The sequence below is a fragment of the Pseudomonas solani genome, assembly GCF_026072635.1.
GTDB lineage: Bacteria > Pseudomonadota > Gammaproteobacteria > Pseudomonadales > Pseudomonadaceae > Metapseudomonas > Metapseudomonas solani.
The window spans coordinates 2,509,349-2,967,500 of sequence record NZ_AP023081.1 but is presented as its reverse complement, the minus strand read 5'-3'; the positions used below and the strand labels follow the sequence as shown (position 1 = coordinate 2,967,500).

Genomic DNA, 458,152 nt, shown 5'->3' with positions numbered 1-458,152 from the left:
TGGTGCGCATTATAGGGATCAGAAACGGCACGTCAACACTTAAATGAAAAAATCATTCAGCCTTCAACGAGATGCGCGCAAACGCCTTCTTGCCAGCCTGACAGACATGCACGGCACCGAGCTTGAAGATGAAGCCGCGATCCACAACGACGCCATCAACACGCACACCACCCGAACCGAGCAGATCACGAGCGACAGCAGCGTTCTTCACCAGCCCTGCCTTATTAAGGACGGATGCAATGGGCATGTCCTCTATAGATAGCAGCTCGGTCTCCGGCAGGTCTTCCGGCAGCTCGCCTTCCTTCATACGGTTCCCCGCAGAACGATGAGCAGAAGCCGCAGCTTCCTCACCATGGAAACGAGCGACGATCTCTTCGGCCAACTTGATCTTGATGTCACGCGGATTGGCGCCCTGTTCAACATCACGACGGAACTGCTCGATCTCCTCCATGGAGCGGAAGCTGAGCAGCTCGAAGTAACGCCACATGAGCACATCAGGAATGGAAACGAGCTTGCTGTACATAACGCCCGGCGCTTCCTGGATACCCACATAGTTACCCAGGGACTTGGACATCTTCTTCACGCCATCCAAGCCCTCGAGCAGCGGCATGGTGACGATGCACTGAGACTCCTGCCCATAAGCACGCTGCAGTTCACGCCCCATCAGCAGGTTGAACTTCTGGTCAGTCCCCCCAAGCTCCACGTCCGCACGCAAGGCCACCGAGTCGTACCCTTGAACCAGCGGATAGAGGAACTCATGGATAGCGATGGGCTGATTGGTGGTGTAGCGCTTGTCGAAGTCATCGCGCTCCAACATGCGAGCGACGGTGTATTGCGAAGACAGACGAATGAAGTCCGCAGGACTCAACTGGTCCATCCAGGTGGAGTTGAACGCAACCTCGGTCTTCGCCGGATCAAGAATCTTGAAAACCTGAGTCTTGTAGGTCTCGGCGTTGTCCAGGACCTGCTCGCGGGTCAAAGGCGGGCGAGTGGCGCTTTTGCCGCTGGGGTCACCGATCATCCCGGTGAAGTCACCTATAAGGAAGATGACCTGATGGCCCAGCTCCTGGAACTGACGCAGCTTATTAATAAGGACGGTATGACCGAGGTGCAGATCGGGCGCGGTCGGATCGAACCCCGCCTTGATACGAAGGGGCTGCCCCCGCTTGAGCTTTTCAACCAGCTCGGACTCGACCAGAACCTCTTCCGCGCCGCGCTTGATAAGCGCCAGCTGCTCTTCAACCGACTTCATGACAGCCCCGTACACACTAGAGAAACCGAAAGGGAACCAAACATACAAGATCGCTGACTAATTACAAGTTTTGCGCCCGGGGCGGTACCAACCGGCGGAAGGCAGGATCTTGAGGTTGCCTACACCGGATTTTGGTTATATTTTAGGCAGTTAGTTCACATTCTAAAAAACACCACTCGCCATGACGCATATTGTTCCTAAAGCGCCGCGCTACCCGAAAAGCCATTTGCTGGCCGCAAGCGGTGTAGCTGCGCTGCTCAGCCTGGCTTTGCTGGTGTTCCCGTCTCGCGAGGTCGAGGCGAAGAAGACCTACATCAACCTGGAAATGGAGAACGGCTCAGAAGCCCTCATCCAGGAAAAGGACGACCTCCGACCAGACGCAGTCATCGGGGAAGAGGGCAGCTCGCCATTCGCTAACATCGAGCGCCCTGCAGACAACCAGAACAGCGCCGACAAAGATGCGAACAAGGACGAACAGACCCAAAGCGAGCTTGCCTCCAGCGAACCTCCGAAAGATCCCGGCTTGCATACGGTCAGCGTAGGCAACGGCGATACCTTGTCGACGCTGTTCAGCAAGGTCGGCCTGTCCGCCACCGTACTGCACGATGTGCTCAACAGCAGCAAGGACGCCAAAGACCTCAGTCGCCTGAAGATCGGCCAGGCCTTCGAATTCCGCCTGAGCCCCGAGGGTGAACTGCAGAGCCTGCACTCCAAGCTCAGCGACCTCGAGACCGTCACCCTGTCCAAGACTGACAAGGGCTATGACTTCAAGCGAGACCTGGCCAAGCCGGACATCCATACCGCCTATGCCCATGGCGTTATCGATAGCTCCCTGTTCCTATCGGCCAAGCGCGCCGGCATGTCTCACAACCTGACCATGGACCTGGCCAATATCTTCGATTACGACATCGACTTCGCCCTCGACATCCGTGAAGGCGACGAATTCGAAGTCATCTATGAAGAGAAGTCGGTGAACGGCAAGCAGGTGGGCACCGGCAACATCCTCGCCGCTCGCTTCACCAACCGCGGTAAGACCTACAGTGCCGTGCGCTTCACCAACAACCAGGGCATTGCCAGCTACTTCCGCGATGACGGCACCAGCATGCGCAAGGCCTTCATCCGTACCCCGGTGGACTTCGCCCGCATCAGCTCGCGCTTCTCGCTCGGCCGTCGCCATCCGATCCTCAACAAGATCCGCGCGCACAAGGGCGTCGACTATGCAGCGCCTCGCGGCACGCCGATCAAGGCCACCGGTGACGGCAAAATTTTCCTGGCCGGGCGTCGCGGCGGTTATGGCAACGCAGTGATCATCCAGCACAGCGGCAAGTACCGGACGCTCTATGGTCACATGCAGGGTTTCGCCAAAGGCATCAAGACCGGCGGCACCGTCAGGCAAGGTCAGATCATCGGCTACATCGGTACCACGGGTCTCTCCACCGGCCCGCACCTGCACTATGAGTTCCAGGTGAACGGCCAACACGTCGACCCGCTCGGCGTGAAGCTGCCCATGGCTGACCCGCTCGCCGCTGCAGAGAAGAAGCGCTTCCTGCAGATGAGCAAGCCGCTGATGGCACGCATGGACCAGGAAAAGGCCACCATGCTCGCGCAGAACAAGCGCTGATTCGATGCCGCGCTACCTCGGAGTGATGTCCGGAACCAGCCTGGATGGGCTGGACATCGCCCTGATCGACCAAGGCGAACACACCCGCCTGATCGCCTCGCACTACATCCCCATGCCCGACACACTCCGCCAGGAGTTGCTCTCGCTATGTTCACCAGGCGAAGACGAACTCGCACGCGCGGCCTTGGCCGAACAACGCTGGGTCGAACTGGCCGCCTCGGGGATCGCCCAACTGCTTCGCGAAAAAGGCCTCACAGCCGCAGATATCCGCGCCATCGGCAGCCATGGCCAAACCGTGCGCCACGAACCGGCGCGCGGCTTCACCATCCAGATCGGCAACTGCGCCCTGCTGGCCGAGCTCACCGGCATCACGGTGGTCGGTGACTTCCGGCGCCGCGACGTTGCTGCCGGCGGCCAGGGTGCGCCCCTGGTGCCAGCCTTCCACGAGGCGCTCTTCGACAATGACAGAGGCAACCGCGCCGTGCTCAACATCGGTGGGTTCAGCAACCTCAGCCTGATCGAACCCAACCAGCAGGTGCGTGGTTTCGATTGCGGGCCCGGCAACGTACTCATGGATGCCTGGATCCAGCTCAACCTCGGCCAGGACTACGACCGTGATGGCGCCTGGGCAGCCAGTGGCCAGGTCCAGCCGCAGTTGCTGAGCACACTGCTGAAGGATGAGTTCTTCAGCACGTGCGGCCCCAAGAGCACTGGCCGGGAACTGTTCAACCTGCCTTGGCTGCAAACGCAGCTGGCCAAGCTTCCCGCCTTCAAGGCAGAGGACGTGCAAGCCACCCTTCTTGAGCTCAGCGCTCGCACCATGGCAGACGCACTCATGGCATCCCAAGAGGAAACCCGCGATCTGCTGGTCTGCGGCGGCGGCGCCCACAATGGCACCTTGATGCAACGCCTCGCCGAGCTACTGCCCGGCACTCAGGTCAGCAGCACCGACAGCCGAGGCGTACCGGCAGACTGGGTCGAAGCCATGGCCTTTGCCTGGCTGGCCCATTGCTGCCTCGAAGGCATCCCTGCCAACCGCCCGAGCGTGACCGGCGCCAAAGGCCTGCGCATCCTCGGCGCCATCTACCCCGCCTGACCAAACGGTACAAACGAAAACGCCGTGCATAAGCACGGCGTTTCAGTATCAGCGAAGGATAATCAGATCGAGAAGGACGAACCGCAGCCGCAGGTAGTGGCGGCATTCGGGTTCTTGATCACGAAGCGCGAGCCTTCGAGACCTTCCTGGTAATCCACTTCCGCACCGGCCAGGTACTGGAAGCTCATGGGATCGACCACCAGGCTCACGCCATCGCGCTCTACGATGGTGTCATCGTCAGCCACGTCTTCATCGAACGTGAAACCGTATTGGAAGCCCGAACAGCCACCGCCCGTGACGAAGACGCGCAGCTTGAGCCGCGGATTGCCTTCCTCATCGATCAGGTTCTTCACCTTGTTTGCCGCTCCATGCGTAAACATCAGGGCTGTGGGGGTGAAGGATTCGACACTCATGCTGTAACTCTCCCGGCTTCACGCCGCCTTACTGCGCTGTGGCCACGCATTATCCGCTTACCCTAGAAAACTGGTCAACTATTAAGCGTCCTGGCTTTCCGGACCGGCCGGCGCCTCCAACAGGCGCTGCGCTTCCTTGATGTGCCCGAGGCGCCCTTCTATCTGCGCCCCCATGGCCATCTCCATGAGCCCGTAGTAGAGGTTGCCGCGTACCCGTGCCTTGGCACCCAGTTCCAGGTGCTCGGAAGCGAATACATCACCGACCACTTCCCCGTCGATGATCACGTGAGGCGCGCGGATCTCGCCCTCCACCAGGCCTTCGACGCTGACCCTGACCAGCCCTTCGCTGGCATTGAGGTTGCCCTTGAGGCGGCCGTCCACCTGCACCGCGCCCTGGAAGCGCAGATCACCCTCCAGTTCCGCGCCGATGGCGATGATGCTGGTCTTGCCGCTGAAACGCTGCAGATCAGCCTTGGGTTTCTGTTTGTTGAACATGCTCGTCATGACTCCTCGTCAATCCACTCGAATGTGCGCTCCAGCGGTTTCTGCTGGCCGTCCACTTGCGCGCGCACCTTTACCTGACGGGGACTGAAGCCTTCCGGCAGCTCCAGCTCGGCGAAACGTCCCGCTTCGGGAATCGCCTGGAAGTGCTTGAAGGAAAACACAACATCCTGCTGCGTCATCTCGCGGGAAAGCGTCGCCAGCTCTAGGCTCGCCTCCTTGCCGTCCTGACGACCGATCACTCGCACACGCAGCGTCCCCTTGATCGGCTGGTCATCCTTGCCGACCCGGCTGAGCATCAGCCGGAAACGGAAGCGCTGCGGCTGGTCCGTGCCATGCAACTCGAAAGCGCGAATGCGCAATCCCTCGCGGCGGCTGTCCGGCGCCAGCACGCCCCGGTAGAACGCCAGTTCCTGCTGCAGTTTGAAAACCTGCTCTTCCATCATCTTGATGGTCTGGCGGCTCTGCTCGTTGGCCTGGAGCCCCAGTCGCTCGCCGCTTACCAGTACCGCCTGGCGCTGTTGCAACTGTTCGAGTGCACGGGTGCGCTCATCCAGTTGCGCGCGCAGGCTGTCGCGCTCCGCCACGGCATCCGCCATGCCCTCGGCTCGCAACCAGCCACCGGCGAAGAACGCCACCGGCAGCGCCAGCAACAGGACCAGTACCAACCAGCGCACCAGCCGCTCACGGCGCGGGTCGCTGATGCGGACCTCCCAGCGCGACATCAGTGACGCCCGGCGCGGTGCGACCGGAGAGGCAGAACGCCACCCCTCGTAGCTAGCTTGAACATCGACCGCACCCTACCCACTGGAAAGCCGCCGATGATAAAGCCGCATCGGCCAAGGGCCAACCGTCGAGGTGACGCGTGACCGCCGGAGCCTCTACTATCGGACCCACCTCACATCAGGGAACATCCAATGCTCTATCTCTGGCTCAAGGCCTTCCACATCATCGCCGTCGTATGCTGGTTCGCCGGTCTCTTCTACCTGCCACGCCTGTTCGTCTATCACGCCTCGGCCGAAGACGCGCCCAGCCGCGAACGCTTCAGCATCATGGAGCGCAAGCTCTATCGCGGCATCATGCAGCCCTCCATGGTCCTCACCCTGCTGCTCGGCGCCGGCATGCTCTACCTCAACCCGGCCTGGTTCAAACAGGGCTGGCTACACGCCAAGCTCACCCTGGTGTTCCTGCTGATCGGCTACCACCACGTCTGCGGCGCCATGCTCAAACGCTTCGCTCGCGGCGAGAACGGCCGCAGCCATGTGTTCTACCGCTGGTTCAACGAAGTCCCGGTCCTGTTCCTGCTCGCCATCGTCATCCTGGTGGTGATCAAACCCTTCTGACTCACGAATGACCGATAGAGAGGAATGCCCGATGTCACTGCCCGCCCTGCTTGAACAACGCCTGCGCCTGCCCGTCGTCGCAGCGCCCATGTTCCTGGTTTCGACCCCGGAACTGGTCCTGGCCTGCAGCAATGCGGGCATCGTCGGCAGCTTCCCCGCCCTCAACCAGCGTGACAGTGCCGGCTTCCGCGCCTGGCTCGACGAGATCGAGGCGGGCCTGATGGCGGGCGCCGCGCCCTATGCGGTCAACCTCATCGTCCATCACAGCAACCCCAGGCTGCAGGCGGACCTGGCCATCTGCGTCGAGAAGCAGGTGCCCATCATCATCACCAGCCTGGGGACGGTGAGGGAAGTGGTCGACGCGGTGCACAGCTACGGCGGCCTGGTGTTCCATGACGTCACCACCCGCCGCCATGCCGAAAAGGCTGCCGAAGCTGGTGTCGATGGGCTGATCGCGGTGGCAGCCGGCGCCGGTGGCCATGCCGGCACCTGGAGCCCATTCGCCCTGGTGTCCGAGATCCGCCAGTTCTTCGACAAGACCCTGCTGCTGGCCGGCTGCCTCAACCACGGCCACGAGATACTCGCCGCGCAGATGCTCGGTGCCGACCTCGCCTACCTCGGCACCCGCTTCATCGCTACCCGCCAAAGCAACGCCGACACGCCCTACAAGCAGATGATCCTCGACGCCAAGGCCGCCGATATCGTCCACACGCCCGCCGTCTCCGGCGTACCGGCCAGCTTCATGCGCCAGAGCCTCGAAGCCGCCGGCTACGACCTCAAGCGCCTTACCGACAAGGCCGACGTCAACTACGGCGAAAAGCTCAAGCCCATCAGTGACGAGGCCAAGGCCTGGAAGACCGTCTGGTCCGCCGGTCAGGGCGTGGGCGACATCAGCGACCTGCCGACGGTGGAAGAACTGGTGAAGCGCCTGGATAACGAGTACCGCGCCGCCCTCCAGAGGGCCAGCCAACTCGGCCAGCGCTGGCCCCGTTGAAACGCCGCCACCTGCTCGGCCTGGGCGCACTCGGGGCGCTCGGGCTCTGGGCTATGCGCCCTGGTGACCAGGGGCGCCCCCACACAGCCTATTTCGCCGACCTGCAGAGCCTGTTGAAGCAGGAAGGCGGCGGCGTGCCGCAGCTGGTCATCGACCTCGACCACCTCGACGCCAATGCCGACCTGCTCGCCCAGCGCCTGGGCAAACTGCCCCTGCGCCTGGTGGCCAAGTCCCTGGCTTCCAATGGCCTGCTGGACTACCTCGCCAAACGCCTGACTACGCGCCGCTTCATGGTCTTCCACCAGCCCCAGGCCAACCAGTTGGCACAGGCCTTCCCCGACGCCGACCTGCTGCTGGGCAAGCCGCTGCCGGTAGCGGCCGCCCTCGCCTTCTACCAGCAGTTGCCCAATGGCCTGGGCTTCGACCCTACACGCCAGCTCACCTGGCTGATCGACAGCCCGCAGCGCCTCGTCCAGTACCTCGAGCTCGCCAAGGCCCTGCAGAAGCCCATGAGCATCGCCCTGGAGATCGATATCGGCCTGCAACGCGGCGGCCACCCCGACGCTGCCAACCTGGCGCAGACGCTGCGACTGCTCGCCGACAACAGCACGCTGCTGCAACTGCGCGGGCTGATGGGCTACGACGCCCAGGTCGCCCACGCACCGCTCTGGACCGACAGCCAGCAAGCCTTTACTGCCGCCAACGAGCGATACGCGGCCTTCATCGATGCCGCACGCGCCTTCCCCGCCATCTGGCCCAGGCAACCCCTGCTCAATGGCGCCGGCAGTCTCACCTATCCCCTGCACGCCAAGGGACCGACACCGCTGAACGAAGTCGCCGTCGGCTCGGCCCTGCTCAAGCCCGCCGAGTTCGACACGCCCCTCCTGGCCAGCCACCAGAGCGCGATGTGGATCGCCACGCCGGTACTCAAGGTTCAACGCGGCCCCCTCCCCTACCTGCAACAGGCCCAGGGCATGCTCGAAGCCTGGAACCCCAACCGGCAGAACGCCTACTACCTCTATGGCGGAGGCTGGCCCGCCGAACCCGCATCCCCCGCGGGCCTGGCCTATGACGGCATCTACGGGCGCAGCCCCAACCAGGAGCGCCTGATCGGCTCGGCAACGACCGGGCTCAGCGTCGACGACTGGGTGTTCCTGCGGCCTCTCCTGTCCGAAGGGCTGTTCAGCGGCTTCGGCCAACTGCGCCTGCTCCGTCACGGCCGCCTCGTCGGCACCTGGAAGCCGCAGCCAGCCGCCTGACCAGCTCTGTTTTTTGTGCGGCAGCCCGCTTGTGCCGCAGGGTGCGCCACCATTACGCTGTGCCATCCCTAACCAGCCGCTGACAAGGATGCCCGCATGTCCGATGCCCGCTACAAGATCGTCTTCGAAGGAGAACTGATGCCCGGTGCGGCATTGGAAACTGTCAAGGAGAACCTGGCCAAGCTGTTCAAGAGCGATGCCAGCAAGATCGACAGCCTGTTCGGCGGGCGCCCCGTGGCGCTGAAGCGTGACCTCGAAGAAGTCGAGGCAGACAAATACCTGGCCGCCCTGCAGCGAGCCGGTGCCCAGGTGCGCAAGGAACAGGACCTCGCCGCCGGCTTCAGCCTGGTGGAAACCGAAGACCATCCGAACCCGGAAACCCTCGCGGCGGTAGAAAGCGAGCAGGACACCGGCACCATGACCTGCCCCAAGTGTGGCCACGAGCAGGCCAAGTCCGGCGAGTGCCAGGCGTGCGGCATCATCATCGAGAAATTCCTCGCCCGTCAGGCGCAACTGGCTGAAGCCGCTCCCGCCGTCGCATCGTCGGCCGTGGCACCGGGCGCCTCGCCTTACGCCACCCCGCAGGCCCAGGTCGGCGAGGCGCTGCCCCAGTACTGCGAGCTGCGCCCCTTCGGCATCACCGGCCGTATCGGCCGCGTGCGCTACCTGGCCTGGTCCTTCGTGTTCATGATCGCGCTGCTGGTCGTGCTTGGCGTCGGCGCCGGCATCGGCTTCGCCATCCACCCGATCGTCGGCGGCCTCATCGCCACCGTGCTGGGTATCGCGGCCATCGTCGTCAGCGTGCAGATCAACGTCCAGCGCCTGCACGACATCGGCTGGTCGGGCTGGCTCTACCTGCTGAACTTCGTGCCCATCGTCGGCAGCGTCTTCCCCCTGCTGCTGCTGTTCATCCCCGGCACCACCGGCGCCAACCGCTTCGGTGCACCGCCGCCGCCGAACACCACCGCCGTCAAGGTCCTGGCCTGGATGTGGCTGATTATCCCGGTGGTCTTCGGCATCCTCGCCGCCATCAGCATCCCGGCCTACCAGGACTACGTTGAGCGCTCCGAGATGAGCAGCTACGAGATGCCGGCCGATGGCGATAGCGCCGACTATGCCGAACCGACCGACGAAGCCGCACCCTATGCAGAGCCGGACGAGTCGATGGACGAGGGCGACGCGGCCGCCGAACAGGAAGAGAACGAGTCCAACTGAGCAACCTCCCGGGGCTGACGTTGTCCAACCCGGCCCCGACACGGAGATTCCCGATGCCTCGTTTTGCCCTGATTACCGGCGCCTCCAGCGGCCTCGGCGTGGCCCTGGCGGAAGCCCTGGCCCGGCGGGGTCGCCACCTGATCCTGGTGGCCCGGCAACGTGACGCGCTGGAAAGCATCGCCTACGAGCTGACCCAGCGCTTCGGCGTCGAAGTGCTCTACCGCACCTGTGACCTCGCCGAACCGCTGCAGCTTTCAGGCCTGCTCCACGAGCTCAACCAGGGTGAGCGGGAAATCGACCTGCTGGTGAACAACGCCGGCATCGGTACCTCCGGCCTCTATGTCGAACAGGACTGGAGCCGCGAACAGGAACTGATCGAACTCAACGTCCTCGCCCTCGCCCGCCTCTGCCACGAGATCGGCGGCGCCATGGCCAGCCGTGGTACCGGGCAGATTCTCAACGTCGCGTCGGTAGCCGGCTTCCAGCCCGGCCCCTGGATGAGCAACTACTACGCCAGCAAGGCCTACGTACTGCACTTCTCCGAAGGGCTGCGCGAAGAGCTGAAGGTCCATGGCGTCGGCGTCTCGGTGCTTTGCCCCGGCCCTACCCGCACCGCCTTCTTCCGCGGCGCACGGATGGCCGGCGAGAAACTTGAAGGCAGCAAGCTGATGATGAGCGCCGAAGAAGTGGCGCTGATCACAGTGAAAGCGCTGGAGAAGAACCGCGCCATCATCATCCCCGGCTGGCGCAACCGCCTGCTAGCGATGAGCCCGCGCCTGTCGCCGCGCTGGCTGGTCCGGCGCCTGGCCGGGCGGATCAACAAGGCCTATCTACCGAAATAGAAAACAAAAAAGGCGCCGCAAGGCGCCTTTCTTCTCTCCCGCCGTTTCAGTCAGCCTTCACGCAGCGCCCGTCGGCCCAAGCCCGCAGCTTGGCCTGCTCCTCGGCCATCACCACCGACAGCGGTGCCGTACCCAGCAACTGCTGCAACAGCAGCGCCTGGCTCACGCTGGCCTGGGCGGCTTGCGCGGCATAGAGCATCCCCACCACGGCCTGCTCGATCTCGGCACCGGAGAAACCATCGCTGGACGCCGCCAGGATCGGCAGATCGAACTGCGCCGGGTCGATATCGCGACGGGACAGGTGGATGCGGAAGATTTCTGCCCGCACCTCGCTACCCGGCAGATCGACGAAGAACAGCTCGTCGAAACGCCCCTTGCGCACCAACTCCGGCGGCAAACGGTGGATGGCGTTGGCGGTGGCCACCATGAACACTGGCGCCTTGCGCTCCGACATCCAGGTCAGCAACGTACCCAGCACACGCTGGCTCACGCCGCCGTCCTGGTCGCCGCTGGCCAGCCCCTTCTCCAGCTCATCCATCCACAACACACAGGGCGCCATCTGCTCGGCCAGCTTGAGCGCATCACGCAGGTTGCGCTCGGTCTCGCCGAAGAACTTGTTGTACAGGCAGGCGAAGTCCAGGCGCAGCAACGGCAGCCCCCAGAGCCCTGCCACCGCCTTGGCCGCCAGGCTCTTGCCGCCGCCCTGCACGCCCACCAGCAACATGCCCTTGGGCATGGACGCCGGCTTGGCCTCCATGAACGCGCTCTGGCGCTCACCCAGCCAGCGCTTGAGGTTGGCCAGGCCGCCGACATCGGCGAAGCGCGCGGTGTCGTATTCGAAGCTGAGCACACCTTCAAGGTCCAGAAGCTGGAACTTGGTCTTGTTCAGCTCCGGCAAGTCTTCCTGGGTGATGGCGCCGTCGTCGCAGATCACGTTGCGCGCCAGCGAGCGTGCTTCACCGTGGCTGAGGCCACGCAGGTTCTTCACCACCTGCTGCAGGGTGCGGTTGTCGGTACGCACCCGGGCGCCACGGTTGCGCTCGCTCCAGCGCGTGGCCTCCTCGCGAACGATGGCCAACAGCTCATCCTCGTTCGGCAGCGCCAGGCTGAAGCGGGCGCTGTAGCGCTGTACCTCGGCCGGCAGCTTCATTGCGTGGGAAACCAGCACCAGGGTCGGCTTGTGGATCGCCTCGGCCATGGCGACTTCCTTGAGCAGACGCACCAGCTTGGGGTTGTCGTCGAAGAAGGGATGCAGGTCGCACATCACATAGAGGTTGGGCTGCGGATCGGCCTTGATCAGCCGCAGCGCTGCCTCGGCATCGGTACTGGCCCCCTCGCCCACGGGGTCGCCACCGAAGCCAAGGCGCTGCAGGCCCTCGGTCACCGCCCAGGTGAACAGACCCAGCCCGCGCTTCACCGCCAGGGTGGTCAGGGTTTCCAGCACGCGCTGCTCGTCCCAGGACTCGATGACGATGAGCTTGACCTTGGAGTCCAGCACCAGCCCCAGATCGTGGATGTCGTTCTTCACACAGGCTCCTTGTGCGGCCAGGCGGGCTGGCCGGGATAATCACGCGCCGCTAAACTCGGGGGCTTCTTATAACAGGCCGGAGAATGTCCGTGGACTGTCTGTTCTGCAAAATCGTCGCCGGGGATATTCCTGCACGCAAGCTCTATGAAGACGATCACGTGATCGCCTTCCACGACATCGCGCCACAAGCCCCGGTGCACTTCCTGGTGATCCCGAAAAAGCACATCAACACCCTCAACGACCTCACTGAGGACGACAAGACGCTGACCGGGCATATCGTCCACACTGCCCAGCGCCTGGCCAAGGAGCAGGGCTGTGACGAAGGCTTCCGCGTGGTGATGAACTGTAACGAACTGGGCGGCCAGACCGTCTATCACATCCATATGCACGTGCTCGGGCAGCGCCAGCTGCACTGGCCGCCGGGCTGATGCGTCGCACGCTACTCCTCGCCCTCTCGCTGCTACCACTCGCCGCCCTGGCCCAACAGGCCGGCGAGCGCCTGCGCGACAGCCTGCCGGACGGCGCCCAGGGCCCGGAACTGGTGATCGTTCCTGCCGGCGAGTTCCTCATGGGCGATGCCACCGGGCGCGGTAACGACAACGAGCGCCCCACCCACCGCGTGACCATCGACAAGCCCTTCGCCATCGGCCGCTTCGAGCTGACCTTCGATGACTGGCAGCGCTACGCCAGCGCCACCGGCAAGCCGATGCCCGACAACGAAGGCTGGGGCCTCTCCGGGCAGCGCCCGGTGATCCATGTGAGCTGGTTCGATGCCCGCGCCTATTGCGACTGGCTGAGCAGCGTCACCGGCCAGCGCTACCGGCTGCCCACCGAGGCGGAATGGGAATACGCCGCACGGGCCGGTGGTGCAGGCTACTACGGGTGGGGCGATGAGTTGGACAGCAGCGAGAGCGCGCCACGGGCCCATTGCCGGGGCTGCGGCACCCCCAACTCGATCCGCGGCAAAACGGCGCAGGTCGGCCAGTACCCGGCCAACGCCTTCGGCCTGCACGACACCGCCGGCAACGTCTGGGAATGGACCGCCTCGCGCTTCGCCGCCCCCTTCGACGGCAGCGAGGCGCAAGCCGCGGCCTTGCTGGATCGCAGCCCCCGCGTGGTCCGTGGCGGTGCCTGGAACAGCGGGCCGGCGTACCTGCGCACCAGCCTGCGCGATCTCAAGCAGCCGGGGCACGATGACTACGCACTGGGCTTCCGGGTACTGCGCGAACTGGACTGATCCCAGTCAAACCCGGGCAGGCCCGATGGGTTAAACTGCCCGGCATTCTTGCCTACCGGAGGTGCCCCATGGCCACCGAACGCCAGTACTCCCCCGCTGACCGCTTCCTGCTCCAGGCCGATGCCGCGCTCAAGACCCTGCTGCCGTTCAAGGGCCAGCCCTATCGCCCCAACCCGGCGAACCTGCAGGACGAGGCGCCCATGAGCGAGGCGGACAGCCGCCATGTCACTGGCCTGATGCGCATCAACCACACCGGCGAGGTCTGCGCCCAGGCGCTGTACCAGGGGCAGGCGCTGACCGCCAAGCTGCCGGAAGTGCGCAAGGCCATGGAGCATGCCGCCGAAGAGGAAATCGATCACCTCGCCTGGTGCGAGCAGCGCATCCGCGAACTGGGGGGCCGCCCCAGCGTGCTCAACCCGCTGTTCTATGGCCTGTCCTTCGGCGTCGGTGCCGTCGCCGGCCTGATCAGCGACAAGGTCAGCCTCGGCTTCGTCGCCGCCACCGAGGACCAGGTCTGCAAGCACCTGGACGACCACCTGCAGCAGATCCCTGCCGACGACGCAAAGTCCCGCGCCATCCTCGAACAGATGCGCACCGACGAGGAGCAGCACGCCACCACCGCGCTGGACGCCGGCGGCCTGCGCTTCCCGGCGCCGGTGAAGTTCGGCATGACCCTGCTCTCCAAGGTCATGACCAAGAGCACGTATAGGGTTTAAAGCAGCGGCAAGCTCCAAGCCTCAAGCTGCAAGAAAACGACACACTGCAAGAACGACAAAGGGCGCCGAGGCGCCCTTTGTGCTTTTCACGTGCGGCTTGCAGCTTCGAGCTGGCAGCCCCCGCGCGTCAGCGCGGCATATTGCGCGCGTAGAAGATCTCCAGCATCTCGTGCCGAACACGCTCTTCGACCTGCTTGCGCTGCTCAGCGGTCAGGTTGGAGGTCGCGTCGCCGAACAGGTAGTTGTCCAGGTCGAAGTTCTTCAACAGCATCTTGGTGTGGAACAGGTTCTCCTGGTACACGTTCACGTCCGTCATCTGGTACGCGTCCTGGGTATCGTCGGAGAGGTAGTTCTGGATCGAGTTGATCTCGTGGTCGATGAAGTGCTTCTTGCCTTCCACATCGCGGGTGAAGCCACGCACGCGATAGTCGACGGTGACGATGTCCGAGTCGAACTGGTGGATCAGGTAGTTGAGCGCCTTCAGGGGCGAAATCACACCGCAAGTGGAAACGTCGATGTCCACGCGGAAGGTCGCGATCCCCGACACCGGATGGATCTCCGGGTAGGTGTGAACGGTGATGTGGCTCTTGTCCAGGTGGGCCAGGATGGTCTCGGGCAACGGACCGGGGGATTCCTCGATCTGGCTGTCGGTGGGGGTCACCGGCTGCTCGGAAATGAGGATGGTCACGCTGGCGCCCTGGGGATCGTAATCCTGGCGGGCAATGTTGAGGATGTTCGCACCTATGATGTCGACCACGTCGGTGAGGATCTGGGTCAGGCGTTCAGCGTCGTACTCTTCATTGATGTACTCGACGTAGGCCTGCTGGTCCTCGGGGGTCTCTGCATAGCAGATGTCATAGATGTTGAAGCTCAAGGTCTTCGTCAGGTTATTGAACCCGTGGAGCTTGAGTTTGCTTTTCACCGTTGGGAACTCTCTGTTCATTGCGGCCCTGCCGCGTGGTTGAGCATGCCCGTCAGAAGCGCACAGTGACTTCTGCGTAGGACGGTTTACACCTCTTCGCGATGGCGATTGTGGTTATCGGTTCTGGGGCGGATTACCCCGGAAAAACGAGGGGGCGCATTATGCAGATGACGGGCGTCACCTGCCAGAGTCTGCGCCCCGAATGTGATGATTGGGTGTCGGTGGGTCAGCCGAGTTCGACGATTTCGTAATCGTGGGTGATCTCGACACCGGCGCGGCCGAGCATGATCGACGCGGAGCAGTACTTCTCGGCCGAGAGCTCGACGGCGCGCTTGACCTGCGCCTCCTTCAGGCCGCGGCCCTTGACCACGAAGTGCACGTGGATCTTGGTGAAAACCTTGGGGTCCTCGTCGGCGCGCTCGGCTTCGAGGAAGGCCTCGCAGCTCTCCACCGGCTGGCGGGATTTCTTGAGGATGCTCACCACGTCGAAGTTGGTGCAGCCACCCAGGCCGATGAGCAGCATCTCCATCGGGCGCACGCCGAGATTGCGGCCGCCACTCTCCGGCGGGCCGTCCATCACCACGGCATGACCACTGCCGGACTCGCCGACGAACAGGGCTTCTCCCGCCCACTGGATACGCGCTTTCATCGCCAGACTCCAGGCTGAAAAAAAGGGTCGCCAGCTTATCACAGCGCCTGGAAAGGCCGCGTGTCACATACGTTGGTCGTTTAGTTCCCCGCCAGTTGTTACCTGCGTCTCAAATTCGGATCACCGGTCACGAACCGTCTGTTAAGCTGACGCCGGATAACTGGCACACTTAGCCAGATAACTAATAAGAAAGTGCCTGTTGGACAAAGGCTTACCTTTAAAATTTCGGGACTCGGGCATGGTAGCTATTACCCTCACACCAAAGATCAAGAACCTCGACAAGCTGCTAGCGCACTGTCATCGCCGCCGTTATACGGCAAAGAGCACCATCATCTATGCGGGCGACCGCTGCGAGACGCTCTTCTTCATCATCAAAGGCTCGGTCACCATCCTCATCGAGGATGACGACGGCCGCGAAATGATCATCGCCTATCTCAACTCCGGGGACTTCTTCGGTGAGATGGGGTTGTTCGAAAAGGAAGGTACCGAGAAGGAACGCAGTGCCTGGGTACGGGCCAAGACGGAATGCGAAGTGGCTGAGCTCAGCTACGCCAAGTTCCGCGAGCTGACCCAGCAGGATCCGGAGATCCTCTACGCCCTGGGCAGCCAGATGGCGGACCGCCTGCGCAACACCACGCGCAAGGTCGGCGACCTGGCATTCCTCGACGTCACCGGTCGTGTCGCTCGCACCCTGCTGGACCTGTGCAAGCAACCCGACGCCATGACGCACCCGGATGGCATGCAGATCAAGATCACCCGTCAGGAAATCGGTCGCATCGTCGGTTGCTCACGTGAAATGGTCGGTCGCGTACTCAAGAGCCTGGAGGAACAGGGCCTGGTACACGTGAAAGGCAAGACCATGGTGGTATTCGGTACCCGCTAAGACGCGCACATGAAAAAGCCGGCAGGACGCCGGCTTTTCCATGTGCACTTCCAGTCAATCAGGATCGATCGCCCGGCTCACCCCGCCACGCTCGGGGAAGAACAGCCGGCGTAGCTCCGTGCCCGGTTCCTCGGCACGCATGAACGCCTCGCCCACCAGGAAGCCGAATACCTCGCTGACTTCCATCAGCTCCACATCCGCACGGTTGAGGATGCCGCTCTCGGTGATCACCAGACGATCACGCGGGATCATCGGCAGCAGGTCCAGGGTGATATCCAGGCTCACCTCGAAGGTGTGCAGGTTGCGGTTGTTGATACCCACCAGCGGCGTATCCAGGGTGTTCAGCGCACGCTCCAGCTCATCGCCATCGTGCACCTCCACCAGTACATCGAGCCCCACATCCTTGGCGGTCTTCGCCAGCTCGGCCATCTGTGCATCGGACAGCGCGGAGACGATCAGAAGCACGCAGTCGGCACCCAGCGCACGCGCCTCGACCACCTGGTAGGGGTCGATGAGGAAATCCTTGCGGATCACCGGCAACGAGCAGGCCGCGCGGGCCTCCTGCAGGTAGGCGTCGGCGCCCTGGAAGAAATCGACATCGGTCAGCACCGAGAGGCAGGTAGCGCCGCCGTCCTGGTAGCTGCGGGCGATCTGCGCCGGCACGAAATTCTCGCGGATGACGCCCTTGCTCGGGGAGGCCTTCTTGATCTCGGCGATCACAGCCGGCTGCTTGCGTGCAGCCTGCTCCAGCAACGCACGGGCAAAACCGCGGGGTGCATCGGCGGCACGGGCCAGCGCCTCGACTTCCGCCAGCGGCACGCGCAGGCGACGCTCGGCGACTTCCTCGGCCTTGCGGGCCAGGATCTTTTCAAGAACGGTAGGGATGCTCACGCTTCATTCTCCACTCGGAACACCGCGGTAAAGGAGGCCAGTTCTTCCAGCTTCTCGCGGGCGAGGCCGGTGTGCAGTGCGTCATGGGCGAGCTGCACGCCCTCTTTGAAGGTGCTCGCGTGGTCCGCCGCATAAAGCGCGGCACCGGCGTTGAGCACGATCATCTCGGCAGCCTTCTGGCCGTTCTCGGTCTTGCGACGGCCCAGGGCGTCGCGGATCAGTTCCAGCGACTGCTGCGGGCTGTCCACGGCGAGGCCGATCAGGCTCTGGCTCTTGATGCCGAAGTCCTCGGGCTGCACCTGGTACTCGGTGACCACCCCGTCCTTGAGTTCGGCGACATGGGTCGGAGCCGCGAGGCTGATCTCGTCCAGGCCATCCTTCGAATGCACCACCAGGATGTGTTCGCTGCCCAGGCGCTTGAGCACCTCGGCCAACGGGCGGCACAGCGCCTGGCTGAATACGCCGACCACCTGGTGCTTCACACCGGCCGGATTCGTAAGCGGGCCGAGCATGTTGAACAGGGTGCGCAGCCCCAGCTCGCGACGCGGGCCGGCGGCGTACTTCATCGCCTTGTGATGGACCTGGGCGAACATGAAGCCAACGCCGACGTGCTCGATGCAGCGCGCCACCTGTTCGGGCTTCAGGTCCAGGTAGATGCCGGCCGCCTCCAGCACGTCGGCGCTGCCGGTCTTGCCGGACACCGCGCGGTTGCCGTGCTTGGCGACCTTGCCCCCTGCGGCGGCGACCACGAAGCTCGCCGCCGAGGAGACGTTGAAGATGTTGGCGCCGTCGCCACCGGTGCCGACCACGTCGACCACCCGGGCCAGGGAGCCCAGTTCGACACGGCTGGCCAGCTCGCGCATCACCGAGACCGCGCCGACGATCTCGTCGATGGTCTCGCTCTTCATGCGCATCCCCATGAGGAAGGCGCCAATCTGCGCGTCGGTGCACTGCCCGGTCATGATCAGGCGCATCACGTCCTGCATTTCCTCGGTGGTCAGGTCCAGCTGGTTGACCACGCGGTTGAGGGCTTCCTTGATATCCATCTCAGCGCACCCCGCCTTGTTGCTTGAGGAAATTGGCCAGCAGCTCGTGGCCCTGCTCGGTGAGTATGGATTCCGGATGGAATTGCACACCCTCGATGTTCAGCGTCTTGTGGCGCAGGCCCATGATCTCGTCCACGGCGCCGTCGGCGTGCTGGGTCCAGGCGGTGATCTCCAGGCACTCCGGCAGCGTCTCGCGCTTCACCACCAGGGAGTGGTAACGGGTCACGGTCAGCGGGTTGTTCAGCCCTTCGAACACGCCCAGGTCCTCGTGGAACACCGGGCTGGTCTTGCCATGCATGGCCTGGCGCGCACGCACCACGTCACCACCGAAGGCCTGGCCGATGCTCTGGTGACCCAGGCACACGCCGAGGATCGGCAGCTTGCCGGCGAAGTGGGTGATCACCTCCAGCGATACGCCCGCCTCGGTGGGCGTGCAGGGGCCGGGGGAAACCACGATGCGCTCGGGGTTCAGGGCTTCGATCTCGGCGACGGAGAGTTCGTCGTTGCGGATCACATGGACATCAGCACCCAGTTCGCCCAGGTACTGCACCACGTTGTAGGTAAAAGAGTCGTAATTATCGATCATCAGCAACATGGAGCGATCCTCAGGCGTCGGTCTTGGCGGTCTGTTCGGCGAGAGCCACGGCACGGAACATGGCGCGGCGCTTGTTCAGCGTCTCCTCCCATTCCAGTGCCGGGACCGAGTCGGCGACGATTCCCGCGCCTGCCTGCACGTGCAGTTGGCCGTCCTTGATGACCGCCGTGCGAATCGCGATGGCGGTGTCCATATTGCCGTTCCAGGCCAGGTAGCCCACGGCGCCGCCGTAGACGCCACGCTTGACCGGTTCGAGCTGGTCGATGATCTCCATCGCGCGGATCTTCGGCGCCCCGGAGAGGGTGCCGGCCGGCAGGATGGCGCGCAGCGCCTCCATCGCCGAGACGCCGTCCTTCAGCTGCCCGGTGACGTTGGAGACGATGTGCATCACGTTGGAGTAGCGCTCGATCACCATCTTCTCGGTGACCTTCACCGAGCCGGTGGACGAGACGCGGCCGACATCGTTGCGGCCCAGGTCGATGAGCATCAGGTGCTCGGCGAGTTCCTTGGCGTCGGAGAGCAGGTCCTCCTCCAGCGCCAGGTCGGCTTCCTCGGTGGCGCCACGCGGGCGGGTGCCGGCGATGGGGCGCACGGTGACCAGGCCGTCCTCGACCCGCACCAGCACCTCCGGCGAGCTGCCCACCACGTGGAAGTCACCGAAGTTGAAGAAGTACATGTAGGGCGTCGGGTTGAAGCAGCGCAGCGCCCGGTACAGGTCGATGGGCGCGGCCTTGAAATCGATGGTCATGCGCTGGGAAATCACCACCTGCATGCAGTCGCCGGCCAGGATGAACTCCTTGATCTCGCGTACCGCCTGCTCGTACTCCTCACGGGTGGAGCTGGAGCGGTAGGGCAGGTCCTCGGAGAACTGCAGCGCCGGGTCCACGCCCAGGCGCGGGGTGATCGGCAGGCGCAGCTTCTGGCGCAGCTCGGCGAGGGCCGCCTGGCCCTGCTCGAAGGCGTCGGGGGCGCTCGGGTCCACCAGCACGATGGCGTGCAGCTTGCCGGCCAGGTTGTCGAACACCACCACGGCGTCCGAAACCATCAGCAGGATGTCCGGGGTGCCCAGCGGGTCGGGATTCGGGCAGTTGGCCAGGCGCTTCTCGACGTAGCGCACGCAGTCGTAGCCGAAGTAACCCACCAGCCCGCCATTGAAGCGCGGCAGCCCGGCGATGGGCGCCACCTTGTAGCGATCCTTGAAGCTTTCGACGAAGCCCAGCGGGTCTTCGCTCTCCTGGCTCTCCACCACCTGGCCGTCGACGCTCACGCTGACCTGGTGGCCATGGGCACGCAGGACGGTGCGGCTTTCCAGCCCGATGATCGAGTAGCGGCCCCACTTCTCGCCGCCCTGTACCGATTCGAGCAGGTAGGAGAAGGGCGTGTCGGCCAGCTTCAGGTAGAGAGAAAGGGGGGTGTCGAAATCCGCCAGGGTTTCGAACGCGAGCGGGATGCGGTTGTAGCCTTCAGCGGCCAAACGCAGGAATTCATCGCGGGTCATGATCAGCCTCGTGGGCGAGGAGCCCGGAGGCTCCTGGAGAAAAAACGTCGGTGTGCAAACGCGCCGGAGTATCCGGCCAGAATCAAATCAGGCGCGCCAGCGCCAACGGGCCGCGGCCTTGATGATCTTCATTCCGGCTCGTTCGAGCCAACGCTTGCAGGGAACCAGCACGTTTCTATCTCTGTGAGGCAGATGATCTGGGGAGTCGGGCGACATTAGCGCAGCGCCGTTTGCCGCGCAACCGCCAGGCAGCAGCTCACGCAGGTCGTCCACCACCAGGGCCGGCTCCTCTTCGCTGATGGGCCGTCCGTGGTTGTAGCCGTAGCTCAAGGCCACGCACTGCACGCCGGCCGCCTTGGCTGCCAGCACATCGTTGCGCGAGTCACCGATGAACAGCGACTCGGTGCGGCTGGTGCCGGTCATGTGCATCACATGGAGCAGTGCCGCCGGGTCGGGCTTCTGCTGGGGCAGGGTGTCGCCGGCGATGATCAGCGGGAAGTAACGACCGAGCTTCATCTCGTCCAGCAAGGGGGCGACGAAGCGCTCCGGCTTGTTGGTGATCAGTGCCAGCTCGACGCCTTTCTTCTTCAGCCACTTGAGGGTCTCGGCGACGCCCGGGTAGACCACCGTCAGCGAATGGCTGTCGGCGTAAGCCTCCATGAATATCTCCAGCGCCTTCTCGGCGTCCTCGTCATGCACGGCGGCATGATCGAGGCCACCGGCCAGGGCGCGGCGCACCAGCACCCGGGCACCGTTGCCGACCCATTCGCGCACCTGCTCGATACCCGCAGCCGGGCGGCCCAGGGTGACGAGCATGCGGTCGATGGCGGCAGCGAGGTCGGGCACCGAATCCACCAGGGTGCCATCCAGGTCGAACATCACCAGGCGCGGCAGGCGCCCGTCGAACAGCCGCTGCAGGGCGCTCATCAGGCCTGGGCCAGCTCGGCGCGCATGGCGGCGATGACTTCGGCGTAGTCCGGCGTGTTGAAGATGGCCGAGCCGGCGACGAAGGTGTCGGCGCCCGCCGCGGCGATCTCACGGATGTTCTTCACGTTGACGCCACCGTCGATCTCCAGGCGGATATCACGGCCGGAGGCGTCGATCAGCGCGCGCGCCTCACGCAGCTTGTCGAGGGTCCCGGGGATGAACTTCTGCCCGCCGAAGCCGGGGTTCACGCTCATCAGCAGGATCATGTCGACCTTGTCCATCACGTACTTCAGTGCATCCAGGCCCGCTGCCGGGTTGAACACCAGGCCGGCCTTGCAGCCGCCGTCGCGGATCAGTTGCAGGGAGCGGTCGACGTGCAGGGAGGCTTCCGGGTGGAAGGTGATGTAGGTGGCGCCGGCCTCGATGAAGTCGCCGATGATGCGATCCACCGGCGAGACCATCAGGTGCACGTCGATGGGCGCGGTGACGCCGTACTTGCGCAGCGCCGAGCAGACCATCGGGCCGATGGTCAGGTTGGGCACGTAGTGGTTGTCCATCACGTCGAAGTGGACGATATCGGCGCCAGCGGCGAGCACGTTGTCGACTTCCTCGCCCAGGCGGGCGAAATCGGCGGAAAGGATCGACGGTGCGATGGCGAAGGGTTGCATGACAGACCTCGGAGCAGAATCACGGTGGCGCGGATTGTAGCCTGAGTCCGCCTCCATGGCTTTGTCATACATCAGCGATGCCCCACCACAGTGCAAACGGGGAGCCTTGGCTCCCCGTTTCCGACCTGTCGCGCCGTTACTCGGGCATCGACGTACGCAGTTTTTCGCTGCGCCCGCGCAGCCACTCCAGCACCAGCAACAGCACCACGGAGAAGCCGATCAGCAGGGTGGCCGCCGCCGCGATGGTGGGGCTGAGGTTCTCGCGGATGCCGCTGAACATCTGCCTCGGCAGGGTGGCCTGCTCGGGGCCGGCGAGGAACAGGGTCACCACCACTTCGTCGAAGGAGGTGGCGAAGGCGAACAGCGCCCCCGAGATCACCCCGGGGGCGATCAGCGGCAGGGTCACGCGGAAGAACGCGGTCAGCGGCGGCGCACCCAGGCTGGCGGCGGCGCGCACCAGGTTGTGGTTGAAGCCCTGCAGGGTGGCCGACACGGTGATGATGACGAAGGGCACACCGAGCACCGCGTGCACCAGGATCAGCGACAGGTAGCTGTTGCCGAGGCCCAGCGGGGCGAAGAACAGGTAGCTGGCGACACCGATGATCACCACCGGCACCACCATCGGCGAGATCAGCAGGCTCATCACCAGCGCCTTGCCGCGGAACTCGCCCCGGGTCAGGCCGATGGAGGCCAGGGTGCCGAAGACCATCGCCAGCAAGGTCGCGGCCGGGGCGACGATGATGCTGTTGGTCAGCGCGCGCATCCACTCGGCCGAGCCGAAGAAGTCCGCGTACCAGCGCAGGGAGAAGCCCTGCAGCGGGTAGACCAGGAAGGTGCCCGAGTTGAACGACAGCGGGATGATCACCAGCACCGGCAGGATCAGGAACAGCAGCACCAGGCCGCAGAGGATGCGCAGGGTGTAGAACCACAGGCGCTCCACCGGAGACATGTAGGGACTCAGCATTTCTTATCTCCTCAACCCAGGCGCAGGCGGCCGGCGCCCACCAGCCAGCTGTAGACGACGTAGAGCACCATGGTGGCCAGCAGCAGCATGCCGCCCAGGGCCGTGGCCATGCCCCAGTTGATGGTGGTGTTGGTGAAGAAGGCGACGAAGTAGCTGACCATCTGGTCGTTCGGGCTGCCCAGCAGCGCCGGGGTGATGTAGTAGCCGATGGACAGGATGAACACCAGCAGGCAGCCCGCGCCGACGCCGGCCACGGTCTGCGGGAAATACACCCGCCAGAAGCTGGCGAAGGGGTGGCAGCCGAGGGAGATCGCCGCACGCATGTAGGTGGGCGAGATGCCCTTCATCACGCTGTAGATCGGCAGGATCATGAACGGCAGCATGATGTGCACCATCGCCACATAGACGCCGGTGCGGTTGAACACCAGTTGCAGCGGCTGGTCGATCAGCCCGAGCTTGAGCAGCGCCCCGTTGATCAGGCCGCCGGACTGCAGCAGCACGATCCAGGCCGCCACGCGTACCAGGATCGAGGTCCAGAACGGCAGCAGCACCAGGATCATCAGCAGGTTGCTCTTGCGCGTCGGCAGGTTGGCCAGCAGGTAAGCCAGCGGATAGGCCAGCACCAGGCAGAGGAGGGTGATCACCGCGCCCATCCAGAAGGTGCGGGTGAAGATGTCCAGGTAGATGGCCTGGTCGGGCGTCGCCGGGGCGACTTCGCCGAGGTCGTCGATGCGATGGTCGACGGCCGCCAGCAGGTAATAGGGGGTCAGGCTGGAGGCGTTGCGGCGGATCGCCTGCCAGTAGGCCGGGTCGCCCCAGCGCTCGTCGAGGCCCTCCATCGCGTCCTTGTAGGAAGCGGGGGTTTCCTTGAACGGCAGTGCGCGAGCGGTCTTGGCCATCAGGCTGCGATAGCCGGCCAGCTCCATGTTCAGGCGCTTGGAAAGATCGCCGACGGTCTGGTTCTTGCGCGCAGCAGCCAGGTCTTCGGCCAGGGCCTTGTAGGCCGGCTCATCGGGCAGCGCCTTGCCGTCCCAGGCGGAGATCGCCTCGACGGTACGCGGCAGCGCGCCGACCACCTCGGGGTTGCTCACGCTCTTGTAGAGCAGAGTGCCGATGGGGACCAGGAAGGTCAGCAGGAGGAACAGCAGCAGCGGCAGGATCAGGGCCTGGGACTTCAGGCGGTTGACCCGCTCGGCACGCGCGAGGCGTTGCTTGAGGGTCGGGCCGGCAACGAGGGTGGCCATGGCGAACTCCGGTGGATCTCTGGGTACTCCCCTCCCCCGCGAGGAGGAGGGGATGTGCTGGGTGGCCGATTACTTGGCAGCCCAGGAGTTGAAGCGCTGTTCCAACTGCTCGCCGTAGTCGGCCCAGAAGGTCACGTTCATGGCGACCTGGTCCTTGATGTTCTCAGGCGTGGTCGGCATGTCCTTGAGCAGGCCCTTGTCCAGCAGCGGTACCGCCTGCTTGTTGGCCGGACCGTAGGCGATGTTCTCGGAGTAGATCTTCTGCTGCTCGGGCTTGACCGAGAAGGCGATGAACTTCAGCGCGGCGTCCTGATCCTTGGCGCCCTTCGGGATAGCCCAGGCGTCGAAGTCGTAGATGCCGCCGGTCCATACCACCTTGAGGTTGCTCTCCTTCTGCACCGCAGCGATGCGGCCGTTGTAGGCGGAGCTCATGACCACGTCACCGGAGGCAAGGAACTGCGGCGGCTGGGCGCCGGCTTCCCACCACTGGATGCTCGGCTTGATCTGGTCGAGCTTCTTGAAGGCGCGATCCTGGCCTTCCTTGGTGGCGAGCACGGTGTAGACGTCCTTGGGCGCGACGCCGTCGGCCATCAGGGCGAACTCCAGGGTGTACTTGGCGCCTTTGCGCAGGCCGCGCTTGCCCGGGAATTTGCCGGTGTCCCAGAAGTCGGCCCAGCTGGTGGGGGCGCTCTTCAGCTTGTCGGCGTTGTAGGCGAGCACGGTGGACCAGACGAAGAAGCCCACGCCGCAGGGCTGCACGGCGCCGGGAACGAAGTCCTCGGCCTTGCCGAACTGCGCCGGGTCCAGCTCCTCGAACAGGCCCTCGTCACAGCCACGGGCCAGCTCGGGGGATTCGACCTCCACCAGGTTCCAGGAAACGCTGCCGGTATCGACCATGGCTTTCACCTTGGCCATCTCACCGTTGTACTCGCCGGCGATGATCTTGTTGCTGGTGGACGCCTGGAAGGGTTCGTAGAACGCCTTCACCTGGGCATTCTTGTTCGCGCCGCCGAATGAAACGACGGTCAGGTCGGCTGCCATGGCCTGTGCGGCGCATGCCAGCCCCAACGCAAGGGCAGTGAGCTTCAAGGATTTGGACATTGTTGTTTTCTCCATAGTGCTGGGTGGGTAATGCCGGGGTGCCGCCGCGTCGTCAGTCCGCTATCAGCGGGTCCAGTGCGCGCACGTGCTCCACTTGCCAACCGAGGGACACCACGTCGCCTACCGCCAATGCGGGGTCGAGCTCGGCAATGGGTTGCTTGACGAAGAAATCGGGCTTGCCACACACCTCCATGCGGATGCGTACGTGGTCGCCCAGGTAGACGAACTCCTCGACGCGGCCGGAGAAGCGGTTCGCGCAGCGCTCGCTGCCACCGTTCAGGCGTATCCGTTCGGGGCGGATCGACAGGGTCACCGGCTCGCCCGGCTGGCCGACGTTCACCGCCAGCGCCTCGACCTTCTCGCCACGGGCCAGGCTGACCACGCAGCGCTCGCCATCACGGCTGACCAGCTGGCCGTTGAGGCGGTTGTTCTCACCGATGAAGTTGGCCACGAAGGTGTTGCTGGGGGCTTCGTAGAGCTCGCGGGGCGGGGCGATCTGCTGGATCTCGCCCTGATGGAACACCGCCACGCGGTCGGACATGGTCAGCGCCTCGCCCTGGTCGTGGGTCACGTACACCACCGTCACGCCCAGGCGCTGGTGGATGTGCTTGATCTCCATCTGCATGTGCTCGCGCAGCTGCTTGTCGAGCGCACCCAGCGGCTCGTCCATCAGCACCAGTTGCGGCTCGAACACCAGGGCGCGGGCCAGGGCCACGCGCTGCTGCTGGCCGCCGGAGAGCTGGGCCGGGTAGCGGTTGCGGAAGGCGTCGAGCTGGACCATGGACAGCGCGCGCTTCACGCGTTCGCTGATGTCGGTCTTGTTCATGCCGCGCACGGTGAGCGGGAAGGCCAGGTTCTCGGCCACCGTCATGTGCGGGAACAGCGCGTAGTTCTGGAACACCATGCCGATGTCGCGCTTGTGCGGCGGCACGTTGTTGATCGAACGCCCGGCCAGAAGGATCTCGCCATTGGTCGGGGTCTCGAACCCGGCGAGCATCATCAGGCTGGTGGTCTTGCCAGAGCCGGAGGGGCCCAGCAGGGTCAGGAACTCGCCTTTGCGAATATCCAGGTTGAGGTCTTTGACGATGAGCGACTCGCCGTCGTAGCTCTTTTGCACGCCACGGAAGCTGACCAGTACATCGTTCGCCGGAATGGAGGCCATCACCGCACCTTTGTGATTTTTGTTTATGCCGTCCCCAGAGACTAGAGAAGCCGGCAAGCCACGCAAATCGGGCGCTATGAGAGATTGCTATAAGGGCGGCGGAGGATCGCGTGTAGGGCGAGCCCTACAATTCCCAGCGGGTCGATCAGGTATTCAGACCAGCTTGTGCTCCACCGCGTACTTGACCAGATCGGCCACCGAATGGGCGCCGAGCTTCTGCATCAGGCGCGCCTTGTGGGTGCTCACGGTCTTGCCGCTGACTGCCAGGTGCTGGGCGATCTCGTTGACGCCCTCGCCCTTCACCAGGCGCTCGAACACCGAGAACTCGCGCTCGGACAACAGCGCGTGGGGCGGGCGCGAATCGGTCAAGCCCACTTCGAACACCATGCGGTCGGCCAGCTCGGGGTCGATGTAGCGGCCACCGGACGCAACCTTGCGGATGGCGGTGAGCAGCAGCGCCGGGTCGCTGTCCTTGGTGGCGTAGCCGGCAGCGCCGATCTTCAGCGCGCGCGCCGCCATCTGCACCTCGTCGTGCATCGACAGCACCAGCACCGCCGGCGGGTTGGTCAGGGCACGGATACGCGGAATGGCCTCCAGGCCGTTGACGCCGGGCATGGAGATGTCCAGCAGCACCACCTCGCAAGGCGTCTGCCGCAGGGTGTCGAGCAACTGCTCGCCATTGCCCGCCTCACCCACCACGCACAGGTCCTTGGCCAGGCCGATCAACTGCTTGATGCCCTCGCGGACGATGGTGTGGTCTTCGGCCACCAGTACTCGGATCACGCGTTCTTCTCCTTGTCCAAAGCGATGCGCACCACCAGCGTGGCGCCTTCCCCCGGCTGGCTGTCGATCGACAGGTCGCCGCCCAGCATCAACACCCGCTCGCGCATGCCGACGAGGCCGAAGGATACGCCCGGTCGGCAGGCAGCGGGGTCGAAGCCCGCGCCATCGTCGCTGACGATCAATTGCAGGCTGCCGTCCTCCAGCTCCAGCGCCACGTCCACGCTATGGGCCTGGGCGTGGCGCATGACGTTGGTCAGTGCCTCCTGGAGGATACGGAACAGGCCGATGGCCTTGGCGTCCGACAGCTGCGGCAGCACCTCCGGCACCCGCACCAGGCAGGGGATGCCGGTGCGCGCCTCGAAGCGCCGTGCCTGCCACTCGATGGCCGAACCGATGCCGGCGTCGAGGATGGGCGGGCGCAAGGCCGTGGCCACATCGCGCACCAGCTGGAAGAGCTGGGCGATGAGGCGTTTCATGCTGTTCAGGCGCTCGCCCAGGCCGGGGTCCAGCTCGCCATAGGCCAGCTCGCACATGGAGGTTTCCAGCTTGAGCACGGTGAGCACCTGGCCCAGCTCGTCGTGCACTTCGCGGGCGATGCGCGCCTTCTCCTCCTCGCGCACGCTTTCCAGGTGCGCCGACAGGTCCCGCAGTTGGGCACGGGATGCGGCCAGTTCGAGTTCGATCTGCTTGTTGGCGGTGATGTCCCAGACCACGCCGTCCCAGGTGGCGCGACCGTCCTCGAAAAGACGCGCACTGGCCTTGATGTCGGCCCAGCGCTGCTGGCCTTCGCGGGTGAGGACGCGGCCCTGCCAGTGCCAGTCGCGGTCAGCCGCCAGCGCCGCCATCTGGCTGGCCCAGTAGCCGTCGACATCGTCCGGGTGCACCAGGCCACGGATGCCACGCCCGGTGTCCAGCAACTCACCGGCGCTATAGCCCACCAGGGCCTCGCTGCCGGCGCCGATGAAGGCGAATTCGGCGTCCTCGCCGGCACGCAGGCGCTCCAGGCGGAACACCAGGCCCGGCACGTTGGAGGCGATGCCCTTGAGGCGCGCCTCGCTCTCCTCCATGGCGGCATGGGCACGGCGGCGCTCGGTGACGTCGGTGAGGAACACCACCAGGTACTCGGAGGTGCCGAAGCGCAGGAAGCTCAGGGAAACGTCCGCCGGCATCTCGCTGCCATCGGCGCGCAGGCAGGCGGTCTCGAAGGTCTGCGCACCTTCATCGTGATTGCGCGCGCGGCGCCAGAGGTTGAGCCAGCGGTCCATGTCCAGCTGCGGCTGGATATGCGCCAGGGGGCGATCGGTGAGGCCGCCGGCCTCGTAGCCGAGCATCTGTTCCACGGCACGGTTGGCATAGCGCACGTGGCTGTCCCAGTTGACCCAGAGGATGCCGACCGTGCTGTTGTCGATGGAGAACTGGGTCAGGCGCAGCGCCTCTTCCGCCGTCTCGCGCAGCTGGATGGCATGGCGCGCCTCCAGCAGGCGCTTCTCCAGGCTGCGCTGCTGACGGCGCAGCCAGTAGATGATCGCCGCCGCGCTGAGGAACAACAGGCCGAGCAGCAGGCTGAGGTTCTGCCAGAAACCGGGCGACTCGCCCATGCGCGGGTACTTGGGCTGCAGCCAGCGCTCGTGCAACTGGTCCAGGTCCTTGGGCGGAATGGTGCGCAGGGCGGCGTCCACCGCCGTGGAGAGCTGCGGCCAGTCGCGCCGGGTCGCCACTCGCAGCAACTGGGGAAACCCGATGTCGCCCACCACCGCAAGGCCGGAGAATTCCTGCTCGCGAGACAGCCGGCTGAGCTGCGCCTCGTCTATCACCGCGAACTTCACCTGCTGCTCCAGCACCGCACGCAGGGCCTGGCGCTCACTGCCCACGCCCTGCACGGCGACATTGGAGTAGGTGGCGCGCAGGTAGTCCGCCACCGCGCTGGGTGCACGCACCGCCACGGGCTCATCACCGCCGAGCTTCTCGATATCCACGGCGCCGCCGTTACCGCGCTCCCCCACCACCAGCTGCGGCACGCGCATATAGGGGTCGGAGAACAGCCACAGGCGCAGGCCGGCAGGGGTTTGACTGAGACCGGGCGCGAGGTCGATCTGCCCGGTGCGCAGGGCACTCTCCAACTCGGCGTTATCGGCGAAGGTGCGCCAGACCAGGCGCACGCCGAGTGCGGCGGCGACCCAATCGAGCAGCTCCACGTTGACGCCGGAGAGCTGCTGCAGACGGCGGTCCAGCTGTGCATAAGGCGCCTGCAGTACCACGCCGGCACGCAACTGCTCGTGCTGATCCAGCCACTCACGCAGCGGCGGCTCCGGTGCGACCGGCGTGGATGCGGGAGCAGCGCCCAGGGAAGCCGCCAGGCAGCAGGTGAGAAGCAAGAGACACAACGAACGAATCACAGGAAACTCCGCACAGCCAGGCTGCCCGAGAACGAAGCCGACGTACCTTACTCCAGCATCCCTGCCGAGGCGAAGGTGCGCCTGACAAATACCGGCCTAGCCATTAGGCTGCGTGCCTATGGCCACTCCGTGGAATCCTCTGATGCTCCGAGCCCCTCGCCCGACACTCGCCGCCCTTTGCCTCGCGCTGCTGCCGACGATCGCCCACGGCGAAGACCCGCCGGCCGAAAAGAAGGACAACGCCGCCACGGAAACGCCGGTGGAACGCGCGCCCCTGGAAGAACGCAGCCAGGAAGACGCCAGTGCCCTGGAGCGCCAGTTGCCCCAGAAGGAACAGCAACAGCTTAAGGCCGGCGACGATGCCTTCCTGGCCCTGTGGAAGCCGGCCAATGTGGCCGAGCCCAATGGCGTGGTGATCCTGCTGCCCGGTGATGGCGAGAGCGCCGACTGGCCCCGGGCGATCGCGCCGCTGCGCAACAAACTGCCGGATGTCGGCTGGCACAGCCTCAGCCTCACCCTGCCTGACCCCAAGGGCAACGAGCCGCCACCGCGCCCGGTAGAACAGGCCGAACCACCCGCCGACGGCGATGCGAAGACCGAGAAGGCCGACCCGGCCACCCCGCCCCCGACGCCCGAGCAGGCGGGCAGCGCCGAGCCCTCCACCGACCCGGCGCAGCCGGTTCTCAGCGCCGAGGAAGAGCGCAAGGCCCAGGCCACGCGGATCGCCGCGCGCATCCAGGCGGCCATTGCCTTCGCCAACCAGCAGGGCCCGAAGACCATCGTCCTGCTCGGCCACGGCAGCGGTGCCTATTGGGCCGTGCAGGCCTTGAGCGACGCGCCGTCCGCCGGCATCGACAACCTGGTGCTGGTGGATGCCGAGGTGCCGCCCGGCTACAGCCCGGCCCTGGAGGACTCGGCGCCCAAGCTCAAGCAATCCATCGGTGATTTCTTCTACAAGGACCGGCCACTGGACAGCGCCGCCGCCCTCAAGCGCCTGCAGGCGAGCAAGCGCGACAAGCACCCGGCCTATGTGCAGGTGGGCCTGAAGACGTTGCCGGACCGGAACGCCGATCAGGAGCAGTTGTTCCGGCGGGTGCGCGGCTGGCTCGAATCGCACCTGCAAGCACCAGGGAAAAAGGCACCCGCGGCCGCACCGGCGCCCATCATCCCGCAGTCGCCGGGTATCTAGCGGAAGCCGTGGCGCTCGCGGATCAGGCTGTAGGCGTTGTGCAACTCACGGGTTTTCTCGGTGGCCTCGCGCACACGCTGCGGGCTGGCCCCGGCGCCGGCCAGCTTGTCCGGGTGGTTGCGGCTGATCAAGCGCCGGTAGGCGCGCTTGATCGCCGCCGGTTCACTGTTGGCGTTCACCCCCAGTAGCGCCAGGGCATCCTGGTAGGCATTGCCACGACGCACAGGCGCACCGCCAGGAATATCGAAGCCGGCGCACAGGGCTTCCACCTGTTCTGCCGGCCAATCCAGCCATTTGCCCCAGAGCAGGATCAGCCCCCGCTCGTGCTTGCCGACCCGACCATCCGCTGCCGCCATCTGCCAGCAACTGCGCAGCAACGCCTCGCCTTCGGCACGCTGATAACGCAACCCGCGCAGGGGCAGGTACAGGTCGACCGGCTCGGACTTGCCTCGGGTGAAGGCGACGATCGCCCGGCGCTGCCCGGCCTCGTCCAGCCCAAGGCGGCGCATCTCGGCACGGGCCTGCTGGATGTGCAGGTCCACGACCCGCCCCTCGCTCTTGGCCAGGCGGCCGAGCAATACGAAAAGCAGATCCTCCTGCTCCACAGCCATGCCACGCCGCAAGCGCGCCCGCAAGCTGGCCCAGGAATCCAGCTTCAGCCGGCGATCCACCACCTGGCCAAGCAGGCCACCCAGCAATGCACCGGGAATGCTGGCGATGAACATGCCGACGATGGCGCCGAGCAACGTGACGGGCCAGAACATCTCAGCGCTCCGCCTCGATCAGGCGCTCGACTTCCGCCAGGCGCTCGTGGGTGCCGACATCCACCCAGCGACCGGTGAAATGCTCGCCACTGACGCGTCCCTCGCCCATGGCCTGGCGCAGCAACGGCGCCAGCTTGAAGGCTCCGGCCCTGCTCCCTTCGAAAAGCGCGGGGTGCAACACGGCGATGCCGCTGTAGGTCAGGCCTGGCTGGCCGGGCACACCGTCACGGACCACGCCCTGGTCGAGGATAAAATCGCCACCCGGGTGGTGAGCGGGGTTATCCACCAGCACCAGATGGGCGAGCCCTTGCAATGGGAAATCCTCCAGCGCGGCGAAATCGTAGTCGGTCCAGATATCGCCGTTGACCACAAGGAAAGGCTCGTCCCCCAGCAGCGGCAGCGCGCGGTGAATGCCGCCACCGGTTTCCAGGGGTTCGCCTTCCGGCGAGTAGCGGATGGAAACGCCGAAACGCTCGCCGCTACCCAGGTGATCCTCGATCTGCTGGCCGAGCCAGGCGTGGTTGATCACCAGTTCGCGGAAGCCGGCCGCCGCCAAGGCACGGATGTGGAACTCGATCAGCGGGGTGCCGGCGGCACGCACCAGCGGCTTGGGGGTGTGTAGCGTCAACGGGCGCATGCGCTCGCCCTTGCCCGCGGCGAGGATCATCGCCCTCATGGGGTCACCGCCTCGGCCTGCGGCAGGGAGTCGAACAGTGCCTTGAGATCGGCCAGCTCGGGGCGCCGCTCGATCACCGCCTCTATATAGGAGAAGAAGCGCGGGACATCACCCAGGTACTTGGGCTTGCCATCACGATGGCAGATGCGCGCGAAGATGCCGATGACCTTGAGGTGACGCTGCACGCCCATCAGGTCGCTGGCACGGAGGAAGTCGTCCAGTTGCGGCTGTACCGGAATACCGGCCTCGCGGGCGAGGTTCCAGTAGCGCTCCAGCCAGGCACACACACGTGCTTCGGGCCAACTGAGGAAGGCGTCCTTGAACAGGCTGGTGACGTCGTAGGTGACCGGGCCGTAGACCGCATCCTGGAAATCCAGCACACCCGGGTTGGGCGTACTGAGCATCAGGTTGCGCGGCATGTAGTCGCGGTGCACCAGCACACGGGGCTGCTCGAGGGCGCTGGCGATCAGCAGGTCACAGACACGTTGCCAGGCAGCCAGGCGCTCACCGGACAGCTCGATGCCCAGGTGGCGCTGCAGGTACCAGTCGGGGAACAGCTGCAATTCGCGGCGCAGCAGGGCGTCGTCGTAGGCCGGCATCGGCACCTCGAAGCTGCGCTTCTGCAGGGCCAGCAATGCCCGGAACGCATCCTCGAACAAGGCATCGGCGTTATCGGCGTCGATCACCTCGAGGTAGGTCTGGCGGCCCAGATCATCGAGCAAGAGGAAGCCCTGCTCCAGGTCCGCCGCAAGAATCCGCGGCACATGCACACCGGCTTCGGCGAGCATTTCGGCCACTTTGACGAAGGGGCGACAGTCTTCCTGGGGCGGCGGAGCATCCATCAGGATCAGGCTGCGGCCCTCCGCCTGCCAGCGGAAATAACGGCGGAAACTCGCGTCACTGCTGGCCGGCAGCAGATCGGCGGGGGGCACTTCGCCCCAGCCTTCGGCATGGAACAAGGCGGGCAGTCGCTGGTCCAGCCAGGCGCTAAGTTGTTGAAGGCGTACATCTTCATGGGGCATTACAAGGGTCTCCGACGGCGCTAGCCGTTGCGCGGGTCATGCTTTATTATCCAGCATCTTTTTCAGCCCATCGAGAGGCGTGCGGCCCCCGCGGGCCGATGGCGCGCAGGAAGCCCGGACTAACAAGATGGCAGTAAAATCCCCCGCGTTTCGTAAAAAATTCCCCCTGCTGGTCACCGGCAGCCTGCTGGCAATGCAGCCTGTGGCCACTCAGTTCGTAGTCGCCGCCGAGCAGTTCGACTGCCAGGCAGCCGCCTCCGGCAGTTGGGCCTGTGCGCCCAAGGCGACGGCAGAGAGCCTGCCTCCGCGCCCGGTTCACAGCGAAAGCGCCGTGAGCTCCAGGGTTGGCGTAGCTGGCGCGGCAGCCACGAGCGGCACGTCCGAATCGGCCGAAGCCCGGACGACGCTGGTCACCGAAGCCGGTGGCAAGGCACTCGCCTCCCGCAGTGCTGACTTCAGCCATCTGGATTGGGTTCCGCGCGACAAGCTGACCGCAGCGCAACTGGCCGAAGCCGGCCCGTACTGCGCAGGTGCCTATGTCGAGCCACGCCGCCCCGGCATGAACGACAAGACCCCGCCGGAAGACGCGCCCACCTACGTTTCCGCCAAGGCCTCGCGCTACGAGCAGGAAAAGCAGGTCGCGACCCTCGCCGGTGACGTGGTCCTGCGCCAGGGCAGCATGCAGGTGGAAGCCGACGAAGCGAACCTGCTGCAAGCCGAAAATCGTGGCGAGCTGGTGGGCAACGTCAAGCTGCGCGACAACGGCGCCCTAGTGGTCGGCGACAGGGCCGAACTGCAACTGGACAACGGCGAAGCGCAGATCGACAACGCCGAGTACGTGCTGCACAAATCGCACACCCGCGGTAGCGCCCTGTACGCCAAGCGCCAGGAAGACGCGATCATCCGTTTGAAAGACGGCACCTACACCCGTTGCGAGCCGGGCGACAACGCCTGGCACCTGAAAGGCAACAACATCAAGCTGAACCAGGCCACGGGCTTCGGCACCGCGACCAACGTGACGCTGCGGGTCAAGGACATTCCGGTGTTCTATACCCCCTACATCTATTTCCCCATCGACGACCGTCGCCAGTCCGGCTTCCTGCCGCCGAGCATCGGTACCAGCAGCGACACCGGCTTCTCCCTGCTGACGCCCTACTACTTCAACCTCGCGCCGAACTACGACGCCACCCTCTATCCGCGCTACATGGCCAAGCGTGGCCTGCTGATGGAAGGCGAGTTCCGCTACCTGACCAAGAGCAGCGAAGGCCAGTTCGGTGGTGCGTACCTGAATGACGAGGAAGACGAGCGCAAGCTGCAGTCCGAGTACAAGGACAAGCGCTGGCTGTACAACTGGCAACACAAGGGCGGCCTGGACGAACGCCTGATGACCGAGGTGGACTACACCGACATCAGCGACCCGTACTACTTCCAGGACCTGCAGACCGAGCTGGGCATCGAGCAATCGACCTACGTCAACCAACAGGGCGCCGTCACCTGGCGTGGCGACAGCTACACCGCCAGGCTCAATGCCCATGCCTATGAAATGGCCACGGTCACCGAGATCACCCCGTACGACCGCCTGCCCCAGATCACCCTGGATGGCGTGCTGCCAGTCGATGCCGGCGGCCTGAAGTTCTCCTACTCCACCGAGTTCGTGCGCTTCGAGCGTGATCTGCGCAAGGGTGACTTCACCGACGAGAATGGCGTTGCGAGCCCGTGGTACGACACCCGCATCCCGGGCTTGGCCCGTGCCAACGGCAACCGCATCCACGTGGAGCCGGGCGTCAGCCTGCCGCTGGACTGGAGCTACGGCTTCCTCAAGCCCTCGGTCAAGTACCTCTACACCCAGTACGACCTGGATCTGGACCAGCGTGGCAAGGACACCCTGCTCGCCGGCCAGGAATTCAACAGCAGCGAAGACCGCGGCGTACCGATCTTCAGCGTCGACAGCGGCCTGTACTTCGATCGCAACACCGAGCTGTTCGGCAGCCAGTACAAGCAGACCCTGGAACCCCGCCTGTTCTACCTCTATGTTCCTGAGGAAAAGCAGGACAACATTCCGGTCTTCGACAGCAGCGAAAGCGCCTTCAGCTATTCCTCGCTGTTCCGCGAGAACCGCTTCTCCGGTCGTGACCGTGTAGGCGATGCCAATCAGGTATCCCTGGGCCTGACCAACCGCTGGATCCAGCCCAACGGCTTCGAGCGTCAGCGCTTCAGCATCGGCCAGGCCTTCTACTTCGAAGACCGCAAGGTGCAGCTGCCTGGCATCGACTACCGCGATCGCAAGTCGGCCCAGGCCAGTGTTTCGCCCTATGCGCTGGAATACCTGTACCGCTTCAACCGCGACTGGCGCCTATCCTCCGACTTCAATTGGGACCCGGACGCCGGCCGTACCCGCTCCGGCAGCCTGATGTTCCACTACCAGCCGGAAGACGACGTCAACAAGGTGGTCAACTTCGGCTACCGCTACCGCAACGACTCCGTGGTCTACAACCAGACCACCGGCCAGTGGCAGGAAGGCGGCGACTACATCGACAACGTGACCGGCCGCGTGATCAAGGACTACTACAAGATCGAACAGCATGACGCATCCGTTATCTGGCCGGTCGTCCCGCAATGGAACGCCATCGCCCGCTGGCAGTACGACTACAACCGCAACCGCACCCTGGAAGCCTTCGGTGGCTTCGAGTACGACAGTTGCTGCTGGAAACTCCGTCTGATCAACCGCTACTGGGTCGACTACGACGAGACCACCCTTTCGCCCGAACTCAACGAGAAGGCCGACCGCGGCGTCTTCCTGCAGATCGTGTTCAAGGGCCTCGGCGGCGTGATCGGCAACAAGGTTGAAAGCTTCCTCGACAATGGCATCCAAGGTTACCGTGAACGTGAAGACCAAGCTTTCTGATTGTCTCCGCCCGCTGCTGTTGGGCGCCCTGTTCCTCGGTGGTGCGGTGCATGCCGAGGTCCAGTCGATCGATCGTGTCGTGGCCATCGTCGATAACGACGTGATCATGCAGAGCCAACTCGACCAGCGCGTCCATGAGGTGCAGCAGACCATCGCCAAGCGCGGTTCGGCGCTGCCCCCTGAGCACGTGCTGGGCCAGCAGGTGCTGGAACGCCTGATCATCGAGAACATCCAGCTGCAGATCGGCGACCGTTCCGGCATCCGCATCACCGATGAGGAACTGAACCAGGCCATCGAAGCCATCGCCCGGCGCAATGGCATGAGCGTCGAGCAGTTCCGGGGCGCCCTGGCTCAGGACGGCCTCTCCTATGAAGACGCCCGCGACCAGGTCCGTCGCGAGATGGTCATCAGCCGTGTTCGTCAGCGTCGCGTGGCGGAGCGGATCCAGGTCACCGACCAGGAAGTGCAGAACTTCCTCGCCTCCGACCTGGGCAAGATGCAGCTCTCCGAAGAATTCCACCTGGCCAACATCCTGATCCCGGTTGCGGACGGCTCCTCGCCCGAAACCATCCAGGCCGCCGACCGCCAGGCCAAGGAGCTCTACCAGCAACTGCAGCAAGGCGCCGACTTCGCCCAACTGGCGATTTCCCGCTCTGCAGGCGAAACCGCTCTGGAAGGCGGCGAGATCGGCTGGCGCAAGGCCGCCCAGCTGCCGCCGCCCTTCGACGGCATGATCAGCGCCCTGGCACCCGGTGAAGTCACCGAGCCTGTACGCACCCCGGGCGGCTTCATCATCCTCAAGCTGCTGGACAAGCGTGGCGGCAGCACCCAGGTTCGCGATGAAGTGCACGTTCGCCACATCCTGCTCAAGCCGAGTGAGATTCGCAGCGAAGCCGACACCGAGCGCCTGGCCGAGCGTCTCTATGAGCGCATCAAGTCCGGTGAAGATTTCGCCGACCTGGCGAAGAGTTTCTCCGAGGACCCGGGCTCGGCCCTCAATGGCGGCGACCTGAACTGGATCGACCCCAACGCGCTGGTTCCCGAGTTCCGCGAAGTCATGGCCAAGACCCCGGCCGGCCAGCTGTCCCGCCCGTTCAAGAGCCCCTATGGCTGGCACGTGCTGGAAGTCCTGGGCCGTCGCGCCACCGACAGCGCCGACCAGATGCGCGAGCAGCAAGCCATCAACGTCCTGCGTAACCGCAAGTACGACGAAGAGCTGCAAGCCTGGCTGCGTCAGATCCGCGACGAGGCGTACGTCGAAACCAAGCTCTGATTCTTCGGCGCCCTGCCACGCAGGGTGGCGCGCTGGCGGTACAATCGCCGCCACGCGCCACAGCCGGAGAGCCCGCAATGCCCCTTCCCCGCTTCGCCCTCACCCCTGGTGAACCCGCCGGCATCGGCCCGGACCTCTGCCTGCTCCTGTCCCGAGAGCGCCAGCCCTACCCCCTGATCGCCATTGCCAGCCAAGCGCTGCTGGAAGAGCGCGCCAGCCAGCTCGGCCTCGACATCCGTGTCACGCCCGTCTCGCCCGCTGCCTGGCCTGAAGAGCCGACACCAGCAGGCGCACTCTACGTCTGGGACACCCCCTGCAAGCCCCCGTCCAGCCCGGCGTGCTCGATCGGGCCAATGCCGGCTACGTGCTGGAAACCCTGACCCGTGCGGGCAAGGGCTGCCTGGATGGCCATTTCGCCGGGATGATCACCGCGCCCGTGCACAAGGGCGTGATCAACGAGGCCGGCATCGCCTTCTCCGGGCACACGGAGTTCCTCGCCGAACTCACCCACACCACGCAGGTGGTGATGATGCTCGCCACCCGCGGCCTGCGCGTCGCCCTGGTGACCACGCACCTGCCGCTGAAGGATGTAGCCGCCGCCATCACCAGCGAACGCCTGGAACGGGTGACCCGCATCCTTCACACCGACCTGGTGGAGAAATTCGGCCTGCCCAATCCGCGCATCCTGGTGTGCGGTCTCAACCCTCATGCGGGCGAAGGTGGCCACCTGGGGCGCGAGGAGATCGAGGTCATCGAGCCCTGCCTGGAACGCCTGCGCAAAGAAGGCCTGAACCTGATCGGCCCTCTGCCCGCTGACACCCTGTTCACCCCCAAGCACCTGGAGCACTGCGACGCGGTGCTGGCGATGTACCACGACCAGGGCCTGCCCGTGCTCAAGTACAAGGGGTTCGGCGCGGCGGTCAACGTAACCCTCGGCCTGCCTATCATCCGCACGTCGGTGGACCACGGTACCGCCCTGGACCTGGCCGGAACCGGGCGCATCGATGGGGGCAGCCTGCAGGTGGCCCTGGAGACGGCCTACGAGATGGCCGCCAGCCGAGGCTGAGCCACAGCGCGCCGATCAGCAGCACATTTCGGCCTGATCGGCGCAATGCTGTAAACTCCGCGCCTTTCCCCGTTTCCAGCTTCAAGCTACCGGCTTCAAGCTGCTCCACCTGGAGCCCGCAATGTCCGAATACCAACACCGCGCGCGCAAGCGCTTTGGCCAGAACTTCCTGCACGACGCTGGCGTCATCCATCGCATCCTTCGCGGCATCCATGCCAAGGAAGGCGAGCGCCTGCTGGAAATCGGCCCGGGCCAGGGCGCCTTGACCGAAGGGTTGCTGGGCAGCGGTGCGCAACTGGACGTCATCGAGCTGGACCTGGACCTGATCCCGATCCTGCAGAGCAAGTTCGGCCACGAGCCACGCTTCAAGCTGAACCAGGGCGACGCCCTGAAGTTCGACTTCAACCAGCTCAACGCCGAACCCCACAGCCTGCGGGTGGTGGGCAACCTGCCCTACAACATCTCCACCCCGCTGATCTTCCACCTGCTGAGCAACGCGCACCTGATCCGCGACATGCACTTCATGCTGCAGAAGGAAGTGGTGGAGCGCCTGGCCGCGGAGCCCGGTGGCGGCGACTGGGGGCGGCTGTCGATCATGGTCCAGTACCACTGCCGCGTGGAGCACCTGTTCAACGTCGGCCCCGGGGCCTTCAACCCGCCACCCAAGGTGGATTCGGCGATCGTGCGCCTGGTACCCCATGAAGTCCTGCCGCACCCGGCCAAGGATCATCGCCTGCTGGAGCGCATCGTGCGCGAAGCCTTCAACCAGCGCCGCAAGACCCTGCGCAATACACTCAAGGGCCTGCTCGATAGCCATGCCATCGAAGCCGCCGGTGTCGACGGTGGCCTGCGCCCCGAACAACTGGACCTGGCCGCTTTCGTGCGCCTGGCCGACCAGTTGGCCGAACAGACAACCGGCGCCTGACGCCCTAGACTTCCATTCTGGTTCCAGAGAACAGTCCCGTGCCCGATTCCCGCTACCTGGTCGCCGTCAGTGTCACCACCCGCTTCCTTCCGGAGCAGTCGCAGCCCGAGCAAAACCGCTTCGCGTTCTCCTACACCGTGACCATCCGCAACGAGGGTGAGCTGCCGGCCAAGCTGGTGTCTCGCCACTGGGTGATCACCGATGGCGACGGCCATGTGCAGGAAGTGCGGGGTGCCGGCGTCGTCGGCCAGCAACCGCTGATCGAGCCGGGCGCGAGCCACGTCTACAGCAGCGGCACGGTCATGGCGACCCGCGTCGGCACCATGCAGGGCAGCTACCAGATGGTGGCAGAAGACGGTAAACGCTTCGACGCCGAGATCGCCCCCTTCCGCCTGGCCGTTCCCGGCGCGCTGCACTGACAGGAGCCCCCATGACGGTGTACGCAGTCGGCGACCTCCAGGGCTGCCTCGATCCACTGAAATGCCTGCTGGAACACGTGGCGTTCGACCCCGCTCGCGATCGCCTGTGGCTGGTGGGCGACCTGGTCAACCGTGGTCCGAAATCGCTGGAAACCCTGCGTTTCCTCTACGCCATGCGCGATAGCCTGGTCTGCGTGCTGGGCAACCATGATCTGCACCTGCTGGCAGCGGCCCACAATGCCGAGCGCCTGAAGAAATCGGACACCCTGCGCGAGATCATCGAAGCACCCGATGCCGCCGACCTGCTCGAATGGCTGCGCCAGCAAAAGCTGATGCACTATGACGAGCAGCGCGACATCGCCATGGTCCACGCCGGCATCCCGCCCAACTGGACGCTGGCCAAGGCGCTGAAACGCGCGGCCGAGGTGGAGGAAGTTCTGCGGGACGATGTCCGTCTGCCACTCTTCCTTGACGGCATGTACGGCAACGAGCCGGCGAAATGGGATGGAGACCTGCAAGGCATTGCCCGCCTGCGCGTCATCACCAACTGCTTCACCCGCATGCGCTTCTGCAAGGCCGACGGCACCCTGGACCTCAAGAGCAAGGAGGGCATCGACACCGCCCCCCCTGGCTACGCGCCCTGGTTCAGCCACGCCGAGCGCAAGACCCGTGGTCAGAAGATCATCTTCGGCCATTGGGCGGCCCTGGAAGGCAAGTGCGACGAACCCGGCCTCTTCGCCCTCGACACCGGCTGTGTCTGGGGCGGGGCCATGACCCTTCTGAACGTCGACAGCGGCGAACGCATCCGTTGCAGCTGCGAGGAGAACACAGCATGAGCGAATTCCAACGCATCCCGCCGGAGCGGGCCCAGGCACTGCGCGAACACGGTGCCCAGGTGGTCGACATCCGTGACCCGCAGAGCTACGCCAATGGCCACATCACCGGCTCGCAGCATCTGGACAACTACTCCCTCGCCGACTTCATCGCCAAGGCCGACCTCGACAAGCCCCTGATCGTCACCTGCTACCACGGCAACTCCAGCCAGGGAGCCGCCGCCTACCTCGTGGGCCAGGGCTTCTCCGACGTCTACAGCCTGGACGGTGGCTTCGAGCTCTGGCGCGCCACCTACCCCGGCGAAGTCGCCCAGGGCAGTGCCGAGTAAAAATTTTCTCGATGGCGCAATCCCGCGCCATCACTGGCCTAGCGCCGCGACCTGACGAACGGCAATCTCTTGTTATCCTTCCGTCATCCTTGACCTCCCGGATTCCGAACTACTCTTAGGTCAGGCCATCCAAAAGGGGAGAGCCGGCACACCGGTTCCGGGCCATCGGCAGCGACCATTAGGTGTTCTGGGGGTTTCTCATCGGCTGACTCGTCGGCTGACTGCCCGCACCCGCATATCCGATCCCGCCGGCTCCCAGTATCCAGCGAGGTGACGCAATGAGCATTTTCAGCCACTTCCAACAACGCTTCGAGGCGACCCGCCAGGAGGAATATTCCCTTCAGGAATATCTCGACCTGTGCAAGCAGGACCGCAGCGCCTATGCCACCGCAGCCGAACGGATGCTGATGGCCATCGGTGAGCCGGAGCTGTTGGACACCTCCACCGACTCGAGGCTGTCACGGATCTTCTCCAACAAGGTGATTCGCCGTTACCCGGCCTTCGCCGACTTCCACGGCATGGAAGACTGCATCGACCAGATCGTCGCCTTCTTCCGCCACGGCGCCCAGGGCCTGGAAGAGAAGAAGCAGATCCTCTACCTCCTGGGTCCGGTGGGCGGCGGCAAATCCTCCCTGGCCGAGAAGCTCAAGCAGCTGATCGAGAAAGTGCCCTTCTATGCCATCAAGGGCTCTCCGGTGTTCGAGTCGCCCCTCGGGCTGTTCAATGCCACCGAAGACGGCGCCATCCTCGAAGAGGACTACGGCATTCCCCGGCGCTACCTCTCCACCATCATGTCGCCCTGGGCAACCAAGCGCCTCGCCGAGTTCGGCGGCGATATCAGCCAGTTCCGCGTGGTCAAGCTCTACCCCTCCATCCTCAACCAGATCGCCGTGGCCAAGACCGAGCCCGGTGACGAGAACAACCAGGACATCTCTGCCCTGGTGGGCAAGGTGGATATCCGCAAGCTGGAGGAATTCCCGCAGAACGACGCCGACGCCTACAGCTACTCGGGCGCTCTGTGCCGGGCCAACCAGGGCCTGATGGAGTTCGTCGAGATGTTCAAGGCGCCGATCAAGGTGCTGCACCCGCTGCTGACCGCCACCCAGGAAGGCAACTACAACAGCACCGAGGGCCTCGGGGCGATTCCGTTCCAGGGCATCCTGCTGGCCCACTCCAACGAATCGGAATGGCACAGCTTCCGCAACAACAAGAACAATGAGGCATTCATCGACCGGATCTACATCGTCAAGGTGCCCTATTGCCTGCGCGTCAACGATGAGATCAAGATCTACGACAAGCTGCTGGCCAACAGCTCCCTGGCCAACGCCCACTGCGCACCCGACACCCTGAAGATGCTCGCGCAGTTCTCCGCCCTCTCGCGTCTCAAAGAGCCGGAGAACTCCAATATCTACTCGAAGATGCGCGTCTACGACGGCGAGAACCTCAAGGACACCGATCCCAAGGCCAAGTCGATCCAGGAATACCGCGACGCCGCCGGCGTCGACGAGGGCATGAACGGCCTCTCCACCCGCTTCGCCTTCAAGATCCTCTCCAAGGTGTTCAACTTCGATCCGCACGAGGTCGCCGCCAACCCGGTTCACCTGCTCTACGTGCTGGAACAGCAGATCGAGCAGGAACAATTCCCCGCCGAGGTGCGTGAGCGCTACCTGCGCTTCATCAAGGAGTACCTGGCACCGCGCTACATCGAGTTCATCGGCAAGGAAATCCAGACCGCCTACCTCGAGTCCTACAGCGAGTATGGCCAGAACATCTTCGATCGCTACGTGCTCTATGCCGACTTCTGGATCCAGGATCAGGAATACCGGGATCCGGAAACCGGCGAGATCCTCAACCGCGTCGCCCTCAACGAAGAGCTGGAGAAGATCGAGAAACCCGCCGGCATCAGCAACCCGAAAGACTTCCGCAACGAGATCGTCAACTTCGTGCTGCGTGCCCGGGCCAACAACAACGGCAAGAACCCCACCTGGCTCAGCTACGAGAAGCTGCGGGTGGTGATCGAGAAGAAAATGTTCTCCAACACCGAAGACCTGCTGCCGGTCATCAGCTTCAACGCCAAGGGCAGCAAGGACGAGCAGCAGAAGCACAACGATTTCGTCAAACGCATGGTCGAGCGCGGCTACACCGAGAAACAGGTTCGCCTGCTGTCCGAGTGGTACCTGCGGGTACGCAAGTCGCAGTAACTGCAGCCACAAGCTGCAGGCTTCAAGCGGCAAGAAGGAGCGGGGGCCGATGCTCTGCGCTTCTACCTGCGGCTTGCGGCCTGCGGCTTGAAGCTGCCCCGGAGGGGCACCCATGAGCTACGTGATCGACCGACGCCTGAATGGCAAGAACAAGAGCACGGTGAACCGCCAGCGCTTCCTCAGGCGGTACCGCGACCACATCAAGAAGGCGGTGGAGGAAGCCGTCAGCCGCCGTTCCATCACCGACATGGAGCATGGTGAGCAGATCAGCATTCCCGGCCGCGACATCGACGAGCCCGTGCTGCATCACGGCCGTGGCGGCCGGCAGACCATCGTTCACCCGGGTAACAAGGAATTCACCACAGGCGAACGCATCCCTCGCCCGCAAGGCGGTGGCGGCGGACGCGGCAGTGGCAAGGCCAGCAATTCCGGCGAAGGCATGGACGAGTTCGTTTTCCAGATCACCCAGGAAGAATTCCTCGACTTCATGTTCGAAGACCTGGAGCTGCCCAACCTGGTCAAACGCCATCTCACCGGCTCCGACACCTTCAAGACCGTACGCGCCGGCATCAGCAACGAGGGCAACCCCTCACGCATCAATATCATCCGCACCCTGCGCTCGGCCCATGCCCGTCGCATTGCCCTTTCCGGCTCCAGCCGCGCCAAGCTGCGTGTGGCGCGGGAAGAACTTGCCCGGCTCAAGTGTGAGGAGCCGGACAACTTCGGCGACATCCAGGAACTGGAAGCGGAGATCCTCAAGCTGCGGGCGCGAATCGAACGGGTGCCGTTCCTCGACACCTTCGACCTCAAGTACAACCTGCTGGTCAAGCAGCCCAACCCCAGCTCCAAGGCCGTGATGTTCTGCCTGATGGACGTCTCCGGCTCCATGACCCAGGCGACCAAGGACATCGCCAAGCGCTTCTTCATCCTCCTGTACCTGTTCCTCAAGCGGAACTACGACAAGATCGAAGTGGTGTTCATCCGTCACCACACCAGCGCCCGCGAGGTCGACGAAGAGGAGTTCTTCTACTCCCGCGAAACGGGCGGCACCATCGTCTCCAGCGCCCTCAAGCTGATGCAGGAGATCATGGCCGAACGCTACCCCGTCAACGAATGGAACATCTATGCAGCACAGGCCTCGGACGGCGACAACTGGAACGACGACTCGCCCATCTGCCGGGACATCCTGATCAAGCAAATCATGCCCTTCGTGCAGTACTACACCTACGTCGAGATCACCCCGCGCGAGCACCAGGCGCTGTGGTTCGAATACGAGCAGGTCTGCGACACCTTCGCCGACACCTTCGCCCAGCAGCAGATCGTCTCCCCTGGCGATATCTACCCCGTGTTCCGCGAACTCTTCCAGCGCCGACTGGTTACCTGAGGGCCGTGACATGACTGCCACAGAGAAGAAAAGGCAACCCATCTCCACCGGGTCGGAGTGGACCTTCGACCTGATCCGCACCTACGACCGCGAGATCAGCCGGCTGGCCGAGCGCTACGCCCTGGACACTTATCCCAACCAGATCGAAGTCATCACGGCCGAGCAGATGATGGATGCCTACGCCTCGGTGGGCATGCCGCTGGGCTACCACCACTGGTCCTACGGCAAGCACTTCCTGGCCACCGAGAAAGGCTACTCCCGCGGGCAGATGGGCCTGGCCTACGAGATCGTCATCAACTCCGACCCCTGCATCGCCTACCTGATGGAAGAAAACACCATCACCATGCAGGCACTGGTGATCGCCCACGCCTGCTACGGCCACAACAGCTTCTTCAAGGGCAACTACCTGTTCCGCACCTGGACCGACGCCAGCTCGATCATCGACTACCTGGTGTTCGCCAAGCAGTACATCATGCAATGCGAGGAGCGCCACGGCATCGACGCGGTGGAAGACCTGCTGGACTCCTGCCACGCCCTGATGAACTACGGCGTCGACCGCTACAAGCGACCCTATCCGATCTCCGCCGAAGAAGAACGGCGCCGGCAAAAGGAGCGGGAGGAACACCTGCAGAAGCAGATCAACGACCTCTGGCGCACCATTCCCAAGGGTGCGGGCAAGGGCGGTGACAAGGACAACCGGCGCTTCCCGTCGGAACCCCAGGAAAACATTCTCTACTTCATCGAAAAGCACGCACCGCTGCTGGAGCCCTGGCAGCGCGAGATCGTGCGCATCGTGCGCAAGATCGCCCAGTACTTCTATCCCCAGCGCCAGACCCAGGTCATGAACGAAGGCTGGGCGACCTTCTGGCACTACACCCTGATGAACGACCTCTACGACGAAGGCCTGGTCACCGAAGGCTTCATGCTCGAGTTCCTCCAGTCCCACACCAGCGTCGTATTCCAGCCCGGCTTCGACAGCCCCTACTACAACGGCATCAACCCCTACGCCCTGGGCTTCGCCATGTACCGCGACATCCGCCGCATGTGCGAGGAGCCCACCGAGGAAGACAAGCGCTGGTTCCCCGACATCGCCGGCGGCGACTGGCTCTCCACCATCAAATTCGCCATGAAGAGCTTCAAGGACGAGAGCTTCATCCTCCAATACCTCTCGCCCAAGGTGATCCGCGACTTCAAGCTGTTCAGCATCCTCGACGACGACCAGAAGGACGAGCTGCTGGTCCCTGCCATCCATGACGAACCCGGTTACCGGCAGATCCGCGAAACCCTCGCCGCCCAGTACAACCTCGGCAACCGCGAACCCAACGTGCAGATCTGGAACGTCGACCGCCGTGGCGACCGCTCCCTGACCCTGCGCCACCAGCAACACGACCGCAAACCCCTGGGCGAATCCACCGAGGAGGTGCTGCGCCACCTGCACCGCCTCTGGGGCTTCGACATCCACCTGGAAACCATGAACGGCGAGCAGATCACCGGCACCCACCACGTACCACCCAAGGGTGAGCGCAGCGAAGACGGCGAATACCCCCGCCTGGACCTGGTCATCCCGCCCATTTGATCGGTTGACCGCATGCCGGGCTCCCCCGAGCATGCGGTCATCGCCCATGGAGAGCGTCGATGCGCCTGTTCCTCGTCCTGCTGTTGTGCCTGGTCCTGGCCACCTGCTCCACCCACATCCCCAGCATCCAGGTGGTGCACCCGGACGGCGGCGACCTGACCGCTCGCCACAGCTTCCAACTGGCTCCTCCGGAACAGGCGCTGCTCGGCCAAGCCCCCTACCGTGAGCACTACGCTCGGCTCGACCCATTGCTCCGCCAAGGCCTGGCGACCCGGGGCTATCACGAAAGCCAGACGCCCGAGCTGCGCATCTACTACTGGCTGGCCCTGCAGGACGCACCGCTGGAGTTCAAGGTCGACCAGGCGCCGCCCAGCCCACTCGGCCCCTACCAGGCCATCCACCGCCTGCGTGATGAAACCGGCACCCTGCGCCTGCGCATCACCGACCTCGATGGCCAGGTGCTCTGGGAAGGCATCGCCAGCACCGGCCTGAGCCCCGCCTGGGACAGCGCCGAGCTGCTGCAAAGCGCAGTGGAAGCCCTGACCCGGCAAATCCCCATCGCAGCCAGCGAGCGGGCTGCTATCCTCCGCACCCTCGGAGGTGAGCATGCAGATATACAAGGTGGGCGGCGCGGTTCGTGACCGCTTGTTGGGTCGCCCAGTCACGGAAGTGGACTGGGTCGTGGTCGGCGCAACCGCCGAAGAAATGCTCGAACAGGGCTTCAAGCCGGTCGGCGCGGACTTTCCCGTGTTCCTCCACCCGCAGAGCGGCGAGGAATACGCGTTGGCACGTACCGAACGCAAAAGCGGGCGCGGCTACGGCGGCTTCACCTTCTTCGCCACCCCGGACGTCAGCCTCGAAGAGGACCTGATCCGCCGCGACCTCACCGTCAACGCCATCGCCGAAGACGAACACGGCACGCTGGTCGACCCCTATGGCGGCCAGCGCGACCTTGAGCAACGCATCCTCCGACACGTCTCCCCCGCCTTCGCCGAAGACCCGCTGCGCGTGCTGCGCGTGGCCCGCTTCGCCGCCCGCTATGCGCCACTCGGCTTCAGCGTCGCGACGGAAACCATCGCACTGATGCGGGAAATCGCCGAATCCGGCGAGCTGGACGCCCTGACTGCGGAGCGCAGCTGGAAGGAAATCTCCCGCGCCCTGATGGAGCCGCGCCCGGACGTGTTCATCCAGGTGCTGCGCGACTGCGGTGCACTGCAGGCCTGGATGCCGGAACTGGACGCCCTGTTCGGCGTGCCCCAGCCCGAGCATCATCACCCGGAGGTGGACTCAGGGCTGCACGTTCTGGCGGTGCTGCAGCAGTGCGCGGAACACGACCAACCCCTCGCCGTGCGCTGGGCCTGCCTGCTGCACGACCTGGGCAAGGGCGAGACGCCAGAGGAGGAATGGCCCCGGCACATCGCCCACGAACAACGCGGCCTCAAGCTGATCCAGCAGGTCAACGAGCGCTGCAAGGCACCCCGGGACTGCCAGGAGCTGGCGATGCTGGTGGGCGAGTTCCACACCCACGCCCACCGCGCCACCGAACTGCGCGCATCGACCCTGGCAGAGCTGCTCGCCCGTTTCGATGTCTACCGCCGCCCGCAGCGCTTCGAGGAATTCATCGCGGCCTGCAAGATGGACGCCCGCGGCCGGCACGGCCTGGAGCAGCGCGAATACCCCCAGGCCGACTACCTGCGAGGCGCCGCCGAAGCCGCGCGTGCAGTCGCGGTCCAGCCATTGCTGGAAAAGGGCTACAAGGGGGCCGAACTGGGCGAAGCGCTCAGGCTCGAGCGCCTGAAGGCACTGAAGGCTTACAAGGAAGGCGCGGGGAAGGCCTGAAGCAGATCGGCGGGCGTCAACTGGCGCCCCTGCCATTCGAAAGGCACCGGCCACAGCTGCTGCTGAATCTGCGCCGTTGCCCAAAGCTCCGCGAAGCTGCGCCCCTCACCCGGGTGCAGGCGCTCAGGCGCTACCAGCGCCAAGGGCCAGAGCACGAACGCGTTCTTCAACACCTCTGCACGCGGCAAGGCCAGGCCATCGAAACTGCCGACCAGGTCGCCGTAAAGCAGCACATCGATGTCCAGCGGCAAACCCTTGCGATCTGGCGCATAGCGGCCGTTGTCGGCCTCGATGAATTTGAGGCGGCGGTCCAGCTCCATCAGGGGCAGGTCGGTCGTCGCCGCCACCACCAGGTTGTAGAAGGGTCCGCTCTTGATGCCCACCGGCTGGCTTTCGAACACCGGCGAGCAATGGATCTCATGAAGGAAACCGGCCAGTGCATCGAGGCCGGCCCGCAGGTGTTCTTCACGCCCGATATTGCTGCCCAGGCCCAGCAGAACCGGTGTCAGCGGCATCCGCGTTCAATCTCCACGCCAACGCTGCTGGCAGCGGGCACCGCACCGGGCTTGTGCAGCTTGAGCCGCACCCAGGGAATGTTGAATTCCGCCATGAGCACAGCGACCAATCGCTCGGCGAAGGTTTCCACGAGAAGGAACTGCGATTCGCCAGCGAACGCCTGGATGCGCTGGGAGACAGAAGCGTAGTCCAGGGCATGGGCCAGCTCATCATCGGCGGCGGCCGGGCGGTTGTCCCAGGCCATTTGCAGGTCCAGGCGCAGGCACTGGCGAATGCTCCGCTCCCAGTCGTACGCACCAATGACGGTATCGACTTCAAGACCCTCGATGAAAACCGTGTCCACGTAACTTCTGCCCCGTTAGAATCAGGGCTCCCTCGCCCTGGAATGGATACCAATGTTCTGGCTGCTGGCGATTCTCGCCTACCTGCTCGGCTCGCTGTCCTTCGCCATCCTGCTAAGCCGGTTTTTCGGCTTCGCCGACCCACGCGACCAGGGCTCAGGCAATCCGGGCGCCACCAACATGCTGCGCGTGGCGGGCAAGAAGCTCGCGATCCTCACCCTGCTCGGCGACTTGCTCAAAGGCCTTCTGCCCGTGCTGGTCGCCTACCTGATCGGGCTCGGCATCCAGAAACAGGCCTGGATCGGCCTCGCCGCCGTGCTCGGGCATCTCTACCCGCTGTACTTCCGCTTTCGAGGCGGCAAGGGCGTCGCCACCGCCGCCGGCATGCTGCTCGGGCTCTACCCGCCGGCCGCCTTGCTGGCTGTCGGGGCCTGGGCGCTGACCTTCTTCCTCACCCGCACCAGCTCGCTCGCCGCGCTGATCGCAACGCCGCTGACCCTGCCATTACTGGCCTGGCAGAAACCCGGAGCCCTGCTGCCAATGGCCGTGCTCTGCTGCCTGATCGTCTGGCGACACCGCGGCAATCTACGCGACCTTTTCGCAGGACGCGAACGACATTTCTGAAACTGAAGACAGCCTCAAGCTACAAGCCTGAAGCTACAAGACGCCATGCGACGCTAGATCGACGGCAGGCTTTCCATCGGCCAGCGCGCCTGCACGGCAATGGCCAGACCTTCCTGCTGCCCGGCCTTCAGGCGCTGGCAACCGGCATAGGCGATCATCGCGCCGTTGTCGGTGCAAAACCGCGGGCGCGCATAAAAGACGTTGCCGTGGAATTCGCCCAGCATCGCCTCCAGTGATTGGCGCAGCGCCTGGTTGGCACTCACCCCACCGGCGATCACCAGTCGCTTCAAGCCGGTCTGCTTCAGGGCCCGGCGGCACTTGATGACGAGAGTCTCGACCACCGCCTGCTGGAACGCCAGAGCGATGTCGCAACGGGGTTGCTCACCGTCGTCCCCAGCATTGCGGCACTGCTGCCAGGTGTTGAGGGCGAAGGTCTTGAGGCCGCTGAAGCTGAAATCCAGGCCAGGCCGATCAGTCATCGGGCGCGGGAAGGTGAAGCGTCCCGGCACACCGCTTTCGGCCAGGCGGGCGATCTCGGGGCCACCCGGATAGCCCAGGCCGATGAGCTTGGCTGTCTTGTCGAAGGCTTCGCCCGCAGCGTCGTCCACCGACTCACCGAGCAAAGCGTAACGGCCGATACCATCGACGCGAACCAGTTGGGTATGGCCACCGGAAACCAGCAAGGCGACGAACGGAAACTCCGGCGGCTGCTCTTCCAGCATCGGCGCCAGCAGATGGCCTTCCATATGGTGCACACCCAGCGCAGGCACGCCCCAGGCGAACGCCAGGGCCTGGGCGCAGGAGGCACCCACCAGCAGCGCGCCGACCAGGCCGGGGCCGGAGGTGTAGGCGATGCCATCGATATCGGCCGGCTTGCAACCGGCGCCATCAAGCACTTCGCGCAACAGCGGCAGCATGCGCTTGACGTGATCGCGGGACGCCAGCTCGGGCACCACGCCGCCGTACACGCGATGGAGGTCGATCTGACTGAACAGCGCATCGGCCAACAGGCCGCGCTCGCTGTCGTAGAGAGCGACACCGGTCTCGTCGCAAGAGGTTTCCAGACCCAGCACTAGCATTGGGAACCTGCCTTCCAGGCCTAGCTAATAAAGAAGGCGCGCATCATAATCGCCGCCCTCCGCCCCGGCCAGCGGTTTTCGACTGAAGGCTTTGCATTCCAGGGCGCAAGGCGTTAACATCCGCAACCCTTGAAAACCGACGTTCTCCCGCAGTCTTAGCCAGGAGCGCGTTCACCCACGGTAATTAGTGAAGGTACGACCTGGATGCCAGCCGTCAAAGTTAAAGAGAACGAACCCTTCGACGTAGCCCTGCGTCGCTTCAAGCGCTCCTGCGAAAAAGCCGGTGTACTGGCTGAAGTCCGCAGCCGCGAGTTCTACGAGAAGCCCACCGCAGAGCGCAAGCGTAAAGCTGCTGCTGCAGTGAAGCGTCACGCCAAGAAAGTGCAGCGCGAGCAGCGCCGCCGCGAGCGCCTGTACTGAGTTAACAGGCTTCGCCGCACGCTTTCAGCATCGCCCGGCTCCGGCCGGGCGAGTGCATTCAGGCACCGCATGCGACACTCCGCTTCGCCATGGCGAACGCCGGAGTTTTTTTGCATTTGCAGCACCGGTAATGCCGCTATCGCCAACCGGCGATGGGGGCCTATGCTTTGACCCTCCCAGCGTCCTGAGCACCCTATGGCCGGCCTGATCCCCCAAGGCTTCATCGACGATCTGCTGAACCGCACCGACATAGTCGAGGTGGTGAGTTCGCGCATCCAGCTGAAGAAGGCCGGCAAAAACTACAGCGCCCGCTGCCCATTCCATAACGAAAAGACGCCCTCTTTCAGCGTCAGCCCCGACAAGCAGTTCTACTACTGCTTCGGCTGTGGCGCCGGCGGCAACGCCCTCGGCTTCATCATGGACCACGACAACCTCGACTTCCCCGAGGCTGTCGAGGAGCTGGCCAAACGTGCCGGCATGGACGTACCGCGCGAAGAAAGCGGGCGCAACAATCGCCCACGCCAAGCCACCGACTCGCCGCTCTACGCCCTGCTCACAGCTGCCTCGGATTACTACCGCCAAGCCCTGAAGAGCCACCCGACACGTAAGGCCGCCGTCGACTACCTGAAAGGACGCGGCCTGTCCGGTGAAATAGCCCGCGACTTCGGCCTCGGCTTCGCCCCACCGGGGTGGGACAACCTGTTCAAGCACCTGGCCAGCGACGCCTTGCAGCAGAAGGCCATGATCGATGCCGGCCTGCTGATCGAGAACGCCGATAGCGGCAAGCGCTACGACCGCTTCCGTGACCGCGTGATGTTCCCCATCCGCGACAGCCGGGGCCGGGTCATCGCCTTTGGCGGTCGCGTACTGGGCGATGACAAACCCAAGTACCTGAACTCGCCGGAAACACCGGTCTTCCACAAGGGCCAGGAACTCTACGGTCTCTACGAAGCCCGCAAGAACAACCGCAACCTCGACGAGGTGATGGTCGTCGAAGGCTACATGGACGTTATCGCCCTGGCCCAGCAAGGCCTGCGCAACGCCGTCGCCACCCTCGGCACCGCCACCAGCGAGGAGCACATCAAGCGCCTGTTCCGCCTGGTGCCCAGCATCCTGTTCTGCTTCGACGGCGACCAGGCTGGACGCAAGGCCGCCTGGCGCGCACTGGAAGCCACGCTACCGTCCCTGGAGGACGGCCGGCGCGCACGCTTCCTGTTCCTCCCCGAAGGCGAAGACCCGGACAGCCTGGTACGCGCCGAGGGTACCGATGCCTTCCGCGCCCGCATCACCCAGCACGCGCAGCCCCTGGCCGATTACTTCTTCCAGCAACTGAGGGACGAAGCCGATCCCAGCTCCCTGGAAGGCAAGGCGCACCTGGTTACCCTGGCCGCGCCACTGATCGACAAAGTGCCCGGCGCCAACCTGCGTACGCTGATGCGTCAGCGCCTGTCGGAAATCACCGGCCTGAACGGTGAGGCCATCGGCCAGCTAAGCCACGACGCACCGCCGCACAGCGGCGAAGCGTCGCACTACCCCGACGACTACCACTACGGCGCCCCTGCCAGCTACGAGAACTATGGCGATGCCGGCCAGGAGCACTACTTCGAGCCACCCGCCCGGCAACAACAGGGCGAATGGCAGAAGCCCGAGCGCAAGAAAGGCGACTGGAAAAAGGGCGGAAAGCCCTGGGACAAGAAAGGCGGCCAAGGCGAATTCAGGCGCCCGCCACGTACCGAGATCAAGGTCGAGTCGCCAACCCTGACGGCCCTAAGGACGCTGCTTCACCATCCGAACCTTGCGCAGAAGGTGGAAAATGCCAGCCATTTCGCCGCAGAAGACGACACGTACGCCCGCTTGATGGTGTCGCTCCTCGAAGCCCTGCAGAAGAACCCCAAGCTGCGCTCGCTGCAGCTCATCGCCCGCTGGCACGGCACCGAACAGGGCCGGCTGCTGCAGGCACTGGCGGAGAAGGAATGGTTGATTTCGAGCGACAACCTTGAACAACAGTTTTTCGACACTATAACTAGGTTGTCGGCCCGCCAACGCGAGCGCAGCCTCGAACAACTGCTACGCAAAGCAAGGCAGAGCGAACTCAGCGCAGAGGAGAAAGACCAGCTGCGCGACCTCCTCAGCCGCAGTCCATCTCCAGCCTCCACCAGCCCAACTGGCGCTTGAGGCCTCTGGTCAGGTATAATCCTCGGCTTGTTTTTAGCCCGCCAAGACCTTAAGTGGATAGGGTGTTATGTCCGGAAAAGCGCAACAGCAGTCTCGCCTCAAAGAGTTGATCGCCCGTGGTCGTGAGCAGGGTTACCTGACTTACGCGGAGGTCAATGACCATCTGCCGGAGGATATTTCCGATCCGGAACAGGTGGAAGACATCATCCGCATGATCAATGACATGGGGATCAACGTATTCGAGAGTGCTCCGGATGCGGACGCCCTGTTGTTGGCCGAAGCCGACACCGACGAGGCTGCAGCCGAAGAAGCCGCCGCCGCACTCGCAGCCGTCGAGACCGACATTGGCCGAACCACCGACCCGGTGCGCATGTACATGCGTGAAATGGGCACGGTGGAACTGCTGACTCGCGAAGGCGAGATCGAGATCGCCAAGCGCATCGAGGAAGGCATTCGCGAAGTAATGAGCGCGATCGCCCACTTCCCCGGTACCGTCGACAGCATTCTCTCCGAGTACCATCGCGTCACTACCGAAGGTGGCCGTCTCTCCGACGTCCTCGCTGGCTACATCGACCCCGACGACGGCAGCGTGCCGGCCGAGGAAGTCGAGCCTGTCGTCCCGAAGGAAGAAAGCGCCGCGAAGGAAAAGGACGAAGACGAAGAAGAGGAAGGTGAGAGCGACGACGCCGAGGAAGAAGGCGACGGCGGTCCCGACCCGGAAGAGGCCCTGCGCCGCTTCACAGCCGTCTCCGACCAGCTGGAAAAGGCCCGCAAGGCGCTGAAGAAGCATGGTCGTTCCAGCAAACAGGCCATCGATGAACTGCAAGGCCTCGCCGAGCTGTTCATGCCCATCAAACTGGTACCCAAACAGTTCGATGCCCTGGTAGACCGCGTTCGTGACGCCCTTGACCGTGTCCGCGCCCAGGAGCGCGCCATCATGCAGCTCTGCGTGCGTGATGCCCGCATGCCGCGTGCCGACTTCCTGCGCCTGTTCCCCGGCAACGAAGTCGACCTGACCTGGGTCGAAGGCCTGACCAAAGGCAAGGCCAAGTACGCCGAAGCTCTGAGCAAGCTGGTCGACGACGTCAAGCGCAATCAGCAGAAGCTGATCGACCTCGAGAAGGAAGTCGACCTCAAGATTTCCGAGATCAAGGACGTCAACCGCCGCATGTCCATCGGTGAAGCGAAAGCTCGCCGGGCGAAGAAGGAAATGGTCGAGGCCAACCTGCGCCTCGTGATCTCCATCGCCAAGAAGTACACCAACCGCGGCCTGCAGTTCCTCGACCTGATCCAGGAAGGCAACATCGGCCTGATGAAGGCGGTGGACAAGTTCGAATACCGGCGCGGCTACAAGTTCTCGACCTATGCCACCTGGTGGATCCGTCAGGCGATCACTCGCTCGATCGCCGACCAGGCCCGCACCATCCGTATTCCGGTGCACATGATCGAGACCATCAACAAGCTCAACCGCATCTCCCGCCAGATGCTCCAGGAAATGGGCCGCGAGCCCACCCCGGAAGAGCTTGGCGAGCGCATGGAAATGCCCGAGGACAAGATCCGCAAGGTACTGAAGATCGCCAAAGAACCGATCTCCATGGAAACCCCGATCGGCGACGACGAGGATTCCCACCTGGGCGACTTCATCGAGGACAGCACCATGCAGTCCCCGATCGACGTGGCCACGGTCGAAAGCCTCAAGGAAGCCACCCGCGAAGTACTGGCCGGCCTCACCGCCCGTGAAGCCAAGGTCCTGCGCATGCGCTTCGGCATCGACATGAACACCGACCACACCCTCGAGGAAGTCGGCAAGCAGTTCGATGTGACCCGCGAGCGGATCCGCCAGATCGAAGCCAAGGCGCTGCGCAAGTTGCGCCACCCGTCGCGAAGCGAGCATCTGCGCTCCTTCCTCGACGAGTGATCGAACAACCCCCGGCCAGTCCGGGGGTTTTTCTTTCTGCTACCAAAGCGCCAGCTGCCGCGTCTACACTTCCGCCTATCACTTCGTGGAACGGGACCGTCATGGCGCGTCTGCCTGCCATTCTCCTGCTGTGTCTGGCGTTCTGGGCAGCCCCGTCCGGAGCGCTCACCTTCACCCAGGAAGAACAGGCATGGCTGCAGGACCACCCCGTCCTGCGCATGGGCATCGACGCCTCCTGGCCCCCCTTCGAATTCCGCGACAGCCAGGGCCGCCACCAGGGCCTCGCCGCCGACTACGTCAAGCTGATCCAGGAACGCCTGGGCGTCCGCCTCGAGCCGGTGGAACCACGCAACTGGGGTGAAGTGCTGGAGCAGGCCCGCAATGGCCAGCTCGACCTGCTGCCCGGCGTCATGTCCACCCCCGAACGCCAGCAATACCTCAGTTTCACCCGCCCCTACCTCGACTTCCCCATCGTCATCCTCGCCCGCGACGGCGGCCCACAGCCCAAATCGCTCGGCGAGCTCTACGGCCTCAAGATCGCCGTGGTCGAGGACTACGCCCCTCACGAACTGCTGCGCAGCGGCAATCCCGACCTCAACCTCCTGCCCTTGCCCAACGTCGCCGCCGGCCTCCAGGCCCTCGCTACCGGGCAGGCCGACGCCTTCGTCGGCGACCTCGCCTCCAGCGTCTGGAGCCTGCGCCAACTCCGGCTCGAAGGCCTCTACATCAGCGGCGAGACGCCCTACCGCTACCAGCTCGCCATGGCCACGCCGCGTAGCGACACCCCCCTGGTCGGCATCCTCGACAAGGTCTTCGCCGACATCAGCGCTGCCCAGATCGAAGCCATCCAGGACCGCTGGGTCGGCGGCGTCATCGACCGGCGCCCGGTCTGGACCACCCTCATCGCCTACGGGCTCCCCGCCCTGCTACTGATCGGCCTCGCCCTGGTCTTCGTCCTGCGCATCAACCGCCGCCTCAGCGGCGAAATGTCACGCCGCGCCCTGCTCGAAGACGAACTGCGCACCAGCGAACAGCACTACCGTGGCCTGGTCGAAAGCCTCAACGCCATCGCCTGGGAAATGCGCCTCGACGAACACCGCTTCACCTACGTCTCGCCCCACGCCGAGCGCCTGCTCGGCTACCCCTGGCAGACTGGCTCGAGCCCGGTTTCTGGCAGCGCACCCTCCATCCCGAAGACGCCCAGCACGCTGAATATGTCTGCAACGAAGAAGTCGCCGCCGGGCGCGACCACAGCTTCGACTACCGCATGCTCGCTGCCGACGGCCGCGTCCTGTGGATCCGCGACATCGTCACCCTCGACCCCCAGGGCGACAGCCAGATCATCCGCGGCCTGATGATCGACATCACCGAAGCCAAGGACACCGAACACGCCCTGCGCCTCTCCCAACAGAAGTTCGCCTCCGTGTTCCACAACTGCCCCGACGTCATCGCCCTCGCCCGCCGCCAGGACGGCCGCCTGCTCGACGTCAACCGCACCTTCGAGCAACAGACCGGCATCGACGCCGCCCAGGCCATCGGCCGTACCGCCACCGAACTGGGCATCTGGGGCACCCCCGACATGGGGCCCGGCCTCCTCCAGCGCCTGCAGAACGAAAGCCTGCACAACCTGGAAATGACCTTCCGCCGGCAGAACGGCGAAAGCTTCACCGGCCTCATCTCCGCGCAACCCATCGACCTCGACGGCATCCCCGCCCTCATCGTCGTCGTGCGCGACATCACCCTGGTCAAGGAAACCCAGCAGCAACTGAAGATCTCCGAAGAGAAATTCGCCCGCGCCTTCCACGCATCCCCCGACGGCCTGCTCATCACCCGCCTGGTCGACGGCAGGCTCATCGAAGCCAACGAAGGCTTCACCCGCATCACCGGCTACGTCGCCGGCGAAGCCGCCGACCGCTCCACCCTCGAACTCGGCATCTGGGCCAACCCCGAAGACCGCCAGCATATGGTCCACGCCATCCGCGACCAGGGCAGCCTGCGCAGCTTCACCGCCCCGATACGCACCAAGGGCGGCAGCATCCGCCTCTGCGAACTCACCGCCCAACCCATCCCCATCAACGGCGAAGCCTGCGTCCTCACCATCGCCCGCGACATCACCGAGCGCCAGCAGATGCAGGAAAAGCTCCTGCAGGCTGCCACCGTCTTCGAAAGCACCGCCGAAGGCGTGATGATCACCGACACCGAACAGCGCATCACCGCCGTCAACCGCGCCTTCACCGAAATCACCGGCTACAGCGAAGCCGAAGCCCTCGGCCAATCACCGCGCCTGCTCGCCTCCGGCCAGCACGACAGCGCCTTCTACGCCGCCATGTGGCACCAGCTCGCCGCCGACGGCCACTGGCAGGGCGAAATCTGGAACCGCCGCAAGAACGGCGAACCCTATCCCGAATGGCTGACCATCAGCGCCGTGCGCAACCGCGGCGAGCAGATCACCCACTTCGTCGGCGTCTTCGCCGACATCTCCACCCTCAAGCACGCCCAGGCCCGCCTCGACTACCAGGCCCACCACGACCCCCTCACCGGGCTGCCCAACCGCATCCTCTTCGAAAGTCGCCTGCAGGCCGCCCTGCTCGACGCCACCACCGACGCCCAGCGAGGCGCCGTACTCTTCATCGACCTCGACCGCTTCAAGCACATCAACGACAGCCTCGGCCACCCGGTCGGCGACCTCCTGCTCAAAAGCATCGCCACCCGCCTCAAGGACCAGCTTCGCGACATCGACACCGTCGCCCGCCTCGGCGGCGACGAATTCATCATCCTGCTGCCCGGCCTGCACACCGCCGCTGACGCCGAGCACATCGCCAGCAAAGTGCTCGCCTGCTTCAGCGCCCCTTTCGAGGCCGACGAACACGAGTTCTTCACCAGCGCCAGCATCGGCATCAGCCTCTACCCCGAACACGGCAGCGATGTCGCCACCGTCGTCAAGAACGCCGACGCCGCCATGTACCGCGCCAAATCCAAGGGCCGCAACCGCATCGAGTTCTACACCCGCGACCTCACCTTCCAGGCCAACGAACGCATGGCCCTGGAGAACGAACTGCGCCGTGCCCTCGAACGTGGCGAACTCAGCCTCTACTACCAACCCAAGCTGTGCCTGCAGAACCGCCGCCTGATCGGCGCCGAAGCCCTGATCCGCTGGCACCACCCCCTGTTCGGCGAAATCTCCCCCGAGCGCTTCATCCCCCTCGCCGAAGAGAACGGCCTCATCCTCCCCCTGGGCGACTGGGTCCTCGCCGAAGCCTGCCGGCAGATGCGCGAATGGCAGGACCGCCACGCCCCCTTCGGCCCGCTCTCCGTCAACCTCGCCGGCGCCCAACTGCGCCAGCCGCAACTGGTCGAGCGCATCGACCGCCTGCTGCAGGACACAGGCGTCGTCCCCTGCCACCTGCAACTGGAAATCACCGAAGGCTTCATCATGAGCCAGGCCGAAGAAGCCCTCGCCGTGCTCCACGCCCTCAAGGCGCTCGGCGTGCAACTGGCCATCGACGACTTCGGCACCGGCTACTCCTCCCTCAGCTACCTCAAGCGCCTGCCGCTGGACATCATCAAGATCGACAAATCCTTCGTCCGCGGCCTGCCAGACGACCTCGAAGACGCCGCCATCGCCCGCGCCATCATCGCCCTCGGCCGCAGCATGCAGCTCACCGTCATCGCCGAAGGCGTCGAAACCCACGCCCAGGAAGCCTTCCTCACCGCCGAAGGCTGCGAACAGATCCAGGGCTACGTCGTCAGCCGCCCCCTCCCCGCCGACGTTTTCGCCCGGCAATTCCTCGATCCCTGTCAACCTGTTGGCGCTCAGGAAAAGGCGCCGGTATAATCCGCCGGCCTTCTGGGGGCCTATAGCTCAGTTGGTTAGAGCAGAGGACTCATAATCCTTTGGTCCACGGTTCAAGTCCGTGTGGGCCCACCACCAAAACCCCATGAAAAAGCCGCGCATTGCGCGGCTTTTGTCTTTCTGGCGTAAGCGAAGTCGCCCCTTCATAGACCCACAACGTCCACATCACTTCAGACCGAGGACCTCCAGGATGTGCTCGACCTGAGTGCCAAACACCTGAAGTTCAAGATGGATTGACCCTGCTGCCTTATCCAGGCGGATGGACATCCCCTCTGACCAGTCGCTATCAAACGAACCAATTTTCTGAATGTGGACGATGTAGTCGTGTTCAAGATGAATTGGGTTGCAGTGGGGAGAGCCCCGCCCCTTCACCGATGCGTTCTCAGCACGCTCCGTCCGCGATTGCACTGACGCTATCGAGCCTGCCGATACGGACGTCCAGAAGACCGCTTTGAGGCAGCTTGCATCCCACTGTCAATCGAGCCGACGAACGGCCCAGAGCCAAATTTACCAATAGGTAAACGCAAGTTAGCACCCATTTCCCTCCATTTTCCTGGATCTAACGCGGGTCTAACGCTAAAACAATGGTTGTAAACATATGCAAGCTTAATTACAGTGCCGACATATACGAATACGTATACGTTGTATACGTCACTGACTGGAGGCTACCATGGCATCGCCTGTTCTGTCGTTTCGGGTCGAAGATGACCTGATCACTCGATTGGATGAGCTTTCTGAGGCTACAGATCGTGATCGCCAGTACCACGTGAAACGCGCACTAATGCGGTATCTGGATGAAGAGTCATGGCATCTGGCAGCGATCAAGGAAGGCATCCAGCAAGCAGACGCGGGCAACCTTACTGATCTCGAAACCATCAAGGCCAAGTGGGTGAACCGTGGCAAAAATCGTTCTGACTGAGCTAGCTGACAGCGACCTTACGAAGATCTACGAATTCTATGAGCCCCGGATAGGCGCAGCCTCAGCAGAGGAGATAGTGGCCAGTGTCATATCGGCACTTGAGCAACTGCTCCTGTTCCCTGGCTCCGGCCGCCCCTCACGGGCTCCTGATATGCGAGACCTGATTTTCCGCTTCATCCCTTTCTACGCCGCGTATCGCGTTGTGGGTGACGAGGTCCAGGTAGTGAGGATCCTGCACCAGCATGCTGAAAGCTCGCAGCACTGGTAATCCAGTCGATACCGGGCGCTTGAGGCGCCTATAGGCCACTAGCTTGGCCCCGGGTCCAGCGGCGGCACAGGCACCCGCTCGCTCAGTCCTCGCCCGCCCCCACCAGCTCGGCCAGCCGAGGGAAATCCAGGGTCAATGCGGCCTGGAGAACGGCATCGGCAAAACCGATGCACAGCGGCTGCTCGGCCGCCAGGTCATGGGCCCACTTCTCGATAAGCGTCACCTGCCCGGTTTCCACCAGGTTCGCCAGGTTCGCCAAACGCGCCGCATCCGGGCGTGCCGCCACATCGGATGCCGGCGGCTCGGTGCCCGGCGAGGCCAGGTCCTGCAACCCCAGGAACCTGACCAACAGCGCCGCCAGCTCGGTTTCGCTGATCGGCTTTCTCAGGCAGGCCGCGAAGCTCAGGTGCGACGCGAAGCCCTCCGGCGCCAGCGGCGCCGCTGCGGAAAGCAGCACCACCGGCGTGGCCGGGGAACGCTCGGCCACCATCTGCAGGACCGACCAGCCGTCACCGCCGTCCATGAACTGATCGGTGATCACCAGGGCGATGTCGTCGCGCCACTGGCGGGCTGCATCGCGGCCATCGACGGCGATGACCACCCGCAACCGGTGCCGCTCCAGCTGCTCGGCCAGCAGCAGGCGCAGGTCCGGGTCGTCCTCCACCAGCATCACCACCCGGTCGCCCAGAGGCCGGGGACCGTCGACGTCCACGGCAGCGGGCTCCGCCGGCAACTCCGTCAGCAACTCGCCCACCACATGGAAGCGGAACGCACTGCCCTGGCCAGGAATGCTGGCCACGCTCAGCTCGCCGCCCATGCAGCGCACCAGTTGCCGGGCGATGGCCAGCCCCAGGCCGACCCCCGCCCGCGAACCCTCAGCAGGCTGGTTCGCCCCCCGCACGAAAGGCTCGAAGATCCTCGCCAGGTCGCCCGCCGCGATACCGCCGCCGCTGTCCTCCACCTCGAAGAACAGCCGAACCAGCCCGTCCAGCTTCTCCCCCCGGTAACGCAGGGCGATGCGCCCGTCCCGGGTGTGCCGGTTCGCGTTGCTGAACAGGTTGTCGAGCACCTGGCGCAGGCGCCGGCTGTCGATGGAAACGTACTCGGGCACCACCCCGTGCTCCTCCAGGGAGAAACCGTTGCCCGCCGCTTCCGCCTGCAACCTGGCGACCTCCACCATCTCCGCCAGCCAGGGTCGGAACGCCAGCGGTGTGGCCGCCACCTCCAACTGGCCGATCTCCGCCCGCGCCGCATCCAGCAGCTCGTCGATCAGGTGCAGCAAATGGCGCCCGCTGCCTTCGATGGCCCGCGCGCCCTCCTCCGGCCCGAGGCGACGCGAGCCGCGCTGCAGCAACTGGGCGAAACCGATGATGGTATTGAGCGGCGTGCGCAACTCATGGCTCATGTGGGCCAGGAAGGTGGTCTTGGCACGGTTGGCTTCGCGCTCCACCGACAGGGCGGCGGACAACTGCTGGGTGCGCGTGGTGATGGCGATGAGAATCAGCGGCGCCATCACCAGCACCGCCAGCGGCCAGGCGCTCGCCAGCAGCGGCCCGGTAGGGTCCAGCCCCAGGTACAGGCCCGCCTGCCGGATCACCACCGAGGCCCCGAAGGCCCCGAACGAGATCAGCGTCAGGCCCGCCGACGCATTGCCGCCGCGCCAGGCCAGGTAGGAGGTGATGATCCCCACCGCGAGCGCCACCAGCGAGGTGAGGGACAGCACCTGCAGCCAGAAGATGTAGTGGTGCAGGCTGGCCCCCAGCGCCGCCACGACCACCACCCCGATGACGCCCAGCAGCAAGCGGTCCCAGCCGCGCCCCAGCCGCCGGAGATCGAGGAAGGTGCGCACGAACTGGCAGTGCATGATCATGATCGCCGCCCCAGCAGCGGCACCAGCACGATCGGGAACGGCCAGATGCCCGGCCAGGCGTATTGCTGCGCCAGCCCGCCGATGATCGCCTCGAACGCGCTGATCAACAGCATCTCCAGCCCGAAGTAGAGATAGGGCATGTTCCGCAGCTGGATGAAGATCAGCAGGGACAGCAACCCCGCCAGAATGATGCCGCCCTGGCCCATCGAACGCAGGTTCTCGAAGCGCGACTGCCGGTCGCGATAAGCCATCGGCTCCCACACGCGCATCCCCAGGTACTGGGCGGAGCGCGACTGCACGCGCAGATAGAGCACGCGGGTCTCCCCCGGCTGCAAGGCAATGGGGAACAGCGCCGTCGGCCCCGGCAGCGGGCGCAACGCCATGGGCACCGCCAGGCCGCTGGCCTGCACCTGCCACTGCCCATCGCCGGCCTGGGTGAAGAGCTGCACCGACTCCAGCCGGGTATGGCCGACCTCCAGCCAGCGCTCGATGGGGGCCGGGCCCGGGTTGCGCAGGCTGAAGCGCAACCAGCGTGGCCGGGGATCGAAGCCCTGGGGCAGCGCCTGGGCGGCGACCTCGACGAAGCGTTCGGGCGCGGCGGCAACCGTGGCGATATCCAGGCGGCCGTCATCGTCGATGCGCAGCTCGAAGCGCTCCAGCAACTGGGAAGCCGCCTCCTCGTGCACGTCCAGCCCCCCGGCCCAGGCGCCACCGGCCATCAGCAGCAGGCCGCACAGGCAGAGCGCCTGCCAGGCGCACCTCAGGCGGGCTTCAACAGGCATCGTCAGCGGCGCCTTGCTGCAGCGGTGCACGCTGGTCGGACTCATCCCGCAGGCGGCTGCGCAACTCGCGCGGCGAGCAACCGAAGCGCTCCCGCACGGCCTTGGAGAAACTGGCGGCATTGGTATAGCCCAGGTGGTCGCCGATATCGGCGATGGGCGTCTCGGTGCGGCCCAGCAAGCCCTGGGCCTGGGTCAGGCGCTCTTCGCGCAGCCAGGCATAGATGGGCATGCCGACGATCTTGTGGAAGGCCTCGTTGAGGCGGGTCTCGTTGGTGCCGCACAGACGCGCCAGCACCTCCGGCGAGGGCGGCTGGCGCAGGTCCCGGCGCAGGTGCTCGGTAGCGACCTTCACCAGCACCGCTTCCGGCCGGGTATCCACCTCCGCCGACGGGGCGGCCGGCGCCGCCGCGCGCAGGCGGCGGGCCAGCTCCAGGTGGATCTGCACCCGCGCCACCACCTCCGCCTCGTCGATCAGCGGCTTGGCGATGTAGTCCACGGCCCCCAGCGTCAGGCCCGTCAGGCGCTCCTGCGGCTGGTTGGCCGCCGTGAGGAAAATCACCGGGATGGCGCTGGTATCCGGGTTGGCCTTGAGCAACCGGCAGGTGGCGAAGCCGTCGCTGCCGGGCATGTGCACGTCCAGCAGGATCAGGTCGGGGCGCAGCAACTGGGCCTTGCGATAGCCGTCCTTGCCGTCGAACGCCACCACGATGTCCAGGCCCCGGGCCGACAGAAACTCCGTCAGCACGCGCAGGTCGGCCACCGAGTCGTCGATGAGCAGGATCTTCGGGTTGCTGGAAATGCGCATGCCGATGGGGTCTATGGGGCGGCTGGAGCGGGTATTAGAGCCCAGAACGCACCCGCCTTCCCACGCCGTGAACGGAAAAATTGTCTGCCGGCAAAGTCTCCCCCGCTGCCGGCAAAGTGCCCCCTCGGCGGCCATGGGAACATGCCTCCCTGGCAAAGCGACATCACAGGCGAGGCAACGGATCCATGAAACACACGGCGTGCAGCGGAGCAGTCGCATTCGCCCTGTCACTTGCGCAGGCGACCCTGGCCGCCCAGGCTCCCGATGCCGGGCAGATCCTGGAAAACATCAAGGCCCCGCTCACCCTGCCGCCGGCCACCGACGGCGTGCTGCCCGAGGCGGCGCCGGCCCGCCCGGCCCTGTCGCTGCCCAGCGACGTCAAGCTCCAGATCAAGGCGTTCCGGATCACCGGCGCCCGCGAGTTCAGCGAGGCGCACCTGCTGGCGCTGCTCGCCGACAGCACCGACCGCGAACTGAGCCTGGCCCAACTGCAGGGCCTGGCCGAGCGCATCACCGCCCACTACCGCGAACAGGGCTACCTGCTGGCCCGCGCCTACCTGCCCGCCCAGGACATTAAGGACGGGCTGCTCACCATCGCCGTTCTCGAAGGCCGCCTGGGCAAGGTCCAGCTCGACAACCGCTCCCTGCTCAACGACGCCACCGCACAGCGCCAGCTCGACGACCTGCACCCGGGCGACGCGGTGCAGGCCGCCTCCCTGGAACGGTCCCTGCTGCTGCTCAACGAGCTGCCCGGTGCCGAGGTGCACTCCACCCTCAAGCCGGGCGCCTCCGTCGGCCTCACCGACCTGGACGTCTCCCTCGGGGCCGGCCCCCGGGTGGCCGGCAGCCTGGAGGCGGACAACTTCGACAACCGCTACACCGGCAGCGAACGGCTCGGCGGCAACCTCGCCATCAACAGCCCCACCGGCCTCGGCGACACCCTCAGCCTGCGCGGCCTGACCTCCGGCGCCGGGATGAACTACGGCCGCCTCGCCTACCAGTTGCCCGTAGGCCCCCAGGCCACCCAGGTCGGCGTGGCGTGGTCGGAGATGCGCTACGAACTGGGCGAAGACTTCGAATCGCTGGACGCCCACGGCAAGGCCAGCATCGGCTCGGTCTACGCCCTGCAGCCCCTGCTGCGCAGCCGCCAGGCCCGGCTCGACGGCCAACTGAGCTACGAACACAAACGGCTCGAGGATCAGGTCGACGCCACCGACACCACCCTCGACAAGACCCTGGACGTCTGGAGCCTGGGCCTGAGCGGCAGCCACCAGGACAGCCTGCTCGGCGGCGGCGCCATGCAGTACAGCGCAAGCCTCGTGGCCGGCAACCTCGAACTGGACGCCGCCAGCGACGCCCTCGACGACGCCGGGCTGGACACCCGGGGCCACTACGCCAAGCTCGCCTTCCAGCTCACCCGCCTGCAACGGCTCACCGACCGCTTCAGCCTCCAGCTGCGCGCCTCGGGCCAGCGCGCCGCCAAGAACCTCGACTCCTCGGAAAAGCTCAGCCTGGGCGGCGCCTATGCCGTGCGCGCCTACCCCCAGGGCGAGGCCGCCGCCGACGACGCCTGGCTGGCCAACCTGGAACTGCGCTACGCCCCCGCCCCCACCTGGCAGCTCTTCGGCTTCTACGACGCCAGCGGCGGGCGCATCAGCCATCGCCCCGTGGCCGGCACCCGCGATAACCGCCGCACGCTCTCCGGGGCCGGCGTCGGCGTCAGCCTGGCACTGCCCGCCGCCATCAACCTGCAGGCCTTCGCCGCCTGGCGCACGGGCAGCCAACCGACCTCCGATGACGACCGCAGCCCGCGTCTCTGGCTGCAGACCACCAAGTACTTCTGAATACGACTTTCAAGGCCGACAGCATGAACCACGTCTACCGACTGCTCTGGAACGCCGCCCACGGCACCTACGTGCCGGCCCCGAGAACGCCACCGGCCAGGGCAAGCGCGCCCGCGCCCAGACCCTGCTCGCCGTCCTCCTCGCCGGCGCCAGCGGCCACGCCCTCGCCCTGCCCACCGACGGCCAGGTCAGCCTGGGGCAAGGCAGCATCGCCAGCGCCGAAGGCAGCATGACGGTCACCCAGTCGTCGCAGAACCTCGCGATCAACTGGAACAGCTTCAACATCGCCCAGGGCGAGAAGGTCAGCTTCGTCCAGCCCAACAGCAGCGCCATCGCCCTCAACCGCGTGGTGGGCAGCGACCCCTCCAGCCTCTACGGCACCCTGCAGGCCAACGGCCAGGTGTTCCTGATCAACCCCAACGGCATCCTCTTCGCCCCGGGCGCGCAGGTGAACGTCGGCGGCCTGGTGGCCTCGACTCTGGACCTGTCGGACCAGAACCTTGCCGCCGGCAACTTCGCCTTCGAAGGCAAGGGCGGCCGCGTCACCAACCAGGGCAGCCTCACCGCCAACGGCGGCTACGTGGCCCTGCTCGGCGCCCAGGTCAGCAACGAGGGCACGATCCAGGCCAGGCTCGGCAGCGTCGCCCTGGCAGCCGGGGACAAGGTCACCCTGGACTTCGCCGGCGACCAGCTGGTCAGCCTGGAAGTGGACAAGGGCACCCTCCAGGCCCTGGCCCAGAACAAGCAGCTGATCCAGGCCGACGGCGGCCAGGTGATCCTCACCGCCAAGGCGACCGAGGGCCTGCTGAACGCCGTCGTGAACAACGAAGGCATCGTCGAGGCCGGCTCGGTGAGCCAGCACGATGGCGTCATCCGCCTGGAAGGCGACAGGCTGGTCAATACCGGCACCCTGGACGCCAGCGGCACAACCGGTGGCCGCATCAGCCTGGCCGGCCAGGGCATCATCCAGGCCGGCGCCATCCATGCCGACGGCGATGGCGGCACGGTGACGGTGGACGCCGCCCACGGCGCCCTGCAGACCACCCAGGGCCGGATCACCGCCAACGGCTCGACCCAGGGCGGCTCCATCCGCATCAACGGCGGCGACTCGTCGTTCATCTCCGGCAGCGTGAGCGCCAATGGCCAGCGCGGCGGCGACATCACCGTCACCGGGCAGACGGTGAACCTGGCCGCCGCCAGCGTGAAGGCCGACGGCACGGCCAAGGGCGGCTCCATCCGCATCGGCGGCGACGCCCACGGCGCCAACCCGGACGTGGCCAACGCCCACACCACCGCCGTCAACCCCTACACCCAACTGAGCGCCAAGGGCGCCGACGGCGATATCGTCGTCTGGTCCGACGCGCGCACCGACTTCCGTGGCCAGGCCGTCACGAGCGAGCGGGGCTTCATCGAGGTGTCGAGCAAGGGCACCCTCAACTACGGCGGGCAGGTCAATGCCGGGCAGGGCGGCGAGGTGCTGTTCGACCCCACCAACCTGGTCATCACCGACACGGTCGGCGACCAGCTCTACCTCGACCTCGCCGACCCCGCCCCCCAGGCCGGGGTCCAGCACGGCGGCGGCAACATCACCCAGCTGGCCAACGGCAACATCGTCGTCAGCACACCCGGCGCCTACTTCGGCAACCTCGGCACCGGCGCGGCCTTCCTCTACAACGGCAAGACCGGGGGGCTGATCTCCGCCCTCTACGGCAACAGCGCCGGCGACAACATCGGCTCCGGTGGCGTCGCCGCGCTGGCCGGCAGCAATGTGGCGGTGGGCAGCCCCGACTGGGACAACGGCGCCCTGGCCAACGTCGGCGCGGTGACCTGGTTCAACGGCACCACCGGCCTTTCCGGGTTCGTCACCAGCGCCAACTCCCTCACCGGCAGCAGCACCAACGACCGCGTGGGCCATTCCCTCACCACGCTCACCAACGGCAACTACATCATCGGCTCCAGGTTCTGGAACAACGGCAGCGCGACCAACGCCGGCGCCGTCACCTACGGCTACGCCAACCTGGCCCTGACGGGCGTCGTCAGCGCCGCCAACTCGCTGGTCGGCAGCAGCGCCGACGACTACATCGGCACCAACGTCCTGGCCCTGAACCAGGGCAACGCGATCACCTGGAGCAGCGTCTGGGACAACGGCGCCGCCGTCGATGCCGGCGCCGTCAGCTGGCTGAGCGGCACCGGCCCCACGGCCGGCGTGATCGGCGCCAGCAACTCCATGGTCGGCAGCAGCACCAACGACTTCCTCGGCACCGACAGCAACCTCAACAGCGGCATCGTCAGCCTCGGCAACGGCAACGTCCTGGTCTTCAGCAAGCACTGGCACCTCACCCCGCAGATCGACACCGGCGCCGTCACCTGGATGAGCGGCTCCACCGCCACCACCGGCGTGGTGGACGCGAGCAACTCCCTGATCGGCAGCTCCGCGGCAGACCGGGTCGGCTACGTCTCCAACCACCCCTACGGCGACAAACCCAGCTACACGGAACTGGGCAACGGCAACGTGGTGGTCACCAGCGGCTACTGGAACGGCAGCGCCGGCGCCGCCAGCTGGATGAGCGGCACCGGCCCCACCGCCGGTGTCATCGGCGCCGGCAACTCCCTGGTCGGCAGCACCGCCAACGACCGGGTCGGCAGCCACGGGGTCACCGTCCTCGCCAACGGCCACTACGTGGTGAACAGCCCCTACTGGAGCGACGGCCTCAACCCCGAGGTGGGCGCCGCCACCTGGGGCAACGGCAACGGCGGCACCGCAGGCGCCATCAGCGCCGCCAACTCCCTGGTGGGCAGCCTGGCATACGACCGGGTCGGCCAGGCGTCCACCGCCCTCGGCAACGGCCACTACGTGGTCAGCAGCCCCTACTGGAGCGACGGCATCAACCCCGAAGTGGGCGCCTCCACCTGGGGCAACGGCAGCGGCGGCACGGTCGGCCTCATCAACGCCGGCAACTCCCTGGTGGGCACCACGGCCTACGACCATGTGGGCCTCTCCGCCACCGCCCTCACCAATGGCCACTACGTGGTCACCAGCCAGCACTGGAACGACGTCCTCAACGGCCTCAGCCGGGTCGGCGCGGTCACCTGGGCCAACGGCAACGGCAGTACCGTCGGCGCCGTATCGGCCGCCAACTCCATGGTGGGCGACCTCGATGACGACGAAGTGGGCAACGGCGGCATCATCCCCCTGGCAGGCGGCAACTACCTGATCCGCAACGCCCGGTGGCACGACGGGTCGGGGAACGTGGCGTGGCGCACCGGCGGCGCCGCCAGCACCGGCACCTTCGACAGCAGCAATGCAATGGTCGGCACCCTGGACCCCGGCATCACGCTCCTGAGCAACGGCAAGTTCGTCCTCAACAGCCCCTTCTGGGGCAACCGCCAGGGCTACGTCGCGGTGGGCAGCAACGACGGCAGCTTCGTCGGCAGCATCTCCCCGAGCAACGCCCTGGTCGGCGGCTACCGCCTGGCCTCGCTGGGCGCCGAAGGCGGCGTGCTCGACCTGGGCAACGGCCATTTCGTGATCTACGGCTACTCCGCCAAGAATCCGGACGGCAGCGCCGGCGCCGGCTCCATCACCTTCATCGACAGCGATGCGCCCCTGACCGGCCTGACCGACGCCAGCAACACCTTCTATGGCTCCGCCACCCATCGCCTGACCCGCTCGGGGTCTACGTACTGCCCAACCACGACTACCTGGTGCCCTACTTCAACTGGGGCACCGGCTCCACGCCCGACCTGGGCGCCGTCGCGATCGGCAGCGGCAGCACCGGCCTGGTGGGCTACGCTTCCGCCCGCAACGCCCTGGTCGGCCTGCAGGCCGGCGACCAGATCAGCTCCGGCGGCATCCAGCTGCTGGCCGGCAACGACTTCCTGGTGCGCTCGCCACAGGCCACCGTCGACGGCCAGAGCGGCGCCGGCAGCCTGTGGCTGGTGCAGCGCGGCGCCGACCTGGCCGACACCCTGAACAACAGCGCCGGCGACCAGATGGTGAGCCCGGGCGCCATCGCCAAGGCCGCCGTCGCCGGCAGCACCCTGACCCTCCAGGCCAGCAACGACATCACCGTCAACAGCGCCATCGCCGTGGACGGCGCCCTCAAGCTGGTGGCCGGCAACCGCCTGACCCTCAACGCCGGCATCACCTCCCAGGCCACCGGCACCGCCATCGAACTGGCCGGCCAGGCCTTCAACAACAACGCAGGCGCCAACGCCCTGGCCACGCCCAACGGGCGCTGGCTGGTCTGGTCGGCGAACCCGGCGGGCGATACCCGTGGCGGCCTGGCCTACGACTTCAAGCAATACAACGCCAGCTACGGCAGCAGCACCGTCGCGGGCGCCGGCAACGGCTTCCTCTACAGCCTGGCACCCACCCTCACCGCCCAGCTCGTCGGCAACGTCACCAAGCCCTACGACGGCACCACCGCCGCCACCCTGGCTGCCGGCAACTACGCCGTGTCCGGCACCATCGACGGCGACACCGTGGCGCTCCACACACCGACCACCGGCCACTACGACACCCCCGGCGTCGGCACCGGCAAGACGGTGACCTCCAGCGGCCTGGGCATCACCAGCGCCGAGAACGGCGGCAAACCGGTCTACGGCTACCAGATCGCCCAGGCGAGCGGCGCCGTCGGCACCATCGAGCCGGTGGCCCCCATCCCCGGCCCCGACACCTCCGCCAACCCGGGCCCCCGCTACGACGTGGCCTGGTCGCTCATGGTCCCCGCTGAAAAACGCGCGGTGCCGGAGGAGCGGGCGGACGCCAACCTGCTGCAGGTCGAAGCGGGCGGCATGCGGCTTCCCGTTGGCATGGAGGCTATCTATTAGGGATGGACAACATCCAGGACCGATGAGCAACAGTCCCCACGCTACGCCACTCAACAAAAAGCCGCGCATTGCGCGGCCTTGGCGTCGTCATTGGCACCTGAGACGCACGACGAATGCACATTTAACAGTCCGATAGAAAAATTCAGTGCAGTCCCAGTACAGCGGTACCTTCCTTTGAAGCTGGAATATAGCCACCATCGCCAAAACGGCAGCCATTACTTAGGAGGCCTTAGAACGCAAAACCGGCCGGCCAAGCAACTGACACTCTTCATCGAACAGTAAAATCTAAAGCAACCGGCAGGCCTTCACGAAGCCCCGGCAACAGAAAGGGGGAAAAGCGAAAGTCCAAAATTTAGCCGCTAAATTTTTGCTCCCCTTGCCCCTCCGCCTTGAGTAAGCTTCCTGAAATTCTGCGCAATGGATCCCAATTTGGCGCAGCTAGGTGAATGGGTTCAAAGGATCGACCATGGAAGCCAGTAGTAACTTCGCTTTTCTTCAGGAACACGACCCGCTATTCCTGCAACTAGCCAGCACCGCTGAACAAGTATTCGCCGCCGATCCCAACACCACACTGATCAAGCTGCGCCAGTTGGGAGAAGCATTGGCCCAAGATCTGGCTAGCCGCGCCGGTATCGAGTTCGACGCCAACACCACGCAGGCCGATCTACTCTACAAACTCAGCCGCGAAATCCAGCTGGATCAGAACATCTGCAGCCTTTTCCGTACTCTGCGCGTCGAAGGCAACAAGGCCACCCACGAATTCCGTACCCGGCACCGCGAGGCCATGGATGGGCTAAAGGTAGCCCGCGCTCTGGCCATCTGGTATCACCAGTCCTTCAGCAAGAACGCCCGCACCTTCAAACCCGGCCCCTTCGTCACCCCGAGCGACCCCAGCGCTCCGCTACGCGACCTTCAGAGCCAGATCGAACAACTCAAGGCGCAATTGGACGAATCCACACAGCAGTTGGAAAGCAACCAACAGCTGGCAGAGCTGCATAAGCGTGAAGCCGAGGAATACGCCGTACTCGCCGAACAAATGGACGCCGAATCGCGCGGCCATAAGCAACTGGCGGCTGAACATGAAGCCGCCCTGCGCGAGCTACGCAGTGAACACGAGCAACGCATCAAAGCCCTGCAGATACAGCTGTTGACTCAGCCGCAAGCTGCGCAGCAGGTCATGCACTGCACCATGCACGCGACCAGCAGCTTTGATCTGAATGAAGACCTCACCCGCATATTGATCGACCAGCAGTTGATCGACGCCGGCTGGGAAGCCGACTCTCTCGACCTCACTTACAGCAAGGGCGCACGCCCCGAGAAGGGTAAGAACAAAGCCATCGCCGAATGGCCCACCAGCAGCGCCAAGGCTTGCGCCGACTACGTACTATTCGCTGGTCTCACGCCAATCGCCATCGTTGAGGCCAAGCGCAAGCGCATCAACATCGCCGACCGCATCCCCCAGGCCGAGCGCTATGCCCGCGAGTTCAACCTCGCCGCCGAGCATCAGTTGCCCTGGCTACAGGCCGGTCAAGCGCAGCCCTGGAGCGACGGCCAGGGTGGCCACTTCCGCGTGCCCTTTGCCTTCGCCTGCAACGGCAGGCCCTACATCAAACAGCTTGCCGAACAGTCAGGTACTTGGTTCCGTGATCTACGCAGCCCAGCCAACACTCGCCGGCCACTGCCAGACTTCCACACCCCGAATGATCTGCTTGATCTGCTCAAACGCAGCCAGGCAGAGGCCGAAGCCAAGCTCAAGACCGAAGGCTTCTCCTACCTCAAGCTGCGCGACTACCAAGAGAAAGCCATCCAGGCCGTAGAGCAGGCCCTGGCCAACAATCAGCGTGACTGCCTGCTGGCCATGGCCACCGGCACCGGTAAAACCCGCACCATCATTGGCCTGATGTACCGATTCCTGAAAGCCGAGCGCTTCAAGCGCATCCTCTTTCTGGTTGATCGCAGCGCCCTCGGCCAGCAGGCCATCGACTCGTTCAACGACACAACGCTTGAGCAAAACCACACCCTGGCACAGATCTACGACATAAAAGAGCTGGGTGACATGGCTGCCGAAGCGGAAACCCGCATTCAAGTGGCCACCGTGCAGGCTATGGTCAGCCGCATTTTCCGCTCGGACAACCCGCCGCCCGTGGGCGAATTCGACTGCGTCATCGTGGACGAAGCCCACCGGGGTTACACCCTTGATCAGGAGATGACCGAGGGCGAGTTGGCCGTGCGCGATCACAGTCAGTACCTCTCGCAATACCGCCGCGTTCTCGACCACTTCGATGCCTGCCGCATCGGTCTGACAGCCACCCCGGCCAAGCACACCAGCGAAATCTTCGGCAAACCGGTATTCACCTATAGCTACCGCGAGGCCGTAGCGGACGACTGGCTGGTGGATCACGAACCGCCGATCCGCTACGAAACCCAGCTCAGCAAGCACGGCATCCGCTTCGAGAAAGGCGAGTCGGTCAGCGTCATCAACACCCAAACCGGCGAAGTCGACGTAGCTGAGCTGGAAGATGAGCTCACCTTCAACATCGAATCGTTCAACCGCCGCGTGATCACCCCGGCCTTCGACAAAGTCATCTGCGATGAGCTGGCCAAGGAGCTGGACCCCTTTGGCGAAGAGAAGACCATGATCTTCTGTGTCAATCAGGCCCACGCCGAACGGGTCAAAAACCTGCTCGACGATGCATTCAAACAGGCCTACAGCGAGCAATACAACGAAGCTGCCGTGCGCATCATCACCGGTCAGAGTGACAAGGTTGAGCAACTGATTCGCCGCTACAAGAACGAGCCCACCCCCAATATCGCCATCACCGTCGACCTGCTCACCACAGGTATCGACGTACCGAAAATCTGCAACCTGGTGTTTATGCGCCGAGTGCGCTCTCGCATCCTCTACGAGCAGATGAAAGGCCGCGCCACCCGCCGCTGCGACGACATTGGCAAAACCGTATTCCGCATCTACGACCCCGTCGATCTCTACGCCAGCCTGGAAGCGGTCGACACCATGAAGCCCCTGGTGAAGAACCCCAACATCAGCCTGGAACAACTGGTCAGCGAACTCACCAGCGGAGTCAGCCATGACGCACCCGGTAGCCACGACGACAGCAGCCACGCCCATGACGTGCTCAACCAACTGAGCCAACGTGTCATGCGTATCCTGCGCAAGGCTCAGCACAAGGCCCAGGACAAACCCACGCTCAAGAAAAAGCTCGATGAGCTGAAAGAAGTGTGGGGCGTTGAACCGGCCCAGTTACATAAACACCTGCACGACCTTGGACCGCAGCAAGCCGCCAACTTTGTCCGCCAACACAGCCAACTGCTCAACCAGCTCGCCTCCGTCAGTGCCCTGCTCGGTTCGGAGAACTACCCGGTTATCTCCACCCACAGCGACGAACTGCTGGTACGCGAGCAGAACTACGGATACAACCAGAAACCAGCTGACTACTTGGAAAGCTTCAACGACTTTATTCGCAGCCAACTCAACCAGTCAGCGGCCCTTGGCGTTGTGGTCAACCGCCCCAAGGATCTGACCCGCGAGCAATTGCGCGAAGTCCGCCTACTACTCGACCAGCACGGCTTCAGCGAAGCCAGCCTGAAAAGCGCCTGGCGCAATCAGACCAACCAGGAAATCGCCGCCAGCATCATTGGCTATATCCGCCAAGCCGCCATCGGCGAAGCCCTGTTGCCCTTTGACCAACGCGTGACCATGGCTATGCAGAAAATCTACGCACTGCAGCCCTGGACGCCCGTACAGCGCAAATGGCTGGATCGCCTGGCCAAGCAACTGGTGCATGAAGTGGTCATCGACCCGCAGCAGGTCAACGATGCATTCCGTAACGATGGCGGCCTCAAGGCGCTGGATCGCAACCTGGGCGGCAACCTGGATCAGGTACTGGAAGCCCTGAATGACAACCTATGGTCGGCGGCGTGAAGCGCCTTGACGTGCCCGTTCTCTTCTGGCTGCAGGCGTCCGCAGTCCTGGGACAGCGGACACTTCCTTTCGCCCCCAAACACTCACCACACCTATAACAAGGCGAACGACACACCGGCGCTCCTACTCATCTCTGCTGTGCCAAATATCTTGCAAAACGAAGCGTCGCTTCATAGCCTCGCGCGCAACACACGCCATGCCTATGACTGCTTCAGCTATGCACCAATTAAGCGTTTTTATGGCCGTCAATTTCCTCATGTGAAGTCCTTTTGTAACCCAGCCATTGACATGAATACGTAGCTAGCTCGGGCCAAATAGAGCGGGGCATTACCCAAAGCCCAGGTAAGAAGCGCGCGCCACCCATTCAATCCGGTGAGCCGAATAGCCGATCTATTCGGCTCACGCCATGAACCAATTAGAGATCACCCCATGACCAACTCCGATATCGTCCAGAAGCTCTGGAACCTCTGCGACGTACTACGCGACGACGGCATCAACTACAGCGACTACGTCACCGAGCTGGTCCTGCTGCTGTTCATCAAGATGGAATATGAGCAGGTCCAGAACAACGGCAGCTTCGCCCACAAGCTGCCCGAGGGGGCGCGCTGGCCGGATCTGGCGGGTAAATCCGGCCTTAACCTGCTGACCTACTACAAGCAAACCCTGCTCGACCTCGGTCAGAACGCCGACCCGCTGATCGCTGCTATCTATGCCGATGCGCAAACGCGCCTGAAAGAGCCGCGCCACTTGGAGCAGTTGATCAAAAGCCTGGACGGCATCGACTGGTTCAGCGCTCGCCAGGATGGCCTCGGTGATCTCTACGAAGGCCTGCTGGAAAAGAACGCCAGCGAAACAAAATCCGGCGCGGGCCAGTACTTCACTCCGCGCCCGCTGATCGACAGCATTATCCGCTGCATCAAGCCACAGCCCGGCGAAGTGATTCAGGACCCGGCTGCCGGCACCGCAGGCTTTCTGATTGCCGCCGATGCCTATATCAAGCAGCACACCGACGACCTATACGAACTCAATGACAAGGAACGCAGCTTCCAGCGCAACAAGGCCTTCATTGGCATCGAGCTGGTACCCGGCACCCGCCGTCTGGCCCTGATGAACACCCTGCTGCACGGCATGGAAGGCGACGAAGAAGGCGTGGTGCACCTGGGCAACGCCCTTGGCCAGGTTGGCGCCAGCCTGCCCAAGGTGGAGGTGATTCTCTCTAACCCGCCATTCGGTACCGCCAAGGGCGGCGGCGGCCCGACCCGCGACGACCTCACCTACAAGACCAGCAATAAGCAGTTGGCCTTTCTTCAGCATATCTACCGAGGCCTCAAACCCGGTGGCCGCGCCGCCGTGGTACTGCCGGACAACGTGCTGTTTGAAGCCGGCGTCGGCACCGAGGTGCGCCGCGATCTGATGGACAAGTGCAACCTGCACACCCTCCTGCGCTTGCCCACCGGTATCTTCTACGCCCAGGGCGTGAAGACTAATGTGCTGTTCTTTCAGAAAGGCACCGCAGACAACCCGCGCCAGGAACAAGGCTGCACCCAGCGCGTATGGGTCTATGACCTGCGCAGCAATATGCCCAGCTTCGGCAAACGTAGCCCCTTTGGTGCCCAGCACCTTAAGCCTTTTGAAGAGGCCTATGGGGATGACCCCAACGGCAACAGCCCTCGAGCCGAGAATGTCGAAGCTATCGGCGAACTCAGCCGCTTCCGGGTGTTTACCCGCGAGCAGATCCGTGAGCGTGGCGACTCCCTGGATATCAGCTGGCTTAAGGATGCCGATCGCCTGGATGCCGCCGACCTGCCCGCTCCGGAAGTGCTGGCCGGCGAGGCCATGGCTGAACTAACCGAAGCGCTGCATGAGCTGGAAGAGCTTATGAAGGCGCTGGGTGCTGGCGATGAAGTGGCAGCGCAGAAGCAGTTGATGGCGGAGGTGATGGGGTTAGCAGTGGTTGAAGAGGCTGACGCGGAGTTCAAGTCGTGAGCTGGAATATTCCGGGAACTTGGCAGATGGCAACGCTTGCAGATGTTTGCTATCGAATCGTCGATGGCTCTCATAACCCGCCTTCTGGCCAAGCAAGTGGCAAACCGATGCTAAGTGCCAAGAATATTCAGAACGGCAAAATACATTTTGACGAGTTGCGTCTACTCAGCGACGAAGACTTTGAAGTCGAGAACAAGAGGACCAGCATCTCTGTGGGGGATGTGCTGCTAACAATTGTTGGGGCCTTAGGCCGTACCGCCGTCGTTCCTGAGGTACACAACGAGTTCACGTTGCAGCGAAGCGTTGCCGTTCTCAAGCCAGAAATTATTAACTCAAACTATCTCCGCTACTTATTAGATTCACCCGTAGCGCAAACTTTCTTCTTGGAAAATGCCAAAGGGACTGCGCAGAAAGGGATTTATCTAAAAGCACTTGGGGCAATGCCCGCGCCGATTGCGCCACTCGCAGAACAAACCCGCATCGCCCAAAAACTCGATGAACTGCTGGCCCAGGTCGACACCCTCAAAGCCCGCATCGACGCCATCCCCACCCTGCTCAAACGCTTCCGCCAATCCGTCCTCGCCGCAGCGGTTTCCGGTCGGTTGACAGAGGAGTGGCGAGTGCAGAATTCAATCGCTGATTGGCAAACCAAAACGGTCGGTGAACTCTGCAAACTGAAAAGCGGCATAGCCGTTTCTGCAGATATTGAAAAAGCGAAAGGAGATTTCAAGTACTTCAAGGTTGGCGAGATGAATCTTGAAGGGAATGAGCTCTTCTTGCAGAACACAGATCGCTATCTTGCGCGAGATAATGCGCCAGAAAAATCCCTGATGCCCGCAGGGGCGATTGTCTTTCCAAAGCGAGGCGGCGCGATTGCCACCAACAAGAAAAGAATCTTGAGAGATGCTTCGTTTGTCGATTTGAACGTCATGGGAATTATTGCCCCTCAAGGTGTTGAAGCTCTCTATATCTACCGATGGTTCGAGACAGTTGATCTCGCCAAATTGAACACTGGCTCGACGATTCCCCAAGTCAACAATACTGATATTGCACCTCTGATAATCCCCTTACCGCCACTTGCTGAACAAACCGAAATAGTCCGCCGCGTCGAACAGCTCTTCACCTTCGCCGGCCAGCTAGAGGGCAAGGTCGCTTCAGCCAAAAGCCGTATCGACCACCTGACTCAAAGCATCCTAGCCAAAGCCTTCCGTGGTGAACTGGTGCCGCAAGACCCGAACGACGAACCCGCCAGCGCGCTACTGGAGCATATTGCAAAATCGAAACTTAATAAGCCATCCAAGTCCCGCCAACCTCGAGCCCCCCAATCACCCCGTCCCAGCAACAAGAACAACTCCATGAACAAGCACCGTCAAGATGAGGATGTGTTAGGCCACCCCTATCTCGCTGAGCATCTCCGTCGCCTGGGTACAAAAGCCACCTCTGAAGCCTTATTCAAAGTCGCCGATCTTCCGGTAGCGGATTTTTACAAGCAGCTTGCTTGGGAAGTGGCTCAAGGACTAATAGTTGATCTAGGTGAGACGCTGGAGGTCAAATATGAGGCTTGATCGGGTCTACATCGACGGTTTTAAGAACCTGAAGCAATTAGAGGTAGACTTTGACGAGCGCAACCTCACCACCGTATTGATAGGCCAGAACGGTGCAGGCAAATCCAATCTCATAGAAGCTATTACGCATGTTTTTCGGTGGTTAGACTTACGGCGACAGGAGCCGCGCTTTCAATATCGAGTCGCGTATCGAATAGACAAGGCCCTCGTATGTTTAAGCAACATAGAGGGTGAGCCACCGATCCGCGTTGACGGGAAGGAAGTCAAACGTACGGTATTCGAAAAACGCAAGCGTGAGTGGTTCCCAGACTTAGTCTTTGGGTACTATTCCGGCGGTAGTAGGCGATTGGAGTCACTATTCGACAGCCACCAGCGAAGATACTACGACGCTATTAAGCTTGAGGACAACGAGATGCTTGTCGCGCAGGCGCAGGCGGAACGTCGACTTTTCTATTGCCGACCTATCCACGGCGTTTTGGCTTTAATGGCTTTATTTGCCTTTCCTGATGATAAGCTGACCCAGGAACTCTCTGGAAAATTAGGCATCACAGGCTTTCACTCTTTGCTTGCAATTTTTCGTGAACCTTGGTTCGCACGCAGTAAGAAATCTGCTGACAAACTACCCGAAAATTTTTGGGGTGCGGCCGGCCCCGCAGGCCGAACAGCTCGCGCGTTCAAAGGACAGGCATTCCATCCCATGCCACTCACGGGGAATGCCATTGATGACTACCGCGACAAGCAGCAGAGTGAGTCACAGTACGCCACCTTCCTGCCATCCCTAACTAGGTTAAAAAATTTAGCTAGCACCTTTAAAAATGAAAGCGAAATGTTCTATGCGCTAGAAGCAATGGATATTTCTGATCTCATCCGTGAAATGCTGGTCTGGGTAAAGCGCAGCAACGATGACAGTGGCGATGTTGGCTTTGCTGACTTATCGGACGGCGAGCGACAACTACTGATGGTCTTGGGATTGATTCGCGTGTCACGCGGCAAGCGTGCGCTGTTCCTACTGGACGAGCCCGATACCCACCTCAATCCGCATTGGCAACATAGCTATTTGAAACTAATTGAGCACTGGACGGGCATTGCTGCCGAAGCCGACCAATGCCACATCATTCTGACGTCACACAATCCCTTGACTATCTCGGGCCTAACTCGTGACGAGGTTCGCGTCATGCACACAGATATTTCCGGCGCCATTGCTGTAGATCGGCCTTACGTTGACCCGAAAGGCCTAGGTGTTGCTGGTGTGTTCACCGATATATTTGGCTTACCCTCCACTCTAGACACACCAACTCAGCTACTAATTGACCAGCGAAATAAGCTAGCAAGCATTGCGGAGCCGACAGCTGAAGAGACGCAAAATCTTGAGCAGATCAACTATCAGCTCCGCCAGATGGGGTTTATGTATGAAGAGAGAGACGAGCTTTACCGCGAGTACCTGCGAAAACTCGATAGCGTGGAGCTAGCTGATGCGATGCCGCTGGCTCCTGATGAGTTGAAGCAACGTGACGAGACTACCCGTGAAATCATTGAACAGCTGTTAAAAACCCCATGATTTACGTTCACTGCGACTGGAGCATTATTCCAGATGAGATCAAGACCGATTTAGCAACCGCAACCGCGGAACTGGATGCCATAGCTGATCCAGAGGCCAGGAAGAAGTATATATCTGATAATAAAAATAAATGGGCAGCAGTACGTGAGTATTTAAGCACCATGTCTCATGGCAAGTGCTGGTATTCGGAGGCTAGAGAGCGAGTTTCGCGTTATCAAGTTGACCATTACCGACCACATGGCCGTGCAAAACAAGCCATGAAAACCTTTAATGAGGGCTATTCTTGGTTAGCATTTGACTTAGAGAACTATCGCCTAGCAGGTGCGCTGTGCAACACGCAGAACCAGGAATATGCGGACGATACCGTGGGCAAAGGTGATTGGTTTCCTTTATTAGATCCAACGACTAGGGCTAGCATTAATTCACGTGACGTCAGTAAAGAGTCACCCGTTTTACTTGACCCCGTCGACCCACAAGAACCTTACCTGCTGGTCTTCAAAGACAATGGAACAGTTGAACCAGACCCAGATCTGGACCAGACCGTTAGAGAGCGAGTGGACTTGGCTATCAAGTACCTAGGCCTGAGCCAGAGCCATCTCGACGGTGCTCGACGAAAAACTTGGCGCACGTGCCTCAAACTGATTGTTAAATATAACCGCATCGCAAAGAAGCCGAAGGGCCAAAGAACTCCTGAAGAACAAGAAACATTGAAAGAACTCACAATTGAATTGATTAGCATGTCTAAAGCCTCAAGCGAGTTTTCTTCAGTTTCACGATGCTGCCTCAGGGCACATCGCCTGCATAGGTTAGTTATGACCGACGAACTAGCCCCCCTCGCGGAAGAGGATTGAGAAATGCAAATCGGAAAGTATCTAGCTAGCCTAGAGTAGCTCTAGCCTTAACGGTGATAGCCGCGCCAGTGCAAAGCGTTTCTAGACAACTCATAATCCTTTGGTCGACGGTTCAAGTCCGCGTCAAAAACCCCATGCAAAAGCCGCCACTGCGCGGTTTTTTCTTTCCGGCAAGTTAGGCCTTGTGACCGAACCGCGTCTCTCCGAAGATTCCTACCCACCCTCGCCATTGCCGGCCTACAAGGCCGCTCTGTAGCGTCTCCCACCGTCATGCCTCGGCATGGCCGGGAGTGGAATCCCGAACTTGAATGCCATCGCAACACCGCCATAAGCAGGCCCAACGAAAGAACGCAGTCTTCGAGGGCCTGGCCATCTATGGCGGACCGTGCGAGGAGGGCGAAAGCCCGCCGGTGGTGGCATTCAAACCGGTATTCCACACCTCGTACGGTCCGCCACCCTTATGCGCCCTGGATCAGGTGGCGGCTCCCCTGCAAGGAAGGAGTCTCATCATGTCCCACGACTATTTCGTTCCCAGCGTCTTCCACCGTCACCATCGCGCGTTTCGCGCGCTGCTCATCGATGACCAGGCCTGGGTCGTCGCCGGCGACCTCGGCCCGCTCACCAATCGCCATATCGACGACAAGCTGACCCGCAAGCTGGACCCGGACCAGTGGCGCAACGAGCGCGTGGAGAACCACCAGGGCGCGGTGGAAACCCTGTTGCTGATCAGCGAGAGCGCCGTGTGCGAGCTGCTCAAGGTCAACTTCTATCACCCCGAGCACCGTGGCTTGCGCCAGTGGATCACTGGCGAGGTGATCCCTGCCCTGCGCTCCCAGGCCACGCCGCACCTGCCCCGCCAGCGCCGGGTGACCTGGCAGGGCAGGGAGTTCAGCGTCATGGAATGGCAGGGCCGCCAATGGGTGCGGGTGAAGGATGTGGCGGAGTTGTTCGAGGGCGGCGAACTCGCCACGCTGCAATAGAACGGAGTCGGGGACGCATGGCGTCCCCGTTCCTTTTAACGCCCGTCACGAAGTTGAAAAACGTAGGCGAGGCAGCCGATGCAAGGCGAAAGCGGCCGAAAAAGCGCAGTTTACGCATGTAAATGAGCATTTTGAGGGCGCTTTTAACGCAGCAGCGGCAACGCAGCTAGTTTTTCAGCAGCCGGCTAGCGCTTGGCGATGATATACACCGCATGCACGATGCCGGGGATGTAGCCCAGCAGGGTGAGGAGGATGTTCAGCCAGAAGGCGCCGCCGAAACCCACCTGCAGGAACACGCCCAGCGGCGGCAGGATGATGGCGATGAGGATGCGGATCAGGTCCATGCAAAAGCTCCTTGTAGGGAAATTCGTCTACCTCCTGATCGACTGCCGGCGAGCGCAAAGGGTTCCTTGCCGATGTTTCGGCGCCCCGCCCATAATCCGTCGCTCCCGCCCCTCCGGACCTCACCGCCCATGGCCATCTCCCGCGACGACCTCGACGAACACGGCCTGATCATCGGCGTCTCGCCCGAGCGTTTCCGCGCCGTGGCGATGCCCCTGCTGTTCGATCACCTCAACGCCCAATGCGAGGGCACCATCGCGGTGAACCGCCAGGCGCGGATCGTCTGGATCAACGACAAGTACGCGCAGAAGATCGGCATCGCCGACCCGCGCAGCGTGCTCGGCAAGGAGGTGGAGGAGGTGCTGCCGGCCAGCCGCCTGCGCGAGGTGGTGGGCAACGGGCTGCCGAGCATGCTCGACCTGATGGCCTTCGGCGACGAGCACTTCGTGGTCACCCGCATCCCCCTGCGCGACGAGGACGGCACCCTGGTCGGCGCCCTCGGCTTCGTGCTGTTCGACCGCGCCCGCCACCTGCAGCCGGTCATGGCCAAGTACAACCAATTGCAAACCCAGCTGGCCGCCGCCCAGCACGAGCTGGCCCGCGCCCGCCGTGCGCGCTACACCATCGCCGGGTTCATCGGCACCAGCGCCGCCGCCAGCGAAGTGAAGCGCCAGGCCCGCCGCGCCGCCCAGCTGGATGCCACCGTGCTGCTGCGCGGCGAGACCGGCACCGGCAAGGAGCTGCTCGCCCAGGGCATCCACAACCTGTCGCTGCGCTCCAGCGGGCCCTTCGTGGCGGTGAACGTGGCGGCCATCCCGGAATCCCTGGTGGAGGCGGAGCTGTTCGGCACCGCGCCGGGCGCCTTCACCGGCGCCGACCGCCGCGCGCGGGCCGGCAAGTTCGAGCTGGCCGACGGCGGCACGCTGTTCCTCGACGAGATCGGCGACCTGCCCCTGCCGCTGCAAGCCAAGCTGCTGCGCGTGCTGCAGGAGCAGGAGGTGGAGCCGCTGGGCTCCAACCAGGTGAAGACACTGAACGTGCGAGTGATCGCCGCCACCCATGTGGACCTGGAGGCCAAGGTGGCCGCCGGCGAATTCCGCGAAGACCTCTACTACCGCCTCAACGTCCTCGCCCTGCGCGTGCCGCCCCTGCGCGAGCGCCGGGAAGACCTGCCCGCGCTGGTGGACTACCTGCTCGACGACATCGCCACCCGCTCCGGCCAGCCGCCGCTGGAACTGCAGCAGGGCGCCCTCGACCTGCTCTGCGCCCAGCCCTGGCCGGGCAACGTGCGCGAGCTGCGCAACCTGCTGGAACGGGCGCAGCTGCTGGGCGATGGCAACCGCCCGCTGGAGGCGCGCGACCTGCGCACCCTGCTGGTGGACCCGCAACCGGCCGCCCCCACCCCCGCGCCCGCAGCGGTCGCCGAGCCCGCCCCACCCGCCGTGCGCCCATTGGCAGACAGCCTCGCCGAGGCGGAACGCGCGGCCATCCTCACCGCCCTCGCCGCCTGCGACGGCAACCGCACCCAGGCCGCCGAACGCCTCGGCATCGCCCGCGCCAGCCTCTACAACAAGCTCCAGGCGCACGGGTTGTAGGTAGGCCTGCGGGCCGGCACGCCAGCGGCATACCCCGCGAAGCTCCCAGGCCGGCGTAGGGTGGATCGCGCTTCATCGATCCACGCGGTGCGGGGTTGGTCGCCGGGCAGGGCGTGCCTTCCCTGCGGCCACGGCGTTTGGGGGCGGGCGCGGTGGTGGATGGAAAGAGCGCCATCCACCCTACAAAACGCCCAGGCCGGCGTAGGGTGGATCGCGCTTCATCGATCCACGCGGTGCGGGGTTGGTCGCCGGGCAGGGTGTGCATTTTCCTGCGGCCACGGTGTTTGGGAGTGGGCGCGGTGGTGGATGGAAAAGCGCCATCCACCCTGCAGATCCGGGCACCTCGCGGCGGGGTATGGAATGTCCATATTTCTGGACAACGATGGAAATAGGTGTCCAATAATCAAGACACCATCCAATTAATTGGACACTTCAAGCGCCCCCTCGTCTCCCGGCTAAATTACCCCCACCCCAGCACCAGCGCCTTCCCCAGGGCTTTTCAGCCCACCTGGCACAGCTTTCGCTCTATACCGGCAAAGGGCCGACCCAGGCCCGGCCGCTGCGGCGGTTCAAAACAACAACAAGAAGGAAATCCCATGGGTACCCTCGGAATCCTGCTGTCCCTCGCACTGCTGATGTTCCTGGCCTATCGCGGCTACAACGTGCTGATCCTGGCGCCGCTGATGGCGCTGCTGGCGGTGCTGTTCGCCGGTGATGCGGCGTTGATGCTGCCCACCTACACCCAGGTGTTCATGAAGTCACTGGGCGGCTACCTGATCCAGTTCTTCCCGCTGTTCCTGCTCGGCGCCATCTTCGGCAAGTTGATGGACGACTCCGGCTCGGCCCGTGCCATTGCCCAGGGCATCGTCACGCGGCTGGGGCGCGAGCGGGCCATCCTCGCCATCGTGCTGGCCTGCGGGCTGCTGACCTACGGCGGCGTGTCGCTGTTCGTGGTGGCCTTCGCGGTGTACCCCATCGGCACCGCGCTGTTCCGCGAGGCGGGCATTCCCAAGCGGCTGCTGCCCGGCGCCATCGCCCTGGGCGCCTTCACCTTCACCATGACCGCCCTGCCCGGCACCCCGGCGATCCAGAACGCCATCCCCAGCCCCTTCTTCGGCACCGACGCCTTCGCCGCGCCCATCCTCGGGCTGATCGGCGGGCTGATCATGCTCGGCCTGGGCAGCTGGTGGCTCGCCGCCCAGGCCCGCACGCTGATGGCCGCCGGCGAAGGCTATGGCAGCCACAAGGACGACCCGACCGAGCAGAGCGGCCTGCCGGTGACCGGCTTCTGGCTGGCGCTGCTGCCGATCCTGCTGGTGATCGCGCTGAACTTCCTGATGGCCAAGCAGGTGCTGCCCAACCTCGACACCAGCTACCTGGCCAAGCCCGAGTTCGGCGGCCTGCAGGACGCCAAGTCGGTGATCGGCATCTGGTCGATCATCGTCGCCCTGGGCGCGGCGGTGCTGCTGCTCATCGGCCTGCACTGGCGGCGCTGGGTGGACCTGAAGCAGAGCCTCAACGACGGCACCTTCGGCTCCATGCTGCCGATCCTCAACACCGCCTCCGAGGTGGGCTACGGCACCGTGATCGCCTCCCTCGCCGGCTTCGTGGTGATCCGCGACCTGGTGCTGAGCGTGCCGGGCAACCCGCTGGTGTCCGAGGCGGTGGCGGTGAACATCCTCGCCGGCATCACCGGCTCCGCCTCCGGCGGCATGTCCATCGCCCTCAAGACCCTCGGCGCGCAGTACCTGGAGATGGCCAACGCCGCCGGCATCAGCCCCGAGCTGCTGCACCGGGTCGCCGCCATGGCCTCCGGCTGCATGGACACCCTGCCCCACAACGGCGCGGTGATCTCGCTGCTGGCCATCTGCAAGCTGACCCACCGCGATTCCTACAAATTCATCTTCATGAACACGGTGATCTTCCCGCTGCTGGCCCTGGTGGTGGTGATCACCCTCGGCAGCCTGTTCGGCAGTTTCTGATGTGCGGCTCGTGGGAGCGAATTCATTCGCGATGCGGCCCGCAGGGGCGCCCCGGGTCCGCTGCGCGGCCCTTCGCGGCTGAAGCCGCTCCCACGGGAGAAGCAGGCCGCCCCCAATTCCACGCTCGAGGTATGACATGAGCAAAGTGATGAGCGCCGCCGAGGCGGTGGCGCGTATCCCCGACAACGCCCATCTGGCCACCGGCGGCTTCGTCGGCATCGGTTTCGCCGAGGCCATCGCCATCGCCCTGGAGCAACGCTTCCAGGCCGAGCAGGCGCCGCGCGACCTGACCCTGGTCTACGCCGCCGGCCAGGGCGACGGCAAGGGCCGGGGCCTCAACCACCTGGCCCACGAGGGGCTGGTACGCCGCGTGATCGGCGGGCACTGGGGGCTGGTGCCGGGGTTGCAGAAGCTGGCGGTGGAGAACCGCATCGAGGCCTACAACCTGCCCCAGGGGGTGATCTCCCAGCTGTTCCGCGACATCGCCGCCGGCAAGCCGGGGCAGCTGTCGCGGGTGGGCCTCGGCACCTTCGTCGACCCCGAGCACGGCGGCGGCAAGCTCAATGCCCGCACCACCGAGGAGCTGGTGCGGCGCATGCCCCTCGACGGCGAGGACTACCTCTTCTACAAGACCTTCCCCATCCACGTCGGGGTGGTGCGCGCCACCAGCGCCGACGAGGACGGCAACCTGACCATGGAGCGCGAGGCGCTGACCATCGAGAGCCTGGCCATCGCCATGGCCGCGCGCAATTCCGGCGGCCTGGTGATCGCCCAGGTGGAGCGGGTGGTCGCCCGTGGCTCGCTCAACCCGCGCCAGGTGAAGATCCCCGGCATCCTCGTCGACTGCGTGGTGGTGGCCGCGCCGGAGCATCACCAACAGACCTTCGCCACCGCCTACAACCCGGCCTTCGCCGCCGAGGTGCGGGTGCCCGAGGGCAGCCTGCCTCCCATGCCGCTGGACCTGCGCAAGCTCATCGCCCGCCGTGCCGCCCTGGAGCTCAAGCCCGGCGCGGTGGTGAACCTGGGCATCGGCATGCCCGAGGGCGTGGCGGCGGTGGCGGCGGAAGAAGGGGTGATCGACCTGCTCACCCTCACCGCCGAGCCCGGCGTGATCGGCGGCGTGCCGGCCTCGGGCCTGGACTTCGGCGCGGCCTGCAACCACAGCGCGCTGATCGACCAGCCCTACCAGTTCGACTTCTACGACGGCGGCGGCCTGGACCTCGCCTTCCTCGGCCTGGCCCAGGCGGATGCGGCGGGCAACCTCAATGTGTCGAAGTTCGGCACGCGCCTGGCCGGCGCCGGGGGCTTCATCAACATCAGCCAGAACGCCAAGGCGGTGGTCTTCGTCGGCACCTTCAGCGCCGGCCCGCAGGACATCCGCATCGAGAACGGCGCCCTGCGCATCGTGCAGGACGGCGAGCTGCGCAAGTTCGTCCGCGAGGTGGAGCACCGCACCTTCGCCGGCCGCCTCGCCGCCGAAGCCGGCAAGCCGGTGCTCTACGTGACCGAGCGCTGCGTGTTCCGCCTCACCACCGAGGGCCTGGAGCTGATCGAGGTCGCCCCGGGCGTGGACATCGAGCGCGACATCCTTGCCCGCATGGACTTCCGTCCCCTCGTCAACCAACCCCGGCTGATGGATGCGCGGCTGTTCCAGGAGGCCCGCCTGGGCCTGCGCGCCATGATCGACGGTTGTGCGTGAAACCACGGGCCCACCCTTGGGCCCGTGGCTTTTTTCAGGCTTATCCCGTAGCTCCCTGTGGGAGCGGCTTCAGCCGCGATGCTCGTGCTTCACCTCGTTCGCGAATGAATTCGCTCCCACCGAGCCAGAGCGCTCCGTAGCCCGGGCTTCAGCCCGGGAATCCCTCTGCCTGGCACCGCCTCCGTAGGAGCGAGCTCTGCTCGCGAACGCTCCTCGCCGACATCACCGCCGGCCCCGGACTGAAGTCCGGGCTACAGGTGGCAGCCCCTGTGGGAGCGGCTTCAGCCGCGATGCTCTTGCTTCACCTTGTTCGCGAATGAATTCGCTTCCACAGAGCCGCGCCTACCGTTCCCCCAACTTATGCCGCGCGGCGTACAGGCAGATCATCTCCATGGCCAGGGTGGCGCCGGCCAGGGCGGTGACTTCGGCGTTGTCGTAGGGCGGCGCCACTTCCACCACGTCCATGCCCACCAGGTTGATGCCGCGCAAGCCACGGAGGATTTCCAGCGCCTGGTGGCTGGAGAGCCCGCCGCACACCGGCGTGCCGGTGCCGGGAGCGAAGGCCGGGTCGAGGCAGTCGATGTCGAAGGTCAGGTACACCGGGTTGTCCCCCACCCGCGCGCGGATGCGCTCGGCGATCTGCTCCGGGGTGTGGCGGTGCACCTCGCGGGCGTCCAGCACCTGGAAGCCCATCACGTCGTCATTGGTGGTGCGCAGGCCGATCTGCACCGAGCGCGCCGGGTCCACCAGGCCCTCGCGGGCGGCGTGGAAGAACATCGTCCCGTGGTCGATGCGCTGGCCCTCTTCGTCCGGCCAGGTGTCGCTGTGGGCGTCGAAGTGGATCAGCGACAGCGGCCCGTGCTTGGCGGCGTGGGCCTTGAGCAGCGGGTAGCTGATGAAGTGGTCGCCGCCCAGGGTGAGCATCGCCGCGCCGGCCTCGAGGATGTGCGCGGCGTGGGCCTGGATCGCCTCCGGCGTGTGCTGCGGCGTGCCGTGGTCGAAGGCGCAGTCGCCGTAGTCGATCACCGCCAGGTGGTCGAAGGGGTCGAACTCCCAGGGAAAGTGCCGCGCCCAGGCCATCTGCACCGAGGCGGCGCGGATGGCGCGGGGCCCGAAGCGGCTGCCGGGGCGGTTGGTGGTGGCGGTGTCGAAGGGCACCCCGCTCACCACCAGGTCGACGCCTGTGAGGTCGCGGCTGTAGCGCCGGCGCATGAAGCTGGTGATGCCGGCGTAGGTGGCTTCGGCGGCCGTGCCCAGCAGGCTCGGCCGGGTGATGGCCTGGTCGTTGTCGTAGGCGTGTTCCATGTCATCGGGCTCCATCGGTGGGGTGTTTCCCGTCTGCGCGGGTTCAGTACTGGGTGCGGAAGCGCGTCCAGAGGCGGGTGCGCTCGCGCTGCTGCTTGAGGGTCAGTTCCTGCTCGCCGAACAGGCGGTCGCGCACGGCCTGGGGCGGGTAGATGTCCGGGTCGTTGGCCACCGCCGGGTCCAGCAAAGGCGTGGCGGCCTGGTTGGCGTTGGCGAAGAACTGGCTGTTGGTCAGCTCGGCGATGGCCTCGGGGCGCAGCATCCAGTCGATGAAGGCATGGGCCGCCTGGGGGTGCGGCGCGTCGGCGGGGATGGCCAGGGTGTCGAACCAGATCAGCGTGCCCTCGCGGGGGATGCGGTAGACCACCTCGAAGGGCATCTTCGCCTCGCGGGCCTGCTCGGCGGCGATGGCGGCGTCGCCGTTGTAGGTCAGCGCCAGGCAGATTTCGCCCTTGGCCAGGTCGTTGATGTGCTTGCCGGCGCCGACGTAGCGCAGGTTCGGCTGCAACGCGGTGAGCAACCCGTGGACCGCCGCGAGGTCGGCCCTGGCGGTGCTGTATGGGTCCTTGCCGAGGTAGTGCAGGGCGACGCTGATGACCTCCTGGGGCGAGTCGATCACGGCGATGCCGCAGTCCTTCAGGCGGCTGGCGTACTCGGGCTTGAACAGCAGGTCGAGGCTGTTCAGCGGTGCGTCGGGGATGCGTTGCTGCACCGCGTCGCGATTGATGCCCAGGCCGATGGTGCCCCAGGTGTAGGGCACGCCGAAGCGGTTGCCGGGGTCGACGCTGGCGAGCTTGGCCAGCAGCTGCGGGTCGAGGTTGGCGTAGTGCTGCAGTTGCTCGCGCTGCACCGGCTGCACCGCATTGGCCTTGATCGCCCGCGCCAGGCCGCTGCTGGCGGGGAACACCACGTCATAGCCGCTGCCGCCGGTCATCAGCTTGGCGTCGAGGGCCTCGGCGCTGTCGAAGATGTCGTACTTCACCTTGATGCCGGTCTCGGCCTTGAAGCGCTCCAGCGCCTGGGGCGGGATGTAGGCGGACCAGCTGTAGAGGTTCAGCTCCCGGTCCTGCCCATGGGCGGGCAGGACACAGGCGGCGAGCAGGGCGAACAACAGGGAAAGGCGCATGGCGAAAGCTCCCGGAGCGGTGATGGGGCGATCCTGCGCCAGGCTTTGCTTCGGATAAATATGAAGTGTTCTACTTTGGCATCGCTCGCCATCGATGTTTGGAGATTCACATGCTCGCCCAACTCCAGGACCTGGACCTGCAACTGCTCAGGCTGTTCGTCACCGTGGTCGAAAGCGGCGGCTTCAGCGCCGCCCAGGGTGCGCTGGGGGTGGGCCAGTCCACCATCAGCACACAGATGGCCAAGCTGGAGACGCGCCTGGGCTTTCGCCTGTGCGAACGGGGCAAGGCCGGCTTCCGCCTCACGCCCAAGGGCGAACAGGTGCTGGCGGCGACGCGGCGGCTGTTCGGCGCCATCGAAACCTTCAAGGGCGAGGCGCGGGGCATGGCCGACATGCTCCTGGGCGAGCTGCGCATCGGCCTCTCCGAGTCCCTCGACGATGCCGTGATGCAGCGCCTGGCCGACGCCATCCGGCGCTTCCGCGCGCGCCGCCAGGCGGTGCGCATCGAGCTGCTCAGCGCCATGCCCGCCGAACTGGAGCGGCGCCTGCTGCAGGACCAGCTGCACCTGGCCATCGGCTACTTCTCCGGCAACCAGCAGGCGCTGGAGCACCAGCCGCTGTTCGTCGAGGAGCAGTTGCTGTTCTGCGGCGCCGGGCACCCGCTGTTCGACCGCACGCGCGTGACCGAGAGCGACCTGCGCCACTGCGACCGGGTGCTGCACCCCTACCGCTTCATCGGCGAGGCCGAGCCCTTCCAGTCCGCCGCCAGCAGCGCGGTGACCGAGCAGGTGGAAGGCACCCTGGCGCTGATCCTCTCCGGCGCCCACATCGGCTACCTGCCCCGCCACATCGCCGCGCCCTGGGAGGCACGCGGGCAACTCCGCGCCCTGCTCCCGGAGCGGCTGGGCTTCAACGTCGAATTCCGCCTCACCCACCACCGCGGCCGCGAACCCAGCGAAGCGCAGCAGGCGTTCGTCGAGGATCTGGTGGCCGCCTTCGGCGGAGCTTGAAGTTGATTTAGCTGGAAGCCAGAAGTCCAGAAGCTGTGCAGCTTTCGTACGCCTGGGAGCACCCGGCATCCAAGCGGGTGGACCACGCTTCACCGGCCCACCATTCGGCGTCGTGTCGAACGCCGACCGCGTGGGTTTCGCTACGCTCTACCCACCCTACGCAGGACACTTCCAGCTTCCAGCTACATGTACCACCGATATTCCCGCGCGCTGACTTCGTTGATGAAGTCGAGGTACTCCTGGCGCTTGTTCTCGCAATAGACCATCACGAACTCGCTGCCGAGGCCTTCGTTGACGGCAGCGCTCTGGCGCATGGCGGCGACGGCGGCGGGCATGTCGGTGGGGAAGTCGATGCCGCTGGAGCGGTCTTCGTTGAGCGGGGGGATGGGCTCTTTCGCGGCGTCGAGGCCGTGTTCCATGCCGGTGAGGATGGCCGCCAGCACCAGGTAGGGGTTGGCGTCGGCGCCGGCCAGGCGGTGTTCGATGCGCAGGTTGCGGCCGTCGGATTCGGGGATGCGGATGCACGCATCGCGATCTTCGAAGCCCCAGCTGGCGCGGCTGGCGGCGTTGACCATGGCGCCGTAGCGGCGGAAGGCATTGTGGTTGGCGGCGAAGATCGGCATGCAGTGCGGCAGCAGCTCCAGGCAGCCGGCCACGGCGTGGCGCAGGGGGCGCTGGCCATCGGCGTCGAGCAGGTTGGTACCGGCCTCGTCGTAGAGACTGACGTGCACGTGCATGCCGCTGCCCGGCGCGTCCAGGTAGGGCTTGCTCATGAAGCTGGCGCGGTGGCCGTGCTTCAGCGCCACGCCTCGGGTGCTGCGGCAGAACAGGGCGGCCCAGTCGGCAGCCTGCAGGCCGTCGTCGCAGTGGCCGAAGTTGATCTCGAACTGCCCCGGGCCCAGTTCGGCGGTCATCACATTCGCCGCCACGCCCTGCTGGTTGGCCGCCTCGACCATCTCGTGGAGCACGGTGGAGAAGCGCGACAGCCGCTCGATGTGCATGTTGGGCTGGTCGTCCTCGTCGTCGCACAGGGCGTCGCGGGGGAACTGTGGCAGGCCGTCCTTGAGCGTGCGGTCGAACAGGTAGAACTCCAGCTCGAAGGCCACCACCGGACGGATGCCACGGCGCGCCAGGCGCTGCAGCACACGGGCCAGCACTTCGCGCGGCTCGAACTCGATGGGCGCCGAGGTGCCGTCGGAGGTGATCAGCATCTGCCCCAGGGGCTGGCGCTCCCAGCACACCGGCTTCAACGTGCCCGGCACCAGGCGCCGCGGCGCATCCGGGTCACCGTCGGCGAAGCAGTAGTCACCGATGGGGTACAGCCCGCCCTGGGTGCCCAGCAGCACGCAGTTCTGCGGCAGCTTCAGCGGGCCGCCGGCGGCGACCTTCTCCAGCATCTCCACCGGGTAGCGCTTGCCGTAGAAGTGCCCGGGGATGTCCAGGCAGATCAGGTCCACGTAGCGGATCTCCGGGTACCGGGCACGGAAGGCACGCACTTCGGCGAGCAGGTCGGGATGTTGCGTATTCATTTCTTCTTGTCCTTCGCACACAGGGAGTTGCGGGGAAATTCGGATCAGAACCGTCGCGAGCGAAGGACGGGCAAGGCGAAATCAGGCGAGGACGCGGAGTTTACGAGCCGTAAACGAGCAGTCCGAGCCTGGTTTCAACGCAGCCTGGCCGAGCGCAGCAGGTTATGGCCGGATTTCAGGTGAATACCCATAAGACCCGCGTTGGTTTATCGGAAAGGTTGGCGTAGCGGAACTGCGCGTGGGCCGGCAGCTGGAAGCTGTCGTTGGGCTGCAGCACCACCGGTTCCTCGGCGTCGTCGAGCCAGATGCTGAGCTCGCCTTCGAGCACGAAGCCGCCCTGCTCGGAGCTGTCGTCCAGGTGGCCTTCGCCGCTGGTGGCGCCGGGCTCCAGGTGGCTTTCGAGCATGGAGAAGCCGGCCGACATGTTCGGCGAGGCGAGCACGTCGGTGATGCCGCCGGCGTAGTAGAGCGTGCGGCGCTCGCCGGGGCGGGTCACCCAGCGCACCTCGCGGGGCTTGCTGAGGCTGTAGAAGTAGGTGGTGGGCACGCCCAGGGCCTCGCTGATGGCGGTGAGGTCGGCCACCGTGGGGCGCGACAGGCCGCGCTCCACCTGGGAGAGGAAGCCCACCGAGCGGTCGATGCGCGCGGCCAGTTCGCCCAGGGTCAGGTTCTTGTGCTTGCGCAGGTCGCGGATGAGGATCGCGAGGCCTTCGATCTCGTCTTGCATGTCCATGTCGAATCTCCTTCGGTGCCGGCGTCAGGCCAGGTCGCGCAAGCGATACCAGGCTTTGCCGGCGGCTTCCAGCGGTGCGGCCAGCAGCGAGCCGCCGGGGAAGCGCGGGTTGTCGAGGCCCTGGTAGAGCGCCAGCAGCTGTTCGTCGCCGAGGATGGCGTCGGCCACCGCGCGGGCACCGGCCAGGGTTGGCAGGATGCCGTGGCCGGAGAAGCCCTGCAGCCAGTAGCGCTGGCCCTGGCGGCCGATGTCGGGGGTGCGCTTCATGGTCACGTCGATGTGGCCGCCCCAGCCGTAGTCGATCTGCACGCCCTTGAGCTGCGGGAACACCCGCTCCAGGTAGGGCCGGGTGGCCGCCGGCACGTCCTTGGGCAGGCCGCCCAGGTAGGTGCAGCCGCCACCGAACAGCAGGCGGTGGTCGGGGGTGAGGCGGAAGTAGTCGGGCACGAACTGGTTGTCGATCACGCAGCTGTTCTTCGGCAGCAGCGAGCGCGCCAGCTCCGGGTCCAGCGGCGCGGTGGCCACCTGGTAGGAGCCCACCGGCAGCAGGCGCGAGGACAGCTGGCGGTCCAGGCCGTCGACGTAGGCGTTGCAGGCCAGCACCAGCACGTCGCCACGCACCTCGCCCTCGGGCGTGCGCGCCACGTAGCCGGCCGGCGTCTCGCGGTATTCCAGCACCTGGCTCTGCTCGAAGATGCGCCCGCCGGCGGCTTCGATGGCGGCGGCCAGGCCCTGGGCCAGCTTCAGCGGGTTGAGGTGGGCGGCCTCCGGGTCATAGAGCGCCGCCTTGTAGCGCGGGCTGTCGATCCACTCCGGCAGCTCGTCGCGCTCGATCAGGCGCATGGCGTCGTAGCCCCACTTCTGCTCGGCGTCACGCTGGGCCTCGCGCAGCAGTTCGACGCGGCGCTCCAGCACCGCCGTCCACAGGCTGCCGACGCGGTAGTCGACATCGAAACCGTGGCGCTGCGGCAGCTCGCGCATCTCGCCTGCGGCCCAGCGCATGCTGTCCCACAGGCGGCGGGTGCGCTCCTGCCCCAGTGCCTTTTCCAGCGGCGGCATGTCGCACGACCAGCCCAGCAGCGCCTGCCCGCCATTGCGTCCGGAGGCCGCCCAGGCCACGCGGCTGGCCTCCAGCAGCACCACGCGCTTGCCGGCCAGGGCCAGGCGCAGCGCGGTGTGCAGGCCGCTGAAGCCGGCGCCGATGATCAGCACCTCGCAGTCCAGGCTGCCTTGCAGGCGCGGGCGCAGGGGGATGGAGCCGGGGTAGCTGGCGGCGTACCAGGTGCCGACATGCTGGGCGGATTGCTTGAACATGCGAGGCCTCATGAAATTTAAATTGATAAATTTCATGAAAATCTAGCATCTGATTTTCACAAAGCCAAGCGACGAAATGCCGACGATCACGACCGGCTCACAGGATGGCGTTGCACCCCTGGCAAAAGCTGTTGTCGGATACGCCGTCTGACTACCGTATGAAGCACGCCGCAAAACCTGGCGGCGGCAGGAGTGAATGGATGAAAGCGATACACCTGGCGGCGCTCTGCGCCCTGGCCCTGCTGGCCGGCTGCAGCCATGACCAGCCCAAGCCCGAAGCACCGCCGCAGCGCCTGCCCAACCAGGTGCAGGACCAGCCCACGCCCCTGGAGCTGCTGCGCACCAACGCCGAGCGCGGCGACCTGGAAGCGCAGTTCCAGCTGGGCAGCCACTTCTTCGTGGCCAAGCCCGCCGACCTCAAGCAGGCGGAGTTCTGGTGGAAGCGTGCCGCCGACAAGGGCCACGCCATGGCGGCGGTGAGCCTCGCCTACCTCTACACCGGGCGTAACGACCCGGCCTACGCCAACCAGCAGGCGATGCTGCAGTACCTCAACCAGTCCGCCGCCACCGGCAACCCGATGGCCCAGCACGTGCTCGGCAGCCTCTACCTCAAGGGCGAACAGGGCGTGCCGCGCGACCCGGACCAGGCCCGTCGCCTCTACCAGGCCGCCTGTGGCCAGCGCTACGAAGCCAGCTGCGCGGCACTGAAGACCCTGCCCTGACCCCTACCATGCGCCCGACACTCTCGCTCTGCCTCGCGCTGCTGGCCCTGCCAGCCGCCGCGCTGGCCGACGAAGGCTCCGGCTCCTGGCTGCTCAGCAGCAGCGCGGCCATCACCTTCGCCCCCGCTACCACCAGCAACCTCAGCCAGGAGGAGCGCCAGCCGGGCATCCAGGCCCAGGCGCGGGACGATGCGATGGCCTTCGTCGCCAGCGATGGGCGCATCCGTGGCGCGCAGCTGGAGCGCACCCTGCAGGAACTGCACCGACAACCGGCGACGGCGAGCGCCGACGACATGAGCCTCGCCCGCGCACTCGCCGCCTCGGCCTATCGCTGAGGCGTGCGCACCAGCGTCAGCCCCGCGTAGGCGGCGCGCTGGCGCTGCACCCAGGTCGCGTACACCACCAGCACCAGCAGCACGCCACCGAGCACCAGGGAGGAGCCGACGGTGCCGAAGTCCAGCCCGCCCTTCTCGTGGGTCTTGGTCAGCACGTCGCCCAGGGTCGCGCCGAAGGGCCGGGTGAGCACGAAGGCCAGCCAGAACAGCAGCACGGTGGAGATCCGCGTGAAGTAATGGGCCGCCACCACCAGCGCCAGGGCACCGCCGATCAGCAAGGCACCACCGGCGAAGCCGAGCCCGGAGTCATCGGCGAGGAAGTCGCCCAGCGCCGTGCCCAGGGTGTTGGAGAAGAGGATCGCGCCCCAGTAGAACAGCTCGCCGCGCCGCGAACGGATGCGGTCCACCGACAGCGACCCCTCGGTGACCCGCCACAGCGCGAAGATGCACAGCAGGATGCCCACCAGGATCGCCGAGCCGGTGGCATAGCCCAGGCCCAGGGTGCGGTCCATGAAGTCCGACATGGTGGTGCCGGCGGTGCTGGTGGAGAGGATCACCGCCCAGTACACCAGCGGGTTGTAGCGCTTGCTCGCCAGCTGCGTGAGCAGGGTGGCGAAGAAGGCGCTGATGAGGATCAGCGAGCTGATGGCGTAGCCAACGTCCAGGGTCATCGACAGCAGGTCCCCGGCGGTCTCGCCCAGGGTGGTGGCGCAGATCTTCATGATCCAGAAGGCCAGGGTGATCTGGGGCAATTTATTCATCACGACTCCCGGGGCCCGCACGGATGTGGCTGCCTGATGGATGCAACCCTCTGCGCGGACACGGACCCGGTCTGCCCAGCGCGAGGCGAGAGTGACCGGGAAGGAGTGAAAACGCGGTGAAGGAAGGATGAAAAAAACATCACCCGAGTGGGCTCAGCCCACTTCGGCGGCCAGGGTCGCGCGGTTGCGGCCCCCCCTTTCGAGGTGTAGAGCGCCTCGTCCGCCCGCTTGTAGAGGCTGTCACGGGTGTCGCCAGGCTGGCTCAGGGCCATGCCGACGCTGACGGTCAGCACCGGGCCGATGTTGGAGCCTTCGTGGGGAATGGCCAGCCCCTCGATGCGCCGGCACACCTCTTCCGCCACCCGCTCGGCGAACACCGGCACCAGGTCGCAGAACACCAGGGCGAACTCCTCGCCACCGAGCCGCGCGGCGAAGTCCAGGGAGCGCCGGGGCGTGCTCTGCAGGGCCTCGGCCACCGCCTTGAGCACCGCGTCCCCGGCCGGGTGGCCGTAGAGGTCGTTGTAGCGTTTGAAGAAATCCACATCCACCAGCATCAGCCCCAGGCAATGGCGCTCGCGCTGGCTTTCACGCAGGGAACGATCCAGCAGGATCTCGAACATGCGCCGGTTGCACAGGCCGGTCAGGCTGTCGCTGTCGGCCAGCTCCTTGAGCGCCGCGCGGGTGAGGAACTGGCGCCGCGTGGCCGACTCCTGGAAGTAGCGCGACATGCCGGCGAAGAACATGGCGACCAGCGGGTAGATGGACAGCGCGACGAAGTCGTCGAGATACCCCGCCGGCAGAAAGGCCGGGATCGCCACCAGCATGGTGATGAAGGTGACCAGCGCGCACACCACCGACCCCCAGTAGCTGTAGCCCACGGGAAAGAAGATGGCGATCAGCACCAGGATCATGCCGTCGATGTTGAAGGGCATCCCGACCTGCTCCAGCACCTGCATGTAGAGGATGTTGCTGACCAGCGTCGTGGTGCCGATGAAGAACACGGTGCAGGGCACCCAGAAGGCGCCGGCCGAGCGATCGTTGCCGTAGAGCACCATGGTCGCCGAAAGCATGATCCCGGCCAGGGCGATCAGGCGCATGCCGAAGATCGCCGGGGTCAGCGTCGCATCGTAGTGGCGCAGGGCGTAGAAGATGTCGAAGCCGAGGAAGAACAGCAGCGCCAGCAGCAGCGTGCAGAGGGCGCCGATTCGCGTGGTGCGAAAGGCCCGGTAATTGGAGATGCGGTACTCCGCCTCCAGTTCGGGCTCGAAACGCAGCCATCCAAAGCCTTTGTTGAGCTGCCGCGTGTAACGGCTCTCGGCGTAGTGGCTGAGCAACAGCTGGACCTTATCCATCCCTGACCTCACCTCCCGCACCCTCAGGTAAACAGCTTCCAGGGGATCGCCCATACAAAGCCGACTTGGCGAAAGTATGGCACGGCGCCACCAGCGCCAACCCTCCCTGTATCAATCCTTGTGCGGGTTTCAGGCCATACCGCTGGTCGCCAGGCGCCGCCTCGCCCCCCCTGGCGCCATGCCGTTGAAACGCTGAAGGCGCGACTGAATGCCGCATCCGATGGGTAGCCGAGCCAGCCGGTGCGGACCGCCTTCGAAGCCTTCGCCGATGAACTGGCCGCCCTGTACCACTCGGTTTGAGCACGAGAACGGTGGCGCACCCGGGGTTCCGCTGCGCTGCTAAGCTCGCCGCCTCACAGACGCATGGATGACGACGATGAAACGCCTGCTGCCGCTGGCCCTGCTGGTGATTGGCTCGAACGCCCTGGCCCAGGGCTGCGACTATCGCCCTGCCCCGCACCAGGAACTCACCGCCGCCAAGGCGACGGGCCTGCCGCTGGTGCTGGCGGGCAAGGAGAAACTGCAACTGGGCCTGGTGGAGCAGCCCGAGCTGCTGCTGCACAGCGGTGATCTGCTGATCGCCCGCTACCCCGACGGCCACAGCCTCGCCCACCATCCGATGACGCAGCAGGAGCTGGGCAATGCCGGCCTGGGCACCCCGGCGCAACAGGTGCGCCTGCTGTTCGGCGATGACAGCGCCGCCACGCCCGAAGCCCGCGAATGGGTGTTCGCCATGCGCCAGGCCATGGACCTGTGCGGCGACAAGGCCAGCCTCACGCCCTACCGCATCGACGGCATCGAGCTCTTCGCCTGGCGCACCAGCCAGGACGGCAAGCCCTACCAGGTGTTCTTCATCCCCGATGGCGAGCAGGTGCATTACCTCGAAGTACGCGGCCCCGCCGCCTTCGCCGACAAGGTGCTGGCCGGCGTACACAGGCGGCCGCCGAAGCCATAGCGGAGCGTCGGGTTTCACCCGACCTACGAGAGCCGGTGTCATGCACGCCCGTAGGTTGGGCCGAGGTACGAGGCCCAACGCGCGGAGTCGAGCCCGCATCGTTGGGCCTCGCTGCGCTCGGCGCCAACCTACGGAGAGCGGTCCATCACCGGAGGTTGCCGAGCCCTTGTCGGGCGGGTGAAACCCGCCACATTGGCGTCGCCAAGCTTCGCGAGCAGAGCTCGCTCCTACAGGGCCCGCATCGCGTGCATCAACTGCCGATCACGCCGCCGTCGTTCTTGGTGATGAGCACGGTGGTGGAGCGCGGGCGGCTCTTGCCGTCGCTGGCGGGGTAGCTGATGCCGGGGTGCTGGATGTTCACCCACATGCTGCGGCCGTCCGGGGTGAAGGTGATGCCGGTGAGTTCGCAGCCACGCGGGCCGACCAGGAAGCGACGCACCTCGCGGGTCTTGGGATCGGCGCAGAGCAGCTGGTTGCAGCCGATGCGGGCCATGGCCGGCTCGATGTCGTCGAAATCGGTCTCGATCCACAGGCGGCCGGCGGGGTCGAAGGCCAGGCCGTCCGGGGAGGAGAAGGCGTCGCCGTTGATGGTGCCGATCAGGTTGGCCGGCACCGCCTGGCCCTTGTCGTCCTTGGCGCCCTGGGGTTCGCCGGCGAGGAGGAAGATCTCCCACTGGAACGTGGTGGCGGTGGGATCGCCGCCCGCTTCGTTCCAGCGCAGGATCTGCCCGTGCAGGTTGTGCGGGCGCGGGTTGGCGGCGTTCACCGGTTTCTTGCTGCCACGGTCGTCGTTGTTGGTGAGGGTGACGTAGACCTCACGGGTCTCCGGGTGGGCGGCCACCCACTCGGGGCGGTCCATGGGCGTTGCGCCGAGTATGTCGCCGGCGGCGCGGGCGTTGAGCAGCACCTCGGCCTGGCTGGCGAAGCCGTTCTCGGCGGTGAGGCCGTTCTGGCCGTGCACCAGGGCCAGCCACTGGCCCTTGCCGTCATCGTCGAAACGGGCAACGTAGAGGGTGCCCTCATCCAGCAAGTCGCGGGCGGCCTTGGGGTTGGCGGCGTCGAAGCGGCCGCTGGGCACGAACTTGTAGATGTACTCGCCCTTGGTGTCGTCGCCGTAGTAGTAGGCCATGCGCCCGTCCTTGCCGAGGGACAGGGTGGAGCACTCGCGGCAGAAGCGGCCGACGGCGGTGCGCTTCTTCGGCTTGCTGGTGGGGTCGAAGGGGTCGATCTCCACCACCCAGCCGAAGCGGTTGGGTTCCTGCACGTGGCCGTCGTGGGGCTGGTCGCGGTAGGGCGTGGCGTCGAAGCGGGCGTCGGCGGTCTCCCAGCCGTAGTTCTTGCTCACCCCTTCCTTGGCGATGCCGTAGCGCTTGTGGGACACGCGCTGGGCGTAGTCGGCCGGGTCGCGGTTGATGAAGTAGTTGTGCCAGTTCTCCTCGCAGGCGAGGTAGGTGCCCCAGGGGGTCACGCCCATGGAGCAGTTGTTGAGGGTGCCGATCACCTCCAGGCCGCTGGGGTCGGAGGCGGTCTTCATGGCGGCGTGGCCGGCCAGCGGGCCGGTGAGCTGCATGGGTGTGAGGGTGGAGATGCGGCGGTTGTAGCGCGAGCCGGCGACCCGCTGCCAGTGGCCGTCGCCGTCCTTCTTCACCTCGATGACGCTGACGCCATGGGCCGCCTGCTCCTTCTTCACGTCCTCCGCCTTGCGCTTGCCCTCGACGAAGACGATGCCGGCGCTGTGCAGCGTGGGGTTGATGTACTCGTGGTTGATCACCAGCAGGCCGTGGTCGTTGGGCGCGTCCGGGAAGGGGAAGAAGTGCATGCCATCGTGGTTGTCGCCGGCCTGCTTGAGCTGGTCTTCCCAGGTTTCGCTGGCATCGCCCTTGAAGGCCGGCGCATCGGCCAGCACGGCATCACCCCAGGAGAAGAACGGCGTGGCGCTGTAGCCGTCGGCGACTATCACCTTGTCGAACTTGGCATCGAACTGCTGGGGCACGCCCTTGAAGCCCAGCAGGCCGTCGTCGGCCACCGCGCGGCAGGCGCTGATGCCGCCGCCGAAGAAGCCCAGGGCGGCCATGGCCAGGCCGCCCTTGAGGACGTTACGGCGGCCGGCGTCCACCATCCGGTCCAGGCTGCGGTTGCCGCTGGGGTTGATGGCCACGTCGTCATGGGCGGCGAGTGCGGCGTGGAAGGCGTCGAAATCCTGGGTCATCACGGTTCTCTTCTGGTTATGCGCCGGCGCTCCGCGCTCAGCGTTCGATGCGGTAGTGGAAGGTGTTGCGCACGCCTGGCACGGCCACGGGCTGGCCGTTTTCGAGGCGCGGCTGGTAGCGGAAAGTCTGCGCCGCGACCAATGACGGGCGGATGAACAGCGGGTGACAGTCGCCCACCACCTGCGGGTCCTCGACGCGGCCCTGGGGATTCACCCGGTACTCCACCGTGCAATCGCCCTGGATGCCCTTGTCGAGGGCGCGCTGGGGATAGTCCGGCGCCTCCTTGGCGATGGGCAGGTACTGGCGGCTGTTGGCGGCGGCTTCGGCCTGGCGGGCACGCTCGGCGGCCAGGCGCTGCTGTTCCGCCTGGCGGGCAAGATCGAGCTGGCGCTGTTGCTCGGCAGCCGCAGCAACGCGCTCTGCTTCCAGGCGCTGCTGCTCGCGGCGCCGGGTTTCCTGCTGCACCTGCTCCTGGCGCTTCTGTTCTTCCACGCGCTTGCGGGCCAGGGCGGCCTGTTCCAGCTTGCGCTGCTCGATTCGCGGGTCCACCTGCGGCGGCACCGGCTCGACGGGCGTCGGTAGCGGTTCCACCGGGGCGGCTTCCGCGACAGCCGGCTGCACCGGCGCGGGAACCGGTTCGGGGGCTGGCGCAGGCAGGCTGATCAGTTGGGTGGTAAGCACCCGCTGGGCCGGTTCGGCGGGGCGCTCGGGGGCCCAGCCGGCCATCAGCAGCGCCAGCACGCCCAGGTGCAGGGCCAGGGCGCAGCCGGCGGCGAAGGCGTTGCGCCAGGTACGGGCGCTGGGCAGCGACAGACTGGAGAGAGGCGCATCGCTCATGACCATCACGCTCATTGCGGCGCCTCGGTGATCAGCCCCAGGTTGGCCACCCCGCCCTGCTGCAGCGCGGCCATGGCGGCCACCACCTTGCCGTAGCCGGCGTCCTGGTCGGCGCGGATGTACACCTGGGTGTCGCCGCGCTCGGCGATCAGCGCGCCCACCTTGGCGGTCATCTCCTCCAGGGCCACGGCGCTGTCGGTCTGGCTTTCGGTGTCCAGCTCCGTGCCCAGGTTCCAGTAGTAGCCGCCGTCGGCCTTCACCGAGAGGGTGAGGATGCGCTGCTGGCTGTCACGGGGCAGCGCCTCGCTGGCCACCTTGGGCAGTTCGATCTTCACGCCCTGGGTGAGCATCGGCGCGGTGACCATGAAGATCACCAGCAGCACCAGCATCACGTCGATGTAGGGCACCACGTTCATTTCGGCCTTGGGGCCGTGCTTGCGCTGGGGACGGACGAGCATGCTGCACCTCAGGCTGCGGCGGCGACGGGGTTGGCGCCGGCCAGGCGACGTTGCAGGCGGCCCTGCAGTTCGTTGCCGAAGGCGTAGTAGCGCGCCACCAGGCCCTGGGCGCGGGCCGAGAAGCGGTTATAGGCGATCACTGCGGGGATGGCGGCGAACAGGCCGATGGCGGTGGCGATCAGCGCTTCGGCGATGCCCGGGGCGACGGTGGAGAGGGTCGCCTGCTGCACCTGGGACAGGCCGATGAAGGAATTCATGATCCCCCACACGGTGCCGAACAGGCCGATGTAGGGGCTGACCGAACCGACGGTGGCGAGGAAGGTGAGGCCCTTCTCCAGGCGCTCTTCCTGCTCGGCGATGGCGACGTAAAGGCTGCGCTCGACGCCGTCCACCACCATCTCCGGGGCGATGCCCGGCTCGCGGCGCAGCTGGGCGAACTCCTGGTAGCCGGCCAGGAAGATGCGCTCCAGGGCGGCGTCCTCGTCCGGCTCGCCGTCCTTGCGCTGCAGCTGGCCGAGTTCGGCGGTGCCACGGAAGCGCGCCTGGAAAGCCTTGGCCTGGCGCTCGACGCGCGCCAGCAGGGCGCCGCGCTGGACGATCAGGTACCAGCTGAACAGGGAGGCGAACAGCAGGATCGCCATCACCCCTTTCACCAGCAGGCTGGCGTCGCTGATCAGGCCCCAGACGGTCATCTGTTCCAATGTTGCGTGCATGGTTGGTTCCTCGTGTTGCCGGGCCCCGCAGGGCCCTATTCGATTACGCGGCGATGACGGGTTGATGACAGCTCAGTGCAAACCCAGGGTCCGGGCCACCTCGGCCCAGGGCACGAACTTGAAGTTCTGGGTCTGCTCGGGCATGCGCTTGCGGCCGTCCTGCACCACCAGCATTCCCTGGTTCCAGGGGCCGCCGAGGTTGGCGGAGGTGACTTCCAGGCCGTCAGTCTCCGAGGCGCCGTCGATGCCGGCGGCGGCGTTGAGGCCGACGCGGAAGGCACCGCGCAGGGCGAAGGGCGGCTCGGCGTCGAGTACCACGTAGCTGTCGTTGCCCTGGCTGGAGATCACCAGGTAGTCGCGGGCGTCGCTCTGGTACAGGCCCAGGCCCTCGACGTCGGCGTGCAACGTCTCGCCCACCTGCATCACCGAGTGCAGCTCGGCGGGGGCGTCGGCGCGGGCGTCCAGGGCCCAGACGCCGACGTCTTCCTCACCGATGAACAGGCGCTGGCGCTGGTCGTCGGCGACGCAACCCTCGGGCTGGCTCTCGACGCGGAACTCGCGCACCAGCTGCCCGCTCGCTTCACCGCTGGCGCCGTCCAGGCGGTACTGCAGGAAGCGCCCGTCCTTGCCGTTGGCGAAGGCATAGAGCTCGCCGGAGGCCGGCTGGAACAGGCAGATGCCGTAGATCTCCTTGAGCGGGGTGCGCACCTCGCCGGCCGGCTTCACCTCGCCCGTGGCGCGGTCGATGGCGAACAGGCTGAGGCTGTTGGTGTCGCGGTTGCTGGCCACCGCCAGGTCGACCCGCTGGCCGCCGAGGGCAAAGCCGGGGCGCACGTCGACGTTGTTCAGGCGGCCCACCGGCAGCTCCTGCAGCAGTTGGCCGTCGAGGCCGTAGACCAGCAGGCCCTGCTTCTTGTTAGTGCCGAGCACGCGGCTGGCGGCCGGGTCGTTGGGGTTGACCCAGATGGCCGGGTCGTCCGCCGCGTCGCCCTGGCGGCCCACCGGCTCGCTCTGGCGCAGGGAGGCGACGCTGGGCAGCACGGGCGGCAGGGCCACGGGCTGCGCCTGCCAGTCCAGGCGGCCCTGGTACAGGCGCCCGCTGGCGTCGTCCTGCACCAGCAGGTCGGTGCCCTGGGCACTGGTGGCGACGGCAATCCGCTCGGGCTCTTCCAGGCCGGGGAGCGGCAGGCTGGCCACCGCGTTCCAGGCCTCGCCCTGCTGCTGGTAGAGGTGCAGGCGGGCGGCGCCAGGGTCCAGCGCCAACAGGCCGCCGGGGACCACGGCCATGGCACCGGCGCTTTTCGCCAGGCCGCCGAAGGGGGCGACCAGGTCCACCGGCACGCGGGCGCTGTCGGCTTCCGGGTGGGCCGGGTAGGCCCAGAGGCCGACGTTCTCTTCGTTGACGAACAGGCGGTTGGCGGCATCGTCCACCTGGCAGTACTCGGCGGCCGGCGGCAGGGCCAGGCCGCGCACGTGGCGGGCCTCGGCGTTGAGGCGCTCACCGGCACCCACCAGCCACTGCTCGCCGTGGCCGTCTTCGCCCACCAGGAACAGGTAGAGGTTGCGGGCGTCGTCGCGGTACAGGCAGAGCCCGGCGACGGCGTAGTCACGGGCCGGCAGTTGCAGCGTGCGGCCCCAGCGATGGGTGCCGGTATCCAGGCTCACCAGGGTGGCCTGCTGGGTGGCGTTGTCGAGGCTGGCGGCGATCAGGCCCTTGGGGCCGGCGCTGCGCAGGTCGAGGCTGGAGAAGGAGCCGGGCAGGCGCGCCAGCTCCTGGCCTTCGCCGTCCAGCAGGAGCAGGCCGTTGCGCTCGCTGGCGGCCAGGCGCATGGCGGAGCCGGGCAGCTGGCGCAGGTCTTCGGCCTTGACCTTGGCCGAGGCGCCCCAGGGGCTGAGGGCCAGTTGCGGGGCCTGGGCTTCGGCGGCCGGCTGCGGCTGGCAGGCGGCCAGGCCGAGCAGGGCCGCGAGCAGCAGGGGATTGCGGGTGCGGGTGTGGGTCATCGGGCGGTTCCAGGCGATGCGGGGGAGCGCCCTCCCCGGTGGGAGGGCGCGGCGATCAGAAGTGGGTGAAGGTCAGGCCGAGGGTGTAGGTCGGGCCGTATTCCTCGTACTGGGCGTTGTAGCTGCGGCTGCCGGTGTAGACGTAGTAGCTCTCGTCGGTGAGGTTCTGCGCCTCGAAGGAAAGCTGCAGCTCCTTCGTCAGGAAGTAGCGGGCGCTGAAGTCGACGAAGGTCTGCGCATCCACGTGCAGATCGTGCTGGCGGTCGCCCACCGGGGCCACTTCGTAGAGGTAGTCGGACTTGTAGTTGGCCGAGAGGCGCAGGCTGAGTTTGTCGTTCTCCCAGCCCAGCATCAGGTTGCCGACGGTGTCGGACTGGTTGGGCAGGTCGATGTCGCGCTTGAGGGTGCGGCCGCTGGCCTGGTCGAAGCCTTCGATGCTGGCGTCGGAACGGCTGAAGGTGGCGTTGGCGCCCAGCAGCAGGCCGTTCCAGGGGGCGGGCAGCCAGTCGAACTTCTGCGAGTAGGCCAGTTCCAGGCCGTAGAGCTTGGCGCTGTCGCCGTTGGCGAAGGTGTTGGCTTCGTCGAAGGTCGCCCAGTCGCCGGTGCCGGCCAGGTCGGTGTTGTAGACGAAGTTCTGGATGTCCTTGTAGAAGACGAAGGCCGAAACCACCCCGGCGCGGCCCAGGTAGTGCTCGATGCCGAAGTCGTAGTTGGTCGACTCCAGGGGCGACAGGTCGGGGTTGCCGAAGCTGGCTTCGTCGCCGTCGATGACGAAGCCCGGGGCCAGTTGGCCGAAGGTCGGGCGCACCACGGACTTGGTCCAGGCGGCGCGCAGCTGGGTGTCCTTGTCGATCTGGTAGCGCGCGTGCAGGCCGGGCAGCCAGTGGTGGTAGTCGCGCTTGCGCTCGATGCTCTCGTAGTCGCCATCGCGGATGCCGGTGCCCTTGGCTTCGAACTCGGTGCCCTCGTAGCGCATGCCGGCGATGAAGCGCCAATCATCCACGTCCAGGGTGTTCATGAGGTAGGCGGCGTTGATGTCTTCGCTCATGTCGAAGTCGTTCACCCGCGACTCTTCCTCGTTGTAGAAGTCGGCGGCGTTGAGCTGGCCGAGCAGGCCCTTGATGGCGCTGGCGCTGATGCCGGGGCCGAAGCGGTCGAGGGTGTAGTGCACGTTGCCCTTCTGGAACTGGCCGAGGTTGAGCTGTTCGTCGCTGAAGAAGTTATCCAGGTCCTCGTAGGTCCAGGCTTCCAGGTCGTTGGTCTTGTCGCGGCGGCTGAGCTTGCCGCCGAACTTGGCCTGGGCGGCGTAGCCGGAGAGGTCGTAGTCGCGGGCGAGGTCCAGGCGGATGTTCTTCTCGGTGTCCTCGGTGTTCTGCTTTTCCCAGTCGACCTGGTCGAGGGCGAAGTTGGCCGGGTCGTAGAAGCCGTTCTCGACGTTCAGGCGCGGCTTCTTGCTGTCGTCGAAGCCGGTGCCGGTGAAGTCGCGGATGCCTTCGAAGGTGGCACCGGCGATGTGGCCGGGGCTGTCTTCGCTGGATTGGCTGTAGCCAGCCTGCCCGCTCAGGGTCCAGAGGCCCATCATGCGTTCGCCGCCGAAGACGTAGGACTGGATCTCCTGGGTTTCCTCGCGGTCCTTCAGCTCGCGGTAACCCTCGCCGTCACCGGTTTCGCCCGGCAGGCGCGCGTCATCGAATTCGATGCCGGCGGCGTTGCGCGTCTCGCTGTCCTTGTAGCGGCTGTAGAGGGTGCGCAGGTAGTAGCTGGAAACGTCGTCGGGCTTGTAGTCGAAGTTGAGGCCGCCGCCGGCGCGCTCGCGGGTGATGGCATAGTCGCGCTGCTCCAGCTCCTCCAGGCGGGCGCCGTCTTCGAAGTCCCAGGCGCCGCCGGTCTCGACGTTGTCGGAGCCGAACTTGCGCTCCTGCCAGCTCAGGGCGGCGGCCACGCCGAAGTTGTCGATGCCGTCGCCGAGGCTGAAGCGGTCGCTGATGGCGCCGGAGAACTTGGGGCTGGTCTTGTCGGTGTTCTCGTCGTAGCTGGCCTCGGTGCTGCCGGTGTAGAACAGGCCCTCGTGGTCGAAGGCGGAGAGGCTCTCCACGTCGACGGTGCCGCCGAGGGAGTTGGCGTCCATGTCCGGGGTGAGGGTCTTGATCACGGTGAGCGACTGCACCAGCTCGGCGGGCAGCACATCCAGGGCCACGGCGCGGCGGTCGCTTTCCGGGGCCGGCACCAGGGTGCCGTTGATGGTGACGCTGTTCAGGTCCGGGCCCAGGCCGCGCACGCTGACGAAGCGGCCTTCGCCCTGGTCGCGCTCCACCGAGACGCCGGGCAGGCGCTGCACCGCTTCGGCGGCGTTCTGGTCCGGCAACTGGGCGACGCCGTCGGCATGCACCACGCTTTCAACGCTGTCGGAGGCGCGCTGCTCTTTCAGGGCCTTGTCGATGCTGGCGGCCTGGCCGACCACTTCGACGTGCTCGGTGGCGCCGGCCGCGCCCTCGTCGGCAGCCCAGGCAACGCTGGCCACGGCCAGGGTCAGTGCGCTGAAGGTGAAGCCCGCAAGCCGGGCGGCGGTGCTGCGCTTGTACATGAATGCTCTCCCCAGGATGGAATCCAGGCCGAGCAAATGACCCGGCAACTTGGGAGCGGACGCTAGGCAGCACGGATGACGCTTCTGTGACAGGACAACGGCATAGGGCCGGAATGGCAGGGTTTTGCGGGGGTAACCCTAGGGTTTTGAGCTGATAGGACCCTCCAGAGCCGCCGTAGGGGCGAATTCATTCGCCCACCGACCTGCAGGGGCGACGCAGCGTCCAGGCCACGCTGGGGCAGCCCTGCGGGCTGCTTGGCGAATGAATTCGCCCCTACGGAATGCGACCCGGGCACCTGAAAATCTGCCCATGTGCCCTGAGCCGATCCGACCCTCCCACCCCGCTCCGGCGCTGCAACCTCGCCGTCACAATCATCTGCTCTGCTGGCCCGGTCTAACCCGCCGGACCTGCCCATGACCTCCCTGCTGAAGCTGCATCGCCTCAAGCTCACCGCGCTGTTCCTGGCGGCCAATATCGGTTTGCTGCTGCACCTGGCGGTGGGCGATCTGAAGGCGGCGTCGGAGTGGGTCTGGCTGGACATCCTCGGCGAGGGCGGCTCGGCGCTGCTGGCGCTGGTGTGGATCGGCCTGGTGCTGAAAAGCCGGCCCGCCGGGCGGGTGACCAACCTGCTGGTGCTGGGGCTGGCGGGGGTGTTCTTCTCCTGGTGGATCGACAGCCTCGATGAGTTCATCCGCATGCCCGACACGGTGCACTGGGACCACTGGCTGGAGTCGGTGCCGATGCCCATCGGCCTGGTGCTGCTGACCCTGGGCATCTACCACTGGCACCGCGAGCAGCTGGCCATCAGCGCGCAGATGGAGAAGCGCGAGCGGCTGTTCCGCGAGCACCGCCAGTTCGACACGCTCACCCCGCTGGGCGACGCCGACTACCTGCGCCGCCAGCTGGAGCTGGGCCTGGGCGAGGCCGCCGCGAACGGCCAGCCGCTGTCGCTGGTGATCCTCGACATCGATGATTTCAGCCAGGTCAACGACCGCTTCGGCCATGCCGAGGGCGACCACCTGCTGCTGGCGCTGACCCAGTTGCTGCTGCTCAACCTGCGCCGCCAGGACCTGCTCTGCCGCCTGGCCGGCGACCGCTTCGTGGTGCTGCTGCCGAACACCGGCGAGCGCCAGGCGCACCAGCTGGCCACGGAGCTGGGCGAGGCGGTGATGCACTTCGCCCACCGCACCCGCCAGCACGGCGAGCGCCTGCAACTGCGCGCCAGCACGGCGGTGGCGATGGCCCTGGACGAGAGCCCCGAGACGCTGCTGCAACGGCTCAACCTGGCCCTGGCGAAGGCCCGCTCGCCGCGCCTGGCCCACAGTGCCTGAGGTGCGCGATGACCATCAGGGGTGACTGGTACGAGTGCGACAGCCGCTTCATCCCGGCCCACGGCCAGCCGGCGGTGCTGATCGACCTGGCGCTCTCGCGGGGGATCGACAGCCACCGCCTGCTGCGGGGCACCGGCCTGTTCTACGAGGACATCCTCGCCGGCGGGCAGCTGGTCAGCCCGCAGCAGTTCCTCGGGCTGATCGGCAATGCCCGGCGTCTGCTGGCCGCCGATGACACGGCCTTTCTCTTCGGCCAGCGGCTGCTGCCCGGCCACTACGGCGCCGCCAGCCACACCCTGCTGCATGCCGAGCACCTGCAGGATGCGCTGGGGCAGCTAATCCGCCAGCGCGCGCTGCTGACGCCGTTGCTGGCGCCCCGGCTGGTGCTGGACGAGCAGGACGCCTGGCTGTACTGGGTGGACGCCTGCGGGGCGGGGGAACACCGGCGCTTCCTGCTGGAGGCGAGCATGACGGCGGTGGCGGCGCTGTGCCGGCGCCTGGGCGGGGAGCGGCTGCCGTGGCGCTACCACTTCGCCCATGCCCAGCCGCGCTGCATCGAGCAGTACTGGGTGCACCTGGGGGAGGAGGTGCGCTTCGACCAGCACGTGGACGCCATGCAAGTGCCGCGCGCCTGGCTGACCCGGGCGCTGCCGGAGGCGTCGCAGACCGCCGGCCAGGTGGCACGCCAGGAATGCGCGCGCCAGCTGGCGGCGCTGGGCCATCGCGCCAGCCTGCTGGACCGGCTCTACGGCTGGCTGCTGGAGCGGGTGCGCGAGGCGCCGGTGCTGGAGGACGCGGCCCTGGCCTTCGCCATGAGCCCGGCCACCTTCAAGCGCAAGCTGGCCAAGCACGGCACGCACTACCAGGAGCAGCGTGACCTGGTGCGCAAGCACGTGGCGCTCTACCTCTACCGCATCAAGGGCTACGGCAACGACGAGGTGGCGGCGTACCTGCACTTCCACGACAGCACCAACTTCCGCCGCTCGCTCAGGCGCTGGACGGGGCTCTCCCCCAGCGCGCTGCGCCAGCTGTTCGGGGCCTGACCGCGCTACTCGTAGAACAGGGTGAGGGTGGCGGTGGTCAGCACCTGCCCCGGGCTGACCGTGGGCTCGAGCTGGTAGTAGCGCGCGACCAGCGGAATCGCGCTGGGGCCGCCAGCGGTGCCGGTGTTCAGGTGCTCGTTCCTGACGCCCAGCGCCAGGGGCGCCCCGCCATTGCCCTTGAGCAATTGCACGCCGATGCCCCTGGCCATGTCCCGGCCTATCACGTTCTTGAGCACCGAGCCGGCTTCATGCAGCCCGTCCACACGGTAGGAGATGCGGATATCCGGGTCGCAATCGAGATTCAGGCTGAAGGCCTTCTCCCGGGCCGTGCTGCCGACCCCAGTGAAGTGATGCAGGTTGGTGGTCGGCAACGTCACCGTGGTGTCAGGGGTGCGCAGGCTGCAGCCCTTCTTGGTGAAAACCAGCTGGGTGGGTGAGAAGGTCAGCTCGTTGGTCAGTTCGTTGTCGTAATAGATCCTCACAGAATTGACATACAACGCCCCTGAGCTGGGGTTGTCGTTGGTCTTGACCAGTTGGACCCAGAAGCGCTGGGCAGGCGCGTAGTGGTTGCGCGGGATCTCCCTGCGAGGTCGGCTGCCGTGCATGATTTCCCCGCCCCCGATGCTGGCGGGCAGGTTGTTCGAGTTCTGTGCCCAGCCGACCCGCACCCCAATGCCTTCCAGGCTGGTGGCATAAACCCCGCTGAGACCCGAAACCGCTGCGGGCGAACTGACGAAGCCCGTACTGACGTGGTGAGAGCCGAGCTCCATGCACCTCACATAGGCGTCGCCCGTACCAATCCAGCCATGGGTATCGAAAATGACTCCGCCGACAGGAATATCGCGGGGTGCGCTGATGGATGCCGGGAACGCTTGCACCGTTTTACGCCCCGTATCCAAAGCGCATGCACGGGCATGACTCCAGGAGGCCAGAAGGAAAACCGCAAGAACCCAAAGCATATATCGCGACAAGATTCGCCACCCATCGTGTTTTGACTGAGCGGGGCATGCTATCGATGGAGAGAAAGGGGCCAAGCCAGCAGGGCCCTCCAGGCGCTGTAGGCCATTCCTGAGCGCGACGAAATGATGATCGACTTAGTCTTCGGGGCGCCATCCGGTAGCCTTGCTCCAGCTTCCTCTCGCACGAGCCCGACATGCCCGAAAGCCACTTCCCCCTCGACGAAACCGACCGCCAGTTGATCGCCGCCCTGCAGATCAACGCCCGGGAAAGCGTCGCCACCCTCGCCCGCCGCCTGGGCATCGCGCGCACCACGGTGAACTCGCGCCTGGCGCGCCTGGAGCGATCCGGGGTCATCAGCGGCTACGGCGTGCGCCTGGGACAGCGGGTATCCGAAGGCGGCCTGCAGGCCTACGTGGGCATCACCGTGCGGCCGCGCAGCGGCAAGGACGTGCTGCGGCGGCTGACCGGCATGGCCGAGGTGCAGTTGCTGTGCACCGTGAGCGGGGAGTTCGACTACGTGGCCTGGCTGCGGGCCGAGTCACCGGAGCGGCTGGACCTGCTGCTGGACGAGATCGGCAATGTCGAGGGCGTGGAACGCACCACCACCTCGATCATCCTCAGCTGCAAGATCGACCGGGGCCAGCCATTGCCGGGCCCGGCCTGAACGATCAGCGGTAGAACAGGGTCAGCGTGGCCGTGGCGACCACATGGCCGGGAGTCACCTGCTCCGCAACCTGGCGGTAACGGGCCATCAGCGGGATTCGCACCCTCTTCTCGCCCATCACGCTGCGGCCGAGCGGGTATTCGCTGCCGATCGACAGCGGGATGTTCTGCAGGTCGGTCAGTTGCACCCCGACGCCACGTGCCATGGTGATGCCGAAGGTGTTCTTCAGGGTCGACGCATCATGGGTCAGCCCGTCGAGACGGTAGGCGATGTCGAGGCCGGGGTCGCATTCCAGGTCGATGCTGACATCGAGCGGCCAGGCAGTGCTGCCGATGCCGGAAAAATCCTTGAGCCAGGTCTTGTGCAACGTGCGGGTGAGGACACTGCCTTCGACCAGGCGGCAACTGCGCGTCTGGAAGGCGATGGCGATGGCGGGGAAGACCAGGGCGTTGGTGCGCTCGTCGTGGTAGTGCACCTCCACGCTCGGGATGCTGTAGGTGCCGCTGGAGATCGGCCCGGTCTTGATCAACTGGATCCACCAGTTGCTCGCGGGGGTGTAGCGGCCCCAGGCCAGCGCGTCCGTCTTGCGCGGCGAGTTCATGAACTCCCCGCCGCTCATCTGCGCCGGCAGCGTGTTGGCATCCCGCGACCAGGCCACGCGGATGCCGACACCCGGCACCCCGCTCGGGTAGACGTTCGCATGCCCGGGAACGCTCGCCCCGCTGAGAAAGCCCCGGCGCAGCCAGAGGTCGCCGTGCTGCAGGAACCCGCCGCAGTTGACTTCCGCCTTGCCGCTCTGGATCCAGCGCTGGGTATCGAACAGCACGAGGCCCTCCGGCGCGTCGCGCGGCACCACCAGTTCGGGTGGCAGGGGAGCCATGGTCGGGGGCGCCCCGGCAGCCATCTTGCAGTAGGCCGTGACCCCCCACGCAGGCTGCGGGCTGATCACCAGTATCGAGAAGATGAGAATGAGCGAACGAACCAAACCAACGTGCATGAGGCATCTCCCGGCATTACGAATGCGAAGGCCCGGATGATCGCCGATCCATACCGGCACCCGGCCCGCGCACGTCTTGCCGTGCTGGAGGATTTGTCCCTATACATGGGTGAATTTTCCGTCGCTGCCTGGCTGGGCGGAATGGAACTTCGTCATAACGATCCAAATGATCGTCATTTCGCTATAAAAACAGGCTTATTGACGACACAAAACGTCTTATGGACGAAAAACAGCCTCCCTAGAATGACGCCAACGCTGCCCAGACAGCCCTCTCATTCTTCAGGTCGCCATGCACACCACCAATCGCCACCCCGCCGACGGCAAGAAGCCGATCACCATCTTCGGCCCTGACTTCCCCTTCGCCTTCGATGACTGGATCGAGCACCCCGCCGGCCTGGGCAGCATTCCCGTCGAGCGCCAGGGCGAGGAAGTGGCCATCGTCGGCGCCGGTATCGCCGGGCTGGTGGCCGCCTACGAGCTGATGAAGCTGGGCCTCAAGCCCGTGGTGTACGAGGCTTCGAAGATGGGCGGTCGCCTGCGCTCGCAGAGCTTCGAGGGCACCGAGGGGATCATCGCGGAGCTGGGCGGCATGCGCTTCCCGGTGTCGTCCACGGCCTTCTACCACTACGTCGACAAGCTCGGCCTTGAGACCCGCCCCTTCCCCAACCCGCTGACGCCGGCTTCCGGCAGCACGGTGATCGACCTCGAGGGCAAGACCTACTACGCCGAGAAGATGGCCGACCTGCCGGCGCTATTCCGCGAGGTGGCCGATGCCTGGGCCGATGCCCTGGAGGACGGCGCGCAGTTCAGCGAGATCCAGCAGGCCATCCGCGACCGCGACACCAAGCGCCTGAAAGCGCTGTGGAACAGCCTGGTGCCACTCTGGGACGACCGCACCTTCTACGACTTCGTCGCCACCTCCAAGGCCTTCGCCAAGCTGTCGTTCCACCACCGCGAAGTGTTCGGCCAGGTGGGCTTCGGCACCGGCGGCTGGGACTCGGACTTCCCCAACTCCATGCTGGAGATCTTCCGCGTGGTGATGACCAACTGCGACGACCACCAGCACCTGGTGGTGGGCGGCGTGCAGCAGGTGCCGCTGGGCATCTGGCGCCACGTGCCGGAGCGCATGGCCCACTGGCCGGCGGGCACCAGCCTGGCGTCCCTGCACAATGGCGCGCCGCGCCCGGGGGTGAAGCGCATCGCCCGCGCCGCCGACGGCCAGTTGGCGGTGACCGACGCCTGGGGCGACACCCGCCACTACGCGGCGGTGCTGACCACCTGCCAGAGCTGGCTGCTGACCACCCAGATCGAATGCGAGGAATCGCTGTTCTCGCAGAAGATGTGGATGGCCCTGGACCGCACCCGCTACATGCAGTCGTCGAAGACCTTCGTGATGGTCGACCGCCCCTTCTGGAAGGACAAGAACCCGGTCACCGGCCGCGACACCATGAGCATGACGCTCACCGACCGCCTCACCCGCGGCACCTACCTGTTCGACAACGGCGACGACAAGCCGGGGGTGATCTGCCTCTCCTACTCCTGGATGAGCGACGCCCTGAAGATGCTGCCGCAGCCCATCGAGAAGCGGGTGAAGCTGGCGCTGGACGCGCTGAAGAAGATCTACCCGGACGTGGACATCGCCAGCCACATCATCGGCGACCCGATCACCGTTTCCTGGGAGGCGGACCCGCACTTCCTCGGCGCCTTCAAGGGCGCGCTGCCGGGCCACTACCGCTACAACCAGCGCATGTACGCGCACTTCATGCAGGACGACATGCCCGCCGAGCACAAGGGCATGTTCATCGCCGGTGACGACGTGTCCTGGACCCCGGCCTGGGTGGAGGGCGCGGTGCAGACCTCGCTCAACGCCGTGTGGGGGATCATGAAGCACTACGGCGGCGCCACCCACGCCGCCAACCCCGGCCCGGGCGATGTGTTCGCCGAACTCGGCCCCATCGCCCTGCCGGAATGATCAGGAGAGACGCCATGCGCATCGCCCTCTACCAGTGCCCGCCCCTGCCGCTGGACCCGGAGGCCAACCTCGCGCGCCTGCACCGCCAGGCCACCGAGGCGGCACGCCGCGGCGCACGCCTGCTGGTGGGCCCGGAGATGTACCTGAGCGGCTACAACATCGGCCGCGCAGCGGCGCAGACCCTGGCCCAGCCCAGCGATGGCCCCTGGGCGCAGCGCATCGCCGCCATCGCCCGCGAGCAAGGCATCGCCATTCTTTACGGCTACCCGGAACGGGGCGCTGACGGCGCCCTGTTCAACTCGGCGCAACTGATCGACGCGCGGGGCGAGCGCCTGGGCAACTACCGCAAGACCCACCTGTTCGGCGAGCTGGACCGGGGCCTGTTCAGCCCTGGCGAGGCGCCCTGCCCGATCATCGAGCTGGAAGGCTGGAAGCTCGGCGTGCTGATCTGCTACGACGTGGAATTCCCCGAGAACGTGCGGCGCCTGGCCATGGCCGGTGCCGAGCTGGTGCTGGTGCCCACCGCCAACATGGTGCCGTACGATTTCGTCTGCGACGTGCTGGTGCGCACCCGCGCCTACGAAAGCCAGTGCTACCTGGCTTACGCCAACTACTGCGGCGCCGAGGGTGCCATCCGCTACTGCGGCCTCTCCAGCCTCAACGGCCCCGACGGCGAGCAGACCGCCCGAGCCGGCCGCGACGAAACCCTGCTGCTGGCCGATATCGCCCACGAAGCCCTGGAAACCTCCCGCGCCGCCATCACCTACCTGCACGACCGCCGGCCGGAGCTGTACCGCCCCTAGGCTGGCGCCGAGCACTGCTGTTCGGAAATCGACCACCCAACGAAGCGTTGCGTAGTGCAAGGCGCGCAGCCAGGTACACACACCTTATCCACAGCCCCATCCACGGTTTCCGGGGACAGGTAGGGCGGGTGAAACCCGCGTGGGCTCCGCGCCCGGGCCGTCGGGTTGCACCCGGCCTACGAACCCGCACCGTCCTTGGGTTGGCGCCGAATGCTGCGAGGCCCAACGGAACCATGGCGAACCCACCTGCTCGGAAATCGACCATCCGGCGAAGCGCTGTGCAGTGCAAGGCGCGCAGCCGTGTACACACAGCTTATCCACAGCCCCATCCACGGTTTCCGGGGACAGCCCCCCGCAGAAGCGAGCCCTGCTCGCGAAGCCTTTCATCGCCCTGAATGAAAAACCGCCCGGGGCAAAGGGCAGGGCCACCGGGCGGTTGAGAAAACAGACTCGAGGGGAAAGGGTCAGGTCAGCACGGCGTGGGGACCGGTGAGGTAGTCGAGCAGGCGAAACAGCGTCGGCGCCAGGGCGCTGCAGTGGGGGTAGCCGTCACGGATGGCTGCGGCGCTTTCCACCGAGCCGGCGAGGGCCAGGTCTTCGGGGCAGGCTTCGAGCAGCGCGTGGATGCTTTCGGGGGTGCTTTCCAGGTGGCATTGCAGGCCGATGGCGCGCTCCTGCCAGACGAAGCCCTGGTTGGCGCAGGCGGCCGAGCCATAGAGCGGGATGGCGCCCGCCGGCAGGTCGAAGGTCTCGCCGTGCCAATGCATGGCCATCAGGCGCTGCGGCAGCATGCGGCCCAGGGGCGAGTGTTCGGCCAGGGCGTGTTTCTCCATGGGCCACCAGCCGATCTCGGCCTCGCCCGGGCGCACCTGCGCTCCCAGGGCTTCGGCCAGCAACTGGGCGCCCAGGCAGATGCCCAGCACCCGCTTGCCGCCCTCGAGCGCCACGCGGATCAGCGCCTTCTCGCCGACCAGCCAGGGCAGCACGGCTTCGTCGTGGACGCTCATCGGGCCGCCCATGACGATCAGCAGTTCGAAGTCATCCAGCTGCGGCAGCGGGCAGTCGGCATAGAGGTCGTGCACCCGCACCTGGGCGGAACGCAGGTCGAGCCATTGGGCGATACGGCCGATGCCCTCGAAGGGCACGTGCTGGAGGATGGCGACGCGCATATCAGGCGGGCTCCTTGTGTTTGCCCTTGGCCAGGGCGAAGGCGCGGTTGAGGCGCTTGAGCATTTCATCGACGTTGGCGTGGCTGACCGTGAGCGCCGGGGAGAAGCGCAGGCAGTCGCTGGCCAGGCCGTTGATCAGCAGGCCCTCCCCCAGCGCGGCGCGGACCACGGCATCGGCGCGCTGCTCGATCAGCGGCATGCCGATCAGCAGGCCATGGCCGCGCAAGGGGCCGTGCCCATGACGACGGGCGACGCGGGCCAGGCCTTCGCGCAGGTGCTGGGCGACCTCGCGCACCTGTTCGAGGAAGCCCGGCTCCAGCACGGTGTTGAGCACGGCGAGGCCGGCGGCGGTCATCAGCGCGTTGCCATGGTAGGTGCCGCCCTGCTCGCCGGGTTCGAAGCAACAGGCGTTGCCACGGGCCAGCAGCGCGGCCAGGGGCACCCCGCCGCCCAGGCCCTTGCCGAGGGTGATGATGTCGGCGCGCACGCCGTAGAGGTCTTCGGCCAGCAAGGCGCCACAACGGCCGACGCCGGTCTGCACTTCATCGAGGATCAGCAGCACGCCGCGCTCGCGGCACAGGCGCTCGGCGCCCTGCAGGTATTCGAGGGTGGCGGGGATGACCCCGGCCTCGCCCTGCACCGGCTCCAGCATCACCGCCACCGTGCTGTCGTCGACGGCCGCGCGCAGGGCGTCGAGGTCGTTGAACGGCACCTTGGTGAAGCCGGGCACCTTGGGCTCGAACATATCCTGGAAGGCCGGTTTGCCGGACGCGGACATGGTGGCGAGGGTGCGGCCATGGAAGCTGTTGCAGGCGGTGACGATGCCGTAGGCGCCGCCCCGGTGCAGCTGGCCCCATTTGCGCGCCAGCTTGATCGCCCCTTCGTTGGCTTCGGCACCGCTGTTGAGGAAGTAGACCTGGTCGCTGCCGCTGGCCTGGCACAGGCGCGAGGCGAGCTTGAGCATGCCGCGGTTGTAGAAGGCCGGGCCGGGGTTGATCAGCGCTTCCGCCTGGCGCTTGAGCGCCTCCACCACCACGCCCGGGCTGTGGCCGAGGCTGTTGACCGCCCAGCCCTGGGTGAAGTCGAGGTAGGCGCGGCCGTCGGCATCCCACAACCAGGAGCCCTGGCCCCGCACGAAGACCTGGGAGGGGCGCTCGACGGTGCGCATCAAGCGCAGGCTGGCCAGGGGGTCACGCATGTTCGGGCACCTCTTCGTGGCGGTATTCGATGCCCAGCAGGCGCAAGCCTTCCGGGCCCTGCTCGAGGATGCGGCGCAGCTCGCGGCGACGGCGGATGCGCAGGGCGAAGCCCTCGGCGGCGGGGAAGCGCTCGCGCAGCAGGGCGGTCATTTCGACGTAGCGCACCTGGCTGACCTCCAGGTTGGCGAACAGCACGCCGTTCCGTTCCAGGGTGATCTGGTAGTCGCTCATGCGCGCATCCCCTCCAGCGGCAAGCCATGCAGGCGTGCGTTCCAGTCCTCGACCTGGCCACTGTCCAGGCGTCGGGCGGCCCCATCGCGCCAGCGGCAACTGAGGGCTTCGCACTGCTGCAACTGCCGCAGCCCTTCATGCTCCAGCGGGGTGTGGAAATAGGCGCGTACCGCCTGGGCGACGCTGAGCTCGGGATAACGGCGCTCCTGCAGTTCGAGGCGGTCTTCCCGGCTGACGAAGCCGGGGCGCAGCACCCGGTAGAACCAGCCGCAGCGGCCCGAGTCCTGGACGAAGCGCGGCAGCTCCTCGATGCCCCAGCGGCGGCTCAGGCGGTAGCAGGGCGAGCGCGGCTGGCTGACCTGCACCAGCGCCTGGCCCCAGCGGAACACGTCGCCGATGCACACCTGCTCTTCGGTCAGGCCGTAGGTGGAGATGTTTTCGCCGAAGGACGGCGCCTTCCAGGCGAGGTGACGGTAGTGCTTGCGCCAAAAACGGTAGTGCTCGGCCGGGTAGTGGTGCAGCGCGCGCTCGGGGCCGCCGTGGAAGCGCGGGTCGCCCTGCTCGTCGCTGCCCAGCCCCTGGGGCCAGAGCCAGAGGCGGTGGTCCACTTCGCGCTTGTCGATTGCGCTGCTGAGGCCACCGCCGATATCTTCGGCTTTACCTATGAAAATCGCTTTTACTTCTACGCCCTGCATCACCCGCTCCAGCGCTTGAACCAGCATTTATGCTGGCTAGACTAGGGCGTTGCCGCTGCGCATGACATTTCGTTTTTTCAGCTTCATTGATAAGAAAGACTTATGGATTTTCGTCAGCTTCGCTACTTCGTCGCGCTCTATGAGGAAGGCCATGTGGGCCGCGCTGCCGAGCGCCTGAGCATCTCCCAGCCGGCGCTGTCGCAGCAGGTCCGCCAGTTGGAACAGGGGCTGGACGTGAGCCTGTTCCAGCGCACCGGCAAGCGCCTGCTGCCGACCCTGGCCGCGCACACGCTGTACAACCATGCGCTGCCCCTGCTGGACGGCATGGAACGGGCACGGGAGGCGTTGCGCAATTTCCGTGGCCAATCGCCCCGCAGCCTAGCCATCGGCGTGCTGCAGACGGTCAACGCGAGCCTGGTGCCGCTGCTGCTGGAGCGCCTGCGCGAGGCCCAGCCGCACCTGGTGGTGCAGATCTACGAATTGTCGGGGCTGGATATCGAGCGGCGGCTGCTGACCGGCAACCTGGATATCGGCATCGGCTTCCTGCCGCCGCGCCAGCCCGGGCTGCACAGCCAACTGCTGTACGAGGACGAGTTGCAGCTGGTGATCCCCGAGGAGCATCCGCTGAAGGAGTTCCGCAAGGTGTCCCTGGCCCAGGCGGCCGAGCTGCCGATGCTGTTGCTGGGCGAGGAGTTCCGCGTGCGGCAGATCTGGCAGGAGCAGTTGGCGCTGATCGGCCGGCGCCCCCAGGTGCAGGCGGAGCTGAACCATATGGCCGGCATCCTCGACAGCCTGCCGCACACCCGCCTGGCCACGGTGCTGCCCGGCCGTGCGCGGCAGCTGCACGCCAACCAGGCGCTGTTGTGGAAACCCTTGAGCGAACCGCGGGTGCCGTTGAAGGTGGGACTGGTGTTCCGCGATGCCCAGCGCCAGCAGGCGACGCTGGAGCTGCTGCAGGCGCTGCTGGAGAAGCTGGTGACGCCGACTGCGTGAAACCTGGGCCAGAAAAAGAAAAACCCCGCCGAGGCGAGGTTTTTGCAGACTTGTATCCCTGACATCCCTGATCTACCCACCATCCTGGCGGAAATCCGGCGTAGTCCCTGTTATTCAGTGCGCTTCCTGCGCTACGTCCCTATGGAGCAAAGATTAGTCCTGTACCCATGTAGGCGGAAGCAGCTAAAACCTTCAGGCAATGTAAGCATTAACTTACAAATCAGTGGATTGGCGATCTGATCACAAAATGCCATCAATTCGATAAAACCCCCATTCCAGAGGTGCTACCGCTACCGAGCAAGCGATCGGTAGGTTTTGTCTTCGGAATAGTCGCTTGATAGACTCCGCATTGTCCTACAAGAACGAAGTAGCCAGCCTTTTCCGGCGGTCTTACAGGGTCATGACCATGCGCGTAGTAACGATTGCGCTTTTCTGCCTCGCTCCCTGCATCCCCCTTTCCGCCCTGGCCGGCGGCCAGACACGGCTCCCCGACCCGAAGGCGGCCGTGACCCAGGCCTTCTGGCAGCAGCTCTACCCTGGCGCGGGCACCACGCTCTATTGCGGCAAGGCCTTCAACGGCGAGAGCGGGCTGCTGGCGGCGAGCCCCGTCTACCCCATCAAGCAGATCAAGAGCGCGTTGCGCTGCGTCACCGATGGCCAGTGCAAGACCGCCAACCCGCAGTACCCCTTCATGCTCGCCGACCTGCACAACCTCTACCCGGAGCTGGCGCGGGTCGAGCTGGCGCGGCGCAACGCGCTGTTCGGCATGGTGGGCGATGTGCCGAGCAAGTTCGGCGCCGACTGCGACCTCAAGGCCAGCTTCCAGCTGGTGGAGCCCCGCGATGCCGCCAAGGGCAACGTGGCCCGGGCGATCTTCTACATGCACATCGAGTACGGCCTGCCCATCGTCGGCCAGGTGCAGATGTTCAAGGAATGGCACCGCCTGGACCCGGTAGACGCCGAGGAGCGCGCACGCAACGAGCAGATCGCCGGCCTCCAGGGCACGCGCAATCGCTTCATCGACGACCCGGGCCTGGTGGACACGCTGATTGCGGATTGAAGGGGCGCAACCAGGCTTCGGAGCCTGCAGCCGCCGCTCACTCCGAACGTAGGGTGTGCTGCGCGCACCTGGGACTCGCCGGAAGCACCGAGCGGCGGTGCGCACGGCACACCCTACGGCACGAGTTCATCCTGTCAGTCCTCGGCGCGAACCGTCACAGGCACAGAGCCGGCGACTCATGACCACGTCCTGAAGACGCGGTTTCCCACGCTCAAATGAAAAAGCCCCGCATCGGCGGGGCTTTTTCGTTTGCGGGGGCCGCTTAGAACTGGGCGGCGTCCAGCAGGTACAGCGACTCGCTGCCGGCTTTCACCGAGGCGGTCAGGGAGTGGATACGCGGCAGCAGGCGGGCGAAGTAGAAACGCGCGGTGCCCAGCTTGCTGGCGTAGAACTCGTCCTGGCCTTCCTTGCCCAGCGAGGCCTTGGCCATCAGCGCCCACATGTAGGCATAGGCGGTGTAGCCGAAGGCGTGCAGGTACTCGACCGACGCGGCGCCGATCTCGTTGGGGTTGGACTTGGCGCTTTCCAGCAGCCAGGCGGTGAGGTCGTCGAGGTTGGCGACCGCAGCGTTCAGCGGCTCGACGAACTCGGCCAGGTCAGCGGAGGCGCTGCCGGTGAAGGCCTTGATCTCGTCGGAGAAGTGCTTGTAGAACGCGCCGCCGCTGCCGACGATCTTGCGGCCGACGAGGTCCAGCGCCTGGATGCCGTTGGTGCCTTCGTAGATCTGGGTGATGCGCACGTCACGCACCAGCTGCTCCTGGCCCCATTCGCGGATGAAGCCATGGCCGCCGAACACCTGCTGGCCGTGGACGGTGGTTTCCAGGCCGAGGTCGGTGAGGAAGGCCTTGGCCACGGGGGTGAGCAGGGCGACCATTTCTTCGGCGCGTTTGCGCACGACGGGGTCTTCGCTGAACTTGGCGGTGTCCAGCTGCATGGCGACGTAGGTGGAGAAGGCACGGCCGCCTTCGTTGGCCGCCTTCATGGTCAGCAGCATGCGACGCACGTCGGGGTGCACGATGATCGGGTCGGCGGCCTTGTCCTTGGCGACCGGGCCGGTCGGCGCGCGGCTCTGGATGCGGTCACGGGCGTATTCGACGGCGCTCTGGTAGGAACGCTCGCCGGAGGCCAGGCCCTGGATGCCAACGCCGAGGCGCTCGTAGTTCATCATGGTGAACATGGCGGCCAGGCCCTTGTTCGGGGCGTCGACGATCCAGCCGGTGGCGCCGTCGAAGTTCATCACGCAGGTAGCGGAGGCCTTGATGCCCATCTTGTGCTCGATGGAGCCGCAGGACAGGGTGTTCTTCTCACCCAGGGAGCCGTCGGCATTGACCATGAACTTGGGCACCAGGAACAGCGAGATGCCTTTCGGGCCGGCGGGCGCGTCGGGCAGCTTGGCCAGGACCAGGTGGATGATGTTCTCGGTGAGGTCGTGCTCGCCGCCGGTGATGAAGATCTTGGTACCGGTGACCTTGTAGCTGCCGTCGGCCTGGGGTTCGGCCTTGGTGCGGATGATGCCCAGGTCGGTGCCGGCGTGGGGTTCGGTCAGGCACATGGAGCCCGCCCAGACGCCCGCGTACATGTTCGGCAGGTACTTTTCCTTGAGCTCTTCGCTGGCGTGCGCGTTGATCGACAGGCAGGCACCGGCGGTGAGCATCGGGTAGAGGCCGAAGGAGAGGTTGGCCGAGTTGACCATTTCCTCGACCTGGGCGGAGATCGCCTTGGGCATGCCCATGCCGCCGTAGACCGGATCACCACCGACACCGACCCAGCCGCCTTCGGCGTAGGTCTTGTAGGCCTCGGGGAAACCGGCAGGCGTGGTGACCGCGCCGTCGCTCCACTGGCAGCCTTCTTCGTCGCCGGAACGGTTCAGCGGGGCGATGGTGCCGCCGGTGACCTTGCCGGCCTCTTCGAGGATCGCGGATGCGGTTTCGGCATCGACGGTCTCGGCCAGGGCGGGCAGCTCAGCCCAGAGCTTGGCAACCTCGAAAACCTCGTTGAGGACGAAGCGCATATCGCGCAGGGGCGCTTTGTAGTCAGCCATGTGCAAAACCTCGCAGGAACTCTACAGGCGGCCGGGAGGGCCGGTTTCACGGAACAGGGCGGCAGTGTACCCGAACAACTTTTGAGACACATAGGGTCGTTGCGTGACCGTATGTTATCGATAAGTCACAATTCGCAGCCCGGATGAAAAGGGCCCGCACATGGCGGGCCCCTGGATACACCGAGATTAGACGCTTAGAGCGCGAACTGGTCGGCCGGCAGGGCCATCAGGCAGTCGCTGCCCGCCTCGACCCCGGCCTGATGGGCGGTGGTGCGGGGCAGCAGGCGCTTGAAGTAGAAGTCGAAGGTGGCGAGCTTGGTCTGGTAGTACGCCGCCTCGCTGGTACCGGCGTCGAGCTTGGCCTGGGCGACCACGGCCATCTGCAGCCAGAACCAGGCGAGCACGATGTAGCCGGAGTACATCAGGTAGTCGACGGAGGCAGCGCCCACTTCGTCGGGGTTCTTCATCGCGGCCATGCCGACCTTCTGGGTCAGCTCGCCCCACTGCTGGTTGAGCCGTGCCAGTTCGGCGGCCTGTGCCTTGAACTGCGGGTGCTCGGCCTGGGCCAGGCAGAACTTGTGCACGCGCTTGGTGAAGCCGCGCAGCAGCTTGCCCTGGCTACCGAGAACCTTGCGGCCAAGCAGGTCGAGGGCCTGGATGCCGTTGGTGCCTTCATAGATGGGAGCGATGCGGCAGTCGCGCACCAGTTGCTCCATGCCCCATTCGCGGATGTAGCCGTGGCCGCCGAACACCTGCATGCCGAGGTTGGTGGCTTCGAGGCCGGTCTCGGTCATGAAGGCCTTGCAGATGGGGGTGAGGAAGGCCAGCAGGTCATCGGCTTCCTGACGCTGCTCGGTGTCCTGGCTGCCGTGGGCGATATCCAGCAGTTGCGCGGTGAAGTAGGAGAGCGCGCGGTTGCCTTCGTTGAACGCCTTCATGGTCAGCAGCATGCGGCGCACGTCGGGGTGCACGATGATCGGGTCGGCGGCCTTTTCCGGGGCTTTCGGCCCGGTCAGTGCGCGCATCTGCAGGCGGTCGTTGGCGTAGCGCACGGCGCCCTGGTAGCTGGCCTCGCCGAGGCAGAGGCCCTGCATGCCGGTGCCCAGGCGGGCGTGGTTCATCATGGTGAACATGCAGTTGAGGCCCTTGTTGGCCTCGCCGATCAGGTAGCCGGTGGCGGAGTCGAAGTTCATCACGCAGGTGGCGGAGGCCTTGATGCCCATCTTGTGCTCGATGGAGCCGCAGGAGACGGCGTTGCGCGCACCGACGGCGCCATCGGCGGCGGGCATGAACTTGGGCACGATGAACAGCGAGATGCCCTTGGTGCCGGCGGGTGCGTCGGGCAGTTTGGCGAGGACCAGGTGAACGATGTTCTCGCTCATGTCGTGCTCGCCGGCGGAGATGAAGATCTTGGTGCCGCTGACCGCGTAGCTGCCGTCGGCCTGGGGCACGGCGCGGGTCTTGATGATGCCGAGGTCGGTGCCGCAATGGGGCTCGGTGAGGCACATGGTGCCGGTCCAGCGGCCTTCGGTCATGCGGGTGAGGTAGGTCTGCTTCTGCTCTTCGGTGCCGTGGGCGTGGATGGCCGACATGGCGCCGTGGGTGAGACCGGGGTACATGGCCCAGGACTGGTTACTGGAGGCGACCATCTCGCTGATGATCAGCCCGAGGGAGTGCGGCAGGCCCTGGCCACCGTAGGCCGGGTCGGCGGCCAGGCCGTTCCAGCCCCCTTCCACGTACTGGGCGAAGGCTTCCTTGAAGCCCTTGGGCGTGGTCACCACGCCGTCGTTCCACTGGCACTCTTCTTCGTCGCCGGAACGGTTGATGGGCGAGAGCACCTGCTCGCAGAACTTGGCACCCTCTTCGAGAATCGCCGAGACCATGTCCGGGGTAGCGTCGCTGGCACCGATGGCGGCGTAGGTGGCCGGGAAATCGAAGACTTCGTCGATGAGGAAGCGCATGTCGCGCAGGGGGGCCTTGTACTCGGGCATGGCAGGTTCTCCGTCGGGTGAGCGCCATGGTCGGCGCCAATCATCCGACCCTACTGCTCAAGCCGCAGCCGGACAACGACGCTGCAAGCGCTGAATGCAGCGCCATAACCTGCGGTCTACGTGGCCGCCCGCTTCACCCGCACGGCACCGCGACGGTTCTGCCCGTGCAGGAAGACCCGGTTGCGGCCGGCGCTCTTGGCGCTGTAGAGGGCCTGGTCCGCCACCTTGATGACTTCCTCCGGCGTGCGCTGTTCGGCGTCACGCTCGGCCACGCCGATGCTGATGGTCACCGAGACGCTCTGCCCGGCACCGCCGCTGCGCTTGCTGCGGCCCTGCTCGTCGCTCTTGGGGCGGCTGTCCTTGTCGCGCAACTGCATGCTGTAGTTCTCGATGGCTTCGCGTATCGCCTCCAGGTGCGGCTGGCATTCCTCCATGGTCTTGCCGGTGAAGACGATGGTGAATTCCTCGCCGCCGTAGCGATACGCCTTGCCACCGCCGGTGACCTTTTTCAGGCGGCTGGCGACCATGCGCAGCACCTGGTCGCCGACATCGTGGCCATAGGTGTCGTTGAATTTCTTGAAATGGTCGACGTCGGTCATCGCCAGCACATAGTTGCGCCCCAGGCGCTGCAGGCGCTCGTTGAGGGCGCGGCGGCCGGGCAGCCCGGTGAGCTCGTCACGGAAGGCCATCTGGTAGGCCTCGTGGGCCACCGAGGCGGTGAGCGCGAGCATCGCCAGGCTGCTCATGGCGTGCAGCGCATGGGGCAGGACGAAGACCTTGGGCAGCATCCACCAGATGCCCAGCAGCGCCAGGAGCTGGGCGGCATGTTGCGGCCTGGGCTGGCGCACATAGATGACCGCCAGGGCGATCAACGCGCCGACGAAGGCGAAGTAGGAAAGCTGGATCAGGCTCATCCAGGTGCCATGCAGCAACGGCCAATGCACGGCGGTGAGCGCCGGCAGCACGGACTCGGGGTAGCTGCGGCCCAGGGCGACGGCGACGCCGACCACGGCGAGCATCACCGCAGCGCGGGCGACGAAGTCCTGCAGCAGGTGGGTGCGCTCCTGCCAGCAACCGAACAGGCCGAACAGCAGGGGCAGCAGCAGGCTGCAGAGGTGGAACACCAGGGCCGCGTCTTCACGCACGACACGCTCGGTCTGGTAGTAGTCGACCTGGGTGTCGAGCAGGTAGTAGGCGAGGTAGAGGATCAGCAGCAGGAACAACTGGCGCAGGCGGCCGTAGGCGGCGCAGAACGAACCGCCGAGCAGCAGCAGGAGCGTGGGCAGCACGTTGAACAGCGAGACGAAGAACTCGGTCATGACCGTCAGCGAGCCCATCACGCCGCCGGCCAGGATCAGGGCCAGGGGCGGGACGAAATGACTGACGCGAAAGGACGAGAGAGACCGCACTGATGCTGATCCAGAAAGGTGTCGGAGGGGGTGGGCGAGCTGGCCATATGATTGCATTTCTGCAGGGGCCACGCATCCGTCTGCGCGACGAAACGCCCCTATTCGCGCCCTCTTGGCCGAGGTTGCGGGCACATTCACACGCCCATGAAAAAGCCCGCCTTGCGGCGGGCTTCTTCGTACAGCGCTAAACCTTAGTAACCGAGGGCGAAGTCTTCCTCGGCCAGGTCCATCAGGTTGTTGGCGCCGGACAGCATGGTTTCAACATGGGTACGGGTACGCGGCAGGATGCGCTTGAAGTAGAAACGCGCGGTCTGCAGCTTGGCCTTGTAGAAGGCGGCGTCGCCTTCGCCGGCAGCGATCTTCTCGGCAGCCAGACGAGCGATGTCGGCCCAGAAGTAAGCCAGGCAGGCGTAACCGGAGTACATCAGGTAGTCCACGGAGGCGGCGCCGACTTCTTCGCGATCTTTCATCGCAGCCATGCCGACCTTCATGGTGATGTCGCCCCACTCCTTGTTCAGCTTGGCCAGCGGCTCGACGAATTCCTTGACGGCTTCGTTGCCTTCGTTGGCCTGGCAGAACTTGTGCACGATCTTGGTGAAGCCCTTCAGCGCTTCGCCCTGGGTCATGAGGATCTTGCGGCCCAGCAGGTCCAGAGCCTGGATGCCGGTGGTGCCTTCGTACAGCATGGAGATGCGGCTGTCGCGAACGTTCTGCTCCATGCCCCACTCGGCGATGAAGCCGTGGCCGCCATAGATCTGTACGCCGTGGTTGGCCGACTCGAAGCCGACTTCGGTCATGAACGCCTTGGCGATCGGGGTCAGGAAGGCCAGCAGCGCGTCGGCGGCTTTCTTCTCTTCCTCGTTCTGGCTGTATTTGACGATGTCGACCTGCTTGGCGGTGAAGTACACCATCGCGCGGTTGCCTTCGGCGAAGGCTTTCATGGTCAGCAGCATGCGACGCACGTCCGGGTGGACGATGATCGGGTCAGCGGGCTTCTCGGGCGCTTTCGGGCCGGTCAGAGCACGCATCTGCAGACGCTCGCGAGCGTATTTCAGGCCACCCTGGAAACCGATTTCGGCGTGGGCCAGGCCTTGCAGCGCGGTACCCAGGCGAGCGGTGTTCATGAAGGTGAACATGCAGTTCAGGCCTTTGTTCGCCGGGCCGATCAGGAAACCGGTAGCGCCGTCGAAGTTCATCACGCAGGTGGCGTTGCCGTGGATACCCATCTTGTGTTCGAGGGAACCGCACGCAACGGCGTTGCGCTCGCCCACGCCGCCTTCGGCGGTCGGCAGGAACTTCGGCACGATGAACAGGGAGATGCCTTTGGTGCCGGCCGGTGCATCGGGCAGGCGGGCCAGGACGATATGGACGATGTTGTCGGCCATGTCGTGTTCACCGGCGGAGATGAAGATCTTGGTGCCGGTGACTTTGTAGGAACCATCGGCCTGGGGCTCGGCCTTGGTGCGCAGCATGCCCAGGTCGGTACCGCAGTGCGGTTCGGTCAGGCACATGGTGCCGGTCCACTCGCCGGATACCAGCTTGGTCAGGTAGGTGTGTTTCTGGTCGTCGGTGCCGTGGGCGGACAGGGTGTTCATCGCGCCGTGGGACAGGCCGGGGTACATGCCCCAGGACCAGTTGGCTTCGCCGACCATTTCGCTGATGGCCAGGCCGAGCGACTCGGGCAGGCCTTGGCCGCCGTGGTCGACGTCATGGGCCAGGCTCGGCCAGCCGCCTTCGACGAACTGCTTGTAGGCTTCCTTGAAGCCGGTCGGGGTCTTCACGCCGGACTCGCTCCAGGTGCAACCCTCGATGTCACCCACGCGGTTCAGCGGAGCGATCACCTGCTCACAGAACTTCGCACCTTCCTCGAGAATGGCGTCAACCATGTCCGGGGTGGCGTCCTGGCAGCCAGGCAGGCTCTGATAGTGCGCTTCGTAGCCGAGCAGCTCGTCACGTACGAAACGGATATCACGCAAGGGGGCCTTGTAATCAGGCATAGCAGTAAACCTCTACGGTGGGTTCCTAGTTAAGGTGACCGGCACATCGGTCGCTTACAACATCACGGTAGTCGCTGTGGGCTGCGCGGAAGCCGCCCGACAATCAAACAGGTGTTTGAAACATACGTTTACGCCAATCCCTTGTCAAGCATCCGCCCATCGGCGCTCAAGCGCGGGTATCGAGCAGGGGGCCGAGGGCGCTGGGGCTGGCGACCTGAAGGTAGATACCCAGATCCTGATTGGCCGCAGGAGAGGCCGAAGAAGACGACTCGTCCTCCGATTTGGCACGGGCGGCGGCTTTGCTCGCGGTCTCCTCGGAGGCTTCCTCGCGGCGCTGCTGGGCGAGTTCGACCAGCGCCTGCCCGGCCTGGGCGGCAGCTTCGGCGGCGACGCGGCGGTCCTGGGCCGATGGATCGGCCGGGGCCAGCGCTGCACGCTGTACCACCGCCATCTTGCGCAGGGTGGCGGCGGGGTCACCCGCCACTGCGCTCACGTCGATGCCGACTTCGCCACCCGTAGCATAGGACTGGCCATCCGGGCCGCGCTTGAAGCTGTAGCTGGGGGAGCCGGCATAGGCAGCGCCTACCGCGGCATGGGCCTGCTCATGGGCGCGCACCTCGCGGTCCCGCGCAGCCAGTTCGGCGATTTCCTGCAGGTCCTGCTGTTCCTGCTGCCGTGTTGCGCGTGCAGAGGCCGCACCCTCGCCGTCACGCACGTCGGCGCGGGTGCCCGTAGAAAGAGACCGATCATTGGTGGCCGATGAGGAGCGAAGAGAAGAGGAGGATTCAGTGGCAGCGCCGCTCAGCGAACCGCGCGAAGACGGCGACGCCAGTGTGGGCGAGGGGAGATATGCAGCACTGCCGATCCGCATGGGGCCCTCCCTGCCCGCGCCAGACCACCGGCCGCTAACGCAGTCGGGATGCCCTTGGTCAGGCGTGGGTGTCGATCAGGGTTCCGAGTACATCGTCAGCGGTCTTGATCACCTGCGCCCCGGCTTCCGCCTGGAACTTGCCGACGTTGAGGTCCACCAGGTTGCTCGCCTGGTCGGCACCGTTGAATTCCTGCACGCGGGCGCTGGGGGCCTGCTGGTTGCGCTGCACGGACGAGCCTGCGATATCCGCACCAGCCTGGTCGATACGACGCTGGCCAGACTGCAGAGCACTCAATCCTGCGCTGAAGGCACTACCGGAGATTTCCATCACCAACCCCGAAACAAGAGATTAACGACCTAATTGAAGCAGAAAACGCCTAAAAAACGTACAAACAAAAGGCTATCAACTTCGGATCGCTTATAGCCCAAGCGGGGCGAGGTCCAGCCAGGCGGCAACGGCGCCGGGTGTCGGCGACTCCAGGCGCGGGATGCGGCCCAGGCAAGGGGCCGGAAGGCGCTCTGCCAGGGTGGCGAGGTTCTCTTCCAGGCGCGACGTATTCGGGTCCACCAGGTTGGCCACCCAGCCGGCGAGCAGCAATCCATCCCGCAGGATCGCCTCGGCGCTGAGCAGTGCGTGGTTGATGCAGCCCAGGCGTACACCGACCACGAGGATCACCGGCAGGCCCAGGGCAATCGGCAGGTCAGACAGGTTGGCCCGGTCCGCCAGGGGCACTCGCCAGCCACCCGCCCCTTCCACCAGGGTGAAATCGGCGCCTTTATCGAGAATCCGCCGCACGGGGACCGAGAGCGCGGCCAGGTTCAGCTCGACACCCGCTTCGCGGGCAGCCAGATGCGGGGCGATGGCGGGCTCGAAGGCCAGCGGGTTGATCTCCTCGTAGGCCAGCGGCAGCGAGCACTCGCCCAGCAGTGCCAGGGCGTCTTCGTTGCGCAGGCCATCGGCGGTAGCCAGGCAACCGGACGCCACCGGCTTGCTCGCCGCCGTGGACAGCCCGGCCCGGCGCGCGGCATGCAGCAGGCCAGCAGCCACCGTGGTCTTGCCGATCTCGGTGTCGGTACCGGCGATGAAGAAGGCAGCGGCCATTCAGGAATCCTTGCGCAGCAGGCCGTGGACGACCTGATAGGTAACGGGCAGGCCGGCGTCATTGCGGCGACGCTCGTAGGCGTCGATCAGGGCGAGCATGCGCGCCCGGCCGGTCAGGCCACCGGGGCGACCGGGGTTGAGGTTGTGCGCACCCAGCGCCTTGAGCTCATGGGTCAGGCTGCGCAGATCGGCGAAATGCAGGGTTCGCGGGCGACGTTCGAGCTGCAGCGGAGTCAACCCGCTTGCGCCGCAAAGCGCCTGGTAGCGCTGGAACTCGCGGAAGCGGTTGACGTGGACAAAGCCGTCCACCTCCTGCCAGCTGTCGCGCAGCTCCTGCAGGGTGCCGACACAGAGGCTGCTGAACACCAGCAGTCCACCCGGGCGCAACACCCGCCGCGCCTCGGCCAGCACCGCAGCGAAATCGCCGCACCACTGCACCGCCAGGCTGCTGAACACCAGGTCCAGGCAGCCATCGGCCAGCGGCAGGCGCTCGGCATCGCCCGCCGCGAAATACCGCGCCCCCCCAGGGGTTGCGCGTGCTGCAACATGCCTTCGGCGATATCCATCGCCAGGCCGGACGAAGCTGGGAAACGTTCCGCCAGCAGCCGCGAGAAATACCCGGTGCCGCAGCCCAGGTCGAGCCAGCGCTCAGGAGCAAAGTGCTTGGGCAGGCTGTCGAGCAGGGCACCGCCGACGGCGCGCTGCAATTCGGCAACGCTGTCGTAGCTGGCCGCTGCGCGGGAGAAAGAGGCCGCTACCTGGCGCTTGTCCGGCAGGGTCGAAGTTTCCTGGGAGGCGCAGGGCAGAGGCAGGACAACGGATTCAGACATCTTCACCTTCGAACATGAACGCCAGCATCGCTTCGGCGACCGCATCCGGGCACTCCACCGGCAGGCCGTGGCTGGCCTCACGGATGATCGACGCCTCCACGTCCGGTAACCAATCCAGCAACGCCTGGCAGGCGGCGGCGGGCACCAACGCATCGCGGCCGGCGAACAGGTGCAACTGAGGGCCGCTGTAGGCACGCAGGGCGCCACGGGTATCCAGCCCAGCCAGCAGTTGCAGGCCGGCTTCCAGCACCTCGAACGGCGTCGACGGCTGGGTGACCTGCAGTTGCCGCGCCAGGGTGCGCGGGTCCTTGGCGCCCTGGCTCACCAGCAGGCGAAAGCGCTTGAGGGTCAGTGCAGGGTCAAGGCCGAAGGCTTCGTGGAAGGCAGCGAAGACCTCGCCGGGCATGGCGCTCGGCCAATCGTCGCGGGCACGGAAACACAGGTTGCTGGCCAGCCCGATGAGCCCGCGGCAGGCCCCATCGCGCCGTGCCGCCAATTGCGCCGCCAGCATGCCGCCCAGGGACCAGCCGGCCAGCCAGCAGTCGCTCGGCAGGCGCGCATCGAGTTCGTCTAGCCAGGCTTCCGGCTCCGCCAGGTCGGGCAGCGCTTCGATCTCGATGTTCAGGTGCGGCGCTCGCTCGGACAGGGCATCGCGCAGCGGCTCCAGGGCCGCCGGGCCCAGCGCCCAGCCGGGCAGCAGGATCAATCGATCACGCATCGGTTCTTCCTTCCTTAGCCAGAATGTTCCAGCTTTCGGACAACGCCAGGAGCAACAGTTCCAGCTGGGCCTCGCTGTGGGAGGCGCTAAAGGTCACCCGCAGGCGCGCGCTGCCGGCCGGCACCGTGGGCGGGCGGATGGCGCCGACGAGGATGCCGCGCTCGCGCAGCAGGGCCGCGAGCCTCAGGGCCCGGGCGCTGTCGCCGACAAGGATCGGCTGGATCGGCGTCGGGCTGTCCATCAACGTCAGGCCGATCTCGGCGGCGCCCTCGCGGAAGCGCTGGATCAGCCGGTTCAGGTGCTCGCGACGCCAGCTCTCCTTCTGCAGCAGCTCGAGGCTCTTGAGCGTCGCGCAGGCCACGGCGGGCGGCTGGCTGGTGGTGTAGATGTAAGGGCGGGCGAACTGCACCAGCGTCTCGATCAGCTCCTCGCTGCCGGCGACGAAGGCACCGGCGGTGCCGAAGGCCTTGCCCAGGGTGCCCACCAGCACGGGCACGTCTTCCAGGCCGAGGCCGAAGTGCTCGACGATGCCGCCGCCCGTGGCGCCCAGGGGGCCGAAGCCGTGGGCGTCGTCGACCATCACCCAGGCGCCCTTCTCCCTGGCCTTGGCGCAGAGCGCAGGCAGGTCGGCGAGGTCGCCGTCCATGCTGAACACACCGTCGGTGACCACCAGGGTGTTGCCTTCCGCCTTCTCCAGGCGCGAAGCCAGGCTGCCCAGATCGTTGTGCAGGTAGCGGGAAAAACGTGCCCCGGAGAGCAGGCCCGCGTCCAGCAGCGAGGCGTGGTTGAGGCGATCCTCCAGCACGCTGTCGCCCTTGCCCACCAGCGCGGTGACGGCGCCCAGGTTGGCCATGTAGCCGGTGGAGAACAGCAGCGCGCGCGGCCGACCGGTGAACTCGGCCAGGGCCAGTTCCAGTTCGTGGTGCGGTCCGCTGTGGCCGATCACCAGGTGCGAGGCACCCCCACCGGCACCCCAGCGCTCGGCACCGGCACGCAGCGCGGCAATCACCTCGGGGTGGTTGGCCAGGCCCAGGTAGTCGTTGGAACAGAACGCGAGCATCGCCCGGCCATCCACCACCGCCTCGGGCCCCTGGGGGCTTTCCAGCAGGGGGCGCTGGCGGTAAAGGTCGGCGGCGCGGCGCTCGGCGAGTCGGTAAGCGAGATTGAAGGGCATAGAAAGCTCGAAGCGGGAAGCTAGAAGCTGAAAGCCCGAGCCACCCGCTTCAAGCTTCCGGCTTCAGGCTTCCAGCTCGCCGTCTTTAAACAGCAGCGTTATAGAAGAGCTTGGAGTCTCTCTGCTCCACCAGCGCCTGCTCGATGGCGGCCTGGTGCACTTCGTCGGCGTGTTCTTCGCGCTCTTCCGGCTTGATGCCGAGGCGGGCGAAGAGCTGCATGTCCTTGTCCGCTTGCGGGTTGGCGGTGGTCAGCAGCTTTTCGCCGTAGAAGATGGAGTTGGCGCCAGCCATGAAGGCCAGGGCCTGCATCTGCTCGTTCATCTGCTCGCGGCCGGCCGAGAGGCGTACATGGGACTTCGGCATCATGATGCGCGCCACGGCCAGGGTGCGGATGAAGTCGAACGGGTCGACGTCCTTCTCTTCGGCCAGCGGCGTGCCCTTGACCTTGACCAGCATGTTGATCGGCACCGACTCCGGGTGCTCCGGCAGGTTGGCCAGCTGGATCAGCAGGCCGGCGCGGTCGTCCACCGACTCGCCCATGCCGAGGATGCCTCCGGAACAGATCTTCATCCCCGCCTCACGCACATAGGCCAGGGTCTGCAGGCGCTCGCTGTAGGTGCGGGTGGTGATGATGTTGCCGTAGAACTCCGGCGAGGTATCGAGGTTGTGGTTGTAGTAGTCCAGCCCGGCATCGGCCAGGGCCTGGGTCTGCTCCTGGTCGAGGCGGCCGAGGGTCATGCAGGTCTCGAGGCCGAGCTTCTTCACGCCCTTCACCATCTCCAGCACGTAGGGCATGTCCTTGGCGGAGGGGTGCTTCCAGGCGGCGCCCATGCAGAAGCGGGTGGAGCCGATGGCCTTGGCCTCGGCGGCGGCCTGCAGGACCTTCTGCACCTCCATCAGCTTTTCCTTGTCCAGGCCGGTGTTGTAGTGGCCGGACTGGGGGCAGTACTTGCAGTCTTCGGGGCAGGCGCCAGTCTTGATCGACAGCAGGGTGGATACCTGCACGCGATTCGGGTCGAAGTGGCTGCGGTGCACGGTCTGCGCCTGGAACAGCAGGTCATTGAAGGGTTGCTCGAACAGCGCCCGCACTTCGGCGAGGGACCAGTCGTGGCGGGTGGAGATGGCTGCGGTTGCACTCATGGGAGCTTCCTTCGACGCGTGGATCGCGCCTCTTGTAAGGGGAAATCCCGACGGCGAGCGCGGGAATTCAGGCTGATGGGCATCTTGATTTTGGGGTATGACGCTGTCAACCAAAAACTCGACACAGGTTTACATCTGGTTATTTGTTGACCACAAAGAACCCTTGGCTGCCGTTTGGATCAAAGACCCTGACGGTCCTGAACGCATAAGGAATGAGCATGGGTAACGACGGTTTCTTCAGTTGGCTGGGCGAGGCGATCGGCAAGGTGATCCGCTTCATCGTCGACCTCCTTTCCACCGTCCTCGGCGGCGTCTGGGCGGCCATGGACGACTTTCTCCACGGCCTCGCGCGGGCCATCGGCATGGATGTGTCGATCTTCAGCTTCGTCGTACTCATTCTCGGCCTGCTCCTGCTGTTCAGCGGCGTACGCGCATTGCTGCGAAAGGGCATCATCAGCGGCCTGATCCTCATCTTCCTCGGCCTGGTCGTCATGAGCTGGCTGATCCACTGATCTCGCCCACGGAGGGGCGCCATGGACAGGATCGTCCACCTGCTGCGCCACCTCGTCACCCCATCCCCGACCTGCGCGCTATGCGGCGCGTGGGCGAGCGGCGGCACCTTGCCCATCTGCCCCGGCTGCGAAGGCGACCTCCCCTGGCTGGACGGCTGCTGCAGCGTCTGTGCCCTGCCCCTCCCCGCCCACGGCCTGGTGTGTGGCGAATGCCTGAAGCGCCCACCCGCCTTCGATGCCGCCCACATCGCCTGGCGCTATGACTTCCCGGTAGACAGCCTCATCACCCGCTTCAAGCACCAGGCCCAATGGCCGCTGGGGCGCCTGTTGGCGGAGCTGCTGGCCAACCACCTGCAACGGACCCAGGCCGCAGGTGAACCCCGCCCCGATGCCCTGCTCGCGGTGCCGCTGGCCGCCCGGCGCCAACGCCAGCGCGGCTTCAACCAGGCGCAGATGATCGCCGACTGGCTTGGCCGTCAACTGCGCCTGCCCGTGCACGACGACTGGCTACTCCGCGCCCTCGACACCCCCGCCCAGCAAGGCCTGGACGCCGCCACCCGCAAGCGCAACCTGCGCGGCGCCTTCCAGCTCGCCAGGCACGCCGCGCCGAGCGGGCTGCACCTGGCCCTGGTGGATGACGTGCTGACCACCGGCACCACCGCGCAATACCTCGCCCAGTTGCTGAAACGCGCCGGCGCCGCACGGGTCGACATCTATTGCCTGGCCCGCACGCCCAAACCCGGCAGCACGCCCTGAGTGCTTGACTGAAGCGTCTGACTCACTCAGCCTGCTGCGCCATAGTCACCAGCAGTTATCCGCCATGAGCCAGCTCACGCCCCTGACCCAGCAACTGACCCGCCGCCCGCAGCGCATGGCCCTGCTGGAGCAGATCGGCGTGCAGGGCTCGATCACCCGCGCCGCCAAGGCCGCAGGGCTGAGCTACAAGGCCGCGTGGGACGCCATCGACGAACTCAACAACCTTTCCGAGAAGCCCCTGGTCGAGCGCAGCGTCGGCGGCAAGGGCGGCGGTGGTGCACGCCTGTCAGCCGAGGGCGAGCGCCTGCTGGCCCTGTTCAAGCGCATGGAAAGCCTGCAGGCGCGTCTGCTGGAAAGCGCCGAAAGCGAGCAGGACCTAGAGCGCCTCGGCCGCCTGATGCTGCGCACCAGCGCCCGCAACCAGCTCAGCGGCAAGGTCGTTGCGCTGCACGCCCAGGGTCGCAACGACGTAGTGGAGATCGAACTCCCCGGTGGTGCGAGCATGCGCGCGCAGATCACCCATGACAGCAGCGAAAAACTGGAGCTTGCCCCCGGCGGCGGCGTGATCGCCCTGATGAAGGCCGGCTGGCTCAGCGTACAGCCCCTGGGCGCTACGCCCGACCCGCAGATGAACGCCCTGGAAGGCCGCATCGAAGCGATCCTGCCCGATGACGAAGGCCCCAGCGAAGTGCGCATCACCCTGGCCAGCGGCCAGACCCTGTGTGCCCTGGCCGAAGCCCAGCAACTCAAGGCCGATGGCCTGCAGCCCGGCAGCATGGCCCGCGCCCAGTTCTCCCCCAGCCAGGTTCTGCTCGGCACCCCGCTCTGAGATGCGCTCCTTATAGATAGACCGCCCCGCTGGTGCCATTGGCGCTAGACTTGCCGCCCAATCCATCGGAGCCACCCATGTCCCATCCCTTCGCCGAACTGACCCCCGACCTGGTGCTCGATGCAGTGGAGAGCCTGGGCTACCTCAGTGACGCCCGCGTGCTGGCCCTGAACAGCTACGAGAACCGCGTCTACCAGGTCGGCATCGAGGACGAGCAGCCGCTGATCGCCAAGTTCTATCGCCCGCAACGCTGGACCGACGCCGCGATCCGCGAAGAGCACGCCTTCAGCGCCGAGCTCGCCGAACATGAAGTCCCGGTGGTCGCCCCGCTCTCCCGGGATGGCGAGACCCTGTTCGAACACGCCGGCTTCCGCTTCGCCCTGTTCCCCCGTCGCGGCGGCCGCGCCCCCGAGCCCGGCAACATGGACCAGCTCTACCGCCTCGGCCAGCTGCTCGGCCGCCTGCATGCGGTGGGTGCCGTGCGCCCCTTCGAGCACCGCGAGACCCAGACCGTCCAGGCCTTCGGCCACGACTCGCTGCACACCCTGCTGGAGGGCGGCTTCGTGCCCAAGAGCCTGCTCCCGGCCTATGAGTCCGTCGCCCGCGACCTGCTCAAGCGCCTCGACCAGCGCTTCGGCGAGGTGCGCTACAACGCCATCCGCCTGCATGGCGACTGCCACCCCGGCAACCTGCTGTGCCGTGATGAAACCTTCCACATGGTCGACCTCGACGACTGCCGCATGGGCCCGGCGGTACAGGACCTGTGGATGATGCTGGCCGGCGAGCGCCACGAACGCCTGACGCAGCTCTCAGAGCTGGTGGACGGCTACCAGGAATTCCACGATTTCGACCCGCGCGAGCTGCCCCTCATCGAAGCCCTCCGGGCCCTGCGCCTGATGCACTACAGCGCCTGGCTGGCACGGCGCTGGGACGACCCGGCCTTCCCCATGAGCTTCCCCTGGTTCGGCAGCGAGCGTTACTGGGGCGACCAGGTGCTGATCCTGCGCGAGCAGCTGGCGGCGATGGACGAAGAGCCGTTGCGGCTCTTCTAGCCCCTGCGAACGAGAGCGGAACGCGGCGTAACGTATTTCTTACGCCCGTTTCGACGGGTGCCTGCCGGAAGATCCTGAACACACAGACAAGTCGGCCAGGCGGCCTCTAGAATGTCGGACCTTTCGTTAGCGACCTAAGCAAGGACCTTGCATGGCCACCGCCAACCCGCGTCGCGGGTACATCCTCGGCCTGACCGCCTACATCATCTGGGGCCTGTTCCCCATCTACTTCAAAGCCATCCAGGCCGTCCCTGCCCTGGAGATCATCGTCCATCGCGCGGTCTGGTCCGCCGTGTTCGGCGCCCTCCTGCTGCTGGTGTGGAAGCACCCCGGCTGGCTGCGTGAGCTGCGGGCCAACCCGAAACGCTTCGGCATCCTCGCCGCCAGCGGCGTGCTGATCGCCTCCAACTGGCTGGTCTACGTCTGGGCGGTGAACAACGGGCGCATGCTCGAAGCCAGCCTGGGCTACTACATCAACCCGCTGGTGAACGTGCTGCTGGGAATGCTGCTGCTCGGCGAGCGCCTGCGTCGCCTGCAATGGCTCGCCGTGGGCCTGGCGACCGCGGGCGTGGCGCAGCAAATCTGGCAAGTGGGCAGCCTGCCCTGGGTGTCGCTGACCCTGGCGCTGACCTTCGGCTTCTACGGGCTGATCCGCAAGCAGGCGCCTGTAGCGGCGCTGCCCGGGCTGGTGGTGGAAACCTGGCTGCTGCTGCCTATCGCGCTGGGCTGGCTGGCCCTGCACCCGGTGGCGCAGACCAGCCAGGTGGCGTTCTGGAGCACGCCCGAAGCCTTCTGGCTGATGGCCGCCGGCCCCATCACCCTGGTACCGCTGGTGTGCTTCAACGCCGCCGCCCGCCACCTGCCCTACACCACCCTGGGCTTCCTCCAGTACCTGGCGCCGACCTTGGTGATGCTGCAGGCCATCTTCCTCTACGGCGAGCACTTCGACCCGAACAAGCTCATCGCCTTCTGTTTCATCTGGGCCGGCCTGCTCGTCTACAGCGTCGACGCCTGGTTCACCCTGCGCCGCAACATCGGCTGAGCAGAAAACGAACGATCGGCTACAGGCCACGCAACGCGAGGCCTGTAGCCGTTTCTCCCAAGGTTATCCACAGCTCCATCCCCGCCCTTTGTGCACAAGCCGCTGATTTAGCTCGTTTTTCACCCAGGTAGCGGAAAGGCCCGCCCCGCGTGGCGCAGCCGTTACGCTCCCCAGGTTATCCACAGGCTTGCCCAGGTTTTCCGGGGATAGCGGCTCAGGACGCCTGGGGCTGCAGGTTGAGTTCCACCATCAGGTCGTCGGCCAGGGTCTCCAGGCGCCTCTGCAGCACATCCAGCGAAAGCGTCAGCGGCACCGCCAGCAACGCTTCGGCATGGAACAGCGGCTCGCTGCTCATGGGCGCGGGCTTCACCTCGGTCACCAGGCGCTCCAGGTTCACCCCCTCCTCGGACAGCAGCCGGGTGATGTCGCGGACGATGCCGGGGCGGTCGTTCCCCACCAGGTCCAGCAGGATCGGCTTCCAGGTGCAGGAAGGCTCGATGCCGCTTTCCGCCAGCATCACCCGGATGCCATGGGTGGCCAGGCCCTGCAGCCCTTCCACCAGTTCGTCATAACCCTCGGCCGGCACCGCCACCCTCAGGATGCCGGCGAACTGACCGGCCATGCGTGACATGCGGCTTTCCAGCCAGTTGCCGCCATGGGCGGCGATGCACTGGGCGACCCGTTCCACCAACCCGGGCTGGTCCGGGGCGATTACCGTCAGTACCAGATGGTCCACGTTCTACTCCTTGCCTTAAGTGGGGCCGCCTCAGGCGAGGCTCAGCCAATAGGTCAGGTACACCTGGTCACGCACGTAGCCCAGGCGCTCGTACAGGGCCTGGCCGGCCAGGTTGGTCTTCGCCGTCTCCAGCTGCAGGCCGCAGGCACCGGTGGCCTCGCCATGGGCACGCGCCGCGTTCATCAGCGCTTCGCCCACGCCTTGCCGGCGGGCATCGGGGGCGACGTACAGGTCGCTGAGCAACCAGGCCGGCGCCAGGGCCAGGGACGACATGAAGGGGTAGAGCTGCACGAACCCTTGCGCCCTGCCCTCCAGGCTACGCGCGATGAACAGCACCGAATCGCCGCGCGCCAGGCGGTCGCCGAGAAAATCACGCACCTCGCCCAGGGGGCGCGGCACTTCGTAGAAATCCAGGTAGCCGGAAAAGAGTGCGGCGAGCTCATCGATATCGGCAGCGGTTGCGGCATGCACAGCCATGGTGGAACTCCGTTTTTTGTAGTGGGAGGAGTATAGAAAAGAGCTGGATGTAGTCCCGAAATCTACCTTCACAGCCTGCGGCGCTGGGTCGCAGGCACGGTTTTTCAGAAATCGTGTACGTTTTTAAGATTTATCTGGAACAATCACCCAGTTTTTTGAGAACATTCTGCCCCCGCTGTGACTGTAAGGCGTTTTCCGGTCGCATAGCGACGCACGCCCATGATTTTTACGACGGGTTCATGTAGTATGCCGCGGCTCGGACTACAAGCACTGGAGCATGGTCCGAAGCGGATATTGAGCAGAGTGAGGCAAGCAATGACTGAGCGCGTTCAAGTCGGTGGCCTGCAGGTCGCCAGAGTCCTGTTCGACTTCGTGAATAACGAAGCCATCCCCGGAACCGGCCTCAGCGCCGATAAGTTCTGGGCCGGAGCCGAAGCGGTCATCAATGACCTGGCGCCCAAGAACAAAGCCCTGCTCGCCAAGCGCGACGAACTCCAGGCGCAGATCGATGCCTGGCACCAGGCGCGCGCCGGCCAGGCCCACGATGCCGTGGCCTACAAGACCTTCCTTCAGGAAATCGGCTACCTGCTCCCCGAGCCGGCCGACTTCCATGCCACCACCACCAACGTCGACGAAGAAATCGCCCGCATGGCCGGCCCGCAGCTGGTCGTACCGGTGATGAACGCCCGCTTCGCGCTGAACGCCGCCAACGCCCGCTGGGGTTCGCTGTACGACGCGCTCTACGGCACCGACGTGATCAGCGAAGAGAACGGCGCCGAGAAGGGCAAGGGCTACAACAAGGTCCGTGGTGACAAGGTCATCGCCTTCGCCCGCGCCTTCCTCGACGAAGCCGCCCCGCTGCACGACGGCTCCCACGTCGACGCCACCGCCTACGCCATCAAGGACGGCGCCTTCGCCGTGACCCTGAAGGACGGCACCGCGACCGGCCTCAAGGACGCTGCCCAGTTCATCGCCTTCCAGGGTGATGCCGCAGCCCCGCAAGCCCTGCTGCTGAAGCACAACGGCCTGCACTTCGAAATCCAGATCGACGCCAATAGCCCCATCGGCAAGACCGATGCCGCTGGCGTCAAGGACGTGCTGATGGAAGCCGCCCTGACCACCATCATGGATTGCGAAGACTCCGTTGCCGCCGTCGACGCCGACGACAAGACCGTGGTCTACCGCAACTGGCTGGGCCTGATGAAAGGCGACCTGGCCGAGAGCATGTCCAAGGGCGGCGCGACCTTCACCCGCACCATGAACCCCGACCGCGTCTACACCAAGGCCGACGGTTCCGAGCTGACCCTGCACGGCCGCAGCCTGCTGTTCGTGCGCAACGTCGGTCACCTGATGACCAACCCGGCCATTCTCGACGCCGCCGGCAACGAGATCCCGGAAGGCATCCAGGACGCGCTGTTCACCAGCCTGATCGCCCTGCACAACCTCAACGGCAACACCAGCCGCAAGAACACCCGCACCGGCTCGGTCTACATCGTCAAGCCGAAGATGCACGGTCCGGAAGAAGTCGCCTTCGCCGCTGAAATCTTCAGCCGCGTCGAGGATGTGCTCGGCATGCCGCGCAACACCCTGAAGGTCGGCATCATGGACGAAGAGCGCCGTACCACCATCAACCTCAAGGCGTGCATCAAGGCCGCCAGCGAGCGCGTGGTCTTCATCAACACCGGCTTCCTCGACCGCACCGGTGACGAAATCCACACCTCCATGGAAGCTGGCGCCGTTGTGCGCAAGGCCGCCATGAAGAGCGAGAAGTGGATCGGCGCCTACGAAAACAACAACGTCGACATCGGCCTGGCCACCGGCCTGCAAGGCCGCGCCCAGATCGGCAAGGGCATGTGGGCCATGCCCGACCTGATGGCCGGCATGCTCGAGCAGAAGATCGGCCACCCGCTGGCCGGCGCCAACACCGCCTGGGTGCCGTCGCCGACCGCCGCCACCCTGCACGCCCTGCACTACCACAAGGTCGACGTGTTCGCCCGTCAGGCCGAACTGGCCAAGCGCACGCCCGCCTCGGTGGACGACATCCTTACCATCCCGCTGGCGCCCAACACCAACTGGACCGCTGACGAGATCCAGAACGAACTGGACAACAACGCCCAGGGCATCCTCGGCTATGTAGTGCGCTGGATCGACCAGGGCGTCGGCTGCTCCAAGGTGCCGGACATCAACGATGTCGGCCTGATGGAAGACCGCGCCACCCTGCGTATCTCCAGCCAGCTGCTGGCCAACTGGCTGCGCCACAACGTGGTCACCGAGGAGCAGATCCTCGCCAGCCTCAAGCGTATGGCCCCGGTGGTTGACCGTCAGAACGCCAACGACCCGCTGTACCGCCCGCTGGCCCCCAACTTCGACGACAACGTAGCCTTCCAGGCCGCGGTCGAACTGGTGGTCGAAGGCACCAAGCAGCCCAACGGCTACACCGAGCCGGTCCTGCACCGTCGTCGCCGCGAGTTCAAGGCGAAGAACGGCCTGTAAGCCGGGCTCCACAAAAAACCGCCCCTCGGGGCGGTTTTTTCATGCCTGTGAAAAGCCCTTCATCCCGGCAACAAGGGCAGCAGCTCCGCCTCGATCAATTGCAGCGGCCGCAGCGAACGCTGCACCCGGGCCACACCCAGCGCGCCTTCCAGGGCGGCGATCAGCAACCAGGCACGGCTCTCGGCGACAGCCGCCGGCACACCGTCCGCGCCCAGCGCCTGCTCGAACACGCCGTGCCAGCCATCCAGCGCGGCGCCGCAACGCTGGTGAACGCCGTTCAGCTCATCGTCGATGCTCAAGGTGGTGGCGAAGATCGGGCAGGACTCGGCGTAGCCCGACGCCTCCAGCCAACCGCGCAGTGTGGCGGTGAACCCCAGCAGGGCGTTGCGGGCATGGGGCGCCCGGCTTGCGGCCTGTTCGAGATGCGCACGCACCTCGCTGGCGACGAAGTCGATGGCCGCGCCGACGATCTCCGGCTTGCCATCGGGGAAGTAGTGATAGAGCGAACCCTTGGGCGTTTCCGAGCGCGCGATGATGTCGCCCAGGGCGGTGCCGAAATAGCCCTTGCTCGCCAGCAGTGAAGCGGTGGCGCGCACGACGCGATCGGCAGCGTTGGATTTCTTCGGCAAGGGAACCTCTCCAGGGCAGTGACGCGCGCCGGTCCCCCGGCGCGCGCAAAGCATGCCCGAGCTTCAGGGAATATGAAACACAGCGCTGGCGCGGGCCACGGGGTGCCCGCTGCTGCTCAGGTCGGCACTGGCGAAGGCCAGGCGCTGGCCAATCTTGTGGATCGCCGTGCGCACCTCCACCAGGTCGCCCAGGCGTGCCGCCCCGCAGAAGTCCAGGCTCAGGTTCACCGTGGCCATCGCCAGGGGCGGCTCCTGTGAGAAGGCCGTGGAGTAGCCCAGCGCGACATCCGCCAGGGTGCAGAGCAAACCACCATGGGCGGTGCCCCGCAGGTTGCAGTGCTTCTGCTGGATGCGCGCCGCGATGACCAGGCCGCCCTCCTCGTCGCGCCGGGAATACAGCGGGCCCAGCAGATCGAGGAAGGGGCTGCTGCGGAACAGCGGCTCGAAGCCGGGAGGCGTTCCGATATCCATCAGCGCCCACCCTCGCCACCGACCTTGGCCACGCTGGCCAGGGCCACCGCCACCAGTTTCTCTTCGCCATTCCTGATCGCGAAGACCTCGGCGAAGGTGGCCAGGGACCGGCTCGATGCCTTCAGCACCCGCCCCCGGGCCAGCAACCGCTCACCCACCGCCGGCGCCAGCAGGTTGAGTTTGTACTCCGAGGTCACCACGTCCCCCGCCACCGAGGCCGCCGCCCAGGCGCAGGCGCTGTCGGCCATGAAGCCGACCACTGCGCCATGCACGAAGCCATGGTGCTGGTGCATCACCTCCGGCTTCACGTCGACTTCCAACTCGACGACGCCATCGCCCAGCGCATTGACGCGCGCGCCCATCAGCGCAGCGAAGGGGGTGGCGCGGATCACCGCCTCGAGTCTTTCCAGCAAACGCGGATTCTCACTCATGACACGTCCTCCTGAAGAAAATGGCCGGCCTTTTTATATAGACCGGTCTAACTATTTTGCTCAGAAAGCGATCACCCACAAGCAGGCGCAGGCCTGCATCAGGCCGGCGAATACCAGGCCAACCAGCACCTTGATGAACGGAGGGAGGAAATGAAAAGCCGCCTCGCGGCGGCTTCAGGCGCTTTTCAGCGCAAGGATTTCGGCCTTGCCTTGCCTCGCCCTCACCGGCGGGCTCTTCGCCGGCGGAGCCCCCAGCTCGTTGCGCACCAGCGTAACCAGGCGGCTGATATCCACGGGCTTGAGCAGGAAATCGAGCACCTTCAGGCGCATGGCCTCGATAGCGTCCTGCACATCGGCGTCACCGCTGGTGATGATCACCGGCAGGTCGGCACGTGCCGATTGGCGAACCTCGCGGACCAGCTCCAGGCCGCCGCCGCAGGGCAGGTGCAGCTCGGTCACCAGCAGGTCGATGGAGGGCCGCGCCAGCAGCAGCGCCAGTGCCTGCTCGGCGCTGCCGGCGGTGGTGCAGACGATGCCCTGGGCCAGCAACCGCTCGGCCAGGGCGTCACGCGCCGCCTCGTCGCCGTCCACCAGCAGGACGCTGGGCTGGGCGTTGGGCACGCGCACGAGCTCATCGAGGGCCTTCATCTCCTCCTGGCTCAGCAAGTCACCGTAGCTCATGGACTTCACCTCGTAGCGGCCGTTGCAGGCGCGCTGCTCCACACAAAACCGGAATGCGCGGGATTACGCCTGTGTGATAGCGGATGAACATAAGAGTTCCTGCACCCCCGCCGAACGGTACGAAAAACGACCAACGCGACGGCACGCACGCAAAACCCCGGTCCAGACAGCCCCGGCCTTGGCGACCGAGCGACCGGTAGGCGCCGGCGGCCTCTCTATACTTACGTCCAATGTGCAGCACCGCTGCAGCCACCGACCATGCACCCCACAACAAGAGAGCCGTGGAACCCACAGCATGAGCACGACGGACGCCTTCGCCCAGGCGGGCAAGCTGGCGGTGATGCAGAACGTCCATGGCACCATGGAATTCCTGCAGAAATTCCCCCCCTTCAACCAGATGGAAAGCGCCCACCTGGCCTACCTGGTGGAGAACTGCCTGCTGCGTTTCTACGGGCGTGGGGAATCCATCATCAAGCCCAGCGACGGGCCGGTGGAGCACTTCTATATCGTCAAGCAGGGCCGAGTCGTCGGCGAGCGCCCGCATTCGGCCAAGCGCGGCACCGAAACCACCTTCGAGATCGCCGGCGGCGAGTGCTTCCCCCTCGCCGCCCTGCTCGGCGAACGCGCTACCCGCACCGAGCACCTGGCCGGTGAAGACACCTTCTGCCTGCTCCTGGCCAAGCCGGCGTTCGTGCGCCTGTTCGCCCTCTCCGGCCCCTTCCGCGACTTCGCCCTGCGCGGCGTCAGCAGCCTGCTCGACCAGGTCAACCAGCAGGTGCAGCTGCGCGCGGTGGAAACCCTCGGCGCCCAGTACTCCCTCGACACCCGCCTGATCGACCTCGCCGTGCGCCAGCCCATCGCCTGCCCGCCGCAGATGCCCCTGCGCGACGCGGTGCGGCTGATGCACGAGAACCAGGTGGGCAGCATCGTCATCGTCGACGAGCAGCAGCGGCCCCAGGGCATCTTCACCCTGCGCGACCTGCGCCGGGTGATCGCCGACGCCTGCGCCGACCTCGGCCAGAGCATCGCCGAGCTGATGACCCAGGAGCCTTTCCACCTGCCCCCGGACGCCAGCGCCTTCGACGCCGCCATCGCCATGACCGAGCGCCACATCGCCCACGTCTGCGTGGTGGACGACGGCCGCCTGCGCGGCGTGGTCTCCGAGCGCGACCTGTTTTCCCTGCAACGCGTCGACCTGGTGCACCTGGCGCGCACCATCCGCCACGCCGGCCGGGTGGAAACCCTCGCCGCCCTGCGCAACGACATCCAGCGCCTGGTGGACAGCATGCTCGCCCACGGCGCCAGCTCCACCCAGATCACCCACATCATCACCCTGCTCAACGACCACACCGTGTGCCGGGTCATCGAGCTGGCCATCGAAGCCCTGGGCGACCCCGGCCTGCCCTTCACCTGGCTGTGCTTCGGCAGCGAAGGCCGCCGCGAGCAGACCCTGCACACCGACCAGGACAACGGCATCCTCTTCGAGGCCCGCGACGCCGCCGAAGCCGCCGCCATCCGTGGGCGCCTGCTGCCCCTGGCCGAACGCATCAACCAGGACCTGGCCACATGCGGCTTCGAGCTGTGCCGGGGGCGCATCATGGCCAGCAACCCCGAGCTGTGCCTGTCGCGCCAGGAATGGAGCCGCCGCTTCGCCGGTTTCATCCGCGAAGCCACGCCGGAAAGCCTGCTGGGCTCGAGCATCTACTTCGACCTGCGCACCGTCTGGGGTGACCGCGAGAGCTGCGAGCAACTGCGCCGCGAGGTGCTCGCCCAGGTCGCCGACAACCGTCTGTTCCAGCGCCTGATGGCCGACAACGCCCTGCGCCAGCGCCCGCCCGTGGGCCGCTTCCGCGATTTCGTGGTGGCCCGCAAGGGCGCCGAGAAAGACACCCTCGACCTCAAGGTCCAGGGCCTCACCCCCTTCGTCGACGGCGCGCGCCTGCTGGCCCTGGCCCACGGCATCGACAGCTGCAACACCCTCGAACGCCTGCGCCAACTGGTCGCCCACGAAGTGATCGACGCCCAGGACGGCGCCGCCTTCGAGGAGGCCTACCACTTCATCCAGCAGACCCGCATGCAGCAGCACCAGCAACAGGCCCGCCAGGGGCTGCCCTTCTCCAACCGCCTCGACCCGGACAGCCTCAACCACCTGGACCGGCGCATCCTCCGTGAGTCCTTCCGCCAGGCCCAGCGCCTGCAGGCCAGCCTCGCGCTGCGCTATCAGCTATGAACGCCCTCGCCTGGCTCACCCGGCGCCACCGCCCGGAACTCACCGACAACCAGCAGCGCCGCCGGGAACAGTTGGCAGTGCCAAGCGGGCTGGGCGACGGCCCCCTGCACGAACAGCGCTTCGTGGTGCTCGACCTGGAAACCAGCGGCCTGAACATGAGCCGCGACCTGGTGCTGTCCATCGGTGCGGTGAGCATCGAGAACGGCGCCATCGACCTCGGCCACCAGTTCGAAGCCACCCTGCACCGCGAAACCGGCCGTGTCAGCCCCAGCGTGCTGATCCACGGCATCGCCCCCAGCGAGTCGGCAGAAGGCGTGGAGCCCGCCGAAGCCCTGCTGGCCTTCATGGAATACCTCGGCGACAGCCCGCTGCTGGCCTTCCACGCCCCCTTCGACCAGCGCATGCTCGCCCGCGCCCTCCGGCGTGACCTCGGCCACCGCCTGCAGCACCCCTTCCTCGACGTCGCCGAACTGGCCCCGCTGCTGTGCCCCGACGCCGGCATCCGCAACGGCGGGCTGGACCAATGGGCCGAGTATTTCGGCCTGCAGGTGCAGCAGCGCCACCACGCCAGCGCCGACGCCCTGGCCACCGCCGAAATGGCCCTGATCCTCTTCAGCCGCGCCCGCCAACAGGGCCTTGGCAGCCCCGCCGCCCTCGCCGCCGCCCTGACCCGCTGGCAACGCCGGCAGCAGCAACCCGGCCTCTGATCCCACCGCGAACGGTCGTCGCCAACCGACGGCCTGCGATTGCGGCCCGTGGCCAGCATGGGCATAATTGCGAATCATTCTCGATCTATTTCCTACCAGCCAGCTTCGAGCGGCGGAGGTTGCAGTGTCGCTTGGGGAAACCACGAACCATGCTCTGGCGGGCGCGCTCTATCGCGACCATCGCGACTGGCTGCTCGGCTGGCTGAGGCGCAGCCTGAGCTGCCCCCATCGGGCGGAAGACCTCAGCCAGGACGCCTTCGTGCGCATCCTCGGCAAGCCCGACCTGCACCAGGTGCGCGAGCCCCGTGCCCTGCTCACCACCATTGCCCGTGGCCTGCTGGTGGACCACTTCCGCCGCAGCGCCCTGGAACGCGCCTACCTCGACGAGCTGGCCCTGGTGCCCGAAGCCGTGCACCCGGACCTGGAAGAACAGGCGCTGATCCTCGAAGCCCTGCGCGAGATCGACCGCCTGCTGGGCACGCTATCCAGCAAGGCCCGCGCCGCCTTCCTCTACAACCGTGTCGACGGCCTGGGCCACGCCGAAATCGCTGAGCGCCTGGGCGTCTCCGTGCCGCGCGTGCGCCAGTACCTCGCCCAGGGCCTGCGCCAGTGCTACATCGCGCTCTACGGTGAGCCGACGTGAATCGCGCCCCGGTTTCCTCACAGGTTCTCGACGAAGCCATCCACTGGCAGCTGTGCCTGGGCTCGGGCGACGCCAGTGCCGGCGAGCAGGCGGAGTTTCTCCACTGGCACGCCGCCAATGCCGAGCACGCCCGCGCCTGGGCGCAACTGGCCGGGCTCGACCAGCAATTCATCGCCGCCGGCAGCGCCCCGGCCCGCCGAGCCCTGCTGCGCTCGCCGCGCCGCATGCGCCGCAGCGGCGGCCTGCTCGGCCTGGTGCTGGTCGGCGCCCTGGCCCTGGGCCTGGCCAACCAGCAGCGCCCACTGAACGACTGGCTGGCCGACGAAGTCACCGCCAGCGGCGAACAACGCGACCTGCTGCTGCCCGACAGCACCCACGTTCGCCTCAACAGCCGCAGTGCCCTGGACATCGAGTTCGACCCGGCCCAGCGCCGCATCCGCCTGCGCAGCGGCGAGATCCTCGTCGAAACCGCCCACGGCGACCCGCGCCCCTTCGTGGTCGGCACCGAGAACGGTGACCTGCGCGCCCTCGGCACCCGCTTCCTGGTACGCGCCGAGAAAGACGGCACGCGCCTGGTCGTCCTGCAATCGGCGGTCGCCGCCCACCCGGCCCAGACCGACGACGAACGCATCATCAAGGAAGGCCAGCAGGTGCTCATGCGCCGCACCCAACTGGAGGCCAGCCAGCCCGCCGCCGTGGGCGCCGACGCCTGGGTGCACGGCATGCTGGTGGTGGAAAACGCCCGCCTCGCCGACCTGCTGGAGCAGTTGGGCGAATACCGCAGCGGCTACCTGGGCGTCGCCCCGGAAATCGCCGACCTGCGCATCAGCGGCAGCTTCCCCCTGCGCAACAGCGACCTCGCCCTGGACGCCCTACCCCCCAGCCTGCCCGTGCGCATCGAACGCCACACCGGCTGGTGGACCCGCGTGGTGCCCGCCGAGAAATAGCGCTTCAACCCGGGCTCCGGCCCGGGAAAACCGCCATCCGGCGGACATCCGAAAAATATTTCGCAGGGCCCCTATCACTTTTCTATCCTGATCCGGCAACAGGTCATTGAGACTTATTTCCTATCAGGAGTCGTTCGCAATGACGTTTGCCTTCCGCCCCAGCCTGCTCGCCGCCGCCATCGTCCTGGGTAGCCTGTCCACCCAGGCCAGCGCCGATACCCAGCAGTACCAGCTGCCCGCCGCGCCCATGGCCAGCACCCTGAGCCGCATCGCCAGCGAAGCCGGCATCGTCCTGAGCATCGACCCATCGCTGACCGCCGGTAAAACCGCCCAGCCGGTGCAAGGCGAATACTCGCCGGTCGCCGCACTCAACGCCGCCCTTAACGGCAGCGGCCTGCAACTGGTGAAAAGCCCCTCGGGCACCTTCAGCCTGGAGCCCGTAGCCGATACCGGCCTGGCTCTGCCGGCCACCAATATCGACGCCGCCGGTGTTGGCGAAAGCGCCTGGGGCCCCACTACCGGCTACCTGGCCAAACGCACCGCCGCTGGCACCAAAACGGATACCGCTCTGGCCGAAGCCCCGCGTTCGATTTCCGTCGCCACCCGCGAGCAGATGCAGGACCGCAGCGTCCACAGCCTCGACGACACGGTGAAATACATGCCCGGCATCGTCTCCGCCAGCTTCGGCAGCGACACCCGCTACGACTGGATGCGCGTGCGCGGCTTCGAGCCGACCCACTTCCTCGATGGCCTGCCGCTGCCGCGCGGCGTCTACGCCAACCCGAAACCGGAAACCTGGAATCTGGACCGCCTGGCCCTGCTGCGTGGCCCGGCTTCCTCCGTATACGGCCAGACCCCGCCCGGAGGCCTGCTGGACATGGTCAGCCGTCGCCCGAGCGCCGAGACCCGCCACGAGATCGAAGTGCAGTACGGAAGCGACAACCATCGCCAGATCAACTTCGCCAGCACCGGCAAGATCGACGAGCAGGGCCAGTTCCTCTACGGCCTGAGCGGCGTGGTACGCGACAGCGGTACGCAGATCGACCATGTCGATAACAAGCGCTACAACATCGCCCCCAGCCTGACCTGGAACATCGACCCCGACACCAGCCTCACCCTGCTGTCGCAGTTCACCCGCGACGATACCGGCACCACCAGCCAGTTCCGTCCGATCCAGGGCACCAAGATCGATATGCCGTTCGGCAAGATCTCCCACCACAAGAACCTGGGTGACCCGGACTACGACTTCTACGACCGCACCTACTATGCGCTGGGCTATGCCTTCGAACATCGCTTCAACGATGTCTGGCAGTTCCGCCAGAACCTGCGCTACACCAAGTCCGAGCTGTCGTTCCAGACCGTCACCGTCAACAGCTACATCCCATCGCTCGCCGGCTTCGGCTACGTGGTCGACGCCAACGGCAATGTTGGTCGCAACAGCACCAACACCGATGAGGACATCAGCCAGTTCGCGGTGGACAACAACTTCCAGGCCGACTTCGCCACCGGCGGCATCGATCACACCCTGCTGCTCGGCCTCGATCACCAGCGCATCGAGACCGACTACATGTCGGTCTTCGGTACCGCCTTCAACGGCTACGCCCCGCCGGACATCAACGTCAACAACCCGGTCTCCGGCCAGCCGATCGTCCGCCCTCCGCGTTCGCTGGCGTACTACGACTACAACCAGAAGACCAACCAGACCGGCCTCTACGTCCAGGACCAGATGGCCCTCGACCAGTGGCGCCTGACCCTCGGCGGCCGTGAGGACTGGGTGCACACCGGCACCACCTTCCTCAACCAGAGCGATGCCACCAACACCGAGCGCGACAAGGCCTTCAGCGGTAACGCCGCCCTCAGCTACGTGTTCGACTCCGGCTTCACGCCCTACCTGTCGTACGCCGAGTCCTTCCAGCCCACCAGCAACGCCACGGCATCGCCGACCGATTCCTTCAAACCGACCGAAGGCAAGCAGTGGGAGCTGGGCATCAAGTACCAGCCGCCGGGCAGCGACATCCTGCTGACCGCCGCCGTCTATGACCTGACCCAGCAAAACGTGTCGGTCACCAATCGCATCAACGGCACGCCGGTCACCAGCCAGGACGGCGAAGTGAAGGTCAAGGGCCTGGAGCTGGAAGCGGTGGGCAACGTCACCGAAAGCCTGAAGCTGATCGCCTCCTACACCCAGGCGAAGTCCGAGGTGCAGGACGGCGAGTACAAGGGCAAGCGCCTGCAGCTGATGCCCAACCGCCAGGCCTCGCTGTGGGCCGACTTCACCTGGCACAACGGCGTGCTCGACGGCTTCGGCATCGCCGCCGGCGCCCGCTACACCGGCAACACCTTCGGTGACCAGGCCAACTCCGAGCTCGGCTTCGCCAAGTCCTACACCGTGTTCGATGCCGCCGTGCACTACGACCTCGGCCGCCTGGACAGCAGCCTGAACGGTGCGTCGGTAGCGCTCAACGCCACCAACCTGCTGGACAAGGACTACCTCTCCACCTGCGATGCCTACTACTGCTACTACGGTGACGAGCGCAGCGTCGTCGCCAGCGCCACCTACAAGTGGTAAGCCACTAAGTCGTACACCACGCGCCACCGAGGCCGCCCGCTGGGCGGCCTTCGGCTTTTGGACAGACTCATGAAATCAACCACCATCCGCCGCTGGTCCTTCGTCCACACCTGGACCAGCCTGATCTGCACGGCCTTCCTGCTGCTCCTGGCACTGACCGGCCTGCCGCTGATCTTCCACCACGAGATCGACCACCTGCTGGGCGACGCCCCGGTGCTGCGCGAGATGCCGGCGGACTCGCCGCGCCTCGACCTGCAGCAACTGGTGCAGGCCGCCGAGGCCCATCGCCAGGGCGAGGTGGTGCAGTACCTGGGCTGGGAAGACGACGAGCCCAACGGCGTGGTGGCCATCACCGCCGCCACCGCCGGCACCGAACCCAATTCCTCGCACACCTTCATGCTCGACGCCCGCAGCGGCGAACCGGTGGCCATGCCCTCGGCCAACGGCGGCTTCATGATGACCATGCTGCGCCTGCACGTGGACCTGTTCGCCGGGTTGCCGGGCAAGCTGCTGCTGGCCTTCATGGGCCTGCTGTTTGTGGTCGCGATCGTCTCCGGTGCGGTGCTCTACGCGCCCTTCATGCGCCGCCTGGAGTTCGGCACCGTGCGCCGCGACCGCTCCACCCGCACCCGCTGGCTGGACCTGCACAACCTGATCGGCATCGTCACCCTGACCTGGGCCCTGGTGGTCGGCGTCACCGGGGTGATCAGCGCCTGCGCCGACCTGGTGATCGCCGCCTGGCGCAACGAGAGCCTGGCCGCCATGGTCGAGCCCTACCGCGACGCCCCGCCGCTCACCGAGCGCGCCCCGGCCACACGCCTGCTGGAGATCGCCGGCCGGGCGACGCCGGGCATGGCGCCGGACTTCATCGCCTTCCCCGGCACGCGCTTCTCCAGCGAGCACCACTACTCGGTGTTCATGAAGGGCAGCAGCCACCTCACCTCGCACCTGTGGACGCCGGTGCTGATCGACGCGCGCACCCTGGCCGTCACCGCCATCGGCGAGCGCCCGTGGTACATGGACGCCCTGGCCATGTCCCAGCCGCTGCACTTCGGCGACTACGGCGGCCTGCCCATGCAGCTGCTGTGGGCGACCCTGGACGTGCTGACCATCATCGTCCTCGGCAGCGGGCTCTACCTCTGGTGGGTGCGCCGACGCGCGCCGGCGCGGCAGCGTGGGGAGGCGGCGGCATGAACCTGAAGCGCACCTTCGCCGTGCCCGCGCTGCTGGCGGCGCTCACCGCCATCGGCCTGGTGGGCGCCCTGCTCGGCGACGGCCTCTGGGACGCCCTGGCCTGGGTCGGCCTGGGCATCCCCGCCTTCCTAGGCATCCGTCCCTTGCTGCTGCGGCGCTGAGCCGCCGGGGAAATTCGCGGCGAACCCTTGGAGCGCGGCGGCGTCCATACGTCTGTGTCCCAGACCTGGAGGTCGCCATGCTCCGCAACGCTGCTGCGCTCCTGTTCGCCGCCCTGCTCAGCACGACCGTGCTCGCCGCCGAGGTGAAGTACTTCCCCCTGCCACCGGGCAGCGGCCCGCGCGACGTGGCCCCCGCCACCGACGGCCGCGTCTGGTACACCGCGCAGAAACTCGGCCTGCTCGGGCTGCTCGACCCCATGACCGGGCAGAGCCAGCAGATCGCCCTCGGCGCCGGCTCCAGCCCGCGCGGCGTGGTGGTCGGCCAGGACGGCGCGGCCTGGGTCACCGACGCCGGCCTCAACGCCCTGGTGAAGGTCGACCCGGACCGCCTCAGCGCCAAGCACTACCCCTTGCCGGGCAGCGCCGCCGACGCCGGCCTCAACAGCGCCACCTTCGATAGGGCCGGGCTGCTCTGGTTCACCGGGCAGGACGGCTACTACGGCCGACTCGACCCGAAGAACGGCGAGATCAAGGTCTGGCCCGCCCCCGGCGGCGCCGGGCCCTACGGCATCACCACCACCCCAATGGCGAGATCTGGTACGCCAGCCTCGACGGCAAGCACATCGCCCGCATCGACGCCGGCTCCGGCCATGCCGAGGTGATCGCCTCGCCCGAGGCGCAGCAGGGGCCGCAACGCATCTGGAGCGATTCCAAGGGCACCCTCTGGGTCAGTGAAAGCGGCAGCGGCAAGCTCAGCCGCTACGACCCGCTGGCCAACGCCTGGAACAGCTGGGACCTGCCCGGCGGCAAGGCCGACGCCCATGCCATGTTCGTCGACGAGCAGGACCGCATCTGGATCAGCGATTTCAGCAGCAACGCCATCCTCCGCTTCAATCCCTTCAGCCAGCGCTTCACCGCCTTCCCCAGCGACCAGGCCAACGCCCGCGTGCTGCAGCTCTCCGGCCGCATCGGCGAAGTCTGGGGCGCGGAATCGGGCCTCGACCGGCTGGTGATGATCAGGGATTGAGCGGGTACAAGGCTCAACCCAGGCACCGTCATCCTACGGACCAGGTTCGTACTCGGCGCCAGCCTCCCCGGGGTCACCCGCCGTAGGTTGGCGCTGAGTGCAGCGAGGCCCAACGGCGCAAGACCCAACCCCACCTCGGCCGCTGAATCGTAGGATGGGTAGAGCACCGCAAAACCCATGCTGAAGGCCCGGCACCCAAGGCGTCTCCGTGCTGGGAGCTGATGGGTTTCGCTTCGCTCTACCCATCCTACGGGCTACCCACCCGACGGGCCGGGCAAGGCCTCGATCCTGTGATCAGAACCTGTAGCTCGCGCTGGTCATCAGGGTGCGCGGGTCGCCGGGCATGATCTGCACGGCGCTGGTAGCGGTGGCGTAGTAGGTCTTGTCGGCGATGTTGGTCAGTGCGGCCTTCAGGTCCCACTGCTCCAGGCGGTAGCCGAGCATGGCGTCCCAGCGGCCGTAGCCCGGCAGCGCCACGGTGTTGGCGTTGTCGGCGTAGCGGTCGCCCACCAGGGTCAGGCCGGTTTCACCGTACAGGCCCTGTTCCGGTTTCCAGCTGAGGAACAGGCTGCCGTTGCGCTCGGCCACGTCGCCGATGCGCTTGCCTTCCAGGCCGTTGTTGTCCTTGACGATCTCCGCGTCCTGCAGGCCGATGCCGCCGCGCAGGTACCAGTTGCCGTGGAGGCGGCCGCTGGCGGTCAGCTCGATGCCGCGCGAGCGCTGCAGGCCGGAGAGCAGGAAGTTTCCCGGGTTCAGCGGGTCGGAGGTGCGGCGGTTGTACAGCTCGATCTCGTAGACGGCCAGGGTGGTGCTGAGGTTGTCCTCCAGCCAGTCGCTCTTCACACCCACTTCGTACTGGCGGGTGTGTTCCGGGCCGGTGTCGTTGGTGTTGGTGGTCGCGCCGGCGGTGACGCCGATCAGGCCGCCGCCCACCGGCGAGTAGGTCTTGCTGTAGGAGGCGTAGAAGGAATGGTCGCGCAGCGGCGTCCAGACCACGCCCACGCGGGGGCTGAAGCTGTCGTCCACCTGCTGCTCGCTGCGGCGGGTGAGGCGGTTCTGGCTGTCCACGTCGAAGTGGTCGTAGCGCAGGCCGAACAGCACCTGCCACTGCTCGTTCAGGGTCACCTGGTCCTGGATGTACAGGGCGCGGCTGTCGATGCGGTGCTGGGCATCGCTGCTGGCGACCATGCGCCCGGTCTGCTGGCGAGTGGTGTCGGGGTTGAAGATGTCCAGCGAGGGCGCGGCGTTCGCGGCGCCGGTGGCGTTGGTGTAGAGCTTCGGGTCGCGGTGCTGGTTGCCCAGCTCCAGGCCGGTGAGCAGACGGTGCTCCAGGCCGGCGGTGTGGAACACGCCTTCCAGCTCGACGTTGTTGAAGATGTTGCGGGTGGTCAGGTCCTGCTGCCAGCGGGCACGGCCCACGGTGCGGGCGGCGGCGTTGACGCTGGTGACGTAGGTGTTGTCGAAATCGCTGTCGAGCTTGAACACGCCGAGGGTCTGGCGCAGTTGCCAGTCGGCGTTGATGTCGTAGGTCAGGCGCGAGCGCAGGGACTGCGCCTTGTCGTCGATGTAGTCGCGCTGCAGGTCGCTGTAGACGGTGTCGCGGCTGACGTCCGCCGGGTGGCCGTTGAGGCCGGGGATGCCGCGATCCGGGGTGCGGCGGTGGCGGCTGTACTCGTATTGCACCAGCCAGTTGAGGTCAGGGCTGAGCTGCCAGCTCATGGACGGCGCGAACAGCTGGCGGCTGGAGTCGATGCCCTTGCGGAAGCTGTTGGCATCCTGCTCGCCCATGTTCAGGCGCAGGGCGATGTTCTCGTTGGCGTCGGCGCTGAGGTCGGCGTAGAGGCTGCGGAAGTCCTGGCTGCCCAGTTGCGCCTCCAGGGTCGAGGCCAGCCCGGCCTGGGGCTGCTTGCTGATGCGGTTGACCAGGCCACCCTGGCTGCCACGGCCGTAGAGCACCGCCGCCGGACCCTTGAGCACCTCGATGCGCTCGATGTTGTGCAGGTCGCGGGTGTACTGGCTGTCGTCGCGGATGCCGTCCAGGTAGAAGTCGTTGCTGGCGTCGAAGCCGCGGATGCGCAAGCCGTCGAAGCGGGTGTCGCTGGCGTCGCTGACGTTGGGCAGGCCGGCCAGGGCCTGGGCGAGGGTGCGGGTGCCGTAGTTCAAGGCGTCTTCGGTGCGCACCGTGTCGATCGCCTGGGGCACGTAGCGCACCGGAGTGGCGGTGCGCGTGGCGGTGGAGACCTCTTTCACCCTCGAGTCCTGGCTGCGCTTGCCGTCGACTTCGATGGCGGGCAGCTCGGTGGCGGCCATGGCCAGCGGCGACAGCAGCACAGAGGCCAGGCTCAGGGCCAGGGGTGAAAGGGCAGGCAGTTTGGCAGGGGTCGACATGGGGCAGGTCCGCATCCTGGTAGAGGGTAAAAGAATCGGTTGCGGATGATATTTATTTTCATTTGATCTTTATAGTCATTTGCATCGAAATATTTACACGATGCTGACATTCCCTCTTCCTCTTCCCTCGCACCGCTCCAGGCCGCGCCGTCCTTGGCATGCGTCCTTCATCGGGCCTGGCGCCGCGCTTGCCCGGAGGGCTCCTGGCGGCCCGGCCAGGGCTCGAAACCGATCACCACGCCCTGCCTTTCCGCGCGGTAGCCGGGAAACAGTTCGGCGATCCGGGCCGCCAGGCGTCGGCTGGCGGCACGCTCTTCATGCAGTTCACCGCGCATCGCGGGTGTCCTCCTCTTCGTCACGGCGCCGGTACCACAGGCGGAAGAACCCGGCCGCCAGCAACAGGGCGCCCTGGGAGAGCGCCACGCACAGCTGCAGGAAGGAGTTCACCGAGGGGTTGTTGCGCGGGTCGATGACGCCGGTCAGCGCATGCCAGAAGGACTCGGGCAGCACCATCAGCGCCAGGTTGGCCACCGGCTTGCCGGTGATCAGCCAGAGGTCGATGAAGCCGAAATTGCCGGCGAACATCAGGCCGCCGAGTATCAGTACCGAGACCACCAGGCCAAGGGCGAAGCAGGCTGTGAATTGCACCATTGCACGCATCGTTTCTTCCTCCTGAAGGGCGCGGCGGTGGCCGCGCCCGGGGTTATCAGCCCTGGACCTGGGCGGGTTTGACGGCACCAACGCCGTACCAGTCGAGCTTGCGGGTGAGCACCATCACGCAGGCCAGCAGGCCGAACACCAGCAGCGAGCCCATCAGCAGCGCGTAGTCCTCGGCGCTGAGCAGGCCGTAGAGCATCCCGTAGAGCGCCGCCAGCCCGGCGGTGAAGCCCGCGCCACGGGCCCAGCTGTGCAGCACGTGGCTGACGTAGAAGCCCACCAGCAGCACGCAGGCCGCTGCGGAGAGGCCGTAGGCCAGGGCGAACTCCAGGTGCTCGGACAGCGACAGCAGCAGCAGGTAGAAGAACGCCAGGGCCAGGCCCACCAGGGCGTACTGCACCGGGTGCACCGCCAGGCGCTTGAGCACTTCCATGAGGAAGAAGCCGGCGAAGGTCAGGCAGATGAACAGCAGGGCGTACTTGATGGCGCGATCGGTCTTCAGGTACTGGTCCACCGGGTCGACGAAGCTGACGCCGAACACCTTGCTGTTGAAGGCCTCGCAACGCTCGGCGTAGGCACAGTTGGCCAGGGCCGCTTCCATGTCGGTGGCGAAGAAGCTGGTCTGCCAGCGGGCGCTGAAGCCGTCGTCACGCACCTCGCGCTCGGCGGGCAGGAACTCGCCGACGAAGCTCGGGTGCGGCCAGCCGGACTTCAGCTCCACCTGGCTGTCGCGCCCCACCGGGGTGATGCTCAGCGACTCGGTGCCCTGCAGCTTGAGGTCGAAGCCGAAGTCGAGGTTCTGCACCTCGCCCGCCTGCAGGCTGGGCAACGGCACATGCACGCCGCCGGCCAGTACCGGGTCGCCGCTGCCGGGCTGGAAGTCGAAGCTGCGACCGTTGAGTTCCAGCTTCAGCGCATTGCTGATGCCGCGGATGTCGCTGATGCCCACTGCCAGGAACGGCGCCTCGAAGCGGTAGTCGGCCAGGCCGTCATCGATGCCGTAGTTGGCCGGCAGCAGGAACTGCCCGCTAATGCGGCTATCGCTCTTGTACAACCGCGCCTGGTAGATGCCCCGGGCACGCAGCTCGGTGTCCACCTCGCCGGCCAGGCGCAGGCGCTCCGGCAGGAAGAACAGGCGGCTGCGTTCCTCTTTCTCGTCGAGGTAGCGCTGGCCGGTCTTCTCGTTGGTCTTCCACTCACGGATCACGCGGCGGTAGGGCACCACCAGGATCGGCCCCGTCACCTGCTGGCTGTAGCTGGAGCTCTGGGCGATGTTCTCCAGCACGCCATTGCGCGCCTGCTGACGCTCGTCGATCAGGCCGTCGATCATCAGCAGCGGAATCATCAGCAACAGGATCAGCAGGGCAATGGCGCCCAGCTTGAAACCCAGGGTACGGGTCATCTCGGACTCTCCTCATGTGTTCTCGATGGGGAAAGTCTGGAGCCCGCCCAAGGTGGGGCGATGGGGGAAGTGTGGAGTTTGTGTGGGAATTGGGTGGAGAGTGGGGGTCGCTCATGCGGGGATCGTAGGATGGGTAGAGCGAAGCGAAACCCATCAGCGGCGTCGGGCGTTGCCCAATGGGTTTCGCTTCACTCGCAGAACGCCGCCCGACCCACCCTACGAGGTACCCGAGAATGCGTAATGCGCGAGACGGAACACCGCCCGGTGGATGGGTGAAGCGTCATCCACCCTACAGGCCACATTCGCGAATGAATTGGCTCTGTCTGCGTTAAGTGTTGCTAGAAGAATTGAGCCCAGCTGATTGCCGAGCTCTGGTGATGCTTCTGGTTTCGCCCTCCCGGGCGAGTCCCTTTTTTCAATCGCCAAAAAAGGAACCAAAAACGCTTGCCCCATCATCCGGCCCGACTGCGTCGGGTTCCCTCACTCCATCGCCGTTACTCGCTACGCTCGCCCTTCGGGCCGCACTGAAGTGCGTTCGCCGCAAGCGTCGTCTGGGGGCCGGCGCGATGGGCCATCCATGGCCTGGTGCGCCTCTCGCGGCATCCATGCCGCTCGTCCCCCGGCGCAACGACTGCGTTCGGCCTCCTGGAGGGGCGTTGGCGGCTGCCCCACCTTTCTTCGTCCAGCGCATCGCCACGTGGTGCGCACGGGATTTCGTAGGATGGTGTAGAGCGAAGCGAAACCCATGCGGTGGAGGTGGCACGAACCCTTGGGCGCCCGGAAAGGGCCGTGCTTGAGCGCTTGCATTAAAACCACAACAGCTAACGCAGACAGAGCCAATGAATTCGCTCCCGGCGCCCACATCAAACGATCAGCACGACCCGCGGATGTAGTCCTCCAGATGGTGGATCAGGCTTTCCTGCTCGGCGGTGATGTCGCGTACCAGGTCGCGGATGGACAGCAGCCCGATCACCTTGCCGTCATCCAGCACGGGCAGGTGGCGCAGGTTCTTCTCGGTCATCAGTTGCATGCAGAACTGGTTGCTGTCCTTCGGGCCGACCACGAAGAGGTTGGAGGTCATGATCTCCTGCACCTCGGTGCCGTAGGAGGAGCGGTCCTTGGCGGCCACGCGACGCACGTAGTCGCGCTCGGTGACGATGCCCACCAACTCGTCACGCTCCATTACCAGCACCGCGCCGATGCCCTTCTCGGCCATCAGTTCGGCCGCCTCCAGCACGGTGGTGGTGGGGTCGACCCGGTAGATGGTCGTGTGGGGCTTGCCCCGCAATATTTCGGCGACGCTCTTCATTGGCTGCTCCCGGTTTCTCGTTGTTATGTGCACCGCGTTCCATGCACGGCGACGGTTTGAGAATAGTCAATTGTGGGCACTCGCAAGAAGCGGCAGAATCGCCGCCAGTCGGGCCCTCCGGCCCTTCGGAAAAGGAGATTCCATGCGTACCCGCAAGACCCTCTGCACCCTCGCCGCCCTGTCGCTGCTCATGCTCGGCGGTTGCTCCAGCAAGAGCTATGTCACCCCCGACCAGGGCGTATCCCTGACCGGCATCGATGACGCCGATATCGAGCAGCTGTTCAGCAAGAAACCTGCCAGCCCCTTCCCCGCGCAACTGAGCATCGTCCGCGTCGCCAGTGGCTACAACGACGGCTTCGAGGTGGTTCAGACCCGCGACATCGAGTCCGATGCCGACCTGGCACGCATCGCCGAGCAGCCGCTGATCAGCCAGGCCGCGCCCCTGAGCCGCCTGCTCACCCCCAACGGCATGAAGAGCCTGAAGGACCTGCGCCTGCCCGCCGCGCACATGCGCTCGGACCTGCTGCTGGTCTACACAGTGGACACCAAGTTCTATGTCGACAGCACCCCGCTGGGCCCGCTGACGGCGGTGTCGCTGGGCTTCCTGCCCAACCACCAGGCCCATGTCACCGCCACCGTCGCCGGCATCCTGGTCGACGTGCGCAGCGGCTACATATACGGCTCCACCGAGGCCACCGCCCAGGAGGAGCAGCGCTCCAGCACCTGGTCCACCGAGGACGCGGTGGCCGAGTCGAAGAACCGTGCCGAGAAAGCCGCCTTCAGCCGCTTCAGCGAGGGCTTCCCGGCATTCTGGAAAGGTGTGGTGGCGAAGTACGCGAAGAGCGCGCCGGAGGCCACGGCGGAGTGATGCTCCCCGGCGACAGGTGCCGAACCCCTGGATGAAAAGACGCACCGCAATGGTGCGTCTGTGGCTCAGGCCACCGGCAGGCGCAGGCGCACTTCCACACCGCCGTCGAAGTTGCAGACCTGCAGGCTGCCGCCGTGCAGCTGCGCCACTTCCTGGACGAAGTTGAGCCCCAGGCCGGTGCTCTTGCGGCCGCTGCCGGGGCGCGGCAGGGAATAGAAGCGCTCGGTGAGGCGCGGCAGGGCGTAGTCGGGAATGGCCTCGCCCTGGTTGTACAGCCGCAGGTCCAGCTCATGGCCGTCGCGGCTCGCGGCGATGCGGATCAGGCCGCCCGCCGGGGTGAAGTCCAGGGCGTTGTCCAGCAGGTTGGCCAGCGCCTGGCGCAGCAGAAAGCGTTCGCCCGATGCCTCGAGACCGATGTTCACCGCATTCTCGATGCGGAGTCCGGCGGCCTCGATGCGTGCCGCCTGGGCCTGCAACAGGTCTTCCACCAGGGGCGCCAGCGGCACCGGCACGCGCTCTTCCAGCCCTTGGCGCTGCTCGACCTGGGCGAGGTACAGCAGCCGCTCGATCAGGTGCTGCAGGCGCGCGCTCTCGCCGCTGATATTGGCCACGAAGCGCTGGCGCTGCGCCGGGGGCATCTCGCCCTCCAGCAGCTCGGCCGCACCCCGGATCGCTGCCAGCGGGCTCTTCAGCTCATGGGTCAGGGTGTGCACGTAGCGCTCGACGTAGGCCTTGCCTTCCAGCTCGGTGCGCATGCGCTCCACGGCTCGGGCCAGTTGCGCCAGCTCGCCACCGCGCAGGGTGGGTAACTCGGCGCGCTGGCCTTCGCTCACGGCCTGGGCATAGCGGGTGAGGCGCCGCAGGGAGCCGCTGAGCCACCAGGACAGCAGCCCGCCGATCAGCAGGCCGAGCCCGATGAGCCCGGCACCGAGCCAGGCCAGGCGCATCTGCGAGCGGTAGATGTAGGGCTGCAGCGAGCGGTTGGGCTTGGCCACCGAGACCACACCGATGATCCGACCGTTGTCGCGGATCGGCGCCGCCACGTACATCACCGAGGAGTCCGGGTCGCTGGGGTCTTCACGGGTGGAGCGGGCGCCGTACTGGCCGCGCAGGGTCAGCAGCACGTCGTTCCAGCCGGAGTAGTCCTGGCCCACGGCCAGGCCGCTGGAGTCCAGCAGCACCTTGCCGGTGCCGTCGGTGACGTAGATGCGGTGGTTCACCTCGGTCTTGCGCACGCCCCAGATCTCGGCGCCGGGCTGGCGCTTGCCATAGGCCTTGAGCAGCTCGGGCAGGTTGCTCTGGCCCAGGGTGCCGTCGCGCACCGGATCGCGGAGGATCTCGGCCAGCAGGTTGGCGGTGTCCACCAGGGTCTCTTCGGTGGACTGGCGCACGCCGGGGCGGATCTCGTCCATCACCGTGCTCAGCACGAAGTAGCCAGCCAGGCCGACGAAGAGGAAGTACACCAGGAAGATGCGGACGCCGAGCGGCATGGCGGGGCTCCGGTCAGGCGTTGGGGTCGTAGCTGTAGCCGAGGCCGCGATGAGTTTGGATCGGCTCGGCCTCGGCGTTCACCTGGCGCAGCTTGGCGCGCAGGCTCTTGATGTGGCTGTCGATGCTGCGCTCGTAGCCGGCATCGCTGGCGACGCCCACCGAATCCAGCAACTGCTCGCGGCTGAACACCCGCTCGGGCTGAGCCAGCAGCGTCTGCAACAGGCGGAACTCATGGCGGGTGAGGCTGAGCAACTGGCCCAGGTAATGAATGCGCACACGCTCCGCATCCACCACGAAGGCGCCTTCGGCCGCCGGGGCGGGCACGCTGGCCCGCGCGGCCTCCCGGGGCGCGGTGCGCTTGAGGATGGCGCGCACCCGAGCGGCCACCTCACGGGGGCTGAAGGGCTTGACCACGTAGTCGTCGGCACCGATTTCCAGGCCCACCACGCGGTCGATCTCGGCATCCCGGGCGGTAAGGAAGATCACCGGCACCTCGGAGAAGCGCCGCAACCGCTTGCAGGCTTCGAAGCCGCTGATATCGGGCAGGCCGACATCGAGGATGACCAGGTCGAACGGGTCACGGGCCAGCAGTTCCAGGGCCTCGCTGGCCAGGCTCAGCCAGGTGACCTCGAAACCGTCAGCCTGCAGGGCATAGACCAGGGTGTCGGCGATGGCCGCTTCGTCTTCGACAATCAGGATAGTGGGCATGGCGTCCGTGCAGGCGGGGAAATAGCCGGCACGGTGCCGCAGGCCTCGAGCGGCGTCAATCCCGCCGAGGCCCTTGGCTCAGCCGTGGCTCAGCACTGGGGCTTGCCGGCGGTGAACTTTCGCCCGGGGTAGATGGCGGCGCGGAACTCGCGCAGGGCCTTGGCGCCGATCAGCAGCGGGTAGTTGAAGCTGCTGCGGTCGGTGAGATTGACCTCGACGGTGCGCTTGGTGTCGCCCAGGCACATTTCCATCTCGATCACCGGGCGCTTGGTCGGATCGGCCTTTTCACGCTCGTCGTCCTCGTCGTCGCCGGCTTCCTCGGAGCGCGTCTTGATCTTGCTGATGCGCGCCAGGCGGTGCTCGTAGACGGTGTCGTCGGCATCCTTGGTGGCCAGGCGGAAGCGTACCCAGTCGTCACCGTCACGCTTGAAGCGCTCGATGTCCTTGGCCGACAACGAGGCAGTCAGGGCGCCGGTGTCCATCTTGGCCTTGAGGGTCTGGCCGATCTCCGGCAGGCGGATGTACTCGTAGCGGCCGTAGAGCTCGGGGTCCTCGGCGGCGAAGGCCGGCAGGGCGACCAGGGTCAGCAGGGCTAGGAAGCGTTTCAACGGGTTCTCCTCGGGATCAGGGTGCAGGGAGTAGGACTGGATGGCCGCCCATTCGTTCGCGTCACTTCGCCTTGGCGGGTGGCAGGCGTTCGCCACCCCAAAGGGCGTCGAGGTTACGGAAGCCCCAGTCTTCCGGGGCTTCGCGGCCGATGATGCGGTCGCGGCCGTCGAGGGCGGCGAGGTCGATCACCTCTTGGGGAATCGGCACCTTCGAGCGGGCCGAGAAGAACACCTTGACCCGCGGCAGCAGCAACGAGCGGGCGTTCTGGTCGATCACCACGCCGAGACGGCCGCTTTCCAGGCGCACCAGGGAGCCAGTGGGGTAGATGCCCACGGCCTTGACGAAGGCCTGGAACACCTGGGGATCGAAGTGCCCCTTGGTCCATTCGGCCATCTTGTGCAACGCCTCGGCCGGCGCCCAGCCCTTCTTGTAGGGCCGGTCGGAGGTGATGGCGTCGTAGACGTCGCAGACCGCGCCCATGCGCGCCAGCAAGCTGATCTGCTCGCCGCCGAGGCGGTGCGGGTAGCCGCTGCCGTCGAATTTCTCGTGGTGGTGCAGGCAGACGTCCAGCACCAATGCGCTGACCTGACGGCTGTCGATAAGCATGCGCGCGCCGGCCTCCGGGTGGTGGCGCACCGTGGCGAACTCGGCGTCGGTGAGGGCGCCGGGCTTGTTCAGCAACTCCAGCGGCACGGCCATCTTGCCGATGTCGTGGAGCAGGCCGGCCAGGCCCGCCTCGCGCACCAGGGCTTCGCTGAGCTGCAGTTGGCGCGCCAGGGCGATCATCAGCGCGCAGACGGCCACCGAGTGCATGTAGGTGTATTCGTCGGAACGCTTGAGCCGCGCCAGGCTGATCAACGCATTGGGGTGGCGCAGTACCGAGTTGGTGATGGATTCCACCAGCTCGGCGGCGTGGCCGAGCTCGATGGCGTGGCCGAGGCGGGCGTCGCTGAACATCTCCATCACCGCTTCGCGGGAGCGGGCGCAGAGCTGCACCGCGCGGGACAGTTCTTCTTCCATGCTCGCTGGGCTGACCACCACTGGCGGCGCCTTGGCGGCTTCCAGCAGGCGTGCCTCGGCTTCCTGCTGCACCTGCTCGGCGGTGCTCCCGCCGCTGGCGGAATCCGAGTCGATGTCCAGGCCTTTGGACGCGTCTATCCACACCTCGGTGACGGCACTGTCGAGGATGCGGGCGAGGTCCTTTTCGGATTTCAGCAGGAAGCTGCTCTTCCAGAAGGGGTGGTCCATCCATGAACCGCATAATTCCTGGACGTACATGCCCAGGCGCAGGTCGGACACAGCGATCTTCTTGAGCACGGTAACTACTCGATGGAAATACGCGAATGCGGCTCCATCATGCCTGATGGCCAGCTGCCAGGACAGCCACGCGAACGGGACTTTCGCACCCCGTCACGTCTTGGCAAGCGAAGCCCGCTGCGTATCATGGCAACGCCACCCACAGGCCAAGGAGCCGAGGACCTATGCGGGCGCTGCTGACTGGTATCACCACCATCCTGCTCATCCTGATCAACACCCTGGTGCTGATCGGCCCCATGCTGCTGATCGCCCTGCTGAAGCTCGTGCTGCCGGGCCAGGCGCTCAAGGACGCCTGCTCCCGCGCGGTGATGTGGATCGCCGAAGCCTGGGCCGAAAACGACAAGCGCATCTTCGCCCTGCTCACCCCCACGGTCTGGGATATCCGTGGCGGCGACGGCCTGCGCAGCGATACGTCCTACCTGGTGGTCTCCAACCACCAGTCCTGGGTGGACATCCCCGCCCTGGTGCAGGCCTTCAACCGCAAGACGCCCTACTTCAAGTTCTTCCTCAAGAAGGATCTGATCTGGGTGCCCTTCATCGGCCTGGCCTTCTGGGCGCTGGATTACCCCTTCATGAAGCGCTACTCCAAGGCCTTCCTCGACAAGCACCCGGAGATGAAGGGCAAGGACCTGGAGATCACCAAGGCCGCCTGCGAGAAGTTCAAGCGCTTGCCGGTGACGGTGGTGAACTACCTCGAAGGCACGCGCTTCACCCCGGCCAAGCAGGCGCAGCAGGGCTCGCCCTACCGCCACCTGCTCAAGCCCAAGGCCGGCGGCGTGGCCTTCGTGCTCGCCGCCCTGGGCGAGCAGCTCGACGCCATGCTCGACGTCACCCTGATCTACCCCGGCAAGCAGGTGCCCGGTTTCTGGGCGCTGGTGTCCGGCCAGGTGCCGACGGTCATCGTCGACATCCAGACCCGCGACATCGACCCCTCGCTGTGGCAGGGCGACTACGAGAACGACCCGCAATTCCGCCAGCACATCCAGGACTGGGTGACCCGCCTCTGGGCCGAGAAGGACGCACGCATCGAGCAGCTGCGCGCCGAACTGCAGGGCTGAATCAGCCCGCCTCCGCGCCCTCCACCCTCTTCCGCAGCATTTTCCGACGAAACGGCACAGCCCCCTTGAGCACTGGCTCAGGGGGCTGCGATGCCCTGCGCGACGGGGTGTGGGAATTGGCCGAAAAGGCGCTTGCCGTGTTTATATTGAACGCTCGATCAATTTAAAAGGAACCTCGACGCCCTCTTCCGTTTCTCATCAGGCGCGTGCCTGAACCTGCGTCAAAGGAGTATTTCTTGCCGACCCCCTCCCCCTTCCGCCAAGAGGCCGCCCGACCATGAGCGTGCCCAATCCCCCGGTAGCCTGCCGCTGCGCATGAACACGCCCGTCCTGCTGGGATCGGCGGGCTTCGTCCTGATCTTCGGCCTGGTGGTCGCGATCTTCACCGAGCAGGCCGGCGCCTGGTTGCTGCAGGCCCAGGCCTGGGCCGCCAACAGCGTGGGCTGGTACTACCTGCTGGCCATGACCCTGTACCTGGTGTTCGTGGTGGTCACCGCGCTGTCCGGCTACGGCAAGATCAAGCTCGGCGCCGACCACGACGAGCCGGAATTCAGCTACCTGTCCTGGGCCGGCATGCTGTTCGCCGCCGGCATCAGCATCACCCTGTTCTTCTTCTGCGTCTCCGAGCCGCTGACCCACCTGCAGCAGCCGCCCCAGGGCGAAGCCGGCGGGCCCGAGGCGGCGCGCCAGGCGATGCAGCTGCTGTTCCTGCACTGGGGCCTGCACGGCTGGGGCGTGTTCGCCCTGGTGGCCATGGCCCTGGCCTATTTCGCCTACCGCCACAACCTGCCGCTGGCCCTGCGCTCGGCGCTCTACCCGCTGATCGGCAAGCGCATCAACGGCCCCATCGGCTACACGGTGGACGCCTTCGGCATCATCGCCACGGTGTTCGGCCTGGGCGCGGACATGGGCTTCGGCGTGCTGCACCTGAACGCCGGCCTCGACTACCTGTTCGGCATCCCCCACAACCAGTGGGTGCAGGTGCTGCTGATCGCCCTGATGATGGGCGCGGCGGTGCTGGTGGCGGTGAGCGGCGTGGAAAAGGGCGTGCGGGTGATGTCCGACGTCAACATGCTGCTGGCCTGTTCGCTGTTGCTGTTCGTGCTCTTCGCCGGGCCCACCCAGCACCTGCTGAACATGCTGGTGCAGAACGTCGGCGACTACCTCAGCGCCGTGCCGGCCAAGAGTTTCGACCTCTACGCGTGGAACAGCCCCTCCGGCTGGCTGGGCGACTGGACGGTGTTCTACTGGGCCTGGTGGATCGCCTGGGCGCCCTTCGTCGGCCTGTTCATCGCGCGCATCTCGCGCGGGCGCACCATCCGCGAATTCGTTTTCGGCGTGCTGTTCATCCCCCTCGGCTTCACCCTGGCGTGGATGTCGATCTTCGGCAACAGCGCCCTGGAGCTGGTGCTCAACCACGGCATGACCGAACTGGCGGTCGGCGCCATCGAAGACCCGTCGATGGTCATCTACCGCCTGCTGGAAACCTACCCCTGGAGCCGCACGGTGATCGCCGTGACGGTGTTCGTCAGCTTCGTGTTCTTCGTCACCTCTGCCGACTCCGGCACCGTGGTGCTGTCGACCCTCTCCGCGCGCGGCGGCGAGGAAGGCGAGGACGGGCCCAAGTGGCTGCGGGTGTTCTGGGGCGCGATGACCGCGCTGATCACCAGCGGGCTGTTGTTCGCCGGCAGCATCGATGCGCTGAAATCGGCAGTGGTGCTGACCTCCCTGCCCTTCTCGCTGATCCTGCTGCTGATGATGTGGGGCCTGCACAAGGCCTTCTACCTGGAATCCCAGCGCCAGCGGGCGCGCCTGCATTCACTGGCACCGCTGGACCAGCGCCCACGCAAGGGCGGCTGGCGCCAGCGCCTCAGCCAGGTCGTGCACTTCCCCTCGCGGGACGAGGTGTACCGCTTCATGGAGCAGGAGGTGCGCCCGGCCATGGAGGCGGTGGCGGAGCAGTTCCGCGAGAAATCGCTGCGGGTAGAGACCGAGCTGGACCCGGCCAACGCCAGCCTCAGCCTGGAAGTCGGCCACGGCGAGGAAACGCCCTTCCTCTACCGGGTGGTGATGCGCGGCTACTTCACGCCCTCCTTCGCCGTCGCCGGCCTGGACGCGCGCAACCTGCGCAACCGCCGCTACTACCGCGCCGAGGTGCACCTGGCCGAAGGCAGCCAGGACTATGACCTGGTGGGCTACAGCCGCGAGCAGATCATCAACGACATGCTCGACCAGTACGAACGGCACCTGCAGTTCCTGCACCTGGTGCGTTAGCCAAGCACCCGGGTTACCAGAGCCATAGCTCGTAGGATGGGCCGGGCGGCGTTCCGCGAGCGAAGCGAAACCCATCACCTCGGAGCGATGGGTTTCGCGGGGCTCTACCCATCCTACGTCCGGCCTTCAGGTGCGAGGCCGGGTTCCCCGCCTCCCCCCATAAAAAAGAGGAGCCCAAGGGCTCCTCGTAAACAGGTACCGCAACGTAGCAGACGCGGTACCGGGGGTTTGCGGGTGGGTCAGGCGGCGCTGAACAGCTTGTGCGGATCGATGACGAATTTCTTCGGCACGCCGGCGTCGAACTCGCCGTAGCCACGGGGCGCTTCATCCAGGCCGATCACCTGCACACCGACTACTTCGGCGATGTTGATGCGGTCCCACATGATGGCCTGCATGAGCTGGCGGTTGTATTTCATCACCGGGGTCTGGCCAGTGTGGAAGCTGTGGGACTTGGCCCAGCCGAGGCCGAAACGGATGCTCAGGCTGCCGATCTTGGCGGCCGCGTCCACCGCGCCCGGGTCTTCGGTGACGTAGAGGCCGGGGATGCCGATCTTGCCGGCGACCCGCACCACCCCCATCAGCGAGTTGAGCACCGTGGCCGGCGCTTCGTGCTGGGCACCGGCATGGCCGTGGCCGCGCGCTTCGAAGCCCACGGCGTCGACGGCGCAGTCCACTTCCGGCTCGCCCAGCAGGGCGGCGATCTGCTCGTGCAGCGGGGTGTCCTTGGACAGGTCGGCGATCTCGAAGCCCTGGGCCTTGGCATGGGCCAGGCGCACCGGGTTGACGTCGCCGACTATCACCACCGCGGCGCCCAGCAGGCGCGCGGAGGCGGCAGCGGCGAGGCCGACCGGGCCGGCACCGGCGACGTAGACGGTGGAGCCCGGGCCGACACCGGCGGTGACCGCACCGTGGTAGCCGGTGGGCAGGATGTCGGAGAGGCAGGTCAGGTCGCGGATCTTCTCCATGGCCTTGTCGCGATCCGGCAACTTCAGCAGGTTGAAGTCGGCATAGGGCACCAGCACGTACTCGGCCTGGCCGCCGGTCCAGTCGCCCATGTCGACATAGCCGTAGGCGCCACCGGCGCGGGCCGGGTTGACGGTGAGGCAGACGCCGGTGTGCTGCTCCTTGCAGGAACGGCAGCGGCCGCAGGCGACGTTGAAGGGCACGGAAACCAGGTCACCGATCTTCAGGTTCTCGACGTCGCTGCCCTTCTCGATCACCTCGCCGGTGATCTCGTGGCCGAGCACCAGGCCGACCTGGGCGGTGGTACGGCCGCGCACCATGTGCTGGTCCGAGCCACAGATGTTGGTGGATACCACGCGCAGGATGACCCCGTGCTCGATCTTGCGACCGCGCGGGTCCTGCATCTTGGGATAGTCGATCTTCTGCACCTCGACCTTGCCCGCGCCGAGATAAACAACACCACGATTACCAGACATGCATGAATCTCCTTTGTTGTTGTGGATACAAAGGCGCGGCCTGGGGCCACGCGGCCTTGTACTGGAGCGTGTGTCTGTTGCCGGAGCCGCCGGGTGGAACTGGCAGGGCGGCTGCCAAAAGCTGTAGCCGGACCTCAGTCCGGGGTCTGGCGCGCTCCCGGGCTGAAGCCCGGGCTACGTCTGTTCAGGTCAGAGCACCACGGTGCGGTTGGCGTTGAGGAACACCCGGCGCTCGATGTGCAGGCCCACGGCCTTGGCCAGGGTCAGGCATTCGATATCGCGGCCCTTGGCGATCAGGTCCTCGGGGTAGTGGGCGTGGTCCACCGGCTCCACGCCCTGGGCGATGATCGGCCCCTCGTCGAGGTCGTTGTTGATGTAGTGGGCCGTGGCCCCCACCAGCTTGACGCCCTTCTGGTACGCCTGGTGGTAGGGCTTGGCGCCCTTGAAGCCGGGCAGCAACGAGTGGTGGATGTTGATCGCCCAGCCGTCCAGGCGCCGGCACAGCTCGGGGGACAGCACCTGCATATAGCGGGCGAGGACCACCAATTCGGCGCCGGTGTCCTCGATCACCTGCAACACGCGCCGCTCCTGGGCGGGCTTGTCGTTGGGGTCGAGGGGGAAGTGGTGGTAGGGAATCCCGTGCCAGCGGGCCAGGGGCTCCAGGTCCGGGTGGTTGGACACCACCGCGACCACGTCCATGGCCAGCTGGCCGATGCGCTGGCGGTAGAGCAGGTCGTTGAGACAGTGGTCGGCCTTGCTGACCATCAGCACCACCTTGGCGCGGTAGCTGGGCGGGGTCAGCTCGATCTGCATGTCGAAGGGCGCCACGTGCTCGGCCAGGGCGGCACGGAAGGCCTGCTCCTCGAAGCCGTCGGGCTGGCGGAACTCGATGCGGATGAAGAAGCGCGCGGAGAGCCGGTCGTCGAAGGAGTGGTGCTCGGTGACGTAGCAGCGCTGTTCGTAGAGAAAGCGCGTCACCGCGTCCACGGTGCCCAGCACGCTGGGGCAATGGGCGGTGAGGATCCAGGTATCGGGGGTGCGGCTCATGTCGATCTCCTCGGGTACGGCGGCAGGTTGGTACGGGCCACGTTGGACCTCGCTGCGCTCGGCACCAACCTACGGATGCAGGCGCAAGGTGGATGACGCTTCACCCACCCTGGCTGTCCTGCGGTGGACGAAAAGAGCGTCGTCCACCCTACATCTCAAGCCTTGATCGCCAGCCCGTACTCGGCGCTGGCGTCCTGCAGCCAGAGCCAGAAGTAGTCGGAGAAGCTGCGGCGGATCAGCAGTTCCCAGGTGTCCTCGCCGGTGTGGCGGATCACCAGTTGCGACTTGGCGAAGGTGGTGCCCACCGCCTTGCCCACCGGGAAGTTGCTCGGGTGCAGGTCATAGGGCGTGGACTTCATCAGCATCTCGCGCACCTTGGGCCCGCTCAGTTCCAGCAGGGTCTGCCCGCCGCTGACGTTGATCACCGCGTGGTGCAGCCCTTCCAGGGCAGCGCGCAGGCGCTGCTCGGCGGCGAACTCCTCGCCACGGGGCAGGATCAGCAGCCACTCGTCCGGCGACAGCCACTGCAGCGAGGTCTCGCCGCTGGCCACCAGGGTCAGCGCCACCGGCAGTTCCAGGCCCAGGGCCTTGTGCACGCCACCGGCGAAAGCCGGGTCGCGGGCATCGCCACGCAGCACCAGGTGGCCCAGCAGCTGCTTCTCGCGCAGGGTCACGCCGGCGGCGCCGGACTTGCCCAGGGCGCCCTTGCCGGCCAGTTCGTCGAGCCCGGCGTGGAACAGCGGCGACTCGCCGGCCAGTTCATCCGGACGCTGCTTGTACACGTTCACTGCGCTCATTTCTCACCTGCCTGGTGCACGCCGGCACCCTCGAATTCCATGCTCTTGGCCCGTTGCTCACACATTCTGGCGTTCCCCTTTCGGGTCGTAGAACACCGAGCTGACGATCTCCGCCTCGATCACGCTGCCGTCCGCCAGCGGGGCGAAGACCTTCTCGCCCATGCGCTTGAGACCGCCGCGTACCACGGCGAGGGCGAAGGAATAGCCCATGGCCGCGCTCATGTAGCTGGAGGTGACGTGGCCGACCATGGTCATGGGGATCGACTGTTTCGGGTCGAACACCAGCTGCGAGCCTTCCGGCAGCACCTTGTTCGGGTCCAGGGGTTTGAGGCCTACCAGCTGCTTGCGGTCTTCGCGCACGCAGTCCTCGCGGTTCATGCCGCGCCAGCCGATCCAGGAGAAGGGCTTGTTGCGGCCGACGGCCCAGCCCATGTCGAGGTCGTCCGGGGTGACCGAGCCGTCGGTGTCCTGGCCGACGATGATGAAACCCTTCTCGGCCCGCAGCACGTGCATGGTCTCGGTGCCGTAGGGGGTCAGGTTGTATTGCTTGCCGGCCGCGATGAGCTTTTCCCAGACGCCGGCGGCGTAGTCGGCCTGGACGTTGATCTCGTAGGACAGCTCGCCGGTGAAGGAGATGCGGAACACCCGCGCCGGCACGCCGCCGACCAGGCCTTCCTTCCAGCTCATGAAGGGGAAGGCGTCCTTGTCCAGGTCGATGTCGGTGACCTCGGCCAGCAGCTTGCGGCTGTTGGGGCCGGACAGGGTCATGGTGGCCCAGTGGTCGGTGACCGAGGTGAAGTACACCTTGAGCTCCGGCCATTCGGTCTGGTGGTAGATCTCCAGCCACTCGAAGATGCGCGCGGCGCCGCCGGTGGTGGTGGTCATCAGGAAGTGGTTGTCGGCGAGGCAGGCGGTCACACCGTCGTCCATCACCATGCCGTCTTCCTTGCACATCAGGCCGTAGCGGGCCTTGCCCACGTCCAGCTTGGTCCAGGCGTTGGTGTAGACGCGGTTGAGGAACTCGCGGGCATCCGGGCCCTGGATGTCGATCTTGCCCAGGGTGGAGGCATCGAGGATGCCCACGCTGTCACGCACGGCCTTGCACTCGCGGGCCACGGCGGCGTGCAGGTCCTCGCCGTTCTTCGGGAAGTACCAGGGGCGCTTCCACTGGCCGACGTCCTCGAACTCGGCGCCATTGGCCAGGTGCCAGCGCTGCATGGCGGTGTAGCGCTTGGGCTCGAACAGGTGCCCGCAGTGGCGGCCGGCGACGGCGCCGAAAGCCACGGGGGTGTAGTTCGGGCGGAACATGGTGGTGCCCATTTCCGGGATGCTGATGCCCAGCGAACGGGCGGCGATGGCCAGGCCGTTGATGTTGCCCAGCTTGCCCTGGTCGGTGCCGAAGCCCAGCGCGGTGTAGCGCTTGACGTGCTCGACCGACTCGAAGCCCTCGCGGGTAGCCAGCTCGATACCGGCGGAGGTGACGTCGTTCTGCAGGTCGACGAACTGCTTCGGCGCACGGGCGGTGGATTTGTCGTGGGGCACCTGGAACAGCGCCAGGGTGGCTTCCTCGTGGCGCTTCTCGGCCTTCGGCAGGCTGCCGCTGACTTCCTTGAAGCCCGCTTCGGCAGCGGCCTTGGCACCGGCCTCGAAGCCGTCGGCCAGGGTGTCGCCGAGGGCGAACACGCCATTGACGGCGCCGGCGCAGATACGTTTCTGGAAGCCGCCCTCGCCCGGGACGAAGGCCAGGATGTCTTCACGCCAGGTGGGCTTGCCGCCCAGGTGCGAGGCCAGGTGCACCACCGGGCTGTAGCCGCCGGAGGTGGCGATCAGGTCGCAGTCCACCACTTCACCGGGGCTGGTGACCTTGTGCGCACGGGTGTCGATGGCGCAGATGCGCGCACCGCTGACGCGCTTGCCGCCACGGGCCTCGACCACGGCGCTACCGGTGAGGATGCGTACGCCACGGGCACGGGCCTCCTCGACCCATGCGCCGCGCGGGTTGCTGCGGGCGTCGGCCACGGCCACCACCTTCTGCCCGGCGTCGAGCCAGTCCAGCACCAGGCGGTAGGCGTAATCGTTGTTGGTGGACAGCACCAGCTCCTTGCCGGGTGCCACGCCGTAGCGGCGCACGTAGGTGGAGACGGCGCCGGCGAGCATGTTGCCCGGCACGTCGTTGTTGGCGTACACCAGCGGGCGCTCGTGGGCGCCGGCGGCGAGCACCACGCGCTTGGCACGAACGCGGTGCACGCGATGGCGGGCCTGGCCCATGGGCGCGGTCTCGCCGAGGTGGTCGGTGAGGCGCTGGTGGATGGTGAGGAAGTTGTGGTCGTGGTAGCCGTTGACCGTGGCGCGGGGCAGCAGGGTCACTTCCGGCAGTTTTTCCAGCTCGGCGATGACCTGGGCCACCCACTCGGCGGCGGGCTTGCCGTCCAGGGGCTCGCGGGTATCCAGCAGGCTGCCGCCGAACTCTTCCTGTTCATCGGCGAGGATCACCCGCGCGCCACTGCGGCCGGCGGCCAGGGCGGCCGCGAGGCCGGCGGGGCCGGCGCCCACCACCAGCACGTCGCAGTGCTGGTTCATGTGGTCGTAGATGTCCGGGTCGTTCTCGGTCGGCGCGCGGCCGAGGCCGGCGGCCTTGCGGATGTACTTCTCGTACGTCAGCCAGAGGTTCTGCGGGTACATGAAGGTCTTGTAGTAGAACCCGGGCGGCATCATCTGCCCGCCGACCTTGCCGAGGATGCCCATCAGGTCGGTGTTGACGCTCGGCCAGCCGTTGGTGCTGCCGGCCACCAGCCCGGCGTAGAGCGCCTGCTGGGTGGCGCGCACGTTGGGCACCTGGGTGGCGGGGCTGGAGCCGATCTGCAGGATGGCGTTGGGCTCTTCGGCACCGGCAGCGACGATGCCGCGGGGCGGGAATACTTGAAGCTGCGGCCGACGATGTCGACACCGTTGGCCAGCAGCGCGGCGGCCAGGCTGTCGCCGGCGTAGCCCTGGTAGCTCTGCCCATTGAAGGTGAAGGTCAGGGGCTGGGCGCGGTCGATGCGGCCACCCTTGGAAAGACGGTTGGGCTGGCTCATGCCGTTACTCCTTGGTCCACGGCTTTCTTCTCCTGGGGCCCGGCTTCGGTGACGGCGGGGCGTTCACCGACCTTGTAGGTCTCGAGGATTTCGTAGGTCACGGTGTGGCGGGTGACGTTGAAGTACTTGCGGCAGCCGGCCGCGTGCACCCACAGCTCGTGGTGGATGCCGCGCGGGTTGTCGCGGAAGAAGATGTAATCGCCCCACTCCTCGTCGGTGCAGGCGTTGGGGTCCAGCGGGCGCGGGATGTGCGCCTGGCCCTTGGCGTGGAATTCCTCTTCGGAGCGCAGCTCGCCACAGTGGGGGCAGAAGATGTGCAGCATGGCGGGTCTCCTTAGTGAGCCACGGCAGCGGCGCCGTGCTCGTCGATCAGTGCGCCGTTGTGGAAACGTTCGATGGAGAAGGGCTTGGCCAGCGGGTGCATCTCGCCCTTGGCCAGGCTCGCCGCGAACACGTGGCCGGAACCGGGGGTGGCCTTGAAGCCGCCGGTGCCCCAGCCGCAGTTGAAGAACAGGTTCTGCACCGGCGTCTTGGCGATGATCGGGCAAGCGTCGGGGGTGGTGTCGACGATGCCGCCCCACTGGCGGTTCATGCGCACGCGGGAGAGCACCGGGAACATCTCGACGATGGCCTGCAGGGTGTGCTCGATGGTCGGGTAGGAGCCGCGCTGGCCGTAGCCGTTGTAGCCGTCGATGCCGGCACCGATCACCAGGTCGCCCTTGTCGGACTGGCTGATGTAGCCGTGCACGGCGTTGGACATGATCACGCTGTGGATGACCGGCTTGATCGGTTCGGACACCAGCGCCTGCAGCGGGTGGGATTCCAGCGGCAGGCGGAAGCCGGCGAGCTTGGCCATGTGCCCGGAGTTGCCGGCGGTGACCACGCCGACGCGCTTGGCGCCGATGAAGCCGCGGTTGGTCTCGACACCGATCACCACGCCATCCTGTTTGCGGAAGCCGATCACCTCGGTGTTCTGCAGCAGGTCGACGCCCAGGGCGTCGGCGGCGCGGGCATAGCCCCAGGCCACGGCATCATGGCGGGCCACGCCACCGCGACGCTGCACGGTGGAGCCCATGATCGGGTAGCGAGTGTTCTTGCTGCAGTCGAGGTAGGGAATCTCCTCGGCCACCTGCTTGGCATCGAGCAGTTCGCCGTCGATGCCGTTGAGGCGGTTGGCGCTCACGCGGCGCTCGGAGTCGCGCAGGTCCTGCAGGGTGTGGCACAGGTTGTAGACGCCACGGGCGGAGTACATGACGTTGTAGTTGAGGTCCTGGGAAAGGTTTTCCCAGAGCTTCATCGCATGCTCGTAGAGGTGCGCCGACTCGTCCCACAGGTAGTTGGAGCGGACGATGGTGGTGTTGCGCGCGGTGTTGCCGCCACCCAGCCAGCCCTTCTCCACCACGGCGACGTTCTTCACGCCGAATTCCTTGGCCAGGTAGTAGGCCGTGGCCAGCCCGTGGCCGCCGCCGCCGACCACGATCACGTCGTAGACCGGCTTGGGCGTGGGGTTGCGCCACATGCGCTGCCAGTTCTCGTGGTGGCTGAGGGAGTGCTTGAACAGGCCGAAGCCGGAATAACGTTGCATGCGCGTGCTCCTGGATCAGCGGTACACGGGGAAATCGGCGCAGAGGGCCGCGACCTGTTTGGCCACCTGGGCCTCGACATCGGCATCACCGAGGTGGTCGAGGATGTCGCAGATCCAGCCGGCCAGCTCGATGCTCTGCGGCTCCTTGAAGCCACGAGTAGTAATGGCCGGGGTGCCGATGCGCACGCCCGAGGTGACGAAGGGCGATTGCGGGTCGTTGGGCACGGCGTTCTTGTTCACGGTGATGCCGGCGCGGCCGAGGGCGGCGTCGGCGTCCTTGCCGGTCAGGCCCTGCTTGATCAGCGAGAGCAGGAACAGGTGGTTGTCGGTGCCGCCGGAAACCACGTCGAAGCCGCGCTCGATGAACACCTGGGCCATGGCCTGGGCGTTCTTGATCACCTGGGCCTGGTAGGTCTTGAAGCCGGGCTCCAGCGCTTCCTTGAAGCACACCGCCTTGCCGGCGATCACGTGCATCAGCGGGCCGCCCTGGGCGCCGGGGAACACGGCGGAATTGAGCTTCTTCTCGATCTCCTCGTTCTTGCGGGCGAGGATCAGGCCGCCGCGCGGGCCGCGCAGGGTCTTGTGGGTGGTGGTAGTGACCACGTCGGCGTAGGGCAGCGGGCTGGGGTAGAGACCGGCAGCGACCAGGCCGGCGACGTGGGCCATGTCGACGAACAGCAGCGCCCCGACCTTGTCGGCGATGGCGCGGAAGCGCGGGAAGTCGAGGGTTTTCGAATAGGCGGAGAAGCCGGCGACGATCATCTTCGGCTTGTGCTCCACGGCCAGGCGCTCGACTTCGTCGTAGTCGATCAGCCCGGTGCGGGTGTCGAGGCCGTACTGCACGGCGTTGTAGAGCTTGCCGGAGGACGACACCTTGGCGCCGTGGGTGAGGTGGCCACCGTGGGCCAGGCTCATGCCGAGGATGGTGTCGCCGGCATTGAGCAGGGCCAGGTAGACGGCGGAGTTGGCGGAAGAGCCGGAGTGCGGCTGGACGTTGGCGTAGTCGGCGCCGAACAGCTCCTTGGCGCGGTCGATGGCCAGCTGCTCGACCTTGTCGACGTATTCGCAGCCACCGTAGTAGCGCTTGCCCGGGTAGCCCTCGGCGTACTTGTTGGTCAGGCCGCTGCCCTGGGCTTCCATCACCCGCTGGCTGGTGTAGTTCTCGGAGGCGATCAGCTCGATGTGGTCTTCCTGGCGCTGTTCTTCTTCCTGCATCGCACTGAAGAGTTCGTCGTCGTAGCCCTGGATCTGGTCGTGCTTGCTGAACATCGCTGATCTCCTGCCGCGCCATCGGTTGGCGCCTGTCGTTGGGTACGGGGGTTTCCCCGTTTGCAGCGATGGTATGACTCGGCCTGCCTTGCCAGATGCCTACGGACGCCACGGGAGAATGCGTTTGCGACATGCAAAGGGTCGCAATCGAACATCCGCGCAACGGGCGTCGATCACCCACAGTTTCCGTGGACCAAGCTGTGGATAAGCTGTACACCCCCGGCTAGCGGCCAGGTGCGTCGGGCCCTGCAGGGAAGTGACGGTTTTTTGAGCGATATCAGTCAGTTAGCGAAAGCGTTACACACAGAAGCTGTGCAACGATCTGTGGACAAGCTGTGAATGGATGCGCCAGGACCAGCAACGGCAGTGCTCCTGGCCGGCTGTACGCGAACCGACCAGCCCGGCACAGGCGGAATTGCCCACAGCGACATGCCTGGACAGGCCCGCTGGCAGTGGATAATTTCGACGCCCCCGCAGCATTCCGCATGCGCCTGGACGAGCGATTCCATGATCACCTGCTACCTGCGCTACATCATCGATCCGTACAAACTGGCCGAATTCGAACACTACGGAAAACTCTGGATTCCCCTGGTGGAGAAGTTCGGCGGCACCCACCACGGCTACTTCCTGCCTTCCGAAGGCGCCAACAATGTCGCCCTGGCGATGTTCAGCTTCCCCAGCCTGGCGCTCTACGAGGACTACCGCATCCGCTCCATGGCCGACGCCGAATGCATCGCGGCCTTTGGCTACGCCGAGGAAACCCGCTGCATCCTCAGCTACGAGCGCAGCTTCTTCCGCCCGGTATTCGGCTGAGTACGCCCTCGCCCCCGGACCGAAGCCGGGCGACGCCCAGGGAAAACCGCCCACAAAGACCGTGGACCACCCTGTGGATAAGCTGTGCGGCGCACGTGCGGCACCAGGCACGGCGCCGGATGGCGCCGCCTGGCTCTTTTCTGATCAGGCCCCGAGGGCCCGGCGGATCAGTTCAGCTGGGTGAGGCACTGGTTGGTGACGCTCAGCAGCCGCTCGTGGGTGGCTTTCGGCAGGGGCGTCTTCTGGGCTTTCAGCTCGTTCAGCTCGGCCTGGCTGAACTCGGCACCAACCTTGTCGGCCGCACAACCGCAGTACTTCTGCAGCTTGTCCGGGCTGACCTGGGCCTGGGCTCCCGCCGCGCACTCCTTGACGAAGTGGTCGCGTTCGCCCGGTGCCCATTCGGCGGCATTGGCCGACAGGCTGACCAACAGCGGCGCGGCGAGAGCAAGCAGGTAGGGATAGCGCATCGGTGTCACTCCTCATTGATGGCAAGGTCCGTCCCCGTGCAGGCACGGTTATGTTGTGAGCGGCAAAGGCCCCGGTGAGTTCCTCCCAGCGCGGGCACGGCCGCAGCGGGAACAGCGCCTGGTCTAAAAAGGATGTCGCCTGAAGCCATATTCCGTCGTCCATCCTGGCGTAAAGTTAGCTCCCATACGCCCTCCCCGCCCGGGGCATGCGGCGACCGGACCAAGGACCCGAGATGACCGACCAGACCCAGCAATTCGCCAGCGACAACTACTCGGGCATCTGCCCCGAAGTCTGGGCCGCCATGGCCGAGGCCAACCACGGCCACGACCGCGCCTACGGCGACGACCAGTGGACGGCCCGCGCCGCCGACCATTTCCGCCGCCTGTTCGAGACCGACTGCGAAGTGTTCTTCGCCTTCAACGGCACCGCCGCCAACTCCCTGGCCCTGGCCTCGATGTGCCAGAGCTACCACAGCGTGATCTGTTCCGAGACGGCCCACGTCGAGACCGACGAGTGCGGCGCGCCGGAGTTCTTCTCCAACGGGTCCAAGCTGCTGCTGGCCCGCACCGAGCAGGGCAAGATGACCCCGGAGGCGGTCCGCGAGATCGCCCTCAAGCGCCAGGACATCCACTACCCCAAGCCGCGCGTGGTCACCCTCACCCAGGCCACCGAAGTAGGCACTCTCTACCGCCCGGAAGAGATTCGCGCCATCAGCGACGTGTGCAAGGAACTGGGCCTGCGCCTGCACATGGACGGCGCGCGCTTCTCCAATGCCTGCGCCTTCCTCGGCTGCTCCCCGGCGGACCTGACCTGGAAAGCCGGCGTCGATGTGCTGTGCTTCGGCGGCACCAAGAACGGCATGGCGGTGGGCGAGGCCATCCTCTTCTTCAACCATGAACTGGCCGAGGATTTCGACTACCGCTGCAAGCAGGCCGGCCAGCTGGCCTCGAAGATGCGCTTCCTCTCCGCCCCCTGGGTAGGCCTGCTGCAGGACGACGCCTGGCTGCATTACGCCAACCACGCCAACAGCTGCGCCCAGTTGCTGGCCGAGCTGGTGGCGGACGTGCCGGGCGTCAGCCTGATGTTCCCGGTGGAAGCCAACGGCGTGTTCCTGCAGATGTCGGAACCGGCGCTGGACTACCTGCGTGCCCGCAACTGGCGCTTCTACACCTTCATCGGTGCTGGTGGCGCGCGCTTCATGTGCTCCTGGGACACCGAGAAGGAGCGCGTGCGCGAGCTCGCTGCCGATATCCGCGCGGCCATGGCCAATACCTGATCCTCTCCGGCCCGGAATCTCCGGGCCGACGCCCCTCCCCCGGCGGCGCGAACCTCCAGGCACAGCAAGGGGGAGATATCCCCCGCTGCGCGCTTATCCTCGATTCCGGTGCATCACCCTGTGGACAAGCTGTAGAGCGACCGCCACGGCCCCGGCGGTTCGGCGCCCCTGGGCAATCGCTCACTTCGTGAGCAAATTCAATCAATTACGTAAATTCGGCACACAGTTTCTGTGCGGCACTCTGTACGCAAGCTGTGGATAGAATGCTGCAGGCCAATAACCACATGACCTGCAGACCATCGCTCGTTTTCTAATCAGCCCTGAAAGCCCCATGTTGCCTGGAGCCGGGTTTCTGCGAGCGGTGCCCAGCAGGCAGTGAGCAGAACAGGTTTTCCCCTGCTGCGGTGGATGCCTCTGTGGACAAGATGTGCGGCGTTCGCTACAGGCGCCAGCCCGCAAGGCATGCGTGCTTCAGCCTATTTATCGAACGATTTCAGGGAGTTGGGAGCAACCTTGTGCACAGCTGCTGTGCAAGGAGCTGTGACCAGCCTGTGCATAACTCCTTGCAGGCCACGGGCTGCGGTGGATACAGGCGTTAGATCAATCCGTAACCAGCACGCCGTGCACCTCGAAGAGTCGCTGCAGCCCTTGCCGGGCGGGGCCTTCATCCAGCTGAACAACCCACAGATTCGCTGTACCAGCCTGTGGACAAGCTGTTCACCAAGCGCCAGGAGCCCCGCAGGGCGGGGCCTGGCGAGGATCGTACGTTTTCTGCTCAGTAGTCGATGGCCACGTCGCCCTTGGGCACGCTGCAGCAGGACAGGATGTACCCCTCGGCGACGTCTTCGTCAGTGATGCCGCCGTTGTGCTCCATCTCCACCTCACCGGCGGTCTTCATCACCTTGCAGGTGCCGCAGATGCCCATGCCGCAGGCCTTGGGGATGTGCAGCCCGAGCTTGGCCGCCGCCGCATGCACGGTTTCACCGGGCGCCACGCGAATGCTCTTGCCGGTGCTGGTGAAGTCCACCTGGTGCAGATCGGCTGCGGGTACGGGCGGCGCGTCCGCTGCTTCGGCCGCCAGCTCCTTCACTTCCTCGCGGATTTCCGGCGGCGTGGGGCCGAAGGCTTCCTCGTGGTAGCGCCGCATGTCGAAACCATTGGCTTCCAGCAGTCGCTTGATCGCGCTCATGTAGGGCGTGGGGCCGCAGCAGAAGATCTCGCGCTCCATGAAATCAGGGGCGATCAGCTGAAGCATCGGCTGGCTGAGGTAGCCGCGGTAGCCGGACCAGGTTTCGCCGATGTCGTATTTCTCGCAGACCAGGTGCAGCTTGAAGTTGTTGATGCGCGAGGCCATGTGGCGCAGCTCGCGGTGGTAGATGATGTCCTTCGGCGTGCGCGCGCTGTGGACGAAGACCATGTCGACGTTGGCACTGGTGTCGAAGAACCAGCGTGCCATGGACATCACCGGGGTGATGCCGACGCCGCCGGACAGGTAGAGCACCTTGTCGGCGGGGAAGTCGATGGCGTTGAACAGGCCCACCGGGCCGTGCACCGGGATGACGTCGCCTTCCTTGAGGTTGTCGTGCAGCCAGTTGGAGACCTTGCCGCCCGGCACACGCTTGATGGTGATGGAGAAGCTGTAGGGCACCGAGGGCGAGCTGGAGATGGTGTAGGAGCGCATGATCGGCAGGCCGTCGATCTCCAGCTCCAGAGTCACGAACTGCCCCGGCTTGAAGAAGAACACCATGGGCTGGTCGGCCATGAAGCAGAAGGTGCGCACGTCCCAGGTCTCCTGGACGACCTTTACGCAGCGCACCAGATGACGGCCGTTGGCCCAGGTCTGTGTCGTCACCGGATTCAGGAAGCTGTTGCTGCTCATACGCATCTCCGCGCGGCCGGACGTCGGCCCCATATGAAGCGGATTCTGCGTAAGCGAAAAAACGCCCACTTACCTAGCTGCGACATTCACATGCTCATCGCGACCTGCCAGCAGCACCAAGGGCTGCGGAGTCGGAAACGGATGTGGCCGTGTCGCCCATGGATAAGGTCGGGTCAGGCCCCGACGCCACACTCAGCCCCAGCCGAACACAAGCAATCGAGCGACATTCCCCCCTCTATCAGCGCGCTATCGGCAGCGTCGGAAGGGGAGGTGAAGCCGCCTTGCGTCATGACCGAAAGCCATATTTCGCGGCGGCCGCCCAGGGCGCCCCGCCATTGAGGAGTCAACGATGGATATCACTTCCACCCTGAGTCTGGGCGACCCGCTGGAACCGGCGCGCAAGGCGACCGCAGAGATGCTGCGCGAGCGCGACCACAGCTTCTCGCTGCCGCAACCCTTCTACAACGACGAGCGCCTGTTCCAGATCGACATGCAGGAGATCTTCCACAAGGAGTGGCTGATCGCCGGGATGACCTGCGAGATCCCCGCCAAGGGCAACTACCTGACCCTGCAGATCGGCGATAACCCGGTCATCGTGCTGCGCGGCGCCGAAGGGCAGGTGCATGCCTTCCACAACGTCTGCCGCCACCGTGGCTCGCGCCTGTGCGTCAGCGAAAAGGGCAAGGTCGCCAAGCTGGTCTGCCCCTACCACCAGTGGACCTATGAGCTGGACGGGCGCCTGCTGTTCGCCGGCACCGAGATGGGTGCCGACTTCGACCTCAAGGACTACAGCCTCAAGCCGGTGAAGGTGAAGACCGCCGGCGGCTACATCTTCATCTCCCTGGCCGAGAACCCGCCGGCCATCGACGACTTCCTCTCCACCCTGGCCCATTACATGGAGCCTTACGACATGGAGAACACCAAGGTCGCGGTGCAGACCACGCTGCGGGAGAAGGCCAACTGGAAGCTGGTGCTCGAGAACAACCGCGAGTGCTACCACTGCAACGGCTCGCACCCCGAACTGCTCAACACCCTGCTGGAGTGGGACGACGTCACCGACCCCCGCGCCAGCCAGGCGTTCAAGGACCAGGTGGCGGCCTGTACCACTGCCTGGGATGCCGAGAAGATCCCCTATGCCCACGCCAGCTTCGGCCTGCGCAACCGCATCGTGCGCATGCCGCTGCTGCAGGGCACCGTGTCCATGACCATGGACGGCAAGCAGGGCAGCAAGAAACTCATGGGCCGCATCCAGAACCCGGACCTGGGCTCCATGCGCATCCTCCACCTGCCGCATTCCTGGAACCACTGCATGGGCGATCACATGATCGTCTTCACCGTGTGGCCCATCAGCGCCCAGGAAACCGTGGTCACCACCAAGTGGCTGGTGCACAAGGACGCGGTGGAAGGCGTGGACTACGACGTGGCGCGCCTGCGCGAAGTCTGGGACGCGACCAACGACCAGGACCGCCGCCTCGCCGAGGAAAACCAGCGCGGCATCAACTCCACCGCCTACCAGCCGGGCCCCTACTCCAAGACCTACGAGTTCGGCGTGATCAACTTCCTCGACTGGTACAGCGAGCGGATGCTCAACAACCTGGGCGACGTCCCGGCTACCCGCCTGCGCCAGGTCGGCGAATAGGGCCATGAGCCTGAGCCTCGGGTTCATCCTGCTGCTCACCCTCTACGCAGCGCTGGCCTGCCGCAAAGGCCGGCGCTGAGAGGCAACACACTGAGGTCCCGCAAGGGACACCCCTCGCCCCCGTCAGGACGTCGGCCCTGGTGGGGGCTTTTTTTGCACAGGCCTCGCGCGCTCGACGCCAGGCCAACAGGCCCCGACGGCCCGGGCCTCAGCCCGGTAAACCGACACGGAGCAGGGGTCGAGGGGCCTTCCCGAATGGCGTGAGCCTATGCGCCTGGGCGCTGGCAGGTCTTGAGCAGGCGTCGGATGGCCTTGTTGATGCTGCGCTTGCCCAGGTCTTCGACTGAGAACCAGCGGCAGTCGGCGATCTCGTTCAGCGGCGTGGGCTGCTGGGATTCCGGCATCGGCGCTTCGAAAACGTAGTGAAGGGTCGTGTACAGCTCCAGGGGCGCAATGTAGTCGAGGGTCTCGACCGCGAGCCCGGTCTCCTCCACCAGTTCGCGGAACGCCGCCTGCCCAGGCGCTTCATCCGCCTCGATCCGGCCGCCTGGCAACGTCCACTTCGACTTGGGTTTGCGCACGAAGAGGATCTTGTCTTCCAGGCGGCAGATGACGGTCGCCCGTTCTTTGATTGCCCTGCCCATCTGCTCACCCCCCCTGCCACTGCGTTGAAAGACCGGAACGGTCACGAAAACCCTCGTAACCAAGGCAAGAAGGGCGCCAGACATGGCTGGCCCCCCACACGAGAACGCGCCTGTATCTAACGTTAGGCGCCCTTGGCGATATCTGCCTCACGCAGAACGTTGGAACAGGGCTTTCCGGGGAAGATTCCCGGTCTATTCGCCGCGGCAGGCGAATCCGGTCCGTACTTCGGGTGAAGACACCCGCGAAAAGCAGGCGGTAAACGAGGCGTGGATGCGCAGAAAGACCAGAAGCCCGACGGAAATTTCTGCGAGGCGGATGGAGGAGTATCCCACGTGTCACGAGGAAGTTTGTAGGTCGGATTAGTCCGACTTACCACCGAACCGGACCGGGTTCACAGCCTGGCGCCAAAGGACCGGGATAATGCGAAACCATCAGGTTCCTACAGTTAGGACCTACAAAAAATCCGGATCGCCAAAGTGTGGATCGTAGGAGCCATCTGATTTTTACTCAGTTCAGCCTGTAAGGAGTGCTGAGATGAAACGACTACTGAATATTCCCCTCCTCGCCCTCATCTGCGTCGCCGGCCTGGCCCACGCGGAAAACGCGTCACCGGCCCTAGGACAGATCACTTTCGTGGGAAGCATCTGCAAGGACCTTTGCGATACCCCTACAAGCACCTGGCTCGAACATGTAGGACGCCGCAGCGGCCTCAGCCCCATCGGCCGATCAGAGCCCAGCGGGCGCGGCCATTGTGCAGGCCTGGGTGAAACCAGCTCGGTGAGCATGACCAGCATCGCCTCCCGCACGGGCGACGCCGGGATCATCACGGTGATCTACAACTGAGGCCGTATGCCGGGCACACCGCGAACGCCGATCCGGTACGCGGCACTGCGAGCCGCCATCGCACGGGGTCGTGCATGGCGGCAAGGCGGGAAGGATTCGCTTGATCGATCAGCAAGTTGCTGGCGCGACAGCCGGAGTCCGCGGCCATCGACCTGCTGGGGCAAGCCTGCTTGCACATCGGTCAAGACCGTGCAGTGGATGGTCCAGGAGGCGCGATGAAGGCTGGCAAGCCTGCGATCGAGCGGCGAGTCCGCCGACTCGGAACCCTGGATCGCGTGCCGACCACGGACGCATCAGCACCGGTCCGAGCGCCCGCGTACATGCATGGCGAGCCGCACGGCCGGCGGAATCATTCGGCAAACGCGATCTCCGTCCGCCCGCCGAGCGCGACGCAGCGCACCTCGACCTGCTGATAGCTGGGGTCGTCCGGATCCTGTTCCGGCAGTTGGTAGTCGACTCGACAGGCCTTGTCCGGCCCTTCGCCCCAACGGACGATCAGCACACCCTCACGAGGCAGCCCGCGCAGGAATGCCCGCCCCCCTGCCCCACCATGGCCAGGGAAACGCCCTGGGCATCGATGACGTCGGAGCCCAGCGGCGCGATCTGGCCGTCCTCGCGAAGGATGCGCAGCAACACCGGCACGCCGGTGATGGTCGGGTAGCTGAGCATCACCACGGCACCATGGCGCGGGGCCACCGCCTGCTCGGTGATCTGCAACTCGACGTTGCGCAGGGTGCCGATCGGGTCGATCGCCACCTGGTTGTGGCGATAGGGGGCGAGGCCGCCGACCACCGCGTAACCGTTGCTGCCGACACGGGCGTTCATGTCGTTGCTGACATAGGCCCCTTCCGCCCCCTTGGCCTCGACGACGGCATAGGTTTCGCTCTGGCTCTGGGTGAAGTTGATCCCACCCGGGTGGGCCACCAGGCTGCCACCAATGCCGACGCTCTGCTGGCGGTAACCGGTGCCTTCGCTGTAGCTGGCGTTGAGCGACGCCGCCGGTGCGAAGTAATGGACGCTGCCGCCGGCGTTGCTCGACCGGTCGCCCTGGTCGCTGCTGCGCGAGCCGTAGAGGCTGTAGTTCATCTGCGAGCGCTCGCCCGCGACGCCGTTGAGGCTGGCCTGGGTGTTGCTGCGCTTCCCGGACTGGCTGACCGAGCTACTGAGGAAGGGCGAGCGCACATCGCGCCCCAGGGGCACGCTGAAGGACAGCAGGTACTGGTTCTCGTATCCCGAGCCCATGCGCGTCCTGCCGGCCGAGGTGCTCATGGTTCCCCAGTTGAAGCCGTTGGAGTAGCCGGCCTGGAAGGTCATGTCGCTACGCTGTCCGGCGTTCCAGTAGTTCTGTGCCGAACCGCTCAGGTAAAGGCTGCCGAAGTTCGACCCCAGGGGCTGACTGATGTTGGCCTGCAATCGGCTGCGCTGGCGGTAGAGGCGGCTATCGGGGTTGCCGACGGACTGCGCGTAGTCGCCGAACTCGAGATATCCCTCGCTGGAGAAGCGGTAGGCAGCCAGGGTGAAGTTGGTCTGGGTGCTGTCCAGCAGCTTGCTGTAGGTGACCCGGTAGCTCTGGCCGCTCCTGGGGGCGGAGTCGGCGACGGGACGCTCGGCGACATGCGAGCGGGTGACATCGAACGCGACGGCCCCCAGCCCGGTACTGATCGCGACACCACCCTGGGCGGCCATGTACTTCTCGGCCACGATGCTGCCCAGGTAGCCGGTGAAGGCGTTGGTCACTCCGCGCTGGTAGGTACCCATGACGAACTTCGGCGATGCGTCCAGGCTGCGGTCCCGGTACTCGCCGGCAGTCACGCTGAAACGGGATACACCGGGGCGCAGCAACTGCGCCACCGAGGCATAGGGCACGACGAAGGAACGCTGGCGGCCGTCGGCCTCGGTCACCGTCACCTCGATGTCACCGGAGTAACCCGAGTCGTAGAGGTCGTCGATGCTGAAGGGCCCGGGTGCCACCGTCGCCTCGTAAAGTACCGATTGCCCCTGGCGCACGGTGACCTTGGCGTTGGTTTCCGCAACGCCCCGGATCACGGGGGCGAAACCGCGCTGGGAGTCGGGGAGCATGCGGTCGTCGGAACTGATCTGCACACCCCTGAAAGGCACGCTCTCGAACAGCTCGCCGGGCGTGTAGTAGTCACCGACCGTGAGTTGCGAGCGCAGGCCGGTGAGGTCGCGCTGGGCATAGGTGCTGGCGTTGCTGTAGTGGCTGCGGGTAGGGCCGCCATCCTGGCTGGAGCGGTTGTAATAGCCGTTGGAGCGCAGGCGCCACTCACCGATGTTGAGACCGTTGTTGAGCCCCAGGGACAGCTGGTTCGAACCGACGCCGCCGCTGTGGCTGCGGTAGCCGCTGGCGTTGTAGCCGATGAAGCCGGCCGTGACGCCGGCATCCCAGTCACGGGGGTCCACGTGCCCGCGTGCCTGTCGCCCCAGGTACGCCTGCGGGATGCTCAGCTGGGCGCGCAGCTCGGACAGATCAACCTCGACCTGCGCCTGCGGCACCAGGCGATCGAGTTCGACACAAGCCTCGTTGTCCATAATCGACTGCCGTGCGGCCTGGGGGTCCGGCAGGTTCGCCAGTTCGATGCCGAAGGTGCCGACGTGCTCGGGCTTGAAGCAGTAGCGCTGGATGACCGCAGCGCCCTCGCCCTCGCTGAGCACCCGCAACTCGTGCCGCCCCTTCCAGGCCTGGTTGACGTAGATATCCAGGAGATAGGTGCCGGGAGGCAGGACGTTTGCGTTGGCGAAGCGTGACAGGTCGACGGCCTCTTCCGCACCGCTACCGAAGAACGCCGGGTTGAAGACGGCATAACGGGCCGGGGAAACGCCTTCGTCCGCGTCCACCTGGCTCCAGTCGCTGAGCGCCAGGGAGGCGGCAAGGACCACGGCCGTGACCTTGAGCCGTCCACTACGGCGCGCGAGACGCACCCTGCGGGTGCCGCGCGTAGCCGATCCCGGATACCTGTCTGAAAGAGCTTTCATAGTCGTACCTGGCGCATCGATGAATGGCGCGCGAACGATCGAGCGGCATCAGCGCCTTGCGCGCACGAGCCGCCGGCTCACGGCTCCAGCCTCGCCTCGTGCCCAATGGATGAGCCGTAGTCGTTGATCCACTTCGTCACCACCGTGGCGGCCGATCCCCCCTGCACCGCACCCGGCAGGGGGAAGTCGCGGCTTCCGAGCGGCGGCACCATCCCATCGCCGGCCTCGTGCGCCCGCCCGCCGACATTCAGCGAGACGTCGCTGAACGACACATGGAAGGCGCTGGGGTTGCTCGCTCGCAGCACGCTTTCCGCGCCGTTCTGCACCAGCCGCCAGCTGATCTGCTGGGCCGCTCCGGACGCGCTACCCGGCAAGCCGGACGGCCGATAGAAGAGTTTCAGGCGGGTGCGGATGGCGAACTGCATGGAGTTGCCGCTGTCCGCCGTGGGTTGTGGCGGGACATCCAGGAGGTTGAGCCAGAACACCGTCTCGCGGTCAGTGGGCAGTGCCTCGCCCGTGAACGCCAGGCGCAGGCTCTGCCCCTTGCCCGGGTCGAGGCGGAAGATCGGCGGCGTGAGCAGAAAAGGCGCATCGGCCTGGTCCGGCTTGCTCGACGGGTCGCCGCGATCGATCCAGGCCTGCACCAGGGAAGGCTCCGTACCGTCGTTGCTCACCCGTACGCTGATTTCCTGCTGCTTGGCGGGATAGATGAAACGGGTGCCGTTCACCACCATGCCGGCCTGCACGCTCGGCAGGAAGGTGGCGATGAAGAGTGCGGCGATCAATCGGGTGATCCTTGCAGTGGGATGCATCGGTTTTTCCTGAATGGCCGCCGCCCGGGGCGGGCCGGGCGGGTGGCGATTGGTCCTGATTCGTGGCGGGGAAGGCGGGAACGAAGGCCGCAGTGGCGGCGTGCCTTTTCCCGGGGAGGATGATATCGAGCGACACACCCGCCATCCGGCTTCGAGCACCAGGGAAAACCGTAGGAAAAGTCCTTAAAAAGCCAGGAAAAAGCCGTCAACTGCAAAAATGAGGCAGGGGTCGAATCAGCGGACGCGCAAAGTCAGAGCGCGGGAGTACGCAGGGGAGGCCCTTCACCAGGGAAGGACCCTGGCTAGGAAGCGGTGCTGTTGGCCAGGTCGTTGCGCCGGGCGAATTCGATCAGCTCCAGCAACGAGCCGAGGTTGAGCTTCTGCTGGATGCGACTCTTGTAGGTACTGACGGTCTTGTTGCTGAGCAGCATCAGGTCGCCGATCTGCTTGTTGGAGAGACCCGACGCCAGGTACTGCAGCACCATCAGCTCTTGGTTGGACAGACGTGCGACCAGCTCGGCCTCGCTGGTCAGGGCGGTCTGGCCCGCCTGCAACGCATCGGCCGGGTAGAAGGAAAACCCCGCGCTGATCGAGTTGATCGCGATGACGAGGTTCTGCAGGTCCTCTTCCTTGCTGACGAATCCCTTGGCGCCCGCCTGCATGCAGCGCTGGCAGAAGCTCTCGGCGGGTTGCGACGTGAGCACCAGCACATGGCTGTCGAGCTCCAGGGCGCGGATGCGGGCGATCACCTTGAGCCCGTCCAGGCGCGGAATGCCGATATCGAGGATGACGATGTCGGGCTCGTGCTGGCGAATCAGTTGCAGCGCATCGACACCGTTGTCCGTCTCCGCAAGCACCAGGATGCCATTGCGTTCCAGCAGCATGCGCACGGCGAGGCGGATGACGGGATGATCGTCGACTATCAGGGCACTTCTCATGTCGATATCTTCCGAGGGACACGGGCACAACGCCAAGGCAAGGCAGGTGGGGCTGCACGCTGGCGTTGATGAACTTTCCTACAAGCCAAGGGGAAGGTTCGCCTAGCTCGGCGACCGTCCCCCTAAGTACCGTAATCGGCCACGCGATTCTGCCGAGTAAAACCGATGAAGAACATAAGCATTCTGGTTCTGGAAGACGAACCCTTCCAGCGTCTGTTGGCCATGGCCGCCTTGAAAAAGCTCGGCCTGAAGGACATCTGCGGCGCCGGGGACGGCACCGAAGCACTGGCCATGCTTCAGGAACGCGGTGGCGTCGATATCGTGCTTTGCGACCTGCGCATGGCCGGCATGGACGGCCTGGCCTTCCTGCGCCACGCCAGCCAACGGGGCCTGGCACGCGCTGTAGTACTGAGCAGCGCGGTGGAGCCGGTGCTGCGCCAGGCCACCATCTCGATGATCCGCTGTCTGGGTCTGGAGTTCCTCGGCGACCTTGGCAAGCCCTTCGATATCGGTCGCGCCAACCAGTTGCTGCGCGCCTTCGATCCCGCCGTAGAACTGCCACCCGGTAAACCGGAGGTGGTTGAGATCCCCTCCCTGAGCGACTTGCTCGACGGCTTCGAGCGCGGCGAGTTCGAAGCCTGGTTCCAGCCAAAGTTCGATATGCGCAGTGGTGCACTGCAAGGTGCGGAGCTGCTCGCCCGCTGGCGCCACCCGCAATACGGCGTCCTCAGCCCGGCGCACTTCCTGGCCCAGGTCGAAAGCAATGGCCTCATCGACCGCCTGTTCTGGCAGCTCTTCGAGCAGGGCCTGACACTACAGCGTGACCTGGCCATCGTGGGGCAGCGCATCGAGTTGGCGTTCAACATCCAGCCCAGCCAGTTGAGCGACCAGAAAATGGTCGAACGTATCGCCCGCCGCCTGCAGGAAAGTGGCCTGCCCGCCGATGGGTTGAACTTCGAAGTGACCGAAACGGGCCTGCTGCGGGCACCCGCTGCCAGCCTTGAAAACCTCGTCAGGCTGCGCCTGATGGGCTGCGGCCTGGCCATGGATGACTTCGGCGCTGGCTACTCCTCGCTCGACCGCTTGTGCGAACTGCCCTTCAGCCAGATCAAGCTCGACTCTTCGTTCGTGCGCAAGCTGCAGAGCCACCCACGTTGCGCCGCGGTGGTCAGAAGCGCTGTAGCCCTGGCTAGCACGATGGACATTTCCCTGGTGGTGGAAGGGGTAGAAAGCAAGGAGCAGAAGACGCGCCTGCTGGAGCTGGGCTGCTCCCTGGCGCAAGGGTTTCTCTTCGCCCGCCCCATGGACGGCGCCGCCTTGAAGCGCCATATCGCGCAACGATGAACCGCGCTGCAGCGCAGCTCAAGCCTCCTGCAGGTGCTCGCGCAGCCCGCTCTCCAGCTCTGTCAGCGCCCGCGCAAGCGCATCGCCCGCCTGCCGCAGCCGAGCCCCATCGGGCGGCGCATCGGCAGTGGCCGCCATCAATTGCCGGCAGGCCGCTATCACCCCCGCCGCCTTGACGACCCGCGCCGCGCCGATCAGCCGGTGAGCCAGCTCGGCAAGCCCCTCGGCATCGCCCGCCTCCAGCAACGGGGCCAGGGCCACGAGATCCTTGCGGTTGGTCGCCAGCAACTCACCCAGCAGGTTTCTCACCAGCGCTTCATCGCCCCCGGTGAGTGGCTGCAGGGGGGCCAAGTCGAACAACGCCCCCTCATCCAATGGTTCCGCGCCCTGCTGGCGCTCCCGGGCATGGACCCCAAGCGCCCGCTGCAGGGCATCCAGGCCGATGGGTTTGATCAGGCATTCATCCATGCCGGCGGCCAGGCCCCGCTCGATCTCCTCGGGCTGGGCGTCGGCGGTCAGCCCGATGATGCACACCGCCGCCAGGCCCCGCTCGCGTTCCTCCAGGCGTATGGCAGCCGCCAGCTCGGCACCGCTCATGCGCGGCATGTGGCAGTCGGTGGCCACGGTATCGAAGTGCCCTTCGCGCCAGCGCTGCAAGGCTTCTTCGCCATCGCCCGCTTCCTCCACCTCATGGCCGAGGAAGACCAATTGCTGCTGCAGGATCTGCCGGTTCACCGGGTGATCGTCCACCACCAGTACGCGCAACCGCCGTGAGGCCACCACTGCAGCGACCGGCGCCGCCTCCATGGGCGGTACGGGGTCCAGGCGGTGCAGGCGCAAGCTCACATCCACCCGAGTACCGCGCCCCGGGACGCTGTCGAGGTTCAGACGCCCGCCCATCATTTCGCAGAGCGAGCGGCAGATGACCAGGCCCAGCCCGGTACCGTCCACCGGCTGGCCTGCCCGCTCGATGCGGGAGAAGGGCCGGAACAGGCGCGCCTGGTCCGCTGGCGAGATGCCGATGCCGCTGTCCTCGATGCTCAGGCTGACCCTGAGCATCCCCGCCTCCGAGGTATCTCCGTCAACGCGCACGCTGACCCGCCCATGAGTGGTGAACTTGATGGCGTTGCTCACGAGGTTGGACAGGATCTGCTTGAAACGCTGCCCATCCACCAGCACATCACCCTGGATGCTGCCGTCGATCTCCAGCGCCAGCTCCAGGCGCTTCTGACGCGCCAGGCCATCGAACACCCGGGCCACCGACTCGACCAGTTCGCGCAGGTTGGCGCGCCCGGGCGCAAGGCTGAGCCGCCCCGACTCGATGCGCGCGATATCGAGGATGTCGCCGATCAGCGTCAGCAGGCTCCTGGCGGAGCCGTAGGCGACCTGGATGCCGGCCGGGTCGATGGGCCCGCTCTCGGCGCGTTTCAGGGCCAGCTCGAGGATGCCGATCACCGCGTTCATCGGCGTGCGGATCTCGTGGCTCATGGTGGCGAGGAATGCCGTCTTGGCGCGGCTGGCGTCGTCGGCCTGGCGCTTCGCAGCCTCCAGCTCGCGGACCAGGTGATGGTGCTCGGTAATGTCCAGCCAGCCGCCAATCACACCCTTTATCGCGCCGGTGGAGTCCTGGAAGGGCTGGATCCAATGCTCGATCCACAGCCGCCGACCGCCCAGTTCCAGTTCGTGCGTGCCCTGGATCAGACCCCCGCCCTCCATAGCCTGGAGGTAGCTCTCGTGGAAGAGCGGCGCGGCTTCGAAGGTCAGTGGCAGCTCCGCCACCGTGCAGCCCAGCACCTGCTCCCGCTCCAGGCCAAGGGTCTGCAGGTAGCTGCGGTTGCAGGACAGCATCCGGCCAGCCGTGTCACGCACATAGACAGGGGGCGGCATGCTGTCGATCAGGGTTTCGATGAAGCGCAACTCGTCGTTGAGCTGCCGCTCCGCTGCCCGCCGCTTGCGCACCTCACGACGCAGGCGCAGCCCCCAGGCGAGCACCAGCCCCAACAGCACCAGGGCACCGATGACGATCTGCAGGATCAGCTGGTTGTAGTCGCGCCAGGTCTGCGCGCTCATGGCCGGGCTGCCGCGCCAACGATTGGCGGCGGCATTCAGCTCATCCGGCGCCAGGCTGCCGAGCGCCTTGTCGAGGATCGACTGCAACTCGACATCGCCGCGGCGCATCGCAAAGTTCGCGGTGGCCGGGTCGATGGGCACCAGGGACGACACCGCCAGCCGATTGCGGAACAGCCGCACCACGTAATAGCGGGCAGTGGGCAACGACACCAGCGCCGCATCGGCGTCGCCGCTGTAGACCAGGTTCATGGCATCCAGCGACGAGGCCGCCGCCAGCAGCTCCGCGCCTGGGTAGATGCCCCGGGCCTCCTCGGTCGCCACATGCCCAGCGGCGATGGCCAGACGCTTGCCATCGAGGCCGTCGAGCGGCTCGGCAAGGCCGTCTTGCGCCCTTCTCGCCACCAGCACGAAGGGATTGGTGACCACCGGCCGGGTGAAGCGCAGCGTGCTTTCACGTTCACGTCCCTGGGTGAGGATGGCCAGATCGAAACGCCCCTGGCGCAAGCTCTCCATCTGGTCGGCAAGGCTGCCCCGGCGGCTGACCGCCTCGAACTGCAGGCCGGTGCGCAGGGACACCATCTCCAGCAGGTCGGCGGCGATGCCGCGGAACTGGCCCTGGGCATCGAAGAACGCCATCGGCGCCATGTCGTCGTCGATCACCAGGCGCACGCGCGGATGGCGCTCCACCCAGCGCCGCTCCTCCGCCGTCAGCGGCAACGGCTCCAGTGCCGGCATCACGCCGCTGCCCACCCAGCGCTTGGCGATGCCCTCCAGGCGCGAGCGGCCCAGAGCGCGCAGGGCCGCATCCAAGCCGCGAAGCAATTGCGGGTCCCCAGGGCGAACGATGAAGGCCACGCCATCGGCCTGGAGCTCGGCGAAGCGCTCGAAGCGCACCAGACCATAGAAACCCCGGTTGATCCGGTAGTAAGCGGTCAGCACGTCGCCCAGGTACAGATCGGCCTTGCCGAAGGCCACCGCGGCCAGTGCCTCATCCACCGAGCCCGCCGCCACCAGGTGCGCGCCGGGGAAGCCCTGGCGCAACGCGGGATCGGTGAGGTATTCGGTGGTGGTGGCGATGGTCAGCCCGGCCATGTCGGCCGGGAATTCGCGGCCATCCTCCTGGCGGCGGAACAGCGCGGCGTGCTCGATGGCGAACGGCTGGCTGCGTGCCACGGCAGCCCCATGCAGGCCGTGACTGGATGCGCTGGCCATATCGATCTCGCCCTCCTCCAGCGCCCGGGCCACGGCGGCCTGGTCGGGCAGCCTGCGCAGGACGACGCGCATGCCGAGCATCTGGCCGACCAGCGCCACCACATCCGCCGTCATGCCCTCGAAACGGCCATCGCGCTGCAGCATCGCCAAGGGCGCCTCAATGTCGCCCGCCACCCCCAGCACCAGCTCGCGCTTCTGCCGCAGCCAGTGCCAATCGCTTTCGCCAAGGGTGAGTTCCTGCTGGTCCACCCGCAGCTGGCTGGCCAGGCGCAGGGGGATGGTTTCCTGGGAAGCGGCCCGTGCCGACAGGGCGAGCGGCAACAGCCAGAGGCTCAGGCAGAAGTACTGCACAAGTACGCGGAGTGAAATATGACGGAACACCGGGCCGACCTGTTTCTAGGCGTTGGATGAAAGGAACATTAGTTGAAGAGCGGCAGGTCGTTAATCGTCTGAGTGCATTTAAAACTGCCTACATAGGCTGTAGGAAACTTCCCAAACACCCGGACCCGGCCTTCACCGCGAATATACTTCCCGCCTCACGTATTCAGCCAACTCCCCAGGCGCCACGGCCAAAAGACCCGTGGCCGCTGGCGTGACCCACTGGGATCACGTCAGGAATATTAGGAATTGTCTGAAAGACTTCAACATAACTTCCGAAGAAATATCCCATAGCGTCGGATCGACCTACAGCGGTTATTGATCCGCCTTGGGTAACTTGTTTGCGCTGCGCCCACCGGCAATTGCGCAAACACTCACCACGAAAACTTGCCCTTTAATCGAACGGCTTTGCGTGCGCGCCGTAGACCATTGGGAAACTCGCTAAGGAGTACTGAATAGATGAGTAAGATTCTGCTTATCGACAACCAACCGATGATCCGCTTCGCCACCCGCGTGCTGCTGGAGCGCGAGGGCTACGACATGGTCGGCGAGACCGAGAACGGTGTGGAAGGGCTGAGCCTGGCCCGCTCGCTCAAGCCGGACCTGGTCATCCTCGACATCGCCATCCCCAAGCTCGACGGCATGGAAGTGCTGACCCGCCTCGCCGCCATGGACGTCAACCTCAAGCTGCTGGTACTGACTTCGCTGCCCGCCGCGCTCTACGCCAACCGCTGCCTGCAGGCCGGCGCCACGGGCTATCTGTCCAAGCAGGAGCAGGCGGTCAGCCTGATCGCCGCGACCAAGTCGGTGCTCTCCGGCTACAGCCTGTTCCCCAGCACCGTGCACCTGCCGGTGCCGTCCCAGGCCGGCGAAGACACCCAGTTGCTGGACAGCCTCTCCGACCGTGAACTGGCGGTGCTGCAGAACCTGGCCAATGGCAAGAACAACAAGGAAATCGCCGAGCAGCTGTTCATCAGCCACAAGACGGTGAGCACCTACAAGTCGCGCCTGATGGACAAACTCAAGACCCGTAACCTGGTCGACCTGATCGACTTCGCCCGCCGCTACGCCCTGCCCACGCCCTGACCGCTCACCCCGCCGCTCGCGCGGACGGCAGGCCGATCACCCGTGCCACATGCACGGGTGGCGGCAGCTGCCGATGCGCCGCCGCCAGCCCGCCGACCCTCTCGGCGACCGTGCTGGCGAACGGCGTCGAGCGCGCACTCGCACTCTCCACGTTCATCAACATCTGCTCACTGGCCGCCAGCAATGCATCGCCACCCTCGGGGTACAGCCCGTGGTGGATGTGCAGGCGCTTGGCGTCGTGGGCGAGAACCTGGGTGCGCACCTCCACCCCGGCACCGAGCTTCACCTCGGCGAGAAAGTTGAGGTGGCACTCCAGCGTGTAGAGGGTGTGACCGCTGCTCGCCCGCCCCGCCTCGTCCAGGCCGATATGGTCCATCAGCGCATCGGTGGCGTAGCTGAAGATCAGCAGGTAGAACGCGTCGCGCAGGTGGCCGTTGTAGTCCACCCATTCGGCGGGAATGGAGGTGCGGTAGGTGGTGAGGGCTTGGCTCATGGCGATTCCTGGCGATGGCCCTCTCCCAGGGAGAGGGCCGGTTCGAAGTAGCGGGAGGTCCGTGGGGCGTCAGTCGGCGAAGGCGAAGCCGTGCTTCTCCTTGGTCGCCTTCACCGCGTCGAGCACCGCCAGCAGGCAGTCATCACGATAGCGCTCCAGCTCGGCGATGCTGCGCGAGCCCTGCTGCTCGCTGGTGCCTTCCACCACGCTGTCGATCAGCGCCTCGGTCAGCTCCGGGGCCGGCAGGTAGGTCCAGGGCAGCTGCAGCGCCGGGCCGAACTGCGCCATGAAGTGGCGCATGCCGGCATTGCCACCCGCCAGGGTGTAAGTGAGGAAGGTGCCCATGAAGGACCAGCGCAGCCCCGCGCCAAAGCGAATTGCATCGTCGATCTCGCCAGTGCTGGCAACGCCGTCGTTGACCAGGTGCAACGCCTCGCGCCACAGCGCTTCCAGCAGGCGGTCGGCGATGAAGCCGGGCACTTCCTTGCGCACGTGCAGGGGGCGCATGCCCAGCGCGGTGTAGATCTTTATCGCCGCCTGCACGGCCTCCGGCGCGGTCTTCTCGCCGCCCACCACTTCCACCAGCGGCAGCAGGTAGACCGGGTTGAACGGGTGGCCCACCACGCAACGTTCCGGGTGCAAGGCGTCGGTGTAGAACTCGCTGGGCAGCAGGCCCGAGGTGCTGGAGCCGATGATCGCCTCCGGGCGCGCCGCCGCGCTGATGCGGGCGTGCAGGTCGAGCTTCAGGTCGAGCCGCTCGGGCGCGCTTTCCTGGATGAAGTCGGCGTCGCGCACGCACTCCTCGACCGTCTCGACGAAGCGCAGGCGCTCCTGGGAGGCGCCCGGCGCCAGGCCCTGCTTCTGCAGCGCCGGCCAGGCGTTGGCGATGCGGGTGCGCAGGGCGGCTTCGGCACCGGGCGCCGGGTCCCAGGCGACGACGTCGAGGCCGTGGGCCAGGGCGCGGGCGACCCAGCCGCTGCCGATGACGCCGCTGCCGAGGGCGGCGAAGGTCTTGATGTGGGTGATGAAGGCCATGGTGGCTCCTGGTCCTGTGTTCGATAGGGGGGACACGAGCTGATGCCCGGGCTAGGGGAGAAACGTCAGCCGCGGCGCTTGAGGTTCATCTTCTCGCGGCCCTCGGCCGGGCTCAGGGCGCGGCCACCGAGGCGCTCGATGATCTCCACCGCCCGCTCCACCAGTTGGCCGTTGCTGGCGTGCACGCCACGGTCGAGCCAGATGTTGTCCTCCAGGCCGACGCGCACGTTGCCGCCCAGCAGCATGGCCTGGGCGACCATGGGCATCTGCGAACGGCCGATGCCGAAGCCGGCCCAGGTGGCGCCCGCCGGCAGGTTGTCGGCCATGGCCTTCATGGTGGTGGTGTCCGCCGGGGCGCCCCAGGGGATGCCCAGGCAGATCTGGAACAGCGGGTCGTCCAGCAGCCCCTCCTTGAGCATCTGCTTGGCGAACCACAGGTGCCCGGTGTCGAAGATTTCCAGCTCGGCCTTCACCCCCAGCTCGGTGATGCGCTTGGCGCCGGCGCGCAGTTGCGCGGGGGTGGAGACGTAGATGAAATCGCCATCGCCGAAGTTGAGCGTGCCGCAGTCCAGGGTGCAGATCTCCGGCAGCAGCTCTTCCACATGCTTGAGCCGCTCCAGCGGGCCCACCAGGTCGGTGCCGGCGCCGAACTCCAGGGGCTGCTCGCCCTTGCCGATCTCCAGGTCGCCGCCCATGCCGGCGGTGAGGTTGATGATCACGTCGGTGTCGCTCTCGCGGATGCGCTCCACCAGCTCGCGGTAGAGCGCCACGTCGCGGCTGGGCTTGCCGGTGCGCGGGTCGCGCACGTGGCAGTGGGCGACCGTGGCGCCGGCCTTGGCCGCTTCGATGGCGGCGGCGGCGATCTCCTTCGGCGTGACCGGGATGGCCGGGTGCTTGCCGACGGTATCGCCGGCGCCGGTTACCGCACAGGTGACGATGACTTCATGGTTCACGGTTGCAACATCCTTTCTTGGAGGCGATCGGGTGCCGTGCGCGGCGACCCGCGCACGGGAGGAAGCGAAGCGTTGGTAACGGCAGCGAAGCTGCAGGAGCTACTTGAGCGAGGCGATGGCCGTCTCGGCGCCGTTCTTGCCGTCGAAGGTGGTCACCCCGGCGAGCCAGGCCTTGACCACGTCGGGGTTGGCCTTGATCCATTCGCGGGCGACCTTGGCCGGCGCCTCGCGCTCCATGATCGGCTGCATCAGGCGGCTCTCCTGCTCGCTGGTGAAGCGCAGGTTGGTGAGCAGGCGGTCGGCGTTGGGGCAGCGCTGGGCGAAGTCCGGCGCGGTGACGGTGGAGACGGTGGCGGCGCCGTCGTTGGGGCCGAACACGTCATGGCTGCCGGTGAGGTAGGTGATCGGCATCTGGATGTTCATCGGGTGCGGCTTCCAGCCGAAGAACACCACCGGCTTGTGGTTCTTCACCGCCCGCGACACGGCGGTGAGCATGGCCGCTTCGCTGGACTCCACCAGCTTGAAGCCGCCGAGGCCGAACTGGTTCTCGTCGATCATCTTCTTGATCGCCATGTTGGCCCCGGAACCGGATTCGATGCCGTAGATCTTGCCGTCCAGCTGGTCCTTGTAGCGGGCGATGTCGGCGAAGGTCTTCAGCCCCTCCTCCGCCGTGTAGGTGGGCACCGCGAGCACGGCCACGGCATCCTCCAGGGACGGCTTGGGCGCCACCTTCACCGACGCGCTGTCGAGGAAGGGCTGGATGTTGTCGTCCATGATCGGCTTCCAGTAGCCGAGGAACACGTCCACCTGCTTCTTCTGGATGCCGGCGAAGATGATCTGCTGCGACGCCTGGGTCTGGGTGGTTTCGTAGCCGAGGCCGGCCAGCAGCTCGGACGCCACGGCGGTGGTGGCGACCACGTCGGTCCAGCCGACCGCGCCGATGCGGATCTTCTGGCAACTGGCGTCGTCCGCCGCCAGCAGGGTGGAACTGAACAGGGTGAGAAGACAGCAACCCGCGAGTGCGTTGAGACCTTTCATCGAATGCTCCCCTACAGCCATACGGTTATCGGACCATGCGGCCCGTCTGTTGTTGTGCCGGGGCTCTTGGCGCCCCGCCGTTCGCGGGCCCTGTTGCACCCGTGGCAGCCAGATTACGCAGCGCCAAACCGGCCAAATCGAACTAAAACGACCGAATGTTGAACGGGAACGACCTCCTGCATTGCCTTGTCCGCCGTCCTGCCTTTTAGTGTGACAACGCCCCGACAGGACGCCCCGATGCCCCAGACCCTGTGGTTCCTCCTGCTGCCCGGTTTTTCCATGATGGGCCTGATGTCCGCAATCGAGCCCCTGCGCGTGGCCAACCGCTTCCGTGGCGAACTCTACCGCTGGCGCCTGCTGAGTGTGGACGGCGGCGCGGTGCAAGGCAGCAACGGCATGTCCCTCAACGTCGACGCGGGGCTGGAGCGTCCCGGCGCCAGCGACAGCCTGTTCGTGGTGGCCGGCTTCGAACCCCTGGCCAGCTTCACCCCGCGCCTGGCCCACTGGCTCAAGCGCACCGACCTCGACGGCGCCACCCTCGGCGGCATCGACACCGGCAGCTTCGTGCTCGCCGAGGCCGGCCTCTTCGCCCGCCAGCGCCTGACCCTGCACTGGGAGGCCATCGACGCCTTCCAGGAACGCTACCCCGGCCTGTTGCCGACCCAGGAGCTGTTCGAAATCGATGGCCGTCGCATCACCAGCGCCGGCGGCACCGCCACCCTCGACCTGATGCTCACCCTGATCGGCCGCGACCACGGCGACGAACTGGCGGTGGAGGTCTCCGAGCAGTTCGTCCTCGGTCGCATCCGCACCCGCCAGGATCACCAGCGCATGCAGATCACCCGCCGCTACGGCGTGCACAACCGCAAGCTGGTGCAGGTGATCGGCGAGATGGAGCGCCACAGCGAGCAGCCCCTGGGCTCCGCCGAACTGGCCGCCCTGGTGGGCGTCACCCCGCGCCAGCTGGAGCGCCTGTTCCGCCTGCACCTGGATGACACGCCATCCGGCTTCTACCTGGCCCTGCGCCTGGAGAAGGCCCGCCAGCTGCTGCGCCAGACCGACATGGGCGTGCTGGAGATCGGCCTCGCCTGCGGTTTCGAATCCTCCTCCTATTTCTCCCGCTGCTACCGCAACCGCTTCGCCGCCTGCCCCAGCCAGGACCGCCACGAACACCCGGCCAGCGAAACAGCGCCACCCGGCACGCACACGCAACGCCCGACACGATCAACGACGGATCAGCGCATCTGAGCGCAGATCGGCGCCGTTCACCCCGCACTCCCCATCGCATCCAAGCGCATCGGCCAGCCCCGCTGCCAACCGTCTTGCCCATCCACGACCCCGCATTGACGCTTTCGGCAATACCCCGGTCGTTTTTGCGCGATAGCGCCGAAAGCCCCGGCGATATGCTCGGTTCAAAGCGCCGGCAGAAGATTCGGCGCGCCAAGAATCAAAAGGGGACAGCCTGATGAGCCCAGCCGAATTGCACGCCGACAGCATCGTCATCGATGGCCTGATCATCGCCAAATGGAACCGCGAACTCTTCGAGGACATGCGCAAGGGCGGCCTGACTGCGGCCAACTGCACCGTCTCCGTCTGGGAAGGCTTCCAGGCCACGGTGAACAACATCGCCGCCAGCCAGAAGCTGATCCGCGAGAACAGCGACCTGGTGATGCCCGTGCGCACCACGGCGGACATCCGCAAGGCCAAGGAACAGGGCAAGACCGGCATCCTCTTCGGCTTCCAGAACGCCCACGCCTTCGAAGACCAGATCGGCTACGTCGAGGTGTTCAAGCAGCTCGGCGTCGGCATCGTGCAGATGTGCTACAACACCCAGAACCTGGTGGGTACCGGCTGCTACGAGCGCGATGGCGGGCTCTCCGGCTTCGGTCGCGAGATCGTCGCCGAGATGAACCGCGTCGGCGTCATGTGCGACCTCTCCCACGTCGGCTCCAAGACCTCCGAGGAAGTCATCCTCGAATCGAAGAAGCCCGTCTGCTACTCCCACTGCCTGCCGTCGGGCCTGAAGGAACACCCGCGCAACAAGTCCGATGAAGAGCTGAAGTTCATCGCCGACCACGGCGGCTTCGTCGGCGTGACCATGTTCGCGCCCTTCCTCGCCAAGGGCATCGACTCCACCATCGACGACTATGCCGAGGCCATCGAATACACGATGAACATCGTCGGCGAGGACGCCATCGGCATCGGCACCGACTTCACCCAGGGCCATGGCCAGGACTTCTTCGAGTACCTGACCCACGACAAGGGCTACGCCCGGCGCCTGACCAACTTCGGCAAGATCATCAACCCGCTGGGCATCCGCACCGTGGGCGAATTCCCCAACCTCACCGAAACCCTGCTCAAACGCGGCCACAGCGAACGCGTGGTGCGCAAGATCATGGGCGAGAACTGGGTGAATGTCCTGAAGGACGTCTGGGGCGAATGATGAATGCCCCCGGAGCCTGCTGCGCCCACCGATAGCTGCGTCGCGTCCTCGCGACAGGCTCGCCGTACATGCGTACTGCTCTCGCCTGTCGCTGCGGGTCTCCTGGCTCTCGGCGCGCTCGCGACGGCTCCACGGGCATTCATCGGCACTTTTCAAACATGAGACGGGGCGTCGCCCCATCAACAAAGCGAATTCCGGAGCTTGAACACATGGCCAAACACGCCCCCGAACTGCCCATCGAAGTCGACAGCGAAACCGGCGTCTGGACCAGCGACGCGCTGCCCATGCTCTATGTGCCGCGGCATTTCTTCGTCAACAACCACATCGGCATCGAAGAGGTGCTGGGCGCCGACGCCTATGCCGAGATCCTCTACAAGGCCGGCTACAAGTCCGCCTGGCACTGGTGCGAGAAAGAAGCCGAATGCCACGGCCTGGAAGGCGTCGCGGTGTTCGAGCACTACATGAAGCGCCTGTCCCAGCGCGGCTGGGGCCTGTTCAAGATCCAGGACATCGACCTCGACAAGGGCACCGCCAGCGTCAAGCTCGAGCACTCCGCCTTCGTCTACGTCTACGGCAAGGTCGGGCGCAAGGTCGACTACATGTTCACCGGCTGGTTCGCCGGAGCCATGGACCAGATCCTGGCCGCGCGCGGCAGCAGCATCCGCACCGTCGCCGAGCAGGTCTACAGCGGCTCGGAAGCAGGCCACGACGATGGCCTGTTCATCGTCAAACCCCTCTGAGGCGAGGCACGGCATCATGGCGTTCGAAGCAATGTTCCAGCCGATCCAGATCGGCAAACTGACCATCCGCAACCGCGTGCTCAGTACCGCCCACGCCGAGGTCATCGCCACCGATGGCGGCATGACCACCGAGCGCTACGTGAAGTACTACGAGGAGAAGGCCAAGGGCGGCATCGGCCTGGCCATCTGCGGCGGCTCGTCCGTGGTGTCCAGCGACAGCCCGCAGCAATGGTGGAGTTCGGTGAACCTCTCCACCGACCGCATCATCCCGCACTTCCAGAACCTCGCCGACGCCATGCACAAGCACGGCGCCAAGATCATGATCCAGATAACCCACATGGGCCGACGCTCGCGCTGGGACGGCTTCAACTGGCCGACCCTGATGTCGCCTTCCGGTATTCGTGAGCCCGTGCACCGCGCCACCTGCAAGACCATCGAGATCGAAGAGATCTGGCGCGTCATCGGCGACTTCGCCCAGGCTGCGCGCCGCGCCAAGGCCGGCGGCCTGGACGGCGTCGAGCTCTCCGCCGTGCACCAGCACATGATCGACCAGTTCTGGAGCCCGCGCGTCAACAAGCGCACCGACGAATGGGGTGGCACCTTCGAAGGCCGCATGAAATTCGGCCTGGAAGTGCTCAAGGCGGTGCGCGAGGAAGTCGGCCCCGACTTCTGCGTGGGCCTGCGCATCTCCGGTGACGAATTCCACCCGGACGGTCTGTCCCACGAGGACATGAAGCAGATCGCCAAGTACTACTGCGACACCGGCATGCTCGACTTCATCGGCGTGGTCGGCTCCGGCGCCGACACCCACAACACCCTGGCCAACGTCATCCCCAACATGAGCTTCCCGCCGGAGCCCTTCCTGCACCTGGCGGCCGGCATCAAGGAAGTGGTCAACGTCCCGGTGCTGCACGCGCAGAACATCAAGGACCCGAACCAGGCCACGCGCATCCTCGAAGGCGGCTACGTCGACATGGTCGGCATGACCCGCGCCCACATCGCCGACCCGCACCTGATCGCCAAGATCAAGATGGGCCAGGTGGACCAGATCAAGCAGTGCGTCGGCGCCAACTACTGCATCGACCGCCAGTACCAGGGCCTGGACGTGCTGTGCATCCAGAACGCCGCCACCACCCGTGAGTACATGGGCCTGCCGCACATCATCGAGAAGACCACCGGCAAGAAGCGCAAGGTGGTCATCGTCGGGGGCGGCCCGGCCGGCATGGAAGCGGCACGCGTCGCCGCCGAACGCGGCCACGACGTGACCCTGTTCGAGAAGAAGGACCAGCTCGGCGGGCAGATCAGCATCGCCGCCAAGGCACCGCAGCGCGACCAGATCGCCGGCATCACCCGCTGGTACCAGCTGGAGATCGCCCGCCTCGGCGTCGACCTGCGCCTGGGCACCGGTGCCGATGTGGATACCATCCTCGATCTGCGCCCGGACATCGTCGTCCTGGCCAACGGCGGCCATCCCTTCATCGAGCAGAACGAACACTGGGGCGCAGCGGAAGGCCTGGTGGTCAGCGCCTGGGACATCCTCGACGGCAAGGTCGCGCCCGGCCGCAACGTGCTGGTCTACGACACCATCTGCGAGTTCGGCGGCATGTCGGCGGCGGACTATCTTTCCGAGAAGGGCTCCCAGGTCGAGATCGTCACCGACGACACCAAGCCCGGCGTCGCCATGGGCGGCACCACCTTCCCCACCTACTACCGCAGCATGTACCCCAAGGAAGTGATCATGACCGGCGACCTGGTGCTGGAGAAGGTCTACCGCGAGGGCGACAAGCTGGTGGCGCTGTTGGAGAACGAATACACCGGCGCCCGCGAGGAACGCGTAGTCGACCAGGTCGTCATCGAAAACGGCGTGCGCCCCGACGAGAGCCTGTACTACGCGCTCAAGCAGGGCTCGCGCAACAAGGGCCAGATCGACGTCGACGCACTGTTCGAGATCCGCCCGCAGCCCTGCCTGGCCGAAACCGGCGACGGCTACCTGCTGTTCCGCATCGGCGACTGCGGCGCACCGCGCAACGTGCACGCGGCGATCTACGACGCCCTGCGGTTGTGCAAGGACTTCTAAGAAGCTTGAAGCTGGAGGCCTGAAGCTTGAAGCCAAGAGCGGCACACACCGCTTCCAGCTTCCAGCTTCCGGCTTCCAGCTCCCCAACCGGGTGAGCTGCAATGCTGAACACTATTCTCCCCATCCTGCTCTTCGTCGCCCTGGTACTGGCCGTACTCGGCGCCGCCAAGCGCTTCCTCATGTGGCGCCGGGGCCGGCCGGCGAAGGTCGACTGGCTGGGTGGCCTGCTGGCCATGCCGCGCCGCTACCTGGTGGACCTGCACCACGTGGTCGAGCGCGACAAGTACATGTCCAAGACCCACGTGGCCACGGCCGGCGGCTTCGTCCTGGCGGCGCTGCTGGCGATCCTCGTGCATGGCTTCGGGCTGCACAGCCGCATCCTCGGCTTCGCCCTGCTGGGTGCCACGGCGCTGATGTTCGTCGGCGCGCTGTTCGTCGCCAAGCGCCGCCTCGACCCGCCCTCGCGGCTGTCGAAAGGCCCCTGGATGCGCCTGCCGAAGAGCCTGCTGATGTTCGCCGCGAGCTTCTTCATCGCCACCCTGCCGGTGGCCGGCATCCTCCCGGCCGGCTTCGGCGGCTGGTTCCTCGCGGCCATCCTCGCCGTCGGCGTGGCCTGGGGCGTGTCCGAGCTGTTCTTCGGCATGACCTGGGGCGGGCCGATGAAGCACGCCTTCGCCGGCGCCCTGCACCTGGCCTGGCACCGCCGCGCCGAACGCTTCGGCGGCGGCCGTTCCACCGGCCTCAAAGCCCTGGACCTGGCCGACCCGAGCGCGCCCCTGGGCGTGGAAAAGCCCACCGACTTCACCTGGAACCAGCTGCTCGGCTTCGACGCCTGCGTGCAGTGCGGCAAGTGCGAGGCCATGTGCCCGGCCTTCGCCGCCGGCCAGCCGCTGAACCCGAAGAAGCTGATCCAGGACATGGTCATCGGCCTGGCCGGCGGCAATGACGCCAACTTCGCCGGCAGCCCCTACCCAGGCAAGCCCCTGGGCGAACACAGCGGCGGCCCGCACCAGCCCATCGTCGCCCTGCAGGGCAAGGCCCTGGTGGACGCCGAGACGCTCTGGTCCTGCACCACCTGCCGCGCCTGCGTCGAGGAGTGCCCGATGATGATCGAGCACGTCGACGCCATCGTCGACATGCGCCGCCACCTCACCCTGGAAAAGGGCGCCACCCCGAACAAGGGCGCCGAGGTGCTGGAAAACCTCATCGCCACCGACAACCCCGGCGGCTTCGCCCCCGGCGGGCGGCTCAACTGGGCGGCGGACCTGAACCTGCCGCTGATGAGCGAGAAGAAACAGGCCGACGTGCTGTTCTGGGTCGGCGACGGCGCCTTCGATATGCGCAACCAGCGCACCCTGCGGGCCTTCGTGAAGATCCTCAAGGCCGCCGAGGTCGACTTCGCGGTGCTCGGCCTGGAAGAGCGCGACAGCGGCGACGTGGCCCGGCGTCTGGGCGACGAAGCCACCTTCCAGCAGCTGGCCCGGCGCAACATCGCCACGCTTTCGCAGTACCGCTTCACGCGCATCGTCAGCTGCGACCCCCACAGCTTCCACGTGCTGAAGAACGAATACGGCGCCCTCGGCGGTCACTACCAGGTGCTGCACCACAGCACCTTCATCGACGAACTGGTACAGGGCGGCGCGCTGAACCTCGGCCAGAGCAAGGCCGGTGCCGTGACCTACCACGACCCCTGCTACCTGGGCCGCTACAACGGCGAGTACGAAGCCCCGCGCGCCGTGCTCAAGGCCATCGGCATCGAGGTGAAGGAAATGGCCCGCTCCGGCTTCCGCTCCCGCTGCTGTGGCGGCGGCGGTGGCGCACCGATCACCGACATCCCCGGCAAGCAACGCATCCCCGACATGCGCATGGTCGACATCAAGGAGACCGGCGCCGAGGTGGTGGCCGTGGGTTGCCCGCAATGCACCGCGATGCTCGAAGGCGTGGTCGCGCCGCGCCCGGAGATCAAGGACATCGCCGAGCTGGTAGCCGAGGTGCTGGTCGAGGCCCCGGCAGAAGCGAAGAAGCCGGCAGCGGCGAAACGCGAAGCCGTGGCGGAGGTGCATTGATGCAACACCTTGCCCACCTGTGCCCCTCCCGCACGGAGATACAACGATGAGCGACATCATCCGCCGCGACCCGCGTGCCGAGCGTATCGCCCGCAATCGCCTGCACCCCCTGCACGCCGCAATGCAGCAGCAGGGCCAGACCCGCTGGATGGGGCCCAACGGCGTCATCCGCAAGAACCCCCACGCCATCGCCGTCGGCTTCATCGGCCCCGCCGGCATCAAGCGCATCGACCGCAGCGGCGCCCAGCAGGGCACCAGCGGCAAGCGCAGCGGTGCCAGCGAGGCGGTGCAACTGCCGCTGCATGTGGTGGCGCAACCGGCGTTCTACATCGCCGTGGTGCCGGACATGGTCGGCGGCCGACTCGGCAGCCACGACAAGGACCTGCTCGGCCTGGCCAGCAAGCTCGCCGGCCAGGACGGCGCGGTGGTCGCGGTGCTGTTCGGCGACGACAAGGAAACCGCCTTCGACAGCGCCGGCATCGACCGCATCCTGCGCATCCAGGGCGAGGCCTTCGACGGCTACGCGCCGGAAGCGCGGGTACTGGCCCTGAGCGCGGTGGAGAGCCAGCTAGCCCCGCGCCACTGGCTGCTGCCTGATAGCCGCAGCGGCGGTGGCGAACTGGGTCGGCGCCTGGCCGCCAAGCTCGGCGAGCGCCCCGCCACCCGCGTCTGGCAGGTGGATGGCGAGCACTGCAGCGGTCGCGCCGGTGCCGGTCGCGAGGACCTGGTGCGCGCCACGCCGCGGCTGATCCTGGCCGCCGCCGAGTGCGCCGAGCCGGTCAGCGAGACCCGCCACGAAGCCAGCCCCATCGAACTGCAGGCCAGCATCGCCCGCAGCCTGCCGCGCATCGAGGACCTCGGCGCAGTGGCCGTGGACCCGGCGCAGATTCCCATGGCCGAGGCCGAATTCATCCTGTCCGGCGGCAACGGCGTGAAGGACTGGGCGCAGTTCCACGAAGCGGCCAAGGTACTGGGCGCCACCGAGGGCGCCTCCCGCGTCGCGGTGGACGACGGCCACATGCCGCGCAACCGCCAGGTCGGCGCCACCGGCACCTGGGTCACCGCACGGGTCTACCTGGCGGTGGGCATCTCCGGCGCCATCCAGCACCTGCAGGGCATAGGCGCCTGCGACAAGGTGATCGCGGTGAACATGGACCCGGGCTGCGACATGATCAAACGTGCCGATCTCTCGGTGATCGGCGACTCCGGCGCCATCCTCGCCGCACTGATCGAACGGATCACCGCACACCGTCAGGGAGGCGCACGCGATGCCGCATGACGCACTGAACATCGTCGCCCTGGTCTCGGTCGGCGCTCACCCCACCTCCGGCCGCCCACGGCGTGCGGAGCAGGACGCGCGGGCCGTGGAACTCGGCCTGCGCCTGGGTGGCGAACGCCTGCAGGTGCTGCACGCCGGCAACCCGCGCGAGGAGGCCCTGCGCGCCTACCTGGGCATGGGCCTGGCGCAGATCGCCGTGCTCGAACAACCCGCCCAGGCCGATGCGCTACCCGCCCTGGCCGATTACCTCGCCGAGGCCGGTGCGCAACTGGTGCTCACCGGCAGCCAGGCGGAAACCGGCGAAGGCTCGGGCATGCTGCCCTTCCTGCTGGCCGAGCGGCTCGGCTGGCCGCTGGTGGTGGGCCTGGCCGAAGTGGAGAAGGTGGAGAACGGCGTGGCCCAGGTGCTGCAAGCCCTGCCCCGTGGCCAGCGGCGCCGCCTGCGGGTGCGCCTGCCGTTTCTCGCCAGCGTCGACAACGCCGCCCCGGTGGGACGCCAGAGTGCCTTCGGCCCGGCGCGACGCGGCACGCTCAAGGCCTGCGACGTCGAGGTGGTTGAAGACGCGCTGCTGGCCGAGGCACGCTTGCAGCCGGCACGGCCCAGGCCCAAGCGCCTCAAGGTGATCAAGGCCAAGACCGGCGCCGAGCGCATGAAGGCGGCCACGGCCAAGGCTTCAGGCGGGGGCGGCAAGGTGCTCAAGGACCTGTCGCCAGACGAGGGTGCCGAGGCTATCTTCAAGCTGTTGATGGAAGAAGGAGTGCTGCGCTGACGCGCAGCCCGATGACCGGAGGAGACAGGCCATGATGCATGCCGATCTGATCGACCAGGAAGATTTCCGCGAGCGCCTTGTGGCGCTGGGGCTGGCCATTCCCTCGGGGGTGAGCGCCGAACAGGCTTGCGAGCACGCCGTAAGCGGCCTCAGCCCCGAACGCGCCGTGGCCCTGCGGCGCCTGGTGGAGGAACTGCTGGGAGGCCGCGCCACCCTGCTGCCCAACGTGCGCGAGGCCATCTCCCGTACCCTGCTGCCGGCGCTGGTACCGCGCTGATCCACCCGCAACGAAAAAGGGCGCCGATGGCGCCCTTTTTCATGCCCGGAACCCATGCACACAGCCCCGTAGGATGGCGTAGAGCGAAGCGAAACCCATCACTCTCGGGCACAGACATGACCCTGGCGCTGGCCGGGCAGCATGGGTTCGCGGAGCTCGCGGAACGCCGCCCGACCCATCCTACGAATTGCGCTCGGAACTGGCCTCCGGGGTAAAAGGGGCCGCTGTGCGGCCCCGGGAGGTTTTACAACCGCACGCTGGCGAAGGTGGATTCACCCTGGGCGCGGGTGAGGGCCGCCATGGCGGTGGAGGACGAAGGCCGCATCAGGTCCTCGGGCATGGGCACCAAGGCGACCACGTTGGCGTTCTGGTTGGCGCGCTCGTCACGCGGCGGGATGCCGAAGTACTCGCGGTAGCACTTGGAGAAGTGCGGCGTGGAGACGAAGCCACATACCGAGGCCACTTCGATGATCGACATCGCCGTCTGCTTGAGCAGCTGGCGCGCGCGGATCAGGCGCAGCTTCAGGTAGTAGCGCGACGGCGAGCAGTGCAGGTACTTCTGGAACAGGCGCTCCAGCTGGCGGCGGGACACGTCGACGTAGCAGGCCAGTTCGTCCAGATCGATGGGCTCCTCGAGGTTGGCCTCCATCAGCGCGACGATTTCCTGCAGCTTCGGCTGGTTGGTGCCGAGCATGTGCTTGAGCGGCACGCGCTGGTGGTCCTGCTCGTTGCGGATGCGCTCGTAGATGAACATCTCGGAGATCGCCGCCGCCAGTTCGCGGCCGTGCTCGCGGGCGATCAGGTGCAACATCATGTCCATCGGCGCGGTGCCGCCGGAGGAGGTGTTGCGGTTGCGGTCGATGGAGAACAGGCGGGTGGTGATGGCGGCGCGGGGGAAGGCCTCCTGCATCGCCGCCAGGCATTCCCAGTGCACGCTGCAGTCGTAGCCATCGAGCAGGCCGGCCTTGGCCAGCGCCCAGCTGCCGGTGCACACGGCGCCGAGTTGGCGGCCCTGGCGCGCCTGGGATTGCAGCCACTGCAGGTGTTCACGGGTAACGCTGTGCTGGATATCGACGCCGCCGCAGACGATCACCGCATCCAGTGCCGGGGCGTTCTCCAGGCCCGCATCGGGAGTGATCTGCAAGCCATCGCTGGCGCTTACCGGCAGGCCCGTCTGGGTCAGGGTGAACCAGCGGTAGAGCTCCTTGCCGGACAGCTGGTTGGCCATGCGCAGCGGTTCCACTGCCGAGGCCAGGGAGATCAGGGTGAAGTTGTCCAGCAGCAGGAAGCCGATGGATTGGGGTGCGCGGTTCTGGGGCTGGGAGCCCTGGTTGGACTGTGACATCTGAAAACCCTCACGCTAAACACGCTGTGAACCTTCGTTGCGAGGTTCTCTTCTTATGGTTCTGGTACGGCGACTGACCCAGACGGTTGCCCCTGATACGAGGCAAAGGTCATGCCTAAATTGTTCAGCCGTTCAATAAAAATGCATAAGCGCATCCAAACCCCATGCCAGCGGGGCTAGGCGAGAGCGACAGAAATATTCTGTTAACGACCGCCAGGCCGCGTGACTCCTGGGGTCTGGGGCATTAGGTAGCACCCGCTGGTGGTGCCGTTGTCACCCCGCTACATCCAGGAATACCGGGCGTAACAGACGGACGGCAGCGCAGGTGACCGAATGGTCACGCGGGGCGCTGGCAGCGCCCCGGAGCGTCGCACCAAAAGCTGGCAAGGCGACGCGCCGGGGAGCGAAAGCGGGTCAGCATTCGATGGCGCTGACGGCCAGGCCGCCGCGCGAGGTTTCCTTGTACTTGTCGTGCATGTCCGCGCCGGTATCGCGCATGGTGCGGATCACCTGGTCGAGGGAGATGAAGTGCTCGCCGTCGCCGCGCAAGGCCATCTGTGCCGCGTTGATGGCCTTCACCGCCGCGATGGCATTGCGCTCGATGCAGGGCACCTGCACCAGCCCGCCCACCGGGTCGCAGGTGAGCCCGAGGTTGTGCTCCAGGCCGATCTCGGCGGCGTTCTCCAGCTGTTCCGGGGTAGCACCGAGCACTTCGGCCAGGCCGGCGGCGGCCATGGCGCAGGCCGAGCCGACCTCGCCCTGGCAGCCCACCTCGGCGCCGGAGATGGACGCGTTCTTCTTGCACAGGATGCCCACGGCGGCGGCGCCCAGCAGGTAGTCCACCACGTCGCCGTCGGAGGCCTCGGGGTTGAACTTCATGTAGTAGTGCAGCACCGCCGGGATGATGCCCGCCGCGCCATTGGTGGGCGCGGTGACCATGCGCCCGCCGGCGGCGTTCTCCTCGTTCACCGCCAGGGCGAAGAGGTTGACCCACTCCATGGCGCTCATGGTCGAGCCGATGACATTGGGTTTGCCCAGCTCCTGCAGGCTGCGGTGCAGCCTGGCGGCGCGGCGACGCACGTTGAGGCCGCCGGGCAGGATGCCTTCCTGGCTCAGGCCGTTGTCCACGCATTCGCGCATGGCGTCCCACAGGCGCAGCAGCCCGGCGCGGATATCCGCCTCGCTGCGCCAGGCCTTCTCGTTGGCCAGCATCAGTTCGGAAACCCGCAAGCCATGGCGCTTGCACAGCTGCAACAGCTCCTCGGCGCTGGAGAAGTCGTAGGGCAGCCGGGTGTGATCCTGGTCGAGCTGGCCGGCGGCGGCCTGCTCGGCGTCGACGACGAAACCGCCGCCGACGGAATAGTAGGTGTCGCGGTGCAGCTCGCCGCTCTCACCGAAGGCCACCAGGGTCATGGCGTTGGGGTGGTAGGGCAGGTTCTCGTCGAGCAGGCGCATGTCACGCTGCCAGTCGAAGGGCACCGGCAGGCGACCATCCAGCGGCAAGGTGCCGCTGGCGAGCAGCTCGGCGATACGCGGGGCAATCTGCTTGGGGTCGATGCGGTCCGGCCACTCGCCCATCAGGCCCATGATCACGGCACGGTCGGTGCCATGGCCGATGCCGGTAGCGGAAAGCGAGCCGTAGAGGTTCACCTCCAGGCGCGTCACCCGCTCCAGCAGCTGGCGCTCACGCAGAGCGCCGACGAAGAGCACCGCAGCGCGCATGGGGCCGACGGTATGGGAACTGGAGGGACCGATACCGATCTTGAACAGGTCGAACACGCTGATAGCCACGATGGTCTCCGCGACGGGTGATGGGGCGTGGCCGACATCATCTGCATTTCCACCGCGAGCCGGCGTCCCACACCGACCCGCTCGTGTCCAAATACGCCGCGGCGTCATGGATGAAAAAGCGACAGCACCTTCCTGCTTGCGACCTGCTTCGTAGAAGCCCGCCCGACTTCGTCACATGATCCGGGCGCACCCGCACCGGCCAGCAGCAGTCCGTTCGCCGCGCGGACAGGCGATCGCCATCCCCTCGACTCTGCTGTGGAAGTCCCCATGAACCCATTGATCCCCCGGTTCCTGGCCGTAGCGCTCTGCACCCCGCTGCTGGCACAGGCCGCCGTTGAACCGGAATCCTGCAAGACCGTCCGTTTCGCCGATGTCGGCTGGACCGATATCACCGTCACCACCGCCGTCACCCGCTACGTGCTCGCCGAGCTCGGCTACAGCACCCAGGTCAAGCGGCTCTCGGTGCCCGACACCTACAAGGCGCTGTCGGAAAAGAAGATCGACGTGTTCCTCGGCAACTGGATGCCGAGCATGGAAAACGACATCGCGCCCTACCGCGAGAACGGCAGCGTGGACACCCTCGGTGCCAACCTCAAGGGCGCCAAGTACACCCTGGCGGTCAACCAGGCCGCCTATGACGGCGGCCTGAAAAGCTTCGCCGACCTGGCAAAGTTCAAGAAGGAACTGGGCGGCAAGCTCTACGGCATCGAGCCTGGCAACGATGGGAACAAGTTGATCCAGAAGATGATCGACGACAAGGCGTTCGGCCTCGCCGACTTCAAGCTGGTGGAGTCCAGCGAGAGTGGCATGCTGGCCCAGGTGAAGCGCGCCGAACACCTCAAGCAATGGGTGGTGTTCCTCGGCTGGGAGCCGCACCCGATGAACAACCAGTTCCAGATGCATTACCTGGCTGGCGGCGACGATTACTTCGGCCCCGACTTCGGCGGCGCCACTGTCTACACCAACACCCGCGCCGGTCTGGCCAAGGAATGCCCCAACCTCGGGCGCCTGCTGGGCAACCTGGAGTTCAGCCTGGATATGGAGAACCACCTGATGGGGGCCATCCTCAACCAGAGCACCAACCGCCGGCGCGAAGCCAAGGCCTGGCTGAAGGCGCATCCGGAGCAATTGGAGAAGTGGCTGGTGGGCGTCACCACCCGCGACGGGAAAATGGCGAATGCCGCCCTCGGGCTTGCCGTAGCGCCATGAATTTCGCTTTTTCTCGAATCCGCTGTAGCCCCCGGCAGCTCTTGCCTGAGGCCGTGTCAACCCCTGAAACCCGCGCCCTGCGCGGGTTTCAGCATCCCCAACAGGTGAAAAATTTCTGTTATGGTTTTTTTCGGCAACCGGCCTTGTGTCGTCGCCCAACACGTCAGGGTCGTAAACCGACAATTGCCCGGCTACCGAGGCTATATCGTTGACTCAGCCGATTTCGTCGCTGTCCTTTCAAGCCTGAACTGACAGACCTGGGCCCTCAGCCCTGGACCGAAGAACAGAAAACGGCGGAGCCAATGTCTAAGGCGCCCGCCCTACAAGAAATTTCGGATGTACGCACACCTCAGGACGAGGTGTTGATCGACCCAAGGACAGGGTTTCGTAGCACTGCCAGAGGGTTTGGAAAGCGGTTTGCAAAACAGCGGAATGATGGTTAGGAACTCAAGGAATCGAACGCTCGTCCATACACCCCAGGTGTCATGGCGAATCCTCGAATCCGTGCAGTGCCTAGCCCGCTCCGCCGGTTGCGCGATTCTCCTGCCAAGCCCTGGAACCAGTAAACCCACACAGGCAATAACAGTCGGCATCGCCTGTCGGCGCGTCCCCGTGGCGCCCGTCCGGTCCCGTGTAGCTGATCTGGATGTCTACTGAAGGGGAACCATCCCATGCAGTCTGGAAAAATCGTTGTCCAGAACCTCTACAAGGTTTTCGGCCAACAGCCACAAGAAGCCATCGACTTGCTCAAGCAAGGCTGGAGCAAGGAAAGGATCCTCGCCGAACGTGGCGCGGTGATCGGCGTCAGCGACGTGTCGTTCAGCGTCGAGGAAGGCGAGATATTCGTGCTCATGGGCCTCTCCGGTTCGGGCAAGTCCACGCTCATCCGCCTGATCAACCGGCTGATCGAGCCCACCGCCGGTGACGTGTTCATCGACGGCCAGAACGTCGCCAAGCTGCCCAAGGCGCAACTGATCGACCTGCGTCGCCGCGACATGAGCATGGTCTTCCAGTCCTTCGCCCTGATGCCTTCGCGCACCGTGCTGGACAACGCCGCCTTCGGTCTCGAAGTGGCCGGCAAGGGCAAGAAGGAACGCGAGCAGCGCGCCATGGAAGTGCTGGAGCAGGTGGGCCTGGCACCCTTCGCGCAGAAGTACCCCCACGAGCTGTCCGGCGGCATGCAGCAGCGCGTCGGCCTGGCCCGCGCCCTGGCGGTCGACCCCTCGATGATCATCATGGACGAGGCCTTCTCGGCCCTCGACCCGCTCAAGCGCCGCGAGATGCAGGACGTCCTCCTGGCGCTGCAGAAGACTCACCGTCGCACCATCATCTTCGTCTCCCACGATATCGAGGAGGCCATGCGCATCGGCACCCGCATCGGCATCATGGAAGGCGGCAAGCTGGTCCAGGTCGGCACCCCGCAGGAACTGATCGAGAAGCCCGCCAACGACTACGTGCGCAACTTCTTCGACACCGTCGACACCAGCCGCTACCTCACCGCTGGCCAGCTCAAGTCCGATAGCGTCCCGCTCTACGTGCATAACGGCAAGGCGCCCAACGCCCAGCAGGTGTGCCAGGAGCTGCAGGCACTGGACAAGCACTACGCCTTCATCGTCGACGAGGACAACAAGTTCCGTGGCTCCATCAGCCTGGAGAAGATCGCCCTGCTGGTGGAAGAAGGCCAGAACAAGTGCCTGGAGCCTGAACTGCTCAAGCACATCGTGCCGGTACCCGAGGACCTTCCGCTGGAACAGGTGATCGAACGCCTGGTGGACAACGAAGGCCCCATCCCTGTCGTCGACCAGGACGGCCATTACTGCGGCGCCATCAGCAAGGGCCGCCTGCTTAGCCGTCTGCAGGGAGAATGACCATGAGCGAGAAACTGGATCTGGGCAGCTGGGTCAACGACGTCGTCCAGCACCTGCTGGATAACTACAGCGGTGCCTTCGAGAACATCGGCGCGGTGGTCAGCGGCTTCTCCGAGCTGATCGAACGCTTCCTCATGTGGCCGCCGGCCTGGCTGGTGATCGCCGTCTTCGTCGGCCTCGGGCTGTGGCGCATCGGCGTCAAGTTCGCCCTGTTCACCGCCGCCGCCTTCGTGCTCATCGTGCTCACCGGCTTCTGGGAACAGACGGTGGTCACCCTCGGGCTGACCTTCTCCTCCACCCTGATCAGCCTGTTGCTGGGCGTGCCCCTGGGCATCTGGGCGGCGAAGAGCGAACGGGTCGCCTACATCATCCGTCCCATCCTCGACTTCATGCAGACCATGCCGGCGTTCGTCTACCTGATCCCCGCCGCCATGCTCTTCGGCCTCGGCCGCGTGCCCGGGATCATCGCCACGGTGATCTTCGCCATGCCGCCGGCGGTGCGCCTCACCAGCCTCGGTATCCGCCAGGTGAACAAGGAAATCGTCGAGGCCGGGCAATCCTTCGGCTGCACCAGCTGGCAGCTGCTATACAAGGTGCAGCTGCCGAACGCGATGCCGTCGATCATGGCCGGGGTCAACCAGACCATCATGATGGCGCTGTCGATGGTGATCATCGCCTCGATGGTCGGCGCCGGCGGCCTGGGCAACGACGTGCTCGCCAGTATCCAGCGCCTGGACATCGGCCTGGGCTTCGAAAGCGGCATGGCCGTGGTGCTGCTGGCGATCATCCTCGACCGCATCACCGAAAGCTTCGGCACCCCGCAAACCGCTTCCCGCGGCCGTCTGTTCGGCTGGCTGAGCGCGCGGGCCAAGCTGCAACGGCAATAACGTATACCTAGAAAACAGAAGCCATCACTTTCCAGTAGCAGGGAGTTGCAGATGATGAACATGAAGAAGATCGCGGGTGCCGGCTTGCTGGCCTGCGCGCTGGTGCAAGGCGCGTGGGCACAGGACCCGGAGAGCTGCAAACAGGTGCGTTTCGCCGAGATCGGCTGGGCCGACATCTCCGCCACCACCGGCGTCGCGATGGTCCTCACCGAGGGCCTGGGCTACACCCCGCGCAAGATCATGGCCTCTGTACCGATCGCCTTCACCGGCGTGAAGAACAAGCAGATCGACGTGTTCCTCGGCTACTGGGCGCCCTCCATGGACGCCGTGATCGAGCCCTTCACCAAGGGCAACGGCGTGAAGGTGCTGCCGACCGCCAACCTGGAAGGCGCCAAGTACACCCTGGCCGTGCCCACCTACGCCGCCGAAGCGGGCCTGAAGAGCTTCCAGGACATCGCCAAGTTCAAGGACCAGCTGGGCGGCAAGATCTACGGCATCGAGCCGGGCAACGACGGCAACCTGCTGATCGACAAGATGATCAAGGGCGACCAGTTCGGTCTCGGCGGCTTCCGCATGGTCGAGTCCAGCGAGGCCGGCATGCTGGTCCAGGTGCAGCGCGCGGTGAAGAAGAAGGAGCCGGTGGTCTTCCTCGGCTGGGCCCCGCACCCGATGAACACCCAGTTCGACCTCACCTACCTCGCCGGTGGCGATGACGTGTTCGGCCCGGACTTCGGCGCCGCCAAGGTCTACACCGTGGTACCGCCGGATTACGAGGCGCGCTGCGGCAACGTCGGCAAGCTGCTGAACAACCTGCAGTTCAGCGTCGAGATCGAAAGCCAGCTGATGGACCGCGTCCTCAAGAAGGAAGACCCGGTCGTGGTCGCCAAGGACTGGATCAAGGCCAACCCGGCGATCCTCGACAAGTGGCTGGCCGGCGTCACCACCCTCGATGGCCAGGACGGCGCCGCCGCCGTCAAGAAACACGTCGGCCTCTGATTTTCCGCTTCCCGTCTCCTGCCGCCACGGCCCCACCGGGCCGTGGCGTGCAGCGCCACCCAGCCCGCCCGAGAACGGGCCCGTGGCATCCAACGTAGCTAGCTGCCAATCCCACCTGATGGAGCATTACGTATGCGAAAGCTGAAGTCCCTGTGTCTGCAATCCATCGGCATCGCCGCCCTGGCCATTGGCCTCGGCGCCCACGCCGCTGACAAACCCACCCTGAAGATCGGTTACGTCAACGGCTGGGACGACAGCGTCGCCGCCACCCACGTCGCCGGCGAGATACTCAAGGAGAAACTCGGCTACGGCGTCGAGCTCAAGCCGGTGGAGCCCGCCATCATGTGGCAGGGCATCGCCCGCGGCGACCTGGATGGCACCCTCTCCGCCTGGCTGCCCGCCACCCACGGCGAATACTTCGAGAAGCTGAAAGACAAGGTCGTGGTCCTCGGCTCCAACTACAAGGGCGCCAAGATCGGCCTGATCGTGCCCGACTACGTGCAAGCCAAATCCATCGAAGACCTGAACAAATACAGCAAGGACTTCGACGGCAAGATCACCGGCATCGACGCCGGCGCTGGCGTGATGCGCCGCACCGAAGACGCCATCAAGCAGTACAACCTCGACATCAAGCTGATGCCCAGCTCCGGCCCGGCCATGGCCACCGCCCTGACCCGCGCCGAGAAGGCGCAGAAGCCCATCGTCGTCACCGGCTGGATTCCGCACTGGATGTTCGCCAAGTGGAAACTGCGCTTCCTCGAAGACCCGAAGAAGGTCTTCGGCGACGACGAACACGTCGACACCGTGGTCAACCCGGGCCTGGAAGCCAAGGCGCCGGAAGCCACCGCTTTCCTCAAGAAATTCTCCTGGAACGGCGAGGAAGTGGGCGCCGTGATGCTGGCCATCCGCGAGGGCGCCAAGCCCGAAGAGGCCGCCAAGGCCTGGATCGCCAAGAACCCCGAGCGCGTGGCCGAATGGCTTAAGTAAGCGCTGGCAACCTCTCGACGGCGATGCGTGCCCCCGGTACGCATCGCCGTTTTTCGTTATGCCTCCCGCCTTTTCCAACGCTTCACGGCGCATGCCTTTGACCGACGGGTCATCCTTGAAGCGACCTTCTTGATTGATCGATCAATTTGATACGCCCTAGACTGCGCGCTTTCCTTCGTCCGAATTCGTCGTCTGGAGTGCCTGATGCCCAAGGTCGGAATGCAGCCGATCCGCCGTTCGCAACTGATCAACGCGACCCTCGAAGCCGTCGACCAGGTCGGCATGGGCGATGCCAGCATCGCCTACATCGCCCGCCTCGCCGGTGTCTCCAACGGCATCATCAGCCACTATTTCAAGGACAAGAACGGCCTGCTCGAAGCCACCATGCGCCACCTGATGCAGGCCCTGAGCACGGCCGTGCGCGAACGTCGCGCGGCCCTGGGCGACGACTCCGCACGGGCGCACCTGCGCGCCATCATCGACGGCAACTTCGACGACAGCCAGGTCAACGGCCCGGCCATGAAGACCTGGCTGGCGTTCTGGGCCACCAGCATGCACCAGCCCGCCCTGCGCCGCCTGCAACGGGTCAACGACCACCGCCTCTACTCCAACCTGTGCTGCGAATTCCGCCGCGTGCTGCCCCAGGAACCCGCCCGCGCCGCCGCCCGTGGCCTGGCCGCGCTGATCGACGGCCTGTGGCTGCGCAGCGCCCTCACCGGCACCACCTTCAACGCCCGGCAGGCGCTGCAGATCGCCTACGACTACCTCGACCTGCAGCTGGCCAAGGCGACCGGCTGACGCGCGTAATGGCGGCGCGACGCGCCGCTTGGCGATTGAAATGGCGCTGTCGGCGTTAGCTTTGTGGTTTTAATGCAGGCGCTCAAGCACGGCACTTTCCGGGCGCCCCAAGGCTCGTGCCACCTCCACCGCATGGGTTTCGCTTCGCTCTACACCATCCTACGAAAGTCCGTGCGCACCACGTGGTGATGCGTTGGACGAAGAAAGTTGGAGCAGCCGCCAAATGCCCCTTTCAGGAGGCCGAGCGAATCGTCGTGGAAGGGGTTGAGCGACATGGATGCCGCGAGAGGCGCGCCAGGCCATGGATGGCCCATCGCGCCGGCCCCAGACGACGCTTGCGGCGAACGCACTTCAGTGCGGCCCGAAGGGCGAGCGTAGCGAGTAACGATGATGGAGCGAGGGGAGTCTGGCGAAGCCAGACCCGTATGCAGGGGCAAGCCCTTTTGGTTCCTTTTAAGTGGTTCGGCATTCCGACGATTGTTAAAAGGGACTCGCCCGGGTGGGCGAAACCAGAAATATCACCAGAGCTCGGCAATCAGCTGGACTCAAATCCTCTAGCAACACTTAACGCAGACAGAGCCATTGAAATCGCCCCTACATTGGCCATGGCGGGTAGGTCGGGTGCAACCCGACATCGGCGGCACAGGGCTTTCGCGGGTTTCACCCGCCCTACGGACGGAGCCATCCGCCATAAACGAAAACGCCCCGGGGTTTCCCCTGGGGCGTTGCTCATTGCGGGCCGGTCAGACGGGGCCGGGCGCGATCACCGGTGAGTGCCGGTTCATCTCCTGCGCCTCCAAGTCGGTGCGCATGGCCTTGAGCAGGGCGAACATGTAGAGCAGCAGCACCACCGAGAACGGCAGGCCGGCCAGCACCACCACCGTCTGCATGGCGGTGAAGTTGCCGGCGAATAGCAGGCCGATGGTCACCAGGGTGATCAGCACCGACCAGAAGATGCGCAGCCAGTTGGGCGCGTCCTCGTCCAGCTCGCCCCCCTTGCGCGACAGGTTGGCGAGCATCACCGAGCCGGAATCCGCCGGGGTCAGGAACAGCACGAAGCCCACGCAGATCGACAGGCCGATCACCGCCTTGGCCCAGGGGTAGTGCTCCAGCAGCAGGTAGATGGACATCGCCGGCTGCTCCAGCGCCGCCTTGCCCAGCTCGGCCGCGTTCTGGTCCATCACCAGGTCCAGGGCGCTGTTGCCGAAGATCGACAGCCACGCCAGGGTGAAGCCCAGAGGGATCAGCAGCACGCCGCAGACCAGCTCGCGCACCGTGCGGCCGCGGGAGATGCGGGCGATAAACATGCCGACGAAGGGCGCCCAGGAAATCCACCAGGCCCAGTAGAACAGGGTCCACAGGCCCATCCACGCCTCGCTCTTGCCGGACTGGCCGGTGTAGACGTAGAGGTCGAAGGTCTTCAGCACCAGGCCGTTGAGGTAGTCGCCGAGGTTCTGCACCAGGCCGTTGAGCAGGTGCAGGGTGTCGCCGGCCAGCAGCACGAACAGCAGCAGGCCGCTGAACAGGATGATGTTGAGGTTCGACAGGCGGCGGATGCCTTTCTCGATCCCCGACACCGCGGCCAGGGTCGCCACCGCGCTCATCACCAGGATCACCGTCAGCAGCGCGCCCTGGCTGTGGGGATAGCCGAACAGGTACTCCAGGCCCGAGGAGACCTGCAGCGAGCCGATGCCGAGGTTGGTCACCAGGCCCAGCAGGGTGACGAAGATGCCGAAGCAATCCACCGCGTTGCCCACCGAGCCCTTCATCAGACGCTCGCCAAACAGCGGGTAGAGCGCCGAGCGCAGCGCCAGCGGCTGCTTGTGGCGGTAGGCGAAGTAGCCCACGGCAAGGCCCACCAGCGCGTAGATGGCCCAGCCGTGCACGCCCCAGTGGAGGAAGGTCAGCTGCAACGCCTGGCGCGCCGCGTGCTCGGTGCCCGCCTCGCCTTCCGGCGGGTTGTACAGGTGGTCGATGGGCTCGGAGGCGGCGAAATACAGCAGCGAGATGCCGATGCCCGAGGAGAACAGCATCCCCGCCCAGGCGCCGTAGCTGAAGTCCGGCCGGTCGCCGTCCGCGCCCAGGCGCAGGTTGCCATAGCGGGAGAAGGCCACGTAGAGCACGAAGAACAGGTAGGCCCCGATGGCCAGCATGTAGTACCAGCCAAAGCTGCGCGAGAGCCAGCTCTGCGCCTTGTTCAGCCAGAGCCCGGCCCCCTCGGGGAAGAGGATCAGGGCGACGGTGAGGATCAGGATCAACGCGGTGGAACCGAAGAACACCACGGGGTTGAGCCGCGCACGCGACTCGGGATGCAGCGCAAGGGAAGCGGTACTCATGTGGAGAAGAGCTCCAGGGCAGTGAAAGCACGCGCCTGACGGCGCAACGACAGACCCGCGCCGCCCTGCCGACCCGCTCATGTAACCCGGCGAAGCCTCTGCAATGCGGCCTGAAGAGGTGCGGCGAACTGCCGCAGCCCCGTTCATGGAGCGCAGCTTATTCTTTGTTGTTTGAACGTTCAATAAAAATAAAGTAGGCTCGTTTTCACGCTTCCGGGCACCTTCGCCGTGCCCGGGATTCCGACAAAGGGCCCGCCCGAGCGCGGCCCGCCTTGCGCAAACGAGACCTGAGAGGACGAACCCCATGGCCCGATTCGAAGACCAGAAGCTCTACATCGGCGGTCGCTACGTCGACTCCACCAGCGGTGCCACCTTCGAGAGCATCAACCCGGCCAACGGTGAGGTCCTCGCCAACGTCCAGCGCGCCGGCAAGGAAGACGTCGAGCGCGCCGTCGCCAGCGCCATCGAAGGGCAGAAGGTGTGGGCGGCGATGACCGCCATGCAGCGTTCGCGCATCCTGCGCCGTGCCGTGGAGATCCTCCGCGAGCGCAACGACGAGCTGGCCGCCCTGGAGACCCTGGACACCGGCAAGCCCCTGGCCGAGACCCGCGCCGTGGACATCGTCACCGGCGCCGACGTGATCGAGTACTACGCCGGCCTGGTGCCCGCCATCGAGGGCGAGCAGATCCCCCTGCGCGAAACCAGCTTCGTCTACACCCGCCGCGAACCCCTGGGCGTGGTCGCCGGCATCGGCGCCTGGAACTACCCGATCCAGATCGCCATGTGGAAATCCGCCCCGGCCCTGGCCGCCGGCAACGCGATGATCTTCAAGCCCAGCGAAGTGACCCCGCTGACCGCCCTCAAGCTGGCCGAGATCTACACCGAAGCCGGCGTGCCGGACGGCGTGTTCAACGTTCTCACCGGCAGCGGTCGCGAAGTTGGCCAGTGGCTGACCGAGCACCCGCAGATCGAGAAGATCTCCTTCACCGGCGGCACCGCCACCGGCAAGAAGGTGATGGCCAGCGCCTCCAGCTCCTCCCTCAAGGAAGTGACCATGGAGCTGGGCGGCAAATCGCCGCTGATCATCTTCGAGGACGCCGACCTCGATCGCGCCGCCGACATCGCCGTCATGGCCAACTTCTTCAGCTCCGGCCAGGTCTGCACCAACGGCACCCGCGTGTTCATCCCGCGCGTACTGCAGGCGCGCTTCGAGGCCAAGGTGGTCGAGCGCGTCAAGCGCATCCGCCTGGGCAGCCCGCAGGACGAGAACACCAACTTCGGCCCACTCACCAGCTTCCCGCACATGGAGAGCGTGCTCGGCTACATCGAGTCCGGCCGCAAGGAAGGCGCGCGCCTGCTGATCGGCGGCGAACGCGTCACCGACGGCGACTACGCCAAGGGCGCCTACGTGGCCCCGACCGTGTTCACCGACTGCACGGACGAGATGACCATCGTCCGCGAGGAAATCTTCGGCCCGGTGATGAGCATCCTCGTCTACGACACCGAGGAAGAAGCCATCCGCCGCGCCAACGACACCGACTACGGCCTGGCCGCCGGCATCGTCACCCGCGACCTGGCCCGCGCCCACCGCGTGATCCACAAGCTGGAGGCCGGCATCTGCTGGATCAACACCTGGGGCGAGTCGCCCGCCGAGATGCCCGTCGGCGGCTACAAGCAGTCCGGCGTGGGCCGCGAGAACGGCCTCACCACCCTCGCCCACTACACCCGCATCAAGTCGGTGCAGGTCGAGCTCGGCGACTACTTCTCCGTCTTCTAAACGGCAGCCCGAAGCGGGAAGCCAGGAGCCCTGAGCCCTGGCTTCCAGCCCCCCAGCCATTTAAAGAGAGAGCCTCATGTCTCAAGAATTCGACTACATCATCATCGGTGCCGGCTCCGCCGGTAACGTGCTGGCCACCCGCCTCACCGAGGACGCCAACACCAGCGTCCTGCTGCTGGAAGCCGGTGGCCCCGACTACCGCCTGGACTTCCGCACCCAGATGCCCGCCGCCCTCGCCTACCCGCTGCAGGGCCGCCGCTACAACTGGGCCTACGAGACCGACCCCGAGCCGCACATGAACAACCGCCGCATGGAATGCGGGCGCGGCAAGGGCCTGGGCGGCTCCTCGCTGATCAACGGCATGTGCTACATCCGCGGCAACGCCCTGGACTTCGACAACTGGGCCAAGGCGCCCGGCCTGGAAGACTGGACCTACCTCGACTGCCTGCCCTACTTCCGCAAGGCCGAGACCCGCGACATCGGCCCCAACGACTACCACGGCGGCGACGGCCCGGTGAGCGTCACCACGCCCAAGGCCGGCAACAACCCGCTGTTCCACGCCATGGTCGAGGCCGGCGTGCAGGCCGGCTACCCGGCCACCGACGACCTCAACGGCTACCAGCAGGAAGGCTTCGGCCCGATGGACCGCACCGTGACCCCGGAAGGCCGCCGCGCCGCCACCGGTCGCGGTTATCTGGACCAGGCCCGTGGCCGGCCCAACCTGACCATCGTCACCCACGCCACCACCGACCGCATCCTCTTCACCGGCAAGCGCGCCAGTGGCGTCGCCTACCTGCACGGCGACGGCAACGAGCCGATCACCATCAACGCCCGCCGCGAAGTACTGCTGTGCGCCGGCGCCATCGCCTCGCCGCAGATCCTCCAGCGCTCCGGCGTCGGCCCGAGCGCCCTGCTGCGCGAGTTCGACATCCCCCTGGTGCACGACCTGCCCGGCGTCGGCGAGAACCTGCAGGACCACCTCGAGCTTTACCTGCAGTACGCCTGCAAGGAGCCGGTGTCCATCTACCCGGCCACCAAGTGGTGGAACCAGCCCGCCATCGGCGCCAACTGGCTGTTCCGCGGCAAAGGCCTGGGCGCCAGCAACCAGTTCGAGGCCGGCGGCTTCATCCGCACCCGCCCCGAATTCGCCTGGCCCAACATCCAGTACCACTTCCTGCCGGTGGCGATTAACTACAACGGCAGCAAGGGCGTGCAGGAGCACGGCTTCCAGGCGCACATGGGCTCCATGCGCTCGCCGAGCCGCGGCCGCATCCGCCTCAAGTCCCGCGACCCGCGCGAGCACCCGAGCATCCTGTTCAACTACATGGCGTCCGAGCAGGACTGGCAGGAGTTCCGCGACGGCATCCGCATCACCCGCGAGATCATGGCGCAGCCGGCCCTGGACAAGTACCGCGGCCGCGAACTGAGCCCCGGTGCCCAGGTGCAGACCGACGCCGAGTTGGACGACTTCATCCGCAACCACGCCGAAACCGCGTTCCACCCTTCCTGCTCCTGCAAGATGGGCAGCGACGAGATGGCGGTGGTCGACGGCCAGGGCCGCGTGCACGGCATGCAAGGGCTGCGCGTGGTGGATGCGTCGATCATGCCGGAGATCATCACCGGCAACCTCAACGCCACCACCATCATGATCGCCGAGAAGATCGCCGACCGGATCCGTGGCCGCCAGCCGCTGCCCCGCAGCACCGCCAGCTACTACGTCGCCGGCGACGCCCCGGTACGCACCCAGCCGCAGCGCAAGGCCGGCTGAACCCCAGGGGCGGCCAGTACCGCCCCTTCATTCCCGCAACCCGGGCTCCGGCCCGGGCGCCCCGCCCTACTCCGGCAGCTCCTGACGGATCATCCAGTGCCCACCCGGCGGCATCAGCCGGCTGATATCGAAATGCTCCAGGCTTTGCCGGTCCAGCATCTGGATGCGCGGGCTGACCCAGCGCGCCTCACCCTTGCCCTCCAGCGCCCGCACCGCCAGGTCGATGGCAATGCGCGCCTGGATCACCGGCGAATCCGTCGGTGCCGCCAGCACCAGCCCCTGTCGAATGTCCTCCACCACCCGCTCGGTGGCATACAGCGAGACCACCTGGGTCTGGAAGCGCGACGGCGACCCCTTGACCAGTTGCGCGGCGAAGGCGGCCGCTTCGGCATTGGCCAGCAGGTAGTCCAGGCGTGACTCACGCCCCAGCAGCCCGCGCACCAGCGCCGCCTGGGTCGAGCGGTCCACCGGCCCGTAGCCGCCATCGGCCAGGCGCACCGACGTGCCGTCCATGGCCGTGCGCAAGCCGCGCTCGGCGTCCAGCACCCAGCCCGCGTCCCTGGGGCCCGGCAGCCAGCCGAGGTTGATCGGCCCGCCCCCCGCCCTCTCACCGATGTAGCCCAGGGCCTCCCGCGCCATATCGGCGAAATCCACCCGCGCGTGCGCGGTCACGCCATCGCAGTCGATGCCGTTCACCAGGTCGATCACCGGCGTGCCGTTTCTTTTCAACTGCTTGATCTCGTGGCACAGGCCACGGGCCTCGATGGCGCCGATGACGAAGACGTCGGCACCGAGCTGGATGCAGCGGGCCAGCTGGGCGCGCTGCATGGCCGGGAACTGGTAGCCGCCGGCTTCGTAGATGCCCAGCTGCACGCCCTGGCGCCGGGCTTCCTCGTCCAGCCCCCAGGCGACGCCCCACCAATAGCGGTCGATGCCATGGGGCAGCAGGGTGCAGATGCGCCAGGGCCGGCTGGCATGGTCGAGGGGGACATAGTCGCGGGCCTGCCCGTCGGCGATCACCGGTACCGGGAACCACTGCGCCCCATGGCAGGGCGCCAGGACCAACAGGGAAAGCAGCAGCGCACAGCAGATCCGCATAGGGGCCATTCTGCAGCAAACGCGAGGGGGGAGTGAACCAAGCCTAGCAGCCGTCGCCGCTCGCGGCGGGATGACAGCCCGGCCGGCGGCGCCTAAAGTCCGCAAGGTCGCACGCCCAAGGAATCCCATGGCCGATCTGCCCAGCCTCGACGCTCGCACCGCCCGCCTGCTGCCCTGGCTGGTGGCCGTCGCCTTCTTCATGCAGGCCCTGGACGGCACCATCCTCAACACCGCCCTGCCAGCCATGGCCCGCGACCTGGCCGAAGACCCGCTGCGCATGCAGTCGGTGATCATCGCCTACATGCTCACGGTGGCCCTGTTGATTCCCGCCTCGGGCTGGATCGCCGACCGCTTCGGCACCCGCCGGATATTCTTCGGCGCCATCGTCCTGTTCAGCCTGGGCTCGTTGTTCTGCGCCCTCTCCGCCACCTTGCCGCAGCTGGTCGCCGCCCGCGTGGTGCAAGGCCTGGGCGGTGCGCTGATGATGCCGGTGGGGCGCCTGGTGGTGCTGCGCGCCTACCCACGTACCGAGCTGGTGCGGATCATGAGCTTCATCACCCTGCCCGGCCTGTTCGGCCCGCTGATCGGCCCCACCCTCGGCGGCTGGCTGGTGGAATACGCCACCTGGCACTGGATCTTCCTCATCAACCTGCCCGTCGGCCTGATCGGCGGCTGGGCCGCCTGGCGCTTCATGCCCGACCTGCGCTCCAGCGGCCCGGTGCGCCTGGACGTCTACGGTTTCCTGCTGTTCGGCACCGCCATGGTGCTGATCACCATTGCCCTGGAGGGCCTGGGCGAACTGCACCTGCCCCATGTGCGGGTGATGCTCCTGCTGCTCGGCGGCCTCGCCTGCCTGGCCGCCTACTGGCTGCACGCGGTGCAGGTGGAACAGCCGCTGTTCGCCCCCTCGCTGTTCCGCACCCGCACCTTCGCCGCCGGCATCCTCGGCAACCTCTTCTCGCGCCTGGGCAGCGGCGCCCTGCCCTTCCTCACGCCCCTGTTGCTGCAGGTGGCGCTGGGCTTTCCGCCGGCCCAGGCGGGGATGACCATGATCCCCCTGGCGCTCTCGGCGATGATCGCCAAGCCCCTGGCCAAGCCACTGCTCGACCGCCTCGGCTACCGCCGCCTGTTGCTGGGCAACACCCTGCTGCTCGGCGGCATGATCGCCAGCCTGGCGCTGATCGACGCCGACACGCCCTACCCGCTGCTGCTCCTGCACCTGGCCGCCCTGGGCGCGGTCAACTCCATGCAGTTCACCGCCATGAACACCGTCACCCTGCTCGACCTCGACGACCACCAGGCCAGCAGCGGCAACAGCCTGCTCTCGGTGGTGATGCAGCTGTCCATGAGCCTCGGCGTGGCGGTGGCCGCGGCGCTGCTGGGCGGCTTCGGCAAGCCCGATGCGCCCTCGGTGCTGGCGGCCTTCCAGGCCACCTACCTGTGCGTCGGCACCCTCACCTTGCTGGCGGCGGCGATCTTCTTCCAGCTGCCGCCGGACAGCGGTCGCGCCGTGCGTCGGGTACCCGACGATATCGGCCACTGATAAGGCGCTGCGACACCGGGACGGCAAGGTGGCCCGGCGCCATCCTGCTAAACTGCGCGCCTATCCGATTGCCAGGCCCCGCCCGTGACCACCAACGCCTTTTCCGCCCTGCCCCTGTCCGCCGCCATGCTGGCCAACCTCGACGCCCTCGGCTACCACGAGATGACGCCCATCCAGGCCCTGGGCCTGCCGGTGATCCTCAAGGGCCAGGACCTGATCGCCCAGGCCAAGACCGGCAGCGGCAAGACCGCCGCCTTCGGCATCGGCCTGCTCGACCCGCTCAACCCGCGCTTCTTCGGCTGCCAGGCCCTGGTGCTGTGCCCGACCCGCGAGCTGGCCGACCAGGTGGCCAAGGAAATCCGCCGCCTGGCCCGTGCCGCCGACAACATCAAGGTGCTGACCCTCTGTGGCGGCGTGCCCTTCGGCCCGCAGATCGGCTCCCTGGAGCACGGCGCGCACATCATCGTCGGCACCCCGGGGCGCATCCAGGAGCACCTGCGCAAGGGCACCCTGAAGCTCGACGGCCTCAACACCCTGGTGCTGGACGAAGCCGACCGCATGCTCGACATGGGCTTCTACGACAGCATCGCCGACATCATCGAGCAGACCCCGGCCAAGCGGCAGACCCTGCTGTTCTCCGCCACCTACCCCAAGGGCATCGCCGAACTGGCCGGGCGCTTCCTGCGCAACCCGCAGCAGGTGAAGGTCGAGGCCCTGCACGACGACAGCCAGATCGAGCAGCGCTTCTACGAGATCGACCCCAACCAGCGCATGGACACGGTGGTCCACCTGCTGCTGCACCATCGCCCGCAGTCCAGCGTCGCCTTCTGCCACACCCGCCAGCAGTGCCAGGAGCTGGTGGAACACCTGCAGGCCAACCGCATCTCGGCACAGACCCTGCACGGCGAGCTCGAACAACGCGACCGCGACCAGGTGCTGACCATGTTCGCCAACCGCAGCTGCAGCGTGCTGGTGGCCACCGACGTTGCCGCACGCGGCCTGGACATCGCCGGCCTGGAAGCGGTGATCAACGTCGAGCTGTCCCGCGACCCGGAAATCCACGTGCACCGTGTCGGCCGCAGTGGCCGGGCCGGCGAGAAGGGCCTGGCCCTGAGCCTGGTGGCGCCCGCCGAAGCCAGCCGCGCCCAGGCCATCGAGGACCTGCAGAAGGCCCCGCTGAACTGGCAGCGCCTGGATGAACTGGTCTTGAAGAACCGTGACCCGCTGCTGCCGCCAATGGCTACGCTGTGTATCAACGGTGGACGCAAAGAGAAGGTGCGCCCGGGCGACATCCTCGGCGCGCTGACAGGTGAAGCTGGCATTCCGGGTGCACAGGTTGGCAAGATAGCCATCTTCGATTTCCAGGCTTTCGTGGCCGTGGACAGGAACATCGTCAAACAGGCCTTGAAACGCCTGAGTGACGGCAAGATCAAGGGCCGCTCGTTCAAGGTGCGCGCCCTCTAGTAACGCCCCGGAAAGGTTCGCCCTGTATGACAGCGCTGGCGGGAGGCCCCCGCCACGCATCAATGGAGTAGGTCGTGCGCAATATTCTGGTCGTCGAAGACAGCCCGCTGGTCCTCAAGATCCTCGAACACCTGTTCCGCCAGGAGCCGGACCTGCAGCCCGTGTTCTGCGCCTCCTGCGCCGAGGCCGAGGTGCTGCTGGAAACCTCCGCCGCCTTGTTCTTCGCCACCATCGTCGACCTCAACCTGCCGGATGCGCCCGACGGCGAGATCGTCGACCTGGTGCTGCGCTACGAACTGCCCTGCGTCGTCCTCTCCGGCTCCTACAAGGAGCAGCGCCGCGACGAGCTCCTGCTCAAGGGCGTGGTCGACTACGTGCTCAAGGAAAGCCAGCACTCCTACGAATACGTCTTCCGCCTGCTGCACCGCCTGGTGCGCAACTGCGGGGTGAAGATCCTCGTCGCCGAGGACTCCGAGGCCACCCGCAACTTCGTACGCCGGGTGCTCACCCCGCACCTCTACCAGATCATCGAGGCCCGCGACGGCGACGAAGCCCTGCACATTCTCCAGGAGCAGCCGGACATCGACCTGCTGCTGGTGGACCACGGCATGCCCGGCATCAGCGGCTTCGACCTGGTGAAGATGCTGCGACAGAAGCTGCACCGCACCGAGCTGATCATCCTCGGCCTCTCGGCAGACCAGAAAGGCTCGCTCAGCGCCATGTTCATCAAGCACGGCGCCGACGACTTCCTGCGCAAGCCCTTCTGCACCGAGGAACTCAATTGCCGGGTGATGTCGACCCTGGAGCGCCGCGACCTGATGCGCGCACTGAAGCAGGCGGCGCTGTTCGACTCGCTGACCAACCTCTACAACCGCCGCGCCTTCTACGAACAGGGCCTGCAGCTGTTCCAGCAGGCCCAGCGCGCCGGCCAGGAGCTGAGCGTGGCAATGCTCGACCTCGACTTCTTCAAGCTGATCAACGACAAGTTCGGCCACGCCAGCGGCGACACCGCCCTGGTGATGTTCTCCCGGGTGCTGGCCCACGCCCTGCCCGACGCCCTGCTGGGCCGCCTCGGCGGTGAAGAGTTCGCCGTGGTCAGCAAGAGCGACGCGACCACCCTCAAGGCCACCCTCGACCAGCTGCGACGCAACTGCGCCCGCCTCAAGTACGCCGCCGATGCACCGCCGCTGTCATTCAGCGCCGGCATCTACCAGGGGCCGCCGGAAGACCTGGAAAGCCTGCTCCACGAAGCCGACCAGCGCCTCTACCAGGCCAAGCACGAAGGCCGCGGGCGGACCATCGCCAACCGCTAGAAGCCGTGGCGCTCGAAGATGCGCTGGTAGGTCCCGTCGTCGCGCATCGCCTGCATCGCCCGGTCGAAGTCCTCCACCACCTGGCGATGCATCGGGTGGCTGCGCCGCACCAGGATCGCCAGGTTGTTCTCGCTGAGCGGTCGCGGCAGGAACTCCAGCTGGCCCTTGAGCTCCTTCAGCTCGCGGTTGAGGTGATAGCGCGCCACCAGTTCGTCCTCCAGGGTCAGTTGCACGCGCCCGGCGGCGAGCATGCGCGCGCCCATCTCGAAGCCCATCACCGGCACCCGGTCCAGGGTCGGGTCATGGTCGAACTCGGCGGAGTAGGCATAGCCCCGCACCACGGCGATGCTGTAGGGGCGCAGGTCGGCCAGGGTCTCGAAATTCACCTTCGCGCCGCGATGACGGAGGAAGCGCACACGGTTGACCAGGTAGGGCTTCGAATACAGGCCGTAGACAGCGCGAGCCTGGTCGTACCAGGCGTTGACCACCACGTCGTAGTCGCCCACCTCCAGCCCGCGCAGTGCCCGCGCCCAGGGCACCTCCACATACTCGGAGGTGTGCCCGGCGCGCTGCAGCGCTGTCACCACCAGGTCCACCGCCAGGCCACCCTGGGGCAGGTTGGCGTCGGTGAACGGCGGCCAGGTGTTGGCCACCAGCCGCAGGTGCTCGGCGCGTGCAGCCCCCGTGCAAAGCAGAACGAGCAACAGCAAACAACTGCAGGTCTTTTTCATCCATGGCTTCCACTGGGGCTGGGACGGTCGGAATCACCGGACTGCACGCATTTCCCTTGCCAGCCAGCGGAGAGCGCTGGTCGCGGCACCTCCATAGGGTAGACTTCGCCACCGGCGCGCGCCTTGGCCGATTCGACTTCTGAGGGTGGTTTCTTGTTCGTGACTGATGTGGTGATTATCGGGGCCGGCGCCGCCGGTCTGTTGTGCGCCTCCAAGGCCGCCGCGCGCGGTCGCAAGGTGCTGCTGCTCGATCACGCGAACAAGGCCGGCAAGAAGATCCTCATGTCCGGCGGCGGCCGCTGCAACTTCACCAACCTCTACACCGAGCCGGCCAACTTCCTCTCCGCCAACGCCCACTTCTGCAAGTCGGCCCTGGCCCGCTACACCCAGTGGGACTTCCTCGAGCTGGTCAACAAGCACGGTGTCGCCTACCACGAGAAGAAGCTCGGCCAGCTGTTCTGCGACCACAAGGCCAGCGACATCCTCGCCATGCTCCTGGCCGAGTGCGACGAGCACGGCGTCGACCTGCGCCTGGACACCGCCGTCAGCGCCATCGCCCGCGACGAGGCCGGCTACGCGCTGCAGACCGCCATCGGCCCGGTGCGCTGCCAATCCCTGGTGATCGCCACCGGCGGCCTGTCGATCCCCACCCTGGGCGCCACCGGCTTCGGCTACCAGGTGGCCCGCCAGTTCGGCCACGAAGTGCTGCCGACCCGCGCCGGCCTGGTGCCCTTCACCATCACCGACCAGCTCAAGGCGATGTGCACCGAACTCTCCGGCACCTCGGTGGACGCCCTGGTGAGCTGCAACGGCGCCAGCTTCCGCGAGAACATCCTGTTCACCCACCGCGGCCTCAGTGGCCCCGCCATCCTGCAGATCTCCTCCTACTGGAACCCCGGCGAGGCGATCTCGATCAACCTGCTGCCCCATCTCGACGTGCCCGCCTGGCTGGTGCAGCAGCAGGGCGAACGCCCCAATGCCGAGCTGAAGACCCTGCTGGGTGAACTCTTCACCCGCAAGTTCGCCACCCTGCTGGCGGAGCGATGGTTCGCCTCGCGGCCGATGAAGCAGTACAGCCTGGCCGAGTTGCAGGCCATCGCCGAAGCCCTCACCGACTGGCAGCTCACGCCATCGGGCACCGAGGGCTACCGCACCGCCGAAGTCACCCTGGGCGGGGTCAGCACCCACGAGGTGTCGTCCAAGACCATGGAATCGCAGAAGTCCCCCGGGCTGTACTTCATCGGCGAAGTGCTGGACATCACCGGCCACCTCGGCGGTTTCAACTTCCAGTGGGCCTGGGCCTCGGCGCACGCCGCCGCGCAGTTCGTCTGAGCCCGGGGCATACCTGAGGGCGGCAGCACCTGTGCATTCCCGCCAGCGGGTGTAACCCGCCTCGCCCGGGCGGCATCCAAACGGTAACCTCTTGCCGATCGGCCCCCGCACACCCGCGCGGGCCGAGCCCCTGGAACGCACGCCCACAAGGCCGCCATGTCATCGACCTCGCTCCGTCATTCCCTGCGCCGTCTCTGGGCCCAGGACAAGTTCAGCTACAGCCTGCGGGTGTTCGTCGCCCTGACCGGGAGCATGGCGCTCTGCTGGCAGCAGGACCGCATGGACCTGCTGATCCCGCTGTTCCTCGGCATCATCGCCAGCGCCCTGGCCGAAACCGATGACAGCTGGCAGGGCCGCCTCAACGCCCTGCTGGTGACCCTGGGCTGCTTCAGCGTCGCCTCCTTCTCGGTGGAGCTGCTGTTCCCCTACCCCTGGCTGTTCGTCTCTGCCCTGGCGCTGGCGGCCTTCGGCCTGACCATGCTCGGCGCCCTGGGCGAGCGCTACGCCACCATCGCCTCTGCGACGCTGATCCTGTCGATCTACAGCATGATCGGCGTCGACCAGCGTGACGGCATCGGCCATGACCTGTGGCGTGAACCGGCGCTGCTGGTGGGCGGCGCGGCCTGGTACGGGTTGCTCTCGGTGATCTGGCAGGCGCTGTTCACCCACCAGCCGGTGCAGCAGAGCCTGGCCCGGCTGTACCGCGAGCTGGGGCGCTACCTCAAGCTCAAGGCCAACCTCTTCGAGCCGCTGCGCGAGCTGGATGTGGAAGCCAAGCGCCTGGAACTGGCGCAGCAGAACGGCAAGGTGGTGGCGGCGCTGAACGCGGCCAAGGAGATCATCCTGCACCGGGTCGGCAATGGCCGCCCCGGCCCCAAGGTGAGCCGCTACCTGAAGCTGTACTTCCTCGCCCAGGACATCCACGAACGCGCCAGCTCCTCGCACTATCCCTACAACCAGCTGGCCGAGGCCTTCTTCCACAGCGACGTGCTGTTCCGCTGCCAGCGCCTGCTGCGCCAGCAGGGCGGTGCCTGCCAGGCCCTGGGCCAGGCCATCCAGATGCGCCAGCCCTTCGACTACAACGACGGCACCCAGGCCCTGGACGACCTGCACCGTTCCCTGGAGCACCTGCGCATCCAGAGCAACCCGGCCTGGCGCGGCCTGCTGCGCTCGCTCAACGCCCTGGCCGGCAACCTCTCCACCCTCGACCGCCTGCTGACCGACGCCAGCAACCCCGACGCCCTCGCCGAAGCCCAGGACAGCAGCCTGCTGGACCGATCGCCCAAGGGCCTGAAGGACGTCTGGGAGCGCCTCAAGCAGAACTTCACCCCCACCTCCCTGGTGTTCCGCCACGCCCTGCGCATGGCCATCGCCCTGTCCACCGGCTACGGCGTGCTGCACCTGATCCACCCCAGCCAGGGCTACTGGATCCTGCTCACCACCGTATTCGTCTGCCAGCCCAACTTCGGCGCCACCCGGCGCAAGCTGGTGCAGCGGATCATCGGCACCGTCATCGGCCTGGCCCTGGGCTGGGCGCTGTTCGACCTGTTCCCCAGCGCCCTGGTGCAATCGCTGTTCGCGGTGGTGGCCGGGGTGATCTTCTTCGCCAACCGCGCCACGCGCTACACCCTGGCGACGGCGGCGATCACCCTGATGGTGCTGTTCTGCTTCAACCAGATCGGCGACAGCTACGGCCTGTTCGTACCGCGCCTGGTGGACACCCTGCTGGGAAGCCTGATCGCCGCCCTGGCGGTGATCTTCATCCTCCCCGACTGGCAGGGCCGCGGCCTGCACCGTGTGGTCGCCAACACCCTGGCCTGCAACGCCCGCTACCTGCGCCAACTGGTGCAGCAGTACAGCGGCGGCAAGCGCGACGACCTGGCCTACCGCCTGGCCCGGCGTAACGCCCACAACGCCGACGCGGCGCTGTCCACGACCCTGGCCAACATGCTCATGGAGCCGGGGCATTTCCGTAAGGAAGCGGACATCGGCTTCCGCTTCCTGGTGCTCTCCCACACCCTGCTCAGCTACCTCTCCGCCCTCGGCGCCCACCGCTCCAGCGAGCCCATGGCCCTGGAAGGCAACCTGCTGGGCGACGCCGCCGAGCGCATCGCCACCGCCCTGGAAGAAATCGCCACCGACCTCGCCGCGCGCAAGCCGGTGACCATCCACAGCGACCCGGAAGAAGCCCTGGCCAAGGAGCTGGAGCAACTGCCCGAGGACATGGACGAACGCGCCCGCCTGGTACAGACCGAACTCGGCCTGATCTGCCGCCAGCTCGGCGCCCTGCGCACCCTGGCGGCGCACCTGGCGAGTGGGAAGAAGGTGGAGTGAGGGCCCCTGCCGCCCAAGGAACCCTGCGCTCGGACAATCGCGAATGAATTCGCTCCCACAGAAAAGCACGGTGCCCCGTGGGAGCGAATTCATTCGCGAAGCAGGCCGCAGGACTGCCACCCGCTCACAGCCACACCGCGTCCCAATGCGGGTAATCACCAAGGCGCCGCACCAGCCCCGCCCTCAGCGGGTTGGCGACCACATAGCGCGCAATCGGCAGCAATTCATCCTCGCGCCTCAGCGCCCGGTCATGGAACCCTGGCTGCCAGACCTTCCCTCCAGCGTCCAGCGACAGGCCCAGGCGCCTTGCGGTGCGGCCCCTCAGTGCCTTGACCACCGATGACAAAGGCATTGGCCCGCTGAGCCGCATCAGCCAGTGGAAATGATCGGGCATCACCACCCAGGCCAGTGACTGTGCCAAGTTGCCGTGTTCCAGGCGCCTCAGTTCACCCACCAATAACCGAGCGTGCATGAAATCGGCGAAGAGCGGGCGCCGCTCGGCCGTAGTCGCGGTGATGAGATAAACCCTGCCGAGTTCGGAAACGCGCCCTTTGCGCAGGTCGCGACTGCCCACTGGCCAGCCCTCCTTCCATGGAAAGCTGGGACTCTAATCAACGGGGAAAGACATGGCTGCGCGAGCGCGCCCAGGAAAACGCCGGTCTATGGGTAGCCGAAGGCCGCCGAGTTCAAAGCATCGCGAATGAATTCGCTTCCACGGTCGTCTCCTCCATCAACGCCTTCACCGTCTCGCCCACCTTGCGCACGGCGGCTTCCTGCTCGGCATCGGGCTTGCGCGAGTAGTTCATGCGCAGGCAGCTGCGGTATTTGCCGGAGGCGGAGAACAGGCTGCCGGAGGCGATCTGTACGCCCTTGTCGAGCAGGGCGCGGTTCAGCCGCAGGGTGTCGAAGCCCTCGTCCAGCTCCACCCAGAGCATGAAGCCGCCCTGGGGCCGGCTGGCGCGGGTGCCTTCGGGGAAGTACTTCATCACCCAGTCGATCATCTGGTCGCGGCCGTTCTGGTACTGGCTGCGCATGCGCCGCACATGGGGCTCGTAGGCGCCGCTGGCGAGGAATTCGGCCAGGGCGATCTGCGGCTGGGTGGCGGTGGCGCCGGTGGAGATGTACTTCATGTGCAGCAGCCGGTCGAAATAGCGGCCGGGGGCGATCCAGCCGATGCGGATGCCGGGCGCCACGGTCTTGGAGAAGGAACTGCACAGCAGCACGCGGCCGTCCTCGTCGAAGGACTTGATGGTGCGCGGACGCGGGTAGCGGTAGGCCAGGTCGCCGTAGACGTCGTCTTCGATGATCGCCACGTCGTAGCGCTGGGCCAGGGTCAGCAGGGCGCGCTTGCGGGCCTCCGGCATGATGTAGCCCAGGGGGTTGTTGCAGTTGGGGGTGAGCTGGATGAGCTTGATCGGCCACTGCTCCAGGGCCATTTCCAGCGCCTCCAGGCTGATGCCGTTGATCGGGTCGGTGGGCAGTTCCAGGGCCTTCATGCCGAAGCCCTTCAGCGCCTGCATGGCGCCGTGGAAGCTTGGCGAGTCCACCGCGACTATGTCCCCCGGCTGGCAGATGGCGCGGATGGAGGCGGACAGCGCCTCGTGGCAGCCGGTGGTGATGATCAGGTCGCTAGCGGGAATCTGGCAGCCCGCATCCACCAGCAGCCGCGAAACCTGCTCGCGCAGCGGCAGCGAGCCCTGGATGGCGTCGTAGTAGAGGCCCCCCAGGTCCGGGCGCCGGGCGACCTGCGCGAGGCTGCGCAGCAGCGGCCGCAAGGTGGGGCTGGAGACGTCGGGCATGCCCCGGCCCAGTTGCACCAGGCCGTCGCGGGCGCCGCGCTTGACCAGCTCCAGCACGTCGCTCCACTGCGACACGTCCACCGGGCGCTGCGCCGCGCGGGTCATGGCCGGCAGCGCCGGGGCCTCGCGGCGGGGCGGTACGAAGTAGCCGGACTTCGGCCGTGGCACGGCCAGGCCGCCGTCCTCCAGCAGGCGATAGGCCTGCTGCACGGTGCTGAGGCTGACGCCGTGCTCCTGGCTCAGGGCGCGCACCGAGGGCAGGCGGTCGCCCGGGCGGTAGTAGCCCTGCTCGATGCGCTCGGCGAGGGTTTCGGCGAGCTGGGTGTAGAGCTTCATGACAGTTCCCCTTGCGCAGGGCGGGTTGCGCACAGACCGGTACAGATAACGGGTAAATTGTGGATTCAGACGCAAAGCCGCGCAATCTGTATGAAAAAAATATCAGCACCGTGAATCTGTAATGCTTTTCGTCGCCCATTCATCATGTTCTCCATACACCCGCACCCCAGCATGAGGAGAACGACATGAACGGCCTGAGCGATACGCGGCTGAGCCTCCACGGGAAAGAACTGGAGCTGGAGCACCTGTGCGCCCGCGCCAATGCCAGCTTCGCCGAAGACGGCCGCTGGTATCGCTTCTGGCGCCGTCTGCACACCCGCAAGGCGCTGCTGGACCTGGACGAGCAGGCGCTGCGCGATATCGGGCTGACCCGCGAACAGGCCCTGGAAGAGGCGCTGAAGCCGTTCTGGAAGCTGTAAGGAAGGCCGGCCGCCCGCAGGCGGCCGGTTGTCCGGCGATCAGGACAGGCGGAAGCGCGCGGTGTTCTGGTTCAGCGCCTGGCTGCCGCGATGCAGTTGCTCGGCGGCGGCCTGCACCGACTGGGCACCATGCAGCAACAGGCTGGCAGCCTGGTCCACCTGCTGGATATTGCCGCTGACCTCGTCCGCCGTGGCGGCCTGTTCTTCGGCGGCGGTGGCGATCTGCGCCAGGCGATCACTGACCCGCTGTACCGCATCGGCGATGCCGGAGAGGTCGTCGCCCATGCTCAGCACACTGCCCACATCACCCTCGGCCTGCTTGAACGCGGCCTCCATCAACGCCACGGCCTGGCCGACCACCCCTTGCAGGCTGGCGACGGTGTCGCCGATTTCCTTGGTCGAGTCCTGGGTGCGCTGGGACAGGCTGCGCACCTCGTCGGCGACCACGGCAAAACCACGGCCCTGCTCGCCCGCGCGCGCGGCTTCGATGGCGGCGTTGAGCGCCAGCAGGTTGGTCTGCTCGGCGATGCCCTTGATCACATCCACCACGCGGTTGATCTGCTGGGCCTGGTCGCGCAGTTGCTGCAACGAGGAGACGGTGTCCCCCAGGCGCGTGCTCAGCTCACGCATGCTGGCCCCGGTGCGGGCGCTGCGCTGGTTGCTCTGCATGGCGATTTCGCGGGTCTGCTGGGCATCCTGGGCGGCGCCCTCGCAGCTTTCGGCCACGCTCTGGGCGGTGGCCGCCAACTGGTGCGCGGCGGCGGCGATCTGGCTGACCTGGCCCTGCTGCTGCTCCACCGAGGTAAGGGTGTCCTGGGCCTGGGCATTGAGTTGCTGCACGGTGCCACCCAGTTGGCCGCTCTCGAGGTTCACGCCCTCCAGCGAACTGCGCAGCTGCGCCAGCGCGGCGTTGAGGGCTTCGGCGATCTGCGCCAGGTCGTCGCTGCCATGCACGGTGGCGGCCACGCGCAGGTCACCGGCACGCAGGCCTTCGGCGGCTTCGGTGATGGCGGCGGTACCCCGGCGGATGGCCGCGTTGAGGCACAGCAGCATGTACAGGGCCAGCAGGGTGAGCAGGCTGAAGCCGCCGATCACCTGGACCATGCTGCGCAGCGCCTGGGTACGGAAGTCGCCGAGGCGCGCCTGGAAGCGCTCGGTCAGCGCCTGTTGCAGGGCCACCAGTTGGCCGTCGAGGCGCTCCACCTGCTGGATGAACTCGGCGGTGCCGAGGGTGAAGGGGTTGGCCTCGAACATGCCCTTGTCGACCCGGGCGAGGAAGTCGTTCATGGCCTGGTCGGCCTGGCGGAACGGGGCATCCAGCGCGGCGTTGACGTCGGATGCCTGGGCGATGGCGTCCTGGGCCTTGCGCAGTTGCCGCGACGTGTCATCGAGGGAGCGGCGCAGGTCACGCACGGCGACCCGGCTCTGCAGGGTGAAGTGCTGCGACACCACCGCGCCATGGGCGTTGGCGGCGAAACTGCCGAGCAGCTCCTGGGCGCGCGGCTGCACGTAGGTGAGCTGCTCCATCATCAGATAGGTGTCCATGCCCGGGTCGAGGATCAGCCCGGTCTCGGTGGCCACCTGCTCACGCAAGGATTGCAGGCTCTGCAGTACGTCCTGGAAACGCTCTAGTGCATCCGGCAGCGCCAGCGGCGCCAGGGCCTGGAAGCTGATGCGCTCGCTGCGCGAACGGGCTTCCTCGAACAGCTTGCGGCTCTGCTCGCCGAGCTGCTCCGTCTTCAGCTGTGCATCGACCTTGGCCAGGGCTTCCTGCAGGCGGCCGCTGCGCTGCTCGAGCAGGGACTTGGCGGCATCCTCGGTGCCCTTCCAGCGGGCCAGCAGCAGACGCTGGGTGCCGACCTCATGCTGGGCATCGGCCAGCGTGGCGATCACCCGCATGCCACTGAGCTCGCCCTCCACCAGGCCGAGGCGGTCCAGGTAGGAGGTGGTGATCACCCACAGGGCATAGCCCAGGGGCAGGATGAACAAAAGGAAGAGCAGCTGGAATTTCCGCGCGAAGCTGAACCCTTCGAGCAGACGCACGCCCGGCGTGAGTAATGCTGTCATGACGACACCTCATTGGACCCGGATCGGCCAGGGGGCCGAAAACAAGCCCCATGCAAAAGCCGAACCTGGGGGTTACCCCTTTGTCGCCGGCAGCACCCCGGGGTGCTGCACGACGCATGGCGAGGCACTCCGGCCAGCAGAACCCCGCAGCGGCCCTGCGACGGGAAGGCATTGCACCAGAACGGTGCGACTACTGAAGCAGCGACTCCACCCGCTGGATCTCGGCGCGCTGGCTGGCCACGAGGGCCAGGCCATTGCCGCTGGGGTCCAGGGCATTCAGGGGGCCTGCAACTTACGATAGGCGACAAGATCCACCAGCGGTGGCAGCAGAGCGGTAGGGCCGGCATCACGCAGGGCGTGGAACAGGCCAAGGTTGATCAGGTCGGCCAGTTCGACGCCCGGGCCTGAGGACTCGTCCCAGGCGCCCAGGTTGCGCACCACGGAGATGTAGCTTTCATCCACCGACCATTTCTTCAGCACGATCACCCCGAGGGATTTGCCGTATTCCCGGCACAGGCGGGTGTAGAGCTCGGGGGATGGGATCTGCTGGGCATCCTTGAACGCCGAGAGGATGGCCAGGGCGCCGATGTCGCTGAGCACGCTGGCCAGCAGCACATGGTCGGACGAGGCGTGGCCGATCAGCCGCGCCAGCACGGCGCTGATGCTGCCGCGCCGGGCCAGGCGGCCCCAGGTGTCGACGAAGAGCTTCTTGTGCGCGGCGCTGTGCAGGGTGAACAGGCTCTTGATGCTGTGGACCATGGTGATGCGGTCCACCTCCAACATGCCAAGGGTGCGGATCACATCATCCAGGGTCTTGGGCGGCGGCGCGGTGCGCAGGCGCGTGCTCGCCGCGTGCTTGACCAGGGTGGCGCTGAGGGCGGGGTCCTTGTTGATGACCCGCGCCAGGGTAGCGGTGCTGGCATCCGGATTTGCCAGCACGCGGCGAATTTCCAGGGTGATCATGGGGAGGCTGGGGAGCTGCTCTTCACCGCTCATCAACTGTGAAACCAGACGCCTATAGATCGAATAACCCGACTCTTCAGTACTCACGACAGTCCCCACATGGCCTTGTGCCAGTGTAGCCATCGCCAAGGTCGGCAAACAGTGCCGCGACGCTCTGCCGACGAGCGACATGCGGGCGCGGGGAACCGAACCCGGGCCGCCAGGCTCCACTCTAGTGGTGAACACCATCCCGCTCCCCATTCCGATGCGCAGAGGCCCTTCCGTGGAAACCGAACGACTGTCCAAGACCCTGAACTTCATGCGCACGCAGCTACTTCCCCTTGGCTTTTCCGGCCACATGGACAGCGACCGCAGCCTGCACGTGCTGATCTACGACCAACGCACCCGCAAGACCATCCTCGAGACCGCCGGCATCCCGTTTTCCGCCACCTGCGGCAAGGCCGAGGCGCTGCACCTGGTGCAACGCCTGAAACGCGATATCGACGAGCAGTTCATCCGCACCCACCCCTGAACCGCCTCAGGGGATGGTGACGCCGTGCCGGGTCGCCATCTCATCCAGCCGGCCGTCGCTGATCAGGCTGGCGAAGGCGCGGTCGAAATCGGCACGCAAGGCCGCGTGGTCCTCGGTCCTGGGGAAGGCGAAGTAGCCATCCTGGATGTCGATGATCGGGAGCAACTGGTGCACGGTGCCGCGCTCCAGGGCTTCGATGCGCGGTCGGGTGTTGCGCTCGTTGCTGGCCAGCAGGTCGATGCGCCCCAGCACCAGCATGCGCAGGGCGTTGTCGACGCTCTCGATGCTGTGCAGGTCCATCGCCTCGCGGCCTTCGTCGAAGTGGGGGCCGTAGGTCCAGCCACGGATGATGCCGACACGCCGACCAGCCAGCGTGGCGTAGTCCCCCTTCCAATCGACATCCACGCCATCACGGGCATAGAACACGATGCGATCGCGATAGAAGGCGTGCTGGCTGAAGAGGAAATGCTGCTCGCGCTCCGGCGTGCGGTAGGGGCCGATCAGGATGTCCGCGCGCCCCTGCGCCACCATCTTCTGCGCCCGCGCCCAGGGGTAGACCTCGAAGCGCACCGAGTCGCCCATGCGCTGCGCCACCTCGCGCAGGACATCAGGGCCGAGGCCGATGAAACGGCCATCCAGGGTCTGCCCGAACAGGCGCGGGAACTCGGCTCCCACGGCCAGCCATTCGCGGGCCGACGCGAACGGCACGACCACCAGGCACAGCAGCACTGGACACAGCATCCGTAGGTAGCGGCTCATGCCCGCGAATACTCGACGACAGGAATGGGGCTTGAGCCTAGCAGGCTTTTTCTGCGCCAGGTGAGCCGGCAAAGCGGGGCTGCGGAGGGCCGACCGGAGCATTCGCCAGGGCCTTTGGGACACCGCCTACAGATGCACCCTGGAGCCGGGCTATAGTCGGTCCCGTCATGCCCGCCTCAGGACTGCGCTTATCCTGCAGCCCTCCACAGCTGGGGTTGGGCATGACCCCCTCCCTCCTTACTCTCTCAATTCCCCTCGCCCAGCTCGCGCCAGATCAGGTAGAGCCGCAGATCGAACTCCAGCTGGTGGTAACCCGGCAGCATGTGTTCACACAGCTGGTAGAAGGCCTTGTTGTGGTCGCGCTCGCGCAGGTGCGCCAGCTCGTGCACCACGATCATCCGCAGGAACTCAGGCGCCGCCTCCTTGAACAACGAGGCCACGCGGATCTCCTTCTTCGCCTTGAGCTTGCCGCCCTGCACGCGGGAGATCGCGGTGTGCAGCCCGAGGGCCTTCTGCACGATATCCAGCTTGTTGTCGTAGATCACCTTGTCGATGGCCGGCGCGTTGCGCAGGTGCTCCTGGCGCAGGGCATTGGTGTAGCCGTAGAGCGCCTTGTCGCTCTGCACCTCATGCCGCTCCGGGTAGCGCTTGGCGAGGTACTCGCCCAGGCGGCGCTGCTCGACCATCAGGCGCACCTGGTCCTGCAAATGGGCGGGGTAGGACTGGATGTAGCGAAGCGGGTTCATGGCAGATCGAAGCGGCAGAAAGAAAGCCGACATTCTACCGCCGGTGACACTATGCGACGCAGCCTGTCAGCGCAGCGGCAGACGCCCGGCGACCGTTCATCGGATGCCCTCGAAGCCCCTGCCCGCCCCCAGCGAAACGGGGTTGCCGCTGCGCTTACAAAAAAATGACGCCAATGATTCGGCGCAAGCCGCATTCCACCTGAAGGCGGCATTCCGGACATGAACCATCCGGTTAGTTTTTGCGATTGCACCTTGATGGCAAAGCTCGGTCCAGACGGCTTTTTGACAGGCCCGACGGCGACGATCGGTGATTAACAAGGGGCTTGCGCAACCCTATAAAGCGTTCCGCGAGACGGCGTAAATGCCTTCGGACGACACGGCAGCCCCCTGCCACTCCCTAGCTTTCACTTTTAGTTCGTGTGCAGTTGGCCGGATGCCGCAGTAAGTGATTACGTCTCGTGGATGAGATAGCACCCGACTGAAAGTTCTCTTAGAGAACTCAGTCAAAATGATCGATCTCGGAACCTGGAACCTCACCATCCCCGTCGGTAGCCCTTCGGTGACCATCGAAACCCCCGCCCTGATGGGCGGCTATCAGGACAACTACTTCAAGGCGGCCAACGGCACCCTGTTCTTCTGGACCCCGGTGAACGGCAGCGCCACCGCCAATGCCGTCTACCCGCGCAGCGAGCTGCGCGAGACCTACGCCGACGGCAAGCTGCGCAACTGGACCTATGGCGCCGCCGACAACTACATGAGCGCCAACCTGGCGGTCGGCCAGGTCCCGTCCACGGGCAAGATCGTCATCGGCCAGATCCACGCCTACGGCAGCACCAGCCCCCTGCTCAAGCTGGAGTACCAGTTCAAGACCAAGACCGGCACCGGCAACATCGTCGCCAAGGTGCGCAACACCCCCACCGACGAGGACGGCGCAGTGGTCACCCTGCTCAGCGGCGTGAAGCTCAACCAGCGTTTCACCTACGTCATCAACATGTCGCCCACCGGGCAGTTGAGCATCCTGGTCAACAGCACCCTGTTCACCCAGCAACTGGCTTCCAGCTGGGCGCCCAAGCCGCTGTACTTCAAGGCCGGGGTCTATGCCCAGGACAACGTCGGCGACGCCAGCGAAGCCGGCAGCGCCACCTTCTACAACCTGAAGCTCGAACACCGGGCCCTGGCGACCACCGCCCAGTAAGGAAACAGCATGTGGGTTCCAGGCCCCGAAAAGCAGAAAGCCCCGCGAATGCGGGGCTTTCCGTTTACAGCGAAGGGAAGACTCAGTTGACCTTGGCGGTCAGCTCACCCTTGGCGTAGCGCTGGTACATGCCTTCCAGGGAGATCGGCTTGATCTTCGAGGCGTTACCGGCGGTGCCGAAGGCTTCGTAGCGGGCGATGCAGATGTCACGCATGGCGACGATGGTCTTGGCGAAGAACTTGCGCGGGTCGAACTCGCTCGGCTGCTCGGCCATCATGCGGCGGATGGCACCGGTGGAAGCCAGGCGCAGGTCGGTGTCGATGTTGACCTTGCGCACGCCGTGCTTGATGCCTTCGACGATTTCCTCGACCGGCACGCCGTAGGTTTCCTTGATGTCGCCGCCGAACTCGTTGATCACCTTCAGCCACTCTTGCGGCACCGAAGAGGAGCCGTGCATCACCAGGTGGGTGTTGGGGATGCGCTTGTGGATTTCCTTGATGCGCTCGATGGAGAGCACGTCGCCGGTCGGCGGCTTGGTGAACTTGTAGGCGCCGTGGCTGGTGCCGATGGCGATGGCCAGGGCATCGACCTGGGTCTTCTTGACGAAGTCCGCAGCCTCTTCCGGATCGGTCAGCAGCTGGCTGTGGTCCAGCACGCCCTCGGCGCCGACGCCGTCTTCTTCGCCGGCCATGCCGGTTTCCAGGCTGCCCAGGCAACCCAGTTCGCCTTCCACGGACACGCCGCAGGCGTGGGCGAAGGCTACGGTCTGCTGAGTCACGCGGACGTTGTAGTCGTAGTCGGCCGGGGTCTTGCCGTCTTCACGCAGGGAGCCGTCCATCATCACCGAGGAAAAGCCCAGCTGGATGGAGCGCTGGCACACGTCCGGGCTGGTGCCGTGGTCCTGGTGCATGCACACCGGGATGTGCGGGAATTCTTCGATGGCCGCGAGGATCAGGTGGCGCAGGAAGGGCGCGCCGGCATATTTGCGGGCACCGGCGGAGGCCTGGACGATCACCGGGGAATCGGTCTTGTCGGCCGCTTCCATGATGGCGCGCATCTGTTCCAGGTTGTTGACGTTGAAGGCCGGGACGCCGTAGCCGAATTCGGCGGCGTGGTCCAGCATCTGGCGCATGCTGATGAGTGCCATGGTGTTTCAGTCTCCCGAGTGGGTGGGCATTCGAAATGCGAAGCCTGCCGCAGGGGCAGGCCATGTTCAAGTTCCATGAAGGACGGCGAACGTCCTCCCGTAAAAACCGGCCGGCGCTGAAGCCGGCCCGGTGAAATCATCGGCGCCGATTCAGGGCGCCTTGCAGCCGCGGCCGATCAGGTCATCGGTGGCGACCCAGTAGACCAGCCCTTCGTCACCCTTGGTGTGGAAGGCCAGGCGGCTGTCGCTATAGAGCACGCCGGACCCCGAAGGTTCTTGCGTCAGGCGGTAGACGATATCGCCACCGCCCAGGCGCAGGTCCACCTGCTCCTGGTTGGCATCGGCGAAGCGCCACAGCACCTCGGCCTGGCTGTCGCAGACCCAGCGGGTCCACTCGTCGGCCGGCGCCTGGGCGCCCGCACAGCCGCCCAGCGCCAACAGCGCCGTGAGGGCGAACATGCCTTTCATCCTTTCACTCCCTTGGCCAGAAGGCCGTTCACCCGCAACGGGTCATGGACAGTGCTGCTCCTGGCTGCCGTTGACGGTGGGGTCACCGCTGCTCTGGGCCTCGACACGCTGGTCGTCCTGGGATTGCGGCAGGATGACCTGGGGCGGGCTCATCACCTCGCAGGTGGACGGCGCGGAAGCACCGCCCGCACAGCCGGCGAGCATCGCGAACAACGACAGCAGGATCAGGTTGGTACGCATGGCGGCAACTCCTTTTCTCGGGTCCTGTTCAAGGGACCACGAGCCACCGCCATGGTTTAGCCGCTATTTCAGGCCCTGGTTCAGGCCTTGGCGCGTTGCTCCAGCACTTCAACGGCCGGCAGCACCTTGCCCTCGACGAACTCGAGGAACGCACCACCGCCAGTGGAAATATAGGAGATGCGCTCGCCCACGCCGTACTTGTCGATGGCGGCCAGGGTGTCGCCACCTCCAGCGATGGAGAAGGCCGGGCTCTCGGCGATGGCCTGGGCCAGCACCTGGGTGCCGTTGCCGAACTGGTCGAACTCGAACACGCCTACCGGGCCGTTCCAGAGGATGGTCTTCGACGACTTCAGCAGCTCGGCGAACTGGGCCGCGGTCTGCGGGCCGATGTCGAGGATCATGTCGTCGTCGGCGACGTCGGCGATGGCCTTGACGGTGGCTTCGGCGGTTTCGGCGAATTCCTTGGCCACCACCACGTCAACCGGCAGCGGCACGCTGACCTTGGCGGCGATGGCGCGGGCGGTTTCCAGCAGGTCGGCTTCGTGCAGGGACTTGCCCACCTTGTAGCCGGCAGCGGCGAGGAAGGTGTTGGCAATGCCGCCACCGACGATCAAATGGTCGCAGATCAGGCTCAGCGAGTTGAGCACGTCGAGCTTGGTGGAGACCTTGGAGCCGGCGACGATGGCCGCCATCGGGCGGGCCGGGTTGCCCAGGGCCAGGCCCAGGGCTTCCAGTTCGGCGGCCAGCAGCGGGCCGGCAGCGGCGACCTTGGCGAACTTGGCCACGCCGTGGGTCGAGCCCTCGGCGCGGTGGGCGGTGCCGAAGGCGTCCATCACGAAGACGTCGCACAGGGCGGCGTACTTCTGCGCCAGCTCGTCGGCGTTCTTCTTCTCGCCCTTGTTGAAGCGCACGTTCTCGAACAGCACCACCTGGCCGGGGGCGACATCGACGCCGTCCAGGTAGTCGGCCACCAGGGGCACGTCACGGCCCAGGGCCTTGGCCAGGTACTCGGCCACCGGCGCGAGGCTGTTCTCTGCGGAGAACTCGCCTTCGGTGGGACGACCCAGGTGCGAGCAGACCATTACCGCCGCGCCCTTCTCCAGTGCCAGCTTGATGGTCGGCAGGGAGGCGAGGATGCGCGCATCGCTCTTCACGACACCGTCCTTCACCGGGACGTTGAGGTCTTCGCGAATCAGTACGCGCTTACCCTGGAGGTCGAGGTCGGTCATTTTCAACACGGTCATGGGGGTCAGTCCTTCACGGGGCTGGATGTTGTGGAAGCAGCGGAAACCCGCAGGTAGTGGCCTGCGGTGTCGAGCATGCGGTTGGCGAAGCCCCATTCGTTGTCGAACCAGGCCAGCAGGTTGACCAGGCGCGGGCCGGACACGCGGGTCTGGCTGCCGTCGACGATGGCGGAATGGGGGTCGTGGTTGAAGTCACAGCTGGCGTGGGGCAGCTCGGTGTAGGCCAGCAAGCCCTTGAGCGGGCCGCTTTCGGCGGCCTCGCGCAGCACGCGGTTGATCTCGGCGGCACCGGTGTCCCGTGCGGTCTGCAGGGTGATGTCGAGGCAGGACACGTTCACCGTCGGCACGCGGATGGCCTTGGCCTGGATGCGCCCGGTCAGTTCCGGCAGCAGGCGCTCGATACCCCGGGCCAGGCCGGTGGAGACCGGAATCACCGACTGGAAGGCCGAGCGCGTGCGGCGCAGGTCTTCGTGGTGATAGGCGTCGATTACCGGCTGGTCGTTCATCGCGGAGTGAATGGTGGTGATGGAGACGTACTCCAGACCCACCGACTCATCGAGAAGTTTCAGCAGGGGCACACCGCAGTTGGTGGTGCAGGAGGCGTTGGAGACCAGGGTCTCGGTGCCGACCAGGCTGTCCTGGTTGACGCCATAGACGATGGTGGCGTCGATGTCCGCCTCGCTGGCCATGGGCTGGGAGAACAGCACCCGTGGCGCGCCGGCCCGCAGGAAGCGCTCGGCCTGGGCACGGTTGGTGTACTGGCCGGAGCACTCGAGCACCAGGTCGACGCCCAGCGCCGCCCAGTCGATCCCCTCGGGCGATGGGTTGCGCAGCACCTTCACGCAGTCGCCGTTGATGTGCAGGCAGTCGCCATCGACCTTCACGTCACCCGGGAAGCGGCCGTGGGTGGAGTCGAAGCGCGTCAGGTACTCGATGCTGGCCTGGTCGGCCAGGTCATTGAGGGCGACGATCTCGAAGCCATCACGCCCGGCGCGCTCATGCAGGGCACGCAGGACGCAACGACCGATACGGCCGTAGCCGTTCAGGGCAACGCGGAAGGGAGTGCTGGGCATCTGATCGCGAAGAGCTTGAAGCCGGAAGCTTGAAGCCGGAAGAAGGGCGCACGGGGCGCTCCAGCTTCCAGCTTCCGGCTCTCGGCTTCCGGCTCAGTCCTCCAACAGTTCTTCAGCAGTGGCGACGACGTTCTCGACGGTGAAGCCGAAGTGCTCGAACAGGGCCGGGGCCGGGGCGGATTCGCCGAAGCTGGTCATGCCGATCACGCGGCCTTCCAGGCCCACGTACTTGTACCAGTAGTCGGCGTGGGCGGCTTCGATGGCGATGCGCGCACCGACTTCCAGCGGCAGCACGGACTGCTTGTACGCAGCGTCCTGCTGGTCGAACAGGCTGGTGGACGGCATGGAGACGACGCGGACCTTGCGGCCAGCGGCGGTCAGTTGATCGAAGGCCTGCACGGCCAGGCCGACTTCCGAGCCGGTGGCGATGAGGATCAGCTCCGGCTCGCCGTCGCAGTCCTTGAGCACGTAGCCGCCACGGGCGACGTTGGCCAGCTGGGCCGCATCGCGTGCCTGGTGGGGCAGGTTCTGGCGGGAGAAGATCAGCGCGCTCGGGCCGTCCTTGCGTTCGATGGCAGCCTTCCAGGCCACGGCGGATTCCACCGCGTCGGCGGGGCGCCAGGTGTCCAGGTTCGGGGTGCTGCGCAGGCTGGTCAGCTGCTCGATCGGCTGGTGGGTCGGGCCGTCTTCGCCCAGGCCGATGGAGTCGTGGGTGAAGACGTAGAGCACGCGCTGCTTCATCAGGGCGGACATGCGCACGGCGTTACGGGCGTATTCCATGAAGATCAGGAAGGTCGCGCCGTAGGGGATGAAACCGCCGTGCAGGGCAACGCCGTTCATGATGGCGCTCATGCCGAACTCACGCACGCCGTAGAACATGTAGTTGCCGGCGGCGTCTTCGGCGGAAACGCCCTTGCAGCCTTTCCACAGGGTCAGGTTGGAGCCGGCCAGGTCAGCGGAGCCGCCGAGGAACTCGGGCAGCAGCGGGCCGAAGGCGTTCAGGGCGTTCTGGCTGGCCTTGCGGCTGGCGATGGTCTCGCCCTTGGTGGCGACTTCGGCGATGTAGGCGGCGGCCTGGGTGGCGAAGTCGGCGGGCAGCTCGCCCTTCACGCGGCGCTGGAATTCAGCGGCCAGCTCGGGGTGGGCGGCGGCGTAGGCGGCGAAGCGCTCGTTCCAGGCGGCTTCACGGGCGGCGCCGGCTTCCTTGGCGCTCCACTCGGCGTAGATGTCGGCCGGGATTTCGAAGGGCGCGTGGTTCCAGCCCAGGTTGGCGCGGGTCAGGGCGATCTCGTCGTTGCCCAGGGCAGCGCCGTGGCACTCTTCCTTGCCCTGCTTGTTCGGCGAGCCGAAGCCGATGATGGTCTTGCAGCAGATCAGGGTCGGCTGCGCGCTCTTGCGAGCGGTCTCGATGGCGGTGCGGATCTCGTCGGCGTCATGGCCGTCGACATTGCGGATCACCTGCCAGCCGTAGGCTTCGAAACGCTTCGGCGTGTCGTCGGTGAACCAGCCATGGACTTCGCCATCGATGGAGATGCCGTTGTCGTCATAGAAGGCGATCAGCTTGCCCAGGCCCAGGGTGCCGGCCAGGGAGCAGACCTCGTGGGAGATGCCTTCCATCATGCAGCCGTCGCCCAGGAAGGCGTAGGTGAAGTGGTTGACGATCTCGTGGCCTTCGCGGTTGAACTGCGCACCCAGCACCTTTTCGGCGAGGGCGAAGCCCACGGCGTTGGCGATGCCCTGGCCCAGCGGGCCGGTGGTGGTCTCGACGCCGGCGGTGTAGCCGTATTCCGGGTGGCCCGGGGTGCGGCTGTGCAGCTGACGGAAGTTCTTCAGGTCGTCGACGGTGACGTCATAGCCGCTGAGGTGCAGCAGCGAGTAGATCAGCATCGAGCCGTGGCCGTTGGACAGCACGAAACGGTCGCGGTCGGCCCACTGCGGGTTGTTCGGGTTGTGCTGCAGGTAATCCCGCCACAGCACTTCGGCGATATCGGCCATGCCCATGGGGGCGCCGGGGTGGCCGCTGTTGGCTTTCTGCACCGCATCCATGCTGAGGGCACGAATGGCATTGGCACGCTCACGACGGCTGGGCATCGCTGATCTCCTGCGGGTCTGAAAAGACGCTGAACGAAAAAAGGCGGCTATTTTCGCCCAGCGGGCAGGCATCGGGCAATGACAGATGGTCGAAGATGCGCCTCCTTGTCCTTTCAGCCCCGCGCCGGGCCCGTCAGCGGGCACAGGCAGGGCGCGCGGAACAGCTCGCCATGCCACGCGCCGGCCAGGGTGCGACGCATCACCAGCAGCCAGACGGCGGCCAGTTGCAGCGCCAGCAGGGCACCGACGGCGCCAAAGAACACCAGGCCGGTCTGCCGCTGCAACTCGAAGGTGGCCAGGGCGAACACCCCCAGCGGGAAGGTAAAGCCCCACCAACCCAGGTTGAAGGCCATGCGCTGGCGGATGTAGCGGCGGGTGAACAGGCAGGCCGTCACCCACCACCAGAAGCCTGCGCCCCAGAGTGCCAGCCCGCCCACCAGGCCGATGCCCGGCAGCAGCACAGCCAGGCCCTGCAGGGGCGAACCGGCGAGTGCGTCCGGCGCTGCATGCCCTAGCGCCAGCAGCCCCAGGCAGCCGGTGGCCAGAGGGCCCAAAGGCAGCCAGCTGGTGGCGGCGAAATCGGTATCCGGCAGCTTGTGCAGGGCCAGGCGCAGCAGCACCAGGGTGATCAGCGAGAAGGCCAGGGCCATCGACAGGCCCCACAGCAGGTAGCCCATCACCAGCAGCAGGCGCGCGTCGGCGGCATCCAGGTGCGGGGCGATGACGCCAGCGCTGGCGGCGGCCACTTCGGGCGCGACGATGGGCAGCAACCAGACGGCGGTGAGCTTCTCCAGCGCATGCTCCTGGCGGGTAAACATCAGGTAGGGCACCAGCAGCGCCGCGCCCAGGGCCAGGGCCACGTCCAGCCACCAGAGGCCATGGGCCACGGCATAGGCGGTGGCGCCCCAGTGCGGGCCACCATAGAGCACCAGGCCGTTGACCAGGGTGGCCAGGCCCATGGGGATGGCGCCGAGGAACATCGACTGCACCGGGTGCGCCAGCATCGGCTCGATGGTGTCCGGGTGCAGCAGCAGGCGCGCCAGGAACAGCCCGGCACAGGTGGCGAACAGCAGGGCATTGAACAGCCACAGAGCCTCGCCGAGGCGGTGCAGCAGCGGCACCTGCCAGGGCAGCGTGCCCAGCACCAGGGCCAGCACACCGGTGCCCATGGTCACGGCGAACCAGCCGGGAATGAAATGGCGCACCAGGGCGCGAGGGTCGGAAAGGCGGGTCATTGGGCGAGGCATGGTGGCTCCGGTCGGGTGGTCCCGTTGCAGACGATGACTGCACAGTAGATCCGCCACGTGCTATACGAAAAATACATCCTTGATATGCACGACATGCCTTTTATTTATGAATCTCCATCACCTCAAGGTTTTCCTCGCCGTGGCCGAGAGCGGCAGCATCAGCGGCGGTGCCGAGCGCCTGCACATCAGCCAGCCGGCGGTCACCCGTGAAGTGCGTGAACTGGAAGCGCGCCTCGGGATCACCCTCTTCGACCGCCAGCCCCGCGGCGTGACCCTGACCGAAGGCGGCCTGCGCCTGCACCGCTATGCGCAACGCATCTTCGCCCTGGAACAGGCCGCCGAGGCGGACCTGCGCAGCTTCGCCGGCCTCGACGACGGCGAACTGCGCCTGGGCGCCAGCGCCACCCTGGGCAGCTATCTGTTGCCCGACCTGATCGCCTCCTTCCACGCCCGGCACCCGGAAATCCGCGTGGATCTGCAGGTCAGCAATACCCGCGAGATCACCCAGGCGCTGGCCGACGAACACATCGCCCTGGGCTTCGTCGAGGGTGATTTCGATCGCACCACCCATGCCTTCCAGCTGCTGGAACGCGATCGCCTGCTCCCGGTCTGCAGCTCCACCCACGCCCTCGCCGACCGAGGCCGCCTGGCCGCGGCCGAGCTGGCCGGCCAGGCGCTGTACCTGCGCGAGGAGGGCTCGGGTACCCGCGCCAGCATCGAGCAGGCCTATGCCCAACAAGGCTTGGAGGTGCGGGCGTGCATGGCCATCGCCAGCACCGAAGCGCTGAAGCGCCTGGTGCGCGACGGCCAGGGCATCGCCTGGCTGTCCCAGCGGGTCATCGACGACGACCTCGCCGCGGGCCGCCTGGTCGCCCTTGAGGTGGAAGACCTGCGCATCGAGCGCGAACTGCACCTGCTGTGGCACCCGACCCGCACCCTGAGCCCCGCACCAGCGGCGTTCCTGACGGCGATCCTGGACAAAAAATAACCACCTATCGGCAATATCAAAACTTTTTGATATTGCCGTTGCGAGCGATTGGAGCGGGGACTAGACTGCGCTCCCTATGAACCTGCGCGTACCCCAGATCCGCCACGACGACTGCGATGAGCTGGCCGCACTGTGCAAGGCCGGGGGCGACCCCCTGCGCCTGAACGTGCTGCGCGCCCTGGCCAACGACTCGTTCGGGGTGCTGGAGCTGGCGCAGATCTTCGCCACCGGTCAGTCCGGCATGAGCCATCACCTCAAGGTGCTGTCCCAGGCAGGGCTGGTGGCCACGCGCCGCGAAGGCAACGCAATCTTCTACCGCCGCGCCATCGCCCGGGGCGAGCGCTTCGGCGGCACCCTGCACGGGGCGCTGCTGGACGAGGTGGACAGCCTGCAGCTGCCCCTGGACGTACTGGCGCGGATCGCCGAGGTGCATGCCCAGCGCGAGGCGGTGAGCCGCGAGTTCTTCGCCCGCTCGGCGGAGAAGTTCCAGGCCCAGCAGGACCTGATCGCCGGCCTGCCGCAGTACCGCGACAGCGTGCTGGCCCTGCTGGATGCACTGAACCTGCCGGCCAGCGCCTGTGCCCTGGAAGTGGGCCCGGGCGACGGGGGCTTCCTCCCCGACCTGGCCCGACGCTTTGCCCGCGTCACCGCGCTGGACAACAGCCCGGCGATGCTGGAACTGGCGCGCAGCCGTTGCGCCACCGAAGGATTGGGCAACGTCGAGCTCAAGCTCGCCGACGCCCTAGATGACGAACACGAGGCCGCCGACTGCGTGGTGCTGAACATGGTCCTGCACCATTTCGCCGCCCCGGCCGAGGCCCTGAAGCAGCTGGCTCACCACCTCCTTCCGGGGGCAGCCTGCTGATCACCGAGTTGTGCAGCCACAACCAGAGCTGGGCCAGGGAGGCCTGCGGCGATCTCTGGCTCGGCTTCGAACAGGACGACCTGGCCCAGTGGGCCGGCGCCGCGGGGCTGACGCCCGGCGAGAGCCTCTACATTGGTTTAAGAAACGGCTTTCAGATTCAGGTGCGGCACTTCGCCAAGCCGGCTTCGAGAAGCGACCTCACCCACCGGTATTAAAGGAACCGTTAGATGAGCGAATACTCCCTCTTTACCTCCGAATCCGTCTCTGAAGGCCATCCGGACAAGATCGCCGACCAGATTTCCGATGCCGTCCTCGACGCCATCATCGAGCAGGACAAGCACGCCCGCGTGGCTGTGGAAACCCTGGTCAAGACCGGTGTCGCCATCGTCGCCGGTGAAGTCACCACCAGCGCCTGGGTCGACCTCGAGCAGATCGTCCGCGACGTCATCTGCGACATCGGCTACACCAGCTCCGACGTCGGCTTCGACGGCGCCACCTGCGGCGTGATGAACATCATTGGCAAGCAGTCCCCGGACATCAACCAGGGCGTCGACCGCGCCAAGCCGGAAGACCAGGGCGCCGGTGACCAGGGCCTGATGTTCGGCTACGCCAGCAACGAAACCGACGTGCTGATGCCGGCCCCGATCCGCTTCTCCCACGCCTTGGTCGAGCGCCAGGCCGAAGCCCGCAAGTCCGGCCTGCTGCCGTGGCTGCGTCCGGACGCCAAGTCCCAGGTCACTTGCCAGTACGCGAACGGCAAAGTGGTCGGCATCGACGCCGTGGTGCTGTCCACCCAGCACAACCCGGAAGTCTCGCTGTCCGACCTGCGCGAAGCGGTGATGGAGCTGATCATCAAGCACGCCCTGCCCGCCGAGCTGCTGCACAAGGACACCCAGTTCCACATCAACCCGACCGGCAACTTCGTGATCGGCGGCCCGGTGGGCGACTGCGGCCTGACCGGTCGCAAGATCATCGTCGACTCCTACGGCGGCATGGCCCGTCACGGTGGCGGCGCCTTCTCCGGTAAGGACCCGTCCAAGGTCGACCGCTCCGCTGCCTACGCCGGCCGCTACGTCGCCAAGAACATCGTTGCGGCCGGCCTGGCCGAGCGCTGCGAGATCCAGGTCTCCTACGCCATCGGCGTGGCGCTGCCCACCTCCATCTCGATCAACACCTTCGGCACCCACAAGATCGCCGAAGAGAAGATCATCCAACTGGTGCGCGAAGTGTTCGACCTGCGTCCCTACGCCATCACCAAGATGCTCGACCTGCTGCACCCGATGTACCGCGACACCGCGGCCTACGGCCACTTCGGCCGCACCCCGGAGCAGAAGACCGTCGGCAACGACAGCTTCAGCACCTTCACCTGGGAGAAGACCGACAAGGTCGACGCCCTGCGTGCCGCCGCCGGCCTGTAAGGCTTCGCGACATGAAAAAGCCCCGCATTTGCGGGGCTTTTTCTTTGCTGTACCGGCACTGGCGAAAATCAGGAAATCTTCAGGCCGCCCCCGAGGTACATGAGACCCAGGCCGGCTGCCAGGACCAGCAGCGGAGAACGCTGCACCGGCTCGTTGGCCGCGAAGATGACCTGCGAGATTGGCGGGAAGATGAAGTTGAAGACTGCGCACAGCATGGAAACCTGGATGCCGCGCGCCACTGACCAGATCCAACCCGCCAACGCGATGAAAAAGCCTACCGTAGCCATTTGCCACTCCCTGTGAGAAAGAGCGGCGATCCTACCAGCGCGCGCCCTGTCTGCGTAGCCCGGACTTCAATCCAGGGTTTCACTCACCTTCGACCCCATCTGCACCCAGAGCCGTGAAGCAATGCAGCTTTCATTTCGCTGCCCTGTTGCTAGAATCCGCGCCCTCTCGCCCCTCCCTCACGGATGACTCAAGCGCCCGGGGCGAGCAAGCATTGGCGCTGGAGCCCAAGGAGATACCCATGCGCATCACGTCCATTCTTCCCGCCGCCCTGTTCGCAGCCCTGTTCGCCGCCCAGGCGCAGGCCGTCGACCTGAGCAACCCCCTGGGCGACAAGCTCAGCAAGGGCTGCGAGGAAAAGAGCGCGGAAGCACAGGCCAAGCTGGATGAGGCCAAGAAGGAACAGAGCGGCCTGGGTTCCAGCCTGCTCGGCTCGGTGGCCGACAAGGCCGAGAAGCAACTGTCCGAAGGCTGCGAGAAACTCGACGAAGCCCAGAAAGGCTGAGTCGCGGGGGCCGGCGCGAGTCGGCCCTTCCTGTCAGCCAGCGCCCCACGCTCACCTTCCCCGACGCAACGCCCACCGCTCGGATCCGCCGCTTTAGCGCCCCGCCCTATGCCGCCGCCCATCACGGTAGCCGGCTCCAGTCCCGCCAGTTTTGTTCCCATCCAGGCGCCCTGCCGCCTTCCGTGGCTCAACACACCCCCGCCTGCCGCCCAGGCACTCGCCCAAAGCGAAGCCGCCAAGGATGTTCTGCTACCTCCTTTCGGGCATGGAGCCCGTCCCACCCGCACGGAGGCCCGCATGCCCACTCCCCTGCCCACCCGCCTGCTCACCCTGATCCTTTGCCTGCCCGTCTTCGCCCTCGCTGATTGCCCAGTCTGGAGCGATGCCCGCGCCGAGCGCGAACTGCTTGCCCTGCACAAACAATTGACCGGCTGGGAACACAGCTACCACCGCGACCGCCTGTCACCCATCCCCGACGAAATCTACGACCAGGTGCGTGCGCGCTTCGCCGAACTGCGCCAGTGCTTCCCCGCTGCCGCCGTGGAAGACACCAAGCCATTGGCTGGCGTCGATGGCAAGCACCCGCACCCCGTGGCCCAGACCGGCCTCGACAAGCTCGCAAACGCCAAGGCCCTGCAGGACTGGATGCGCACCCGCAACGACCTGTGGGTGCAACCCAAGGTGGACGGCGTGGCGGTCACCCTGGTCTACCGGGCCGGGCGCCTGCAGCAGGCCATCAGCCGGGGCGACGGCGAGCGCGGCGAGGACTGGACCGCCAACGCCCGGCGCATCCCCGCCATTCCCGAGCGCCTCACCACCTCCAGCGACCTGTTGTTGCAAGGCGAGCTCTACTGGCAGCTCCCCGGGCACATCCAGGCCCAGGCCGGCAGCCGAGGCGCACGCGGCACGGTTGCCGGGCTCATGGCCAGGCACAACCTGGGCGCGGAGGAGGCCCGGGGCATCGGCCTGTTCATCTGGGACTGGCCCGGTGGGCCGGAGGGCATGCTGCAGCGCCTGGACGGCCTGGCGCGCCTGGGCTTCACCGATGCCCAGCGCTACACCCTGCCGGTACGGGACGCCGAGCAGGTGGCCCAATGGCGCGAACACTGGTACCGCAGCGCCCTGCCCTTCGCCAGCGACGGCGTGGTGATCCGCCAGAGCGTGGCGCCTGCCGCGCGCACCTGGCAGGCGCGACCTCCGCACTGGGCCATCGCCTGGAAATACCCCTTCGCCCAGGCCCTGGCCGAGGTACGGCGGGTGGAGTTCCTCGTCGGCCGCACCGGCCGCGTTACCCCGCGCCTGCTGCTGTCAGCGGTGACCCTGGATGATCGGCGCATCCAGCGCGTCAGCCTGGGTTCACTGGAGCATTGGCGCGACCTGGATATCCGCCCCGGTGACCAGGTGGCCATCGCCCTGGCCGGGCTGACCATTCCGCGTCTGGAATCGGTGGTGCTGCGCGCCAGCGAGCGTGTGACCCTGGAGGTGCCGGATCAGACAGCCCTGCACGCCCTCAGTTGCTGGCGGCCGACACCGGGTTGCCAGGCGCAATTCCTCGCCCGGCTGGAGTGGCTGTCCGGCCGCGGCGGCCTGGCCATGCGCGGTGTCGGCCCGGGCACCTGGGAGCGCCTGCTGGCGGCTGGCAAGCTGGACGGCCTGCTGGATTGGCTGGAACTGGAGGAAGAGGAGCTGCAGGGCATACCCGGGTTTGCCCAGCGCAACGCCGCGCGCTTCAGCCAGGCGAGCGCCACGGCGAAACGCCAGGGTTTCCAGCGCTGGCTCAAGGCCCTGGGCCTGCCACCCAGCGGCGATGCGCCACTGGATGGTGGCTGGGAGCGATTGGCACGCCGCACCCAGGCCGAGTGGCAAGCCACCCCGGGCTTGGGGCCGGTCCGCGCACAGCAGTTGGAGGCGTTTTTCCGCCACCCGGAGGTGCAGGCCCTGCGCGAACGCCTGGCGGCGGCGGGCGTCGAGGGTTTCGGAACGGCGCCTCAGTAGGCGCGGAACTCCTTGTGGCACGCCTCGCAGGCGTCCTCGGCCTTCTGCACCAGCGGCGCCATGGCGTCCGGGTCCAGCGGGCGGGTTGCACTGGCGGCGGCGAGCTGGCCGGTGGCGGCTTCCAGTTCGCGGGCCAGGGTCTGGAAGCGCTCCTGGCGCTGCCAGACTTCGTCACGGGCGTCGCTGTCGCCTTCATCACGCACCTTGGGGAAGTGCTGCCACGGCTGGTGGGACAGCTGGTCGAGCTTCACCGCGTTCTCGGCGAATTTCTGCTCGTTGAAGTCGACACGGCCACGCAACATGCCGCCCATGTCTTCACTGGTGTGCAGCATCTGCTTGAAGATCGCCTGGCGTTTGCCCAGGGGCGAATTGGGGTCGACACCGCCGCAAGCGGCGAGCGTCAGGCAGGCGGATAGCAGGATCAGGACAGTCGTTCTTTTCATGGCGAATCACGGGGTACTACGGCGGGCGGGGCGCACAGTATCGGTAGATGCCTGGCAAATACCAAGGGTGGCGACAGTTTGTCGCAGATCATTGCAAGGCTGATAAGCCGGGCGCGAGCGCCCATCCGCAGCCACAATGACAGCCAACCGAAACCACCCGAGCGAGGCGATCCCATGCACCTGCCCACCCTGCTGCTACTCACCGCCGGCCTCGCGCTGGCAGGCACCGCCGCTGCCGCCGACGCACCACTCACCGGTTGCGCGGCCAAGCGCCAGGCCATCGAATCACGCATCGAACAGGCCCGCGCCCACGGCAACGATGCACAGGTCGCCGGCCTGCAGAAAGCCCTGGACGAAGTGAAAGCCCACTGCACCGACGCCGGCCTGCGCCAGCAGCGCGAGGACGACATCGCCAAGCGCCGCGCCGAGGTGCAGGAGCGCGAAGCCGACCTGCGCGAAGCCCAGGCCAAGGGCGATGCCGGGAAGATCGCCAAGCGCGAGGCCAAGCTGGCCGAAGCCCGCCGGGAACTCAGCGCCGCCGAGGCGGAACTGCAGCGCTGACCCCGGCGTCCGCCTCAGGCGGAGACGAAGAAGAAGCTGGCGATCAGCCCCATGCCGGCGAACCAGACCAGCGAGCGCAGTGCCGCCCAGTCGGCCAGGTAGCAGACGAAGTAGGCGATGCGACTGGCGACGAAGGCCATGGCCAGGGTGTCCAGGGTGCCTTGCTCGGCGCCGCCGGCGAGGTGGCCGATGACCACGGCGATGCCGAATGCCGGGGTGACTTCGAAGGCATTCAACTGGGCGTTGTTGGCGCGCTTGCGCCAGCCCTCCAGGCCCGCGAGGAAGGTGCGCGGGTCATGGTTCTGCCGGGGGCCGAAATCCCCTCCGGTGAACTTCGCCGCGGCAGTGGACAGGTAGGGCAGAAACAGCGCGACCAGCACGCACCAGTAGGCTAGGGTCATTGAAGGCTCCAAGGGGACAGGGAAAGCCCCGAGGCTGCGCCAGGTACCGTTCGTCGTCCATGGCCGATAAAAACGTGCCGATCGGCACATCGGCCAATGGCCACGACTGTCCGTCGACGAGGTCGCCTGTTCTAATCACCCCTTTTTCAAGGACGAGAAAAGCCCATGCCCCGCCTTGCCATCCTCCTGCTCACCGCCCTGCTGCTCAGCGGCTGCGGCTATAACGCCATGCAAAGTGCCGACGAACAGGTCAAGGCCGACTGGTCCGAGGTGGTCAACCAGTACCAGCGCCGCGCCGACCTGATCCCCAACCTGGTCAGCACGGTGAAGGGTTACGCCGCCCACGAACAGGCCGTGCTCGCCCAGGTGGCCGAGGCCCGCGCCCAGGTCGGCAGCGTTCGGCTCGACGCTGGCCAGCTCACGGACGAGCAGGCGGTGAAGAACTTCCAGAACGCCCAGGGCCAGCTCAGTTCCGCGCTGTCGCGCCTGCTGGCGGTCAGCGAGAACTACCCGCAGCTGAAGGCGGACAGCCTGTTCCAGGACCTGCTGGCGCAGCTCGAAGGCACCGAGAACCGCATCACCGTGGCGCGCTCGCGCTACGTCAAGGCCGTGCAGGCCTATAACGTGCTGGTCCGCCAGTTCCCCGGCAACCTCACCGCCATGGCCTTCGGTTACCAGCCCAAGGCCAATTTCAGCGTCGCCAACGAGGCCGAGGTGTCGGTGGCACCCAAGGTGGACTTCAACACCGCTCCGCACCGGGAGGGCTGACCATGCGCGCCCGCCTGGTTGCCCTGCTGCTGTCGCTGGCCTGCCTCTGCGCCAACGCCGACCAACCGGTACCCGCCCTCAAGCAGCGGGTCACCGACCTCACCGCCACCCTGGACGCCAGCCAGAGCGCCGCCCTCGACGCTCAGCTCGCGGCCCTGGAGGCGGAGAAAGGTGCACAGGTCGCCGTGCTGATCGTCGCCAGCACCGGTGCGGACAGCATCGAGGCCTATGCCACCCGTGTGTTCGAGCAATGGAAGCTGGGGCGCAAGGGCGTGGACGACGGCATCCTGCTGCTGGTGGCCAAGGACGACCGTGCGTTGCGCATCGAGGTGGGCTACGGCCTGGAAGGCGCGGTGACCGATGTGCAGGCCGCGCGCATCATCCGCGAGCGCATCACCCCGGCCTTCCGCGAGGGCGATTTCTTCGGCGGCATCCAGGCCGGCACCGATGCCCTCTCCGGCCTGGTACGTGGCGAACCGCTGCCGGAGCCCAGTGCACGGGAGCCCCAGCCGGACACCATCAACCTGTTCAGCCTGTGCCTGTTCTTCGCTCAGTTCTTCATCGTGCCGGCACTGGTGAAACGCATCCCCAGACCCTGGGCACGTCAACACAGTGGCCGTCGCTACTTTTCCTGCATCGGCCTGGTGACCGTCGCCACCTTGATCTACTGCCTGGCCACCGGCACGGCGCTCGACCTGCTGCTGTTCTTCACCCTCACGGCGGGCTTCATCAGCCTGTTCGTGTTCATTTTCATCCTCGCGCCGCTGTCCACCTGGAAGGTCAGCAGCGGCTCGAGCAGCTCGTCCGGCTACTCGTCGAGCAGCGACTCGAGCAGCTCGTCCAGCAGCTCCGGCGGAGGCTTCAGCGGGGGCGGCGGTTCCAGCGGCGGCGGCGGAGCCTCCGGGCGCTGGTAGCCATCAATCCTTGAACTGATCGCGGATGTAGCTGATCTCGGTCTTGCCGTGGGGGGCGGGCTTGCCGTCCTCGCCGAGGTTGACGAAGACCATGCGATCGATGGTGAGGATGCTCTTGCGGGTGATCTTGTTGCGCACTTCGCAGCGCATGGTCAGGGAGGTGCGGCCGAATTCGGTGGCGGTGATGCCCAGTTCGATGATGTCGCTCTGGCGCGCCGAGCTGACGAAGTTGATCTCCGACATCAGCTTGGTCACCACGCGCTGGCTGCCGAGCTGGATGATGGCGTAGATCGCCGCCTCCTCGTCGATCCACTTCAGCAGGCTGCCGCCGAAGAGGGTGCCGTTGGGGTTCAGGTCCTCGGGCTTGACCCATTTGCGCGTATGAAAATTCATCTGTCGTTCTCCTCGCTTCGTTGACGCGGCGGATGATGGCAGAGCCCCGTTGCGCTGTCCCGGCAGCGGAATCAATCGTGTCGATAGCGTGCTCGCCGCGCGACGGAAAGCCTTGGGCAGATCGCCTCACACGGCTATAATCCCCCGGTTTCACGCGGCTTCATGGCCGCGCCCGCCACCTGTCCGAGGGGCGCTGCAGCAGACCTGTTCCAGAAAGGGTTTGTCAGGCTCGGATGGGGCGTTACCCAAACGCATCAACGGCGCCCATTCGCACACAACGAATGGAGAGTTCGCATGAGCGCTGTTATCACGCCTGCCGATTTCAACGATTACAAAGTCGCCGACATTTCCCTCGCTGCCTGGGGCCGTCGCGAACTGATCATCGCCGAATCCGAAATGCCCGCCCTGATGGGCCTGCGCCGCAAGTACGCCGCCAGCCAACCGCTGAAAGGCGCGAAGATCCTCGGCTGCATCCACATGACCATCCAGACCGGCGTGCTGATCGAGACGCTGACCGCCCTGGGCGCCGAAGTGCGCTGGTCCTCCTGCAACATCTTCTCCACCCAGGACCAGGCCGCTGCCGCCATCGCCGCCGCCGGTACCCCGGTATTCGCCTGGAAAGGCGAGACCGAGCAGGAGTACGAGTGGTGCATCGAGCAGACCATCCTCAAGGACGGCCAGCCCTGGGACGCCAACATGGTGCTGGACGACGGCGGTGACCTGACCGAGATCCTGCACAAGAAATACCCGCAGATGCTCGAGCGCATCCATGGTGTCACCGAAGAGACCACCACCGGCGTGCACCGCCTGCTGGACATGCTCAAGGCCGGCACCCTGAAAGTCCCGGCGATCAACGTCAACGACGCCGTGACCAAGAGCAAGAACGACAACAAGTACGGCTGCCGTCACAGCCTCAACGACGCCATCAAGCGCGGTACCGACCACCTGCTGTCGGGCAAGCAGGCCCTGGTGATCGGCTACGGCGACGTGGGCAAGGGCTCCGCCCAGTCCCTGCGCCAGGAAGGCATGATCGTCAAGGTGTCCGAAGTCGACCCGATCTGCGCCATGCAGGCCTGCATGGACGGCTTCGAGCTGGTCTCCCCCTACAAGAACGGCCTCAATGACGGCACCGAAGCCAGCGTCGACGCCGCCCTGCTGGGCAAGATCGACCTGATCGTCACCACCACCGGCAACGTCAACGTCTGCGACGCCGGCATGCTCAAGGCCCTGAAGAAGCGCGCCGTGGTCTGCAACATCGGCCACTTCGACAACGAGATCGACACCGCCTTCATGCGCAAGAACTGGGCCTGGGAAGAGGTCAAGCCGCAGGTGCACAAGATCCACCGCACCGGCGCCGGTTCCTTCGACCCGGCCAACGACGACTACCTGATCCTGCTGGCCGAAGGCCGCCTGGTGAACCTGGGCAACGCCACCGGCCACCCCAGCCGCATCATGGACGGCTCCTTCGCCAACCAGGTACTGGCGCAGATCTTCCTGTTCGAGCAGAAGTACGCCGACCTCTCCGCCGAGAAGAAAGCCGAGCGCCTGACCGTCGAAGTACTGCCGAAGAAACTGGACGAGGAAGTGGCCCTGGAAATGGTCAAGGGCTTCGGTGGCGTCGTCACCCAGCTGACCAAGCAGCAGGCCGACTACATCGGCGTCACCGTCGAAGGCCCGTTCAAGCCGGACAGCTATCGCTACTAACCAATCAAGCCAGAAGCTGGAAGCCGGAAGCTGGAAGCGCACATGCTCCACTTCCGGCTTCAGGCTTACGGCTTCAAGCTTGGAATTCTCCATGTCTCAAGAACGCCGCTACAGCTTCGAGTTCTTCCCCACCAAGACCGAAGCCGGGCATGAAAAACTGCTGAACAACGCGCGTCAGCTGGCTGCCTACAAGCCGGACTTCTTCTCCTGCACCTACGGTGCCGGCGGCTCGACCCGTGACCGTACCCTCAACACCGTGCTGCAGCTCGATGGCGACGTGAAGGTGCCGACCGCGCCGCACCTCTCCTGCGTCGGCGACAGCAAGGCCGACCTGCGCAGCCTGCTCGAGCAGTACCAGGCCGCCGGCATCAAGCGCATCGTCGCGCTGCGTGGCGACCTGCCGTCGGGCATGGGCATGGCCAGCGGCGAACTGCGCCACGCCAACGAGCTGGTGGAGTTCATCCGCGCCGAGACCGGCGACCACTTCCACATCGAAATCGCCGCCTACCCGGAAATCCATCCGCAGGCGCGCAACTTCGAGGACGACCTGGCCAACTTCGCCCGCAAGGCCAAGGCCGGTGCCAACAGCGCCATCACCCAGTACTTCTTCAGCGCCGACTGCTACTTCTACTTCGTCGACCGCGTACGCAAGCTGGGCGTTGACCTGCCGATCGTCCCGGGCATCATGCCGATCACCAACTACAGCAAGCTGGCACGCTTCTCCGACGCCTGCGGCGCCGAGATCCCGCGCTGGATCCGCAAGCAGTTGGAAGCCTACGGCGACGACCTGGAAAGCATCCAGGCCTTCGGCGAGCAGGTGGTGACCGAGATGTGCGAACGCCTGCTACAGGGCGGCGCCCCGGGTCTGCACTTCTACACCCTGAACCAGGCCGAACCCAGCCTGGCCATCTGGAACAACCTCAAACTGCCACGTTGAGGCGAAGGGCCGGCGGTAGGATGCGCCGGCCCCTTCACTCAAGGAAGAGACCATGACGATCACGCCACGCCTCGCTCCGCTCGCCCTGCTCATCGGCTTCGCCAGCCCCAGCGCCTTCGCCAGCTTCGACTTCGTCTGCAGCCCCACTTGGGCCATCGCCGGCGACCGCCTGCTGGGTTGCAGCAACCTGCCCTTCCTCAGCCCCGGCAACGACAGCCGCGCCAACCTGCAGCTGCTGCTGGCCGATGCCGGCCGCCTGCGCCTGCCGGAGACGCTGAAGTCCACCAGCGGCTACGAGGACGGCTACGCCCAGGTGCCCTTCACCCTGGAGATGCTCGACCCGGCCAATGCCGAGGCAGCCGCCAGCGAGAGCAGCGGCGAAGGCGAAGAGAGCAATGCCGAGAACACCGAGGCCGAGCAGAAGGACCCGCGCAAGGAGAACCTCACCCTGGCTCTCGAGCAGGTAGGCGTGCAACTGGAAGAGAACGGCCTGGCCGAACACTACTTCGCCGAAGGTGAGGGCAACCGCTGCCGCACCAACGACCTCGACAGCACCCAGGCCTTCGTCGACCAGTTGGCCGGCACCGAGGCGCTCTCAGCCGCCGAGCGCAAGGCCCTGGCCGATGCCCGGGTCAACCTGATGACCATCTGTGGTGAAGGCGACCCGCAACCCGAGGACGTGCTGCCCGCCGCTGGCGCCCTCACCTCCCCGGTCGCCCAGGCCTTCGGCTCCTACCTGACCGGTGCCGACGCCTTCTACCGCGGCGACTTCGCCGGTGCCGGCCAGCAGTTCGCCGGCCTCGCCTCCAGCGACCAGCCCTGGCTCAAGGAAACCGCCCTGTACATGCAGGCGCGCGTCGCGCTGAACCAGGCCCAGCAGGACGCCTTCGACGAGTACGGCATTCCCGACCTGGCGAAGATCGACCGCAACGCCATGACCAGCGCCGAGTCGGGCCTCAAGGCCTACCTGCAGGCGTACCCGGAAGGGCTTTACCGCGCCTCCGCCCGTGGCCTGCTGCGCAAGGTCTACTGGCTGCTGGACGACCCGCGCAAGTTCGCCGCCGAGTACGCCTGGCAGTTCGCCCAGGACGAGGACAGCGACCAGCGCAACATGAGCGGCCGCGCACTGATCGAGGAGCTCGACGTCAAGCTGCTACCGGCGCTCAAGCCCGACGATGTCCAGGACCCGACCCTGCTCGCGGTGATGGACCTGATACGCCTGCGCAAGCCCGGCAGCGACCTCAGCCCGACCATCACCCTGGAACAGCTGCAGGCACAGAAACAGCGCTTCGCCAGCCAACCCGGCCTGCACGATTACCTCGTCGCCTCCTGGCACTTCTACCGCGGTGGCGATGCCGCCAAGGCCCTGGCCGCCCTGCCGGCCGCGGACAACCAGGCGCCCATGGGCCTGCTGGTGTTCAGCCAGGAAACCCTGCGCGGCCTGGCGCTGGAAGCCACCGGCAAGCCCGATGCGGCACGCGAGCTCTGGCAGCAACTGCTGGCCCGCCAGCCTTCCGCGCTGCAACGCGGCCAGCTGGAACTGGCCCTGGCCCTGAACCTCTCGCGCAACGGCAAGGTGGCCGAGATCTTCGCCGCCGACTCGCCAATCCGCACCGCGCCCATCCGCGAGATCGTCCTGCGCAACCTCGCCTCCGCCGACCTGCTGCGCCAGCAGGCCAAGGACAGCGCCGCCCCCGCCGCCGAACGTGACAACGCCCTGTTCACCCTGCTCTACAAGGAGCTGCTGTTCAGCGACTACGCCCACTTCCGGCAGGACCTGGCCCTGCTGCCGAACCCGGCGCCCAAGGTGGAAGAAGGCGATACCTGGGCAGTGGGACGCTTCGCCTGGGCCGGCCAGTCCGCTCCCGGCGAGTACGCCTGCCCGCCGCTGGCCAAGGTGGCCGAACGGCTGGAGGAAAACGACGGTGATGGCCTGGCCCTGAACTGCCTGGGCGACTTCGTCCGCACCAACGGCCTGGACGGTTTCAGCCTCAACAGCCAGCCACCGGCAGACGAACTGGGCGGCTCGACCACCGACTTCCCCGGCCAGCCCTGGTCGCGCCTGGTCGGCTACCAGCGGACCATCGACGACCCTCACGCCAGCGCCGACGAGATGGCCTACGCACTGTTCCGCGCGGTGAACTGCTTCGCTCCCGCCGGCTACAACACCTGCGACGGCCAGGACATCGACAAGGCCCAGCGCAAGCAGTGGTTCCAGGACCTGAAAAAGGACTACCCGGGCAACCCCTGGGCGCAGAAGCTCAAGTACTACTGGTAAGCGACGCGTGATCGCCAGGGCACTGGCCCTGCTGCTGGCCCTGGCGAGCCTCCCCGGTATCGCCGGGGAGCGGGTGGATGCTGCCGACTACGACGCCTTCTGGGTCTGGAGCGGCGTGCGCTCCCAGGCGGTGCTGGCGGAGGCGCGCACCCTGTACATCCTCCAGGGCCAGATCGACGGACCGCGCCAGCCCGGTGACCCGCAGGCGCGCTTCATCGCCCAGGGCATGGCAGTGCCGCGCCTGTCCAAGGGTGAAGTCTGGGTGGTCTACCGCGCCCATACCCTGCGCTGGACCGAGCCCATCTACGCCACCTTGCTCGCCCAGCTGGAACGCTGGCGCCGCGCGGGCAACCCGGTGGTCGGCGTGCAGATCGATTTCGATGCCCGCACCCTGCACCTGGACGGCTACGCCGACTTCCTCGAACAACTGCGCCAGCGCCTGCCCCGGCACTACCGCCTCGGCATCACCGGGCTGCTGGACTGGGGCAGCAACGGCGACCCGGCAGTGCTCAACCGCCTGGGCAAGGTGCTCGACGAGGTGGTGGTGCAGACCTACCAGGGGCGTCACAGCATCCCCGGCAACGCCCGCTACCTGCCCCGCGTCGCGAAGCTGCAACTGCCCTACCGCATCGGCCTGGTGCAGAACGGCGAGTGGGAGCCACCGGACTACCTGGAAGACAGCCCCTGGTTTCGTGGCTACGTGGTGTTCCTGCTCAATCCCTGACCGGCCGAGCGGCGCGCCGGGTCACTTCCCAGCCCGGAAAGCGCCGCGTATTCTGGCCCTATGCCAGCATCCCGTCGCCTCTTCGTCCTGTTGCTGTTCACCTGCCTCGGCGCCTTCGCCAACGCGGGGCCGCTGCGCATCGTCACCGATCCCTGGGCGCCCTATGTCTTCGTGGAGAACGGCCAGGCACGCGGCCTGGACTATGACGCCAGCGTCGAGGTGTTCAAGCGCCTGGGCGTGGAGGTGCACTGGGACTTCATGCCCTGGAAGCGCTGCCTGATCGAGATGGAGAACGGCCAGGCCGACGCCGTGCTGGATATCTTCATGACCGAAGAGCGCCGTCCCCGCCTGCATTTCGCCGACGAGCCGCTGTCCAGCGCCGAGTTCGTGCTCTTCTATGACCGCGCCCGCCCCTATCCCTTCAACCGCCTGACCGACCTCCAGGGCCTGAAGGTCGGCACCTCACCGGGCTACTGGTACAGCGACAGCGACTTCCGCACCTCCGAGCTGTTCACCCGCGAGCCGGCGCCGAGTCACGAAGCCAACCTCGGCAAGCTGGTGCGCGACCGCGTCGACCTGGTGGTCAACGACCGCCGCGCCGGGCTGTGACTGGCGCAGCACCTGGGGCTCGCCGAACAGGTCGCCCACCACCCCCGTCCGGTGGGCGAAGACCCGCTCTACCTGGCCTTCCGCCGCACCCCCGAACTGGGCGAGTTGGCCCAGCGCTTCGCCGAGGAACTGCGCCGCTTCAAGCGGGAGCCGGCCCACGCCACGCTGCAGGCGCGCTACCCGGTACGCGAACAGGCCTGGGCCGACGGCCTGGATCGCAGCACACCGTTGAGCAGTCGATAGGCTGCACGCCGGAAATGCTCTGTTATACTCCCGGCTCCCGCCAGGTATACGCCCGGATGTTGGCCCCCCAAGCCAGCAGGACCGGACGGGAATCGCGCCTCCCCGCTGCGATTTTCTAGCCAGGCAGACACTCCCCCGGGCCAAGCCCTAACTAGACAGGATTTCCCATGTCCTTTGCCTCCCTCGGTCTCTCCGAGGCTTTAGTCGGCGCTGTGGAAGCAGCCGGCTATAACCAGCCCACTCCGGTGCAACAGCGGGCCATTCCCGCCGTGTTGCAAGGTCGCGATCTGATGGTTGCGGCACAGACTGGCACTGGCAAGACCGGCGGCTTCGCCCTCCCGGTTCTCGAGCGCCTGTTCCCCAATGGTCACCCGGACAAGTCGCATCGCCATGGCCCACGCCAGGCCCGCGTCCTGGTCCTGACCCCGACCCGCGAGCTCGCCGCCCAGGTCCACGACAGCTTCAAGGTCTATGCCCGTGACCTGCCGCTGGCCAGCGCCTGCATCTTCGGCGGTGTCGGCATGAACCCGCAGGTCCAGGCCATGTCCAAGGGCGTCGACGTCCTGGTCGCCTGCCCCGGTCGCCTGCTGGACCTGATAGGCCAGGGCAGCATCGACCTCTCCCACGTGGAGATCCTGGTACTCGACGAAGCCGACCGCATGCTCGACATGGGCTTCATCCACGATGTGAAGAAGGTCCTCGCCCGACTCCCGGCGAAACGCCAGAACCTGCTGTTCTCGGCGACCTTCTCCAAGGACATCACCGACCTCGCCGGCAAGCTGCTGCACAACCCCGAACGCATCGAAGTGACGCCGCCGAACACCACGGTCGAGCGCATCGAGCAGCGGGTGTTCCGCCTCCCGGCCAACCACAAGCGTGCGCTGCTGGCCCACCTGATCACCGCTGGCGCCTGGGAACAGGTCCTGGTGTTCACCCGCACCAAGCACGGCGCCAACCGCCTCGCCGAATACCTCGACAAGCATGGCCTGCCGGCCGCCGCGATCCACGGCAACAAGAGCCAGAACGCACGCACCAAGGCCCTGGCCGACTTCAAGGCCAACAGCGTGCGCATCCTGGTCGCCACGGACATCGCCGCCCGCGGCCTGGACATCGACCAGTTGCCCCACGTGGTCAACTACGAGCTGCCCAACGTCGAGGAAGACTACGTGCACCGCATCGGCCGTACCGGTCGTGCCGGTCGTAGCGGCGAAGCCATCTCCCTGGTCGCCCCGGACGAAGAGAAGCTGCTCAAGGCCATCGAGCGCCTGACCAAGCAGCGCATTCCCGATGGCGACATGCAGGGCTTCGACGCCTCCGCCGTCGAGGCCGAGCGCCCCGACGTGCGCCCGCCGCAACCGGCGCGCCAGCCGCGTGCCGACCGTCCGAAGCGCGAAGGGGCCACCCCGCCCGCTGCCGACGGCGAAGGCAAGCCGCGCAAGAGCCGCAACCGCCGTGGCAAGGGCAAAGGCAAGGAAGGCGAGAACGCCCAACCGGCCGCCGGCAACAACAGCCAGCCACAGCAGGCGCGTCCGGCACGCCCGCCACAGCCCACGCGTGATCGCGACCCGGAAGAGTTCCTCGACGACGACGTGGACAACTTCGGCAACCGTGCCGACTACGTCAGCCCCTACCCGGACAAGACCCAGAGCCGCAACCGCCGTGGCGGCCAGGGCCAGGGTCAAGGCCAGAGCCAGGGCAGAAGCCAGGGTCAGGGCCAAGGCGCCGGTGCACGTGGCCAGGGTCAAGGCCAGGGCAAGAGCCGCAGCGGTGGCGGCGGTGCCGGCCAGGGCGCTGGCAACGGTCAGCGCCGTAGCGGTGGTGGCCAGGGCCAAGGTCGCAGCAATGGCGGCCAGGCCCGCCGTGACGAGCCCCGCGCCTCCCGCGGCCGCGAGGAGCCTGCCGTGCAGGAGCCGCGCAAGCCGCAGCCGAAGATCATCCACAAGGAATCCAAGGGTGATCGTTTCCCCACCGCGGAGCAGCTGGACCAACTGTCCAACAGCAACCGCCCCCGTGGTGAGAAGCCCGCGCTGCTGACTCGCAACCGCTGAGCTGCAACGCCATGAAAAACGCCGGCCCTGGGGCCGGCGTTTTCATTTGTGCCTCGGAGCACCGCATCGTAGCCCGGGCTTCAGCCCGGGAAGAGGCGCCCAGTTCCGACACGGCACTGCGTTGTGCCGGAAATGAAAAACGCCGGCATCAGCCGGCGTTCTTCGTCATCCGCGCAATCTTACTTGCGCACACCCTCGAAGGAGATGATCAGCTCGACTTCCTGGGAAGCCGGGCCGAGGTCCTTCTGGATGTCGAAGTCCTTCAGCTTCAGGGTGGTGGTGCCTTCGAAGCCGGCGCGGTAGCCGCCCCACGGGTCGTCGCCTTCACCGATGAACTTGGCCTTGACCACGACCGGCTTGGTCACGCCGTTCAGGGTCAGGTTGCCGGTTACGTCGGCGGTGCCGTTGCCGGTGGATTTCACGCCAGTGGACTCGAAGGTGGCGGTCGGGTTCTTGCTCACATTGAGGAAGTCGCCGCTCTTGATGTGCTTGTCGCGTTCGGCGTGGTTGGTGTCGACGCTGGCGGTCTGCAGGGTGACCTTGATCTTGCTCGCTTCCGGCGCCTTGGCGTCGAAACTGAAGGAGCCGTCGAAGTCCTTGAAGGTGCCGTACAGCCAGCTGTAGCCCAGGTGGCTGATCTTGAAGTTGACGAAGGCGTGCTGGCCTTGCTTGTCGATGGCGTAGTCGGCGGCCATGGCCTGGCCGGCGAACAGGGCGGCACCGAGGGTCAGCGCGGCGAGGGATTTCTTCAGCATCGGTATTTCTCCTTGTGAGGGTGCAGCTTATTTGGCGGCGCGCCCGAACATGCGGGTCAGGGTGGCGTCGCGATCGATGAAGTGGTGTTTGAGCGCAGCGAGCGCATGGACGCCCGCGAAGATCACCAGGCCCCAGGCGAGGTATTCGTGAATGACGCCGGCGACGTCTTCCTGGTCGGGAATGCTGGTCAGGGTCGCCGGCACTTCGAACAGGCCGAACACGGCAATGCCGCGACCGTCGGCGGTGGAAATCAGGTAACCGGAAACCATGATGGCGAACAGGCCCAGGTAGAGCGCCAGGTGACCCAGTTTGGAGCCCAGGCGGGTGAGCTGGCCGTGGTTGGGCAGGGCCGGCGGCGGCGGGCTGACGAAGCGCCAGAGCACACGGGCGAGCATCACCAGGAACAGCAGGATGCCGATGCCTTTGTGGATGTCAGGGGCGGTCTTGTACCAGCCGCTGTAGTAGTCGAGGCCGACCATCCACAGCCCCAGCCCGAACAGGCCGAAGACGACCAGGGCAACACCCCAGTGCAGGACGATGCTGACGAGGCCGAAGCGGTTGGGAGTATTGCGCCACTGCATCAGGAGGATTCCTTGAAAAACGGATGGGCCAAGCCTAGCGGCAAAAATATCGAAGAAAAGTAGAAAATGTCGCTTTGAAATATCGGGCAATACGATAGGTAGGACGAACTGGCCCGAGCGGGAATTAGGCGTGGGAAGGGGCTTTAAGTTCTGTCCGAGGTGCACGAACGGCACCCCGGAGGCGACTGGAGGTCACGGGCATTGCGCCCGTGGCGCCATCAGTTGAACAGGCGGGAGAAGAAGCCCTTCTTTTCTTCCTTGGCATCGGCCTTGGCCGGAGCCGGGGCGGCGGCAGCAACCTGCTCGACCGGTTCCAGGCTCTTGCCGGCGAACAGGTCACGGGCCTGGCTGGCGGCGCGCTGGCCACTGCGCAGGGCGCCTTCCAGGGTGCCCGGGTAGAGCGCGTCGGTGTGCTCGCCGGCGAAGATCACCCGGCCCAGGGGCTTCTCCCACATGCGCCAGTAGAGGCTGATTTCGCCTGGGCCATAGGCCAGGTAGGCTCCGCCCACCAGGGAGTCCTTGCCGTAACGGCGCAGCTCGTAGCCGGTGAACTGCTCGCGGGCGCCGGGGAACAGCTTGTCGAAGCGGATCAGCACCTGGTCGACCATCTGCCGGTCACCGAAGGCCTGCAGCAGGCGCGCGTTGTCGCCGGAGATATTCACCAGCAGGTTGGCACCGCCCTTGAGCGCGGGCTCGACCCACATCATGCCCAGGCCCTGGTCGCTATAGACCTCACCGGAGAGGCGCGACTTGCCCCACACGGGCTTCTTGAACTTGAGCAGCATCTGGTCGCGCCAACCGTAGTTGATGTCCTTCAGCGAGCGCAGCTGCAGGGCAGACAGCGACGGGGTGAGGCTGATCTTGTCCAGCGCCGGCAGCGGCACGGCGAGCACCACGTAGTCGGCGCTGTAGCCGGCGCCGCCCACTTTCACGGTGACGCTGTCCTTGTCCTGGACGATGGCGGAGACCCGCGCGTTGGTCTTGATGGTCTTGATCTTCTTGGCGAAGGCCTGGGCCAGTGCCGCGCTGCCACCCGGCAGGCGGGCGGCGCGCAGGTCGCCTTCCGGCAGGCCGCGATAGACCCGGCCCTGCTGGGCGAGGTAGAGCAGCGACAGGCGCGAGGGCTCGTCGTAGCGCGAACGGATGCGCTGGTCCACCAGGGCACGGGAAGTGGGCGGCAGCGCCAGCTTGTCGAGCCAGCGCGCCACGCTGATGGAATCCAGGGTCTGCAGGGTGTGGTTGACCAGCGGCTGCAGCGGGTCCTCGATGGAGGCGGCGAGATCATCCAGGCTCTTGTCGAAGCGCTTCAGCCCTTCGACGGTGCTGGGCGCTTCCTTGAGCAGGTCGGCTTCGTTGAAGTAGCGACCGGCGATCAGGTAGCCCGGGGTGCGCACGTACTCGGGCGCGGCCACGGTCGCCAGCTTGAACCCCTTGAGGTAGGCATTCAGGGTCGGCTGCAGCTTGTCGGAGCCGATCCATTCGGTGCTGGCCAGGCCGGAGCGCCCGCCGATGCTCGGCTTGGCCTCCAGCAGGGTCACCTGCCAGCCTTGCTGCTGCAGCTCATAGGCCGCCGTGAGGCCGGCCATGCCGCCGCCGACCACGATGGCGGCCGGTTGCTTTTCCTTGCCCTGCGCAACGGCACTGAGCACTCCCAACACAACAAACGCACAGGTGCGCAGCCAGGCAGCAGACATTGGATTCCCCCGAGGAACGGTCGTATTTCTTGAATGGCGCGCAGGATACGCCAGGCACCCGGCAGCCACCAGAGATGCCCGTCGGCGCCGGCTATTGTGTCGGCGCGGCGCGCTTGTCCATCTCACCCCTATTGCATAGTCTTCCCCGACCCTTTCCGGAGACCACCCCATGGGCCTCAACGCCGACTGGATGAAGCGCGACCTCGACGTGCTCTGGCATCCCTGCACCCAGATGAAAGACCACGAACGCCTGCCGGTGGTGCCCATCCGCCGTGGCGAAGGCGTCTGGCTGGAGGATTTCGAAGGCAAGCGCTACCTGGATGCCGTCAGCTCCTGGTGGGTCAACGTCTTCGGCCACGCCAACCCGCGCATCAACCAGCGCATCAAGGACCAGGTCGACCAGCTCGAACACGTGATCCTCGCGGGCTTCAGCCACCAGCCGGTGATCGAACTCTCCGAGCGCCTGGTGAAGCTCACGCCCGCGGGGCTGGACCGCGTGTTCTACGCCGACAACGGCTCCTCGGGCATCGAGGTGGCGCTGAAGATGAGCTACCACTTCTGGCGCAACCAGGGCCGCGAGGGCAAGACGCGCTTCATCACCCTGACCAACAGCTACCACGGCGAGACCATCGCGGCGATGTCGGTGGGCGACGTGGCGCTGTTCACCGAGACCTACAAATCCCTGCTGATGGACACCCTCAAGGTGCCCAGCCCCGACTGCTACCTGCGCCCCGAAGGCATGTGCTGGGAAGAACACTCGCGCACCATGTTCGCCCACATGGAGCGCACCCTCGCCGAGCACCACGGGGAGGTCGCCGCCGTCATCGTCGAGCCGCTGATCCAGGGTGCCGGCGGCATGCGCATGTACCACCCGGTGTACCTCAAGCTGCTGCGCGAGGCCTGCGACCGCTACGGCGTGCACCTGATCCACGACGAGATCGCCGTCGGCTTCGGCCGCACCGGCACGATGTTCGCCTGCGAACAGGCCGGCATCGCACCGGACTTCCTCTGCCTGTCCAAGGCCCTCACCGGCGGCTACCTGCCCATGGCCGCTGTACTCACCAGCGAGGCCGTCTACCAGGGCTTCTACGACGACTACCAGACCCTGCGCGCCTTCCTCCACTCGCACACCTACACCGGCAACCCGCTGGCCTGCGCTGCCGCCCTGGCGACCCTGGACATCTTCGAGCAGGACAAGGTGATCGAGGCCAACCGCGCGCTGTCGGTGCGCATGGCGCAATCCACCGCCCACCTGGTGGATCACCCCCATGTCGCCGAGGTGCGCCAGACCGGCATGGTGCTGGCCATCGAGATGGTCCAGGACAAGGCCAGCCGCGCGCCCTACCCCTGGCAGGAGCGCCGTGGCCTCAAGGTCTTCCAGCACGCCCTGGAACGCGGCGCGCTGCTGCGCCCGCTGGGCAACGTGGTGTACTTCCTGCCGCCCTACGTGATTACCCCGGAGCAGATCGACTTCCTCGCCGAAGTGGCCAGCGAAGGCATCGACATCGCCACCCGCGACTCGGTGAGCGTCAGCGTCGCCAGCGACCTGCATCCCAATCACAGGGATCCGGGTTAGAGGAGCAGCCGGAAGCTGGAAGCTGGAAGCGCCGCACGGGTAGACTTCAGGCTTTCAGCTTCAGGCTTCCAGCTCCCATGCGCCTTTCCCGCTTCTTCATCGACGCCCCCCTTTCCATCGGCCAGCACGAGCTGCCGGAAACCCAGGCCCATTACATCGGTCGCGTGCTGCGCCTGGCCGTGGGCGATGCCGTGCAGCTGTTCGACGGCTCCGGCCAGGAGTACCTCGGCGAGCTGGTGGAGGTGGGCAAGAAGAATGTGCGCGTCGAGCTGCGTGAGGCCTTCGCCGGCCAGGCCGAGTCGCCGTTGCGGGTGCACCTGGGCCAGGGGCTGTCGCGGGGCGAGCGCATGGACTGGGCGATCCAGAAAGCCACCGAACTGGGCGCCGCCGAGATCACCCCCATCGTCAGCGAGCGCTGCGAAGTGCGACTGAAGGACGAGCGCGCCGACAAGCGCCTGGCCCACTGGCGCCAGGTGGCGATCAGCGCCTGCGAGCAATGCGGCCGCTCGGTGCTGCCGGTGATCCACGCCCCCGTCAGCCTCGCCGACTGGCTGAAGCAGATCGACGCCGACCTCAAGCTGGTGCTGCACCCGGTGGCCGAACCCCTGGCCAGCCACGCCAAGCCCGGCACCCTGGCCTTCCTCATCGGCCCCGAAGGCGGCCTCAGCGACGCCGAAGTCGCCCAGGCGCAAACCGCCGGCTTCCATTCGGCACGCCTGGGACCCAGGGTGTTGAGGACGGAGACAGCGCCGGTGGTGGCGCTCAGCGTGGCGCAGCAGTTATGGGGTGACTTTTAGCTGGAAGCGTTTTTAGCTTGAAGCTGGAAGCAAAAGCCAAGGCACCGCTTCCGGCTTCCGGCTAGATAATCCCCGCATCCTCGAGCATCTGCTCGAGTGCAATGAGGTCGGGGATGCGCGCGATGTCGTTGCCCAGTTGTACGGCGTCCAGCTCCAGGGGAGCCAGGGGGACGGCGGCGCGGGGGAGGTCTGAGTCGACCTTGAGCGAGCGCGGGATGCCCTGCACCAGCAGGGCGATGAACTTGACGTGGCCACGGCCGCCCAGGGCGTTGAGCACCACCACGCGGGCGCCGGCGCCGGTCTGGGGCTGGCCGTCGGAGGCGGCTTCGAAGGACAGCAGCGGCAGACGCAGGTCACGCCAAGCCACCTGGCCGAGGAACCAGGCCGGCATGCCCGCCGATACCTGCGGCGCGCGATAGGGGATCAGCTCGGCCACCGCCACGTTGGGCACCAGCAGGGTGCGGTCGGACAGCGGCACCAGCAGGCCGGTGAGGCTGTTGGCGCTGTTCGGGTTGGTGACGGCTTGGCTCATGGTTCTTCCTTCAACGATTCTTCATTCCCGGCGTTATCGCCCTGGGCCCTCGGGCCTTAGGCGCACTGCTCCGCCAGGTGGTTCACCAGCGCCTGGGCCAGCTCGCGGGGATCGGCGCTGAAGGTGCTGTAGCCACCCTCGCGCAGGCTGTCGGGCATGCTGGCGCAGGCGCAGCTGTCGCCACGCTGGGTCCAGATCGGCGCGCCCTGGCGGCGTACATAGGCGGCGGCTGCACTGCCGTCGCTGCCCATGCCGCTGAAGGCGATGACCCCGCACTGGGCACCGTAGTGCTGGGCGAGGTTGAGCATCACCTGGTCGATGGACGGGCTGTAGGGCTCCGGCCACGGGCGTTCGCCCACCAGCATGGCACCGTCTTCGGCAAAGCTGAGTTCATGGCTGATGGGCACCACCACCACTTCACCGGCACGCACCGCATCACCGGGGCGGGCCAGGTTGACCGGCCACTGGCTGTGACGGCCGACGGCCTGGGGCAGCGCCGTTTCGAAGGTCGGGTCGATGTGCTGGGCATAGATGAAGCCAACGGGCAGGCCGCCGGGCAAGGCATCAAGGAAGGCCTTCACCGCAGCCGGGCCACCGAGGGACGCCGCCAGCAGCCACACCTGGCGTGCCGGCTCACCGGCTACCAGCGGCGTGTCGGCCAGGGCGCGGGGCAGGTCCAGGCGCGCCGGGCGCTGCGCATCGCTGAGCAGGGCTTCGAGGCTGGGGCCGACGGCCACGGCCGGGTCGCCCACCAGGCGCTTGAGCTTGCCGAACAGGCGACGCTCCCAGCGCGGGTAATTCTCCGAGTGGCGCTCGGGGCATGGCCCTCGCCGAACAGCACCGGTGCGCTGGCGCGTTCCATCAGGTTGTCGACCAAGGGCGAGTCGTCCGACTGCGCCAGGTCCACCAACCACAGGTCCACTTCGCAGGCGCTCAGGGTTTCCTCATCCAGCCGTGCCGGATCGCTGTTGAGCACCACCTGGTAGCCGTTGCCCGCCAGCGCCTGCTGCAGCACATGGCGCTGCAGCGAGGTGTCGGCGATGACGGCGATACGCGCAGAGGTTTTCTCAGTCATTTCCCTTGACCAGTCGCTGGATGGTTTCAAGCAGCAGGGACTCCTGGTACGGCTTGCCCAAGTAGTCGTTGACGCCGATGGTCATGGCCCGCTCACGGTGTTTCTCACCGGTACGCGAGGTGATCATGATGATCGGCAGGTCTTTCAGTCGCTCATCGTGGCGCACCAGGGTGGCCACTTCGAAACCGTCCATGCGCGGCATCTCGATGTCCAGCAGCATGATGTCCGGGCGGTGTTCCTGCAGTTGCGAGATCGCGTCCACCCCATCCTTGGCGGTGAGCACGTTCATGCCGTTGCGTTCCAGCAGGCGGCTGGTGACCTTGCGCACGGTGACCGAGTCGTCCACCACCATCACCAGCGGCGGACGGTCGTGATCGAGTTCCGCCGGCAGAGCGGCCTGGGTGGCGGAGCGCGGCAGCATCTGCACCAGGTGTGCGTGCATGGCGCGGATGGTCGCCAGCAGGTCGAGAATCACCACCACGCGGCCGTCACCGAGGATGGTGGCGCCGGAGATGCCGTGCACCCCGGAGAACTGCGGGCCGAGACTCTTCACCACGATCTCGCGGGAGCCCGCCAGGGAGTCCACCTGGACCGCCACGGCGTGCTCGGTGGAGCGCACCAGGATCACCGGCAGCGGCAGGCTCTGGCCCACCAGCTTGGGTTGCTGGCCGTTGTTCAGCAGGTCGCCCAGGTACTTCAGTTCGTAGGCCTGGCCGGCGTACTCGAAGCGCGGGGCATCGGGCTGGTAGTAAGCCTCCAGCTCGTACGGGGAGACCCGCACGATACCTTCGATGGTGTTCAGCGGGATGGCGTAAAGGTCTTCGCCGGAGAGCACCATCAGCGCGCGGTTCACCGATACGGTGAACGGCAGGCGGATGAGGAAGCGGGTGCCCTCGCCCGGCGTCGAGTCGATGCTCATGGAGCCGCCGAGCTGTTTCACCTCGGAGTGCACCACGTCCATGCCCACGCCACGGCCGGAGATCTGCGTGACCTTCTCGGCAGTGGAGAAGCCGGCTTCGAGGATGAACTGCAGCACCTCGTAGTCGGAGAGGTCGGATTCGCTGTCCATCATCCCGCGCTCGATGGCCTTGCGGCGCACGGCGTCGAGACGGATGCCACCGCCGTCGTCGGCCAGGGCGAGGACGATATCGCCACCCTCGCGGCCCAGGGTCAGGCGGATGGTGCCGGTTTCCGACTTGCCGGCGGCGCGGCGTGCGTCGACGGATTCGATGCCATGGTCCACGGCGTTGCGCAGCATGTGCTCCAGCGGCGCGACGATCCGTTCGAGGACGGTACGGTCCATCTCGCCTTCGGCGTTGCCGACGACGAATTCCACCTGCTTGCCCAGTTCGCTCGCCACCTGGCGGACGATCCGGCGCAGGCGCGGCACCAGGCGGTCGAAGGGCACCATGCGCGTACGCATCAGGCCTTCCTGCAGCTCGGTGTTGACACGTGCCTGTTGCAGCAGCAGGGTTTCGGCATCGCGGTTACGCGCCGCCAGGGTTTCCTTGAGGTCCAGCAAGTCGGACGCGGACTCGAACAGCGCACGGGACAGCTGCTGCAGCTGCGAGTGGCGGTCCATCTCCAGCGGGTCGAAGTCCTCGTAGCCGGCACGCTCGGCCTCGGCCTGGTAGCGGCTGAGGATCTGCGCCTGGGTTTCGGTGTCGAGGCGGCGCAGCTGGTCGCGGACCCGTTCGATGGTGGCCTCCATCTCGCTCAGGGTGAAGCTGAAGTCGCTTACCTGCTGCTCGACACGACCACGGAAGATCGAGGTTTCACCCGCCAGGTTGACCAGGCCTTCGAGCAGGTCCGCCGGTACCTTGACCAGCTCCTGGGGTGCGCGGCGGGAGGCGGCGTCCAGTGCGGCTTCCTGGGCCTTGCGGACGAAGGGCAGGACCTTGTTCTCGGTCACGACCTGCGGCACGGCGCTGGCAGCGACCATGGGCGCGGCCAGGGTGGGCACGGGGGCAGGAGCTGCCGGGGCCGGCTCGTGGGCTTCCGGTTCCTGGGTTTCTTCGGCGAGCACCGCGTTCAGGCGCTCGCGCAGTTGGTCGAGCTCGGCCTGCAGGCCGTCGAAGCCGGACTGCACGTCGAGGAACAGGCTGTCCGGCCAGGGCGCCCCTTGCTGCTGTGCTTCGGTCAGGTGCTGTTCGAGGTCATGGCTGAGATCGCCCAGGCGTTTCTGCCCGGCCAGGCGCGCACCACCCTTGAGGGTGTGCAGCAGGCGCAGCAGCTCGTCGATCTGGGCACCGTCCTCGCGCTGCTCTTCCCAACGACCGATGGTGCGCTCCATGGCTTCGAGCAGGTCGTCGGCCTCTTCGAGGAAGATGTCGAGGATGTCGTCGCTTTCGCTGGCATCGTCATCGACCACCTGGGCAGCCGGCTGCAGGTGCACGCTGGAGGGCATGCTCAGCTGCTCGTCCGGGTTGGCCCGGAAGCGCTTGATGGCGTCGATCAGGGCATCGCCGCTGGGCACGCCACGCTTGTCACGCACCGCTTCGAGCATCTCGGCGAGGCGGTCATGGCAGGCCTGGAGCAGGGCGAACAGGCCCGGGCTGGCGCGCAGGCGCCCGCCGCAGAGGCCTTCATAAAGGAATTCGAGTTCGTGGGCGAGGTCGCCGATCTCGCGGATCTCGGCCATGCGCGCACCACCCTTGAGGGTGTGCAGGTCACGTTGCAGGGCTTCGACTTCGAGGATGTTGTTGACGTCGTCCATCCAGCGCTGCAGCGAAGCGCCGGCGCTGTCGATGATGTCGAAACCTTCCTCGAGGAAGATTTCCACCAGTTCCGGATCGCGATCATCGAAGGCACTGGAGACGGGCTCGACGGCGCGGGGTGCTTCGATCACCGGTGCCGGCACGAACTCGGGCTCGATGGCAGCAGGCGCTTCGACCTCAGACAGGTCCAGCACTTCCGGCTCGGCGTGCAGCTCGATCACGGGCTCAGCTTCAAGCTCGGCTTCGGCTTCGGCTTCGGCTTCGGCTTCGGCTTCGGCTTCGGCTTCGGCTTCGGCTTCGGCTTCGGCTTCGGCTTCGGCTTCGGCGACAGCCGGCGCGCTTTCCTGGGCCTCGTCAACCAGCCACTGGTCGAGCTCGGGCTCGTCGTCGCTCACCGGTTCAGCGTGCAGCACGTGCAATTCGGGGTCGACGTCCGCAGGGGCATCGGGCAGCAGCTCGGCCACGGCTTCCGCCGGCAGCTCCTCCACCACCGCGTCGATGGCGTCGATGGCCGCCTGGGTGTCCAGCGGGTCGGCTTCGTCGATCAACGCCAGGGGCGGCTGTTCTTCGTCGATGACGATGCTCTCACCAAGCTCGGCGCTTGGGGCGTCGTCAGCTGGCTCGATCGCTTCGACCTCGGCGAGGTCTTCGATGTCGTCGAGCGGTAGCGCAACCGCTGCTGCGGAAAGGCTCAGCCCACCGTTCTGGCGAAAGGTGCGGATGGCATGGATCAGCGCCTGCGGGTCGTTCAGCGGCATGCGTGCCTGCAGCTGGTCGAGCAGCACGGCGAGGCTGTCGTGGCTCTGCTGCAGCAGGCCGCCGAGGGCCGGCGAGTAGCTGAAGCGGCGATCCACCAGGCCTTCGTAAAGGGATTCGAGTTCATGGGCGAGATCACCGATGGGGGCGATCTCGGCCATGCGCGCACCACCCTTGAGGGTGTGCAGGTCACGCTGCAGCGACAGCAGCGAGCCATGGTTGTCGGGTTCGCCCAACCAACGGTCGAGGGATTGCCCGGCGCTTTCCAGGATATCCACCGCCTCTTCGAGGAAGATGGCGACCATTTCCTCGTCGAGGGATTCATAGACGCTGGGCGTGTGGGCCGCAGGGGCCTCGACCACCGGCTCCGGCTCGACGATCGGCGAGGACAGGTCCTCCTCCAGGCCGGCAGCGGTCAGCTCGGGCAGGGTCACCTCGTCGAACTGCGCAGGCTCTTCCATCAGCTCCGCCAGGGGCGGCAGCTCGGCGTCGGTGGCGTTCCAGTCGATCAGGCCTTCCAGGTCCGTCTCATCGAGTTCCTCGATGGTCAGCCCGGTGGTCAGCTTGGGATCGAGCAGCGCCAGGGCAGCGGGGTCGACCGCTTCCTGCAGCAGCTCGCGCAGGGCCTGCACGCGCTCGGGCTGGGGCGTGACCTGAAGGGCCGCAGCCACCTGGTCCATCATGCCGATCAGCGCTTCGTGGGCACGCTCGGCTTCGGCGAAGAAGCGCTCGCTGACGGCGAGGCTGCCTTCTTCCACGGAACCGTAGGTGTCGAGCAGGGCTTCGCAGAGCTCTTCGATCTGCGGCAGCTCGGCCATCTCGGCACCGCGGCCGAGGGTGTTCAGTTCTTCCAGCAGGGCTCCCAGTTCCTGGCGCTCGGACGGGTGCTCGCGCCAGCGGCGCAGCAGGTCTTCGGCATCCAGCAGGATGTCCATGCCTTCAGCGAGGAATATGGAGATCAACTGCGGGTCGCGTACCGCCTCGCCCCGCTCACCCAGGCGCGCGGCTTCGGCGGCGCCGAGACGATCCTGATGCAGCTGCTGCACACGCTCGAGGAACTCGGCGGTGCCGGGGATCCCCGCCAGCGGCGTGGTTTCCAGTTGCTCCAGCCCGGCGCGGAACAGGTGTTCGGCGTCGCGCAGCAGCTCGGCCTCGGCCAGGTCCATCTGCACCAGGTTGGTCTTGTATTCCTTGGCCAGCTTTTCCAGGGGCGTGGCGATCTCGGCGATCGGCAGGATGCCCGCCATGTGCGCACTGCCCTTGAGGGTGTGCAGGGCACGCTGGAGGCTGTCGGTGACCGGCTGCGGCAGGGACTGGGCGCAGTCGGCGAGGAAGCCCACCAGGCTGTCGAGGTGCGTCTCGGCCTCATTGCGGAAGATCTCCAGCAACTGCGGGTCGAGCGGCTCTTCGTCGCTTTCGGCAACGCTCGGGGCTTCCGCCACGGACGGTGCTTCCGGCTCGCCCTCGGGCTCGACTGCCTGTGCTGAGTCCGGGGCTTCAGATTTTGGGAGTCGCTGCCCCTTCGCCAGGGCGTGTGCCTCGGCGGCCAGGTGGTCGACATCGTCGCGCTGGCGCTGGGCCTTGGCGGCGAATTCGTCGACCAGTTGCGGCAGCAGGGCGACCACGTCCTGGATTACGCCACGGACATCTTCGTCGGGCTGGATGCTTCGATCCAGCACGCGGTTGAGCAGGTTCTCGATGGACCAGGAGAGTTCGCCGATGACCAGCGCGCGCACCATGCGACCACTGCCCTTGAGGGTGTGGAAGGCGCGGCGGATTTCGGTCAGGGCTTCCTTGTTGTCGGTGTCGGCCAGCCACTGGGGCAGGAAGTCACCGATGGTCTCCAGGACTTCGCCGGCCTCTTCGATGAAGACTTCCAGCAACTCGTCATCCACCGGCTCTTCGTCGGCGGGCGGCGGCAGCAGGCTGGGCGGCACGTCGCCGGCAGGCGGGTTGATGGCCTGGGTGGGCGCGGCCATGACATCGGCCATGGACAGCGGCTTGTGCTCTTCGACAACAGGTGCCTGTGGCTCGATGGGCGCAGCGGGCAGCTCGACCTCGGGGAGGTCGAGGCCGGTGAGCTCCATGTCATCCCAGCTCATCGTGGACTCGGGCAGCGGCTCCAGGCTGAGGACTTCGCCTTCGAGCGGTTCGAGGCTTTCCAGCGGCGTGGCGTCCGGCAGCGGCTCCAGGTCGTCCAGATCGAAGCTCTGCAGGGGCTCCAGGTTGTCCTGGGGTTCCTGGGCGGCATGCAGCTCCAGCGGCACATCAAGGCTGAAGTCGATGACTTCGGGCGCTTCGGTCGGCAGCTCGCCGAGGTTCCAGTTGTCGTCGGAGACCAGCAGCTCGGCGCTGTCGGCAGCGGGCGCTTCGAGGCTCAGTTCGTCCAGGGCCGGCAGGGCGTCCAGCTCGCCCAGGGCGGCGGGCTCGGTGAGCGCGTCCAGTTCGGGCAGCGGGTCGAGGTCCGGCAGTTCGTCGAAGCTGGCGACGGGTTCGGCAACCCGCTCGGGCTCGGCGTCGATGGCCGGTTCCAGCTCGGCAAGGGGTTCAAGCTCGGGCAGCGGCTCGAGTTCCGGCAGGGCGTCGAGGGCGCCCGGCGGCGTTTCCTCGGTGCTCTCGGCGGCGACCGGCTCGGCGAATTCGGCGGCAACCAGTACGTCGTCACCAGCGGCCAGGGGCTCCAGGTCCAGCGGCTCGACCAGTTCCGATTCCTCAGCGGCCAGCACTTCGATTTCCTGCAGCGGGTCGGCCAGGGGCAGCGGTTCTTCTTCCGGCTCGATGCGGTCGAGGATCGAGGGCTTTTCCTTCAGCGGGTAGCCCAGCGCCTCCAGGCTTTCCTCGGCCACGTCGAGAATCAGGTCGCCCTGGGTCGCGTGGTCTTCGGAGAGACGTTCGAGGTAGTACTCGACGCTGGTGATGGCGTCGGCGAGGGTGTCCAGGCTCTGCCAGTTGGGCACGGCCTTGCGCGCCAGGAGCTGCTCCTGGATGTAGCGGTTGCAGGCTTCCAGCAGGGTCGCGGCACGGCTCAGCGGGATCATCGCCAGGCCACCACGGACCTGGGTCAGCAGCTCGGGGACGCGAGCCAGGTGCTCGTGGTTCCACTGCGAGGCGATGAACTCGATGATCGCGTCCTTGGCCTGTTCCAGGCCATTGCGCGCTTCCTTGATCACCAACTGGTGGATCTGCGCCACGTCGGTGGTGGGCAGGTGGCTTTCTTCGGCGCGGCGGTCATCGGCCGGGCCGACCATGCCATTGAGGGTGGCTTCTACATAGAGCAGCGCGCCGGCGACGTCCATCAGCACGGCGTCATTGGGTTCGCGCTGGCCGAGGGACAGGCTGTGGACAACGTCGATCTGGTCGAGGATGACCCGGCGCGGCTGACCGAAGCCCAGCACGGCGAGGGTGTCGGCGATCTGCTTGAGGGGGGCCAGCAGGGAATCCAGCTCGGCGACGCCACGGCGATCGCTGCGCACGAAGATGTCCAGGCTGTCCTTGACCCGTACCAGCTCCTCGCAGAGGGCGGTGACCACCGAGCGCATGGCGTCGCGGTCGGGGCCGGCGAGGCGGGCACGCTCCTCGTCCACCACGTCGGTGTCGGGCAGCGCTTCGTCGAGGCGGTACTGCTCCTTCAGGGCGCGGATACGCGGCGACTGGGCAGGGGCCTTGGCGATGTAGAACAGCAGGTTCTTGACCAGCTCCTCGGGAGCCGGCTGGTTGATGCCGTCGGCGCCCTGGTCGAGCAGGCGCTTGAGTTCCTTGTCGATCTGCCGCAGCAGGGTGCGCACGGAGGTGCCGTTGACCACGCTGCCATTGGCCAGGCCTTCGACCATGCCGGAGGCGATGGGCCAGAGCGTGCCGAGGGGCGCTTCCTTGCACAGGGATTCGAGGCGGGCGAAGACGCGCGCCATGTAGCCGAGGTTGGTGGCCAGGTCCTGGTTGCGGATGATCCCCACCAGGGCCAGCTGCAGCATCTGCCGCAGCTTGCGCAGCAGCACCGGCAGTTCGGCGGTGCGCATCTGTGCCAGGGCGTCCATGGACAGCGCGGGCAGGCGGCTGGAGAGGTCCGGGGAGAACAGGCTGGTTTCCGACAGCAGTTTCTCGCCCCGCGCCGCGCGCAGGTCGTTGAGCAGCGGCAGCACCACCATGGGCAGGTCGCGGCGCGCACTCTGGATGCGGTCGAGGTAGACCGGCAGCTGCAGGATGGCCTGCATCAGCACTTCCAGGGCTTCGCCCTGGTTGGTCACGCGACCTTCCATCAGCGCCTGGGCAAGCTGTTCCATTTCTTCGGCGAGCAAAGCCGCGCCGTAGAATTCGACCATCTGCAGGGTGCCGTGGACCTGGTGCACGTAGGTCAGGCAGAAACGCATGCGCGTCGGGTCCTGGGTGTTCTCGACGAACGCCTCCAGAGCCTGTCGCGCCTGCTTCAGGGTTTCCGCGATCTCGCCCTTGACCCACTCAAGGGCGACATAATCGTGCCGATCACTCATAGCCGTCTGCTATCCCTTCCGGGTGAATGCCAGAACCTGATCGTTGGCCACCGGAATCAAGTCCGGATGGTGCCAACCCACTACTTCGCCCACGCCCACCACCATCAGGCCTCCCGGCGCCAGGCGCTCGGCCAGGCGGTTGAGGATTTCACGGCGACGCCAGCGGCGAAAATAGATCAACAGGTTCTGACAGAAGATTACGTCCATGCCGGACATTGGCGCCTTCGCCAGTTCCAGCACATTGAGCCGGGCGCAGCAAACGCGCGCGGCCAGGCTCTCAACAACTTTGAAGCGGCCATCGTCCATGACCTGGAAATAACGTTCGCCCTGGTCAGCATCCAGCTGTTCCAGGCGGCGTGCCCCATACACCCCTTCCCGCGCCTTGTTCAGGGCGCTGAGGCTGATGTCGGTACCGGTCACACCGAAGAATTCCGGCCGGTCGCTGTCCTGCAGCGCCTCGGCGGCGGCAATCGCCAGCGAATAAGGCTCCTCGCCGCTGGAACAGCCGACGCTCCAGAGCGCCAAAGGGCTGTCCAGGCCCGCAGCGACCCGCTCACGCAAGTAGGCGTCGAGCAGGTCGAAGGAGGGGCGATGGCGAAAGAACCGGGTTTCCTGAACGGTGAGGCGGTCCAGCAGCGTGGACCATTCCACAGCACCACGCGGGCCGTCTGTGACCTGGCGGTAGTAGATGCTGTAGTCGTCAACGCCCAGTTCGCGCATCCGTGCAGTGAGATTGGTCTGCAGGAAGGCGCGACGCTGTTCGTTGATCACCACACCCGTGCGTTCCTCGAGCAGCGACTGCCAGTCGTGGAACTGCGCGGGCGTCATGTCGGCCAGGGGTTTCAAGGCCCACACGCCGCTTGGCTGCATGCTGTCGTGCCTCTCGCTCATGGCCGCTGCGCCGCGGCGTCAAGCCGCGGCATCTCCCTTGGTCAGGCCTGTTCCGGAGCGTCCGGCAGGTTGAAGCCGGATACCGATTTGCGCATCTCGCTGGCCATCTTGGCCAGGTTACCAATGCTCTTGGCGGTAGCAGTGGTACCTGCGGAGGTCTGCGAGGTGATCTCCTGGATCACGTTCATGGTGTTGGAGATGTGGCCCGCCGAGGACGCTTGCTGACGAGCGGCGTTGGAGATGTTCTGGATAAGGGCCGCGAGGGTCTTGGATACCTTCTCGATCTCTTCCAGTGCCACACCGGCGTCCTGCGCCAGACGCGCACCACGTACCACCTCGGAGGTGGTCTGTTCCATGGAGATAACCGCTTCGTTGGTGTCGGTCTGAATGGTTTTTACCAGGGCCTCGATCTGCTTGGTCGCGGCGGAGGAACGTTCCGCGAGTCGCTGGACCTCGTCCGCTACCACGGCGAAGCCGCGGCCCGCGTCACCGGCCATGGACGCCTGGATCGCGGCGTTCAGTGCGAGGATGTTGGTCTGGTCGGCAATGTCGTTAATCAGGCTAACGATGTCACCGATCTCCTGGGACGATTCACCGAGGCGTTTGATCCGCTTCGAGGTGTCCTGGATCTGCTCACGGATGTTATCCATGCCGGTGATGGTGTTGTGCACCACTTCGTTGCCCTTGTTGGCGATGGCTACGGAACGTTCCGCTACCGCGGAGGATTCCGAGGCGTTCGCCGATACCTGGTCAATCGACACCGCCATCTCGTTGATGGCCGCCGAGGCGCCGGCGATTTCCTGCGCCTGGTGCTCGGACGCTTCGGCGAGGTGCATTGCAGTGGCCTGGGTTTCCTGGGCCGCCGCCGCTACCTGCACGGCTGTCAGGTTGATGGTCTCTACGAGGTCGCGGAGCTGGTCGATCGAGTAGTTGATGGAGTCCGCGATCGCACCGGTGAAGTCCTCGGTTACGGTCGCGGCCACTGTCAGGTCACCGTCCGCGAGGTCGGCGATTTCGTCGAGCAGTCGCAGAATCGCCGCCTGGTTACGTTCGTTCTTCTCGGCGGTCTCGGCCAGTCGGCTGCGGGTTGTCTGAACCATGACCAGGCCGATCAGGATGATCGAACCCAAGGCCAGGGCGCCCAGCAGGTAACCGGCGAGGGTGTTGAAGCTACGGCCTTCGGCCTGCTTCTCGAAGCCGCCGGCCAGGGTGGAGGCCTTGTCCAGCAGGGTCTGCGAACCGGTGAAGATGGTGTTGGCGGATTCACGGACCTGGAACAGTTCGGGCGAGGTTTCGAGAATCTCGTCCACGGAACCGGAAACGAATTCGAACAGCTCGGAAATCTCCTGCAGGCGCTCCAGGGCTTCGTTGTCGGTCACCTTGGAGATTTCCATCGCCGCGTTGCCTTCCAGCATCGCGTTCAGTACACGACCGAAGAGGCTGGCGTCGCGGCCGAACATGTCGGCGGCCTGTACGGAGTCTTCGTCACCGGCCAGTACCTTGTTCACCGAGCCGAGGATACGTTCGGCCAGCAGCGACTGGCGCTGGGCTACCGAGACCTGGTCGGCGGGCGCGCCGCTTTCCAGCAGGATGTCGACCACTTCCTCGTACTCGACCTGCAGCTGCGGAATGGTTTCCGCCAGGGTCGCGGCTACCTGGTGCAGGGAGAGAACGGTCTGTTCGCTGGCAAGGATGGCGTCGGAGTTCTGCCGCAGGCTGTTCCAGTCGGCCTGCACGGCATCCATCTCGGCCTTCACGCCTTCCGGAGCGGGCGGCAGACCGGTGTTCTCGTCGCCATTGACGAGGATGTTCCAGCGCTTCTCGAAGTCGTTACGGGCGTCTTTCAACAGGGCGAAGGCCTCGGCCTTGCCCGCCGCCGCTTCGGTGGCGTTCTTGGCGATACGCTGGGACAGTACGCGCAGCTCACCGGAGTGGCTGAGGTATTCCTTGTCGTAGTTCGCCTGGGTGTTCAGGTATGCGAAGTTGGCGAACAACAGCACGATGGACACGATCAGGACCACGAACAGCCCTGCGATCAACGTACTACTGCGCGTTCCCGCAAGTAGATTGCCTGCGTTAAGTTTTTTCATTATCGGGCCCCCGCCTGGACCAACAACACAACGATTTCCATGTAACGCCAAAGGGCCGGCATGAACCGGCCCAACCTTGAATCAACGGCACCACCGGCGCCGCGTGCGTGCCGGGGAATCGCCCCGCCACGCTGAACCGCCCCTCCCGGAAACGGCCCGCCGCACCCGGCCCTGAGGCCGGATGCGGATAAAGCTATACCGCCACGTCGAGGAACACCTGGTGCTGCGCCAGCACGTGAGGGCTGAACACCAGCCAGGGTTGCTCGCGCTGGAACACACCGTGGATGAACGGCTGGATCGCCGCCTCCAGGGGAGGCAGTTCCTCGGAGAACGAATCCACCGGGAAATGCTGCATGCCGTAGACCTCGTCGACGATCAGCCCGGCGAAGATTTCCTGGTGGTCTACCACCAGCACCCTGCGCTGCTTGCGCAGGGGCGACAGTTCACCACCGAAGAACCCGCACAGGTCCATGATCGGCAACAGCCGGCCACGCACGTTGGCCACGCCCTTGACCCAGGACTTCACGCCCGGCAGCAGCGTGTGCCGCGGCTCGTGAAGCACCTCGCCGACCTCGCCCATGGGCGCCACGAACAGACGCTCGCCCATGCGGAAGCCGATGCCGCTCCAGGTCTGTACGGTTTCCTGCTGCGCAGGGAGGCCCGCCGCCAGCGCACGGCAGCGCTGGTCGATCTCGAGGAGAAGCTGGAAAGGGGTCTGCGCGTCCGACATGCCGGCCAGGGCCTTCTTTCTTCTAGTTATCGACGGACTGTTCCGGCATCAGCCGGCCAGTACTGCGTTGAGGGTTTTCAGCAGGGTGTCTTCGTCGATCGGCTTGGTCAGGTAGTCTTTCGCGCCCTGACGCTTGCCCCAGACCTTGTCGGTTTCCTGGTCCTTGGTGGTGACGATGATCACCGGAATGTGGCTGGTCTCGGCGTCCTTGGTCAGCTGACGCGTGGCCTGGAAGCCGTTCAGGCCGGGCATGACGATGTCCATCAGCACGGCGTCGGGTTTTTCCTGGCGAGCCAGGGCAACGCCATCGGCGCCATTCTCGGCCTTGAGTACCTGATGGCCGTGCTTCTCGAGCATGGCGGTCAGTTTGTACATCTCGGTCGGCGAGTCATCAACAATCAGAATACGAGCCATGTTTGTCCCCAAAACGGAAAGGCATCACCGGCCATGGGAGGCCGGACTTCAGGAGGCTTGTTCCACCGGGGTGAAATCAGGCACGTGAGTCTTGATCGCGCCGAGCAACTCTTCCTTGCTGAAAGGCTTGGTGAGGTATTGATCGGAACCAACGATGCGACCCTTGGCCTTATCGAACAGGCCGTCCTTCGAGGACAGCATGATCACCGGGGTGGACTTGAAAGCACTGTTGTTTTTGATCAGGGCGCAGGTCTGATAGCCATCGAGCCGCGGCATCATGATGTCGACGAAAATGATATTGGGGTGAGTATCGGCGATCTTGGCCAATGCGTCGAAGCCGTCGACGGCCGTAATGACCTCGCAACCCACCTTCTTCAGCAGAGTTTCAGCGGTGCGACGAATCGTTTTCGAATCGTCGATCACCATGACCTTCAAACCCTCGGAATGCTGTTCCATGTTCGCCCTACCATCGCCTCGGTGAGTCGTTATTTTGCTTAGTTCAGTGCGCCTGAGGCCCTGTCAGCGACGGGCTACGACCCAATCGTCGGGCCTTTTTAGCACACTCTCCGGACGCAAGCTACAAAGCGCCAGCCTCCGGGAATCCTAGTCCATGCGGCGAGGTTTCCCTTGACCGCGACAACCTCCAGCGCCAACCTGAACGCCTCGTTACCGGGCCCGGAATTCTCCAGTGCCCCTCTTTATTAAACAGTCGCGGAGAACACACCCATGAGCGTTCGCCTCGGGATCGTCATGGACCCCATTGCGCACATCTCCTTCAAGAAGGACAGCTCCCTGGCCATGCTGCTGGCAGCCCAGGCCCGCGGATGGTCCCTCTACTATATGGAGCAGCAGGACCTGTACCAGAAGGCCGGCGAAGCCCGCGCCCGCATGCGGCCGCTGAACGTGTTCGCCGATCCTCAACGCTGGTACGAGCTGGAAGACGAGAGCGACGCCCCGCTGGCCGAGCTGGATGTGATCCTCATGCGCAAGGACCCGCCCTTCGACAACGAGTTCGTCTATTCGACCTACCTGCTGGAACAGGCCGAACGCGCCGGCGTGCTGGTGGTGAACCGCCCGCAGAGCCTTCGCGACTGCAACGAGAAGTTCTTCGCCACCCTGTTCCCTCAACTGACCCCACCGACACTGGTCAGTCGCAGGGCTGATATTCTGCGCGAGTTTGCGAAAGAGCAGCGTGACATCATTCTCAAACCCCTTGATGGCATGGGCGGATCGATGATTTTTCGCCACCGCGAGGGCGATCCGAACCTTTCCGTCATTCTCGAGACCCTGACCCGCCACGGCGCCGAGCAGATCATGGCCCAGCGCTACCTGCCCGCGATCAAGGACGGCGACAAGCGCATTCTGATGATAGACGGTGAACCGGTACCCTACTGCCTGGCGCGCATTCCCGCCGCTGGCGAGACCCGGGGCAACCTGGCGGCCGGCGGCCGTGGCGAGGCGCGACCACTGTCCGAGCGCGACCGCGAGATCGCCGCCACCGTGGGCCCGACCCTGCGCGAGCGCGGCCTGCTGTTCGTCGGCCTGGACGTGATCGGCGACAGCCTCACCGAAATCAACGTCACCAGCCCGACCTGCATCCGCGAGATCGACGCCGCCTATGACACGCGCATCGGTGATCGCCTCATGGACGTCATCCAGACCAAGCTCGCCGAGAACGGGCGCAAGCCCCAAGCTTGATGCAGCTAACAGCTTTGGACATGCAACTTGCAGCCTGCCGCCCCAGTTCGGCAGACTGCGCGCCATCCTGAGCAGATCCGATGTGCGATGAACGCAGCCGCTGATTTTTCCGACTTCCCCTCCTCCGGCGTACGCCCGGCGGACCGGCTGGGTTTCACCCTGTTCCTCGCGGCCGTGCTGCACGTTGCCTTCATCCTCGGGGTCGGTTTCACCTTTGCCGACCCCAGCCAGATCAGCAAGACCCTGGAAGTCACCCTCGCCAGCTTCAAGAGCGACAAGAAGCCCGAGAAGGCCGACTACCTGGCGCAGATGAACCAGCAGGGCAGCGGCACCCTGGAACACAAGGACACGCCCAAGACCACCGAGCAGGCGCCGTTCCAGGACCAGGAGATCAAGAAGGTCACGCCGCCGGCGGCGCCGCAGCAGGCCGCGCGCCAGGAAGCGCCCAAGGCCGCCGTCGCCACCACCGCGCCCAAGGTGCAGAAGACCACGGTCAAGCACGAGGAAGCCAAGCCCGAACCCGAAGCCCGCCCGGCACCGGTGTTCGACAGCACCCAGCTGTCCTCGGAGATCGCCAGCCTGGAGGCCGAGCTGTCCCAGGAGCGCCAGCTCTACGCCAAGCGCCCACGCATCCACCGCCTCAACGCCGCCTCGACCATGCGCGACAAGGGCGCCTGGTACAAGGACGACTGGCGCAAGAAGATCGAACGCGTCGGCAACCTCAACTACCCCGAGGAAGCCCGCCGCCAGCGCCTCTACGGCAGCCTGCGCCTGCTGGTGTCGATCAACCGTGACGGCACCCTCTATGAAGTGCAGCTCCTGGAATCCTCCGGCCAACCGGTGCTGGACCAGGCCGCCATGCGTATCGTCCGCCTCGCCGCCCCCTTCGCCCCCTTCACCGGCGACCTGGCCGACATCGACCGCCTGGAAATCATCCGCACCTGGCGTTTCGAGCGCGGCGACCGCCTGTCGAGCAACTGACCGCGCTTGAAGCTTGCGGCGCGAAGGTCGAAACTAGCGCCCATGAAAAGCACCGCGCCCACCTACCTCAAGCACCACTTCCTGATCGCCATGCCGCACATGGACGATCCCAATTTCGCCCAGACCGTCACCTACCTCGTCGAACACAACGAGCAGGGCGCCATGGGCCTGGTGATCAACCGCCCCAACGGCCTCAACCTCAGCGATGTGCTCGAGCAGCTGCGCCCGGAGATCGACCCGCCCGCCCGCTGCCAGACCCTGCCGATCTACGCCGGCGGCCCGGTGCAGACCGACCGCGGCTTCGTCCTCCACCCCAGCGGCCTGACCTTCCAGGCCACCCTGGAGCTGGGCGACCTGGCGCTCTCCACTTCCCAGGACGTGCTCTTCGCCATCGCCGAAGGCCAGGGCCCGCAAAAAAGCCTGATCACCCTCGGCTATGCAGGCTGGGATGCCGGCCAGCTGGAAGCCGAGCTGGTGGACAACGCCTGGCTCACCTGCCCGGCCGACCCGGCCATCCTCTTCGACACCGCCGCCGACCAGCGCCTCGCCGCTGCCGCCGCGCGCCTCGGGATCAACCTCAACCTGCTCACCACCCAGGCCGGGCACGCCTGATGGCCGCCAAGCCACTGCGCCTGCTGCTGGGCTTCGACTACGGCACCAAGCAGATCGGCGTCGCCGTCGGCCAGGCCGTCACCGGCCAGGCCCGCGAACTCTGCGTGCTCAAGGCGCAGAACGGCGTACCGGACTGGCAGAAGGTCGAGGCCCTGCTCAAGGAATGGCAGCCGGACGCCATCGTCGTCGGCCTGCCGCTGAACATGGACGGCACCCCCAGCGACATGAGCGAGCGTGCGGAGAAGTTCGCGCGGCGCCTCAACGGTCGCTTCAACCTGCCGGTCTTCACCCATGACGAACGCCTGACCACCTTCGAAGCCAAGGGCCAGCGGCTCGCCCAGGGCCAGCGCGGTGGTTACCGCGACAACCCCGTCGACGCCCTGGCTGCCGCCCTCCTGCTGGAAGGCTGGCTGGCGGAACACCCCGGACACGAATAGCGAGGAACGCACATGACCCTGCCCAACCCGGCCGAACTGCTGCCGCAGATGGCCAGCGCGCTGAACGCCCACCTGGCCGCGCGCGGCATCGCCAACCCCCGTTTCATCGGCATCCGCACCGGCGGTGTCTGGGTCGCCCAGGCCCTGCTGGCGGAGCTGGGCAGCGAAGAGCCCCTGGGCACCCTGGACGTTTCCTTCTACCGCGACGACTTCACCCAGAACGGCCTGCACCCGCAGGTGCGCCCCTCCGAGCTGCCGTTCGAGATCGAAGGCCAGCACCTGATCCTCATCGACGACGTGCTGATGAGCGGCCGCACCGTGCGCGCAGCCATGAACGAGCTGTTCGACTACGGCCGCCCGGCCAGCGTGACCCTGGTCAGCCTGCTGGACCTCAACGCCCGCGAGCTGCCGATCCGCCCCGACGTGGTCGGCGCCACCCTGTCGCTCGCCGCCGATGAACGGGTAAAATTGCTCGGCCCCGCGCCGCTCGCCCTCGAGCGCCAGGTCCTCACCCCCGCTTCCTGAAACTCCCGACCCCCAGGGCCTGCCCCATGCCGACAGACGCCAAGCGCCCGCTGCAGCTCAACGATCAGGGCCAGCTGCGCCACTTCCTCTCGCTCGACGGCCTGCCCCGCGAGCTGCTGACGGAAATCCTCGACACCGCCGACTCCTTCCTCGAAGTCGGCGCCCGCGCCGTGAAGAAGGTCCCGCTGCTGCGCGGCAAGACCGTGTGCAACGTGTTCTTCGAGAACTCCACGCGCACCCGTACCACCTTCGAACTGGCGGCCCAGCGGCTGTCCGCGGACGTGATCACCCTCAACGTCTCCACCTCCTCCACCAGCAAGGGCGAGACGCTGTTCGACACCCTGCGCAACCTGGAGGCCATGGCCGCCGACATGTTCGTGGTGCGCCACGCCGACTCCGGCGCCGCCCACTTCATCGCCGAGCACGTATGCCCGGACGTGGCCATCATCAACGGCGGTGACGGGCGCCACGCGCACCCGACCCAGGGCATGCTCGACATGCTCACCATCCGCCGCCACAAGGGTGGTTTCGAGAACCTCTCGGTGGCCATCGTCGGCGACATCCTGCACTCCCGCGTGGCGCGCTCGAACATGCTCGCGCTCAAGGCGCTGGGCTGCCCGGACATCCGCGTAATCGCGCCCAAGACCCTGCTGCCCATCGGCATCGAGCAGTACGGCGTCAGCGTCTACACCGACCTGGCCGAAGGCCTCAAGGACGTCGACGTGGTGATCATGCTGCGCCTGCAGCGCGAGCGCATGCAGGGCGGCCTGCTGCCCAGCGAAGGCGAGTTCTACCGCCTCTACGGCCTCAGCACCCAGCGCCTGGCGCTGGCCAAGCCCGATGCCATCGTCATGCACCCTGGCCCGATCAACCGTGGCGTGGAGATCGAATCGGCGGTGGCCGACGGCGCCCACTCGGTGATCCTCAACCAGGTCACCTACGGCATCGCCATCCGCATGGCCGTGCTGTCCATGGCCATGAGCGGCCAGAACACCCAACGCCAGATCAACCAGGAAGCCGAGGTGCAGAACTGATGCGTACCCACATCATCGGCGCCCGCCTTATCGACCCCGCCAGCGGCACCGACCAGGTCACCGACCTATACCTGGAAGCCGGCAAGGTGGCCGCCATCGGCCAGGCGCCCGCCGGCTACGAAGCCGAACACAGCATCGACGCCAAGGGCCTGGTGGCCGCGCCCGGCCTGGTGGACCTCAACGCCGCCCTGCGCGAGCCGGGCTACAGCCGCAAGGGCAGCATCGACAGCGAAACCCGCGCCGCCGCCGCCGGTGGCGTCACCAGCCTGTGCTGCCCGCCGCTGACCCGCCCGGTGCTGGACACCCCGGCCGTGGCCGAGCTGATCCTCGACCGCGCCCGCGAAGCCGGCCACACCAAGGTCTTCCCCGTCGGCGCCCTGAGCAAGGGCCTGGCCGGCGAGCAACTGGCCGAGCTGGTCGCCCTGCGCGACACCGGCTGCGTCGCCTTCTCCAACGGCCTGGCCAGTTTCGACAGCAACCGCACCCTGCGCCGCGCCATGGAATACGCGGCCACCTTCAACCTGACGCTGATCTTCCACGCCCAGGACGCTTCGCTCGCGGACGGCGGCATGGCCCACGAGGGCGCCACCGCCGGCTTCCTCGGCCTGGCCGGCATTCCCGAGAGCGCGGAGACCGTGGCCCTGGCCCGTGACCTGCTGCTGGTGGAGCAGAGCGGCGTGCGCGCGCACTTCAGCCAGCTCACCAGCGCCCGGGGCGCACAGATGATCGCCGAAGCGCAGGCCCGTGGCCTGCCGGTGACCGCCGACGTGGCGCTGTACCAACTGCTGCTCACCGACGAGGCGCTGATCGACTTCTCCAGCCTCTACCACGTGCAACCGCCTCTGCGCACCCGCGCCGACCGCGACGGCCTGCGTGAAGCGGTGAAGAGTGGCGTGATCGGCGCCATCGCCAGCCACCACCAGCCCCACGAAGCGGACGCCAAGCTGGCCCCCTTCGCCGCCACCGAGCCGGGTATCAGCAGCGTCGAGCTGTTGCTGCCGCTGGCCCTGAGCCTGGTGGAAGACGGCCTGCTCGACCTGCCGACCCTGCTCGCCCGCCTCACCGCCGGCCCGGCCCGCGCCCTGCGCCTGCCGGTGGGTCGCCTCGCCGTGGGCGCCCCGGCCGACCTGGTGCTGTTCGACCCGCAAGCCCGCACCCGCGCCGGTGAGCAATGGCTGTCCAAGGGGCGCAACAGCCCCTTCCTCGGCCAGGATCTGCCGGGCAAGGTGCGCTACACCCTGATGGACGGGCACATCACCTATCAGGCCTGAGCCGCCCGGTCACGAAAAAGCCCGCCAGATGGCGGGCTTTTTCATGCCTGAGCAACGGCTCAACGGCGGGCGTTGAGCACCGAGACCTGGGTGTTCAGGGTCCAGAAGTCGTAGAGCACGCCCAGCAGGAAGAACCCGCCGGTGAACAGGTAGAGGATGCCGGTGATCCACTTGCCCTGGTACATGCGGTGCACGCCGAAGACGCCGAGGAAGGTGAGCAGGATCCAGGCGACGGTGTAGTCGTGGGAGCCGGCGTTGAAGCGCAGCGAGGCTTCGCGGTCCATGGACGGGATGAGGAACAGGTCGATGATCCAGCCGATGAAGAACAGGCCGAAGGTGAAGAACCAGAGGGTGCCGCTCACCGGCTTGCCGTAGTAGAAGCGGTGGGCGCCGAGGAAACCGAATATCCACAGCAGGTAGCCGATCAGCATGTTGTGGGTGTCAGGGCGTTGCATGCGTACTCCTTCAGATCGCGACCATCCGTCGACGACGGACTTGCGCAGGCTTCAGGACCGACAAATACTGTATACACATACAGCTATTCGCAGCCCTTTCCATGGAACTCATCGACAAACTAACCGTGCTGGCCGACGCCGCCAAGTATGACGTTTCCTGCGCCAGCAGCGCCGCCCCCAAGCGCAGCTCGGCGGGCAAGGCCGGCGTCGGCGCCACCAACGGCATGGGCATCTGCCACAGCTTCACACCCGATGGCCGCTGCGTGGCACTGCTGAAGATCCTGCTGACCAACTTCTGCCTCTACGACTGCCAGTACTGCGTCAACCGCCGCTCCAGCGACGTGCCCCGCGCCCGCTTCACCCCCGAGGAGGTGGTGACCCTGACCCTGGATTTCTACCGGCGCAACTGCATCAGCGGGCTGTTCCTCAGCTCCGGCATCATCCGTTCCTCCGACTACACCATGGAGCAGTTGATCCGCGTGGCCCGCCTGCTGCGCGAAGAGCACCAGTTCCGCGGCTACATCCACCTGAAGACCATCCCCGACGCGGCGCCGGAGCTGATCGCCGAAGCCGGGCGCTACGCCGACCGCCTCAGCGTCAACATCGAGCTGCCCACCGAGGACGGCCTCACCCGCCTGGCCCCGGAGAAGCGCGGTGCACCGATCCGCCGCGCCATGGGCCGCATCCGCCTGGGCGTGGAAGAGGCCAGCGCGGAGAAACGCGCGCCGGCCTTCGCCCCCGCCGGGCAGAGCACGCAGATGATCGTCGGCGCCGACGACACCGACGACCGCACCATCCTCGACACCGCGCAGACGCTGTACGGCGCCTATCGCCTCAAGCGCGTCTACTACTCCGCCTTCAGCCCCATCCCGCAGAGCCCGAAGACCGTGCCCTTCGAAGCCCCACCGCTGCTGCGCGAACACCGCCTGTACCAAGCCGACTTCCTTCTGCGCGGCTACGGCTTCGCGGTGAGCGAGCTGATCGCCACCCCCGGCAACCTGCCCCTGGACATCGACCCCAAGCTGGCCTGGGCCCTGGCCAACCGCGCGCAATTCCCCCTCGACCTGAACCGCGCCGAGCCGGCGATGATCGCCCGGGTCCCGGGTATCGGCGTGCTCAGTGCCAACCGCCTGGTGGAGCTGCGCCGCCAGCGACGCATCCGCTACGCCGACGTGGCGCGCCTGCGCTGCGCCATGGAAAAGGCCAAGCCCTTCATCGTCACCCAGGACTACCGCCCCCGCGACGCCACCCTGGAATCCACCGTGCTGCGCCAGCGCCTGGGGGATGCCCCGGCCCAGCAGATGGCCCTCTGGTGATGCGCGCCATCCGCTTCGACGGCAGCTTCGCCGGCTGGCGTGACCAAGCCCGGCAGCTGCTGCTGGCGGGCATCGAGCCCCAGGCCGTGGACTGGACGCCCAGGCTGTTCGACGGCGACGACGCAGCGCCCTCTCCCGCCGGCGTCGCCAGCGTGCCCATTCCCCGGGAGTTGCCGGCGCTGTTGGCCGACGCCGCACGCTTCCGCGCCCACGACCGCTGGGCCTTGCTCTACCAGGTACTGTGGCGCGTGGCCCAAGGGGACCGCAGCGCCATGCTCGCCGGCGACCGCGACGGTTCCGAACTGCAGCGGCGGATCAAGGCGGTGCGCCGCGAGGCCCACCACATGCACGCCTTCCTGCGCTTCCGCCCTGGCGACAAGGCGCAGGGCGCCCCGGACTACCTGGCCTGGCACGAACCCGCCCACGACGTGCTGGACCTGGGCGCCGAGCACTTCGTGCCGCGCATGGGCCGCCACAGCTGGCTGATCGGCACGCCGGAAGGCCTCGCCCACTTCGATGGCGAGCACCTGGCCTACCAGTCGCCCTGCCCGCCTGGCCTGCGCGAGGCCATCGAAGGTCACGACGACCCGAGCGAATCCCTGTGGACGGCCTATTACCGCAGCACCTTCAACCCGTCCCGCCTGAACCCCGAGGTGATGCGCAGCCATATGCCGGCACGCTTCTGGAAGCACCTGGCGGAAGGCGCGCTGATCCCCGAACTGGTGGCCGATGCCCGCACCGGCCGGCAGCGCCTGGCCCAGGCACCGGAGGTGGGCGCCCGCCAGGGCAAGGAGGTGCTGATCGCCAGCGACGCCGCGCAACCGGAACGGGCACCCGACACCCGCCTGGACCAGTGCCGGCGCTGCGATATCTGGCGCAACGCGACCTGCGCCGTGCCGGGCGAAGGTCCGGCGCAGGCGCGGATCATGCTGGTGGGCGAACAGCCGGGGGACCAGGAGGACCTGGCCGGGCGCCCCTTCCTCGGCCCCGCCGGCCAGGTGCTGCAGCGCGCCCTGGCCGAAGCCGGGCTGTCACGCCAGGCGGTCTACCTGACCAACGCGGTGAAACACTTCAAGTGGGAGCCCCGGGGCGGCGCACTGGGCCGCGCGGCGACGCGCTGGCACGCCACGCCCAAGCCGGCGGAGATCCGCGCCTGCCACCCCTGGCTGGCCCGTGAACTGGAGGAGCGTCAGCCGCAATGGGTGGTGGCCCTGGGGCGTACCGCACTGGCTTCGCTGCTGGGCCTGCATGACCCACAGCGCATCCGCCTGGCCGATTACCTCGGCAAGCCGCTGCGTCATGAAGGCCGGTGGATTTCAGTGGCACCGCACCCGGCGGCGGTGCTGCGCAACCGCGACGGCGGCGAGCAGCTCTACCGGGAGCTGGTGGACGCCCTGCGGCAGGCGCAGCAGGGCGAAGGGGCGGTCAGCGGAAGCGACGGCCCGGGTCTTCCTCGGACACTTCCAGCGACAGGCCACCGCTCATGCTCGTGAGGTGGTCGCCGTCGGTTTCGGAACCGAGCTTGATCATCAGGCGCAGGTCGTTCGCCGAGTCGGCGTAGAGCAGCGCGTCTTCGTAAGTGATCTCGCCCTGGGAGTAGAGGGTGTACAGCGCCTGGTCGAAGGTCTGCATGCCCTGCTCGGTGGAGCGCTTCATCAGCGGCTTGAGCTCATGGACCTCGCCCTTGCGGATCAGGTCGGCAGCCAGCGGGGTGTTGATCAGCACCTCGATCACCGCGCGGCGGCCCTTGCCGTCCGGGGTCGGCACCAGTTGCTGGGCGACGATGGCCTTGAGGTTGAGGGACAGGTCCATCCACACCTGCTGCTGACGGTCGGCAGGGAAGAAGTTGATGATCCGGTCCAGCGCCTGGTTGGCGTTGTTGGCGTGCAGGGTGGCCAGGCACAGGTGGCCGGTTTCGGCGAAGGCCACGGCATGGTCCATGGTTTCGCGGGTCCGCACCTCACCGATGAGGATCACGTCCGGCGCCTGGCGCAGGGTGTTCTTCAGCGCCACCTCGAAGGACTCGGTGTCGATGCCCACTTCACGCTGGGTGACGATGCAGCTCTGGTGCTGGTGGATGTACTCGATCGGGTCTTCGATGGAGATGATGTGGCCGCTGCTGTTCTTGTTGCGGTAGCCGATCATCGCCGCCAGGGAAGTGGACTTGCCGGTGCCGGTGGCGCCGACGAAAAGCACCAGGCCGCGCTTGGTCAGCGCCAGCTTCTTGAGGATTTCCGGCAGCTTGAGGTCATCCAGGGTGGGGATGTTGGTCTCGATGCGGCGCAGCACCATGCCCACCAGGTTGCGCTGGTAGAAGGCACTGACGCGGAAACGGCCGATGCCCCGGGCGCTGATGGCGAAGTTGCACTCGTGGTTCTCGGCGAAGTCACGGCGCTGCTGCTCGTTCATCACCGCGAGAACGGTTTCACGGGTCTGCTCCGGGGACATGGCGTTCTTGGTCACGGGCATGATCTTGCCGTTGACCTTCATCGACGGGGGGACGCCGGCGGTGATGAACAGGTCGGAGCCGCCCTTCTCGACCATCAGGCGCAACAGTTTCTCGAATTCCATGGTCTTTCTCGCAGTGAACGTGCCGGTCGCCTGGGGCGACGCCGAAAGCCCCGATGACCGGGGTTGCCGTCGCGGCATGGCGCCGCGCTACGGCGAAACGGGCACCCCGACCGGGGCGCCCGCCGCTGGTTAGAAGTTTTCCGGGCTCTTGGCCTTCTCGCGCGCGCTTTCGCGGCTCACCAGGCCCTTGGCCACCAGCCCCTTGAGGCAGCTGTCCAGGGTCTGCATGCCGAGGCCGCCGCCGGTCTGGATGGCGGAATACATCTGCGCCACCTTGTCCTCGCGGATCAGGTTACGGATGGCCGGGGTGCCGATCATGATCTCGTGGGCCGCCACGCGACCGCCGCCGATCTTCTTCAGCAGGGTCTGGGAAATGACCGACTGCAGGGATTCGGAGAGCATCGAACGGACCATGGACTTTTCCTCGGCCGGGAACACGTCGACCACGCGGTCGATGGTCTTGGCGGCGGAGGTGGTGTGCAGGGTGCCGAACACCAGGTGACCGGTTTCCGCGGCGGTCAGTGCCAGGCGGATGGTCTCCAGGTCACGCATCTCACCCACCAGGATGATGTCCGGGTCTTCCCGCAGTGCCGAGCGCAGGGCTTCGTTGAAGCCGAGGGTGTCGCGGTGCACCTCGCGCTGGTTGATCAGGCACTTCTTCGATTCGTGAACGAATTCGATGGGGTCTTCGACCGTGAGGATGTGGTGGTACTTGGTGCCGTTGAGGTAGTCGAGCATCGCCGCCAGGGTGGTGGACTTGCCCGAGCCGGTCGGCCCGGTCACCAGCACCAGGCCGCGCGGCACGTCGGAGATCTTCTTGAAGATATCGCCCATGCCCAGGTCTTCCATGCTCAGTACCTTCGAGGGAATGGTACGGAACACGGCGCCGGCGCCACGGTTCTGGTTGAAGGCGTTGACCCGGAAACGCGCTACGCCAGGCACTTCGAAGGAGAAGTCGGTCTCGAGGAACTCCTCGTAGTCCTTGCGCTGCTTGTCGTTCATGATGTCGTAGATCAGCGCGTGCACCTGCTTGTGGTCCATGGCCGGCAGGTTGATCCGGCGCACGTCACCGTCGACGCGGATCATCGGCGGCAGGCCAGCAGAGAGATGCAGGTCCGACGCGCCCTGCTTCGCGCTGAAGGCAAGCAGCTCAGTAATATCCATGGGACTCCCCAATTCCAAGCGGTTAGAATGCCGCAGACCCACTCAGGCCGGGCTGTAGAGCGCAGGTAATGTCCACGATAGCAGAGAATATTGCAAAGGTTCGCGCGCGTATCCGTGAGGCGGCGCAAGCCTCGGAGCGTGATTTTTCCGCCATCGGCCTGCTGGCCGTGAGCAAGACCAAACCGGCGGCCGCGATCCGCGAGGCCCATGCCTGCGGCGTGGTCGATTTCGGCGAGAACTACCTGCAGGAGGCCCTGGCCAAGCAGCAGGAACTGGCCGACCTGCCGCTGACCTGGCATTTCATCGGCCCCATCCAGTCGAACAAGACCAAGCCCATCGCCGAGCACTTCCACTGGGTGCACTCGGTGGACCGCCTGAAGATCGCCGAACGCCTCTCCGCCCAGCGCCCCACCCACCTGCCGCCGCTGAACATCTGCCTGCAGGTGAACGTCAGCGGCGAGGCGAGCAAATCCGGCTGTGCCCCGAGGAGCTGCCGACCCTGGCCGCTGCCGTGGCGGCCCTGCCCAACCTGCACCTGCGCGGGCTGATGGCCATTCCCGAACCCACCGAGGACCGCGCCGAGCAGCACGCGGCCTTCGCCCGCCTCCAGCAACTGTCCCATTCACTGAACCTGCCGCTGGACACCCTGTCCATGGGCATGAGCCACGATCTCGAAGCGGCCATCGCCGAGGGCGCTACCTGGGTCCGCATCGGTACGGCCCTGTTCGGCGCCCGCGACTACGGCCAGCCCGCACAGCAATAAGAAGGAAGCATCCATGAGCACTACCCGCATCGCGTTCATCGGCGCCGGCAACATGGCCGCCAGCCTGATCGGCGGCCTGCGCGCCCAGGGCGTACCGGCCAGCCACATCCGCGCCAGCGACCCCGGCGCCGAGCAGCGCGCCAAGGTGGCCGCCGAGCACGGCATCGAAGTGGTGGAAAGCAACGCCGAGGCGGTACGTGACGCCGACGTGGTGGTGCTGGCCACCAAGCCCCAGGTGATGAAGGCCGTGTGCGAAGCGCTGGCACCGAGCCTGTCCGCCGGCCAGCTGATCGTTTCCATCGCCGCCGGCATCCCCAGCGCCAGCCTCGCGCGCTGGCTGGGCGTCGACTCCATCGTGCGCTGCATGCCCAACACCCCGGCACTGTTGGGCGAAGGCGCCAGCGGTCTGTACGCCACCGCAGCGGTCAGCGCCGAGCAGCGCCAGCAGGCCGAGCAATTGCTCAGCGCTGTGGGCATCGCCCTGTGGTTGGACGAGGAAAAGCAGATCGACGCCGTGACCGCCGTTTCCGGCAGTGGCCCGGCCTACTTCTTCCTGCTCATGGAGGCCATGACCGCCGCCGGCGAGAAGCTCGGCCTGGCACCGGACGTCGCCGCCCGCCTGACCCTGCAGACCGCCCTCGGTGCGGCGCGCATGGCGGTGGCCAGCGATGTTGGCCCGGACGAGCTGCGCCGCCGCGTGACCTCGCCCAACGGCACCACCGAAGCGGCCATCAAGTCCTTCCAGGGCAACGCCTTCGAGTCCCTGGTGGAGCAGGCGCTGCAAGCCGCCGACAACCGCTCCGCCGAACTGGCGGAACAGCTGGGCCAGTGACCGCCATGCGCCCGTCGCCGACGCGTTGCCCGCGCTCCCCGCTGGAGAGCGTCGTTGCGGGTGCCACCCTGCTTGCCCTCATCCTCGCCGGCACCGCCGCCCGGGCGGCCGAATGCCCCGTTCCGGTGACGCTGGAGCACGCGGTGGCCAGCGCGCAGCAGGAACTGCAGCGTCGCCTCGACGAACGCACGGGCGAGATGGACGACAGCCTCGCCCCGCCCCTGGTGGCAGCGCTGGACGCCTATAAGGAAAGCCTCGCCGCCGCCATCGACGCACAGCTGGCGTGCAGCGACGAAGCCGTCGCTGCCGACGCGCTGCAGGCGCTGCTGGCCACCCACCTGGCGCCGAGCAATGGCGCCAGCGAAGCCGGCGATGACAGCCTCCGCCTGGTGGTGCGCCGCGAGGACACGCCCGATCCCATGTTGCTGGTCAACGCCGGCTTCGACATCCCCTGCGGCGACGACAACCTGCTGCTCGGCTACAGCCGCGAGAACGGCCACTGGGTGCGCAGCCTGGACTGGCGCAGCAAGGGCTATACGGAGATTTCCGGGGCCAACGGCGACTTCTTCCGCCACCTCCGCCTGCCCGGCGGCCAACTGGTGATCGCCCATGGCACCCCCTGGTGCACCTCGCGCTGGAGCCGCCTGAGCATCGACATCGTGCAGCCGCGCCAGGGCGACACGCCCCAGCGCGTGCTCGACCATGTCGAGCACGGCTATGTGCGTGACGAAGTGGAAACCCGCCTCAAGCCCAGCCCAGACGGTTTCGAGCTGCGCACCGAAGTCGGCATGCTGGATGTGGACCTCCTCACCCGCCCCGGCATCCTGCGGTACCGCCTGGATGGCGAGGCGCTGCACCGCGTGCAGCCTGCCGCCAAAAGCGGCCGCGACTTCGTCGACGAGTGGCTGCAGGTCGGCGCCGACACCGCCCGCGAATGGAGCGAGCCGGACAACGCCAGCGAATCCCTGCTCGCCCGCGAGCACCTGCTGGCCCTCGAAGCCCGCCGCGACGTGACCCTGAACTACGGCGCCGTGCGCGGCTGCCAGGCCGAGCCGGAGCGTTTCCAGGTGGAACTGGAGCTGACCAGCGAACAGCCCCTGGAAGGCGGCACCCATCGCTACCTGGCGATCCGCCAAGAGCCCGGTGGCTTCACCCTGCTGTCGGTGAGCGATGCCGCCGACCCGGCCTGCCAGGGCCCGGACCTGATGGCCAGGCGCTGAGGAAACCACCGTGCATACAGCCCGCAACAGATTTCCGCGACCGTTCGCCCCGAATTCCCTACATTATCTCCACGCAACGCCGTCGCCCGCCGACCGCGCCAAGCGCCCCGTAGCGAGCCCCGACTTCGCGACCGGGGTCCCAACGCCCACAAGGAACGCCTAATGACCGGACTTTCCACCGCCGCCATCTACGTCATCCAGACCCTTGGCAGCCTCTACCTGCTGATCGTGCTGCTGCGCTTCATCCTGCAGCTGGTGCGCGCCGACTTCTACAACCCGCTCAGCCAGTTCATCGTGCGCGCCACCAAGCCGCTGCTGAACCCGCTGCGCAAGGTCATCCCCGGCTTCGCCGGGCTGGACGTGGCGTCCCTGGTGCTGGCCATCCTCATTCAGCTGCTGCTGATGATCGTCACCCTGGTCCTCATGGGCTACGGCGTCGGTGGCTACCTGCTGCAACTGCTGGTGTGGGCGCTGATCGCCGTGACCTCGCTGTTCATCAAGGTGTTCTTCTTCGCCATGATCATCAGCGTGATCCTCTCCTGGGTCGCCCCCAACAGCTACAACCCCGGCGCCCAGCTGGTGAACCAGATCTGCGAGCCGCTGCTGGCGCCCTTCCGCAAGCTGCTGCCCAACCTCGGCGGCCTGGATATCTCGCCGATCTTCGCCTTCATCGCCCTGCGCCTGATCGACATGCTGGTGATCGGCAACCTGGCGGTGATGACCGGGATGCCGAAGATCCTCAGCCCCTTCATGTAATGAGCTTCTTCCGCTGGGACGGCGAGGACCTGATCCTCGACGTCCACCTGCAGCCCAAGGCGAGCCGCGACGAGTTCGCCGGGCTGCATGGCGAGCGCCTGAAGATCCGCCTCACCGCGCCCCCGGTGGAAGGCAAGGCCAATGCGCACCTGCTGGCCTTCCTCGGCCAGGCCTTCGGCGTCGCCAAGAGCCTGGTGAGCCTGGAGAGCGGCGAGCTGAACCGGCAGAAACGCGTGCGCATCCGCGCCCCGCAGAAGCTCCCGGAGCTCCCCGGACTGACCGCTCGGTCGCCCTGACAGACCTTAAGGCGGGACCGCCGAGCGGGCCGATTGACGGCGCCGTTGGGCCCCGGATAATGCGAGCCATTCCTCCGCTCGCGCCACCACAGGCGGCGGGCCCGCCCGGCCAGGGCAAACGGCAGCCGCCAGGTCGCCGTCGCATCGATGTCGAGTTCCCACATTTCTGTACGCAGGACGCGCTACCGGAAGGAGAGCCAGGATGAGCATGGAACGTCTCAGTCAACAGGTTGACGCCTACGTCGCCTGGAAACGCGAGCTGATGCGCGAGATCACCCGCTATCGCAGCTGGCTGGAACACAACCGCCTCAATTCCGATGCGGTGCAGGACAAGCTCGAGCGCACCCTGCGCCTGCTGCGCACCGACCACATCACCCTGGCTTTCGTCGGCGAGTTCTCACGGGGCAAGACCGAGCTGATCAACAGCCTGTTCTTCTCCGAGTTCGGCCAGCGCATGCTGCCGTCCCACGCCGGCCGCACCACCATGTGCCCCACCGAGCTGTTCTTCGACCCGCGCTCGGAGCGTTCCTACATCCGCCTGCTGCCGATCGAAACGCGCACCGCCTCGGCCAGCGTCGCGCAGTTCAAGCGCATCCCCCGGCACTGGGTGAACATCCCGCTGGATATCAGCGACCCGGACAACATGGTCCAGGCCTTCACCCAGGTGGCCAAGACCAAGCCGATGCCGGTGGAACAGGCCATCCAGCTCGGCTTCCACCCCGACACCCTGGAATCCGCCGGCCGCCCCGGCATGGTGCTGGTGCCGGCCTGGCGCCACGCCATGGTCAACTTCGACCACCCGCTGCTGCGCCAGGGCCTGCGCATCCTCGACACCCCGGGCCTGAACGCCCTGGGCAGCGAGCCGGAACTGACCCTGTCGATGCTGCCCAGCGCCCAGGCGATCATCTTCCTGCTGGCCGCCGACACCGGCGTCACCGCCAGCGACATGGACATCTGGCAGCAGCACATCCGCCAGCTCGACGAAGACACCCAGACCAGCCTGTTCGCCGTGCTGAACAAGGTCGACGTGCTCTGGGACGACCTCGCCGGCGAGACCTTCGTGCAGAACGCCATCCGCCAGATCCAGGAATCCACCGCCCGCCAGCTCGGCATCCGCCGCGAAGACGTGCTGCCGCTGTCGGCCAAGCAGGCCCTGCTGGCCAAGGTGCGCAAGGACCACGAGCTGCTGGAACGCAGCCAGATGGCCAACCTCGAGACCCTGCTCTGCGAGCGCATCGTCGCGCAGAAGGAACGCCTACTGCAGACCCGCGTGGTCAACCAGGTGCTGGCCCTGCTGCAGAACAGCCAGCACGTGCTCAACCTGCGCCTGGAGAAGGTGCGCGAGCAGCAGGAACTGCTCAGCAACCACCAGCAGGACAACGGCCAGATGCTCTTCGAGCTGACCGCCCGCACCAAGGAAGACCACGCCCGCCACCATCGCCGGCTGCTCGGCCTGAAGACCAACCAGCGCCTGCTCAAGCGCCAGGGCGACATGCTCCGCGCCGCCGCCCGCCCCGAACGCCTGGAAGAACACCTGGCCCGGGTGCGCCGCAACCTCACCAGCAGCTGGACCACGGTGGGCATCAACCAGGCCATCCTGCACTTCTTCCGCTCGGTGGAAGCGGACCTGCACAGCCTCGAACACGAGGCGGACACGGCCAACAAGATGGTCTCGGCCGTCTACCGCCGGCACAACGAGGAAAACCCGCTGCAGGGCGTCGACGCCCCGCAGTTCGATGTCACCCGCTACCAGCGCGAGCTGCGCCAGCTGCGGGGCAAGGCCGACCAGTTCCGCCTGCACCTGAAGACCCTGCTCACCGAGCAGCGCCTGCTGACCCGCCGCTTCTTCGCCACCCTGGTGCAGGAGGTGATCGGCATGCACCAGCGCCTGCGCCAAGATGCCGCACAGTGGGCCAACGAAGCGCTGATGCCGCTGATGCAGAACACCCTGGAGCACAAGCAGCTGCTGGAAACCCACATGCTGCGCCTCAAGGCCCTGGCCCAGGACACCCAGCAGGCGCGTCAGCGCGTGCTGCAGCTGTCGCGCTACACCGGCGAGCTGGAAAAGCAGCTGGCCCAGGCCAACGACATGCTCCGCGTGCTGCGTCGCCCGGCGCCCATCCAGCGCCAGGGCAAGGTGGTCAGCCTGCCCGGGCTGGTGCGTCAGCAACACGAGGCCTGAGCCTTTCGATTCAAGGGTTTGGCCACCGTTCCGCCTGTTGCCGGGGGGACGGTGCTCTTTAGACTGGCGCCCTTCCCAGATAAAGAGCAGCGGCCGCGATGCCCACCGTCATCCCCGAAGATTCCGTCGGCCTGATCACGCCCCAAGTGCAGCGCTTCAGCGAGCCGCTGCCGTTGGCCTGCGGCCGCAGCCTGGCCGAGTACGACCTGGTCTATGAGACCTACGGCGAACTCAACGCCGACCACAGCAACGCCGTGCTGATCTGCCACGCCCTGTCCGGCCACCACCACGCCGCCGGCTTCCACAGCATGGAAGACCGCAAGCCCGGCTGGTGGGACAGCTGCATCGGCCCCGGCAAGGCCATCGACACCCGCCGCTTCTTCGTCGTCAGCCTCAACAACCTCGGCGGCTGCAACGGCTCCACCGGTCCCTCCAGCATCAACCCGGCCACCGGCAAACCCTTCGGCGCCGACTTCCCGGTGATGACGGTGGAAGACTGGGTGCACAGCCAGGCCCGCCTGGCCGATGTCCTGGGCATCAGCCAATGGGCCGCGGTGGTCGGCGGCAGCCTCGGCGGCATGCAGGCGCTGCAGTGGACCATCAGCTACCCAGAGCGCGTGCGCCACTGCCTGGCCATCGCCTCGGCGCCCAAGCTCTCGGCCCAGAACATCGCCTTCAACGAAGTGGCACGCCAGGCCATCCTCACCGACCCGGAATTCCACGGCGGCCACTTCCAGGACCAGGGCGTGATCCCCAAGCGCGGCCTGATGCTGGCGCGCATGGTCGGCCACATCACCTACCTGTCCGATGACGCCATGGGCGAGAAATTCGGCCGCGGCCTGAAGAGCGAGAAGCTCAACTACGACTTCCACAGCGTCGAGTTCCAGGTGGAGAGCTACCTGCGCTACCAGGGCGAGGAGTTCTCCGGCCGCTTCGACGCCAACACCTACCTGCTGATGACCAAGGCGCTGGACTACTACGACCCGGCGGCCGCCCACAACGGCGACCTGGCCAAGACCCTGGCCGGTGCCACGGCGGACTTCTGCGTGATGTCCTTCACCACCGACTGGCGCTTCTCCCCGGCCCGCTCGCGGGAGATCGTCGACGCCCTCACCGCCGCGCGGAAGAACGTCTGCTACCTGGAAATCGACGCGCCCCAGGGCCACGACGCCTTCCTGATGCCGATCCCGCGTTACCTGCAAGCCTTCAGCGGTTACATGAACCGCATCGCCGTCTAAGGGAGCCACCGTGCGCGCCGACCTCGAAATCATCCAGGACTGGATCCCCGCCGGCAGCCGCGTGCTCGACCTCGGCTGCGGCGACGGCGAACTGCTGGCCTGGCTGCGTGACAACAAGCAGGTCACCGGCTACGGCCTGGAGATCGACCCGGACAACATCGCCCAATGCGTCAGCAAGGGCGTCAACGTCATCGAGCAGGACCTGGACAAGGGCCTGGGCAACTTCGCCAGCAACAGCTTCGACGTGGTGGTGATGACCCAGGCACTGCAGGCCGTGCACTACCCCGACCGCATCCTCGAAGAGATGCTGCGCGTCGGCCGCCAGTGCATCATCACCTTCCCCAACTTCGGCCACTGGCGCTGCCGCTGGTACCTCGCGCGCAACGGCCGCATGCCGGTGTCCGAGTTCCTGCCCTACACCTGGTACAACACGCCGAACATCCACTTCTGCACCTTCAAGGACTTCGAAGCCCTGTGCCGGGAGATGAAGATGAAGGTGCTCGACCGCCTGGCGGTCGACCACGAGCACCGCCACAACCTGGGTAGCCGCGTATGGCCTAATCTTCTAGGAGAGATCGGCATCTATCGCGTCAGCGGCCCCAGCGTGCTGGAAAGCCGTATCGCGAACTGAACCGGAGGACCCCCACCATGCGCCGCCTGACCCTTTTCCTCTTCGCCCTGTGCCTGGCCCTGCCGGCCGTGGCCGAACGCAAGCAGACCTTCGGTGACCTCGACGTGCACTACAGCGCGTTCAACTCCGGCTTCCTGCAGCCGGACGTCGCCGCCGCCGTCGGCCTGGTGCGCAGCAAGACCCAGGGCGTGGTCAACGTCGCCGTGCTCAAGGCCGGCAAGGCCAGCACCGCCCAGGTCAGCGGCCAGGCGAAGGACCTGCTCGGCAAGGTCACCCCGCTGGCCTTCAAGCAGGTCAACGAAGGCGGCGCCATCTACTACCTGGCGCAGTTCCCCTTCAGCCAGCGCGAAATGCTCAACTTCACCCTGACGGTGCAGCAGGGCGACAACGCGCCGAATACCTTCAACTTCGACCAGGAATTCTTCCCAGACGAATGATGCCCTTCAAAGAACTGGTGCTGGCCAGCCACAACGCCGGCAAGCTCAAGGAACTCCAGGCCATGCTCGGCGACAGCGTGCGTGTGCGCTCGATCGGCGAATTCAGTGACGTCGAACCCGAGGAAACCGGCCTGACCTTCGTCGAGAACGCCATCCTCAAGGCCCGCAACGCCGCCCGCGTGTCCGGCCTGCCGGCCCTGGCCGACGACTCCGGCCTGGCGGTGGACTTCCTCGGCGGCGCCCCCGGCATCTACTCGGCGCGCTATGCCGACGGCCAGGGTGACGCGGCCAACAACGCCAAGCTGCTGGCCGCCCTCAAGGACGTGCCGGAAGCCCGGCGCGGCGCGCAGTTCATCTGCTCCCTGGCGCTGATGCGCCATGCCGACGACCCGCTGCCGATCCTCTGCGAAGGCGCCTGGCGCGGCCGCATCCTCTTCGAGGCCCGTGGCGAGCACGGCTTCGGCTACGACCCGCTGTTCTGGGTGCCCGAAGGCGACTGCTCCAGCGCCGAGATGCCGCCCGCCGAGAAGAACCGCTTCAGCCATCGCGCCCGCGCCATGGCCCTGCTGAAGCAGCGGTTGGGGATATGAAAGCCGAAAGCCGGAAGCTGGAAGCTGGAAGCGACTTCAAGCTTCAAGCTTCGGGCTTCGAGCTGCCTCCCCTGGCGGCTTACATCCACATTCCGTGGTGCGTGCGCAAATGCCCGTACTGCGACTTTAATTCCCACGCTGCCGGCCCCGAGCTGCCTGAAGAGGCCTATGTCGATGCCTTGCTGGCGGACCTCGACGCCGATCTGCACCACGTCCATGGCCGCGAGCTGACCTCGATCTTCTTCGGCGGCGGCACGCCCAGCCTGTTCAGCGCCAAGGCCCTCGGCCGCTTGCTGGAAGGCGTCGAGCGGCGCGTGCCCTTCGCCCGCGACATCGAGATCACCCTGGAAGCCAACCCGGGCACCTTCGAGCAGGCCAAGTTCTCCGCCTACCGGCAGCTGGGCATCAACCGCCTGTCCATCGGCGTGCAGAGCTTCCAGGAGGCCAAGCTCAAGGCCCTGGGGCGCATCCACGACGGTGGCGAAGCGATCCGCGCCGCCGACATGGCCCGCCAGGCCGGCTTCGACAATTTCAACCTGGACCTGATGCACGGCCTGCCGGACCAGTCAATCGAGGACGCCCTGGGTGACCTGCGCATCGCCATCGACCAGGGGCCGACGCACCTGTCCTGGTACCAACTGACCATGGAGCCGAACACGGTGTTCTGGACCCAGCCGCCGGAGCTGCCCGAGGACGACATCCTCTGGGACATCCAGGAAGCCGGGCAGGCACTGCTGGCCGAGCATGGTTACGCCCAGTACGAGGTCTCCGCCTATGCCCGCGAAGGCCGACGTGCGCGGCACAATCTCAACTACTGGACCTTCGGCGACTTCCTCGGCATCGGTGCCGGCGCCCATGCCAAGCTCAGCGACCCGGCCGGGCACATCGTGCGCACCTGGAAGACCCGCCTGCCCAAGGATTACCTGGATGCGGCCAAACCCTTCCAGGCCGGCGAACGGGTGCTGGATGCGGGCGAGCTGCCCTTCGAATTCCTCATGAACGTGCTGCGCCTCACCGATGGCGTGCAGGCCGAGCTGTTCACCTCGCGTACCGGCATGCCGCTCTCCGGCCTCGCCGGGGCACGCAACGAGGCCCAGGCCCGCGGCCTGCTCGATACCGACCCAGCGCGCCTGGTGGCGACCCGGGAAGGCCAGCTGTTCCTCAACGACCTGCTGCAACACTTCCTGCCCTGAGGGCTAAGGACAACGGATGGACCTGCTTCTGGACCTGGTCGCGACCCTCTCCCGCTGGAGCCGCAGCCACCTCTACGACATCTCCCTGGCGATCATGGCAACCCTGCTGGTCTTGCTCGGCCCCGGCATCAACGCCTGGGTCCAGCAGCGCATCGGCGGCCTCAATTTCCTCTTCCGCACCCTGCTGTTCGTCGCCCTCTGCGCCCTGGGCTACGGCCTGGCGATGATCTTCCTCACCCCCTGGCTGGCCAAGGGCCTGGGCTACTTCAACAACTACACCCTGGCCCCGGTCCTGCTACTAGTCTTCTTCCTGATCGGCGTCCTCGCCGACCGCAACTGAGGCTCAGGGCGCGCTCCGGCGGCCACTGGCCGCCACGTCATCGACAAGGAGCACGCCATGAAGCCGATCAAGCACCTCTACCTGCACTTCCAGGACGGCCAGCGCCTGGCGCTGCGCTTTCCCCAGCAGTCCAGCGACCCGGTGGAGGTCGCGCGCGGCCTGCGCAAGCAGATGGAGTCGGCCTTCGTCAGCATCGAGGTGGATGGCGACCTGCTGCTCATCCCCCGCGAAAGCATCAAGTACATGCAGATCAGCCCCGCGCCGCCGGCCCTGCCGGAGCAGACCATCCTCGGCGCCGAGATGATCAACTAGAAAGGGCCCACCCCTACCCGCATCGCAGGATGGGTAGAGCGAAGGGAAACCCATCACCTCGACGCACATGCCACCGGCCGACGCTTTTCCCGCGCCCAATAAAAAGCCGCCCCGAAGGGCGGCTGGAGTGGCCAGGCAGGCCGGAATATCAGTTGCCTTCGCGGCGCAGCGCCTGCGGCGTGAAGTCACGCGGGCCCAGCGGGGCGTTGAAGTCGTACATGGGCTCGTTGTTGTCGAGGCCATCGGCGAAGTAGCGGCCGCCCTTGAAGTCGTAGATGGTTTCCAGGGTGCTGCCGAACATCGGTACATCGTAGTAGCTGATCGGGTGGCTTTCCTGCAGGCCGATCAACTGACCGTCCTTGTCGTACAGGTCCACCGCGAGGATCTGCCAGCTGTCTTCGTCGATGTAGAAACGACGCTTGGCGTACGGGTGGGAGAAGCCCTTGCGCAGGTTCGCCTCGACCACCCAGGTGCGGTGCAGCTCGTAGCGCAGCAGGTCCGGGTTGACGAACTTGGTCTTGAGGATCTGATCGTAGGGGATGCCTTTCTGGTGCACGGCGTAGCTGTTGTAGGGGACCAGGGTCTCCTGCTTGCCCACCAGCTTCCACTCGTAGCGTTCCGGCGCGCCGTTGTAGGAGTCGACGACGTCGGCGGTGGCCATGCCGTTGGTATCCGGCTGCAGGGTGTCATAGGCCAGCATCGGCAGGCGGCGCACGCGGCGTTCGCCACGGTTGAAGCGCCAGGCCTTGCGGATCGACAGCACCTGGTCGAGGGTCTCCTGCACCACCAGCGCGGAACCGGCCAGCTTGGCCGGGGCCACGACCGCGTACTTGTAGTAGAAGATGGTGTTTTCCAGATCCTTCGGCTGCACGCCATCACGGCCGTAGACGAAGTAGATGTTGCGATCCAGCTTCTGCAGGTTGTAGCTGCCGGTGGACAGTACCGCCGCCTGGTTGGTGACGAAATGGATCTGGTCGCCGCGGTAACGCAGGATGTGGTTCCAGATGACTTCCAGGCCGCTGGAGGGGATCGGGAACGGAATGCCCGCCGCTACGCCCTGTACGCCGTTGCCGCCGGCGATCAACTCGCCGTTGACGGCATTGGCACGGGTCGCCTCATAGATGCGCTGCGGAGCGGCGGCGCTGCGATGGGTGGGGAAGACGCGCACGGAGTAATCCGGGTAGGTCTCCACCAGCGCCTTGAGGCCGGCCGGCAGCTGCGCCGCATATTGGCCGGCGTTCTTGCTGGTGATGATGTACTTGGGCGCTTCGCCAGCGAAGGGATCGGGGTGGTGCATGCCGGGCTGGTAGCTGGCCGGCGGAGTCGCCAGGCCGCCGTCCCAGGCCGGAATCGAACCCTCGGCATTGCCCGCACGCTCGCCGCCCAGCGGCGTGAGCTCCCCACCCAGGCGCGCAGCATCGTCAGCACCGACCTTGGCCTGCGCCTGCAGGGCACAGGAGGCCAGAAGCAGAATTGCAAACTTTCTCAACACAGCCTTCTCCTCGCGGCGCGCTCGGGTCGCGCCGCTATTGTTCTTGTGCCACCACCACTATAGGTGGGGCTCTTTATTTCCGTCGGATCAGGTGAGGGTGCCGTCCTGGCGCCGGGTGGTCCCGGTCTAGGGTTGTGCTCGTCCGTGGCATTCGCGGCCGGGGCCGCGAAGGGTGGATCAGTCGACGCGTTGGAACTTCAGGTCCCACACGCCATGGCCGAGACGCTCGCCACGACGTTCGAACTTGGTGATCGGGCGCTCTTCAGGGCGTGGCACGTAACGCCCATCCTCCGCCAGATTGCGGTAGCCGGGGGCGACGTTCATCACCTCCAGCATGTGTTCAGCATAGTGCTCCCAATCGGTGGCCATGTGCAGCACGCCACCGATACGCAGCTTGCTGCGCACCAGCTCGGCGAAGGCCGGCTGGACGATACGGCGCTTGTGGTGACGCGACTTGTGCCAGGGGTCCGGGAAGAACAGCAGCACGCGTTCGAGGCTGGCATCGGCCACGCAGTCGCGCAGCACTTCCAGGGCGTCGCAGCTGTAGACGCGGATGTTGCTCAGGTTCTGGGTCATCGCGCCGTTGAGCAGCGCGCCGACGCCGGGGCGATGCACCTCGACGCCGATGAAGTCCTGCTCCGGCGCGGCGGCGGCCATCTCCAGGGTGGCGTGGCCCATGCCGAAGCCGATCTCGAAGGTGCGCGGCGCAGTGCGGCCGAACAGGGCATCGAAATCACGGAGGCCGTCGGCCAGCTCGAGGCCGAACTTCGGCCAGCCCTGGTCGAGGCCGCGTTGCTGGCCTTCGGTCATGCGCCCGGCGCGCATCACGAAACTCTTGATGGTGCGGTGACGCACTTCGCCGGCTTCTGCCGGCGAGTCCTGCTGTTCAGTCATGGTTTATCTCAGCGGATCAGACCATCCAGCGGCGACGAGGCGCTGGCGTAGAGCTTGCGCGGCATGCGCCCTGCCAGGTAGGCGAGGCGGCCGGCGACGATAGCGTGCTTCATCGCCTCGCCCATCATCACCGGGTCCTGGGCATGGGCGATGGCGGTGTTCATCAACACGGCCTCGCAACCCAGTTCCATGGCGATGGTGGCATCGGAGGCGGTGCCCACACCGGCATCCACCAGCACGGGAACCTTGGCTTCCTCGAGGATGATGCGCAGGTTGTAGGGGTTGCAGATGCCCAGGCCCGAACCGATCAGGCCGGCCAGGGGCATCACCGCGATGCAGCCGATTTCGGCCAACTGGCGGGCGATGATGGGGTCATCGCTGGTGTAGACCATCACGTCGAAGCCTTCCTTGACCAGCACTTCGGCGGCCTTGAGGGTTTCGATCACGTTGGGGAAGAGGGTCTTCTGGTCCGCCAGTACTTCCAGCTTCACCAGGTTGTGGCCGTCGAGCAGCTCACGGGCCAGGCGGCAGGTGCGCACGGCTTCCACAGCGTCATAGCAGCCGGCGGTGTTCGGCAGGATGGTGTAGCGGCTCGGCGGGATCACGTCGAGCAGGTTGGGCTCGCCGGGGTTCTGGCCGATGTTGGTGCGGCGCACCGCCACGGTGACGATCTCGGCGCCCGAGGCTTCGATGGCGCGGCGGGTCTCGTCGAGGTCCTTGTACTTGCCGGTGCCGACCAGCAGGCGCGACTCATAGGTACGACCCGCCAGGGTGAAAGGCTTGTCGATCGGCGTTTGGCTCATGAGGACTCCTAGCGGGCGGCCTAGCCGCCACCGATGGCGTGTACCACTTCGACCTGGTCGCCTTCGCTGAGCGCGGTGGCGGCATGCTGGCTGCGCGGCACGATATCGAGGTTGAGTTCGACCGCGACGCGGCGGCCAGTCAGGTCCAGGCGCACGATCAGGTCCGCGACGGTCTGGCCGTCGGGCAGCTCGAAGGGTTCGCCGTTCAACTGAATGTGCATGACGATGCGGTCACAACTTGAGGGGTCGGCATTCTAGCCCGATCCATGCCGATGACCAAGGCTGAATGGCGCCATTCGTCCTCATTTTTGACGCCAGGGTCAGACTTGGGACGATCAGCGTGCCGACAGTTGCCAAGCCGCCAGACCCAGGCACAGCCAGCCACCGAGGAAGGCCACGCCGCCGAAGGGCGTGATGATGCCGAGCTTGCTGACACCGGTGAGGGTGAGCACGTAGAGGCTGCCGGAGAACAGCAGGATGCCGAGGGCGAACAGCCCGCCGGCGGCGTTGACCAGGCGCCCCGGCAGGTGCAGGGACAGCAGCCCGACGCCGAACAGCGCAAGGGCATGGATCAGCTGGTAATGGGTGCCGGTCTGGAATACCGCCAGGTGCTCGGGGCTGAGGCGGGCCTTGAGGCCATGGGCGGCGAAAGCGCCGAGGGTGACGCCAGTGAACCCGGCGAAGGCGGAAAACAGCAGGAACAAGCGGGCCATCGAAGACTCCAGACAAGTAGGAAGCGGCCGCTATAATGGCGCGCAAACCAGTCCCCGGCCAGCCCACGCATGTTCCGATCCCTCAGCCGTCGCCTATTCAAACTGCTGCTCTGGTTCGCCGCCGGCTCGGTGCTGCTGGTGCTGGTTTTCCGCTGGGTGCCGCCACCGGGAACCATGCTGATGGTGGAGCGCAAGATCGAGTCCTGGGTCGACGGCGAGCCCATCGACCTGCAGCGCACCTGGCGCCCCTGGAAGGAACTGCCGGACGACCTGAAGATCGCGGTGATCGCCGCCGAGGACCAGAAGTTCGCCGAGCACTGGGGCTTCGACGTCCCGGCCATCCGCGCCGCCCTGGCCCATAACGAGCGCGGCGGCTCGCTGCGCGGCGCCAGCACCCTGAGCCAGCAGGTGGCCAAGAACGTCTTCCTCTGGTCCGGCCGCAGCTGGCTGCGCAAGGGCCTGGAAGCCTGGTTCACCGGGCTGATCGAACTGCTCTGGTCGAAGCAGCGGATTCTCGAGGTCTATCTCAACAGCGCGGAATGGGGCAACGGCGTGTTCGGCGCCGAAGCCGCGGCCAAGCACCACTTCGGCATCGCCGCACCCTACCTGTCACGCCAGCAGTCGAGCCTGCTGGCCGCCGTGCTGCCCAACCCCCGCGAATGGAATGCCGGGCGCCCGGGGGGCTATGTCGCCCGCCGTGCCGGCTGGATCCGCCGGCAGATGGCCCAGCTGGGCGGCACTCACTACCTGGAGCAGCTCAAGCCGGCCACGCCGATCTGAGTCAGTGTTTCATCGTGCTGCGGGGCACCACGCGGACCAGATGCAGCTGTTCGTCCAGCACATGGGCGGTCAGCCCCTCGGTCGGATAGACCCAGGCTTCCCCCTCCCCCAACTGCAGGCGCAGGCGCGGCTGGCCGATGCTGGCGGCGAGGCGCTCCGCCGCCGGAGGCTGCTGCGGGCGCAACTCAAGGGCGGCGATGCGATGGCCGGCCAGCTGCTCCAGCAGCTTCGGGCTCAGGGGCTGTTCGCCCTGGTTGCCGCCATCGCCCAGCGCCTTGAGCAGGCTTTCCCGCTCGCCCTCATCCAGCGCCAGCTCGGCTTCCAGGTTGCATGCATCGGCACCCGCCCCCGTGCTGCGGAACAGCAAGCGCGGTCCGGCACTGGCCGACTGCAGCCACAGTTCACCCGGAGCCTGGCCGTTCAGGGCGTCCAGGGTCAGGTTGCCCTCGGCCATGGGCTCCAGCAGCGGTTGCTGCCAGGCCGCGACCCAGCCCAGGGGCTCCGCCGGGCCGGTGCTGCGCTGCAACCACAGCGCCAGGGAGAAGAACAGCAGCGCCACGGCGGTGAACAGCAGCCAGTGTTTCGGGCGGAAGGCGGGCATCGGCATGGTTTGCTCCGGGCAGAAAAAAGCCGCCCGTAGGGGCGGCTTCGGATGGGTCGCTGGCTTACGCCTGGATGAAGCCCTTGAGCTTGTTCATCGCATTCTTCTCCAGCTGGCGGATACGCTCGGCGGAGACGTTGTACTTGGCGGCCAGGTCATGCAGCGTCGCCTTGTCCTCAGCCAGCCAACGCTGCTGGAGGATGTCACGGCTGCGCTCGTCCAGGCCTTCCAACGCTTCGTGCAGGCTGGCGGTGGAGCTGTCGCTCCAGTCCGCTTCCTCCAGCTGGCGAGCCGGGTCGTAGCGATGGTCTTCCAGGTAATGGGCCGGCGACTGGTAGGCCGCGTCGTCGTCGGCATCCGCCGCCGGGTCGAACGCCATGTCATGACCGGTCAGCCTGCTTTCCATCTCCCGCACTTCACGCGGTTCCACACCCAGGCTCTCGGCCACGGCATGGACTTCGTCATTGTTCAGCCAGGCCAGACGCTTCTTCTGGCTGCGCAGGTTGAAGAACAGCTTGCGCTGCGCCTTGGTGGTGGCGACCTTGACGATGCGCCAGTTGCGCAGGATGAACTCGTGGATCTCAGCCTTGATCCAGTGCACCGCGAAGGACACCAGACGAACGCCCATTTCCGGGTTGAAGCGTTTCACGGCCTTCATCAGGCCGACGTTGCCTTCCTGGATCAGGTCGGCCTGGGCCAGACCATAGCCGGAATAGCTCTTGGCGATATGTACAACGAAGCGCAGGTGCGCCAACACCATTTGCCGCGCCGCTTCCAGATCCTGTTGGTAGAAGAGGCGTTCGGCCAATTCGCGCTCCTGCTCGGGGGTCAGCAGCGGAATGCCGTTGACCGCATGCACGTAGGCATCCAGGTTCGCACCGGGAGCCAGGGCATAGACAGGTTGCAGGGAAGTGGTCATGCGAATCCTCCGATTCACTAAGCTCGCGCAGTTTAGCACTGGCTTTTATGACTGCAAGGGAGCGTAAAAGTTTCGTTACACCCCAATCCATGGGCAGCCTTTTACAAGGGGTTTCTAGCGCGGCGCCAATTCGCTGAGATGACGCGCCACGGCCAGCCAGGCGCCAATGTAACCCAGCAGCACGGCCCCCAGAAGCAGGGATAGACCATCGGCCAGGGGCACGCCGCCCAGGGCGAAGTCGCTGCCGTACAGGCCGGCCAGGCGGACCACCGCATCGTTCAGCCAGTTCAGGCCGAAGGCCAGCACCAGCCAGGACAGCAGCCCGGCGCCGATGCCATAGAGCGCGCCCATATAAAGGAAGGGGCGCCGCACGTAGGCATCGGTTCCACCGACCAGCTTGATGACTTCGATCTCGGTGCGGCGGTTCTCGATGTGCAGGCGGATGGTGTTGCCAATCACCAGCAGCAGCGCCGACACCAGCAGCAAAGTCAGGCCGAAGACGAAACGCTCGCCCAGCTTGAGGATCGCCGACAGGCGCTCCACCCAGACCAGGTCGAGCTGGGCCTGCTGCACCTTGGGCAGCTCGGCCAGGCGCAGGCGCAGGGCTTCGAGGGTGGTCTTGTCGACTTCCTTGGGCGTCACCAGGATCACCCCGGGCAGCGGGTTCTCCGGCAACTCCTTGAGCGCCTGGCCCAGTCCGGACTGCTGCTGGAACTCGTCCAGCGCCTGTTCACGGCTGATCCACTCGACCTCGGCGACATCCGCCATGCCGGTGATTTCCTCGCGCAGCCTCTGGCCGTCGGCTTCGCCGGCGTCCATCTGCAGGAACAGCGAGATCTGTGCGGCGCGCTGCCAGGAGCCACCCAGGCGCTCGACATTGTTGAGCAGCAAAGACAGGCCCATGGGCAGGCTCAGGGCGATGGCCATCACCAGGCTGGTAAAGAAACTGCCGATGGGCTGGCGGCCCAGGCGGCGAAGGCTGTCCACCAGGCTGGCGCGGTGCGCTTCCAGCCAGGCGTGCAGCAGGGCACTGAAGTCCGGGCCTTCCTCGCCGTCTTTCTGCGGTTCGGTCGGTTTGGCGGTGGCGCCCACGCGCTCGGCGGGTTTGGGCGGCGGCATGCGGGTGGCACTCATCAGCCGGCCTCCCCGTCGCCGATCAGGCGGCCACGTTGCAGGGTGAGCATGCGGTGGCGCATGCGCGCGATCAGTGCCAGGTCGTGGCTGGCGATCAGAACCGTGGTGCCCAAGCGGTTGATGTCCTCGAAGACGCCCATGATCTCGGCCGCCAGGCGCGGGTCGAGGTTGCCGGTGGGTTCGTCCGCCAGCAGCAGGGCAGGGCGATGCACCACCGCGCGGGCGATGCCGACGCGTTGCTGCTGGCCGGTGGAAAGGTCGGCCGGGTACAACTCGGCCTTGTCGGCCAGGGACACCCGCTCCAGCGCCACGCCGACGCGCTTGGCGATCTCGGGCTTGGCCAGGCCGAGGATCTGCAGCGGCAGGGCGACGTTGTCGAACACGGTGCGGTCGAACAACAACTGGTGGTTCTGGAACACCACGCCGATCTGCCGGCGCAGGAAGGGGATCTGCGAAGTGGTGATCTGCGACAGGTCCTGGCCGGCCAGTAGCAGCTTGCCGGTGGTCGGGCGTTCCATGGCCAGCAGCAGGCGCAGCAGGGTGCTCTTGCCGGCGCCGGAGTGGCCGGTGACGAAGAGGAACTCGCCGCGACGCACGCGGAAGCTCAGTTCATGCAGGCCGACGTGGCCATTGGGATAGCGCTTGCCCACCTGCTCGAAACGGATCATGCGCGCTCCCGCTCCGCGAACAGCGCACGCACGAAGGACTCGGCTTCGAAGTCGCGCAGGTCGTCGATGCCCTCGCCAACGCCGATATAGCGGATCGGCAAGGCGAACTGCTTGGCCAGGGCGAAGATCACCCCGCCCTTGGCGGTGCCGTCGAGCTTGGTCAGCGCCAGGCCGGAGAGGTTGACCGCCTGGTGGAACTGCTTGGCCTGGTTGATGGCGTTCTGGCCGGTGCCGGCGTCCAGCACCAGCAGCACCTCGTGGGGAGCGCTTTCGTCCAGCTTGCCGATCACGCGGCGCACCTTCTTCAGCTCCTCCATCAGGTTGTCCTTGGTGTGCAGGCGGCCGGCGGTGTCGGCGATCAGCACGTCGATGCCACGGGCCTTGGCGGCCTGCACGGCATCGAAGATCACGGAGGCGGAATCGGCACCGGTGTGCTGGGCGATCACGGAGATATTGTTGCGCTCACCCCAGACCTGCAGCTGCTCCACGGCAGCGGCACGGAAGGTGTCGCCCGCAGCGAGCATGACCTTCTTGCCCTCCAGCTGCAGCTTCTTGGCCAGCTTGCCGATGGTGGTGGTCTTGCCGACGCCGTTCACGCCGACCACGAGGATCACGTAGGGGCGCTTCTCGGCCTCGATGCGCAGGGGCTGCTCCACCGGTTTGAGCAGCGCGGCGAGTTCATCCTGCAGGGCCTTGTACAGGGCATCGCTGTCGGCCAGCTGCTTGCGCGCGACCTTCTGGGTCAGACTCTGGACGATGGCGGTGGTGGCCTCGACGCCGACGTCGGCGGTCAGCAGACGGGTCTCGATCTCATCCAGCAGGTCGTCATCGATGGCCTTGCGCCCGAGGAACAGGCTGGCCATGCCTTCGCCCAGGCTGGCGCTGGTCTTCGACAGGCCCTGCTTGAGGCGGGCGAAGAAGCCCGCCTTGGCGGCCTCGGTCACCGGCTGCGGCTGGGCCGGCGCGGCGACGGGGGCTTCGACTACGGGCTCAGGAATGAGCTCAGGAGTGGGTTCGGCAACCGCAGCAGGAACAGGCACTTCGACCACCGGTGCCGGAGCGGGCGCTTCGACGATGGGTGCGGGTACGCTGGCGACCGCCTCGACCGGCGCCGCAGGTGCAGGTGCAGGTGCAGGTGCAGGTGCAGGTGCAGGTGCAGGTGCAGGTGCAGCAGGCTCGGCGAGAGCCGGCGCCACGTCAACCGGCGCTTGCGGCGCAGCGGGTGTCGGCTGGGGCTGCGGCTCTGACGCTGGGGCAGCGACCGGTGCGACCTCGGCAACGGGCTCGACCACCGGTGCAGGCGCAACCGGCTGCGCTTCGGCAGCGGGCAGCTCGGGCTGGGTGGGTTCTGCGGGCGGCACGGGGGCCGCTTCCTGCGGTTTCTTGCGCAGCCAGCCGAACAGGGATTTTTTCTCAGCGGCCTCGGCCGGCGTCTTCTTGTCGTCGTTGGAACCAAACATGGGTAGCTTGTATCTCAAGGAGCGGCCGCTCTGGGCCTGGCCCGGTAGCGTCGCCGTGCCGGAAAGGGATGGAGTATCCTAGCACCTCTTCGCCCGCAGGCGGTACGTCCGCCGGGGCCGTCCGAAAGGTCAAAATCATCGATGAAAGCGATTGCCCGCCACGCCGCCGGCCTGCTGTTCGGCGCCCTTTGTCTGCCGATGGCTGTCCATGCCGCAGAAGCTCAACCCACCCATGAATACACCCTCGAAAACGGCCTGAAAATTGTCGTCAGAGAAGACCACAGAGCCCCGGTGGTAGTTTCCCAGCTTTGGTACAAGGTCGGCTCCAGCTACGAGACGCCCGGCCAGACCGGCCTCTCCCACGCCCTCGAACACATGATGTTCAAGGGCAGCCGCAAGCTCGGCCCGGGCGAGGCTTCCCTGGTGCTGCGCGACCTCGGCGCCGAGGAAAACGCCTTCACCAGCGACGACTACACCGCCTATTACCAGGTCCTGGCCCGTGACCGCCTGAACGTCGCCTTCGAACTGGAAGCCGACCGCATGGCCAGCCTGCGCCTGCCGCCGGAAGAGTTCGAGCGCGAGATCGAGGTGATCAAGGAAGAGCGCCGCCTGCGCACCGACGACCGCCCCACCGCCAAGGCCTTCGAACGCTTCAAGGCCATGGCCTATCCCGCCAGCGGCTACCACACCCCCACCATCGGCTGGATGGCCGACCTGGACCGCATGAAGGTCGAGGAGCTGCGCCACTGGTACGAATCCTGGTACGTGCCCAACAACGCCACCCTGGTGGTGGTCGGCGACGTCAAGGGCGAAGAGGTCAAGGCCCTGGCCCAGCGCTGGTTCGGTGGCATCCCCAGCCGCGCCGTGCCGCCCTCCAAGAAGCCCCTGGAGCTGGCCGCCCCGGGCGAGCGCCGCATCGTCCTGCACGTGAAGACCCAACTGCCGAGCCTGATCATGGGCTTCAACGTTCCCGGTCTCGCCACCGCCAAGGAGCCGCGCCAGGTGCATGCCCTGCGCCTGATCTCCGCGCTGCTCGACGGCGGCTACAGCGCTCGCCTGCCCAGCCGCCTGGAGCGTGGCGAGGAGCTGGTAAGCGGCGCCTCCGCCAACTACGACGGCTACCCGCGCGGCGACAGCCTGTTCATGCTCAGTGCCATGCCCAACGTGCAGAAGGGCAAGACCCTGGAGCAGACCGAAGCAGGCCTGTGGAAGGAGCTGGACGACCTGAAGAACAACCCGCCAAGCGACGAGGAGCTCAAGCGCGTACGGGCCCAGGTGATCGCCGGGCTGGTTTACGAGCGCGACTCCATCACCAGCCAGGCCACCACCATCGGCCAGCTGGAAACCGTCGGCCTGTCCTGGAAACTGATCGACCAGGACCTCGCCGCCCTGGAAGCCGTCACCCCGGCCGACATCCAGGCCGCCGCCAAGACCTTCTTCACCCGCGACCGCCTCAGCGTCGCCCACGTCCTGCCCGAGGAGGCTAGCCATGAGTGAGCGCAACGGCCTGCGATACGGCCTGCTCGGCCTGGCCCTGATCGCCCTGCTGGGCGTCCTGCTGTTCATCGTCGTCGACCGCACCCCGCCGGCCCTGGCCGCCGAGGCCGATGAGCCGCCGAAGCTCGAATCCATCACCGAGCTGGACGGCAAGGCCCCGGCCCGCCGTGACCTGGACATCCAGACCTGGGAAACCGCCGAAGGCGCCAAGGTGCTCTTCGTCGCAGCCCCCGAGCTGCCGATGTTCGACCTGCGCCTGACCTTCGCCGCCGGCAGCAGCCAGGACGGCGACACCCCCGGCCTCGCCACCCTGACCAACGCCATGCTCAACGAAGGCGTGAAGGGCAAGGACGTCACCGCCATCGCCGAGGGCTTCGAAGGCCTCGGCGCCGACTTCAGCAATGGTGCCTACCGCGACATGGCTGTGGCCGGCCTGCGCAGCCTGACCGACCCGAAACTGCGTGACCCGGCCCTGGAGCTGTTCACCCAGGTCATCGGCGCGCCGACCTTCCCCGAGGACTCCCTGGCGCGGATCAAGAACCAGATGCTCGCCGGCTTCGAGTACCAGAAGCAGAACCCCGGCAAGCTCGCGGGCCTGGCGCTGTTCGACAAACTCTACGGCAAGCACCCCTACGCCCACTCCAGCGAGGGTGACGAGAAGTCCATCCCCGGCATCGGCATCGCCCAGTTGCAGGCCTTCCACAAGAAGGCCTACGCCGCCGGCAACGTGGTGATCGCCCTGGTCGGCGACCTCTCCCGCGCGGACGCCGAAGCCATCGCCAAGCGTGTGTCCGAAGCCCTGCCGAAAGGCCCGAAGCTGGCCAAGGTGGCCACGCCCGAAACGCCCAAGCCGGGCACCACGCACATCGAGTTCCCCTCGGCGCAGACCCACCTGATGCTGGCCCAGCTCGGCATCGACCGTAACGAGCCCGATTACGCCGCGCTCTACCTGGGCAACCAGATCCTCGGCGGCGGCGGCTTCGGCACCCGCCTGATGGAAGAGGTGCGCGAGAAGCGCGGCCTGACCTACGGCGTCAGCTCCGGCTTCACCGCCATGCAGGTCGCCGGCCCCTTCATGATCGGCCTGCAAACCCGCGCCGAGCTGAGCGACGGCACCCTCAAGCTGGTCAAGGACATCGTCCGCGACTACCTGGCCAAGGGCCCGACGCAGAAGGAACTGGACGACGCCAAGCGCGAACTGGCCGGCAGCTTCCCGCTGTCCACCGCGAGCAACGCCGACATCGTCGGCCAACTCGGCGCCATCGGCTTCTACGGCCTGCCGCTGACCTACCTGGAAGACTTCATGAAACAGGTGCAGGGGCTGGATGTCGAACAGGTCAAGGCCGCCATGGACAAGCACCTGAACCCGGACAGCTTCGTCATCGTCACCGCCGGCCCGACCGTTCCCCAGAAGGAGCTGCCGGCACCGACCGAGAAGCGTTTCAAACCCAGCTTTGGCATCCCGGAGCACTGATGGCCGCACGTTCGCCGAAGAAAGCCCCAGCCCCCCACGGGGGCCAGGGCCAGTTGCGCATCATCGGTGGCGAGTGGCGTTCGCGCCGCTTCGCCTTCCCCGACGGCCCGGGCCTGCGCCCGACGCCGGACCGGGTGCGCGAAACCCTGTTCAACTGGCTCGCCCCCTACGTGGAGGGCGCGCGGGTGCTCGACCCCTTCACCGGCAGCGGCGCGCTGTACCTGGAGGCGTTGTCCCGTGGTGCCCAGGAAGCCCTGGCCCTGGACCTCAACCCCGACTCGGTCGCCGCCCTGCGCGCCACCCTGGACACCCTGGGCTGCGGTGCCGGCCAACTGCTGCAGGCCGACGCCTTGCGCTACCTGGCCACCCAGACGCCGCGCCCCTATGACCTGGTGTTCCTCGACCCGCCCTTCAACCTCAACCTGCTGCAGCCGGCCTGCGCGCTGCTGGAGGAGAACGGCTGGCTGGCCGCCGACGCCTGGATCTACACCGAGAGCGAGAGCGCCCCGTCCAGCCTGGGCCTGCCCGGCAACTGGCGCCTGCACCGGGAGAAGAAGGCCAGCACCGTGCACTACGCCCTGTGGCATCGCCAGGCGTGAGCGACTTCAACCCCGCCTGGTGGCTGCCGGGCCCGCACCTGCAGACCCTCTGGTCGCCCTTCTGCCGCAAGCCCCCGCAGCTGGAACGCCGGCGCGAGCGCCTGTGGCTGGAGGATGGCGACTTCCTCGACCTCGACTGGCACGGCCCCCACGACGCCGAGGCGCCGCTGGTGCTGGTGCTCCACGGCCTCACCGGCTCGTCCAGTTCGCTCTACGTGCTCGGCCTGCAGCAGCAGCTGGCCACGCGCGGCTGGTCCAGCGTGGCGATCAACTGGCGCGGCTGCTCGGGCGAGCCCAACCTGCTGCCCCGGGGCTACCACTCCGGGGCCAGCGAAGACCTCGCCGCCACCGTCGAACACCTGCGCCGCGTGCGGCCGCTGGCTCCGCTGTACGCCGTCGGCTACTCGCTGGGCGGCAACGTGCTGCTCAAGTACCTGGGTGAAAGTGGCGAAGGCTGCACCCTGAGCGGTGCCGTCGCAGTCTCGGTGCCCTTCCGCCTGGACCAGTGCGCCGACCGCATCGGCGCCGGTTTCTCGCGGGTCTACCAGCGCCACTTCATGCGCGAGATGGTCGCCTACGTGCGCGACAAGCAGCGCCTGTTCGCCCACCAGGGCCAGGCCGACCGCCTCTCGGTGCTGGAGAAGCTCGGCCCACTGGACGGCATGCGCACCTTCTGGGATTTCGACGGCCGCATCACCGCCCCCCTGCACGGCTACGCCGACGCCGACGACTACTATCGCCGCGCCTCCAGCCGCTACTTCCTGGGTGAAATCCGCGTGCCGGCGCTGCTGATCCAGGCCGCCGACGACCCCTTCGTCTTCCGCCACAGCATCCCCGAGGCCCACGAGCTGTCCGCCAGCACGCGCCTGGAGTTGCATGAGAAAGGGGGCCATGTCGGCTTCATCGGTGGTACGCCGGGCACGCCCGACTACTACCTGGAACGGCGCATCCCGCAGTGGCTGTCGGGGCTGGCCCGCTAGCCCTGCACCACCAGGTCGAGGGGCACGTAGAGCTTCTCGTAGAGCGCCGCCACCGCCTCCTGCGCCTCGGCGGCGATATAGCCCCCCTCCAGCGCCAGCACCTGGTAGATGCCACGGCGCAACATCTCTTCGTTGAGGCCACCCGGGTCGCCGCGCGTGGTGCAGAGGAAGCGCACCCAGGAGGTCATGATGATCCAGCTGTTCAGCGCCAGGGCCTCGATCTGCGCGTCGTTCATCAGCAGGATGCCGACCTCGACGAAGCCCCGGTAGATGGCCTGGGCATGCCCCAGGCAGCGCTGGGCGAAGACCCGGTAGCGCGCCGCCAGCTCGGCGTCGGACTCCAGCAGGTGCTCGAGGTCGCGGTGCAGGAAGCGGTAATGCCACATCGCCGCCAGCAGCGCCTCCAGATAGAAGGTCTTGTCCTCCACCGTCAGGGCACGGTCCTGGGGCAGGCGCAGGAAGGCGTCGACCCGTGATTCGTACTCGGCGAACAGCTCGGCGATGATCACCTGCTTGTTGCGGAAGTGGTAATAGAGGTTGCCCGGCGACATCCCCAGGTGCGCGGCGATGTGGTTGGTGGTGACGTTGCGCTCCCCCTGGGCGTTGAACAGCTCCAGGCTGGATTGCACGATTCGCTCGCGGGTCTTGATACGTGGGGCCATGCGCGGATCGGTCTCACTGCTGCCGGAAGTCGGCGAGGGTAACAAAACTACACAGAGTCCCGGAACAGACAGCACCTCTGTAGCGTTCCGCGTGCCGTTTCGCGCCCTGTTTGTGTGGTCTCCGCGCCCCGTGCCCAGGCCGTCTGGAGGTCAGCCCAACTTTTCGTTTGGTAGGCAGGCCGGCCCTGTCGCGGCATGCTATTTGACACACTAGAGCAATTACTCTAAAAATCCAGCACCGGTTCTCAACAATAACTAGAGAGGTGTCGCTCATGGTCGCCGACGTAGCTTATCTGCAGCAGGCCCAGCAGCAGATCAACCAGCTCGAAGAGCTGTTCGCCCGCCAACGTGCCGCCTATGGCGACAATCCGATGCCCAGCGCCGACCAGCGCATCCAGTGGCTCAAATCCCTGCGTGACCTGATCTTCAACGAGCAGGACGCGCTGATCCGCGCCATCAGCCAGGACTTCAGCAACCGCTCGGCGGACGAAACCCTGCTGGCCGAGATCATGCCCAGCCTGCACGGCATCCATTACGCCAAGAACCGCGTGCGCCGCTGGATGAAGCCCTCGCGCCGCTCCGTCGGCATGGCCTTCCAGCCGGCCTCCGCCAAGGTCATCTACCAGCCCCTGGGCGTGGTCGGCGTCATCGTCCCCTGGAACTACCCGCTGTTCCTCGCCCTCGGCCCCCTGGTCGGCGCGCTGGCCGCCGGCAACCGGGTGATGGTGAAGATGAGCGAATCCACCCCAGCCACCTCCCAGCTGTTCAAGGAGCTGATGGCGCGCATCTTCCCCGAGGACCTGGTCGCCGTGTGCCTGGGCGAGGCCGATGTCGGCGTCGCCTTCTCCAAGCTGCCCTTCGACCACCTGCTGTTCACCGGCGCCACCAGCATCGGCCGCCATGTGATGCGCGCCGCCGCCGAGAACCTCACCCCGGTGACCCTGGAGCTGGGCGGCAAGTCGCCAGCCATCGTCTCCCAGGACGTGCCCCTGGACCACGCCGCCGAGCGCATCGCCTTCGGCAAGACCATGAACGCCGGGCAGACCTGTGTCGCGCCCGACTACGTGCTGGTGCCCAAGGACCGCGTCGAGGGCTTCGTCGAGGCCTATCGCGCTGCGGTGAAATCCTTCTACCCGCAGCTGCAGAACAACCCGGACTACACCGCCATCATCAACGAGCGCCAGGTGCAGCGCCTCAACGGCTACCTGCAGGACGCCGAAGCCAAGGGCGCGCGCCTGGTTCCGCTGTTCCCCGAAGCCCAGGGCCGGCGCCTGCCGCACACCGTGGTGCTCAACGTGAAGGACGACATGAAGCTGATGCAGGACGAGATCTTCGGTCCGCTGCTGCCCATCGTCCCCTACGAGCGCCTCGACCAGGCCTTCGCCTATATCAACCAGCGCCCCCGCCCGCTGGCGCTCTACTACTTCGGTTACGACAAGCGCGAACAGCAGCGCGTGCTGCATGAAACCCACTCCGGCGGCGTGTGCCTCAACGACACCCTGCTGCACGTGGCCCAGGACGACATGCCCTTCGGCGGCGTCGGCCCCTCGGGCATGGGCCACTACCACGGGCATGAAGGGTTCCTCACCTTCAGCAAGGCCAAGGGCGTGTTCATCAAGCAGCGCTTCAACGCCGCCCGGATGATCTACCCGCCCTACGGCAAATCGATCCAGAAACTGGTCTACAAGCTTTTCGTGCGCTAAAGCCCCCCTAAGGATTAGACGGGTACATAACAACAATGACCGAGACCACCCTGAACGCGCCGGGACTTTCCCGACGCAGCCTGCTGAAAGTCGGCCTGTTCGGCTCTGCCTTCCTCGCCACGGCCGGCGTCACCGCCACCCTTTCCGGCTGCTCCGCCAGCGTCCCGGCCAACGGCCTGGCGATCCTGCGGGACTCCGACCTGCCGTTCCTGCGCGCCCTGATCCCGGTGATGCTCGATGGCGCGGTCAGCGCCGAACAGATGCCGCAAGCCGTGGCCGGCACCATCCAGAGCCTGGACTACGCCCTCGATCGGCTGTCCCCGGAGATGCTCAAGCTCACCGTGCAGCTCTTCGACGTGCTTGCCCAGCCCATCACCCGGGGGCCGCTCACCGGCGTCTGGGGCAGCTGGGAGAACGCCAGCGCCGAGGACGTGAGCAACTTCCTCCACCGCTGGCAGAACAGCTTCATCGGCCTGCTGAAGATGGGGCACGCCTCCCTGCTGCAGCTGGTGATGATGGCCTGGTACAGCAGGCAGGAAGCCTGGGCGCATTGCGGCTACCCCGGTCCGCCGACCGTCTGACCGCGCGCCCCCACAACGACAAGAAACACCACTCGACCCGGCGCCGGCCATCACCGGCCGCTGTCGGCGAGACCGAGGATTGACTGATGCCCGTACCCGATCTGTTCGCCGAAGGCATGGCCCGCGGCTGGAAAACCCACAATGGCTCGCGACTCGAGCAGGACCTGACACTGGAGGCCGACGTCGCCATCGTCGGCTCCGGCGCGGGCGGCGGCACCACCGCCGAAATCCTCAGCGCCGCCGGCTACAAGGTGCTGATCATCGAGGAAGGCCCGCTGAAGACCAGCAGCGACTTCAAGATGCAGGAAGCCGAGGCCTACCCCTCGCTCTACCAGGAAGGCATCGGCCGCATGACCAAGGATGGCGCGGTGACCGTCCTCCAGGGCCGCGCCGTGGGCGGCACCACCCTGATCAACTGGACCTCCAGCTTCCGCACCCCCGACCCGACCCTGGAACACTGGGCCAAGGAACATGGCGTCAAGGGCCACAGCCCAGCCGAGATGGCGCCCTGGTTCGAGAAGATGGAGCAGCGTCTCGGCGTCGCGCCCTGGGCCATCCCGCCGAACCCCAACAACGACGTGCTGCGCAGCGGCTGCGAGAAGCTCGGCCTGCACTGGAAGGTCATCCCGCGCAACGTGCGGGGCTGCTGGAACCTCGGCTATTGCGGCATGGGCTGCCCGACCAACGCCAAGCAGTCGATGCTGGTCACCACCATCCCCGCCACCCTCGAGAAGGGCGGCGAACTGCTCTACCTCGCCCGCGCCCACCGCCTGCTGATCGACGGCGACAAGGTCACCGGCATCGAATGCCAGGGCATGGACGAGCGCTGCGTGGCGCCCACCGGCCGCACCATCACCGTCAAGGCGCGGCACTACGTGCTGGCCGGCGGCGGCATCAACACCCCCGGCCTGCTGCTGCGCTCCGACGCACCCGACCCCCACGGCCGCACCGGCAAGCGCACCTTCCTGCACTTGGTGAATTTCTCCGCCGCGCAGTTCGAACAGGTCATCAACCCCTTCTACGGCGCGCCGCAGTCCATCTACTCCGACCATTACCAATGGGACGACGGCACCACCGGGCGCATGTCCTACAAGCTCGAAGTGCCACCGCTGCAGCCCGCGCTCACCGCCACCCTGCTCGGCCGCTTCGGCATCGACAACGCCCTGCGCATGGAACAGCTGCCCCACACCAACGTGATGCTCGCCCTGCTGCGCGACGGCTTCCACCCGGACAGCGCCGAAGGCACGGTGGAGCTGCGCGGCGACGGCAGCCCGGTGCTCGACTACCGCATGACCGACTACACCTGGGATGGCGTGCGCCGCGCCTTCCAGGTGATGGCCGAGATCCAGTTCGCCGCCGGGGCCAAGGCCGTGCTGCCGCTGCACGCGGACGCCGGCTACGTGAAAACCGCCGCCGAGGCCCGCACGCTGATCGACGGCCTGTCGCTGGAGCTCTACCGCACACGCCTCGGCAGCGCCCACGTCATGGGCGGCTGCGCGATGGGCGAGGATCCGAAGCAGGCGGTCACCGACAGCCTCGGACGGCACCATCAGCTGGCCAACCTGTCGATCCACGACGGCTCGCTGTTCCCCACCAGCATCGGCGCCAACCCGCAGCTGTCGGTCTATGGCCTGACCTCGCAGCTTTCCAGCGCACTCGCCGAGCGCCTCAAGAGCGCCTGAGCGAGATAAACCGGCATGCTCCGGCGTCTTGGCCGCTGGAGCATGCTGCGCTACCATCCGATTCCCTTACGGACCCCTGCCAGGACGTAGCGATGAACCGAGTGTTGTATCCGGGTACCTTCGACCCGATCACCAAAGGCCACGGCGATCTGATCGAACGTGCCTCCCGCCTGTTCGATAGCGTGATCATCGCGGTCGCCGCCAGCCCCAAGAAGAACCCCCTGTTCTCCCTGGAGCAGCGCGTCGAGCTGGCCCGGGAAGTCACCAAGCACCTGCCCAACGTCGAGGTGGTGGGCTTTTCCACCCTGCTGGCGCATTTCGTCAAGGAGCAGAAGGCCAATGTCTTCCTTCGTGGCCTGCGCGCGGTCTCCGACTTCGAATACGAGTTCCAGCTGGCCAACATGAACCGCCAGCTGGCGCCGGACGTGGAGAGCATGTTCCTCACCCCGTCGGAAAAGTACTCCTTCATCTCCTCCACCCTGGTGCGCGAAATAGCGGCCCTGGGCGGGGACATCACCAAGTTCGTCCACCCTGCCGTGGCCGACGCCCTGGCCGAGCGCTTCAAGCGCTGAGCCCCGCGATACGGCGGTCGGCGCGCGCAAAAGATGCGCCGATCGCGCCATTCCGGCACAATTCCGCCATTGTCTGCTGAACACCGCCGCCGCACGGCGACGGTAGGAGTTGTTCCATGTCCCTCAAGATCACCGACGACTGCATCAACTGCGACGTCTGCGAACCCGAGTGCCCCAACGGCGCCATCTCCCAGGGCGAAGAGATCTACATCATCGACCCGAACCTGTGCACCGAGTGCGTCGGCCACTACGACGAGCCCCAGTGCCAGCAGGTCTGCCCGGTGGACTGCATCCCCCTGGACGACGCCCGCGTCGAAACCCGCGACCAGCTGATGGACAAGTACCTCAAGCTCACGGGCAAGGCCTGACGCCATGGGCCGCCAGCTCCGTGACACGGCCTGGCGCCCCGCCCTGCTCGCGGCGCTGCTGCTGTTCAGCGTCGCGCTACGGGCGGCGCCTCCCCAGCAGGCCGCGGTAGCCAGCGCGCAACCCTCGGCTACGGTCGCCGGCCTGGAAACCCTGGCCATGGGCGGCAACGCCTTCGACGCCGCGGTGGCCATCAGCGCCGCCCTGGCAGTGGCCGAGCCCCACGGCTCCGGCCTCGGTGGCGGCGGCTTCTTCCTCCTGCGCAAGGCCGGCGACAAGCAACCCACCTACCTGTTCCTCGACGCTCGCGAACGCGCGCCCCTGGCCGCACGCCCCGATCTCTACCTGCGCGACGGCAAGGTGCAGCCTCAGCTCTCCATCAACGGCCCGCTGGCCGCCGCCATTCCCGGGCTGCCCGCTGCCCTGGTGGACCTGGCCCAGCACCACGGCCGCCTGCCCCTGGGCGACTCCCTGGCCCCGGCCATCCGCCTGGCCCGCGACGGCATCTCGGTCGACCGCGTGTACATCGAGCGCGCCGGCTTCCGCATCGCCGCCATGCGCGACGACCCCGAAACCGCGCGCATCTTCCTCGACGACAAGGGCGAAGTGCCCGACGAATTCAGCCTGCTGCGCCAGCCCGACCTGGCGCGCACCCTGGAACGCATCGCCCGCTATGGCAAGGCCGGCTTCTATGCCGGCGAGACCGCCGACAAGCTGGTCAAGGGCGTACGCGCCGCCGGCGGCATCTGGACCCAGCAGGACCTGGACAGCTACCGGGTGGTGGAACGCCAGCCGCTGCGCTACCCCCTGGCCGATGGCCGCGAGCTGATCGGCGCACCGCCGCCCTCCGCCGGTGGCGTGGCCCTGGCCCAGAGCCTGGCGATGCTGCAGCAGCTGCCCTGGCGTGAGGGCGACAAACTGCAGCGCACCCACTATGTGGTGGAAGTACTGCGCCGCGCCTACCGTGACCGCGGCCTGCTGGGCGACCCCGACTTCATCGCCAACCCGGTGAGCCAGTTGCTGGCGCCGGACTACCTGAAAGGCCTGGCCGCCGGCATCGACCCCCAGCGCGCCACGCCCAGCGCCAGCCTGCCGCCCGCCCCCGCCTGGCGCGAAGGCGACCACACCACCCATTTCGCGGTGATCGACAAGGACGGCAACGCCGTCGCCGCCACCCTCTCGGTGAACCTGCCCTTCGGCGCCGCCTTCGTCGCACCCGGCACCGGCGTGCTGCTCAACGACGAGATGGACGACTTCGCCGCCGACACCCACGGCGCCAACGCCTATGGCCTGGCCGGCAGCCAGGCCAACGCAGTGGCCGCCGGCAAGCGCCCGCTGTCGAGCATGAGCCCCACGTTCATCGAAAGCGCCAAGGAATTCACCGCCTTCGGCACCCCGGGCGGCAGCCGCATCCCCAGCATGGTGCTGCTGTCGATCCTCGAATACCTCGATGGCCAGCCCGTGGCCCGCTGGCCGGCGGTACCGCGCTACCACCACCAGTACCTGCCCGACGTCATCGAGCACGAGCCGAGCACCTTCAGCGATGCCGAAATCGCTGCACTGCAGGCCCGTGGCTATGCCCTGAAGCGGGTCGAGCGCGGCTACGGCAACCAGCAGGTGCTGTTCTGGGACAAGGACGGCGGCCGCATCGAGGCCGCCAGCGACCCGCGCGGCGTGGGCCTGGCCAAGACCCTGCAGGAGCAGCGCTGAGCCTCGCCGAGGCTCAGGGCAGCTCGATCAGCCCCTCGTCCTCGTCCGCCCCTGCCCGCAGCAACCCCTGGCCCTGGCCGATCATCAGCACATTGCGCAGGCTCTGGATGATGCGGCTGGCATAGCCCAGGTCGTTCATCAGCGAGCTCATCTGCAGGCCATCCAGCTGGCCGTTGCGCACCGCCGCGAACAGGCGGTTGCGGAAGTCGCCATCGAAGTTCGCCGCCTTCTCGTCCAGCCACTGCAGGTGCTGCGACCAGACTTCATCCGGCAGCTCCGAACGGCTCAGCTCGCGCACCTGGTGCAGGGTCGCCAGCAGATGCCGGCGCAGCTCCACGTAGGCATCCCGCGTCGCCGACGGCCCACCTTCCAGGTAATGGCCGAGGTTCTTCTGCAGGTGCTTGGCATCCTTCACCGCATCCACCAGTTGCAGCGCCGTCACCTGGCAACTGACCCAGAACTGCTGGTGCGCCTCGTCCAGCGTCACTTCCAGGCGCCCCATGAAGCTCAGCAGGTCGCCGTAAACGCCCTTGATGTGGCGCTGGTAGAGCGTCTCGGCATCCAGGTGATGGCGCACGGGCGGTGCCTGCAGCGCGGCCTCGTCGGGGTGGTCCTTGCCCAGCAGGTCCACCGGCAGGAACAGCGCATGGCAGATCACCTCCAGGCTCAGGCGCCCGAGGTGGCGCAGCTCCTGCACCACCGCGCTGGCCGCCGCGTCGGCCGAATCCAGGGCGCGCTCGCTGAGATAGCGCGCGCGGACCCGCTCCGGCTCCGCCGGCCCCGCCGCCAGCTCGGTGATCAGGACCTGGGGCTCGCTGCGCTCGGGGAGCCAGCGCACCAGCAGGGTCGCCAGGCGCCCCTGCCAGGGCCAGAACAGCGCCACGCCAAAGGCGTTGAACAGGGTGTGGAACATCGCCAGCTGGATCAGCGGGTTGCCGCCCAGGCCCATCGGCTCCGCCAGGGCATGCACCAGCCAGGTCAAGGGCCCGAGCAGGATGAAGGCGAGCACCCCGGTGACGACGTTGAACAGCACATGGGCCAAGGCCAGGCGCTGGCCGCTGCGGTTACCGCCGAGGGAGCCGACGAAGGCCGTAGTGACGCTACTGCCGACGTTGGAGCCGATGGCGATCGCCAGGCTCTGGCCCAGCTCCAGCTGGCCGCTGGCCAGGGCCGCGAGGGTCAGCATCAGGGCAGCGTGGCTGGACTGCAGCACCACGGTCACCAACATCCCCACCGCCACGAACAGCAGGCTGCCGATCAGGCCATCTACCTGCAGGCCGGTCATGTCGAAGCCATCGTCAAAGGTCGAAAAGCCGTCCTTGATCTGGTCGATGCCGAGGAACACGAAGGCAATGCCCAGCACGATGCGCCCAGCGGCCTTGCTGCGCGGACCGACGAAGCCGGCGAGCACGCCGAACACCAGCAGCGGCAGGGCCAAAGGCGAGAGGCTGAGGTTCTGCCCGGCCATGGCCAACAGCCAGATACCGCTGGTGGCGCCCAGGTTGGCGCCGAACAGAATGGCGATGCCACCGGCCAGCTGGATCAGCCCGGTGCTGATGAAGGCGATGGTGAGCAGGGACACCAGGGTGCTGGATTGCAGCAGCAGAGTGCCGCACACACCGAACATCAGGCCCTTGAACGGCGTCGCGGTGCTGCGCCCCAGCAGTTGCTCCAGCTTGCCGCCGGCCAGGTCGCGCAGCCCTTCCTCCAGGCACTGCATGCCAAAGAGGAACAGCGCCAGCCCCGCGCAGAGCTGCAACCAGCCCGCGCTCATCCAGAAGCTCCCGGCCAACCCGGCCGCCGCCAGCGCCACCAGCGCGATCAATGGAAAGCCTTTCACGTCATCCCCCTTCCCTGGCGGGCACCAAAAAGGGCGCCCCAAATGCAAACGGCCCCTTGCTCATCACTGGGCAAGGGGCCGTTTCCGGCTCGAGGAGCCGAGAATAGCGCGATCAGTCTTTCTGGTAACCGCTGGTGGTGCAGCCCAGGCAACGCACGAAGGCTTCTTTGCCCGGATCGACCACCAGGGCCTTGCCGGCGGCGCCGACATTGCCGCCCAGGGCGCTGAAGGGCAGGCTCACCACGAACAGGCCGGCACCGACGACGGTGGCGCCGATCAGCAGCGGGCGGGCGATCAGCAGGTCGCCGACCATGGAGTACGCAGGCGGCGCATCGGCGGTGTACATCGGGTCGCCACTGGTGTTCTGCTGCACAACCTCAGCCTGCGTCGGCAGCGCCATGAGGCCAGAGGTCAGCGCCAAGACAGCAGCGGAAGTGCGGAACAGGTTCATGATGCAATCCTTCGGCTATTAGAGGAGTAATGCGGCTAACTATAACAGTGCTCGTGCGCTTTTCAGCGTGACGGCCTTCAATCGCCGTTAAAAGCGTAGTCGGGTTTTTTCGGCTCGTACGGCAGGTAGAACGCCAGCAGCCGGCGCAGGTCGGCCTCGGCATCGCCGGTGGTGTGGAACGGCTCGCCGATGACGATGCGCCGATTGCGGTAATCCAGCGCCGCCGGCACCACCGGAACGCCCGCGCCCCGGGCGATGTGATAGAAGCCCATCTTCCAGCGCTCCACCCGCTTGCGCGTGCCCTCCGGCGACAGCACCAGGATGAATTCACGGTTCTCGGCGAAGGCCTGCACGGCCTGCTCCACCTGGTTGAGCGTGAGGTGGCGCTGGATGGGAATGCCGCCCCAGCGCCGCATCAGCCCGGCGAAGGGCCAGCGGAAGATGCTGTGCTTGCCGAACCAGCGGGCATTCAGGCGGAGGATGAACTTGGCAGCGATGAACAGCACGAAATCCCAGTTGGAGGTGTGGTGGGCGCCGACCACCACGAACTTGTCGAGGGGCGGCAGCTGCCCCTCGATGCGCCAGCCCATGAGCCGGAAGACCCCATGGCCGATCGCCTCCGCAACCGCGTTGCGGGGCAGGTAGTTGCCGGACATCCTTCACCTCTTCTTATTGTTCTCGGCATTTCTCGACGTTCGCGACCGCAGGCCGACAGGGCCTCGCCGGCCTAGCGCTGGCAGCGCGGGCAGTAGACGCTGGCCCGCTGCCCCAGCTTCACCTCGCGCAGGGTGGAGCCACAGGTCTTGCAGAACTCGCCGCCGCGCCCATAGGCGAACAGCTCCTGCTGGAAGTAGCCCGGCTGGCCGTCGCCGCCGACGAAGTCGCGCAGGGTGGTGCCGCCACGCTCGATGGCGTGGGCGAGGATGCGCTTGATCTCCTCGGCGAGCTTCAGGTAGCGCGCCCGCGACACCGTGCCCGCCTCGCGGCGCGGGTCGATGCCGGCAGCGAACAGCGCCTCGGTGGCGTAGATGTTGCCCACGCCCACCACCACGGCGTTATCCATGATGAAGGGCTTCACCGCCATGCTGCGCCCACGGGACAGCTGGTACAGGCGCTCGCCATCGAACAGCCCGGTCAGCGGCTCGGGGCCCAGGTTGCGCAGCAATTCATGGTTGTGCGGGTCCTGGCTCCAGAGCATGGCACCGAAGCGGCGCGGGTCGGTGTAGCGCAGCGAAAGGCCCGACTCCAGCTCGATATCCACATGCTCGTGCTTGGCCGCCGCCGTACCCGTTTCCACCAGGCGCAGGTTGCCGGACATCCCCAGGTGGCTGATCAGCGTGCCCGCCTCGGCCTGCAGCAGCAGGTACTTGGCGCGGCGTTCGACGACCACGAAACGCTGGCCGGAGAGGCGCACGTCGAGGTCTTCGGGGATGGGCCAGCGCAGGCGGCGCTCACGCACCACCACACGGCTCACGCGCTGGCCTTCGAGGTAGGGCGCGATGCCCCGCCGCGTGGTTTCAACTTCAGGTAATTCAGGCATGGGTGTCTCGGCGTGAAGCGCTGCGGGCGATCAGTGGGCGCCCAGTTCGCGGATGCTTTCCTTGAGGTTCTCGAAGTCGTACTCCGACAGACCGACATAGTCGAGCACCAGCGCGCGGATGCTGTTCCACTCGTGGTCGTCGGCCTGGTTGCCCAGCACCAGGTGCGAGGCGCAGACGTGCTCGGCCATCTTCAGGATCGCCAGCAGCGTCTTCAACGGCGCATCGCGGCCGGAGTCGTCGCTGAAGATCGACAGCGCGTTGTGGTGGTTGGCGATGGCCTCGCAGAGGTGCTCCGGCAGGCGCCAGGAGCGCGCGGTGAAGTAGCCCACCACCGCATGGTTGGTGTTGAGCAGGCGGTTCTCGGTGTCGACGATGCGGCGCTCGACGCTGGCGCTGGCATAGGCCTCCTCCAGCACCGTCATGTAGTCGGGGAAGCGCTTGAGCATCAGCGGGATGCCGCAGTTGTGGAACAACCCCAGTGCATAGGCCTCGTCGGCCTGCTGGTGGCCGATGCGCTTGGCCAGGGTCAGGCAGGTCATGGCCACGTCCTGGGCGGTGTCCCAGAAGCGGTTCAGGGTGACGATGGTCTCGTCGGTCATCTCGCCCTTGATCGACTGCGCGTTGATCAGGTTGATCACCGTGTTGCAGCCCAGCAGGTTGACCGCCTGCTGGATCGAGGCGATGCGGTTGGTCAGCCCGTAGAACGGCGAGTTGACGATCTTCAGCAGCGCGCCCGACAGGCCCGGGTCCTGGCTGATGAGCTTGGCGATGGTGCGCAGGTCAGGGCTGGGCATGACCTGCTCCATCTGCAGGTCGACCATGATCTGCGGCTGGGGCGGCACGCTGATGCCCTGGAGGAAATGACGGATCTGTTCAGCAGAGAGTTCTTGGGCCATGACAGCGAAACTGGGACGGAAAATAAGGCTGACAGTCTAACCCCAGGCAGCGGCGAACTGGCCAGCGTTTTAGCTGAACTTTCGCCTAACGGTCGGCTCGGAAAGCGACCGATTCGCGACTGCGTCGGCACTGCTGTGCCAGCACCGGGAAAAGCACTCGCGGGTGGTGCGGAGAACGCCCGCCGGTAGCAGGTTCGGCGGGCGCCTTCGGTTATAATCCCGCTCTTTTTTCCGGAGAGCGACCCATGTCCCTGCCCAGCCTGCGCCTCAAAGCCAACGCCGATCGACGCCTGCGCGCCGGCCACCTGTGGGTCTACAGCAACGAGATCGACGTGGTCGCCACTCCGCTGAACGCCTTCCAGCCCGGCGACCAGGCCATCCTCGAAGCCGCTGGCGGCAAGGCCCTGGGCGTGGTCGCGCTGAGCCCGAACAACCTCATCTGCGCGCGCCTGGTGTCCCGCGACGTCAAGCACAGCCTCGACAAGTCGCTGCTGGTGCACCGCATCAACGTGGCCCTGAGCCTGCGCGAGCGCCTGTTCGACAAGCCCTACTACCGCCTGGTCTACGGCGACTCCGACCTGCTTCCGGGCCTGGTGGTGGACCGTTTCGGCGACCATATCGTGGTGCAACTGGCCTCCGCCGCCATGGAGCGCAACAAGGATGCCGTGCTCGAAGCCCTGGTGCAGGTGCTCAAGCCCCGTGGCGTGCTGTGGAAGAACGACTCCGCCGCCCGTGACGCCGAAGGCCTGGAGCGCTACGTGGACACCGCCTTCGGCGTGGTGCCCGAGTGGGTCGCCCTGGAAGAGAACGGCGTGAAGTTCGAAGCCCCGGTACTGGAAGGCCAGAAGACCGGCTGGTTCTACGACCACCGCATGAACCGCGCGCGCCTGGCGCCCTACGTCAAGGGCAAGCGCGTGCTCGACCTGTTCAGCTACATCGGCGGCTGGGGCGTGCAGGCCGCGGCCTTCGGCGCCAGTGAAGTGTTCTGCGTCGATGCCAGCGGCTTCGCCCTCGACGGCGTCGAGCGCAACGCCACCCTCAACGGCGTGGCCGAACAGGTCACCTGCGTCGAAGGCGACGTCTTCGAAGCCCTCAAGGAACTGAAAGCCTCCGAGGAGCGCTTCGACGTGGTGGTGGCCGACCCGCCCGCCTTCATCAAGCGCAAGAAGGACCTGAAGAACGGCGAAGCCGCCTACCGCCGCCTCAACGAACAGGCCATGCGCCTGCTCAACAAGGACGGCATCCTGGTCAGCGCCTCCTGCTCCATGCACCTGCCCGAGGACGACCTGCAGAACATCCTGCTCGGCAGCGCCCGCCACCTGGACCGCAACATCCAGCTGCTGGAACGCGGCGGCCAGGGCCCGGACCACCCGGTGCACCCGGCGATCCCGGAAACCCGCTACATCAAGAGCATCACCTGCCGCCTGCTGCCCAACAGCTGAGGGTCCGACGGCGCCTCGGCCGCAGCGTCGGGGCGCCGTCATCCGCCTGCCGCAAACCCTTCACCAAAACTTCATCCCCTCCCGCCCCGCTGTCATTCCCCCGCAATCCGGCCACGCTGGTATAGACCACCGCGAGGCAAGCCAGCCGTCTGCATCGCATCGCAGCAACCACAACAATCAAGGATGCGTCATGACAACGATGAAACGCGCGGGGCGCCTGCTGGCCCTCGCTACCGCCTCGCTGCTCGCCTTGCAGGCCCAGGCCGGCACCAACAAGGTGCTGTTCTTCGGTATCGACGGCTTCAAGGCCGATGCCATTCCCGCCGGCAACATGGTCAACCTCGAGCAACTGATCGCCAGCGGCGTCTACACCGACGGTGGCTGGTCGCCGGACACCTCCATGAGCGGCCCAGGCTGGTCGACCCTGTTCATGGGCGTCGAGCGCGACAAGCACGGCGTGCGCGACAACAACTTCACCGGGCAGAACTACGCCCAGTACCCGCACTTCCTCACCCTGCTGGAACAGCGCAAGCCCCAGCTGGTGACCGCCTATGCCTACAACTGGTCGCCGCTCTACGCGCAGATGAAGCCCCAGGCCGACCTCAAGTTCGACGGCCCCGAAGCCAATGACCCGGTGCTGATCGCCCAGGCCGAGGACTGGCTGCGCAACCGCGCCGACCTCGACGTGCTCAGCGCCTACTACTACGGCGTCGACGAAGCCGGCCACAGCCACGGCTTCCACTCCGACACCCCGCAATACGTCCAGGCCATGGGCCAGGCCGACGCCGCCCTCGGCCGCCTGCTGCAGGCGATCAAGTCGCGCCCCACCTACGCCCAGGAGAACTGGCTGATCGTGGTCAGCACCGACCACGGCGGCAGCAGCACCGGCCACGGCGCCAACCGCCCCGAACACCGCAAGGTGGCGGTGGTGCTCAGCGGCGCCGGCATTCCCGCCCTCGGCCGCAACCGCCTGGCCACCCCGCTACGCCAGGTGGACGTGGTGCCCACCCTGTTCGAGCACCTGGGCGTCTCCACCCAGGGCCTGGCCCTGGACGGCCGCTCGCGCCTGCACCCCGTGGCGCGCACCTTCGCCTTCGGCCAGAACCTGCTGGCCAACCCAGGCGCCGAGTACGGTGCGGCCCACACCGACCTGGCCTACGACCCGGACATCGCCGGCTGGACCAAGGGCGGCCTGCAGACGGTGACGCGCTACGGCGCCCGCAGCGAACTGCCCGCCGGCCAGGGCCAGCTCTTCGTCGGCCAGGGCAAGGGTTCCCTGACCCAGCGCATCGAGCTACCGCCGGAGGCCGCCGGCCGCCCCTTCCAGCTCGACGCCCTGCTCGGCGCCAGCGCCGGCAACAGCCATGACGCCCGCGTGCTGGTGCGCTTCCACACCGCCGAGAAACGCAGCTCGGTGTACTGGAACGACGACACCGGCTACTTCTTCGCCGGCGATCGCTACTACCGCTACAACTACCGCGACGACAAGGTCGACGCCGGTTATCCACAGCCCATCGCCGGCAACTGGATCGGCTTCGAAGGCTTCGAGGGCGGCGCACGGGATATCGACGCCGGCTTCAACGCCGGCAACGGCAAGGCGTACTTCTTCAAGGGCACCCAATACGTGCGCTTCGACATCGCCAGCGACCGCGTCGACCCCGGCTATCCCAAGCCCATCGCCGGCAACTGGTCGGGCCTGGAACGCTTCACCGGCGGCGCCCGCGACATCGACGACGTGCTCGAGGTCAGCGGCTCCAAGCTGTACTTCTTCAAGGGCAGCCAGTACATCCGCTACAACCTGACCACCGGCGACAAGGCGGACAAGAACTACCCGCTGGACGTCTCCGGCGCCACCTGGTCCGGCGTGCAGCAGTGGCCCCTGGGCCTGGACGCGGCGGTCAAGCGCAACAGCTCCATCGCCTACCTGTTCAACGGCGGCGAGTACGTGCGCTACAACCTGATCACCGACAAGGCCGAGAGCGGCTACCCGCGCCCCGTGGACGGCGCCACCTGGCCGGGCCTTACCGGCTTCGTCGAAGCGGGCACCGCCTTCGCCACGCCCGCCCTGACCGCCGCCGAGCGCAACGGCCAGCCGCTGGCCCGCAACCTCTACGGCACGGTGCCGGCCGGCGCCACCTCGGTGGAAGTGGAACTGCGCTTCGAGAAGGGCAGCGGCGCCGGCTTCCCCTTCGCCGATGAGCTGAACTTCCGCGTCGACTGACCCCCGGTCACCCAGGTGCGCGCCGACCGCTCGGCCCCCGGCCTTCCGCCCGGAGCGCACCTGGGATTAGAATCCCCTCTTCCCTGCCACACCCTCAGGCGGGCCAGTGAGCCCCGGCCGAGCGCGCGGTGATCCCGCGATGCCCTCACGCCACCCCCGGACGCAACGACCACATCCGTTTGCCAACGGCACCCACCGCGCTCACGATACGACCTATAACCTGATCAGCCTGCAGGACAGAAGACATGCCTGATTACCGCTCGAAGACCTCCACCCACGGCCGCAACATGGCCGGCGCCCGCGCCCTCTGGCGCGCCACCGGGATGAAGGACGAAGACTTCAAGAAGCCGATCATCGCCATCGCCAACTCCTTCACCCAGTTCGTGCCCGGCCACGTGCACCTGAAGGACCTGGGCCAACTGGTCGCCCGCGAGATCGAAAAGAACGGTGGCGTGGCCAAGGAATTCAACACCATCGCGGTCGACGACGGCATCGCCATGGGCCACGACGGCATGCTCTATTCCCTGCCGAGCCGCGAGATCATCGCCGACTCTGTGGAATACATGGTCAATGCCCACTGCGCCGACGCCATCGTCTGCATCAGCAACTGCGACAAGATCACCCCCGGCATGCTGATGGCCGCCCTGCGCCTGAACATCCCCGTGGTGTTCGTCTCCGGCGGCCCGATGGAAGCCGGCAAGACCAAGCTGGCCAACCACGGCCTGGACCTGGTGGACGCCATGGTGGTGGCCGCCGACGACTCCTGCTCCGACGAGAAAGTCGCCGAGTACGAGCGCAGCGCCTGCCCCACCTGCGGTTCCTGCTCCGGCATGTTCACCGCCAACTCGATGAACTGCCTGGTCGAAGCCCTGGGCCTCGGCCTGCCGGGCAACGGCTCCACCCTGGCCACCCACTCGGACCGCGAGCAGCTGTTCCTGCGCGCCGGCCGCCTGGCCGTCGAGCTGTGCCAGCGCTACTACGGCGAAGGCGACGAGTCCGTGCTGCCGCGCAACGTCGCCAGCTTCAAGGCGTTCGAGAACGCCATGACCCTGGACATCGCCATGGGCGGTTCCACCAACACCATCCTGCACCTGCTGGCTGCCGCCCAGGAGGCGGAGATCGCCTTCGACCTGCGCGACATCGATCGCCTGTCGCGCAAGGTGCCGCAGCTGTGCAAGGTGGCGCCGAACATCCAGAAGTACCACATGGAAGACGTGCACCGCGCCGGCGGCATCTTCAGCATCCTCGGCGAGCTGGCCCGTGGCGGCCTGCTGCACACCGACGTGCCCACCGTGCACAGCCCGAGCATGAGCGATGCCATCGCCCAGTGGGACATCACCCAGACCGACGACGAAGCCGTGCACACCTTCTTCAAGGCAGGCCCGGCCGGCATCCCGACCCAGGTCGCCTTCAGCCAGAGCACCCGCTGGGACACCCTGGACGACGACCGCGCCGAAGGCTGCATCCGCAGCGTCGAGCACGCCTACTCCCAGGAGGGCGGCCTGGCCGTGCTCTACGGCAACATCGCCCTGGACGGCTGCGTGGTGAAAACCGCCGGCGTGGACGAATCCATCCACGTGTTCGAAGGCACCGCGAAGATCTTCGAAAGCCAGGACAGCGCCGTGAAGGGCATCCTCGCCGACGAAGTGAAGGCCGGCGACATCGTCATCATTCGCTACGAAGGCCCGAAAGGCGGCCCGGGCATGCAGGAAATGCTGTACCCCACCAGCTACCTGAAGTCCAAGGGCCTGGGCAAGCAATGCGCCCTGCTCACCGACGGCCGCTTCTCCGGCGGCACCTCGGGCCTGTCCATCGGCCACGCTTCCCCGGAAGCCGCCGCCGGTGGCGCCATCGGCCTGGTGCAGGACGGCGACAAGGTGCTGATCGACATCCCCAACCGCAGCATCAACCTGCTGGTGTCCGATGAAGAGCTGGCCACCCGCCGCGCCGCGCAGGACAAGAAAGGCTGGAAGCCCGCCGCCCCGCGTACCCGCAAGGTGACCACCGCCCTCAAGGCCTACGCCCTGCTCGCCACCAGCGCCGACAAGGGCGCCGTGCGCAACAAGGCGATGCTGGAAGACCTGTAAGCGCTACCCGCGAACGAAAAAGCCCGGCCATGTGCCGGGCTTTTTCTTCCCATTGCCGCTCATAGGAGCTCGCCAGACTTCATGCAAAACCTGAAGCTCGAATTCGAAGAAGGTGCCGCCGAGTTCTACATCGCCTCGCTTGCGAGGGGAATTCTTGAAGGCATGAAGAGCGGCGCCCTGAATGCCGAGACCGGCATCTGGTCCCTGGGCCGCCCCGTATTCCGCAACACCCTCACGACCCTGCCCATCAGCGCAGAGTTGAAAGAGGTTCTGGAAAGCTTCGAGGAGCTCGATGCCCTCACAGAACTCGGTATCGACCTGCAACCCACGCTACAACGCATGATCGACACGCTGAACCGCTGTCAGCGCTCGATCAATGTCGACGCGAGCCTGATTATTCGCGCCATAAGCCCGTAGGGCGGGTGAAACCCGCAGCGGCCCTGCACCGCACATGTCGGGTTACACCCGACCTAGATCTTCGCAGCGCCCGCCAAGCCACTGACCAGCGCCCCTCGCCGCCCCCGGCCATTCAGGTAGAATCGCCGCTTTTTTGCGGACCATCGCCATGAGTTCACTGGAAAACCCGGCCACTTCCACCTCCCGCAACGAGCTGGTCTACGGCCTCGACGACAAGCCGCGCCCGCTGGTGGCGCTGCTCGCCGCACTGCAGCACCTGCTGGCAATCATCGTGCCCATCGTCACCCCCGGCCTGCTGATCTGCCAGGCCATCGGCGTCTCGGCGCGCGACACCAACCTGATCGTCTCCATGTCACTGGTGATCTCCGGCATCGCCACCTTCGTCCAGTGCAAGCGCTTCGGCCCGTTCGGCGCCGGGCTGCTGATCGTCCAGGGCACCAGCTTCAACTTCGTCGGCCCGCTGATCGCCGGCGGCGCGCTGATGGTCAAGCAGGGCACCCCGGTGGAAGCGGTGATGGCCGCCATCTTCGGCGTGGTGATCGCCGGCTCCTTCGTGGAGATGGGTATCTCGCGCATCCTGCCCTTCGTCAAACGCCTGATCACCCCGCTGGTGACCGGCATCGTGGTGCTGATGATCGGCCTGACCCTGATCAAGGTCGGCCTGATCAGCATGGGCGGCGGCTTCGGCGCCATGGCCAACGGCACCTTCGCCAATGGCGAGAACCTGCTGCTGTCCGGCACCGTGCTGGCGATCATCGTGGTGCTCAACCGCATCCCCGTGGTGTGGATGCGCAGCTGCGCCATCGTCATCGCCCTGGCCGTGGGCTACGCCCTGGCCGGCTACCTGGGCCGCCTGGACTTCACCGGCATGCACCAGGCCGAGCTGTTCCAGGTGCCGATGCCGCTGCACTTCGGCCTGGGCTTCTCCTGGAGCCTGTTCATCCCGATGCTGGTGATCTACCTGGTCACCTCGCTGGAAGCCATCGGCGACGTCACCGCCACCAGCAAGGTCTCGCGCCAGCCGGTGGAAGGCCCGCTGTGGATGCAGCGCATCAAGGGCGGCGTGCTGGTGAACGGCGCCAACTCGCTGCTGGCCGGCGTGTTCAACACCTTCCCCAGCTCGGTGTTCGCGCAGAACAACGGCGTGATCCAGCTCACCGGCATCGCCAGCCGCCACGTCGGCCTGTGGATCGCCGTGGTGCTGGTGATCCTCGGCCTGTTCCCGGCGGTGGCCGGCGTGATCCAGGCGGTGCCCGAGCCGGTGCTCGGCGGCGCGGCCATGGTGATGTTCGGTGCGGTGGCCGCCTCGGGCATCAACATCCTCGCCGGCATCGAACTGGACCGCCGCGCGCTGCTGATCATCGCCGTGTCCCTGGCCCTGGGCCTGGGCGTGTCGCAGGTGCCGGAGTTCCTCGCGCACATGCCGGCGGCGCTGCGCAACGTGCTGGAATCCGGTGTCGCCACCGGCGGCATCTGCGCGCTGCTGCTGAACTGGTTCCTGCCGGAATCCCCGCGCCCCGCCGAGTGATGCAGAATGGGCCTCGCATTCCAACGAGGCCCCTTCCATGACCCTGCGCATCGGCCTGATCGCCGACACCCACGGCCTGCTCCGGCCCCAGGCCCTGGCGGCCCTGCAAGGCTGCGACCACATCCTGCATGCCGGCGACATCGGCAAGCCCGAGATCCTCGACACGCTGCGCCGCCTGGCCCCCCTGACCGTGGTGCGCGGCAACAACGACACCGAGCACTGGGCGCAACGCATCCCTCACGACGCCACCCTGCGCTCCGGTGGCACCTGTCTCTACCTGATCCACGACCAGGCGGACATCCCCGCCGACCTCGCCACGCGCGGCATCGACGCCATCATCACCGGCCACTCCCACAAGCCGCTGATCACCCGCCGCGACGGCATCCTCCACATCAACCCGGGCAGCGCCGGGCCTCGGCGCTTCAAGCTGCCGATATCGGTGGGATTCCTGCTGATCGAAAACGAGCGGGTGCGCGCGGAATTGCGCGAGCTGGAGGTTTGAGCGAGGGGCCGCCCGGAGTCCCTACCGGGTGGATCCGGGCGTAGGGTGGACGGCGCTTCTTACGTCCACCAACGATGTTGCAGCCGGCTCAGCGCCGCTCCCACACCTGGAAGGCATAGGCAGGGCTGGTGTCGCTGGCCTCATGCTCGATGCTGGAGGCCAGGTGCCAATCGGCATCCGGCACTTCCGGGAAGAAGGCATCGCCTTCCGGGGCCAGTTCGACGCGGGTCAGGTAGAGGCGGTCGCCGTGCTCCAGGCCCTGGGTGTAGAGCTGGGCACCGCCGATCAGCATCACTTCCTCGGCGTCTTCCTCACGGGCCCAGGCTTCGGCGCGTACCACGGCCTCTTCCAGGCTGGCGAACACCTCGGCGCCCTCCAGCTGCAAGCCGGCCTGGCGGCTGACCACCAGGTTGAGGCGCCCCGGCAGCGGGCGGCCGAGGGAATCCCAGGTCTTGCGGCCCATGATGATGGGCTTGCCCAGGGTCAGGGCCTTGAAGTGCTTGAGGTCCGCCGGCAGGTGCCAGGGCAGTTGGTTGTCACGGCCGATCACGCGGTTCTGCGCGAGGGCGGCGATGAGGGAGAGGGGCAGAGTCTTTTTCATGGCGGCGAGAATACCAGAGCGAAGCGGCCAGGCCAGCCGGCCTTTCTTTCTGTCCGTCGGGCCGGTCACGCCTCGCAACACTTGCCGCGCGGCGCACCACAAACCGTCATCTATCCTGCGGCAGGCTTGCGCTTCCCCTACCGCAAGGAGACGCCCCATGGCATCCATTTCCACCCTGCGGCATTGGCTGGCGGTCTGCAGCCTGACGTTGCCCCTCTGTTCATTCGCCGCGCCGGACCCGGTGCAATCCGCCATCGACTGGGCCGCCCAGCAGCCCCGCGCCGCCAAGGGCCATGCCCAGGGCGAGGGCACGCCGCTGGTGGTCGGCCATCGCGGCGCCAGCGGCTATGTGCCGGAGCACACCCTGGCCTCCTACGCCCTGGCCGCCCTGCAAGGCGCCGACTTCGTCGAGCCGGACCTGGTGATGACCCGCGACGGCCAACTGGTGGCCCGCCACGACAACGAACTGGGGCTGACCACCGACGTCGGCAAGCACCCCGAGTTCGCCGACCGTAAGCGCACCCAGAACATCGACGGCGTGGCGCTCACCGGCTGGTTCAGTGAAGACTTCACCCTGGCCGAGCTGAAGACCCTCAAGGCCATCGAGCGCATCCCCCAAGTGCGCCCGGGCAACGCACGGCTGGACGGCGCCTTCGAGATCCCCACCCTGCAGGAGATCATCGACCTGGTGAAGAGCCTGCAGCTCAGCCAGCAGCGGCGCATCGGCCTGTACATCGAGACCAAGCACCCCACCCACTTCCAGCAGCTCGGCCTGGCCATGGAGAAACCGCTGCTGCGCACCCTGCAGCGCAACGGCTACACCGACCGCCGCTCGGCGGTGTACATCCAGTCCTTCGAGGTGGACAACCTGCAGCGCATCGCCCGGCAGAGCAGCATCCGCCTGATCCAGCTCTACGGCGCCGGCCAGCCCTATGACCAGCAGGTGCTGGGCACCGGCCTGACCTACGCCAAGATGGCCAGCGCCGCCGGCCTCAAGACCGTCGCCCGCTATGCCGCCGGCGTCGGCCCGGACAAGGCCTACGTGATCCCCCGCGACGCCGCCGGCAACCTGGGCCAGCCCACGCGCTTCGTCGCCGACGCCCACGCCGCCGGGCTCAAGGTGCACCCCTACACCTTCCGCGCGGAAAACGCCTTCCTCCCCACCAACCTGCGCAACGGCAGCGACCCGCAGGTGCGCGGTGATGTCGAGGCGGAGATCAACGCCTTCCTCGACGCCGGCATCGACGGCCTGTTCATCGACCAACCGGACATCGCCGTGCGCGTCAGGGAGCAGCGGGCCACCCACTGACCCGCACGCCGCGACACCCCGGCCCAGGTGGCCGGGGTTCCACCTTCCCGCCGTTCAGCGGTTATGCTTCTGCCTCGCCCCACCGGAAGAGAACCCGCGTGACCGAGAGCCCACCGCCGAACCTCACTCCCCTGCAACGCCTCTGGCTGACCGAAGCCGTGCGTCTGCGCGAAGAACACGCCGGCCCGCTGGAAGACGGCGAAGCCAACCGCCGCGCCAATGCCGCCGGTGGCGACCTCGCCCAGCGCATCCAGACCCGCGCCCTGTGGCTCGCCGAACGCGACGGCCAGCTGGCCGCCCTGCTGCACTGGTTGCAGGGCGCGCGCCTGGCCTTCGCCGCATTGTTGCTGGTGGCCCTGGCCGCCGGCAGCGCCATGGCGGTGGCCGCCCTGGGTGACGGCCAGCGCCCGGTCAATGTGTTCTGGGCCCTGGGCAGCCTGCTCGGCCTGCACCTGCTGATGCTCCTCGGCTGGTTGCTGGGCCTGGCCTTCGGCGGCCACGCCAGCGTCCTCGGCCGCCTCTGGTGGTGGCTCAGTAGCAAGCTCGCCCGGGATGCCGCCGCCGCGCAACTGGGCCCGGCGCTGCTGGTGCTGCTGCAACGTCGCCGTCTGGCCCGCTGGGGCCTGGGCGCACTGGTCAACGGGCTCTGGAGCCTCAGCCTGGGCACCGCGCTGCTGTGCCTGCTGGCGCTGCTGGCTACCCGGCGCTACGGCTTCGTCTGGGAAACCACCATCCTCGGCAGCGACACCTTCGTCGCCCTGACCCAGGCCCTGGGCGCCCTGCCCGCCCTGCTCGGCTTCGCCCTGCCGGACGCCGACACCATCCGCGCCAGCAGCGACGTGGTGGCCGCCGCCGATGCGCGCCAGGCCTGGTCCGGCTGGCTGCTGGGGGTGTGCCTGGTCTACGGCCTGCTGCCGCGCCTGGCACTGACGCTGCTGTGCCTGTGGCGCTGGCGCAGCGGCCGCGAACGGCTCGACCTGGACCTCGCCCTGCCCGGCTACGGCCTGCTGCGCGAACGCCTGCAGCCGGCCAGCGAACGCCTCGGCGTGCTGGACGCCGACCCCGGCCTGGCGCTGACCGACGCTACCCACGCCCACCCCGACAGCGGCAGTGGCGCCTTGCTGGTGGCCATCGAGCTGGACGACAGCCGCCCCTGGCCGCCGGCCCTACCGCGCGGCGTGGGCGACGCCGGCATCCTCGACAGCCGCGAGCAACGCCAGCGCCTGCTGGAGCAGCTCACCCGCTTCCCGCCGCAACGCCTGGCCATCGCCTGCGACCCACGCCGCTCGCCGGATCGCGGCACCCTGGCACTGATCGGCGAACTGGCGCGCTGTGCCGCCGCCACGCGCGTCTGGCTGCTGCCGGCCCCACCGGGTGCAGCGCTGGACAGCCTGCGCCTGGGGGAATGGCACCAGGCCCTGTCGCGTCTGGAGCTGGAGCATGCCGACAGCTCGCCCCTCGCCTGGCTGGAGAAGGGCCATGACTGATGCACTGAAACTGGCCGTGGTCGGCCACACCAACGTCGGCAAGACCTCGCTGCTGCGCACCCTGCTGCGCGACCGCGGCTTCGGCGAGGTGTCCCACCGCCCCAGCACCACCCGCCATGTCGAGGGCGCGCGCCTGTCGGTGGACGGCCAGCCGCTGCTGGAGCTCTACGACACCCCCGGCCTGGAAGACGCCATTGCCCTGCTCGACTACCTGGAACGCCTGGAGCGCCCCGGCGAGCGCATGGACGGCCCGGCGCGGCTGGCACGTTTCCTCGACGGCAGCGAGGCGCGCCAGCGCTTCGAGCAGGAAGCCAAGGTGCTGCGCCAGTTGCTGGCCTCCGATGCCGGCCTCTATGTGATCGACGCCCGCGAGCCGGTGCTGGCCAAGTACCGCGACGAGCTGGCGGTGCTAGCCATGTGCGGCCGGCCGCTGCTGCCGGTGCTGAACTTCGTCGCGGTGAACGACCACCGCGAAGCCGAGTGGCGCGAAGCCCTGGCGCGCCTGGGCCTGCACGCGCTGGTGCGTTTCGACAGCGTGGCCCCGCCCCTGGATGGCGAGCGCCGCCTCTATGAAAGCCTGGCCCTGCTGCTGGAACGGGCGCGGGCGCAATTGCAACGACTGATCGAGGAACACGAGGCCCAGCGCGGCCTGCGCCAGCGGGCCGGAGCACGCCTGATCGCCGAGTTGCTGCTGGATGTCGCCGCCTGCCGCCGCAGCGTACCCGCCGACGAGGCCAGCCTGGCCCGGGCCACCGAGGCCCTGCGCCAACAGGTGCGTGCCCGCGAGCAAGCCTGCGTCGATGCCCTGCTGCGCCTGCACGCCTTCCGCCCGGAGGATGCCGCCGCCGGTGACCTGCCGCTGCTGGACGGGCGCTGGGGCGATGACCTGTTCAACCCCGAAACCCTCAAGCAGCTCGGCGTGCGCCTGGGCAGCGGCATGGCGGCCGGTGCCGCCGCCGGTGCCGGCGTCGACCTGCTGGTGGGCGGCCTGACCCTGGGCGCCGCAGCAGCCCTGGGCGCCATCGCCGGCGGCGCCTGGCAGACCGTCGGCCACTACGGCGAACGCCTGCTGGGCAAGATCCGTGGCCAGCGCGAGCTGACCGTGGACGACGCCATCCTGCGCCTGCTCGCCCTGCGCCAGCGCCAGCTGCTGCAAGCCCTGGACGCACGCGGGCACGCCGCCGTCGACGCCATCCGCATGACGGCGCCGGAGGAGAAGCAATGGCGCCAGGGCAAGTTGCCCCCGGCATTAGGCAAGGCGCGGGCGCACCCGGAATGGTCGTCGCTCAACCCCGGCGCGGAGCTGGAACAGGCGGAGCGGCAGGAGCAGGTGAAGGCGCTGGCGGCGGAGTTGGGGTGATTTGGGCAGGCACGGCGAAGAATGCCTGAGGCTCCGCGTGATGGGTTTCGCGTAGCCCTACCCATCCTACGAAAGCGGTCGCCACGCAGCGCGTAGCCCGGGCTTCAGCCCGGGGATCGGAGTAGCTATTTCGCGGATGAACTCGCTCCCACCCGGCGGGCGCCCACAGATGGGTCCTGGGGGCGCGCCTGTGGGAACCCGAGCGGGTCAGACCGCGACCGGCGCCTTGATGTGCGGGTGCGACAGGTAGCCCACCAGCTCGAAGTCCTCGAACTTGAAGGCCAGCAGGTCCTTCACCTCGGGGTTGAGCTTCATGGTCGGCAGGGGCAGCGGCTCGCGGGTGAGCTGCAGGTCGGTCTGCTCGATGTGGTTGGCATAGAGATGGCAGTCGCCGCCGGTCCAGACGAAGTCGCCGGGCTCCAGGCCGCAGACCTGCGCCACCATCAGCGTCAGCAGGGCGTAGCTGGCGATGTTGAAGGGCACGCCGAGGAAGATGTCCGCCGAACGCTGGTACAGCTGGCAGCTGAGCTTGCCGTCGGCCACGTAGAACTGGAACAGCGCGTGGCAGGGCGGCAGGGCCATCTGATCCACCAGGGCCGGATTCCAGGCGGAGACGATCAGGCGGCGCGAGTCCGGGTTCTTGCGGATCATCTCGATCAGCTTGCCGATCTGGTCGATCGACTCGCCATTGGGCGCCGGCCAGCTGCGCCACTGGTAGCCGTAGACCGGGCCCAGGTCGCCGTTCTCGTCGGCCCATTCGTCCCAGATGGAGACGCCGTTTTCCTTCAGGTAACGGATGTTGGTGTCGCCCTGGAGGAACCACAGCAGCTCGTGAACGATGGACTTCAGGTGGCACTTCTTGGTGGTCACCAGGGGGAAACCATCGGCCAGGTTGAAGCGCATCTGGTGGCCGAACACGCTGTAGGTGCCGGTGCCGGTGCGGTCGCTTTTGAAGGTGCCGGTCTCGCGCACCAGGCGCATCAGGTCGAGGTACTGTTTCACGAGGCGACTCCTTGGACGGGCTGGCGACGGTAGGCCCAGACGATCAGGCCGAGGCCGCCGAGGATCATCGGCACGCAGAGCACCTGGCCCATGGTCAGCCAGCCGAAGGCGAGGTAGCCGAGCTGGGCGTCCGGCACGCGGACGAACTCGACGATGAAGCGGAAGATGCCGTAGCACAGCGCGAACATGCCGGACACGGCCATGGTCGGGCGCGGCTTGCGCGAGTAGAACCAGAGGATGGCGAACAGCGCCACGCCTTCGAGGGCGAACTGGTACAGCTGCGACGGGTGACGCGGCAGCGGGCCGCCATTGGGGAAGATCATCGCCCAGGGCACGTCGGTGACCTTGCCCCAGAGCTCGGAGTTGATGAAGTTGCCGATGCGCCCGGCGCCCAGGCCGATGGGCACCAGCGGGGCGATGAAGTCCATCAGTTGGAAGAAGCTCTTGCCGTTGCGCCGGCCGAACCACAGGGTCGCCAGCATCACGCCGATCAGGCCGCCGTGGAACGACATGCCGCCCTTCCACACTTCGAGGATCAGCAGCGGGTTGGCGAGGTAGGCCGACAGGTCATAGAACAGCACGTAGCCGAGGCGGCCACCGGCGATCACGCCCAGGGCGACCCAGAACACCAGATCGGAAAGCTTCTCGCGGCTCCAGGTCGGGTCGAAGGCCTTGAGGCGGCGCGAGGCCAGCCACCAGGCACCGCCGATGCCGATCAGGTACATCAGGCCGTACCAGTGGATTTTCAGGGGTCCGAGGCTCAGGGCCACCGGATCGATCTGGGGATAAGCCAGCATCACGACTCCTTAGATCAGAAAACTCAGCCCGACCGAGAACAGCAGCAGGGCGAACAGGCGCTTGAGCAGACGCGGCGACAGGCGGTGGGCCAGGCGGGCGCCGAAGCGGGCGAAGAACATGCTGGTCAGCGCGATGCCGGCCAGCGCGGGCAGATAGACGAAACCGAAGCTCCACTGCGGCAGGTGCGGCTCGTTCCAGCCCAGCACCATGAACGACAGGGCGCTGGCCAGGGCGATGGGCAGCCCGCAGGCGGAGGACGTGGCCACCGCCTGCTGCATGGGCACGCTGCGCCAGGTGAGGAAGGGCACGGTCAGCGAACCACCGCCGATGCCGAAGATCGCCGAGGCCCAGCCGATGAAGGCGCCGGCGACGGTCAGCCCCGGCTTGCCGGGCACGTCACGGCTGGCCTTGGGCTTGAGGTCCAGGGCCATCTGCAGGGAAACGAAGATGGCGAAGCAGCCGATGATCTTCTGCAGCATGGGGCCCTGGATCGCCTTGGCGGTCAGCGAACCCAGCGCCGCGCCGAGGAGGATGCCGAGGGTCATCCAGGCGAAGATGTGCCAACGCACCGCACCCTTGCGATGGTGCTCGCGCACGGCGTTGATCGAGGTGAAGATGATGGTCGCCAGGGAGGTACCGACGGCGAGGTGGGTCAGGATGCTGGGGTCGAATCCCTGGGCAGTGAAACTGAAAACCAGCACCGGCACGATGATCATGCCGCCACCCACACCGAACAGACCGGCGAGCACGCCGGCGCAGGCGCCGAGTACCAGGTAGAGCAGGAATTCCATCGACACCCCCGAAAACAAAGCGGCATGTTAACGGAAGCCCGCCCGAGGCTCCAACGACTCGATGGCGAGCCGCCGAGCGGCTGCTAGACTCGCGACAACAAAAAGGAGACGACTCCAGATGTGCCTCATCGCATTCGCCTGGCAACCCGGACAGGAAGTCCCGCTGGTACTGGCTGCCAACCGTGACGAGTTCTACGCCCGCCCCACCCAGCCCCTGGCCCACTGGCCAGACGCCCCCGGCCTCTACGCCGGCCGCGACCTCGAAGCCGGCGGCACCTGGCTGGGCATCGGCCCCGACGGCCGCTTCGCCGCCCTGACCAATATCCGCGACCCGCGGCTGCCCCCGGTGGGGCGCTCCCGTGGCGAGCTGTGCGTGCAGTTCCTCAACGGCACCATGGGCCCGGCCGAGTTCCTCGCCGACGCCCAGCGCCGCGCCGCCGACTACGCCGGCTTCAACCTGCTGGTGGGCGACAGCCGCGAGCTGTGCTTCCTCAACCCCCGCAGCGGCGGGCCGAGAACGCTGGCCGCCGGCATCTACGGGCTGTCCAACGCCGACCTCGACACGCCCTGGCCGAAGGTCGAGCGGGCCAAGGCGGCCCTGGCGGAGTGCCTGGAAGGCGTCACCACCGACACCCTGCTCAACCTGATGCACGACCCCGAGGCGGCGCCGGACGCGATCCTCCCCGATACCGGCGTGGGCCTGAACACCGAGCGCATGCTGTCCCCGGTGTTCATCGCCACCCGCACCTACGGCACCCGCGCCAGCACGGCGCTGATCGTCCATGCCGACGGCCGCCGCGAACTGGTGGAGCGCAGCTACGGCCCCCACGGTGAGCAGCTGGGGCAGGTGGAGATGGTCCTCTAGGGCAGAACCCTGCCGTGCGCCGGGGATGCCCACGGCGCAGCAGGGCACCCGCGCGGGTTGATCGCGGGTGCTGCCATGGGAAGGAAAACGAGATGCAGCGTGGCCAAGCCCCGGAAGCGGGGCTCAGGCCTGGATGGTGGCGGCCGGGTTGATCACGCGGCCCAGGCCCAGGTTGCGCAGGGCCAGGTGCAGGGAGCTGTGGATAACCTGCGGGTTGTCGATGCCCATCAGCTGCTCCAGCAGCTCGCGCGCCTTGCTGATGCTGACCTGGCGCAGCAGCCACTTCACCTTGGGCAGGTTGGTGGCGTTCATCGACAGGCTGTCGAAGCCCATGGCCAGCAGCAGGACGGCAGCGGCGGGATCACCGGCCATCTCGCCGCAGATGCTCACCGGCTTGCCTTCGGTGTGGGCATCGTTGACCACCTTGACCAGCGCTTGCAGCACCGCCGGGTGCAGGTAGTCGTAGAGGTCGGCGACGCGCGGGTTGTTGCGGTCCACCGCCAGCAGGTATTGGGTCAGGTCGTTGGAGCCCACCGAGAGGAAGTCCACCTGGCGCGCCAGCTCGCGGGTCTGGTACACGGCCGCGGGGATCTCGATCATCACGCCCACCGGGGGCATGGGGATGTCGACGCCCTCGTCACGCACCTCGCCCCAGGCGCGGTGGATCAAGTGCAGGGATTCTTCCAGCTCCTGCACGCCGGAAATCATCGGCAGGAGGATGCGCAGGTTGTTCAGGCCTTCGCTGGCCTTGAGCATGGCGCGCACCTGCACCAGGAAGATTTCCGGGTGGTCGAGGGTGACGCGGATGCCGCGCCAGCCGAGGAAGGGGTTGCTTTCCTTGATCGGGAAATACGACAGCGCCTTGTCGCCACCGATGTCCAGGGTGCGCATGGTCACCGGCAGCGGATGGAAGGCGGCGAGCTGCTCGCGGTAGATGGCGAGCTGCTCCTTTTCGCTGGGGAAGCGCTCGTTGATCATGAACGGCACTTCGGTGCGGTACAGGCCGACACCTTCGGCGCCGCGCTCCTGGGCACGGGTCACGTCGGCCAGCAGGCCGGTGTTGACCCACAGCGGCATGCGGTGGCCGTCCAGGGTTTCGCAGGGCAGGCTGCGCAGGGCGTCGAGGCCCTTGACCAGCTGGCGCTCCTCCTCCACCACTTCGCTGTACTGCTTGCGCAGCTCGGCGGAGGGGTTGGTGAAGACTTCACCGTGGTAGCCGTCGACGATCAGCTCGATGCCGTCGACCTTCGAGTACGGCAGGTCGACCACGCCCATGACCGTGGGCACACCCATGGCGCGAGCGAGGATGGCGACGTGGGAGTTGCCGGAGCCGAGTACCGAAATCAGGCCCACCAGCTTGCCTTCGGGCACTTCGCCGAGCATGGCCGGGGACAGTTCTTCACTGACCAGGATGGTGTTGTCCTGGTACACCAGGTTCTGCTTGCGCTCTTCCTGCAGGTAGGCGAGCAGGCGGCGACCGAGGTCCTTGACGTCGGAGGCGCGCTCGCGCAGGTAGGCGTCGTCCATCAGTTCGAAGCGCTTGACGTGCTCCATCACCACCTGGCGCAGGGCACCCTGGGCCCACTGGCCGGAGCGGATGACCTTCTTCACTTCCAGGCCGATGGAGGCATCGTCGAGCATCATCAGGTAGACGTCGAACAGCGCCCGCTCCTCGGGGCGCAGCTGGCTGGCCAGCTTGCTCGACAGGCGGCGCATGTCTTCGCGCACCGCTTCCAGGGCCTGCTTGAAGCGCTCGACCTCGGCCTCGATGTCATCGACGGCGCGGTCGGGCACCACTTCCAGGTCGGCCGGCGGCAGCACCACCACGGCGGTACCCACGGCAGCGCCCGGCGCACCGGGCACGCCGACGAACTTGGCTTCCTGGATGCCCTTGCCCTGGCGACCCAGGCCACGGATCGAACCGGTGGCCTCGGCATGGGCGATGACGCCCGCGAGCTGGGCGCTCATGGTGACGAGGAAGGCTTCCTCGCCCTCGTCGAACTGGCGGCGCTCCTTCTGCTGCACCACCAGAACGCCCATCACCCGGCGGTGGTGGATGATCGGTGCGCCGAGGAAGGAGGCGTAGCGTTCCTCGCCGGTTTCGGCGAAATAGCGATAGCGGGGGTGGTCGGCGGCGTGTTCGAGGTTGAGCGGCTCCTCGCGGGTGCCGACCAGGCCGACCAGGCCCTCGTTGGGGGCCATGCTGACCTTGCCGATGGAGCGCTTGTTCAGGCCCTCGGTGGCCATCAGCACGAACCGGTTGGACTCGGGGTCCAGCAGGTAGACGGAGCAGACCTGGCTGCCCATGGCTTCCTTGACCCGCAGCACGATGATCGCCAACGCCGCCTTCAGATCCTTGGCGGCGTTCACTTCCTGGACGATCTTGCGCAGCGTATTGAGCATGGCCTTGTAGCCTTTCTCCGGGTCAGTCTTGCGCCAGCAGGCGCGGGGCTAATTCCTTGAGGGCACGGCGGTAGACTTCTCGCTTGAAGGTCACGACCTGTCCCAGCGGGTACCAGTAGCTGACCCAGCGCCAGCCGTCGAACTCAGGCTTGCCGGTCAGGTCCATGCGAACCCGGTTCTCGTCCGATTGCAGGCGCAACAGGAACCACTTCTGCTTCTGCCCGATGCACAGGGGTTGGCTATGGGTCCGCACCAGACGCTGCGGCAGACGATAGCGCAACCAGCCCCGGGTGCATGCAAGTATTTTCACATCCCGTTCCTCGAGCCCGACCTCTTCGTTCAGCTCGCGGTACAGCGCCTCTTCCGGCGTCTCACGGGGGTTGATGCCCCCCTGGGGGAACTGCCAGGCGTCCTGATTGATACGCCGAGCCCACAGCACCTGCCCGACCTCATTGGCGAGAATGATGCCGACATTGGGGCGAAAACCATCGGGATCGATCACGGCGAACAACCTCGCATACGCATGTTCCGGCATTGTTCCATAAAGCCTGTAAACGCGGCAATGCGGGCTTTTAGCGCAATGGGCAGGCCGGGGAAAAGTGGTTATTCTGGCCGCCCTCCGTAGTTTCGATTCAAGGTAAAAGACGTGCGCCTGGCCCTTTTCGATCTCGACAACACCCTCCTCGGCGGCGACAGCGATCACGCCTGGGGCGACTACCTGTGCGAACGCGGCATTCTCGACGGCGATGCCTACAAGAGCCGCAACGACGAGTTCTACCAGGATTACCTCGCCGGCCGCCTGAACATCACCGACTACCTGAACTTCAGCCTGGAAATCCTCGGCCGCACCGAGATGGCCCAGCTGGAGCAGTGGCACCGCGAGTTCATGCGTGATTGCGTCGAGCCGATCATCCTGGCCAAGGGCGAGGCCCTGCTGGCCGAGCACCGCGCGGCAGGCGACAAGCTGGTGATCATCACCGCCACCAACCGCTTCGTCACCGGCCCCATCGCCGCACGCCTGGGGATCGAGACCCTGCTGGCCACCGAATGCGAGATGGAGAACGGCCGCTACACCGGGCGCACCATCGACGTGCCCTGCTTCCGCGACGGCAAGGTCACCCGCCTGGAGCGCTGGCTCGCCGAAACCGGCCTGAGCCTGGAAGGCGCCAGCTTCTACAGTGATTCGCTCAACGACCTGCCGCTGCTGGAGCGGGTGACCCGCCCGGTGGCGGTCGACCCCGACCCCAAGCTGCGCGCCGAGGCCGAGCGTCGCGGCTGGCCGGTGATTTCCCTGCGCTGAGCCGCCTCAGAGCGAGAGCGGCTTGGCCACCATCAGGAAGAAGATGCCGACGAAGGCGATGAAGGCCGGCCAGCCCAGGATGAACCAGACCTTCATATAAAGGTGCGCCCTGGCCGGCAGCTCCCCGCCGTCGGCCAGCGCATCGCGCGCCATGTCGCGCACGCGGATCTGCAGCCACACCACCGGCAACCAGCAGAGCCCGGCGAACACGTACAGGCCCACGCTCCACAGCAACCACACCTGGTTCAACGGCCAGCCCGCCAGCTTGGCCAGGGCCAGGCCGCTGAACGGCTGGAACACCGCGGTGGTGGCGATGAACAGCCAATCGGCGGTGACCAGGTGGCGGAAGGTCACGGCGATCACCTCCAGCCGCTGGCTGCGCCAGGCGCGCAGGGCGTAGTAGGCCGAGCCCAGCCCGGTGCCGAACAGCAGGGTGGAGGACATGATGTGCAGGGTCTTCAGCAGCAGGTACAGGCTCATCCGGTTTTCCGTTGCGAGGGCTCCAGCCACAGCACCCAGAGGGTGGCGACCATGAGCACGAGATTCTTGCCGACCGCAGCATAAGGGTCGGCCCAGTAGTGCGGAAGCAGCAGGCTGATCAGCAGCGTATAGGCCAGCATCAGGCCCAGCTGCGCGAGCAGCGCGTGGCGCCGCCAACGCCGCAGCAGCAGGCCGATGCCCAGCAGCGCATCCAGCAAGGCACCGCCCACCACCGCCAACGTGGCCAGCAGGCCGGAAACACCCATCTCCGCCATGATCCGCAGCCCCCAGTCGAACCCGGGGCCGAGGCAGACCAGTGCGGTGCCCAGCCAGATCAGCACCAGGGCCGCCAGCATCAGGGGATGCAGCCAGCCGTTCACCGCCCGGGCCTTCTGCGGCCAGGTGGAATCCAGGCGCTGGCCGAGCGCTGCCGGGCGATGGCCGCAGAGCCGCTCCAAAGGCGCGGCATCGCCCAGGTTGTCTTGCCGCGCCAGGGCCGGCAGTTGCGGGTCCAGCAGATGCAGGCGGGCGGCGATACCCGCCAGTGATCGTGGCAGCTGGATATACCGCGCCGGGCTCCAGCCCATGCTCGCGCGCAGGCGGTCGAGCAACTCGCCCTGGGTCAGCGCTTCGGGACCGACCAGCTCCAGCACCCCAGGCTGTTCGGGCCAGTGCTGCAACAAGGCCGACACCGCGCCCACCAGGTCATCCACATGCAGCGGCATGCTCCGCGCCCGGGTATCCAGCAGGGGCGCCAGGGGCAACGCGGCGAGGCGTTCCAGCCAGGCGCTGCTGGCGCCACCCTCGCCCAGCACCAGGGACGGGCGCAGCACCACGGCGGGAATCCCCAGAGCCAGCAGGTGTGCATCTGCCCGCGCCTTGCTGGCGAGGAAGGGCAACCCGCCCGCCTCACCCGCGCCCAGGGCGGACACCTGCAGCACCGCCGCGCCGTGGCGGGCGGCAAGGTCGAACAGGGCGCAGGCGCCATCGGCCTGCACACGGGCCTGGCGCGCCAGGTCGCTGTCCAGCACGCCGGCGGCGTTGATCACCAGGTCGATGCCATCGGGCCAGGGGAAGAGCTCGGGCTTTTCAGCCAGGCGCTCCAGGTCCAGCGGCTGCCAGACGACGCCGGGCAACTGCGGCCCGGTGCCCGAGCGGGAGGTGGCGACCAGGCTGTGGCCGCCGGCAGACAGGGCGCGCAGAAGGTGACGACCGATAAAGCCGCTGGCACCGACCAGCAGGATGCGCCTGGCCAAGCTCAGGCCGGCTTGGCCAGGGTCAGCACGAGGATGATCAGCAGCAACAGGAAGCCGACCGCGCCGTAACCCAGGCTGAAGCCGAGGAAGCGGCTGCGCGGGGCGGCGCTGGGGGCGTCCCCGGCATGCAGCACCAGCAGGCGCCGGGTGAAGGCCAGCCAGGCGATGCCGGCCAGCAGGTAAAGGATGGAGCTGCCCAGCACCCAGGTCAGGCCGAAGGGGATTTCCGCCAGGGCCAGCAGCCACCAGCCGGTGATCGGCAGGGCCACGCCCAGGGCCAGCAGCGCCGGCACGCCGAACAGCACGGACTGGCGCAGGCTCGGTGCCCAGCCACGCAGGCCGCCGTGCCAGGCCCGCAGAACGAACCACAGCAGGCCGCCGGCGACGACGAACAGGAGGAAGGTCAGCAAGCCGTGAAGTATCTGCAGCATCAGGTAGTCATCCATTCCTTATCACTCCATCCGGGCGACGAGCAGAGTGTAGATGGCCGCCATCGCGGGCGGCCGCCGCCGTCAACCGAGGAACAGCCGGTAGGCCGGGTTGTCGCTCTCGTCCCAATAGGGGTAGCCGATCTCTTCCAGCGCCGCGGGGATCAGGTGGCGCTCGTCCGCCGGCACCTGCAGCCCGGCCACCACGCGGCCGTCGGCGGCGCCGTGGTTGCGGTAGTGGAACAGGGTGATGTTCCAGCGCCCGCCCAGCTTGTTGAGGAAGTTGAACAGCGCGCCGGGGCGCTCGGGGAATTCGAAGCGGAAGACCGACTCGTCCTCCACCCGCGCCGCGTGGCCGCCGACCATGTGGCGGATGTGCAGCTTGGCCAGTTCGTTGTCGGTCAGGTCCAGCACCGGGAAGCCCTGGTCGCGCAGGCTCTGCACCAGCACCTCGCGCGGGTCGTTCTCCGGGTGGGTCTGCACGCCGACGAAGATGTGCGCCTCGGCATCGGTGTTGTAGCGGTAGTTGAATTCGGTGATCTGGCGCTTGCCGATGGCCTCGCAGAAGGCCTTGAAGCTGCCCGGGCGCTCGGGGATGGTCACGGCGATGATCGCCTCGCGCTTCTCGCCCAGTTCGGCACGCTCGGCCACATGGCGCAGGCGGTCGAAGTTGATGTTGGCGCCGGAATCGATGGCCACCAGGGTCTGCCCGCTGCTGCCTTCGCGCTCGACGTACTTCTTGATCCCGGCCACGGCCAGGGCGCCGGCGGGCTCGGTGATGGAGCGGGTGTCGTCGTAGATGTCCTTGATCGCTGCGCAGATCTCGTCGGTGCTGACGGTGATCACCTCGTCCACGTGCTCGCGGCAGATGTCGAAGGTGTGCTGGCCGATCTGCGCCACGGCCACGCCGTCGGCGAACAGCCCGACCTGGCCCAGCACCACGCGCTCGCCGGCGGCCATGGCGGCCTGCAGGCAGTTGGAGTCGTCCGGCTCGACGCCGATCACCTTCACCTCGGGACGCAGGTACTTCACATAGGCGGCGATGCCGGCGATCAGGCCGCCGCCGCCCACCGGCACGAAGATGGCGTCCAGGCGCCCCGGGTGCTGGCGGAGGATCTCCATCGCCACGGTGCCCTGGCCGGCGATCACGTGCGGGTCATCGTAGGGGTGGATGTAGACGAAGCCCTTCTCGTCCACCAGCTTCAGCGAATAGGCCAGCGCCTCGGGGAAGGCGTCGCCGTGCAGCACCACCTTGCCGCCCCGGGCGCGCACGCCCTGGACCTTGAGCTCGGGGGTGGTGCGCGGCATCACGATGGTCGCCTTGATGCCCAGCTCGCGGGCCGCCAGGGCCAGGCCCTGGGCATGGTTGCCGGCCGAGGCGGTGACCACGCCGCGCGCCAGCTCCTCGGCGCTGAGCTGCGCCAGCTTGTTGTAGGCGCCGCGAATCTTGAAGGAGAACACCGGCTGCAGGTCCTCGCGCTTGAGCAGCACCTGGTTGCCGAGGCGTTCGGACAGGCGCAGCGCGGGTTGCAAGGGGGTCTCCACCGCCACGTCATAAACGCGCGAGGTGAGGGTCTTCTTCACGTAGTCTTCGAGCATCACGGCTTCACTGGCGGGGCTTGCGGGGATGGGCGAGTCTACCCCAGGGCTTCGTCGCCCGACCACAGAGAATGCGGGGTTTTGCCGCGCTGAACGGCTATAATCCGCGCCCTCGCATTTCCTTTCATACGTGGACCACCAGCATGACCCAGGACCAGCTCAAGCAGGCAGTCGCCCAGGCCGCAGTCGACCATATCCTCCCGCTGCTCGACAGCAAGAGCGTCGTCGGCGTCGGCACCGGCTCGACCGCCAACTTCTTCATCGACGCCCTGGCTCAGCACAAGATGGCCTTCGACGGCGCGGTCGCCAGCTCCGAAGCCACCGCCCAGCGCCTCAAGGGCCACGGCATTCCGGTCTATGACCTGAACGCGGTGGACGCCCTGGAGTTCTACGTCGACGGCGCCGACGAGAGCGACGCGCACCTGAATCTGATCAAGGGCGGCGGTGCCGCCCTGACCCGCGAGAAGATCGTCGCCGCCGTGGCACGCACCTTCATCTGCATCGCCGACGGCAGCAAGCTGGTGCCGGTGCTCGGCGCCTTCCCCCTGCCGGTGGAAGTCATCCCCATGGCCCGCAGCCACGTGGCGCGCCAGCTGGTGAAGCTGGGCGGCGACCCGGTCTACCGCGAAGGCGTGGTCACCGATAACGGCAACATCATCCTCGATGTGTACAACCTCTCGATCACCGACCCGGTGACCCTGGAGGCGCAGATCAACGCCATCGTCGGCGTGGTCACCAACGGCCTCTTCGCCGCCCGCCCCGCCGACCTGCTGCTGCTCGGCACTGCGGAAGGCGTGAAGACGCTGAAGGCCTGACCCTCGGGCGGCCCCGTTCGCGGGCCGCTCACTCCCCCGCCGGCTTGCTGAACCTGTAGAACAGGTTCGGCTCGCTGACCAGGTACAGGTTCCCTTCGTTATCCATCGCCACGCCCTCCGCCTGGGGCACGCCGCGGGTCAGGCCGTGCATGCCGCGCAGCAGCGACAGGCTGCTGATGGGCTTGCCGTCAGCGTTGATCTCTAGCACCAGCCGCGATTCGTCGGACAGCGCCAGCAGGTGGCCGCTGAGGTCGTCGTATTGCAGGCTGGAAAGGTCGCGGACGAAGAGCCCGGCGTCGCGCTTGGGGTCGTCCACCACGTGCACCGCGAAGGGTTTGTCCGGGTTGGTGTGGGGGAAGCCATGGACCTCGTAGATGCGCACCGGGTCGCGCTCCTTGGCCACGAACAGGCGCTGCCCGGCGGGGTCGTAGGCCAGGCCCTCGAAGCCCTTGTTGCCGTTGAGGCCGATGCCCAGGGAGAGCTGCTGCGACTCGCTGGCGTCCAGGCGGATGGTGTCCTCGTCCAGGCGCACCTTGACCAGGCGTTGCAGGCGCTCGTCGGTGATGACGTAGACGCCCTTGCTGATGTACTCGATGGCCTCCGGATCGCCGAAGCCCTGCAGGTCGATGCGCCGGATGATGTGACCGTCCAGGGACAGCTCGATGATCTGCGGGCGCTGGTTGGTGACCGTCAGCAGGCTGTGGCGGTCCGGGTCGTAGGTAAGCGCGGAGACATCGTCGTCCAGCCCCTCGATGGGCTGCGCCTCGATGGTCACCCGGTAGTCCGGCAGCCAGATCGAGCGCTCGCGCCACTCCGAAGCGTGGCGCCATTCTTGCACTATGAACCAGCCGCGCTCGAACAGGCGAAACTCCTGGGCGGCGATGCCGAGCACCAGCAGCACACAGAACAACAGGCCGGAAACCAGCCAACGGGGAGTCAGGAAGGATCGCATCGGGACAAACTCTAGGGTTCAGGGGCGCGCCGAGGATACAAGAGTGCGCCATTCTGATGCCTGAATCGAAACTTAATGCACAGGCCCATGCATTCTCCCGGCACCCCACCGTTACCAAAGGGGACGAACCATGGCGGCGCCATTGCTACCCGAACGGGTCATGACCACCCTGCACACCATCGCCCTGGCGGTGGAGAGCCTGGCCGAGGAAGTGCCGCGCCCGCGCCTGCTCGACGGCAGCGGCGTGGCCTGCAGCGACCTCGATACCCCGGACAAGCTCATCAGCCACGCCCAAGAGCTGCGGGTGTTCGCCAACGCCCTGAGCTGTACCCGCGACCCGGCGCTGGGCCTGTCCCTGGGCCTGCGCATGCACGTCTCGGCTTACGGCATCCTTGGCTACACCATGCTCGCCAGCCGCACCCTGCGCGATGCACTGAACATCGCCCTGGCCAACGCCTCGCTGCTGGGCAGCTACTTCACCCTGACCCTGGAAGAGGACGGCGCCGAGGCCCGCCTGGTCGCCACCGGCTACCGCTACGCGCCGGAGCTGATGGTGTTCAACAGCGAGCTGTGCCTGACCTCGCTGCTCACCGTGATCCAGGACCTGCTCGGCGAAGCCGTGCGCCCGCGCCGGGTACGCCTGCCCTACCGGCCGCCCCTGCACGCGGCGGCCTACACGGAGAAGCTGGGCTGTCCGGTGGATTTCGGCGATTCGCGCACGGCCCTCTGCTTCAACGCCGCACTGCTCGACCGCCCCCTGCCCCTGGCCGACCCGGTGACCTGCCACCACGGCCTGCAGCAGTGCCAGAAGCTCGATGCCCAGCTGACCAGCCGCCACGACGTGCTCGACCAGATCCGCGAGCACCTGGCCGGGCACCTGAGCGAGGCCAGCAACCTGGATCGCGTGGCCCGCAGCCTGCACCGCTCCGAGCGCACCCTGCGCCGCCACCTGCAGCGCCTCAACACCAGCTACCAGCGCCTGCTGGACGAGGTGCGCTACGACAAGGCGCGCCAGTTGCTGCTGCAGACCGACCTGCCCATCTACCTGATCGCCGAGCAGCTCGGCTATGCCGAGACCGCCAGCTTCCGCCACGCCTTCCAGCGCTGGAGCGGCCAGCCGCCGAGCCAGTACCGGCGCTGAACCGAGCGCCTCAGCGGTAGTAGGCGTCCCACAGCTTGTTGCGGAACTTGCCGCTCGGGTCCACCCGCTGCTTGAGGGCGAAATACTCCGGCGCCCGCGGGTAGGCGGCGAGGAACTGCTCGCGGGTGGCGTGGATCTGGTACGGCAGGTAGTAGGTGCCGTCGCTGGCCAGGGCCGCGTCGATCAGCTCCCGCGTCCAGGTGCCCACCGCCGCGCGCGCCTCCTCCGAGGTGCCCTGGCGGTAATAGAGCACCAGGGCAAAGGTGTCCCCTCGGGACCAGGCCAGCAGCGTGCCCGGGTCCGCCTTGGCGTGGCGGATGGAGATGTTCGCCACCTTCACCCCGTGCTTCTGCAGCACGTCGCGCATCCGGGCGATGAACACCTCCAGCTGCGCCTCGGGCACGAAGTATTCCTGCAGCACGTAGCTGTAGTCGGCCCCGGAGATGGGTTGCAGCTCGCGCACATCGAGGCTGGCCTCGTGGTTGCGCCACTGCACCTGCTCGCCCCGGAAGTTCAGCGGGTCGAGCACCGCCTCGCGCAAGGCGGCGCCGCTCTTGCTGGAGGCCGCACCGAGCGCGGCGCGCATGACCTTGTAGTTGCGCCCGGCATCCACCAGCCGTTCTTCCACCGTGAGCGGCGCATCGGTGCGCAGGTAGGAAACGGCGCGCACCGTCCTGTAGTCGTCGGTGTAAAGGATGCCGTTGTGCATGACCATGTCCGGGTTGCCCCGCACCTGCTCGGCGAAGAAACCTCGGTACTGCTCCACCGGCATCACCTCGGTCTTGCGCGCCAGGCGGGTGTTCTCGGTCAGCGCCAGGGTCGCTTCGGCGATCACGCCGATACCGCCATAGCCACCGATGGCGCCATAGAAAAGCTCGCTGTTCTGCGTGGGGTTGGCCTCCACCATGCTGCCGTCGGCCAGCACCAGCAGGATGGACTTCACCGCCAGCACCAGCGGCCCCTGGCCGACATAGCGGCCATGGGCATTCACGCTCAGGGAGCCGCCCACGGTGAAGTTGGCGTAGGACTGCATGATCTGGGGCGACAGGCCGTGGGGGTCGATGTACTCGAGCACCTGCCGCCAGGTGATGCCCGCCTGCACACGAAGGGTCTTCTGCTGGGGATCGAAGGCGAGCACCCGGTTGAAGCTGCGCATGTCCAGCTGCAGCGCGCGTTCGGTGGCGGTCTGCCCGCCCATGCTGAAGCGCCCACCGCCAATGGCGATGGGGCCATCGTGCTCACGCACGGCGCGGCTGATCTCGTCCAGGGTGGTGGGCGCCAGCACCCGCTCCACCTCGATGGGGTTGAGGCCGGTGACGTCGTTGACGGTTTCGCCGGCCAGGGCGGGCCCCGCCGCCAGCAACAGGAGCAGCAACAGTCTGTACATGGGAAATCCTTCTCCGTGGTTCGGTTGCACCGTGCCGGCCCGGGGGCCGGCACGGTTTGCATCAGGGCCTGGGCACCAGCTTCAGCGTGCCCTGGGTGTTGGCTTTCACATCCTCTTCGCTCATGTGCATGGGCACGTACTCGCCCTCGACGTAGCGCTTGGCCTGGTCGTCGTAGTGGCGGTCGAAGACCACACCGCTCTGCCCCACCGGGTTGATGCCGATGCCGTGGGCCGGGTCGGCCATGTCGATCAGGCGACGGGTGGAGGGGCCATAGGCCACTTCCCAGGGTGCCGGGCCGACGCGGTTGGACAGGTTGTTGGGCACCTCGTGGCCACCGGGGGCGGCGAAGGGGCCGACGTTGAACAGCTTGTCCAGGGGCTTCTGCATGCCCAGCGGGTGCCCGTGGGTGAGCGTGTGGGCGCGGCCCCAGGCCCATTTGGCGCTGTCGTCGCCGAGGGTCTTCTTCAGGTGGGCGAGGCTCGCCTGCCAGGCAGCCTTGACGGTGTCGGCGCGGGTTTCGCGGGCATCGGTGCTGCGGTCGTCCCACCAGGGCGAGTCGGCGTCGGCGGCCAGGCGCGGCAGGGCCACGTCGAGCACGCGGGTGGACAGCAGGCTGTCGAAGAAGGCATCGCCCAGCTCGTCATGGAAGGCGCCACGGGCCAGTTCGTAGACCAGTTGTTCGGCGACAGTGGCGACGGTGGAGTCCAGCGGGTGGTCGCCCTGCCAGGCGGCGAGCTTCTCCACCAGGGCACGCTCGGCGTCGTCGGCCGCGGCGGCCCGTAGGTCGCCCAGCAACGGCGCGAGCAGGCGTGGGCCATAGCCGGTGGCGGTTTCCAGTTGCAGCGCACGGCTGTTGTCCTGGTCCCACTTCACGTCCTTCTGCGCCAGCAACTGGTCCAGGCGCTGGCCGCGGTCCGGCAGGTTGTAGTAGCCGGGGATGGCGACACCGGTGGGCGACAGCGGCTGGAAGTTGGCCGAGACGATGTAGCCGCGCTCGGGGTTCTCCTCCTGGGGGTTGGCGCTGAAGGGCAGGTAGCCGGGCTTGTCCGCCTCGGCACTGCTGCCGTCGAGGATGAAGGCGGGGTTAACCCCGTCCGGGCGCTGCGGCAGCTTGGCCGAGGCCCACCAGCCGATGTCGCCGGCGGCGTTGGCCCAGACCACGTTGAGGCCGGGGGCGTGGATCTTCTCGGCAGCGCTGCGGGCCTTGTCCAGGGTGTCGGCGCGGTTCAGCTGGTAGAAGGCGTCGAGGATGGGGTTCTCGGTTTCGAGGAAGGCCCACCACATGGCGATGGGCGTCTTGCCGGGGGTGGCACCGAGGGCGTCGTTGACGATGGGGCCATGGGGCGAACGGCGCAGGGTCAGCTTCACCGGCTCGGCGTCCTTGACCTGGATGGTCTCCTCGCGGCTCTGCATGTCCACCCACTGGCCCTGGTACCAGACCTGGTTGGGGTTGTCCGGGTTGACCTTCTCGGCGACCAGGTCGAGGTCGTCGTTCTGGAACATGGTCAGGCTCCAGGCGAACTGCCCGTTGTGCCCCAGGGACGCGGTGGGGTTGAGCGCCTGGTAGTGGCCGTAGAGCTCGAAGCCGGGGTAGGAGGCCTGGGCCTCGTACCACACCGCCGGCACGGCGAAGCGGATGTGCGGGTCGCCGGCCAGCAGGGGCTTGCCGCTGGCGGTGCGGCTGCCGGACACGGCCCAGGCGTTGCTGCCCTCGAACTGCGGCAGGCCGGCTTCCACCAGCGCCTGGTGGCTGAGGCGGGCGAGGCCGTTGAGGGCCTGCCAGTCGCTGGCGGCGAGCTTCTGCCCGACCACGCCCTCGGGGTGCCAGTCGAGGTCGAAGACCTTGAGGTAATCGGCGCCCAGTTCGTCGCGCACATAGGTCAGCACCGGCTCGGTGCGGAAGGCAGCGGCGAAGCTGTAGGCCATGTAGCCGGCGACCGAGAGGGTGTCTTCCACCGTGAAGGGGCGCTTGGGGATGCCCAGCAGGTCGAACTCCACCGGCGCCGGGCGGCTGTCCTGGTACTGGTTGATGCCATCCAGGTAGGCGGCCAGCGCCTGGGCGGAGGGGCTGTCCATGTCCATCTTCTTCGCGTAGACGGCGGCGTGCTGGCGCAGCTCCAGGGTGCGGAACATGCGGTCGGTGTCCACCAGGCGGGCACCCAGCACCTCGGCCAGCTCGCCACGGGCCAGGCGGCGCAGCATTTCCATCTGGAACAGGCGGTCCTGGGCATGCACGAAACCCAGGGCGCGGTACATGTCGGCCTCGTTGGCGGCCTGGATGTGGGGCACGCCACGCTCGTCGTAGCGGACGCTGACCGGGGCCTGCAGGTGGGCGATGGCCAATTCGCCGTCGCGCAGGGGTTTCTTGCTCTGGGCGTACCAGGCGCCACCGGCGGCCACGGCGGCAACCACCACGGCAAGGACAGTCAGGGTGCGTTTCATGAAGGGATTCTCCTTGTTCTAGTGCCTGGCATTTTCCTCAGCGCCATGGAGCTCGGCATTGACCAAATACCGCAGAGCTGAAAGTCTTCGGTCAATTCAGAGAAACTCCCGATGCCCACGCCCGACGCCGACTCCGCCACCGCGCTGCCCCTGACCCACTCCCCCACCCTGCGCCGCCTGCTCTACGAGGCGCTGGGCGATCTCGGGCTGGACCCCGCCGATATCTACCGCCGCGTATTCCAGCACCGCCGGCACCTGTTCATGCCTGCCGACGGGCGCCTCAAGCACGACGATGCACCGCTGTTCTGGGAGGCCGCCGAAGTGATTACCGGCGACCGCGACATCGGCCTGCACCTGGGCGAGCAGATGAAACCACGCATGCTCGACGTGGTCGGCTACCTGCTGCTGGCCAGCCGCGACCTGCGCGAGGCACTGGACAGCTTCGTGCGCTTCCAGCACATCCTCTCCGGCGGTTTCGTCGCCCAGCTGGACGTGCGGGGCGAGCAGGCGCGCCTGGTGATCGACCTCAACTACACCGGCGTCGCGCCGCTGCGCCAGCAGATGGAGTGCCTGGCGCTGCTGTTCATCAAGCTGATGAAGTCGATCACCGACGACGAGTTCAAGGTCGACGCCCTGGAGTTCCGCCATGCCCAGCCACGCCGGCTGGTGGAACACCGCCGCCTGTTCGGGCTGCAACCCACCTTCGGCTGCCCGCACGATGCGCTGCTGTTCCCCAGCAGCCTGTTGCGACGCCCCTCGCGCACCGCCAACCCGCAGATGCATGCGCTGCTCTGGCAGCACGCCGAGGCCCAGCTGGGCGAGCTGGCGGAAAACCAGCTGCTCAACCGCCTGCACTACCTGCTGGGCGTGCGCCTGGGCCAGGCGGACTGCTCCCTGGCCGCCTGCGCGGCGGAGCTGGGGCTGGCCCCCGGCGCCCTGCAGCGGGCCCTGGCCGAACAGGGCAGCAGCCTGCGCAAGGCGCGCGATGCGGTGCGCCAGTCCCGCTCGCTGGAACTCCTGGCCGGGGGCATGCCGATCCGCGAGGTGGCACGGGCCTGCGGCTTCGCCGAGCTGTCGCCCTTCTACCGGGCCTTCCGCCGCTGGCACGAGATGACGCCGGAAGCCTATCGGCAGCGGCTACAGGGCACGACCGGCACCGGAACCCGTGCGATTCGCCACGGCTGATCTAGCCTTGGGGAGGGCCTGGAGGTGCGATGAACAGAATCATTGCGGGGTGCCTGCTGGCAGGATGCTGCGGGGTGGAAGCGGCGGAGCCCGTGAAGATCTGTCTCGGCGATGGCAACGAGTGGCCGCCCTATACCTACTGGGAGCGCCATGACGGCAAAATCGACCACACCCGCCTCAGCGGCTCGGCGACCACCCTGGTGCTGACGGCGCTGCAACGCCTCGACCTTCCCTATGAGCTGCACTACCTGCCCTGGGCGCGGGTGCAGCAGGAGCTGGCCGACTTCGCCCGCTCCGGTCACTGCGAGGTGACCTGGGACGCCAGCTACACCGAGGAGCGCGCAACCTTCGCCCACTACAGCGAGCCGCTCTACCGCACGCGCCTGGGCCTGTTCTATTCCACCCGGCGCTTCGCCGAGGCACCGGCGGTCACCGACGCCACCAGCCTGGCCAACTACCGGGTGTGCGGGGTCATCGGCTACAACTACGCGCCCTACGGCATCACCCAGGACGTCCTGCGGGTGAAAAGCGTGCAACAGAACCTGGGGTTGCTGCAGCTGCAACGCTGCGACTTCTTCCCCAGCGAGATCGAACCGCTCTACGGCGGGCTGTCCCTGGGGGCCTACCAGGGCGACGAAACGCTGCGCCATCTCGAGCTGCCGGCGAGCAAGGCCTTCTACCTGCTGGTGAGCAAGGGTTCGCCACGGGGGCGTCGTTGAGCCAGGCGCTCGACCGGGAGTTGCAGACCCTGCGTGACAGCGGCGAGGCCGAGGCCATCTTCCGCCGCTTCCAACCGTCCGCGCTAAGCGCTCAGCCCGCCGGCGCCCAGTCGCAGTAGCAACCCACCGCCAGGGTGTGGGTGGCGTCCACCGAGCGGCCATCCTGCAGCGCCTCGAGGATGGGTTCGATAAAGCTGTTGGCCGAGTTGCACACCGCCCCTTCGCTGTAGGGGCCGAAGTAGGCCAGGCGGCCTTCGCGGTCCCAGATGCCGACGGCGGGGGTGGCTGGGATGGCCGCGGCACCGGGCAGCTCGGCGAGCAGGGTCATGCGTTGCAGGTTCTGCGGCAGCTGGCCCTTGCTCCCCGGTTTCTGCACGGCATAGAAGGCCACGCCCCGGTCGGCGAAGCGCTCGATCAGCTCGCCCAGGTGCTGCTGGTTGCCGACGTTGCAGGGGCAGGCGGGGTCGAAGAAATGCACCAGGCGGATCGGCCCCGGCCCGGCCAGTTCGGCGGGCAATTGCAGGCCATCGCCGGAGAACAGCGTGGTGCGCTCGCTGAACGGGCGGACGAAGCGCGCGTCGTACCAGCGGTAGGCGGCGACCATGGCGATGATCCAGGCGATGACGAGCAGGCTGGCGAACAGGGTTCTACGGGAAGGCGAGCGCATGGGGAGAGACCTTTTGCAGGACGCGTAGCTTGCCACGACGCGCCCCGCAGCTGAATATCGGCAACCTTTATCGCCGGCCGCCCTGCCCCCGGCCACTGCCCCGTTCGAATGGATACCCCCGATGCCAGACGCCTTCCAGCCCGATCAACTGCGCTCGCTCCTGCGACCCTTGGCCGCAGCGGCACCCGACCTGCAGTTGGCCGGTCTCTACCGGGCCTTCTACGGGCTGGATTTCTCGGCGCGGATTCCCGGCGTGCAGACGCGCCTGGGGGTGATGCAGGTGGAGTCCTACACCCTGGCCACCCAGGCCTGGTGGCCGGCGCAGCCGCGCGCGACCCTGGTGCTGCTGCACGGCTACTACGACCACATGGGCCTGTACCGCCACGTGATCGAGTGGGCGCTGGGGTTGGGCCTGGCGGTGATCGCCTGCGACCTGCCGGGACACGGGCTGTCCAGCGGCGCCCGCGCCAGCATCCTCGACTTCGCAGAATACCAGGCGACCCTGCGCGGCCTGCTGGCCGAGGCGCGGACGCTGGACCTGCCACAGCCCTGGCACCTGGCCGGGCAGAGCACCGGTGGCGCGATCATCCTCGACTACCTGCTGACCGGCGCCCCCGAGGCCTGCATCGGCGAGACCCTGCTGTTCGCCCCCCTGGTACGCCCGCGCGCCTGGGGCTGGTCGAAATTCAGCTACCGCATGCTCAAGCCCTTCGTCGAAAGCATTCCCAGGCGCTTCAGCGTCAACTCCAGCGATGCCGAGTTCATCGACTTCGTCCACCACCACGACCCGCTGCAGCCGCAGAACCTGCCCACCGCCTGGGTTGGCGCGCTGTCACGCTGGGTGCCGCATATCGAGGCCGCGCCACGCTCAACACGGCGCCCGCTGGTGATCCAGGGCGATGGCGACATGACGGTGGACTGGCGGCACAACCTCAGGGTGCTGGACGACAAGTTCGCCCAACCCGAAGTGCTGATGCTGGAGGGGGCCGGGCACCACCTGGTGAACGAGGCGCCGGCCTATCGGGAGCGTTACTTCGCCTTCCTGCGGGAACGCCTGGGGTACTGAGCCAGGCCCGCAGCGGCGAGCTAGTAGCTCTGCTGCGCAGGTGCCAGGTTGGCGGCATCCTGGCCCACGGCCAGGCCGGCGCGCACGGCGGCCAGGGCGGCCTGGTAATAGGCCTTGCCCTCGCCGGACTCGGCGAAGGTGACGAACTCTTCCAATTCCGGATCGGACAGGTCGCGATAGACATACAGCAGGGTGTTGTCGAGATCGTTGCTGATCTGCTCCATCACCCGCTGGCGCTGGCTGTCGAGCAGGCCCTGGGCCTGGCCGCCACCGAGCAGGCCGGGGAGCATCTGGCTGAGGCTGTCGGCTGCCACGCCCGCCAGGGCCAGGCTGACCTCGGCACCGGCTTCCTTGGCCGGCAGCGCCTGGGCCAGGTGGCGCACCTGCAGGCGGCGGGTGGCGCTGGCGTCGATGCGCGGCAGGCCGTTGGCGTTCTTCGCCAGCTGGTCGCGGCGGGTAGCGAGCACTTCGGCGGCGATGATCTTGCGCCCCAGCGGCGACTGGAAGAAGCCCAGGGCCGGGCGCGGGTCGTTCAGTGCGTTACGCAGGGCAGCCTGGGCGCGCTGGTCGATGGCCTGGGCCTGGAAACGCTGGTTGCTGTTGTTCACCAGGGCCTGGTACACGGCCGGCGGCAGGGTCTTCTGGTAGCGCTGCTGGGCCGCCGTCAGGGCATCGTTGAAGTGCGCCCGCTGTTCCGGCCAGCCCGCCGCCTGGTACAGGCTGGCGTGGTCGTCGGCCAGCGCCGGCAGACCGATGAGCAGGAAGGTGACGGCAAGAAGCAGGCGCATGGTGACTCCTGGAGGGCGCGATCCGGTGTTGTTCTAGACCCGGGGCTGCGGGTTCGGTTCGGTCGGGGTGCGGGCTGCATGGGCGGAGGGCACGGCGGCTGGGGCTCCGGCCATGGTGGCGCGGGGGCTATTCTCCGTGCTGGCGGGCGGGCTTGTCGAGGAGCTGAGAAGGCCTCGTCATAAATTTAACCGAACGCTGTAGGCGGCATTCTGCGGCCTGATTAGAATGCGCCGACCATGCCGAATCCCGACGCTTTCATCCCCTTCGAGCCCATCAGCGACGACGTTGCCCAGCGCGGCTGGTCGTTGCAGCCCGGCGCCATCGCGGCCGATCTGGTCGCCGCCCTGGCGCGGGAATGCCGCGCCCGCTCGGCGGCCGGCGAGCTGAGCCCGGCGGGCATCGGCCGGGGCGATGGCCAGCAGGTGCGCGAAGGCATCCGTGGCGACCGCATCGATTGGCTGGAACCCGGCCAGGCCGCGCCCTGCGACCACTACCTGGAACTGATGGATGAGCTGCGCCTGCGGCTGAACCGCGAGCTGTTCCTGGGGCTGGAGGATTTCGAGGCGCATTTCGCCCTCTATCCGCCGGGGGCGTTCTACCAGAAGCACCTGGACCGCTTCCGCGACGACGATCGCCGCGCGGTCTCGGCGGTGCTCTACCTCAACCCCGACTGGGAGCCCGGCGAGGGCGGCGAACTGCGTCTGTACCTGGCCGACGGCGCCACCCACGACGTGCTCCCCGAAGCCGGCACCCTGGTAGTGTTCCTCTCCGGCGACCTGCCCCACGAGGTGCTGCCGGCCAGCCGCGAGCGCCTCTCCCTCACCGGCTGGTTCCGCCGCCGCGGTGACGGCCCGCTCTGAGCCGCCCGGGGCCTTAGTGGCCCCAGACCTTGAAGGTGCCGCGCAGGTCGACGATGTCGCGGATCTCGATATTGCCCAGGCTGCTGTCGCCCACGTACATATCGCTGCTCACCCGCATGCGGATGCGCTGGGCGGGCAGGCCCGACTGGATCAGCTGGTCGTTGATGGTGGTCAGGTCCGGCAGGGTGAGAACCAACTGGTCCTTGCCGCTGGCGTTCTTCACCACATCGACCATCAGGGTCGGCTGGTCGATGTTGAAGATCGGCAAGGTCAGGCCGAGCTGCGCCGGGCCCAGGGCGAAACTGCCGCCGGCGCCATTGGGGCAGGCGCTGGGGCTGTCGCAGCCGTTGTCGATGCGGATATTGCGCAGCGAGACGCTGTTGCCGCTGTCGGTCCAGCTGAGCTTGTCGATGCGCGCCATCACGTCCAGGCGGATGCTGATGCCGGCCTGGCCGGTGACGTCGGAAAGCTGCTGGTTATCGAGTGTTTCCATGGCTGCCTGGCTGGAGGCGCAGAACAGCAGGGCGGTGCAGGCGAGGAGCGGGATCGTTCTTGTTATGGGCATGGCGGCTGTCCTTCGCGGGTTGGCCGCCGCAGTCTGGGGAGCCCCTTGCCGCTGCGCCAGTGCCCCTCGCCGCTTCCCGCCTAAGGATGGGCCAGCCAAAGACTGGTGCGGCGCGAGGAACTTCACGGGTGTTACGCGCGGTGACCCTGGCAGCGACGCGGAGTAGGCTGGCAGCCTTCGAGGAGTGATTCATGCAGAGAATTCTGGTCAGCCGCTGCCTGCTGGGGCAACGGGTGCGATACGACGGCGGCGCCCACGGCCCCTATGACCTGCTGCAACGCTGGCAGGACGAGGGGCGCATCGTGCCGGTGTGCCCGGAAGTCGCCGGCGGCCTGCCCACGCCCCGGGCGCCGGCCGAGGTGCCCGGCGGCCAGGGCGCGCAGGTGCTGGAAGGGCGAATACCGGTGGTGACCGACAGCGGCGAGGACGTCACCGCCGAGTTCGTCGCCGGCGCGCGCATCGCCCTGGAGCTGGTGCGCCGCCATGGCATCGGTGTTGCGGTGCTCAAGGCACGCAGCCCTTCCTGCGGCAACGAAGAGGCCTATGACGGCACCTTCAGCGGCACCCGCGTGCCCGGCGAAGGCGTGACGGCGGCGCTGCTGCGCGCCGAAGGCGTGCGGGTGTTCAACGAAACGCAGCTTGAGGCCGCAGCCGCCTGGCTGGCGGCGCGGGAAGCCGCAGCAGCCGGCTAAGGCTGCTCGGGGTCCGCTTCGGGCTTGGATTCGGGCTGGGGCGACGGCTGCGGTTTCTCGCCCTCCGACGCCGCCTGGGAAGGCGCCTGGCCCTCCAGCCATTTGCGCGACAGTTCGTCCAGGCGCCCGCTGCTCTTGAGCTTGTTCAGGGCATTGTTGAGGGCACTGCGGAACGCCGGGTTCTCCTTGAGGAAGGGGATCGCCTGCTCCTGCGGGCCCTTCTCGCTGCCCTCCGCGCTCTTGTCCTGGGCCTGGCTGGGCGCCAGCGACTGGGTCAGCCCGCCGCTGTCGGTGCCGCCGGCGATCTGCTGGCCGCCACCGACGCCATAGGGCTCGCTGAACTCCAGTTGCTGATCATCACGGGCGGCCTGGGCCTCGCGGCTGAGCACGATGTCTACACTGCCACTGCGCAGGCCATCGAGCAGCTTGTCGCGCGGCACGGGAATGAAGTCCGCCTTGACGTTGAGCTCATCGGCCAGGGCGTGGCCAAGCTCCACCTCGTAGCCGGTGAGCTTGTCGTCCTGGCGGAAGCTGTAGGGCGGCGCGTCGTCAACCAGGGCAATCCGCAGGCTGCCACGCTCCCAGACATCGTCGATCAGGTCGGCCCGGGCCAGTGGCGCGGCGACCAGGGGAATGAGGGCGAGCAGGCAGTGCAACAGGCGCATTTCAGGTAAACCTCTGGTTCTTCTTGATCGATGACCCGGGACGGTGGGTTCAGCGTAGACACAACCGGCAACGTCGGCCGCTGAACCTAACCCCCCATGCAGGGTCTGTGTGTTGCTTACCAACAAGGAGTCAGTCATGAAGCTTGCGTACGCTCCCCTGGGCCTTGCGGCCCTGCTGGCGGTGGTTTCCACCGCGTCGTTCGCCGAGATGCCACGCACCCCGGCACCCGAAGGCGCCAAGGTCTATTTCATCGAGCCCGCCGACGGCGCCACTGTGGACAAGACGTTTAGCGTCAAGTTCGGTTTGCAGGGCATGGGCGTCGCGCCCGCCGGGGTCGATTCCCCCGCCACCGGCCACCACCACCTGCTGATCGATGTCGACAAGGAACCGGCGATGAACATGCCGCTGCCGATGACCGACAACCTCAAGCACTTCGGCAAGGGCCAGACGGAAACCCAGGTCACCCTGCCGCCGGGCAAGCACACCCTGCAGCTGCTGGTGGGCGACAAGAACCACGTGCCGCTGGACCCGCCGGTCATCTCCGAGAAGATCACCGTCACCGTGAAATGATCGTGAAATCGCGGGCATGAAAAAGGGAGGCCGAGGCCTCCCTTTTTACTGTCCAGCTCCGTCATCAGGGCTCGCGAGCTAGAGCGAGACAAGGCGGGAATGGCCGAGAAGCGCGGCGTTCACATCTGTGAATGAGCACTTCGAGGCCGTTCCCAACGCCGTATCGCCGACGCGCAAGGCACGCCCTACGGCATGAGCCTCAGCACGAATCGCCAGATGAACCTGAAATCACAGGCATGAAAAAGGGAGGCCAAGGCCTCCCTTCTTACTGTCCAGCTCCGTCATCAGGGCTCGCGAGCTAGAGCGAGACAAGGCGGGAATGGCCGAGAAGCGCGGAGTTCACATCTGTGAATGAGCACTTCGAGGCCGTTCCCAACGCCGTATCGCCGACGCGCAGCAGCCCTGGGTTAGAAGAGGACGCGGCTGCGGATGGTGCCGTTGACGTGCTGCAGCTTCTCCAGCGCCAGGTCCGAGTACTCGGCGTCGACGTCGATCACCACGTAGCCGACCTTGGCATTGGTCTGCAGGTACTGGCCGGAGATGTTGATGCCATTGTCGGCGAACACCTTGTTGATTTCGCTCATCACGCCCGGAACGTTGGCGTGGATGTGCAGCAGGCGGTGCTTGCCGGGGTGCGACGGCAGGGCCACTTCGGGGAAGTTGACCGAGGACACGGAGGTGCCGTTGTCGCTGTACTTGACCAGCTTCTCGGCCACTTCCAGGCCGATGTTGGCCTGGGCCTCGGCGGTGGAACCACCGATGTGCGGGGTCAGGATCACGCGATCCAGGCCACGCAGCGGGCTTTCGAACTCTTCGTCGTTGGACTTCGGCTCGACCGGGAACACGTCGATGGCGGCGCCGATCAGGTGCTCGTCCTTGATGGCGGCGGCCAGGTGGTCCAGCTCGACCACGGTGCCGCGCGCGGCGTTGATCAGGATGCCGCCCTTCTTGATGGCGCGGATTTCCTTCTCGCCGATCATCCACTGGGTGGAGGGCAGCTCGGGAACGTGCAGGGAGACGATGTCGGACATGCCCAGCAGCTCGTGCAGGTTACCGATCTGGGTGGCGTTGCCCAGCGGCAGCTTGGTCAGGGTGTCGTAGAAGAACACCTGCATGCCCAGGGCCTCGGCCAGGACCGAGAGCTGGGTGCCGATGGAGCCGTAACCGACGATGCCGAGCTTCTTGCCACGGATCTCGAAGGAGTTGGCCGCCGACTTGATCCAGCCACCACGGTGGCAGGAGGCGTTCTTCTCCGGGATGCCGCGCAGCAGCAGGATGGCTTCGGCCAGAACCAGCTCGGCCACCGAGCGGGTGTTGGAATAGGGGGCGTTGAACACCGCGATACCGCGTTCGCGGGCGGCGTTCAGGTCGACCTGGTTGGTACCGATGCAGAAGCAGCCCACGGCGATGAGCTTCTTGGCGCAGTCGAACACTTCCTCGGTCAGCTGGGTGCGGGAGCGGATGCCGATGAAATGGGCATCAGCGATCTTTTCCTTCAGTTCGTCGTCCGAGAGCGCGCCCTTGAGGTACTCGATGTTGCTGTAGCCGGCGGCCTTCAGGGTGTCCACGGCGTTCTGGTGGACGCCTTCGAGGAGAAGGAACTTGATCTTGCTCTTGTCGAGGGAGGTCTTGCTCATCTGCGTACCTATTTGTCCCGGTAGAAAAGTTCAGAAGGCTGTGCTGCAGCTACCCCGCAAAACGCCTGTAAGGCATGATTCACGGGGTGCGTATGCTAGCATGTTCTCCTTTTTCCTTGCTCGGTTGCGACCTGAAACGTTCTCAGGGCGACCATGAATGATTCGAGAGTTCCCTTGATGACCAATGTTGCCCTGATCGAAGAGCTGAAGACCCTGGTTGAGCCTGGCAAGGTGCTGACCGACGCTGATTCCCTGAACGCCTACGGCAAGGACTGGACCAAGCACTTCGCGCCAGCGCCTACCGCCATCGTCTTCCCCAAGACCACCGAGCAGGTGCAGGCCATCGTCCGCTGGGCCAACCAGCACAAGGTCGCCCTGGTGCCCTCGGGCGGCCGTACCGGCCTCTCCGCTGCCGCCGTCGCCGCCAACGGCGAGGTGGTCGTGGCCTTCGACTACATGAACCAGATCCTCGAATTCAACGAATTCGACCGCACCGCCGTGTGCCAGCCGGGTGTGATCACCGAACAGCTGCAGAATTTCGCCGAGGACAAGGGCCTGTACTACCCGGTGGACTTCGCATCCGCAGGTTCCAGCCAACTTGGCGGCAACATCGGCACCAATGCCGGCGGGATCAAGGTCATTCGCTACGGCATGACCCGTAACTGGGTCGCCGGCCTCAAGGTCGTCACCGGCACCGGCGAGCTGCTGGAGCTGAACAAGGACCTGATCAAGAACGCCACCGGCTACGACCTGCGCCAGCTGTTCATCGGCGCCGAAGGCACCCTGGGCTTCGTGGTCGAGGCCACCATGCGCCTGGATCGTGCGCCGAAGAACCTCACCGCGATGGTCCTCGGCACCCCCGATTTCGATTCGATCATGCCGGTGCTGCACGCCTTCCAGAGCAAGCTGGACCTCACCGCCTTCGAATTCTTCTCCGACAAGGCCCTGGCCAAGATCATGGCCCGTGGCGACGTGCCGGCGGCCTTCGAGACCGAATGCCCCTTCTATGCGCTGCTGGAGTTCGAAGCCACCACCGAGGAAGTGGCCAACGACGCCCTGGCCACCTTCGAGCACTGCGTGGAGCAGGGCTGGGTGCTGGACGGCGTGATGAGCCAGAGCGAGCAACAGCTGCAGAACCTGTGGAAGCTGCGCGAGTACATCTCCGAGACCATCTCCCACTGGACGCCCTACAAGAACGACATCTCGGTGACCGTTTCCAAGGTGCCGGCCTTCCTCAAGGACATCGACACCATCGTCGAAGCCAACTACCCGGACTTCGAAGTGGTCTGGTTCGGCCACATCGGCGACGGCAACCTGCACCTGAACATCCTCAAGCCGGACGCCCTGTCCAAGGACGAGTTCTTCGCCAAGTGCGCGACCGTCAACAAGTGGGTGTTCGAGACCGTGCAGAAATACAACGGCTCGATCTCCGCCGAACACGGCGTGGGCATGACCAAGCGCGACTACCTCACCTACAGCCGCTCGGAGCCCGAGATCGCCGTCATGAAGGCCATCAAGGCGGTGTTCGATCCGAACGGGATCATGAACCCCGGCAAGATTTTCAATTGAGCAGGCAGGCGGTGGAGCGGTCCCCCGCCTGTTTTGCATCCACACCGTTCAGGAGTCGGTAAATGAGCTATCAGCACCAGTACGTCGACGGCACCCGCATCCATTTCCCCCTCGGCAAGGTCGTGTGCATCGGCCGCAACTACGCCGAGCACGCCAAGGAACTGAACAACCCGGTGCCCACCGAGCCGCTGCTGTTCATCAAGCCGGCCTCCAGCGTGGTGCCCATCGAAGGCGGCTTCTCCATTCCCGAGGACCGTGGCGTGGTGCATTACGAAGCGGAGATCGCCGTGCTGATCGGCAAGCCGCTGTCGCGCAACCCCAGCCTGGAAGAGGCCCGTGACGCCATCTCCGGCTTCGCCCCGGCCCTCGACCTGACCCTGCGCGACGTGCAAGCCAAGCTCAAGGAGAAGGGCTGGCCCTGGGAAGTCGCCAAGGCCTTCGACGGCGCCTGCGTGCTGGCGCCCTTCGTACCGGGCGACGCCATCGAGGAGCTGAGCGACATCGGCATCCGCCTGACCATCAATGGCGAAGTGCGCCAGGACGGCAACAGCAGCGACATGCTCAACCCGGTGCTGCCGCTGCTCCAGGCCATCAGCCAGCACTTCAGCCTGCAGCCGGGCGACGTGGTGCTGACCGGCACCCCGGTGGGCGTCGGCCCGCTGAACAAGGGCGATGCCCTGGTGCTGGAACTGGTCGGTCATTCTTCGTTCGACAGCGGCGTCATCTGAAGCCGCCAGGGAACTTCGGCGGTGGCAGACGATCTTACCGCCACCAGCCGAAGCCGTAGCCAATGGCCATGACCTTTCCCCGCCCCAATCTCCGCACCTGCACCCTTCTGGTCCTGTTCGCGGCCTGCGTCGCCTCCATCCGCTATCTGCACCTCGACGATCGCGCCTCCCTCTGGCTCAGCGAACGCAACCTGAGCAAGGGCGAGCGCGCCGCCAGCATCTGGCTGCCGGGCTACAAGGCGGTGCTGCAGGGCAAGCCCCTGGCGGGCCTGGAGAACGACGAAACCTCCGACCTGGCCTACAACCCGGTCACCGGCACCCTGTTCACCGTCACCGGCAAGGTGCCGCAACTGGTGGAGCTGACCCGCGAAGGCGACGTGCTGCGGCGCATTCCGCTCAAGGGTTTCTCCAACCCCGAAGGCGTGGCGGTGCTGGAGAACGGCAACGTCGCGGTGACCGACGAGCGCCGCCGCAGCCTGTCGATCTTCCGCCTCGACCCGTTGACCCGCGAGCTGGACGTAACCCAGGGCGACGAGTTCGACCTGGGCTTCCCGGATTCCGGCAACAAGGGCTTCGAAGGCATCGCCTGGGACCCGGCGCAAAGCCGCCTGCTGCTGGGCAAGGAACGCACGCCGGAGATGTTCAGCCTGAACAGCGACGGCAGCCGTCGCCTGGAAGGCGCCCTGCGCCCGCTCCCCGGCTACGGCCTGGGCATGCGCAACCTCTCGGCCCTCAGCGTCGACCCGCGCACCGGCCACCTGCTGGTGCTCTCGGCGCAATCGAACCTGCTGCTGGAGCTGGACGAGACCGGCGAGCCGGTGAGCTTCATCAGCCTGCTGGGTGGGCTCAATGGCCTGGCCAAGCGCATCCCCCGGGCCGAAGGCGTGGCCATGGACGAGCGCGGCGACATCTACATGGTCAGCGAGCCCAACCTCTTCTACGTGTTCCGCAAGGCCGACAACACCGACGCTCCTGAGCGCGGCTAACGGCATTCAGCTTCGCTTAAGGCTGTTTTAAGCCTGGCTTCAGCGCCGCGCCATAGCCTGATCCCGTCAACCACATCGAACGGGATCAACCCCATGAACGCCAAGTACCTCGCCCTGCTCATCGCCCCGCTGTTCTCCACCGCCGCCCTGGCCTCCAGCTACACCGGCCCCGGCTCCACGCCCCAGGTCACCACCGTGGCCGCCGCCATGGAAGCCGCCGACGACGCCGCCGTGGTGCTCCAGGGCCAGATCGTCAAACGCATCAAGGGCGATATCTACGAATTCAAGGACGCCACCGGCACCATCAAGGTCGAGATCGATGACGAAGACTGGCCGCCCCACGCCATCGACGACAAGGCCCAGGTCAAGCTCACCGGTGAAGTGGACCGCGACCTGATGGGCCGCGAGATCGACGTCGAGTTCGTCGAGCGGGTCAACTGATCCAACCCCCGCCCTCCAAACGGCCCCATTGCGGGGCCGTTTTTCGTTGGGGATTTGCTGTTGCGAAAGAGAGGAGGCGCATGCCGGGTAGGACCCAACGTGCCTGTGCATGATGGGTTTCGCTTCGCTCTACGCCATCCTACGAAAGCGGTCATCCGGGGCCCTGGCCGCGACGACCTCACGCCACCCCATCGAACCCCTGCAGCACATTGATCGCGTTGATGCCGATCTCCTCCACCGCATAACCCCCCTCCATCACGAACAGGGTCTGCAGGCCGAGCTGGCCGATGATCTCGCCCATGCGCAGGTAGTCCGGGCTGTCGAGCTTGAACTGCGAGATGGGGTCCTCCTTGAAGGTGTCCACACCCAGGGACACCACCAGCGCGTCCGGGGCGAAGGCGGCGATCTGCCGGCAGGCGTCGGCCAGGGCCTGGCTCCACACCGCCCAGTCGCTGCCCTCGGCCAGCGGGTAGTTGAAGTTGAAGCCCCTGCCCGCGCCCTCGCCCTTCTCGTCGGCAAAGCCGAGGAAGTAGGGGTACTCGAAGCGCGGGTCGCCGTGGATCGAGGTGAACAGCACATCGGCACGGTCGTAGAAGATGTCCTGGGTTCCGTTGCCGTGGTGGTAGTCGACATCGAGCACCGCCACGCGCTTGGCGCCCTTGTCCAGCAAGGCCTGCACGGCGATGGCGGCGTTGTTCAGGTAGCAGTAGCCGCCCATGTAGTCGGCGGCGGCGTGGTGGCCCGGCGGGCGGCACAGGGAGAACACCCCGCGTGCGCCCTTGGCCAGTTCGGCCTGGCCGCTGAGGGCGACGTTGGCCGAGCTGATGATGGCCTGCCAGGTGCCGGCGGTGATGGGCGCACCGGCGTCGAAGGAGTAGTAGCCCAGGCGGCCGTCGATGTCGGTGGGCTCCACCTGGCGCAGGCGCCGGCTCGGCCAGGCGATGGGCAGCATGTCGTGGCTGCGGCCCTTCGCCTGCCAGTCGGCCCAGGCGTTCTGCAAAAAGCGCACGAAGCCTTCGCTGTGTACCCGCAGGATCGGCGCCAGGCCGAAGTCCTGCGGCGCCTGGATGGCGCCGAGCTGCACGGCCTTGGCGCGGTCCAGGACCATGTCGGCGCGGCTGGGCTTCTCGAAGCAGGGGGTGAACTGGCCGCCGATGAGTTCGTGCTTGCCGTGGTGCAGGTGATGGTCGTCGCTGTAGAGGGTCAGCATGTCCGGCTCCTTGGGAGGCTGGGTGAATGGTCGGTTCGATCAGTGTTCGGAGAACTGCACCTGGGGCGCCGGCCGCCTGAAGCCGCCGGTGTGCCAGGCCAGGTAGATGAAGCCGGCGGCGAACCAGGCCAGGCCGATGCCCAGGGTCAGCGCCGAGAGGCTGGTCCACAGCCAGGCGATCAGGCCGAAGCCGATCAGCGGCATCAGCCCGTAGCGCAGCCTGTCGCCGAGGCCGTGGGGCTGGCCGTCCAGCAGGTGGCTGCGGATCACCGCCAGGTTCACCACCGAGAAGGCCACCAGGGCGCCGAAGCTGATCATCGAGGCCAGGGTGGTGAGGTCGATGACGATGGCCAGCAGAGAAACCAGGGACACCAGCAGGATCGACAGGGTGGGCGTGCGGTAGCGCGCCGAAAGTCGGCCGAACACGCGGCGCGGGAGGATGCCGTCGCGGCCCATGCTGAACAGGATGCGCGACACCGAGGCCTGGGACGCCAGGGCGGAACCAGCGGCACCGGCCACGTAGGCCGCGGTGAACAGCGCTTCGAGCAGGCTGCCGCCGGCCTTGAGCATCACCTCGGTGGCGGCCGCGTCCGGGTCCTTGAAGGCGCTGCCGGGGAACACCAGTTGGCTCACCAGGGCCAGGAGGATGAACAGCAGCCCGGCGGTGACGGTGGTCATGACGATGGCGCGGGGAATGTCGCGGCGCGGGTCGCGGGCCTCCTCGGCCAGGGTGGACACCGCATCGAAGCCGAGGAAGGACAGGCACAGCACCGCCGCGCCGGCCATCAGCGGCGCCAGGCCGGGCTGGGTACCATCGCCCAGCAGCGGCGCCATCAGGTCCACCTCGCCGCCGCCCAGGCTGCGCGCGGACATCGCCAGGAACACCACCACGAACACCAGCTGCGCGCCGACGATGGCGTTGCTCATGCCCGACACCGAGCCGATGCCGCGCAGGTTGAGCAGGGTGACCAGGGCCACCGCCGCCACCACGAAGGCCCAGGCCGGCACGGCGGGGAAGGCGATGTTGAGGAACAGGCCGATCACCAGGTAGTTGATCATCGGCAGGAACAGGTAATCGAGCAGCAGCGACCAGCCGGCGAGGAAGCCCACCGCCGGGCCGAAGCTCAGGCTGGCATAGGAATAGGCCGAGCCCGCCACCGGGTACTTGCGCACCATGAAGCTGTAAGAGAAGGCGGTGAAGATCATCGCCGCCAGCGTGGCCACGTAGGCCAGCGCAGTGCGCCCGCCTGTGATCTCGGTGACCACGCCATAGGTGGTGAACACCGTCAGCGGCACCATGTACACCAGGCCGAAGAACACCAGGGCGGGCAGGCCGAGGATGCGCCGCAGGTGGGTGCCCTGGGCACTGTGGGTGAAATCGTCGAAGGCTTTGCTCATGGAAATACCTCGCGGGCACCTGCCAGGCAGGCGCTCAGGGGTGGATCGTCGGGCGCGTCGTGCGTCGAGGGGCGGGCCGTATCGGCCCCGGGTCAGCTGGCGGGCAAGCGGCCGCTGCGGGGGATGGCGCTAAGGCAGGTGATGCGGGGCATGGCGGTTCACTCTCTTGTTCTTGTGCATGGGCGCCGGAGGGCGCAGGTGGCCGGCACGTCGCTCCCGTCGACGCGCCAGGGGGCTCGGGGTGGTCCGGCCCGCCCGGCGGCGGGCCGGAAGCCGGTCATTTCTTCAGTTTGGTCCATACCTTGCTGCGCAGGCTCAGGGCCTTGGGCGAGCAGAGCTTGAAGGTCTTCAGGCGCTCCAGCTTGTCCTGCGGGGTGTTGATCGCCGGGTCATCGAACAGCTCCTTCTCCATGAAGGTGGCCGAGCCTTCGATGGCGTTGTTGTACTTGGCGAAGTTGGAGGCCGCGGCGATGTTCTCCGGCAGCATCATCCAGTTGATGAAGGCGTGGGCTTCCTCGACGTTGGCCGCGTCCTTGGGGATCACGAAGTTGTCGATGAACACGTGGATGCCTTCCTTCGGGTAGACGTACACCAGGCTGTCGCGCTGGGCGTGGGCGCGGTGGTAGGCGCCGTTCCACTGCATGTGCATGGCCACCTCGCCGGCAGCCATGCGCTCGATGGTGCCGTCGCTGTTGTACATGGCCAGCAGCGGCTTCTGCGCCAGCAGCAGGTCCTGGATCTTCTTCGCGTCCTTCGGGTCCTCGGTGCACTGGTCGATGGCCAGGTAGTGGGACGCGGCGATGTACAGGTCTTCGATGGAGTTGAGCGCCACCACCTTGCCCTTGAGCTCGGCCGGCGGTTCGAAGAAGGGCTTCCAACTCTCTTCCAGGCTGCCGCCGGGCACCTGCTTGCTGTCGTAGCTGTAGCCGGTGGTGCCCCAGAGGTAGGGCACGCTGTAGTCGTGGCCCGGGTCGAAGTCGAGGTTCTGGAAGTTGGCCTTGAGGTTCTTCAGGTTGGGCAGCTTGGTCTTGTCGAACGTCTGCAGCAGGCCGTCGGTGGCCATGATCTGGATGAAGCTGTCCGAGGGCACCACCACGTCGTAGGCGCCGCCGCCGGCCTTGAGCTTGGCCAGCAGCGTCTCGTTGCTGTCGTAGGCGTCCAGGGTGGCCTTGATACCGGTGTCCTTCTCGAATTTCTTCAGCAGTTCCGGCGGGAAGTAGTCCGACCAGTTGGCCAGGTGCAGGGTGCCGGCGGCCTGGGCGGTGCCAGACAGGCCCAGGGCGAGCAGCAGGGAGAGCGCGAGCGGTGTGGTACGGGTCATGACGGGCTCCTTGGGGCTCAGCGCTTGCGCTGGCCGATGTAGTAGGACAACGCAACGAACGCTATGGAAATCACCAGGATGATCGAGGAAATCGCATTGATCTTCGGCGAGATGCCCATCCTGATGGAGCTGAAGATGTACACCGGCAGGGTGGTCGCGCCGGCCCCGGCAACGAAGTAGGTGATGACGAAGTCATCCATGGAAATGATGAACGCCAGCATCGCCCCCGAGAAAATGCCGGGCATCAGCAGGGGGAAGGTGATCTTCCAGAAGGCCTTCCAGGGCGAGGCGTAGAGATCGGCGGCGGCTTCGGCCAGGCGCGGGTCCATGCCCTCCAGCCGCGCACGGATCGGCAGGTAGGCGAAGGGGATGCAAAACACCACGTGGGCGATGAGGATGGTGAACAGCGACAGTTTCAGGCCGATGAAGGCGAAGAACATCAGCGTGGCCACGGCGGTGACGATCTCCGGCACCAGCAGCGGCAGGCCGAGCACGCCGCTCATGGCGGTCTGCCCACGGAAGGCGCGGCCGCGCATGCCCAGGGCGGCGAGGGTGGCCAGGGTGGTGGCGATCAGGGTGGCGAAGGTGGCCACCAGCAGCGAGTTCTTCGCCGCGCGGACGATCTCCGGGTCGTTGGCCACCACCGCGTACCACTTGAGGCTGAAGCTCTCCCAGATGGTCGCCGACTGGCCGCCGTTGAAGCTCAGCGCCACCAGCACCAGGATCGGCACGTAGAGGAAGGCGAAGAACAGCCAGGCAGTGGGACGCACGCCGGTGAAGCGCCAGAGCGGGCCTTGCAGGTTCATGGGTGGCCTCCGGCGGTGCCCGGCTTGAAGCGCAGGCTGTAGAGCAGCATCGCCAGCAGCACGAAGCCGAGCAGGGCGAAGGACAGCGCTGCGCCCAGCGGCCAGTTGTGCGAGGCACCGAACTGCAGCTGGATGAGGTTGCCGATCATCAGCGACTTACCGCCCCCCAGCAGCTCGGGAATGATGTAGTTGCCCAGGGAGGGGATGAACACCAGGATCACCCCGGCCATCACCCCCGGCATCGCCAGCGGCACGATGATCCGGCGCAAGGCCTGGAAGCGGTTGGCGCCCAGGTCGAAGGCCGCCTCCACCAGGCGCCAGTCGAGCTTCTCCAGGCTGGTGTAGATGGGCAGCACCATGAACGGCAGGAAGGTGTAGAGCAGGCCTATGATCACCGCGCCGTCGGTGTAGAGGATGCCCAGCGCCTTGTCGGTCAGCCCCAGCCCGTGCAGGCCGCTGTCCACCAGGCCGCCGTTGCGCAACAACAGGATCCAGGCGTAGACCCGCACCAGCAGGTTGGTCCAGAAGGGCACGGTGACCAGGAACAGCAGCAGGTTGCGCTTGCGCTCGTTCTGCAGCGCCAGGTACAGCGCGGTGGGGAAGCCGATCAGCAGGCAGCCGGTAGTGGTCATCACCGACAGCCAGAAGGAGCGCTGGAAGATCTGCAGGTAGTCGGTGTTGAACACCAGGCTGTCGTCCAGGTCCCGCTCGTAGAGGAAGTTGACGTAGGCCTCCAGCGAGTACTGGCCCCACTTCACGCCGCCGTAGTCCCCCGACTGCAGCAGCGAAACCAGCAGCATGATGCCCAGGGGCAGCAGCAGGAACAGGCCCAGGGTGAACATGGCCGGCGCGGCCAGCAGCAGGCGCCGGCGCAGCTGGCGGGCCTCGGCCTGGGCGCGCAGGCTGCTCATCGCGGCAGCACCCGCACCGCGCTGGCAGGCACCTGCAGGCGCACCCGGGTGCCGGCCTCCAGGCAGCCACCGGCGCCGTCGCGGTTCTGCCGGCGCACGCGGAAGCCGCTCTGCCCGGCCACGCGCAGCAGGTAGAGGGTGTCGGTACCGACGTAGACCACCGTCTCCACCTCCCCTTCGAGGTTGCCGTCCAGGTCGATGGCGATGCGCTCCGGGCGGATGGCCAGGGTCACCGGGCCACGGCGCTCGCCGGGGGCGTCGAGCACCTGCCCGTCGGCCAGGCGCACGCCGCTGTCCAGGGCCTCGGCATCGAGGAAGTTGGTCTCGCCGATGAAGTCGGCCACGGTGCGGTCCACCGGTGCCTCGTAGATCTCGGTCGGGCTGCCGACCTGGAGGATGCGCCCCTTGTGCATCACCGCGATGCGGTCGGACATGGTCAGGGCTTCTTCCTGGTCGTGGGTGACGAAGATGAAGGTGATGCCGGTCTCGTGCTGCAGGCGCTTGAGCTCGATCTGCATGTCCTTGCGCAGCTTCTGGTCCAGCGCCGAGAGGGACTCGTCCAGCAACAGCACCTTGGGCCGGCTGGCCAGGGCGCGGGCCAGGGCGATGCGCTGCTGCTGGCCGCCGGAGAGCTGGTCGGCGCGGCGCCGCCCCACGTCCGGCAGCTTCACCAGCTCCAGCATGCGCTGCACCGTGGCCTCGATCTCGGCCTTGGGGCGGCCCTGCATCTCCAGGCCGAAGCCGATGTTCTGCGCCACCGTCATGTGCGGGAACAGCGCGTAGCTCTGGAACACGGTGTTGACCGGGCGGCGGAAGGGCGGCAGGCCCTGCATCTCCTCGCCGTACAGGCGGATGGCACCGGAGCTGGGCTGCTCGAAACCGGCGATCAGGCGCAGGAGGGTGGTCTTGCCGCAGCCGGAGGGGCCGAGAAGGGTGAAGAACTCGTTGGCGCGGATTTCCAGGGAAACCTCGTCCAGGGCGCGGACGCCCTGCCCCGGATCGCCGAACTCCATGCAGACACGGTCGATGCTGATCGCACTGGACATGCTTATCGCAAGCTCTAAGAGATTGTTCTTATTGGGCTTTTCGCATGGCGCAAAGGCCCTCGACGCCTTTGATTCTGTCAGCGGGGGCGAAGGGGCAGAACGATATAAACGGACAAAAGGGGATAATTCCGGACAACTTGTGCAAGCCCCCGGCTGGGCGCCAGCCGGGGTGAGCCGTGCCCGGCTCGGGCAACCGGGGGATCAGGTGCGGTACAGCTGCAGGCTTTCCACCCGTGCGCGATAGGCGCCGAGGCGCTCCTTCAGCTCGCCCTTGCGCTGGGCGGCGACGCAGTGCAGCAACACGTTGAGGGCGCTGGTGAGGCCGCCGGTGGATTCGAGGATCAGCCCCGTCTTGGTCTTCATGGTGACGATCCAGGGCGTGGAGATGTGCCGGGCGATGCCGTATTCGTCGGTGAACACCACCAGGTCGGTGTCCTCCTTGAGGGTGTTGGCGAAGGCGATGCCGACATCGGCATAGGGCGCGATATCAATCAGCACCACGCAGCAGCGCTCGTCGCGGCTGTCCACCCACTGGCCCAGCACGCCGCGGTAGAGGTCGAGAAACTCCACCCCCGAACGCACCAGGGACAGGCGGCTGGCGAAGTCCTCGGCCAGGCCGCGGATGGTCTGGAAGCCGCAGACGAACACGCGCTCGGCGCCGGCCACGCGGGTGACGATGTCCTGCCAGTGCTGGCTGTTGAGCTGGCTGCCGAAGCTGACCAGCGCATCGATCTCCTCGTTGAGGTGGGCGAGCAGGTCGTCCGGCTGCTTCTCCACCCGCTCGATCAGCGTGGTGTTGAGCAGCGACTGCACGCGGATGTCGTCGCGCAGCTCCTCTTTCAGGCTCTTCAGCCCCTTGTAGCCGAGGCGCCGCAGGAAGCGGCTGACGGTGTTGGGGCTGACCCCGCTCTTCTCCGCCAGGCTGGCCCCGCTCTCGAAGGCGATGGTCTCCAGGTTCGCCTGGATATAGGCCCACAGGGTGCGTTCGTTCGGCGTGAGCTTTCCGTCGATCTGCTCCACTTTGCTGTCCAGCATGCCCGGTTCCCTGTCGATTATTGGAAGATTAATGTCAACGTATTGATCAATGGAAGAAACATACTTTATGCTCCACGGCGAGGCAAAAAATAAAAACACCGATTCTTCCGCTTTCACTTCGGCCGCAAGGCCATGCAAGAGCTGCCCCAGCCAGGCCCGAGCCAAACCGCGCAGGGCCCAGAACGGAGAACAGGAACATGCCCGCTCCAACCTCGCGTCACCCCCTGCGACGCCTCGCGTCCCGCCTGCTCGCAGGCTCCCTGCTGCTGGCCGCCGGCAGCAGCCACGCCGCCGAAGAACTGCACCTGTACAACTGGGGTGACTACATCAACCCCGAAGTCCTCAAGCGCTTCACCGCCGAAACCGGCGTCAAGGTCTCACTGGACACCTACGGCAGCAACGAGGAGATGCTCGCCAAGCTGCAGGCCGGTGCCACCGGCTACGACATCGTATTCCCCTCGGTGCACATGCACGACACCCTGTCCGCGCTGGGCCTGCTGGAGAAGACCGACATCGGCGCCAGCCCGGCCTTCGCCAACATCGACCCGGCCTTCCTCCGCGCCAAGTCCGACCCCAAGGGCGAGCAGTGCCTGCCCTACGCCTGGGGCACCGTCGGCATCTTCTACAACAAGACCAAGGTGGATCGGCCGATCGAATCCTGGGCGGATTTCTTCGCCCTGGCCGAGTCCGGCAAGAAGGTCATCATGCTCGACGACATGCGTGAAACCCTCGGCGTCGGCCTGATCGTCAACGGCAAGTCGGTGAACACCACGGACGCCGCCGACCTCAAGGTCTCCGAGCAATGGCTGCTGGAGCGCAAACCGCTGGTCTCGGCCTTCACCTACGACAGCGTGCCCATGGTGCAGTCGGGCGACGTGGCCGCCGCACACTACTTCGTCGGCGCCATGATGTACGTGAAGCAGGACCCGAAAAACCTCGCCTACGTCATCCCCAAGGAAGGCGCGACGATGTACCAGGAAGACATGTGCGTACTCAAGAGCGCGCCGAACAAGGCCAACGCCAAGCGCTTCATGGAGTTCTTCCTCACCCCCGAGATCGCCGCCCTCAACACCCAGCAGCAGATGAACGGCACGCCCAACCGCGAAGCCCTGAAACTGCTGCCGGCCGAGCTGCGCGACAACCCGCAGGTCAACCCGCCGGCCGACGTCATGGCCAAGCTGCAGATCTTCAATGACCTGGGCAAGGACCTGAAGAAATTCGACCGCGCCTGGACCCGCGTGCGCACCGCCAACTGAGCCAGCAAGAGAGCGGGTGCGCCAGCACCCGCCGGAGTTCTCCATGACCTGCATCGTCAACAGTGCACCGGTGGTCCAGATCACCGCTGCGGTGAAGCATTACCGTGCCCCGGAGGGCCACGCCGTGCGCGCCCTCGATGGTGTCGACCTGTGCGTCGGCGGCAATGAATTCGTCACCCTGCTGGGCCCCTCCGGCTGCGGCAAGACCACCCTGCTGCGGGTGATCAGCGGCTTCGAGGCCCTCGACGGCGGCGAGCTGCGCATCCAGGGCCAACAGATGAACGAGGTGCCCCCGCACCTGCGCCCGGTGCACACGGTGTTCCAGAACTACGCCCTGTTCCCCCACCTCAGCGTCGGCGACAACGTCGGCTACGCGCTGGACATCCGTGGCGTCGCCAAGGCCCAGCGCAACCGCCAGGTGGCCGACGCCCTGGAGCTGGTGGGCATGGCCGGGCTGGAGAAGCGCAAGCCCGGCCAGCTCTCCGGCGGTCAGCAGCAGCGCATCGCCCTGGCCCGCGCCATCGTCAACAAGCCCGCCCTGCTGCTGCTCGACGAGCCCCTCTCGGCCCTCGACCGCCAGTTGCGCCAGAGCATGCAGCGCGAGCTGAAGAACCTGCAGAGCGAGCTGGGCATCGCCTTCGTCTTCGTCACCCACGACCAGGAAGAAGCGCTGACCATGTCCGACCGCATCGTCGTGCTCAACGGCGGCCACGTGCAGCAGCTGGGCAGCCCGGAAGACATCTACGACCGCCCGGCCAACGCCTTCGTCGCCGGTTTCATCGGCGAGAGCAACCTGTTCGACGGCAGCGTCACCCGCCACCACGGCGACGCCGTGGAATTCCTCACCGCCCAGGGCGACACCCTGCGCCTGCGCCGCGCCGACCTGGCACCGGGACAGAAGCTCCAGGCCATGCTGCGCCCCGAGCAGTTCCACCTCGCCTGCCCGGGCGACCCGGCGCGCCATGCCTGCCTCGAGGGCCGCGTGCTGCAACAGGTGTTCATCGGCAAGGACTTCGAACTCAGCGTGCGCACCCAGCACGGCAGCCCGGTGAAGGCAGTGCTGCGCGCACCCTCGCGGGAGCTGATGGGCACGCTCGAAGCCGGTGCCCGGGTGCAGCTGTGGTACGCCACCGACGCCCCGCACCTGCTGCTGGCCTAGGAGAACCGCCCATGACTTCGCTTTCCCTCGCGGCCCGCACGCGCCTGCGCCTGGTCGGCCTGCTCAGCCCGGCGACCCTGGTGATCGTCGGTTTCTTCCTCGTGCCCATGGCCATCATGGCGCTCTACAGCCTGCTGGAGCCGGGCCTGTACGGCGGCGTGGAATGGTCCTTCTACCCGGACAACTTCGGCCGCATCCTCGGCTGGGCCGACGGCAGCAACGAAGAGTTCGACATCGTCTACCTGGAGATCCTGCTGCGCTCGTTCAAGCTGGCGGCGATGACCGTCGTGCTGACCCTCGCGGTCTGCTACCCGGCAGCCTTCTGGGTGGCGCGGCAGCCGGAACGGCGGCGCAACTTCTTCCTCTTCCTCATCACCCTGCCGTTCTTCACCAGCCTGATCGTGCGGCTCTACGCCTGGGTGCTGATCCTGCGCCCCACCGGCTTCCTCAACCTGGCGCTGCAGGCCCTGGGCCTGGCCGACCAGCCGCTGAACCTGATCTACAGCGAAACCGCCGTGCTGATCGGCATGACCTACATCTTCATCCCCTTCATGTTCATGCCCATCTACGCCAGCGTGGAGAAGCTCGACCGCAAGCTGCTGGAGGCCTCCGCCGACCTCGGCGCCAGCCGCTGGCAGAGCTTCTGGCGCATCGTCTTCCCGCTGACCCTGCCGGGCATCGCCGCCGGCTCGATCATCGTCTTCATCCCCAGCCTGGGTAACTTCATCGTGCCCTCGCTGCTGGGCGGCGCGCGGGTGGTGATGATCGGCAACCTGGTGGAGCAGCAGTTCCTCGCCGCGCGCAACTGGCCCTTCGGCGCCGCCCTGGCGATGCTGATCATGGCCGCGATGCTGGTGTTCCTGCTGCTCTACGTGCGCTGGCAGTCACGCGCCCAGGGCAGGGAGGGTCTGGTATGAATGCCCTCATCGCCCGCCTGGGGCGCGGCCTGCTCGGCGGCTACAGCCTGGCCTTCTTCGCCTTCCTGTACCTGCCCATCGCCCTGATCGTCGCCTACTCGTTCAACGCCAACCCGGTGAACATGATGATCTGGAGCGGCGCCAGCCTGGACTGGTACCGCACCCTGTTCGGCTTCTCCAGCTCGCTAAACGAGAACGCGCTCTACGTGGAATCCACCGACCAGCTGGTGGCCGCCCTGCGTACCAGCCTCACGGTGGCCCTGAGCACCACGGTGATCTCCACCCTGATCGGCACCCTCACCGCCCTCGCCCTGGCGCGCTACCGCTTCCGCCTGCAGGGCTTCTACCGGGTGCTGCTGTTCCTGCCGATGCTGATGCCGGACATCGTCCTCGGCATCGCCCTGCTGATCTTCTTCGTCAACAGCGGCATCCCCCTGGGCAAGACGTCGATCATCATCGGCCACTGCACCTTCCTCATCAGCTACGTGTTCCTCATCGTCAGCGCCCGCCTGGCGGGGATGGACACGCGCCTGGAAGAAGCCTCGGCCGACCTCGGCGCCTCGCCCTGGACCACCTTCCGCCGCATCACCCTGCCGCAGATCCTCCCCGGCGTGCTCGGCGGTGCGCTGCTGGCCTTCATCATCTCGATGGACGACCTGGTGATCACCTACTTCATCTCCGGGGTCGACTCCACCACCTTGCCGGTCTTCATCTACGGAATGATCCGCCGCGGCATCAAGCCCGAGATCAACGCCATCGCCACCCTGCTGCTGATCGCCTCGCTGGTCATCGCTTCCCTCGGGCTCTACCTGCGCAACCGCAAGCCCGCCACTTCCCCTGCCGAGAATGCCCATGGCTAAACCACGCGCCCGTGAACTCGGGCTGGCCGTCCCCGGCCGGCCCGGCCCCAACAACGCCATCACCGACGTACCCGGCGTGCGCGTCGGCTACCGCACCCTCGACGGCGTCGCCGCCAACGGCAAACCCATCAAGACCGGGGTCACCGCCATCCTCCCCCGTGGCCTGGAGCCCGAGCCGCAACCCGTGTGGGCCGGCTTCCACGCCCTCAACGGCAACGGCGAGATGACCGGCACCCACTGGATCGAGCACGGCGGCTACTTCGTCGGCCCGCTGTGCATCACCAACTCCCACAGCGTCGGCATCGTCCACCACGCCGCCGCACGCTGGACCATCGACCACTACGCCGGCGCCTGGGAGGCCAACCACCTGTGGGCGATGCCGGTGGTGGCCGAGACCTACGACGGGGTGATCAACGACATCAACGGCCAGCACGTCACCGAGGCCGATGCCCTGGCCGCCCTGGCCGACGCCCGCGACGGCGCCATCGCCGAGGGCAACGTCGGCGGCGGCAACGGCATGATCTGCTACGGCTTCAAGGGCGGCACCGGCACCGCCTCGCGGGTGCTGGAGATCGACGGCCAGGCCTACACCCTGGGCGCCCTGGTGCAGGCCAACCACGGCCAGCGCGACTGGCTCAAGGTGCTCGGCGTGCCGGTGGGCAAGGCCCTGGGCGAGCAGCCCCAGGGGCTGGACCGCGAGCGCGGCTCGATCATCGTCGTGCTCGCCACCGACGCCCCGCTGCTGCCCCACCAGCTGCGCCGCCTGGCCCAGCGCGCCGGCCTCGGCGTCGGCCTGGGCGGTACCCCGGGGGCAACAACTCGGGGGACATCTTCCTCGCCTTCAGCGTCGCCAACCCGCGCGCCCTGCCCCAGCTCACCCCCGGTGGGCGCTTCAGCCTGGAATGCCTCAACGACGAGCACATCGACGCCCTCTACCTGGCGGCGGTGGAAAGCACGGACGAGGCCATCCTCAACGCCATGCTCGCCGCCGAGGATGCCGTGATGCAGAAGCCGCAAGGCATCTGCCCGGCGCTGGATGGCGAGCGGTTGAAGGCGTTGCTGGAAGATGCGGGGCGGGTTGAGGCCTAGCCCCAGGCACCGGCGCTCTTCGTAGGATGGGTAGAGGTACGAAACCCATCGATGCGGAGCGACCCGTAACCGCACGGGTTTCGCTTCGCTCTACCCATCCTACAAACCGCAAGACGCCGCTTTCACGAATGAATTCGCTCCCACCGGTGGTCAATCGCCCGGGGAGGGCACCGGCGCGCTGCCGCCGGGCAGGTGTTCCTTGCAGTAGTCGACGAACATCTGCGCCGGCTTGGTCAGCTGGGCGCGCTTGAGCCAGGCGGCCACCAGGCCGGAGCCGGTCACGGCTTCGGCGATGTCCACCATCACCACCTTCTTGCCGTCGTAGGTGCATTCGGAATGGGGTCGGGTGACCAGCACCGAGAAGCCGAAACCCTGGCCGACCATGCCGCGCACCATCTCGATGGAGGGCGAGCTGAAGCCGATATTCGGGGTCAGGCCGAGCTCCTCGAAGAGGCTGACGAAGTAGGTCCGGCTGGGCTGCACGTCCAGCAGGATCATCGGTTCCAGCACCAGGTCACGCAGGGAAACCTCGGCCTGGCGGGCGAAGCGGTGGTTCTCCGGCAGCAGCGCATAGGGCCGCTGCGGCGGCATCAGCGGGTCGGTCTCGATGGTGGCGTCGAGCTCGTGCTGGTAGAGGATCGCCAGGTCGAAGCGCCCGGCGGTGAGCCCCTGCACCAACTCCTGCTGCTCGCCGTCGCCGATGCGGATCTCCACCCCCGGGTAGCGCTCGCGGAAGCCCGCGATCAGCCCGGGCAGGTACAGCGGCGCCACCGTCTCGAAGCAGCCGATGTCGATCTGCCCGGCCACCACGTCGTTCACCGCCAGGGCGTTCTGCTCGAACTCCCAGGCCATGCGCAGCAGGTCCTGGGCCTTGCGGTAGAAGCGCGAGCCGCTGGGGGTCAGCGACACGCCCTGGGCGTGGTGGCGGATGAACAGCTGCACGCCGAAGCTTTCCTCCAGCCCCTTGATGGCGGTGGAGATGGACGGCTGCGCGATGTACAGCTTGCGCGAGGCCTCGGCCACACTGCCGCACTCCACCGTCGTCACGAAGTACTTGAGTTGTCGCAGGGTGTAGTTCGCCACGGGGCACCTCGGCATGTCGCTCGCCGCCTCGGTCATGGCCGCGCGGCTGGTTCTTATGGGTGGGAGCAATCCCTCGGTGAAACATACCCCAGGCGCCGCTGCGGAAGGGTCTGCCCTGCCGAGCTTTTTCTTATCCAGCGAGCATATTTTTAATAATTTTCCTCGGCACCGCTCTATCGCACCATCCACTGCACTCGACTCACAAAGCCTGGACCGCGCAGACGGTCGACGAGGACGTGCAGCATGCCCCCCACCCGCGCCCCGTCGCTCCTCCCGCCCCCGGCCCGCGTCACCGTCGAACCCGCTTCCGGCACTGAACAGCGTGCACGCAGCACCGACCCGACCACCGCGAATCGCCTGCAGAAGGACAGAGACATGACAGTTGAAACCATAGAAATCGATACGCTCGTGGTTGGCGCGGGCCAGGCCGGCGTGGCCATGAGCGAACACCTGGGCAAGCTCGGCGTGCCGCACCTGGTGCTGGAGCGCAAGCGCATCGCCGAAGCCTGGCGCACGGGCCGCTGGGATTCCCTGGTGGCCAACGGCCCGGCCTGGCACGACCGCTTCCCGGGGCGCGAATTCGACGTCGGCCCGGACGACTTCCCCGGCAAGGAGCAGGTGGCGGACTACTTCGTCGCCTATGCCCAGCAGATCAACGCGCCGATCCGCACCGGCGTCGAGGTGAAGAAGGTGGTGCGCAACCCCGACCGCCCCGGTTTCACCGTCGAGACCTCCATCGGCGTGATCCAGGCCAACCGCGTGGTCTCCGCCACCGGCCCCTTCCAGCGCCCGGTGATCCCCGCCATCGCACCGGCGGAAGGCAGCATCCACCAGCTCCACTCGGCCGCCTACTACAACCCGCAGCAGCTGCCCGCCGGCGCCGTGCTGGTGGTGGGCGCCGGCTCCTCCGGCGTGCAGATCGCCGACGAGCTGCAGCGCGCCGGGCGCCAGGTCTACCTCTCGGTGGGCGCCCACGACCGTCCGCCACGTTCCTACCGCAACCGTGACTTCTGCTGGTGGCTGGGGGTGCTCGGCCTGTGGGACGCGGAAGCCGCGCAGCCGGGTCGCGAGCACGTCACCATCGCCGTCAGCGGTGCCCGCGGCGGCCACACCGTGGACTTCCGCGCCCTGGCCCAACAAGGCATCACCCTGGTCGGCCTGACCCAGTCGTTCGCGGGCGGCAAGGTGCGCTTCCAGGCGGACCTGGCGGAGAACATCGCCCGGGGCGACGAGAACTACCTGTCGCTGCTGGACGCCGCCGACGCCTACATCGCCCGCAACGGCCTCGACCTGCCGGAAGAACCGGAGGCGCGGCGCACGCTGCCGGACCCGGAATGCATCACCCGGCCGATCCTCGGACTGGACCTGGCCGAGGCCGGCATCACCTCGATCATCTGGGCCACCGGCTACGCCGTGGACTTCAGCTGGCTGCAGGTGAACGCCTTCGACGACAAGGGCAAGCCCAAGCACCAGCGCGGCGTCTCCAGCGAGCCGGGGGTGTACTTCCTCGGCCTGCCCTGGCTGTCGCGCCGGGGCTCCACCTTCATCTGGGGCGTGTGGCACGACGCCAAGCACATCGCCGGCCACATCGCCACGCAACGCAAGTACCTCGAATACCGCGACGCCTCGCAGCGCCAGGCAGACGCCGGCCTCAACGGCAGCAGCCAGGACGGCTACCGCGAGCCGCAACCCCCTAAAGCCAGCATCATGGGAGTCAGCTGATGCCCACCCACACCCGCATCCGCATGTTCAACACCAAGGACACCTACCCCAACCAGACCCTGGACAACGACCTCTGCCAGGCCGTGCGTGCCGGCAATACCGTGTACGTGCGCGGCCAGGTCGGCACCGACTTCGAGGGCAACCTGGTGGGCCTGGGCGACCCGCGCGCCCAGACCGAGCAGGCCATGAAGAACCTCAAGCAGCTGCTGGAGGAAGCCGGCAGCGACCTCTCGCACATCGTCAAGACCACCACCTACCTGATCGACCCGCGCTACCGCGAGCCGGTGTACCAGGAAGTGGGCAAATGGCTGAAGGGCGTGTTCCCCATCTCCACCGGCCTGGTGGTCTCGGCCCTGGGCCAGCCCCAGTGGCTGATGGAGATCGATGTGATCGCGGTGATCCCGGACGACTGGCAGCCGAAAGGCTGAGGAGCGAACCATGACCTTCTCCATCGTTGGCCGCTGCGCGGAAACCGGGCAGCTGGGCATCGCCATCAGCTCCTCCAGCATCGCCGTCGGCGCACGCTGCCCCTGGGTGCGCGCCGGCGTCGGCGCCGTGGCCACCCAGAACATCACCCTGCCGGCCCTGGGCCCGCAGATCCTCGACCTGCTGGAGCACCAGCACCTGGAGCCACAGGCGGCCCTGAGCAAGGCGCTCGGGAGCAACGGCTGGAGCCAGTACCGCCAGGTGACGGTGATCGACGGCACCGGGCGCACCGCCCTGTTCAGCGGCAAGGAGGCCCTCGGCCTGCACAACGCCGTGGCCGGCGAGCAGTGCGTGGCGGCCGGCAACCTGCTCTCCGGCACCGAGGTGATCGACGCCATGGTCCACGCCTTCGAGCAGACCCCGGGCCTGCTCGCCGAACGCCTGCTGGCGGCCATGCACGCAGCAATGGCCGCCGGTGGCGAAGCCGGGCCGGTGCACTCGGCGGCGCTCAAGGTGGTGGACGACCTCACCTGGCCCATCGTCGACCTGCGCGTGGACTGGGCCGACGAGGACCCCATCGGCCAGCTCGACGGCCTCTGGCAGGCCTACCGCCCGCAGATGCAGGACTACGTGACCCGCGCCCTGGACCCGACCGCAGCGCCCAGCTACGGGGTGCCCGGCGATGAATGAGACGAACAGCCGCGACCTGCTGGAGCGGCTGATCGGCTTCGCCACGGTCAGCCGGGATTCCAACCTGGAGCTGATCGCCTTCATCCGCTACTACCTGGCCGCGCACGGGGTGGAGAGCGAGCTGTTCCACAACCCCGAAGGCACCAAGGCCAACCTCTTCGCCACCCTCGGCCCCCGCGACCGGGGTGGCGTGGTGCTGTCCGGCCACACCGACGTGGTGCCGGTGGATGGCCAGGCCTGGACGGTGGAGCCGTTCCGCCTCAGCGAACGCGACGGCCGCCTGTACGGGCGCGGCGCCGCCGACATGAAGGGCTTCATCGCCTCGGTGCTGGCGGCGGTGCCGCGCTTCCTCGAACGCCCGTTGAAGCTGCCGGTACACCTGGCCTTCTCCTATGACGAGGAGATCGGCTGCCTCGGCGTGCGCCCCATGCTCGCGGAGCTGGAAAAGCGCCCGCACAAGCCGCTGCTGTGCCTGATCGGCGAGCCCACCGAGCTCAAGCCGGTGCTCGGCCACAAGGGCAAGCTGGCCATGCGCTGCCAGGTGCGCGGCGCCGCCTGCCATTCCGCCTACGCGCCCTATGGGGTCAACGCCATCGAATACGCCGCGCGGCTGATCGGCAAGCTGGGCGATATCGGCACGCGGCTGGCCCATGTCGAGCACCATGACCCGCGCTTCGACCCACCCTTCTCCACGGTGCAGACCGGGGTGATCAAGGGCGGCCGGGCACTGAACATCGTCCCGGCGGAATGCGAGTTCGACTTCGAGGTGCGCGCCCTGCCCGGCTTCGATGCCCAGCAGGTGGCGGACGAGCTGCAACGCTACGCCGAAGGCGAGCTGCTGCCGCAGATGCAGGCCGTGCAGGCCGACACCGGCATCCAGCTGCAGCCCCTGAGCGCCTATCCCGGCCTCGCCACCTCCCCCGACAGCGACGCCGCGCGGCTGCTGGCGCGGATCGCCGGCTCCAGCGCGTTCGGCACCGTCGCCTTCGGCACCGAGGGCGGGCTGTTCGACCAGGCCGGCATCCCCACCGTGGTCTGCGGGCCCGGCAGCATGGACCAGGGGCACAAGCCCGACGAATTCATCAGCCTCGAACAGCTCCACGCCTGCGACGCCATGCTCCTGCGCCTGGCCGACTACCTGGAGAACCCGGGCTGATCCACCTGCAACACGCACCGCTCCGACACAAGGCTTCAGCCCGGATAACGCCCGGTGCTAACGTGGCCGGCCATGCCACAAGGACGAAGGAGCGGAGGATGGTAATCAGGAAGATGGAGCCGGCGGACATCGATGCGGTCAGCACGCTGTGCATGGCGGCCTTCAATGCTTCGGTCGCGCCCACGCTGCCCGCGCAAGGCATCGAGACCTTCGCCAAGGTGGCGGCTGCCGAGGCCTTCCTGCAGCGTTTGCAGGGCGACAACCTGATGCTGGTCTACGAAGACGCTGGCTCGCTCAGGGGCATTCTCGAGCTCAAGGAGGGCCGCCACCTGGCCATGCTGTTCATCGACCCCGAGCACCAGCGCCAGGGCATCGGCCAGGCACTGGTGACGGCGATGACCGCGCACGCCCGGGTGGATCCGATCACGGTCCGGGCCTCGCTGACCTCGGTGGGGGCGTACCTGCGCTACGGCTTCCAGTGCAGCGGGGAGCCCGGAGAATTCGCCGGGCTCACCTACCAGCCCATGGAGCTGCAGGTCACCAGGCCGGGCCAGGCACGACCGTAGGGTGGGCCGGGCGGCGCTCCGCTTCAGCCCACCGACGATGCATCGGTGAGCTCATCGCGGATGAATCCGCTCCCACAGGGCAGCCTGTGGGCTGCGGGCGAGTGAGTCAGCCACCTCCACCGCGTGGGTTTCGCTCCGCTCGCGGAACGCCGCCCGCCCCACCTTACGAAAGCCCATGCGCACGCCGATGTGATAGGTCGAACGCAGAGAGTTGAAGCAGACCGTAGGGTGGGCTTCAGCCCACCGGCGATGCGTCGACGAGCACCATCGCGGATGAATCCGCTCCCACAAAAAAGAAGCGGCCTGCGCGCGCGGGGTGGAACGGCGGGCGAATGAATTCGCCCCTACAGGCGCCCTTTTTTCCGGTGTTTCTGCACCCCGATGGCGCACCCTGCAGGCCCGCCGCCCCAGGCTGGAGCCAAGGGCGGGAGGGTGCTGCGCGCGTGGTTCCGCTACTGAGCTTTTTCTTATCCACCGAGCATATTTTTAATAATTTTCCTAAGCCGAACTCTGTCGCACCATCAAGCCCAGTCACGAATAACAACCAGACCGCGAAGACGGTCGAGTGGGAGTGCAGCGTGTTCGATCTCGATTACTGGCAGCAGCGAGCTGCCCGGCAGGCATTCATCGACAAGGCACTGATCGGCGGCCATCAGGTCTCGGCCGCATCCGGTGCCACCTTCGACTCCATCAACCCCGCGACCAACCAGCTGCTGGCCCGCGTCGCCGCCTGCGGCGAGGCCGAGGTGGACCTGGCCGTGCGCAGCGCGCGCCGCGCCTTCGACCAGGGCCCCTGGGCACGCATGGCGCCGGTGGAGCGCAAGAAGGTGCTGCTGCGCCTCGCCGAGCTGATGATGGCCCACCGCGAGGAGCTGGCCCTGCTGGACTCCCTCGACATGGGCAAGCCGGTGATGGACGCCTACACCATCGACGTGCCCGGCGCCGCCAACGTCTTCGCCTGGTACGGCGAGGCCCTGGACAAGCTCTACGACCAGGTGGCCCCCACCGCCCCCGGCAGCCTGGCCACCATCACCCGCGAAGCGCTGGGCGTGGTCGCCGCCGTGGTGCCCTGGAACTTCCCCCTCGACATGGCCGCCTGGAAGCTGGCCCCGGCCCTGGCCGCCGGCAACAGCGTGGTGCTCAAGCCCGCCGAGCAGTCGCCCTTCTCCGCCCTGCGCCTGGGCGAGCTGGCCCTGGAGGCCGGCATCCCCGAGGGCGTGCTCAACGTGGTGCCGGGCCTGGGCGAAAGCGCCGGCAAGGCCCTCGGCCTGCACCCGGACGTGGACTGCCTGGTGTTCACCGGTTCCACCCAGGTGGGCAAGTACTTCATGGGCTATTCGGCCCAGTCCAACCTCAAGCAGGTGTGGCTGGAGTGCGGCGGCAAGAGCCCGAACCTGGTGTTCGAGGATTGCCGCGACCTCGACCTCGCCGCCGAGAAGGCCGCCTTCGGCATCTTCTTCAACCAGGGCGAGGTGTGCTCCGCCAACTCGCGCCTCTACGTGCAGCGCTCCATCCAGGACGAATTCATCGAACGCCTGCTGGCCAAGGCCCGCGACTGGATGCCCGGCGACCCGCTGGACCCCGCCAGCCGCGCCGGCGCCATCGTCGACGCCGCGCAGACCGGCCGCGTCATGGGCTTCATCGAAGGCGCCCAGGGCGAGGGCGCACGCCTGCTGGCCGGCGGCCGGCGCCTGACCTTCAACGGCTCGAGCAACTTCGTCGAGCCCACCCTGTTCGCCGACGTGCGCGGCGACATGACCCTGGCCCGCGAGGAAGTCTTCGGCCCGGTGCTGGCCATCAGCGCCTTCGACACCGAGGAGGAAGCCATCCGCCTCGCCAACGACAGCGTCTACGGCCTGGCCGCCTCGCTGTGGAGCGACGACCTGCACCGCGCCCACCGTGTCGCCCGTGCGCTCAAGGCGGGCACCGTATCGGTGAACACCGTGGACGCGCTGGACGTCACCGTACCCTTCGGCGGCGGCAGGCAATCCGGCTTCGGCCGCGACCTCTCGCTGCATTCCTTCGACAAGTACAGCCAGCTGAAGACCACCTGGTTCCAGCTGCGCTGAGGTCGCGATGACGACCCGGCCGCGCCTCGCCGCGCGGCCGCCATGACAAGAAAACCATCCGCGCCCGTGCACGCGCGGATACCCGGCCACCAGGCCACAACTGCCTCGACAACTGAACACAACTGAAAAGTAGTGAGGGAGTTCTCATGTCCAGATCCTTGCGTACCACCCTGCCCGCCACCCTCGGCCTCGCCCTGCTGACCACGGTCGGCGCGGCCCAGGCCCAGCCCGGGACGCTCACCGTGATCTCCTTCGGCGGCGCCACCAAGGCCGCCCAGGATGCCGCCTATTTCCGCCCCTTCGAACAGAGCGGCGCGGCCAAGGTGGTGGCTGGCGAATACAACGGCGAGCTGTCCAAGGTGAAGGCCATGGTCGACATCGGCCAGGTCAGCTGGGACGTGGTGGAAGTGGAAAGCCCCGAACTGCTGCGCGGTTGCGAGGAGGGCCTGTTCGAGCCCATCGACCCGGCCCTGCTCGGCGATGCCGCGCACTTCATCCCCGGCACCCTCAGCGAGTGCGGCGTGGCCAGCTACGTGTGGTCCATGGTGCTGGCCTACGACGCCGGCAAGCTGGCGGCGGCGCCCACCTCCTGGGCCGATTTCTGGGACGTGCAGCGCTTCCCCGGCAAGCGCGGCCTGCGCAAGGGCGCCAAGTACACCCTGGAAGCCGCGCTGCTGGCCGACGGGGTGAGGCGCGAGGACCTCTACACCGTGCTGGCGACCCCGGAGGGCGTCAGCCGCGCCTTCGCCAAGCTCGACCAGATCAAGCCGAACATCCAGTGGTGGGAGGCCGGTGCCCAGCCGCCGCAGTGGCTGGCGGCCGGCGACGTGGTGATGTCCGCCGCCTACAACGGCCGCATCGCCGCCGCGCAGAAGGAGGGCTCCAAGCTCGCCATCGTGTGGAACGGCAACCTCTACGACCCGGACCACTGGGCCATCGTCCGTGGCAGCCCGAACAAGGCCCTGGCCGAACGCTTCATCGCCTTCGCCAGCCAGGCCGAGCCGCAGAAGAGCTTCTCCAGCCAGATCCCCTACGGCCCGGTGCACAAGGACGCCCTCGCACAGCTGCCCGCCGCCACCCAGGCGCAACTGCCCACTGCGCCGGCGAACCTGGCCGAAGCCCAGTTGGTGGATGCGGAGTTCTGGGTCAACCACGGCGAGGAGCTGGAGGAACGCTTCAACGCCTGGGCGGCGCGCTGAGCCATGGTTCCGTCCGCGCCGGGGAAGCTGGGCGCGGGCGGGGCTGAACGACGGGTGCAACCCGTCACACCAGCCGGCGGCCCCTGAGCCGCCGGCGGATAACAAGAAGATCGGGAGAGCGTCATGAGTGCGAGTGTTTCCATCCCTGCCACGGGGCAAACCAGCGGCCTGCGCCGCGTTCTCGGGCTGGGCCCGCTGGTGGCGGTGGCCGTCGGCCTGGTGGTGTCCCAGGGCGTGATGGTGCTGATGCTGCAAGGGGCCGGCCTGGCCGGGCTGGGCTTCATCATTCCCCTGGGCATCGCCTACCTGCTGGCGCTGACCTATGCCCTGTCGTTCTCCGAACTGTCGCTGATGATCCCCCGCGCCGGCAGCCTGAGCAGCTACACCGAGGTCGCCATCGGCCATTTCCCGGCCATCCTCGCCACCTTCTCCGGCTACATGGTAGTGGCCATGTTCGCCCTCTCGGCGGAGCTGCTGCTCCTCGACCTGATCATCGGCAAGGTCTACCCCGGCGCGCTGCCGCCGATGCTGGTGGCCTACGGCGTGCTCGCCCTGTTCACTGTCTTCAACCTGCTGGGCATCGACGTCTTCGCCCGCCTGCAGAGCGCCCTGGCCCTGGTGATGGTGGTGACCCTGCTGGCCCTCGGCCTGGGCGCCATCAGCAGCGACATGGCCACCCTGGCCACGCCCCTGGACCAGGGCTGGAACCCGCTGGAAGCCGGCGCGCTGACCCTGGCGGCCATGGCCATCTGGGGCTTCGTCGGCGCCGAGTTCGTCTGCCCGCTGGTGGAGGAAACCCGCCGCCCGGAGCGCAACATCCCGCGCTCGATGATCATCGGCCTGACCCTGATCTTCGGCATCATCGTCCTCTACTGCCTGGGCGCGCTGCTGTGCATCCCCCGCGAGCAACTGGCCGCCGACCCGCTGCCACACTTCCTCTTCGCCACCACCGTGTTCGGCGAGGCCGGCAAGCTGTTCCTGGTGGCCGCCGCGGTGACCGCCACCTGCAGCACGGTGAACTCCTCCCTCGCCGCCCTGCCGCGCATGCTTTACGGCATGGCCCAGAACGGCCAGGCCTTCCCGCAGTTCAAGCACCTCAGCCAACGCACCCGCACGCCCTGGGTGGCAGTGCTGTTCATCGCCGGCATCACCGGCCTGCCGATCCTCCTGCTGGGCCAGGACCCGGACTCCATCAGCCTGTTGCTGCTGGCCGCCGCGCTGGCCTGGCTGCTGGCCTACATCATCGTGCACATCGACGTGATCGCCCTACGCCGCCGCTACCCGCACATGGCCCGGCCGTTCCGTTCGCCCTTCTACCCCTGGCCCCAGGTGCTCGGCATCGTCGGCATGCTCTTTGCCATCTACCACGTCTCCCCGGCCCCGGAGATGACCACGAAGATCTTCGGCACCGCCGGCGTGGTGCTCGGCCTGATCTCGGTGATCGCCATCGCCTGGATCAAGCGGGTGATGCGCAAGCCGCTGTTCGTGCCCGAACCACTGACCCCTTCCGAGCCGGCGCCGGTCATCCGCGCCGCCCTTTCCCCCGACCCCCTTTGACGAGCAGGAGAAGACCATGACCGCTCCCATCACCCCGCAGCGCAGCACCGAGGACTACCAGGCAGCCGATGCCGCGCACCACATCCACGCCTTCCTCGACCAGAAGGCGCTGAACGCCGAAGGCCCGCGCGTGATGGTGCGCGGCGAAGGCCTGCACCTGTGGGACAACGACGGCAAGCGCTACCTCGACGGCATGTCCGGCCTGTGGTGCACCAACCTGGGCTACGGCCGCAAGGACCTGGCCGCCGCCGCCAGCGCCCAGCTGGAGCAGCTGCCGTACTACAACATGTTCTTCCACACCACCCACCCGGCGGTGGTGGAGCTCTCCGAGCTGCTCTTCAGCCTGCTGCCGGCCCACTACAGCCACGCCATCTACACCAACTCCGGTTCCGAGGCCAACGAGGTGCTGATCCGCACCGTGCGCCGCTACTGGCAGATCCTCGGCAAGCCGCAGAAAAAGGTGATAATCGGCCGCTGGAACGGCTACCACGGCTCGACCCTGGCGGCCACCGCCCTGGGCGGGATGAAGTTCATGCACGAGATGGGCGGGCTGATCCCCGATGTCGCCCACATCGACGAGCCCTACTGGTTCGCCCAGGGCGGCGACCTGACCCCGGCCGAGTTCGGCCTGCGCTGCGCCCGCCAGCTGGAGGAGAAGATCCTCGAACTGGGTGCCGACAATGTCGCCGGCTTCATCGCCGAGCCCTTCCAGGGCGCGGGTGGGATGATCTTCCCGCCGGAGAGCTACTGGCCGGAGATCCAGCGCATCTGCCGCCAGTACGACGTGCTGCTGTGCGCAGACGAGGTGATCGGTGGCTTCGGCCGCACCGGCGAATGGTTCGCCCACCAGCACTTCGGCTTCCAGCCCGACACCCTGTCCATCGCCAAGGGCCTGACCTCCGGCTACATCCCCATGGGTGGCCTGGTGCTGGGCAAACGCATCGCCGAGGTGCTGGTGGAACAGGGCGGCGTGTTCGCCCACGGCCTGACCTACTCCGGGCACCCGGTGGCCGCCGCCGTGGCCATCGCCAACCTCAAGGCGCTGCGCGACGAGGGCGTGGTCACCCAGGTGAAGAACGACACCGGCCCCTACCTGCAGCAGTGCCTGCGCGAGGTGTTCGGCAAGCACCCGCTGATCGGCGAGATCCAGGGCACCGGCCTGGTGGCGGCCCTGCAGTTCGTCGAGGACAAGGCCACGCGCAAGCGCTTCGACAACGAGAACGACATCGCCTGGCGCTGCCGCACCCTCGGCTTCGAGGAGGGCGTGATCATCCGCTCCACCCTGGGCCGGATGATCATGGCGCCCGCCCTGGTGGCGACCCGCGCGGACATCGACGAACTGATCGACAAGACCCGCCGCGCGGTGGAACGCACGGCCCAGGAGATCGGCCGCGGCTGAGCAGGCACCTTAGGGTGGGCTTCAGCCCACCAGCGATGCATTGACCCGCGACGGGGCCACAGCCGTGCCCCGTCCTTCCCAACGGCTAGATAAACCGGGGCCGCCTCCAGGCCACGGTGCAGGAGAAAACGGTGGGCTGAAGCCCACCCTACGACCGCGCACGGCGCAGGTGGCGGCCCTCGAGGCCGGCGCCGCGATGACCCGGTCCCGCTCCACGGCGATGCGCCGCATCAGACGCACCCAACGACACAGGGCCCATGGAAGGGGCCGCAGCAGAACAGGACCCCGAGCCCACGCAGGCCCGGGGCGCGGAACGAATTCGGCCAATGGCCCGTACTGCCCAGCAATTCCAACAACTAATGCGGGAGTGTTCCATGATCAAGTCCTTGCTACGTCGCTTCACCCTTCCCCTCACCTGCACCGCGTTGGCGGTCGGCGCCGCCGGCGCCCAGGCGGGCACCCTGTCCATCGGCCATACCACCTGGGTCGGCTACGGCACGCTGTACCTGGCCCGCGACCTGGGCTACTTCAAGGAGCTGGGCCTGGACCTGGAGCTGACCACCATCGAGGAAGCCTCGATGTACATGGCCGCCCAGGCCTCCGGGAAGCTGTCCGGCTCCGCCTCCACCATCGACGAGGTGCTCAAGTACCGCTCCAAGGACTTCTGCTTCAAGGCGGTCGCCGCCCTGGACGAAAGCTACGGCGGCGACGGCGTGCTGGTGGGCAAGGAGGTCACCAGCCTGAAGGACCTCAAGGGCCAGTCGGTGGCGGTGAACGAGGGCTCGGTCTCGCAGTTCTGGCTGTCCTACCTGCTCAAGCACAACGGCATGACCATGGCCGACCTGGACATCCAGAACATGACGGCCGACGACGCCGCTACCGCCTTCATCGCCGGCCGCGTGCCCGCCGCCGTGACCTGGGAGCCGCACCTGTCGCTGGTGCGCCAGAAGGGCGAAGGCAAGGTGCTGGTGGACAGCAGCACGACCCCCGGCGTGATCGTCGACGTGGTGGCGCTGTCCTGCGATGTGATCGACAAGCAGCCCGAGGACGTGAAGGCGCTGGTCAAGGGCCTGTACAAGGCCGTGCAGTTCACCCAGGACAACCCCGAGAAGGCCCACGAGATCATGGCCAAGGGCGTCGGCGGCTACCTGGCCGACCCGGTGGAGCTGGCCAACGCCGCCAAGGGCGTGCGCTTCTACGACCAGGCCATGAGCGAGAAGCTGCTTGGCGTGCCCGGCAAGCCCGGTGACATCAAGGGCGTGATCCGCCTGGCCAACGAGACCTGGAGTGCCCTGCAGGGCAAGCGCTACGAAGTCAGCTACGACGACCTCGTCGACACCCGCTTCGTCAGCCAGTAAGGGAGCCGACCATGCCTTCTCGACACTCCTGGCTGAACCGCTGCCTGACCCCCAAGGTCGAGCTGCCGGCGAAGCTGATACTCGGTGCGGGCAGCCTCGGCTGGCTGCTGGTGCTCGGCCTCTGGGCCGGGCTTTCCTACGGCGGCGTGGTGCCGGCGATGTTCCTGCCCACCCCGGGCGCGGTGCTGGAGGCGGCCGCGCGGCTGGCCGGCGACGGCACCCTCGGCAAGCACGTGCTGGCGAGTGTCGAGGTGGTGCTCATCGGCTTCGCGGTGTCGTCCCTGGTGGCGGTGCCGCTGGGGCTGCTGATGGGCAGCTTCCGCATCGTCCAGGCCTTCCTCGAACCGCTGGTGAACTTCGTCCGCTACCTGCCGGTGACCTCCTTCGTGCCGCTGTTCATCCTGTGGATCGGCATCGGCCTGGAGCAGCGGGTGACGGTGATCATCTTCGGCGTGTTCTTCCAGCAGTTGGTGATGATCGCGGACGTTTCCAAGGGCGTCTCGCGGGACCTGATCAACGCCTCCTACACCCTGGGTTCGAGCCGCCGCGACGTGGTGCTCCACGTGCTCGGCCCGGCCTCCCTGCCCGGCGTGCTGGACACCCTGCGGGTGACCATGGGCTGGGCCTGGACCTACCTGGTGGTGGCCGAGCTGGTGGCCGCCAGCAGCGGCCTGGGCTACATCAGCCTGAAGGCCATGCGCGGCTTCCAGGTGGACGTGATCTTCCTCGCCATCGCCATCATCGGCCTGCTCGGGCTGGTGACCGATCAACTGTTCCGACTCCTCCGACTGAAGGTGGCCTCATGGGCGCAGTAGCAGCCATGCACGATCAGACCCTGGCCGCCCCCGCTGCGGCCGCAACCCCCACTGAACGCCTGCGGGTGGAGAACGTCTGCCTGCGCTACCAGAGCCCGGGCGGCAAGACCTTCGCCGCGCTGGAGAACGTCTCCCTGAGCGTGCCGGACCAGCAGTTCGCCGTGCTCGTGGGCCCCTCCGGCTGCGGCAAGTCGAGCCTGCTGTACCTCACCGCCGGCCTGGCCGAACCCACGTCGGGGGCGATCTACGTCGGCGGCAAGCGGGTCGAGGGGCCCGGCGCCGATCGCGGCATGGTGTTCCAGGGCTACACCCTGTTCCCCTGGCTCAACGTGCGCGAGAACATCGAGTTCGGCCTCAAGCGCAAGGGCATGCCCAAGGGCGAGCGCCAGGAGATCGTCGACTTCTACCTCGCCGAAGTGGGCCTGGCACCCTTCGCCGGGCATTACCCCAAGCAGCTCTCCGGCGGCATGATGCAGCGCGTGGCCATCGCCCGCGCACTGGCCAACGACCCGCAGATCCTGCTGATGGACGAGCCCTTCGGCGCCCTCGACAGCCAGACCCGCATGCAGATGCAGAAGCTGTTGTTGCGGGTGTGGGAGCACAGCAAGAAGACCGTGGTGTTCGTCACCCACGACATCGACGAAGCCATCCTGCTGGGCGACCGCATCTACGTCATGGGTGCCCGTCCCGGCCACATCAAACGCGAGCTCGACGTGCCCATCCCCCGCCCACGCGAGCTGGACATGGTGATGGACCGCGCCTTCATCGAGATGAAGCGCGAGATCCTCGGCCTGCTCCACGACGACCTCGAAGAGATGCACTGACCGCCCGGGGGCGGCACGCCCGCCCCGGCACCATCGCAAGGAGGGCCCCATGCCCGCTTCGACTCCATCCCCCAGCGTTACGACTACCTGGTGGTCGGCGCCGGGTCGGCCGGCTGCGTCCTGGCCAACCGCCTCAGCGCCGACCCCGGCGTGCGCGTCTGCCTGATCGAGGCCGGCGGCAGCGACGCCAGCCCGCGCGTGCAGACGCCGGCCGGCACCATCACCCTGTACAAGAGCCGGCGTTTCAGCTGGAACTTCTTCTCCGCGCCCCAGCCACGCCTCAACGGCCGCCAGCTGCACTGCCCACGGGGCAAGGCACTGGGCGGCTCCAGCTCGATGAACTCGATGATCTACATCCGTGGCGACGCCTCCGACTACGACCGCTGGGCCGAACTCGGCTGCGACGGCTGGAGCTGGCGCGAGGTGCTGCCGCTGTTCAGGAAGTCCGAGGGCAACCGCCTGGGCCAGGACCTGGCCTACCACGGCACCCGGGGCGAGCTCGCGGTGGACCGCGCCCGCGACCCCAACCCGCTGTCGCACCTGTTCATCAAGGCCGCCGAGGCCATCGGCCTGAAACGCAACGACGACTTCAACGGCGGCCAGCTGGAAGGCGTCGGCCTCTACAACCTGACGCAGAAGGACGCGCGGCGGCTGTCCAGCTACCGCGCCTTCGTCGCGCCGGTGCGCGAGCGGCCGAACCTGCAGGTGCTGACCGGCTGCAAGGTGCTGTCGCTGCTGCTCGAAGACGGCGCCGCCAAGGGCGTGCTGATCGAACGTGACGGCGTGGAGCAACGCCTGGAGTGCAAGCGCGAGGTGATACTCGCCGCCGGCGCCATCGGCTCGCCGCAGGTGCTCCTGGCGTCCGGCATCGGCCCCAGGGCGGAGCTGGAGGCCGCCGGCATCGAGGTGCATCACGACCTGCCCGGCGTCGGCAAGAACCTGCAGGACCACCTCGACGGCCTGGTCACCGTGCGCTCGCCGAGCCCGCTGACCCTGGGCTTCTCCTGGGGCTCGCTGCCCAGCGTGCTGCTGTCGCCCTTCAAGTACCTGGCGCAGCGGAAGGGCTGGCTGACCACCAACTACGTGGAGGCCGGCGGTTTCGCCCGCACGCCCCTGGCCGGCGCGCTGCCGGACGTGCAGTTCCACTTCGTGCCGGGCTATCGCAGCCACCGTGGCCGCCTGTTCGAGTGGGGCCACGGCTACGCGGTGCACACCTGCGTACTGCGCCCCGGCAGCATCGGCGAGCTGCGGGTGAAGGCGCGGGGGGAGATCGAGATCGACTACAACTTCCTCGCCGACCCGCAGGACGCCCGGGTGCTGGTGGAGGGCATCCGCCTGGCGCGGCGCATCCTCGCTGGCGCCGCCTTCGATGGCCTGCGTGGCCAGGAGATGCTGCCCGGCACCGAGGTGCAGAGCGACGAGCAGTTGCTGGCGTACATCCGCGAGCACGCCGCCACGGTGTTCCACCCGGTGGGCACCTGCAAGATGGGCGTGGACGCCATGAGCGTGGTGGACCCGCAGCTGCGGGTGCGCGGCGTGAAGGGCCTGCGCGTGGCCGATGCCTCGATCATGCCGACCCTGGTCAGCGGCAACACCAATGCGCCGTGCATCATGATCGGCGAGAAGGCCGCGCAGATGATCCTGCAGGGCGGGCAGGCCAAGGCGGAAGCCGTGGAGGATGCAGCGCTGGCGGCGGTCTAGGCCGTGCCGGTGGTTTTCCCGGGCTGAAGCCCGGGCTACGGCTGGCGCTGCGAACGGAAATGAAAAGGCCACCCGAGGGTGGCCTTTTCCGTTACCGCGAGGCTCAGGCCGGTTGGCTGGCCCCACCGCGCTTGTTGCTGGACGCGGCTTCGGCGGCCATGGATTCCATGGCTTCCTGGATGGCGCGCTTGCGGCGCTCTTCGGCCTGGCGGCTGAAGTACCAGGCGAAGAAGGTGAACAGCGACACGGTCAGCAGGATCAGGCTGGCCACGGCGTTGATCTCCGGTTTCACACCCAGGCGCACGGCGGAGAACACTTCCATCGGCAGGGTGGTGGAACCGGGGCCGGAAACGAAGCTCGCCAGCACCAGGTCGTCCAGGGACAGGGCGAAGGACATCATGCCGCCCGCCGCCAGCGACGGCGCGATCATCGGGATGGTGATCAGGATGAACACCTTCCACGGACGCGCCCCGAGGTCCATGGCGGCCTCCTCGATGGACAGGTCCAGCTCACGCAGGCGCGCCGATACCACGATGGCCACGTAGGCCGAGCAGAAGGTGGTGTGGGCGATCCAGATGGTGACGATGCCACGCTCCTGGGGCCAGCCGATCAGTTGCGCCATGGCCACGAACAGCAGCAGCAGCGACAGACCGGTGATGACCTCGGGCATGACCAGCGGCGCGGTGACCAGGCCGCCGAACAGCGTACGGCCACGGAAGCGCGGGATGCGGGTCAGGACGAAGGCCGCCAGGGTGCCCAGCGCCACCGCCGCGATGGCGGTGTAGCAGGCGATCTCCAGGGAGCGCATCACCGAGTTCATCAGTTGGGAGTTGTCCAGCAGGCCGACGTACCACTTCACCGACCAACCGCCCCAGACCGTGACCAGCTTGGAGGCGTTGAACGAGTAGATGACCAGGATGAGCATCGGCAGGTAGATGAACAGCAGGCCGACCCAGAGCATCACGTTGGAGAAACTGAAGCGCTTCATACCTTGCCCTCCAGTTCCTTGGCTTGGTTACGGTTGAACAGGATGATCGGGACGATGAGGATCGCCAGCATCACCACTGCCAGCGCGGACGCCACCGGCCAGTCGCGGTTGTTGAAGAACTCCTGCCACAGCACCTTGCCGATCATCAGGGTCTCCGGGCCGCCGAGCAGTTCGGGGATGACGAACTCGCCCACCACCGGGATGAACACCAGCATGCTGCCGGCGATGATGCCGTTCTTGGACAGCGGCACGGTGATCTTCCAGAAGCTGTTGAAGTTGCTCGAACCGAGGTCCGAGGCGGCTTCCAGCAGGCTCTGGTCGTGCTTCACCAGGTTGGCGAACAGCGGCAGGATCATGAACGGCAGGTAGGAGTAGACCACGCCGATGTAGACCGCGGTGTTGGTGTTGAGGATCTGCAGCGGCTCGCTGATCAGGCCGATGCCCATCAGGAAGCTGTTGAGCAGGCCGTTGTTGCTGAGGATGCCCATCCAGGCGTAGACGCGGATGAGGATGGCGGTCCAGGTCGGCATCATGATCAGCAGCAGCAGCACGGTCTGGGCTTCCTTGCCGGCACGGGCAATGGCGTAGGCCATCGGGTAGCCGATCAGGAGACACAGCAGGGTGCTGAAGAAGGCCATCTTCAGGGAGCCCAGGTAGGCGGCCAGGTAGAGTTCGTCCTCGCTCAGCATGAAGTAGTTGCCGAGGTTGAGAGCGATCTGCAGCTGGTTTTCAGCCCAGGTGTAGATTTCTGTATAGGGCGGGATCGCCACGTCCGCTTCCGCGAAGCTGATCTTCAGCACGATGGCGAAGGGCAGCAGGAAGAACAGGAACAGCCAGACGAAGGGAATCCCGATCACCGCGTGCCGGCCCGTGGGCAGGCGCTTCTTTATGCTGGATATTTTCATGAGCGCAGCACCACCCCGCTGTCGTCCTCCCACCATACGAAGACTTCATCGTCCCAGGTCGGACGCGCGCCGCGACGCTCGGCGTTGGCGACGAAGGACTGGACGATGGAGCCGCCGGGCAGCTTGACGTAGAACACCGAGTGACCGCCGAGGTAGGCGATGTCGTGGATCTTGCCGCGCGACCAGTTGTACTCGCAGGTGGGCTGCTCGGTGGTGACCAGCAGCTTCTCGGGGCGCAGGGCGTAGGTGATGCGCTTGTCCTGCACCGAGGTGGTCACGCCGTGGCCGACGTAGATCGGGCGCTCCAGCTCGGGGCAGGCGATCAGGGCGTGGGCCTCGAGGTCCTCCACCACTTCGCCGTCGAACAGGTTGACGTTGCCGATGAACTCGCACACCAGGCGGCTGATGGGGGTCTCGTAGATGTCCACCGGGCTGCCGATCTGCTCGATGCAGCCCAGGTGCATGATGGCGATGCGCTGGGCCATGGTCATGGCCTCTTCCTGGTCGTGGGTCACCATGACGCAGGTCACGCCGACGCGCTCGATGATCTCCACCAGCTCCAGCTGCATCTGCGAACGCAGCTTCTTGTCCAGGGCGCCCATGGGCTCGTCGAGCAGCAGCAGCTTGGGACGCTTGGCCAGCGAGCGGGCCAGGGCCACGCGCTGACGCTGGCCACCAGACAGCTGGTGCGGCTTGCGCTTGGCGTACTGGGTCATCTGCACCAGCTTGAGCATCTCGGTGACACGCTCGTCGATCTCGCTGCTGGAGAGGCGATCTTGTTTGAGTCCGAAGGCGATGTTCTGCGCAACAGTCATATGCGGGAAAAGCGCATAGGACTGGAACATCATGTTGATCGGCCGCTCGTAGGGCGGCATGTCGGTGATATCGACGCCGTCGAGGAAGATGCGACCTTCAGTGGGACGTTCGAAACCCGCCAGCATGCGCAGCAGGGTCGACTTGCCCGAGCCGGAACCACCCAGCAGGGCGAAGATCTCGCCCTTGTTGATGGTCAGCGAGACGTCGTCCACCGCAAGGGTCTCGTCGAACTGCTTGGTCACCCGGTCGATCTTGACCAGCACCTCTTTGGGTTGCTGGTTGCCCTCGAGGGCTTTCTTGTAGGCACCGGAGGCTATTGCCATTACCACACTCCCAATTCTTGCTAGCCGACCATTATGGCCGGTTGCGTTGAGTATCGCTCGTTAGGCGCGAGACGCGCGTCCAGACCCGCTCGTCGCCCGCTCTGGCGCAAGCTGCGCGAGCCCTGCCCGCGCGGCTCGCCCCCGATCACTTGCCCGACTTGACCTTGGTCCAGCTCCGGGTCATCAGCCGTTGCACCTTCGGAGGCAGTTCCTCCGAGACATACAGCTTGTCCAGCACCGCTTGTGGCGGGTACACGGACGCGTCGTCACGCACTTCCTGATTCATGAATTCGCCCGACTTGGTGTTCGGGTTGGCGTAGCCCACGTAGTCGCTGACCTTGGCGATGACTTCGGGGCGCAGCAGGTAGTCGATGAAGGCGTGGGCTTCCTTGGCGTTGGCGGCATCGGCCGGCACGGCGACCATGTCGAACCACAGGTTGCCGCCCTCTTTGGGGATCGCGTAGGCGATTTCCACGCCCTTGCCGGCTTCCTCGGCGCGCGCGGCGGCCTGGAAGATGTCACCGGAGAAGCCCGCCGCGACGCAGATGTCGCCGTTGGCCAGGTCACCGATGTACTTGGAGGAGTGGAAATAGGTGATGTAGGGACGAACCTCCATCAGCTTGGCCTCGGCTTTCTTGTAGTCGTCCGGGTTCTTGCTGTTGGGGTTCAGGCCCAGGTAATTGAGCATGGCCGGAATCATTTCGTCGGCCGAGTCGAGGAAGGCCACGCCGCACTGGCTGAGCTTCTTGATGTTCTCGGGTTCGAAGATCACCGACCAGGAGTCGATCTTGTCGACGCCGAGCACGGCCTTGACCTTCTCGGCGTTGTAGCCGATGCCGTTGGTGCCCCAGAGGTAGGGGACGGCGTACTGGTTGCCGGGGTCGTTGGCTTCCAGGCGCTTGAGCAGCACGGGATCGAGGTTGTCCCAGTTCTTCAGCTGGCTGCGGTCCAGTTTCTGGAAGGCGCCGGCCTTGATCTGCTTGCCGAGGAAGTGGTTGGAGGGGACCACCACGTCATACCCGGTGCGACCGGCCAGGAGCTTGCCTTCGAGGGTTTCGTTGGAGTCGAAGACGTCATAGACGGGCTTGATGCCGGTCTCTTTCTGGAAGTCCGCCAGGGTGGTCTCGCCGATGTAGTCGGACCAGTTGTAGATGTGCACCGTCTGCTCGGCGTGGGCCTGTGAAGCCAGGGTCAGCACGGCGGCGGTGATCAGGGTTTTGCAGAAGGAAACTCGCACACTTTAATCCTCTTGATATGCCGGGCCGCTGGCGCACCGGGGCGCGCTGCGGAGTTTCTTATCGGGTTGTCGCTTCAACGACCGCTTTTTATCCGGGTCCAGTCACGGGTCAGCCAGCGCTGGACATCGCGCGGGCGCTCCCGGGCCACGTAGAGCTTGGCCATCACTTCCGGCGAGGGGTAGACGCCGGGGTTCTCGCGCACGCTGGCATCCACCAGCGCGGTCGCATCCTTGTTGGCATTGGCATAGGAAACGTAGTCGCTGATCTTGGCGATCACATCCGGGCGCATCAGGTAGTTGATGAAGATATGCGCCTCTTCCACGTGCTTGGCGTCCCGGGGGATGGCCAGCATGTCCGCCCACATGGCGGTGCCTTCCTTGGGGATGACGTAGATGATCTCGTCCTTGCGCCCGGCCTCTTCGGCGCGGCTGGCGGCCTGGAGCATGTCGCCGGAGTAGCCGAAGGCGATGCAGATGTCGCCGTTGGCCAAGTCGCCGATGGACTTGGAGGAGTGGAAGTAGGTGATGTACGGGCGCACCTTGAGCAGTTGGGCGGTGGCCTTGTCGTAGTCGGCGCGCTCGTGGGTGTGGGGCGAGCCGCCGAGGTAGTTGACCATCTGCGGCATGACTTCATCGCCGGAATCGATCAGGGCGACGCCGCACTGGGTGAGCTGCTTGACCACCTCGGGGTCGAACAGCAGCGACCACGAGTCGAGCTTGGCATCGGCACCGAGGATGGCGCGCACCTTGGTGGCGTTGAGGCCGATGCCGTTGGTGCCCCACATGTAGGGCACGGAGTATTCGTTGCCCGGATCGCCGCCCGCGAGGTTCTTCAGCACGGCAGGGTCCAGGTGGGAGAGGTTCGGCAGCTTGGACTTGTCCAGCTTCTGGTAGGTGCCGGCCTTGATCTGCTTGGCCAGGAAGTGGTTGGTGGGGACCACCACGTCGTAGCCGGATTGCCCGGTGGCGAGCTTGCCATCGAGGGTTTCGTTGGAGTCGAAGACGTCGTAGACCACCTTGATCCCGGTTTCCTTCTGGAAGTTCTCCAGGGTGTCCGGGGCGATGTAATCGGACCAGTTGTACACGTGCACGACACGCTCCTGCGCCTGTGTCATGGACACGACGAAGAAACTGGCCAGCAACCCGTACAGCCAGGGGCGATTGCGCATGAGGAGGTCCTCTTGGGGTGGTTCACCCTCCGGCGAGCGCCGGAGGGTGGGTGGCGGCTTACTTGCCCGACTTGATGGTGGTCCAGGTACGGGTCATTACGCGCTGCACCTTGGCCGGCAGGTCCGGGAAGGCGTAGAGCTTGGCCATGGTCTCCTTGCTCGGGTAGATGCCCGGGTCGGTGCGGATCGCCTCGTCCACCAGCGGGGTGGCGGCGGCGTTACCGTTCGGGAACTGCACGAAGTTGGTGATCTCGGCCATGATTTCCGGCTTCATCAGGAAGTTCATGAAGGCGTAGGCGGCGTCCGGGTTGGCGGCGTCGGCAGGGATCGCGACCATGTCGAAGAAGGTGCCGGCACCTTCCTTCGGAATGTTGTACGCGACCTTCACGCCAGCCTTGGCCTCGTCGGCACGGGACTTGGCCTGGTACACGTCACCCGAGTAGCCCACGGCCACGCAGAGGTTGCCGTTGGCCAGGTCGGAGATGTACTTGGAGGAGTGGAAGTAGGTCACGTGCGGACGGATCTTGAGGAACAGCGCCTCGGCTTCCTTGAGCTGCTTGGGGTCCTGGCTGACCGGGCTGTAGCCCAGGTAGTGCAGGGCGATCGGCAGGATTTCGGTCGGCGAGTCGAGGAAGGAAACACCGCAGGATTTCAGCTTCTCGATGTTCTCGGGCTTGAACAGCAGGTCCCAGGAATCCACCGGGGCCTTGTCGCCGAGCACGGCCTTGACCTTGTCGACGTTGTAGCCGATGCCGATGGAGCCCCACATGTAGGGGAAGGCGTACTGGTTGCCCGGGTCGGAGACTTCGACGGTCTTCAGCAGGTTCGGGTCCAGGTTCTTCCAGTTCGGCAGCTTGGACTTGTCCAGCGGCTGATAGACCTTGGCCTTGATCTGCTTGGCCAGGAAGTTGTTGGACGGCACCACGATGTCGTAACCGGACTTGCCGGCCAGCAGCTTGGCTTCCAGGGTCTCGTTGGAGTCGAAGACGTCGTAGACGACCTTGATCCCGGTTTCCTTGGTGAACTTCTCGACGGTTTCCGGGGCGATGTAGTCAGACCAGTTATAGACGTGCAGCACCTTGTCTTCTGCCTGCGCCACACCAGCCACAGCGCCAGCGAGCGTCATGGCGAGCAAGGTCTTGCCGAAGGTTTTGAACATGCGGGTAGCTCCATTTGTTGTTTAAGTGTCCGAGCGGCGTCGCCACCGCCCGGTGAGCCTGGCCAACGCACTGGCGCAGTCTGGCAAGGTCAGGGGCGCGCTTACAACAGCTCGCGGGATGCGATTGTTTGCAAACTCGCCCAATTGCTCAACCCAGAACTGCACTCGCGGTGAGGTCGAGGCACTTGCGAGCCTTGGTCACCAGTTCGTCGATCTCGTCCTTACTGATCACCAGCGGCGGCGACACAATCATAGTGTCCCCGACCGCACGCATGATCAGGCCATTGCGGAAGCAGTGCTCGCGGCACTGCATGCCCACGCCCAGATCGGTGAAACGCTCACGGGTCTTCTTGTTCTTGACCAGTTCCAGGGCGCCAACCATGCCGACCCCACGCGCTTCGCCAACCAGGGGATGGTCAGCCAGCTCCTGCCAGCGTTGTTGCAAATACGGTGCCGTTTCCGCCTTCACGTTCTCGACGATCTTCTCTTCGCGCAGGATGCGGATGTTTTCCAGCGCCACCGCAGCGGCCACCGGGTGACCGGAGTAGGTGAAGCCGTGGTAGAACTCGCCGCCCTGGTTGAGCACCTCGACCACCTCGTCACGGACGATCACGCCGCCCATGGGGATGTAGCCGGAGGTCAGGCCCTTGGCGATGGGCATCAGGTCCGGGGCGTTGCCGTAGTACTGGCTGCCGAACCACTCGCCGGTACGGCCGAAGCCGCAGATGACTTCGTCGGCGATGAACAGGATGTCGTAGCGGGCGAGGATCTCGCGGATCTTCGGCCAGTAGGTTTCCGGCGGCACGATCACGCCGCCCGCGCCCTGGATGGGCTCGGCGATGAAGGCGGCGACATTCTCCTCGCCGACTTCGAGAATCTTCTTCTCCAGCTGCTCGGCGGCCCAGACGCCGAACTCCTCGGGGGCCATGTCGCCACCCTCGCCGAACCAGTAGGGCTGGGCGATGTGGGTGATCCCCGGGATCGGCAGGTCGCCCTGCTCGTGCAGCGCCTTCATGCCGCCGAGGCTGACGCCGGCGACGGTGGAGCCGTGGTAGCCGTTCCAGCGGCCGATGACCACTTTCTTCTTCGGCTGGCCCTTGGTCGCCCAGTAGTGGCGGACCATGCGCAGCACGGTGTCGTTGGCTTCGGAACCGGAACCGGTGAAGAACACGTGGTTCATGCCCTCGGGCGCCAGCTCGGAAATGGCCTTGGCCAGTTCGATGACGGGCGGGTGGGCGGTCTGGAAGAACAGGTTGTAGAAGGGCAGCTCGCGCATCTGGCGGGTGGCCGCCTGCACCAGTTCCTCGCGGCCGTAGCCGACGTTGACGCACCACAGGCCGGCCATGGCATCGAGGATCTTGTTGCCCTCGCTGTCCCAGATGTAGACGCCGTCGGCTTTGGTGATGATCCGCGCGCCCTTGGCATTCAACGCCTGGTAGTCGGTGAACGGCGGCAGGTGGTGGTCGCGACTGAGTGCCTGCCACTCAAGGGTCTGGGGGTTGGTCACTTGGCTCTTCATTATCTACACCTCTATGCAAATCTGGGTTGGCGTGCCGCGCCACGAACGCGGCACGCCGTTTGGATCAGACGGAAAGCAGCAGGAATTCACGCTCCCAGGAGCTGATGACCCGCTTGAAGTTCTCGTGCTCGGCGCGTTTCACCGCGACGTAGGCGCTGATGAACTTGGCACCCAGGAATTTCTCCAGGGGCTTGCAGTTCTCCAGGCGCTCGAGGGCGTCTTCGAGGGTCAGCGGCAGACGCAGGTTGCGACGCTCGTAACCACGGCCCTTCACCTGTGCGCTCGGCTTGATCTGCTCGACCATGCCTATATAGCCGCACAGCAGGCTGGCAGCGATCGCCAGGTAGGGGTTGGCATCGGCACCGGCCAGGCGGTTCTCCACGCGGCGGTTCTGCGGGGTGGCATCCGGGACGCGCAGGCCCACGGTGCGGTTCTCCTCGCCCCATTCCACGTTCACCGGCGCCGAGGTGTCGGGCAGGAAGCGGCGGAAGGAGTTCACGTTCGGGGCGAACAGCGGCAGCAGCTCGGGGATGAACTTCTGCAGGCCACCGATGTGGTGCAGGAACAGCTCGCTCATGGAGCCATCTTCATTGGAGAAGATGTTCTTGCCGGTCTTGATGTCCACCACGCTCTGGTGCAGGTGCATGGCACTGCCCGGCTGGTCGGTGATCGGCTTGGCCATGAAGGTGGCGGCAACGTTATGTTTCAGCGCGGCCTCGCGCATGGTGCGCTTGAATACGGTGATCTGGTCGGCCAGGGACAGGGCTTCGCCGTGACGGAAGTTGATCTCCATCTGCGCCGGGCCTTCCTCGTGGATGAGGGTGTCCAGGTCCAGGTCCTGGGCTTCGCACCAGTCGTACATGTCCTCGAACAGCGGGTCGAATTCGTTCGCCGCGTCGATGGAGAAGGACTGGCGGCCGGTTTCCGGACGGCCGGAACGACCGATCGGCGCCTGCAGCGGGTAGTCGGGGTCGTCGCTGCGCTTGGTCAGGTAGAACTCCATCTCCGGCGCGACGATCGGGCGCCAGCCCTTGTCGGCGTAGAGCTTGAGCACTTTCTTGAGGATGTTGCGCGGCGACAGCTCGATGGGGTTGCCCATCTTGTCGAAGGTGTCGTGGATCACCATCGCGGTGGGTTCCAGCGCCCAGGGCACGAGGAACACGGCGTTCTCGTCCGGGCGGCAGACCATGTCGATATCGGCAGGGTCCAGCAGCTCGTAATAAACGTCGTCCTCGACATAGTCGCCGGTGACGGTCTGCAGCAGCACGCTCTCGGGGAGGCGCATGCCCTTCTCGTCGAGGAACTTGTTGGTCGGCGAAATCTTGCCCCGGGCAATGCCGGTAAGATCGCTGATCAAGCATTCAACTTCGGTGATTTTGCGTTCTTTCAACCAGCTTGTGAGCTGGTCCAACTTGGTAGTCATAAAGACCTCAGGGTGTGAGAGCTGCAACTGGTATAGCTGAGCTCAGCGTTGCCCCGCCCTCTTCCTGCAAGCCTCACCAAAGGCCTGGAAGATGGCGAGATAATCGGGATTGGAACGAACCTGCCACTCGGGGTGCCACTGTACTCCGAGCGCGAAACTCTTCGCGCCGACGACCGAGCAGGATTCGACCAACCCGTCAGGCGCCAGCGCTTCTACGTGAAGGCCCGGCGCCAGACGTTCAACGCCCTGGCCATGAATGGAATTTACGAGAATCTCCGCCGGCAAGCCGATGCCCGCGAGGATGCCACCCGGCTGGATCTGCACGGGGTGGCGGGGTGCATACTGCACCTCGAGCGGCTCATCGGCCGGCTCGCGGTGATCCATGAGACCTACGACCGCATGCACCTTCTGGTGCAGGGTGCCGCCGAAGGCCACGTTCATTTCCTGGAAGCCCCGGCAGATGCCGAGCACGGGCACACCGGCGGCCACGGCGGCGCGCATCAGCGCAAGCGTGGTGCCATCGCGCTGCGGGTCGTGGAGGGTGCCGGGCTCGCTGGCCGGGCCTGAATAAAGATGGGGTTCGACGTTGGAAGGTGAGCCGGTGAACAGCAAGCCGTCTAGACTGGCCAGAAGGGATGTCGTGTCGAGGAGCTCGCCGAGAGCCGGAATAATCAGCGGAACCCCGCCGGCGCCAAGGGCTACCGCACGAAGATACTTGTCACCCGCTATATGGTAGGGATGCAGACCGATCTGCTTGGTGCAGGCGGTGACGCCGATGAACGGCAGGCGAGACATGAGACACCCGTTTTATTGCTGTTATGGGTTGCGACCGAGCTTAGCGTTGTTCATTTTTTTACACAATAGGGCTGTAAAAAATCGAACACACCTCGCTGAGCGCCGCGTGCGCCATGGCCCCGAGAGGGGTCAGATGCCCCTCAAACGCCCCAAAATTGGCCATATGGCCCTGTTTTAGGGCAAAATGGGGCGCTATTGACATCGTTAGGGGATTCCGATTGACTCTCACCCTAGCGAACGTGTGATTGATATTTTTAACAAGAAAGGTGTTGCATCATGTCGGTACCCCCGCGTGCCGTTCAGCTTCAAGAAGCGAACGAGTTCCTTAAGGAACATCCTGAGGTCCAGTTCGTCGACCTCCTGATCGCAGATATGAATGGAGTAGTCCGAGGCAAGCGAATCGAACGCGCCAGCCTCCACAAAGTTTACGAAAAAGGCATCAACCTCCCCGCTTCCTTATTCGCCCTCGATATCAACGGCTCCACCGTTGAAAGCACCGGCCTCGGCCTGGACATCGGCGACGCCGATCGTATCTGCTACCCGATCCCCGGCACCCTGTGCGACGAGCCCTGGCAGAAGCGCCCCACCGCGCAACTGCTGATGACCATGCACGAGATGGAAGGCGAGCCCTTCTTCGCCGACCCGCGCGAAGTGCTGCGCCAGGTCGTCGCGAAGTTCGACGATCTCGGCCTGACCATCTGCGCCGCGTTCGAGCTCGAGTTCTACCTGATCGACCAGGAGAACGTGAACGGCCGTCCGCAGCCGCCGCGCTCCCCGATCTCCGGTAAGCGCCCGCAGTCCACCCAGGTCTACCTGATTGACGATCTCGACGAGTACGCCGACTGCCTGCAGGACATCCTCGAAGGCGCCAGGGTCCAGGGCATCCCGGCCGACGCCATCGTCAAGGAAAGCGCCCCGGCCCAGTTCGAGGTCAACCTCCACCACGTGGCGGACCCGATCAAGGCCTGCGACTACGCCGTGCTGCTCAAGCGCCTGGTGAAGAACATCGCGTATGACCACGAGATGGACACCACCTTCATGGCCAAGCCCTACCCGGGTCAGGCCGGCAACGGTCTGCACGTCCATATCTCGCTGCTGGACAAGCATGGCAAGAACATCTTCGCCAGCGAGGATCCCGAGCAGAACGCCGCATTGCGCCATGCGCTCGGCGGTGTGCTCGAGACCCTACCCGCTTCCATGGCCTTCCTCTGCCCGAACGTGAACTCCTACCGCCGCTTCGGCGCGCAGTTCTACGTGCCGAACGCACCGAGCTGGGGTCTGGACAACCGTACCGTCGCCCTGCGCGTGCCCACCGGCAGCGCGGATGCGGTGCGTATCGAACACCGCGTAGCCGGTGCCGATGCCAACCCGTACCTGATGATGGCGTCGATCCTGGCGGGCGTGCACCACGGCCTGACCAACCAGATCGAACCCGGCGCCCCCATCGAAGGCAACTCGTACGAGCAGTTGGAGCAGAGCCTGCCGAACAACCTGCGTGATGCACTGCGCGAGTTGGACGACAGCGAAATCCTGGCCAAGTACATCAGCCCGGATTACATCGACATCTTCGTCGCGTGCAAGGAAAGCGAGCTGGAGGAGTTCGAACACTCCATCTCCGACCTCGAATACAACTGGTACCTGCATACCGTGTAAGCGAGTCGAAAGACGCCGGCCCCAGGGCCGGCGTTTTTTTGTCTGCGATTCATCCCTTCCTCCCACCCGCGATCTCGGAAGGGCGCTGTGAGAACCGCGCAAAGGCCCGTTCCAGAGAGGCCCAGCCGCTGACATGCATCAACCTGCTGAAACATTTGCGCCGCAATAATGCGGCGTCAACCATCAGGGAGGACTCCATGCCCCGCTTCCTCGCACCGCTGCTGTTCGCGTTGTTGCCGACCCTGGCCAGCGCTGAAGACACCATCCGCGTCTACAACTGGAACGACTACATCGCCCCCCAGGTGCTCAAGGACTTCGAGCAGCAGACCGGCATCCGCGTGGACTACCACACCTTCTCCAGCGCCGAAGAGCTGCAGAAGATCATGGCAAGCGGCGAGGCCATCGACATCGTCGTGCCCTCCCACAACAACCTCCCCGAACTGATCAAGGCCGGGCGCCTGCAGGCCCTGGACTTCAGCCGCCTGCCCAACCGCCAGCACCTGGACAAGCAGCTGCTGAGCAAGCTCGCCGCCGTCGACCCCAACAACCAGCACGCCGTGCCCTACCTCTGGGGCGCCGTGGGCCTCGCGGTGAACACGCCCCAGGCCGAGAAGGCCTATGGCGGCCCGCTGCCGCCGAGCTGGAGCGTGCTTTTCGAGCCGGAGCAGAGCAAGCGCCTGGCCAGTTGCGGCATGAGCGTGCTCGACGCCCCGGACGAGGCCCTGTCCATCCTCATGACCTACCAGGGCCGCACCCTCGCCCGCACCGCTCCCAGCCGCCTCAAGCGCTCCGCCGAGCTGCTCACCGGCCTGCGGCCGAACCTGCGCTACATCGACAGCGAGCGCTACATCGAAGACCTCAACAAAGGCCAGCTGTGCGTCGCCATGGCCTGGGTCGGTGACGCCCTCAACGCCGCGGCCGCCGGCCAGCCGGTGCGCTTCGTGGTGCCCGACGAGGGCTCGGTGCTGTTCATCGACAACCTCGCCATCCCCACCAGCGCCAACCGCGCCGACCTCGCCCATCGCTTCATCGACTTCATGATGCAGCCCAAGGTCGCCGCGCAGATCACCACTGAAACCCTCTACCCCAACGGCAATGCCGACGCCCGCGAATTCCTCGCCGCCGGCCTGCGTGACCAGCCCGGCCTCTACCCGGACAAGGAAACCAAGCGCCGCCTGTTCGCCCTGGAATCCCTGCCCGACAAGCTTGGCGCCACCCGTGACCAGGTCTGGGCCGAGTTCCGCGACGGCCACTGATCCCGTCAGCGCAGGCAGGCGCGCAAGCCGCTTTCCAGCGCCTCGCGCCCGGCGAACCCACGCCGGGCGATGAACACCAGGCGCATGCCGTCATCCACCGCCCCGCTCACCGGGCTGAACTGGCTGCGCCGGCCCACCTGCTGCAACCACAGCGGCCCCTCGCCAGCCTCCAGGCGCACCCAGCCCTTGAGGCGGAACAGCGCGTCCGGCAGGCCGGCCAGCCAGGCCCTCAGGCGCTGGGCCTCGAAGCGCCCCTCGCCTTCCCAGACCCAGGACTCGAACAACTGCCCATGGTCCGCCGTCGCCACCGGCGTCAGTGCGCCGGGCGTACGGCTCGGTGCGCCAGCATCCAGCCACAGCGCATCCGGCAGATCGGCCTGCACCCCGACATGCAGCAACGCCCGCGCCGGCAGTGCTTCGCGCAGGCGTTCCAGTTCCTCCGCGTCCACCAAGTCGGTCTTGTTCAGCAGCAGCACATCGGCTGCCGCCACCTGGGCACGGGCCAGCCGCGCGTATTCGCCGTCCAGTTCCAGGTGCCGGGTGGCGTCCACCAGGGTGATGACCAGGTCCAGCCGCAGCAGGCTGCGCAGCTGTGGATAAGCCAGGGTCTGCACGATGCGTTGCGGGTCGGAGACGCCGCTGCACTCGATGACGATGCGCTGCAGGCGCGGCTGCAACCGCGCCAGGCTGGCGAGCTGGGCCAGCAGGTCCTCCTGCACCGTGCAGCAGATGCAACCGTTCTGCAGGCTGTACACCGCATCGGTGACCTCGGCCACCAGCGCCGCATCGATGTTCAGCGCGCCGAAGTCGTTGACGATCACCGCCAGCCGGCTATCCCCCGCGCGCTGCACCATGCGATTGAGCAAGGTGGTCTTGCCGGCTCCGAGAAAGCCCGCCACCACCGTGACCGCGATGCGCTCGTCCATCATGGCTGCGCCTCGATCACCGGCGGCTCGCCGCTCCAGACCGCCTTCAGGCCAAGCCCGGCCAGCGCCTCCTCGCGGTCATAGACCAACTGCCCTTCGACGAAGGTCAGCCGCACCTGGGTGCGGTGGATGTAGTTGCGCGGCGGCTGGGCGAACAGGTCGCGGTCGAGCACGATCAGGTCCGCCGCCTTGCCCGCTTCCAGGCTGCCGGTGCTGCCCTCCAGGCCCATGGCGATGGCACCGTTGCGGGTGGCCACGCGCAGCGCCTGCTGCAGGGTGATCGGCTCGCCGAAGCAGGCCGGGTCGTCGTTCCAGGGGTTCTGCCGGGTGACCATGGTTTCCAGCGCCAGCCAGGGGTCGATGGACGCCACCGGCCAATCGGTGCCGAACACCGCCGTGCCGCCCGCCTCCAGCACGCCCTTGAAGTCGTAGATGCGCTTGAGGCGCTCCTGCCCATAGCCCGAACGTGCGCCGGTGGCGAAGGGCGTCGGGTACCAGGCGGCGGGCGAGAACTCGGCGATCACCTGCAGCTCCTGGAAGCGCTTGAGGTTGCCGGGGTGCAGCAGCGTGCTGTGGGCGCACTGGTGGCGCACGCCACTGAAGCCGTTGCGCCGCCGCGCCTCGGCCACCGCATCGAGAAACACATCGGACGCACCGTCGCCGGTGCAGTGGGCGATGACGCGGATGCCCCGGCTGTCCATGTCCACCAGCATGTCGGTTATGTGCTCGGGGGTGAGGTTGAGCTTGCCGCGCCAGTCCGCTTCGTTGGGCCAGGGCGTGAGCAGGAAGGACGAGCGCGGCTCCACGGTGCCGTCGAAGTGGAACTTCACCGCGTTGGCGCTGAGGCGGGCGCTGCGGTAGTAGTGACGCTCGCCGCTGAGCAGTTCCCAGCGCCGACGCACCGGGAAGATATCGTCCTGCCAGCTGATCGCCGCCTCAATGCGCACCGTCAGCTCACCGGCGTCATCCAGCTCCTTCAGCGCCTGCAGGCGATGCTCGCAGACGTGCACGTACTTGCTCGCCGTCACCCCCCGCGTGCTCTGGAAATGCACGCCATCGCGGTAGGCCCGGCGCAGCACCGCCACCGGGGTCGGCGGCATGGCGGCGTGGATCATCGCGTAGGCGCCGTCGATCATCAGGCCGGTGGGTTCGCCGGTGAGCTCATCGCGCTCCAGGTAGCCGTTGCGCGGGTCGGGAGTGTGACGATCGATGCCGGCCAGCTGCAAGGCCTTGGAGTTGACCATCATGGTGCCCCACATGCGGTCCAGCAGTGCCACCGGGCGGTCCGGCATTACCTGGTCGAGCCAGGCCCGCCCGGGCACCAGCCCCGCCTCGCGGAAGGTGTAGCGCACCCAGTACTGGCCGTGGATCCAGCCATCGCCGGAGTGGGCGTCGGCGTAGGCATGGATCGCCGCCTCCAGCTGCGCGGGCGTCGGGTCTTCGATGCCGACGTCCAGGTCATCGCTGTAGCGCGGCGCCAGGGCCAGGTCCGGGTGGGTGTGCATGTCGTGCAGCCCGGGCATGCAGAAGGCGCCGCCGAGGTCATGCACGCGGGTGGCCGGCCCCTTGAAGGCCTGCACGGCGGCGCGGCTGCCCACGGCGAGCAGGCGGCCATCGCGGATGGCCACCGCCTCGGCCCAGGGCTGCGCCGGGTCCATGGTGCAGATGCGACCGTTATCGAGGATCAGGTCGGCAAAATGGCCAGTGGCCGAATGGGTCGAGGTGAAGTGGTCGGCGTCAGTCATGGCGGCACCTTGTGATTTTCGGGCGTGGCCAGGCCCGGCGCAGGAATGCGCCGTGAGCCTGGTTCGGTCAGGGGTTGCGGTGGGTCAGCGCTGGCGTTGCAGGCGCTCGATGAAACCGGCGATGCGTCGGCAGGCCTCTTCCAGCTCGGCATCGGAGACGGTGAACGAGAGCCGCACGAAGCCCCGGCAGCTGGCGCCGAAGGCTTCGGCGTCGAGTACCGAGACCCCGGTCTCGCGGAACAGCTGCCAGGCGAAGTCCATCCCCGAGAGGCCGGTGCCGCGCACGTCCACCAGCATGAACATGCCGGCCTCCGGCACCTTGCATTGCAGCAGCGGCACATCGGCCAGCGCGCTGGCCACCAGGTCGCGGCGGCGGCGATACAGCGTGCGGGCCGCGCCAACGATCTCCTCGTCCAGCTCCAGGGCCTTCAGCGCGGCGGCCTGGATGAAGCCCGGCAGGCCGTAGATCATGCACAGCATCAGGTTGTCGAGGTGGCCGATCAGCTCGCTGGGGGCCACCACCCAGCCCACGCGCCAGCCGGTCATGGCGTGGGATTTCGACAGGCTGTTGAGCACCACGGTGCGCTCGGCCATGCCCTCCAGGGTGGCGATGCTGCGGTGCGGGCGGTCGTAGGTGAGCTGGCCGTAGACCTCGTCGGACAGCACCCAGAGATCATGGCGCCGGGCGACCTCCGCCACCGCCGCCAGCTCCTCCAGGGTGTAGACGTTGCCGGTGGGGTTGTTCGGCGTCGCCAGTGCGATGCCCCGGGTGCGTTCGGTAAGCACCGCCTCCAACGCCTCGACGGTAAGGCGGAAGTCCCCCTCCGCCGGCTGCGCGATGCTCACCAGGCGTGCGCCGGAGGCCTGGATGCTGGCGGCGTAGGTCAGGTACATCGGTTCCGGCACCAGCACCTCGTCACCGCCCTCGAACAGGCACATGGAGGTGGCGTAGAGGCCGTTCTGCGCCCCGGCGACCACGGCGACGTTGTCCACTTCCACGGGGATGCCCAACAGCTTGCGTTGCTTGGCGGCGATCACCTCGCGCAGCGGCGTGCGGCCGATCACCGCGCTGTAGTGGGTGTCGCCCTGGCCCAGGGCCTCGACGGCGGCGGCGCAGATCGGCTCGGCGGTGGCGAAGTCCGGGTCGCCGATGCTCAGCACGATGGCGTCCTCGCCCCGCTCCTGGGCTTCGCAGGCGGCGTAGTGGATATCCCAGGCGCTGACGGTTTCGCCACTGATGCGCTGGACCAGGGATGAGTAGTTCATGCAGTGCTCCTCGCCGGCTCGCGTCGGCGTGCAAAGGGGTTCAGGCCTGGCGCTGCGGCGTCCTGCCGACGCGCGCGAAGCCCTGTTCGATGAGGAAGGCCAGGACGATGTAGACCACCGCCACCACCAGCAGCGGCTCGTAGACGCGCAAGGTCTGCGAGCGCACCAGGTTGGCCGCGCCGAGCAGGTCGGTGACCGCCACGGTGGACGCCAGGGCGGTGGACTTGAGCAACATCACGCTCTCGCCAGCCAGGGTCGGGCGCAGCATCTGCAGCGCGCGGGGCATCCACACCCGGCGCAGCACCTGCCAGGGGCGCATGCCATAGGCCCGCGCCGCTTCCAGCTCGCCCCGGGGCACCGCGCGCAGGCCGCCGCGCAACACCTCGCCGACATAGGCGCCGACGCTCAGGGTCAGGGCGAAGGCGACATACCAGAAGCCTTCGCGCAGGTAGGGCCAGAGCAGGCTGTGGCGGATCAGCGGGAAGGTGGCGAAGACGCTGCCGACGCCGTAGTAGAGGATGTAGATCTGCACCAGCAGCGGCGTGCCCCGCAGCACGCTGGTGTAGAAGCGCGCACCACCCGACAGCAGCGGGTTGCGCGACAGCCGTGCCAGGGCCACGGCCATCGCCAGCAGGAAGCCGAAGAAGGCCGAGATCAGCAGCAACTGCAGGGTCAGCACCGCGCCGCGCGTCAGCTCACCGGTAAAGCCATTCAACCAGGTGAAGTCCATGAGCCCTCCTAGGCGAGCCGGGGCATCCAGCGTTCGAAGCGTGCCTCGAAGCGCCGGAACACCAGGCTGGAGACCAGCGTGATGAGGTAATAGAAGGCCGCCACCGCCAGGTAGAACATGAGGTAGTGCTTGGTCGACGCGGCAGCCTGGCGGCCGGCGCCCAGCAGCTCGCTGTAGCCCACCACGCTGATCAGCGCGCTGTCCTTGACCAGTACCAGCCACAGGTTGGACAGGCCGGCGACCACGTGGGGCAGCATGCTCGGCACCAGCACCCGCCGCAGCACCATGAAGGGCTTCATGCCATAGGCCCGCCCGGCCTCGATCTGACCCACGGGGATGGCCTCGATGGCACCACGGATGATCTCCGCCGAATAGGCGCCCTGGACGATGCCCAGCACCACGATGGCGGCGAGGAAGCCATTGACCTCCACCGGCGGCTGGCCCATGGAGGCCATCAGCAGGTTGAGCAGGTCGGAGCCGGCGTAGTACAGCAGCAGGATCAGCAGCAGCTCGGGCACCGCGCGGTACAGCGTGGTGTAGCAGTTGGCCCAGATCACCAGCCAGCGCGGCCCCCAGAGCTTGACCAGGGCGACGACCAGGCCCAGGGACAGGCCGAGCACGAAGGCCCCGACCGAGATGCCCAGGGTCTTCACGGCGCCCTGGGCCAGGGCCTGCAGCCAGCCATCGGCGAACAGCAGCCGTTGGATTTCGATAGCGGTCATGAATGCACCTGCGAGGAAAAGGACCGAGTGCGCATCACTGCCGGGCCGAGATGTCGGCCTTGAAGTAGCGCCCGCGGATGGCGTCGTAGGTGCCGTCGTCGCGCAGCGCCTGCAGGGCCTGGTTCAGGCGCTCGCGCAGGGCGTCGTTGCCCTTGCGCACCGCAGCGCCCACGCCCTCGCCGAACAGCGGGTCATGGGGCGCCACGCCCTTGCTGGCGAGCATCGAATTGTCCGGCAGGTCGAGCAGCGGCTCCACGGCCAACTGGTCGGCGAGCATGATGTCGATGCGGCCGCTGCGCAGGTCGGCGAGGATGTCGTCCTGGTCGTTGTAGTAGCGCACGATGGAGTCCTTGCCGAAGTACTGCTTGGCGTAGGCGGAGTGGGTGGTCGAGCCCTGCACGCCGATGATCAGGCCCTTCAGCCCTTCGGGGGTGGGCTGCACGTCCAGGCTGCTGTCGGCGACCCAGAGGGCGGGCGTGAAGAAATAGGGCTCGCTGAAGTCCACCACCTGGCGCCGCTCGGGGGTGATCGACAGCGAGTTCAGCACCACATCCACCTGCTGCGCCTTCAGCGCGGGAATGAGGCCGTCCCAGGCCATCTCGTTGAGCGGGCACTGCGCCTGCAGGCGTTCGCACACGGCCCGGATCAGCTCCGGCTCGAAGCCGCTCCACTCACCCTTGCCGCTCTTGAAGGAGAAGGGTGGGTAGGGCTCCAGGGCAATGCCGAAGACGATCTTTTCCTGGGCCACGGCGGCACTGGCGGCACTGGCCAGCAAGGCGGCCTGTAAAAAAGCGAGAAGGCTGTTTTTCATGGTGGGTCCCTCGTTGTGTTTTTTGTATTGGCTAAGGGTTCAGCGGTTGTCCTGGGCCATCACGAACTGCCGGCAGCGCTCGCTGCGCGGGTCCAGCAGCACCTGGGAAGGTGGGCCCTGCTCCTCGATGCGGCCCTGGTGGAGGAACACCACCTGGCTCGAAACGTCCCGGGCGAAGGCCATCTCGTGGGTGACCAGGATCATGGTCCGGCCCTCCTCGGCGATGCCGCGGATCACCCGCAGCACATCGCCCACCAGCTCGGGGTCGAGGGCCGAGGTCGGCTCGTCGAAGAGCAGCACCTGCGGCCGTACCGCCAGCGCCCGGGCGATGGCCACGCGTTGCTGCTGGCCACCGGAGAGGAAGGCCGGGTAGACGTCGCGCTTCTCCGCCAGGCCCACCCGCTCCAGCAGGTGCTCGGCGTGGCCGATGGCGTCCTGGCGCTTTTCGCCGAGCACATGCACCGGCGCCTCGATGACGTTCTCCAGCACCGTGCGGTGCGGCCACAGGTTGAAGTTCTGGAACACCATGCTCAGGCGGGTGCGCAGGCGCTCCACCTGGCGCGGGTCGCCGATGCGACCGTGGCCGGCGCGGTCACGCTTGAGCGCCACCTTCTCGCCGTTGATGTGCAGACTGCCGGCATCCGGGATCTCCAGCAGGTTGATGCAGCGCAGCAGGGTGCTCTTGCCCGAGCCGCTGGCGCCGATCAGCGACACCACGTCGCCCTCGCGGGCCTCCAGGGAAATGCCCTTGAGCACATGGTGCTCGGCGTAGCTCTTGTGCAGGTCGTCGATGGCGACCACGGGTGAAGTCGTCGCCACGGCGGCGGCAGGTATCGGGTTCATCTCGTTGCTCCCCATCATTCGTCGTCCCGTGCGGGAATCCACCACTCTTCGCCCCGCACCGTGCGGATGTACTCCGGCCAGCGGAAGCGATGGGGTGCCTGGAAGTCCTTCGGCAGCAGCGGCGCCTGCCACTGTTCGCCACCGATGCCGCCGCCGGTGCGCTGCTCGAACTCGGCCCTGGCCGCCGCCAGCAGCTCGGGCCGGGTGAACAGGTCGACCAGGGTCGCGGCGATGGTGCTGGCGGCCACCTGGACCATCGGGTCGATGGTTTCGCGGATGCCACCCAGGGCGTTGGCGACCCAATCCGGGTAGACGTAGCCCGCGGGGGCCGAGAGCATCGGCCGGGCCACCAGCAGGCGCACGGTGGGGCAATGCCAGGTGTATTCGGGGTAGTCGTCCGAGGTCAGGTGCTTCTGCCAGGCCGGCATCTGCAGGCGCAGCTGGCGCTCGCATTCCTGGGGCTCGATCAGTTCCTCGGTGGCCGGGAGGAAGGGCCGGTCCATGGGCTCCAGGCCCAGGTTGGCCTGGATCTCGCGGCCCACGGCTATGGCCTCCTCGCCCCAGCGCGGCGCGCCGATGGCGGCGAGGTTGTCGTAGGTGGCCTGGGCCAGCACGTGGTTGGCCAGGCCGCCACGGGACTTGCACACCCAGGTCTTCTTCCACTGGCAGCCGGTGGCCAGGGCGGCAGCGGCGGCGTTGTTGTCCATCACCTTGGCGACGGTCTCGGCCTGCTCGATGGAGTCGCAGCGCAGCAGGTACTGGATCTGCGCCAGGTGCGGCGGCAGGTTGTCGGCGGTGGCCTGGCCGGCGGTGAGGATCGCCTCGTTGTAACTCCACAGGCCGGTGAACGGCAGGGTCGAGCGGCGCAGGCTTTCGTTCAGGGTGTAGAAGTGCACCAGCGCGTCGTTGGCGCCCGGCGCCCGCGCGGCCAGGTGGTTCTGCGGGATCGGGCTGTAGCTGTCGGCGGCGATCCAGTTCTGCGGGTCAGCGCAAGTGAAGCTGTAGATGTAGGCGTAGGCGATGCCGCAGTGGGTGTCCCAGGTGGTGGTGTTGTTCAGCGGCAGCATGTAGGTGGGGTGGAAGCTGATGGCCGCGTCGAGGTCGTCGTAATAGCCCTTGGCGGCGTGCACCGGCTTGGAGGCGCGCAGCTTTTCCGCCGGCTCGCCGAAGAAGCGGAGGGTGCCCTGGATGCCGAACGCCAGCATCGCCGCCTTGGCCGCCAGGACTCCGCCCAGGGCACTGATGCCCAGCGCCGAATGGGGGTCGGTGTGGCCGGGGGCGAAGCGCGACAGGCCGTCCCTGGGCATCTGCCGGGTGGTGGCGGCCTGGCAGTTGCCCGGCACCGCGTCGTACTCGGCGTAGGTCGCCAGCAGCGGGCCCTCGCCATTGCTGAAGGTGGCGCAGAAGGCGGTGGGCATGCCGCCGCTGCCTTCTTCCACGGTGAAGCCTTCCTCGCGCAGCTTCTCGACGTACCAGGCGCAGGACTTGTACTCACGGAAGGCCGGCTCGGCGAAATGCCAGATCACCTGGTGCCAGTCGGACAGCTGCTGGCCGTGGCGCTCGACCCAGTCCAGGGCGAACTGCTTGTGGGGCATGTGCGGAATCCTCGTTGTCAGGGCGACGGGCTCAGGCCGGCAGGAAGTCAGCGGCGTCGAGCTCGATCAGGTGCGGTTCGCGGGTGTCGGCCAGGCTGCCGAGCAACTCGCGCAGGCCATTCAGGCTGCGCACCGCGTGGTGCTGCACGTGGCAAGCCCGGGCCAGAGCGGGGAAGTCCGGGGCGAGGATGTCGACGCCCAGGGGCGGCACCTCGCGGGCCACCATGTAGTCGCGGATTTCGCCGTAGCAGTGGTTGTTCCACAGCACCAGCAGCACCCCGACCCCCGCTTCGCGGGCGGCGATCAGCTCGGCGCTGGAGAACTGCACGCCACCGTCGCCGGCCAGGGCCAGCACCGGGCGCGCGGGCAGCGCCAGCTTGGCGCCGATGGCCGCCGGCAGGGCGTAGCCGAGGGTGCCGTAGCCGGTGCCGGCGTTGAACCAGCTGCCGGGAGCCGGGGCGCGGTAGCCCAGCGCGCCCTGGTACACCGGCTGGGTGGAGTCCCCCACCAGCACCGGTGCCGGCAGGCTGTCACGCAGGGTATCGAGCAGCGCTTGCATGGCCCGCTGCCGAGGGCTCCAGCCCTCCCGTTCGGCGGCATTCACCCGGCGCACGCCGGCAAGGGCCCAAGCGCTGTCGCGCACGGCCCCGGGCAGCGCCTCCAGCAGCGCGTACAGGCCGAGAGCGGCATCCCCCAGCAGGCCGACTTCGGCCCGCTGCACACCGAGGATCTGCAGCGGGTCGATGTCCAGGCGGATCACCGGCACAGCGAGCGAGAAGGGCCCGAGGCCGAAGAAGTCGTAGTCGGTCTCGCCCAGTTCGGTGCCCACCGCCAGCACCACATCCGCCTCGGCGAACAGGGCGCGGCCATGGGCGGATGACTGCACGCCGTCGAGCAGCAGCGGGTGGGTCGGCGCCAGCAGGCCACGGGCATTGGTGGTCAGCGCCACCGGTGCCTGCAGGCGCTCCGCCAGGGTGCGCAGGGCCTCACCGGCACCGCGCGCGCCACCGCCGGCGAGGATCAGCGGCTTGCGCGCCTGCTGCAGCAGGGCAGCGGCTTCGGCCACGGCAGCGGGTGCCGGGGCGGCGGCCTGGGGCAGCGCGCGGGGGCACAGGTCGAGGCCGTCGGCGGGCAGCTCCAGTACATCCAGGGGGATTTCGATATGCACCGGGCGGGGCCGGGCGCAGCGGAACAGGGCGAAGGCCCGGGCCAGCACTTCCGGCAGCTCCGCAGGGCGCTGCAGGGTGTGGCTGAAGGCACAGACGCCGGCGACCATGGCGCGCTGGTCCGGCAGCTCGTGGAGGAAGCCGTGGCCCAGGCGCTGGTGCTCGCGGCGGCTGGTGGTGGAGATCACCAGCATCGGCACCGAGTCGGCATAGGCCTGGCCCATGGCGGTGAGGATGTTGGTCATGCCCGGGCCGGTGATGATGAAGCACACCCCCGGCTTGCCGCTGGCACGGGCGTAACCGTCGGCCATGAAGCCGGCACCCTGTTCGTGGCGCGGGCTGATATGACGCAGGCGACTGCCGTCGAGGCCGCGATAGAGCTCCACCGTGTGCACGCCGGGGATGCCGAAAACGGTCTCCACGCCATAGCCTTCGAGCAACTGGACGAGCGCCTGGGCGCAACTGGTCATGCGAGCACCTCTTGTTATGGGTATGGGCTCCCGACGCAGGGCCGGAGGGCAAGCCGGGCCAAAAAGCGCGGCGGAATGGCCCCCAGTATTGGTGAATCTCGCGCTACAACAATCGAATTGTTTTTGCCGTATTGTTCAATTCAGCTCAACATTCAAACCCCTGGCCACGCTCCCGGAAGGAGACCCCATGCGCTTCCCCTCGATGACCGCCATTCGCGCGCTGGACGCCATCGCCCGGCTGGGCAGCGTCTCCGCCGCCGCCCGCGAGCTGAGCCTCACCCGCAGCGCCATCAGCCACCAGGTCAGCAGCCTGGAGCAGAGCCTCGGCTTCGCCCTGACCGAGCGCATCGGCCGCGGCATCGGCCTCACCTACCAGGGCGTGCGCTACGCCCGGGAAGTGCACCGGGCGCTCTCCACGCTTCAGGAGGCGGCCCTGGGGCTCGACGAGCAGCAGGTCTCCGGCCGGCTCTGCGTGAGCTGCAACCCGGGCTTCGCCACCTACTGGCTGTGCCACCACATCGGCGCCTTCCACCGCCAATACCCCCAGGTGCAGTTGCAGGTGATCTCGCCCCGGGCGCCAGACGACACCAGCAACACCAGTGCCGACCTGTTCATCGCCTACGGCATCGGCGACTGGCCGGACCAGTGGGTGGAGCAGATCGTCGCGCTGCGCTTCTTCCCGGTGTGCAGCCCGCGCCTGATCAACGCCCAGGGCGGGCTCAAGAGCCCCCAGGAACTGGGTGCCCTGCCCTTGCTGCATATGAACGATCACACCGACTGGCGGGTTTGGCTGGCCACGGCGGGCGCCTCGAACATCGACGCCTCCACCGGCATCGTCTTCTCCGATGCCCACTGCGCGCAGTCGGCCTGCATCGCCGCCCAGGGCGTGGCAATCGGCGACAACCTGCTCAGTGGCGACGCCCTGGCCCGTGGACTGCTGGTGCGCCCCTTCGAAACCAGCATCGACTCCCACCGCGGCTATTACCTGGTGGCCGACCCACTGAAAGCCGAACGGCCTGCCGTGCAGGCCTTCAGCAACTGGGTGAAGCACCAACTGCAGGTCAGTATCCCGGGGCTGAAGAAACGCAATGACGCGCTGCTGGATCACGCCCGCTGAGGCAGGCCGGGGCACAGGGGGAGGCGCAGCGGTTGCGCGGGATGGGCGGGCGGGTTACCAGAGCACCGAGGACCAGAACACCTGCCCGATCACCTGGATTCCGGCCAGGGGGCGCTCTTCGTCGGGGTATTCCTCGCGCTTGTAGCTGCGCAAGCGGATCTGCCCGGCCGGAAGGCGGTGCAGGACCTTGATCCTCAGCATGCCCTCGTCGACCAGGGCATAGACCTTGCCATCCACCACCTCGCAACGCCCACGGTCGATGCCGAGGACCGCGCCGTCGGGAAAGACGGGTTCCATGCTGTCGCCGCTGACGATGACGCAGGCCACCTGTTCCGGTTCTATCTGGCGCTGCTTCAAGGCATGTCGGCTGAAGCGAATTCCCGAGTAGTCCAATTCCTCCAGCGCGGAGGCCGGGTCCGGATCGCCCTCGGCCTCGCGCAGCAGCGGAAGCTCGATCTCGTACTCGTAGCGGGATGAATCCGATTCTCTGATGGTCATAGGGGCCACGCCATCCGGGGCGTCTGCGTCCTGCCTGCCATCGTCGGGCGCCATGGACGACTGCACGGCCTGCCCGCCGATGCTCAGCGGAGGCATGTGCAGCGCGCCGAGTATCTGGTTGATCCGGTTCAGCCCGGGCTCCCGGCGCCCTCCCAGCCAGTGCGCCACGGCGCCCTGGGTCACGTGCAGGCGTTCGGCCAGTTGCTCCTGGGTGACACCGAGATCTTTCATCCTGGCCTTGGCCAGCAGGTTCCATTTCTTCATGGGCGCGACATTACGCGCCGTATTGCCGGCGGCCAGTAACCCAATGTAATACAGGCTATAGGACGTAATTACTATATGTAGTATGCGCCCCCAGGGCACTCCTTTGCGCCAGCGTTCGGACGCCACTCCGACGGTGGCTCGCGGGATGCCCCGGGTTTCCCTCCCTCCGCCCGAGCGCGCGACCATGATCCACTTGTGGCCCGGCCGCCAGAACGGCCAAGCGCCAGGAAGAGCGCAGGCCGTCGGCTCGGTCCAATGGCCCCCACATGGACGCGCAGGGCGGGGGGAGGTTTTTCACGTGCTATCGACCCGGATGGGCAGGTGCCCGAAGGCACCCTCGCGCAATAAGGAGATGCGACATGCAGTTTCAACTCACCGTTCTATGCCTCGGTATCTATCGTCACGTCGTCGAGGGGCAGGACCAGTGTTATGCGGTCATCGCCAGGCAGCCTGAGAACGAGGATGAGCGTGACCAGCACCGGGGCTACCTGGTGCAGCAGGTGACCGCCGAACCCCGCCTGTTCGAGCAGATGACCTGGCTGAATGCCCCGGCCACGCTGAGTTTCCTCTGCACCATCAGCGCAGAACCCGGCAGCCACTACCGGCCGCACCTGCTGGGCCTCTGCCACTGAGCGTCGCCCTGGCCGGCAAGGAAGGCAGGGCGCCAAGCGGCGCTGGTTTGACAGCTTCGGGCGCATTCACGGAAGCTGCGTGCTTCCGTGAGTCCATGCACCACAGCGGACGTCTGCATGCCGAAACACCCGAACGCCCCCGATTCCCCCGCGAGTCCGCCCAGCCGCCCCAGTTACGTCCTGCCCGTGCTCGCCGCCCTGCTGTTGCTGGTGGGCCTGGGCGGCTGGCTGTGGGTGCAGGGCGGCAAGCCCTACGTGCCGACGCGGGGCCCGGGGCCGAGCCTGGCGGACCAGGGGCCGGCGCAGATGGTCGACGAGCAGCAATGCGGTACCTGCCACGCGCCCCAGGCGAAGGCCTGGAAGGGCTCGCACCATCAGCTGGCGATGCAGGACGCCTCGCCGCGCTCGGTGCAGGGGGACTTCGACGACGCCCGCTTCGAGGCCGAAGGGGAAAGCACGCGCTTCTTCCGCAAGGACGACGGCTACTGGGTCAACACCCCCGGCCCCGACGGCCATCCGGCGGACTTCAAGGTGGCCTACGCCTTTGGCGTGGAGCCGCTGCAGCAGTACCTGCTGGAACTCCCCGGCGGGCGCCTGCAGGCCTTCGGCATCGCCTGGGATACGCAGAAGAAGGCCTGGTTCCACCTCGCCTCCGGCCAGGGCATCGACTTCCGCAACCCGCAGCACTGGAGCAAGCCGTCGCAGAACGCCAACTTCCAGTGCATCGACTGCCATAGCACCGGCTACGTCCGTGGCTATGACGACGCCACCGGTACCTACGCCAGCCACTGGGCCGCCCCCGGCGTCGGCTGCCAGGCCTGCCACGGCCCGGCCTCCCTGCACCTGGAATGGGCGCGTTTCAAGGGCCTGCACTCCCAGGCCGGCTTCACCCTGGACCTGGCCCGCACCAGCAACCGCCTGCAGGTGGAAACCTGCGCCCGCTGCCACGCCCGCCGCGTGCCCCTGGATGGTGACCACGCCTTCGGCAAGCGCCTGATGGACGACTACCTGCCCAGCGCGCTGACCCGCGAGCTGTACGAGCTGGACGGCAAATTCAAGGAGCAGGTCTACGAGTACGGCTCCTTCACCCAGAGCCGCATGTACGCGCGCGGGCTCAGCTGCAGCACCTGCCACGACCCCCACAGCGGCGGCGTGCGGGTGGAGGGCAACGGCCTCTGCACCCAGTGCCACAACCCCAGCGGCAAGAGCACCGTGGCCGGCATCGACGACAGGGGCCTGAAGGCACGCGACTACGAGGCCCCCGAACACCTGCACCATACCGCCGGGCAACCCGGCTCCCAGTGCGTGGACTGCCACATGCCGGGCAAGACGCTGCTGGGCAACGACTACCGCCACGACCACGGCTTCAGCCTGCCCAACCCGGGCCGCGCGCTGAAGCTGGGCACCCCCGATGCCTGCCTGGGCTGCCACAAGGATGTCGCCGGCCAGGCCGTGGCCGAGCAGTTCGAACACTGGTACGCCCAGGGCAAGGACCCGGCACCCCGCTACGACGAGAGCCTGGCGCTGATCCGCAACGGCCGCCCGGGCGCCTCGCGGGCCTTGTTCCAGCAACTGGAGCGTGGCGACCTGCCGGCCATCCGCCGCGCCACCCTGCTCGCCGAGCTGCCCGGCTACCCCAGCGAGCGCGCGCTGAACCTGGCCGCCAACGACCTCAACCACGCCGCGCCCCAGGTACGCGAAGCGGCGGTGCGCGCGGTCAACGCCCTGTTGCCGCCCGAGCAGCGCCGCGACCTGCTGGCGCCCTTGCTCACCGACCCGGTGCGGGCCGTGCGCATCATCGCCGCCCGTGGCCTGCTGGGCATGGGCAGCACCGGCCTGGGCAACTACGAGAAGGCCTGGGACAAAGCCATCGCCGAATACGAGGCGGTACAACTGAGCCTGGCCGAGCGCGCCGAAGCCAACCTCAACCTGGCGTCCCTCTACCAGGGCAACGGCCGCGCCGACCAGGTAGAAGGGCGCCTGCGCACCGCCATCGAACGCGACCCCGACTTCCTCCCCGCGCGGGTCGCCCTGGTGCAATGGCTCGACGCCAACTACCGCTGGGAAGAGGGCCAGAAGGTGCTGGCCGAGGCGCTGCGCGAACACCCCGAGGCAGCCCTGCTGCACCACGCCCAGGGGCAGGCGGCCCTGCGCAAGGGGGAGCGCCAGGCCGCCATCGCCGCGTTCCGCGAAGCGGTGCGCCTGGAACCCGGCAACGCCCGCTACGGCCACGCCCTGGCGGCCGCGCTGCACGATGACGGCAAGCTGGAGGAAGCCTGCCGCCGCCTGGAGCTGGTATTGGAGAGCAACCCCGTCAACCGCGAGGCACGCCTGGCGCTGATCGGCTACTGGCGCGAAGCGGGGCAGATCCAGAAGGTGCAGGCCCTGCTCGCCGAGCTGGAGCAGCTCAACCCCGACGACCCGGCGCTGAAGCGGGAATAGCGGCCGCCGGGCCGAACCACTGGCCAGCTGCCATGACCGGTCGGCGGCCACTTGGCCTGTATACGGAACTCCCCGGGGCCGCCCGGAATCTCAGTTGCAGGTCCCCCACAACAACCTGGAGTCATCCCATGCGTACCACAGTAGCTGCCGCTGTCATCGCCCTGGCCGCCATCCCTGCTGGCTCGGCCATGGCGGATACCTTCTGGCGCAACGTGCTGTCCTCCGGCGCCACCACCGCCTCCACCTACGTGACCTTCAAGGACCACAAGCTGATCGTCGCCGCCCGCGAAGATGCCAGCAGCTTCGTCGCCAGCGACGGCGCCATCCGTGGCCCCTTCCTGGAAGCAGCGCTGAAGCAGGTGCGTGCCGACAACCCCGGCATCCAGGCCAGCGACGAGGAACTGGCGACCGCCATCCTCGCCAACGAATAAAGGGAAACCCGCAGGCGCGGGCGCTTGCAGCGCGGCATGGAATGCATCGAGGGCCCCCAGCCCGGCCAGGTTGGGGGCCCTTTCTTGTCCGGGGTTCGAAAGCGCTACCCAGGCCGCATCCAGTGAACGCCGGGCTTGCGGGAAGTCCGGCGCTCGGGCACAACCTTCCTGCCGGCGTCACCGCTACCGGCCCCCTTCTTCTCACCTACAAGGACGTCCCCCATGGGTAACCCCATCCCCACGCTGAAGATCGTGCTGATCCTGATGATCGTCATCGACCTGTTCTGGTTCAGCGAGCGCGTGCTTTCCCTGATCGACTTCAGCGTCTTCGATTTCCTCCCGTCCAAGCTGATCAGCGTCGTCGGCCTGGCCAGCAGCCTGCTGCTGATCGTCTTCAACGTACTGCTGATCGGCCTGCTCGGACGCCTGCAGCTCAAGGCCGAATAACCCAGCGCGCGGGAGCGACTGCTGGGCACCTCTAAAAGAGATGCTCTACTCGCGGTAGTCCTCCAGGGGCACACAGGCGCAGAACAGGTTGCGGTCGCCGTAGACGTTGTCGACGCGGTTCACCGTGGGCCAGTACTTGTGCGCCCGGGTGTGGGCGGTGGGCGTCACTGCCTGCTCGATGCTGTAGGGCCGCTCCCAGAGGCCCACCACGTCGGCCAGGGTGTGCGGCGCGCGCTTGAGCGGGTTGTCCTCGGCCGGCCACTCGCCGGCCTGCACCTTGGCGATTTCCGCGCGGATGCCGAGCATGGCTTCGATGAAGCGGTCCAGCTCGTGCTTGGACTCGCTCTCGGTGGGCTCGACCATCAGGGTGCCCGGCACCGGGAAGGACATGGTCGGTGCATGGAAGCAGTAGTCCATCAGGCGCTTGGCCACGTCCTCCTCGCTGATGCCGGTTTCCGCCTTGAGCGGGCGCAGGTCGAGGATGCATTCGTGGGCGACCCGCTCGTTGCGCCCGGTGTAGAGCACCGGGTAGGCGCTGCCGAGGCGCTTGGCCAGGTAGTTGGCGTTGAGGATGGCCAGCTCGGTGGCGTCCGCCAGTTGCGGGCCCATCATGGCGATGTACATCCAGCTGATGGGCAGGATGCTGGCGCTGCCCCAGGGCGCAGCGCTGACCGCGCCGTTCTCCGGGTTCGGCCCCTTGAGCTCGATCACCGGGTGGTTGGCGACGAAGGGCGCCAGGTGCGCGCGCACACCGATCGGCCCCATGCCCGGGCCACCACCACCGTGGGGGATGCAGAAGGTCTTGTGCAGGTTCATGTGCGAGACGTCGGCGCCGATGTCCGCCGGGCGCGCCAGGCCGACCTGGGCGTTGAGGTTGGCGCCGTCCATGTAGACCTGCCCGCCCTGGGCATGGATCACCTCGCAGATCTCGCGGATGCCCTCCTCGTACACGCCGTGGGTCGAGGGGTAGGTGGCCATCAGGCAGGACAGCTGCGTCCCCGCCTCCGCCGCCCGGGCCTTGAGGTCGTCGAGGTCGACGTTGCCGGCCTTGTCGCACTCGACTATCACCACGCGCATGCTCGCCATCTGTGCCGAGGCCGGGTTGGTGCCGTGGGCCGAGGCGGGGATCAGGCAGATGTTGCGGTGCGCCTCGCCCCGGCTCTCATGGTACTTGCGGATCGCCAGCAGCCCCGCGTATTCGCCCTGGGCGCCGGAGTTGGGCTGCATGCAGATGGCGTCGAAGCCGGTGATCGCCCGTAGCCATTCCTCCAGCTCGGCGATCATCGCCTGGTAGCCCTGGGTCTGCTCCAGCGGCGCGAAGGGGTGGATGGCGGCGAACTCCGGCCAGGTGATGGGGATCATCTCGCTGGTGGCGTTGAGCTTCATGGTGCAGGAGCCGAGGGGGATCATCGACTGGTTGAGCGCCAGGTCCTTGTTCTCCAGCTGCTTGAGGTAGCGCAGCATCTCGGTCTCGCTGTGGTGGGTGTTGAACACCGGGTGCTGCAGCACGGCCGAGCTGCGCGCCAGCTCGACGGGAATTCCAGGCACCAGCACCCCGGCGTCCAGTTCGTCCACCGACAGGCCGTGGTCGGCACCGAGGAAGAGGCTCCACAACTGCTCGACGGTGGCGGCGCTGCTGGTCTCGTCGAGGCTCAGCCCGAGCCGGCCACGACCGAGGATGCGCAGGTTGATGCGCGCCGCCTTAGCCGATTCGATGATCGCCGTCTGGCTGCCGCCCACCTCCAGGGTGAGGGTGTCGAAGTAGTGCTGGTTGAGCCGCTGCATGCCCTTGCGTGCCAGCCCCTCGGCGAGGATGGCGGTGAGCCGGTGCACGCGCTGGGCGATGCGCTTGAGCCCTTCCGGGCCGTGGTAGACGGCGTAGAAACCGGCGATGTTGGCCAGCAGCACCTGGGCCGTGCAGATGTTGGAGTTGGCCTTCTCGCGGCGGATGTGCTGCTCGCGGGTCTGCAGCGCCATGCGCAGGGCGAGGTTGCCACGGGCGTCCTTGGAGACGCCGATGATGCGCCCGGGCATGGCGCGCTTGAATTCGTCGCGGGTGGCGAAGAAGGCCGCGTGGGGGCCGCCGTAGCCCATGGGCACGCCGAAGCGCTGGGCCGAGCCGAACACCACGTCGGCACCCAGCTCGCCGGGGGGCGTCAGCAGCAGCAGGCCGAGCAGGTCGGCGGCGACGCAGGCCAGCGCCTGCTGGCTGTGCAGGTGCTCGATCAGCGGGCGCAGGTCGCGGATCTCGCCGTGGGTGTCCGGGTATTGCAGCAAGGCACCGAACACCTGGTGCGAGGGCAGGTTCTCCACCGCGTCCACCACCAGCTCGAAACCGAAGGCCTCGGCGCGGGTGCGCACCACGGAGAGGGTCTGCGGGTGGCAATTCTGGTCGGCGAAGAACAGGTTGCTCCTGGCCTTGGCCACGCGCTTGGCCAGGGCCATGGCCTCGGCGGCGGCGGTGGCTTCATCCAGCAGGGAGGCACTGGCCAACTCCAGGCCGGTGAGGTCGATGGTCATCTGCTGGAAATTCAGCAACGCTTCCAGGCGGCCCTGGGCGATCTCCGGCTGGTAGGGCGTGTAGGCGGTGTACCAGCCGGGGTTCTCCAGCACGTTGCGGAGGATCACCGCCGGAGTCAGGGTGCCGTGGTAACCCATGCCGATCAGGCTGGTCCACACCTCGTTGCGCTGGGCATGGGCGCGCAGTTTCGCCAAGGCAGCCTCTTCGTCCAGGGCGGCGGGCAGTTCCAGGGGGCGGTTGAGGCGGATCGCCGGTGGCACCGTCTGCACGATGAGCTCATCGCGGTCGGCGAGGCCGAGGGCGTCGAGCATGGCCTGCTGTTCGGCCTGGTCCGGGCCCAGGTGGCGGCGGAGGAAGGCGTCAGGCTGTTGCAGCTGGGACAACGGGGGATGTGCGACATGGGATCGGCCTCTGGAAATGGCCCAATAAGCTTAGGCAAGCATTTCCAGGATGGCCGGCCGGCTGGTCGGAGGACCGGCCGGAGGGGCATCGGCCGCCACCCCGGGCGGGGCGGCGAGCCGCTGTAGCGTCAGGCGTCGGAGTCGGCGGATGCCTTGTAGGCGGCGGCGTCCAGCAGCTTGTCCAGCTCGGCGGTGTTGGCCGGCTTGAGCTTGAAGAACCAGGCGCCGTAGGGATCGTTGTTGACCTCTTCAGGGGAGTCGGTCAGCAGCTGGTTGACGGCGATCACCTCACCGGAAACCGGCGAGTAGATGTCGGAAGCGGCTTTCACCGACTCGACGACACCGGCTTCCTGGCCCGCAGCCAGGGTCTTGCCGACATCCGGCAGCTCGACGAAGACCACGTCGCCCAGGGCTTCCTGGGCATGGTCGGAAATGCCCACGGTAACGCTGCCATCGGCTTCCAGGCGGGCCCACTCGTGGCTGGGGGCGTAACGCAGATCGGCGGGGATATTGCTCATTGTTCAGGCTCCTCAAGGACGGCGGCGGTCGGCCCGCCAGGAAAATTTAGATCAAGGCTTTGCCATTGCGTACAAAGTTCGGCTGGACGACGCGAACCGGGTACCACTTACCGCGAATTTCCACTTCGGCGCGCTCGCAGGTCCCCGCCGGCAGGCGGGCCAGGGCGATGGACTTGCCCAGGGTGGGCGAGAAGCTGCCACTGGTGATTTCACCGTCGCCCACGCCTTCCACCCGCACCACCTGGTGGGCACGCAGCACGCCGCGCTCCTCCAGCACCAGGCCGACCAGCTTGGGCTGGGCACCACCGGCGCGCTGGGCCTCCAGCACGTCACGGCCGATGAAGTCGCGGCCGGCGGGATCCCAGGCGATGGTCCAGGCCAGGTTCGAGGCCAGGGGCGAATTGTCTTCGTCCATGTCCTGGCCATAGAGGTTCAGGCCCGCTTCCAGGCGCAGGGTGTCGCGGGCGCCGAGGCCGATGGGCGCGATACCGGCGCCCACCAGCTCGTTGAGGAAGCCGGCCGCCTGGTCACGGGGCAGCATGATTTCCAGGCCATCCTCGCCGGTGTAACCGGTGCGGGCGATGAACCAGTCGCCCTCGGGCAGGCCCTGGAAGGGCTTGAGTTCGTGGATCAGGGAGGCGCGGGCGCTGCTCACCAGCTCGGCGGTGCGGTGGCGCGCGGCGGGGCCCTGGATGGCAAGCATGGCCAGTTCACTGCGCTCGTCGAGGCGCACGTCGAAGCCGTCGGCCTGCTTGTGCATCCAGGCCAGGTCCTTGTCGCGGGTGGCAGCGTTGACCACCAGGCGGTAGCCGCTGGTGGTGAGGTAGACGATGAGGTCGTCGACCACGCCGCCACGCTCGTTGAGCATCGCGCTGTAGAGGGCTTTGCCGGGGGTCTTGAGGCGCTCGACGTCGTTGCTCAGCAGGCGCTGGAGATAGGCCTGGGCCTGGCTGCCGGCTACGTCCACCACCGTCATGTGGGACACATCGAAGACGCCGCAATCGGTCCGCACCTGATGGTGCTCATCGACTTGCGAGCCGTAGTGCAGCGGCATGTCCCAGCCGCCGAAATCGACCATCTTGGCCCCCAACGCCAGGTGCAGATCGTAGAGGGGGGTACGCTGTCCCATGGGTTTCTCCTTCCGGGCTTGGCGAAGATGCGGACGGGCGCTGGAACCCTTGTCGGGCCTGGCTTTCCGTGGCCTCGACGGCAGGTCGTGACGCCCTTTCAAGCAGACGCGCCGCAACGAATGGCGCGCATTGTAGCCGCAAGGCGGAAGACTGGACACCCGACGGCTGACCCAGCGGTCACGTCATGTTTCAGCGCCCGAAGCCCCGGGCGGAACGGCGGATCAGGCCGATGACCGGCAGCAGCCCGACCAGCACCAGGCTCAGGGCCGGCAGCGAGGCGCGGGCCCATTCGCCTTCGCTGGTCATCTCGAAGATGCGCACCGCCAACGTGTCCCAGCCGAAGGGACGCATCAGCAGGGTGGCGGGCATTTCCTTGAGCACGTCGACGAACACCAGCAGCGCCGCACTCAGGGCGCCGGGCACCAGCAGCGGCAGGTAGACCCGCAGGAACAGGCGCGGCCCACCCACGCCGAGGCTGCGCGAGGCCTCCGGCAGCGACGGGCGGATGCGCGCCAGGGCGCCTTCCAGCGGCCCGTGGGCCACCGCCATGAAGCGCACCAGGTAGGCCAGCAGCAGCGCCGTCAGGCTGCCCAGCAGCAGCGGCTTGCCGGCGCCACCGAGCCAGCCGGAAAGCGGCACCACCAGCTCGCGGTCGAGCCAGCTGAAGGCGAGCATGATGGCCACCGCCAGCACCGAGCCGGGCAGCGCGTAGCCCAGGTTGGCCAGGCCCACGGCGGCGCGGATCGGCCGGGTCGGCTCCAGGCGCCGGGCGAATACCAGCAGCAACGCCACCGAGACCGTGATCAGCGCGGCCATGGCGCCCAGGTAGAGGCTGTGCAGGACCAGCCCCAGGTAGCGCTCGTCGAGGTCGAAACGGCCGCGCTTCCAGCACCAGGCAAGCAACTGCAGCAGGGGGATGACGAAGGCGCAGGCGAACACCAGGCCGCACCAGGCGCTAGCCGCCCAGGCGCGGACGCCGCGCAGGTGATACAGGGCGGCGCCACGGGGCCGTTCGCTGGCCGGCCGGGTCACGCCCCGAGCGCGGCGTTCGCCGTAGAGCACCAGGCACACGCCGAGCAGCAGCAGGCTGGCCAGCTGGGCTGCGGTGCCAAGGCTGAAGAGGCCGTACCAGGTCTTGTAGATGGCGGTGGTGAAGGTGTCGAAGTTGAACACCGAGACGGCACCGAAATCGGCCAGGGTCTCCATGATTGCCAGGGCCAGCCCGGCGCCGATGGCTGGCCGCGCCATGGGCAGGGCCACGCGCCAGAACGCCTGCCAGGGGCTGAGCCCGAGGGTGCGTGCAGCTTCCATCAACCCGCGCCCCTGGGCCAGGAAGGCGCTGCGCGCCAGCAGGTAGACGTAGGGATAGAACACCAGCACCAGCACGGTGATCACGCCGCCGGTGGAGCGCACCCGGGGCAGGCGCACGCCGCTGCCGAACCACTCGCGCAGCTGGCTCTGCACCGGCCCGGCGAAATCGAACAGGCCGATGAAGACGAAGGCCAGCACGTAGGCGGGGATGGCGAAGGGCAGCATCAGCGCCCAGTCCAGCCAGCGCCGCCCGGGAAACTCGCAGAGGCTGGTGAGCCAGGCCAGGCTGACGCCCAGCAGCGTCACCCCAAGGCCGACACCGAACACCAGCACCAGGCTGTTGCCCAGGAGGCGCGGCAGCTGGGTGTCCCACAGGTGCGCCCAGATCTCCCGGTCCACCTCGTGCCAGGACAGCACCAGTACGCAGAGCGGCAGCAGCACCAGGGCGGCGATGGCGACGGTGACGGGGTACCAGCGGCACTGGGCGGGACGCTTCAAGCGGAACTCTCGGGCAGAGCGGGAAGGGGGATGACACGGGGCGCCCGGGTGAGCGCCCCGTGGAGGGGTCAGTGCCAGCCGACCCGGTCCATCATGCGGATGGCTTCGGCCTGGCGCTTGCCGGTGACTTCCACCGGTACGTCATCAGCCTTGAAGGCCCCCCAGGCGGCCACTTCGGCCGAAGGCTTCACCGCCGGGTTGGCGGGGAATTCCTGGTTGACCCCGGCGAACAGGCTCTGCGCCTCGGGGGTGGTCATCCACTCCACCAGCGCCTTGGCCGCTTCGGGATGGGGCGCATGGCGGGTCAGGCCGATGCCGGAGAGGTTGACGTGCACGCCACGGTCGGCCTGGTTGGGCCAGAACAGCTTGGCGCGCAGCTGCGGGTTCTGCTGGTGCAGGCGCCCGTAGTAGTAGGTGTTGACGATGCCGACGTCGCACTGGCCGGCGTCCACCGCCTGGATCACCGCGTTGTCGTCGGCGAAGGGGTCGGTGGCCAGGTTGTTGACCCAGCCCTTGAGCACCTTCTCCGCCTCGGCGGCGCCGCGGGCCTCGATCAGGGTGGCGATCAGCGACTGGTTGTAGACCTTCTTCGAGGAGCGCAGGCACAGGCGGCCTTCCCAGTTGGCGTCGGCCAGGGCCTCGTAGGTGGAGAGCTCTTCCGGTTTCACCCGGTCGGTGGAGTAGACGATGGTGCGCGCGCGCAGCGAGAGGCCGGTCCAGCTGTCGCTGCCGGAGCGGTATTGCGCGGGGATGTTGGCCTTGATGGCGGGGGAGCTGAAGGGCTGCAGGATGCCCATCTGTTCGGCCTGCCAGAGGTTGCCGCCGTCCACGGTGAGCAACAGGTCGGCCACGCCGTTCTCGCCCTCGGCCTTGATGCGTTGCATCAGCGGGGCTTCCTTGTCGGTGATGAACGTGATGGGGACGCCGGTCTTCGCGGTGTAGGCGTCGAACACCGGCTTGATCAGCTCGTCGATGCGTGACGAATAGACCACCACTTCATCGGCCGCCTGGACGGAGGTGGCACCCAGGCCGACGGCCAGGAGCGTGAGCAGGGAGTTGCGCGCCTTCATTTGCGAATGCCTCGCGGTAGCCAAAAAGGAGCCAGATGATAATAAACCTCAGTTGGCATCCGGCTCCGCTTTGTATGACGAGGTGTTTCGCACGGGCCGCGAGCGCGGCCCGGGATCAGACGCGGGCGAGTTCCGGCAGGTCGCCGGACAGGCCCAGGGCCTGGCGCACGAACAGCGCCTTGGCCTCGGGCAGGCCGTCCACCAGGCCCAGCCCGGCGTTGCGCAGCCAGCGCAGGGGCAGCGGGTCGGCCTGGAACAGGCGCTGGAAGCCTTCCATCGCCGCCATCATCCCCAGGTTGTGCGGCATGCGTCGGCGCTCGAAGCGGCTGAGCACACGTTCATCGGCCAGGCGCTCGCCACGGCCATGGGCGTGCAGTAGCACCTCGGCCAGCACCGCAGCGTCGAGGAAGCCGAGGTTGACGCCCTGCCCGGCCAGCGGGTGGATGGTGTGGGCGGCGTCGCCGACCAGTGCCAGGCCCGGTTCCACGTAGCGCTTGGCGTGGCGCTGGCGCAGCGGGATGCACAGGCGCGGGTCGGCGGCCTCGATGTTCCCCAGGCGATGCTCGAAGGCCTTGCCCAGTTCGACGCGGAAGGCCTCGTCGTCCAGCGCCATGAGGCGCGTGGCCTGCTCGGGCGTGGTGGACCAGACGATGGAGCACCAGTGCTCGTCGCCCTGGCGGTCCAGGGGCAGGAAGGCCAGCGGGCCGTCGTCGGTGAAGCGTTGCCAGGCGGTGCGGCGGTGCGGTTGCTCGCAACGCACGCTGGTGACGATGGCGTGGTGCAGGTAATCCCACTCGCGGGTGGCGCAGCCGGCCAGGCGGCGCACGGCGGAGTTGGCGCCGTCGGCGGCGATCACCAGCGGGGCGCGCAGTTCGCGGCCGTCCACCAGGGTCAGCAGCCAGTCATCGCCGGAGCGGCGCAGGTTTTCCAGGCGGGCATTGGGCAGCAGGCCGACGCCGCTGTCGTGCAGGGGCTCCAGCAGGGCCTCCTGGATCACCCGGTTCTCGACGATGTGGCCGAGCACCTCGGCATGCACGCTGGCGGCGGAGAAGTGGATGTTGCCGGTGCCGGAACCGTCCCAGACCTGCATCTCGCCATAGGGGCTGGCGCGGCGCGCGGCGACGCCGTCCCAGGCGCCGAGGCGCTGGAGGATGCGCTGGCTGGCAACGGACAGGGCGCTGACCCGGGGCTCGAAGGCGGCCTCGGCGTCGAAGGGCTTGATGCTCAGGGGGCTGCCGTCGATCAGGATGATCTCCAGGCCGCTGTCCTTGAGCGCCAGGCCGAGGGCACTGCCCACCATGCCGGCACCGACGATGATCAGATCCGCTTGCATGTGCATTCCTTAGGCGGCTTGCCGCGCGCGCGGCTTGAGCCGCACATAGAGTGTCTTGTGCACCCTGGCGACCAGGGTGCCTTCGCCGTCGTGCACGTCGACGTGCAGCTCGGGCAGGTATTTGTCACCGTCAGCGGTGTGCTGGCGGATGCGCTCCAGCAACCCGTCGTCGACCCGGAACTCGGCGTAGACCGGGCCTTTGCCGGGGGAGACGAAGTCGATGCTGGCGGCCTTGTCCCAGACGATGTAATCGCGCCCGAGCAGGTTCATCAGCATCAACATGAAGAAGGGGTCGGTCATGCTGTAGAGCGAGCCGCCGAACTGGGTGCCGACGTAGTTGCGGTTGTACCAGCCCAGCGCCAGTTTGACTCGTACCAGACGGAAGTCTGCGCTGATCTGCCGCACGCGAACACCCGCCCCGAGGTAGGGCGGGTAGATGTTCAGCGCCCAGCGCAGGAAGCGCGCCTTGCGCGCCATTGAACGGTCGTGCATGACGCGGCTCAGATGGGGCGGGTGCCCAGGCCCATGGCCTGGCGAGCGAACCAGCGCTTGGCGGGCGGCAGCAGGTCGAGCCCGAGCAGCCCCAGGTTGCGCCCGCTGGCCAGCAACGGCTCCTTGTTGGAAAACAGGCGGGTCACCTGGTCGGAGAAGCCGACGGTGAGGTCCTGGTCCAGGCGCTGGCTGTCGAGGTAGCGCTGCAGGGTGGCGAAGTCGCCCAGGGGCGCTTCGCTGGCCAGCAGCGTTTCGGCCAGGGCCACGGTGTCACGCAGGGACAGGTTGTAGCCCTGCCCGGCGATGGGGTGCAGGCTGTGGGCGGCGTTGCCCAGCACCACCAGGTTGGCGCGCACCTGCTCCTCGGCTTCCACCAGGGTCAGCGGGTAGAGGTGCCGCGCCCCCACCTGGTTGAAGGCGCCCAGGCGGTAGCCGAAGGCTTCCTGCAGCTCGGCGAGGAAGGCACGGTCGTCGAGGCGCGACAGGCGCTCGGCGTCCTTGCCCGGGCGGGTCCAGACCAGCGCGCAGCGGTTGTCCGCCACCGGCAGCATGGCCATCGGGCCTTCGTCGGTGAAGCGTTCGAAGGCCTGGCCGCGATGGGCTTCCATGGGGCTGACGTTGGCGATCAGCGCGGTCTGCCCATAGGGGTTGCGCTTGACGCCGATGCCCAGCTGCTCGCGCAGGCCGGAGCGGCCGCCATCGGCCAGCACCGCCAGGTCGCAATCGAGCTGGGTGTCATCGTTGAGGCTGAGGCGATAGCCGTCCGCCAGGGGCTCCATGCGCACCACCTCGGCGGGGCATTGCCAGGTGACCACATCGGCATCCAGCGCCTGCCACAGGCACTGGCCGAGCCAGGCGTTCTCCACCACGTAGCCGAGCGCCGGGACGCCCTCCTCGATGGCGGCCAGGCGCGCGGCGCCGAAGCGGCCACGGTCGGACACGTGGATCTGCAGGATCGGCTCGGCGCGGCGGGCGATGGCCTGCCAGAGGCCGAGGCGCTCGTAGATCTGCCGGGTGCCGAAGGACAGCGCGGAGGAGCGGGCGTCATAGCTCGGCTGGTAGCTGTCGCCCGGGGCGAAGGGTTCGATCAGGGTGATCTTCCAGCCCCGCGCCTTGGCGCCTTCCTGCAGGGCCAGGGCCAGGCTGGCGCCTACGAGGCCGCCGCCGATGATTGCCAGTTGGGTGCGTTGCATCATGCGGCCTCGGTACGTGCGGCGGCCATCAGGGCCTCGATTTCGGCGACCGTCTTGGGTACGCCATCGGTGAGGATCTCGCAGCCCTTCTTGGTCACCACCACGTCGTCCTCGATGCGCACGCCGATGCCGCGCCACTTCTTCGCCACGTTCTGGTTGTCCACGGCGATGTAGATGCCGGGCTCGACGGTCATGGCCATGCCGGGCTCGAGCACGCGCCACTCGCCGCCGACCTTGTATTCGCCGACGTCGTGCACGTCCATGCCCAGCCAGTGGCCGGCACGGTGCATGTAGAAGGGTTTGTAGGCTTCGCTGGCGATCAGCTCGGCGACATCGCCCTGGAGCAGGCCGAGTTCCACCAGCCCGGCGGTGATCACCCGCACGGTGGCTTCATGGGCTTCGTTCCAGTGCTTGCCGGGGGCGATCTCGAGGAAGGCGGCTTCCTGGGAGGCCAGCACCAGCTCGTAGATGGCCTTCTGCTCGGGGCTGAAGCGGCCGCTGACGGGGAAGGTGCGGGTGATGTCGCTGGCGTAGCAGTCCAGCTCGCAGGCGGCGTCGATCAGCACCAGGTCGCCGTCCTTCAGCTGCGCGTCGTTCTCGCGGTAGTGGAGGATGCAGGCATTGCGGCCCGCCGCGACGATGGAGCCGTAGGCCGGCATCTTCGCGCCGCCCTTGCGGAACTCATATTCCAGCTCGGCTTCCAGGCTGTATTCGTAGAGGCCGGCACGGGCGGCCTGCATGGCACGCACATGGGCACGGGCGGAGACCTCGCCGGCCTCGCGCATGACCTTGACCTCGGCGGCCGACTTGTACAGGCGCATGTCGTGGAGCAGGTGGTCGAGGGCGACGAATTCGTTCGGCGGCTGCGCACCCTGGCGCGCCTTGGAGCGGATCACGTTGACCCACTCCATCAGGTGCTGGTCGAACTCGGGGTTGGTGCCGATGGAGTAGTAGACGCGCTCGCGGCCTTCGATGAGGCCGGGGAGGATGTCGTCGATATCGCCGATGGGGAAGGCGTCGTCGGCACCGTACTCGCCGATGGCGCCGTCCTGGCCGGCACGCAGGCCGTCCCACAGCTCGCGCTCCGGGTCACGCTCGCGGCAGAAGAGCACGTACTCGCCGTGCTCGCGACCGGGGATCAGCACCAGCACCGCCTCGGGCTCGGGGAAGCCGCTGAGGTACTGGAAGTCGCTGTCCTGGCGGTACACGTGCTCGACGTCACGGTTGCGGATGTGAACCGGCGCCGCGGGCAGGATGGCGATGCTGTTGGGCACCATCTGCGCCATCAGCGCCTTGCGGCGACGGGCGAATTCGGACTTCGGGATACGGGTCATGCGCGCTCCTTACCAAGGGGCGCCCATGCGCCCGTGACGCGGGTTCAATGCAGAGAGGTTTTCGGCGCTGGAGCCACCGGCGCGGGCTTGCGGGCACACTCGCTGAACAACAGCAGGGGCGCCACGCGCAGGTACTCCATCACTTCCATGTAGTCGGTCTCGCCGTCCTCGGAATCTTCCAGGGCGCTTTGCACCTGGGCGATGGAGGCGAGGTCCTGAAGCACTTCGACCGCCTCGCCGGACAGTGCGCCTTCGCGAGCGGTCAGGCCGAAGCCGCCGAGGAAGCCCTGGCACCACTGGCCAAGGGCGGCGGCGCGATCGGCCAGCGGCGTTTCGTCGTCGGGCAGCAGCAGCACGACAGCCATCTCGCTGCCGGTGAGTTCGTCCTTGACCATCTCCTGCAGGCCGATCAGGGCCTGGCGCAGGTTGTCCTGCGGGGCGCTGCCGAGCAGCTCGGCGGCATCCTCCAGCCAGGGCTCGGCTTCGAAGCCCGCGCCGGCGCAGCTACGCCCCAGCAGGAGGCCATGAAGCTCGGCGGGAGAGACGGGCTGACCGCTGGTGGCGAGCAGGGTGGCGAAGGCGGAATACGGGGAATTGGAACTGGGCATGGGTGGCTAGGCGCCAGACGGCGCAATCACTAGAATGACGGCCTCGTATCCTAGCATCGGCACGCGCGCCAAGACCATCGACCGCCGCCGACGGGTTTGACCCTGGATCGGGCCGTTCCTATATAGTCCGACCCTTCATCGCCCAAGTAGAGAGCCCATGGAAGACGCGGAACTGCAAGCCCTCACCGCCAAGCTGGAGCTCCTGATCCAGCGCGTTGAGCAGCTCAAGTCGCAAAACCGGCAACTGCAGGCGGCTGAAAAAGCCTGGAAAGAAGAACGCGCCCATCTGATCGAAAAGAACGAAATGGCCCGGCAGAAGGTCGAAGCGATGATTTCGCGCCTGAAAGCCCTGGAGCAGGATTCATGACCCAGCCGAATACCGTCACTGTCCACATCATGGACAAGGAATATTGCATCGCCTGTCCTTCGGACGAGCGCGCCAACCTGGAGAGCGCAGCCCGCTACCTGGACGGCAAGATGCGCGAGATCCGCACCAGCGGCAAGGTCATCGGCGCCGACCGCGTCGCCGTGATGGCGGCTCTCAACATCACCCACGAACTGCTGCACAAGCAGGAGCGCCTCGACCAGGAAGCCACCTCGACCCGCGAGCGCGTGCGCGACCTGCTGGAACGTGTCGATCATGCGCTCGCCGCTGATCCGGATGGACACGAAGCCTGACGCCAGAGCCTTCTGTTGGGGTATACTCGCCGGCAGCTCCCTGGTGTGTTTGCCAGTCGGTGATGTCCCTGAGCCGATACGCACAACCACGGGGGTTGTAAGTGGGGCCGGTGTGCATGTCCGCCTGACGGAAAGCCTTAACGCCTCCTGCAACCTCCACCTTGAACTTTCGGGTTCAAGGGCTAAACCGACAGCGGCATAACCGGGGAGTCGTACCCTTCATGATCAGCGCCGGCACTCTCTCCCGCCCGGCCCTGCGGCGCCTACTCAGGCAGACACGCCGCACTCTCTCTCCTCTCGAACAGCAACGCGCCGCCCGCGACCTTTACCGCCAGCTTGCCCAGCATCCGTTGTTCCGCCGTGCGCGCCATGTGGCGCTGTACCTGCCGGCCGACGGCGAGATCGACCCGCGCCCGCTGCTGCGCGAGGCCCAGAAGCGCGGCAAGGCCACCTACCTGCCGGTGCTCAAGGCCTGGCCGCCGACGCGCATGGTGTTCCAGCGTCTGCGCCCGGGCGAGCGCCTGGTGCGCAACCGCTTCCGTATTCTCGAGCCCCGCGCCAATCAGTCGCAGCAACGGCCGGTCTGGACGCTCGACCTGGTGCTGTTGCCGCTGGTGGGTTTCGACGAGGAAGGCGGGCGCCTGGGAATGGGGGGCGGTTTCTATGACCGCAGCCTGGCGTACCGCGCGCGGCGCAAAAATTGGCAGAAGCCGACGCTGCTGGGGCTGGCCCATGAATGCCAGAAGGTGGATCGCTTGCCGTTGGCCAGCTGGGATGTGCGCCTGCAGGCGACGGTGACGGACGGGGACTGGTATCGCGGAAACTGAAGCGGCGCCGCGTTCCTTGCGGCGCCCTCGGAAATCAGGGCTGCTGGATGCTGACCGGCGCGCCTTGGCGCTGTTCCCACAGGCTCTGGGTGTAACCCGTGGTAACCACGCCCAGGCCGAAGAGTATGACCAGTACCCAGAGAAGATCGGGTTTGCGTTTCATCGGATTGCCTCCCCCTTCAAGGCAAACGTGCCGCGATGACTTGCGGCGGGTGCTTTTAATTATGGGCTGCCTGGCGGCATCCGGCTTAAAGTGCGGCATTCTCCGGCAACGATGGGGAACACGCAATTTATGACGCCAGCCGACCGTCGGCCCGTTGGTGATTTTTCGTCCGCGACAAGGACCGGACGGCAGGAGCAAAGTTCATGCCTTATTGGTTGATGAAATCGGAACCCGACGAACTGTCGATCCATGACCTGCAGCGGCTGGGCCGTGCACGCTGGGACGGGGTGCGCAATTACCAGGCGCGCAACTTCATGCGTGCCATGCAGGAGGGCGAATTGTTCTTCTTCTACCACTCCAGCTGCCCGGAACCGGGCATCGCCGGGATCGCCCGCATCGTCGGCGCCACTTATCCGGACCCAACGGCCCTGGACCCGCAAAGCCACTACTTCGATGCCAAGGCCAGCCACGAGAAGAACCCCTGGAGCGCCCTGGACGTCGAATTCGTCGAGGCATTCCCTACGGTCATCCCGCTGGCGACGCTGAAGGCGCAAGCGGCACTGGAAGCGATGCCGCTGGTGCAGAAGGGGTCGCGCCTCTCGGTGATGCCGGTGCGCGACGAGGAATGGCAGGCGGTGCTCGCGCTGCGCTGAGCGCGAGCCCAGGCCCAGTCAGCTCAGGGCTGGATGATCAGGTTGTTGAACAGCAGGTCGTCCACCAGAGGCTTGCCTTCTTCCTGCTGCAGCACCTGCTGCACCTGCTTGAGCGCTTCCTGGCGCAGCTTCTCCTTGCTGTCCGGCGTGGCCAGGCTGTCGTCGGTCTGCTGGGAGAACAGCATCACCAGCTGATTGCGGATCAGCGGCTCGTGGTACTCCACAGACTTGGCCGCGTCCGCGCCCGCCACCTGCAGGGAGATATCGGCCTTGTAGTACTTCAGCTTGGGGCCCGCCCCGTAGTTGCCCACCAGCGCTGGCGTCAGGCCGACGTAGGCGATCTTCGGGGCTTCGCCCTCCTTGGGTTCTTCCTTCTCCTCGTTGGCCAGGGCGGCGAAGGGGATGAGCAGGGCCAGCAACAGTGCGAGGGTGGTTTTCACGGGTGTGATTCCTGAATAAGCGTGCAACTAGCATAGCCAGACCTGCTCGCCGGCCCAAGCCCGACGCTTATGCACGGCTATCAGGCCAGGCCATGCTCGTTGACCCACCGGGCGGGCTACCTACACTGCCAAGCCATCAGGCCAACCTGCCGCGCCCTTCGCGCCGGCATCCACGTTGAGGAAGCGTCCATGAAAGCCGTCCTGTGCAAAGCCTTCGGCCCAGCCGAAACCCTGGTGCTCGAAGAGGTTGCCAGCCCCGAGCCGAAGAAGAACGAAGTGCTGATCGACGTGCATGCCGCCGGGGTCAACTTCCCCGATACGCTGATCATCGAGGGCAAGTACCAGTTCAAGCCGCCGTTCCCCTTCTCCCCGGGTGGCGAAGCGGCCGGCACCGTCGCCGCCGTCGGCGAGAAGATCACCCACCTCAAGCCCGGTGACCGGGTCATGGCGCTGACCGGCTGGGGCAGCTTCGCCGAGCAGGTGGCCGTGCCCGGCTACAACGTGATGCCGATCCCCAAGGGCATCGACTTCAATTCCGCCGCCGCCTTCGGCATGACCTACGGCACCTCCATGCACGCCCTCAAGCAGCGCGCCAACCTGCAGCCGGGCGAGACCCTGCTGGTGCTGGGCGCCTCCGGTGGCGTCGGCCTGGCGGCGGTGGAGATCGGCAAGGCCATGGGTGCCAAGGTCATCGCCGCGGCCAGCAGCGCCGAGAAGCTGGCAGTGGCCAAGGCCGCGGGCGCCGACGAGCTGATCAACTACAGCGAGTCGAGCCTCAAGGAGAAGGTCAAGGAACTCACCGGTGGCCAGGGCGCGGACGTGATCTACGACCCGGTGGGTGGCGACCTGTTCGACGAAGCCATCCGCTCCATCGCCTGGAACGGCCGCCTGCTGGTGGTCGGCTTCGCCAGCGGGCGCATCCCCGAGCTGCCGGTGAACCTCACCCTGCTCAAGGGTGCTGCAGTGGTCGGCGTGTTCTGGGGCTCCTTCGCCCAGCGCCAGCCCCAGGACAACCTGGCCAACTTCCAGCAGCTGTTCGCCTGGCACGCCGAAGGCAAGCTCAAGCCGCTGGTCTCCCAGGTGTTCCCCCTGGAGAAATCCGCCGACGCCATCAACGCCCTCGGCCAGCGCAAGGCCGTCGGCAAGGTCGTCGTGAAAGTCCGCTAATTCGACGAGCAGTACTGGGCCCGCCCCCGCCACGAAACGGGGGCGGGCCCTTTTCTTTCCGGGTGCCTTACCCGGCCGCCAGCAGCGGCGCCGGACGACGACGGAACCAGTCGCTGGCCTGCTCATAGGCGTGGGCCAGTTGCAGCACCGCCATGTCCTTCTGGTGCGGGCCGATGATCTGCAGCCCCATGGGCAGGCCGTCGCCGTTGAACCCCGCCTGCACATTGGCCACCGGGCAGCCTGACAGGGTTCCGGGGATCACCACCTCCATCCAGCGGTGGTAGGTGTCCATCGTCACGCCTTCGATCGCCTGCGGCCAGTGCTGCGTCTTGTCGAAGGGGAACACCTGGGCGCTGGGCAGCAGCAGGTAGTCGAAGCGCTCGAACAGCCGGCTGATGGCGCGGTACCAGTCGCTGCGGGCCGCCGAGGCGCGGTAGACCTGCTGGCCGGTCAGGCGCAGGCCGTTCTCCACTTCCCAGCAGGCTTCCGGCTTGAGCTGCGCGCGCGTCGCCGGGTCGTCGTGGGCCGCCCCCAGGCCGCCGGCCACCAGCCATTGGCGCAAGGTCAGCCAGGTGTCCCAGAGCCGCTCGCGGGGGAAGCCGAGGCTCGTCTCCTCCACCACGCAGCCCAGCGCCTCGAAATCCTTCAGAGCGGTGCGGCACAGCTCCAGCACGCCACGCTGCATCGGCAGCTGGCCGTCGAGGTCGCCCAGCCAGCCCAGGCGCGCCCCCTTGAAGTCGCGCTGCAACGAGCCGGCGAAGGCCGCGCCATCGCCGGGGATGGACAGCGGCGCACGGGCATCGCCGCCCGCCTGCACCGAGAGCAGCAGGGCCACGTCGCGCGCGCTGCGGCCCATCGGCCCCTCGTAGCCGAGTTGGTCGAAGAACAGGTCGGCGCTGTCGTCGAAGGGCACCCGGCCCTGGGACGGGCGGAAGCCGATGATGTTGTTGAAGGCCGCCGGGTTGCGCAGCGAGCCCATCATGTCGCTGCCATCGGCCACCGGCACCAGGTGCAGCGCCAGGGCCGCCGCCGCGCCGCCGCTGCTGCCGCCGGCCGTGCGGCTCGGGTCGAAGGCGCAGCCGGTGGCGCCGAACAGCGGGTTGTAGCTCTGCGAGCCGAGGCCGAATTCCGGCGTGTTGCTCTTGCCGATGAAGATCGCCCCGGCGGCGCGCAGGCGCTCGGCCATGATGCCGTCACGTGCCGGCACATGGTCGCGGAACAGCGGCGAGCCGTAGGTGGTGGTGATGCCCCTGACCGCCGAGAGGTCCTTCACCGCATGGGGCAGCCCGTGCATCCAGCCCCTGTGGGTGCCCCGCGCCAGCTCGGCGTCGCGCTCGTCGGCCTGGGCCAGCAGCGCGTCCGCCGGCTGCAGGCTGACCAGCGCATTGACCGCCGGGTTGAAGCGCTCGATATGGGCCAGGTAATCCAGCATCACCTCGCGGCAGGACACATCGCGCGTGCGGATGCGCTCGGCCAGCTCGGCGGCCGGCAGCCGCACCAGTTCGCTGATCGGGGTTGCATGACTCATGGGCAGTGATCTCGTTCCGTCTCGTTCTGGTTATGCGCCCCCGCGCCTGCGGGGGCGGTGTTCATCAACGCATCAGGTTGGTCCACAGGCGGTCGGCCAGGCGGATGGCACCGGCGCCGCAGGTCTGGCTGAACACCACCTTGGTGCCGTCGGGGATGTGCAGCTCGGGCGCGTCCTTGAGGCCCGGTTCGAGGTAGGGCTCGACGCCCTGCACCGGGCTCTGGTGCTTGAGGAAGTTCTGCGTCAGCGCGGCGTTCTCCGGCTGGCTGAGGAAGGCGATGAAGGCCTTGGCGTTATCGAGGTTGCGCGCACCCTTGGGGATCACCAGGTTGTCCACCCAGGCCATCACGCCCTCCTTCGGGTACAGGTATTCGAGGCTCGGCTTCATCTCCCGTGCGCGCAGCGAGGAACCGCCCCAGAACATCGACATGTCCAGCTCGCCGGCCGCCAGGCTCTCGCGGATGGCCCCGGCCTTGGAGCTGTAGGTGCGCACATGGGGCTTCTGCTCCTTGAGCAGCGCCAGCACCTGCTGCATCTGCTTGGGGTCCTCGCTGCACAGCGGGATGCCAAGGTAGAGGCTGGCGGTGTCGATCACCTCGCTGACCGAGTCGAACATGTTGATGCGCCCCTGCAGCTCCGCCGGCGGCTTGAACAGCAGCGCGTAGCTGTCCGCCTCGCCCTGGTAGCGCTCGCGGTTGACCACCACGCTGGTGGTGCCCCAGATGAAGGGCGCGGCGTAGGCACCCTGCGGGTCCCAGGCGGGCTTCTGCAGGTTGGCGGTGAAGCCCTGGTAGTAGGCCTCCCTGCCGGGCTCGAAGCGCTCCAGCAGCTGCTCCTGGATGAGGATCGGCACGAACTGGTGGGAGGGGATGGCGACGTCGTAGCCGGCACCGCCCTGCTTGAGCTTGGCCAGCAGCGTCTCGTTGGAATCGTAGGAGTCCACCGTGACCTTGATGCCGCTTTCCTTCTCGAACTTCTCCAGGATCTGCGGCGAGAAGTAGCCGCTCCAACTGATGACGTTGAGCGTGCCGGCGGCCTGCACGTTGGCGGCCAGGGCGAGGCCCAGCGAGGTACCCAGAACAGCGATCAGCTTTTTCATGCGTCAATTCTCCAGGGTCAGGTTCTTTGTCTGCCAAGCAGGTAGGACAGGGTCACGAAGAGCACGGAGACGCCGAGGATCAGCGTCGACACGGCGTTCACGTCGGGCGTCACGCCCATGCGCAGCAGGCCGAAGATGAAGATCGGCAGCGTGGTGGTGCCGGCCTGGGAAACCATCATCGAGATCACGAAGTTATCCAGCGAGACGATGAAGGCCAGCATCAGCCCGGAGAAGATTCCCGGCATCAGCAACGGCAGGGTGACCTTGCGCAGGGTGCGCCAGGGCCCGGCATAGAGGTCCGCAGCGGCCTGCTCCAGGGACAGGTCCATGTCGTTGAGGCGGGCGCGGATCGGCAGGTAGGCGAAGGGGATGCAGAACACCGTGTGGGCGATGATCAGGTTGCCGTAGCCCAGGGACAGGCCAAGGGTGGAGAACAGCGCCAGGGTGGCGACGCCGACCACGATCTCGGGCAGCACCAGCGGCAGCATGATGGTGCCCATCGACAGCCGCAGGCCCTTGAAGCGTGCGCCGCGCGAGGTGGCCAGGGCCGCCAGGGTGGCGATCACGGTGGCGATCAGGCTGGCGCACAGGGCGATCAGCAGGCTGTTGCCGGCGGCCTGGCGCAGCGCCTGGTTGGCGAAGGCGGCGCGGTACCAGTCGAGGCTGAAGCCGCTCCACACCGTGGCCGACTGGTTGGCGTTGAACGACAGCACCACCAGCACCAGGATCGGCGCGTAGAGGTAGAGATAGAACAGCAGGCTGAAGCCGCCGAAACCAGGGAAGTGGTGGACGCCGAGGCGGCGCTTGAACAGGTTCATCACACACCTCCCCGGGCGATGCGCACGCGCTCGGCGCGCAGTGCGTAGAGGGTCAGCACCAGCATCACCGCGGCCATCAGCACCAATG

At 66.6% G+C, this 458,152-nt stretch carries 400 protein-coding genes, 1 tRNA gene, 1 other RNA gene, 12 pseudogenes and 1 riboswitch (1 of these 415 only partly in view); of the genes and pseudogenes, 208 read left to right on the top strand and 206 right to left on the bottom strand.

What is annotated here, in order from left to right; genetic code table 11:
* Nucleotides 1-52: 52 nt before the first annotated feature.
* Nucleotides 53-1,252, bottom strand: a complete 1,200-nt coding sequence (gene tyrS, locus PSm6_RS13365) for a tyrosine--tRNA ligase (RefSeq protein ID WP_265170390.1) — start codon at nt 1,250-1,252, stop codon at nt 53-55.
* Between the two features lie 181 nt (nt 1,253-1,433).
* Between tyrS and PSm6_RS13360 the strand changes: the two genes are divergently transcribed.
* On the top strand, nt 1,434-2,873 hold the full coding sequence (locus PSm6_RS13360; protein WP_265170389.1) for a peptidoglycan DD-metalloendopeptidase family protein: 1,440 nt from the start codon (nt 1,434-1,436) through the stop codon (nt 2,871-2,873).
* Nucleotides 2,874-2,877: 4 nt separating this feature from the next.
* Entirely contained in the window at nt 2,878-3,969 is a 1,092-nt protein-coding gene (locus PSm6_RS13355) for an anhydro-N-acetylmuramic acid kinase (RefSeq protein WP_265170388.1), read from the top strand.
* A 62-nt stretch (nt 3,970-4,031) separates the two neighbouring features.
* On the opposite strand, the gene erpA is transcribed toward PSm6_RS13355, so the two are convergent.
* The 3 genes from erpA to PSm6_RS13340 form a co-directional block, all read right to left on the bottom strand.
* Entirely contained in the window at nt 4,032-4,382 is a 351-nt protein-coding gene (erpA, locus tag PSm6_RS13350) for an iron-sulfur cluster insertion protein ErpA (protein ID WP_031288532.1), read from the bottom strand.
* A gap of 81 nt (nt 4,383-4,463) precedes the next feature.
* On the bottom strand, nt 4,464-4,877 hold the full coding sequence (locus tag PSm6_RS13345; protein WP_021221626.1) for a bactofilin family protein: 414 nt from the start codon (nt 4,875-4,877) through the stop codon (nt 4,464-4,466).
* A 5-nt stretch (nt 4,878-4,882) separates the two neighbouring features.
* Nucleotides 4,883-5,608 carry a DUF6776 family protein gene (locus PSm6_RS13340; protein WP_021221625.1) on the bottom strand — a complete coding sequence of 242 codons (726 nt, stop codon included), beginning with the start codon at nt 5,606-5,608 and terminating at the stop codon, nt 4,883-4,885.
* A 192-nt stretch (nt 5,609-5,800) separates the two neighbouring features.
* Between PSm6_RS13340 and hemJ the strand changes: the two genes are divergently transcribed.
* The 5 genes from hemJ to PSm6_RS13315 all read left to right on the top strand — a co-directional run bounded on the left by hemJ (nt 5,801) and on the right by PSm6_RS13315 (nt 10,536).
* Nucleotides 5,801-6,226: a protoporphyrinogen oxidase HemJ gene (gene hemJ / locus PSm6_RS13335; protein WP_021221624.1), complete on the top strand. Its 426-nt coding sequence runs from the start codon at nt 5,801-5,803 to the stop codon at nt 6,224-6,226.
* A 31-nt stretch (nt 6,227-6,257) separates the two neighbouring features.
* Nucleotides 6,258-7,220, top strand: coding sequence for an NAD(P)H-dependent flavin oxidoreductase (locus PSm6_RS13330; protein ID WP_265170387.1), 963 nt, complete (start codon nt 6,258-6,260; stop codon nt 7,218-7,220).
* Nucleotides 7,217-8,479 carry an alanine racemase gene (locus PSm6_RS13325; RefSeq protein WP_265170386.1) on the top strand — a complete coding sequence of 421 codons (1,263 nt, stop codon included), beginning with the start codon at nt 7,217-7,219 and terminating at the stop codon, nt 8,477-8,479. Before PSm6_RS13330 ends, PSm6_RS13325 begins: the two co-directional genes overlap by 4 nt.
* A 96-nt stretch (nt 8,480-8,575) precedes the next feature.
* On the top strand, nt 8,576-9,694 hold the full coding sequence (locus PSm6_RS13320; RefSeq protein ID WP_021221621.1) for a DUF805 domain-containing protein: 1,119 nt from the start codon (nt 8,576-8,578) through the stop codon (nt 9,692-9,694).
* A gap of 53 nt (nt 9,695-9,747) precedes the next feature.
* Nucleotides 9,748-10,536, top strand: a complete 789-nt coding sequence (locus tag PSm6_RS13315; protein ID WP_265170385.1) for an SDR family NAD(P)-dependent oxidoreductase — start codon at nt 9,748-9,750, stop codon at nt 10,534-10,536.
* 46 nt (nt 10,537-10,582) lie between these two features.
* On the opposite strand, the gene PSm6_RS13310 is transcribed toward PSm6_RS13315, so the two are convergent.
* Nucleotides 10,583-12,064 carry an AAA family ATPase gene (locus tag PSm6_RS13310; RefSeq protein WP_021221619.1) on the bottom strand — a complete coding sequence of 494 codons (1,482 nt, stop codon included), beginning with the start codon at nt 12,062-12,064 and terminating at the stop codon, nt 10,583-10,585.
* A gap of 89 nt (nt 12,065-12,153) precedes the next feature.
* On the opposite strand from PSm6_RS13310, the gene PSm6_RS13305 reads away from it, so the two are divergent.
* The 3 genes from PSm6_RS13305 to coq7 all read left to right on the top strand — a co-directional run bounded on the left by PSm6_RS13305 (nt 12,154) and on the right by coq7 (nt 14,017).
* Nucleotides 12,154-12,492, top strand: coding sequence for a histidine triad nucleotide-binding protein (locus tag PSm6_RS13305; protein WP_031288529.1), 339 nt, complete (start codon nt 12,154-12,156; stop codon nt 12,490-12,492).
* A complete protein-coding gene (locus tag PSm6_RS13300) occupies nt 12,492-13,301 on the top strand; it encodes a formylglycine-generating enzyme family protein (RefSeq protein ID WP_265170384.1) in 810 nt (269 codons plus the stop codon). The genes PSm6_RS13305 and PSm6_RS13300 overlap by 1 nt, the downstream gene beginning before the upstream one ends.
* A 68-nt stretch (nt 13,302-13,369) precedes the next feature.
* Nucleotides 13,370-14,017: a 2-polyprenyl-3-methyl-6-methoxy-1,4-benzoquinone monooxygenase gene (gene coq7, locus PSm6_RS13295; protein WP_021221616.1), complete on the top strand. Its 648-nt coding sequence runs from the start codon at nt 13,370-13,372 to the stop codon at nt 14,015-14,017.
* 127 nt (nt 14,018-14,144) lie between these two features.
* On the opposite strand, the gene speD is transcribed toward coq7, so the two are convergent.
* Together speD and PSm6_RS13285 are read right to left on the bottom strand one after the other, a co-directional pair.
* The gene (gene speD / locus PSm6_RS13290; RefSeq protein WP_021221615.1) at nt 14,145-14,939 is read right to left on the bottom strand and encodes an adenosylmethionine decarboxylase; all 795 of its coding nucleotides are present in this window, start codon (nt 14,937-14,939) and stop codon (nt 14,145-14,147) included.
* Between the two features lie 226 nt (nt 14,940-15,165).
* Complete coding sequence (locus tag PSm6_RS13285; protein WP_021221614.1) at nt 15,166-15,588, bottom strand: OsmC family protein; 423 nt, start codon at nt 15,586-15,588, stop codon at nt 15,166-15,168.
* Between the two features lie 238 nt (nt 15,589-15,826).
* On the opposite strand from PSm6_RS13285, the gene crp reads away from it, so the two are divergent.
* Nucleotides 15,827-16,471 carry a cAMP-activated global transcriptional regulator CRP gene (crp, locus tag PSm6_RS13280; RefSeq protein ID WP_021221613.1) on the top strand — a complete coding sequence of 215 codons (645 nt, stop codon included), beginning with the start codon at nt 15,827-15,829 and terminating at the stop codon, nt 16,469-16,471.
* Between the two features lie 54 nt (nt 16,472-16,525).
* Here the strand turns inward: crp and trpC are convergent, their stop codons facing one another.
* The 12 genes from trpC to PSm6_RS13220 all read right to left on the bottom strand — a co-directional run bounded on the left by trpC (nt 16,526) and on the right by PSm6_RS13220 (nt 29,746).
* Nucleotides 16,526-17,362: an indole-3-glycerol phosphate synthase TrpC gene (gene trpC, locus PSm6_RS13275; protein ID WP_021221612.1), complete on the bottom strand. Its 837-nt coding sequence runs from the start codon at nt 17,360-17,362 to the stop codon at nt 16,526-16,528.
* A complete protein-coding gene (gene trpD / locus PSm6_RS13270) occupies nt 17,359-18,408 on the bottom strand; it encodes an anthranilate phosphoribosyltransferase (protein ID WP_021221611.1) in 1,050 nt (349 codons plus the stop codon). Before trpD ends, trpC begins: the two co-directional genes overlap by 4 nt.
* 1 nt (nt 18,409) lies before the next feature.
* The gene (locus PSm6_RS13265) at nt 18,410-19,003 is read right to left on the bottom strand and encodes an aminodeoxychorismate/anthranilate synthase component II (protein WP_021221610.1); all 594 of its coding nucleotides are present in this window, start codon (nt 19,001-19,003) and stop codon (nt 18,410-18,412) included.
* A 10-nt stretch (nt 19,004-19,013) separates the two neighbouring features.
* The gene (gene trpE, locus PSm6_RS13260) at nt 19,014-20,501 is read right to left on the bottom strand and encodes an anthranilate synthase component I (RefSeq protein WP_021221609.1); all 1,488 of its coding nucleotides are present in this window, start codon (nt 20,499-20,501) and stop codon (nt 19,014-19,016) included.
* Between the two features lie 87 nt (nt 20,502-20,588).
* Nucleotides 20,589-21,428 carry a phosphoglycolate phosphatase gene (locus PSm6_RS13255; protein WP_021221608.1) on the bottom strand — a complete coding sequence of 280 codons (840 nt, stop codon included), beginning with the start codon at nt 21,426-21,428 and terminating at the stop codon, nt 20,589-20,591.
* Nucleotides 21,428-22,096: a ribulose-phosphate 3-epimerase gene (rpe, locus tag PSm6_RS13250; protein WP_021221607.1), complete on the bottom strand. Its 669-nt coding sequence runs from the start codon at nt 22,094-22,096 to the stop codon at nt 21,428-21,430. The genes PSm6_RS13255 and rpe overlap by 1 nt, the downstream gene beginning before the upstream one ends.
* A 136-nt stretch (nt 22,097-22,232) precedes the next feature.
* Nucleotides 22,233-23,060: an ABC transporter permease gene (locus PSm6_RS13245; protein WP_021221606.1), complete on the bottom strand. Its 828-nt coding sequence runs from the start codon at nt 23,058-23,060 to the stop codon at nt 22,233-22,235.
* An 11-nt stretch (nt 23,061-23,071) separates the two neighbouring features.
* Nucleotides 23,072-24,304 (bottom strand): ABC transporter permease, encoded by a 1,233-nt coding sequence (locus PSm6_RS13240; RefSeq protein ID WP_265170383.1) that lies wholly within the window; start codon nt 24,302-24,304, stop codon nt 23,072-23,074.
* Between the two features lie 69 nt (nt 24,305-24,373).
* The gene (locus PSm6_RS13235; RefSeq protein ID WP_021221604.1) at nt 24,374-25,405 is read right to left on the bottom strand and encodes an ABC transporter substrate-binding protein; all 1,032 of its coding nucleotides are present in this window, start codon (nt 25,403-25,405) and stop codon (nt 24,374-24,376) included.
* Nucleotides 25,406-25,457: 52 nt separating this feature from the next.
* Complete coding sequence (locus PSm6_RS13230; RefSeq protein WP_021221603.1) at nt 25,458-26,567, bottom strand: ABC transporter ATP-binding protein; 1,110 nt, start codon at nt 26,565-26,567, stop codon at nt 25,458-25,460.
* Nucleotides 26,568-26,720: 153 nt separating this feature from the next.
* Nucleotides 26,721-27,350, bottom strand: a complete 630-nt coding sequence (locus PSm6_RS13225; protein ID WP_021221602.1) for a response regulator — start codon at nt 27,348-27,350, stop codon at nt 26,721-26,723.
* A complete protein-coding gene (locus tag PSm6_RS13220) occupies nt 27,347-29,746 on the bottom strand; it encodes a PAS domain-containing sensor histidine kinase (protein WP_265170382.1) in 2,400 nt (799 codons plus the stop codon). Before PSm6_RS13220 ends, PSm6_RS13225 begins: the two co-directional genes overlap by 4 nt.
* Before the next feature lie 142 nt (nt 29,747-29,888).
* Here PSm6_RS13220 and PSm6_RS13215 point away from each other — a divergent pair, with 142 nt between their 5' ends.
* Nucleotides 29,889-30,935 carry an alpha/beta hydrolase family protein gene (locus tag PSm6_RS13215; RefSeq protein ID WP_265170381.1) on the top strand — a complete coding sequence of 349 codons (1,047 nt, stop codon included), beginning with the start codon at nt 29,889-29,891 and terminating at the stop codon, nt 30,933-30,935.
* On the opposite strand, the gene PSm6_RS13210 is transcribed toward PSm6_RS13215, so the two are convergent.
* From PSm6_RS13210 to PSm6_RS13200, 3 genes are read right to left on the bottom strand one after another with little or no spacing between them, the layout of a single operon-like run.
* Nucleotides 30,932-31,699, bottom strand: coding sequence for a TerB family tellurite resistance protein (locus PSm6_RS13210; RefSeq protein WP_021221599.1), 768 nt, complete (start codon nt 31,697-31,699; stop codon nt 30,932-30,934). The genes PSm6_RS13215 and PSm6_RS13210 overlap by 4 nt on opposite strands.
* Before the next feature lies 1 nt (nt 31,700).
* On the bottom strand, nt 31,701-32,375 hold the full coding sequence (murU, locus tag PSm6_RS13205) for an N-acetylmuramate alpha-1-phosphate uridylyltransferase MurU (protein WP_265170380.1): 675 nt from the start codon (nt 32,373-32,375) through the stop codon (nt 31,701-31,703).
* On the bottom strand, nt 32,372-33,397 hold the full coding sequence (locus PSm6_RS13200; RefSeq protein ID WP_265170379.1) for an aminoglycoside phosphotransferase family protein: 1,026 nt from the start codon (nt 33,395-33,397) through the stop codon (nt 32,372-32,374). The genes murU and PSm6_RS13200 overlap by 4 nt, the downstream gene beginning before the upstream one ends.
* Before the next feature lie 127 nt (nt 33,398-33,524).
* Between PSm6_RS13200 and PSm6_RS13195 the strand changes: the two genes are divergently transcribed.
* The 12 genes and pseudogenes from PSm6_RS13195 to PSm6_RS13140 all read left to right on the top strand — a co-directional run bounded on the left by PSm6_RS13195 (nt 33,525) and on the right by PSm6_RS13140 (nt 48,147).
* On the top strand, nt 33,525-36,302 hold the full coding sequence (locus PSm6_RS13195) for an LPS-assembly protein LptD (protein ID WP_184488545.1): 2,778 nt from the start codon (nt 33,525-33,527) through the stop codon (nt 36,300-36,302).
* Nucleotides 36,283-37,575 (top strand): peptidylprolyl isomerase, encoded by a 1,293-nt coding sequence (locus PSm6_RS13190; RefSeq protein WP_265170378.1) that lies wholly within the window; start codon nt 36,283-36,285, stop codon nt 37,573-37,575. Before PSm6_RS13195 ends, PSm6_RS13190 begins: the two co-directional genes overlap by 20 nt.
* 77 nt (nt 37,576-37,652) lie before the next feature.
* Nucleotides 37,653-38,641 (top strand): annotated as a pseudogene (pdxA, locus tag PSm6_RS13185) (4-hydroxythreonine-4-phosphate dehydrogenase PdxA).
* A gap of 121 nt (nt 38,642-38,762) precedes the next feature.
* Nucleotides 38,763-39,566 carry a 16S rRNA (adenine(1518)-N(6)/adenine(1519)-N(6))-dimethyltransferase RsmA gene (rsmA, locus tag PSm6_RS13180; protein WP_021221593.1) on the top strand — a complete coding sequence of 268 codons (804 nt, stop codon included), beginning with the start codon at nt 38,763-38,765 and terminating at the stop codon, nt 39,564-39,566.
* Nucleotides 39,567-39,604: 38 nt separating this feature from the next.
* Entirely contained in the window at nt 39,605-39,985 is a 381-nt protein-coding gene (gene apaG, locus PSm6_RS13175; protein ID WP_043244113.1) for a Co2+/Mg2+ efflux facilitator ApaG/CorD, read from the top strand.
* A gap of 11 nt (nt 39,986-39,996) precedes the next feature.
* Nucleotides 39,997-40,821 carry a symmetrical bis(5'-nucleosyl)-tetraphosphatase gene (locus PSm6_RS13170; RefSeq protein WP_265170377.1) on the top strand — a complete coding sequence of 275 codons (825 nt, stop codon included), beginning with the start codon at nt 39,997-39,999 and terminating at the stop codon, nt 40,819-40,821.
* Complete coding sequence (glpE, locus tag PSm6_RS13165) at nt 40,818-41,147, top strand: thiosulfate sulfurtransferase GlpE (RefSeq protein WP_043244111.1); 330 nt, start codon at nt 40,818-40,820, stop codon at nt 41,145-41,147. Before PSm6_RS13170 ends, glpE begins: the two co-directional genes overlap by 4 nt.
* Nucleotides 41,148-41,425: 278 nt before the next feature.
* Nucleotides 41,426-43,348, top strand: a complete 1,923-nt coding sequence (locus tag PSm6_RS13160) for a PrkA family serine protein kinase (protein ID WP_021221589.1) — start codon at nt 41,426-41,428, stop codon at nt 43,346-43,348.
* Nucleotides 43,349-43,460: 112 nt separating this feature from the next.
* Nucleotides 43,461-44,732 carry a YeaH/YhbH family protein gene (locus tag PSm6_RS13155; RefSeq protein ID WP_265170376.1) on the top strand — a complete coding sequence of 424 codons (1,272 nt, stop codon included), beginning with the start codon at nt 43,461-43,463 and terminating at the stop codon, nt 44,730-44,732.
* 10 nt (nt 44,733-44,742) lie between these two features.
* Complete coding sequence (locus PSm6_RS13150; protein ID WP_265170375.1) at nt 44,743-46,308, top strand: SpoVR family protein; 1,566 nt, start codon at nt 44,743-44,745, stop codon at nt 46,306-46,308.
* A 59-nt stretch (nt 46,309-46,367) separates the two neighbouring features.
* Complete coding sequence (locus tag PSm6_RS13145; protein ID WP_265170374.1) at nt 46,368-46,949, top strand: DUF4136 domain-containing protein; 582 nt, start codon at nt 46,368-46,370, stop codon at nt 46,947-46,949.
* Nucleotides 46,915-48,147, top strand: coding sequence for a multifunctional CCA addition/repair protein (locus tag PSm6_RS13140; RefSeq protein WP_265170373.1), 1,233 nt, complete (start codon nt 46,915-46,917; stop codon nt 48,145-48,147). The genes PSm6_RS13145 and PSm6_RS13140 overlap by 35 nt, the downstream gene beginning before the upstream one ends.
* On the opposite strand, the gene folK is transcribed toward PSm6_RS13140, so the two are convergent.
* Nucleotides 48,120-48,662, bottom strand: coding sequence for a 2-amino-4-hydroxy-6-hydroxymethyldihydropteridine diphosphokinase (folK, locus tag PSm6_RS13135; RefSeq protein ID WP_021221584.1), 543 nt, complete (start codon nt 48,660-48,662; stop codon nt 48,120-48,122). The genes PSm6_RS13140 and folK overlap by 28 nt on opposite strands.
* The gene (folB, locus tag PSm6_RS13130) at nt 48,653-49,006 is read right to left on the bottom strand and encodes a dihydroneopterin aldolase (RefSeq protein ID WP_021221583.1); all 354 of its coding nucleotides are present in this window, start codon (nt 49,004-49,006) and stop codon (nt 48,653-48,655) included. The genes folK and folB overlap by 10 nt, the downstream gene beginning before the upstream one ends.
* Nucleotides 49,007-49,058: 52 nt before the next feature.
* Between folB and plsY the strand changes: the two genes are divergently transcribed.
* Nucleotides 49,059-49,628 (top strand): glycerol-3-phosphate 1-O-acyltransferase PlsY, encoded by a 570-nt coding sequence (gene plsY / locus PSm6_RS13125; RefSeq protein ID WP_021221582.1) that lies wholly within the window; start codon nt 49,059-49,061, stop codon nt 49,626-49,628.
* Between the two features lie 53 nt (nt 49,629-49,681).
* On the opposite strand, the gene tsaD is transcribed toward plsY, so the two are convergent.
* A complete protein-coding gene (gene tsaD / locus PSm6_RS13120) occupies nt 49,682-50,707 on the bottom strand; it encodes a tRNA (adenosine(37)-N6)-threonylcarbamoyltransferase complex transferase subunit TsaD (RefSeq protein ID WP_265170372.1) in 1,026 nt (341 codons plus the stop codon).
* A 204-nt stretch (nt 50,708-50,911) separates the two neighbouring features.
* Between tsaD and rpsU the strand changes: the two genes are divergently transcribed.
* The 7 genes and pseudogenes from rpsU to PSm6_RS13085 all read left to right on the top strand — a co-directional run bounded on the left by rpsU (nt 50,912) and on the right by PSm6_RS13085 (nt 60,260).
* A complete protein-coding gene (gene rpsU / locus PSm6_RS13115; protein WP_003085057.1) occupies nt 50,912-51,127 on the top strand; it encodes a 30S ribosomal protein S21 in 216 nt (71 codons plus the stop codon).
* A gap of 195 nt (nt 51,128-51,322) precedes the next feature.
* Nucleotides 51,323-53,302 (top strand): DNA primase, encoded by a 1,980-nt coding sequence (dnaG, locus tag PSm6_RS13110; protein ID WP_265170371.1) that lies wholly within the window; start codon nt 51,323-51,325, stop codon nt 53,300-53,302.
* Nucleotides 53,303-53,369: 67 nt separating this feature from the next.
* Nucleotides 53,370-55,220 (top strand): RNA polymerase sigma factor RpoD, encoded by a 1,851-nt coding sequence (gene rpoD, locus PSm6_RS13105; RefSeq protein WP_031288519.1) that lies wholly within the window; start codon nt 53,370-53,372, stop codon nt 55,218-55,220.
* A 101-nt stretch (nt 55,221-55,321) separates the two neighbouring features.
* A pseudogene (locus PSm6_RS13100) lies at nt 55,322-59,055 on the top strand (EAL domain-containing protein).
* A gap of 16 nt (nt 59,056-59,071) precedes the next feature.
* A tRNA-Ile gene (locus PSm6_RS13095) sits at nt 59,072-59,148 on the top strand.
* A 595-nt stretch (nt 59,149-59,743) separates the two neighbouring features.
* Complete coding sequence (locus PSm6_RS13090) at nt 59,744-59,992, top strand: CopG family ribbon-helix-helix protein (protein ID WP_265170370.1); 249 nt, start codon at nt 59,744-59,746, stop codon at nt 59,990-59,992.
* Nucleotides 59,970-60,260: a type II toxin-antitoxin system RelE/ParE family toxin gene (locus tag PSm6_RS13085; protein ID WP_021221576.1), complete on the top strand. Its 291-nt coding sequence runs from the start codon at nt 59,970-59,972 to the stop codon at nt 60,258-60,260. Before PSm6_RS13090 ends, PSm6_RS13085 begins: the two co-directional genes overlap by 23 nt.
* A gap of 82 nt (nt 60,261-60,342) precedes the next feature.
* Here PSm6_RS13085 and PSm6_RS13080 read toward each other — a convergent pair whose 3' ends face one another.
* Genes PSm6_RS13080 through PSm6_RS13070 form a run of 3 tightly spaced genes read right to left on the bottom strand, consistent with a single transcriptional unit; the run spans nt 60,343 to nt 63,717 of the window.
* A complete protein-coding gene (locus PSm6_RS13080; protein ID WP_265170369.1) occupies nt 60,343-62,130 on the bottom strand; it encodes a hybrid sensor histidine kinase/response regulator in 1,788 nt (595 codons plus the stop codon).
* On the bottom strand, nt 62,127-62,912 hold the full coding sequence (locus PSm6_RS13075) for a 7TM-DISM domain-containing protein (protein ID WP_265170368.1): 786 nt from the start codon (nt 62,910-62,912) through the stop codon (nt 62,127-62,129). The genes PSm6_RS13080 and PSm6_RS13075 overlap by 4 nt, the downstream gene beginning before the upstream one ends.
* Complete coding sequence (locus tag PSm6_RS13070) at nt 62,902-63,717, bottom strand: response regulator transcription factor (RefSeq protein ID WP_265170367.1); 816 nt, start codon at nt 63,715-63,717, stop codon at nt 62,902-62,904. The genes PSm6_RS13075 and PSm6_RS13070 overlap by 11 nt, the downstream gene beginning before the upstream one ends.
* A 185-nt stretch (nt 63,718-63,902) precedes the next feature.
* Here PSm6_RS13070 and PSm6_RS13065 point away from each other — a divergent pair, with 185 nt between their 5' ends.
* The 10 genes and pseudogenes from PSm6_RS13065 (at nt 63,903) to PSm6_RS13025 (ending at nt 81,274) form a co-directional block, all read left to right on the top strand.
* Nucleotides 63,903-65,561 carry a ShlB/FhaC/HecB family hemolysin secretion/activation protein gene (locus PSm6_RS13065; protein WP_265170366.1) on the top strand — a complete coding sequence of 553 codons (1,659 nt, stop codon included), beginning with the start codon at nt 63,903-63,905 and terminating at the stop codon, nt 65,559-65,561.
* Between the two features lie 23 nt (nt 65,562-65,584).
* The gene (locus tag PSm6_RS30490) at nt 65,585-65,794 is read left to right on the top strand and encodes an ESPR-type extended signal peptide-containing protein (RefSeq protein ID WP_371877130.1); all 210 of its coding nucleotides are present in this window, start codon (nt 65,585-65,587) and stop codon (nt 65,792-65,794) included.
* Nucleotides 65,731-69,015 (top strand): annotated as a pseudogene (locus tag PSm6_RS13060) (two-partner secretion domain-containing protein); the annotation flags it as partial. The gene PSm6_RS30490 and the pseudogene PSm6_RS13060, both read left to right, overlap by 64 nt.
* A 251-nt stretch (nt 69,016-69,266) precedes the next feature.
* Nucleotides 69,267-70,394, top strand: coding sequence for a YDG domain-containing protein (locus PSm6_RS13055; RefSeq protein WP_371877101.1), 1,128 nt, complete (start codon nt 69,267-69,269; stop codon nt 70,392-70,394).
* A gap of 466 nt (nt 70,395-70,860) precedes the next feature.
* Complete coding sequence (gene hsdR, locus PSm6_RS13050; RefSeq protein ID WP_265170364.1) at nt 70,861-74,334, top strand: type I restriction-modification system endonuclease; 3,474 nt, start codon at nt 70,861-70,863, stop codon at nt 74,332-74,334.
* A 429-nt stretch (nt 74,335-74,763) separates the two neighbouring features.
* Nucleotides 74,764-76,320: a class I SAM-dependent DNA methyltransferase gene (locus PSm6_RS13045; RefSeq protein ID WP_265170363.1), complete on the top strand. Its 1,557-nt coding sequence runs from the start codon at nt 74,764-74,766 to the stop codon at nt 76,318-76,320.
* Nucleotides 76,317-77,885 (top strand): restriction endonuclease subunit S, encoded by a 1,569-nt coding sequence (locus PSm6_RS13040; RefSeq protein WP_265170362.1) that lies wholly within the window; start codon nt 76,317-76,319, stop codon nt 77,883-77,885. The genes PSm6_RS13045 and PSm6_RS13040 overlap by 4 nt, the downstream gene beginning before the upstream one ends.
* Nucleotides 77,875-79,443 (top strand): AAA family ATPase, encoded by a 1,569-nt coding sequence (locus tag PSm6_RS13035; RefSeq protein WP_265170361.1) that lies wholly within the window; start codon nt 77,875-77,877, stop codon nt 79,441-79,443. Before PSm6_RS13040 ends, PSm6_RS13035 begins: the two co-directional genes overlap by 11 nt.
* Entirely contained in the window at nt 79,440-80,294 is an 855-nt protein-coding gene (locus PSm6_RS13030; RefSeq protein ID WP_265170360.1) for an HNH endonuclease family protein, read from the top strand. The genes PSm6_RS13035 and PSm6_RS13030 overlap by 4 nt, the downstream gene beginning before the upstream one ends.
* 509 nt (nt 80,295-80,803) lie before the next feature.
* Nucleotides 80,804-81,274 carry a BRO-N domain-containing protein gene (locus tag PSm6_RS13025; protein WP_265170359.1) on the top strand — a complete coding sequence of 157 codons (471 nt, stop codon included), beginning with the start codon at nt 80,804-80,806 and terminating at the stop codon, nt 81,272-81,274.
* Nucleotides 81,275-81,459: 185 nt separating this feature from the next.
* Here PSm6_RS13025 and PSm6_RS13020 read toward each other — a convergent pair whose 3' ends face one another.
* Entirely contained in the window at nt 81,460-81,618 is a 159-nt protein-coding gene (locus PSm6_RS13020) for a YqaE/Pmp3 family membrane protein (protein ID WP_009615518.1), read from the bottom strand.
* Between the two features lie 129 nt (nt 81,619-81,747).
* Between PSm6_RS13020 and PSm6_RS13015 the strand changes: the two genes are divergently transcribed.
* The 3 genes from PSm6_RS13015 (at nt 81,748) to PSm6_RS13005 (ending at nt 86,892) form a co-directional block, all read left to right on the top strand.
* Entirely contained in the window at nt 81,748-83,211 is a 1,464-nt protein-coding gene (locus PSm6_RS13015; RefSeq protein WP_265170358.1) for a sigma-54 interaction domain-containing protein, read from the top strand.
* Between the two features lie 596 nt (nt 83,212-83,807).
* Entirely contained in the window at nt 83,808-85,193 is a 1,386-nt protein-coding gene (locus PSm6_RS13010) for a GntP family permease (RefSeq protein WP_265170357.1), read from the top strand.
* Between the two features lie 136 nt (nt 85,194-85,329).
* Nucleotides 85,330-86,892: an acyl CoA:acetate/3-ketoacid CoA transferase gene (locus tag PSm6_RS13005; protein WP_265170356.1), complete on the top strand. Its 1,563-nt coding sequence runs from the start codon at nt 85,330-85,332 to the stop codon at nt 86,890-86,892.
* Nucleotides 86,893-87,234: 342 nt separating this feature from the next.
* Here PSm6_RS13005 and speB read toward each other — a convergent pair whose 3' ends face one another.
* The gene (gene speB / locus PSm6_RS13000; protein ID WP_111264757.1) at nt 87,235-88,197 is read right to left on the bottom strand and encodes an agmatinase; all 963 of its coding nucleotides are present in this window, start codon (nt 88,195-88,197) and stop codon (nt 87,235-87,237) included.
* Nucleotides 88,198-88,240: 43 nt separating this feature from the next.
* Nucleotides 88,241-89,323: a polyamine ABC transporter substrate-binding protein gene (locus PSm6_RS12995; protein ID WP_265170355.1), complete on the bottom strand. Its 1,083-nt coding sequence runs from the start codon at nt 89,321-89,323 to the stop codon at nt 88,241-88,243.
* Between the two features lie 110 nt (nt 89,324-89,433).
* Between PSm6_RS12995 and PSm6_RS12990 the strand changes: the two genes are divergently transcribed.
* The gene (locus PSm6_RS12990; RefSeq protein ID WP_265170354.1) at nt 89,434-90,333 is read left to right on the top strand and encodes a LysR family transcriptional regulator; all 900 of its coding nucleotides are present in this window, start codon (nt 89,434-89,436) and stop codon (nt 90,331-90,333) included.
* Between the two features lie 182 nt (nt 90,334-90,515).
* Here the strand turns inward: PSm6_RS12990 and PSm6_RS12985 are convergent, their stop codons facing one another.
* The 3 genes from PSm6_RS12985 to PSm6_RS12975 all read right to left on the bottom strand — a co-directional run bounded on the left by PSm6_RS12985 (nt 90,516) and on the right by PSm6_RS12975 (nt 93,909).
* Complete coding sequence (locus PSm6_RS12985) at nt 90,516-91,862, bottom strand: glutamine synthetase family protein (protein WP_265170353.1); 1,347 nt, start codon at nt 91,860-91,862, stop codon at nt 90,516-90,518.
* Between the two features lie 175 nt (nt 91,863-92,037).
* Entirely contained in the window at nt 92,038-92,595 is a 558-nt protein-coding gene (locus PSm6_RS12980; protein ID WP_236209745.1) for a helix-turn-helix domain-containing protein, read from the bottom strand.
* A 24-nt stretch (nt 92,596-92,619) separates the two neighbouring features.
* Nucleotides 92,620-93,909 carry an NAD(P)/FAD-dependent oxidoreductase gene (locus PSm6_RS12975; RefSeq protein ID WP_021221561.1) on the bottom strand — a complete coding sequence of 430 codons (1,290 nt, stop codon included), beginning with the start codon at nt 93,907-93,909 and terminating at the stop codon, nt 92,620-92,622.
* 200 nt (nt 93,910-94,109) lie between these two features.
* On the opposite strand from PSm6_RS12975, the gene PSm6_RS12970 reads away from it, so the two are divergent.
* Together PSm6_RS12970 and PSm6_RS12965 are read left to right on the top strand one after the other, a co-directional pair.
* Nucleotides 94,110-94,631 (top strand): tetratricopeptide repeat protein, encoded by a 522-nt coding sequence (locus PSm6_RS12970; protein WP_021221560.1) that lies wholly within the window; start codon nt 94,110-94,112, stop codon nt 94,629-94,631.
* Nucleotides 94,632-94,639: 8 nt separating this feature from the next.
* The gene (locus PSm6_RS12965) at nt 94,640-94,966 is read left to right on the top strand and encodes a DUF2388 domain-containing protein (protein ID WP_265170352.1); all 327 of its coding nucleotides are present in this window, start codon (nt 94,640-94,642) and stop codon (nt 94,964-94,966) included.
* Here the strand turns inward: PSm6_RS12965 and PSm6_RS12960 are convergent.
* Complete coding sequence (locus PSm6_RS12960) at nt 94,957-95,727, bottom strand: COG4705 family protein (protein ID WP_021221558.1); 771 nt, start codon at nt 95,725-95,727, stop codon at nt 94,957-94,959. The genes PSm6_RS12965 and PSm6_RS12960 overlap by 10 nt on opposite strands.
* A complete protein-coding gene (locus tag PSm6_RS12955; protein WP_265170351.1) occupies nt 95,727-97,079 on the bottom strand; it encodes a GGDEF domain-containing protein in 1,353 nt (450 codons plus the stop codon). Before PSm6_RS12955 ends, PSm6_RS12960 begins: the two co-directional genes overlap by 1 nt.
* A gap of 376 nt (nt 97,080-97,455) precedes the next feature.
* Between PSm6_RS12955 and PSm6_RS12950 the strand changes: the two genes are divergently transcribed.
* Nucleotides 97,456-98,034 (top strand): hypothetical protein, encoded by a 579-nt coding sequence (locus tag PSm6_RS12950; RefSeq protein ID WP_043244079.1) that lies wholly within the window; start codon nt 97,456-97,458, stop codon nt 98,032-98,034.
* Between the two features lie 250 nt (nt 98,035-98,284).
* On the opposite strand, the gene PSm6_RS12945 is transcribed toward PSm6_RS12950, so the two are convergent.
* From PSm6_RS12945 to PSm6_RS12920, 6 genes are all read right to left on the bottom strand, one after another.
* On the bottom strand, nt 98,285-100,243 hold the full coding sequence (locus tag PSm6_RS12945) for a PhoX family protein (RefSeq protein ID WP_265170350.1): 1,959 nt from the start codon (nt 100,241-100,243) through the stop codon (nt 98,285-98,287).
* 37 nt (nt 100,244-100,280) lie between these two features.
* Nucleotides 100,281-101,096 (bottom strand): energy transducer TonB, encoded by an 816-nt coding sequence (locus PSm6_RS12940; protein WP_265170349.1) that lies wholly within the window; start codon nt 101,094-101,096, stop codon nt 100,281-100,283.
* Nucleotides 101,093-101,539: a protein TolR gene (gene tolR / locus PSm6_RS12935; protein WP_021221553.1), complete on the bottom strand. Its 447-nt coding sequence runs from the start codon at nt 101,537-101,539 to the stop codon at nt 101,093-101,095. Before tolR ends, PSm6_RS12940 begins: the two co-directional genes overlap by 4 nt.
* 8 nt (nt 101,540-101,547) lie before the next feature.
* Nucleotides 101,548-102,252: a protein TolQ gene (tolQ, locus tag PSm6_RS12930; RefSeq protein ID WP_265170348.1), complete on the bottom strand. Its 705-nt coding sequence runs from the start codon at nt 102,250-102,252 to the stop codon at nt 101,548-101,550.
* 72 nt (nt 102,253-102,324) lie between these two features.
* The gene (locus PSm6_RS12925; RefSeq protein ID WP_265170347.1) at nt 102,325-104,253 is read right to left on the bottom strand and encodes a phytase; all 1,929 of its coding nucleotides are present in this window, start codon (nt 104,251-104,253) and stop codon (nt 102,325-102,327) included.
* Between the two features lie 55 nt (nt 104,254-104,308).
* Nucleotides 104,309-106,837, bottom strand: a complete 2,529-nt coding sequence (locus PSm6_RS12920; RefSeq protein ID WP_265170346.1) for a TonB-dependent receptor — start codon at nt 106,835-106,837, stop codon at nt 104,309-104,311.
* 414 nt (nt 106,838-107,251) lie between these two features.
* Here PSm6_RS12920 and PSm6_RS12915 point away from each other — a divergent pair, with 414 nt between their 5' ends.
* Together PSm6_RS12915 and PSm6_RS12910 are read left to right on the top strand one after the other, a co-directional pair.
* Complete coding sequence (locus PSm6_RS12915) at nt 107,252-108,169, top strand: GGDEF domain-containing protein (RefSeq protein WP_043244067.1); 918 nt, start codon at nt 107,252-107,254, stop codon at nt 108,167-108,169.
* An 8-nt stretch (nt 108,170-108,177) separates the two neighbouring features.
* Complete coding sequence (locus tag PSm6_RS12910) at nt 108,178-109,212, top strand: AraC family transcriptional regulator (protein ID WP_043244065.1); 1,035 nt, start codon at nt 108,178-108,180, stop codon at nt 109,210-109,212.
* A gap of 5 nt (nt 109,213-109,217) precedes the next feature.
* Here PSm6_RS12910 and PSm6_RS12905 read toward each other — a convergent pair whose 3' ends face one another.
* Nucleotides 109,218-110,171 carry a fimbrial protein gene (locus PSm6_RS12905; protein WP_081672397.1) on the bottom strand — a complete coding sequence of 318 codons (954 nt, stop codon included), beginning with the start codon at nt 110,169-110,171 and terminating at the stop codon, nt 109,218-109,220.
* 194 nt (nt 110,172-110,365) lie between these two features.
* Here PSm6_RS12905 and PSm6_RS12900 point away from each other — a divergent pair, with 194 nt between their 5' ends.
* Nucleotides 110,366-110,836 (top strand): Lrp/AsnC family transcriptional regulator, encoded by a 471-nt coding sequence (locus PSm6_RS12900; RefSeq protein WP_021222730.1) that lies wholly within the window; start codon nt 110,366-110,368, stop codon nt 110,834-110,836.
* Between the two features lie 4 nt (nt 110,837-110,840).
* Here PSm6_RS12900 and PSm6_RS12895 read toward each other — a convergent pair whose 3' ends face one another.
* Nucleotides 110,841-111,716 carry a fimbrial protein gene (locus tag PSm6_RS12895; RefSeq protein WP_158481008.1) on the bottom strand — a complete coding sequence of 292 codons (876 nt, stop codon included), beginning with the start codon at nt 111,714-111,716 and terminating at the stop codon, nt 110,841-110,843.
* A gap of 406 nt (nt 111,717-112,122) precedes the next feature.
* Between PSm6_RS12895 and PSm6_RS12890 the strand changes: the two genes are divergently transcribed.
* The gene (locus PSm6_RS12890) at nt 112,123-113,805 is read left to right on the top strand and encodes a flavin monoamine oxidase family protein (RefSeq protein WP_265170345.1); all 1,683 of its coding nucleotides are present in this window, start codon (nt 112,123-112,125) and stop codon (nt 113,803-113,805) included.
* Between the two features lie 14 nt (nt 113,806-113,819).
* On the top strand, nt 113,820-114,608 hold the full coding sequence (locus PSm6_RS12885; RefSeq protein WP_043246985.1) for a carbon-nitrogen hydrolase family protein: 789 nt from the start codon (nt 113,820-113,822) through the stop codon (nt 114,606-114,608).
* 464 nt (nt 114,609-115,072) lie between these two features.
* Here PSm6_RS12885 and PSm6_RS12880 read toward each other — a convergent pair whose 3' ends face one another.
* The 4 genes from PSm6_RS12880 to PSm6_RS12865 are packed head-to-tail and all read right to left on the bottom strand — an operon-like array spanning nt 115,073 to nt 117,902.
* Nucleotides 115,073-115,777, bottom strand: coding sequence for a type 1 glutamine amidotransferase (locus PSm6_RS12880; RefSeq protein WP_265170344.1), 705 nt, complete (start codon nt 115,775-115,777; stop codon nt 115,073-115,075).
* A 1-nt stretch (nt 115,778) separates the two neighbouring features.
* A complete protein-coding gene (locus PSm6_RS12875; RefSeq protein ID WP_265170343.1) occupies nt 115,779-116,975 on the bottom strand; it encodes an acetylornithine transaminase in 1,197 nt (398 codons plus the stop codon).
* Nucleotides 116,968-117,207 (bottom strand): hypothetical protein, encoded by a 240-nt coding sequence (locus PSm6_RS12870; RefSeq protein ID WP_021222736.1) that lies wholly within the window; start codon nt 117,205-117,207, stop codon nt 116,968-116,970. Before PSm6_RS12870 ends, PSm6_RS12875 begins: the two co-directional genes overlap by 8 nt.
* Nucleotides 117,204-117,902: an MOSC domain-containing protein gene (locus tag PSm6_RS12865; RefSeq protein ID WP_265170527.1), complete on the bottom strand. Its 699-nt coding sequence runs from the start codon at nt 117,900-117,902 to the stop codon at nt 117,204-117,206. The genes PSm6_RS12870 and PSm6_RS12865 overlap by 4 nt, the downstream gene beginning before the upstream one ends.
* A 102-nt stretch (nt 117,903-118,004) precedes the next feature.
* Here PSm6_RS12865 and PSm6_RS12860 point away from each other — a divergent pair, with 102 nt between their 5' ends.
* Together PSm6_RS12860 and PSm6_RS12855 are read left to right on the top strand one after the other, a co-directional pair.
* Nucleotides 118,005-118,895 carry a LysR family transcriptional regulator gene (locus tag PSm6_RS12860; protein ID WP_021222738.1) on the top strand — a complete coding sequence of 297 codons (891 nt, stop codon included), beginning with the start codon at nt 118,005-118,007 and terminating at the stop codon, nt 118,893-118,895.
* Nucleotides 118,896-119,301: 406 nt separating this feature from the next.
* Nucleotides 119,302-119,955, top strand: coding sequence for an endonuclease I family protein (locus tag PSm6_RS12855; RefSeq protein WP_031289051.1), 654 nt, complete (start codon nt 119,302-119,304; stop codon nt 119,953-119,955).
* 262 nt (nt 119,956-120,217) lie between these two features.
* Here the strand turns inward: PSm6_RS12855 and PSm6_RS12850 are convergent, their stop codons facing one another.
* The 11 genes and pseudogenes from PSm6_RS12850 to bioB form a co-directional block, all read right to left on the bottom strand.
* A complete protein-coding gene (locus tag PSm6_RS12850) occupies nt 120,218-121,996 on the bottom strand; it encodes an acyl-CoA dehydrogenase C-terminal domain-containing protein (protein ID WP_021222740.1) in 1,779 nt (592 codons plus the stop codon).
* 194 nt (nt 121,997-122,190) lie between these two features.
* Nucleotides 122,191-123,987, bottom strand: a complete 1,797-nt coding sequence (locus PSm6_RS12845; protein ID WP_265170341.1) for an acyl-CoA dehydrogenase C-terminal domain-containing protein — start codon at nt 123,985-123,987, stop codon at nt 122,191-122,193.
* 116 nt (nt 123,988-124,103) lie between these two features.
* Nucleotides 124,104-125,396, bottom strand: coding sequence for a GGDEF domain-containing protein (locus PSm6_RS12840; RefSeq protein ID WP_031289053.1), 1,293 nt, complete (start codon nt 125,394-125,396; stop codon nt 124,104-124,106).
* A 191-nt stretch (nt 125,397-125,587) separates the two neighbouring features.
* Nucleotides 125,588-127,393: a phenylacyl-CoA dehydrogenase gene (locus PSm6_RS12835; RefSeq protein WP_021222743.1), complete on the bottom strand. Its 1,806-nt coding sequence runs from the start codon at nt 127,391-127,393 to the stop codon at nt 125,588-125,590.
* Between the two features lie 166 nt (nt 127,394-127,559).
* A complete protein-coding gene (locus tag PSm6_RS12830; RefSeq protein WP_265170340.1) occupies nt 127,560-128,108 on the bottom strand; it encodes a putative metalloprotease CJM1_0395 family protein in 549 nt (182 codons plus the stop codon).
* A gap of 214 nt (nt 128,109-128,322) precedes the next feature.
* Nucleotides 128,323-128,592, bottom strand: a complete 270-nt coding sequence (locus PSm6_RS12825; protein ID WP_031289057.1) for a hypothetical protein — start codon at nt 128,590-128,592, stop codon at nt 128,323-128,325.
* A gap of 90 nt (nt 128,593-128,682) precedes the next feature.
* Entirely contained in the window at nt 128,683-129,366 is a 684-nt protein-coding gene (bioD, locus tag PSm6_RS12820; protein ID WP_265170339.1) for a dethiobiotin synthase, read from the bottom strand.
* A pseudogene (gene bioC, locus PSm6_RS12815) lies at nt 129,367-130,196 on the bottom strand (malonyl-ACP O-methyltransferase BioC).
* Nucleotides 130,189-130,914 carry an alpha/beta fold hydrolase gene (locus tag PSm6_RS12810; RefSeq protein ID WP_265170338.1) on the bottom strand — a complete coding sequence of 242 codons (726 nt, stop codon included), beginning with the start codon at nt 130,912-130,914 and terminating at the stop codon, nt 130,189-130,191. The pseudogene bioC and the gene PSm6_RS12810 overlap by 8 nt, the downstream one beginning before the upstream one ends.
* Nucleotides 130,907-132,088, bottom strand: coding sequence for an 8-amino-7-oxononanoate synthase (bioF, locus tag PSm6_RS12805; protein WP_265170337.1), 1,182 nt, complete (start codon nt 132,086-132,088; stop codon nt 130,907-130,909). The genes PSm6_RS12810 and bioF overlap by 8 nt, the downstream gene beginning before the upstream one ends.
* A gap of 85 nt (nt 132,089-132,173) precedes the next feature.
* The gene (gene bioB, locus PSm6_RS12800; RefSeq protein ID WP_021222750.1) at nt 132,174-133,229 is read right to left on the bottom strand and encodes a biotin synthase BioB; all 1,056 of its coding nucleotides are present in this window, start codon (nt 133,227-133,229) and stop codon (nt 132,174-132,176) included.
* A 218-nt stretch (nt 133,230-133,447) separates the two neighbouring features.
* On the opposite strand from bioB, the gene PSm6_RS12795 reads away from it, so the two are divergent.
* From PSm6_RS12795 to rarD, 5 genes are all read left to right on the top strand, one after another.
* Complete coding sequence (locus PSm6_RS12795; RefSeq protein WP_021222751.1) at nt 133,448-133,741, top strand: hypothetical protein; 294 nt, start codon at nt 133,448-133,450, stop codon at nt 133,739-133,741.
* Nucleotides 133,742-133,762: 21 nt separating this feature from the next.
* Nucleotides 133,763-134,497 carry a ComFC family protein gene (locus PSm6_RS12790; RefSeq protein WP_265170336.1) on the top strand — a complete coding sequence of 245 codons (735 nt, stop codon included), beginning with the start codon at nt 133,763-133,765 and terminating at the stop codon, nt 134,495-134,497.
* Between the two features lie 64 nt (nt 134,498-134,561).
* Nucleotides 134,562-135,326, top strand: a complete 765-nt coding sequence (locus PSm6_RS12785; RefSeq protein WP_265170335.1) for a TOBE domain-containing protein — start codon at nt 134,562-134,564, stop codon at nt 135,324-135,326.
* 77 nt (nt 135,327-135,403) lie between these two features.
* The gene (locus PSm6_RS12780; protein ID WP_021222754.1) at nt 135,404-136,378 is read left to right on the top strand and encodes a serine/threonine protein kinase; all 975 of its coding nucleotides are present in this window, start codon (nt 135,404-135,406) and stop codon (nt 136,376-136,378) included.
* Nucleotides 136,379-136,529: 151 nt separating this feature from the next.
* Nucleotides 136,530-137,420 (top strand): EamA family transporter RarD, encoded by an 891-nt coding sequence (rarD, locus tag PSm6_RS12775; RefSeq protein WP_265170334.1) that lies wholly within the window; start codon nt 136,530-136,532, stop codon nt 137,418-137,420.
* Between the two features lie 214 nt (nt 137,421-137,634).
* Here the strand turns inward: rarD and PSm6_RS12770 are convergent, their stop codons facing one another.
* Together PSm6_RS12770 and PSm6_RS12765 are read right to left on the bottom strand one after the other, a co-directional pair.
* Nucleotides 137,635-138,156: a glycine cleavage system transcriptional repressor gene (locus PSm6_RS12770; RefSeq protein ID WP_021222756.1), complete on the bottom strand. Its 522-nt coding sequence runs from the start codon at nt 138,154-138,156 to the stop codon at nt 137,635-137,637.
* Nucleotides 138,157-138,186: 30 nt separating this feature from the next.
* Nucleotides 138,187-138,633 (bottom strand): GNAT family N-acetyltransferase, encoded by a 447-nt coding sequence (locus PSm6_RS12765; RefSeq protein WP_265170333.1) that lies wholly within the window; start codon nt 138,631-138,633, stop codon nt 138,187-138,189.
* 315 nt (nt 138,634-138,948) lie between these two features.
* Here PSm6_RS12765 and PSm6_RS12760 point away from each other — a divergent pair, with 315 nt between their 5' ends.
* A complete protein-coding gene (locus PSm6_RS12760) occupies nt 138,949-141,126 on the top strand; it encodes a malate synthase G (RefSeq protein ID WP_265170332.1) in 2,178 nt (725 codons plus the stop codon).
* 59 nt (nt 141,127-141,185) lie between these two features.
* On the opposite strand, the gene PSm6_RS12755 is transcribed toward PSm6_RS12760, so the two are convergent.
* The 4 genes from PSm6_RS12755 to PSm6_RS12740 form a co-directional block, all read right to left on the bottom strand.
* A complete protein-coding gene (locus tag PSm6_RS12755; protein WP_265170331.1) occupies nt 141,186-141,755 on the bottom strand; it encodes a TetR/AcrR family transcriptional regulator in 570 nt (189 codons plus the stop codon).
* Nucleotides 141,756-141,818: 63 nt separating this feature from the next.
* Entirely contained in the window at nt 141,819-142,226 is a 408-nt protein-coding gene (locus tag PSm6_RS12750) for a PaaI family thioesterase (RefSeq protein WP_371877100.1), read from the bottom strand.
* A complete protein-coding gene (locus tag PSm6_RS12745; protein WP_265170330.1) occupies nt 142,226-142,657 on the bottom strand; it encodes a PaaI family thioesterase in 432 nt (143 codons plus the stop codon). Before PSm6_RS12745 ends, PSm6_RS12750 begins: the two co-directional genes overlap by 1 nt.
* Nucleotides 142,658-142,831: 174 nt before the next feature.
* The gene (locus PSm6_RS12740; protein ID WP_031289061.1) at nt 142,832-143,338 is read right to left on the bottom strand and encodes a response regulator; all 507 of its coding nucleotides are present in this window, start codon (nt 143,336-143,338) and stop codon (nt 142,832-142,834) included.
* 295 nt (nt 143,339-143,633) lie between these two features.
* On the opposite strand from PSm6_RS12740, the gene PSm6_RS12735 reads away from it, so the two are divergent.
* From PSm6_RS12735 to PSm6_RS12695, 9 genes are all read left to right on the top strand, one after another.
* Nucleotides 143,634-145,568, top strand: coding sequence for a putative nucleotidyltransferase substrate binding domain-containing protein (locus PSm6_RS12735; protein WP_021222763.1), 1,935 nt, complete (start codon nt 143,634-143,636; stop codon nt 145,566-145,568).
* Nucleotides 145,565-146,275: a 3'-5' exonuclease gene (locus PSm6_RS12730; RefSeq protein WP_021222764.1), complete on the top strand. Its 711-nt coding sequence runs from the start codon at nt 145,565-145,567 to the stop codon at nt 146,273-146,275. The genes PSm6_RS12735 and PSm6_RS12730 overlap by 4 nt, the downstream gene beginning before the upstream one ends.
* Before the next feature lie 124 nt (nt 146,276-146,399).
* Entirely contained in the window at nt 146,400-146,918 is a 519-nt protein-coding gene (locus PSm6_RS12725; RefSeq protein WP_021222765.1) for an RNA polymerase sigma factor, read from the top strand.
* On the top strand, nt 146,915-147,865 hold the full coding sequence (locus PSm6_RS12720) for a FecR domain-containing protein (RefSeq protein ID WP_043245739.1): 951 nt from the start codon (nt 146,915-146,917) through the stop codon (nt 147,863-147,865). Before PSm6_RS12725 ends, PSm6_RS12720 begins: the two co-directional genes overlap by 4 nt.
* Nucleotides 147,866-148,004: 139 nt before the next feature.
* A complete protein-coding gene (locus tag PSm6_RS12715; protein ID WP_265170329.1) occupies nt 148,005-150,434 on the top strand; it encodes a TonB-dependent siderophore receptor in 2,430 nt (809 codons plus the stop codon).
* A gap of 69 nt (nt 150,435-150,503) precedes the next feature.
* Entirely contained in the window at nt 150,504-151,628 is a 1,125-nt protein-coding gene (locus tag PSm6_RS12710) for a PepSY-associated TM helix domain-containing protein (protein WP_021222768.1), read from the top strand.
* Nucleotides 151,625-151,789 (top strand): hypothetical protein, encoded by a 165-nt coding sequence (locus PSm6_RS12705; protein ID WP_164488210.1) that lies wholly within the window; start codon nt 151,625-151,627, stop codon nt 151,787-151,789. The genes PSm6_RS12710 and PSm6_RS12705 overlap by 4 nt, the downstream gene beginning before the upstream one ends.
* Before the next feature lie 77 nt (nt 151,790-151,866).
* The gene (locus PSm6_RS12700) at nt 151,867-152,451 is read left to right on the top strand and encodes a Vgb family protein (protein WP_265170328.1); all 585 of its coding nucleotides are present in this window, start codon (nt 151,867-151,869) and stop codon (nt 152,449-152,451) included.
* Nucleotides 152,448-152,816, top strand: coding sequence for a Vgb family protein (locus tag PSm6_RS12695; RefSeq protein WP_265170327.1), 369 nt, complete (start codon nt 152,448-152,450; stop codon nt 152,814-152,816). Before PSm6_RS12700 ends, PSm6_RS12695 begins: the two co-directional genes overlap by 4 nt.
* A gap of 294 nt (nt 152,817-153,110) precedes the next feature.
* On the opposite strand, the gene PSm6_RS12690 is transcribed toward PSm6_RS12695, so the two are convergent.
* The 5 genes from PSm6_RS12690 to PSm6_RS12670 form a co-directional block, all read right to left on the bottom strand.
* A complete protein-coding gene (locus PSm6_RS12690) occupies nt 153,111-155,186 on the bottom strand; it encodes a TonB-dependent receptor (RefSeq protein WP_043240902.1) in 2,076 nt (691 codons plus the stop codon).
* 185 nt (nt 155,187-155,371) lie between these two features.
* Entirely contained in the window at nt 155,372-155,539 is a 168-nt protein-coding gene (locus PSm6_RS12685; RefSeq protein WP_158480923.1) for a hypothetical protein, read from the bottom strand.
* Nucleotides 155,529-155,855 (bottom strand): hypothetical protein, encoded by a 327-nt coding sequence (locus PSm6_RS12680; protein ID WP_236206594.1) that lies wholly within the window; start codon nt 155,853-155,855, stop codon nt 155,529-155,531. The genes PSm6_RS12685 and PSm6_RS12680 overlap by 11 nt, the downstream gene beginning before the upstream one ends.
* Before the next feature lie 55 nt (nt 155,856-155,910).
* Nucleotides 155,911-157,263, bottom strand: coding sequence for a cell envelope integrity protein CreD (gene creD / locus PSm6_RS12675; RefSeq protein WP_043240696.1), 1,353 nt, complete (start codon nt 157,261-157,263; stop codon nt 155,911-155,913).
* An 871-nt stretch (nt 157,264-158,134) separates the two neighbouring features.
* Nucleotides 158,135-158,572 carry a CBS domain-containing protein gene (locus PSm6_RS12670; protein ID WP_021217056.1) on the bottom strand — a complete coding sequence of 146 codons (438 nt, stop codon included), beginning with the start codon at nt 158,570-158,572 and terminating at the stop codon, nt 158,135-158,137.
* A 142-nt stretch (nt 158,573-158,714) separates the two neighbouring features.
* Between PSm6_RS12670 and PSm6_RS12665 the strand changes: the two genes are divergently transcribed.
* Entirely contained in the window at nt 158,715-159,440 is a 726-nt protein-coding gene (locus tag PSm6_RS12665; RefSeq protein WP_043240698.1) for a hypothetical protein, read from the top strand.
* 65 nt (nt 159,441-159,505) lie between these two features.
* Here the strand turns inward: PSm6_RS12665 and creC are convergent, their stop codons facing one another.
* The 4 genes from creC to PSm6_RS12645 all read right to left on the bottom strand — a co-directional run bounded on the left by creC (nt 159,506) and on the right by PSm6_RS12645 (nt 163,565).
* Nucleotides 159,506-160,930, bottom strand: a complete 1,425-nt coding sequence (gene creC / locus PSm6_RS12660; RefSeq protein WP_021217054.1) for a two-component system sensor histidine kinase CreC — start codon at nt 160,928-160,930, stop codon at nt 159,506-159,508.
* A gap of 13 nt (nt 160,931-160,943) precedes the next feature.
* Nucleotides 160,944-161,639, bottom strand: coding sequence for a two-component system response regulator CreB (creB, locus tag PSm6_RS12655; protein ID WP_021217053.1), 696 nt, complete (start codon nt 161,637-161,639; stop codon nt 160,944-160,946).
* An 89-nt stretch (nt 161,640-161,728) separates the two neighbouring features.
* Nucleotides 161,729-162,247 (bottom strand): retropepsin-like aspartic peptidase RloA2, encoded by a 519-nt coding sequence (gene rloA2, locus PSm6_RS12650; RefSeq protein ID WP_021217052.1) that lies wholly within the window; start codon nt 162,245-162,247, stop codon nt 161,729-161,731.
* A gap of 61 nt (nt 162,248-162,308) precedes the next feature.
* Nucleotides 162,309-163,565 (bottom strand): cyclic di-GMP phosphodiesterase, encoded by a 1,257-nt coding sequence (locus PSm6_RS12645; protein ID WP_021217051.1) that lies wholly within the window; start codon nt 163,563-163,565, stop codon nt 162,309-162,311.
* Between the two features lie 164 nt (nt 163,566-163,729).
* On the opposite strand from PSm6_RS12645, the gene yihG reads away from it, so the two are divergent.
* Nucleotides 163,730-164,623 (top strand): 1-acylglycerol-3-phosphate O-acyltransferase, YihG family, encoded by an 894-nt coding sequence (gene yihG, locus PSm6_RS12640; protein WP_265170326.1) that lies wholly within the window; start codon nt 163,730-163,732, stop codon nt 164,621-164,623.
* Nucleotides 164,624-164,938: 315 nt separating this feature from the next.
* A complete protein-coding gene (betT, locus tag PSm6_RS12635) occupies nt 164,939-166,897 on the top strand; it encodes a choline transporter BetT (protein ID WP_265170325.1) in 1,959 nt (652 codons plus the stop codon).
* Nucleotides 166,898-167,136: 239 nt separating this feature from the next.
* Here betT and fdhA read toward each other — a convergent pair whose 3' ends face one another.
* From fdhA to glyA, 7 genes and pseudogenes are all read right to left on the bottom strand, one after another.
* Nucleotides 167,137-168,336, bottom strand: coding sequence for a formaldehyde dehydrogenase, glutathione-independent (gene fdhA, locus PSm6_RS12630; RefSeq protein WP_265170324.1), 1,200 nt, complete (start codon nt 168,334-168,336; stop codon nt 167,137-167,139).
* 189 nt (nt 168,337-168,525) lie between these two features.
* Nucleotides 168,526-169,383, bottom strand: a complete 858-nt coding sequence (purU, locus tag PSm6_RS12625; RefSeq protein ID WP_021217047.1) for a formyltetrahydrofolate deformylase — start codon at nt 169,381-169,383, stop codon at nt 168,526-168,528.
* Nucleotides 169,384-169,538: 155 nt separating this feature from the next.
* On the bottom strand, nt 169,539-170,180 hold the full coding sequence (locus tag PSm6_RS12620) for a sarcosine oxidase subunit gamma (protein ID WP_021217046.1): 642 nt from the start codon (nt 170,178-170,180) through the stop codon (nt 169,539-169,541).
* Between the two features lie 57 nt (nt 170,181-170,237).
* A pseudogene (locus tag PSm6_RS12615) lies at nt 170,238-173,257 on the bottom strand (sarcosine oxidase subunit alpha).
* Nucleotides 173,254-173,580: a sarcosine oxidase subunit delta gene (locus tag PSm6_RS12610; protein ID WP_021217044.1), complete on the bottom strand. Its 327-nt coding sequence runs from the start codon at nt 173,578-173,580 to the stop codon at nt 173,254-173,256. Before PSm6_RS12610 ends, PSm6_RS12615 begins: the two are co-directional and overlap by 4 nt.
* Before the next feature lie 11 nt (nt 173,581-173,591).
* Nucleotides 173,592-174,842, bottom strand: a complete 1,251-nt coding sequence (locus tag PSm6_RS12605) for a sarcosine oxidase subunit beta family protein (protein ID WP_184488474.1) — start codon at nt 174,840-174,842, stop codon at nt 173,592-173,594.
* 15 nt (nt 174,843-174,857) lie between these two features.
* Complete coding sequence (glyA, locus tag PSm6_RS12600; protein ID WP_184488473.1) at nt 174,858-176,111, bottom strand: serine hydroxymethyltransferase; 1,254 nt, start codon at nt 176,109-176,111, stop codon at nt 174,858-174,860.
* A gap of 507 nt (nt 176,112-176,618) precedes the next feature.
* Here glyA and PSm6_RS12595 point away from each other — a divergent pair.
* Complete coding sequence (locus PSm6_RS12595) at nt 176,619-176,924, top strand: NIPSNAP family protein (protein WP_265170323.1); 306 nt, start codon at nt 176,619-176,621, stop codon at nt 176,922-176,924.
* 167 nt (nt 176,925-177,091) lie between these two features.
* Here PSm6_RS12595 and PSm6_RS12590 read toward each other — a convergent pair whose 3' ends face one another.
* Complete coding sequence (locus PSm6_RS12590) at nt 177,092-177,391, bottom strand: hypothetical protein (RefSeq protein WP_265170322.1); 300 nt, start codon at nt 177,389-177,391, stop codon at nt 177,092-177,094.
* A gap of 233 nt (nt 177,392-177,624) precedes the next feature.
* Here PSm6_RS12590 and PSm6_RS12585 point away from each other — a divergent pair, with 233 nt between their 5' ends.
* Complete coding sequence (locus tag PSm6_RS12585) at nt 177,625-178,668, top strand: threonine aldolase family protein (RefSeq protein ID WP_021218147.1); 1,044 nt, start codon at nt 177,625-177,627, stop codon at nt 178,666-178,668.
* 775 nt (nt 178,669-179,443) lie between these two features.
* On the opposite strand, the gene gbcB is transcribed toward PSm6_RS12585, so the two are convergent.
* Nucleotides 179,444-180,547: a glycine betaine monooxygenase reductase subunit gene (gbcB, locus tag PSm6_RS12580; RefSeq protein ID WP_043240720.1), complete on the bottom strand. Its 1,104-nt coding sequence runs from the start codon at nt 180,545-180,547 to the stop codon at nt 179,444-179,446.
* Between the two features lie 349 nt (nt 180,548-180,896).
* Here gbcB and gbca point away from each other — a divergent pair, with 349 nt between their 5' ends.
* On the top strand, nt 180,897-182,186 hold the full coding sequence (gene gbca, locus PSm6_RS12575) for a glycine betaine monooxygenase oxygenase subunit (RefSeq protein ID WP_021218149.1): 1,290 nt from the start codon (nt 180,897-180,899) through the stop codon (nt 182,184-182,186).
* A gap of 266 nt (nt 182,187-182,452) precedes the next feature.
* On the opposite strand, the gene PSm6_RS12570 is transcribed toward gbca, so the two are convergent.
* Nucleotides 182,453-182,830 carry an NUDIX hydrolase gene (locus PSm6_RS12570; protein WP_265170321.1) on the bottom strand — a complete coding sequence of 126 codons (378 nt, stop codon included), beginning with the start codon at nt 182,828-182,830 and terminating at the stop codon, nt 182,453-182,455.
* A 535-nt stretch (nt 182,831-183,365) separates the two neighbouring features.
* On the opposite strand from PSm6_RS12570, the gene PSm6_RS12565 reads away from it, so the two are divergent.
* Complete coding sequence (locus tag PSm6_RS12565) at nt 183,366-183,674, top strand: hypothetical protein (RefSeq protein ID WP_265170320.1); 309 nt, start codon at nt 183,366-183,368, stop codon at nt 183,672-183,674.
* Nucleotides 183,675-184,023: 349 nt separating this feature from the next.
* On the opposite strand, the gene PSm6_RS12560 is transcribed toward PSm6_RS12565, so the two are convergent.
* The 4 genes from PSm6_RS12560 to PSm6_RS12545 form a co-directional block, all read right to left on the bottom strand.
* The gene (locus PSm6_RS12560) at nt 184,024-184,176 is read right to left on the bottom strand and encodes a hypothetical protein (RefSeq protein WP_265170319.1); all 153 of its coding nucleotides are present in this window, start codon (nt 184,174-184,176) and stop codon (nt 184,024-184,026) included.
* Nucleotides 184,170-186,572, bottom strand: a complete 2,403-nt coding sequence (locus PSm6_RS12555; RefSeq protein WP_265170318.1) for a fimbria/pilus outer membrane usher protein — start codon at nt 186,570-186,572, stop codon at nt 184,170-184,172. Before PSm6_RS12555 ends, PSm6_RS12560 begins: the two co-directional genes overlap by 7 nt.
* Before the next feature lie 173 nt (nt 186,573-186,745).
* A complete protein-coding gene (locus PSm6_RS12550) occupies nt 186,746-187,453 on the bottom strand; it encodes a fimbrial biogenesis chaperone (RefSeq protein WP_021218153.1) in 708 nt (235 codons plus the stop codon).
* Between the two features lie 329 nt (nt 187,454-187,782).
* Nucleotides 187,783-188,418, bottom strand: a complete 636-nt coding sequence (locus PSm6_RS12545) for a response regulator (RefSeq protein ID WP_265170317.1) — start codon at nt 188,416-188,418, stop codon at nt 187,783-187,785.
* A 165-nt stretch (nt 188,419-188,583) separates the two neighbouring features.
* Between PSm6_RS12545 and PSm6_RS12540 the strand changes: the two genes are divergently transcribed.
* Nucleotides 188,584-189,762 (top strand): EAL domain-containing response regulator, encoded by a 1,179-nt coding sequence (locus PSm6_RS12540; RefSeq protein ID WP_021218155.1) that lies wholly within the window; start codon nt 188,584-188,586, stop codon nt 189,760-189,762.
* Between the two features lie 18 nt (nt 189,763-189,780).
* Here PSm6_RS12540 and PSm6_RS12535 read toward each other — a convergent pair whose 3' ends face one another.
* Nucleotides 189,781-193,425: a transporter substrate-binding domain-containing protein gene (locus tag PSm6_RS12535; protein ID WP_265170316.1), complete on the bottom strand. Its 3,645-nt coding sequence runs from the start codon at nt 193,423-193,425 to the stop codon at nt 189,781-189,783.
* A 456-nt stretch (nt 193,426-193,881) separates the two neighbouring features.
* On the opposite strand from PSm6_RS12535, the gene PSm6_RS12530 reads away from it, so the two are divergent.
* Nucleotides 193,882-194,508, top strand: coding sequence for a response regulator transcription factor (locus PSm6_RS12530; protein WP_021218157.1), 627 nt, complete (start codon nt 193,882-193,884; stop codon nt 194,506-194,508).
* A 4-nt stretch (nt 194,509-194,512) separates the two neighbouring features.
* On the opposite strand, the gene PSm6_RS12525 is transcribed toward PSm6_RS12530, so the two are convergent.
* The 4 genes from PSm6_RS12525 to choX all read right to left on the bottom strand — a co-directional run bounded on the left by PSm6_RS12525 (nt 194,513) and on the right by choX (nt 198,027).
* Nucleotides 194,513-195,001 carry a thioesterase family protein gene (locus PSm6_RS12525; RefSeq protein ID WP_265170315.1) on the bottom strand — a complete coding sequence of 163 codons (489 nt, stop codon included), beginning with the start codon at nt 194,999-195,001 and terminating at the stop codon, nt 194,513-194,515.
* Between the two features lie 69 nt (nt 195,002-195,070).
* Nucleotides 195,071-196,036, bottom strand: coding sequence for an L-carnitine dehydrogenase (locus PSm6_RS12520; protein WP_265170314.1), 966 nt, complete (start codon nt 196,034-196,036; stop codon nt 195,071-195,073).
* Nucleotides 196,037-196,101: 65 nt separating this feature from the next.
* Nucleotides 196,102-196,989 (bottom strand): 3-dehydrocarnitine:acetyl-CoA trimethylamine transferase CdhC, encoded by an 888-nt coding sequence (cdhC, locus tag PSm6_RS12515; RefSeq protein ID WP_021218160.1) that lies wholly within the window; start codon nt 196,987-196,989, stop codon nt 196,102-196,104.
* Nucleotides 196,990-197,088: 99 nt separating this feature from the next.
* Nucleotides 197,089-198,027 carry a choline ABC transporter substrate-binding protein gene (gene choX, locus PSm6_RS12510; protein ID WP_021218161.1) on the bottom strand — a complete coding sequence of 313 codons (939 nt, stop codon included), beginning with the start codon at nt 198,025-198,027 and terminating at the stop codon, nt 197,089-197,091.
* Nucleotides 198,028-198,264: 237 nt separating this feature from the next.
* On the opposite strand from choX, the gene PSm6_RS12505 reads away from it, so the two are divergent.
* From PSm6_RS12505 to PSm6_RS12470, 8 genes are all read left to right on the top strand, one after another.
* Complete coding sequence (locus PSm6_RS12505; protein WP_265170313.1) at nt 198,265-199,275, top strand: GlxA family transcriptional regulator; 1,011 nt, start codon at nt 198,265-198,267, stop codon at nt 199,273-199,275.
* 217 nt (nt 199,276-199,492) lie between these two features.
* Complete coding sequence (locus tag PSm6_RS12500) at nt 199,493-200,470, top strand: dipeptidase (protein ID WP_043240736.1); 978 nt, start codon at nt 199,493-199,495, stop codon at nt 200,468-200,470.
* A 209-nt stretch (nt 200,471-200,679) separates the two neighbouring features.
* Nucleotides 200,680-201,210, top strand: coding sequence for a DUF5943 domain-containing protein (locus PSm6_RS12495; protein ID WP_021218164.1), 531 nt, complete (start codon nt 200,680-200,682; stop codon nt 201,208-201,210).
* Between the two features lie 16 nt (nt 201,211-201,226).
* On the top strand, nt 201,227-203,287 hold the full coding sequence (gene dgcA, locus PSm6_RS12490) for a dimethylglycine demethylation protein DgcA (RefSeq protein WP_031287283.1): 2,061 nt from the start codon (nt 201,227-201,229) through the stop codon (nt 203,285-203,287).
* 101 nt (nt 203,288-203,388) lie between these two features.
* Nucleotides 203,389-205,353 carry a dimethylglycine demethylation protein DgcB gene (gene dgcB, locus PSm6_RS12485; RefSeq protein WP_265170312.1) on the top strand — a complete coding sequence of 655 codons (1,965 nt, stop codon included), beginning with the start codon at nt 203,389-203,391 and terminating at the stop codon, nt 205,351-205,353.
* Nucleotides 205,354-205,399: 46 nt separating this feature from the next.
* On the top strand, nt 205,400-206,632 hold the full coding sequence (gene etfA, locus PSm6_RS12480) for an electron transfer flavoprotein subunit alpha (protein WP_265170311.1): 1,233 nt from the start codon (nt 205,400-205,402) through the stop codon (nt 206,630-206,632).
* On the top strand, nt 206,622-207,401 hold the full coding sequence (gene etfB / locus PSm6_RS12475) for an electron transfer flavoprotein subunit beta (protein ID WP_021218168.1): 780 nt from the start codon (nt 206,622-206,624) through the stop codon (nt 207,399-207,401). The genes etfA and etfB overlap by 11 nt, the downstream gene beginning before the upstream one ends.
* Nucleotides 207,402-207,432: 31 nt before the next feature.
* Entirely contained in the window at nt 207,433-207,678 is a 246-nt protein-coding gene (locus PSm6_RS12470; RefSeq protein ID WP_021218169.1) for a hypothetical protein, read from the top strand.
* A gap of 244 nt (nt 207,679-207,922) precedes the next feature.
* Here PSm6_RS12470 and gbdR read toward each other — a convergent pair whose 3' ends face one another.
* Both gbdR and PSm6_RS12460 read right to left on the bottom strand, forming a co-directional pair.
* Nucleotides 207,923-209,023, bottom strand: a complete 1,101-nt coding sequence (gbdR, locus tag PSm6_RS12465; RefSeq protein WP_021218170.1) for a choline metabolism transcriptional regulator GbdR — start codon at nt 209,021-209,023, stop codon at nt 207,923-207,925.
* Between the two features lie 414 nt (nt 209,024-209,437).
* Nucleotides 209,438-210,814, bottom strand: a complete 1,377-nt coding sequence (locus tag PSm6_RS12460; RefSeq protein WP_043240747.1) for an L-serine ammonia-lyase — start codon at nt 210,812-210,814, stop codon at nt 209,438-209,440.
* A 267-nt stretch (nt 210,815-211,081) separates the two neighbouring features.
* On the opposite strand from PSm6_RS12460, the gene PSm6_RS12455 reads away from it, so the two are divergent.
* The 6 genes from PSm6_RS12455 (at nt 211,082) to betI (ending at nt 217,559) form a co-directional block, all read left to right on the top strand.
* Nucleotides 211,082-212,023 (top strand): choline ABC transporter substrate-binding protein, encoded by a 942-nt coding sequence (locus PSm6_RS12455; RefSeq protein ID WP_021218172.1) that lies wholly within the window; start codon nt 211,082-211,084, stop codon nt 212,021-212,023.
* 671 nt (nt 212,024-212,694) lie between these two features.
* Nucleotides 212,695-213,891, top strand: a complete 1,197-nt coding sequence (locus PSm6_RS12450) for a quaternary amine ABC transporter ATP-binding protein (RefSeq protein WP_021218173.1) — start codon at nt 212,695-212,697, stop codon at nt 213,889-213,891.
* 2 nt (nt 213,892-213,893) lie between these two features.
* Nucleotides 213,894-214,778, top strand: coding sequence for an ABC transporter permease (locus PSm6_RS12445; protein WP_021218174.1), 885 nt, complete (start codon nt 213,894-213,896; stop codon nt 214,776-214,778).
* 51 nt (nt 214,779-214,829) lie between these two features.
* Nucleotides 214,830-215,774, top strand: coding sequence for a choline ABC transporter substrate-binding protein (locus PSm6_RS12440; protein ID WP_021218175.1), 945 nt, complete (start codon nt 214,830-214,832; stop codon nt 215,772-215,774).
* A gap of 132 nt (nt 215,775-215,906) precedes the next feature.
* Nucleotides 215,907-216,761: a glycine betaine ABC transporter substrate-binding protein gene (locus PSm6_RS12435; RefSeq protein WP_021218176.1), complete on the top strand. Its 855-nt coding sequence runs from the start codon at nt 215,907-215,909 to the stop codon at nt 216,759-216,761.
* 204 nt (nt 216,762-216,965) lie between these two features.
* Nucleotides 216,966-217,559, top strand: coding sequence for a transcriptional regulator BetI (gene betI / locus PSm6_RS12430; protein WP_021218177.1), 594 nt, complete (start codon nt 216,966-216,968; stop codon nt 217,557-217,559).
* Nucleotides 217,560-218,302: 743 nt separating this feature from the next.
* On the opposite strand, the gene PSm6_RS12425 is transcribed toward betI, so the two are convergent.
* Nucleotides 218,303-219,838: a BCCT family transporter gene (locus PSm6_RS12425; protein WP_184488570.1), complete on the bottom strand. Its 1,536-nt coding sequence runs from the start codon at nt 219,836-219,838 to the stop codon at nt 218,303-218,305.
* A gap of 361 nt (nt 219,839-220,199) precedes the next feature.
* On the opposite strand from PSm6_RS12425, the gene betB reads away from it, so the two are divergent.
* Both betB and betA read left to right on the top strand, forming a co-directional pair.
* Nucleotides 220,200-221,672 carry a betaine-aldehyde dehydrogenase gene (gene betB, locus PSm6_RS12420; RefSeq protein WP_184488456.1) on the top strand — a complete coding sequence of 491 codons (1,473 nt, stop codon included), beginning with the start codon at nt 220,200-220,202 and terminating at the stop codon, nt 221,670-221,672.
* 76 nt (nt 221,673-221,748) lie between these two features.
* Complete coding sequence (gene betA, locus PSm6_RS12415) at nt 221,749-223,440, top strand: choline dehydrogenase (RefSeq protein ID WP_265170310.1); 1,692 nt, start codon at nt 221,749-221,751, stop codon at nt 223,438-223,440.
* A gap of 66 nt (nt 223,441-223,506) precedes the next feature.
* Here the strand turns inward: betA and torT are convergent, their stop codons facing one another.
* Nucleotides 223,507-224,538 (bottom strand): TMAO reductase system periplasmic protein TorT, encoded by a 1,032-nt coding sequence (gene torT / locus PSm6_RS12410; RefSeq protein ID WP_265170309.1) that lies wholly within the window; start codon nt 224,536-224,538, stop codon nt 223,507-223,509.
* A gap of 127 nt (nt 224,539-224,665) precedes the next feature.
* Between torT and mdtD the strand changes: the two genes are divergently transcribed.
* The 3 genes from mdtD (at nt 224,666) to PSm6_RS12395 (ending at nt 228,858) form a co-directional block, all read left to right on the top strand.
* Complete coding sequence (mdtD, locus tag PSm6_RS12405; RefSeq protein ID WP_265170308.1) at nt 224,666-226,081, top strand: multidrug transporter subunit MdtD; 1,416 nt, start codon at nt 224,666-224,668, stop codon at nt 226,079-226,081.
* Nucleotides 226,082-226,165: 84 nt separating this feature from the next.
* Nucleotides 226,166-227,545: an ATP-dependent RNA helicase DbpA gene (gene dbpA, locus PSm6_RS12400; RefSeq protein ID WP_265170307.1), complete on the top strand. Its 1,380-nt coding sequence runs from the start codon at nt 226,166-226,168 to the stop codon at nt 227,543-227,545.
* A gap of 74 nt (nt 227,546-227,619) precedes the next feature.
* The gene (locus PSm6_RS12395) at nt 227,620-228,858 is read left to right on the top strand and encodes a GGDEF domain-containing response regulator (protein ID WP_265170306.1); all 1,239 of its coding nucleotides are present in this window, start codon (nt 227,620-227,622) and stop codon (nt 228,856-228,858) included.
* Here the strand turns inward: PSm6_RS12395 and PSm6_RS12390 are convergent.
* Nucleotides 228,855-229,589: a substrate-binding periplasmic protein gene (locus tag PSm6_RS12390; protein ID WP_021222594.1), complete on the bottom strand. Its 735-nt coding sequence runs from the start codon at nt 229,587-229,589 to the stop codon at nt 228,855-228,857. The two genes, PSm6_RS12395 and PSm6_RS12390, sit on opposite strands and share 4 nt — an antisense overlap.
* 153 nt (nt 229,590-229,742) lie before the next feature.
* Here PSm6_RS12390 and PSm6_RS12385 point away from each other — a divergent pair, with 153 nt between their 5' ends.
* Nucleotides 229,743-230,921 (top strand): BaiN/RdsA family NAD(P)/FAD-dependent oxidoreductase, encoded by a 1,179-nt coding sequence (locus tag PSm6_RS12385; protein ID WP_184488450.1) that lies wholly within the window; start codon nt 229,743-229,745, stop codon nt 230,919-230,921.
* A gap of 156 nt (nt 230,922-231,077) precedes the next feature.
* Nucleotides 231,078-233,255 (top strand): YccS family putative transporter, encoded by a 2,178-nt coding sequence (gene yccS / locus PSm6_RS12380; RefSeq protein WP_021222596.1) that lies wholly within the window; start codon nt 231,078-231,080, stop codon nt 233,253-233,255.
* A 124-nt stretch (nt 233,256-233,379) separates the two neighbouring features.
* On the opposite strand, the gene PSm6_RS12375 is transcribed toward yccS, so the two are convergent.
* Complete coding sequence (locus tag PSm6_RS12375) at nt 233,380-233,829, bottom strand: REP-associated tyrosine transposase (protein WP_021222597.1); 450 nt, start codon at nt 233,827-233,829, stop codon at nt 233,380-233,382.
* Between the two features lie 112 nt (nt 233,830-233,941).
* Nucleotides 233,942-235,390: an aminotransferase-like domain-containing protein gene (locus tag PSm6_RS12370; RefSeq protein ID WP_021222598.1), complete on the bottom strand. Its 1,449-nt coding sequence runs from the start codon at nt 235,388-235,390 to the stop codon at nt 233,942-233,944.
* Between the two features lie 185 nt (nt 235,391-235,575).
* Between PSm6_RS12370 and PSm6_RS12365 the strand changes: the two genes are divergently transcribed.
* Complete coding sequence (locus PSm6_RS12365) at nt 235,576-235,809, top strand: DUF1127 domain-containing protein (RefSeq protein WP_021222599.1); 234 nt, start codon at nt 235,576-235,578, stop codon at nt 235,807-235,809.
* Between the two features lie 39 nt (nt 235,810-235,848).
* On the opposite strand, the pseudogene PSm6_RS30485 reads toward PSm6_RS12365, so the two are convergent.
* Nucleotides 235,849-236,388: pseudogene (locus tag PSm6_RS30485) on the bottom strand (methyl-accepting chemotaxis protein); the annotation flags it as partial.
* 1,764 nt (nt 236,389-238,152) lie between these two features.
* Nucleotides 238,153-238,839: an HDOD domain-containing protein gene (locus PSm6_RS12355; protein WP_265170304.1), complete on the bottom strand. Its 687-nt coding sequence runs from the start codon at nt 238,837-238,839 to the stop codon at nt 238,153-238,155.
* Between the two features lie 262 nt (nt 238,840-239,101).
* On the opposite strand from PSm6_RS12355, the gene PSm6_RS12350 reads away from it, so the two are divergent.
* Nucleotides 239,102-239,350, top strand: a complete 249-nt coding sequence (locus PSm6_RS12350; RefSeq protein ID WP_021222602.1) for a DUF1652 domain-containing protein — start codon at nt 239,102-239,104, stop codon at nt 239,348-239,350.
* Nucleotides 239,351-239,356: 6 nt separating this feature from the next.
* On the opposite strand, the gene PSm6_RS12345 is transcribed toward PSm6_RS12350, so the two are convergent.
* Together PSm6_RS12345 and PSm6_RS12340 are read right to left on the bottom strand one after the other, a co-directional pair.
* On the bottom strand, nt 239,357-240,109 hold the full coding sequence (locus PSm6_RS12345; protein WP_051241951.1) for a substrate-binding periplasmic protein: 753 nt from the start codon (nt 240,107-240,109) through the stop codon (nt 239,357-239,359).
* A 245-nt stretch (nt 240,110-240,354) separates the two neighbouring features.
* Nucleotides 240,355-240,855 (bottom strand): YgjP-like metallopeptidase domain-containing protein, encoded by a 501-nt coding sequence (locus PSm6_RS12340; RefSeq protein ID WP_021222604.1) that lies wholly within the window; start codon nt 240,853-240,855, stop codon nt 240,355-240,357.
* Nucleotides 240,856-241,363: 508 nt separating this feature from the next.
* Here PSm6_RS12340 and PSm6_RS12335 point away from each other — a divergent pair.
* Nucleotides 241,364-242,050 carry a polysaccharide lyase family 7 protein gene (locus PSm6_RS12335; protein WP_021222605.1) on the top strand — a complete coding sequence of 229 codons (687 nt, stop codon included), beginning with the start codon at nt 241,364-241,366 and terminating at the stop codon, nt 242,048-242,050.
* A gap of 82 nt (nt 242,051-242,132) precedes the next feature.
* Here PSm6_RS12335 and fba read toward each other — a convergent pair whose 3' ends face one another.
* The 7 genes from fba to PSm6_RS12300 form a co-directional block, all read right to left on the bottom strand.
* Nucleotides 242,133-243,197 carry a class II fructose-bisphosphate aldolase gene (fba, locus tag PSm6_RS12330; protein ID WP_021222606.1) on the bottom strand — a complete coding sequence of 355 codons (1,065 nt, stop codon included), beginning with the start codon at nt 243,195-243,197 and terminating at the stop codon, nt 242,133-242,135.
* 150 nt (nt 243,198-243,347) lie between these two features.
* Nucleotides 243,348-243,665 carry an MliC family protein gene (locus PSm6_RS12325; RefSeq protein WP_265170303.1) on the bottom strand — a complete coding sequence of 106 codons (318 nt, stop codon included), beginning with the start codon at nt 243,663-243,665 and terminating at the stop codon, nt 243,348-243,350.
* Between the two features lie 42 nt (nt 243,666-243,707).
* Entirely contained in the window at nt 243,708-243,905 is a 198-nt protein-coding gene (locus PSm6_RS12320; protein ID WP_021222608.1) for a hypothetical protein, read from the bottom strand.
* An 80-nt stretch (nt 243,906-243,985) separates the two neighbouring features.
* The gene (locus PSm6_RS12315) at nt 243,986-245,149 is read right to left on the bottom strand and encodes a phosphoglycerate kinase (protein WP_265170302.1); all 1,164 of its coding nucleotides are present in this window, start codon (nt 245,147-245,149) and stop codon (nt 243,986-243,988) included.
* Nucleotides 245,150-245,154: 5 nt separating this feature from the next.
* Nucleotides 245,155-246,222: an erythrose-4-phosphate dehydrogenase gene (gene epd / locus PSm6_RS12310; RefSeq protein WP_265170301.1), complete on the bottom strand. Its 1,068-nt coding sequence runs from the start codon at nt 246,220-246,222 to the stop codon at nt 245,155-245,157.
* A 93-nt stretch (nt 246,223-246,315) separates the two neighbouring features.
* Complete coding sequence (tkt, locus tag PSm6_RS12305) at nt 246,316-248,313, bottom strand: transketolase (protein WP_265170300.1); 1,998 nt, start codon at nt 248,311-248,313, stop codon at nt 246,316-246,318.
* A gap of 113 nt (nt 248,314-248,426) precedes the next feature.
* Nucleotides 248,427-249,560 (bottom strand): TDT family transporter, encoded by a 1,134-nt coding sequence (locus PSm6_RS12300; protein ID WP_265170299.1) that lies wholly within the window; start codon nt 249,558-249,560, stop codon nt 248,427-248,429.
* Nucleotides 249,561-249,666: 106 nt separating this feature from the next.
* On the opposite strand from PSm6_RS12300, the gene PSm6_RS12295 reads away from it, so the two are divergent.
* The 3 genes and pseudogenes from PSm6_RS12295 to metK all read left to right on the top strand — a co-directional run bounded on the left by PSm6_RS12295 (nt 249,667) and on the right by metK (nt 252,831).
* On the top strand, nt 249,667-250,548 hold the full coding sequence (locus tag PSm6_RS12295) for a LysR family transcriptional regulator (protein ID WP_265170298.1): 882 nt from the start codon (nt 249,667-249,669) through the stop codon (nt 250,546-250,548).
* Nucleotides 250,549-250,624: 76 nt separating this feature from the next.
* Nucleotides 250,625-251,628, top strand: a pseudogene (locus tag PSm6_RS12290) (ArsR/SmtB family transcription factor).
* A gap of 12 nt (nt 251,629-251,640) precedes the next feature.
* Nucleotides 251,641-252,831: a methionine adenosyltransferase gene (gene metK, locus PSm6_RS12285; protein ID WP_043240801.1), complete on the top strand. Its 1,191-nt coding sequence runs from the start codon at nt 251,641-251,643 to the stop codon at nt 252,829-252,831.
* Nucleotides 252,832-252,899: 68 nt separating this feature from the next.
* Here the strand turns inward: metK and PSm6_RS12280 are convergent, their stop codons facing one another.
* Nucleotides 252,900-253,118: a hypothetical protein gene (locus tag PSm6_RS12280; RefSeq protein WP_043240802.1), complete on the bottom strand. Its 219-nt coding sequence runs from the start codon at nt 253,116-253,118 to the stop codon at nt 252,900-252,902.
* 239 nt (nt 253,119-253,357) lie between these two features.
* On the opposite strand from PSm6_RS12280, the gene PSm6_RS12275 reads away from it, so the two are divergent.
* Nucleotides 253,358-253,621, top strand: coding sequence for a hypothetical protein (locus PSm6_RS12275; protein WP_265170297.1), 264 nt, complete (start codon nt 253,358-253,360; stop codon nt 253,619-253,621).
* A gap of 297 nt (nt 253,622-253,918) precedes the next feature.
* Entirely contained in the window at nt 253,919-255,616 is a 1,698-nt protein-coding gene (gene ligB / locus PSm6_RS12270) for an NAD-dependent DNA ligase LigB (protein WP_371877097.1), read from the top strand.
* Here ligB and PSm6_RS12265 read toward each other — a convergent pair.
* Nucleotides 255,610-256,059, bottom strand: a complete 450-nt coding sequence (locus PSm6_RS12265) for a c-type cytochrome (protein ID WP_265170296.1) — start codon at nt 256,057-256,059, stop codon at nt 255,610-255,612. The genes ligB and PSm6_RS12265 overlap by 7 nt on opposite strands.
* Nucleotides 256,060-256,233: 174 nt before the next feature.
* On the opposite strand from PSm6_RS12265, the gene PSm6_RS12260 reads away from it, so the two are divergent.
* The gene (locus PSm6_RS12260) at nt 256,234-256,620 is read left to right on the top strand and encodes a DUF1090 domain-containing protein (protein WP_265170295.1); all 387 of its coding nucleotides are present in this window, start codon (nt 256,234-256,236) and stop codon (nt 256,618-256,620) included.
* A 14-nt stretch (nt 256,621-256,634) separates the two neighbouring features.
* Here the strand turns inward: PSm6_RS12260 and PSm6_RS12255 are convergent, their stop codons facing one another.
* Nucleotides 256,635-257,021, bottom strand: a complete 387-nt coding sequence (locus PSm6_RS12255; protein WP_021218394.1) for an MAPEG family protein — start codon at nt 257,019-257,021, stop codon at nt 256,635-256,637.
* Nucleotides 257,022-257,186: 165 nt separating this feature from the next.
* Here PSm6_RS12255 and PSm6_RS12250 point away from each other — a divergent pair, with 165 nt between their 5' ends.
* Both PSm6_RS12250 and PSm6_RS12245 read left to right on the top strand, forming a co-directional pair.
* Entirely contained in the window at nt 257,187-257,789 is a 603-nt protein-coding gene (locus PSm6_RS12250; RefSeq protein WP_021218393.1) for a LemA family protein, read from the top strand.
* Between the two features lie 2 nt (nt 257,790-257,791).
* Nucleotides 257,792-258,703 (top strand): TPM domain-containing protein, encoded by a 912-nt coding sequence (locus tag PSm6_RS12245; protein ID WP_265170294.1) that lies wholly within the window; start codon nt 257,792-257,794, stop codon nt 258,701-258,703.
* Between the two features lie 3 nt (nt 258,704-258,706).
* Here the strand turns inward: PSm6_RS12245 and PSm6_RS12240 are convergent, their stop codons facing one another.
* On the bottom strand, nt 258,707-259,096 hold the full coding sequence (locus PSm6_RS12240; protein ID WP_021218391.1) for an acyl-CoA thioesterase: 390 nt from the start codon (nt 259,094-259,096) through the stop codon (nt 258,707-258,709).
* A gap of 179 nt (nt 259,097-259,275) precedes the next feature.
* Nucleotides 259,276-259,369: riboswitch (S-adenosyl-L-homocysteine riboswitch) on the top strand.
* Between the two features lie 21 nt (nt 259,370-259,390).
* Between PSm6_RS12240 and ahcY the strand changes: the two genes are divergently transcribed.
* The 7 genes from ahcY (at nt 259,391) to rhlE2 (ending at nt 267,639) form a co-directional block, all read left to right on the top strand.
* Entirely contained in the window at nt 259,391-260,800 is a 1,410-nt protein-coding gene (gene ahcY, locus PSm6_RS12235; RefSeq protein ID WP_021218390.1) for an adenosylhomocysteinase, read from the top strand.
* Between the two features lie 91 nt (nt 260,801-260,891).
* On the top strand, nt 260,892-261,737 hold the full coding sequence (gene metF, locus PSm6_RS12230) for a methylenetetrahydrofolate reductase [NAD(P)H] (RefSeq protein ID WP_021218389.1): 846 nt from the start codon (nt 260,892-260,894) through the stop codon (nt 261,735-261,737).
* Nucleotides 261,738-261,789: 52 nt separating this feature from the next.
* Nucleotides 261,790-264,015: a PA5441 family protein gene (locus PSm6_RS12225; RefSeq protein ID WP_043240824.1), complete on the top strand. Its 2,226-nt coding sequence runs from the start codon at nt 261,790-261,792 to the stop codon at nt 264,013-264,015.
* Nucleotides 264,016-264,025: 10 nt separating this feature from the next.
* The gene (locus tag PSm6_RS12220) at nt 264,026-264,739 is read left to right on the top strand and encodes a DUF3142 domain-containing protein (RefSeq protein WP_371877127.1); all 714 of its coding nucleotides are present in this window, start codon (nt 264,026-264,028) and stop codon (nt 264,737-264,739) included.
* Nucleotides 264,740-264,799: 60 nt separating this feature from the next.
* The gene (locus PSm6_RS12215; RefSeq protein WP_307735137.1) at nt 264,800-265,348 is read left to right on the top strand and encodes a substrate-binding periplasmic protein; all 549 of its coding nucleotides are present in this window, start codon (nt 264,800-264,802) and stop codon (nt 265,346-265,348) included.
* Nucleotides 265,349-265,399: 51 nt separating this feature from the next.
* The gene (locus tag PSm6_RS30350; protein ID WP_307735136.1) at nt 265,400-265,591 is read left to right on the top strand and encodes a hypothetical protein; all 192 of its coding nucleotides are present in this window, start codon (nt 265,400-265,402) and stop codon (nt 265,589-265,591) included.
* A 167-nt stretch (nt 265,592-265,758) separates the two neighbouring features.
* Nucleotides 265,759-267,639, top strand: coding sequence for an RNA helicase RhlE2 (gene rhlE2, locus PSm6_RS12210; RefSeq protein WP_265170293.1), 1,881 nt, complete (start codon nt 265,759-265,761; stop codon nt 267,637-267,639).
* A 179-nt stretch (nt 267,640-267,818) separates the two neighbouring features.
* On the opposite strand, the gene PSm6_RS12205 is transcribed toward rhlE2, so the two are convergent.
* The 3 genes and pseudogenes from PSm6_RS12205 to PSm6_RS12195 form a co-directional block, all read right to left on the bottom strand.
* Complete coding sequence (locus PSm6_RS12205; protein WP_043240834.1) at nt 267,819-268,394, bottom strand: YceI family protein; 576 nt, start codon at nt 268,392-268,394, stop codon at nt 267,819-267,821.
* 27 nt (nt 268,395-268,421) lie between these two features.
* On the bottom strand, nt 268,422-268,976 hold the full coding sequence (locus tag PSm6_RS12200; protein ID WP_021218383.1) for a cytochrome b: 555 nt from the start codon (nt 268,974-268,976) through the stop codon (nt 268,422-268,424).
* A 224-nt stretch (nt 268,977-269,200) separates the two neighbouring features.
* Nucleotides 269,201-270,670: pseudogene (locus PSm6_RS12195) on the bottom strand (flavin monoamine oxidase family protein); the annotation flags it as partial.
* A 169-nt stretch (nt 270,671-270,839) separates the two neighbouring features.
* Here PSm6_RS12195 and PSm6_RS12190 point away from each other — a divergent pair.
* On the top strand, nt 270,840-272,246 hold the full coding sequence (locus tag PSm6_RS12190; RefSeq protein ID WP_021218381.1) for an adenosylmethionine--8-amino-7-oxononanoate transaminase: 1,407 nt from the start codon (nt 270,840-270,842) through the stop codon (nt 272,244-272,246).
* Between the two features lie 77 nt (nt 272,247-272,323).
* Entirely contained in the window at nt 272,324-273,043 is a 720-nt protein-coding gene (locus PSm6_RS12185; protein ID WP_043240841.1) for a 16S rRNA (uracil(1498)-N(3))-methyltransferase, read from the top strand.
* Between the two features lie 61 nt (nt 273,044-273,104).
* Here the strand turns inward: PSm6_RS12185 and PSm6_RS12180 are convergent, their stop codons facing one another.
* From PSm6_RS12180 to pilG, 8 genes and pseudogenes are all read right to left on the bottom strand, one after another.
* Entirely contained in the window at nt 273,105-273,575 is a 471-nt protein-coding gene (locus PSm6_RS12180; RefSeq protein WP_021218379.1) for a chemotaxis protein CheW, read from the bottom strand.
* A 56-nt stretch (nt 273,576-273,631) separates the two neighbouring features.
* Nucleotides 273,632-274,650 (bottom strand): annotated as a pseudogene (locus PSm6_RS12175) (chemotaxis protein CheB).
* Nucleotides 274,643-282,610 carry an Hpt domain-containing protein gene (locus tag PSm6_RS12170; protein WP_265170292.1) on the bottom strand — a complete coding sequence of 2,656 codons (7,968 nt, stop codon included), beginning with the start codon at nt 282,608-282,610 and terminating at the stop codon, nt 274,643-274,645. The pseudogene PSm6_RS12175 and the gene PSm6_RS12170 overlap by 8 nt, the downstream one beginning before the upstream one ends.
* 9 nt (nt 282,611-282,619) lie before the next feature.
* A complete protein-coding gene (locus tag PSm6_RS12165) occupies nt 282,620-283,480 on the bottom strand; it encodes a CheR family methyltransferase (RefSeq protein ID WP_265170523.1) in 861 nt (286 codons plus the stop codon).
* Between the two features lie 62 nt (nt 283,481-283,542).
* Nucleotides 283,543-285,591 carry a methyl-accepting chemotaxis protein gene (locus tag PSm6_RS12160; RefSeq protein WP_031287349.1) on the bottom strand — a complete coding sequence of 683 codons (2,049 nt, stop codon included), beginning with the start codon at nt 285,589-285,591 and terminating at the stop codon, nt 283,543-283,545.
* A gap of 193 nt (nt 285,592-285,784) precedes the next feature.
* A complete protein-coding gene (locus PSm6_RS12155) occupies nt 285,785-286,321 on the bottom strand; it encodes a chemotaxis protein CheW (protein ID WP_021218374.1) in 537 nt (178 codons plus the stop codon).
* A gap of 48 nt (nt 286,322-286,369) precedes the next feature.
* Nucleotides 286,370-286,735, bottom strand: coding sequence for a twitching motility response regulator PilH (gene pilH, locus PSm6_RS12150; protein WP_003458790.1), 366 nt, complete (start codon nt 286,733-286,735; stop codon nt 286,370-286,372).
* Nucleotides 286,736-286,783: 48 nt separating this feature from the next.
* Nucleotides 286,784-287,191 carry a twitching motility response regulator PilG gene (gene pilG, locus PSm6_RS12145; RefSeq protein WP_021218373.1) on the bottom strand — a complete coding sequence of 136 codons (408 nt, stop codon included), beginning with the start codon at nt 287,189-287,191 and terminating at the stop codon, nt 286,784-286,786.
* Nucleotides 287,192-287,461: 270 nt separating this feature from the next.
* Between pilG and gshB the strand changes: the two genes are divergently transcribed.
* From gshB to PSm6_RS12110, 7 genes are all read left to right on the top strand, one after another.
* Nucleotides 287,462-288,433 (top strand): glutathione synthase, encoded by a 972-nt coding sequence (gene gshB / locus PSm6_RS12140; RefSeq protein ID WP_021218372.1) that lies wholly within the window; start codon nt 287,462-287,464, stop codon nt 288,431-288,433.
* Nucleotides 288,434-288,520: 87 nt separating this feature from the next.
* A complete protein-coding gene (locus tag PSm6_RS12135) occupies nt 288,521-289,414 on the top strand; it encodes an energy transducer TonB (RefSeq protein WP_043240847.1) in 894 nt (297 codons plus the stop codon).
* A gap of 42 nt (nt 289,415-289,456) precedes the next feature.
* Entirely contained in the window at nt 289,457-290,026 is a 570-nt protein-coding gene (locus PSm6_RS12130; RefSeq protein WP_265170289.1) for a YqgE/AlgH family protein, read from the top strand.
* Nucleotides 290,023-290,463: a Holliday junction resolvase RuvX gene (ruvX, locus tag PSm6_RS12125; protein WP_031287348.1), complete on the top strand. Its 441-nt coding sequence runs from the start codon at nt 290,023-290,025 to the stop codon at nt 290,461-290,463. The genes PSm6_RS12130 and ruvX overlap by 4 nt, the downstream gene beginning before the upstream one ends.
* 12 nt (nt 290,464-290,475) lie before the next feature.
* Nucleotides 290,476-290,988 carry a bifunctional pyr operon transcriptional regulator/uracil phosphoribosyltransferase PyrR gene (gene pyrR / locus PSm6_RS12120; protein WP_021218368.1) on the top strand — a complete coding sequence of 171 codons (513 nt, stop codon included), beginning with the start codon at nt 290,476-290,478 and terminating at the stop codon, nt 290,986-290,988.
* A gap of 26 nt (nt 290,989-291,014) precedes the next feature.
* Nucleotides 291,015-292,022, top strand: a complete 1,008-nt coding sequence (locus PSm6_RS12115; RefSeq protein ID WP_021218367.1) for an aspartate carbamoyltransferase catalytic subunit — start codon at nt 291,015-291,017, stop codon at nt 292,020-292,022.
* Nucleotides 292,022-293,293, top strand: coding sequence for a dihydroorotase (locus PSm6_RS12110; protein ID WP_265170288.1), 1,272 nt, complete (start codon nt 292,022-292,024; stop codon nt 293,291-293,293). Before PSm6_RS12115 ends, PSm6_RS12110 begins: the two co-directional genes overlap by 1 nt.
* A gap of 59 nt (nt 293,294-293,352) precedes the next feature.
* Here the strand turns inward: PSm6_RS12110 and PSm6_RS12105 are convergent, their stop codons facing one another.
* Complete coding sequence (locus PSm6_RS12105) at nt 293,353-293,748, bottom strand: NINE protein (RefSeq protein ID WP_021218365.1); 396 nt, start codon at nt 293,746-293,748, stop codon at nt 293,353-293,355.
* A 101-nt stretch (nt 293,749-293,849) separates the two neighbouring features.
* On the opposite strand from PSm6_RS12105, the gene PSm6_RS12100 reads away from it, so the two are divergent.
* The gene (locus PSm6_RS12100) at nt 293,850-295,064 is read left to right on the top strand and encodes a putative DNA modification/repair radical SAM protein (protein ID WP_265170287.1); all 1,215 of its coding nucleotides are present in this window, start codon (nt 293,850-293,852) and stop codon (nt 295,062-295,064) included.
* On the top strand, nt 295,064-296,557 hold the full coding sequence (locus tag PSm6_RS12095) for a UdgX family uracil-DNA binding protein (protein WP_265170285.1): 1,494 nt from the start codon (nt 295,064-295,066) through the stop codon (nt 296,555-296,557). The genes PSm6_RS12100 and PSm6_RS12095 overlap by 1 nt, the downstream gene beginning before the upstream one ends.
* Here the strand turns inward: PSm6_RS12095 and PSm6_RS12090 are convergent.
* Nucleotides 296,490-297,635, bottom strand: a complete 1,146-nt coding sequence (locus tag PSm6_RS12090) for a PilT/PilU family type 4a pilus ATPase (RefSeq protein ID WP_021218362.1) — start codon at nt 297,633-297,635, stop codon at nt 296,490-296,492. The two genes, PSm6_RS12095 and PSm6_RS12090, sit on opposite strands and share 68 nt — an antisense overlap.
* Nucleotides 297,636-297,764: 129 nt before the next feature.
* Entirely contained in the window at nt 297,765-298,799 is a 1,035-nt protein-coding gene (locus PSm6_RS12085) for a type IV pilus twitching motility protein PilT (protein ID WP_021218361.1), read from the bottom strand.
* Between the two features lie 68 nt (nt 298,800-298,867).
* Here PSm6_RS12085 and PSm6_RS12080 point away from each other — a divergent pair.
* The 13 genes and pseudogenes from PSm6_RS12080 (at nt 298,868) to PSm6_RS12020 (ending at nt 309,589) form a co-directional block, all read left to right on the top strand.
* Nucleotides 298,868-299,562 (top strand): annotated as a pseudogene (locus tag PSm6_RS12080) (YggS family pyridoxal phosphate-dependent enzyme).
* 13 nt (nt 299,563-299,575) lie between these two features.
* Nucleotides 299,576-300,394 carry a pyrroline-5-carboxylate reductase gene (gene proC / locus PSm6_RS12075; RefSeq protein WP_021218359.1) on the top strand — a complete coding sequence of 273 codons (819 nt, stop codon included), beginning with the start codon at nt 299,576-299,578 and terminating at the stop codon, nt 300,392-300,394.
* 5 nt (nt 300,395-300,399) lie between these two features.
* A complete protein-coding gene (locus PSm6_RS12070) occupies nt 300,400-301,614 on the top strand; it encodes a hypothetical protein (RefSeq protein WP_265170283.1) in 1,215 nt (404 codons plus the stop codon).
* Between the two features lie 162 nt (nt 301,615-301,776).
* Nucleotides 301,777-302,370 carry a YggT family protein gene (locus PSm6_RS12065; protein ID WP_265170282.1) on the top strand — a complete coding sequence of 198 codons (594 nt, stop codon included), beginning with the start codon at nt 301,777-301,779 and terminating at the stop codon, nt 302,368-302,370.
* Nucleotides 302,370-302,666 (top strand): DUF167 domain-containing protein, encoded by a 297-nt coding sequence (locus PSm6_RS12060; RefSeq protein ID WP_021218356.1) that lies wholly within the window; start codon nt 302,370-302,372, stop codon nt 302,664-302,666. Before PSm6_RS12065 ends, PSm6_RS12060 begins: the two co-directional genes overlap by 1 nt.
* A 202-nt stretch (nt 302,667-302,868) precedes the next feature.
* Nucleotides 302,869-304,848 (top strand): dynamin family protein, encoded by a 1,980-nt coding sequence (locus tag PSm6_RS12055; protein ID WP_021218355.1) that lies wholly within the window; start codon nt 302,869-302,871, stop codon nt 304,846-304,848.
* Between the two features lie 98 nt (nt 304,849-304,946).
* Nucleotides 304,947-306,086: a homoserine O-succinyltransferase MetX gene (gene metX / locus PSm6_RS12050; protein WP_021218354.1), complete on the top strand. Its 1,140-nt coding sequence runs from the start codon at nt 304,947-304,949 to the stop codon at nt 306,084-306,086.
* A 10-nt stretch (nt 306,087-306,096) separates the two neighbouring features.
* Nucleotides 306,097-306,717, top strand: a complete 621-nt coding sequence (gene metW / locus PSm6_RS12045) for a methionine biosynthesis protein MetW (protein ID WP_021218353.1) — start codon at nt 306,097-306,099, stop codon at nt 306,715-306,717.
* Nucleotides 306,718-306,734: 17 nt separating this feature from the next.
* Nucleotides 306,735-307,154 (top strand): DUF4426 domain-containing protein, encoded by a 420-nt coding sequence (locus PSm6_RS12040; RefSeq protein ID WP_265170280.1) that lies wholly within the window; start codon nt 306,735-306,737, stop codon nt 307,152-307,154.
* On the top strand, nt 307,151-307,744 hold the full coding sequence (gene rdgB / locus PSm6_RS12035; protein ID WP_021218351.1) for an RdgB/HAM1 family non-canonical purine NTP pyrophosphatase: 594 nt from the start codon (nt 307,151-307,153) through the stop codon (nt 307,742-307,744). Before PSm6_RS12040 ends, rdgB begins: the two co-directional genes overlap by 4 nt.
* Nucleotides 307,741-308,937, top strand: a complete 1,197-nt coding sequence (hemW, locus tag PSm6_RS12030) for a radical SAM family heme chaperone HemW (protein ID WP_265170279.1) — start codon at nt 307,741-307,743, stop codon at nt 308,935-308,937. Before rdgB ends, hemW begins: the two co-directional genes overlap by 4 nt.
* 16 nt (nt 308,938-308,953) lie before the next feature.
* A complete protein-coding gene (locus PSm6_RS12025; RefSeq protein WP_021218349.1) occupies nt 308,954-309,277 on the top strand; it encodes a DUF3392 domain-containing protein in 324 nt (107 codons plus the stop codon).
* A 57-nt stretch (nt 309,278-309,334) separates the two neighbouring features.
* A complete protein-coding gene (locus PSm6_RS12020) occupies nt 309,335-309,589 on the top strand; it encodes a hypothetical protein (protein WP_021218348.1) in 255 nt (84 codons plus the stop codon).
* A 148-nt stretch (nt 309,590-309,737) separates the two neighbouring features.
* Here PSm6_RS12020 and PSm6_RS12015 read toward each other — a convergent pair whose 3' ends face one another.
* The 5 genes from PSm6_RS12015 to PSm6_RS11995 form a co-directional block, all read right to left on the bottom strand.
* Complete coding sequence (locus tag PSm6_RS12015; RefSeq protein ID WP_043240869.1) at nt 309,738-311,081, bottom strand: DUF1329 domain-containing protein; 1,344 nt, start codon at nt 311,079-311,081, stop codon at nt 309,738-309,740.
* Nucleotides 311,082-311,258: 177 nt separating this feature from the next.
* On the bottom strand, nt 311,259-311,975 hold the full coding sequence (gene trmB, locus PSm6_RS12010) for a tRNA (guanosine(46)-N7)-methyltransferase TrmB (protein ID WP_021218346.1): 717 nt from the start codon (nt 311,973-311,975) through the stop codon (nt 311,259-311,261).
* Between the two features lie 8 nt (nt 311,976-311,983).
* Nucleotides 311,984-312,778 carry a thiazole synthase gene (locus PSm6_RS12005; protein WP_043240872.1) on the bottom strand — a complete coding sequence of 265 codons (795 nt, stop codon included), beginning with the start codon at nt 312,776-312,778 and terminating at the stop codon, nt 311,984-311,986.
* Between the two features lie 20 nt (nt 312,779-312,798).
* On the bottom strand, nt 312,799-312,999 hold the full coding sequence (thiS, locus tag PSm6_RS12000; RefSeq protein WP_043240875.1) for a sulfur carrier protein ThiS: 201 nt from the start codon (nt 312,997-312,999) through the stop codon (nt 312,799-312,801).
* Nucleotides 313,000-313,113: 114 nt separating this feature from the next.
* On the bottom strand, nt 313,114-313,491 hold the full coding sequence (locus tag PSm6_RS11995; RefSeq protein ID WP_043240878.1) for a DUF423 domain-containing protein: 378 nt from the start codon (nt 313,489-313,491) through the stop codon (nt 313,114-313,116).
* A gap of 69 nt (nt 313,492-313,560) precedes the next feature.
* Between PSm6_RS11995 and mtgA the strand changes: the two genes are divergently transcribed.
* Entirely contained in the window at nt 313,561-314,271 is a 711-nt protein-coding gene (gene mtgA, locus PSm6_RS11990) for a monofunctional biosynthetic peptidoglycan transglycosylase (RefSeq protein WP_043240881.1), read from the top strand.
* 1 nt (nt 314,272) lies between these two features.
* On the opposite strand, the gene PSm6_RS11985 is transcribed toward mtgA, so the two are convergent.
* From PSm6_RS11985 to ftsY, 5 genes are all read right to left on the bottom strand, one after another.
* Nucleotides 314,273-314,878 carry a hypothetical protein gene (locus PSm6_RS11985; protein WP_052351260.1) on the bottom strand — a complete coding sequence of 202 codons (606 nt, stop codon included), beginning with the start codon at nt 314,876-314,878 and terminating at the stop codon, nt 314,273-314,275.
* A 58-nt stretch (nt 314,879-314,936) separates the two neighbouring features.
* Nucleotides 314,937-315,791, bottom strand: a complete 855-nt coding sequence (rpoH, locus tag PSm6_RS11980; RefSeq protein WP_021218340.1) for an RNA polymerase sigma factor RpoH — start codon at nt 315,789-315,791, stop codon at nt 314,937-314,939.
* A gap of 114 nt (nt 315,792-315,905) precedes the next feature.
* A complete protein-coding gene (ftsX, locus tag PSm6_RS11975) occupies nt 315,906-316,925 on the bottom strand; it encodes a permease-like cell division protein FtsX (protein WP_021218339.1) in 1,020 nt (339 codons plus the stop codon).
* Nucleotides 316,925-317,593 carry a cell division ATP-binding protein FtsE gene (ftsE, locus tag PSm6_RS11970; protein WP_021218338.1) on the bottom strand — a complete coding sequence of 223 codons (669 nt, stop codon included), beginning with the start codon at nt 317,591-317,593 and terminating at the stop codon, nt 316,925-316,927. Before ftsE ends, ftsX begins: the two co-directional genes overlap by 1 nt.
* On the bottom strand, nt 317,590-319,053 hold the full coding sequence (gene ftsY / locus PSm6_RS11965; protein ID WP_265170278.1) for a signal recognition particle-docking protein FtsY: 1,464 nt from the start codon (nt 319,051-319,053) through the stop codon (nt 317,590-317,592). The genes ftsE and ftsY overlap by 4 nt, the downstream gene beginning before the upstream one ends.
* A gap of 68 nt (nt 319,054-319,121) precedes the next feature.
* On the opposite strand from ftsY, the pseudogene PSm6_RS11960 reads away from it, so the two are divergent.
* The 4 genes and pseudogenes from PSm6_RS11960 to PSm6_RS11945 all read left to right on the top strand — a co-directional run bounded on the left by PSm6_RS11960 (nt 319,122) and on the right by PSm6_RS11945 (nt 323,603).
* Nucleotides 319,122-320,550 (top strand): annotated as a pseudogene (locus PSm6_RS11960) (M16 family metallopeptidase).
* Nucleotides 320,543-322,024, top strand: a complete 1,482-nt coding sequence (locus PSm6_RS11955; protein ID WP_021218335.1) for a M16 family metallopeptidase — start codon at nt 320,543-320,545, stop codon at nt 322,022-322,024. Before PSm6_RS11960 ends, PSm6_RS11955 begins: the two are co-directional and overlap by 8 nt.
* On the top strand, nt 322,024-322,623 hold the full coding sequence (gene rsmD / locus PSm6_RS11950) for a 16S rRNA (guanine(966)-N(2))-methyltransferase RsmD (protein ID WP_265170277.1): 600 nt from the start codon (nt 322,024-322,026) through the stop codon (nt 322,621-322,623). The genes PSm6_RS11955 and rsmD overlap by 1 nt, the downstream gene beginning before the upstream one ends.
* Nucleotides 322,620-323,603, top strand: coding sequence for a hydrolase (locus PSm6_RS11945; protein ID WP_265170275.1), 984 nt, complete (start codon nt 322,620-322,622; stop codon nt 323,601-323,603). The genes rsmD and PSm6_RS11945 overlap by 4 nt, the downstream gene beginning before the upstream one ends.
* Here the strand turns inward: PSm6_RS11945 and PSm6_RS11940 are convergent.
* Nucleotides 323,600-324,265 (bottom strand): TetR/AcrR family transcriptional regulator, encoded by a 666-nt coding sequence (locus PSm6_RS11940; RefSeq protein ID WP_265170274.1) that lies wholly within the window; start codon nt 324,263-324,265, stop codon nt 323,600-323,602. The two genes, PSm6_RS11945 and PSm6_RS11940, sit on opposite strands and share 4 nt — an antisense overlap.
* A gap of 272 nt (nt 324,266-324,537) precedes the next feature.
* On the opposite strand from PSm6_RS11940, the gene PSm6_RS11935 reads away from it, so the two are divergent.
* The 6 genes from PSm6_RS11935 to ggt all read left to right on the top strand — a co-directional run bounded on the left by PSm6_RS11935 (nt 324,538) and on the right by ggt (nt 330,879).
* Nucleotides 324,538-325,968 (top strand): coniferyl aldehyde dehydrogenase, encoded by a 1,431-nt coding sequence (locus PSm6_RS11935; RefSeq protein ID WP_021218331.1) that lies wholly within the window; start codon nt 324,538-324,540, stop codon nt 325,966-325,968.
* Between the two features lie 35 nt (nt 325,969-326,003).
* On the top strand, nt 326,004-326,549 hold the full coding sequence (locus PSm6_RS11930; protein ID WP_265170273.1) for a twin-arginine translocation pathway signal protein: 546 nt from the start codon (nt 326,004-326,006) through the stop codon (nt 326,547-326,549).
* A gap of 86 nt (nt 326,550-326,635) precedes the next feature.
* Nucleotides 326,636-328,231, top strand: a complete 1,596-nt coding sequence (locus PSm6_RS11925; protein WP_265170271.1) for a GMC family oxidoreductase — start codon at nt 326,636-326,638, stop codon at nt 328,229-328,231.
* A gap of 92 nt (nt 328,232-328,323) precedes the next feature.
* Nucleotides 328,324-328,803, top strand: coding sequence for a pantetheine-phosphate adenylyltransferase (gene coaD, locus PSm6_RS11920; RefSeq protein WP_021218328.1), 480 nt, complete (start codon nt 328,324-328,326; stop codon nt 328,801-328,803).
* 116 nt (nt 328,804-328,919) lie between these two features.
* Nucleotides 328,920-329,171 (top strand): YfhL family 4Fe-4S dicluster ferredoxin, encoded by a 252-nt coding sequence (locus PSm6_RS11915; RefSeq protein ID WP_021218327.1) that lies wholly within the window; start codon nt 328,920-328,922, stop codon nt 329,169-329,171.
* Between the two features lie 4 nt (nt 329,172-329,175).
* Nucleotides 329,176-330,879 carry a gamma-glutamyltransferase gene (gene ggt / locus PSm6_RS11910; protein ID WP_265170269.1) on the top strand — a complete coding sequence of 568 codons (1,704 nt, stop codon included), beginning with the start codon at nt 329,176-329,178 and terminating at the stop codon, nt 330,877-330,879.
* 13 nt (nt 330,880-330,892) lie between these two features.
* On the opposite strand, the gene PSm6_RS11905 is transcribed toward ggt, so the two are convergent.
* The 5 genes from PSm6_RS11905 to PSm6_RS11885 all read right to left on the bottom strand — a co-directional run bounded on the left by PSm6_RS11905 (nt 330,893) and on the right by PSm6_RS11885 (nt 335,553).
* A complete protein-coding gene (locus tag PSm6_RS11905; RefSeq protein ID WP_265170268.1) occupies nt 330,893-332,719 on the bottom strand; it encodes a Na/Pi cotransporter family protein in 1,827 nt (608 codons plus the stop codon).
* Between the two features lie 112 nt (nt 332,720-332,831).
* Nucleotides 332,832-333,170, bottom strand: coding sequence for a hypothetical protein (locus PSm6_RS11900; protein ID WP_021218324.1), 339 nt, complete (start codon nt 333,168-333,170; stop codon nt 332,832-332,834).
* Between the two features lie 77 nt (nt 333,171-333,247).
* Entirely contained in the window at nt 333,248-333,826 is a 579-nt protein-coding gene (locus PSm6_RS11895) for a lysophospholipid acyltransferase family protein (protein ID WP_021218323.1), read from the bottom strand.
* A 71-nt stretch (nt 333,827-333,897) separates the two neighbouring features.
* Entirely contained in the window at nt 333,898-334,710 is an 813-nt protein-coding gene (gene mutM, locus PSm6_RS11890; RefSeq protein WP_021218322.1) for a bifunctional DNA-formamidopyrimidine glycosylase/DNA-(apurinic or apyrimidinic site) lyase, read from the bottom strand.
* A gap of 30 nt (nt 334,711-334,740) precedes the next feature.
* A complete protein-coding gene (locus PSm6_RS11885) occupies nt 334,741-335,553 on the bottom strand; it encodes an HDOD domain-containing protein (RefSeq protein WP_162164706.1) in 813 nt (270 codons plus the stop codon).
* A gap of 299 nt (nt 335,554-335,852) precedes the next feature.
* Here PSm6_RS11885 and PSm6_RS11880 point away from each other — a divergent pair, with 299 nt between their 5' ends.
* From PSm6_RS11880 to PSm6_RS11855, 6 genes are all read left to right on the top strand, one after another.
* Nucleotides 335,853-337,049: a class I SAM-dependent rRNA methyltransferase gene (locus PSm6_RS11880; RefSeq protein WP_021218320.1), complete on the top strand. Its 1,197-nt coding sequence runs from the start codon at nt 335,853-335,855 to the stop codon at nt 337,047-337,049.
* A gap of 190 nt (nt 337,050-337,239) precedes the next feature.
* The gene (locus tag PSm6_RS11875; protein WP_265170265.1) at nt 337,240-339,270 is read left to right on the top strand and encodes a hemopexin repeat-containing protein; all 2,031 of its coding nucleotides are present in this window, start codon (nt 337,240-337,242) and stop codon (nt 339,268-339,270) included.
* Between the two features lie 245 nt (nt 339,271-339,515).
* Nucleotides 339,516-341,357, top strand: a complete 1,842-nt coding sequence (gene ilvD / locus PSm6_RS11870; RefSeq protein ID WP_265170264.1) for a dihydroxy-acid dehydratase — start codon at nt 339,516-339,518, stop codon at nt 341,355-341,357.
* Nucleotides 341,358-341,438: 81 nt separating this feature from the next.
* Nucleotides 341,439-341,774, top strand: coding sequence for a hypothetical protein (locus tag PSm6_RS11865; RefSeq protein WP_265170263.1), 336 nt, complete (start codon nt 341,439-341,441; stop codon nt 341,772-341,774).
* Between the two features lie 148 nt (nt 341,775-341,922).
* On the top strand, nt 341,923-343,302 hold the full coding sequence (locus tag PSm6_RS11860; protein ID WP_043247332.1) for a nucleobase:cation symporter-2 family protein: 1,380 nt from the start codon (nt 341,923-341,925) through the stop codon (nt 343,300-343,302).
* 43 nt (nt 343,303-343,345) lie between these two features.
* Nucleotides 343,346-343,804, top strand: coding sequence for a metallophosphoesterase family protein (locus PSm6_RS11855; RefSeq protein WP_265170522.1), 459 nt, complete (start codon nt 343,346-343,348; stop codon nt 343,802-343,804).
* A gap of 88 nt (nt 343,805-343,892) precedes the next feature.
* On the opposite strand, the gene PSm6_RS11850 is transcribed toward PSm6_RS11855, so the two are convergent.
* Complete coding sequence (locus PSm6_RS11850) at nt 343,893-344,405, bottom strand: dihydrofolate reductase (protein WP_265170262.1); 513 nt, start codon at nt 344,403-344,405, stop codon at nt 343,893-343,895.
* A 157-nt stretch (nt 344,406-344,562) separates the two neighbouring features.
* Here PSm6_RS11850 and PSm6_RS11845 point away from each other — a divergent pair, with 157 nt between their 5' ends.
* The 3 genes from PSm6_RS11845 to PSm6_RS11835 all read left to right on the top strand — a co-directional run bounded on the left by PSm6_RS11845 (nt 344,563) and on the right by PSm6_RS11835 (nt 348,561).
* Nucleotides 344,563-345,714 (top strand): glycerophosphodiester phosphodiesterase, encoded by a 1,152-nt coding sequence (locus tag PSm6_RS11845; RefSeq protein ID WP_265170261.1) that lies wholly within the window; start codon nt 344,563-344,565, stop codon nt 345,712-345,714.
* Nucleotides 345,715-345,812: 98 nt separating this feature from the next.
* Nucleotides 345,813-347,201, top strand: a complete 1,389-nt coding sequence (locus PSm6_RS11840) for a DUF2868 domain-containing protein (protein ID WP_265170260.1) — start codon at nt 345,813-345,815, stop codon at nt 347,199-347,201.
* Complete coding sequence (locus tag PSm6_RS11835) at nt 347,194-348,561, top strand: GTPase/DUF3482 domain-containing protein (protein WP_043245813.1); 1,368 nt, start codon at nt 347,194-347,196, stop codon at nt 348,559-348,561. Before PSm6_RS11840 ends, PSm6_RS11835 begins: the two co-directional genes overlap by 8 nt.
* Before the next feature lie 207 nt (nt 348,562-348,768).
* On the opposite strand, the gene PSm6_RS11830 is transcribed toward PSm6_RS11835, so the two are convergent.
* From PSm6_RS11830 to PSm6_RS11820, 3 genes are read right to left on the bottom strand one after another with little or no spacing between them, the layout of a single operon-like run.
* Nucleotides 348,769-349,563 carry a thymidylate synthase gene (locus PSm6_RS11830; RefSeq protein ID WP_043245812.1) on the bottom strand — a complete coding sequence of 265 codons (795 nt, stop codon included), beginning with the start codon at nt 349,561-349,563 and terminating at the stop codon, nt 348,769-348,771.
* Nucleotides 349,560-350,360, bottom strand: coding sequence for a prolipoprotein diacylglyceryl transferase (gene lgt / locus PSm6_RS11825; RefSeq protein ID WP_043245811.1), 801 nt, complete (start codon nt 350,358-350,360; stop codon nt 349,560-349,562). The genes PSm6_RS11830 and lgt overlap by 4 nt, the downstream gene beginning before the upstream one ends.
* 9 nt (nt 350,361-350,369) lie before the next feature.
* Entirely contained in the window at nt 350,370-351,152 is a 783-nt protein-coding gene (locus PSm6_RS11820) for a sulfite exporter TauE/SafE family protein (protein ID WP_021218308.1), read from the bottom strand.
* A 118-nt stretch (nt 351,153-351,270) separates the two neighbouring features.
* Here PSm6_RS11820 and PSm6_RS11815 point away from each other — a divergent pair, with 118 nt between their 5' ends.
* A complete protein-coding gene (locus PSm6_RS11815) occupies nt 351,271-352,017 on the top strand; it encodes an NRDE family protein (RefSeq protein ID WP_021218307.1) in 747 nt (248 codons plus the stop codon).
* Between the two features lie 123 nt (nt 352,018-352,140).
* Here the strand turns inward: PSm6_RS11815 and ptsP are convergent, their stop codons facing one another.
* Both ptsP and PSm6_RS11805 read right to left on the bottom strand, forming a co-directional pair.
* Nucleotides 352,141-354,420: a phosphoenolpyruvate--protein phosphotransferase gene (gene ptsP / locus PSm6_RS11810; RefSeq protein WP_021218306.1), complete on the bottom strand. Its 2,280-nt coding sequence runs from the start codon at nt 354,418-354,420 to the stop codon at nt 352,141-352,143.
* Between the two features lie 22 nt (nt 354,421-354,442).
* Nucleotides 354,443-354,922 carry an RNA pyrophosphohydrolase gene (locus PSm6_RS11805; RefSeq protein ID WP_081672122.1) on the bottom strand — a complete coding sequence of 160 codons (480 nt, stop codon included), beginning with the start codon at nt 354,920-354,922 and terminating at the stop codon, nt 354,443-354,445.
* A gap of 144 nt (nt 354,923-355,066) precedes the next feature.
* Here PSm6_RS11805 and PSm6_RS11800 point away from each other — a divergent pair, with 144 nt between their 5' ends.
* Nucleotides 355,067-355,720, top strand: coding sequence for a histidinol-phosphatase (locus PSm6_RS11800; protein WP_265170259.1), 654 nt, complete (start codon nt 355,067-355,069; stop codon nt 355,718-355,720).
* Nucleotides 355,721-355,726: 6 nt separating this feature from the next.
* Here the strand turns inward: PSm6_RS11800 and PSm6_RS11795 are convergent, their stop codons facing one another.
* The 4 genes from PSm6_RS11795 to ilvA form a co-directional block, all read right to left on the bottom strand.
* Nucleotides 355,727-356,200 (bottom strand): DUF2269 family protein, encoded by a 474-nt coding sequence (locus PSm6_RS11795; RefSeq protein ID WP_021218303.1) that lies wholly within the window; start codon nt 356,198-356,200, stop codon nt 355,727-355,729.
* Nucleotides 356,197-357,456, bottom strand: a complete 1,260-nt coding sequence (locus tag PSm6_RS11790) for an SDR family oxidoreductase (RefSeq protein WP_265170258.1) — start codon at nt 357,454-357,456, stop codon at nt 356,197-356,199. Before PSm6_RS11790 ends, PSm6_RS11795 begins: the two co-directional genes overlap by 4 nt.
* A 2-nt stretch (nt 357,457-357,458) precedes the next feature.
* The gene (locus PSm6_RS11785; RefSeq protein WP_021218301.1) at nt 357,459-357,902 is read right to left on the bottom strand and encodes a DUF2269 family protein; all 444 of its coding nucleotides are present in this window, start codon (nt 357,900-357,902) and stop codon (nt 357,459-357,461) included.
* Between the two features lie 66 nt (nt 357,903-357,968).
* Nucleotides 357,969-359,513 carry a threonine ammonia-lyase, biosynthetic gene (gene ilvA, locus PSm6_RS11780; RefSeq protein WP_265170521.1) on the bottom strand — a complete coding sequence of 515 codons (1,545 nt, stop codon included), beginning with the start codon at nt 359,511-359,513 and terminating at the stop codon, nt 357,969-357,971.
* 113 nt (nt 359,514-359,626) lie between these two features.
* On the opposite strand from ilvA, the gene rpiA reads away from it, so the two are divergent.
* Nucleotides 359,627-360,298 (top strand): ribose-5-phosphate isomerase RpiA, encoded by a 672-nt coding sequence (gene rpiA / locus PSm6_RS11775; RefSeq protein WP_043245808.1) that lies wholly within the window; start codon nt 359,627-359,629, stop codon nt 360,296-360,298.
* A gap of 28 nt (nt 360,299-360,326) precedes the next feature.
* Here rpiA and PSm6_RS11770 read toward each other — a convergent pair whose 3' ends face one another.
* The gene (locus PSm6_RS11770; protein WP_265170257.1) at nt 360,327-361,250 is read right to left on the bottom strand and encodes an SdiA-regulated domain-containing protein; all 924 of its coding nucleotides are present in this window, start codon (nt 361,248-361,250) and stop codon (nt 360,327-360,329) included.
* Between the two features lie 160 nt (nt 361,251-361,410).
* Here PSm6_RS11770 and PSm6_RS11765 point away from each other — a divergent pair, with 160 nt between their 5' ends.
* Entirely contained in the window at nt 361,411-362,391 is a 981-nt protein-coding gene (locus PSm6_RS11765; protein ID WP_021218297.1) for an AraC family transcriptional regulator, read from the top strand.
* A gap of 10 nt (nt 362,392-362,401) precedes the next feature.
* Here the strand turns inward: PSm6_RS11765 and PSm6_RS11760 are convergent, their stop codons facing one another.
* Both PSm6_RS11760 and PSm6_RS11755 read right to left on the bottom strand, forming a co-directional pair.
* The gene (locus tag PSm6_RS11760; protein WP_021218296.1) at nt 362,402-363,778 is read right to left on the bottom strand and encodes an FAD-binding oxidoreductase; all 1,377 of its coding nucleotides are present in this window, start codon (nt 363,776-363,778) and stop codon (nt 362,402-362,404) included.
* A gap of 61 nt (nt 363,779-363,839) precedes the next feature.
* Nucleotides 363,840-366,221 (bottom strand): penicillin acylase family protein, encoded by a 2,382-nt coding sequence (locus PSm6_RS11755; RefSeq protein ID WP_265170255.1) that lies wholly within the window; start codon nt 366,219-366,221, stop codon nt 363,840-363,842.
* A gap of 111 nt (nt 366,222-366,332) precedes the next feature.
* On the opposite strand from PSm6_RS11755, the gene PSm6_RS11750 reads away from it, so the two are divergent.
* On the top strand, nt 366,333-367,406 hold the full coding sequence (locus tag PSm6_RS11750) for an AraC family transcriptional regulator (protein ID WP_021218294.1): 1,074 nt from the start codon (nt 366,333-366,335) through the stop codon (nt 367,404-367,406).
* Nucleotides 367,407-367,435: 29 nt separating this feature from the next.
* On the top strand, nt 367,436-368,125 hold the full coding sequence (locus PSm6_RS11745) for a substrate-binding periplasmic protein (protein ID WP_265170254.1): 690 nt from the start codon (nt 367,436-367,438) through the stop codon (nt 368,123-368,125).
* A gap of 91 nt (nt 368,126-368,216) precedes the next feature.
* Here PSm6_RS11745 and PSm6_RS11740 read toward each other — a convergent pair whose 3' ends face one another.
* A complete protein-coding gene (locus PSm6_RS11740) occupies nt 368,217-368,792 on the bottom strand; it encodes a DUF6436 domain-containing protein (RefSeq protein ID WP_265170252.1) in 576 nt (191 codons plus the stop codon).
* A 121-nt stretch (nt 368,793-368,913) separates the two neighbouring features.
* Here PSm6_RS11740 and bipL point away from each other — a divergent pair, with 121 nt between their 5' ends.
* Entirely contained in the window at nt 368,914-369,858 is a 945-nt protein-coding gene (gene bipL / locus PSm6_RS11735) for a phospholipase BipL (protein WP_265170251.1), read from the top strand.
* Nucleotides 369,859-369,878: 20 nt separating this feature from the next.
* Here the strand turns inward: bipL and PSm6_RS11730 are convergent, their stop codons facing one another.
* A complete protein-coding gene (locus PSm6_RS11730) occupies nt 369,879-370,646 on the bottom strand; it encodes a DUF2059 domain-containing protein (protein WP_021218290.1) in 768 nt (255 codons plus the stop codon).
* Nucleotides 370,647-370,883: 237 nt separating this feature from the next.
* On the opposite strand from PSm6_RS11730, the gene PSm6_RS11725 reads away from it, so the two are divergent.
* Nucleotides 370,884-371,507: a 2OG-Fe(II) oxygenase gene (locus tag PSm6_RS11725; RefSeq protein WP_021218289.1), complete on the top strand. Its 624-nt coding sequence runs from the start codon at nt 370,884-370,886 to the stop codon at nt 371,505-371,507.
* Between the two features lie 13 nt (nt 371,508-371,520).
* Here the strand turns inward: PSm6_RS11725 and PSm6_RS11720 are convergent, their stop codons facing one another.
* On the bottom strand, nt 371,521-372,072 hold the full coding sequence (locus PSm6_RS11720; protein ID WP_043245801.1) for a DUF6160 family protein: 552 nt from the start codon (nt 372,070-372,072) through the stop codon (nt 371,521-371,523).
* 191 nt (nt 372,073-372,263) lie between these two features.
* On the opposite strand from PSm6_RS11720, the gene PSm6_RS11715 reads away from it, so the two are divergent.
* Nucleotides 372,264-372,764 (top strand): 2-thiouracil desulfurase family protein, encoded by a 501-nt coding sequence (locus PSm6_RS11715; RefSeq protein ID WP_265170250.1) that lies wholly within the window; start codon nt 372,264-372,266, stop codon nt 372,762-372,764.
* Here the strand turns inward: PSm6_RS11715 and PSm6_RS11710 are convergent.
* The gene (locus PSm6_RS11710) at nt 372,761-373,429 is read right to left on the bottom strand and encodes a transporter substrate-binding domain-containing protein (RefSeq protein WP_158545626.1); all 669 of its coding nucleotides are present in this window, start codon (nt 373,427-373,429) and stop codon (nt 372,761-372,763) included. The two genes, PSm6_RS11715 and PSm6_RS11710, sit on opposite strands and share 4 nt — an antisense overlap.
* Before the next feature lie 136 nt (nt 373,430-373,565).
* On the opposite strand from PSm6_RS11710, the gene PSm6_RS11705 reads away from it, so the two are divergent.
* Entirely contained in the window at nt 373,566-374,000 is a 435-nt protein-coding gene (locus PSm6_RS11705) for a DUF4399 domain-containing protein (RefSeq protein ID WP_021218285.1), read from the top strand.
* Nucleotides 374,001-374,407: 407 nt separating this feature from the next.
* Here the strand turns inward: PSm6_RS11705 and serA are convergent, their stop codons facing one another.
* Nucleotides 374,408-375,637, bottom strand: a complete 1,230-nt coding sequence (gene serA / locus PSm6_RS11700; RefSeq protein ID WP_021218284.1) for a phosphoglycerate dehydrogenase — start codon at nt 375,635-375,637, stop codon at nt 374,408-374,410.
* Nucleotides 375,638-375,814: 177 nt separating this feature from the next.
* Here serA and PSm6_RS11695 point away from each other — a divergent pair, with 177 nt between their 5' ends.
* The 4 genes from PSm6_RS11695 to PSm6_RS11680 all read left to right on the top strand — a co-directional run bounded on the left by PSm6_RS11695 (nt 375,815) and on the right by PSm6_RS11680 (nt 379,361).
* The gene (locus tag PSm6_RS11695; protein ID WP_021218283.1) at nt 375,815-377,206 is read left to right on the top strand and encodes a D-2-hydroxyglutarate dehydrogenase; all 1,392 of its coding nucleotides are present in this window, start codon (nt 375,815-375,817) and stop codon (nt 377,204-377,206) included.
* 62 nt (nt 377,207-377,268) lie between these two features.
* Nucleotides 377,269-377,934 carry a fumarylacetoacetate hydrolase family protein gene (locus PSm6_RS11690; protein WP_021218282.1) on the top strand — a complete coding sequence of 222 codons (666 nt, stop codon included), beginning with the start codon at nt 377,269-377,271 and terminating at the stop codon, nt 377,932-377,934.
* Between the two features lie 68 nt (nt 377,935-378,002).
* On the top strand, nt 378,003-378,920 hold the full coding sequence (locus tag PSm6_RS11685) for an SdiA-regulated domain-containing protein (protein ID WP_148304384.1): 918 nt from the start codon (nt 378,003-378,005) through the stop codon (nt 378,918-378,920).
* A 93-nt stretch (nt 378,921-379,013) separates the two neighbouring features.
* Nucleotides 379,014-379,361, top strand: a complete 348-nt coding sequence (locus tag PSm6_RS11680) for a NirD/YgiW/YdeI family stress tolerance protein (RefSeq protein WP_021218280.1) — start codon at nt 379,014-379,016, stop codon at nt 379,359-379,361.
* Between the two features lie 178 nt (nt 379,362-379,539).
* Here PSm6_RS11680 and PSm6_RS11675 read toward each other — a convergent pair whose 3' ends face one another.
* The 7 genes from PSm6_RS11675 to PSm6_RS11645 all read right to left on the bottom strand — a co-directional run bounded on the left by PSm6_RS11675 (nt 379,540) and on the right by PSm6_RS11645 (nt 387,088).
* Nucleotides 379,540-380,571, bottom strand: coding sequence for a histone deacetylase family protein (locus PSm6_RS11675; RefSeq protein WP_043246949.1), 1,032 nt, complete (start codon nt 380,569-380,571; stop codon nt 379,540-379,542).
* A gap of 39 nt (nt 380,572-380,610) precedes the next feature.
* On the bottom strand, nt 380,611-381,969 hold the full coding sequence (locus PSm6_RS11670; protein WP_265170249.1) for an APC family permease: 1,359 nt from the start codon (nt 381,967-381,969) through the stop codon (nt 380,611-380,613).
* Between the two features lie 277 nt (nt 381,970-382,246).
* Nucleotides 382,247-383,290, bottom strand: coding sequence for an ABC transporter substrate-binding protein (locus PSm6_RS11665; RefSeq protein WP_265170248.1), 1,044 nt, complete (start codon nt 383,288-383,290; stop codon nt 382,247-382,249).
* Nucleotides 383,291-383,307: 17 nt separating this feature from the next.
* On the bottom strand, nt 383,308-384,096 hold the full coding sequence (locus tag PSm6_RS11660) for an ABC transporter permease (RefSeq protein ID WP_021218276.1): 789 nt from the start codon (nt 384,094-384,096) through the stop codon (nt 383,308-383,310).
* On the bottom strand, nt 384,093-385,007 hold the full coding sequence (locus PSm6_RS11655; RefSeq protein ID WP_265170247.1) for an ABC transporter permease: 915 nt from the start codon (nt 385,005-385,007) through the stop codon (nt 384,093-384,095). Before PSm6_RS11655 ends, PSm6_RS11660 begins: the two co-directional genes overlap by 4 nt.
* On the bottom strand, nt 385,004-386,053 hold the full coding sequence (locus tag PSm6_RS11650; protein WP_184488351.1) for an ABC transporter ATP-binding protein: 1,050 nt from the start codon (nt 386,051-386,053) through the stop codon (nt 385,004-385,006). Before PSm6_RS11650 ends, PSm6_RS11655 begins: the two co-directional genes overlap by 4 nt.
* A gap of 201 nt (nt 386,054-386,254) precedes the next feature.
* A complete protein-coding gene (locus PSm6_RS11645; protein ID WP_021218273.1) occupies nt 386,255-387,088 on the bottom strand; it encodes a MurR/RpiR family transcriptional regulator in 834 nt (277 codons plus the stop codon).
* 197 nt (nt 387,089-387,285) lie between these two features.
* Between PSm6_RS11645 and PSm6_RS11640 the strand changes: the two genes are divergently transcribed.
* The 5 genes and pseudogenes from PSm6_RS11640 (at nt 387,286) to PSm6_RS11620 (ending at nt 392,369) form a co-directional block, all read left to right on the top strand.
* On the top strand, nt 387,286-388,344 hold the full coding sequence (locus PSm6_RS11640; protein WP_043244905.1) for a polyamine ABC transporter substrate-binding protein: 1,059 nt from the start codon (nt 387,286-387,288) through the stop codon (nt 388,342-388,344).
* A gap of 43 nt (nt 388,345-388,387) precedes the next feature.
* Entirely contained in the window at nt 388,388-389,503 is a 1,116-nt protein-coding gene (locus PSm6_RS11635; protein ID WP_265170246.1) for an ABC transporter ATP-binding protein, read from the top strand.
* 11 nt (nt 389,504-389,514) lie between these two features.
* Nucleotides 389,515-390,420 (top strand): ABC transporter permease, encoded by a 906-nt coding sequence (locus PSm6_RS11630; protein ID WP_021218270.1) that lies wholly within the window; start codon nt 389,515-389,517, stop codon nt 390,418-390,420.
* The gene (locus PSm6_RS11625; protein ID WP_043244902.1) at nt 390,417-391,280 is read left to right on the top strand and encodes an ABC transporter permease; all 864 of its coding nucleotides are present in this window, start codon (nt 390,417-390,419) and stop codon (nt 391,278-391,280) included. The genes PSm6_RS11630 and PSm6_RS11625 overlap by 4 nt, the downstream gene beginning before the upstream one ends.
* A pseudogene (locus tag PSm6_RS11620) lies at nt 391,267-392,369 on the top strand (DmpA family aminopeptidase). Before PSm6_RS11625 ends, PSm6_RS11620 begins: the two are co-directional and overlap by 14 nt.
* A 150-nt stretch (nt 392,370-392,519) precedes the next feature.
* Here the strand turns inward: PSm6_RS11620 and PSm6_RS11615 are convergent.
* On the bottom strand, nt 392,520-393,452 hold the full coding sequence (locus PSm6_RS11615; protein ID WP_265170245.1) for a LysR substrate-binding domain-containing protein: 933 nt from the start codon (nt 393,450-393,452) through the stop codon (nt 392,520-392,522).
* Between the two features lie 375 nt (nt 393,453-393,827).
* Here PSm6_RS11615 and PSm6_RS11610 point away from each other — a divergent pair, with 375 nt between their 5' ends.
* The 13 genes from PSm6_RS11610 to PSm6_RS11550 all read left to right on the top strand — a co-directional run bounded on the left by PSm6_RS11610 (nt 393,828) and on the right by PSm6_RS11550 (nt 408,934).
* Nucleotides 393,828-395,174, top strand: coding sequence for a flavin-containing monooxygenase (locus PSm6_RS11610; protein ID WP_265170244.1), 1,347 nt, complete (start codon nt 393,828-393,830; stop codon nt 395,172-395,174).
* Nucleotides 395,174-395,602, top strand: a complete 429-nt coding sequence (locus PSm6_RS11605) for a RidA family protein (protein WP_021218265.1) — start codon at nt 395,174-395,176, stop codon at nt 395,600-395,602. The genes PSm6_RS11610 and PSm6_RS11605 overlap by 1 nt, the downstream gene beginning before the upstream one ends.
* A 10-nt stretch (nt 395,603-395,612) precedes the next feature.
* Complete coding sequence (locus PSm6_RS11600; RefSeq protein WP_265170243.1) at nt 395,613-396,290, top strand: DUF1028 domain-containing protein; 678 nt, start codon at nt 395,613-395,615, stop codon at nt 396,288-396,290.
* On the top strand, nt 396,283-397,446 hold the full coding sequence (gene argE, locus PSm6_RS11595) for an acetylornithine deacetylase (protein WP_265170242.1): 1,164 nt from the start codon (nt 396,283-396,285) through the stop codon (nt 397,444-397,446). The genes PSm6_RS11600 and argE overlap by 8 nt, the downstream gene beginning before the upstream one ends.
* 98 nt (nt 397,447-397,544) lie before the next feature.
* The gene (locus PSm6_RS11590; protein WP_021218262.1) at nt 397,545-398,012 is read left to right on the top strand and encodes a GNAT family N-acetyltransferase; all 468 of its coding nucleotides are present in this window, start codon (nt 397,545-397,547) and stop codon (nt 398,010-398,012) included.
* Between the two features lie 578 nt (nt 398,013-398,590).
* Entirely contained in the window at nt 398,591-400,081 is a 1,491-nt protein-coding gene (locus PSm6_RS11585) for an aldehyde dehydrogenase (protein WP_265170241.1), read from the top strand.
* 146 nt (nt 400,082-400,227) lie between these two features.
* Nucleotides 400,228-401,280: a gamma-aminobutyric acid-binding protein gene (locus tag PSm6_RS11580; protein WP_265170240.1), complete on the top strand. Its 1,053-nt coding sequence runs from the start codon at nt 400,228-400,230 to the stop codon at nt 401,278-401,280.
* Between the two features lie 123 nt (nt 401,281-401,403).
* Entirely contained in the window at nt 401,404-402,837 is a 1,434-nt protein-coding gene (locus tag PSm6_RS11575) for an APC family permease (RefSeq protein WP_265170239.1), read from the top strand.
* Between the two features lie 16 nt (nt 402,838-402,853).
* On the top strand, nt 402,854-404,236 hold the full coding sequence (locus PSm6_RS11570; RefSeq protein ID WP_265170238.1) for an aspartate aminotransferase family protein: 1,383 nt from the start codon (nt 402,854-402,856) through the stop codon (nt 404,234-404,236).
* A 374-nt stretch (nt 404,237-404,610) separates the two neighbouring features.
* A complete protein-coding gene (locus tag PSm6_RS11565; RefSeq protein WP_021218257.1) occupies nt 404,611-405,594 on the top strand; it encodes an ABC transporter substrate-binding protein in 984 nt (327 codons plus the stop codon).
* 11 nt (nt 405,595-405,605) lie between these two features.
* Nucleotides 405,606-406,409 (top strand): ABC transporter permease, encoded by an 804-nt coding sequence (locus PSm6_RS11560; protein ID WP_021218256.1) that lies wholly within the window; start codon nt 405,606-405,608, stop codon nt 406,407-406,409.
* Nucleotides 406,397-407,233, top strand: a complete 837-nt coding sequence (locus PSm6_RS11555) for an ABC transporter ATP-binding protein (RefSeq protein ID WP_043244882.1) — start codon at nt 406,397-406,399, stop codon at nt 407,231-407,233. Before PSm6_RS11560 ends, PSm6_RS11555 begins: the two co-directional genes overlap by 13 nt.
* Before the next feature lie 66 nt (nt 407,234-407,299).
* Nucleotides 407,300-408,934, top strand: coding sequence for a GMC family oxidoreductase (locus PSm6_RS11550; RefSeq protein WP_443096610.1), 1,635 nt, complete (start codon nt 407,300-407,302; stop codon nt 408,932-408,934).
* A 103-nt stretch (nt 408,935-409,037) separates the two neighbouring features.
* Here PSm6_RS11550 and PSm6_RS11545 read toward each other — a convergent pair whose 3' ends face one another.
* From PSm6_RS11545 to PSm6_RS11505, 9 genes are all read right to left on the bottom strand, one after another.
* Nucleotides 409,038-409,922, bottom strand: a complete 885-nt coding sequence (locus PSm6_RS11545; protein WP_021218253.1) for an ABC transporter permease subunit — start codon at nt 409,920-409,922, stop codon at nt 409,038-409,040.
* A complete protein-coding gene (locus PSm6_RS11540; RefSeq protein WP_162164734.1) occupies nt 409,919-410,800 on the bottom strand; it encodes an ABC transporter permease subunit in 882 nt (293 codons plus the stop codon). The genes PSm6_RS11545 and PSm6_RS11540 overlap by 4 nt, the downstream gene beginning before the upstream one ends.
* A 23-nt stretch (nt 410,801-410,823) precedes the next feature.
* Nucleotides 410,824-411,966, bottom strand: a complete 1,143-nt coding sequence (gene potA / locus PSm6_RS11535) for a polyamine ABC transporter ATP-binding protein (protein ID WP_021218251.1) — start codon at nt 411,964-411,966, stop codon at nt 410,824-410,826.
* Nucleotides 411,967-412,111: 145 nt separating this feature from the next.
* Complete coding sequence (locus PSm6_RS11530) at nt 412,112-413,203, bottom strand: polyamine ABC transporter substrate-binding protein (RefSeq protein ID WP_043244879.1); 1,092 nt, start codon at nt 413,201-413,203, stop codon at nt 412,112-412,114.
* Between the two features lie 74 nt (nt 413,204-413,277).
* A complete protein-coding gene (locus PSm6_RS11525) occupies nt 413,278-414,318 on the bottom strand; it encodes a polyamine ABC transporter substrate-binding protein (protein ID WP_043244913.1) in 1,041 nt (346 codons plus the stop codon).
* Between the two features lie 112 nt (nt 414,319-414,430).
* The gene (locus tag PSm6_RS11520) at nt 414,431-415,531 is read right to left on the bottom strand and encodes a polyamine ABC transporter substrate-binding protein (protein ID WP_021218248.1); all 1,101 of its coding nucleotides are present in this window, start codon (nt 415,529-415,531) and stop codon (nt 414,431-414,433) included.
* 148 nt (nt 415,532-415,679) lie between these two features.
* The gene (locus PSm6_RS11515; protein WP_148304317.1) at nt 415,680-417,050 is read right to left on the bottom strand and encodes an aspartate aminotransferase family protein; all 1,371 of its coding nucleotides are present in this window, start codon (nt 417,048-417,050) and stop codon (nt 415,680-415,682) included.
* Between the two features lie 64 nt (nt 417,051-417,114).
* Nucleotides 417,115-418,473, bottom strand: a complete 1,359-nt coding sequence (locus PSm6_RS11510) for a glutamine synthetase family protein (protein WP_021218246.1) — start codon at nt 418,471-418,473, stop codon at nt 417,115-417,117.
* A gap of 42 nt (nt 418,474-418,515) precedes the next feature.
* Nucleotides 418,516-419,268: a gamma-glutamyl-gamma-aminobutyrate hydrolase family protein gene (locus PSm6_RS11505; protein WP_021218245.1), complete on the bottom strand. Its 753-nt coding sequence runs from the start codon at nt 419,266-419,268 to the stop codon at nt 418,516-418,518.
* A 276-nt stretch (nt 419,269-419,544) separates the two neighbouring features.
* Here PSm6_RS11505 and PSm6_RS11500 point away from each other — a divergent pair, with 276 nt between their 5' ends.
* Together PSm6_RS11500 and PSm6_RS11495 are read left to right on the top strand one after the other, a co-directional pair.
* The gene (locus PSm6_RS11500) at nt 419,545-420,921 is read left to right on the top strand and encodes a glutamine synthetase family protein (RefSeq protein ID WP_021218243.1); all 1,377 of its coding nucleotides are present in this window, start codon (nt 419,545-419,547) and stop codon (nt 420,919-420,921) included.
* Nucleotides 420,922-421,118: 197 nt separating this feature from the next.
* On the top strand, nt 421,119-422,177 hold the full coding sequence (locus PSm6_RS11495) for a polyamine ABC transporter substrate-binding protein (RefSeq protein ID WP_021218241.1): 1,059 nt from the start codon (nt 421,119-421,121) through the stop codon (nt 422,175-422,177).
* Between the two features lie 5 nt (nt 422,178-422,182).
* On the opposite strand, the gene PSm6_RS11490 is transcribed toward PSm6_RS11495, so the two are convergent.
* The 9 genes from PSm6_RS11490 to PSm6_RS11450 form a co-directional block, all read right to left on the bottom strand.
* Nucleotides 422,183-423,106 carry a CobW family GTP-binding protein gene (locus tag PSm6_RS11490; protein WP_021218240.1) on the bottom strand — a complete coding sequence of 308 codons (924 nt, stop codon included), beginning with the start codon at nt 423,104-423,106 and terminating at the stop codon, nt 422,183-422,185.
* The gene (locus tag PSm6_RS11485; protein WP_265170235.1) at nt 423,103-424,848 is read right to left on the bottom strand and encodes an amidohydrolase; all 1,746 of its coding nucleotides are present in this window, start codon (nt 424,846-424,848) and stop codon (nt 423,103-423,105) included. Before PSm6_RS11485 ends, PSm6_RS11490 begins: the two co-directional genes overlap by 4 nt.
* Before the next feature lie 84 nt (nt 424,849-424,932).
* Nucleotides 424,933-426,114 (bottom strand): pyridoxal phosphate-dependent aminotransferase, encoded by a 1,182-nt coding sequence (locus PSm6_RS11480; protein ID WP_043244874.1) that lies wholly within the window; start codon nt 426,112-426,114, stop codon nt 424,933-424,935.
* A 40-nt stretch (nt 426,115-426,154) separates the two neighbouring features.
* Entirely contained in the window at nt 426,155-426,844 is a 690-nt protein-coding gene (locus PSm6_RS11475) for an ABC transporter permease (RefSeq protein ID WP_021218237.1), read from the bottom strand.
* Between the two features lie 8 nt (nt 426,845-426,852).
* Nucleotides 426,853-427,566: an ABC transporter permease gene (locus PSm6_RS11470; protein WP_021218236.1), complete on the bottom strand. Its 714-nt coding sequence runs from the start codon at nt 427,564-427,566 to the stop codon at nt 426,853-426,855.
* Nucleotides 427,567-427,600: 34 nt separating this feature from the next.
* Complete coding sequence (locus tag PSm6_RS11465; RefSeq protein ID WP_043244871.1) at nt 427,601-428,377, bottom strand: transporter substrate-binding domain-containing protein; 777 nt, start codon at nt 428,375-428,377, stop codon at nt 427,601-427,603.
* 39 nt (nt 428,378-428,416) lie between these two features.
* Complete coding sequence (locus PSm6_RS11460) at nt 428,417-429,220, bottom strand: ABC transporter ATP-binding protein (RefSeq protein ID WP_043244909.1); 804 nt, start codon at nt 429,218-429,220, stop codon at nt 428,417-428,419.
* Between the two features lie 14 nt (nt 429,221-429,234).
* A complete protein-coding gene (locus PSm6_RS11455; protein WP_043244869.1) occupies nt 429,235-430,815 on the bottom strand; it encodes a zinc-binding metallopeptidase family protein in 1,581 nt (526 codons plus the stop codon).
* A gap of 31 nt (nt 430,816-430,846) precedes the next feature.
* Nucleotides 430,847-432,451 (bottom strand): 5-guanidino-2-oxopentanoate decarboxylase, encoded by a 1,605-nt coding sequence (locus PSm6_RS11450; RefSeq protein ID WP_265170234.1) that lies wholly within the window; start codon nt 432,449-432,451, stop codon nt 430,847-430,849.
* Nucleotides 432,452-432,638: 187 nt separating this feature from the next.
* On the opposite strand from PSm6_RS11450, the gene PSm6_RS11445 reads away from it, so the two are divergent.
* The gene (locus tag PSm6_RS11445; RefSeq protein ID WP_021218231.1) at nt 432,639-433,568 is read left to right on the top strand and encodes a LysR substrate-binding domain-containing protein; all 930 of its coding nucleotides are present in this window, start codon (nt 432,639-432,641) and stop codon (nt 433,566-433,568) included.
* 54 nt (nt 433,569-433,622) lie between these two features.
* Here the strand turns inward: PSm6_RS11445 and PSm6_RS11440 are convergent, their stop codons facing one another.
* Nucleotides 433,623-434,330: an XRE family transcriptional regulator gene (locus PSm6_RS11440; protein WP_021218230.1), complete on the bottom strand. Its 708-nt coding sequence runs from the start codon at nt 434,328-434,330 to the stop codon at nt 433,623-433,625.
* A 359-nt stretch (nt 434,331-434,689) separates the two neighbouring features.
* Here PSm6_RS11440 and PSm6_RS11435 point away from each other — a divergent pair, with 359 nt between their 5' ends.
* The 4 genes from PSm6_RS11435 to PSm6_RS11420 all read left to right on the top strand — a co-directional run bounded on the left by PSm6_RS11435 (nt 434,690) and on the right by PSm6_RS11420 (nt 438,282).
* On the top strand, nt 434,690-434,962 hold the full coding sequence (locus PSm6_RS11435) for a hypothetical protein (protein WP_021218229.1): 273 nt from the start codon (nt 434,690-434,692) through the stop codon (nt 434,960-434,962).
* Nucleotides 434,963-435,079: 117 nt separating this feature from the next.
* Nucleotides 435,080-437,404, top strand: a complete 2,325-nt coding sequence (locus PSm6_RS11430) for a multiheme c-type cytochrome (RefSeq protein WP_043244225.1) — start codon at nt 435,080-435,082, stop codon at nt 437,402-437,404.
* Between the two features lie 128 nt (nt 437,405-437,532).
* A complete protein-coding gene (locus tag PSm6_RS11425; RefSeq protein ID WP_021218227.1) occupies nt 437,533-437,835 on the top strand; it encodes a DUF2388 domain-containing protein in 303 nt (100 codons plus the stop codon).
* 222 nt (nt 437,836-438,057) lie between these two features.
* Nucleotides 438,058-438,282: a hypothetical protein gene (locus PSm6_RS11420; RefSeq protein WP_021218226.1), complete on the top strand. Its 225-nt coding sequence runs from the start codon at nt 438,058-438,060 to the stop codon at nt 438,280-438,282.
* Nucleotides 438,283-438,327: 45 nt separating this feature from the next.
* Here PSm6_RS11420 and gcvP read toward each other — a convergent pair whose 3' ends face one another.
* From gcvP to PSm6_RS11370, 10 genes are all read right to left on the bottom strand, one after another.
* Entirely contained in the window at nt 438,328-441,222 is a 2,895-nt protein-coding gene (gene gcvP, locus PSm6_RS11415) for an aminomethyl-transferring glycine dehydrogenase (RefSeq protein ID WP_265170520.1), read from the bottom strand.
* 110 nt (nt 441,223-441,332) lie between these two features.
* Nucleotides 441,333-441,722, bottom strand: coding sequence for a glycine cleavage system protein GcvH (gcvH, locus tag PSm6_RS11410; RefSeq protein ID WP_021218224.1), 390 nt, complete (start codon nt 441,720-441,722; stop codon nt 441,333-441,335).
* Nucleotides 441,723-441,768: 46 nt separating this feature from the next.
* A complete protein-coding gene (gene gcvT, locus PSm6_RS11405; protein ID WP_265170233.1) occupies nt 441,769-442,851 on the bottom strand; it encodes a glycine cleavage system aminomethyltransferase GcvT in 1,083 nt (360 codons plus the stop codon).
* Between the two features lie 190 nt (nt 442,852-443,041).
* Nucleotides 443,042-444,661, bottom strand: a complete 1,620-nt coding sequence (locus tag PSm6_RS11400; RefSeq protein WP_265170232.1) for an ABC transporter permease — start codon at nt 444,659-444,661, stop codon at nt 443,042-443,044.
* A 68-nt stretch (nt 444,662-444,729) separates the two neighbouring features.
* Complete coding sequence (locus tag PSm6_RS11395) at nt 444,730-445,731, bottom strand: extracellular solute-binding protein (protein WP_265170231.1); 1,002 nt, start codon at nt 445,729-445,731, stop codon at nt 444,730-444,732.
* A 115-nt stretch (nt 445,732-445,846) separates the two neighbouring features.
* Complete coding sequence (locus PSm6_RS11390) at nt 445,847-447,064, bottom strand: 2-octaprenyl-3-methyl-6-methoxy-1,4-benzoquinol hydroxylase (RefSeq protein WP_184488305.1); 1,218 nt, start codon at nt 447,062-447,064, stop codon at nt 445,847-445,849.
* Nucleotides 447,065-447,073: 9 nt separating this feature from the next.
* Nucleotides 447,074-447,556, bottom strand: coding sequence for a DUF4442 domain-containing protein (locus tag PSm6_RS11385; RefSeq protein WP_184488304.1), 483 nt, complete (start codon nt 447,554-447,556; stop codon nt 447,074-447,076).
* Nucleotides 447,557-447,564: 8 nt separating this feature from the next.
* Entirely contained in the window at nt 447,565-448,749 is a 1,185-nt protein-coding gene (gene ubiH / locus PSm6_RS11380; protein ID WP_043244252.1) for a 2-octaprenyl-6-methoxyphenyl hydroxylase, read from the bottom strand.
* On the bottom strand, nt 448,749-450,083 hold the full coding sequence (pepP, locus tag PSm6_RS11375; RefSeq protein ID WP_265170230.1) for a Xaa-Pro aminopeptidase: 1,335 nt from the start codon (nt 450,081-450,083) through the stop codon (nt 448,749-448,751). The genes ubiH and pepP overlap by 1 nt, the downstream gene beginning before the upstream one ends.
* Nucleotides 450,084-450,127: 44 nt before the next feature.
* Entirely contained in the window at nt 450,128-450,691 is a 564-nt protein-coding gene (locus PSm6_RS11370) for a YecA/YgfB family protein (protein ID WP_043244232.1), read from the bottom strand.
* A gap of 157 nt (nt 450,692-450,848) precedes the next feature.
* Here PSm6_RS11370 and PSm6_RS11365 point away from each other — a divergent pair, with 157 nt between their 5' ends.
* From PSm6_RS11365 to PSm6_RS11350, 4 genes are all read left to right on the top strand, one after another.
* Nucleotides 450,849-451,058, top strand: coding sequence for a TIGR02449 family protein (locus tag PSm6_RS11365; RefSeq protein ID WP_021218215.1), 210 nt, complete (start codon nt 450,849-450,851; stop codon nt 451,056-451,058).
* The gene (locus PSm6_RS11360; RefSeq protein ID WP_021218214.1) at nt 451,055-451,369 is read left to right on the top strand and encodes a cell division protein ZapA; all 315 of its coding nucleotides are present in this window, start codon (nt 451,055-451,057) and stop codon (nt 451,367-451,369) included. Before PSm6_RS11365 ends, PSm6_RS11360 begins: the two co-directional genes overlap by 4 nt.
* Nucleotides 451,370-451,403: 34 nt before the next feature.
* Nucleotides 451,404-451,582, top strand: a non-coding RNA gene (gene ssrS / locus PSm6_RS11355) — 6S RNA.
* Nucleotides 451,583-451,590: 8 nt separating this feature from the next.
* A complete protein-coding gene (locus tag PSm6_RS11350; protein ID WP_043244233.1) occupies nt 451,591-452,196 on the top strand; it encodes a 5-formyltetrahydrofolate cyclo-ligase in 606 nt (201 codons plus the stop codon).
* Nucleotides 452,197-452,230: 34 nt separating this feature from the next.
* Here the strand turns inward: PSm6_RS11350 and PSm6_RS11345 are convergent, their stop codons facing one another.
* On the bottom strand, nt 452,231-452,359 hold the full coding sequence (locus PSm6_RS11345) for a hypothetical protein (protein ID WP_021218212.1): 129 nt from the start codon (nt 452,357-452,359) through the stop codon (nt 452,231-452,233).
* Between the two features lie 203 nt (nt 452,360-452,562).
* Between PSm6_RS11345 and PSm6_RS11340 the strand changes: the two genes are divergently transcribed.
* The gene (locus PSm6_RS11340; RefSeq protein ID WP_265170229.1) at nt 452,563-453,012 is read left to right on the top strand and encodes an EVE domain-containing protein; all 450 of its coding nucleotides are present in this window, start codon (nt 452,563-452,565) and stop codon (nt 453,010-453,012) included.
* Between the two features lie 23 nt (nt 453,013-453,035).
* On the opposite strand, the gene PSm6_RS11335 is transcribed toward PSm6_RS11340, so the two are convergent.
* Complete coding sequence (locus PSm6_RS11335; RefSeq protein ID WP_021218210.1) at nt 453,036-453,452, bottom strand: flagellar basal body-associated FliL family protein; 417 nt, start codon at nt 453,450-453,452, stop codon at nt 453,036-453,038.
* 189 nt (nt 453,453-453,641) lie between these two features.
* On the opposite strand from PSm6_RS11335, the gene PSm6_RS11330 reads away from it, so the two are divergent.
* A complete protein-coding gene (locus PSm6_RS11330) occupies nt 453,642-454,619 on the top strand; it encodes an NADPH:quinone oxidoreductase family protein (protein WP_021218209.1) in 978 nt (325 codons plus the stop codon).
* Between the two features lie 67 nt (nt 454,620-454,686).
* On the opposite strand, the gene PSm6_RS11325 is transcribed toward PSm6_RS11330, so the two are convergent.
* The 4 genes from PSm6_RS11325 to PSm6_RS11310 form a co-directional block, all read right to left on the bottom strand.
* A complete protein-coding gene (locus PSm6_RS11325; RefSeq protein WP_265170228.1) occupies nt 454,687-456,147 on the bottom strand; it encodes an amidase in 1,461 nt (486 codons plus the stop codon).
* Nucleotides 456,148-456,211: 64 nt separating this feature from the next.
* A complete protein-coding gene (locus PSm6_RS11320) occupies nt 456,212-457,246 on the bottom strand; it encodes an ABC transporter substrate-binding protein (protein WP_265170227.1) in 1,035 nt (344 codons plus the stop codon).
* Nucleotides 457,247-457,263: 17 nt separating this feature from the next.
* Nucleotides 457,264-458,064, bottom strand: a complete 801-nt coding sequence (locus tag PSm6_RS11315; protein ID WP_021218206.1) for an ABC transporter permease — start codon at nt 458,062-458,064, stop codon at nt 457,264-457,266.
* A protein-coding gene (locus PSm6_RS11310; protein ID WP_265170226.1) for an ABC transporter permease crosses the window boundary here: on the bottom strand, nt 458,064-458,152 show its 3' end. 838 nt of this gene lie beyond the right edge of the window; only the last 89 of its 927 coding nucleotides appear in the window; its start codon lies beyond the right edge, outside the window — the gene reads right to left on this strand; the stop codon is at nt 458,064-458,066. Before PSm6_RS11310 ends, PSm6_RS11315 begins: the two co-directional genes overlap by 1 nt.

Bases quoted from the DNA above. Each gene is read 5' to 3' on its own strand.
- tyrS (WP_265170390.1), bottom strand. From the start codon at position 1,252: ATGAAGTCGGTTGAAGAGCAGCTGGCGCTTATCAAGCGCGGCGCGGAA.
- PSm6_RS13360 (WP_265170389.1), top strand. From the start codon at position 1,434: ATGACGCATATTGTTCCTAAAGCGCCGCGCTACCCGAAAAGCCATTTG.
- PSm6_RS13355 (WP_265170388.1), top strand. From the start codon at position 2,878: ATGCCGCGCTACCTCGGAGTGATGTCCGGAACCAGCCTGGATGGGCTG.
- erpA (WP_031288532.1), bottom strand. From the start codon at position 4,382: ATGAGTGTCGAATCCTTCACCCCCACAGCCCTGATGTTTACGCATGGA.
- PSm6_RS13345 (WP_021221626.1), bottom strand. From the start codon at position 4,877: ATGTTCAACAAACAGAAACCCAAGGCTGATCTGCAGCGTTTCAGCGGC.
- PSm6_RS13340 (WP_021221625.1), bottom strand. From the start codon at position 5,608: ATGTCGCGCTGGGAGGTCCGCATCAGCGACCCGCGCCGTGAGCGGCTG.
- hemJ (WP_021221624.1), top strand. From the start codon at position 5,801: ATGCTCTATCTCTGGCTCAAGGCCTTCCACATCATCGCCGTCGTATGC.
- PSm6_RS13330 (WP_265170387.1), top strand. From the start codon at position 6,258: ATGTCACTGCCCGCCCTGCTTGAACAACGCCTGCGCCTGCCCGTCGTC.
- PSm6_RS13320 (WP_021221621.1), top strand. From the start codon at position 8,576: ATGTCCGATGCCCGCTACAAGATCGTCTTCGAAGGAGAACTGATGCCC.
- PSm6_RS13315 (WP_265170385.1), top strand. From the start codon at position 9,748: ATGCCTCGTTTTGCCCTGATTACCGGCGCCTCCAGCGGCCTCGGCGTG.
- PSm6_RS13300 (WP_265170384.1), top strand. From the start codon at position 12,492: ATGCGTCGCACGCTACTCCTCGCCCTCTCGCTGCTACCACTCGCCGCC.
- coq7 (WP_021221616.1), top strand. From the start codon at position 13,370: ATGGCCACCGAACGCCAGTACTCCCCCGCTGACCGCTTCCTGCTCCAG.
- PSm6_RS13285 (WP_021221614.1), bottom strand. From the start codon at position 15,588: ATGAAAGCGCGTATCCAGTGGGCGGGAGAAGCCCTGTTCGTCGGCGAG.
- crp (WP_021221613.1), top strand. From the start codon at position 15,827: ATGGTAGCTATTACCCTCACACCAAAGATCAAGAACCTCGACAAGCTG.
- trpD (WP_021221611.1), bottom strand. From the start codon at position 18,408: ATGGATATCAAGGAAGCCCTCAACCGCGTGGTCAACCAGCTGGACCTG.
- PSm6_RS13265 (WP_021221610.1), bottom strand. From the start codon at position 19,003: ATGTTGCTGATGATCGATAATTACGACTCTTTTACCTACAACGTGGTG.
- trpE (WP_021221609.1), bottom strand. From the start codon at position 20,501: ATGACCCGCGATGAATTCCTGCGTTTGGCCGCTGAAGGCTACAACCGC.
- PSm6_RS13255 (WP_021221608.1), bottom strand. From the start codon at position 21,428: ATGAGCGCCCTGCAGCGGCTGTTCGACGGGCGCCTGCCGCGCCTGGTG.
- rpe (WP_021221607.1), bottom strand. From the start codon at position 22,096: ATGCAACCCTTCGCCATCGCACCGTCGATCCTTTCCGCCGATTTCGCC.
- PSm6_RS13245 (WP_021221606.1), bottom strand. From the start codon at position 23,060: ATGCTGAGTCCCTACATGTCTCCGGTGGAGCGCCTGTGGTTCTACACC.
- PSm6_RS13240 (WP_265170383.1), bottom strand. From the start codon at position 24,304: ATGGCCACCCTCGTTGCCGGCCCGACCCTCAAGCAACGCCTCGCGCGT.
- PSm6_RS13235 (WP_021221604.1), bottom strand. From the start codon at position 25,405: ATGTCCAAATCCTTGAAGCTCACTGCCCTTGCGTTGGGGCTGGCATGC.
- PSm6_RS13230 (WP_021221603.1), bottom strand. From the start codon at position 26,567: ATGGCCTCCATTCCGGCGAACGATGTACTGGTCAGCTTCCGTGGCGTG.
- PSm6_RS13215 (WP_265170381.1), top strand. From the start codon at position 29,889: ATGCTCCGAGCCCCTCGCCCGACACTCGCCGCCCTTTGCCTCGCGCTG.
- PSm6_RS13210 (WP_021221599.1), bottom strand. From the start codon at position 31,699: ATGTTCTGGCCCGTCACGTTGCTCGGCGCCATCGTCGGCATGTTCATC.
- murU (WP_265170380.1), bottom strand. From the start codon at position 32,375: ATGAGGGCGATGATCCTCGCCGCGGGCAAGGGCGAGCGCATGCGCCCG.
- PSm6_RS13200 (WP_265170379.1), bottom strand. From the start codon at position 33,397: ATGCCCCATGAAGATGTACGCCTTCAACAACTTAGCGCCTGGCTGGAC.
- PSm6_RS13195 (WP_184488545.1), top strand. From the start codon at position 33,525: ATGGCAGTAAAATCCCCCGCGTTTCGTAAAAAATTCCCCCTGCTGGTC.
- rsmA (WP_021221593.1), top strand. From the start codon at position 38,763: ATGTCCGAATACCAACACCGCGCGCGCAAGCGCTTTGGCCAGAACTTC.
- PSm6_RS13170 (WP_265170377.1), top strand. From the start codon at position 39,997: ATGACGGTGTACGCAGTCGGCGACCTCCAGGGCTGCCTCGATCCACTG.
- glpE (WP_043244111.1), top strand. From the start codon at position 40,818: ATGAGCGAATTCCAACGCATCCCGCCGGAGCGGGCCCAGGCACTGCGC.
- PSm6_RS13160 (WP_021221589.1), top strand. From the start codon at position 41,426: ATGAGCATTTTCAGCCACTTCCAACAACGCTTCGAGGCGACCCGCCAG.
- PSm6_RS13155 (WP_265170376.1), top strand. From the start codon at position 43,461: ATGAGCTACGTGATCGACCGACGCCTGAATGGCAAGAACAAGAGCACG.
- PSm6_RS13150 (WP_265170375.1), top strand. From the start codon at position 44,743: ATGACTGCCACAGAGAAGAAAAGGCAACCCATCTCCACCGGGTCGGAG.
- PSm6_RS13145 (WP_265170374.1), top strand. From the start codon at position 46,368: ATGCGCCTGTTCCTCGTCCTGCTGTTGTGCCTGGTCCTGGCCACCTGC.
- PSm6_RS13140 (WP_265170373.1), top strand. From the start codon at position 46,915: ATGCAGATATACAAGGTGGGCGGCGCGGTTCGTGACCGCTTGTTGGGT.
- folK (WP_021221584.1), bottom strand. From the start codon at position 48,662: ATGCCGCTGACACCGGTTCTGCTGGGCCTGGGCAGCAATATCGGGCGT.
- plsY (WP_021221582.1), top strand. From the start codon at position 49,059: ATGTTCTGGCTGCTGGCGATTCTCGCCTACCTGCTCGGCTCGCTGTCC.
- tsaD (WP_265170372.1), bottom strand. From the start codon at position 50,707: ATGCTAGTGCTGGGTCTGGAAACCTCTTGCGACGAGACCGGTGTCGCT.
- rpsU (WP_003085057.1), top strand. From the start codon at position 50,912: ATGCCAGCCGTCAAAGTTAAAGAGAACGAACCCTTCGACGTAGCCCTG.
- dnaG (WP_265170371.1), top strand. From the start codon at position 51,323: ATGGCCGGCCTGATCCCCCAAGGCTTCATCGACGATCTGCTGAACCGC.
- rpoD (WP_031288519.1), top strand. From the start codon at position 53,370: ATGTCCGGAAAAGCGCAACAGCAGTCTCGCCTCAAAGAGTTGATCGCC.
- PSm6_RS13090 (WP_265170370.1), top strand. From the start codon at position 59,744: ATGGCATCGCCTGTTCTGTCGTTTCGGGTCGAAGATGACCTGATCACT.
- PSm6_RS13080 (WP_265170369.1), bottom strand. From the start codon at position 62,130: ATGATCATGCACTGCCAGTTCGTGCGCACCTTCCTCGATCTCCGGCGG.
- PSm6_RS13075 (WP_265170368.1), bottom strand. From the start codon at position 62,912: ATGCCTGTTGAAGCCCGCCTGAGGTGCGCCTGGCAGGCGCTCTGCCTG.
- PSm6_RS13070 (WP_265170367.1), bottom strand. From the start codon at position 63,717: ATGCGCATTTCCAGCAACCCGAAGATCCTGCTCATCGACGACTCGGTG.
- PSm6_RS13065 (WP_265170366.1), top strand. From the start codon at position 63,903: ATGAAACACACGGCGTGCAGCGGAGCAGTCGCATTCGCCCTGTCACTT.
- PSm6_RS30490 (WP_371877130.1), top strand. From the start codon at position 65,585: ATGAACCACGTCTACCGACTGCTCTGGAACGCCGCCCACGGCACCTAC.
- hsdR (WP_265170364.1), top strand. From the start codon at position 70,861: ATGGAAGCCAGTAGTAACTTCGCTTTTCTTCAGGAACACGACCCGCTA.
- PSm6_RS13045 (WP_265170363.1), top strand. From the start codon at position 74,764: ATGACCAACTCCGATATCGTCCAGAAGCTCTGGAACCTCTGCGACGTA.
- PSm6_RS13035 (WP_265170361.1), top strand. From the start codon at position 77,875: ATGAGGCTTGATCGGGTCTACATCGACGGTTTTAAGAACCTGAAGCAA.
- PSm6_RS13030 (WP_265170360.1), top strand. From the start codon at position 79,440: ATGATTTACGTTCACTGCGACTGGAGCATTATTCCAGATGAGATCAAG.
- PSm6_RS13025 (WP_265170359.1), top strand. From the start codon at position 80,804: ATGTCCCACGACTATTTCGTTCCCAGCGTCTTCCACCGTCACCATCGC.
- PSm6_RS13020 (WP_009615518.1), bottom strand. From the start codon at position 81,618: ATGGACCTGATCCGCATCCTCATCGCCATCATCCTGCCGCCGCTGGGC.
- PSm6_RS13015 (WP_265170358.1), top strand. From the start codon at position 81,748: ATGGCCATCTCCCGCGACGACCTCGACGAACACGGCCTGATCATCGGC.
- PSm6_RS13010 (WP_265170357.1), top strand. From the start codon at position 83,808: ATGGGTACCCTCGGAATCCTGCTGTCCCTCGCACTGCTGATGTTCCTG.
- PSm6_RS13005 (WP_265170356.1), top strand. From the start codon at position 85,330: ATGAGCAAAGTGATGAGCGCCGCCGAGGCGGTGGCGCGTATCCCCGAC.
- speB (WP_111264757.1), bottom strand. From the start codon at position 88,197: ATGGAACACGCCTACGACAACGACCAGGCCATCACCCGGCCGAGCCTG.
- PSm6_RS12995 (WP_265170355.1), bottom strand. From the start codon at position 89,323: ATGCGCCTTTCCCTGTTGTTCGCCCTGCTCGCCGCCTGTGTCCTGCCC.
- PSm6_RS12990 (WP_265170354.1), top strand. From the start codon at position 89,434: ATGCTCGCCCAACTCCAGGACCTGGACCTGCAACTGCTCAGGCTGTTC.
- PSm6_RS12985 (WP_265170353.1), bottom strand. From the start codon at position 91,862: ATGAATACGCAACATCCCGACCTGCTCGCCGAAGTGCGTGCCTTCCGT.
- PSm6_RS12980 (WP_236209745.1), bottom strand. From the start codon at position 92,595: ATGGACATGCAAGACGAGATCGAAGGCCTCGCGATCCTCATCCGCGAC.
- PSm6_RS12975 (WP_021221561.1), bottom strand. From the start codon at position 93,909: ATGTTCAAGCAATCCGCCCAGCATGTCGGCACCTGGTACGCCGCCAGC.
- PSm6_RS12970 (WP_021221560.1), top strand. From the start codon at position 94,110: ATGAAAGCGATACACCTGGCGGCGCTCTGCGCCCTGGCCCTGCTGGCC.
- PSm6_RS12965 (WP_265170352.1), top strand. From the start codon at position 94,640: ATGCGCCCGACACTCTCGCTCTGCCTCGCGCTGCTGGCCCTGCCAGCC.
- PSm6_RS12960 (WP_021221558.1), bottom strand. From the start codon at position 95,727: ATGAATAAATTGCCCCAGATCACCCTGGCCTTCTGGATCATGAAGATC.
- PSm6_RS12955 (WP_265170351.1), bottom strand. From the start codon at position 97,079: ATGGATAAGGTCCAGCTGTTGCTCAGCCACTACGCCGAGAGCCGTTAC.
- PSm6_RS12950 (WP_043244079.1), top strand. From the start codon at position 97,456: ATGAAACGCCTGCTGCCGCTGGCCCTGCTGGTGATTGGCTCGAACGCC.
- PSm6_RS12945 (WP_265170350.1), bottom strand. From the start codon at position 100,243: ATGACCCAGGATTTCGACGCCTTCCACGCCGCACTCGCCGCCCATGAC.
- PSm6_RS12940 (WP_265170349.1), bottom strand. From the start codon at position 101,096: ATGAGCGTGATGGTCATGAGCGATGCGCCTCTCTCCAGTCTGTCGCTG.
- tolR (WP_021221553.1), bottom strand. From the start codon at position 101,539: ATGCTCGTCCGTCCCCAGCGCAAGCACGGCCCCAAGGCCGAAATGAAC.
- tolQ (WP_265170348.1), bottom strand. From the start codon at position 102,252: ATGCACGCAACATTGGAACAGATGACCGTCTGGGGCCTGATCAGCGAC.
- PSm6_RS12925 (WP_265170347.1), bottom strand. From the start codon at position 104,253: ATGACCCACACCCGCACCCGCAATCCCCTGCTGCTCGCGGCCCTGCTC.
- PSm6_RS12920 (WP_265170346.1), bottom strand. From the start codon at position 106,837: ATGTACAAGCGCAGCACCGCCGCCCGGCTTGCGGGCTTCACCTTCAGC.
- PSm6_RS12915 (WP_043244067.1), top strand. From the start codon at position 107,252: ATGACCTCCCTGCTGAAGCTGCATCGCCTCAAGCTCACCGCGCTGTTC.
- PSm6_RS12910 (WP_043244065.1), top strand. From the start codon at position 108,178: ATGACCATCAGGGGTGACTGGTACGAGTGCGACAGCCGCTTCATCCCG.
- PSm6_RS12905 (WP_081672397.1), bottom strand. From the start codon at position 110,171: ATGCTTTGGGTTCTTGCGGTTTTCCTTCTGGCCTCCTGGAGTCATGCC.
- PSm6_RS12900 (WP_021222730.1), top strand. From the start codon at position 110,366: ATGCCCGAAAGCCACTTCCCCCTCGACGAAACCGACCGCCAGTTGATC.
- PSm6_RS12895 (WP_158481008.1), bottom strand. From the start codon at position 111,716: ATGGCTCCCCTGCCACCCGAACTGGTGGTGCCGCGCGACGCGCCGGAG.
- PSm6_RS12890 (WP_265170345.1), top strand. From the start codon at position 112,123: ATGCACACCACCAATCGCCACCCCGCCGACGGCAAGAAGCCGATCACC.
- PSm6_RS12885 (WP_043246985.1), top strand. From the start codon at position 113,820: ATGCGCATCGCCCTCTACCAGTGCCCGCCCCTGCCGCTGGACCCGGAG.
- PSm6_RS12880 (WP_265170344.1), bottom strand. From the start codon at position 115,777: ATGCGCGTCGCCATCCTCCAGCACGTGCCCTTCGAGGGCATCGGCCGT.
- PSm6_RS12875 (WP_265170343.1), bottom strand. From the start codon at position 116,975: ATGCGTGACCCCCTGGCCAGCCTGCGCTTGATGCGCACCGTCGAGCGC.
- PSm6_RS12870 (WP_021222736.1), bottom strand. From the start codon at position 117,207: ATGAGCGACTACCAGATCACCCTGGAACGGAACGGCGTGCTGTTCGCC.
- PSm6_RS12865 (WP_265170527.1), bottom strand. From the start codon at position 117,902: ATGCAGGGCGTAGAAGTAAAAGCGATTTTCATAGGTAAAGCCGAAGAT.
- PSm6_RS12860 (WP_021222738.1), top strand. From the start codon at position 118,005: ATGGATTTTCGTCAGCTTCGCTACTTCGTCGCGCTCTATGAGGAAGGC.
- PSm6_RS12855 (WP_031289051.1), top strand. From the start codon at position 119,302: ATGCGCGTAGTAACGATTGCGCTTTTCTGCCTCGCTCCCTGCATCCCC.
- PSm6_RS12850 (WP_021222740.1), bottom strand. From the start codon at position 121,996: ATGGCTGACTACAAAGCGCCCCTGCGCGATATGCGCTTCGTCCTCAAC.
- PSm6_RS12845 (WP_265170341.1), bottom strand. From the start codon at position 123,987: ATGCCCGAGTACAAGGCCCCCCTGCGCGACATGCGCTTCCTCATCGAC.
- PSm6_RS12835 (WP_021222743.1), bottom strand. From the start codon at position 127,393: ATGCCTGATTACAAGGCCCCCTTGCGTGATATCCGTTTCGTACGTGAC.
- PSm6_RS12825 (WP_031289057.1), bottom strand. From the start codon at position 128,592: ATGGAAATCTCCGGTAGTGCCTTCAGCGCAGGATTGAGTGCTCTGCAG.
- bioD (WP_265170339.1), bottom strand. From the start codon at position 129,366: ATGGCCGCTGCCTTCTTCATCGCCGGTACCGACACCGAGATCGGCAAG.
- PSm6_RS12810 (WP_265170338.1), bottom strand. From the start codon at position 130,914: ATGCGTGATCGATTGATCCTGCTGCCCGGCTGGGCGCTGGGCCCGGCG.
- bioF (WP_265170337.1), bottom strand. From the start codon at position 132,088: ATGCCCTTCAATCTCGCTTACCGACTCGCCGAGCGCCGCGCCGCCGAC.
- bioB (WP_021222750.1), bottom strand. From the start codon at position 133,229: ATGAGTGCAACCGCAGCCATCTCCACCCGCCACGACTGGTCCCTCGCC.
- PSm6_RS12795 (WP_021222751.1), top strand. From the start codon at position 133,448: ATGGGTAACGACGGTTTCTTCAGTTGGCTGGGCGAGGCGATCGGCAAG.
- PSm6_RS12790 (WP_265170336.1), top strand. From the start codon at position 133,763: ATGGACAGGATCGTCCACCTGCTGCGCCACCTCGTCACCCCATCCCCG.
- PSm6_RS12785 (WP_265170335.1), top strand. From the start codon at position 134,562: ATGAGCCAGCTCACGCCCCTGACCCAGCAACTGACCCGCCGCCCGCAG.
- PSm6_RS12780 (WP_021222754.1), top strand. From the start codon at position 135,404: ATGTCCCATCCCTTCGCCGAACTGACCCCCGACCTGGTGCTCGATGCA.
- rarD (WP_265170334.1), top strand. From the start codon at position 136,530: ATGGCCACCGCCAACCCGCGTCGCGGGTACATCCTCGGCCTGACCGCC.
- PSm6_RS12765 (WP_265170333.1), bottom strand. From the start codon at position 138,633: ATGGCTGTGCATGCCGCAACCGCTGCCGATATCGATGAGCTCGCCGCA.
- PSm6_RS12760 (WP_265170332.1), top strand. From the start codon at position 138,949: ATGACTGAGCGCGTTCAAGTCGGTGGCCTGCAGGTCGCCAGAGTCCTG.
- PSm6_RS12750 (WP_371877100.1), bottom strand. From the start codon at position 142,226: ATGGATATCGGAACGCCTCCCGGCTTCGAGCCGCTGTTCCGCAGCAGC.
- PSm6_RS12745 (WP_265170330.1), bottom strand. From the start codon at position 142,657: ATGAGTGAGAATCCGCGTTTGCTGGAAAGACTCGAGGCGGTGATCCGC.
- PSm6_RS12740 (WP_031289061.1), bottom strand. From the start codon at position 143,338: ATGAGCTACGGTGACTTGCTGAGCCAGGAGGAGATGAAGGCCCTCGAT.
- PSm6_RS12735 (WP_021222763.1), top strand. From the start codon at position 143,634: ATGAGCACGACGGACGCCTTCGCCCAGGCGGGCAAGCTGGCGGTGATG.
- PSm6_RS12730 (WP_021222764.1), top strand. From the start codon at position 145,565: ATGAACGCCCTCGCCTGGCTCACCCGGCGCCACCGCCCGGAACTCACC.
- PSm6_RS12715 (WP_265170329.1), top strand. From the start codon at position 148,005: ATGACGTTTGCCTTCCGCCCCAGCCTGCTCGCCGCCGCCATCGTCCTG.
- PSm6_RS12710 (WP_021222768.1), top strand. From the start codon at position 150,504: ATGAAATCAACCACCATCCGCCGCTGGTCCTTCGTCCACACCTGGACC.
- PSm6_RS12705 (WP_164488210.1), top strand. From the start codon at position 151,625: ATGAACCTGAAGCGCACCTTCGCCGTGCCCGCGCTGCTGGCGGCGCTC.
- PSm6_RS12700 (WP_265170328.1), top strand. From the start codon at position 151,867: ATGCTCCGCAACGCTGCTGCGCTCCTGTTCGCCGCCCTGCTCAGCACG.
- PSm6_RS12685 (WP_158480923.1), bottom strand. From the start codon at position 155,539: ATGCGCGGTGAACTGCATGAAGAGCGTGCCGCCAGCCGACGCCTGGCG.
- PSm6_RS12680 (WP_236206594.1), bottom strand. From the start codon at position 155,855: ATGGTGCAATTCACAGCCTGCTTCGCCCTTGGCCTGGTGGTCTCGGTA.
- creD (WP_043240696.1), bottom strand. From the start codon at position 157,263: ATGACCCGTACCCTGGGTTTCAAGCTGGGCGCCATTGCCCTGCTGATC.
- PSm6_RS12670 (WP_021217056.1), bottom strand. From the start codon at position 158,572: ATGAAGAGCGTCGCCGAAATATTGCGGGGCAAGCCCCACACGACCATC.
- PSm6_RS12665 (WP_043240698.1), top strand. From the start codon at position 158,715: ATGCGTACCCGCAAGACCCTCTGCACCCTCGCCGCCCTGTCGCTGCTC.
- creC (WP_021217054.1), bottom strand. From the start codon at position 160,930: ATGCCGCTCGGCGTCCGCATCTTCCTGGTGTACTTCCTCTTCGTCGGC.
- creB (WP_021217053.1), bottom strand. From the start codon at position 161,639: ATGCCCACTATCCTGATTGTCGAAGACGAAGCGGCCATCGCCGACACC.
- yihG (WP_265170326.1), top strand. From the start codon at position 163,730: ATGCGGGCGCTGCTGACTGGTATCACCACCATCCTGCTCATCCTGATC.
- betT (WP_265170325.1), top strand. From the start codon at position 164,939: ATGAACACGCCCGTCCTGCTGGGATCGGCGGGCTTCGTCCTGATCTTC.
- fdhA (WP_265170324.1), bottom strand. From the start codon at position 168,336: ATGTCTGGTAATCGTGGTGTTGTTTATCTCGGCGCGGGCAAGGTCGAG.
- purU (WP_021217047.1), bottom strand. From the start codon at position 169,383: ATGAGCCGCACCCCCGATACCTGGATCCTCACCGCCCATTGCCCCAGC.
- PSm6_RS12620 (WP_021217046.1), bottom strand. From the start codon at position 170,180: ATGAGCGCAGTGAACGTGTACAAGCAGCGTCCGGATGAACTGGCCGGC.
- PSm6_RS12610 (WP_021217044.1), bottom strand. From the start codon at position 173,580: ATGCTGCACATCTTCTGCCCCCACTGTGGCGAGCTGCGCTCCGAAGAG.
- PSm6_RS12605 (WP_184488474.1), bottom strand. From the start codon at position 174,842: ATGCAACGTTATTCCGGCTTCGGCCTGTTCAAGCACTCCCTCAGCCAC.
- glyA (WP_184488473.1), bottom strand. From the start codon at position 176,111: ATGTTCAGCAAGCACGACCAGATCCAGGGCTACGACGACGAACTCTTC.
- PSm6_RS12595 (WP_265170323.1), top strand. From the start codon at position 176,619: ATGATCACCTGCTACCTGCGCTACATCATCGATCCGTACAAACTGGCC.
- PSm6_RS12590 (WP_265170322.1), bottom strand. From the start codon at position 177,391: ATGCGCTATCCCTACCTGCTTGCTCTCGCCGCGCCGCTGTTGGTCAGC.
- PSm6_RS12585 (WP_021218147.1), top strand. From the start codon at position 177,625: ATGACCGACCAGACCCAGCAATTCGCCAGCGACAACTACTCGGGCATC.
- gbcB (WP_043240720.1), bottom strand. From the start codon at position 180,547: ATGAGCAGCAACAGCTTCCTGAATCCGGTGACGACACAGACCTGGGCC.
- gbca (WP_021218149.1), top strand. From the start codon at position 180,897: ATGGATATCACTTCCACCCTGAGTCTGGGCGACCCGCTGGAACCGGCG.
- PSm6_RS12570 (WP_265170321.1), bottom strand. From the start codon at position 182,830: ATGGGCAGGGCAATCAAAGAACGGGCGACCGTCATCTGCCGCCTGGAA.
- PSm6_RS12565 (WP_265170320.1), top strand. From the start codon at position 183,366: ATGAAACGACTACTGAATATTCCCCTCCTCGCCCTCATCTGCGTCGCC.
- PSm6_RS12545 (WP_265170317.1), bottom strand. From the start codon at position 188,418: ATGAGAAGTGCCCTGATAGTCGACGATCATCCCGTCATCCGCCTCGCC.
- PSm6_RS12540 (WP_021218155.1), top strand. From the start codon at position 188,584: ATGAAGAACATAAGCATTCTGGTTCTGGAAGACGAACCCTTCCAGCGT.
- PSm6_RS12530 (WP_021218157.1), top strand. From the start codon at position 193,882: ATGAGTAAGATTCTGCTTATCGACAACCAACCGATGATCCGCTTCGCC.
- PSm6_RS12525 (WP_265170315.1), bottom strand. From the start codon at position 195,001: ATGAGCCAAGCCCTCACCACCTACCGCACCTCCATTCCCGCCGAATGG.
- PSm6_RS12520 (WP_265170314.1), bottom strand. From the start codon at position 196,036: ATGGCCTTCATCACCCACATCAAGACCTTCGCCGCCCTCGGCAGCGGC.
- choX (WP_021218161.1), bottom strand. From the start codon at position 198,027: ATGAAAGGTCTCAACGCACTCGCGGGTTGCTGTCTTCTCACCCTGTTC.
- PSm6_RS12505 (WP_265170313.1), top strand. From the start codon at position 198,265: ATGCCCCAGACCCTGTGGTTCCTCCTGCTGCCCGGTTTTTCCATGATG.
- PSm6_RS12500 (WP_043240736.1), top strand. From the start codon at position 199,493: ATGAGCCCAGCCGAATTGCACGCCGACAGCATCGTCATCGATGGCCTG.
- PSm6_RS12495 (WP_021218164.1), top strand. From the start codon at position 200,680: ATGGCCAAACACGCCCCCGAACTGCCCATCGAAGTCGACAGCGAAACC.
- dgcA (WP_031287283.1), top strand. From the start codon at position 201,227: ATGGCGTTCGAAGCAATGTTCCAGCCGATCCAGATCGGCAAACTGACC.
- dgcB (WP_265170312.1), top strand. From the start codon at position 203,389: ATGCTGAACACTATTCTCCCCATCCTGCTCTTCGTCGCCCTGGTACTG.
- etfA (WP_265170311.1), top strand. From the start codon at position 205,400: ATGAGCGACATCATCCGCCGCGACCCGCGTGCCGAGCGTATCGCCCGC.
- etfB (WP_021218168.1), top strand. From the start codon at position 206,622: ATGCCGCATGACGCACTGAACATCGTCGCCCTGGTCTCGGTCGGCGCT.
- PSm6_RS12470 (WP_021218169.1), top strand. From the start codon at position 207,433: ATGATGCATGCCGATCTGATCGACCAGGAAGATTTCCGCGAGCGCCTT.
- gbdR (WP_021218170.1), bottom strand. From the start codon at position 209,023: ATGTCACAGTCCAACCAGGGCTCCCAGCCCCAGAACCGCGCACCCCAA.
- PSm6_RS12455 (WP_021218172.1), top strand. From the start codon at position 211,082: ATGAACCCATTGATCCCCCGGTTCCTGGCCGTAGCGCTCTGCACCCCG.
- PSm6_RS12450 (WP_021218173.1), top strand. From the start codon at position 212,695: ATGCAGTCTGGAAAAATCGTTGTCCAGAACCTCTACAAGGTTTTCGGC.
- PSm6_RS12445 (WP_021218174.1), top strand. From the start codon at position 213,894: ATGAGCGAGAAACTGGATCTGGGCAGCTGGGTCAACGACGTCGTCCAG.
- PSm6_RS12440 (WP_021218175.1), top strand. From the start codon at position 214,830: ATGATGAACATGAAGAAGATCGCGGGTGCCGGCTTGCTGGCCTGCGCG.
- PSm6_RS12435 (WP_021218176.1), top strand. From the start codon at position 215,907: ATGCGAAAGCTGAAGTCCCTGTGTCTGCAATCCATCGGCATCGCCGCC.
- betI (WP_021218177.1), top strand. From the start codon at position 216,966: ATGCCCAAGGTCGGAATGCAGCCGATCCGCCGTTCGCAACTGATCAAC.
- betB (WP_184488456.1), top strand. From the start codon at position 220,200: ATGGCCCGATTCGAAGACCAGAAGCTCTACATCGGCGGTCGCTACGTC.
- betA (WP_265170310.1), top strand. From the start codon at position 221,749: ATGTCTCAAGAATTCGACTACATCATCATCGGTGCCGGCTCCGCCGGT.
- torT (WP_265170309.1), bottom strand. From the start codon at position 224,538: ATGCGGATCTGCTGTGCGCTGCTGCTTTCCCTGTTGGTCCTGGCGCCC.
- mdtD (WP_265170308.1), top strand. From the start codon at position 224,666: ATGGCCGATCTGCCCAGCCTCGACGCTCGCACCGCCCGCCTGCTGCCC.
- PSm6_RS12390 (WP_021222594.1), bottom strand. From the start codon at position 229,589: ATGAAAAAGACCTGCAGTTGTTTGCTGTTGCTCGTTCTGCTTTGCACG.
- yccS (WP_021222596.1), top strand. From the start codon at position 231,078: ATGTCATCGACCTCGCTCCGTCATTCCCTGCGCCGTCTCTGGGCCCAG.
- PSm6_RS12370 (WP_021222598.1), bottom strand. From the start codon at position 235,390: ATGAAGCTCTACACCCAGCTCGCCGAAACCCTCGCCGAGCGCATCGAG.
- PSm6_RS12365 (WP_021222599.1), top strand. From the start codon at position 235,576: ATGAACGGCCTGAGCGATACGCGGCTGAGCCTCCACGGGAAAGAACTG.
- PSm6_RS12355 (WP_265170304.1), bottom strand. From the start codon at position 238,839: ATGATCACCCTGGAAATTCGCCGCGTGCTGGCAAATCCGGATGCCAGC.
- PSm6_RS12345 (WP_051241951.1), bottom strand. From the start codon at position 240,109: ATGAGCCGCTACCTACGGATGCTGTGTCCAGTGCTGCTGTGCCTGGTG.
- PSm6_RS12340 (WP_021222604.1), bottom strand. From the start codon at position 240,855: ATGAACCCGCTTCGCTACATCCAGTCCTACCCCGCCCATTTGCAGGAC.
- PSm6_RS12335 (WP_021222605.1), top strand. From the start codon at position 241,364: ATGATCGATCTCGGAACCTGGAACCTCACCATCCCCGTCGGTAGCCCT.
- fba (WP_021222606.1), bottom strand. From the start codon at position 243,197: ATGGCACTCATCAGCATGCGCCAGATGCTGGACCACGCCGCCGAATTC.
- PSm6_RS12325 (WP_265170303.1), bottom strand. From the start codon at position 243,665: ATGAAAGGCATGTTCGCCCTCACGGCGCTGTTGGCGCTGGGCGGCTGT.
- PSm6_RS12320 (WP_021222608.1), bottom strand. From the start codon at position 243,905: ATGCGTACCAACCTGATCCTGCTGTCGTTGTTCGCGATGCTCGCCGGC.
- PSm6_RS12315 (WP_265170302.1), bottom strand. From the start codon at position 245,149: ATGACCGTGTTGAAAATGACCGACCTCGACCTCCAGGGTAAGCGCGTA.
- epd (WP_265170301.1), bottom strand. From the start codon at position 246,222: ATGCCCAGCACTCCCTTCCGCGTTGCCCTGAACGGCTACGGCCGTATC.
- tkt (WP_265170300.1), bottom strand. From the start codon at position 248,313: ATGCCCAGCCGTCGTGAGCGTGCCAATGCCATTCGTGCCCTCAGCATG.
- PSm6_RS12300 (WP_265170299.1), bottom strand. From the start codon at position 249,560: ATGCCTCGCCCAATGACCCGCCTTTCCGACCCTCGCGCCCTGGTGCGC.
- PSm6_RS12295 (WP_265170298.1), top strand. From the start codon at position 249,667: ATGAATCTCCATCACCTCAAGGTTTTCCTCGCCGTGGCCGAGAGCGGC.
- metK (WP_043240801.1), top strand. From the start codon at position 251,641: ATGAGCGAATACTCCCTCTTTACCTCCGAATCCGTCTCTGAAGGCCAT.
- PSm6_RS12280 (WP_043240802.1), bottom strand. From the start codon at position 253,118: ATGGCTACGGTAGGCTTTTTCATCGCGTTGGCGGGTTGGATCTGGTCA.
- PSm6_RS12275 (WP_265170297.1), top strand. From the start codon at position 253,358: ATGCGCATCACGTCCATTCTTCCCGCCGCCCTGTTCGCAGCCCTGTTC.
- ligB (WP_371877097.1), top strand. From the start codon at position 253,919: ATGCCCACTCCCCTGCCCACCCGCCTGCTCACCCTGATCCTTTGCCTG.
- PSm6_RS12265 (WP_265170296.1), bottom strand. From the start codon at position 256,059: ATGAAAAGAACGACTGTCCTGATCCTGCTATCCGCCTGCCTGACGCTC.
- PSm6_RS12260 (WP_265170295.1), top strand. From the start codon at position 256,234: ATGCACCTGCCCACCCTGCTGCTACTCACCGCCGGCCTCGCGCTGGCA.
- PSm6_RS12255 (WP_021218394.1), bottom strand. From the start codon at position 257,021: ATGACCCTAGCCTACTGGTGCGTGCTGGTCGCGCTGTTTCTGCCCTAC.
- PSm6_RS12250 (WP_021218393.1), top strand. From the start codon at position 257,187: ATGCCCCGCCTTGCCATCCTCCTGCTCACCGCCCTGCTGCTCAGCGGC.
- PSm6_RS12245 (WP_265170294.1), top strand. From the start codon at position 257,792: ATGCGCGCCCGCCTGGTTGCCCTGCTGCTGTCGCTGGCCTGCCTCTGC.
- PSm6_RS12240 (WP_021218391.1), bottom strand. From the start codon at position 259,096: ATGAATTTTCATACGCGCAAATGGGTCAAGCCCGAGGACCTGAACCCC.
- ahcY (WP_021218390.1), top strand. From the start codon at position 259,391: ATGAGCGCTGTTATCACGCCTGCCGATTTCAACGATTACAAAGTCGCC.
- metF (WP_021218389.1), top strand. From the start codon at position 260,892: ATGTCTCAAGAACGCCGCTACAGCTTCGAGTTCTTCCCCACCAAGACC.
- PSm6_RS12225 (WP_043240824.1), top strand. From the start codon at position 261,790: ATGACGATCACGCCACGCCTCGCTCCGCTCGCCCTGCTCATCGGCTTC.
- PSm6_RS12215 (WP_307735137.1), top strand. From the start codon at position 264,800: ATGCCAGCATCCCGTCGCCTCTTCGTCCTGTTGCTGTTCACCTGCCTC.
- rhlE2 (WP_265170293.1), top strand. From the start codon at position 265,759: ATGTCCTTTGCCTCCCTCGGTCTCTCCGAGGCTTTAGTCGGCGCTGTG.
- PSm6_RS12205 (WP_043240834.1), bottom strand. From the start codon at position 268,394: ATGCTGAAGAAATCCCTCGCCGCGCTGACCCTCGGTGCCGCCCTGTTC.
- PSm6_RS12200 (WP_021218383.1), bottom strand. From the start codon at position 268,976: ATGCAGTGGCGCAATACTCCCAACCGCTTCGGCCTCGTCAGCATCGTC.
- PSm6_RS12190 (WP_021218381.1), top strand. From the start codon at position 270,840: ATGGGCCTCAACGCCGACTGGATGAAGCGCGACCTCGACGTGCTCTGG.
- PSm6_RS12185 (WP_043240841.1), top strand. From the start codon at position 272,324: ATGCGCCTTTCCCGCTTCTTCATCGACGCCCCCCTTTCCATCGGCCAG.
- PSm6_RS12180 (WP_021218379.1), bottom strand. From the start codon at position 273,575: ATGAGCCAAGCCGTCACCAACCCGAACAGCGCCAACAGCCTCACCGGC.
- PSm6_RS12170 (WP_265170292.1), bottom strand. From the start codon at position 282,610: ATGAGTGATCGGCACGATTATGTCGCCCTTGAGTGGGTCAAGGGCGAG.
- PSm6_RS12165 (WP_265170523.1), bottom strand. From the start codon at position 283,480: ATGCAGCCAAGCGGCGTGTGGGCCTTGAAACCCCTGGCCGACATGACG.
- PSm6_RS12160 (WP_031287349.1), bottom strand. From the start codon at position 285,591: ATGAAAAAACTTAACGCAGGCAATCTACTTGCGGGAACGCGCAGTAGT.
- PSm6_RS12155 (WP_021218374.1), bottom strand. From the start codon at position 286,321: ATGTCGGACGCGCAGACCCCTTTCCAGCTTCTCCTCGAGATCGACCAG.
- pilH (WP_003458790.1), bottom strand. From the start codon at position 286,735: ATGGCTCGTATTCTGATTGTTGATGACTCGCCGACCGAGATGTACAAA.
- pilG (WP_021218373.1), bottom strand. From the start codon at position 287,191: ATGGAACAGCATTCCGAGGGTTTGAAGGTCATGGTGATCGACGATTCG.
- gshB (WP_021218372.1), top strand. From the start codon at position 287,462: ATGAGCGTTCGCCTCGGGATCGTCATGGACCCCATTGCGCACATCTCC.
- PSm6_RS12135 (WP_043240847.1), top strand. From the start codon at position 288,521: ATGAACGCAGCCGCTGATTTTTCCGACTTCCCCTCCTCCGGCGTACGC.
- PSm6_RS12130 (WP_265170289.1), top strand. From the start codon at position 289,457: ATGAAAAGCACCGCGCCCACCTACCTCAAGCACCACTTCCTGATCGCC.
- pyrR (WP_021218368.1), top strand. From the start codon at position 290,476: ATGACCCTGCCCAACCCGGCCGAACTGCTGCCGCAGATGGCCAGCGCG.
- PSm6_RS12115 (WP_021218367.1), top strand. From the start codon at position 291,015: ATGCCGACAGACGCCAAGCGCCCGCTGCAGCTCAACGATCAGGGCCAG.
- PSm6_RS12110 (WP_265170288.1), top strand. From the start codon at position 292,022: ATGCGTACCCACATCATCGGCGCCCGCCTTATCGACCCCGCCAGCGGC.
- PSm6_RS12105 (WP_021218365.1), bottom strand. From the start codon at position 293,748: ATGCAACGCCCTGACACCCACAACATGCTGATCGGCTACCTGCTGTGG.
- PSm6_RS12100 (WP_265170287.1), top strand. From the start codon at position 293,850: ATGGAACTCATCGACAAACTAACCGTGCTGGCCGACGCCGCCAAGTAT.
- PSm6_RS12095 (WP_265170285.1), top strand. From the start codon at position 295,064: ATGCGCGCCATCCGCTTCGACGGCAGCTTCGCCGGCTGGCGTGACCAA.
- PSm6_RS12090 (WP_021218362.1), bottom strand. From the start codon at position 297,635: ATGGAATTCGAGAAACTGTTGCGCCTGATGGTCGAGAAGGGCGGCTCC.
- PSm6_RS12085 (WP_021218361.1), bottom strand. From the start codon at position 298,799: ATGGATATTACTGAGCTGCTTGCCTTCAGCGCGAAGCAGGGCGCGTCG.
- proC (WP_021218359.1), top strand. From the start codon at position 299,576: ATGAGCACTACCCGCATCGCGTTCATCGGCGCCGGCAACATGGCCGCC.
- PSm6_RS12070 (WP_265170283.1), top strand. From the start codon at position 300,400: ATGCGCCCGTCGCCGACGCGTTGCCCGCGCTCCCCGCTGGAGAGCGTC.
- PSm6_RS12065 (WP_265170282.1), top strand. From the start codon at position 301,777: ATGACCGGACTTTCCACCGCCGCCATCTACGTCATCCAGACCCTTGGC.
- PSm6_RS12060 (WP_021218356.1), top strand. From the start codon at position 302,370: ATGAGCTTCTTCCGCTGGGACGGCGAGGACCTGATCCTCGACGTCCAC.
- PSm6_RS12055 (WP_021218355.1), top strand. From the start codon at position 302,869: ATGAGCATGGAACGTCTCAGTCAACAGGTTGACGCCTACGTCGCCTGG.
- metX (WP_021218354.1), top strand. From the start codon at position 304,947: ATGCCCACCGTCATCCCCGAAGATTCCGTCGGCCTGATCACGCCCCAA.
- PSm6_RS12040 (WP_265170280.1), top strand. From the start codon at position 306,735: ATGCGCCGCCTGACCCTTTTCCTCTTCGCCCTGTGCCTGGCCCTGCCG.
- rdgB (WP_021218351.1), top strand. From the start codon at position 307,151: ATGATGCCCTTCAAAGAACTGGTGCTGGCCAGCCACAACGCCGGCAAG.
- hemW (WP_265170279.1), top strand. From the start codon at position 307,741: ATGAAAGCCGAAAGCCGGAAGCTGGAAGCTGGAAGCGACTTCAAGCTT.
- PSm6_RS12025 (WP_021218349.1), top strand. From the start codon at position 308,954: ATGGACCTGCTTCTGGACCTGGTCGCGACCCTCTCCCGCTGGAGCCGC.
- PSm6_RS12020 (WP_021218348.1), top strand. From the start codon at position 309,335: ATGAAGCCGATCAAGCACCTCTACCTGCACTTCCAGGACGGCCAGCGC.
- trmB (WP_021218346.1), bottom strand. From the start codon at position 311,975: ATGACTGAACAGCAGGACTCGCCGGCAGAAGCCGGCGAAGTGCGTCAC.
- PSm6_RS12005 (WP_043240872.1), bottom strand. From the start codon at position 312,778: ATGAGCCAAACGCCGATCGACAAGCCTTTCACCCTGGCGGGTCGTACC.
- thiS (WP_043240875.1), bottom strand. From the start codon at position 312,999: ATGCACATTCAGTTGAACGGCGAACCCTTCGAGCTGCCCGACGGCCAG.
- PSm6_RS11995 (WP_043240878.1), bottom strand. From the start codon at position 313,491: ATGGCCCGCTTGTTCCTGCTGTTTTCCGCCTTCGCCGGGTTCACTGGC.
- mtgA (WP_043240881.1), top strand. From the start codon at position 313,561: ATGTTCCGATCCCTCAGCCGTCGCCTATTCAAACTGCTGCTCTGGTTC.
- PSm6_RS11985 (WP_052351260.1), bottom strand. From the start codon at position 314,878: ATGCCGATGCCCGCCTTCCGCCCGAAACACTGGCTGCTGTTCACCGCC.
- rpoH (WP_021218340.1), bottom strand. From the start codon at position 315,791: ATGACCACTTCCCTGCAACCTGTCTATGCCCTGGCTCCCGGTGCGAAC.
- ftsX (WP_021218339.1), bottom strand. From the start codon at position 316,925: ATGAGTGCCACCCGCATGCCGCCGCCCAAACCCGCCGAGCGCGTGGGC.
- ftsE (WP_021218338.1), bottom strand. From the start codon at position 317,593: ATGATCCGTTTCGAGCAGGTGGGCAAGCGCTATCCCAATGGCCACGTC.
- ftsY (WP_265170278.1), bottom strand. From the start codon at position 319,053: ATGTTTGGTTCCAACGACGACAAGAAGACGCCGGCCGAGGCCGCTGAG.
- PSm6_RS11955 (WP_021218335.1), top strand. From the start codon at position 320,543: ATGAGTGAGCGCAACGGCCTGCGATACGGCCTGCTCGGCCTGGCCCTG.
- rsmD (WP_265170277.1), top strand. From the start codon at position 322,024: ATGGCCGCACGTTCGCCGAAGAAAGCCCCAGCCCCCCACGGGGGCCAG.
- PSm6_RS11940 (WP_265170274.1), bottom strand. From the start codon at position 324,265: ATGGCCCCACGTATCAAGACCCGCGAGCGAATCGTGCAATCCAGCCTG.
- PSm6_RS11935 (WP_021218331.1), top strand. From the start codon at position 324,538: ATGGTCGCCGACGTAGCTTATCTGCAGCAGGCCCAGCAGCAGATCAAC.
- PSm6_RS11930 (WP_265170273.1), top strand. From the start codon at position 326,004: ATGACCGAGACCACCCTGAACGCGCCGGGACTTTCCCGACGCAGCCTG.
- PSm6_RS11925 (WP_265170271.1), top strand. From the start codon at position 326,636: ATGCCCGTACCCGATCTGTTCGCCGAAGGCATGGCCCGCGGCTGGAAA.
- coaD (WP_021218328.1), top strand. From the start codon at position 328,324: ATGAACCGAGTGTTGTATCCGGGTACCTTCGACCCGATCACCAAAGGC.
- PSm6_RS11915 (WP_021218327.1), top strand. From the start codon at position 328,920: ATGTCCCTCAAGATCACCGACGACTGCATCAACTGCGACGTCTGCGAA.
- ggt (WP_265170269.1), top strand. From the start codon at position 329,176: ATGGGCCGCCAGCTCCGTGACACGGCCTGGCGCCCCGCCCTGCTCGCG.
- PSm6_RS11900 (WP_021218324.1), bottom strand. From the start codon at position 333,170: ATGAACCTGTTCCGCACTTCCGCTGCTGTCTTGGCGCTGACCTCTGGC.
- PSm6_RS11895 (WP_021218323.1), bottom strand. From the start codon at position 333,826: ATGTCCGGCAACTACCTGCCCCGCAACGCGGTTGCGGAGGCGATCGGC.
- mutM (WP_021218322.1), bottom strand. From the start codon at position 334,710: ATGCCTGAATTACCTGAAGTTGAAACCACGCGGCGGGGCATCGCGCCC.
- PSm6_RS11880 (WP_021218320.1), top strand. From the start codon at position 335,853: ATGTCCCTGCCCAGCCTGCGCCTCAAAGCCAACGCCGATCGACGCCTG.
- PSm6_RS11875 (WP_265170265.1), top strand. From the start codon at position 337,240: ATGACAACGATGAAACGCGCGGGGCGCCTGCTGGCCCTCGCTACCGCC.
- ilvD (WP_265170264.1), top strand. From the start codon at position 339,516: ATGCCTGATTACCGCTCGAAGACCTCCACCCACGGCCGCAACATGGCC.
- PSm6_RS11865 (WP_265170263.1), top strand. From the start codon at position 341,439: ATGCAAAACCTGAAGCTCGAATTCGAAGAAGGTGCCGCCGAGTTCTAC.
- PSm6_RS11860 (WP_043247332.1), top strand. From the start codon at position 341,923: ATGAGTTCACTGGAAAACCCGGCCACTTCCACCTCCCGCAACGAGCTG.
- PSm6_RS11850 (WP_265170262.1), bottom strand. From the start codon at position 344,405: ATGAAAAAGACTCTGCCCCTCTCCCTCATCGCCGCCCTCGCGCAGAAC.
- PSm6_RS11845 (WP_265170261.1), top strand. From the start codon at position 344,563: ATGGCATCCATTTCCACCCTGCGGCATTGGCTGGCGGTCTGCAGCCTG.
- PSm6_RS11835 (WP_043245813.1), top strand. From the start codon at position 347,194: ATGACTGATGCACTGAAACTGGCCGTGGTCGGCCACACCAACGTCGGC.
- lgt (WP_043245811.1), bottom strand. From the start codon at position 350,360: ATGCTGGCTTATCCCCAGATCGATCCGGTGGCCCTGAGCCTCGGACCC.
- PSm6_RS11820 (WP_021218308.1), bottom strand. From the start codon at position 351,152: ATGGAATTCCTGCTCTACCTGGTACTCGGCGCCTGCGCCGGCGTGCTC.
- PSm6_RS11815 (WP_021218307.1), top strand. From the start codon at position 351,271: ATGTGCCTCATCGCATTCGCCTGGCAACCCGGACAGGAAGTCCCGCTG.
- ptsP (WP_021218306.1), bottom strand. From the start codon at position 354,420: ATGCTCAATACGCTGCGCAAGATCGTCCAGGAAGTGAACGCCGCCAAG.
- PSm6_RS11795 (WP_021218303.1), bottom strand. From the start codon at position 356,200: ATGAGCCTGTACCTGCTGCTGAAGACCCTGCACATCATGTCCTCCACC.
- PSm6_RS11785 (WP_021218301.1), bottom strand. From the start codon at position 357,902: ATGGATGACTACCTGATGCTGCAGATACTTCACGGCTTGCTGACCTTC.
- rpiA (WP_043245808.1), top strand. From the start codon at position 359,627: ATGACCCAGGACCAGCTCAAGCAGGCAGTCGCCCAGGCCGCAGTCGAC.
- PSm6_RS11770 (WP_265170257.1), bottom strand. From the start codon at position 361,250: ATGCGATCCTTCCTGACTCCCCGTTGGCTGGTTTCCGGCCTGTTGTTC.
- PSm6_RS11765 (WP_021218297.1), top strand. From the start codon at position 361,411: ATGACCACCCTGCACACCATCGCCCTGGCGGTGGAGAGCCTGGCCGAG.
- PSm6_RS11760 (WP_021218296.1), bottom strand. From the start codon at position 363,778: ATGTACAGACTGTTGCTGCTCCTGTTGCTGGCGGCGGGGCCCGCCCTG.
- PSm6_RS11755 (WP_265170255.1), bottom strand. From the start codon at position 366,221: ATGAAACGCACCCTGACTGTCCTTGCCGTGGTGGTTGCCGCCGTGGCC.
- PSm6_RS11750 (WP_021218294.1), top strand. From the start codon at position 366,333: ATGCCCACGCCCGACGCCGACTCCGCCACCGCGCTGCCCCTGACCCAC.
- PSm6_RS11745 (WP_265170254.1), top strand. From the start codon at position 367,436: ATGAACAGAATCATTGCGGGGTGCCTGCTGGCAGGATGCTGCGGGGTG.
- PSm6_RS11740 (WP_265170252.1), bottom strand. From the start codon at position 368,792: ATGCGCTCGCCTTCCCGTAGAACCCTGTTCGCCAGCCTGCTCGTCATC.
- bipL (WP_265170251.1), top strand. From the start codon at position 368,914: ATGCCAGACGCCTTCCAGCCCGATCAACTGCGCTCGCTCCTGCGACCC.
- PSm6_RS11730 (WP_021218290.1), bottom strand. From the start codon at position 370,646: ATGCGCCTGCTTCTTGCCGTCACCTTCCTGCTCATCGGTCTGCCGGCG.
- PSm6_RS11725 (WP_021218289.1), top strand. From the start codon at position 370,884: ATGCCGAATCCCGACGCTTTCATCCCCTTCGAGCCCATCAGCGACGAC.
- PSm6_RS11720 (WP_043245801.1), bottom strand. From the start codon at position 372,072: ATGCCCATAACAAGAACGATCCCGCTCCTCGCCTGCACCGCCCTGCTG.
- PSm6_RS11715 (WP_265170250.1), top strand. From the start codon at position 372,264: ATGCAGAGAATTCTGGTCAGCCGCTGCCTGCTGGGGCAACGGGTGCGA.
- PSm6_RS11710 (WP_158545626.1), bottom strand. From the start codon at position 373,429: ATGCGCCTGTTGCACTGCCTGCTCGCCCTCATTCCCCTGGTCGCCGCG.
- PSm6_RS11705 (WP_021218285.1), top strand. From the start codon at position 373,566: ATGAAGCTTGCGTACGCTCCCCTGGGCCTTGCGGCCCTGCTGGCGGTG.
- serA (WP_021218284.1), bottom strand. From the start codon at position 375,637: ATGAGCAAGACCTCCCTCGACAAGAGCAAGATCAAGTTCCTTCTCCTC.
- PSm6_RS11695 (WP_021218283.1), top strand. From the start codon at position 375,815: ATGACCAATGTTGCCCTGATCGAAGAGCTGAAGACCCTGGTTGAGCCT.
- PSm6_RS11690 (WP_021218282.1), top strand. From the start codon at position 377,269: ATGAGCTATCAGCACCAGTACGTCGACGGCACCCGCATCCATTTCCCC.
- PSm6_RS11685 (WP_148304384.1), top strand. From the start codon at position 378,003: ATGACCTTTCCCCGCCCCAATCTCCGCACCTGCACCCTTCTGGTCCTG.
- PSm6_RS11680 (WP_021218280.1), top strand. From the start codon at position 379,014: ATGAACGCCAAGTACCTCGCCCTGCTCATCGCCCCGCTGTTCTCCACC.
- PSm6_RS11675 (WP_043246949.1), bottom strand. From the start codon at position 380,571: ATGCTGACCCTCTACAGCGACGACCATCACCTGCACCACGGCAAGCAC.
- PSm6_RS11670 (WP_265170249.1), bottom strand. From the start codon at position 381,969: ATGAGCAAAGCCTTCGACGATTTCACCCACAGTGCCCAGGGCACCCAC.
- PSm6_RS11665 (WP_265170248.1), bottom strand. From the start codon at position 383,290: ATGACCCGTACCACACCGCTCGCGCTCTCCCTGCTGCTCGCCCTGGGC.
- PSm6_RS11660 (WP_021218276.1), bottom strand. From the start codon at position 384,096: ATGAACCTGCAAGGCCCGCTCTGGCGCTTCACCGGCGTGCGTCCCACT.
- PSm6_RS11655 (WP_265170247.1), bottom strand. From the start codon at position 385,007: ATGAGCAGCCTGCGCGCCCAGGCCGAGGCCCGCCAGCTGCGCCGGCGC.
- PSm6_RS11650 (WP_184488351.1), bottom strand. From the start codon at position 386,053: ATGTCCAGTGCGATCAGCATCGACCGTGTCTGCATGGAGTTCGGCGAT.
- PSm6_RS11645 (WP_021218273.1), bottom strand. From the start codon at position 387,088: ATGCTGGACAGCAAAGTGGAGCAGATCGACGGAAAGCTCACGCCGAAC.
- PSm6_RS11640 (WP_043244905.1), top strand. From the start codon at position 387,286: ATGCCCGCTCCAACCTCGCGTCACCCCCTGCGACGCCTCGCGTCCCGC.
- PSm6_RS11635 (WP_265170246.1), top strand. From the start codon at position 388,388: ATGACCTGCATCGTCAACAGTGCACCGGTGGTCCAGATCACCGCTGCG.
- PSm6_RS11630 (WP_021218270.1), top strand. From the start codon at position 389,515: ATGACTTCGCTTTCCCTCGCGGCCCGCACGCGCCTGCGCCTGGTCGGC.
- PSm6_RS11625 (WP_043244902.1), top strand. From the start codon at position 390,417: ATGAATGCCCTCATCGCCCGCCTGGGGCGCGGCCTGCTCGGCGGCTAC.
- PSm6_RS11610 (WP_265170244.1), top strand. From the start codon at position 393,828: ATGACAGTTGAAACCATAGAAATCGATACGCTCGTGGTTGGCGCGGGC.
- PSm6_RS11605 (WP_021218265.1), top strand. From the start codon at position 395,174: ATGCCCACCCACACCCGCATCCGCATGTTCAACACCAAGGACACCTAC.
- PSm6_RS11600 (WP_265170243.1), top strand. From the start codon at position 395,613: ATGACCTTCTCCATCGTTGGCCGCTGCGCGGAAACCGGGCAGCTGGGC.
- argE (WP_265170242.1), top strand. From the start codon at position 396,283: ATGAATGAGACGAACAGCCGCGACCTGCTGGAGCGGCTGATCGGCTTC.
- PSm6_RS11590 (WP_021218262.1), top strand. From the start codon at position 397,545: ATGGTAATCAGGAAGATGGAGCCGGCGGACATCGATGCGGTCAGCACG.
- PSm6_RS11580 (WP_265170240.1), top strand. From the start codon at position 400,228: ATGTCCAGATCCTTGCGTACCACCCTGCCCGCCACCCTCGGCCTCGCC.
- PSm6_RS11575 (WP_265170239.1), top strand. From the start codon at position 401,404: ATGAGTGCGAGTGTTTCCATCCCTGCCACGGGGCAAACCAGCGGCCTG.
- PSm6_RS11570 (WP_265170238.1), top strand. From the start codon at position 402,854: ATGACCGCTCCCATCACCCCGCAGCGCAGCACCGAGGACTACCAGGCA.
- PSm6_RS11565 (WP_021218257.1), top strand. From the start codon at position 404,611: ATGATCAAGTCCTTGCTACGTCGCTTCACCCTTCCCCTCACCTGCACC.
- PSm6_RS11560 (WP_021218256.1), top strand. From the start codon at position 405,606: ATGCCTTCTCGACACTCCTGGCTGAACCGCTGCCTGACCCCCAAGGTC.
- PSm6_RS11555 (WP_043244882.1), top strand. From the start codon at position 406,397: ATGGGCGCAGTAGCAGCCATGCACGATCAGACCCTGGCCGCCCCCGCT.
- PSm6_RS11545 (WP_021218253.1), bottom strand. From the start codon at position 409,922: ATGAAGCGCTTCAGTTTCTCCAACGTGATGCTCTGGGTCGGCCTGCTG.
- potA (WP_021218251.1), bottom strand. From the start codon at position 411,966: ATGGCAATAGCCTCCGGTGCCTACAAGAAAGCCCTCGAGGGCAACCAG.
- PSm6_RS11525 (WP_043244913.1), bottom strand. From the start codon at position 414,318: ATGACACAGGCGCAGGAGCGTGTCGTGCACGTGTACAACTGGTCCGAT.
- PSm6_RS11520 (WP_021218248.1), bottom strand. From the start codon at position 415,531: ATGTTCAAAACCTTCGGCAAGACCTTGCTCGCCATGACGCTCGCTGGC.
- PSm6_RS11515 (WP_148304317.1), bottom strand. From the start codon at position 417,050: ATGAAGAGCCAAGTGACCAACCCCCAGACCCTTGAGTGGCAGGCACTC.
- PSm6_RS11510 (WP_021218246.1), bottom strand. From the start codon at position 418,473: ATGACTACCAAGTTGGACCAGCTCACAAGCTGGTTGAAAGAACGCAAA.
- PSm6_RS11505 (WP_021218245.1), bottom strand. From the start codon at position 419,268: ATGTCTCGCCTGCCGTTCATCGGCGTCACCGCCTGCACCAAGCAGATC.
- PSm6_RS11500 (WP_021218243.1), top strand. From the start codon at position 419,545: ATGTCGGTACCCCCGCGTGCCGTTCAGCTTCAAGAAGCGAACGAGTTC.
- PSm6_RS11495 (WP_021218241.1), top strand. From the start codon at position 421,119: ATGCCCCGCTTCCTCGCACCGCTGCTGTTCGCGTTGTTGCCGACCCTG.
- PSm6_RS11490 (WP_021218240.1), bottom strand. From the start codon at position 423,106: ATGATGGACGAGCGCATCGCGGTCACGGTGGTGGCGGGCTTTCTCGGA.
- PSm6_RS11485 (WP_265170235.1), bottom strand. From the start codon at position 424,848: ATGACTGACGCCGACCACTTCACCTCGACCCATTCGGCCACTGGCCAT.
- PSm6_RS11480 (WP_043244874.1), bottom strand. From the start codon at position 426,114: ATGAACTACTCATCCCTGGTCCAGCGCATCAGTGGCGAAACCGTCAGC.
- PSm6_RS11475 (WP_021218237.1), bottom strand. From the start codon at position 426,844: ATGGACTTCACCTGGTTGAATGGCTTTACCGGTGAGCTGACGCGCGGC.
- PSm6_RS11470 (WP_021218236.1), bottom strand. From the start codon at position 427,566: ATGACCGCTATCGAAATCCAACGGCTGCTGTTCGCCGATGGCTGGCTG.
- PSm6_RS11465 (WP_043244871.1), bottom strand. From the start codon at position 428,377: ATGAAAAACAGCCTTCTCGCTTTTTTACAGGCCGCCTTGCTGGCCAGT.
- PSm6_RS11460 (WP_043244909.1), bottom strand. From the start codon at position 429,220: ATGAACCCGATACCTGCCGCCGCCGTGGCGACGACTTCACCCGTGGTC.
- PSm6_RS11455 (WP_043244869.1), bottom strand. From the start codon at position 430,815: ATGCCCCACAAGCAGTTCGCCCTGGACTGGGTCGAGCGCCACGGCCAG.
- PSm6_RS11450 (WP_265170234.1), bottom strand. From the start codon at position 432,451: ATGACCAGTTGCGCCCAGGCGCTCGTCCAGTTGCTCGAAGGCTATGGC.
- PSm6_RS11445 (WP_021218231.1), top strand. From the start codon at position 432,639: ATGCGCTTCCCCTCGATGACCGCCATTCGCGCGCTGGACGCCATCGCC.
- PSm6_RS11440 (WP_021218230.1), bottom strand. From the start codon at position 434,330: ATGAAGAAATGGAACCTGCTGGCCAAGGCCAGGATGAAAGATCTCGGT.
- PSm6_RS11435 (WP_021218229.1), top strand. From the start codon at position 434,690: ATGCAGTTTCAACTCACCGTTCTATGCCTCGGTATCTATCGTCACGTC.
- PSm6_RS11430 (WP_043244225.1), top strand. From the start codon at position 435,080: ATGCCGAAACACCCGAACGCCCCCGATTCCCCCGCGAGTCCGCCCAGC.
- PSm6_RS11425 (WP_021218227.1), top strand. From the start codon at position 437,533: ATGCGTACCACAGTAGCTGCCGCTGTCATCGCCCTGGCCGCCATCCCT.
- PSm6_RS11420 (WP_021218226.1), top strand. From the start codon at position 438,058: ATGGGTAACCCCATCCCCACGCTGAAGATCGTGCTGATCCTGATGATC.
- gcvH (WP_021218224.1), bottom strand. From the start codon at position 441,722: ATGAGCAATATCCCCGCCGATCTGCGTTACGCCCCCAGCCACGAGTGG.
- gcvT (WP_265170233.1), bottom strand. From the start codon at position 442,851: ATGGGACAGCGTACCCCCCTCTACGATCTGCACCTGGCGTTGGGGGCC.
- PSm6_RS11395 (WP_265170231.1), bottom strand. From the start codon at position 445,731: ATGAAGGCGCGCAACTCCCTGCTCACGCTCCTGGCCGTCGGCCTGGGT.
- PSm6_RS11390 (WP_184488305.1), bottom strand. From the start codon at position 447,064: ATGCAAGCGGATCTGATCATCGTCGGTGCCGGCATGGTGGGCAGTGCC.
- PSm6_RS11385 (WP_184488304.1), bottom strand. From the start codon at position 447,556: ATGCACGACCGTTCAATGGCGCGCAAGGCGCGCTTCCTGCGCTGGGCG.
- ubiH (WP_043244252.1), bottom strand. From the start codon at position 448,749: ATGCAACGCACCCAACTGGCAATCATCGGCGGCGGCCTCGTAGGCGCC.
- pepP (WP_265170230.1), bottom strand. From the start codon at position 450,083: ATGACCCGTATCCCGAAGTCCGAATTCGCCCGTCGCCGCAAGGCGCTG.
- PSm6_RS11370 (WP_043244232.1), bottom strand. From the start codon at position 450,691: ATGCCCAGTTCCAATTCCCCGTATTCCGCCTTCGCCACCCTGCTCGCC.
- PSm6_RS11365 (WP_021218215.1), top strand. From the start codon at position 450,849: ATGGAAGACGCGGAACTGCAAGCCCTCACCGCCAAGCTGGAGCTCCTG.
- PSm6_RS11360 (WP_021218214.1), top strand. From the start codon at position 451,055: ATGACCCAGCCGAATACCGTCACTGTCCACATCATGGACAAGGAATAT.
- PSm6_RS11350 (WP_043244233.1), top strand. From the start codon at position 451,591: ATGATCAGCGCCGGCACTCTCTCCCGCCCGGCCCTGCGGCGCCTACTC.
- PSm6_RS11345 (WP_021218212.1), bottom strand. From the start codon at position 452,359: ATGAAACGCAAACCCGATCTTCTCTGGGTACTGGTCATACTCTTCGGC.
- PSm6_RS11340 (WP_265170229.1), top strand. From the start codon at position 452,563: ATGCCTTATTGGTTGATGAAATCGGAACCCGACGAACTGTCGATCCAT.
- PSm6_RS11330 (WP_021218209.1), top strand. From the start codon at position 453,642: ATGAAAGCCGTCCTGTGCAAAGCCTTCGGCCCAGCCGAAACCCTGGTG.
- PSm6_RS11325 (WP_265170228.1), bottom strand. From the start codon at position 456,147: ATGAGTCATGCAACCCCGATCAGCGAACTGGTGCGGCTGCCGGCCGCC.
- PSm6_RS11320 (WP_265170227.1), bottom strand. From the start codon at position 457,246: ATGAAAAAGCTGATCGCTGTTCTGGGTACCTCGCTGGGCCTCGCCCTG.
- PSm6_RS11315 (WP_021218206.1), bottom strand. From the start codon at position 458,064: ATGAACCTGTTCAAGCGCCGCCTCGGCGTCCACCACTTCCCTGGTTTC.